Origin of the sequence: Halomonas sp. MCCC 1A13316 (assembly GCF_014931605.1) — a bacterium.
In the GTDB taxonomy this organism is placed as follows: domain Bacteria; phylum Pseudomonadota; class Gammaproteobacteria; order Pseudomonadales; family Halomonadaceae; genus Halomonas.
Genome location: NZ_CP053382.1, coordinates 1760329 through 2215281, shown reverse-complemented (window position 1 = coordinate 2215281; position 454953 = coordinate 1760329). Strand labels below are relative to the sequence as shown.

415 protein-coding genes, 7 tRNA genes and 5 pseudogenes (2 of these 427 cut by a window edge) are annotated in these 454953 nt (G+C 63.0%); 204 read left to right on the top strand and 223 right to left on the bottom strand.

The genetic code is table 11. The features are described from left to right. The 5 genes from HNO52_RS10260 to HNO52_RS10240 all read left to right on the top strand — a co-directional run. Positions 1-133, top strand: partial view of a histone deacetylase family protein gene (locus HNO52_RS10260; protein ID WP_197569017.1) — the end only. It extends 803 nt beyond the left edge of the window; only the last 133 of its 936 coding nucleotides appear in the window; its start codon lies off the left edge, out of view; it ends in the stop codon at positions 131-133. Positions 134-246: 113 nt separating this feature from the next. After that, positions 247-879: a helix-turn-helix domain-containing protein gene (locus HNO52_RS10255; RefSeq protein ID WP_197569016.1), complete on the top strand. Its 633-nt coding sequence runs from the start codon at positions 247-249 to the stop codon at positions 877-879. A 67-nt stretch (positions 880-946) separates the two neighbouring features. Next, positions 947-1267 carry a DUF1244 domain-containing protein gene (locus HNO52_RS10250; RefSeq protein WP_197569015.1) on the top strand — a complete coding sequence of 107 codons (321 nt, stop codon included), beginning with the start codon at positions 947-949 and terminating at the stop codon, positions 1265-1267. After that, positions 1264-1785, top strand: coding sequence for a molybdenum cofactor biosynthesis protein B (moaB, locus tag HNO52_RS10245; RefSeq protein WP_197569014.1), 522 nt, complete (start codon positions 1264-1266; stop codon positions 1783-1785). The genes HNO52_RS10250 and moaB overlap by 4 nt, the downstream gene beginning before the upstream one ends. Next, complete coding sequence (locus HNO52_RS10240; protein ID WP_197569013.1) at positions 1778-2986, top strand: molybdopterin molybdotransferase MoeA; 1209 nt, start codon at positions 1778-1780, stop codon at positions 2984-2986. Before moaB ends, HNO52_RS10240 begins: the two co-directional genes overlap by 8 nt. Before the next feature lie 9 nt (positions 2987-2995). Here HNO52_RS10240 and HNO52_RS10235 read toward each other — a convergent pair whose 3' ends face one another. The 7 genes from HNO52_RS10235 to HNO52_RS10205 form a co-directional block, all read right to left on the bottom strand. Next, positions 2996-3571 carry an acyl carrier protein phosphodiesterase gene (locus HNO52_RS10235; protein WP_197569012.1) on the bottom strand — a complete coding sequence of 192 codons (576 nt, stop codon included), beginning with the start codon at positions 3569-3571 and terminating at the stop codon, positions 2996-2998. Positions 3572-3581: 10 nt separating this feature from the next. Then, positions 3582-3935 (bottom strand): TusE/DsrC/DsvC family sulfur relay protein, encoded by a 354-nt coding sequence (locus tag HNO52_RS10230; RefSeq protein WP_197569011.1) that lies wholly within the window; start codon positions 3933-3935, stop codon positions 3582-3584. After that, a complete protein-coding gene (gene tusB / locus HNO52_RS10225; protein WP_197569010.1) occupies positions 3935-4225 on the bottom strand; it encodes a sulfurtransferase complex subunit TusB in 291 nt (96 codons plus the stop codon). The genes HNO52_RS10230 and tusB overlap by 1 nt, the downstream gene beginning before the upstream one ends. Positions 4226-4254: 29 nt before the next feature. Next, on the bottom strand, positions 4255-4632 hold the full coding sequence (gene tusC / locus HNO52_RS10220) for a sulfurtransferase complex subunit TusC (protein WP_197569009.1): 378 nt from the start codon (positions 4630-4632) through the stop codon (positions 4255-4257). Between the two features lie 12 nt (positions 4633-4644). Further along, complete coding sequence (gene tusD, locus HNO52_RS10215; protein ID WP_197569008.1) at positions 4645-5037, bottom strand: sulfurtransferase complex subunit TusD; 393 nt, start codon at positions 5035-5037, stop codon at positions 4645-4647. 70 nt (positions 5038-5107) lie between these two features. Next, positions 5108-5776, bottom strand: coding sequence for a Bax inhibitor-1/YccA family protein (locus HNO52_RS10210; protein ID WP_197569007.1), 669 nt, complete (start codon positions 5774-5776; stop codon positions 5108-5110). Between the two features lie 110 nt (positions 5777-5886). Then, positions 5887-6330, bottom strand: a complete 444-nt coding sequence (locus HNO52_RS10205; RefSeq protein WP_197569006.1) for an NUDIX hydrolase — start codon at positions 6328-6330, stop codon at positions 5887-5889. Between the two features lie 76 nt (positions 6331-6406). Here HNO52_RS10205 and HNO52_RS10200 point away from each other — a divergent pair. Continuing rightward, positions 6407-6496 (top strand) — tRNA-Ser (locus tag HNO52_RS10200). 172 nt (positions 6497-6668) lie between these two features. Continuing rightward, positions 6669-8153 carry a sodium:proton antiporter NhaD gene (gene nhaD, locus HNO52_RS10195; RefSeq protein WP_197569005.1) on the top strand — a complete coding sequence of 495 codons (1485 nt, stop codon included), beginning with the start codon at positions 6669-6671 and terminating at the stop codon, positions 8151-8153. Positions 8154-8349: 196 nt separating this feature from the next. Here the strand turns inward: nhaD (HNO52_RS10195) and HNO52_RS21455 are convergent, their stop codons facing one another. Continuing rightward, positions 8350-8436 (bottom strand): small membrane protein YohP, encoded by an 87-nt coding sequence (locus HNO52_RS21455; RefSeq protein ID WP_442345781.1) that lies wholly within the window; start codon positions 8434-8436, stop codon positions 8350-8352. Between the two features lie 121 nt (positions 8437-8557). Then, positions 8558-10264, bottom strand: coding sequence for a potassium/proton antiporter (locus HNO52_RS10190; RefSeq protein ID WP_197569004.1), 1707 nt, complete (start codon positions 10262-10264; stop codon positions 8558-8560). Positions 10265-10406: 142 nt separating this feature from the next. On the opposite strand from HNO52_RS10190, the gene HNO52_RS10185 reads away from it, so the two are divergent. Beyond that, positions 10407-11672 (top strand): ABC transporter substrate-binding protein, encoded by a 1266-nt coding sequence (locus HNO52_RS10185; RefSeq protein ID WP_197569003.1) that lies wholly within the window; start codon positions 10407-10409, stop codon positions 11670-11672. Positions 11673-11678: 6 nt separating this feature from the next. On the opposite strand, the gene HNO52_RS10180 is transcribed toward HNO52_RS10185, so the two are convergent. The 3 genes from HNO52_RS10180 to HNO52_RS10170 form a co-directional block, all read right to left on the bottom strand. Then, positions 11679-12461 carry an alpha/beta fold hydrolase gene (locus HNO52_RS10180; RefSeq protein ID WP_197569002.1) on the bottom strand — a complete coding sequence of 261 codons (783 nt, stop codon included), beginning with the start codon at positions 12459-12461 and terminating at the stop codon, positions 11679-11681. A 48-nt stretch (positions 12462-12509) separates the two neighbouring features. Then, positions 12510-13181 carry a 7-cyano-7-deazaguanine/7-aminomethyl-7-deazaguanine transporter gene (locus HNO52_RS10175; protein WP_197569001.1) on the bottom strand — a complete coding sequence of 224 codons (672 nt, stop codon included), beginning with the start codon at positions 13179-13181 and terminating at the stop codon, positions 12510-12512. A gap of 206 nt (positions 13182-13387) precedes the next feature. Continuing rightward, complete coding sequence (locus HNO52_RS10170) at positions 13388-15298, bottom strand: propionyl-CoA synthetase (protein WP_197569000.1); 1911 nt, start codon at positions 15296-15298, stop codon at positions 13388-13390. Between the two features lie 370 nt (positions 15299-15668). Between HNO52_RS10170 and HNO52_RS10165 the strand changes: the two genes are divergently transcribed. After that, a complete protein-coding gene (locus HNO52_RS10165) occupies positions 15669-15989 on the top strand; it encodes an ArsR/SmtB family transcription factor (protein ID WP_197568999.1) in 321 nt (106 codons plus the stop codon). A 19-nt stretch (positions 15990-16008) separates the two neighbouring features. On the opposite strand, the gene sohB is transcribed toward HNO52_RS10165, so the two are convergent. Further along, on the bottom strand, positions 16009-17049 hold the full coding sequence (gene sohB / locus HNO52_RS10160; RefSeq protein ID WP_197568998.1) for a protease SohB: 1041 nt from the start codon (positions 17047-17049) through the stop codon (positions 16009-16011). Positions 17050-17192: 143 nt separating this feature from the next. Between sohB and HNO52_RS10155 the strand changes: the two genes are divergently transcribed. Next, a complete protein-coding gene (locus tag HNO52_RS10155) occupies positions 17193-17504 on the top strand; it encodes an SCP2 sterol-binding domain-containing protein (RefSeq protein WP_197568997.1) in 312 nt (103 codons plus the stop codon). Between the two features lie 45 nt (positions 17505-17549). Here HNO52_RS10155 and nudC read toward each other — a convergent pair whose 3' ends face one another. Genes nudC through HNO52_RS10135 form a run of 4 tightly spaced genes read right to left on the bottom strand, consistent with a single transcriptional unit; the run spans position 17550 to position 20374 of the window. After that, a complete protein-coding gene (gene nudC, locus HNO52_RS10150) occupies positions 17550-18344 on the bottom strand; it encodes an NAD(+) diphosphatase (protein WP_197569179.1) in 795 nt (264 codons plus the stop codon). Continuing rightward, entirely contained in the window at positions 18331-19095 is a 765-nt protein-coding gene (gene dnaQ, locus HNO52_RS10145) for a DNA polymerase III subunit epsilon (protein WP_197568996.1), read from the bottom strand. The genes nudC and dnaQ overlap by 14 nt, the downstream gene beginning before the upstream one ends. A 3-nt stretch (positions 19096-19098) precedes the next feature. Next, the gene (rnhA, locus tag HNO52_RS10140) at positions 19099-19596 is read right to left on the bottom strand and encodes a ribonuclease HI (RefSeq protein ID WP_232090711.1); all 498 of its coding nucleotides are present in this window, start codon (positions 19594-19596) and stop codon (positions 19099-19101) included. Next, a complete protein-coding gene (locus tag HNO52_RS10135) occupies positions 19583-20374 on the bottom strand; it encodes a methyltransferase domain-containing protein (protein WP_197568994.1) in 792 nt (263 codons plus the stop codon). The genes rnhA and HNO52_RS10135 overlap by 14 nt, the downstream gene beginning before the upstream one ends. A gap of 178 nt (positions 20375-20552) precedes the next feature. Between HNO52_RS10135 and gloB the strand changes: the two genes are divergently transcribed. From gloB to HNO52_RS10100, 7 genes are all read left to right on the top strand, one after another. Further along, a complete protein-coding gene (gene gloB, locus HNO52_RS10130; protein WP_197568993.1) occupies positions 20553-21320 on the top strand; it encodes a hydroxyacylglutathione hydrolase in 768 nt (255 codons plus the stop codon). 54 nt (positions 21321-21374) lie between these two features. Continuing rightward, positions 21375-22532: a transglycosylase SLT domain-containing protein gene (locus HNO52_RS10125; protein ID WP_197568992.1), complete on the top strand. Its 1158-nt coding sequence runs from the start codon at positions 21375-21377 to the stop codon at positions 22530-22532. A gap of 112 nt (positions 22533-22644) precedes the next feature. Continuing rightward, positions 22645-24480, top strand: a complete 1836-nt coding sequence (locus HNO52_RS10120) for an extracellular solute-binding protein (protein ID WP_197568991.1) — start codon at positions 22645-22647, stop codon at positions 24478-24480. A gap of 27 nt (positions 24481-24507) precedes the next feature. Then, positions 24508-25581 carry a microcin C ABC transporter permease YejB gene (locus tag HNO52_RS10115; RefSeq protein ID WP_197568990.1) on the top strand — a complete coding sequence of 358 codons (1074 nt, stop codon included), beginning with the start codon at positions 24508-24510 and terminating at the stop codon, positions 25579-25581. 4 nt (positions 25582-25585) lie between these two features. Further along, positions 25586-26671, top strand: a complete 1086-nt coding sequence (locus HNO52_RS10110; RefSeq protein WP_197568989.1) for an ABC transporter permease — start codon at positions 25586-25588, stop codon at positions 26669-26671. Beyond that, entirely contained in the window at positions 26664-28262 is a 1599-nt protein-coding gene (locus HNO52_RS10105; RefSeq protein ID WP_197568988.1) for an ABC transporter ATP-binding protein, read from the top strand. The genes HNO52_RS10110 and HNO52_RS10105 overlap by 8 nt, the downstream gene beginning before the upstream one ends. A gap of 149 nt (positions 28263-28411) precedes the next feature. After that, entirely contained in the window at positions 28412-30157 is a 1746-nt protein-coding gene (locus HNO52_RS10100; RefSeq protein ID WP_197568987.1) for a GGDEF domain-containing protein, read from the top strand. A gap of 1 nt (position 30158) precedes the next feature. Here the strand turns inward: HNO52_RS10100 and HNO52_RS10095 are convergent, their stop codons facing one another. Next, complete coding sequence (locus tag HNO52_RS10095; protein ID WP_197568986.1) at positions 30159-30860, bottom strand: pseudouridine synthase; 702 nt, start codon at positions 30858-30860, stop codon at positions 30159-30161. Continuing rightward, positions 30860-31675: an amidohydrolase gene (locus tag HNO52_RS10090; protein ID WP_197568985.1), complete on the bottom strand. Its 816-nt coding sequence runs from the start codon at positions 31673-31675 to the stop codon at positions 30860-30862. The genes HNO52_RS10095 and HNO52_RS10090 overlap by 1 nt, the downstream gene beginning before the upstream one ends. A gap of 157 nt (positions 31676-31832) precedes the next feature. Here HNO52_RS10090 and rarD point away from each other — a divergent pair, with 157 nt between their 5' ends. Continuing rightward, positions 31833-32771, top strand: coding sequence for an EamA family transporter RarD (rarD, locus tag HNO52_RS10085; RefSeq protein ID WP_197568984.1), 939 nt, complete (start codon positions 31833-31835; stop codon positions 32769-32771). Positions 32772-32801: 30 nt separating this feature from the next. Here rarD and HNO52_RS10080 read toward each other — a convergent pair whose 3' ends face one another. Then, the gene (locus HNO52_RS10080) at positions 32802-34394 is read right to left on the bottom strand and encodes a methyl-accepting chemotaxis protein (protein WP_232090705.1); all 1593 of its coding nucleotides are present in this window, start codon (positions 34392-34394) and stop codon (positions 32802-32804) included. A gap of 201 nt (positions 34395-34595) precedes the next feature. After that, positions 34596-35871, bottom strand: a pseudogene (locus HNO52_RS10075) (O-acetylhomoserine aminocarboxypropyltransferase/cysteine synthase family protein). Between the two features lie 123 nt (positions 35872-35994). Between HNO52_RS10075 and HNO52_RS10070 the strand changes: the two are divergent. The 6 genes from HNO52_RS10070 (at position 35995) to HNO52_RS10045 (ending at position 44989) form a co-directional block, all read left to right on the top strand. Further along, entirely contained in the window at positions 35995-37707 is a 1713-nt protein-coding gene (locus tag HNO52_RS10070; protein ID WP_197568983.1) for a SulP family inorganic anion transporter, read from the top strand. A 280-nt stretch (positions 37708-37987) separates the two neighbouring features. Continuing rightward, on the top strand, positions 37988-39148 hold the full coding sequence (locus HNO52_RS10065) for a TAXI family TRAP transporter solute-binding subunit (RefSeq protein WP_197568982.1): 1161 nt from the start codon (positions 37988-37990) through the stop codon (positions 39146-39148). A 65-nt stretch (positions 39149-39213) separates the two neighbouring features. Further along, the gene (locus tag HNO52_RS10060; protein WP_197568981.1) at positions 39214-41238 is read left to right on the top strand and encodes a TRAP transporter permease; all 2025 of its coding nucleotides are present in this window, start codon (positions 39214-39216) and stop codon (positions 41236-41238) included. A gap of 8 nt (positions 41239-41246) precedes the next feature. Continuing rightward, complete coding sequence (locus HNO52_RS10055) at positions 41247-42668, top strand: enoyl-CoA hydratase/isomerase family protein (RefSeq protein ID WP_197568980.1); 1422 nt, start codon at positions 41247-41249, stop codon at positions 42666-42668. Beyond that, the gene (locus HNO52_RS10050; RefSeq protein ID WP_197568979.1) at positions 42665-43858 is read left to right on the top strand and encodes an acyl-CoA dehydrogenase family protein; all 1194 of its coding nucleotides are present in this window, start codon (positions 42665-42667) and stop codon (positions 43856-43858) included. The genes HNO52_RS10055 and HNO52_RS10050 overlap by 4 nt, the downstream gene beginning before the upstream one ends. Before the next feature lie 9 nt (positions 43859-43867). Beyond that, positions 43868-44989 (top strand): acyl-CoA dehydrogenase family protein, encoded by a 1122-nt coding sequence (locus HNO52_RS10045; RefSeq protein ID WP_197568978.1) that lies wholly within the window; start codon positions 43868-43870, stop codon positions 44987-44989. Positions 44990-45087: 98 nt separating this feature from the next. Here the strand turns inward: HNO52_RS10045 and HNO52_RS10040 are convergent, their stop codons facing one another. From HNO52_RS10040 to HNO52_RS10015, 6 genes are all read right to left on the bottom strand, one after another. Further along, the gene (locus HNO52_RS10040) at positions 45088-46014 is read right to left on the bottom strand and encodes an electron transfer flavoprotein subunit alpha/FixB family protein (protein WP_197568599.1); all 927 of its coding nucleotides are present in this window, start codon (positions 46012-46014) and stop codon (positions 45088-45090) included. A gap of 14 nt (positions 46015-46028) precedes the next feature. Beyond that, complete coding sequence (locus HNO52_RS10035) at positions 46029-46778, bottom strand: electron transfer flavoprotein subunit beta/FixA family protein (RefSeq protein ID WP_197568977.1); 750 nt, start codon at positions 46776-46778, stop codon at positions 46029-46031. 100 nt (positions 46779-46878) lie between these two features. After that, the gene (locus HNO52_RS10030) at positions 46879-48267 is read right to left on the bottom strand and encodes a hypothetical protein (RefSeq protein ID WP_197568976.1); all 1389 of its coding nucleotides are present in this window, start codon (positions 48265-48267) and stop codon (positions 46879-46881) included. Beyond that, positions 48264-48689, bottom strand: a complete 426-nt coding sequence (locus HNO52_RS10025; RefSeq protein ID WP_197568975.1) for a PaaI family thioesterase — start codon at positions 48687-48689, stop codon at positions 48264-48266. The genes HNO52_RS10030 and HNO52_RS10025 overlap by 4 nt, the downstream gene beginning before the upstream one ends. Further along, positions 48686-50287 carry a class I adenylate-forming enzyme family protein gene (locus tag HNO52_RS10020; protein ID WP_197568974.1) on the bottom strand — a complete coding sequence of 534 codons (1602 nt, stop codon included), beginning with the start codon at positions 50285-50287 and terminating at the stop codon, positions 48686-48688. The genes HNO52_RS10025 and HNO52_RS10020 overlap by 4 nt, the downstream gene beginning before the upstream one ends. Continuing rightward, the gene (locus HNO52_RS10015) at positions 50287-51438 is read right to left on the bottom strand and encodes an acyl-CoA dehydrogenase family protein (RefSeq protein WP_197568973.1); all 1152 of its coding nucleotides are present in this window, start codon (positions 51436-51438) and stop codon (positions 50287-50289) included. Before HNO52_RS10015 ends, HNO52_RS10020 begins: the two co-directional genes overlap by 1 nt. 201 nt (positions 51439-51639) lie before the next feature. Between HNO52_RS10015 and HNO52_RS10010 the strand changes: the two genes are divergently transcribed. The 9 genes from HNO52_RS10010 to HNO52_RS09970 all read left to right on the top strand — a co-directional run bounded on the left by HNO52_RS10010 (position 51640) and on the right by HNO52_RS09970 (position 60064). Continuing rightward, entirely contained in the window at positions 51640-53169 is a 1530-nt protein-coding gene (locus HNO52_RS10010) for a 3-hydroxyacyl-CoA dehydrogenase (protein WP_197568972.1), read from the top strand. Positions 53170-53194: 25 nt separating this feature from the next. After that, positions 53195-54403: a 3-oxoadipyl-CoA thiolase gene (locus HNO52_RS10005; protein ID WP_197568971.1), complete on the top strand. Its 1209-nt coding sequence runs from the start codon at positions 53195-53197 to the stop codon at positions 54401-54403. 91 nt (positions 54404-54494) lie between these two features. Next, a complete protein-coding gene (locus tag HNO52_RS10000; RefSeq protein WP_197568970.1) occupies positions 54495-55310 on the top strand; it encodes an IclR family transcriptional regulator in 816 nt (271 codons plus the stop codon). 102 nt (positions 55311-55412) lie between these two features. Further along, positions 55413-56534, top strand: coding sequence for an MlaE family ABC transporter permease (locus HNO52_RS09995; RefSeq protein ID WP_197568969.1), 1122 nt, complete (start codon positions 55413-55415; stop codon positions 56532-56534). Then, a complete protein-coding gene (locus tag HNO52_RS09990; protein ID WP_442907169.1) occupies positions 56531-57337 on the top strand; it encodes an ABC transporter ATP-binding protein in 807 nt (268 codons plus the stop codon). Before HNO52_RS09995 ends, HNO52_RS09990 begins: the two co-directional genes overlap by 4 nt. Continuing rightward, positions 57337-58278, top strand: coding sequence for an MlaD family protein (locus HNO52_RS09985; protein ID WP_197568968.1), 942 nt, complete (start codon positions 57337-57339; stop codon positions 58276-58278). The genes HNO52_RS09990 and HNO52_RS09985 overlap by 1 nt, the downstream gene beginning before the upstream one ends. Then, positions 58275-58889, top strand: a complete 615-nt coding sequence (locus HNO52_RS09980; protein WP_197568967.1) for an ABC-type transport auxiliary lipoprotein family protein — start codon at positions 58275-58277, stop codon at positions 58887-58889. Before HNO52_RS09985 ends, HNO52_RS09980 begins: the two co-directional genes overlap by 4 nt. A 114-nt stretch (positions 58890-59003) precedes the next feature. Then, on the top strand, positions 59004-59693 hold the full coding sequence (gene csiR / locus HNO52_RS09975) for a DNA-binding transcriptional regulator CsiR (protein WP_197568966.1): 690 nt from the start codon (positions 59004-59006) through the stop codon (positions 59691-59693). A 149-nt stretch (positions 59694-59842) separates the two neighbouring features. Then, positions 59843-60064 (top strand): YlcI/YnfO family protein, encoded by a 222-nt coding sequence (locus HNO52_RS09970; RefSeq protein WP_197568965.1) that lies wholly within the window; start codon positions 59843-59845, stop codon positions 60062-60064. On the opposite strand, the gene HNO52_RS09965 is transcribed toward HNO52_RS09970, so the two are convergent. Genes HNO52_RS09965 through HNO52_RS09955 form a run of 3 tightly spaced genes read right to left on the bottom strand, consistent with a single transcriptional unit; the run spans position 60065 to position 62468 of the window. Next, on the bottom strand, positions 60065-61012 hold the full coding sequence (locus tag HNO52_RS09965; protein ID WP_197568964.1) for a 5-oxoprolinase subunit C family protein: 948 nt from the start codon (positions 61010-61012) through the stop codon (positions 60065-60067). Further along, positions 61009-61713 (bottom strand): 5-oxoprolinase subunit B family protein, encoded by a 705-nt coding sequence (locus HNO52_RS09960; protein ID WP_197569176.1) that lies wholly within the window; start codon positions 61711-61713, stop codon positions 61009-61011. The genes HNO52_RS09965 and HNO52_RS09960 overlap by 4 nt, the downstream gene beginning before the upstream one ends. Positions 61714-61715: 2 nt before the next feature. Then, positions 61716-62468, bottom strand: coding sequence for a 5-oxoprolinase subunit PxpA (locus HNO52_RS09955; RefSeq protein WP_197568963.1), 753 nt, complete (start codon positions 62466-62468; stop codon positions 61716-61718). A gap of 219 nt (positions 62469-62687) precedes the next feature. Between HNO52_RS09955 and HNO52_RS09950 the strand changes: the two genes are divergently transcribed. The 5 genes from HNO52_RS09950 (at position 62688) to HNO52_RS09930 (ending at position 67099) form a co-directional block, all read left to right on the top strand. Then, positions 62688-63125, top strand: coding sequence for a VOC family protein (locus HNO52_RS09950; protein ID WP_197568962.1), 438 nt, complete (start codon positions 62688-62690; stop codon positions 63123-63125). Between the two features lie 11 nt (positions 63126-63136). Further along, positions 63137-64114, top strand: coding sequence for a LysR family transcriptional regulator (locus HNO52_RS09945; RefSeq protein WP_197568961.1), 978 nt, complete (start codon positions 63137-63139; stop codon positions 64112-64114). Positions 64115-64149: 35 nt separating this feature from the next. Then, positions 64150-65133, top strand: a complete 984-nt coding sequence (locus HNO52_RS09940; protein ID WP_197568960.1) for a TRAP transporter substrate-binding protein — start codon at positions 64150-64152, stop codon at positions 65131-65133. Positions 65134-65199: 66 nt separating this feature from the next. Continuing rightward, a complete protein-coding gene (locus tag HNO52_RS09935; protein WP_197568959.1) occupies positions 65200-65763 on the top strand; it encodes a TRAP transporter small permease in 564 nt (187 codons plus the stop codon). Between the two features lie 31 nt (positions 65764-65794). Beyond that, complete coding sequence (locus HNO52_RS09930; RefSeq protein WP_197568958.1) at positions 65795-67099, top strand: TRAP transporter large permease; 1305 nt, start codon at positions 65795-65797, stop codon at positions 67097-67099. An 18-nt stretch (positions 67100-67117) separates the two neighbouring features. Here the strand turns inward: HNO52_RS09930 and HNO52_RS09925 are convergent, their stop codons facing one another. Genes HNO52_RS09925 through HNO52_RS09910 form a run of 4 tightly spaced genes read right to left on the bottom strand, consistent with a single transcriptional unit; the run spans position 67118 to position 72837 of the window. After that, positions 67118-68959 (bottom strand): protein kinase domain-containing protein, encoded by a 1842-nt coding sequence (locus HNO52_RS09925; protein WP_197568957.1) that lies wholly within the window; start codon positions 68957-68959, stop codon positions 67118-67120. A gap of 9 nt (positions 68960-68968) precedes the next feature. Then, positions 68969-70603 (bottom strand): dihydrolipoyllysine-residue acetyltransferase, encoded by a 1635-nt coding sequence (locus HNO52_RS09920; protein ID WP_197568956.1) that lies wholly within the window; start codon positions 70601-70603, stop codon positions 68969-68971. A gap of 27 nt (positions 70604-70630) precedes the next feature. Further along, positions 70631-71608, bottom strand: coding sequence for an alpha-ketoacid dehydrogenase subunit beta (locus HNO52_RS09915; protein ID WP_197568955.1), 978 nt, complete (start codon positions 71606-71608; stop codon positions 70631-70633). A gap of 2 nt (positions 71609-71610) precedes the next feature. After that, the gene (locus HNO52_RS09910; RefSeq protein ID WP_197568954.1) at positions 71611-72837 is read right to left on the bottom strand and encodes a thiamine pyrophosphate-dependent dehydrogenase E1 component subunit alpha; all 1227 of its coding nucleotides are present in this window, start codon (positions 72835-72837) and stop codon (positions 71611-71613) included. A 452-nt stretch (positions 72838-73289) separates the two neighbouring features. Here HNO52_RS09910 and HNO52_RS09905 point away from each other — a divergent pair, with 452 nt between their 5' ends. Beyond that, entirely contained in the window at positions 73290-75140 is a 1851-nt protein-coding gene (locus tag HNO52_RS09905; RefSeq protein WP_197568953.1) for a hypothetical protein, read from the top strand. A gap of 7 nt (positions 75141-75147) precedes the next feature. Here HNO52_RS09905 and HNO52_RS09900 read toward each other — a convergent pair whose 3' ends face one another. Genes HNO52_RS09900 through osmF form a run of 4 tightly spaced genes read right to left on the bottom strand, consistent with a single transcriptional unit; the run spans position 75148 to position 78925 of the window. Beyond that, positions 75148-75909 (bottom strand): ABC transporter permease, encoded by a 762-nt coding sequence (locus HNO52_RS09900; RefSeq protein ID WP_197568952.1) that lies wholly within the window; start codon positions 75907-75909, stop codon positions 75148-75150. After that, positions 75906-76847, bottom strand: coding sequence for an ABC transporter ATP-binding protein (locus tag HNO52_RS09895; RefSeq protein WP_197568951.1), 942 nt, complete (start codon positions 76845-76847; stop codon positions 75906-75908). The genes HNO52_RS09900 and HNO52_RS09895 overlap by 4 nt, the downstream gene beginning before the upstream one ends. Next, a complete protein-coding gene (locus HNO52_RS09890) occupies positions 76844-78010 on the bottom strand; it encodes an ABC transporter permease (protein WP_232090702.1) in 1167 nt (388 codons plus the stop codon). The genes HNO52_RS09895 and HNO52_RS09890 overlap by 4 nt, the downstream gene beginning before the upstream one ends. Before the next feature lie 3 nt (positions 78011-78013). Further along, on the bottom strand, positions 78014-78925 hold the full coding sequence (gene osmF, locus HNO52_RS09885) for a glycine betaine ABC transporter substrate-binding protein OsmF (RefSeq protein WP_197568950.1): 912 nt from the start codon (positions 78923-78925) through the stop codon (positions 78014-78016). A gap of 93 nt (positions 78926-79018) precedes the next feature. Here osmF and HNO52_RS09880 point away from each other — a divergent pair, with 93 nt between their 5' ends. Beyond that, positions 79019-80008: a DUF1853 family protein gene (locus HNO52_RS09880; protein WP_197568949.1), complete on the top strand. Its 990-nt coding sequence runs from the start codon at positions 79019-79021 to the stop codon at positions 80006-80008. A 53-nt stretch (positions 80009-80061) separates the two neighbouring features. Here HNO52_RS09880 and cysS read toward each other — a convergent pair whose 3' ends face one another. Beyond that, positions 80062-81471, bottom strand: a complete 1410-nt coding sequence (gene cysS / locus HNO52_RS09875; protein ID WP_197568948.1) for a cysteine--tRNA ligase — start codon at positions 81469-81471, stop codon at positions 80062-80064. 1 nt (position 81472) lies between these two features. Next, the gene (locus tag HNO52_RS09870) at positions 81473-83152 is read right to left on the bottom strand and encodes a glutamine--tRNA ligase/YqeY domain fusion protein (protein WP_197568947.1); all 1680 of its coding nucleotides are present in this window, start codon (positions 83150-83152) and stop codon (positions 81473-81475) included. 153 nt (positions 83153-83305) lie between these two features. Here HNO52_RS09870 and HNO52_RS09865 point away from each other — a divergent pair, with 153 nt between their 5' ends. Further along, the gene (locus HNO52_RS09865; protein WP_197568946.1) at positions 83306-83815 is read left to right on the top strand and encodes a peptidylprolyl isomerase; all 510 of its coding nucleotides are present in this window, start codon (positions 83306-83308) and stop codon (positions 83813-83815) included. Positions 83816-83904: 89 nt separating this feature from the next. Further along, positions 83905-84666, top strand: coding sequence for a UDP-2,3-diacylglucosamine diphosphatase (locus tag HNO52_RS09860; RefSeq protein WP_197568945.1), 762 nt, complete (start codon positions 83905-83907; stop codon positions 84664-84666). A 10-nt stretch (positions 84667-84676) separates the two neighbouring features. Here HNO52_RS09860 and HNO52_RS09855 read toward each other — a convergent pair whose 3' ends face one another. From HNO52_RS09855 to HNO52_RS09805, 11 genes are all read right to left on the bottom strand, one after another. Next, positions 84677-85729, bottom strand: a complete 1053-nt coding sequence (locus HNO52_RS09855; protein WP_197568944.1) for a CobW family GTP-binding protein — start codon at positions 85727-85729, stop codon at positions 84677-84679. A gap of 155 nt (positions 85730-85884) precedes the next feature. Continuing rightward, complete coding sequence (locus HNO52_RS09850; protein ID WP_197568943.1) at positions 85885-87702, bottom strand: SurA N-terminal domain-containing protein; 1818 nt, start codon at positions 87700-87702, stop codon at positions 85885-85887. Between the two features lie 212 nt (positions 87703-87914). Further along, positions 87915-88187, bottom strand: coding sequence for a non-specific DNA-binding protein Hbs (gene hbs / locus HNO52_RS09845; RefSeq protein ID WP_167109863.1), 273 nt, complete (start codon positions 88185-88187; stop codon positions 87915-87917). A gap of 177 nt (positions 88188-88364) precedes the next feature. Then, positions 88365-90767 (bottom strand): endopeptidase La, encoded by a 2403-nt coding sequence (lon, locus tag HNO52_RS09840; protein ID WP_197568942.1) that lies wholly within the window; start codon positions 90765-90767, stop codon positions 88365-88367. Positions 90768-90918: 151 nt separating this feature from the next. After that, positions 90919-92196, bottom strand: a complete 1278-nt coding sequence (gene clpX, locus HNO52_RS09835; protein ID WP_197568941.1) for an ATP-dependent Clp protease ATP-binding subunit ClpX — start codon at positions 92194-92196, stop codon at positions 90919-90921. Between the two features lie 77 nt (positions 92197-92273). Beyond that, a complete protein-coding gene (gene clpP / locus HNO52_RS09830) occupies positions 92274-92894 on the bottom strand; it encodes an ATP-dependent Clp endopeptidase proteolytic subunit ClpP (RefSeq protein WP_197568940.1) in 621 nt (206 codons plus the stop codon). 95 nt (positions 92895-92989) lie between these two features. Further along, complete coding sequence (gene tig, locus HNO52_RS09825) at positions 92990-94336, bottom strand: trigger factor (RefSeq protein ID WP_197568939.1); 1347 nt, start codon at positions 94334-94336, stop codon at positions 92990-92992. A gap of 273 nt (positions 94337-94609) precedes the next feature. After that, positions 94610-94684 (bottom strand) — tRNA-His (locus tag HNO52_RS09820). A gap of 33 nt (positions 94685-94717) precedes the next feature. After that, positions 94718-94792: transfer RNA gene (locus HNO52_RS09815), tRNA-His, on the bottom strand. Positions 94793-94835: 43 nt separating this feature from the next. Further along, positions 94836-94912 (bottom strand) — tRNA-Arg (locus tag HNO52_RS09810). Between the two features lie 67 nt (positions 94913-94979). Further along, positions 94980-95056 (bottom strand) — tRNA-Pro (locus tag HNO52_RS09805). A gap of 211 nt (positions 95057-95267) precedes the next feature. Between HNO52_RS09805 and folD the strand changes: the two genes are divergently transcribed. The 3 genes from folD to mtnN all read left to right on the top strand — a co-directional run bounded on the left by folD (position 95268) and on the right by mtnN (position 97489). After that, positions 95268-96146 (top strand): bifunctional methylenetetrahydrofolate dehydrogenase/methenyltetrahydrofolate cyclohydrolase FolD, encoded by an 879-nt coding sequence (gene folD / locus HNO52_RS09800; RefSeq protein ID WP_197568938.1) that lies wholly within the window; start codon positions 95268-95270, stop codon positions 96144-96146. Positions 96147-96223: 77 nt separating this feature from the next. Continuing rightward, positions 96224-96697 carry an S-ribosylhomocysteine lyase gene (locus HNO52_RS09795; RefSeq protein WP_197568937.1) on the top strand — a complete coding sequence of 158 codons (474 nt, stop codon included), beginning with the start codon at positions 96224-96226 and terminating at the stop codon, positions 96695-96697. Positions 96698-96748: 51 nt separating this feature from the next. Further along, positions 96749-97489, top strand: a complete 741-nt coding sequence (mtnN, locus tag HNO52_RS09790) for a 5'-methylthioadenosine/S-adenosylhomocysteine nucleosidase (protein ID WP_197568936.1) — start codon at positions 96749-96751, stop codon at positions 97487-97489. 58 nt (positions 97490-97547) lie between these two features. Here mtnN and pyrC read toward each other — a convergent pair whose 3' ends face one another. After that, complete coding sequence (gene pyrC / locus HNO52_RS09785) at positions 97548-98588, bottom strand: dihydroorotase (protein ID WP_197568935.1); 1041 nt, start codon at positions 98586-98588, stop codon at positions 97548-97550. A gap of 175 nt (positions 98589-98763) precedes the next feature. Here pyrC and HNO52_RS09780 point away from each other — a divergent pair, with 175 nt between their 5' ends. Further along, positions 98764-99186: a hypothetical protein gene (locus HNO52_RS09780; RefSeq protein WP_197568934.1), complete on the top strand. Its 423-nt coding sequence runs from the start codon at positions 98764-98766 to the stop codon at positions 99184-99186. Positions 99187-99201: 15 nt separating this feature from the next. Here the strand turns inward: HNO52_RS09780 and HNO52_RS09775 are convergent, their stop codons facing one another. From HNO52_RS09775 to HNO52_RS09765, 3 genes are all read right to left on the bottom strand, one after another. Beyond that, complete coding sequence (locus tag HNO52_RS09775; RefSeq protein ID WP_197568933.1) at positions 99202-100446, bottom strand: NAD(P)/FAD-dependent oxidoreductase; 1245 nt, start codon at positions 100444-100446, stop codon at positions 99202-99204. 116 nt (positions 100447-100562) lie between these two features. Continuing rightward, complete coding sequence (locus tag HNO52_RS09770) at positions 100563-101018, bottom strand: tellurite resistance TerB family protein (protein ID WP_197568932.1); 456 nt, start codon at positions 101016-101018, stop codon at positions 100563-100565. A 108-nt stretch (positions 101019-101126) separates the two neighbouring features. Then, positions 101127-101807, bottom strand: coding sequence for a GntR family transcriptional regulator (locus tag HNO52_RS09765; RefSeq protein ID WP_197568931.1), 681 nt, complete (start codon positions 101805-101807; stop codon positions 101127-101129). A gap of 151 nt (positions 101808-101958) precedes the next feature. Here HNO52_RS09765 and HNO52_RS09760 point away from each other — a divergent pair, with 151 nt between their 5' ends. The 7 genes from HNO52_RS09760 (at position 101959) to HNO52_RS09730 (ending at position 110557) form a co-directional block, all read left to right on the top strand. Continuing rightward, positions 101959-103515 (top strand): ABC transporter substrate-binding protein, encoded by a 1557-nt coding sequence (locus HNO52_RS09760; RefSeq protein WP_197568930.1) that lies wholly within the window; start codon positions 101959-101961, stop codon positions 103513-103515. 66 nt (positions 103516-103581) lie between these two features. After that, positions 103582-104559 (top strand): ABC transporter permease, encoded by a 978-nt coding sequence (locus HNO52_RS09755; RefSeq protein WP_197568929.1) that lies wholly within the window; start codon positions 103582-103584, stop codon positions 104557-104559. Continuing rightward, positions 104556-105392 (top strand): ABC transporter permease, encoded by an 837-nt coding sequence (locus tag HNO52_RS09750; RefSeq protein ID WP_197568928.1) that lies wholly within the window; start codon positions 104556-104558, stop codon positions 105390-105392. Before HNO52_RS09755 ends, HNO52_RS09750 begins: the two co-directional genes overlap by 4 nt. An 11-nt stretch (positions 105393-105403) precedes the next feature. Continuing rightward, complete coding sequence (locus tag HNO52_RS09745; RefSeq protein WP_197568927.1) at positions 105404-107026, top strand: ABC transporter ATP-binding protein; 1623 nt, start codon at positions 105404-105406, stop codon at positions 107024-107026. Between the two features lie 28 nt (positions 107027-107054). Then, on the top strand, positions 107055-108446 hold the full coding sequence (locus HNO52_RS09740; protein WP_197568926.1) for an FAD-binding oxidoreductase: 1392 nt from the start codon (positions 107055-107057) through the stop codon (positions 108444-108446). A gap of 6 nt (positions 108447-108452) precedes the next feature. After that, positions 108453-109379: a DMT family transporter gene (locus HNO52_RS09735; protein ID WP_232090701.1), complete on the top strand. Its 927-nt coding sequence runs from the start codon at positions 108453-108455 to the stop codon at positions 109377-109379. A gap of 59 nt (positions 109380-109438) precedes the next feature. After that, entirely contained in the window at positions 109439-110557 is a 1119-nt protein-coding gene (locus HNO52_RS09730; RefSeq protein WP_197568925.1) for a pyridoxal phosphate-dependent aminotransferase, read from the top strand. On the opposite strand, the gene HNO52_RS09725 is transcribed toward HNO52_RS09730, so the two are convergent. Beyond that, positions 110548-111960 (bottom strand): sigma-54 interaction domain-containing protein, encoded by a 1413-nt coding sequence (locus HNO52_RS09725; protein ID WP_197568924.1) that lies wholly within the window; start codon positions 111958-111960, stop codon positions 110548-110550. The two genes, HNO52_RS09730 and HNO52_RS09725, sit on opposite strands and share 10 nt — an antisense overlap. Positions 111961-112153: 193 nt before the next feature. Here HNO52_RS09725 and speB point away from each other — a divergent pair, with 193 nt between their 5' ends. The 9 genes from speB to HNO52_RS09680 all read left to right on the top strand — a co-directional run bounded on the left by speB (position 112154) and on the right by HNO52_RS09680 (position 121401). Beyond that, positions 112154-113104, top strand: coding sequence for an agmatinase (gene speB, locus HNO52_RS09720; protein WP_197568923.1), 951 nt, complete (start codon positions 112154-112156; stop codon positions 113102-113104). 44 nt (positions 113105-113148) lie between these two features. Next, on the top strand, positions 113149-114531 hold the full coding sequence (locus tag HNO52_RS09715) for a YjiH family protein (protein WP_197568922.1): 1383 nt from the start codon (positions 113149-113151) through the stop codon (positions 114529-114531). Between the two features lie 24 nt (positions 114532-114555). Further along, positions 114556-116160: a 5-guanidino-2-oxopentanoate decarboxylase gene (locus tag HNO52_RS09710; RefSeq protein WP_197569174.1), complete on the top strand. Its 1605-nt coding sequence runs from the start codon at positions 114556-114558 to the stop codon at positions 116158-116160. Then, positions 116157-117617 carry an aldehyde dehydrogenase family protein gene (locus HNO52_RS09705; RefSeq protein ID WP_197568921.1) on the top strand — a complete coding sequence of 487 codons (1461 nt, stop codon included), beginning with the start codon at positions 116157-116159 and terminating at the stop codon, positions 117615-117617. Before HNO52_RS09710 ends, HNO52_RS09705 begins: the two co-directional genes overlap by 4 nt. Positions 117618-117690: 73 nt before the next feature. Continuing rightward, positions 117691-118179, top strand: a complete 489-nt coding sequence (locus tag HNO52_RS09700; RefSeq protein WP_197568920.1) for a GNAT family N-acetyltransferase — start codon at positions 117691-117693, stop codon at positions 118177-118179. Between the two features lie 152 nt (positions 118180-118331). Continuing rightward, positions 118332-119327 carry a TRAP transporter substrate-binding protein gene (locus HNO52_RS09695; protein WP_197568919.1) on the top strand — a complete coding sequence of 332 codons (996 nt, stop codon included), beginning with the start codon at positions 118332-118334 and terminating at the stop codon, positions 119325-119327. Next, entirely contained in the window at positions 119328-119864 is a 537-nt protein-coding gene (locus HNO52_RS09690; RefSeq protein WP_232090700.1) for a TRAP transporter small permease, read from the top strand. It begins immediately after the preceding gene. After that, positions 119861-121120 (top strand): TRAP transporter large permease, encoded by a 1260-nt coding sequence (locus HNO52_RS09685; RefSeq protein ID WP_197568918.1) that lies wholly within the window; start codon positions 119861-119863, stop codon positions 121118-121120. The genes HNO52_RS09690 and HNO52_RS09685 overlap by 4 nt, the downstream gene beginning before the upstream one ends. Before the next feature lie 83 nt (positions 121121-121203). Further along, a complete protein-coding gene (locus HNO52_RS09680; RefSeq protein ID WP_197569172.1) occupies positions 121204-121401 on the top strand; it encodes a hypothetical protein in 198 nt (65 codons plus the stop codon). Positions 121402-121416: 15 nt separating this feature from the next. Here the strand turns inward: HNO52_RS09680 and HNO52_RS09675 are convergent, their stop codons facing one another. Beyond that, the gene (locus tag HNO52_RS09675; protein WP_232090699.1) at positions 121417-122004 is read right to left on the bottom strand and encodes a DUF938 domain-containing protein; all 588 of its coding nucleotides are present in this window, start codon (positions 122002-122004) and stop codon (positions 121417-121419) included. Positions 122005-122106: 102 nt separating this feature from the next. Then, positions 122107-122259, bottom strand: coding sequence for a hypothetical protein (locus HNO52_RS09670; protein ID WP_197568916.1), 153 nt, complete (start codon positions 122257-122259; stop codon positions 122107-122109). 152 nt (positions 122260-122411) lie between these two features. Here HNO52_RS09670 and HNO52_RS09665 point away from each other — a divergent pair, with 152 nt between their 5' ends. Both HNO52_RS09665 and HNO52_RS09660 read left to right on the top strand, forming a co-directional pair. Further along, complete coding sequence (locus tag HNO52_RS09665; protein ID WP_197568915.1) at positions 122412-122663, top strand: hypothetical protein; 252 nt, start codon at positions 122412-122414, stop codon at positions 122661-122663. A gap of 229 nt (positions 122664-122892) precedes the next feature. Beyond that, complete coding sequence (locus tag HNO52_RS09660) at positions 122893-124434, top strand: GGDEF domain-containing protein (protein WP_232090698.1); 1542 nt, start codon at positions 122893-122895, stop codon at positions 124432-124434. 126 nt (positions 124435-124560) lie between these two features. Here HNO52_RS09660 and HNO52_RS09655 read toward each other — a convergent pair whose 3' ends face one another. Together HNO52_RS09655 and rluF are read right to left on the bottom strand one after the other, a co-directional pair. Further along, positions 124561-125025 (bottom strand): HTH domain-containing protein, encoded by a 465-nt coding sequence (locus tag HNO52_RS09655; protein ID WP_197568913.1) that lies wholly within the window; start codon positions 125023-125025, stop codon positions 124561-124563. Positions 125026-125070: 45 nt separating this feature from the next. After that, a complete protein-coding gene (gene rluF / locus HNO52_RS09650) occupies positions 125071-126117 on the bottom strand; it encodes a 23S rRNA pseudouridine(2604) synthase RluF (RefSeq protein ID WP_197569171.1) in 1047 nt (348 codons plus the stop codon). Between the two features lie 203 nt (positions 126118-126320). Here rluF and hutC point away from each other — a divergent pair, with 203 nt between their 5' ends. Then, positions 126321-127037 (top strand): histidine utilization transcriptional repressor HutC, encoded by a 717-nt coding sequence (gene hutC / locus HNO52_RS09645; protein WP_197568912.1) that lies wholly within the window; start codon positions 126321-126323, stop codon positions 127035-127037. Positions 127038-127100: 63 nt separating this feature from the next. Here hutC and HNO52_RS09640 read toward each other — a convergent pair whose 3' ends face one another. Then, entirely contained in the window at positions 127101-128432 is a 1332-nt protein-coding gene (locus HNO52_RS09640) for a YjiH family protein (RefSeq protein ID WP_197568911.1), read from the bottom strand. 327 nt (positions 128433-128759) lie between these two features. Here HNO52_RS09640 and hutI point away from each other — a divergent pair, with 327 nt between their 5' ends. The 5 genes from hutI (at position 128760) to HNO52_RS09615 (ending at position 135887) form a co-directional block, all read left to right on the top strand. After that, the gene (gene hutI / locus HNO52_RS09635) at positions 128760-129983 is read left to right on the top strand and encodes an imidazolonepropionase (protein ID WP_197568910.1); all 1224 of its coding nucleotides are present in this window, start codon (positions 128760-128762) and stop codon (positions 129981-129983) included. After that, a complete protein-coding gene (gene hutG, locus HNO52_RS09630) occupies positions 129976-130953 on the top strand; it encodes a formimidoylglutamase (protein WP_197568909.1) in 978 nt (325 codons plus the stop codon). Before hutI ends, hutG begins: the two co-directional genes overlap by 8 nt. 69 nt (positions 130954-131022) lie before the next feature. Continuing rightward, positions 131023-132714 carry a urocanate hydratase gene (gene hutU / locus HNO52_RS09625; protein ID WP_197568908.1) on the top strand — a complete coding sequence of 564 codons (1692 nt, stop codon included), beginning with the start codon at positions 131023-131025 and terminating at the stop codon, positions 132712-132714. A 172-nt stretch (positions 132715-132886) separates the two neighbouring features. Next, entirely contained in the window at positions 132887-134434 is a 1548-nt protein-coding gene (hutH, locus tag HNO52_RS09620; RefSeq protein ID WP_197568907.1) for a histidine ammonia-lyase, read from the top strand. A gap of 106 nt (positions 134435-134540) precedes the next feature. Beyond that, entirely contained in the window at positions 134541-135887 is a 1347-nt protein-coding gene (locus tag HNO52_RS09615; protein WP_197568906.1) for a Na+/H+ antiporter family protein, read from the top strand. Between the two features lie 20 nt (positions 135888-135907). On the opposite strand, the gene HNO52_RS09610 is transcribed toward HNO52_RS09615, so the two are convergent. Next, positions 135908-136387 carry a YchJ family protein gene (locus tag HNO52_RS09610; RefSeq protein WP_197568905.1) on the bottom strand — a complete coding sequence of 160 codons (480 nt, stop codon included), beginning with the start codon at positions 136385-136387 and terminating at the stop codon, positions 135908-135910. A 169-nt stretch (positions 136388-136556) separates the two neighbouring features. On the opposite strand from HNO52_RS09610, the gene HNO52_RS09605 reads away from it, so the two are divergent. Next, a complete protein-coding gene (locus HNO52_RS09605) occupies positions 136557-139334 on the top strand; it encodes a cation-translocating P-type ATPase (RefSeq protein WP_197568904.1) in 2778 nt (925 codons plus the stop codon). A gap of 13 nt (positions 139335-139347) precedes the next feature. Here HNO52_RS09605 and hrpB read toward each other — a convergent pair whose 3' ends face one another. Both hrpB and HNO52_RS09595 read right to left on the bottom strand, forming a co-directional pair. Further along, a complete protein-coding gene (gene hrpB / locus HNO52_RS09600) occupies positions 139348-141801 on the bottom strand; it encodes an ATP-dependent helicase HrpB (RefSeq protein WP_332107668.1) in 2454 nt (817 codons plus the stop codon). Between the two features lie 75 nt (positions 141802-141876). Then, the gene (locus HNO52_RS09595) at positions 141877-142551 is read right to left on the bottom strand and encodes a TetR/AcrR family transcriptional regulator (protein WP_197568903.1); all 675 of its coding nucleotides are present in this window, start codon (positions 142549-142551) and stop codon (positions 141877-141879) included. A gap of 281 nt (positions 142552-142832) precedes the next feature. Here HNO52_RS09595 and xdhA point away from each other — a divergent pair, with 281 nt between their 5' ends. From xdhA to HNO52_RS09570, 5 genes are all read left to right on the top strand, one after another. Beyond that, positions 142833-144296 carry a xanthine dehydrogenase small subunit gene (xdhA, locus tag HNO52_RS09590; RefSeq protein WP_197568902.1) on the top strand — a complete coding sequence of 488 codons (1464 nt, stop codon included), beginning with the start codon at positions 142833-142835 and terminating at the stop codon, positions 144294-144296. Next, complete coding sequence (gene xdhB / locus HNO52_RS09585) at positions 144280-146769, top strand: xanthine dehydrogenase molybdopterin binding subunit (protein ID WP_232090691.1); 2490 nt, start codon at positions 144280-144282, stop codon at positions 146767-146769. The genes xdhA and xdhB overlap by 17 nt, the downstream gene beginning before the upstream one ends. Further along, positions 146769-147617: a xanthine dehydrogenase accessory protein XdhC gene (xdhC, locus tag HNO52_RS09580; protein ID WP_197568901.1), complete on the top strand. Its 849-nt coding sequence runs from the start codon at positions 146769-146771 to the stop codon at positions 147615-147617. Before xdhB ends, xdhC begins: the two co-directional genes overlap by 1 nt. Before the next feature lie 53 nt (positions 147618-147670). Further along, on the top strand, positions 147671-148984 hold the full coding sequence (gene guaD, locus HNO52_RS09575; protein ID WP_197568900.1) for a guanine deaminase: 1314 nt from the start codon (positions 147671-147673) through the stop codon (positions 148982-148984). A gap of 264 nt (positions 148985-149248) precedes the next feature. Continuing rightward, on the top strand, positions 149249-150625 hold the full coding sequence (locus HNO52_RS09570) for an NCS2 family permease (protein WP_197568899.1): 1377 nt from the start codon (positions 149249-149251) through the stop codon (positions 150623-150625). Between the two features lie 90 nt (positions 150626-150715). Here the strand turns inward: HNO52_RS09570 and HNO52_RS09565 are convergent, their stop codons facing one another. The 6 genes from HNO52_RS09565 to HNO52_RS09540 all read right to left on the bottom strand — a co-directional run bounded on the left by HNO52_RS09565 (position 150716) and on the right by HNO52_RS09540 (position 158899). Then, a complete protein-coding gene (locus HNO52_RS09565) occupies positions 150716-151711 on the bottom strand; it encodes an adenosine deaminase (protein ID WP_197568898.1) in 996 nt (331 codons plus the stop codon). 25 nt (positions 151712-151736) lie between these two features. Then, entirely contained in the window at positions 151737-153494 is a 1758-nt protein-coding gene (gene cydC, locus HNO52_RS09560; RefSeq protein ID WP_232090690.1) for a thiol reductant ABC exporter subunit CydC, read from the bottom strand. After that, positions 153491-155155: a thiol reductant ABC exporter subunit CydD gene (gene cydD, locus HNO52_RS09555; RefSeq protein WP_197568897.1), complete on the bottom strand. Its 1665-nt coding sequence runs from the start codon at positions 155153-155155 to the stop codon at positions 153491-153493. The genes cydC and cydD overlap by 4 nt, the downstream gene beginning before the upstream one ends. A 4-nt stretch (positions 155156-155159) precedes the next feature. Then, complete coding sequence (gene cydB, locus HNO52_RS09550; protein WP_197568896.1) at positions 155160-156170, bottom strand: cytochrome d ubiquinol oxidase subunit II; 1011 nt, start codon at positions 156168-156170, stop codon at positions 155160-155162. A 2-nt stretch (positions 156171-156172) separates the two neighbouring features. Then, positions 156173-157585: a cytochrome ubiquinol oxidase subunit I gene (locus tag HNO52_RS09545; RefSeq protein ID WP_197568895.1), complete on the bottom strand. Its 1413-nt coding sequence runs from the start codon at positions 157583-157585 to the stop codon at positions 156173-156175. Positions 157586-157912: 327 nt separating this feature from the next. Continuing rightward, positions 157913-158899 (bottom strand): calcium/sodium antiporter, encoded by a 987-nt coding sequence (locus tag HNO52_RS09540; RefSeq protein WP_197568894.1) that lies wholly within the window; start codon positions 158897-158899, stop codon positions 157913-157915. 192 nt (positions 158900-159091) lie between these two features. Between HNO52_RS09540 and HNO52_RS09535 the strand changes: the two genes are divergently transcribed. The 12 genes from HNO52_RS09535 to HNO52_RS09480 all read left to right on the top strand — a co-directional run bounded on the left by HNO52_RS09535 (position 159092) and on the right by HNO52_RS09480 (position 173671). Then, complete coding sequence (locus tag HNO52_RS09535; RefSeq protein ID WP_197568893.1) at positions 159092-160393, top strand: paraquat-inducible protein A; 1302 nt, start codon at positions 159092-159094, stop codon at positions 160391-160393. Further along, a complete protein-coding gene (gene pqiB / locus HNO52_RS09530) occupies positions 160390-162066 on the top strand; it encodes an intermembrane transport protein PqiB (RefSeq protein ID WP_197568892.1) in 1677 nt (558 codons plus the stop codon). The genes HNO52_RS09535 and pqiB overlap by 4 nt, the downstream gene beginning before the upstream one ends. A gap of 58 nt (positions 162067-162124) precedes the next feature. Next, positions 162125-162709: a PqiC family protein gene (locus tag HNO52_RS09525; protein WP_197568891.1), complete on the top strand. Its 585-nt coding sequence runs from the start codon at positions 162125-162127 to the stop codon at positions 162707-162709. Between the two features lie 166 nt (positions 162710-162875). Beyond that, on the top strand, positions 162876-164183 hold the full coding sequence (locus HNO52_RS09520; RefSeq protein ID WP_197568890.1) for a DEAD/DEAH box helicase: 1308 nt from the start codon (positions 162876-162878) through the stop codon (positions 164181-164183). A gap of 142 nt (positions 164184-164325) precedes the next feature. Continuing rightward, positions 164326-164883, top strand: a complete 558-nt coding sequence (locus tag HNO52_RS09515) for a hypothetical protein (RefSeq protein ID WP_197568889.1) — start codon at positions 164326-164328, stop codon at positions 164881-164883. Next, the gene (locus HNO52_RS09510; RefSeq protein WP_197568888.1) at positions 164873-166087 is read left to right on the top strand and encodes an MFS transporter; all 1215 of its coding nucleotides are present in this window, start codon (positions 164873-164875) and stop codon (positions 166085-166087) included. Before HNO52_RS09515 ends, HNO52_RS09510 begins: the two co-directional genes overlap by 11 nt. A 98-nt stretch (positions 166088-166185) precedes the next feature. After that, entirely contained in the window at positions 166186-166941 is a 756-nt protein-coding gene (locus tag HNO52_RS09505; protein WP_197568887.1) for an ABC transporter ATP-binding protein, read from the top strand. 12 nt (positions 166942-166953) lie between these two features. Further along, positions 166954-169317: an ABC transporter permease gene (locus HNO52_RS09500; RefSeq protein WP_197568886.1), complete on the top strand. Its 2364-nt coding sequence runs from the start codon at positions 166954-166956 to the stop codon at positions 169315-169317. A 35-nt stretch (positions 169318-169352) separates the two neighbouring features. Then, positions 169353-170561: an efflux RND transporter periplasmic adaptor subunit gene (locus HNO52_RS09495; RefSeq protein WP_197568885.1), complete on the top strand. Its 1209-nt coding sequence runs from the start codon at positions 169353-169355 to the stop codon at positions 170559-170561. A 78-nt stretch (positions 170562-170639) separates the two neighbouring features. Then, positions 170640-171692 carry an asparaginase gene (locus HNO52_RS09490; RefSeq protein WP_197568884.1) on the top strand — a complete coding sequence of 351 codons (1053 nt, stop codon included), beginning with the start codon at positions 170640-170642 and terminating at the stop codon, positions 171690-171692. Positions 171693-171799: 107 nt separating this feature from the next. Then, positions 171800-172036 carry a DUF2789 domain-containing protein gene (locus tag HNO52_RS09485; RefSeq protein WP_197568883.1) on the top strand — a complete coding sequence of 79 codons (237 nt, stop codon included), beginning with the start codon at positions 171800-171802 and terminating at the stop codon, positions 172034-172036. 117 nt (positions 172037-172153) lie between these two features. Next, complete coding sequence (locus HNO52_RS09480) at positions 172154-173671, top strand: sensor domain-containing diguanylate cyclase (RefSeq protein ID WP_197568882.1); 1518 nt, start codon at positions 172154-172156, stop codon at positions 173669-173671. 108 nt (positions 173672-173779) lie between these two features. On the opposite strand, the gene trhP is transcribed toward HNO52_RS09480, so the two are convergent. Further along, the gene (trhP, locus tag HNO52_RS09475) at positions 173780-175195 is read right to left on the bottom strand and encodes a prephenate-dependent tRNA uridine(34) hydroxylase TrhP (RefSeq protein ID WP_197568881.1); all 1416 of its coding nucleotides are present in this window, start codon (positions 175193-175195) and stop codon (positions 173780-173782) included. A 216-nt stretch (positions 175196-175411) separates the two neighbouring features. Here trhP and queC point away from each other — a divergent pair, with 216 nt between their 5' ends. From queC to HNO52_RS09455, 4 genes are read left to right on the top strand one after another with little or no spacing between them, the layout of a single operon-like run. Beyond that, positions 175412-176224: a 7-cyano-7-deazaguanine synthase QueC gene (gene queC, locus HNO52_RS09470; RefSeq protein ID WP_197568880.1), complete on the top strand. Its 813-nt coding sequence runs from the start codon at positions 175412-175414 to the stop codon at positions 176222-176224. Further along, on the top strand, positions 176224-176868 hold the full coding sequence (gene queE / locus HNO52_RS09465) for a 7-carboxy-7-deazaguanine synthase (RefSeq protein ID WP_197568879.1): 645 nt from the start codon (positions 176224-176226) through the stop codon (positions 176866-176868). The genes queC and queE overlap by 1 nt, the downstream gene beginning before the upstream one ends. Continuing rightward, positions 176868-177713, top strand: coding sequence for a 6-carboxytetrahydropterin synthase (locus tag HNO52_RS09460; RefSeq protein ID WP_197568878.1), 846 nt, complete (start codon positions 176868-176870; stop codon positions 177711-177713). The genes queE and HNO52_RS09460 overlap by 1 nt, the downstream gene beginning before the upstream one ends. Before the next feature lie 14 nt (positions 177714-177727). Beyond that, on the top strand, positions 177728-178015 hold the full coding sequence (locus HNO52_RS09455) for a YkgJ family cysteine cluster protein (RefSeq protein WP_197569167.1): 288 nt from the start codon (positions 177728-177730) through the stop codon (positions 178013-178015). Here HNO52_RS09455 and HNO52_RS09450 read toward each other — a convergent pair. Genes HNO52_RS09450 through HNO52_RS09440 form a run of 3 tightly spaced genes read right to left on the bottom strand, consistent with a single transcriptional unit; the run spans position 178012 to position 183099 of the window. After that, on the bottom strand, positions 178012-181950 hold the full coding sequence (locus HNO52_RS09450) for an ATP-binding protein (RefSeq protein ID WP_197568877.1): 3939 nt from the start codon (positions 181948-181950) through the stop codon (positions 178012-178014). The genes HNO52_RS09455 and HNO52_RS09450 overlap by 4 nt on opposite strands. A gap of 30 nt (positions 181951-181980) precedes the next feature. After that, positions 181981-182616 carry a MiaE family protein gene (locus HNO52_RS09445; RefSeq protein WP_197568876.1) on the bottom strand — a complete coding sequence of 212 codons (636 nt, stop codon included), beginning with the start codon at positions 182614-182616 and terminating at the stop codon, positions 181981-181983. 30 nt (positions 182617-182646) lie between these two features. After that, a complete protein-coding gene (locus HNO52_RS09440; RefSeq protein ID WP_197568875.1) occupies positions 182647-183099 on the bottom strand; it encodes a DUF1289 domain-containing protein in 453 nt (150 codons plus the stop codon). Between the two features lie 250 nt (positions 183100-183349). Here HNO52_RS09440 and acnB point away from each other — a divergent pair, with 250 nt between their 5' ends. The 4 genes from acnB to HNO52_RS09420 all read left to right on the top strand — a co-directional run bounded on the left by acnB (position 183350) and on the right by HNO52_RS09420 (position 189490). Beyond that, entirely contained in the window at positions 183350-185953 is a 2604-nt protein-coding gene (gene acnB / locus HNO52_RS09435; RefSeq protein ID WP_197569166.1) for a bifunctional aconitate hydratase 2/2-methylisocitrate dehydratase, read from the top strand. A gap of 349 nt (positions 185954-186302) precedes the next feature. Then, entirely contained in the window at positions 186303-186908 is a 606-nt protein-coding gene (locus HNO52_RS09430) for a porin family protein (RefSeq protein ID WP_197568874.1), read from the top strand. 133 nt (positions 186909-187041) lie between these two features. Continuing rightward, positions 187042-187530 carry a ribonuclease E activity regulator RraA gene (gene rraA / locus HNO52_RS09425; protein WP_197568873.1) on the top strand — a complete coding sequence of 163 codons (489 nt, stop codon included), beginning with the start codon at positions 187042-187044 and terminating at the stop codon, positions 187528-187530. Between the two features lie 88 nt (positions 187531-187618). Further along, positions 187619-189490, top strand: a complete 1872-nt coding sequence (locus tag HNO52_RS09420; protein WP_197568872.1) for a glycerophosphodiester phosphodiesterase family protein — start codon at positions 187619-187621, stop codon at positions 189488-189490. A gap of 32 nt (positions 189491-189522) precedes the next feature. Here the strand turns inward: HNO52_RS09420 and ggt are convergent, their stop codons facing one another. Continuing rightward, a complete protein-coding gene (gene ggt, locus HNO52_RS09415) occupies positions 189523-191352 on the bottom strand; it encodes a gamma-glutamyltransferase (protein WP_197568871.1) in 1830 nt (609 codons plus the stop codon). Between the two features lie 105 nt (positions 191353-191457). Further along, a complete protein-coding gene (ppsA, locus tag HNO52_RS09410) occupies positions 191458-193830 on the bottom strand; it encodes a phosphoenolpyruvate synthase (RefSeq protein WP_197568870.1) in 2373 nt (790 codons plus the stop codon). Between the two features lie 251 nt (positions 193831-194081). Here ppsA and ppsR point away from each other — a divergent pair, with 251 nt between their 5' ends. Then, positions 194082-194915 (top strand): posphoenolpyruvate synthetase regulatory kinase/phosphorylase PpsR, encoded by an 834-nt coding sequence (ppsR, locus tag HNO52_RS09405; protein ID WP_197568869.1) that lies wholly within the window; start codon positions 194082-194084, stop codon positions 194913-194915. Here the strand turns inward: ppsR and HNO52_RS09400 are convergent. From HNO52_RS09400 to HNO52_RS09375, 6 genes are all read right to left on the bottom strand, one after another. Further along, positions 194912-196129, bottom strand: a complete 1218-nt coding sequence (locus HNO52_RS09400; protein WP_197568868.1) for a CaiB/BaiF CoA transferase family protein — start codon at positions 196127-196129, stop codon at positions 194912-194914. The genes ppsR and HNO52_RS09400 overlap by 4 nt on opposite strands. Positions 196130-196154: 25 nt before the next feature. Next, on the bottom strand, positions 196155-197336 hold the full coding sequence (locus HNO52_RS09395) for an acyl-CoA dehydrogenase (protein WP_197568867.1): 1182 nt from the start codon (positions 197334-197336) through the stop codon (positions 196155-196157). Between the two features lie 82 nt (positions 197337-197418). Beyond that, positions 197419-198834, bottom strand: coding sequence for an MATE family efflux transporter (locus HNO52_RS09390; RefSeq protein WP_232090689.1), 1416 nt, complete (start codon positions 198832-198834; stop codon positions 197419-197421). Between the two features lie 67 nt (positions 198835-198901). Further along, the gene (gene mmsB / locus HNO52_RS09385; RefSeq protein WP_197568866.1) at positions 198902-199804 is read right to left on the bottom strand and encodes a 3-hydroxyisobutyrate dehydrogenase; all 903 of its coding nucleotides are present in this window, start codon (positions 199802-199804) and stop codon (positions 198902-198904) included. Positions 199805-199865: 61 nt separating this feature from the next. Then, positions 199866-201020, bottom strand: a complete 1155-nt coding sequence (locus HNO52_RS09380; protein ID WP_197568865.1) for an enoyl-CoA hydratase/isomerase family protein — start codon at positions 201018-201020, stop codon at positions 199866-199868. Positions 201021-201039: 19 nt separating this feature from the next. Continuing rightward, positions 201040-202206 (bottom strand): acyl-CoA dehydrogenase family protein, encoded by a 1167-nt coding sequence (locus HNO52_RS09375; protein ID WP_197568864.1) that lies wholly within the window; start codon positions 202204-202206, stop codon positions 201040-201042. 236 nt (positions 202207-202442) lie between these two features. Here HNO52_RS09375 and HNO52_RS09370 point away from each other — a divergent pair, with 236 nt between their 5' ends. Together HNO52_RS09370 and HNO52_RS09365 are read left to right on the top strand one after the other, a co-directional pair. Then, positions 202443-202883: a MerR family transcriptional regulator gene (locus tag HNO52_RS09370; RefSeq protein ID WP_197568863.1), complete on the top strand. Its 441-nt coding sequence runs from the start codon at positions 202443-202445 to the stop codon at positions 202881-202883. Positions 202884-202980: 97 nt separating this feature from the next. After that, complete coding sequence (locus tag HNO52_RS09365) at positions 202981-204684, top strand: AMP-binding protein (RefSeq protein ID WP_197568862.1); 1704 nt, start codon at positions 202981-202983, stop codon at positions 204682-204684. A 76-nt stretch (positions 204685-204760) separates the two neighbouring features. Here the strand turns inward: HNO52_RS09365 and gcvA are convergent, their stop codons facing one another. Further along, positions 204761-205648, bottom strand: a complete 888-nt coding sequence (gcvA, locus tag HNO52_RS09360) for a transcriptional regulator GcvA (RefSeq protein WP_197568861.1) — start codon at positions 205646-205648, stop codon at positions 204761-204763. Positions 205649-205769: 121 nt separating this feature from the next. Between gcvA and amaB the strand changes: the two genes are divergently transcribed. Then, positions 205770-207263, top strand: a complete 1494-nt coding sequence (gene amaB / locus HNO52_RS09355) for an L-piperidine-6-carboxylate dehydrogenase (RefSeq protein ID WP_197568860.1) — start codon at positions 205770-205772, stop codon at positions 207261-207263. Between the two features lie 73 nt (positions 207264-207336). Beyond that, positions 207337-208617, top strand: coding sequence for an L-pipecolate oxidase (amaA, locus tag HNO52_RS09350; protein WP_197568859.1), 1281 nt, complete (start codon positions 207337-207339; stop codon positions 208615-208617). A gap of 80 nt (positions 208618-208697) precedes the next feature. On the opposite strand, the gene HNO52_RS09345 is transcribed toward amaA, so the two are convergent. Continuing rightward, entirely contained in the window at positions 208698-209180 is a 483-nt protein-coding gene (locus tag HNO52_RS09345; protein WP_197568858.1) for an Lrp/AsnC family transcriptional regulator, read from the bottom strand. A gap of 349 nt (positions 209181-209529) precedes the next feature. Between HNO52_RS09345 and nhaC the strand changes: the two genes are divergently transcribed. Beyond that, positions 209530-211065, top strand: a complete 1536-nt coding sequence (gene nhaC / locus HNO52_RS09340) for a Na+/H+ antiporter NhaC (RefSeq protein WP_197568857.1) — start codon at positions 209530-209532, stop codon at positions 211063-211065. 100 nt (positions 211066-211165) lie between these two features. On the opposite strand, the gene HNO52_RS09335 is transcribed toward nhaC, so the two are convergent. Then, positions 211166-212086 carry a LysR family transcriptional regulator gene (locus tag HNO52_RS09335; RefSeq protein ID WP_197568856.1) on the bottom strand — a complete coding sequence of 307 codons (921 nt, stop codon included), beginning with the start codon at positions 212084-212086 and terminating at the stop codon, positions 211166-211168. 167 nt (positions 212087-212253) lie between these two features. On the opposite strand from HNO52_RS09335, the gene aptA reads away from it, so the two are divergent. Further along, positions 212254-213597 (top strand): omega-aminotransferase AptA, encoded by a 1344-nt coding sequence (gene aptA, locus HNO52_RS09330; RefSeq protein ID WP_197568855.1) that lies wholly within the window; start codon positions 212254-212256, stop codon positions 213595-213597. 35 nt (positions 213598-213632) lie between these two features. Next, entirely contained in the window at positions 213633-215123 is a 1491-nt protein-coding gene (locus HNO52_RS09325) for a CoA-acylating methylmalonate-semialdehyde dehydrogenase (RefSeq protein ID WP_197568854.1), read from the top strand. Positions 215124-215203: 80 nt separating this feature from the next. Here the strand turns inward: HNO52_RS09325 and hglS are convergent, their stop codons facing one another. From hglS to HNO52_RS09295, 6 genes are all read right to left on the bottom strand, one after another. Continuing rightward, positions 215204-216568, bottom strand: coding sequence for a 2-oxoadipate dioxygenase/decarboxylase HglS (hglS, locus tag HNO52_RS09320; RefSeq protein WP_269476083.1), 1365 nt, complete (start codon positions 216566-216568; stop codon positions 215204-215206). 2 nt (positions 216569-216570) lie between these two features. Beyond that, positions 216571-217842 carry a 2-aminoadipate transaminase gene (locus HNO52_RS09315; RefSeq protein WP_197568852.1) on the bottom strand — a complete coding sequence of 424 codons (1272 nt, stop codon included), beginning with the start codon at positions 217840-217842 and terminating at the stop codon, positions 216571-216573. Between the two features lie 189 nt (positions 217843-218031). Beyond that, a complete protein-coding gene (locus HNO52_RS09310; RefSeq protein ID WP_197568851.1) occupies positions 218032-218610 on the bottom strand; it encodes a hypoxanthine-guanine phosphoribosyltransferase in 579 nt (192 codons plus the stop codon). Between the two features lie 49 nt (positions 218611-218659). Then, a complete protein-coding gene (gene nagZ / locus HNO52_RS09305; protein WP_197568850.1) occupies positions 218660-219673 on the bottom strand; it encodes a beta-N-acetylhexosaminidase in 1014 nt (337 codons plus the stop codon). A gap of 118 nt (positions 219674-219791) precedes the next feature. Then, positions 219792-220310, bottom strand: coding sequence for a L,D-transpeptidase (locus HNO52_RS09300; RefSeq protein ID WP_197568849.1), 519 nt, complete (start codon positions 220308-220310; stop codon positions 219792-219794). Position 220311: 1 nt separating this feature from the next. After that, entirely contained in the window at positions 220312-220980 is a 669-nt protein-coding gene (locus HNO52_RS09295) for a TetR/AcrR family transcriptional regulator (RefSeq protein ID WP_197568848.1), read from the bottom strand. Positions 220981-221179: 199 nt separating this feature from the next. Here HNO52_RS09295 and lexA point away from each other — a divergent pair, with 199 nt between their 5' ends. Then, a complete protein-coding gene (gene lexA, locus HNO52_RS09290) occupies positions 221180-221827 on the top strand; it encodes a transcriptional repressor LexA (RefSeq protein ID WP_197568847.1) in 648 nt (215 codons plus the stop codon). Positions 221828-221968: 141 nt separating this feature from the next. Then, positions 221969-223018: a DNA polymerase IV gene (gene dinB / locus HNO52_RS09285; protein WP_197568846.1), complete on the top strand. Its 1050-nt coding sequence runs from the start codon at positions 221969-221971 to the stop codon at positions 223016-223018. Positions 223019-223020: 2 nt separating this feature from the next. On the opposite strand, the gene HNO52_RS09280 is transcribed toward dinB, so the two are convergent. After that, positions 223021-223692: an energy-coupling factor ABC transporter permease gene (locus tag HNO52_RS09280; RefSeq protein ID WP_197568845.1), complete on the bottom strand. Its 672-nt coding sequence runs from the start codon at positions 223690-223692 to the stop codon at positions 223021-223023. 20 nt (positions 223693-223712) lie between these two features. Next, entirely contained in the window at positions 223713-224564 is an 852-nt protein-coding gene (gene purU / locus HNO52_RS09275; RefSeq protein WP_197568844.1) for a formyltetrahydrofolate deformylase, read from the bottom strand. Positions 224565-224817: 253 nt separating this feature from the next. On the opposite strand from purU, the gene HNO52_RS09270 reads away from it, so the two are divergent. Beyond that, positions 224818-226401, top strand: a complete 1584-nt coding sequence (locus HNO52_RS09270; protein ID WP_197569164.1) for a ribonuclease J — start codon at positions 224818-224820, stop codon at positions 226399-226401. A gap of 119 nt (positions 226402-226520) precedes the next feature. Here HNO52_RS09270 and HNO52_RS09265 read toward each other — a convergent pair whose 3' ends face one another. From HNO52_RS09265 to mobA, 6 genes are all read right to left on the bottom strand, one after another. Beyond that, a complete protein-coding gene (locus HNO52_RS09265; RefSeq protein ID WP_197568843.1) occupies positions 226521-226811 on the bottom strand; it encodes an H-NS family histone-like protein in 291 nt (96 codons plus the stop codon). A gap of 154 nt (positions 226812-226965) precedes the next feature. Next, on the bottom strand, positions 226966-227979 hold the full coding sequence (gene moaA / locus HNO52_RS09260; RefSeq protein ID WP_442907168.1) for a GTP 3',8-cyclase MoaA: 1014 nt from the start codon (positions 227977-227979) through the stop codon (positions 226966-226968). Next, positions 227963-228430, bottom strand: a complete 468-nt coding sequence (gene moaE / locus HNO52_RS09255; RefSeq protein ID WP_197568842.1) for a molybdopterin synthase catalytic subunit MoaE — start codon at positions 228428-228430, stop codon at positions 227963-227965. Before moaE ends, moaA begins: the two co-directional genes overlap by 17 nt. Before the next feature lie 5 nt (positions 228431-228435). Then, the gene (gene moaC / locus HNO52_RS09250; protein WP_197568841.1) at positions 228436-229245 is read right to left on the bottom strand and encodes a cyclic pyranopterin monophosphate synthase MoaC; all 810 of its coding nucleotides are present in this window, start codon (positions 229243-229245) and stop codon (positions 228436-228438) included. Positions 229246-229300: 55 nt separating this feature from the next. After that, positions 229301-229879 (bottom strand): molybdopterin-guanine dinucleotide biosynthesis protein B, encoded by a 579-nt coding sequence (gene mobB, locus HNO52_RS09245; protein ID WP_197568840.1) that lies wholly within the window; start codon positions 229877-229879, stop codon positions 229301-229303. Next, on the bottom strand, positions 229879-230505 hold the full coding sequence (gene mobA / locus HNO52_RS09240) for a molybdenum cofactor guanylyltransferase MobA (RefSeq protein ID WP_197568839.1): 627 nt from the start codon (positions 230503-230505) through the stop codon (positions 229879-229881). Before mobA ends, mobB begins: the two co-directional genes overlap by 1 nt. Positions 230506-230647: 142 nt before the next feature. On the opposite strand from mobA, the gene HNO52_RS09235 reads away from it, so the two are divergent. Then, the gene (locus tag HNO52_RS09235) at positions 230648-231229 is read left to right on the top strand and encodes a cupin domain-containing protein (protein WP_197568838.1); all 582 of its coding nucleotides are present in this window, start codon (positions 230648-230650) and stop codon (positions 231227-231229) included. A gap of 45 nt (positions 231230-231274) precedes the next feature. Here HNO52_RS09235 and HNO52_RS09230 read toward each other — a convergent pair whose 3' ends face one another. The 7 genes from HNO52_RS09230 to HNO52_RS09200 all read right to left on the bottom strand — a co-directional run bounded on the left by HNO52_RS09230 (position 231275) and on the right by HNO52_RS09200 (position 237274). Further along, positions 231275-232516, bottom strand: a complete 1242-nt coding sequence (locus tag HNO52_RS09230; protein ID WP_197568837.1) for a uracil-xanthine permease family protein — start codon at positions 232514-232516, stop codon at positions 231275-231277. Between the two features lie 142 nt (positions 232517-232658). Next, positions 232659-233288 (bottom strand): uracil phosphoribosyltransferase, encoded by a 630-nt coding sequence (gene upp, locus HNO52_RS09225; protein ID WP_197568836.1) that lies wholly within the window; start codon positions 233286-233288, stop codon positions 232659-232661. An 85-nt stretch (positions 233289-233373) separates the two neighbouring features. Further along, a complete protein-coding gene (gene ung / locus HNO52_RS09220; protein WP_197568835.1) occupies positions 233374-234069 on the bottom strand; it encodes a uracil-DNA glycosylase in 696 nt (231 codons plus the stop codon). 16 nt (positions 234070-234085) lie between these two features. After that, positions 234086-234565, bottom strand: a complete 480-nt coding sequence (gpt, locus tag HNO52_RS09215; protein WP_197568834.1) for a xanthine phosphoribosyltransferase — start codon at positions 234563-234565, stop codon at positions 234086-234088. Between the two features lie 7 nt (positions 234566-234572). Beyond that, positions 234573-235118 carry an adenine phosphoribosyltransferase gene (locus HNO52_RS09210; protein ID WP_197568833.1) on the bottom strand — a complete coding sequence of 182 codons (546 nt, stop codon included), beginning with the start codon at positions 235116-235118 and terminating at the stop codon, positions 234573-234575. A gap of 22 nt (positions 235119-235140) precedes the next feature. Then, positions 235141-236442, bottom strand: a complete 1302-nt coding sequence (locus tag HNO52_RS09205) for an NCS2 family permease (protein ID WP_197568832.1) — start codon at positions 236440-236442, stop codon at positions 235141-235143. A gap of 202 nt (positions 236443-236644) precedes the next feature. Beyond that, entirely contained in the window at positions 236645-237274 is a 630-nt protein-coding gene (locus HNO52_RS09200) for a riboflavin synthase subunit alpha (protein WP_197568831.1), read from the bottom strand. Between the two features lie 435 nt (positions 237275-237709). On the opposite strand from HNO52_RS09200, the gene HNO52_RS09195 reads away from it, so the two are divergent. From HNO52_RS09195 to msrC, 4 genes are all read left to right on the top strand, one after another. Continuing rightward, positions 237710-238801: a methionine ABC transporter ATP-binding protein gene (locus tag HNO52_RS09195; RefSeq protein WP_197568830.1), complete on the top strand. Its 1092-nt coding sequence runs from the start codon at positions 237710-237712 to the stop codon at positions 238799-238801. Next, on the top strand, positions 238782-239435 hold the full coding sequence (locus HNO52_RS09190) for a methionine ABC transporter permease (protein ID WP_197568829.1): 654 nt from the start codon (positions 238782-238784) through the stop codon (positions 239433-239435). The genes HNO52_RS09195 and HNO52_RS09190 overlap by 20 nt, the downstream gene beginning before the upstream one ends. 25 nt (positions 239436-239460) lie before the next feature. Continuing rightward, positions 239461-240282, top strand: a complete 822-nt coding sequence (locus HNO52_RS09185) for a MetQ/NlpA family ABC transporter substrate-binding protein (protein ID WP_197568828.1) — start codon at positions 239461-239463, stop codon at positions 240280-240282. A gap of 207 nt (positions 240283-240489) precedes the next feature. Next, positions 240490-240975 carry a free L-methionine (R)-S-oxide reductase MsrC gene (msrC, locus tag HNO52_RS09180; protein ID WP_197568827.1) on the top strand — a complete coding sequence of 162 codons (486 nt, stop codon included), beginning with the start codon at positions 240490-240492 and terminating at the stop codon, positions 240973-240975. A gap of 72 nt (positions 240976-241047) precedes the next feature. Here msrC and HNO52_RS09175 read toward each other — a convergent pair. The 3 genes from HNO52_RS09175 to glpK form a co-directional block, all read right to left on the bottom strand. After that, positions 241048-241124: transfer RNA gene (locus tag HNO52_RS09175), tRNA-Val, on the bottom strand. An 18-nt stretch (positions 241125-241142) separates the two neighbouring features. Further along, positions 241143-241219: transfer RNA gene (locus tag HNO52_RS09170), tRNA-Val, on the bottom strand. A gap of 127 nt (positions 241220-241346) precedes the next feature. Further along, the gene (gene glpK / locus HNO52_RS09165; RefSeq protein ID WP_197568826.1) at positions 241347-242834 is read right to left on the bottom strand and encodes a glycerol kinase GlpK; all 1488 of its coding nucleotides are present in this window, start codon (positions 242832-242834) and stop codon (positions 241347-241349) included. Between the two features lie 150 nt (positions 242835-242984). Here glpK and HNO52_RS09160 point away from each other — a divergent pair, with 150 nt between their 5' ends. The 3 genes from HNO52_RS09160 (at position 242985) to HNO52_RS09150 (ending at position 246550) form a co-directional block, all read left to right on the top strand. Beyond that, positions 242985-243743, top strand: coding sequence for a DeoR/GlpR family transcriptional regulator (locus HNO52_RS09160; RefSeq protein WP_197568825.1), 759 nt, complete (start codon positions 242985-242987; stop codon positions 243741-243743). Positions 243744-243906: 163 nt separating this feature from the next. Next, positions 243907-245409, top strand: coding sequence for a glycerol-3-phosphate dehydrogenase (glpD, locus tag HNO52_RS09155; protein ID WP_197568824.1), 1503 nt, complete (start codon positions 243907-243909; stop codon positions 245407-245409). Positions 245410-245479: 70 nt separating this feature from the next. Continuing rightward, positions 245480-246550: an endonuclease/exonuclease/phosphatase family protein gene (locus HNO52_RS09150; protein ID WP_197568823.1), complete on the top strand. Its 1071-nt coding sequence runs from the start codon at positions 245480-245482 to the stop codon at positions 246548-246550. Positions 246551-246561: 11 nt separating this feature from the next. Here the strand turns inward: HNO52_RS09150 and HNO52_RS09145 are convergent, their stop codons facing one another. Further along, a complete protein-coding gene (locus HNO52_RS09145; RefSeq protein WP_197568822.1) occupies positions 246562-247941 on the bottom strand; it encodes a class II fumarate hydratase in 1380 nt (459 codons plus the stop codon). Between the two features lie 267 nt (positions 247942-248208). Here HNO52_RS09145 and HNO52_RS09140 point away from each other — a divergent pair, with 267 nt between their 5' ends. After that, positions 248209-248700 carry a hypothetical protein gene (locus tag HNO52_RS09140; protein ID WP_197568821.1) on the top strand — a complete coding sequence of 164 codons (492 nt, stop codon included), beginning with the start codon at positions 248209-248211 and terminating at the stop codon, positions 248698-248700. 13 nt (positions 248701-248713) lie between these two features. On the opposite strand, the gene HNO52_RS09135 is transcribed toward HNO52_RS09140, so the two are convergent. Next, positions 248714-249463: a helix-turn-helix domain-containing protein gene (locus HNO52_RS09135; protein WP_197568820.1), complete on the bottom strand. Its 750-nt coding sequence runs from the start codon at positions 249461-249463 to the stop codon at positions 248714-248716. 232 nt (positions 249464-249695) lie between these two features. On the opposite strand from HNO52_RS09135, the gene HNO52_RS09130 reads away from it, so the two are divergent. The 3 genes from HNO52_RS09130 (at position 249696) to HNO52_RS09120 (ending at position 251875) form a co-directional block, all read left to right on the top strand. After that, positions 249696-250697, top strand: coding sequence for a sensor domain-containing diguanylate cyclase (locus HNO52_RS09130; RefSeq protein WP_197568819.1), 1002 nt, complete (start codon positions 249696-249698; stop codon positions 250695-250697). Between the two features lie 120 nt (positions 250698-250817). After that, entirely contained in the window at positions 250818-251189 is a 372-nt protein-coding gene (locus tag HNO52_RS09125; protein WP_332107667.1) for a phasin family protein, read from the top strand. A gap of 137 nt (positions 251190-251326) precedes the next feature. After that, a complete protein-coding gene (locus tag HNO52_RS09120; protein WP_197568818.1) occupies positions 251327-251875 on the top strand; it encodes a hypothetical protein in 549 nt (182 codons plus the stop codon). A 7-nt stretch (positions 251876-251882) separates the two neighbouring features. On the opposite strand, the gene hda is transcribed toward HNO52_RS09120, so the two are convergent. Together hda and HNO52_RS09110 are read right to left on the bottom strand one after the other, a co-directional pair. After that, the gene (hda, locus tag HNO52_RS09115) at positions 251883-252584 is read right to left on the bottom strand and encodes a DnaA regulatory inactivator Hda (protein ID WP_197568817.1); all 702 of its coding nucleotides are present in this window, start codon (positions 252582-252584) and stop codon (positions 251883-251885) included. After that, on the bottom strand, positions 252581-253657 hold the full coding sequence (locus tag HNO52_RS09110; RefSeq protein ID WP_197568816.1) for an AI-2E family transporter: 1077 nt from the start codon (positions 253655-253657) through the stop codon (positions 252581-252583). Before HNO52_RS09110 ends, hda begins: the two co-directional genes overlap by 4 nt. A 157-nt stretch (positions 253658-253814) precedes the next feature. Here HNO52_RS09110 and purM point away from each other — a divergent pair, with 157 nt between their 5' ends. Then, on the top strand, positions 253815-254891 hold the full coding sequence (gene purM, locus HNO52_RS09105) for a phosphoribosylformylglycinamidine cyclo-ligase (RefSeq protein ID WP_197568815.1): 1077 nt from the start codon (positions 253815-253817) through the stop codon (positions 254889-254891). Then, positions 254888-255616 carry a phosphoribosylglycinamide formyltransferase gene (purN, locus tag HNO52_RS09100; RefSeq protein ID WP_197568814.1) on the top strand — a complete coding sequence of 243 codons (729 nt, stop codon included), beginning with the start codon at positions 254888-254890 and terminating at the stop codon, positions 255614-255616. Before purM ends, purN begins: the two co-directional genes overlap by 4 nt. Positions 255617-255760: 144 nt before the next feature. Here purN and dcd read toward each other — a convergent pair whose 3' ends face one another. From dcd to HNO52_RS09075, 5 genes are all read right to left on the bottom strand, one after another. After that, complete coding sequence (gene dcd, locus HNO52_RS09095) at positions 255761-256327, bottom strand: dCTP deaminase (RefSeq protein ID WP_197568813.1); 567 nt, start codon at positions 256325-256327, stop codon at positions 255761-255763. A 90-nt stretch (positions 256328-256417) separates the two neighbouring features. Next, on the bottom strand, positions 256418-257224 hold the full coding sequence (apbC, locus tag HNO52_RS09090) for an iron-sulfur cluster carrier protein ApbC (RefSeq protein ID WP_269476082.1): 807 nt from the start codon (positions 257222-257224) through the stop codon (positions 256418-256420). Positions 257225-257359: 135 nt separating this feature from the next. Then, the gene (locus tag HNO52_RS09085) at positions 257360-258652 is read right to left on the bottom strand and encodes a coiled-coil domain-containing protein (RefSeq protein ID WP_197568812.1); all 1293 of its coding nucleotides are present in this window, start codon (positions 258650-258652) and stop codon (positions 257360-257362) included. A gap of 141 nt (positions 258653-258793) precedes the next feature. After that, on the bottom strand, positions 258794-259210 hold the full coding sequence (locus tag HNO52_RS09080; protein WP_197568811.1) for a hypothetical protein: 417 nt from the start codon (positions 259208-259210) through the stop codon (positions 258794-258796). Positions 259211-259464: 254 nt separating this feature from the next. Further along, positions 259465-259677: a hypothetical protein gene (locus HNO52_RS09075; protein WP_197568810.1), complete on the bottom strand. Its 213-nt coding sequence runs from the start codon at positions 259675-259677 to the stop codon at positions 259465-259467. Between the two features lie 37 nt (positions 259678-259714). Between HNO52_RS09075 and HNO52_RS09070 the strand changes: the two genes are divergently transcribed. After that, positions 259715-260638 (top strand): YihY/virulence factor BrkB family protein, encoded by a 924-nt coding sequence (locus HNO52_RS09070; protein WP_197568809.1) that lies wholly within the window; start codon positions 259715-259717, stop codon positions 260636-260638. Between the two features lie 7 nt (positions 260639-260645). Here HNO52_RS09070 and HNO52_RS09065 read toward each other — a convergent pair whose 3' ends face one another. From HNO52_RS09065 to HNO52_RS09045, 5 genes and pseudogenes are all read right to left on the bottom strand, one after another. Then, positions 260646-260864, bottom strand: a complete 219-nt coding sequence (locus HNO52_RS09065) for a lipopolysaccharide assembly protein LapA domain-containing protein (protein ID WP_197568808.1) — start codon at positions 260862-260864, stop codon at positions 260646-260648. A 220-nt stretch (positions 260865-261084) separates the two neighbouring features. Further along, positions 261085-261307, bottom strand: a pseudogene (locus tag HNO52_RS09060) (urea ABC transporter permease subunit UrtC); the annotation flags it as partial. 170 nt (positions 261308-261477) lie between these two features. Further along, complete coding sequence (locus HNO52_RS09055) at positions 261478-263010, bottom strand: tripartite tricarboxylate transporter permease (RefSeq protein WP_197568807.1); 1533 nt, start codon at positions 263008-263010, stop codon at positions 261478-261480. Beyond that, positions 263010-263462 carry a tripartite tricarboxylate transporter TctB family protein gene (locus tag HNO52_RS09050; protein WP_197568806.1) on the bottom strand — a complete coding sequence of 151 codons (453 nt, stop codon included), beginning with the start codon at positions 263460-263462 and terminating at the stop codon, positions 263010-263012. The genes HNO52_RS09055 and HNO52_RS09050 overlap by 1 nt, the downstream gene beginning before the upstream one ends. Further along, positions 263462-264448 (bottom strand): Bug family tripartite tricarboxylate transporter substrate binding protein, encoded by a 987-nt coding sequence (locus tag HNO52_RS09045; RefSeq protein ID WP_197568805.1) that lies wholly within the window; start codon positions 264446-264448, stop codon positions 263462-263464. The genes HNO52_RS09050 and HNO52_RS09045 overlap by 1 nt, the downstream gene beginning before the upstream one ends. Before the next feature lie 191 nt (positions 264449-264639). Between HNO52_RS09045 and HNO52_RS09040 the strand changes: the two genes are divergently transcribed. The 4 genes from HNO52_RS09040 to HNO52_RS09025 are packed head-to-tail and all read left to right on the top strand — an operon-like array spanning position 264640 to position 268341. Further along, positions 264640-265242, top strand: a complete 603-nt coding sequence (locus HNO52_RS09040; protein ID WP_197568804.1) for a helix-turn-helix domain-containing protein — start codon at positions 264640-264642, stop codon at positions 265240-265242. Continuing rightward, positions 265239-265901, top strand: coding sequence for a response regulator transcription factor (locus HNO52_RS09035; RefSeq protein WP_197568803.1), 663 nt, complete (start codon positions 265239-265241; stop codon positions 265899-265901). The genes HNO52_RS09040 and HNO52_RS09035 overlap by 4 nt, the downstream gene beginning before the upstream one ends. After that, the gene (locus tag HNO52_RS09030; protein ID WP_197568802.1) at positions 265898-267271 is read left to right on the top strand and encodes a sensor histidine kinase; all 1374 of its coding nucleotides are present in this window, start codon (positions 265898-265900) and stop codon (positions 267269-267271) included. Before HNO52_RS09035 ends, HNO52_RS09030 begins: the two co-directional genes overlap by 4 nt. Then, on the top strand, positions 267268-268341 hold the full coding sequence (locus HNO52_RS09025) for an ABC transporter substrate-binding protein (RefSeq protein WP_197568801.1): 1074 nt from the start codon (positions 267268-267270) through the stop codon (positions 268339-268341). The genes HNO52_RS09030 and HNO52_RS09025 overlap by 4 nt, the downstream gene beginning before the upstream one ends. A gap of 82 nt (positions 268342-268423) precedes the next feature. Here the strand turns inward: HNO52_RS09025 and HNO52_RS09020 are convergent, their stop codons facing one another. From HNO52_RS09020 to HNO52_RS09005, 4 genes are all read right to left on the bottom strand, one after another. Beyond that, positions 268424-268861: a septal ring lytic transglycosylase RlpA family protein gene (locus HNO52_RS09020; protein ID WP_197568800.1), complete on the bottom strand. Its 438-nt coding sequence runs from the start codon at positions 268859-268861 to the stop codon at positions 268424-268426. Positions 268862-268938: 77 nt separating this feature from the next. Continuing rightward, positions 268939-270399 carry a sodium-dependent transporter gene (locus HNO52_RS09015; protein ID WP_197568799.1) on the bottom strand — a complete coding sequence of 487 codons (1461 nt, stop codon included), beginning with the start codon at positions 270397-270399 and terminating at the stop codon, positions 268939-268941. Positions 270400-270560: 161 nt separating this feature from the next. Beyond that, complete coding sequence (hppD, locus tag HNO52_RS09010) at positions 270561-271661, bottom strand: 4-hydroxyphenylpyruvate dioxygenase (RefSeq protein ID WP_197568798.1); 1101 nt, start codon at positions 271659-271661, stop codon at positions 270561-270563. A gap of 493 nt (positions 271662-272154) precedes the next feature. Beyond that, positions 272155-272763 (bottom strand): LysE/ArgO family amino acid transporter, encoded by a 609-nt coding sequence (locus tag HNO52_RS09005; protein WP_197568797.1) that lies wholly within the window; start codon positions 272761-272763, stop codon positions 272155-272157. A gap of 94 nt (positions 272764-272857) precedes the next feature. On the opposite strand from HNO52_RS09005, the gene HNO52_RS09000 reads away from it, so the two are divergent. Next, positions 272858-273790 (top strand): LysR family transcriptional regulator ArgP, encoded by a 933-nt coding sequence (locus HNO52_RS09000; protein ID WP_197568796.1) that lies wholly within the window; start codon positions 272858-272860, stop codon positions 273788-273790. A 21-nt stretch (positions 273791-273811) separates the two neighbouring features. On the opposite strand, the gene HNO52_RS08995 is transcribed toward HNO52_RS09000, so the two are convergent. From HNO52_RS08995 to HNO52_RS08970, 6 genes are all read right to left on the bottom strand, one after another. Further along, positions 273812-274117: an MTH1187 family thiamine-binding protein gene (locus HNO52_RS08995; protein ID WP_197568795.1), complete on the bottom strand. Its 306-nt coding sequence runs from the start codon at positions 274115-274117 to the stop codon at positions 273812-273814. Between the two features lie 26 nt (positions 274118-274143). Continuing rightward, the gene (locus HNO52_RS08990) at positions 274144-279045 is read right to left on the bottom strand and encodes a coiled-coil domain-containing protein (RefSeq protein WP_197568794.1); all 4902 of its coding nucleotides are present in this window, start codon (positions 279043-279045) and stop codon (positions 274144-274146) included. Then, entirely contained in the window at positions 279042-279875 is an 834-nt protein-coding gene (locus tag HNO52_RS08985; RefSeq protein WP_197568793.1) for a hypothetical protein, read from the bottom strand. The genes HNO52_RS08990 and HNO52_RS08985 overlap by 4 nt, the downstream gene beginning before the upstream one ends. Beyond that, a complete protein-coding gene (locus tag HNO52_RS08980) occupies positions 279872-281305 on the bottom strand; it encodes a hypothetical protein (RefSeq protein WP_197568792.1) in 1434 nt (477 codons plus the stop codon). Before HNO52_RS08980 ends, HNO52_RS08985 begins: the two co-directional genes overlap by 4 nt. A gap of 150 nt (positions 281306-281455) precedes the next feature. Continuing rightward, complete coding sequence (locus HNO52_RS08975) at positions 281456-282109, bottom strand: dienelactone hydrolase family protein (RefSeq protein ID WP_232090688.1); 654 nt, start codon at positions 282107-282109, stop codon at positions 281456-281458. Positions 282110-282208: 99 nt separating this feature from the next. After that, positions 282209-282790 carry an endonuclease dU gene (locus tag HNO52_RS08970; RefSeq protein WP_197568791.1) on the bottom strand — a complete coding sequence of 194 codons (582 nt, stop codon included), beginning with the start codon at positions 282788-282790 and terminating at the stop codon, positions 282209-282211. Between the two features lie 60 nt (positions 282791-282850). Here HNO52_RS08970 and HNO52_RS08965 point away from each other — a divergent pair, with 60 nt between their 5' ends. Next, complete coding sequence (locus HNO52_RS08965) at positions 282851-284869, top strand: RecQ family ATP-dependent DNA helicase (RefSeq protein WP_197568790.1); 2019 nt, start codon at positions 282851-282853, stop codon at positions 284867-284869. Here the strand turns inward: HNO52_RS08965 and HNO52_RS08960 are convergent. Next, on the bottom strand, positions 284842-286404 hold the full coding sequence (locus HNO52_RS08960) for a sigma-54-dependent transcriptional regulator (RefSeq protein ID WP_197568789.1): 1563 nt from the start codon (positions 286402-286404) through the stop codon (positions 284842-284844). The two genes, HNO52_RS08965 and HNO52_RS08960, sit on opposite strands and share 28 nt — an antisense overlap. A 302-nt stretch (positions 286405-286706) precedes the next feature. On the opposite strand from HNO52_RS08960, the gene phhA reads away from it, so the two are divergent. The 3 genes from phhA (at position 286707) to HNO52_RS08945 (ending at position 288471) form a co-directional block, all read left to right on the top strand. Next, positions 286707-287543: a phenylalanine 4-monooxygenase gene (gene phhA / locus HNO52_RS08955; protein WP_197568788.1), complete on the top strand. Its 837-nt coding sequence runs from the start codon at positions 286707-286709 to the stop codon at positions 287541-287543. A gap of 69 nt (positions 287544-287612) precedes the next feature. Then, entirely contained in the window at positions 287613-287957 is a 345-nt protein-coding gene (locus HNO52_RS08950; protein ID WP_197568787.1) for a 4a-hydroxytetrahydrobiopterin dehydratase, read from the top strand. Between the two features lie 247 nt (positions 287958-288204). Next, positions 288205-288471 carry a ComEA family DNA-binding protein gene (locus HNO52_RS08945; protein WP_197568786.1) on the top strand — a complete coding sequence of 89 codons (267 nt, stop codon included), beginning with the start codon at positions 288205-288207 and terminating at the stop codon, positions 288469-288471. A 95-nt stretch (positions 288472-288566) separates the two neighbouring features. On the opposite strand, the gene HNO52_RS08940 is transcribed toward HNO52_RS08945, so the two are convergent. Then, positions 288567-289328, bottom strand: coding sequence for an SDR family oxidoreductase (locus tag HNO52_RS08940; protein WP_197568785.1), 762 nt, complete (start codon positions 289326-289328; stop codon positions 288567-288569). Between the two features lie 251 nt (positions 289329-289579). Here HNO52_RS08940 and HNO52_RS08935 point away from each other — a divergent pair, with 251 nt between their 5' ends. The 6 genes from HNO52_RS08935 (at position 289580) to HNO52_RS08910 (ending at position 296305) form a co-directional block, all read left to right on the top strand. Then, positions 289580-290098 (top strand): FxsA family protein, encoded by a 519-nt coding sequence (locus tag HNO52_RS08935; protein ID WP_197568784.1) that lies wholly within the window; start codon positions 289580-289582, stop codon positions 290096-290098. Positions 290099-290321: 223 nt separating this feature from the next. Beyond that, entirely contained in the window at positions 290322-290615 is a 294-nt protein-coding gene (locus HNO52_RS08930; protein ID WP_104204123.1) for a co-chaperone GroES, read from the top strand. 59 nt (positions 290616-290674) lie between these two features. Further along, positions 290675-292318 (top strand): chaperonin GroEL, encoded by a 1644-nt coding sequence (gene groL / locus HNO52_RS08925; protein WP_197568783.1) that lies wholly within the window; start codon positions 290675-290677, stop codon positions 292316-292318. A gap of 1011 nt (positions 292319-293329) precedes the next feature. Then, entirely contained in the window at positions 293330-295000 is a 1671-nt protein-coding gene (gene ltrA, locus HNO52_RS08920) for a group II intron reverse transcriptase/maturase (RefSeq protein WP_197568782.1), read from the top strand. Between the two features lie 107 nt (positions 295001-295107). After that, positions 295108-295332 carry a DUF2188 domain-containing protein gene (locus tag HNO52_RS08915; RefSeq protein WP_197568781.1) on the top strand — a complete coding sequence of 75 codons (225 nt, stop codon included), beginning with the start codon at positions 295108-295110 and terminating at the stop codon, positions 295330-295332. A 238-nt stretch (positions 295333-295570) separates the two neighbouring features. Beyond that, positions 295571-296305 (top strand): RNA methyltransferase, encoded by a 735-nt coding sequence (locus HNO52_RS08910; protein WP_197568780.1) that lies wholly within the window; start codon positions 295571-295573, stop codon positions 296303-296305. 218 nt (positions 296306-296523) lie between these two features. Here the strand turns inward: HNO52_RS08910 and HNO52_RS08905 are convergent, their stop codons facing one another. From HNO52_RS08905 to HNO52_RS08865, 9 genes are all read right to left on the bottom strand, one after another. Next, complete coding sequence (locus HNO52_RS08905; RefSeq protein ID WP_197568779.1) at positions 296524-297543, bottom strand: Lnb N-terminal periplasmic domain-containing protein; 1020 nt, start codon at positions 297541-297543, stop codon at positions 296524-296526. A 92-nt stretch (positions 297544-297635) separates the two neighbouring features. Further along, positions 297636-298604 carry a branched-chain amino acid transaminase gene (locus HNO52_RS08900; protein ID WP_197568778.1) on the bottom strand — a complete coding sequence of 323 codons (969 nt, stop codon included), beginning with the start codon at positions 298602-298604 and terminating at the stop codon, positions 297636-297638. 15 nt (positions 298605-298619) lie between these two features. Beyond that, positions 298620-299738, bottom strand: coding sequence for a histone deacetylase-like amidohydrolase (locus tag HNO52_RS08895; protein WP_197568777.1), 1119 nt, complete (start codon positions 299736-299738; stop codon positions 298620-298622). After that, positions 299728-300675, bottom strand: a complete 948-nt coding sequence (gene lhpI, locus HNO52_RS08890; RefSeq protein WP_197568776.1) for a bifunctional Delta(1)-pyrroline-2-carboxylate/Delta(1)-piperideine-2-carboxylate reductase — start codon at positions 300673-300675, stop codon at positions 299728-299730. Before lhpI ends, HNO52_RS08895 begins: the two co-directional genes overlap by 11 nt. Before the next feature lies 1 nt (position 300676). Continuing rightward, complete coding sequence (locus HNO52_RS08885; protein WP_197569159.1) at positions 300677-301033, bottom strand: RidA family protein; 357 nt, start codon at positions 301031-301033, stop codon at positions 300677-300679. 71 nt (positions 301034-301104) lie between these two features. Continuing rightward, positions 301105-302139 carry a histone deacetylase family protein gene (locus tag HNO52_RS08880; RefSeq protein WP_197568775.1) on the bottom strand — a complete coding sequence of 345 codons (1035 nt, stop codon included), beginning with the start codon at positions 302137-302139 and terminating at the stop codon, positions 301105-301107. A 115-nt stretch (positions 302140-302254) separates the two neighbouring features. Continuing rightward, positions 302255-303025, bottom strand: a complete 771-nt coding sequence (locus HNO52_RS08875; protein ID WP_197568774.1) for an AraC family transcriptional regulator — start codon at positions 303023-303025, stop codon at positions 302255-302257. An 82-nt stretch (positions 303026-303107) separates the two neighbouring features. Next, positions 303108-303389: a hypothetical protein gene (locus HNO52_RS08870; protein WP_197568773.1), complete on the bottom strand. Its 282-nt coding sequence runs from the start codon at positions 303387-303389 to the stop codon at positions 303108-303110. Positions 303390-303498: 109 nt separating this feature from the next. Beyond that, positions 303499-303678: a hypothetical protein gene (locus HNO52_RS08865; protein WP_197568772.1), complete on the bottom strand. Its 180-nt coding sequence runs from the start codon at positions 303676-303678 to the stop codon at positions 303499-303501. Positions 303679-303840: 162 nt separating this feature from the next. On the opposite strand from HNO52_RS08865, the gene HNO52_RS08860 reads away from it, so the two are divergent. The 4 genes from HNO52_RS08860 (at position 303841) to HNO52_RS08850 (ending at position 306595) form a co-directional block, all read left to right on the top strand. Continuing rightward, a complete protein-coding gene (locus HNO52_RS08860; protein WP_197568771.1) occupies positions 303841-305049 on the top strand; it encodes an MFS transporter in 1209 nt (402 codons plus the stop codon). Next, positions 305046-305171: a hypothetical protein gene (locus tag HNO52_RS21235; RefSeq protein WP_269476081.1), complete on the top strand. Its 126-nt coding sequence runs from the start codon at positions 305046-305048 to the stop codon at positions 305169-305171. Before HNO52_RS08860 ends, HNO52_RS21235 begins: the two co-directional genes overlap by 4 nt. A 77-nt stretch (positions 305172-305248) precedes the next feature. Next, on the top strand, positions 305249-305416 hold the full coding sequence (locus tag HNO52_RS08855) for a hypothetical protein (RefSeq protein WP_197568770.1): 168 nt from the start codon (positions 305249-305251) through the stop codon (positions 305414-305416). Positions 305417-305524: 108 nt separating this feature from the next. Next, on the top strand, positions 305525-306595 hold the full coding sequence (locus tag HNO52_RS08850) for a patatin-like phospholipase family protein (RefSeq protein WP_197568769.1): 1071 nt from the start codon (positions 305525-305527) through the stop codon (positions 306593-306595). A 27-nt stretch (positions 306596-306622) separates the two neighbouring features. Here HNO52_RS08850 and HNO52_RS08845 read toward each other — a convergent pair whose 3' ends face one another. From HNO52_RS08845 to HNO52_RS08820, 6 genes are all read right to left on the bottom strand, one after another. Continuing rightward, positions 306623-307084, bottom strand: a complete 462-nt coding sequence (locus HNO52_RS08845) for a DMT family transporter (RefSeq protein WP_332107666.1) — start codon at positions 307082-307084, stop codon at positions 306623-306625. 60 nt (positions 307085-307144) lie between these two features. After that, on the bottom strand, positions 307145-308230 hold the full coding sequence (gene corA / locus HNO52_RS08840; RefSeq protein ID WP_197568768.1) for a magnesium/cobalt transporter CorA: 1086 nt from the start codon (positions 308228-308230) through the stop codon (positions 307145-307147). Between the two features lie 483 nt (positions 308231-308713). Continuing rightward, entirely contained in the window at positions 308714-309439 is a 726-nt protein-coding gene (locus HNO52_RS08835; RefSeq protein ID WP_197568767.1) for a lipoate--protein ligase family protein, read from the bottom strand. 36 nt (positions 309440-309475) lie between these two features. Beyond that, a complete protein-coding gene (locus tag HNO52_RS08830) occupies positions 309476-310282 on the bottom strand; it encodes a 2-oxo acid dehydrogenase subunit E2 (protein WP_197568766.1) in 807 nt (268 codons plus the stop codon). An 11-nt stretch (positions 310283-310293) separates the two neighbouring features. Continuing rightward, on the bottom strand, positions 310294-310530 hold the full coding sequence (locus HNO52_RS08825; protein WP_197568765.1) for a biotin/lipoyl-containing protein: 237 nt from the start codon (positions 310528-310530) through the stop codon (positions 310294-310296). 10 nt (positions 310531-310540) lie between these two features. Beyond that, positions 310541-311266, bottom strand: a complete 726-nt coding sequence (locus HNO52_RS08820) for an alpha-ketoacid dehydrogenase subunit beta (RefSeq protein WP_232090686.1) — start codon at positions 311264-311266, stop codon at positions 310541-310543. A gap of 67 nt (positions 311267-311333) precedes the next feature. Between HNO52_RS08820 and HNO52_RS21230 the strand changes: the two genes are divergently transcribed. The 8 genes from HNO52_RS21230 (at position 311334) to HNO52_RS08785 (ending at position 317961) form a co-directional block, all read left to right on the top strand. After that, the gene (locus tag HNO52_RS21230; RefSeq protein ID WP_269476080.1) at positions 311334-311462 is read left to right on the top strand and encodes a hypothetical protein; all 129 of its coding nucleotides are present in this window, start codon (positions 311334-311336) and stop codon (positions 311460-311462) included. Between the two features lie 10 nt (positions 311463-311472). Beyond that, positions 311473-311778: a helix-turn-helix domain-containing protein gene (locus HNO52_RS21060; protein WP_232090684.1), complete on the top strand. Its 306-nt coding sequence runs from the start codon at positions 311473-311475 to the stop codon at positions 311776-311778. Positions 311779-312182: 404 nt separating this feature from the next. Continuing rightward, positions 312183-314975, top strand: coding sequence for a monovalent cation/H+ antiporter subunit A (locus tag HNO52_RS08810; protein ID WP_197568764.1), 2793 nt, complete (start codon positions 312183-312185; stop codon positions 314973-314975). Beyond that, on the top strand, positions 314975-315313 hold the full coding sequence (locus HNO52_RS08805; RefSeq protein WP_197568763.1) for a Na+/H+ antiporter subunit C: 339 nt from the start codon (positions 314975-314977) through the stop codon (positions 315311-315313). The genes HNO52_RS08810 and HNO52_RS08805 overlap by 1 nt, the downstream gene beginning before the upstream one ends. Further along, positions 315310-316839, top strand: a complete 1530-nt coding sequence (locus HNO52_RS08800) for a monovalent cation/H+ antiporter subunit D (protein WP_197568762.1) — start codon at positions 315310-315312, stop codon at positions 316837-316839. Before HNO52_RS08805 ends, HNO52_RS08800 begins: the two co-directional genes overlap by 4 nt. Beyond that, positions 316836-317345, top strand: a complete 510-nt coding sequence (locus HNO52_RS08795) for a Na+/H+ antiporter subunit E (RefSeq protein ID WP_197568761.1) — start codon at positions 316836-316838, stop codon at positions 317343-317345. Before HNO52_RS08800 ends, HNO52_RS08795 begins: the two co-directional genes overlap by 4 nt. Then, positions 317342-317611: a K+/H+ antiporter subunit F gene (locus HNO52_RS08790; protein WP_197568760.1), complete on the top strand. Its 270-nt coding sequence runs from the start codon at positions 317342-317344 to the stop codon at positions 317609-317611. Before HNO52_RS08795 ends, HNO52_RS08790 begins: the two co-directional genes overlap by 4 nt. Further along, the gene (locus HNO52_RS08785; protein ID WP_232090682.1) at positions 317608-317961 is read left to right on the top strand and encodes a Na+/H+ antiporter subunit G; all 354 of its coding nucleotides are present in this window, start codon (positions 317608-317610) and stop codon (positions 317959-317961) included. Before HNO52_RS08790 ends, HNO52_RS08785 begins: the two co-directional genes overlap by 4 nt. 34 nt (positions 317962-317995) lie before the next feature. Here the strand turns inward: HNO52_RS08785 and HNO52_RS08780 are convergent, their stop codons facing one another. Together HNO52_RS08780 and cysK are read right to left on the bottom strand one after the other, a co-directional pair. Beyond that, positions 317996-318592 carry a carboxymuconolactone decarboxylase family protein gene (locus tag HNO52_RS08780; protein ID WP_197568759.1) on the bottom strand — a complete coding sequence of 199 codons (597 nt, stop codon included), beginning with the start codon at positions 318590-318592 and terminating at the stop codon, positions 317996-317998. Between the two features lie 16 nt (positions 318593-318608). Beyond that, the gene (cysK, locus tag HNO52_RS08775; RefSeq protein ID WP_197568758.1) at positions 318609-320099 is read right to left on the bottom strand and encodes a cysteine synthase A; all 1491 of its coding nucleotides are present in this window, start codon (positions 320097-320099) and stop codon (positions 318609-318611) included. Between the two features lie 161 nt (positions 320100-320260). Here cysK and HNO52_RS08770 point away from each other — a divergent pair, with 161 nt between their 5' ends. The 5 genes from HNO52_RS08770 to HNO52_RS08750 all read left to right on the top strand — a co-directional run bounded on the left by HNO52_RS08770 (position 320261) and on the right by HNO52_RS08750 (position 325150). Further along, positions 320261-321196, top strand: coding sequence for an AfsR/SARP family transcriptional regulator (locus HNO52_RS08770; protein ID WP_197568757.1), 936 nt, complete (start codon positions 320261-320263; stop codon positions 321194-321196). Positions 321197-321286: 90 nt separating this feature from the next. Continuing rightward, positions 321287-322516, top strand: coding sequence for an ATP-binding protein (locus HNO52_RS08765; RefSeq protein ID WP_197568756.1), 1230 nt, complete (start codon positions 321287-321289; stop codon positions 322514-322516). Then, entirely contained in the window at positions 322513-323064 is a 552-nt protein-coding gene (locus HNO52_RS08760) for a DUF4242 domain-containing protein (RefSeq protein ID WP_197568755.1), read from the top strand. The genes HNO52_RS08765 and HNO52_RS08760 overlap by 4 nt, the downstream gene beginning before the upstream one ends. A 269-nt stretch (positions 323065-323333) precedes the next feature. Then, the gene (locus HNO52_RS08755) at positions 323334-323894 is read left to right on the top strand and encodes an OsmC family protein (RefSeq protein ID WP_197568754.1); all 561 of its coding nucleotides are present in this window, start codon (positions 323334-323336) and stop codon (positions 323892-323894) included. Further along, on the top strand, positions 323894-325150 hold the full coding sequence (locus tag HNO52_RS08750) for an NAD(P)-binding domain-containing protein (protein WP_197568753.1): 1257 nt from the start codon (positions 323894-323896) through the stop codon (positions 325148-325150). Before HNO52_RS08755 ends, HNO52_RS08750 begins: the two co-directional genes overlap by 1 nt. Before the next feature lie 100 nt (positions 325151-325250). Here HNO52_RS08750 and HNO52_RS08745 read toward each other — a convergent pair whose 3' ends face one another. Beyond that, entirely contained in the window at positions 325251-326216 is a 966-nt protein-coding gene (locus HNO52_RS08745; protein ID WP_197568752.1) for a LysR family transcriptional regulator, read from the bottom strand. A 132-nt stretch (positions 326217-326348) separates the two neighbouring features. Between HNO52_RS08745 and HNO52_RS08740 the strand changes: the two genes are divergently transcribed. The 6 genes from HNO52_RS08740 (at position 326349) to HNO52_RS08715 (ending at position 334316) form a co-directional block, all read left to right on the top strand. After that, entirely contained in the window at positions 326349-327287 is a 939-nt protein-coding gene (locus HNO52_RS08740; protein ID WP_197568751.1) for a sodium-dependent bicarbonate transport family permease, read from the top strand. A gap of 266 nt (positions 327288-327553) precedes the next feature. After that, entirely contained in the window at positions 327554-328723 is a 1170-nt protein-coding gene (locus HNO52_RS08735) for an isovaleryl-CoA dehydrogenase (RefSeq protein WP_197568750.1), read from the top strand. Between the two features lie 10 nt (positions 328724-328733). Beyond that, positions 328734-330341, top strand: a complete 1608-nt coding sequence (locus tag HNO52_RS08730) for a carboxyl transferase domain-containing protein (RefSeq protein WP_197568749.1) — start codon at positions 328734-328736, stop codon at positions 330339-330341. Positions 330342-330348: 7 nt separating this feature from the next. Beyond that, complete coding sequence (locus tag HNO52_RS08725; protein ID WP_197568748.1) at positions 330349-331176, top strand: enoyl-CoA hydratase/isomerase family protein; 828 nt, start codon at positions 330349-330351, stop codon at positions 331174-331176. After that, positions 331173-333215, top strand: coding sequence for an acetyl/propionyl/methylcrotonyl-CoA carboxylase subunit alpha (locus HNO52_RS08720; RefSeq protein ID WP_197568747.1), 2043 nt, complete (start codon positions 331173-331175; stop codon positions 333213-333215). The genes HNO52_RS08725 and HNO52_RS08720 overlap by 4 nt, the downstream gene beginning before the upstream one ends. A gap of 201 nt (positions 333216-333416) precedes the next feature. After that, positions 333417-334316, top strand: coding sequence for a hydroxymethylglutaryl-CoA lyase (locus HNO52_RS08715; protein WP_197568746.1), 900 nt, complete (start codon positions 333417-333419; stop codon positions 334314-334316). A gap of 126 nt (positions 334317-334442) precedes the next feature. Here HNO52_RS08715 and HNO52_RS08710 read toward each other — a convergent pair whose 3' ends face one another. The 6 genes and pseudogenes from HNO52_RS08710 to HNO52_RS08685 all read right to left on the bottom strand — a co-directional run. After that, positions 334443-334841, bottom strand: coding sequence for a hypothetical protein (locus tag HNO52_RS08710; RefSeq protein ID WP_197568745.1), 399 nt, complete (start codon positions 334839-334841; stop codon positions 334443-334445). An 8-nt stretch (positions 334842-334849) separates the two neighbouring features. Further along, on the bottom strand, positions 334850-335869 hold the full coding sequence (locus HNO52_RS08705) for an IS30 family transposase (RefSeq protein WP_197568744.1): 1020 nt from the start codon (positions 335867-335869) through the stop codon (positions 334850-334852). Further along, on the bottom strand, positions 335838-336602 hold the full coding sequence (locus tag HNO52_RS08700; protein ID WP_197568743.1) for a hypothetical protein: 765 nt from the start codon (positions 336600-336602) through the stop codon (positions 335838-335840). Before HNO52_RS08700 ends, HNO52_RS08705 begins: the two co-directional genes overlap by 32 nt. Beyond that, positions 336599-337360 carry a hypothetical protein gene (locus HNO52_RS08695; protein ID WP_197568742.1) on the bottom strand — a complete coding sequence of 254 codons (762 nt, stop codon included), beginning with the start codon at positions 337358-337360 and terminating at the stop codon, positions 336599-336601. The genes HNO52_RS08700 and HNO52_RS08695 overlap by 4 nt, the downstream gene beginning before the upstream one ends. Positions 337361-337374: 14 nt before the next feature. Then, a protein-coding gene (locus HNO52_RS08690) for an IS3 family transposase (RefSeq protein ID WP_197568741.1) occupies positions 337375-338537 on the bottom strand; the annotation gives its coding sequence in 2 pieces (ribosomal slippage) (positions 337375-338279 and positions 338279-338537; 1164 coding nt in all). Positions 338538-338596: 59 nt separating this feature from the next. After that, positions 338597-339564, bottom strand: a pseudogene (locus HNO52_RS08685) (IS3 family transposase); the annotation flags it as partial. A 48-nt stretch (positions 339565-339612) separates the two neighbouring features. Here HNO52_RS08685 and HNO52_RS08680 point away from each other — a divergent pair. Continuing rightward, positions 339613-339900: pseudogene (locus tag HNO52_RS08680) on the top strand (transposase domain-containing protein); the annotation flags it as partial. Between the two features lie 33 nt (positions 339901-339933). On the opposite strand, the gene HNO52_RS08675 reads toward HNO52_RS08680, so the two are convergent. After that, on the bottom strand, positions 339934-340038 hold the full coding sequence (locus HNO52_RS08675; RefSeq protein ID WP_197568740.1) for a type II toxin-antitoxin system CcdA family antitoxin: 105 nt from the start codon (positions 340036-340038) through the stop codon (positions 339934-339936). Positions 340039-340261: 223 nt separating this feature from the next. Here HNO52_RS08675 and HNO52_RS08670 point away from each other — a divergent pair, with 223 nt between their 5' ends. Next, complete coding sequence (locus tag HNO52_RS08670; protein ID WP_197568739.1) at positions 340262-341989, top strand: NAD(P)-binding protein; 1728 nt, start codon at positions 340262-340264, stop codon at positions 341987-341989. Here HNO52_RS08670 and HNO52_RS08665 read toward each other — a convergent pair. The 14 genes and pseudogenes from HNO52_RS08665 to HNO52_RS08605 form a co-directional block, all read right to left on the bottom strand. After that, positions 341912-345115, bottom strand: coding sequence for an ATP-binding protein (locus tag HNO52_RS08665; protein ID WP_197568738.1), 3204 nt, complete (start codon positions 345113-345115; stop codon positions 341912-341914). The two genes, HNO52_RS08670 and HNO52_RS08665, sit on opposite strands and share 78 nt — an antisense overlap. A 209-nt stretch (positions 345116-345324) precedes the next feature. After that, complete coding sequence (locus tag HNO52_RS21445; RefSeq protein ID WP_442907173.1) at positions 345325-345753, bottom strand: DUF6998 domain-containing protein; 429 nt, start codon at positions 345751-345753, stop codon at positions 345325-345327. A gap of 387 nt (positions 345754-346140) precedes the next feature. Then, positions 346141-346740: a hypothetical protein gene (locus tag HNO52_RS08660; RefSeq protein ID WP_197568737.1), complete on the bottom strand. Its 600-nt coding sequence runs from the start codon at positions 346738-346740 to the stop codon at positions 346141-346143. An 11-nt stretch (positions 346741-346751) separates the two neighbouring features. Beyond that, positions 346752-347465, bottom strand: coding sequence for a PD-(D/E)XK nuclease family protein (locus HNO52_RS08655; protein ID WP_197568736.1), 714 nt, complete (start codon positions 347463-347465; stop codon positions 346752-346754). Between the two features lie 181 nt (positions 347466-347646). Continuing rightward, positions 347647-348375: a hypothetical protein gene (locus HNO52_RS08650; protein ID WP_197568735.1), complete on the bottom strand. Its 729-nt coding sequence runs from the start codon at positions 348373-348375 to the stop codon at positions 347647-347649. 87 nt (positions 348376-348462) lie between these two features. Continuing rightward, positions 348463-349086 carry a DUF6680 family protein gene (locus HNO52_RS08645; protein ID WP_197568734.1) on the bottom strand — a complete coding sequence of 208 codons (624 nt, stop codon included), beginning with the start codon at positions 349084-349086 and terminating at the stop codon, positions 348463-348465. 73 nt (positions 349087-349159) lie between these two features. Further along, on the bottom strand, positions 349160-349594 hold the full coding sequence (locus HNO52_RS08640; protein ID WP_197568733.1) for a hypothetical protein: 435 nt from the start codon (positions 349592-349594) through the stop codon (positions 349160-349162). Between the two features lie 362 nt (positions 349595-349956). Continuing rightward, a pseudogene (locus HNO52_RS08635) lies at positions 349957-350217 on the bottom strand (IS91 family transposase); the annotation flags it as partial. A gap of 77 nt (positions 350218-350294) precedes the next feature. Then, positions 350295-350912 carry a DUF1294 domain-containing protein gene (locus HNO52_RS08630; RefSeq protein ID WP_197568731.1) on the bottom strand — a complete coding sequence of 206 codons (618 nt, stop codon included), beginning with the start codon at positions 350910-350912 and terminating at the stop codon, positions 350295-350297. 372 nt (positions 350913-351284) lie between these two features. Next, a complete protein-coding gene (katG, locus tag HNO52_RS08625) occupies positions 351285-353483 on the bottom strand; it encodes a catalase/peroxidase HPI (RefSeq protein ID WP_197568730.1) in 2199 nt (732 codons plus the stop codon). A 226-nt stretch (positions 353484-353709) separates the two neighbouring features. Next, a complete protein-coding gene (sigZ, locus tag HNO52_RS08620; protein WP_197568729.1) occupies positions 353710-354273 on the bottom strand; it encodes an RNA polymerase sigma factor SigZ in 564 nt (187 codons plus the stop codon). Continuing rightward, positions 354258-354890 (bottom strand): DUF2703 domain-containing protein, encoded by a 633-nt coding sequence (locus HNO52_RS08615; protein WP_197568728.1) that lies wholly within the window; start codon positions 354888-354890, stop codon positions 354258-354260. The genes sigZ and HNO52_RS08615 overlap by 16 nt, the downstream gene beginning before the upstream one ends. 126 nt (positions 354891-355016) lie before the next feature. Continuing rightward, on the bottom strand, positions 355017-355673 hold the full coding sequence (locus tag HNO52_RS08610) for a DUF6064 family protein (protein WP_197568727.1): 657 nt from the start codon (positions 355671-355673) through the stop codon (positions 355017-355019). A 374-nt stretch (positions 355674-356047) separates the two neighbouring features. After that, complete coding sequence (locus HNO52_RS08605) at positions 356048-356416, bottom strand: group I truncated hemoglobin (protein ID WP_197568726.1); 369 nt, start codon at positions 356414-356416, stop codon at positions 356048-356050. Between the two features lie 101 nt (positions 356417-356517). Between HNO52_RS08605 and HNO52_RS08600 the strand changes: the two genes are divergently transcribed. Beyond that, on the top strand, positions 356518-358578 hold the full coding sequence (locus tag HNO52_RS08600) for an ATP-binding protein (protein WP_197568725.1): 2061 nt from the start codon (positions 356518-356520) through the stop codon (positions 358576-358578). Positions 358579-358611: 33 nt separating this feature from the next. Here the strand turns inward: HNO52_RS08600 and HNO52_RS08595 are convergent, their stop codons facing one another. Beyond that, entirely contained in the window at positions 358612-359256 is a 645-nt protein-coding gene (locus tag HNO52_RS08595) for a TetR/AcrR family transcriptional regulator (protein WP_197568724.1), read from the bottom strand. A 91-nt stretch (positions 359257-359347) separates the two neighbouring features. On the opposite strand from HNO52_RS08595, the gene fabF reads away from it, so the two are divergent. Beyond that, positions 359348-360613, top strand: a complete 1266-nt coding sequence (fabF, locus tag HNO52_RS08590; protein WP_197568723.1) for a beta-ketoacyl-ACP synthase II — start codon at positions 359348-359350, stop codon at positions 360611-360613. A gap of 67 nt (positions 360614-360680) precedes the next feature. Here the strand turns inward: fabF and acuI are convergent, their stop codons facing one another. Continuing rightward, positions 360681-361664: an acrylyl-CoA reductase (NADPH) gene (gene acuI / locus HNO52_RS08585; RefSeq protein ID WP_197568722.1), complete on the bottom strand. Its 984-nt coding sequence runs from the start codon at positions 361662-361664 to the stop codon at positions 360681-360683. A gap of 309 nt (positions 361665-361973) precedes the next feature. Between acuI and HNO52_RS08580 the strand changes: the two genes are divergently transcribed. After that, positions 361974-364421: a GcvT family protein gene (locus HNO52_RS08580; protein ID WP_197568721.1), complete on the top strand. Its 2448-nt coding sequence runs from the start codon at positions 361974-361976 to the stop codon at positions 364419-364421. Positions 364422-364434: 13 nt separating this feature from the next. On the opposite strand, the gene HNO52_RS08575 is transcribed toward HNO52_RS08580, so the two are convergent. The 9 genes from HNO52_RS08575 to HNO52_RS08530 all read right to left on the bottom strand — a co-directional run bounded on the left by HNO52_RS08575 (position 364435) and on the right by HNO52_RS08530 (position 377952). Further along, entirely contained in the window at positions 364435-365343 is a 909-nt protein-coding gene (locus HNO52_RS08575) for a LysR family transcriptional regulator (protein WP_197568720.1), read from the bottom strand. A gap of 122 nt (positions 365344-365465) precedes the next feature. Continuing rightward, on the bottom strand, positions 365466-366257 hold the full coding sequence (locus tag HNO52_RS08570) for an OBAP family protein (protein WP_232090678.1): 792 nt from the start codon (positions 366255-366257) through the stop codon (positions 365466-365468). A gap of 217 nt (positions 366258-366474) precedes the next feature. Next, on the bottom strand, positions 366475-369060 hold the full coding sequence (locus HNO52_RS08565) for an EAL domain-containing protein (RefSeq protein ID WP_197568719.1): 2586 nt from the start codon (positions 369058-369060) through the stop codon (positions 366475-366477). Between the two features lie 66 nt (positions 369061-369126). Further along, positions 369127-371925, bottom strand: a complete 2799-nt coding sequence (locus HNO52_RS08560) for a M64 family metallopeptidase (protein WP_197568718.1) — start codon at positions 371923-371925, stop codon at positions 369127-369129. Between the two features lie 104 nt (positions 371926-372029). Next, entirely contained in the window at positions 372030-372275 is a 246-nt protein-coding gene (locus HNO52_RS08555) for an acyl carrier protein (RefSeq protein WP_197568717.1), read from the bottom strand. Next, positions 372272-373486, bottom strand: coding sequence for a dihydrolipoamide acetyltransferase family protein (locus HNO52_RS08550; RefSeq protein WP_197568716.1), 1215 nt, complete (start codon positions 373484-373486; stop codon positions 372272-372274). The genes HNO52_RS08555 and HNO52_RS08550 overlap by 4 nt, the downstream gene beginning before the upstream one ends. Then, complete coding sequence (pdhA, locus tag HNO52_RS21055; protein WP_232090676.1) at positions 373483-375492, bottom strand: pyruvate dehydrogenase (acetyl-transferring) E1 component subunit alpha; 2010 nt, start codon at positions 375490-375492, stop codon at positions 373483-373485. The genes HNO52_RS08550 and pdhA overlap by 4 nt, the downstream gene beginning before the upstream one ends. Then, positions 375489-377207, bottom strand: coding sequence for an acetate--CoA ligase (gene acsA / locus HNO52_RS08535; RefSeq protein ID WP_197568715.1), 1719 nt, complete (start codon positions 377205-377207; stop codon positions 375489-375491). The genes pdhA and acsA overlap by 4 nt, the downstream gene beginning before the upstream one ends. 184 nt (positions 377208-377391) lie before the next feature. Continuing rightward, positions 377392-377952, bottom strand: a complete 561-nt coding sequence (locus HNO52_RS08530) for a cytochrome c (protein WP_197568714.1) — start codon at positions 377950-377952, stop codon at positions 377392-377394. 326 nt (positions 377953-378278) lie between these two features. On the opposite strand from HNO52_RS08530, the gene HNO52_RS08525 reads away from it, so the two are divergent. Next, the gene (locus HNO52_RS08525) at positions 378279-379610 is read left to right on the top strand and encodes a sulfite oxidase (RefSeq protein WP_197568713.1); all 1332 of its coding nucleotides are present in this window, start codon (positions 378279-378281) and stop codon (positions 379608-379610) included. 10 nt (positions 379611-379620) lie between these two features. Further along, positions 379621-380001, top strand: coding sequence for a hypothetical protein (locus HNO52_RS08520; RefSeq protein ID WP_197568712.1), 381 nt, complete (start codon positions 379621-379623; stop codon positions 379999-380001). 71 nt (positions 380002-380072) lie between these two features. Here HNO52_RS08520 and HNO52_RS08515 read toward each other — a convergent pair whose 3' ends face one another. From HNO52_RS08515 to HNO52_RS08485, 7 genes are all read right to left on the bottom strand, one after another. Beyond that, positions 380073-381011 (bottom strand): GGDEF domain-containing protein, encoded by a 939-nt coding sequence (locus HNO52_RS08515; RefSeq protein WP_197568711.1) that lies wholly within the window; start codon positions 381009-381011, stop codon positions 380073-380075. Positions 381012-381188: 177 nt separating this feature from the next. Then, a complete protein-coding gene (locus HNO52_RS08510; RefSeq protein ID WP_197568710.1) occupies positions 381189-381332 on the bottom strand; it encodes a hypothetical protein in 144 nt (47 codons plus the stop codon). A 68-nt stretch (positions 381333-381400) separates the two neighbouring features. Further along, the gene (locus HNO52_RS08505) at positions 381401-381868 is read right to left on the bottom strand and encodes an ion channel (RefSeq protein WP_232090674.1); all 468 of its coding nucleotides are present in this window, start codon (positions 381866-381868) and stop codon (positions 381401-381403) included. 380 nt (positions 381869-382248) lie between these two features. Then, positions 382249-382695: a GNAT family N-acetyltransferase gene (locus HNO52_RS08500; RefSeq protein ID WP_197568709.1), complete on the bottom strand. Its 447-nt coding sequence runs from the start codon at positions 382693-382695 to the stop codon at positions 382249-382251. Between the two features lie 90 nt (positions 382696-382785). Beyond that, entirely contained in the window at positions 382786-383136 is a 351-nt protein-coding gene (locus HNO52_RS08495; RefSeq protein WP_197568708.1) for a DUF1622 domain-containing protein, read from the bottom strand. Positions 383137-383380: 244 nt separating this feature from the next. Next, the gene (locus HNO52_RS08490; RefSeq protein WP_197568707.1) at positions 383381-383857 is read right to left on the bottom strand and encodes a LabA-like NYN domain-containing protein; all 477 of its coding nucleotides are present in this window, start codon (positions 383855-383857) and stop codon (positions 383381-383383) included. A 109-nt stretch (positions 383858-383966) separates the two neighbouring features. Further along, the gene (locus HNO52_RS08485; protein ID WP_197568706.1) at positions 383967-386159 is read right to left on the bottom strand and encodes an OsmC domain/YcaO domain-containing protein; all 2193 of its coding nucleotides are present in this window, start codon (positions 386157-386159) and stop codon (positions 383967-383969) included. Between the two features lie 416 nt (positions 386160-386575). On the opposite strand from HNO52_RS08485, the gene HNO52_RS08480 reads away from it, so the two are divergent. The 3 genes from HNO52_RS08480 (at position 386576) to HNO52_RS08470 (ending at position 388511) form a co-directional block, all read left to right on the top strand. After that, positions 386576-387001: a DCC1-like thiol-disulfide oxidoreductase family protein gene (locus HNO52_RS08480; RefSeq protein ID WP_197568705.1), complete on the top strand. Its 426-nt coding sequence runs from the start codon at positions 386576-386578 to the stop codon at positions 386999-387001. A 73-nt stretch (positions 387002-387074) separates the two neighbouring features. After that, positions 387075-387761: a type 1 glutamine amidotransferase domain-containing protein gene (locus HNO52_RS08475; protein WP_197568704.1), complete on the top strand. Its 687-nt coding sequence runs from the start codon at positions 387075-387077 to the stop codon at positions 387759-387761. A gap of 156 nt (positions 387762-387917) precedes the next feature. Then, positions 387918-388511 (top strand): LysE family translocator, encoded by a 594-nt coding sequence (locus HNO52_RS08470; RefSeq protein WP_197568703.1) that lies wholly within the window; start codon positions 387918-387920, stop codon positions 388509-388511. Here HNO52_RS08470 and HNO52_RS08465 read toward each other — a convergent pair. After that, complete coding sequence (locus HNO52_RS08465; protein ID WP_197568702.1) at positions 388497-389330, bottom strand: AraC family transcriptional regulator; 834 nt, start codon at positions 389328-389330, stop codon at positions 388497-388499. The two genes, HNO52_RS08470 and HNO52_RS08465, sit on opposite strands and share 15 nt — an antisense overlap. Positions 389331-389571: 241 nt before the next feature. Between HNO52_RS08465 and HNO52_RS08460 the strand changes: the two genes are divergently transcribed. Next, the gene (locus tag HNO52_RS08460; protein ID WP_197568701.1) at positions 389572-391101 is read left to right on the top strand and encodes a sensor domain-containing diguanylate cyclase; all 1530 of its coding nucleotides are present in this window, start codon (positions 389572-389574) and stop codon (positions 391099-391101) included. A 99-nt stretch (positions 391102-391200) separates the two neighbouring features. Here HNO52_RS08460 and HNO52_RS08455 read toward each other — a convergent pair whose 3' ends face one another. Both HNO52_RS08455 and HNO52_RS08450 read right to left on the bottom strand, forming a co-directional pair. Beyond that, positions 391201-392550 (bottom strand): cytochrome P450, encoded by a 1350-nt coding sequence (locus HNO52_RS08455; protein ID WP_197568700.1) that lies wholly within the window; start codon positions 392548-392550, stop codon positions 391201-391203. 287 nt (positions 392551-392837) lie between these two features. After that, entirely contained in the window at positions 392838-394544 is a 1707-nt protein-coding gene (locus tag HNO52_RS08450) for a methyl-accepting chemotaxis protein (RefSeq protein ID WP_197568699.1), read from the bottom strand. A 270-nt stretch (positions 394545-394814) separates the two neighbouring features. Here HNO52_RS08450 and HNO52_RS08445 point away from each other — a divergent pair, with 270 nt between their 5' ends. Both HNO52_RS08445 and HNO52_RS08440 read left to right on the top strand, forming a co-directional pair. Further along, the gene (locus HNO52_RS08445) at positions 394815-395456 is read left to right on the top strand and encodes an exopolysaccharide biosynthesis protein (protein WP_197568698.1); all 642 of its coding nucleotides are present in this window, start codon (positions 394815-394817) and stop codon (positions 395454-395456) included. Positions 395457-395465: 9 nt separating this feature from the next. Further along, complete coding sequence (locus HNO52_RS08440; protein WP_197568697.1) at positions 395466-396413, top strand: threonine ammonia-lyase; 948 nt, start codon at positions 395466-395468, stop codon at positions 396411-396413. A 28-nt stretch (positions 396414-396441) separates the two neighbouring features. Here HNO52_RS08440 and HNO52_RS08435 read toward each other — a convergent pair whose 3' ends face one another. Continuing rightward, complete coding sequence (locus tag HNO52_RS08435) at positions 396442-397044, bottom strand: LysE family translocator (RefSeq protein WP_197568696.1); 603 nt, start codon at positions 397042-397044, stop codon at positions 396442-396444. A gap of 97 nt (positions 397045-397141) precedes the next feature. Here HNO52_RS08435 and HNO52_RS08430 point away from each other — a divergent pair, with 97 nt between their 5' ends. After that, the gene (locus HNO52_RS08430; protein WP_197568695.1) at positions 397142-398539 is read left to right on the top strand and encodes an aminotransferase-like domain-containing protein; all 1398 of its coding nucleotides are present in this window, start codon (positions 397142-397144) and stop codon (positions 398537-398539) included. Positions 398540-398557: 18 nt separating this feature from the next. Here HNO52_RS08430 and HNO52_RS08425 read toward each other — a convergent pair whose 3' ends face one another. Beyond that, entirely contained in the window at positions 398558-399778 is a 1221-nt protein-coding gene (locus HNO52_RS08425) for an acetate/propionate family kinase (protein ID WP_197568694.1), read from the bottom strand. Then, complete coding sequence (locus tag HNO52_RS08420; protein ID WP_197568693.1) at positions 399775-401196, bottom strand: bifunctional enoyl-CoA hydratase/phosphate acetyltransferase; 1422 nt, start codon at positions 401194-401196, stop codon at positions 399775-399777. The genes HNO52_RS08425 and HNO52_RS08420 overlap by 4 nt, the downstream gene beginning before the upstream one ends. Before the next feature lie 132 nt (positions 401197-401328). On the opposite strand from HNO52_RS08420, the gene HNO52_RS08415 reads away from it, so the two are divergent. Next, the gene (locus tag HNO52_RS08415) at positions 401329-401823 is read left to right on the top strand and encodes a RidA family protein (protein ID WP_332107665.1); all 495 of its coding nucleotides are present in this window, start codon (positions 401329-401331) and stop codon (positions 401821-401823) included. 61 nt (positions 401824-401884) lie between these two features. On the opposite strand, the gene gntR is transcribed toward HNO52_RS08415, so the two are convergent. The 8 genes from gntR to HNO52_RS08375 all read right to left on the bottom strand — a co-directional run bounded on the left by gntR (position 401885) and on the right by HNO52_RS08375 (position 409325). Further along, positions 401885-402880, bottom strand: a complete 996-nt coding sequence (gene gntR, locus HNO52_RS08410; RefSeq protein ID WP_197569152.1) for a gluconate operon transcriptional repressor GntR — start codon at positions 402878-402880, stop codon at positions 401885-401887. A 107-nt stretch (positions 402881-402987) separates the two neighbouring features. Next, positions 402988-403506 carry a gluconokinase gene (locus HNO52_RS08405; RefSeq protein ID WP_232090669.1) on the bottom strand — a complete coding sequence of 173 codons (519 nt, stop codon included), beginning with the start codon at positions 403504-403506 and terminating at the stop codon, positions 402988-402990. Between the two features lie 27 nt (positions 403507-403533). Then, on the bottom strand, positions 403534-404817 hold the full coding sequence (locus HNO52_RS08400; protein ID WP_197568692.1) for a TRAP transporter large permease: 1284 nt from the start codon (positions 404815-404817) through the stop codon (positions 403534-403536). Between the two features lie 3 nt (positions 404818-404820). Further along, positions 404821-405411: a TRAP transporter small permease gene (locus tag HNO52_RS08395; protein ID WP_197568691.1), complete on the bottom strand. Its 591-nt coding sequence runs from the start codon at positions 405409-405411 to the stop codon at positions 404821-404823. A 63-nt stretch (positions 405412-405474) separates the two neighbouring features. Continuing rightward, positions 405475-406551, bottom strand: a complete 1077-nt coding sequence (locus HNO52_RS08390) for a TRAP transporter substrate-binding protein (protein ID WP_197568690.1) — start codon at positions 406549-406551, stop codon at positions 405475-405477. 220 nt (positions 406552-406771) lie between these two features. Beyond that, on the bottom strand, positions 406772-407857 hold the full coding sequence (locus tag HNO52_RS08385; protein WP_197568689.1) for a serine hydrolase: 1086 nt from the start codon (positions 407855-407857) through the stop codon (positions 406772-406774). After that, entirely contained in the window at positions 407857-408963 is a 1107-nt protein-coding gene (locus HNO52_RS08380) for a heparan-alpha-glucosaminide N-acetyltransferase domain-containing protein (RefSeq protein WP_197568688.1), read from the bottom strand. The genes HNO52_RS08385 and HNO52_RS08380 overlap by 1 nt, the downstream gene beginning before the upstream one ends. Positions 408964-409001: 38 nt before the next feature. Beyond that, the gene (locus HNO52_RS08375; RefSeq protein WP_197568687.1) at positions 409002-409325 is read right to left on the bottom strand and encodes a hypothetical protein; all 324 of its coding nucleotides are present in this window, start codon (positions 409323-409325) and stop codon (positions 409002-409004) included. A 241-nt stretch (positions 409326-409566) separates the two neighbouring features. Here HNO52_RS08375 and HNO52_RS08370 point away from each other — a divergent pair, with 241 nt between their 5' ends. Continuing rightward, entirely contained in the window at positions 409567-410037 is a 471-nt protein-coding gene (locus HNO52_RS08370; protein WP_197568686.1) for an aminoacyl-tRNA deacylase, read from the top strand. An 85-nt stretch (positions 410038-410122) separates the two neighbouring features. On the opposite strand, the gene HNO52_RS08365 is transcribed toward HNO52_RS08370, so the two are convergent. Then, entirely contained in the window at positions 410123-411037 is a 915-nt protein-coding gene (locus tag HNO52_RS08365) for a M28 family peptidase (protein WP_232090667.1), read from the bottom strand. Between the two features lie 292 nt (positions 411038-411329). Here HNO52_RS08365 and HNO52_RS08360 point away from each other — a divergent pair, with 292 nt between their 5' ends. Beyond that, positions 411330-412451, top strand: coding sequence for a site-2 protease family protein (locus tag HNO52_RS08360; RefSeq protein WP_197568684.1), 1122 nt, complete (start codon positions 411330-411332; stop codon positions 412449-412451). A gap of 25 nt (positions 412452-412476) precedes the next feature. On the opposite strand, the gene HNO52_RS08355 is transcribed toward HNO52_RS08360, so the two are convergent. From HNO52_RS08355 to trxC, 5 genes are all read right to left on the bottom strand, one after another. Continuing rightward, positions 412477-414462, bottom strand: a complete 1986-nt coding sequence (locus HNO52_RS08355; RefSeq protein WP_197568683.1) for a sensor domain-containing diguanylate cyclase — start codon at positions 414460-414462, stop codon at positions 412477-412479. 150 nt (positions 414463-414612) lie between these two features. Continuing rightward, positions 414613-415728, bottom strand: a complete 1116-nt coding sequence (locus tag HNO52_RS08350; RefSeq protein ID WP_232090665.1) for a methyltransferase — start codon at positions 415726-415728, stop codon at positions 414613-414615. Positions 415729-415795: 67 nt separating this feature from the next. After that, entirely contained in the window at positions 415796-416332 is a 537-nt protein-coding gene (locus HNO52_RS08345; RefSeq protein WP_197568681.1) for a hypothetical protein, read from the bottom strand. A gap of 66 nt (positions 416333-416398) precedes the next feature. Next, positions 416399-416869 (bottom strand): GFA family protein, encoded by a 471-nt coding sequence (locus HNO52_RS08340; RefSeq protein ID WP_197568680.1) that lies wholly within the window; start codon positions 416867-416869, stop codon positions 416399-416401. A 123-nt stretch (positions 416870-416992) separates the two neighbouring features. After that, entirely contained in the window at positions 416993-417433 is a 441-nt protein-coding gene (gene trxC, locus HNO52_RS08335; protein WP_197568679.1) for a thioredoxin TrxC, read from the bottom strand. Between the two features lie 171 nt (positions 417434-417604). Between trxC and HNO52_RS08330 the strand changes: the two genes are divergently transcribed. The 10 genes from HNO52_RS08330 to yejK all read left to right on the top strand — a co-directional run bounded on the left by HNO52_RS08330 (position 417605) and on the right by yejK (position 426228). After that, positions 417605-418237: a glutathione S-transferase family protein gene (locus tag HNO52_RS08330; protein WP_197568678.1), complete on the top strand. Its 633-nt coding sequence runs from the start codon at positions 417605-417607 to the stop codon at positions 418235-418237. Next, on the top strand, positions 418234-419118 hold the full coding sequence (locus tag HNO52_RS08325; protein WP_232090664.1) for an SDR family oxidoreductase: 885 nt from the start codon (positions 418234-418236) through the stop codon (positions 419116-419118). Before HNO52_RS08330 ends, HNO52_RS08325 begins: the two co-directional genes overlap by 4 nt. A gap of 37 nt (positions 419119-419155) precedes the next feature. Further along, positions 419156-419479, top strand: a complete 324-nt coding sequence (locus HNO52_RS08320) for a hypothetical protein (protein WP_197568677.1) — start codon at positions 419156-419158, stop codon at positions 419477-419479. A gap of 13 nt (positions 419480-419492) precedes the next feature. Beyond that, a complete protein-coding gene (locus HNO52_RS08315; RefSeq protein ID WP_197568676.1) occupies positions 419493-419780 on the top strand; it encodes a DUF1330 domain-containing protein in 288 nt (95 codons plus the stop codon). 82 nt (positions 419781-419862) lie between these two features. Next, positions 419863-420141 (top strand): peptidylprolyl isomerase, encoded by a 279-nt coding sequence (locus HNO52_RS08310; protein WP_167116256.1) that lies wholly within the window; start codon positions 419863-419865, stop codon positions 420139-420141. Between the two features lie 174 nt (positions 420142-420315). Continuing rightward, positions 420316-421773: an Nramp family divalent metal transporter gene (locus tag HNO52_RS08305; RefSeq protein WP_232090788.1), complete on the top strand. Its 1458-nt coding sequence runs from the start codon at positions 420316-420318 to the stop codon at positions 421771-421773. A gap of 153 nt (positions 421774-421926) precedes the next feature. Beyond that, positions 421927-422901 (top strand): ABC transporter ATP-binding protein, encoded by a 975-nt coding sequence (locus HNO52_RS08300; protein ID WP_197569149.1) that lies wholly within the window; start codon positions 421927-421929, stop codon positions 422899-422901. Further along, on the top strand, positions 422898-423659 hold the full coding sequence (locus HNO52_RS08295) for an ABC transporter permease (RefSeq protein WP_197568674.1): 762 nt from the start codon (positions 422898-422900) through the stop codon (positions 423657-423659). Before HNO52_RS08300 ends, HNO52_RS08295 begins: the two co-directional genes overlap by 4 nt. A gap of 202 nt (positions 423660-423861) precedes the next feature. Next, positions 423862-425088: a GGDEF domain-containing protein gene (locus HNO52_RS08290; protein ID WP_197568673.1), complete on the top strand. Its 1227-nt coding sequence runs from the start codon at positions 423862-423864 to the stop codon at positions 425086-425088. 123 nt (positions 425089-425211) lie between these two features. Continuing rightward, positions 425212-426228: a nucleoid-associated protein YejK gene (gene yejK / locus HNO52_RS08285; RefSeq protein ID WP_197568672.1), complete on the top strand. Its 1017-nt coding sequence runs from the start codon at positions 425212-425214 to the stop codon at positions 426226-426228. A gap of 9 nt (positions 426229-426237) precedes the next feature. Here the strand turns inward: yejK and HNO52_RS08280 are convergent, their stop codons facing one another. Beyond that, positions 426238-426963 (bottom strand): glutamine amidotransferase, encoded by a 726-nt coding sequence (locus HNO52_RS08280; protein WP_197568671.1) that lies wholly within the window; start codon positions 426961-426963, stop codon positions 426238-426240. Between the two features lie 189 nt (positions 426964-427152). Here HNO52_RS08280 and HNO52_RS08275 point away from each other — a divergent pair, with 189 nt between their 5' ends. Continuing rightward, a complete protein-coding gene (locus tag HNO52_RS08275; RefSeq protein ID WP_197568670.1) occupies positions 427153-429627 on the top strand; it encodes an NAD-dependent epimerase/dehydratase family protein in 2475 nt (824 codons plus the stop codon). 129 nt (positions 429628-429756) lie between these two features. Next, positions 429757-431532, top strand: coding sequence for an ABC transporter transmembrane domain-containing protein (locus tag HNO52_RS08270; RefSeq protein WP_197568669.1), 1776 nt, complete (start codon positions 429757-429759; stop codon positions 431530-431532). Here HNO52_RS08270 and HNO52_RS08265 read toward each other — a convergent pair. Together HNO52_RS08265 and HNO52_RS08260 are read right to left on the bottom strand one after the other, a co-directional pair. Next, on the bottom strand, positions 431529-432497 hold the full coding sequence (locus HNO52_RS08265; RefSeq protein WP_197568668.1) for a YbgA family protein: 969 nt from the start codon (positions 432495-432497) through the stop codon (positions 431529-431531). The genes HNO52_RS08270 and HNO52_RS08265 overlap by 4 nt on opposite strands. Positions 432498-432578: 81 nt before the next feature. Then, the gene (locus HNO52_RS08260) at positions 432579-433580 is read right to left on the bottom strand and encodes a potassium channel family protein (protein ID WP_197568667.1); all 1002 of its coding nucleotides are present in this window, start codon (positions 433578-433580) and stop codon (positions 432579-432581) included. Positions 433581-433892: 312 nt separating this feature from the next. Here HNO52_RS08260 and HNO52_RS21440 point away from each other — a divergent pair, with 312 nt between their 5' ends. Continuing rightward, the gene (locus HNO52_RS21440) at positions 433893-434318 is read left to right on the top strand and encodes a con-10 family general stress protein (protein ID WP_197568666.1); all 426 of its coding nucleotides are present in this window, start codon (positions 433893-433895) and stop codon (positions 434316-434318) included. Positions 434319-434893: 575 nt separating this feature from the next. On the opposite strand, the gene HNO52_RS08250 is transcribed toward HNO52_RS21440, so the two are convergent. Beyond that, positions 434894-435175, bottom strand: a complete 282-nt coding sequence (locus tag HNO52_RS08250; RefSeq protein ID WP_197568665.1) for a DUF503 domain-containing protein — start codon at positions 435173-435175, stop codon at positions 434894-434896. A 265-nt stretch (positions 435176-435440) separates the two neighbouring features. Here HNO52_RS08250 and nhaD (HNO52_RS08245) point away from each other — a divergent pair, with 265 nt between their 5' ends. Beyond that, the gene (gene nhaD, locus HNO52_RS08245; RefSeq protein ID WP_232090662.1) at positions 435441-436865 is read left to right on the top strand and encodes a sodium:proton antiporter NhaD; all 1425 of its coding nucleotides are present in this window, start codon (positions 435441-435443) and stop codon (positions 436863-436865) included. Between the two features lie 81 nt (positions 436866-436946). Here the strand turns inward: nhaD (HNO52_RS08245) and HNO52_RS08240 are convergent, their stop codons facing one another. Then, on the bottom strand, positions 436947-437708 hold the full coding sequence (locus tag HNO52_RS08240; RefSeq protein ID WP_197568663.1) for a metallophosphoesterase family protein: 762 nt from the start codon (positions 437706-437708) through the stop codon (positions 436947-436949). A gap of 166 nt (positions 437709-437874) precedes the next feature. Here HNO52_RS08240 and HNO52_RS08235 point away from each other — a divergent pair, with 166 nt between their 5' ends. From HNO52_RS08235 to HNO52_RS08220, 4 genes are all read left to right on the top strand, one after another. Next, on the top strand, positions 437875-438450 hold the full coding sequence (locus tag HNO52_RS08235) for a hemerythrin domain-containing protein (protein ID WP_197568662.1): 576 nt from the start codon (positions 437875-437877) through the stop codon (positions 438448-438450). Between the two features lie 792 nt (positions 438451-439242). Then, positions 439243-439656 (top strand): nucleotidyltransferase family protein, encoded by a 414-nt coding sequence (locus HNO52_RS21435; RefSeq protein WP_197568661.1) that lies wholly within the window; start codon positions 439243-439245, stop codon positions 439654-439656. 119 nt (positions 439657-439775) lie between these two features. Continuing rightward, complete coding sequence (locus HNO52_RS08225) at positions 439776-440588, top strand: DUF1206 domain-containing protein (RefSeq protein ID WP_197568660.1); 813 nt, start codon at positions 439776-439778, stop codon at positions 440586-440588. 128 nt (positions 440589-440716) lie between these two features. Further along, a complete protein-coding gene (locus tag HNO52_RS08220) occupies positions 440717-441601 on the top strand; it encodes an NAD(P)-dependent oxidoreductase (protein WP_197568659.1) in 885 nt (294 codons plus the stop codon). Between the two features lie 2 nt (positions 441602-441603). On the opposite strand, the gene HNO52_RS08215 is transcribed toward HNO52_RS08220, so the two are convergent. Beyond that, entirely contained in the window at positions 441604-442443 is an 840-nt protein-coding gene (locus HNO52_RS08215; RefSeq protein WP_197568658.1) for a sterol desaturase family protein, read from the bottom strand. Positions 442444-442592: 149 nt separating this feature from the next. Between HNO52_RS08215 and HNO52_RS08210 the strand changes: the two genes are divergently transcribed. The 5 genes from HNO52_RS08210 to HNO52_RS08190 all read left to right on the top strand — a co-directional run bounded on the left by HNO52_RS08210 (position 442593) and on the right by HNO52_RS08190 (position 447211). Further along, complete coding sequence (locus HNO52_RS08210) at positions 442593-443447, top strand: AAA family ATPase (protein WP_197568657.1); 855 nt, start codon at positions 442593-442595, stop codon at positions 443445-443447. Between the two features lie 3 nt (positions 443448-443450). Next, on the top strand, positions 443451-444632 hold the full coding sequence (locus HNO52_RS08205) for a vWA domain-containing protein (RefSeq protein WP_197568656.1): 1182 nt from the start codon (positions 443451-443453) through the stop codon (positions 444630-444632). 202 nt (positions 444633-444834) lie between these two features. After that, complete coding sequence (locus HNO52_RS08200; RefSeq protein WP_232090649.1) at positions 444835-445491, top strand: hypothetical protein; 657 nt, start codon at positions 444835-444837, stop codon at positions 445489-445491. Beyond that, positions 445488-446249 (top strand): DUF3307 domain-containing protein, encoded by a 762-nt coding sequence (locus HNO52_RS08195; RefSeq protein ID WP_197568655.1) that lies wholly within the window; start codon positions 445488-445490, stop codon positions 446247-446249. The genes HNO52_RS08200 and HNO52_RS08195 overlap by 4 nt, the downstream gene beginning before the upstream one ends. A 2-nt stretch (positions 446250-446251) precedes the next feature. Then, the gene (locus tag HNO52_RS08190) at positions 446252-447211 is read left to right on the top strand and encodes a peptidoglycan recognition protein family protein (RefSeq protein WP_197568654.1); all 960 of its coding nucleotides are present in this window, start codon (positions 446252-446254) and stop codon (positions 447209-447211) included. Here the strand turns inward: HNO52_RS08190 and HNO52_RS08185 are convergent. Next, positions 447180-447617 carry a hypothetical protein gene (locus tag HNO52_RS08185; RefSeq protein ID WP_197568653.1) on the bottom strand — a complete coding sequence of 146 codons (438 nt, stop codon included), beginning with the start codon at positions 447615-447617 and terminating at the stop codon, positions 447180-447182. The two genes, HNO52_RS08190 and HNO52_RS08185, sit on opposite strands and share 32 nt — an antisense overlap. Positions 447618-447750: 133 nt before the next feature. Here HNO52_RS08185 and HNO52_RS08180 point away from each other — a divergent pair, with 133 nt between their 5' ends. From HNO52_RS08180 to HNO52_RS21430, 3 genes are all read left to right on the top strand, one after another. Next, on the top strand, positions 447751-448344 hold the full coding sequence (locus tag HNO52_RS08180) for a GNAT family N-acetyltransferase (RefSeq protein WP_197568652.1): 594 nt from the start codon (positions 447751-447753) through the stop codon (positions 448342-448344). Between the two features lie 339 nt (positions 448345-448683). After that, positions 448684-450405: a proline--tRNA ligase gene (locus HNO52_RS08175; RefSeq protein ID WP_197568651.1), complete on the top strand. Its 1722-nt coding sequence runs from the start codon at positions 448684-448686 to the stop codon at positions 450403-450405. Next, positions 450341-451072: a lytic transglycosylase domain-containing protein gene (locus HNO52_RS21430; protein WP_442907152.1), complete on the top strand. Its 732-nt coding sequence runs from the start codon at positions 450341-450343 to the stop codon at positions 451070-451072. The genes HNO52_RS08175 and HNO52_RS21430 overlap by 65 nt, the downstream gene beginning before the upstream one ends. A gap of 99 nt (positions 451073-451171) precedes the next feature. On the opposite strand, the gene ccoM is transcribed toward HNO52_RS21430, so the two are convergent. The 3 genes from ccoM to rfaH all read right to left on the bottom strand — a co-directional run bounded on the left by ccoM (position 451172) and on the right by rfaH (position 452538). Beyond that, positions 451172-451288: a cytochrome c oxidase subunit CcoM gene (gene ccoM, locus HNO52_RS21320; RefSeq protein WP_276571223.1), complete on the bottom strand. Its 117-nt coding sequence runs from the start codon at positions 451286-451288 to the stop codon at positions 451172-451174. Between the two features lie 156 nt (positions 451289-451444). Beyond that, on the bottom strand, positions 451445-451951 hold the full coding sequence (locus tag HNO52_RS08165; RefSeq protein WP_197568650.1) for an FKBP-type peptidyl-prolyl cis-trans isomerase: 507 nt from the start codon (positions 451949-451951) through the stop codon (positions 451445-451447). A gap of 44 nt (positions 451952-451995) precedes the next feature. Continuing rightward, positions 451996-452538, bottom strand: coding sequence for a transcription/translation regulatory transformer protein RfaH (gene rfaH, locus HNO52_RS08160; RefSeq protein WP_197568649.1), 543 nt, complete (start codon positions 452536-452538; stop codon positions 451996-451998). Between the two features lie 177 nt (positions 452539-452715). Between rfaH and HNO52_RS08155 the strand changes: the two genes are divergently transcribed. After that, entirely contained in the window at positions 452716-454083 is a 1368-nt protein-coding gene (locus tag HNO52_RS08155; protein ID WP_197568648.1) for an AmpG family muropeptide MFS transporter, read from the top strand. A 9-nt stretch (positions 454084-454092) separates the two neighbouring features. Here the strand turns inward: HNO52_RS08155 and HNO52_RS08150 are convergent, their stop codons facing one another. Continuing rightward, a protein-coding gene (locus HNO52_RS08150; RefSeq protein WP_197568647.1) for an SEC-C domain-containing protein crosses the window boundary here: on the bottom strand, positions 454093-454953 show its 3' end. Its footprint extends 957 nt past the window's final position; the window shows 861 of its 1818 coding nt (coding positions 958-1818); its start codon lies beyond the right edge, outside the window; it ends in the stop codon at positions 454093-454095.

Genomic DNA, 454953 nt, shown 5'->3' with positions numbered 1-454953 from the left:
CTTGGATATTGCCGCCCTGTATGCCGACAATCGCCTGGTCTCGGTGCTTGAGGGCGGCTACGATCTGGACTCCCTGGGGCGTAGCGCCGAGGCGCACGTCAAGGCACTGCTCGGCCTACCCTTCGAAGCTTGAATCGTCACTGAGCAGTGTCGGGAACACGCACAACGGTGGCGCCTCTCGGCCGGTGCACGCAATACTTCTGTGGTACGCTTCGGGAAACTCTGTTTCCTATAGTGAACTTCTCAATGCCCACCAACACCGACCAGCAGGCCGCGTTGCGTATCGCCTCGGGACGCAAACCGTTCGTCGAACCATTGCGTCTCGGTGAACGACTCAAGGAAATCCGCCTGGCCAACCAGTGGACACTGGAGGATGTCAGCCAGCGTACCGGACTGGCTCGATCCACGCTGTCCAAGATCGAGAACGACCAGATTTCGCCGACGTTCACCGCAGTGCAGAAACTGATCAATGGCCTGGACATCGACCTGCCCCAGTTGCTCACACCGCCCAAGGTGCAACCCCGCACCATGGGCCGCCGTGACCTGACCCGCCAGGGCGATGGGCAGCGCCACCCGACGCCGACCTACGAACACGAGCTGCTCAGCTGCGAATTGGCCCAAAAGCGCATGATCCCCTTCAAGACCATCGTACGGGCGCGCAGCTTCGATGAGTTCAGTGAATGGGTACGTCATGATGGCGAAGAGTTCCTGATGGTGCTGGAAGGCGAAATCCATCTCTATACCGAGTTCTACGAGCCGCTGCAGCTATCGCGTGGCGACAGCATCTATTTCGACAGCGACATGGGCCACGCCTTGGTGTCGGTGAGCGATGAAGACGCCGTGGTGCTCTCGGTCTGCACGCGTGGCGATACGGCCTGACCGGTGAGGGCGCCAGGCTCGGCGCCATTTTTGTTATCCTGAAGCAACTCAACCAGGAGCCAACGTCATGCAGCATCTCGACGACGCCACACGCACCCAGCTAGAGGCCGCCGCCTTCCGTCGCCTGCTTCAGCATCTGGATGCCAAGAAGGATGTTCAGAACATCGACCTGATGATTCTTGCCGACTTCTGCCGCAACTGTCTTTCCAAGTGGCTGGTGGCCGCTGCCGACGAGCGAGGGGCCGAACTCGATTACGAAGCCGCGCGCGAATACGTCTATGGCATGCCCTACCCGGAGTGGAAAGAGAAATACCAGCAGGAGGCCACGCCGGCACAGCAGGCCGCCTTCGAGGCGCGGCAGGCAAGCAGGCGGGAGTCGCAATCATGAGCGAAGCGATGATTCCGCTCACCATCGCAGTGCTGACTATTTCCGATACACGAGACTTCAACAGCGACCGTAGCGGTGCCCTGCTCGCCGAGCGTCTCAGCGAGGCGGGGCATCGCCTGGCAGAGCGACGCATCGTCATTGATGATGTCTACCGGATTCGCGCCACAGTTTCCGAATGGATCGCCGACCCTGAAATCCAGGTGATCCTGACTACCGGCGGCACCGGGTTCACCGGCCGGGATTCCACCCCGGAAGCGGTATCGGTGCTGCTGGACAAGCGCATAGAGGGCTTTGGCGAGCAGTTCCGCCAGCTCTCTTGGCAAGAGGTCGGCAGCTCGACCATCCAGAGCCGCTGTCTCGGTGGCCTGGCCAATGCTACCGTCGTGTTTTGCCTCCCCGGCTCGAGTGGCGCCTGCCGCACGGCCTGGGACGGCCTGCTCGCCGAGCAGCTCGACAGCCGGCACAAGCCGTGCAACTTTGCCAATCTGGTCATCCCCGAGCGAGGCCAGCATGTCTGAACTGCAGTCCGTCGAGGCGGCCCTGGCCGCCCTGCTGAAGGATGTCGCCCCGGTGCAAGCGGAAAACCTGTCCTGCGAGATGGCCGGGCAGCGAGTTCTGGCCGACGAGGTCGTCGCGCGGCTCGACGTGCCGCCGTTCGACAACAGCGCAATGGACGGTTATGCACTGCATCATGACGATGCCGGCAAGCGCCTGCCGATCGCTCAGCGTATCGCCGCGGGAACACAAGCGCAGCCCCTCGTCAGAGGTACCTGCGCACGAATCTTCACCGGCGCCCCGCTGCCTCCTGGTGCCGACTGCGTAGTGATGCAGGAGAAAGTCGAAGTCATCGATGCCGAGGCTTCGGTACCGGCGCAGATCCCGGCAAGCAACAACGTACGCCATCGCGGTAGCGACGTGACGGCCGGCGATGTGCTGCTCGAACGTGGGCAACGCCTGGATGCCGCAGCTCTGGGGCACTTGGCGAGTCAGGGTATTGTCGAGGTGTCGGTGTGCCGGCAGCCGCGAGTCGCCCTGCTCACCAGCGGTGATGAAATCGTCGAGCCGGGCCAGCCGCTGGCTGCGGGGCAGATCTACAACAGCAACCGGCCCATGCTGCGAGACCTGTTGGAAAAATTCGGCGCCGAAGTTTCCTTCATCGCCACGATGCCCGACGACGCCGATGGTACTCGGGCCATGCTGGCGCACGCTGCCGAGCAGGTCGACGTGGTGGTAACGACTGGCGGGGTCAGCGTGGGTGAAGAGGACCATGTCAAGGCGGCCATCGAGGCGATCGGTCGACTCGACCTGTGGCGCCTGGCGCTCAAGCCCGGCAAGCCCTTGGCCTTGGGGAGGCTCTCGGCCAGCGACGGGCATGAAGTTCGCTTCGTCGGCCTACCCGGCAATCCTGTTTCAAGCTTCGTTGCCGCCTGGCTCTTCTTGCGCCCGCTGATGGGCGCCCTGCTCGCCTGCCCGAGCCTGGCCAGCCTGCCGACGCTGCCTGCGAGGGCTGCTTTCTCGACACGCACCGGGCCTCGGCGGCACTACATGCGTGTCCGACTGCAAATTGATAGGCATGGCATCACGGCGCACGCCTTTCCGGACCAAGGCTCCGGCGTGCTCTCCTCTTGCGTGAATGCTGACGCCTTGGCGGCAATCCCGGCGGACTCTCGCATCGAAGAGGGAGATCCGATCGACTGTCTCTGGCTCATAAGCGACTGAACGACCGAGTCATGGACCGCCGGAGGGGACTTCGAGTTCGTCGGCAACCGCCGGCCACAAGTGCTGGAAGTCCCGTTCGAGGCCGTCATAGTCCTCTTTCAGCCAAGGTACCAGTGCTGCCAAGCGATTCGGCCTGGATAGGCGCTGCCCCATGCCACGTACTGCATCGCAGGTGAAGCCGAAGTCGGCGTAGCGATGCAGCCAGTCCTGGGCGACCAGCACCGGCACCATGCGCTCCAGGCGGGCCGGGGCGGGATGGCGACCAAGTACCCGGTAGCTGCGCAGTACCAGACGGGATTCGTTCCTGTCGAGTGCGAGCTCACGCGCCACGAAGTGATCCCATACCAGGTCGAGGGCGATGCCGGCGTAGCGACGATACGCTACGGGCGCACGCCTGCGTGCCGCCAGTACCGCAGGATGGGCATCGACATAGGCATCGACCCGGCGATGATGTCGAATGCCGCTGGCGACCTCCTCCGACCACGCCGACAGGTCACTACCCTTCACCCCGTCGGCGATCAGGTTGCCATAGAGGAAATCATCGCTACCGCCACGGGCAAGCCAGGCATGGGCCAGGAAATTCATGTCGCGGCCATCAGAGGCAATTGGCGGGTTTCGGCAACCCGGCAAGGCGAGCCGCCACCTTGGCGGGACTGTCGGGAAAGAGTTTCATCAGATGCAGCGAACGGCCTTTTTCCGGCCCCAGTGCCTGGCCCACTGCCTTGACCAGCGGGCGCATGGTCGGCGACGCTTCGTAGCGCGAGTAGAAGCCGCGGATTACCTCGATTACTTCCCAGTGCTCTGCAGACAGTTCGCGTCCCTCCTCGGCGGCGAGAGCTTCGGCCACGGCTGGCGTCCAGTCCGCGAGGTCGACGAGATAGCCTTCGGGGTCGAGCGCAACACGCTGACTGTCGACGTTCAGGTAACGATCGGTCTCGGTGGAAGCCATCAGAACCAGCTCACTGTTTTGTCGGCCTCTTCGGTCAGGGTGACGAAGCCATCCACATCGACGACCTGCACGCTGGCGTCGCACTGGCCCAGGAGCCCGCGCGCGCTCAGATCTTCGCGCAGGGCGAAAAGACGCCCATCTACCGCCTGGAAATGGCGAATCTGCGCCGTCATGGCACCCAGCACTCCATCCTCGATCAGCAGCAGTCGATCCTCATTTCCCATGGCAGCAAGTGCATCGCGGTAGACCAGGCTCGAACTGGGCGGTCGATTGAGAATATGCAGGATCATGGGTGTCCTCGCAAAGGCGTCGTAGCCATTCAGAATGTCAGGACCAGTCGATGCCCGGCGATCAGTCGTGGAATCGAACCGGCATCGACCCCAGCGGCAGGGAGCTGCAGGTCCTGCTGGGTGAGACCGAATCGCTCGAGCGCCTCCAGATCGAAGTGCAGCGAGTCGATGTCATACATCTCCAGCATGTCCAGGGTGGCCGCGGTGCCCTTCTGTCCCAAGGGACCACTCTGCTGCCCCCTGGCCAGGGCCAGGACACCGTCGCCTTGGAACAGCAGCGTCACCGACTGGCCGAAAGCCGCAGCCACCAACGCGGCATCGAGACCCTCGCGCAGCCAACTGCTGCCATGCGGTGCATGGCGAAGAATGACCAACAGGTCGCCGCTGACAGTTGGGTGTGATCGCATCGCTCGTTCTCCTCAGGGGGCGAAGGTCACCAGGCGGTCGACCGTTCGTCCCAGGTCGATCAACTGACCGAGTCCCGTTAGCTCGAAGGGAGATTCGACGCTATGACCTGCCTTGCCATGGCGGTCGGCTTCCCGTGCATCGAGCAGTCCACGGCGCAGAGCGGCAGCAATGCAGACCTGCAGTTGAGTGCCATGTTCAGCATTGAGCGAGCACCAGGCATCGTACAGGTGGGGTTCGTCCTGAGGCGGCGCGGCAAGGCGTGCCGCATTGTGAACCCCATCATGATAGAAGAAGACACTCTCCAGTCGGTGCCCTTTCGCGATCAGCGCAGCAGCAAAGCGCAAAGCGGAATGGGACGCCTGGCTGCTGTAGGGCGCTCCCTCGACGAGTAGACCATAGCGCATGACGGTTCCTGCCCTCTCAAACACGCAGGCCCCGCATCGGCGGGGCCTGGCGCTACCTGACCTGTTGGTTTCAGTCGCTGCTCATGATACCGAGCAGCGACAGCAGGCTGATGAAGAGGTTGTAGATCGACACATATAGGGTGATGGTGGCGAGGATGTAGTTGGTCTCACCGGCACGGTGTACGATTTCACTGGTCTGGAAGAGGATGGCGGCCGAAGCGAACAGCACGAAACCTGCCGATACCATCAACATCAGGGCGGGGATCTGGAACACCAGACCAGCCACCATGGCCAGGATCAGCACGATGCCACCTGCCATCAGGAAGTTGCCCAGGAAACTGAAATCCTTCTTTGTAATCAGTGCCACGGCGGAGAGACCGATGAAGGTCAGTCCGGTCATGGCGAGCGCATTCATGATCAGCGCAGCGCCGTTGGGTAGAGCAAGGTAGGCGCTGAGGATAGGGCCGAGCGTGAAGCCCATGAAGCCGGTGAAGGCGAAGGTGGCCAGCAGGCCAGCAGCCGAATTGGCGGTTTTGTGGACCAGGAACATCAGGCCGTATGCGCCGATGAAGAACACGAAGATGTTCATCCGCTCGACGCCCATGGCCATGGCGGCACCCGCCGTGACGGCGGAAAACAGCAGTGTCATCGCCAGAAGCGCGTAGGTGTTGCGCAATACCTTGTTGGCACTGACGGCCTGGGACGATTGCTGGGCCACATGTGTATCGTGATAGGCCATTGATCCAGAGCTCCCTGTGATTGATCTTGATTTGATCTCTGCTGTTGACCAAGGATGCCGTTGGTTGGTTCCCGGCGCAAGTCCTTAGTTCTACAAGACTCAACGAACCTTCATCGTCTCGAGGGGTCGGCAAGAAGGTTGGCGGCAATTCGCCTCGCGCTGGCGCAGAGGCTTGGTTCGCTGCTTATCTGAGCGGCATCGAGCCAGTGGACCTGACTGGCATCGTCACCGGCGACCGCGACTCCTTCGACCCAGCGGCAGACTACTACGACTATGACGAAGTGGCTGAGCAAGCGGCCTCGATCGTCATGCTGGAACTGATCGATGGCAGTCATTACTCGCTCTGCGTCGGCAATGATGCCGGTCTCCTCGTGCAGCTCGCGCTGGGCGGCTGACAGCAGCGGCTCGCCGGGTTCCACCCGCCCACCCGGAAGCGCCAGTAAGCCGGCATTGGGCGGGTTGCGCCGCTGTACCATTAGCACTCTCCCTTGGAACACCACGGCTGCGGCCACGGCTGGGGTCGGCTTTACTACAGGATTTGTATGGCACGACATACGAACTCCTTGGCGGTACCTGGCTGCGAGCCCTTGACCTCATGAACATAACTGGTAATATTCGCCCCCGTAAGCCGGAGGGATGGCAGAGCGGTTGAATGCACCGGTCTTGAAAACCGGCGTAGGTGAGAGCCTACCCAGGGTTCGAATCCCTGTCCCTCCGCCACTCTACTTTCTTGAAAACCCTTGCTGCGGCAAGGGTTTTTTATTGACCAAAGTCTAGCCACAGCCCGCCTCATACCCCTTCTGGATAACTGTTGCACCGCAACAGGGCATGGTAAAATTCAGGCGCTTTTTTCACCTCTCCCTGAAAACCTTAACAAACAGGATTACCATCCATGCCAACTGGCTGCTGTTCAAAACCCAGGCTACGGAAAATTCTCCGTTGGCCGAGTGTTCTATTGCTCGTTTTCGGCATCCTGCTCTTCAGCCCCGCCGCTTTGGCGGTGACAGGCAGTATGGATCTGACCAACTCCGCCGTGGGCTACATTGCCGTGGCTATCTTCGTTCTCGCCTATATGCTGGTCATGGGCGAGGAAAAATTGCACATGCGCAAGTCCAAGCCGGTATTGGTGGCCGCTGGTCTGATCTGGTTCATGATCGGCTGGGTCTACGTGCAGTCCGGCATGCCCAACGAAGCCGAACACGCCTTCCGCGAGACGCTGCTCGAATTCGCCGAGCTGATGCTGTTCCTGCTGGTGGCGATGACCTATATCAACGCCATGGACGAGCGACGCGTCTTCGATGCGCTGCGCTCCTGGATGATCCGCAAAGGATTCAGCTACAAGCAGCTGTTCTGGCTGACCGGTGGCCTTGCCTTCGTGATTTCGCCGATCGCCGACAACCTGACGACGGCCATGCTCATGTGCGCCGTGGTCACCAAGGTGGCGGAAGGCGACAAGCGTTTCATCAACCTGGCCTGTATCAATATCGTGGTGGCGGCCAATGCCGGCGGCGCATTCAGCCCCTTCGGCGACATCACCACGCTGATGGTCTGGCAGGCGGGCATCGTGCAGTTCTATGAGTTCTTTACTTTGCTGATACCGTCGCTGGTCAATTTCCTGATCCCGGCGATCCTGATGACTTTCTTCATCAACAACCGCAAGCCGGAGGGCGTCTATGAAGACGTCTGGCTCAAGCGTGGTGCGCGGCGCATCGTCCTGCTGTTCCTGCTCACCATTACTACCGCGGTGGCCTGTCATACCCTGCTGCACCTGCCGCCGGTACTCGGCATGATGACCGGTCTTGGCTATCTGCAGTTCTTCGGTTACTTCCTGCGTATGACATTGCCCCGCTCGCTGGAGAAGAAGCGAATCCGTTACACCCAGCGCGGCGACGAGCGCAAGCTGAGGCAGTTGGGTAGCGTGGTGCCCTTCGATGTCTTCAATCGCGTGGCCCGCTCCGAGTGGGATACCCTGTTGTTCTTCTACGGGGTCGTCGTTGCCGTTGGCGGTCTGGGCTTTTTGGGGTACCTCGGCATGTTGTCCGAGGCGCTCTATGTCGGTTGGGACGCTACCTGGGCCAATATCGCGCTGGGCGTGGTTTCCGCGGTGGTCGACAACATTCCCGTGATGTTCGCCGTACTGACAATGAATCCCGAGATGTCGCACGGACATTGGCTGCTGATCACCCTCACTGCTGGCGTAGGCGGCAGCCTACTGTCGATCGGCTCGGCCGCTGGCGTCGCGCTGATGGGCCAGGCGCGCGGCAATTATACTTTTCTCGGGCATCTGCGCTGGGCGCCAGTCATCGCATTAGGCTATGCCGCCAGCGTTGCCGCTCACCTATGGATTAACGCAGGAAGCTTTGCCGTCTCCGGCTGATGGCTTCGGTCTACATCCACTCTCTACGCCCGGCTTCGGCCGGGCGTATTTTTGCAGGATCAATTGCCCAGCATCACCACGCTGGCGCGAAGAAGATCACATGGCCGGCGGCCATTCCCACGGCCGCGCCCTAGCGAAGGGAAGCCTGGTCTTGCGAAGCAGGAAAAAGCCGTGTTGCCTCGGACCTGGCCATTTCTCAGAAGATGAGCATCAGCAGGCCGATGACAACTGCCAAGCCGATGAGAAAGATGATTCCGACGGTACTTGCCAGAAACTTGAGCATCTAGCCACTCCTCCTTGGTAATGAAGACGCCCCTCCGAACCTCCGTCAAGTCCTGTTGAGCGTGATGGTATCGACGAAGATAGATGGCCTTCATAGGGATGACAAGCGAGGCGACTAGCCACTAGTAAAGACGCAAGCCGACCCGGGTGACACGATTGCCGTCCATTTCACTGACGACCCAATGAATACCGTGCCAGTCAACATCGTCGCCGACTACCGGGTGGCCGCCAACTCGCAGCGAGACGAAATCGGCCAGCGACATTTCGCTCTCGCCAGGGCTGAGCGTGAGCCCATAGACATTGGCAATATCCTTCATCAAGGCATCGCCATCGAAAGTGAAAGTACCAAAGAAGGCGCGCTCGCGCTTGAGCTTGGCATCGCCACTGAATAGCCGATTGAGTGCCGGCACGTCTTCGCTGCGGCCGATGACGCAAAGAACGTCGCCCGGCTTGAGTCGGGTGCTGCCCTTGGGATGCAGCATGGCATGTTCGCGGAAGAGCGCCGAAATCACCGCGCCGGAGGGGAAGCGCAACAGGCGAATAGGGACGTCGTCGAGGTCCTGGTTATCCACGCTGTAGACGAACATCTCGTAGTCGTTCTCGGGCAGAATTCCCAGCGGCCCCCGGTGATTCGGGGTGACTCCCACGGGGATCTCGACCTTCGTCCAGCGTGCCATCAAAGGCAGCGTGCCGCCCTGGATGAGCAAGGACAGCAACACCACGGCAAAGGCGACGTTGAAATAGAGCGCGGCATTCTCCACTCCACCGATGACCGGAAAGATAGCGAGCACGATGGGGACCGCGCCACGCAAACCAACCCAGGAAAGAAAGCCGATCTCGCGCCAACGAAAGCGGAAAAAGGGCTTCACCGTGATCAGCACCGCCAGAGGACGTGCGACGAAGATCAGAACCAGCGCAACCAGTGAGGCTGGCAGTGCAAATTCGAGCAGCCCGGACGGGTTGACCAGCAGGCCCAGTATCAAGAACAGGCCGATCTGACTCAGCCAAGCCAGGCCATCGTGGACGGGAAGGATGAAATTGAGGTGCCTGCCCGGCTGGTTGCCGATCATCAGCCCGGTCAGATAGATCGCCAGGAATCCGCTCCCCCCAAGAAAACTGGTCGTACCGAAGACGCAGAATCCCAGCCCCAGAGCCAGTAGTGAATAGAGCCCGGGAGCCAGATCGAGCCAGCGCAGCAGCTTGGCGCTCAGCCAGCCTCCACCCAGGCCGATCAGAGTAGCGAGACCGAATTGCAGTGCCATGAACATCAGGGTCTCGAACGGGCCGCGGATATCCCCGACCAGCAGCTCGACCAGCAGCAGGGTCAGGAAGATCGCCATGGGGTCGTTGGTACCGGATTCGATCTCGAGCGTGGCGCTGACACGCTCGTTCAGATGTACGCCACGCCCGCTGAGCATCGAGAATACCGCTGCTGCGTCCGTCGAACCGACGATGGCGCCGACCAGCAGGCCCTGTACCAAGGTAAGATCGAAAACCCACATGGCGAACAGCCCCACGACGCCACTGGTGACGAACACCCCCAGGGTGGCCAATGACAGGGCGGGCTTGAAGCCGACGCGAAAGGTCTTGAGCCGAGTCCTCAGGCCGCCATCCAGCAGGATCATGGCCAGCGCAAGATGGCCGATCAAAAAAGCCAGCGAGTAGTCGTCGAACTGGATGCCGAGTATCCCCTCCTCGCCTGCCAGCATTCCCAGGCCCAGGAAGACCAGCAGCAGCGGCAGCCCCACCATCGAAGAGATACGGCTGGCCACGACGCTGAGGGCGATCAAAAAACCGGAAAGCAGGAAAAGGGTATTGATGGTGTCCATGCATGACCTCGAGCTGGAATGGCTCCATTATGCCACGGGAGCCCAGGGACGAGCAGGCAGCGCCGCGGGTAGCCATGGCTGGCACGACAACGATAAACTAACTGCTTACTGAACCTTGCGTTTTTCCCTGGAGATCCCATCCATGGCCAAGCCCTACCGAAGCTGCATGGCTCGCGCCCTGGCTGGAACGATTGCAATCCTGACTCTGCCGTTTTCCCTGCAACTCGGGGCTGAAACCGACAGGGAAAGCGCACCGCTCCCCGCGCCTCCGCTGCAGCTCGATCCTATCGTCAAGGTGCCCTCGTTGATGCTGCGGGACACCGAAACCTTGTCGCCAAGCGAAGCTACGCCGATCATCGAGGTGCCATCTGTGATCGAGGGCTCGGGAGGCGTCGATCATCGGCTGACGAACGAGCCTAACGTCGAGCCACGCCGAGCAGAGCCGGTCCTGGATGTACCCTCGGTGGTCAGTGAACCTGCCGAGCCCATCGTGCCGCCCCCCCTGACCCGCCTGACCGTTACCCTCGAATGGTATCTCAATCCTCAGCATGCCTCCCTGCTGGTGGCTCGCGAGAAAGGCATGTTCTCTCGCCGAGGTCTGGATGTGGCGCTGGCAGTACCTGCAGATCCCAGCGTGCCTGCCAAACTGCTGGCTGCAGGACGCACCGACCTGGCGCTCGGACGCCAGCCTCAGCTCCATTTGCTGGCCGATAAAGGGCTGCCACTGATACGCGTGGCCACTTTGGTTGCGGCTCCCGTTTCAGGCCTGGTGCTGAATGCCAGCCTTGACAATGAATCCCCCGAGCCCCCTATCGAGGGGTTGCGTATTGGTTTTACCGATGTCGACGGCCGCGATGTGCTGCTGGCTGGAATGCTCAAGAAGCAGCTGGGTGTGGCAAACGGTCTGGAACTGGTTGGGCTCGAGGAAGTTGGCTACTCGACTCTCGATGCCATGCGGGAGCAGCGTATCGATGGAATGGTGGTGAACCATCGATATCTGCTCCCCCGACAACTGGCCGATGAGGGAGTGATGACGAGAATGCTGCTGAGCGAGGCAAATGGGCTGCCCGCCCATGATGGATTGATCCTGATGGCCAATCGAGACCGGCTCAATGGCAAGCGTGATGCCGTACGCCGCTTGGTATCGGCCCTGGAAGAGGCCGCGCTGTGGATCGTCAACCATCCGCAGGAGGCCTGGAAGCTGCTGGAGAGGGTCGAGCCTGCACTCGCCGATCAAGCCAGCCAGGACGCCTGGGCTGACATTTTCCCTCGTCTGGCGCTGCAGCCTGCAGCCGTGGACCATGGCCGCTATCTGCGCTTCGAACAGTACCTTTTCGATGCGGGTGTCGTTGAAGCCGTGACGCCGCTTGAGCAACTTGCCATCGACCTCGGCACGGCTGCTCCCTGATGGTCTTCAGTCGGCCAGCGAATCCAGAAAATCGTTGACCGCCGACTGGAACGCTTCGGGCTGCTCGGCGTGCAGCCAATGGCCGGCCTCGTCGAGCGTCACTAGCTGCGAGTGAGGCAGCACCTCACGCAGACCCGACAAGGCAGCATCCGGTACGTAGTGCGATCTGCCTCCCCGCAGTACTAGCACTGGTCCCTCGAAGGCACCCTCCCCGGCCGGTTCCTGCATGATGTCCTGGTAGCCAGCCTCGATCTGGTCGAGGCCGACTCGCAGCACTAGCTCACCACTTTCGGCACGCTCCAGGTTGGTGGCCAGAAACAGCCGGGTGGCGCGCTCGTCGACATGCTCGGCCAACAGTTCATCGGCTTCGCGCCGATTCGTGGGGTTGCCACGCTGGAGATGCCTGAGCCCGGCGAATACGGCGTCATGACCATGCCCGTAGGCTTGTGGTGCGATATCCGCGACTATCAGCGATGCCACGCGATCGGGCGCCAGGCGTGCCAGGCTGATGACGACCTTGCCGCCCATAGAGTGGCCGAGCAGGTGCGCCTTCTCGATGTGCAAGCGATCCATGAGTGCCAGCAGATCTTCGGCCATCTCGTGATAGCTCATACCCTCAGCATGGGGGGAGCGGCCGTGGTTACGCAAGTCGACCGCCACCACGCGCCGCCGATCTTGCCACTGCTTGACGTGCGAACGCCAGTTATCGGCACTGCCCAGCAGGCCGTGGACCACGATTAGGGGCGTGCCCTCTCCGCCGGTGTCCTGATAGTTGAGTTCGACGCTCATCCTTATCTCCCCGTGGTTATTGGCTTGGCGGTGCCAGGATGCTTTTGCTCAGGAGCGCTGAGGCACCAGATCCTGCTGCCCGGTGAATTCCACCAGCCTGCGGCTCAGCCAGGCCAGCAGCACGCCATACAACGGCAGGAAGAACAACAGGCTGATGACGAGCTTGATCACGTAGTCCACCGTAGCGATTTCAACCCAGTTCGCCGCCATGAAGGGGTCGGGACTGCGGTAGAACGCCATGGCGAAGAATGCCGCCGTATCGGCAAGGTTACCCAGCACGGTGGAAACTGCCGGCGCTATCCACCACGACCGCAGGGCGCGCAGGCGATCGAAAACCTGAACGTCGAGCAATTGACCCAGTACATAGGCCGTGAAACTCGCCAGTGCGATACGGGCCACGAACAGGTTCCACTCTCCCAGCGTTTCGAACCCGACGAAACTACCGCGCGGGAAGACGACCGAGACGACATAGGAGATGATCAATGCCGGCAGCATGACCCGCATGATGATGGCTCGTGCCTGCTCCTTGCCGAACAGCCTCACCGTGAGGTCGGTGGCAAGGAAGATGAAGGGAAAGCTGAACGCCCCCCAGGTGGTGTGGAACCCGAACAGAGTAAAAGGCAACTGCACGAGATAGTTGCTGGCGGCGATCACCAGAATATGGAACGACACCAGCAACAGCATGCAGCGGCGCTGCTGCGCTTGCGACAATACGAACATGGGCGAATCCTTTTTGGCGGCCTTGGCGTGGCCATGTCGACTGGCAAGGGGTGAGGGAACCCTCGCCGGTGCCCGACATGATCGGGTACCGAAATGAGGCGGTGATTATACGTGCCACCCGTGGCGCTGGCCAATATGGAACCAGGGGCCTTCAGCAAACGCGCCGCCCGTTGGGCGGCGCGATACAGTTCCTGCTTCGTCTCTGCTCAGACTTGGCGAGCCTCGTGGGCGGAGCCGACGTCGCGCTCCCTCATGGCTTCATGCACGTCCTGGAGGCTGGCCGGATCGTCAATGGTCGAAGGCACACCGTACTCCTTGCCGTCGGCAATATTGCGCAACAGCTTGCGCAGAATCTTGCCGGAGCGAGTCTTGGGCAGCCGGTTGACTACCAGGACCTGCTTGAAGCAGGCAACTGGGCCGATCTTCTCACGCACCAGCGCGATCAGCTCGTTCTCGAGCGTGACCTCGTCGCCGTCGAAGCCGTCCTTGGGTATTACCAGGCCGACCGGTATCTGCCCCTTGAGTGCATCGTGGATGCCGATGACGGCACATTCAGCTACCGCTTTGTGCGCACCGACCACCTCTTCCATTTCTCCAGTCGATAGTCGGTGCCCGGCCACGTTGATGACGTCATCGGTACGCCCCATGATGAACAGATAGCCGTCTTCGTCGAAGTAGCCGCCGTCGCCAGTCAGGTAATAGCCTGGGTAAGCTGCCATGTAGGCGCTGTGAAAGCGTTTCGGGTCGCCCCATATTCCCACCAGGCAACCCGGCGGCAAGGGCTGCTTGATCACTACGCTGCCTTGTGCCATCGGCCCGGACTGTTCGCCCTCGCGATCCAGGATCTGCACGTTGAAGCCGGGTACCGGTACGGTGGCGCTGCCGGCCTTGGTGGGCATCGGCTCCAACCCTTGCAGGTTGGCGGCGATCGGCCAGCCGCTCTCGGTCTGCCACCAGTGGTCGATAACCGGCACCTCGAGCAGGTCGTCGAGCCAATGGAACGTCGGCGGGTCGAGGCGCTCACCGGCCAGATAGAGCGCCTTCAGGCAGGAGATGTCGTACTGCTGCAACAGCTTGCCGTCTGGATCCTCCTTCTTGATCGCACGAAAAGCCGTCGGAGCGGTGAAGAAGCTCTTGACACGATACTGGCTGACGAGCCGCCAGAAGGCACCGGCATCCGGCGTCTTGACCGGCTTGCCCTCGTACACAACGGTGGTACAGCCGCGCAGCAGTGGTGCATAGACGATATAGGAGTGGCCCACTACCCAGCCGACGTCCGAGGCAGAGAAGAACACATCGCCCGGTGCTACGTCGTAGATGGTTTCCATGGAGTAGTGCAGTGCCACCGCGTAGCCCGCCGTGTCGCGAACCACACCCTTGGGCTTGCCCGTGGTGCCGGAGGTATACAGCACATAAAGCGGATCGCTGCCCTTGACCGGTACGCATTCGGCAGGCGTTGCGCGCTGCACCAGCGTCGACCAGTCATGGTCGCGTACACCGAGCTCGGCCCGCTGCTGGTCGCGCTGCAGGAAAATACAGGCATCGGGCTTATGCTCGCTCTGCTCGATAGCCGCATCGATATTCGGCTTGTAGGGTATGACCCGATCGATTTCGATACCGCAGGAGGCTGCGACAACGACCTTCGGCTGTGCATCGTCGATGCGAACGGCAAGCTCGTGCGGGGCGAAGCCACCGAACACCACGGAGTGCACGGCTCCCAGCCGCGCGCAAGCGTACATTGCCACCAGGGCCTCCGGGACCATGGGCATGTAGATGACGACTCGATCGCCCTTTTCTACCCCGAGACCCTTCAAGGCACCGGCGAACAGAGCCACCTCGTCGCGCATTTCACGATAGGTCAGGGTGCGCTTGCCGCCGGTGACCGGCGAGTCCCAATAGACGGCCGGCTGGTCGCCACGTCCCTGCGCGACATGGTGATCCAGCGCGGCATGACAGATGTTCATCTCTCCGTCCGTATACCAGCGAGCGTGGCCTTGCTCGTCGAAGTCGAGGACGGTACTGGGTGGCGTGAACCATGGTATACGGTATGCCTGTTCGGCCCAGAAGGCTTCCGGCTGGTCGATCGAACGTTGGAATTCGGCGTTATAGGTTGTCATGTACGTCCCGTCCGGCATCGCAGAGAACTAAGATTGTTGACACTTTAGAGATTTTCTCCGGAATTTCCTTCATACCATTGGCTAATTTTGGCTGAAAGACTGAGGCAAGGCATATTTTTAGTGACTTATTGTTGACAATTGCGAGCCTAATGCCGATGCGAAGAGTTACTAAGTTGATTCTTCGTTTGACAGCCGCAGTGTCACTATCAATGATGACTAAATCAGCAAGGCATGACCAAACTTGGGCACTGCCCGGATCGCATCGTCTGCGACAGATAATTTGCGCTTTCTGTCGTGAGCCGAGGTAGTCGCCCGAAGCCGCCTGTCGGAGCCAGCTTTTTGCTCGGACAGCAAATACGGGGAGATCATCATGAGCACCTCGAACAGCGCTGCATCTCGCCTTCTCCAGGCCGGCAATCCGGCCATCGACCAGGCCACCGCACTGCTGAAGGCACTGGCAAACGATAACCGGTTGCGCATCCTGTGCTTGCTGGATGGATCCGAGCTGTCGGTCACCGAACTCAATCAACGGCTGGCCTTGAGCCAGTCGGCCTTGTCCCAGCATCTGGCGATCCTGAGGCGGGAGGGTCTGGTCTCGACACGTCGAGCATCACAGACCATTTACTACTCGCTTCAAGGACAGCAGGCGCGGCGGATGATCGAAGCGCTAGTAAAGCTGCAGGAAGCGTGACGAAGCCTGGGGTATCGGTTCAGCGCTTTTCCCAACGACTTGCGTCGAGGCGTTCCAGTAAGCGTTCGACACCCCCTTCCACGCCTTCCTTGACGGCCATGCCGAGCCGCTTTCCCATGGGATGCCGAGCTTCCAGGCGCACGCTGACCACCCGTGCCTCCTCCATCCGCGCTACCAGATAGGCCTCACTGGTACCCAGGGCGTCCACCAGCCCTTTTTCGAGTGCGTCGCGCCCGTACCACACCTCGCCCGTAGCTACCGCCTCGATGTCCAGCGTTGGGCGGCGCTCGGCCACGTGACGCTTGAACAGGTCGTGTATGTGCTCCAGGTCCGATTGGAACTTCTCCCGTCCCTCCTCGGTGTTCTCTCCGAATACGGTAAGGGTTCGCTTGTACTCGCCTGCGGTAAGTAGCTCGAAATCGACGTCATGACGCTTGAGCAGGCGATGGACGTTGGGCAGCTGGGCCACTACACCAATCGAGCCCAGAACGGCAAACGGCGCGGCACGCAGATGGTCCGCGGCGCATGCCATGAGATAGCCACCGCTGGCGGCCACCTTGTCTACGCATATCGTGGTGCTAAGTCCTGCTTCACGCAGTCGGTCTACCTGAGCGGCGGCCAGCCCGTAGCCGTGTACGAGACCTCCCGCCGACTCCAGGCGAATCACGACCTCGTCCCCATCGCTCGCTGCCGCCGCGACAGCAGAGATTTCTTCGGCGAAACGGCCTACTCCGGTGGCCTTGAGATCACCAACAAAGTCCAGTACCCATACCGTACCGCGTGATTCGCCAGCCTGTTTGCGGCCAGCTCGGGTGCGGCTCTTGTCATCGCGCCGGAAGGCCTTGAGCAGGCGTTTGCGTGCGTTCGGCTCGGTAGCGGCCAGGGTCAAGCGCCGGCGCCGGTACTCAAGACGTTCGTTCAACTCATCGACTCGTAGTCGAACGCGCTCACCCGCCTCGCTCTTGATGCGTGCAATCACGATAACCGCAATCACGACCAGCAGGGTCAAGATCGACGTCTGTACGACGAAGCGCCCCATATCCATCAACCATTCATTCACGTCGCCACTCCGTTTTTGCTTTGTGCGCCCAATCGTGACTCCGAGCGGCATCACTGACAATGGGCTTGATTGAAACAATCGTTTGAAATAACCTCTGACAGAGGAGCCCCCTAATCACCGATTACCCGTAAAGGAAACGCCCCATGTCCACTTCGACATTAGACAAGCTGCAAGAGCGCTTCGACCCCCAGGCTGCCGAGGGCATGGACGATGTCTTCCAGTTTCACTTCAGCGACAACGGCAGCCACTATCTGGTAGTGAAGGATGGCACCCTGGCGATCACGGAAGGCGAACATGACGACCCTTCCGTATCGCTCTCCATGAGCAGCGATACGTTGAAGGGCATCATGACCGGAGAAGTCAATGGCATGACGGCTTTCATGACCGGCAAGCTCAAGGCCACCGGTAACGTGATGCTGGCGACCAAGCTGACGAGTCTGTTCCCGAATCGCTGAAAACATGCTGCACAGTCGCTACGGGCCGCCTCAAGGCGGCCCGTTTCATTGCAGTCTGCCCAACTGGCCGATACCGTCGGCCACCTCGGCAAGGTGGGTCTCGATCAGCGCCCGCGAAATGGAATAGGGCGGCGGCAACTGCGGTAGTCGCTTTGGGTGGAACCAGGCAGCGTCGGCGATCTCGATTCCATCGATACGGATGCGCCGGCTGGCCGCTTCGGCAAAGAAGCCCAGCATCAGCGCATGTGGGAAAGGCCAGGCCTGGCTACGGTAATAGCGTGTACGCCCTACCGTGATGCCCACCTCTTCGTATATTTCTCGATGCACCGCTTCCTCGGCCGATTCCCCCGGCTCGATGAAACCCGCCAGGGTGGAGTAGCGCCCGGGTGGAAAGCGCGGGCTACGAGCCAGCAGCATGGCATCGCCATGGGTGACCAGGGTAATGATGCATGGCGAGATACGAGGGTAGTTGCGGTGACCGCACTGGTTGCAGTGCATGGCGAACTCGGCATCGAGCCGGGACGCAGGCGCACCGCAGCGACCACAGAAACGATGATCGCGGAGCCAGGCGGCAACCTGCAGCGCAGTGGAGATCAAGGGAAACCAAGATTCGGGAAGGCGGGTAAGCCAATGGCGAGCATCGGGCCAGTGCTCACCGGCATGCTCCTCCACCGAAAGGCCGATCGGTTCGTCGTGCCAGTACGCCAACGGTTGTATATTCTCGGGCCAAGGCTGCGCCGGTTGGAGAGGGGTATCATCGGGACCTGGGGCAATACGCCCCGAAGCGACCCGGATGAGTCTTCCGCTGCTGGCCGTCAGGGGCAGCTCACGGCGCAGCATCGTCGTTCCCATGAGGCTGGCTCGCCAACATATCCCACTGGCAGCTTCCCGCCGCCAGTCGAATCTTCTCGAGCTTGGCCTGATGCGCCGCGAGCTCAGCCTGGCCAGGCCGCAGCACACGCAGGGCGCCGGCGGCAAGCGACATGCGCCGGATCGATAGACCGCTGGCCATGGCCTGGCTGTCGCCCCGCTCTTCCGCATCCAATGACAGCGCCGTCTGCCCGCCGGTCATAGCCAGGTAGACGTCGGCCAGAATCTCGGCATCGAGCAGTGCCCCGTGCAGCACCCGACGACCGTTGTCGATCTCGTAGCGCTTGCAGAGTGCGTCGAGGCTGTTGCGCTGTCCGGGGTGGCGCGCACGGGCCAGTTGCAAGGTGTCGAGGATGCGACAGTGCTCCGCCACCGGCCCTAGGCGTGGCTCACCGCGTGCACCCAGCAAGAGTGTGAACTCATTATCGATGAAGCCGACGTCGAAAGCGGCGTTGTGGATCACCAGTTCCGCGCCGCGAATGAATTCCCAGAAGGCATCGGCGACCTCGGCGAATAGCGGTTTGTCGACGAGAAACTCATTGGTGATGCCGTGCACACCAATGGCCTCTGCCTCGACTTCACGCTGGGGGTTGATGTACTGATGGTAGGTATTGCCCGTTAGGCGCCGGTTGACGAGTTCCACAGCACCTATCTCGATCAGGCGGTGGCCCTCGCGTGGATCGATGCCGGTGGTTTCGGTATCCAGAACGATCTGACGCATGATCTAGGACTCAGGTTGGGTGGCTTGCGGCTTGCCGCGGGTCCAGTGGGCATCGATGGCGGCATTGGCCAGCGCGTCGGCACGCTCATTACCGGGGTGGCCGCTGTGCCCCTTGACCCAGTGCCACTCGATACGATGGCGATGAGTCTCCTCGAGTAACTCGCGCCACAGTTCGGCGTTCTTGACCGGCTGCTTGCTAGCGGTCTTCCAGTTGCGCTTCATCCAGCCGTGTATCCACTCGGTAATGCCGCGGCGCAAGTATTCGGAATCGGTCCACAGCTCCACTTCGCAGGCCTGCTTGAGCGTTCTCAGCGCCATGATCGCTGCCATCAGCTCCATCCGGTTGTTGGTAGTGGTCGCCTCGAAGCCGTTCAGGGTCTTCTCATGCCGGCCGCTGCAAAGCACGGCCCCCCACCCACCAGGCCCGGGATTGCCACGGCAGGCACCGTCGGTATGAATGATGACTTTGGGCAATGGCTTGTCGGGGTCACTGACACTCAACTTCGGTGGTCCTTCTGCTTGGTTCCGGTGTGGTACTGCCGACACGCGTGGCATGACCCAGCGCACCACCGCCCAAGGAGCCCTGCAGCCTCAAGCGGGGACGCTGGCTCTGAGCGAGTCGGTTTCGGCGGCGGGCGTGAATGATATAGCTGTCACCTAGCGGCACGTTGTGGCGGCGCCCCAGCGTTTCCAGAACGGTATTGCCAGGCGGACTGCCGGGCAGGTGAAATCCGCAGTAGTCTACCCGCTCGACGCGGAAATCGACAAATGCGAGCCACTCACTCAGCTTGGATGGCGTGCGCCAATGCCCACGCCAAGGCAGGCGGCTGCGGCGCCCCGGCGAGAGTCGCGAGAGACCGCCCATGCCCAACGGCATCCAGCCAAGCACGACCAGGCACCCATCGTCAGCGGTAACCCGGGCCGCCTCCTGCAGCAGCCGATGAGGCTCGTCGACAACTTCCAGCAGATGATGAACGACCACGAGGTGAAGGCATTCGTCGGGCAACGCGAGCGCGTCCAGAGGGCACACCAGAGTGGAAGCGGACTCCGACAGCTCGGTCGTTGGTGCCCAGCGTATGTTATGACGGATGGGCGACATGTCGGTAAGAGAAGGCCCGACGCCGAGCTCCAGGCTATGGCCGCCGTGCAGGCTCTCGCAGATCGGCCCCAGGCAGGCTCGCTCGGCACGCCAGTGGGCCTGGCCATCTTCACTGGACCAGTAGCGACGCCCTTCTCGACACAGCCGTGCCAGGGCAAGCGCTTCATGCGGGTTTGACATTACTGATCATTACCTCCATGATCATCGGTTTTGCAGGCCATTTCTGGCTTTTTGCCGTGCTCGGCCCTCATCTCGAGCGAGCATTCGCGGTGGCGCCCTGCTGTGCCGCCAAGGGCGAGGAACGGACCAACGACCGCCACTCACTTCGGTTGACGACGCGACGAAGGACAGACCGCCTATGCTGAGCGTGACACCGATTCCCGCTTTAAGCGACAACTATATCTGGCTCATGCGCCAGGACACGAGCCCCGACGTCTGTGTCGTGGATCCAGGCGACGCAGAGCCGGTCATCCGTGTCCTCGAGCAAGAAGGGCTCACCCTCGGCACTATTCTCGTCACCCATCATCACCCCGATCATACCGGTGGCTTGCCGGAACTCATCGATCGCTACTCGCCGCAGGTAATCGGACCTGACAACCCGGACATCGACGGCCTGACGAAACGTGTTGCGAAAGGCGATACCTGCCGGGTCATGGGACGGCGCTTCGATGTGCATGAAGTGCCGGGGCATACTCTCGATCATATCGCCTTCTTTACCGCCGGCATCCCGCCACTTCTGTTCTGTGGCGACACGCTGTTTTCCGCAGGCTGTGGTCGTCTGTTCGAAGGCACTCCCGAGCAGATGTACCGTTCGCTGCAGACCCTGACCGCATTGCCGGACGACACGCTGGTGTTCGCTGCTCATGAGTATACCTTGGCCAACCTCAAGTTTGCCCAGGCGGCCGACCCGCATAACCGCGACGTTGCCGATGCCATTGTCGAGGCCCAGCGCGCCCGCGATCTCGACCGCCCTACCCTGCCGAGCCATCTGGCCCGGGAGAAGCGCATCAACCCCTTCTTGCGCTGCGATAACCCGGATGTACGCGCCACGGCTGCGCAGCACGGCAATACCGATACCGACCAGGCCACGTTCACCACCCTGCGTGCCTGGAAAGACAGTTTCTAAGAATCGACGCATCCCATGGGCAGCGTGAACCCCACCTGCCCTGAAGGAGAACGCATGACCTACCGAACGACGCGGCAGTGGACCTTGGCCCTTGCCGGTGGTATCGCCTTGATCGGTGCGCTGTCGGCGACCAGCCCGACACTACTGGCGAGCCCGCATCCCGGCGCTGCGCCGACCCAATCGTCCCACCATTTCTGGGACGACCTGAAGCTCGAGTTTCTCCCCGGCGATGCCTGGGAGCGCTTGCGCGACAACCTGGAATGGCACGATCGCCGCCATGATGCCAGGGTGCAGGAGTGGATCGACTACTACCGGGCCAACCCCGGCAATGTCGTCGAGATCATCGAACGCGCCCGCCCGTGGATGGCATGGATCAACGAACAGGTCGAATTGCGGGGCCTGCCGGGCGAGATCGGATTGATCCCCTTCGTGGAGAGCTCCTACGACCCCTTGGCCCGCAGTCACCGCGGTGCCGCCGGGCTGTGGCAGTTCATGCCCGGTACCGCCGATGCTTTGGGCTTGCATCGCCACAATGGCTACGACGCCCGTCTCGACGTCGTCGCCTCGACCCAGGCGGCGCTGGATTATATCGAGCTGCAGGCCGAACAGTGGTACGAGGGGGATATCGAACTCTCGCTGGCGGCGTACAATGCCGGCGCCGGTACGGTGAACCGGGCTCGACACGCCGCCACGTCACGCGGTGCGCCCAGTGATTACTGGCATCTGCAACTGCCCAGCGAGACGATGAACTACCTGCCCAAACTCAATGCCATCGCTGCCATCATCGACAATCCCGAGGCCCATGGCGTTGCGCTACCCGAGATCGACGACGTACCCGCTTTTGCCAAAGTGCCGGTCACCACAACTATCAACCTGGCGCAACTGGCCACCGTGACTGGCGTGGAACATGCCGAACTCGCTGCGCTGAATCCCGGTCTGATCAATGGCACCGCCAGCCCCGCCACGGTCGACGAAGTACTGGTACCTATCGAACAGGAAGAAGCCATACTTGCAGAGCTGCAGGCTCCGACTCAGTCGACCCCCCACGAAGGTGCACAGTACCTCGTCCAGCGTGGTGATAGTCTCTCTGCCATTGCCGGCCGTCATGGCATCAGCGTGGCCGAACTGCGCCGGCACAACGGTCTCAGCGGCGATGTCATTCACGCCGGCCAACAGCTCGAGATCCCACGCCGCAGCCTGGCGGCACGTTGAATCAGGCAACGAGCATCCGTCGCACACCGAGGTTTACAAGCGACGGATGGCCTGACACCTTATGGCGGTAACGCCCGGGATGCCGGGCCAGCCTCCACGAAGGATCTCATTGATGCGGTTCGTCTTGCGTTCCACTCTCGTCTGTTGTCTGTTGCTTGGCTGGGGAGTCCCGTCTTTCGCCGACGAAGCGGACGAGGTGCCGACGGTGCATGGACTGGCCCTTTACGATGAGCCGGCCCTGCCCGCCGACTTCAGTCACTTTTCTTATGTCGACCCGGACGCCCCAAAGGGCGGCAGCATGACCCAAGCCGCGGTGGGCAGCAGCTTCGATTCGACCAATCCCTTCATCATCCGCGGCACGCCGGCGATCGGTATCGGCGAGATCTACGATACCTTGCTGGTACAGAACCTCGACGAGCCATTCAGCGTTTATGGCCTGCTGGCCAAGGGTATACGACTCGATCCGGACCGCTATTGGATCGAATTCGACCTGCGCCCCGAGGCACGCTTTCATGACGGCGAACCGGTCACTGCCGAGGACGTAGTCTATAGCTTCCACCTGCTGCGCGACGAGGGGAATCCCTTCTACCGCGGCTACTACGCCGACGTGGAAAGCGTCGAGGCGCTCGATCGTCACACCGTGCGCTTCGAGTTCGCGACCAACGACTCCCGTGAACTGCCGCTGATCGTTGGACAACTACCGATCCTGCCCAAGCACTATTGGGAGGAGCGCGACTTCTCCAGCCCCACACTGGACCGGCATCCCGGCTCAGGGCCCTATCGCATCGGCGAAGTGGAACCTGGCCGTCGCATCGTCTACGAGCGCGCGGAGGACTACTGGGGCCAAGAATTGCCGGTCAACGTGGGGCGGCACAATATCGATCGCTTGATCTACGACTACTACCGCGACCGAGACATTGCCTGGGAGGCGTTCAAGGCCGGCGTGTTGGACTATCGCATAGATGCTCGTGCCGCGACCTGGGCCATCGGCTACGACTTCCCGGCCTATCACGAGGGGCTGGTCAAGCGAATCACCGTGCCGGATGGCCAGCCGTCGCGGATGCAGGCCTTCGTGTTCAATCTGCGGCGCGACAAGTTTCAGGATCTGCGGGTGCGCGAAGCGCTCAACCTCACTTTCGATTTTCCCTGGCTCAATGCCAACCTCTTCTATGACACCTACCGGCGCACCGAGAGCTACTTCCAGAACTCGGACATGGCGGCCGAGGGGCTACCGAGCGACGCGGAACTCGAATTGCTCGAGCCCTTTCGCGACGAGCTACCGGAGCGGGTCTTCAACGAACCGCTGCCCGTCGATCATCCCGAGAATCTCCGCGAGCGCCTGCGGCTTGCCTACGACCTGCTGATCGAGGCGGGTTACGAGGTACGCGACGGCACCCTGGTCGATGCCGAGAGCGGCCGCCCGCTCACAGTCGAGGTCATGCTTTACGACAGCGGTATGGAGCGCGTAGTGCAGCCAATGCTGCGCAACATGTCGCGGCTGGGTATCGCCGGCAGCCTACGCATCGTGGATATCAACCAGTACCTCAACCGTGTGCGCAGTTTCGATTTCGATATCATCGTCGGTCAATTCCCGCAATCCAACAACCCTGGCAACGAGCAGCGAGAATACTGGACCGGCGAATTCGCCAACAGCCCACAGAGCCGCAACCTGATGGGACTGGAAAACCCTGCTGTCGATGCTCTGGTGGAGCGGCTGATTCGTGCCGGCAGCCGTGAAGAACTGAACACCGTGGCACGTGCGCTGGACCGAGTCCTGCGCTGGAGCTTCATCACCATTCCGCAATACCACTCCGGCGAGACACGGATCGCCGTCTGGGACAAATTCGGTTATCCGCAGCCCTTCCCGAAGTACGGGCTCGATCTCGCCGCTTGGTGGGTCGATGCCGAACGCGAAGCAGAGATCAACCAGCGCCTAGGCCGCCGCTAGGCCGCCGCTCCATGAGGATGACCTGACGTGAGCCGCTACATCCTGCGCCGACTGCTGCTGATGATTCCCACTCTGGTGGGGATCATGTTGCTCAACTTCATCATCGTGCAGGCCGCCCCAGGTGGGCCGATCGACCAGATGCTGGCCCGCTTCGAGGGAGTCGACAGCATGGTCAGCACACGCATGGACGCCGGCGGCGGTGACGTGGTGGTACGCGACGAGTCGCGTGGCGCACGCGGCATCGATCCACGCTTCATCGAGCAACTCGAACAGCAGTTCGGTTTTGACAAGCCGGCTCACGAGCGCTTCCTGGGCATGATGCGCGATTACGCCACCTTCGATTTCGGCAACAGCTTCTTTCGCGATCGCCCTGTCGTCGAGCTGATGATCGAACGGCTGCCGGTATCGATCTCGTTGGGGCTGTGGACCACCCTGCTGGTCTACCTGATCTCGATACCACTGGGCATACGCAAGGCACTGCACCACGGCTCGCGCTTCGACGTCTGGACGTCGGGACTGGTCATCGTCGGCTACGCCATCCCGGGATTCCTGTTCGCCATCCTGTTGATCGTGCTGTTTGCCGGCGGCAGCTACTGGGACCTCTTTCCCCTGCGAGGACTGACCTCGCCGGATTTCGGTGAGCTTTCCACTTGGGGCAAGATCAAGGACTACTTCTGGCATATCACCCTGCCGGTTATTGCCATGACCATTGGCAGCTTTGCCACCTTGACCATGCTGACCAAGAACAGCTTCCTCGACGAGATTCACAAGCAATACGTGCTGACAGCGAGAGCCAAGGGCGCCAGCGACGGCCGTACGCTCTATGGTCATGTGTTTCGCAACGCCATGCTGATCATCATCGCCGGACTCCCGGGTGCGCTGGTCACCATCTTCTTCACCGGTTCGCTGCTGATCGAGGTGATTTTCTCGCTGGAGGGACTCGGGCTGCTCGGCTTCGAGGCGGTGATGCAGCGTGATTACCCGGTAATCTTCGGTACGCTTTTTCTCTATACCCTGATCGGGTTGATCCTCAAGCTGGTTTCCGACCTCACCTACGTGTGGGTGGATCCGCGCATCGATTTCGAGACACGGGAGTCCTGAGCCAATGGCATTTGCGTTCACTTCCAAGCTCTCCCCCATCACGCGCCGTCGCATCGAAGTCTTTCGCAGCAACCGGCGCGCTAGTGTCTCGCTGTGGATCTTCCTTGCCCTGTTCGTGGTGAGTCTGGGGGCTGAGTTGATCGCCAACGACAAGCCCATCGTCATGCACTACGACGGTGAGTGGTACGTGCCGCTACTGGTGGACTATCCCGAGACGGAATTCGGCGGCTTTCTGCCCACGCGCACCGACTATCACGACCCCTTCATTCGAGAGCAGATCGGAAAGGACGCTATGGCCATCTGGCCGTTGATTCCCTTCTCCTACCAGACGCTGGACATGCAAATGATGCGTCCATCCCCCTCGCCTCCTGATTCGCGACACTGGCTGGGAACGGACGACCAGGGACGCGACGTTTTGGCGCGCGTGATATACGGTTTCCGCCTGTCGGTGTTCTTCGCCCTGGTGCTGACCGGGAGCTCACTGGTGATGGGCGTGATCATCGGCGGTATTCAGGGCTACTTCGGCGGCAAGACCGACCTGATAGGTCAGCGCCTGACCGAGATATGGTCCGGGCTGCCAGTGCTGTTCCTGCTGATCATCCTGGCCAGCTTCGTCCAGCCCGGCTTCTGGTGGCTACTGGGGATCATGCTGTTGTTCTCGTGGCTTGGCCTGGTTGACGTGGTACGCGCCGAGTTCCTGCGTGCGCGAAACCTCGAGTACGTGCGTGCCGCCAAGGCCATGGGGCTTTCGTCACGCCTGATCATGTGGCGTCACGTACTGCCCAACGCCATGGTGGCCACCCTCACCTTCATCCCGTTCCTGTTCACCGGAGCCATAACTACGCTGACGGCCCTCGACTTCCTCGGCTTCGGCCTTCCGCCAGGCTCGCCCTCGCTGGGTGAGCTGGTGGCCCAAGGCAAGAATAATCTGCATGCGCCCTGGCTTGGCATTACCGCCTTCGTCAGTCTGTCACTGATGCTCTCGCTGCTGGTCTTTATCGGTGAAGGGCTGCGTGACGCATTCGATCCACGACATATTCAGCACGCATCCAGCGCCACGCCGCTGACCAGGACCCAGCCCAATGCCTGACACACGTTCACAACCCTTGCTACGCCTCGACAAGCTCTCGATTGCCTTCGATGGCAAGCCGGTCGTGCGCGAGTTGACTTTGGAAGTACGGCGCGGCGAAACCTTGGCATTGGTCGGTGAATCCGGCTCCGGCAAGTCAGTCTCGGCTCTCGGCACCATGAACCTGCTACCGGATAATGCTCAAGTCACTGGCGGTCGCTGGCTGGGCGACACCGACCTCACCGCCCTGAAGAAGCGGGAATGGCAGGCACTACGAGGCGGTCGTGTCGGCTTCGTGTTCCAGGAGCCGATGACCTCACTAAACCCGCTGCATACCGTAGCCAAGCAGATCGGAGAGACGCTGCGCCTGCACCAGGGGTTGTCGGGTCGGGCGGCACGTGAACGCACCCGCACGCTGCTCCAACAGGTCCAGCTCCCGCGGCCCGACGAACTGCTCGACGCCTGGCCGCATCAGCTCTCGGGCGGTCAGCGTCAGCGGGTGATGATTGCCATGGCCATTGCCAACGAACCGGAGCTGTTGATTGCCGACGAGCCGACGACGGCACTCGATGTCACGGTACAGCAGGAGATATTGGCACTGCTTGCCGAGCTACGCGATCGCCATGGCATGGGTATGTTGTTCATCACCCACGACCTCAATCTGGTACGCCGCCATGCCGACCGCATCTGCGTACTCTATGACGGGAACGAGCAGGAGACGGGCCCCGTCGGTGAGGTCTTTGCCTCGCCACGCAGTACCTATACGCGGACGTTACTGGATGCCGAGCCGACCGGGCGGCCGACACCTGTCTCCTCAACCCAGGCTCTGCTCGAGGCGCGCGGTGTTGCAGTGAGCTTCCAGCGGCCCAAGCGGCTGTTCGCCAAGCGCCCTCCCGCTTTCGAGGCAGTGAAACCGATCGACTTGCACCTGGCACCGGGTGAAACGCTGGGTATCGTCGGCGAATCCGGCTCCGGCAAGACCACCCTGGCCATGGCACTGCTGAGGCTTGTGGAAAGTCGCGGCGAGATCGAGCTCGACGGAGAGCGGCTCGACCGCCTTACCGGCAATGCCCTGCGCAAGCGTAGGCGCCGCATTCAGGTGGTCTTCCAGGATCCCTACGGCTCGTTGTCACCACGCATGCCGGTTTCCGACATCATCAGCGAAGGCCTGCGCTTCCACTACCCTGAGCTTGCCGACGATGAAGTGGAGAAGCGCGTCCAAGCCGCTATTCAGGAGGTGGGCTTGCCCGCTGACTGTGCCGCACGCTATCCGCATGAGTTTTCCGGCGGCCAGCGACAGCGAATCGCCGTAGCCCGTGCCCTCATTCTGGAACCAGCCCTTGTGGTGCTCGACGAGCCCACGTCGGCGTTGGACCGCACCGTGCAGAAGCAGCTCGTGGAACTGCTGCGTGACCTGCAGGCTCGGCGAGGATTGAGTTTTCTCTTTATCAGTCACGACTTGGCCGTGGTGCGTGCCATGGCCCATCGCGTGTTGGTGTTGAAGGATGGGGAATTGGTGGAACAAGGGGACTGTCAGGCGCTGCTTTCCGCCCCCACCAGTGACTATACTCGTGCCCTAGTCAAAGCAGCAGGCCTCACCCCACTAACTTAATGATGGTCAGAGTTCCACTGCTGTTTTTGGGCAGCAAGAAGATAACGGTATAAAACTATCGCATGACTAAGAATGCCGAACGCGATCTATAGCAGCCTTTGCCTTATACTTGGCACCTCGTGCCCACCATGAAAGTGGTAACGCCTTACATGCGCTGTCTTGTCCTCTTGCTGCGGCTATCCGCGCTACTGGTATTGTTCTCGTTACCTGTCGTGGCGACGGCCTCGCCCGTGGATATCGATACGGGCTGGGAATATCGCTGGGGAGACTCGCCTCGACTCGACGACGGCACACCTGCGTGGCTCGTCGAATCAGGGACGGAGGCTAACTGGCACCCCATCGACTTCCCTTCCAACCCGCCCGACCGCCAAGGGAATCAACATGTGTGGTTTCGCATCACTCTGCCTGAGGGCGATTGGCGCGACCCGATTCTGTATATCTACAGCATCGACCTGATTGCCCAAGCCTATCTGGATACCGAACTGATCTACCAGCATGGCCTTTTCGACGCTCGTGGCGAAGGACCTTTCATCGGCTGGCCCTGGCATGCGATCAGCCTGCCCGAGAACTTCCCCGGTCGCCAACTCACCTTCCGAGTCTACTCCAACTACACCGATATCGGACTGTGGGGTGAAGTCCGCCTGATGGACCGCCCCGAGTTCTTTGCCATGATCATGAATCGCTCGGCAACCGACCTGATGGTCAGTGCCTTCTGCCTGTTGCTCGCACTCTTGGCCGGAGGCTTTGCGGTGGTTCACCAGCGCCGACAGACTTTTTTCGGCATTGGGCTCTTTTCGCTCGCCTCGGGTGTGATGATCCTGGCCGAGACCCAGGCCAGCCAGCTTTTGCTGGCGATACCGCTACTTTGGGACTATCTGGCGGCGGCTAGTTACTATGCACTTCCGGTGGGCATCGGTCTCTTGCTCGAATCCTGGTTCTCGAATCATCATTCGCGCTGGATTCGGCGCCTGTGGCAACTTCATCTTGGCTACCTGTCTCTGGCTCTGGGTCTGGCCCTGAGTGGTGTCATCAACCTTTCCAGCACCTTTCCGCCTTACGATGCTCTGCTGGCCATCAGCTTGCCCGTGCTGTTCGTCCTCATCGCCACACACCTCAAGCAGCTCAACGGAGAGCAGCGGCTGATCATCGCGGCCTATGGCCTGTTCGCCTTGCTGCTGCTGCTCGACATGGCAGTTGCTCACGGCCTGTTACCGTGGCAGCGAATTCCGGTCAGCCTGGGTGCACTGGGCTTCAGTCTTGCCATCGTGGCGATCTCGCTGCGTCATTACGCCCTTACACAACGAGAACTGGTCGAATTGAATCAGCACCTCGAGCAACAGGTTGCCGATCGCACACAAGATCTGCAGCACATGGTCGAGCAGCTACGGGCATTCTCCTATCAAGACTCGTTGACCGGCTTGAAGAATCGCCGACACTTCGATGAGTTTTTCGCTCATGAGGCGGCCATCGCCCGACGCGGTTCTACGCTGAGCCTGGTTATGCTCGATATCGATCATTTCAAGCACTTCAACGACCTGTACGGGCACGAGGCGGGTGACGCAGTACTGGTAGATGCGGCACGGCTGATCGGCGAGCACTTCCGCGAGGCCGACGTGGTCTGCCGCCTGGGTGGCGAGGAGTTCGTCGTGGTAATGCCTGGCGCCACGGCACAGCAGGCCAGCGAAGCGGTCGAGCGATTGCTGGACTCCATGCGCCAGCGACTCTTTCTCCATGGTGGCGAAGTGCTCGGCTGCGTCAGCCTCTCCTGCGGGATCGCCAGCTATCCGACACATGCCGACGACCCGATCGAACTGATTCGCTTGGCCGATCAGGCACTCTATCGGGCCAAGCATCGTGGCCGCGACCGTAGCGAAACCTATGCTCCGTCCACCTGACTCAGGTGAACAGGGCAACCTCATCGTCGCTCAGCTCACGCCACTCCCCCACAGCCAGATCCCCGAGCGACAGCGGTCCCACCGATTCGCGATGTAGCATTGTGACGCGATTGCCGATGGCGCCAAACATGCGCTTGACCTGATGATAACGTCCTTCGTACAGGGTCAGCTCGGCCTCGTGGCTGCTACGCATCACGAGTTCTGCCGGCAGCGTCGGCTTATCCTCCCCCTCGAGCAGCAACCCCTCCGCGAACAGCTGGGTGGCAGCGGCCAATGCCTCGTCTGCGAGCGGCTCGGCCAATGTGGCCTGATAAACCTTGGCGTAGCGCTTACGCGGTGAGCTCACACGGTGCGACCACTGACCATCGTCGGTTAGCAGCACCAACCCGGTGGTATCGACATCGAGCCGCCCTACCGTCTGCAGGCGCTCGGCCTTGGGCAGATCGATGAGTTCGACGGCGCGTGGATAGAGTCCGCGCCGGGCGCTGCATTCGACCTCGGAGGGTTTGTTGAGCATCACGTAGCGCAGGCCGACCAGAGCCAGCGGCTGCCCGTCCCACTCCACTCGGTCGGACACTTCCACTTGGCTGGCTGGCTGTTTGATTACCACGCCGTTGACGCTGACTTCACCGCGATGTAGTGCCTTCTTGGCCAGGCTGCGAGTCAGTTGCGTGGTTTCCGCCAGGAAGCGGTCAAGGCGCATCAGTACCCGACTCCGTCGGCCAGCGTGAAATGGTCGGCGTCGCGCCAGGCGGGAAACTTTTCGCGGAAAGCGTCGAGGTCGGCGCGAGAGAGCGTGCCGGTCTTGATGAAAGCGGTATCGCGCGGCTCGTCGATAATCGCTTCGCCCTTGTAATCCACCAGCATGGAATCGCCGGAGTAGCGCATGCCATTGGCATCCTCGCCGACGCGATTGACGCCGATGACGGGGCACAGGTTCTCGATTGCGCGTGCTTGCAACAGGATTCGCCATGGGTGTCGCCGCGGTGCCGGCCAGTTGGCGACGCACAGCAGCGCATCGTACTCGAAGTGTTCGTCGGGCCCTGGGCTCTGGCGCATCCATACCGGGAATCGCAGGTCGTAGCAGACGCTGAGCAGGATACGGAACCCCTTCAGCGTCACGATTACTCGGTCATGTCCCATGGAGTAGCGTTCATGCTCGCCGGCCATGCGGAACAGGTGCCGCTTGTCGTAGCAGACCCGACTGCCGTCCGGTCTCGCCCAGATCAGGCGGTTGTAGTAGCAGCCATCCTCGACGATCGCCACGCTACCGGTCACGACGCACTTGCGCTTGCATGCCTGTTCGGTCAGCCATGTAGCGGCGCGGCATTGCTCCATGGGCTCGGCCATCTCGCGGGAATTCATGGTAAACCCGGTGGAGAACATTTCGGGCAGCACGATGAGATCGGTCTCGTCACCACCGAGCTCGCCCAGCTGCTCTTCGAGCATGCGACAGTTGGCCTGAGGATCTTCCCAGCGCAGGTCGCACTGGACCAGGGTCGTACGCAAATCGCTCATGGAGTGGTTCCCTTGCGGTTACTCGTTTATCGCATCAGCCTAACTCAGGCTGGCAGAGACGTCAGCCCGCTTCCGCGCCTGGCGAAACGACGCGGGACCATGGAGCCGAGTTCAATAGGCTGCTAAATTGTAGCCTTAATTCTTCAGAGTGACTGGCATGTCCCTGCAGTTCATGAGTGATCGCGAAGCCGCGCGTGGCGTCGGCTTCGGTCTGGCCGCCTACGCCATGTGGGGCTGCTTTCCGCTGTTCTTTGCCTTGTTCGAAGGCATCCCCGCCTACGAAGTGCTGATTCATCGCATCGTCTGGTCGTGCCTGTTCCTGGTCGGATTGGTCACTCTGCTCAAGCGCTGGGCGCCCATCCGCAAGGCATTTACCCAGCCAAGGCGCTTGGGACGTGTGCTTGGCTGCGCCGTGCTGATCGCTATCAACTGGGGGCTCTATATCTACGCCGTCGAGACCCGTCAGGTGTTCCAGGCCAGTCTCGGCTACTTTCTCACCCCGCTGATCAACGTTGCATTGGGCATGCTGGTGCTGCGCGAGGCAATGGCCGGGCTGCAGCGCATTGCCGTCGTGCTGGCCGGCACGGCCATCGCCATCCAGTTGCTATTGCTGGGTGAGCTGCCTTGGATCAGTCTGACGCTGGCGCTGAGCTTCGGCACCTATGGCTTGCTGCGCAAGCAGGTGCCTCTCGACGGGCTGTCAGGTCTGTTCGTGGAAACCCTGCTATTGCTGCCGCTGGGACTACTGGCCCTCGCCTGGCTCAGCGCAAGCGAGCTTTCCCACTTCCTGGATGGGTTTCGCGTTTCGATGCTGCTGGTGGCAAGCGGTGTGATCACTGCCTTGCCGTTGCTGGCCTTCGCCGGAGCGGCACGACGGTTGCGCCTCGCTACGCTGGGGTTCTTGATGTACCTCAACCCCACTATCCAGTTTTTCATTGCACTGCTGGTGTTCCACGAACCGCTCTCGCCTGTGCAGCTAGCCACCTTTGTGCTGATCTGGGCCAGCCTGGCGCTCTACTCCTGGTCAGCCTGGAGCACTCGGACACGCTCGCCGCTGGCGCCGGCCGGCACCGCATCAGCGCCAGAGCAGCGCTGACACGGCGACACCGTGCCAGCGCTCGAAGGTTTACGCAGTCTCTGGCTTGTAGCCGACACGGAACCCGCCCCAGTGCTTGCCACTTACATAAATAGGGACGGACAGGTCGTGCATGATCTCGCCGGTATCTCGCTTGTAGGTCTGCAGTAACAATGTCTGCTCGTGGGTTCCGCAGCGTTGACCGGTGGTGTCTTCGTAGATGCGCCGGTTGCGACAGAACTTCAGGTCGTGCTCGTAGTCGCCGGTAGGCGGCTTGCTGCTTTGCACGTTGTGCGTAGGAATATAGCCGCGACGATCGATACCGATGGCATAAGCCACACCCAATCGCTCCAGAAGTGGCTCCTGAACGACCGGGAAGTGCTCGTCTGTGTAATGCACGAAGCCGGTCTCGTACTGCACCGGGTTGGTCCCGGAGATCGGCGTGTACTGGGCATGAAAGAGAGTTTGCTCGTCCAGCTCGCCCTGCTTGAGCGCGGAATCGAGCATTGCGCCGATCTTGACTGCCGCCTGACGTGCCGCCTCGAACACCTGCTGATGGCGACCTTCGAGGCGCTGCTGGGCGAGAGCTGCATCGACCGCTTCGGCGCCCTCCATCAGTGCACGAGCCTGGCTCGCCAGACCGTGCATGTCGCGATTGCCTTGCTCGGCATCCTCTTCCAGCGAGCCCAGGGTGCCGGCCACGCGCTGGGAGTGCCGATTGGTATCCTCCATCGACTCAGCAATGGAACGAATCTCGCCTTCTACCTGATCGAAATGGCCCGTCATTTCGGTAAGCTGCTCACCGACCTTGCTCATCTCCTTGGCTCGGTCGCCCACGCGCTGCATCAGATGGCCGATGGTATCGACCACGCGGTGGCTGCTGTCGCCGATATCCCCCACCAGCGCTTCGACGTTACGCGTGGCATCGGCGGTACGCCCAGCGAGCTGACGCACCTCTCCGGCCACTACCGCAAAGCCTCGTCCGTGCTCGCCGGCCCGGGCGGCTTCGATCGAAGCATTGAGTGATAGCAGGTTGGTCTGCTCGGCAATCTCTTCGATCAGCGAGGTCACATGGCGAACGCTGTCCGCCTTCTGGCTCAGTACGTTGAGCAGTTCCAGCGCCTCTTCGGAACGCTCGGCCAAGGCTTGCATTTCATCGATCACCTGCCCCAGCGACTCGCGACTGACATGGCTGGCATCACGCGAGCGGCTCGCCAGGGTGGCCACATTGGAAGCGCTGGCCGCTACCTGTTCGATCGCCGAGGTGATTGCCGCCATGCTCGAGGAAGCTTCCCGTACGGTCTGCTCCTGACGTTCCAGCCGCTGGTCCATTCGATCGGCATGATGAGAAACCTCGGCGGAAGCGATGGCCGTGGTACTGGCTTGTCGAATCAGGCCGTGAGCCATGCGCCGTAGCGAGAGGTAGTCGCGGGAAGCGGGTAGCCAGACATGGAAACGGTCGTTAGCCAATGAATCGGCGCTGGCGCGATAGATCGCGGCCAGGCCGCTCAACGCGAGCATGGCGCCCGCGAGCATTGCCAGCCCCACGGAGAGGAGCGCCTGCCACTCGGCGCCGCCGCGGTAGCCGATCAGAAAGCCGGCAGCAAGCGCAACCGCGGCCAGCAGGAGCATCAGTATCCGCATGCGTGTCGTCTCTTTGTTATAGGTGTCTGCGAAGATTAACTTTATGTAAGCGAAGTTCGCATCACCACTTTCGCCTGACAGACGAAAGCGCTACTCAAGTCCTGTCTCGAGTGGCCGATAGTGATTTTTTGGCCGGCGTGCTCTCCTCCGCGACATGATGCAAACGCCGGACGTCTCTCTCTGCGAGACGTCCGGCGGATCTCAGGCCTGGCTGGCAGCCAGGGCCTGCTCCAGATCGGCAATGATGTCGTCGACGTGCTCGATACCGATGGAGAGCCGCACCATATCGGGCGTCACACCGGCAGCGACGAGTTCGTCGTCACTCAGTTGGCGGTGGGTGGTAGAGGCCGGAATCGATGAGCAGGTCTTGGCATCGCCGATGTTCACCAGGCGCAGGATCATGCTCAGGGCATCGTAGAAGCGCGCCCCTGCCTCGCGACCGCCCTGAATGCCGAAGCTGAGGATGCCCGAGGCATGGCCGTTCATGTAGCGCTGGGCCAGGGCATGGTCCTTGTGGTTCGGAAGTCCGGCATACTGCACCCAGGTGACCGCCGGGTGCCCTTCCAGGTATTCGGCCACCCGCTGCGCGTTGTCGCAGATACGCTCGATACGCAGTGCCAGCGTTTCCAGCCCCTGCAGCAGATTCCACGCTGCCTGTGCGGAGAGCGCCGCCCCCATGTTGCGCAGCGGCACCACCCGTGCCCGGGCGATGAAGGCCGCCTCGCCCCACGTCGCGGGTATAGCTCACACCGTGATAGGAGACATCGGGTTCGTTGAGCAGAGGGAAGCGCTGGGGGTGAGCGGCCCAGGGAAACTTGCCGGAGTCGACGATGACGCCGCCGATCGTGGTGCCATGGCCGCCTATGTACTTGGTCGCGGAGTGGATGACGATATCGGCACCGTGCTCGATCGGCCGCCACAGGAACGGCGTGGGCACGGTATTGTCGACGATCACGGGCACACCGTGGCGGTGCGCGACCTCCGCCAGCCTTTCCATGTCGACCACGCTGCCCGAGGGGTTGCCGACGCTCTCGCAGAATACCGCCTTGGTGCGTGCGTCGATCAGCGACTCGATACCGTCGATGTCGTCCTTGTCGGCAAAACGCACCTCGATGCCCTGTCGCGGCAGGGTGTGGGCGAAGAGATTGTAGGTGCCGCCATAGAGTTCGCTGATCGAGACGATGTTATCACCGGCCTCGGCGATGGTCTGGATCGTATAGGTGATCGCGGCCATGCCCGAGGCCACCGCCAGTCCGGCGATCCCGCCCTCCAGCGCAGCGATACGCTGCTCCAGCACGGCACATGTCGGGTTCATGATGCGTGAATAGATGTTTCCCTCGACCTTGAGGTCGAACAGATCGGCGGCATGCTGGGCGCTGTCGAAGGAGAACGAGGTGGTCTGGTGGATCGGTACCGCCACGGCGTGTTGGTCGTTGGGGGTATAGCCGTGGTGGAGGGCAATGGTCTCGGGCTTCATGGCGTGTCCTGTCGAAAGTTGTCGTTGCACCGTGTTATTTCACCTGATGCTAACCAAGACTCAACTCGATCACCAATATCGTTTAGTCTGGTTGTCCCCCTACCCTGCCACACAAGAGACGGGATGCTCAGACGCTACCTACCGATCCTCACCTGGCTGCCTCACTACAACCGCCGCCTCGGCGCTGCCGACCTGTTGGCGGGCTTCATCGTTACCGTGATGGTGATACCACAGTCCCTGGCTTACGCCGTACTCGCCGGTCTGCCGGCCGTCGTCGGGCTTTATGCCAGCCTGCTTCCGGCGCTAGCCTACGCATTACTCGGCACCAGTCGCACCCTGGCCGTCGGGCCGGTCGCCATCATCGCGCTGATGACTGGTGCGGCACTCTCCGGCGTGGCCACTCCGGGCACGAATGATTACCTGCAAGCCGCACTGGTGCTCTCCCTGCTGTCGGGTGCAATCCTGATCATCATGGGGCTACTGCGAATGGGCTTCGTGGCCAATTTCCTCAGTCACCCGGTGATTGGCGGTTTCCTCTCGGCCTCGGGCATCCTCATCGCCGCCAGTCAGATCGGCCATCTGCTCGGCATCGAGCTGGCTGCCCGGGAACTGCTGCCGCGTTTAATGGAGCTGGTTCAGAATCTGCCCCAACTGCACTGGCCAACCCTCGCCATCGGCTTGGGGAGCCTTTGCTTCCTGTTGCTGACGCGCCAGTACGGTCGGACCAGCCTGCGTCGACTCGGTCTGCCCGGACAAATAGCCGACCTGCTGACTCGGGCCGGGCCAGTCTTCGCCGTGCTGATTACCACCCTGACAACCTGGCACTGGGGGCTCGAGCAGCGCGGCGTGACCGTGATCGGAGAAATCCCTCAAGGCCTGCCACCGCTGACCTTGCCCAGCTTCGACGCCGCACTGTGGCAAGCCCTGCTGGTGCCGGCGCTATTGATCAGCATCGTTGGCTTCGTCGAGTCCGTTTCGATGGGCCAGATGCTCGCCGCGCGCCGCCGCGAACGCATCTCGCCCAACCAGGAACTGCTGGCCCTTGGCGGCACCAACCTGGCGGCGGCATTCACGGCCGGCATGCCCGTCAGCGGCGGCCTGACGCGGACGGTAATCAACCATGATGCCGGTGCCCAGACGCCGCTGGCAGGCCTGTTCGCCATGCTCGGCATCGGAGCGATAACGCTGCTCCTCACTCCAGCGCTGCATTACCTGCCCATTGCCACCCTCGCGGCCACCATCACGGTATCGATCATCACCCTGATCGATGTCGCCATGATCCGCCAGACCTGGCGCTATTCGCGCAGCGATTTCTCGGCCATGGCCATAACTATCCTGCTGACCCTGGTCGAGGGCGTCGAAGCCGGCATTCTCGGCGGGGTCACGCTCTCCATCGGGCTATTCCTCTACCGCACCAGCCGCCCGCATAGTGCCCTGGTCGGTCGTATACCCGGTACCGAGCACTTCCGCAACGTGGAGCGCCACGAAACCGAGAGCGTCAGCCACGTAGCACTGCTGCGCATCGACGAGAGCCTCTACTTCGCCAATGCTCGATACTTGGAGGATACCGTCTACGACCTGGTGGCGACGCGGCCCGAACTCGAGCACGTCGTGCTGATCTGTTCGGCGGTAAACTTGATCGATGCCTCGGCGCTCGAGAGCCTGGATGCCATCAATGCCCGTCTCAATGACTCACGCGTCATGCTGCACCTGGCCGAGGTGAAGGGGCCGGTCATGGATCGGCTCAAGCGCAGCGATTTTCTCGACGACATGACCGGACGGGTTTTCCTCAGCAGCTACGCCGCCTGGCGGGAACTCTCTCGCTCTTCGGAATAGTGCGCCAGGCGTAGGAAGGCCGCTCACTCGAGCGGCTCAACCCTATACTTTGGTCGATCATCTCGCGTCAGCGTTCCCTGGGTGACTCGGGCAACCCCTTCTTTTCTCGACATTCTTGTCTCACCGAAAAGTCACGTTCCGCCTAGCGAAAACTCGATGAGGTCTCTTTACCTGGCATGCGTTGACACCGACGCAGCGCCTTCCTAGTATCGATCACAGATTTCGGAATCCAATACCGCACAGCAAAACAATAACCACTTCAACAGCACAGGAGCCTTCTATGCGCCAGCTGTCTCGCTCTAGCGTTCTCGCCGCACTTCCCCTCGCGCTGTTCTCAGTCAGCATGGTCCAAGCCAACGAGGTTGAACTGCCCGGCACCATGGCCTGGACGGCCTACGGCACCAATTCCAGCGGCTATGCCCAAGCCGTCGCCATCGGCAACATGCTGCAGAACCAGTACGGCACCTCGGTTCGCGTTCTTCCCGGCGACAACGACGTGTCGCGCATGACGCCCCTCAAGCAGGGCCGAGTCGACCTGTGTGCCTGCGGTATCGCCAGCTACTACGGTGCCGAGGGTGTACTGATGTTCGCCGATCGCGACTGGGGCCCGCAGCCGATCCGCGTCATCACTACTTCTACCGCCTCGTTCGGCCTGTCATTGGCCGTGGCCGGAGATATCGGCGTGGAAACCCCGGCGGACCTCGCCGGCAAGCGAATCGCGTATATACGCGGCGATGACGCTTTGAACAAGGGAACCGAGGCCTACCTGGCGTTCGGCGGCCTGACCTGGGACGACGTCGAGCGCGTCGACTACCCGGGTTATGCACGCTCTTTCGACGGCATCATCGCTGGCGATGTAGACGCCTCCTTCACCACTTCCGTGACACCGCCCGCCCAGCAACTCGCCAGCAGCCCGCGCGGCATCAGTTGGCCGGTACTGGATCCCGATGACGCCGCGGGGTGGGAGCGCATGCTGGCAGTGGCGCCGTACTTCCAGCCCCACGAAGTCACTGCCGGGGCCGGCGACGTCAGTGCCGACAATCCCGTACCCAGCGCCAGTTACCCCTATCCGATCGTGGTGGCCAACCAGGATCTCGACGACAAGGTCGCCTATGGCCTGATCAAGGCGCTGCAGGAGAACTATGACGACTATAAGGATGCCGCCCCCGGCGCCGTGGGCTATGCCTTCGAACACCAGGATCTCACCTGGGTCCTGCCCTTCCATGACGCCGTGGTCGAGTATTACAAGGAAATCGACGAATGGACTGAGGAGATGCAGGCTCACCAGGACAAGTTGATCGCGCGCCAGGACCTGTTGCTCGAGACATGGGACGATTTTCTCACCGACGCCCCTGACGACGAGGAGGAGTTCAGCAAGGCCTGGATGGATGCGCGCGGGAAAGCGCTCAGCGATGCCGGCTTCGATCCCGTATTTGAATGAACAGCCGATAAAAGCCTGATCCCGGGGCGGCTTCGCCGCCCCTCTCCCGATTCACGGACGCCGCCATGACCACCGCATCATCCCCCCCCGAGTCGCCCCGCCAGCTCAAGGAAAAGGTCACTCACGTTCGCCCGTTGCCTACCGCCCTGCGCTGGATCCCAGGCGCCGTGACGGTGGTGCTGATGCTGATGACCCTGGATTATCTGTTCAACCTGGGGTGGCTTCGCTTCGTTACCGGGCTGGAAACCCAGTTTTATTACGCCGTAGTGGCCCTGCTGCTGCCTCTGGTCTACCTGTTGTGGCCCATCAAGTCGTCGCTTCAGTATCGTCCGGTACCTTGGTACGACTATGCGTTGAGCCTCGTAACGCTGATCGTCGGTGGTTATTTCGTCTACAATGCCGAGTCGATCCTTGAGCGTGGCTGGGCTTTCGCCGCACCCGATACTGCGATCATCGCCAGCTATGCCTGGTGGTTGCTGATCATCGAAGCCGCTCGTCGCGCCGGAGGCTGGCCCATCGCCGTGATCGCCGCGACTTTCTCGCTCTACCCCCTGGTCGCGGATATCGTGCCGGGGCCAATACAGGCGTTCCCCTCCACCCTGGAGGAGACCGCCATGTATCACACCATGAGTACCGAAAGCATCATGGGGGTACCGCTGCAGGCCTTTGCCGGCCTGGTCATCGGTTTCCTTGTCTTTGGCGTGGTGCTGCAGAAAAGCGGGGGCGGAAAATTCTTCATCGACCTGGCCTTCGCCCTGCTGGGACACGTACGTGGCGGCCCCGCCAAGGTTTCCATCTTCTCAAGCGGCCTGATGGGCTCGATGAGCGGCAGTGTGATCAGCAACGTGCTGACCACCGGTGTGTTGTCGATTCCCGCCATGCGTCGCATCGGGATGGGGCGATCCTTTTCCGGCGGCGTGGAAGCCTGCGCTTCCACCGGTGGCGTATTGATGCCGCCGGTAATGGGAGCAACTGCTTTCGTCATGGCGATGTTCCTCGACGTACCCTACGCCGCTGTGGCATTGGCTGCCGTCATCCCCTCGATACTGTATTTCCTCGGCCTGTTCATCCAGATCGACGCCTATGCTGCACGCCATGACATCAAGGGTCTGCCCGCTGAGGAGCTGCCTTCGATTTGGCAGACCCTCAAGCAGGGCTGGTACTTTATCTTTGTCTTCGCGCTGCTGGTGTGGATGCTGCTGATCATGCAGCGCGAAGCCGTGGCGCCGTTCTACGCTACTGCACTGCTGCTGGTGCTCAATCAGTTCTCGCGGCGCAACCGCTGGGGGCTGCGCGAGCTGGGTGAGTCGCTCTCCTCGGCGGCCAAGCTGTTCGCCGAGCTGATCGCCATCCTCGCCGGCGTAGGCATGCTGGTCGGCGCGCTGTCGATGACCGGGCTATCCGGCACCATCGCCAACGACTTCATTCACATCGCCGGGGGCAGCGTGCCGCTGTTGCTGATCATGGGGGCGCTGACCAGCTTCGTGCTGGGTATCGGCATGACCGTCACCGCCGCCTACATTTTCCTTGCCGTGGCGCTGGCACCCGCCCTGATCCAAGGCGGCGGGCTCGATCCCATGGCGGTGCACATGTTCATCCTCTACTGGGGCATGCTCAGTTTCATCACGCCCCCCGTCGCTCTCGGCGCCTTCGCCGCCGCTACCGTGGCCGGGGCTCGCCCCATGGCCACCGGCCTGCAGGCCATGCGCCTGGGCAGCGTGATCTATTTCATACCGTTTTTGTTCGTGCTCAACCCGGCCTTGATCATGCAGGGCGATGCGCTGCAGATCGGTCTGGTCTTCGTCCAGGCGGTAGTGGGCATCGTGTTGTTCGCCTCCGCCATGCAGGGCTACCTGATCGGCGTGGGCCGCCTCGGCATCGGCATGGTCTCGGAGTGCGTGGCTCGGCCGTTGGTGTTGCTGGCCGGCCTCATGCTCGCACTGCCCGGCGGCGGCATGGTGCCGCTGAGCCAGCTCGAACTGTTCACCTTCGCGCTCGCCGCGCTGGTCCCGGCCGTCGTCATTTCACGCTGGAGCCAGCGACAGGCAGGGCAGCGAGAGACGCGCCTGACGCCCCCCATCGATTCATGAGGTATTGCATGACCAGCCCCGTGACCTATCAATGCCAGGATGGCATCGGTGTCATTTCCATCGACAACCCACCGGTCAATGCCCTCGGTCAGGCCGTTCGCCAAGGCCTGATGGATGCCGTCGTCCAGGGCAACGGTGACCCCGACGCCCTGGTGCTGGTGCTGGTTGCCCGCGGCCGCACCTTCATCGCCGGTGCCGATATCCGTGAGTTCGGCAAGCCACCCCAGGCGCCGATCCTGCCCGAGGTGATTGCTTGCCTCGAGTCCAGCGCTAAGCCCATTGTCGCCTCGCTGCACGGAACGGCACTCGGAGGTGGGCTCGAAGTGGCGCTGGGATGCCAGTTGCGCGTGGCATTGCCAGGCACAAAGGTCGGTCTGCCCGAGGTCAAGCTTGGCCTGTTGCCCGGTGCCGGGGGGACCCAGCGCTTGCCGCGCCTTGCTGGTATCGAGGCGGCGCTGGACCTGATCACCAGCGGTCGCTTCGCATCGGCCGAGGAAGCACTCGAGCTCGGCATCGTCGACGCCGTGCTGGAGTTCGGTAGCCCGCTCGAGGCCGGGCTAGCAGCGGCACGCGACGTGATCGACGGCAGGCGAACGCCGCGAGTCACCGGCGAACTTCCGCCACCCACGGCTAATCACGCGGCCGTCGAACGCTACCGTGCGAAGCTCACAGCCGAGGTGCCGGAGCTCTTCTCACCCTTCCGTTGTGTCGATGCCATCGCCGCCAGCAGCGAAGGCAGCCTGGCCGAGGGGCTGAGCCGCGAGCGCGCACTGTTTGTCGCGTGCATGGATTCTCCCCAGCGTGCCGGGCTGATCCACGCCTTCTTCGCCGCTCGCGCGCCTCACAAGGTCCCCGACGCCGGCGAGGCACCCGCGGTGACTCGCATGGCCCTGCTCGGCGAGCATCCACTCTTCAAGCGTTTAAAAGCCAAGGCCGAGCGCGCCGGCATCGAACTGAGTGACAGTCCCGATGCCGACACGCAAGCCTGCCTCCTCGCCCCCGGTGCCGATACGGCGTGCCCCGCACACTGCCTGCGCATTGCTCTGCTATCGCCCAGCGAAGCTGAGGATCTCGACACTATCGGCAGCGCCATGGCACTGATCGTGCCTAGCGAGGGAGGCATGGCGGAGTTGGTCGCTCTGAGCGCCGGTCCCGACCAGCAGCAGGCCGTCGCCAATGCGCTGAAGGCGCTGCGCCAAGGGGTCGTGGTGAGCCGTCGGGGTAGCCTGCTGGCGGCACTGGACAAGGCGATCCGCGACAATCGGCCCAACCCGCATGCGGCAATGGACGCCGCCAGCCTGATGCTGGCAAGCCGCGGCTGGGCCTACCGCGACAGCGATATCGACCTGCTTGCCATCGAGGCGTTCGACTACCCGCGCCACCTGGGTGGCCCTCACCGCCAGGCCACTCTTGGAGGACACGCCTCGTGAATCTTGATTTCTCCCCCGATGAGAAAAGGTTTCGCCAGCAAGTCCGGGATTTCCTGGCTTCCGATCTCCCCCTAGACATCCGGGAACGCGTGAGACTCGGCCGACGGCTCTCCGCCGACGATCACATCCGTTGGCAGGACCTCCTGAGTCAGCGTGGCTGGCTCGGTGCCAACTGGCCGGAGGAGCATGGCGGCCCGGGCTGGGGCCCGGTGGAACGACACATCTTCGATGAGGAGTGCGCCGCGGCTCACGCGCCGACAATCGTGCCCTTCGGTGTCAGCATGGTCGCGCCGGTGATAATGAAGTTTGGCAACCAGAACCAGCAGCGCCACTATCTGCCGCGCATCCTCGCCAACCACGACTGGTGGTGCCAGGGCTACTCCGAGCCCGGTGCCGGCTCCGACCTGGCCAGCCTGCGCACCCGGGCCGTGCGCGATGGGGATGACTACGTGGTCAGTGGACAAAAGACGTGGACCACCCTGGGCCAGCACGCCAACATGATGTTCTGCCTGGTGCGTACCGACCCCGAGGCAAAGAAGCAGGCCGGCATCAGCTTCCTGTTGATCGACATGCAAAGCCCGGGGCTCAGCGTTCGGCCCATCATCACGCTTGACGGGGCTCACGAGGTCAACGAGGTGTTTCTCGACGAGGTGCGCGTACCGGTCGCCAACCGCGTCGGCGAGGAGGGTCAGGGTTGGACCTGCGCCAAGTTCCTGCTTACCCACGAACGCACCGGCATCGCCGGACTGGGCCACGCAAAGCAGGCGCTGCGTCATCTCAAGTCGGTGGCTAGTCGTGCTCGACATCGCGGCCGGCCACTGCTCGAGCTGCCCAGCTTCCGTCACCGCGTGGTCAAGGCGGAGCTCGAGCTGATGGCGCTGGAAGTCACGCACTTACGGGTACTCGCTGCCGCACGCGACGGCGGCGCCCCCGGCGCCGAGAGCTCTCTGCTCAAGGTGCGAGGGTCCGAGCTGCGCCAGGAGCTCAGCGAGCTGACCCGCCGCGCGCTGGGCCCGGCGGCGCTGCCGTTCTTCCCGGAGTTTCTCTTCGGCGACGCGCAGCTCGACGCCGAGCAGGCCGAAAATGCCGCCGCCGGCGCCCAGTATCTCAATCGGCGCAAGCTTTCGATCTACGGCGGCAGCAACGAGATTCAGAAAAGCATCGTCGCCAAGACTCTACTCGGCATGTAAGGAGCCCACATGGATTTTTCCTACAGCGACGAGCAGCGTATGCTCGCCGACATCCTGGAGCGCCTGATTGCCGACCAGGAAGGATTGCCCCGCGTCGATCAGCACGCTAGGAATGCCGCTTCCAGTGCGCCATCTCCCCTGTGGCGCACTTTCGCTGAGCTGGGCCTGCTGCAGCTGCCGTTCCAGGAAGCGGTTGGCGGCTTGGGCGGCGGCGGCATCGATGCCATGATCGTAATGCAGTCGCTGGGCAAGGGCTTGATCAGCGAACCCTACCTGGACGCCTTGCTCCTGCCGGGCACGCTGCTGGCGAGTCTGGCCAACGACGAGCAACGGACACGCTGGCTAACCCCCTTGCTGTCCGGCGAGTGCCGCTTGGCGCTGGCCTGGCAGGAAACCGAGGCCCGCTATGACGCCCATGACATCGCCACCCGCGCCGAGCGTCGGGCCGAAGGCTGGGTACTCGAGGGCACCAAGCAGGTAGTGCTGGCGGCTGCCTCGGCCGAGGCGCTGCTGATCACCGCTCGCCTCGCCACAGGTAGGCTCGGTATCTTCCTGGTGCCCGTCGATAGCGACGCTCTCACGCGTCGCGATTATCAAACGCTCGACGGCCGTGCAGCGTGCGACATCGAATTCAGCGGCATCATGCTGCCACTGGACGCCTGCCTGTCCGAAGACGCCGGCGAAGCCCTCGACGCTGCTCTGGCTCTGGGCCGCTCAGCGCTCTGTGCCGAGGCGGTGGGGAGCATGCAAATCGCCTGCGAGCAGACCCTGGCGTTTCTCAAGGAGCGTCGCCAGTTCGGCCAGCCTCTGGCAAGTTTCCAGGTGCTGCAGCATCGCATGGTGGATATGCACTTGAACCTGGAGCAGGCCCGCTCCATGGCCATCCTCGCCGCCACCAGTCTCGAGCGCCCTGCCGGCGAACGCGACTACCGCATTGCCGCGGCCAAGGCCTACTGCGGCGAGGCCGCGCGCTTTATCGCCGAGCAGGCCATTCAGCTCCACGGCGCCATGGGTATGACCGATGAATGCAGTATTTCCCACTATGCCAAGCGACTGATGATGTTCGACCATTACCTGGGCGACGTGGACCATCACCTCGAATTCGTCAGCGAACGGCTTACCGCCGCCTGACACGTTCGTGGTCAGCTTGTCGACATGCAAAAGGCCCCTCGCGGGGCCTTTTGCTTGAAAGCCGGCCTCACGGCCGGCTTCATTAAACGAAATGAGGCTTACAACTTGCTTTCCAGCTCCGGCAGGATCTCGAACAGATCGCCGACCAGGCCGTAATCGGCCACCTGGAAGATCGGCGCCTCCTCGTCCTTGTTGATGGCGACGATCACCTTGGAGTCCTTCATGCCGGCCAGGTGCTGGATGGCGCCGGAAATGCCCACCGCAATATAGAGCTCCGGCGCGACGATCTTGCCGGTCTGCCCCACCTGCATGTCGTTGGGCACGAAGCCGGCGTCCACCGCGGCGCGCGAGGCGCCGATGGCGGCACCCAGCTTGTCGGCGATGCCGTCGAGCAGCTTGAAGTTCTCGCCGCTGCCCATGCCGCGCCCACCGGAGATGACCACCTTGGCCGCGGCCAGCTCGGGGCGATCGCTCTGGGCCAGTTCCTGCTTGATGAAGGTGGACTGGCTGTTGTCGACCACCGTGTCGACGCTCTCGATGGCGGCGTTACCGCTTTCACCTACCGCATCGAAGCCGGTGCTGCGCACGGTGATCACCTTGAGGCTGTCGGCGCTCTTGACCGTGGCGATGGCGTTGCCGGCGTAGATCGGGCGCTTGAAGGTGTCGGCGTCGACCACCTCGACGATCTCGGAGAGCTGGCTAACGTCCTTCAGCGCGGCGACCCGCGGCAGCACGTTCTTGCCGGTGGTGGAGGCGGCGGCGAGGATATGGGAATAGTCGCCGGCGAGCTCGACCAGCAGCGCAGACAGCGGTTCGGCCAGCTGATGGGCGTAGACGGCGTTGTCGGCCACGCGGACCTTGTTCACGCCGTCGAGCTTGGCCGCGGCATCGGCCACGGCGCCGACGTTCTCGCCCGCGACCAGCACGTCGATGTCACCACCGATGGCCTGGGCGGCGGCAACCACGTGGGCGGTAGCGCCAACCAGGACGCCGTCGTGATGTTCGGCTAAAACCAGGATGCTCATGAAATCGGCTCCCTTCAAAGCACTTTGGCTTCGTTCTTGAGTTTGTCCACGAGCTCGTCGACGGAGCCCACCTTGATGCCGCCCTTGCGCTCGGCCGGCGATTCGACCTTGAGCAGCGTGAGCTTGCTGGCCACCTCGATGCCGTAATCGGCCGGGGTCTTGACGTCGAGCGGCTTCTTCTTGGCCTTCATGATGTCGGGCAGCTTGGCGTAGCGCGGCTCGTTGAGGCGCAGGTCGGTGGTGACGATGGCCGGCAGGGTCAGCTCGACGGTCTGCAGGCCGCCGTCGATCTCGCGGGTGACCTGGACCTTGTCCCCGTCCACCTGCACTTCGGAAGCGAAGGTGCCCTGGGGCAGGCCGGCGAGCGCGGCGAGCATCTGGCCGGTCTGGTTGTTATCGGTGTCGATGGCCTGCTTGCCGAGGATGACCAGCCCGGGCTGCTCCTCTTCCACCACCTTGGCCAGCAGCTTGGCTGCCGCCAGCGACTCGACGCGCTCTTCGGTCTCGACATGCACGGCACGATCGGCACCCAGCGCCAGCGCGGTGCGCAGCTGCTCCTGGGCGGCCTTGGGGCCGATGGTCACCGCGACGATCTCGGTGGCCACGCCTTTCTCCTTCAGCCGCACGGCCTCTTCCACGGCGATCTCGCAGAAGGGGTTCATGGCCATCTTGACGTTGGTGAGGTCGACGTCGGAGTGATCCGCCTTGACGCGGATCTTGACGTTGTAGTCGATGACGCGTTTGACCGCGACGAGGATTTTCATAGGCTCTCTCCCGATTCATGTCCATCGGCCTGGCGGAGCAGGCCGAGATGAATTTCCGCAAAGCGGAGTACCACAATTGTGAGGCCAAGCCTCGGGCGCCCTACCAGGGCGCGAAAAGGAACCAACCGGACAGCAGCGGAATGCAGGCCAACAAGAAACGTGCATTCCAACGATAGCCGATGTGGGTCGAGGCGACACCGCTGAAGCGCGACAGTATCAGCATCGACGCCGTCATCGGCGAGGACATCAGCGCCAGCGCCCAGCCCACCATCAGCGACGCGCCCAGCAGCGCCGGCGACAGGCCTGTGATATCGAGTTCCGGCAACAGACCGACCAGCAGGGTGACAGTTATGATGGGGTTGACCCCGACCTGAGCCAGGCCCATCACCAACAGCATTGCCAGCACGGCACTGGCCGCCCCAAAGGGGGCCATGAAATTCATGAGCGGACCGAGGCTTGTTACCGGCACCAGCGTGACGCACAGATGCCCGAGATAGCCTGCGGCACCGAGCACGACAATCTCATTAGCACTCGGCGCCAGCAGCCAGGGCAACTGACGTCGCAGCGTGGCGAGCGCCGCCGGCACCCCCAGCAGGCCTAGACGGCGGCGCTGCCACGCAAGCCAGGCATAAGCTCCTAATGGCGCCCCCAGCAGGGCGGCAATCGGCAAGCGCACGTCCAGAACCCAAGCGAGCAGGAAGACCAGCGAGACAATGCCCAGCAGCAGCAGGCAGAACTGTCCCAGCGGGGCCAACGAAGGAGCCGGCAGTGCCGATGGCTGCGTAACGGGATGCGGGCCGGTGACATGGTCCATACCCCAGCCGACCAGGAAGATGACCAATGCGGCACCGATCACATAGGGGGCCAAGTCGAGCCAGCTCAGCTCGGGTAGATTGGAGAGCACGACTGCCACCCCGATCCCCATGGGCGAAATCAGCGGCGCCAGCGAGAAGCCGCGCAGCAAGGCCAGCAACATCCGCCGTTGGCGAGCCCGACGGACCCAGCCGCGGCCCTGGGCCGCGGCAAGGGTATTACTCTTTTCTATCATGCCGGCAAACAGGTTGAGTACGCCAATGTTCAGGATGATGCCGAACAGCGCCGAGCCGGTCGAGAGGAACGGATAGCGGCGGCCTGGAGGCTGCAATAGCATCGCCCCACCGCAGCGGCGAACCAGCCGCGAGCGATAGGCCGGCAGGCGCAGCAGGCTCAATGCCACCACGAAGGTGGCAAAGAAGGCAAAGCGCCCCGCCGCCTCGTACAGCAGCCGGCCCGGCGTCTCGGTGCGCCATAGCACGACCAGGGTCAACAAGCCGGCGACCAGCAGCAGCCCGTACGCCATGGAGGAGAAGTCTCCCCTCAGGGTTACCAGGTAGCCCACCAGGGCGAACACGCCAAGCGCTTGCAACGGCGGGCTGCCGATGACCAGATGACACAGTGTGGTCAGCGTGACCACCACCAGCAGGCCGGTACGCCACCGTACCAATATCACTCGGCCACTCCCTCCGGCGACTCGCTGCCACTGCGGCGACGAAAGGCGCCTTCGCCCATGGCAAGCAGAAGACCTTCGGCGTCGGTCACCTCACCGCAGGCCATGTAGACCTTGCGTCCGCCGCCGCGCACCCGACCGGTGGCCCGCAGCACGCCGGCTCCAGCCGGCCCGACAAAGGTGGTAGTCAGCGACAGCGTCATGCCGCGGCGCACGCGCCCCGGCAGCGGGCAGTGGAGCCCGGCGAGGCTCAGGGCACTATCCAGCATCGAGGTGAGCACGCCACCATGCACGATCCCGCTGCGGTTGAGGTGGCGTGGGTCCGCCACCAGCTCGACCACGGCAATCCCCTCAGACCACTCCACGACCTGCATGCCGAGTAACTCATGGTATCCCATCAGTGCCGCTTGGCGGGTTTCGCTCATGCGTTGCCCTCGCGGCTGGCCAGGCTGCGCAAACGGCCTTTGAGAATCTTGCCGCTGGCCGTGGCCGGCAGTACGTCCATCAGTACCAGCTGTGTCGGGCGCTTGTACGGGGCGAGCCGCTCAGCGATGAATTCGCGCAACGCCGCCTCGCTGACAGTCGAAGCGGGTTCGCACTGGATAAAGGCCACGACTTCCTCGTTTCCCTCCACCTGGCGTCCCACCACTGCCGACAGGGTGACGTCAGGGTGCTCATTGATCACCGCTTCGACGTCGGGCGGATAGATGTTGAAACCGGAGCGGATAATCAGCTCCTTGCTGCGCCCCACGATATAGAGCTGGTCGTTCGCGTCGAAGCGGGCGATGTCACCGGTATTCAACCAGCCGTCCTCGTTGAGACAGGCGCGGGTGGCAGCCGGCTGGCGGAAGTAGCCTTTCATTATGTTGGGGCCACGCACCCAGAGTTCGCCGGCACCTTCATGGCTCGGTTCATCCTCCCCGGCATCACCCAGCGCTTCGAGGCGATACTCCAGCAGCGGCAGTACGCGTCCCACGGTATTGTTGTCGAAGCAGTCGTCGATTCGGGTCTGGCTGATGGTCGGGCTCGCTTCGGTGAGACCATAACCATTGTGCAGGGTGAGCCCGAACAATGCCTGCACGCGACGCTTGAGGTCGCCATCTAGCGGTGAGCCGCCAGCGGAGATATAGCGCAATTCGGGCGCCACGAGCGGGCGCCGTTCACGTCGTAGGAATTCCAATGTGCGCGCGAACATGGCCGGCACGCCCTGCAGCACGGTGATGCGCTCCTGTTGCAGCGCCACGAGCATGGCAGAGGCATCGAAGCGTGGCACGGTATAGAGGCAGGCCCCGTTGTAGAGCGACCCCATGCACACCGACGACAGGCCGAACACATGGGACATCGGCAGCACGCCATAGACTCTTTCACCGGGCCCCAAGTGGCGCATGCCGCCCGAGAGCGAGGCAATATATAGAATGCCACGGTGGGTCAGCATTACGCCCTTGGGTGTTCCGGTGGTACCCGAGGTATAAATCATCGCCGCGACTTGATCGGCCCCACTGCAAGCCACCGGTTCAGGCGCCACCTCGGCAGGCTCCGACAGCCTCAGCCGACCCAGCGAGGGGTGGTCGTATACCTCGGCATCATGCCGCAGGCCGTGAGCATCGGCGTCCGGTGATGCCTCGCTGGTATAAAACACCCGACGCGGCTGGCAATTGTCGCGGATCGCATCGATCTCGAGGGCCGAAAGACGCGAATTGACGATGGCCACCCAGACATCGCTTTCGCTGGCCGCCAGCAGCAGCGCGACCAGCGCCCGGCCGTTTTCGCTCACGGTCATGATGCGATCCCCGGGACGTACGCCCAAGGCGTCGAGCCACTCGGCTGCGGCACGGATCTCGCGACCCAGTTCGGCATAGCTCCAACACACCTCACCATCGACCAGCGCTGGCAGGCCCGCCAAGCGGTCTGCGTTGTGCAGCACCCGGGAACTCAGCCGCTCGGGTAACTCGGCCACCAGTTCGCTTGCCAGACGGCCGAAGATCTCCTCATCCGGTGCCCGGCGCGTCAGCGAAAGTGCCATCAGCTCACCTCCCGCACCATGTTGCGGGCGATCACCAGTTGCTGGATCTGAGTGGTGCCCTCGTAAATGCGGAACAGCCGCACGTCGCGATAGAAGCGCTCCACCGCGTATTCCGCGATGTAGCCGGCGCCACCGTGCACCTGTACCGCACGGTCTGCGACGCGCCCTACCATTTCGGCGCAGAACAGCTTGCAGCAGGAAGCCAGCGTAGAGACGTTCTCGCCGGCATCCTTGCGCCGAGCGGCGTCGAGCACCATGCTGTGGCCGGCATAGGCCTCGGTCTTGCTGTCGGCGAGCATGGCCTGGATCAACTGATGATCGGCCAGCGGCATGCCGAACTGCTTACGCTCTATGGCGTAGTTCAGTGATTCCTCGACCAGGCGCTCGGCTACGCCCACGCAGACCGCCGAGATATGCAATCTGCCACGGTCGAGGACCTTCATCGCGGTCTTGAAGCCCTGCCCTTCACGGCCGCCGATAATGTTCTCGGCCGGGACCCGGCAGTCCTCGAAGATGATGTCGCAGGTGTGGGCCCCCTTCTGCCCCATTTTCTTGTCGGCAGGACCGCGCTTGAGTCCCGGGGTGTCGCCCTCGACGATGAACGCCGTGATTCCACCAGCACCCTTGTTGCTCGGGTCGGTTCTCGCCATAACGGTGAAGACATCGGCCTCGGGGCCATTGGTGATGAAACGCTTGGTGCCGTTGAGCACGTAGTGGTCGCCATCTCGTACCGCCGTGGTGCGCAAGCTGGCGGCATCGGAACCGGAGTCGGGCTCGGTGAGGCAGAAGGAACTGAGCAGCTCTCCAGTGGCAAGGCGTGGCACGTATCGCGCTTTCTGTTCAGGCGTGCCGTCGATCAAGATGCCCTGGGCGCCGATGCCGTTGTTGGTACCGAACACCGAACGGAAGGCCGGCGAGGTCTTGCCGATTTCCATCGCGACCAGCGCCTCCTCCTCCATGGTCAGCCCCAGGCCACCGAACTCCTCGGGTATCGACAGACCGAACAGGCCCATCTCCTTCATTTCCTCCAGCAGCTCGGGCGGCACGGCATCCTCTTCTGCAAGGCGTGCCTCGTTGGGTATCAAGCGCTCGCGCACGAAGCGGGAAATGGTGTCGATGAGCTGATCGAGCAGTTCAGGATCGCGAATCATGGTATGTCCTCACGAAATAACGGGGCTGATCTGGCCGAGAGGCCTTGAAATGTCAGGCTTCATCTGCCCATATTTCGCATAGCAGAATGAAAGACCGCTTTTCATTGCCATGCACTGTTGCATAGCCTAGGATGGCAGTCAATAAAACGGAACCATGTTTTACTATGCGGAATAGTAAACACCACCAGAGAGGACGTCACCATGTCGCACGGCACCTCGCCGCCCCGCACTAGCTTCAACACACTCGGCATAGTCGGCACCGGCGCCATGGGGCGCGGCATCGCTCAGATTGCCGCCCAGGCAGGCTTGACCGTCTACCTTCACGATCTGCGTGCAGGTGCCGTCGACGAGGCGCGCGATTTCATCGCCGGCATGTGGCATCGCGGCGTGCAGAAGCAACGACTCAGCGAAGCCGATGCCGAGCGCTATCGGGCCAGCCTGAAGGAGGCTGCCTCGCTCGCCGACCTGGCCGAGTGCGACATTGTCGTCGAAGCCATCGTCGAGAAGCTCGAGGCCAAGCAATCCCTATTCACCGAACTCGAAGAAATACTCGACGAGAGAGCAGTACTTGCCACCAATACCTCGTCACTCTCGGTGACCGCCATCGCATCGGCCTGTCGCCACCCCGAGCGTGTAATCGGTTTCCACTTCTTCAATCCCGTGCCGCTGATGAAGATAGTCGAGGTCATTCCCGGGCTGCGCACCTCCGGTCACGTTACCGATGATGTCGAGGCGCTCGGCCGTGCCATGGGCCATTTCACCGCGCGTACCACCGATACTCCGGGGTTCCTGGTCAATCACGCAGGGCGCGCCTACGGCACCGAGGCGCTACGCATCCTCGGCGAAAGTGTGGCCGACCCCGCAACCATCGACCGCGTCATGGTCGACCAGGGCGGGTTTCGGATGGGGCCGTTCGCGCTGCTCGATCTTACCGGGCTCGACGTATCCCACGCGGTGATGGAGTCGATTTATCACCAGTATTACGAGGAGCCGCGCTTTCGCCCGTCACCGATTACCCGCCAGCGACTGATTGCCGGCCTGCTGGGACGCAAGAGCGGCGAAGGTTTCTACCGTTACGTCGATGACAAGCCGCAGGTACCCGAACAGCCGTCCCTGCCCTCGGCGCCGCCGCGCCCGGTATGGATCGCGGCCCAAGACGCGGAAGCTCACCAGGCGCTCGCCTCGCTGGTGAACAGTGCCGGCTGGCCGTTGGAAAGTGGCGTATCGCCCTCTTCCGAGGCCCTCTGTCTGGTTGCACCACTTGGGGAGGATGCCACCGCCTGCGCACTGCGCCTCGGTGTGCCGGCCGAACGCTGCGTGGCCGTGGATCTCTTGGCAGGCCTCGACAAGCGTCGTTCACTGATGACCACACCCGCCACTCGTGGCGAATACCGTGATGCCGCCATGACCCTGCTCGGTCACGACGGCACGCCGGTCAATGCTTTGCATGACAGCAATGGCTTCGTGCTGCAGCGGGTAGTGGCCTGCATCGTCAACGTCGGCAGCGAGATCGCCCAGCAGGGTGTAGCCGCCCCCCAAACCATCGACCGTGCCGTGGAACTGGGGCTGGGCTATCCCCATGGGCCGCTGGCCATGGGTGACCATTACGGCAGCCGACGAATACTCACCATTCTCGACAATATGCTGGCGGCCACCGGCGATCCGCGCTATCGCGCCAGTCCCTGGCTGCGTCGACGCGCTACTCTCGGCCTGCCATTGACCAACGCCTGAGCCTACCGCTCAACAGGAGATCTTCATGCAAGACGCCTATATCTATGATGGGTTGCGCACGCCCTTCGGCCGCCATGGCGGAAGCCTGGCCGCGGTCCGCCCAGACGACCTGCTCGGTTACGTACTCAAGGCAATTGTGGAACGCAACGGCTTCGCGCACGAGGCTTACGAAGAAGTCCTAGCCGGGTGCACCAACCAGGCCGGCGAGGATTCACGCAATGTGGCCCGCCATGCCGGACTGCTGGCCGGCCTGCCGGTCGACGTGGCTGCACAGACAGTCAACCGGTTATGCGGCAGCGGACTGGCCACTGTGATGGACGCCGCCCGTGCCACGCGTCTGGGCGAAGGCGAACTTTTCCTGGCCGGCGGCGTGGAGTCGATGTCTCGGGCGCCGTATGTGCTGGGCAAGGCCGAGTCCCCTTTCGCACGCAATCAACCCATGTACGACACCGTTATCGGCTCGCGCTTCCCGCATCCCTGGATCGCCCGCGAATACGGTAGCCACAGCATGCCGGAGACCGCCGACAACGTGGCCCACGAGCTCGATATCGGCCGCGACGCCAGCGATGCCTTCGCTGCCCGCTCCCAGGCACGCTACGCAGTGGCCCAGGCGCGTGGATTCTATGATGATGAGCTGCTCGCCATCGAGGTGCCCCAAGGGCGCAAGCAGCCACCACTGAACGTGGCTCGCGACGAGCATCCCCGCCCGGGCAGCGATGTCGATAAGCTGGCCCGTCTCAACCCGCTGTTCGAAGGCGGGGTGGTGACCGCCGGCAATGCTTCCGGACTCAACGACGGCGCTGCGGCATTGATCGTCGGCAGCCTGGCGGCCGGTGAACGTGCCGGCATTGCCCCCAGGGGGCGCATCGTCGCCAGCGCCGTAGCCGGTGTTCCGCCCCGTGTAATGGGCCTGGGCCCGGTCCCGGCCAGCCGCAAGGCGCTGGAGCGAGCCGGACTCACCCTCGATCAGATGGACGTTATCGAGATCAACGAAGCCTTCGCTGTGCAAGTGTTGGGCTGTATCAAGCAGTTGGGCATTGCCGTCGAGGACGAGCGACTCAACGCCAACGGCGGCGCCATCGCCATCGGCCATCCATTGGGTGCCTCCGGCGCCCGCCTGGCCCTGACAGCGCTGCGTCAACTTGAGGCGAGCGGAGGACGCTATGCCCTGGTCACCATGTGCATCGGTGTCGGGCAGGGCATCGCTTGCATACTCGAGCGCCTGGACGGCTAGCCGGCCTCGTGCCTCGGGCCGTTGTCGCCAGCGGACCCGGCCCGGGGCGATATGCGATACTCCGCCCTACGATCTCGCGACAGGGAAACCCATGAACAAACCAGCCCCAGTGGAAGACGAGCAGACCGCGCCGACCAAGGACCGCAATTTCGTTACTGCCCTGGCCCGTGGCCTGGAGTTGCTTCGCGCCTTCGGCACCGGCGAGGAGTATCTTGGCAATGCGGAGCTGTCCGGCCGTACCGGCATTCCACGCCCGACGGTCTCGCGCCTGACCTACACCCTGACCCAGCTCGGTTACCTGCGCCATAACACCCGGCTGGAGAAGTACCGGCTGGGGCCGGGAATCCTGGCGCTGGGCTATCGCTTCCTGGCAAGCCAGGGGATCCGTGAGATCGCCCGGCCCTTCATGCAGCAGTTTGCCGAAGCCACCGACTGCAACGTCAGTCTGGGGGCGGCCGACAAGAATGACATGGTGTACGTCGAGAGCTGTCATGGCAGCGGCCCGCTGATCGTGCGGCTTGACGTGGGTTCTCGCTTGCCCATGGCAACCACGGCCATCGGTCGTGCCTGGCTATGCGGTCTACCCGAGGCGCGTCGTGAAGCGGTCATGGCCGAGCTGGCCAAGGCTCACGGAAGCGAATGGCAGGCCTTGGAGAAGGGCATCAGGCGCAGCCAGGAAGAGTTTGAGCGCTATGGCTTCTGTCTTTCGGAAGGCGACTGGCAATCCCAGATCAGCGCCGTAGCCGCCCCCCTTATCCTAGAAGACGGGGCGGAAGTCATGGCAATCAACTGCGGCGGCGCCGCGCATCGCCTCAGCCACTCGACCATGGTCGATAACCTGGGTCCGAGACTCAAGGAAGTAGCAAGGCGCATCCTCACCGAATTGCAGCACGGCACTGGTCAGTAGCATGAGCAGCGGCTAGCGCCCGCTGTTGCCTAACGGCGTATGTCGATATAGTGATGATGAGATGCCCTAGGGCACCATTTTCACGTAGACGGACGACTCGCCATGCCTGACACCGCGTCGCGTCCCGGCATGCTGGAGCAGGATGCCTATCGTCTGAGCGCCGTTGGCGACTGGACACTGCCTCACTATGCCAGGCTGCGGGATGCCGTGGCCAAGGTCCACGAAGTCGAATCGGTCGACCTGCAGCGACTCGGCGAGCTGGACACCTCCGGCGCCGCCCTGCTTGTCGACCTGCTGGGTCCCGCCAACGTGCACGAGATCGCCCAGTGGGCGCCGAACCTGCCCACCGAACGCCAGGCCTTGCTCAAGGCCGTCGCCGATGCCAATCGTCGCCCTCTGTTTGCACCGCCAACGCAACGCGGCAACCCTCTCACGGTACTGGCAGGGCTCGGGCAGGTCGTCGAACTGCTCGCAAGACAGCAGCTCCAGCTCGTTGCCTTCATCGGGCTGACGCTGAGCACGTTCATGATCACGTTATTCAAGCCCTGGCGCTGGCGAGTCACCTCGCTGTCGGCACACGTGCAGCAGACCGGACTCAATGCCATTCCCATCGTCGCTCTGCTCACCTTTCTGGTCGGTGCGGTGGTGGCTTTCCTCGGCGCCACCGTGCTGCGTAGTTTCGGCGCAACCATCTACACCGTCGATCTCGTGACCTACGCCTTTCTGCGCGAGTTCGGCGTCCTGCTGGCGGCAATACTGCTGGCCGGACGCACCGCCAGTGCTTTCACCGCGCAGATCGGCTCGATGAAAGCCAACGAAGAGCTCGACGCGCTGCGCGCTCAAGGGCTCGACCCCATGGAAATGCTGGTACTCCCCAGGGTATTGGCGATGATGGTCAGTTTGCCGATTCTGGCCCTGATCGGCATGCTTAGCGGCATGCTGGGAGGGGCGCTGGTATGTACCATGGCGCTAGACATCTCTCTCACGCAGTTCCTCATCATCCTTCAGCGTGACATTCCGCTGGGGCACTTCCTGGTTGGCATCGCCAAGGCACCGCTGTTTGCCTTCGTCATCGCCGTGATCGGCTGCCTGGAAGGCTTCAAGGCCGGTGCCAGCGCTCAATCGGTAGGAGCGCACACCACCTCCAGCGTGGTGCAGTCGATCTTCATGGTGATCCTGCTCGATGCCCTAGCGGCGCTGTTCTTCATGGAGATGGGCTGGTGAAGCAGACGGGAGAAGCCATCGTCGTGATCCGCGGCCTGGTCAACCGCTTCGGCTCTCATGTGGTTCACGAAGGGCTCGACCTGGACATTCGGCGCGGTGAGATTCTTGGCGTGGTGGGCGGCTCCGGCACCGGCAAGTCGGTACTGTTGCGCAGCATCGTCGGGCTCAAGCGGCCTGACGGTGGCAACATCCGCGTCTTCGGCGAAGACTTGCAGCGCTTGTCTCCCGCCCGGCGAGCCCGGATCGAGCGCCGTTTCGGCGTGCTGTTCCAGCGCGGCGCCCTATTCTCCTCGCTCAACTTGCAGGAGAACGTGGCCCTGCCGTTGATCGAGCATGCCGGCTTGTCGCGTACCGACGCCGAATGCCTGGCGCGGGTCAAGCTGGCGCTCGCAGGGCTGCCGCCCGATTTTGCCCGACTCAACCCCGCGGAGCTTTCCGGCGGCATGATCAAGCGTGCCGCGCTCGCTCGTGCCCTGGCCCTCGACCCCGAGGTACTCTTCCTCGACGAGCCCACCGCTGGCCTCGACCCCATCGGCGCCGCCGCCTTCGACCGGTTGCTGATGACGCTACGCGATGCGCTGGGCTTCAGCGTCTTTCTGGTCACGCACGATCTCGATACGCTGTACTCGAGCTGCGACCGGGTTGCCGTGATCGCCGACAAACGAGTCCTGGTGGCCGATTCGTTGCCCATGGTAGAAGCCACCGACGACCCTTGGATACGCGACTATTTTCACGGTCCCAGGGGGCGGGCCGCCAGCCAGGCGGCACAACGCGAATCGTCACCACAGGGAGAGAAACGCTGATGGAGACACGTGCACACCACGTCGTAATCGGCCTGTTCGTCGTGATGGCGGTCGTCGGTGGTACGCTGTTCGCCCTGTGGCTCAACCAGAGCACCCGCGACCAGGGCTACACCCAGTATGAGGTTCTCTTCAATCATGGTGTCAGCGGCCTGTCGGAGGGCAACGCCGTGGAGTACAGCGGCGTTCGGGTCGGCGAGGTCGCCGGCCTGCGCCTCGATCCCGACGATCCTCGCAACGTCCTGGCGTTGATTCGCGTCGAGAGCCAGGTGCCGATCCGTCAGGACACCCGCGCGCGCCTGGCCCTGACCAGCATCACCGGCAGCATGTCCATCCAGTTGCAGGGAGGCGCCCCGGACAGCCCTCTGCTGGTTACCCGAGGCGACGACCAGCCTCCACGCATCATCGCCGACCAGTCGCCGCTGAGTGCCATGCTCAGCAACAGCGAGGAGCTGCTGGGCAGCGTCAATCGCGTGCTCTCGCGGCTGGAGGCGGTGCTGTCGGAGGAAAACGTGCACAACATCGAACGAATACTGGCCAATCTGGAGCTCACCACGGCCCAGCTAGCCAGCCTCGGAGACGCACCTGGCCACCTGGCCGGACGCCTCAACGAACTGTCCCAGGAGGCTGCCCGAGCACTTGCCGAAATCCGTGCGCTGGCCAACCGAACCGGCGGCATGTTGCAGGGCCATGCGGAAGGCATGCTGGTGGACGTCCGCCAGGTCACTACCAGCCTGGCACGCACCGCCCAGAGTCTGGAGTCACTGCTGGAAGATAACCAGGGAGCACTGGAGAGCGGCCTGCGTGGCGTGCAGGGCCTGGGGCCGGCGACCCTGGAACTGCGCAACACGCTCTCATCGCTGAACCGTCTGATGCGGCGTCTGGAGGATAACCCGCGCGACTTCCTGCTGGGACGCGATCGTGTCGAGGAGTTCAGCCCATGAGGCATCGGCTGCCCCTGACTGCAGTCGTGGTAATCGTCCTGTCGCTGGTCGGCTGTAGTCTGGTGCCGGAACGCACCCCGGTCGTCCTGTATGAACTGCCCGCTCGCAGCCTCGATCCCGCACCTCGACCGGGCGAGCGAATCGAAGCGACACTGCGCCTGGCAACACCACGCGCCAGCGGCCTGCTCGATGGCTCGCGAATCCTCGTCGTGCCGTTGCCCAACCAGCCACGAGCCTACGAAGGCGTGCGTTGGGCTGACGGCATGCCGCAGCTCGTTCGCAACCGCCTGTTCGATGCCTTTCAGGACGATGGACGTATTGCGCACCTGGTGCATGACGACAGTGCCGTGTCAGCCGACATGGAGCTGCTCAGCGACCTGCGCAGCTTCCACAGCGAATACCAAGACGGCCTCCCCGTGGCAACGCTACGTCTCGACGTCAGGCTGATCGACACCCGCTCGCAGCGAGTCCTGGCCAACCAACGCTTCGTCCAACGACAGCGCGCGGAGAGCGAGGCCATCCCCGACGTGATCGACGCCTTCGGCACGGCGGCGGACAGGCTGGCACGTGAACTGGTCGACTGGACCACGGCGCAAATGAAGCAGCGCTGATTTCTCTCTGACAAATGGTCTGCACGAACATTGGTACTTGGCATGAAGTCGAGCAGTTACCCGCAGCGGTAGCGATTGGTTATCATGCTCGGCAAATTCAAGGGAACAACGACGATGACGATGGATACGCCACGCCAGAATCTTGGTATCAGCGCCTACAGCTGGCTCAAGCACGACATCATTCGCGGCGTGTTCCAGCCCGGCGAAAAGCTGTTGATGAGCCGGCTCAAGGAGCGCTATGGGCTAGGCATCGGCCCACTGCGCGAAGCCCTTTCCCAACTCGTTGCCGAGCGCCTGGTGGTGGCCATCAGCCAGCGTGGCTACCGGGTAGCCCCGATGTCGTTGGCCGAACTCAGCGATCTCTACGATGCACGCGCCCATCTCGAAGGGCTGTTGCTCAAGCTTGCCATCGAACGCGGCGACGACAGCTGGGAGGCCAGCATCCTGGCCAAGGCGCACACCCTGTCGAAGGTCATGGAAGTGAATTCTCCCGACGAACTGCTGGATGTCTGGGATGCACGGCACAAGGCCTTCCATACGGCGATCGTGAGCGGCTGCCGCTCACCTCATCTGCTACAGGTGCGCGACAGCCTGTTCGATCAGGTTGAGCGCTACCGACACCTGTGGCTGCACGAGACGGTATTCTCCGACGAGGCGCTGGAGCGCAAGCGTCAGGAGCATGCCGCCCTGGTCGAGGTGATACTCGAACGGCAGGCCGCACGCGCCGCCGACATGATGCGTGAGCACCTGATGACGCCGGTTCCGATCATCACCGAAGTGATGACCCGCCGCGGCCTGGCATGACACGCCCCCCCCTTTCAGCCGCTCCTCTGCGTCACCATCCTGTCATACGCTGTCGCCAGAATGGGAGGTGACAGGCCGAACGCAACGGCTTATGTTGAAAGCAAACCAGAAGAACCGGCCTGATTGACGCAGGGCCAAGGGAGGGAGACATGCCACACCTACTGCGTTTTTCCCGCGACATCGAATCCCGCCTCGAGAGGCTCGCCCAGCGCACCGGCAAGAGCAAGGGCGAATTGATCGAGAGCTGCCTCGCGATGGGCATGCGTGACCTGGAAGCTCAGTTTCTGCTGGAGGAAGCCGTCAACGCCCCGCTACCCAGCCATCGCCCTGCCCTCGACCAGCTGCTTCGCGAGAGCGGCTTGGGCGCCTGATCATCCGTCTCGGCGGAACTCATTCAGGCAGCTTCGATGCATCGCCAGCGCTTGCTCGTGGGACGTGGCTATCAGTCTCACTTCTTCTCCAGGCAGACACTGTGCCAGGCGCGCTGTGGATAATGGAGTCAGCGCCCCCAAGCGGGGGTAACCGCCTATGGTCTGGCGATCGTTGAGCAACACGATGGGCTGTCCGTCCGGTGGCACCTGCACTGCCCCGAGAGGAATCCCCTCGGAGATCAAGCTACCCAACCGGCAGTGAAGCTCGGGCCCACGCAGCCTGATCCCCATGCGGTCGGCACGGTCGTCAATGCGCCACGGTGCGTTGAAGGCACGATAGAGACTCACCCCGGTGAAATGACCGATCTGCGACCCGGGTACCAGCGCCAATTGCTGCCCCACCAGCGTAATACCCTTGGCCGGGTCGAACGGCAGACGACGCTCCGGCGCCTGCTGCCCGCTCCATTCGAGCCGGTTGCCGTTTTTCAATGCGCTGCCGTCACCCAGGTGTCCGCCCAGTTGTTCCCTCGGTGTGGCACTGCGGCTACCCAGCACCTCCGGTGCATCGAACCCGCCTGGCACGGCCAGATAGGCTCGCAGGCCTTGACGCGGCTGGCGAAAGGTCAGGCGCTGCCCCGCAGCGATACGAAAGGTCGAACCGGGTGTGAGTGGACGGTCGTCCAGGCGGGCCTCCAGATCCGCCCCCGCCAAGGCCAGGGTCGCATCCTGCTCCGCCTCCAGCGTCAAGCCACCGCCAATCACGATCTCCAGCGCTGCGGCGTTCGGAACATTGCCCAGTAACCAGTTGGCCCAGGAGAAGGAGACCCAGTCGGCGGCGCCGCCCTGGGTAACCCCCAGGTGACGCACACCGAAGCGCCCGCTATCCACGACAAGCGCCAGGGGGCCCTCCTGCACGACGCGCAGGGTATGCGACACGACACGATTCATGAAGCGCTCTCCAGCGGTGTGGTGTCGCCGCCCTGCCGCTCGAACTCGTCACGAGAAATCGCCATGAAGCACACCCGGTCACCCGGGAGTAGCAGTGGCTCGCCGCGGCGAGCATGCTCGAACAGCGGTACGGCGGTGCGCCCCAGGATGTTCCACCCACCCGGCGACTGCAGCGGATAGATGGCGGTCTGGCGTTCGGCGATGGCGACGCTGCCGGCGGGTACCCGCCGCCGCGGCGTATTCAGGCGCGGCGTAGCCAGTGCCTCTTCCACCAGTCCCATGAAGCCGTAACCGGGCGCGAAGCCGAGCGCAAAGACGTAATAGTCGCGAGCACAATGACGCCGGATAACCTCGTCGACCGCCAGCCCCGCCCGTTCAGCCACGCGTGCCAGTTCCGGGCCGACGCTGGGGTCATACCAGACCGGGATTTCGTGGTACGTCCCATGCTCGGCAGCGGCCGGCTCAAGCCGATCAAGCACACGCCCGATGTGCTGCAGTGCCTCCGCGTGCGTCAGGCTCAGGCAATCGTAGTGCAGCAGCAGCGTGGTGTAGGAAGGCACGAGGTCGATCAACCATTGCCCGAAGGCCTCGCGAAGCGCCCGATCGGCAGCGAGAATCCAGGGCATGTTCTTTTCGTCGATAGTGTCGAACAGGCGCACCATGAGAGAGTCCATGGCGGCCGTTTCGATGCGCGGTCGAATCGTCACGTCGTCTTCAGCGCCTCGAAGGCCTCGCGGATGGCCCGTACCGCCGCCACCGACTCGGGATTGTCGCCGTGTACGCAAAGAGTGTCGCAGGGCAGCTCGAGCTCGGTGCCATCCGCTGAACGAAGCGGCTCGCCCTTTGCCAGGCGCACCGCCTGTTCGACGATGATCGCCTGGTCGTGATGCACCGCTCCCGGCAAGCGACGTGAGACGAGATGACCATTGGCATCGTAGGCCCGGTCGGCAAAGGTTTCGAACCAGATGGTAACATCCATTGCTCGAGCCAACTGGCGGCTCGGCACGGGATCGGCCGTGGCCATCAGCATCAGCGGCAGGCCTGGATCGAAGCTGCGTACCGCCCGCATGACGGCACGCAGCAGCTCGGGGTCGCGGGCCATGTCGTTATACAGCGCGCCATGCGGCTTGACGTAGCGAATGGCGGTCCCTTCCGCCTGGCAAATACCGGCCAGCGCACCTATCTGGTAGAGCATCATGTCCTCGACTTCCGCGGGAGAACAGGCCATGGAGCGGCGTCCGAACCCCACCAGGTCGGGATAAGCAGGATGCGCCCCCACCCTCACCCCATGCTTCACCGCAAGCCGTACCGTGCGGCGCATCACGTGCGGGTCCGAGGCGTGATAGCCGCAGGCAATGTTGGCGCAATCGACATGAGGCATGACCTCACTGTCGAGCCCCAGCGAATAGTTGCCGAAGCTTTCGCCCATGTCGCAGTTGAGCAGGGGAACGGCCATGACGACTCCTGTGTCAAGCGGTGTCAAACGTCTATTCTTGTAGCGTATCTCACTATATGAAGCGGCTTTTTTCTTGGCCAATCGTTTTTCACGATACTTCGTATCGTCGTCGCCTATCATCTTGTTATTTAGTGGAAAAATGGTTGACCTCGCTCCTTTCGGGGATTATCAATGAAAGGAATCGAGGCCCTATAACGTCAACAAAAGGAGTTCACCCTCATGGCGGTCAAAGATCCTTTCCACCTGGCCATTCAGGTTCACGACATCGAAGAGGCACGCCGCTTCTACGGCGACTTCCTCGGCTGCCCCGAAGGGCGCTCATCGGACAGCTGGGTGGACTTCAATCTGTTCGGACATCAATTCGTCTGCCATCTCAACCCAGCCCTGAAGGACAACCCGGTTGCCAGCCACAAGAATCCCGTCGATGGCCATGGGGTGCCGGTGCCGCATTTCGGTGTAGTGCTGGAAATGCAGGCGTGGGAAAGCCTGGCCCAAAAGCTGAGGGATCACGGCGTGAAGTTCGTGATCGAGCCCTATATCCGCTTCAAGGGCGAAGCCGGTGAGCAGGCCACCATGTTCTTCTACGATCCTTCCGGTAACGCTCTGGAGTTCAAGGCCTTCAAGAACCGTGAAGAACAGCTGTTCAAGAAGGCCTGACCGGCTCCGTCATGCTTGATTTCAAAGAGCTGGAGGCTTTCGTCTGGGCGGTCAGGCTGGGTTCCTTCCGCAAGGCGGCGGAACGCCTGCACCTGACGCAGCCCTCTATCTCGGAGCGCATCTCGCGCCTGGAGGGCAGCGTCGGAGAGGTGCTGCTGGAGCGCTCCGCCAGGCCCATCCAGCCGACCATGCGCGGTCGCGAGTTCTTTGTGCATGCGGAGCGGCTGCTGCAGCAGCGCGACGAAGCACTGAGACTCTTCGATGACGAAGAGAACTACTCCGCTCCTCTGCGCCTGGGCGCCATCGAAACCATCGCCCATAGCTGGCTGCCCGATTTCATGCGCGCCCTGACGCAGCGTTATCCGCGGCTCACCATCGAGCTGAGCGTCGACTATTCTCCGGCGCTCAACCAGCGGCTGGCCGGCAACGACCTCGATATCCTGCTTGCCATGAACGGTTATCTCGATCCTGAGCGCATCGACCAGGTATCGCTCAGCCCTTACGAGATGGGCATGTTCGTCTCACCGGATCATGTCGAGATGTTGACTGCCCGTCCCGATAGCTGGCTGGTCGGGTTGCCGTTCATCTCCTTCGGCAAGAAGGCGCGACCTTATGAGGAACTGATCGATTACCTGGCACGGCAGGGGCTGGAGCACCCACGCATTCACAGCGTGAGTACCCTGATGACCATCGTGCGAATGACCATGGAGGGCCTTGGCATCGGTGCCTTGCCCGTCGCCACCGTGCTTGACGAGTGGCGCAGCGGCAAGCTGTACCGCCTGGAACTGCCATGTGCCCTACCCGACATGCACTACGACGTGATATGGCGTCCGGCCAGCCATCCGCGTTTCTGTCGTAGCGTTGGGCTGCTGGCCCAGGAATGTGCCGAACGCTACGCAAGATCGCGCCGCGACGACATGGCTCACAGCGATTTTCCCGGCCGTTGGGTGCGGCCAGAACGTCCCACGACACACCCACTGGCAACATGACCACAATCCTTGGAAATCCAACAAGAGAGAAGACAATGAACAATATCCTGTCCCGTTCTCTGCTGCTGGCGACCGCCTGCGGCCTTTCCGCTGCGGCCACCGCCGCCGAATGGACCATGGCGACCCCCTATGGCGATGCCAGTTTCCATACCCAGAATGTGAAGCAGTTTGCCGAGGATGTGGCCGAGGCCACCGACGGAGAGCTGACCATCAACGTCCACAGCGGCGGTTCGCTAGTAGCCCATGGAGAAATCAAGTCATCGGTGCGGCGTGGCACCATCGAGGCCGGTGAGGTCTTCCTCTCGACTCTGTCCAACGAGGATCCGATCTTCGAGGTCGACACCCTGCCAGGGGTTGCCGGCAGCTACGACGAAGCCTACCAACTGTGGGAAACCACAAAGCCTGTGATCGAGGAGCTGTTCGCCAACCAGGGTTTGAAACCGCTGTATGCCGTGGCCTGGCCGGCCCAAGGTATTTATACCGACTTCGAACTGACCGATCCGGGACAGTTCGAGGGACTTCGCGTCCGCGCACCGAATATCAATACCCAGCGCTTCGTCGACTACCTGGGCGGTAGCCCCACCGAGACCGAGGAAGCCGACATTCCTACTGCCTTCAGCACCGGCCGGGTGGATGCCATGATCACCTCGAGCTCCACCGGAAATTCGATGACGGCATGGGATTATGTCTCCCACTACACCGACGCCAACCTGTGGCTGCCCAAGAACATCGTCTTCATCAACCAGCGTGCCTTCGATCGCCTCGATGAGCCGACCCAGGAGGCACTGCTGGAAGCGGCTGCACGAGCCGAGGAGCGCGGCTGGCAGATGAGCCGTGACGACAACCAGGCCAGCCTCGAGGCGTTGCAAGAGAATGGCATTACCGTCTCCGAGCCCAACGAGGAAGTGGCCGCCGCCCTGCAGGAGGCAGGCGATCAGCTGTTCTCCTCATGGCAGGAGCGTGCCAGCGAGCAATCCATGCAGGTGCTCGAGGAGTACCAGCAGCAGCGCGACAACTGATCCCGCAAGAGACAAGGCGTGGTGGGCTGCCGCCACGCCTCTCCCAGTTCGCCTCGAGGCACAGCCATGACTTTCAAGTTCAACGCACTTTATCGCCTGGGTGCCTGGGGCGCGGCCGCCTGCATGGTGGCGATCTGTACCCTGGTTGCCCTGCAGGTCACCTTCCGCCTGGTCGATGCCCTGCTTGTGCTGGTTGGCCTGAGCCGCCTTGGCTTCGGCATCACCGGCCTCTCCGAGATCGCTGCCTACCTGCTGGTCGGCGCCACCTTCCTGGGTCTCGCCTACACCTTCGTTCACCACGCGCATATCCGCGTGACCCTATTGATCGGTCGCTTGCCCTCGGCGCTGCGCGCCTGGTTCGAGGTTTTCTGTCTTTCGGTTGCCCTCGTCCTCAGTGTGCTACTGAGCTACGGACTCGTCGAGATCATTCGCGAGAGCCTGGAATTCAACGACGTCTCCTCCGGCTTCCTGTCGATCCCGCTCTGGATTCCCCAGACTGCCCTGCTCGTTGGCGTCGTCCTGCTCTGCCTGGCACTGACGGAGGCGCTGGTGCAGACGCTACGGATCGCTATTCGCGAACCGGGTAGCTTTCGTGAAGCGACTGCTTCTGACGACAGCGAAACTCACTGAGTCGCGGCTCAACAAAACGGAGTAACGTCTCGTGCTGACACTCAGCCTGGCCACTATTCTCACGCTGGCTCTCCTGCTGGGCAGCGGGGTGTGGATCGCCTTCGCCCTGATCGGTACCGCCTGGATCGCGCTGGCCTTCTTCAGCTCCTTTGAGCCGGGCCCAATACTCGCCTCCGACTTCTGGGGCGCCAGTTACGGCTGGGACCTGACCGCCTTGCCGATGTTCATCTGGATGGGCGAGATACTGTTCCGCTCGGGACTCGCCGACAATATGTTCCGCGGCCTGTCGCCATGGCTCAACCGCGTGCCGGGACGCCTGCTGCACACCAACATCATCGGCAGCGGCATGTTCGCTGCCGTGTGCGGTTCGTCGGCGGCCACCTGCGCCACCGTGGGCAAGATGACCCTGCCGGAGCTGGAGCGCCGTGGCTACGACAGCAACATGGCCATCGGCACCCTGGCCAGCGCCTCCACGCTGGGCCTATTGATTCCCCCCTCGATCGTGCTGATCGTCTATGGCGTGGTCACCGAGCAGTCGATCTCGCGGCTGTTCATGGCCGGCATCGGCCCGGGGCTGATGATACTGGCGCTATTCATGAGCTATCTGGTGGTCTGGTCGTTGTTCCGCGGCAACCGCCTTGGCCTCACGGGCCAGGACGAGTCCGGACTGCCGCTGGCCAAGAAGCTGCATCAGACCCTGGAACTGGTGCCGATTCTGCTGCTGATCGGCGGCATCATCGTCTCGATCTACGGCGGGCTAGCCTCGCCCACCGAGGCGGCTGCGGTCGGCGTCGTGCTATCGATGCTGATCGCACGCTGGAACGGCAGCTTCGATGCAGCCATCTTCAGGGATTCGCTGTTCGCCGCCGTCCGTACCGCCTGCATGATTGCCTTCATCATCGCCGCGGCCTCGTTCCTGACTTCGGCCATGGGCTTTACCCAGGTACCGATGCAACTGGCACGCGCCATCGGCGAGATGGGCCTATCGCCGACCATGCTGCTGATCGCGCTGACCCTGCTGCTGCTGGTGATGGGTTGCTTCCTCGACGGCATCTCGCTGATCCTGCTGGTCACTGCCATTATCATGCCGCTGGTCAACGCCGCCGGCTTCGACCTGATCTGGTTCGGCATCTATCTCGTCATCGTGGTCGAGATGTCGCAGATCACGCCGCCGGTGGGCTTCAATCTGTTCGTGATCCAGGGTCTGACGGGCAAGGACATACTGACCATCACCAGGGCCACGCTGCCCTTCTTCCTGCTGATGCTGGTCGCGATCGCGCTGATGCACCTGTTCCCTGGGATTGCCCTCTACCTACCCCAGACCATGACCCGCTGAACGCCACGGCGCCCGAGCCTAGCCTCGGGCGCCGTCATGACGGATCTCTTCGCGTGGATTACGCGGGTAGTAGCGCTCGGGCAGGCGTTCGACATGAGCGAAGAAGCGCGTGTCCTTGTAGGGCATCTTCATGAAGCCCGAGACGCCGAGCCCTTCGATCAAGCCCACCGCCGCCAGGATGGCCTCGAGACGATCGCGAAACTCCGCCTCGCGGGAGGGGTCGAGCAGGCGGTAGTAACTGTGAATCTTGAGATGTTGGGGCAACGCCTCGAAGATGATCATACCGGTGTGATGGATCTCGTTGAGTGCTTCCAGCGAGGTGATGATCGTCTCCGGCAGGACCAGGAATTCCTCGGGATCGGGCCCGTCCTCGAAATAGCTGTGCAGGCGGCTGCGATCCTCCAGTTCGGGTACCGCGCTGACCTCATAGCGCAGTTGCATGCCGGGCTCGACGACGAAGGGGTGCGCCGGGCTTTCCCGATCCAGGTGCAGGGTATCGCGGGCGTTGAAAAGGCAGCTCTTGAAGATGCCCTGGCGATAGATGGCGCGGGCCAGATTGACCATGTTATTGACGGCGGCGACGAAGGCTGTCTTGAGACTGGTATCGTGCAGATTCAACGAGGTGTCGATATAGACCCCATCGGCTTCCCAACGCACGGCGAGTCCGCCTACCACCGGATACTTGCCCAGGCGGCTCACCGCTGCGAGAAAAGCCTTCTCGGTCTCGCCCATGCCCTGCATGAAGTTCTTGTAGTAGCGGTCGAGCTGTACGTCATTGACGTCGTTGAGCGTCTCGCGTCCACCCTCCTCGCGCAGGAATGCCCTGCGCGAGCTGTACACCACGGTGTCGATCTCACGCGTCGAGGGCCGTACCCAAGTCGGCACCAGTGGCGCCTCCGCGGTTTCCGGCAGGTCGATCATCACCACCCGTGCCAGCCGCGGCATCTCACGGATGAAGTGGTCCCCGGCGCGTATGCGCACGCGCGGATCGGGATCGAGCATGCCGTCGAGCATGCGGGCGAACTCCAGGGGCAGACCCAGGGAGGTGGCGGGAATGGCGCGATGACCGAAGCGGCACGACTGTGCCGAGGCCAGCGCATAGAGCGTGCCGGCAGTGCCCTGTTCGTCGAAGCGCGGCGACGACAGTGCACCGTTCAGTTGCTCCTCACCGATGAAGTAGACGTCGCCAAGACGCGCATTGGTCTGCTGCAGGTTATCTGACATCAGCTCCATCACGTTGGCCGACACGAACTGCTGGTTGGCATCGAGCTGGGCGAACACCGACGAGCCCCAGTCGATCAGCGCCACCGCCTCGCGACCGGCGTCGTAAACCAGGTTCGACGGCTTGATGTCGCCATGCACGATAGGCCGGCCCGCCGGCCCCACTTCGCGTCGCAGGCTGCGAAGGATATCGGCGAGTTGATCGGCGATGCGCACCACGAGCCGCGGCGAGAGACGTCCTTCCCGCAGCGAGACCTCTTCCAGGTTGATGCCCGGGGCACGCTGCATCACCAGGATCGACTGGTTACGCACGCGCTGGAAGGCGATCAAGCGCGGCACCCGGGGGTGTTCCACCTGCTCCAGCATGAACGCCTCCTCCTCGAGGCGGTCCTGCAACTGCTGGGGCAGGTTGACCCGGGTGAACTTGAACACATACTTCTCGTCGTAGGCGGTGATCCCGGCGAAGACGAAGCCATAAGCGCCCTTGCCGATCAGTTCGATATCCCGATAGCCCAACTGTTCGAGCTGAGCCTGACACAGCGCCACCCACTCCTTGAGCTTACGCGCATCGTCGTGGCTGAGCAGGTAGATCGACTGCTCTTCCGGGATGTAGAACTGCTGCAGCGGCGCCTGGGACATGAACCGGCCTCAGCCTAGGTGAAGTAGCATGGTCTCCGGCGCTTCGAGGTAGCCCTTCCAAGCGTTGCAGAAGCGGGCGATGGTGCCGCCGTCGATCACCCGATGGTCGCCTGCCCAGGTCACCGTCATGATCGCCCGCCTCGTCACCTCGCCGCGCTCGTCGAAGCGCGGCAACCACTGGCTCTTGCCGATGGCGACGATAGCCAGCTCCGGGGCATTGATGATCGGTGCCGCATAGGTACCGCCAAGCGCCCCGATGTTGGAGACGCTGATGGTACCGCCCTTGAGGTCTTCCTGTGCCACCCTGCCGTCGCGGGCATCCGCCGTGAGACGCTGGATCTCTCGGGACACGTCGAGCACGCTACGCTGCTCGACATGTTTGACGTTGGGCACGATCAGCCCTGTTCGGCTGTCCACCGCCATGCCCACGTTGACCGAAGGCAGGTAGTGGATCTCGGTCACCTCGGCGTTTAGCCGTGCATTGAGGATCGGCTCCTCACGAACCGCCAAGGCCAGTGCTTTCATGAAGAACGGCATCAGCGTCAGACGAACCTGCTGAGCCTCGGCCACCGGTTTCAGTCGCTCACGCAGTGTCAGAAGCTCGGTGACATCGATCTCCTCGCCATACTGGAAATGGGGGATGGTACTGGCCGATTCCACCATACGCCGCGCCATGACGGCACGCACACCGCGAATCGGCTCGACTCGTACTTCGCCGTCCTCACGGCCCGGCAGCTTGGCCGCATCGCTGGGTCGTGACCGGCTCGCAGGCCGATCCTGCTCGTGCTTGTCGTCTTCGCGTGGGCCGCTTTCCAGAAAACGCAGCACGTCTTCCTTGAGGACACGGCCGTCCTTGCCCGAGCCGGCAATCGCATCGAGCGACAGGCCGTGCTCGCGCACCAGGCGGCGCACCGCGGGGCTCGCCGGGATACGCCCGTAAGGCCCGCGGCCACCGCTGGCCACCGAGGAGACGGAAGGTGCTTCCGCCCGGCTTTCCTGGCGAGATGCCTCGCTGCCGGCCGCCGGGCTTGCACTCGGCTCTGCATGGCTGGGCGTATAGGCGAACAGCGGCGCATGTACCTTGGCAATCTCGCCCTTGGGTACGTAAAGCTTGCTGACGATGCCCGCCTCGGGAGCGGTGATCTCGACCATAGCCTTGTCGGTCATCACATCGACCAATGGCTGGTCCTCTTCGATGTGCTCACCCTCGGCCACGCGCCACTCAACCACCTCGCACTCGACGATGCCTTCGCCGATATCGGGCAGAATGAAATCCTTCGTCCTGCCTGCAGCTGCCGGGGTAGACTCAGCACTCGGAGCGCCGGGGGGAGGCGCTTCGGCCGCGGGGCTCGCCACTTCGTCCTCTTCCCGTGCAGCAGGACGAGGTGGTGTCTCGAAGCCTTCCTCGCCCGTCGCCTCGTAGGCAAACAGAGGTGCATGCACCTTGGCGACCTCGCCCTTCTCCACATACAACCTGGTGACGCGCCCAGCCTCCGGGGCGGTGATCTCGACCAGCGCCTTGTCGGTCATTACCTCGACCACAGGCTGGTCTTCGGCGATCTCGTCACCTTCGTTGATGCGCCACTCGACCACTTCGCACTCCACGATACCTTCACCGATATCGGGCAGCATGAAATCGCTCATTGTCTTCTCCTGTCCTGATATCGGGCGTCAAAACGCCACGGATGCCTTGATCGCTTCGAAGATTTTCAAGTGATCGGGCAGATACTCCTTCTCCAGGGTTAGCGGGAAAGGCGTATCCAGCCCGGTCACCCGCTCGATGGGCGATTCCAGGTACAGGAAGCAGCGCTCCTGGATGGTAGCGGCAATCTCGCCAGCGAAACCGCCGGTACGCGGCGCTTCGTGAGTGATCAACAGCCGTCCCGTCTTGAGCACCGATTCGACCACGGTGTCCTCGTCCCAAGGCAGGATGCTGCGAAGATCGATCACCTCGCAGGAGATGCCGGCCTTCTCGGCCAATTCCACAGCCTTGTCGATCACTTCCATCTGTGCGCCCCAACCGAGCACGGTGATATCGCTACCCTCCTTGGTAACTTCAGCCTCGCCGATGGGCAGTTGGTAGTCCTCTTCCGGCACTTCGCCGACTGAGGCGCGATAGAGACGCTTGGGTTCGAAGAACACCACCGGATCGGGATCGCGGATCGCCGACAGCAGCAGCCCCTTTGCCTGGTAGGGGTTGCGCGGCACCACGACCTTAAGGCCCGGCGTGTGCGCGAAGTAAGCCTCGGGCGACTGGGAGTGATAGAGCCCGCCGGAAATGCCGCCGCCGTACGGCGTGCGTATGGTCAGCCCACCGACATTGAACAGATCGCCCGAGCGGAAGCGGAACTTGGCGGTCTCGTTGACGATCTGGTCGAAGGCCGGAAAGATGTAGTCGGCGAACTGGATCTCGGCCACCGGTACCGAACCCTGGGCCGCCAGGCCGTTGGCGAAACCGATGATGCCCTGCTCCACCAGCGGCGTGTTGAAGCAGCGGTCGCGACCGTACTTCTCCTGTAGATGACTGGTGGCGCGAAACACGCCGCCGAACACACCGACGTCCTCGCCGAAGCAGAGTACTTTCTCGTCCTCGGCCATGGCGATGTCCAGCGCATTGTTGATCGCCTGAAGCATGTTCATCTTGGGCATGTTCAGGCTCCTCCCTGTTCATCGCTGGACTTGTGGTCGCTGCCCGGCGCCTGGACGTCGGGATCGAGGGAGCTCGCCCCCTTCGGGTAGGCATCGGGGTGCTTGCGAATATGCGTCTTGAGGTCGTCGAGTTGCCGCTGCAGCGCCGGTGTCACGTCGGCATAGACGTCCGTGACCAGGCTCTCGAGGGGCGGCGGCGGACGCTTCTCGGCACGCTTCATGGTTTCGAGCACCTCGCGGCGCAGGCTTTCCTGCAGCTCCTTCTCCTGCTCTTCGCTCCACCAGCCAAGATCGATCAGCCAGCGCTGCATGCGCAGAATCGGATCCTTTTCGCGCCAGGCTTCCTCCTCCTTGCGCGAGCGATAGCCGGAAGGGTCGTCGGAAGAGGAGTGAGCCGCCAGCCGATAAGTCATGGCCTCGATCAGCACCGGTTGGTTCATCTCCACGGCGATCTTGCGTGCATCCTGTGTGGCGCGGTACACCGCCAGCACGTCGTTGCCGTCGACACGGATCACGTGCATGCGATAGCCGAAGGCGCGCGGAGCAATACCGTCGGCGGCGAACTGCTCACTGGCCGGCGTCGAGATCGCATAGCCGTTGTTACGGCAGAAGAAAATCACCGGCACCTTGTGTACCGAGGCCATGTTGAGCGCGGCGTGAAAATCCCCCTCGGAAGCCGCACCCTCGCCGAAGAAGGTAATGGTGCAATGCCCCTCGCCGGCCAGCTTCTGACCATAGGCGTAGCCGGTGGCCTGGGGAATCTGGGTCGCCAGCGGCGAGGAGATGGTCATGTAGTGCAGCTTGCGCGAACCATAGTGGATCGGCATCTGCCTGCCCTTGCCGTAGTCGAGTTCGTTGCCGAACAACTGATTCATGAACTCGTCGTAGCTGAAGCCGCGATAGACCAGCGCTCCCTGCTCGCGATACTGCGCCATGATCATGTCGGCATCGTCCAGCGCCGCGGTGGCACCGATGACAGCCGCCTCCTCGCCAGTGCATTGCATGTAGAACGACAGCCGGCCCTGGCGCTGCGCCGCCATCATGCGCTCGTCGAGCACGCGGGTGACGAGCATGGCGCGATAGATCTTCAACGCCTTGTCTTCATCCAGCTCGGGCGCCTCGGCGCCCTCGAACAGGGAGCCGTTCTGCTGCAGCAGGCGGAAGGTGGGAATGTGGAATTCATCGCCGGTCATGAAGCTCGGCGTGTGGACGTCGTGTGTTGTTATCATCTTCCTGGTCCTTGGGTAATGGCAGGAGGAGAACCGCCCCTCGTGAGGGCAGTGTTGACTCTAATGTAGCCGTCTGCCAGAGGGTCCCTCCAGCAAATCGCCAACGCTGGATAGGCTGACGTTAACGTAAGATGAATCTTTTTACATCATATTTACTGCCAAACAGGACAAACGTATAAATTATCGACTGGCTAATCACTTGTCAGCGATATTATTTCGCCAAGCCGGACCTCAACGCCATGGAGCGGTCGACGCCGATGCAACATGGTGGCGTTCGCCCCCTGAGTAGAAACCCTATGCCTTTCCCTTGCTGCGCCCCGTTTTCCCTACTAGAAAGGGAGGGGCGTAACGTAGCAGGCAACTCCATCCTCACGCGCTCCTGCGCCTGACAATGCACTGGCTCACCGCGAGTAGCGGATTCTGCTCGTGGACAGTCGACAGGGAGTAATCGCATGACTCGCCACTTCATCATAGCCTCGTCAAACGCCCTCGAGGCCCATCACACTGTCGCAGAGCAGGCTGCCCAGGCCGCTCCGCTTCGTCCCGCCCCTTCGCTCATCCCCGCTCTTCGCACGGAACATGATGATCTCCTGACACGGCAAAAGGAGGACTATGCCAGCCTGAACCGCATGCCGCAGGCGCCCGCCCTGCTCGATGAACTGCGTGATCTGCCACTAGGACAGCAGCTCGAAACCGCCCTCGCTGCGCTTCGAGAAAGCCCAGCGGATCAGCTGATGCGGCGCTTCGACGAGGCAATACCCCCCACTGACCCGCCACCCGCAGGCGAGGAAGACGGCGACGACGAGCACTACGTGGAATCCGTCACACTGGGCGATAGCGATGAGGACGTCACGCTCGTCGGCATGGGCGACGCCGCACTGGAACTGGAGCTGAGTGCCGATGAAAGAGGGGAGGAGTACCACGGCGTCTTCCGCTTCGACGGCAGCGGCCCTGCAGTGATCGACACCTTCTTGTCGGACGATCCTAACCCCGACTACGAATCGCCCAGCGGCACCTACCACCTTACCAATAGCGACTCGGTGAGCCTGCAGGTGGCCGAGGGCACAGGGTTCCGCGGTACTATCCATGCCGATGCGGCGCATTCGCTGGAAGTGGACGCCTCCGGCTGGCTCAACAATGTCACTCTGCATGGCGCAGACCTGAGCGAAGCCACGTTCAACCTGAGCAAGATGAGCCGGTTCGAGGATGACGAAAGCCATGGAGGCACCTACCACTCGATGGATATCGATGCCGCCAACCTGGAACGGCTGTCGGTTAGCGGCGATGCTCGCTTCCACCTCACCTCCATCGCCGAGACTGAGGCCCTGCGGCACGTGAGTGCTGACACCGATGGCGAATTCCTGCTTTCGGGCTTCGAACTCGCGCATCTCGAAGAGGCCAACCTCAGCGGTGGCGGACGGGTCGTCTTATATGCAGACGACGCTGGCACGCAGGCCGAATCGATCCGCATCGACGCGGCAGAACTAAGCGGCGATGTCTTTCCCCTTCCTCCCGGTGAAGATACCTTGAACGCCAGCATCGGCGCCTTTGACGGCCCGGGGCGCGGCACTGCCGATATCATCGGCTCGGGGAAGGGACAGAACAATATATCGGTCAGCGGGCGTGACCTGGCCTACACCGGGGGCGAAGGAAGCGATTCCCTGAGCTACAGGAGCGCAGGGGAGCTGGACGATATGGCCAGCTTCCATATCGAGGCCCCTAGCATTTCCGCTTCCCTGACCGATGTAGTGGGCCGTGGCGAATTAGCGCTGGAGGATGGGTCGTTCACCATTGCGGGCGATAGCCTGGTGCAGACCGAGGATTTCTACGTCGTGAGCGGCAGAATGCTGCATCCGGAAAGTACCAACGGGGCTGTCCGAATCCAGTCGGACGGCGAGGTGAGACTCTATACTGGCGCTCACTCCTTCACGGACTCGGCGGAGTACAATGACGCCTACTTCGAGCGGGATACCGGCGATAGTCACTGGTCGGTCGACGAGGAGGGTCGCTTCGACGGCGCCTTCGACTTCGAAGGGAACGTGTCCAACGACGATGACGACACCCTGGATGGCCTGTTGTTCGAGGACGATAGCGGCGATCTGTTCTACGTACTGGATACCGATACCGACCCCGGCATCGAAGCGGGAGCGGATGCCTTTCGCATCGGCGCGGTGGATGCCGGCTGGGCCGATGGCGGCAGCGTACAGAGCGCTGCCGAGGTGGACGCCTTCATCGACGACAATGCACTTCAGCTGTTGGGCGTGGGGGAAACGACACTGACGGAGCACGGCGAACTGGCGTAACGCTACCTTAGCTTCTTCGCTGGAGACGCTCGAAAACACTATCCACGGTGATCGCCAGTAGCCCGATCAGTAGCGCCCCTTGAAGAATGTAGGCTGTATTGCCGTTGACGATGCCGGAGATGATCGGATCGCCAAGGTTGCTCGCCCCCACGGTCGCTCCCAATGCCGCAGTGGCAATGTTGATGGTTACCGAGGTGCGTATGCCGGCAAGGATGACGGGGGCCGCCAGCGGCAGCTCGACCTGGCGTAAAACCTGCCCAGTGGTCATGCCCATGCCCCGGGCCGCCTCGTGCACGTTGGGATCGATGCTGCCAATGCCGGCCAGGGTATTGCGCACGATCGGCAGTAACCCATACAGCACCAACGCCACGATGATAGGTAGCGTGCCAAAACCCAGCGCCGGGACGGCCAGTGCCAGCACGGCAACGGGAGGGAAAGTCTGACCGATAGAGGCGAGCTGCGACACCAGGGGCAGGAAGTCTCGACCGCCGGGCCGGGTGACGGCTATCGCCGCTCCCACACCCAGCACGACCGCCAGCAGCGAGGCAACCCCTACCACCAGGATGTGCTGGCCCAACAGGGAAAAGAACCCGGCTCGCTGGTAGATCACTTGGCGTACATCCGGCTCAACCAGGCGAAACAGCCATTCGAGCTGCCCCATGCCGGCTACCAGCAACAACAATAGGGCCAGCCAGACCGATGGTGCCAGCCACTGGCGCCAGCGAGCCAGGGCGGTGGGGAGTTTGCCGGTGAGCGATTCTGGCCTCATGACGCCTTGGCCCCAAGCAGGCGACGCAGTGACAGCTCGCCAATGGGAATGTCCTCCTCGTCGACTACCGTCAGTCGGTCGACCTGATGCCACAGCATGACCGACAGGGCCTGGCTCAGCGATGCGCCGTAGGCAATCCGCTCGCTGGCCAGCAGGCGCGGCCCCAGCGGCAGCATGCGTTCACTGACTCGGATCAGCGCCGCCTCCTTGAGGCCGCGGTCCATGCCGCCCAGCAGAGATTCGACGAAAGGGTTGACCGGGTCGTGCAGCAGCTCGATCGGCCTGCCCTGCTGCACGACCCGGCCCTGGTGCATCACGACCAGCCGGTCGGCCAATGCCAGCGCCTCGTCCATGTCATGAGTGACAAAGACGATGGTCTTGTGCAGCCGCGCCTGCAGCTCACGCATTTCATGCTGCAAGGTCTCACGGGTAATGGGATCCAGCGCGCCGAACGGCTCATCCATCAGCAGGATATCGGGGTCTGCGGCCAGCGCCCGAGCCACACCCACACGTTGCGCCTGGCCGCCGGAGAGTTGGCGCGGATACTTGTCGGCGAATTCCGCCACCGGCAAGCCCAATAGTTGCATCAGCTCCTCGACCCGCTCACGCACTCTCCCCTTGGGCCACTTGAGCAGGCGCGGCACCAGACCGATGTTGCGAGCCACCGTCCAGTGCGGAAACAGCCCGGTACTCTGGATGACGTAGCCGATGCGTCGGCGAAGCGTCACCTCGTCAAAGTTGCGAACCGGCTGGCCGTCCAGGTGGATTTCACCGCCATCGTGCTCGATCAGCCGATTGATCATGCGCAGGGTGGTCGACTTGCCACAGCCCGAGGTGCCGACCAGTGCGCACAGCTCGCCCTTCTCGATGCGCAGCGAGATGCCGTCGACGGCGGTCTCATTGCCGAAGCGCTTGGTCACGTCGAACAATTCGATCATGCGGCCCCTCCGGGACGAAGACGTTCACTCAGGGAGCCGATCAGCGCGTCGGCCACCAGTGCCAGGCCTATGATCGGCAAGGCGCCGAGCAAGACCATGTCCATGGCCGCCTGACCCAGCCCCTGAAAGATGAAGGTACCAAGCCCGCCCGCACCGATCAGTGCCGCCACCGCCGTGAGACCGATAGCCTGGACAGTAGTGATGCGTATGCCTTCGAGCACCACCGGCAAGGCCAGCGGGAGTCGCACCTGCAGAAACACCTGGCGTCGGTTCATGCCCATGCCGCGGGCCGACTCGATCACGGCGGGGTCCACTTCTTCAAGCGCTACGTGAATGTTGCGCACCATCGGCAGCAAGCTGTAGCCGAGTAGCGCCAGAAAAGCCGGCGCCCAGCCGATGCCGCTCACACCGATGGCCGATAGCCAGTCGATGCGCGAGCCTAGCCAGGCGAGCGGTGCCAGCAGCAGACCGAACAATGCCAGGCTGGGGATGGTCTGAAGGAAGTTGAGCACGCCGAAGCCGATTCGCCTGACCCCGGCATGCCGACGCATGGCCAAGGCCAGCAACGAGGCCAGCACCAGGCTGGCGGCCACCGCGGCGCCCACCAGCACCAGATGCATGGCCAGGGCACTGATGAACTGGTCACTGCGGGCCTGGTACTCGCGTAGCAGTGCCAGCGGCTCCAGCCATAGTGCGAGTGCCAGCCACCAACCCGCCCCCATCGGCACCAACAGCAGCCACCCCTTGGGCCGCGACAGCCGCAGCCGTGCGCGCAGCTCGAGCAGCATCAGCAGCAGCAGGAACAGCAACAGCCACAGAGCAGAGCCGATGCCGACACGCGCGCGGGGCATATCGGACTCCACCAGGACCGCCGTCGCCGCCGAAAGCCACAGCGGCAGCAGTGTCAACAGCGCCACCACGGCGCCCAGCGACAACTGCAGCCTCTTGGGGTCCGACCGCCAGGCCAGCACCACCACGGCGACCATCGGCAGGACCAACAGCAAGGCCGGCCAGCCGTTCATGACTTCCAGTGCCGAATAGCCGGAGCCGGACACGATCCGATTGGGCGCCACGCTCACCGCGTCGAGCGTGAGCCACGCAGCCACGGCGGAGAGCATCAGACTCAGCAGAACCCAGTTGGGAGGTTGTCTACCCTCACCCACGCGTCAGTCCTGCAGGCCGGCCAGATACTCTTCGGCGACCCGACTCGGATCGAGGCCCTCCACCGCCACCAGACCATTGAGCTCCTGCAGCGTCTCGAGGTCGAGCGACTGGAACAACGGCTCGAGCAGCTCGGCGATCTCCGGGTGTGCGTCGAGCACCTCCTGTCGCACCACAGGGGCCGGCTGGTAGACCGGCTGCACGCCGAGCGTGTCCTCCAGCACCACCAGGTCGAGCGCCTTGAGGCCGCCATCGGTGCCGTAGGTCATGGCGCCATTCACGCCGCTGGTCTGCTGGGCGGCTGCACGCATGGTGGCGGCGGTATTGCCACCGGACAACACCAGCAACTGATCCTGCGAGAGCTCGAAGCCATAGGCCTGCTGGAAGGCCGGCAGCGCCTGCTCCGATTCGACGAACTCGGCACTGGCGGCGAACTTGAATTCACCGCCGTCATCGAGATACTCGGCCAGGTCTTCGAGGGTTTCGAGGCCATGCTCGCGGGCAAGATCACCGCGCACACTCATGGCCCAGGTGTTATTGGCCTGTGCCGGCGTCAGCCATACCAGATCGTTCTCGGCATCGCGCTCGCGTACCGTATCAAAGGCACGCTCGGCATCGTGCCAGACGTCGCTGTCGGCCATGTCGAAGAAGAAGGCACCATTTCCGGTGTATTCGGGATAGAGGTCGATCTCACCGTTCACCAATGCCTGGCGAACGATGTTCGTGGCACCGAGCTGCAGCCTGTCTTCTGTTTCGATACCGCCCTGCTGCAGTCGTTGAATGATCAATTGACCCAATACCGAGCCCTCGGTATCGATCTTGGAGGCGACCGTAACCGGATCGTTGGCCTGCACACCGCTAGCGAGCAGCAGGGAACCGGCAGCCAGCGCCGCCAGGCCGGACAAGGAGCGTTTCATATCACCACCATCCGTTGTGAATGTCAGTAGAGTATAAGGCGTGTACAGTTTGACTGTCAGACCCGGATCTCAACGCGGAGTCACATCCCCACCATGTCCGAGGCCGATGCCGCCCTGCTCGCCCGTTGCCATCATCCGCTGGTGCGCGATCTGGCCTGGATCGTACTGGCCCCCGACCTGATCGCCACGCCCTGGCCAGGGCGCCCAACATGCGCGACCCTGGGCCTGACGGAGCATCGGCTGCATGCCTATTTCGACGAACTCGAAGCCACTCCTCAGGCGCTGGAGCGCCGCGTGGGCGATACCGTCGATGGCCGCATGGGGCATTACCATGAGCGCCTGTGGCAGTATCTGCTCGATACTGCCCCAGATACCCGCCTGCTGGCCAATAACCTGCGTATACATCAAGGCAAGCGCACGCTAGGCGAACTCGACCTACTCTATCGGCGACTCGACGACCCGACGCCCGTGCACCTCGAAGTGGCCATCAAATTCTACCTGGGGCTGACAGAAGGCCCCGGTGCCGTCAGTGACCAAGCACGCTGGATCGGCCCCGGCGGCGCCGATAGCCTGGCCACCAAGCGCGAGCACCTGGATCGTCATCAACTGCGCTTGACCGAGCGTGCCGAGACCCGAATGACTATACGGCAGCATACCCAACCTCGCGACATCGGCCCGGCTCCCGAGGCCACCATCCGGCCCCAGCTGGCGATTCCGGGCGTGCTCTTCTATCCTTGGCGGTCGCCTCTTCCTTCGCCACACGAGGCGGCGCCCGAGCATCTGCGTGGCCATTGGCTGTATTGGCGCGACTGGCGGCGGCTGCGCGATGGCCTGGTACGCCAAACTCGCGCCGCCTGGCTGGTAAAACCCCATTGGCTGGCACTGCCGCGGGACGAGGCATTCCTGCCACTGCGCGACATCGAAGCCCGCCTGGCGCAGCATTTTTCGCGCCCCGCCTCTCCGGTTCAGATCGCGCTGCTCGCCCCTGGCGGCCCAACCAACCCGCATCGTCGTCTGTTCGTCGTGGATGACAGCTGGCCGCTACAGATACCGCTGCCTCCCCGTCCACGCCCCGTCACCTGAGCAAGAACGAAAAACGCCCGGCCGAGGTCGGGCGAATGACGATACGAGCGAACTCACTGTCTGGGTGATTCGAAGATCCAGCTCGTGCCCTCGGGAGTATCCTTGAGCACGATGCCGAGTGCGGCGAGTTCGTCGCGAATGGCATCGGCCTTGGCAAAGTCCCTGGCCTGCTTGGCTGCGGTCCGCTGGGCGATGCGCGCTTCGATCTCGGCTTCGGCCAGCGGCAGCGCCGCCTGGTCGCCCTTGAGAAAGGCCAGCGGGTCCTGGCCGAACAGCCCCAGCACGCCACCCAGACGGCGCAGTTCAAGTGCCAGACCTGACGCGAGGCCGGGTGTTTCCTTCTTGGCCCGGTTCAGTTCACGTGCCAGCTCGAACAGCACCGAGAGCGCCTCGGCCGTATTGAAATCATCATCCATGGCAGCAGTGAAGCGCTCTGCGAAGCGGCCGTCGACCTCACCTTGGCCAGGCTGCTCTCCACTCTCCTGGTCCAGCCCTGCGAGAGCGGTATAGAACCGCTCCAGCGACTTGCGCGCCTCGGCCAGCGAATCAGGGGCGTAGTTGATCGGGCTGCGATAGTGACTTGCCACCAGCAGGTAGCGCACCACTTCGGGGTCGTGAACCTCGAGCACCTCGCGGATGGTGAAGAAATTGCCCAAGGACTTGGACATCTTCTCCTGGTCAACGCGCACCGCACCGGCATGCATCCAGGTATTCACGTAGGGCTTGCCGGTGGCTGCCTCGGACTGGGCGATTTCGTTCTCGTGGTGCGGGAAGGTCAGGTCCGGCCCACCGCCATGAATGTCGAAGGTATCGCCCAGGCAACAGGTCGACATCGCCGAACACTCGATGTGCCAACCGGGGCGTCCCTCGCCCCATGGCGAGGGCCAGCTCGCCTCCCCCGGCTTGGCCGCCTTCCACAGCACGAAGTCGAGCGGGTCCTCCTTGTGCTCGTCGACCCCCACCCGCGCGCCCGCGCGCATTTCGTCAAGGTTGCGATTGTTGAGCTTGCCGTAGCCCTCGAACTTGCGTACCCGATAGTAGACGTCGCCGTTGACGGCCGGGTAGGCGTACCCCTTGTTGATCAAGGACTTGACCATGGCGATGATCTCGGGCACGTGCCCGGTGGCGCGCGGTTCCTGATCCGGGCGCAGCACCGACAGACGCGCCTCGTCCTCGTGCATGGCATCGATCATGCGCTCGGTCAACGCAGCGATGCTCTCGCCGTTCTCATCGGCGCGCTTGAGGATCTTGTCGTCGATGTCGGTGATGTTGCGCACGTAGGTGACGTCATAATCACGCCAGCGCAGGTAGCGGGTCACCACGTCGAACGCCACCATCACCCGGGCATGGCCCAGATGGCAGTAGTCGTAGACGGTCATGCCGCAAACGTACATTCGCACCTTTCCCGGCTCGATCGGTGTGAATGTCTCCTTGCGCCGCGTCAGCGTATTGTAGATCTGCATGTCAGCCCTTCTTCTGTATCTTTGCCCAACTGTCCTTGAGTCCAACGGTGCGGTTGAATACCCGCTTGCCGTCGCGACAAGCGTGGCGGTCGGCACAGAAGTAGCCTACACGCTCGAACTGGAAGCGCGATTCAGGAGCCGCATCGGCCAGGCTCGGCTCGCCCATGGCCTGGCAGACCTGCAGCGATTCGGGGTTGAGATGCTCGAGGAAGTCGGCATCCTTATCCTTGTCCGGTTGCTCGACCAGGAACAGGTTGTCGTAGAGGCGCACCTCCATGGGTACCGCATGGGCTGCGCTGACCCAGTGGATCACGCCCTTGACCTTGCGCCCTTCGGGGTTCTTGCCGAGGGTATCGAAATCTACCGAGCAGCGCAGCTCGGCGATCTCGCCGGCGCTGTTCTTGACCACCTCGTCGCAGCGAATCACGTAGGAGTTGCGCAGGCGCACCTCCTGCCCCGGGGCCAGGCGGAAGAACTTCTTCGGCGGCTCCTCCATGAAGTCGTCCTGGTCGATGTAGAGTTCGCGCGTGAACGGCACCCGGCGTACCGGCATGTCGTCGCGCGCCGGATGCCCCGGCACCTCGTAGACCTCCTCGAAGTCCTCGGCGACATTGGTCAGCACCACCTTGAGAGGCTTCAGCACGCACATGGCCCGCGGCGCGTTGTCCTCGAGGTCGGAACGGATGGCGTGATACAGCATGGCGATGTCGACCAGGCCGCCGTCGGCACGGGTCACGCCGATCATCTCGCAGAACTTGCGAATGGAAGCCGGCGTGTAGCCGCGCCGGCGCATGCCGGAGATGGTCGGCATGCGCGGGTCGTCCCAGCCATCGACGATGCCCTCGTCCACCAGCAGCTTGAGCTTCCGCTTGGAGGTGAGGGTGTAGTTCATGTTGAGCCGCGCGAACTCGATCTGACGTGGCTTGGCCGGCACCGGCAGGTTGTCGAGAAACCACTCGTAGAGCGGACGATGATCCTCGAACTCCAGCGTGCAGATCGAGTGGGTCACGCCCTCGATGGCATCCGACTGACCGTGAGTGAAGTCGTAGGAGGGGTAGATCTTCCACTTGTCGCCGGTCTGGTGATGATGGGCGTGGCGAATACGGTAGAGGATCGGGTCGCGCAGGTTGATGTTGGGCGACGCCATGTCGATTCTGGCCCGCAGAACGCGCTCACCTTCGTTGAACTCACCGGCGCGCATGCGTTCGAGCAGGTCGAGACTCTCCTCGGCGCTGCGATCGCGATACGGACTCGGCCTGCCGGGCTCGGTCAGGGTGCCGCGGTATTCGCGGATCTCATCGGGAGAGAGGTCGTCGACGTAGGCCTTGCCCTCGCGAATCAGGTGCTGCGCCCAGGCGTAGAGCTGATCGAAGTAATCGGAGGCATAGCGCACCGAACCGGCCCACTCGAAGCCGAGCCAACTGACGTCCGCCTTGATGGCATCGATATAGGCCTGCTCTTCCTTGGCCGGATTGGTATCGTCGAAGCGCAGGTGACAATCCCCACCAAACTGCTCGGCCAGTCCGAAGTTCAGACAGATCGACTTGGCGTGCCCCACATGCAGGAAACCGTTGGGCTCCGGCGGGAAGCGAGTGACGACCTTGCCGGCACGACCGGCCTCGATCTCGTCATGGATCTGGTTACGAATGAAATTCGGCGCACTGGCGTTTTCGGTGCTCATGTCGTTGCGGCAAACCTCTGGTTGGATCGCGATTCTGGAAAGGGCCTCGGATATCGATAGCCCGACGCTTCGCGCATCGATGCAAAACCGCTATTATAACGCCACGCCCATGCACGGCGCCAAGGCGCGCTCCTTTTGGACAGGAAAACTTCGATGATTATTCTCGAGACCAGCTTCGGCGATATCGCCATTGCCCTCAACCACGACCAGGCGCCCAAGACCGCAGCCAACTTCGAGCAGTATGTGCGCGACGGACATTTCGACGGCACGCTCTTTCATCGCGTCATCCCGGGCTTCATGATCCAGGGAGGCGGCTTCGACCAGGACTTCAACCAGAAGCCCACACGCGACCCGATCGAAAACGAAGCCGACAATGGACTCAAGAACCTGACCGGCACCCTGGCCATGGCCCGCACCCAGGATCCCCACTCCGCGACCGCGCAGTTCTTCATCAACGTGGCCGATAACGACTTCCTCAACCACAGCGGCAAGTCGATCCAGGGCTGGGGCTACTGTGTGTTCGGCGAAGTAGTCGAGGGCATGGACGTGGTCGAGCGAATCACGGCAGTGGAAACCACGCGCCGCGGCATGCACGCCGACGTGCCCGCAGAGGATGTGATCATCAAGAGTGCGTATATCAAGGACGAGTCCAGCGACAGCTGACCCCCTGCCCTTAGCACGCCCGTGCACGGGCGTGCAGCCGCGAGGCTCCGCAAGCCCTTTCGTTCGACCCGAGCCAGTGAGACACGGCCATGACCACCACCCTGCTGATCTCCGACCTGCATCTGCACCCCAGCGCTCACGACGTCACCGAGGGTTTCCTCCACTGGCTCGACAGTCGCGCCCATGGCGCCGATGCGCTCTACATCCTGGGAGACTTCTTCGAAGCCTGGATCGGTGACGACCTGCTCGATCATGTCGACCATGACCCCAGCGGCTACGCTGCGCTGGCCATACGCGTGGCAGCTGCACTGCGCAAGCGGGCTGATGCCGGCACGGCCATCTACCTGATGCACGGCAACCGTGACTTCCTGCTCGGGCATCGCTTCGCCGCAGCGGCTGGAGCCAAGCTCGTCACCGATCCGGCGATACTGCGTTTCGCCGATGAGCCGGTCCTGGTCATGCACGGCGACAGTCTGTGCACCCGCGACGAAGCCTACATGGCCTTTCGCAGCCAGGCACGCAACCCGGCCTGGCAGGAGCAGATACTCGCCATGCCGCTGAACGACCGTATCAAGCTGGCCGCCAACTTACGCCAGCAGTCGGGGGAAGCGACGTCCAACAAGGCCGAGGACATCATGGACGTAACGCCCGAAGAGGTCTTGCGTACCATGCGCGATCATGGCGTCACGACGTTGATTCACGGCCACACTCACCGCCCCGCCGTACACGAGATCGAGCTCGATGAGCAGCCCGCACGCCGCATCGTGCTGGGCGACTGGCAGCCAGGCAAGGGCTGGGAAGTCGAGATCGGCCCCGACGGCGACCCGGTACTGCGCCAGTTCGCGCTGTAGTCTCGTCGATTTACTGCTGCACCTTGCCTTTCCGCCTCTGCAGATGGCACGCCTGAAGTGCTTCAAGAGTCTCTTCGGTTGGCGGCATATGTTCCGCTTCTGCGATCAGCTCCAGGCGTGAGTCCTTGCGCCAGGCACTGGTGGTCAGGCTCGCCGCCCCATCGCCGCGGTTGTACAGCTTCCAGCCCGTATCGGTATGCAGCACTCCCTTCACCCGCAGCCGGGATGGCAGGCGATCCAGCACCCGAGTCAAGCCGTCGAGATCGAATACGTCCTCGGCGCTCCAACGCCAGCTCAGGGTACGATAGCCAAGCGCCATGCCGCTCTGCTGGAGCGGTTTTCCAGGTTGCGGCATGGCTTCGTCGATGCCATCAAGTAGCACCACCTGCCGAGCCGCATCGCGAAGAGCGTCGTGTCCACTCACGTTGCGTGGCCCCTCCGCCCGGTGACGACCACTCTTCAACAGCAGGGAAATCGGCAGCGCGCCGTTGGAAACCTCGGCCACCCATTTCTTGACTGGCCACAATGCTTCGACGTGATGTCGAGCTGCCTTCAACTGTGCAGGTGTTGCCCGATCGCTCATGGTCAACGCTACGGCATCGGCCATGGCTAGCTGGTCGTTGAACGTCACGTGTTCGCGGACGCGAGGTTCGTCGAGCCGGGCGGGATCGAGCAGCACGACGACATCGCGTAGCTCGAGGACATTGGTAAAGGCCTCTCCACGCAGCATATCGAGCAGACCGGCAGGATGACCGAGCCCGGACGGCTCGATGATGAGCCGGTCGGGCCGGTGGCGGTGCAGCAAATTGACTAGCGTCGCCTGCATCACGAAAGCCAGTTGGCAGCACAGACACCCCCCGGGCAACCCCTTCACGATGACATCATCGCGCGCCTCGAACATGGTTTGGTCAATGCCGATCTGGCCAAACTCATTGACCAAGACCGCCCAGCGCTCCTCCTTCGGCTTTTGCTCGATCAAGTGGCGAATCAGAGTGGTCTTGCCGCTGCCAAGAAAGCCGGTAATGAGGTAGACAGGAATCTCTGCGAGAGGTGCTGTGCTCATGATGGCTCCTGCGTTGGAAATTGTTATAGCATAACATGCATAACAGTTGTCTCCAGCCTGAGCAATCGCTGTCATGCTTAACATGATAACGGTATAAACTTTCACCCAAGGAAAAGGGGCCAATGCCCCTTTTCCTCTCGGTTACCAGAGCGGGATCAATACCGCTCGATCTCGGCCGTCTCTCGCAGGTGGTTTCTCAAGCCCTGAATGGCAGCCTGAGCGCGCAACTGCTCCGCCATGCGCGCCACGAAAGCTTCCGTCTGTTCGTCCGCTTCACCAGGCTCTACGCTATCCAGTGCGATTACGGTGACTCGCTCCTGGTTGGCGGTTTTGCCGAAGATAGTCTCATTCCCTTCTGGCTGGGGAAGCCTGAAGGCCGCCTGCACAATAGCCTGCGGCACGTCACCCTGCTGCCGGGTCGCCCGCTCGACCTGCTGCCAGTCAAGTTCGAGCTCCTCGCCAGCGCGCAGACGCTCGACCTGCTGTCGAGCCAGGTCAACCAAAGCGTCGCGCTGCTTGCGCTGCTCTACGGAAGCCTCCACTTGATCCCGAACCTCATCGAGCGGAAGCACCGTGGCCTCTCGATGCTCGGCCACGCGCAGCACCATGCGGCGATCCTCGTCGAGCTCGATGACCTCACTGTTGAAACCTTCGATCAACACGTCCTCACTGAAGGCCTCGCTCATGACGCCGGGTTCGGAAAGCACACCGTCGCCGCCTTCTCGTGACACCCACTCACTCTCCTGCAGCTCGAGCTCCTGGCTCTCGGCTACACTGGCCAGGTCGTCAGCCGCGAAACTCTCGTCGATGAGCGCCTGGACCCGGCGGTTGAATTCATCGGTCACCTGGTCGAGGGCCAGCTCACGTGCAATATCGTCGCGCACCTCCTCCAACGGTGCCTGATCCAGCTCAGTCACCTTGATCAGGTGCAGACCATTATCGGTCTCGATGATACTCGACACTTGGCCGGGCGCGAGCGCGAAGGCAGCTTCGTCGAAGGCATCACCGAAGAAACCGCGGCTGATCACTCCCAGATCCCCACCCTGCTCGGCCGTGGAGGGGTCATCAGAATATTCGAGAGCCAGTTCCTCGAACGATTCACCTTCAGCCAAGCGGTCACGCACCTCTTCGAGGCGTGCCATCGCTTCATCGCGGCTGCGCTCACCATCGAAAGTGACCATGATATGTGACACACGGCGGTCGGCATCCTCACCGCGCTCTTCCCATGCCTGGCGTATTGCCTCTTCCTCAACCTCGACCTGCTCGGCCATCTCCTGCCGGTCGGCAATGACGTACTCGAGTCGAACCTGCTCGGGGCGCTGATAACGCTCGCGGTTTTCCTCGTAATAACCCTCGATATCGACTTCGCTGACCTGAACGGGCTCAGCGAGATCCTCCGCAGAAAGGGTGTGATAGCGGAAACTGCGTACCTGACGCTGCAGCGATGCCAAAGCCTCGCGCTCGCTTTCGAGAACGAAGTCGCTGACAGCGAGCCCTTGCTGAAGCTGCTGGCGCTTCAGGTCGACACGTAGCGCAGCCCGGAACGAAGTCGGCGTGAAGCCGGCACTGGCCAGGCGGTTACGAAACAGGTCGGTATCGAAACGGCCGCTCTGATCCTGGAACTCGGGTAACGTCACGATCACCTGATCGAGCTGATCGTCAGAGAGATATAGCCCCCCGTCCTCGGCGAAGTCGAGCAGCAGGCGTTCACCGATCATCTCGTCGAGTACCTGGCCACGCAGCGCCCGCTCCTGCTCAGGGGGTACCTGACCGGAACGGATCGCACGCTGCACTTCCATTTCCAGCTCCTGGCGGGTGATGGACTGCCCGTTGACCTTGGCGACCTCGTCCCCACTATTGCCGAACAGACCCACCAGGGACTCGACACCGAACAGCGCCATGGTTATCACCACGGCCGCCACGATGATCTTGGCGCCCCAGCTTCTGGAGCGGTCACGAATACTTTGCAGCATGCAGGCCTCGATTGCTGATTATTGGCTGGCTGTGGCGCCGTATTATACGGCGACGAGCCGCCGCGGGCCATCACGACAGCCTTGCTCGTCCAGGTATAGACGGCGTTGCCGAGACGAAAAAAGAAGGCGCACCGCCGAAGCGATGCGCCTGATCGTTTGCTGCCGAGTGGCTTCGCCCGCTATGGGGCCCTCGGCGCAAATAATCCGTTGACTCAGTTAACGGAGTCCTTGAGCGCCTTGCCGGCCTTGAAAGTCGGCACCTTGGCTGCGCTGATCTGAATCGGCTGGCCTGTCTGCGGATTGCGGCCTGTGCGAGCGGCACGCTCCTTCACCGAGAAAGTACCAAATCCGACGAGAGACACACTGTCACCTTTCTTGAGACTTTCTGAGACCGTGTCGACCATGGCATCCAGTGCGCGAGACGCAGCGGCCTTGGGAATATCGGCAGACGCGGCGATGGCTTCGATCAGCTCGGATTTGTTCACACTTCACCCCTTGACTGTTTCAGAAAATGGCTCTAATCGGCGTACCTTTCGCCCGGCAACTCGATCACAGCATGGCTGGCAGTTTATAGCAATGCTGCAAAAGATGTGTCAAGCAACTGCGGCTCCAAACCGCGTCATACTCGGGTTCTGCTCCCGAGTATGACGCAGCAATTATCGTTAATGTGTACTGATCATGCTGGAAGAAGAAGCCGAATCTTCCGTTCGTGATTCTTCACCACCATTACCGTTCCTTTCGGCAAGGGCCGACTCCAGCACTTCGTCGATCCAGCGGACAGGCCGTACATCCAGCGCATCCTTGATATTATCCGGTACCTCCTTGAGGTCCCGGCGGTTCTCTTCCGGAATGAGCACGATCTTTATACCACCGCGCCGTGCCGCCAGCAATTTCTCCTTTAGACCACCGATCGGCATCACTTCGCCACGCAGGTTCACTTCTCCGGTCATGGCAAGATCGCAGCGTATTGGCCGTCCGGTATAGGCTGACACCATGGCAGTGACCATGGCGATGCCTGCACTGGGGCCGTCCTTGGGCGTCGCGCCTTCAGGCACGTGGATGTGCAGGTCTTCTTTCTCGAAGCGCTCCGGGTCGATACCCAACGCCGCAGCGCGGGCACGCACGACGGTGTGAGCCGCACTGACGGACTCCTTCATCACGTCACCCAGCGAGCCGGTCTTGTTGATGCGCCCCTTGCCAGGAGTGACGACCGACTCGATATTGAGCAGCTCCCCGCCCACCGATGTCCAGGCCAGGCCGGTCACCCGCCCTACCTGATCCTCTTTGTCGGCCAGGCCATAGCTATAGCGGCGCACACCGGCATAGGCCTCGATGTCTGCCGCAGAGAGCAGCGCCGGCGCCTGAGCTCCTTTGCCCGAGTACTCGAGACGCTCACGCAGCACCTTGCGGCAAACCTTGGCGATCTGTCTCTCAAGCTCACGCACCCCCGCCTCGCGGGTAAAGTAGCGGATCAGCTCGAGCAGAGATTCGTCGGAGAACGCGAGCTCATCTTCCTTGAAACCGTTGGAATTGAGCTGCTTGGGCACCAGATAGCGCCGAGCAATGGCAAGCTTCTCGTCTTCGGTATAACCGGGCAGCCGAATGACTTCCATGCGATCGAGCAAGGGCCCCGGAATGTTCATTGAATTTGCGGTACAAATGAACATCACTTCTGAGAGGTCGTAATCAAGTTCGAGATAGTGATCGTTGAACTTGTCGTTCTGCTCTGGATCGAGCACCTCCAGCAGCGCCGAGGCCGGGTCGCCACGATGATCCATGCCGATCTTGTCGACCTCGTCGAGCAGAAACAGCGGGTTCTTGACCTCGGCCTTGCTCATACGCTGGATCAATTTGCCCGGCAGCGAACCGATATAGGTCCGGCGATGGCCACGAATCTCCGATTCGTCGCGCACCCCACCCAGCGCCAGGCGCACGTACTTGCGATTGGTGGCCCGGGCAATCGACTGCCCAAGGGAGGTCTTGCCCACCCCCGGCGGGCCAACCAGGCAAAGCACGGGCCCCTTGAGCTTCTTCACACGCTTCTGCACGGCGAGGTATTCGAGGATGCGCTCCTTGACCTCGTCGAGGCCGTAGTGGTCTTCGTCCAGCACCTTGTGGGCGTGCACCAAGTCATGCTTGACCCGGGTGCGCTTCTTCCACGGCACCGAGACCAACCAATCCAGATAGGAACGCACGACCGTGGCCTCGGCAGAACTTGGCGACATCATCTTGAGCTTGCCCAGCTCTTGAACCGCCTTGTCGCGCGCCTCCTTGGGCATGCCCGACTCCTCGATCGCCTTTTCGTACTTCTCGGCTTCGTTGGGCACGTTCTCGAGCTCGCCCATCTCCTTCTGGATGGCCTTCATCTGCTCATTGAGATAATACTCGCGCTGCGACTTTTCCATCTGGTCCTTGACCCGGGAGCGAATGCGCTTTTCCACCTGCAACAGGTCAATCTCAGACTCGATCAGCGCCATCAGGTGTTCGATGCGCTCGCGCACACGATCCATTTCCAGCAATTGCTGCTTGTCCTGGATCTTGAGCGAGAGGTGGGCGCAGATAGTGTCGACCAGACGGCTCGGGTCCTCGATGCCGGAGAGTGAATTGAGGACCTCGTTGGGTACTTTCTTGGACAGCTTGACGTACTGCTCGAACTGGTTGAGCAGTACCCGAACCAGTGCCTCCTGCTCGCGTTCGCTCAACGGCTCACTGTCCCGTAGCACGGCCTCGGCCATGCTGTGGCCGTCGGTATGATGAACTTCACGCAGATCGGCGCGTGAAACCCCCTCGATCAGCACCTTGACAGTGCCATCGGGCAGCTTGAGAAGCTGCATGATCTCGGCAACGGTGCCAATGGTGAAGAGGTCGTCGGTACCTGGGTCATCCTGCCCGGCTTCGCGTTGCGCGACGAGCAATACACGCTTGTCGGATGCCATCGCGGCGTCGAGCGCCTGGATCGACTTCTCGCGACCGACGAACAGCGGGATAACCATCTGCGGATATACGACCACGTCGCGCAGAGGTAGTAGGGGCAGACTCAAGGTCTGAACGGCGTTCTGCTGCATCGCAGACGTTCCTCAAAACAGAAATCGATAGATACAAGGGGGGATGGGGGCACGCCGCCCCCATTGCAAGGGGAATGCGCTGGAGAACGTGAAAAGGGGCCGCCCGAGCGACCCCTTTTCGTCTTGGCATGGCAGCCAAGGCCGCCTGACCTCAACCGTCAGTGCCGTCGACCCGCTGCTCTTGCTGCGAATAGATCAGCAACGGCTCGCTGTCGCCGGCGATGACCGACGCATCGATGACCACCTTGGACACCCCTTCCATGGATGGAATCTCGTACATGGTATCGAGCAGTACCGACTCGAGGATTGAGCGCAAGCCACGAGCACCGGTCTTGCGCGCCATTGCCTTCTTCGCTACGGCACGCAGCGCATCCTCGCGAAACTCGAGCTCGACCCCCTCCATGTCGAACAGACGGGCATACTGCTTGACTAGAGAGTTCTTGGGCTCGGTGAGAATCTGGATCAGCGCATCCTCGCTGAGCTCGGTCAGAGTGGCAATGACCGGCAGGCGCCCGACGAATTCGGGAATCAGGCCGAACTTGACCAGATCCTCCGGCTCGACGTCGGCAAGCAGGTCGCCCACGCCCTTGGTCTCGTCCTTGCTCTTCACCTCTGCGCTGAAGCCGATGCCACCCTTCTCGGCACGATCACGAATGACCTTGTCGAGGCCGGCGAAGGCACCGCCGACGATGAACAGGATGTTGCCGGTATCGACCTGCAGGAATTCCTGCTGCGGATGCTTGCGCCCACCCTGCGGCGGAACGGAAGCCGTCGTGCCCTCGATGAGCTTCAACAGCGCCTGTTGCACGCCCTCGCCCGAGACGTCACGGGTGATCGAGGGGTTGTCCGACTTGCGCGAGATCTTGTCGATCTCGTCGATGTAGACGATGCCGCGCTGGGCCTTCTCCACATCGTAGTCGCACTTCTGCAACAGCTTCTGGATGATGTTCTCGACGTCCTCGCCGACATAGCCCGCTTCGGTGAGCGTGGTGGCATCGGCGATGGTGAAGGGCACATTGAGCAGCCGCGCCATTGTCTCCGCCAGCAGCGTCTTGCCGCTGCCGGTAGGCCCGATCAGCAGAATGTTGGACTTGCCGAGCTCCACGTCATCGCCCTTGATGCCGGCACGAAGACGCTTGTAGTGGTTGTAGACGGCCACGGACAGCACCGTCTTGGCGCGGTCCTGACCGATGACATATTCGTCCAGGGTGCGACGAATCTCGCGGGGAACGGGCAGACGCTCCTCATCGCTCTCGGCATCGGCATCGAGAACTTCCTCGCGAATGATGTCGTTGCACAGGTCGACACACTCGTCGCAGATATAGACGGACGGGCCTGCAATCAGCTTGCGCACCTCGTTCTGGTTCTTGCCACAGAACGAGCAGTAGAGCAGCTTGCCGCCTTCGTCCTTGCCTTTGCCGTCGGCCATTCGCGTACCTCTGTCACTTCGGCGGCCGGGCCGGCCGCCGCTAATCACGTAGTTGAAGCGTGCTTGATTTCACGCTATCAGGATGTGGGCCGCTTATCCAGTACGGCGTCGATCAGACCGTATTCCACTGCCTGAGTGCCGCTCATGAAGTTGTCGCGGTCCGTATCCCGGGCGATCGTCTCGATATCCTGCCCGGTATGATGGGCGAGGATACGATTGAGCTTGTCCCGGATACCCAGAATCTCGCGGGTATGAATCTCGATATCTGCCGCCTGGCCCTGGTAGCCGCCCAGCGGCTGGTGAATCATCATTCGCGAGTGGGGCAGCGAGTAGCGCTTGCCCGCAGCGCCGCCAGCCAGCAGCAACGCCCCCATGCTGGCCGCCTGGCCGATGCACACTGTGGAGACATCGGGCTTGATGAACTGCATGGTGTCATAAATCGACATCCCGGCGGTAACGGCACCGCCCGGCGAATTGATATAGAGGTGGATGTCCTTGTCCGGATTCTCGGACTCAAGGAACAGCAGTTGCGCCACGATCAGGTTGGCCATGTGATCCTCCACCGGCCCCACCAGAAAGATCACACGCTCCTTCAGCAGCCTGGAGTAGATATCGTAGGCCCGCTCGCCGCGTGCGCTCTGCTCTACCACCATCGGCACCAGGCCGCCGGCGTTTCGGGTCTCGAACTCGTTGCTCATCAGTGTGATGTCCTTGCATCCGATGAATGGAAGCGCCTCTCGACCGACCTGCCGTTCGCCGTCAAGCGAACGGCAGGTCGGGTCTTGCCATCAAATCAGCTGTTGGCTTCTTCCTCGCCCTCTTCGGCCTGCTCGCCCTGCTGCTGGGCAGCGGCAAGCGCCTGCTGGTAGCTCATCTCAACGTCCTTGACGGTAGCCTGCTGCAGCAGCTTGTCGACGGCCTTCTCTTCGAGAATAGCCGACTTGACCTGAGTCTTGAGCTGCTCGTTGCCCATATAGTAGTCAACGACCTGCTGCGGCTCCTGGTACTGCTCGGCAAGCTCCTCGACCTTGGCGCGAATCTCGTCGTCGCTGGCATCCAGCTCGCCCTGCTTGATCACCTCGGCCAACAGCAGGCCGACCTGCACACGCCCCTTGGCCTGCTCGGAGAACAGCTCGTTGGGCAACTGGGAGACGTCGAAGTCCTCTCCAAGGCCGAACTGCTGGGCCGCCTGACGTTTGAGTGTATCGGTCTCCTGCTGCACCAAAGCCTGGGGCACAGGCACATCGTTGGCCTTTTTCAGTGCTTCAAGAACCTGCTGCTTGATCCGGTTGTCGACGGCCTGCTTGGCTTCACGCGCCATGTTCTTCTTCACTTCGGCGCGGAATTTCTCGATGTCGCCGTCTTCCACGCCAAAGCGCTTGATGAACTCATCGTCGATTTCGGGAAGGGCCTGGCCCTTCACGGCATGCACCTTGACCTTGAAGGTAGCTTCCTGACCGGCCAGGTGCTCGGCCTGGTAATCCTCGGGAAAGGTGACCTTGATCTCCTTCTCCTCGCCCGCCTGAGCACCGACGAGCTGCTCCTCGAAGCCGGGGATGAAATTGCCGGAGCCCAGCACCAGCTCATGGCCTTCGGCACTGCCACCCTCGAAGGGCTCGTCACCGAGGAAGCCCTGGAAGTCGAGCTTGACCTGGTCGCCCTCTTCGGCGGCACGCTCGACCTCCTCCCAGGAGGCATTCTGCTTGCGCAGGGTCTCGACCATCTCTTCGAGATCGGTGTCGCTGACCTCAACGACAGGACGCTCGACCTCGGTGCCCTCGATCGAGGAAAGTTCGATCTCCGGGTAGATCTCGAGGGAAGCCACGAACTCGAGGTCCTTGCCCTCTTCATCGACCTTGGGCTCGATGCTCGGGAAACCGGCCGGATTGAGGTTCTGCTCGGTGATCGCACGCACATAGCGCTCACGCATCAGCTCGCCCACGACCTCGTCGCGCACGCCGCGGCCATAACGCTGGCGCACCACGGACATGGGTACCCGGCCCTTACGGAAACCGTTGAGACGAATATTCTTCGCCGTGTCCTTGAGGCGGGCTTCGACGGCCTCGTCGACCTCGGCGGCGGGCACTTGGAACGTGACACGGCGCTCGATCTGGGAGGTCGTTTCGACGGAAACTTGCATGAATGGTCCTCTACCGACTGGGGCGTTCTTGGGAAGCGTGAATGTAAAAGAGAGATTCTAAGAATCCCGCCCGACGCTGGCAAGCGTTACGCCTACAGGATTGGGGCGCTCGGGCATTTTACAAGGGCAGCGGGCGAAGTTGATGATGCTATCCTGCCCTCTCGACATGAATGGTACCGACAGCACATCGAACATCACCCGAGCGGAATGAGCCGATCGGGGCATAAAAAGCGGAGGACGGGAAAACGTTCAGAGCAAAAGAAAACGGTGCAATGGGGTGGATGATGGGGATCGAACCCACGACCACCGGAGCCACAATCCGGGGCTCTACCACTGAGCTACATCCACCATTGCAAACCGGGGACTACGAAGGAAGTCGAATGGGGTGGATGATGGGGATCGAACCCACGACCACCGGAGCCACAATCCGGGGCTCTACCACTGAGCTACATCCACCATATCGACATTGCTCGAACCGAAGGTCATTGCCATACCAGACTGGCACGCCCAGCAGGACTCGAACCTGCAACCTACGGCTTAGAAGGCCGTTGCTCTATCCGGTTGAGCTATGGGCGCATTCTACGTTCCATGGCGTCAGACCGCAACCCTGATCTGCTTTTTTATCAGCATAAACAAAAGGTTGTGGTCGGGGTGGAGGGATTCGAACCCCCGACATCCTGCTCCCAAAGCAGGCGCGCTACCAGACTGCGCTACACCCCGCCGGCCTTCGCACGGCCCTCGACACCCGATATCGGGCCTCACCGAGCGCTGCGTATTCTACGCGAGAATCGACCGTGGTCAATAGCTTCCTGACGCAGCGAGGCTTTTGCGCTTTGCCTCGGCGGCATGGCGTGCGAAAATCGGCACCCTCCGAAGTTCCGCAGCCGGCCCCGCCAGCACCGCTCACACCATCCACCACAGGGGAGATACGATGACCGCCCAACTCATCGATGGCAAGGCCATAGCCGCCCAGGTCCGCGAACAGGTTGCTCGTCAGGTTGAAGCGCGGCGCACCGAGGGCAAGCGCATTCCCGGCCTCGCCGTCGTATTGGTGGGCGAGGACCCCGCTTCCCATGTCTACGTCAGCAACAAGCATCGCGCCTGCGAGCAGGCCGGCATTCACTCCTTCCAGCATGCGCTGCCCAACGACACCAGCCAACTGGCGCTCGAACAGCTGATCGACGAACTCAATGACGATCCGAGCATCGACGGGATCCTGCTGCAGTTGCCGTTGCCGGCCCACCTGGACTCGCGCCCGCTCCTCGAGCGCATCCTGCCACACAAAGACGTGGATGGTTTTCACCCCTACAACCTGGGGCGATTGGCACAGCGCCTGCCAGTGCTGCGCCCATGCACGCCCAAGGGCATCATGACCCTGCTGCAGGCCAGCGGACTGAAGGTACGCGGTCTCGACGCCACCGTGGTCGGCGCCTCCAATATCGTCGGTCGCCCGATGGCGCTGGAGCTGATGCTTGCCGGCTGCACGACCACGGTGTGCCACCGCTTCACGCGCAATCTCGAGGAACACGTGCGCCGCGCCGAACTGCTAGTGGTCGCGGTCGGCAAGCCGGGCCTGGTCAAGGGCGAGTGGGTGCGCGACGGCGCCATCGTGATCGACGTGGGCATCAACCGTGAAGAGGACGGCCGACTGGTCGGCGACGTGGAGTTCGCCCCGGCAGCCGAGCGCGCCGCATGGATCACGCCGGTGCCGGGCGGCGTGGGGCCGATGACCGTCGCTTCGCTGTTGGAGAACACGCTGTTCGCGGCCGAGCGCCATGACGCGATGGAGCACGATATCGCCCCGCTCTGAGCCACAGCCTGACAGGGATGCGCGGCTCCGTTAGAATGCGCGCTTCCCTATCTCACCTTCCTGCCTCGAGGCCGCTCATGAGCGACAAGATGAACGTCGAAAGCTTCAACCTTGATCACACCAAGGTGAAGGCCCCTTACGTGCGCCTGGCCGACATCAAGACCGGGCTCAATGGCGATCGCATCCACAAGTATGACATGCGCATCTGCCAGCCCAACCAGGAGCATATGGAGATGCCGGCGCTGCACTCTCTCGAGCACCTGATGGCCGAGCTGTCGCGCAATCACTCGGATCGCATCGTGGACATCAGCCCCATGGGCTGTCAGACGGGCTTCTACCTCGCACTGATCAACCACGACGATTACGAAGACGTACTGAACCTGCTGCAGAAAACGCTGGAAGACGTACTGGTGGCGAATGAAGTGCCTGCCTGCAACGAAGAGCAGTGCGGCTGGGCGGCGAGCCACAGCCTGGAAGGCGCCAAGCAGATTGCCCGTGGCTTTTTGGCCAAGCGCAGCGAATGGACCCGGGTATTCGTCGACGAGGCCTGACCCGCAGCTCGACGGCGCCCTGCGCCGCCTGACCGGAGACAGCAAGACAAGATGAAACGTATCGGCATCATCGGCGCCATGGCGCAAGAGGTGGAACACCTCGCTTCACTGCTGGAAGATCACCGCACTCGCGCGCATGTCGGCTGCACTTTTCATCTCGGCAAGCTGCATGGTGTCGACGTGGTGATCCTGCAATCCGGGATCGGCAAGGTCAACGCCGCCATTGGCACTACCCTGCTGCTCGACGTCTATCATCCCGAAGCCATCATCAATACCGGCTCGGCCGGCGGATTCGGCGAAGGACTCGAGATCGGAGACGTGGTGGTTTCCCGCGAAGTGCGTCATCACGACGTCGATGCCGTGGTGTTCGGCTACGAGCACGGTCAGGTGCCGCAGATGCCCGCTGCCTACCTGCCTGACGAGCGCCTCGTCACTCTCGCCCGCGAATGCGTCGAGGCGCTCGGCGAGGTCAGGGTAGTCGAGGGCTTGATTGCTACCGGGGACGTCTTCATGGCCTGCCCCGAGTTGGTCACCAGGACTCGCTCGCGCTTCCCGACCATGCTGGCGGCAGAGATGGAAGCCGCTGCCATCGCTCAGACCTGTCATCTCTACGGCTGTCCGTTCGTGGTCGTCCGCTCGTTGTCCGATATCGCTGGCGGCGGCGACAATCATTTATCGTTCGAACAGTTTCTGGAGAAGGCGGCCGTTCATTCGGCGCGCATGGTCGAGGCCATGGTGGCGCGTCTCGCTAAGGCCACGCCTCAAGCTGAGGCAGAAGCCGCAATCGACTGACGACTCACCACGTAGCGACAACGGCCGCCATCCAGGCGGCCGTTGTGCTTCAGATGTCTCACTCGGTATGCAGCTTCCACTCCAACGTTTCCCCGGCCTTCAAGGGCACGATACGCTGGCCATCTGCGTAAGGCAGCGATGCCGGCAAGGTCCACTCCTCACGCACCAGAGTAATGGTGTCTGAATTGCGCGGCAGGCCGTAGAAGTCTGGCCCGAAGTGGCTGGCGAAGCCTTCCAGGCGATCCAGCGCACCAGCTTGCTCGAATGCGGTGGCATAGAACTCGATCGCCGCTGGTGCCGTGTAGGCACCGGCGCAACCACAGGCCGACTCCTTGTCGCTCTGGGCGTGAGGAGCGCTATCGGTTCCCAGGAAGAATTTGCCGCTGCCCGAGGTGGCGGCCGCCAGCAGTGCCTCGCGGTGGCGCTCTCGCTTGAGGATCGGCAGGCAGTAATAGTGTGGACGAATGCCGCCGACCAGCATGTGGTTACGGTTGAACAGCAGATGGTGCGCGGTAATGGTGGCCGCCACGTTGGCCGGCGCCCCCGTCACGAACTCTGCCGCATCGGCGGTAGTGATGTGTTCGAATACGACCTTGAGATCTGGATGACGCTCGAGCAGCGGCTTCATTATTCGCTCGATGAATACCGCCTCGCGATCGAAGATGTCGATCTCGGCATCGGTGACCTCACCGTGGACCAGCAGCGGCAGGCCCAGCCGTGCCATGGCGGCAATCGCGGCATCGCAGCGGTCAAGGTCGGTGACTCCCGAAGCGGAATTGGTGGTCGCACCGGCCGGATAGAGCTTCACCGCATGGATCAGACCGCTGGCAACGGCACGCTCTATCTCGTCGGCCGGCGTGTCGTCGGTGAGATAGAGCGTCATCAGGGGTTCGAAGGCCGACCCCTCGGGGCGTGCCGCCAGAATCCGCTCGCGGTAGCTCGTGGCCTGCTCGGTGGTGGTGACCGGCGGCTTGAGATTGGGCATGATGATCGCCCGCCCCATCTGCAAGGCGGTCGCAGGCACTACGGCTTTGAGCGCTTCACCGTCGCGCAGGTGAAGGTGCCAGTCGTCGGGGCGGGTCAGCGTAATAGCAGTCACGGCGTGTCCTGTCGTTCAACATGGGTGTCGACGCCAGAGTATACCGGAAGGCCTTGCCGATTTGCCCGCTCTGCCCGGAGCTCGTGACGCGCTTCGAGAAAGTTGCCCCTACGGCAGCAACGCACGCCGATTTGCCGTATCATCGACGCCGATTTTGCCGTGAGAGACGCCATCAATGCCTCGGGTACGCCACTACGCCGATATCGTCGCCATCCTGGCCGGTCTGATGTGGATCGTCTTTTTTTGGTCGATCAGCGTCTCGGCCAGGTTGGATAGCGTCGAACCCACCCTGGCCGCCATGCTCGCCCTCGGCGCCATGATCCTGGTCAGCTTCCTGCACCGACCGTTTCGCGTCCATCTCAGCCGTTACCATGTACGCAAGCGACGTACCGAAATGTGGATGCACATCCTGGCCCTGCCCATGGCCCTGGTCCTGCTGCTCGGCGTGCTTGTCGAGACGCTGCTCGCCCCCATGAGCGGCCAGCAGAAAATGCTACTGTTCAACGTGCTCGCCACTGCCGGCTGGGTGGTCTACGTGATGACTCTGGTGTTCAAGTTCTTTCACCATCAGTGGCGCCAGCGCCGCAACCGCCCCTGACTAGGGGCTCGGGAATCAGAAGCGATCCGCTCGAAACGGCGTCATTTCCACCGCCGTCGGTTCCCCCTCCATCATCTCGGCTATCAACCGCCCCGTCACCGGCCCCATGGTGAACCCTTGGTGGCCATGGCCGAAGGCAAGCCACAACCCCTTGTGCTGCGGCGCCGGTCCGATCACCGGCTTCATGTCCGGCAGGCAGGGTCGTGCGCCCTTCCACGGTTCATCCTCGAGCCGCTGCCCCAAGGCTGGATAGATTTCGCGGGCCTTTCGTTCGGCAGCATCGAGTTGCCCATAAGAGGGAGGTGCATCGAGACGAGCCAGCTCGGCGCCGGTGGTGAGGCGAATACCGGCACGCATCGGCGCCAGGATATAGCCGACATCGGCATCCGCGATCCAGTGCCCCAGCCGCTTCTCATCCGCGGCGCCATAATGCATGTGATAACCACGCTTGACGAAGGCCGGTAGCCGGTAGCCCAGATCCCTGAGCCAGCTCCCTGCCCAAGGCCCCAGCGCCACCACGACCTCCTCGGCATCGAGGCTGCCCGCATCGGTATCGATACGCCAGCCACCACCACTCTGGCTCACACGCCGTATATCGGACTGCAGGATTTCTCCACCCTGCTGCTCGAAGCTTCTGGCATAGGCGGCTACCAGGCCGCCCGGATCGGAAACGCTCCACGAGTTGGTCCAGTGAATTGCCCCGGCCAGGACGCCGCCCAGCTGCGGCTCCAACTGCGCCAAGCCAGCGCCATCGAGCAGGTTGTGAGTCACACCGAAGCGCTGCGCGGCATCTTCGGCCTCGTATCCGCGGCGTTCGAGCTCGCCTGGATCTCGATGCACTTCCAGCCAGCCCTCCTTGCCGATCAGCTCGCCTGCGCCAGCGGCCTCAATCAGGGGCTCGTGCTCCTGGGTGGAAAGAGTGATCAGCGAGGCATATTCGTTCGCGATGCGTTCATAGTGACGCGGCGACGAACTGCGCCAGTAGCCCAGTAGCGGGCCGGCATACGTCAGCATGCCGCTCATCTGATAGCGGATATCTACGCGTCGATTGGGCAGCGCGCTAAGCAGCTTGCCGAAATCGCGAGGGAAGGTGTAGGGCCGTACTGCCTCGCGCTGAATCAATCCGCCATTGCCGTAAGAAGTCTCGCGCCCCGGCGGACGACGGTCCACCAGCAGCACCGAACGGCCGCGACGGGCCAGGTGCCAGGCGATGGAGACGCCGACCATGCCGGCTCCCAGAACGACGGTTCCACGAGACATGCCACTCCTCCCTAGGCGCACATCCGGCACCCCTGCCGGAACGAGCGCCTAGTCTAGCAGCGCGGTACGGCCCGCACTGCCTTGATTAATTCTTTCCTGCGCCGGATCAAGGCGATTCAGTCGAACTTGTCCTGGACCTGGAGCTTGGTACGGATGAAGTCGGAGTGGCTGACATGCAGCAGCTCGGCCAAGCGCCGGATACGATGCTCTTCGAGGTGGTGCGATTCGCCATCGGCGTGCGCCAGCGACCACATCATGCGCACCAGCTCACAGCGCTGCGAATAATCGTAGTGCTGCTTGATCAGGCTGACGAACTGGTAATGATCGACGGAGGTCTCGATCTCCTCGCGGGCCAACTCCATCAACTCCTCGACCTGATCAGCAGCAAGGCTGAAATGCCTCTGGAGCAGCTGACGCAGTGCTTCCAGCTCCGCTTCGTCAGTGTGGTAATCGGCGCGCATGACTTCGCATAGCAGGGCAGCCGTGGCACGCTCGAGCGTCGGCATGCAACAGTCCGCCCCCTCGGGTTCGGACAGAGCCTGCTGAAAGAAACGTTGGATGGTTGCAAGCATGATCATCCCCTGGCCGTCTAACGCATCTGACCCGTGTCGTCCTCGGGCGTTCCGCGCCGCGTCACGTTTCAGTGTCAAGCAAGAATGCCTCGTCATGCCACAGCAGCATCAGGCCTCGCCGATCCCCTTCACCACAAAGTGCTGTGCCACGCCGATATGGTAATCGATGGCTTTATGGCAGTGCCCGGGATCGCCACTGGCCAAAGCGTCCAGCAAGGCCCAGTGGGAGGTCGCTATGCTGTCGGGTTCGGCGTGAGTCTTGCCGATCAGTGCGATGCACAGCCTCAACTCGTGAGTAATGTCGTCGAACGCCCTGAGCAGGCGTCGGTTGCCGGCAAAGGCAATCAGCATGCGGTGAAAGAGCAGGTCCTCCTCGATCTTGCGACTATCACTGTCCTTCAGAGCCACCTCGCACATGAGTTCAACCTGCCGGCGCAGGGCGAGCTCCTTCTCGGTATCGTAATTCTCGACCAGGTGCGCCAGTGCATGGCGCTCCAGGCACAGGCGCAAGTCAAAAATATCGTTGAGTTCGGTAGCGACGAGGGCACGCACGAAAAAGCCGCGCCGCGGTTGCGACACCAGCAGCCCACGGCTCTCGAGCAAACGCGCCGCTTCACGCACGGGCGCCCGGCTGATACCCAGGTCGCGCGCCAGCTGGACTTCAGACAGTCGTTCTCCGGGCACGTAGTGCTGGCTGATGATGGCCTGGGTCAGGAAATCGGCCACCTGCTCCACCAGGTTGCGCTGCTGGATGACCTTGCCGCTACCAGAGACGTGGGAAGCTGTCATTCATCGAGGCTCTCTGAGGTTGACTTCGTTACAGTATGACCTAAAGACACTTCTTGTCGACTGTCGACAGTTAAACGAGGCACTGCTATGGTCAATAAAGTTCATCACCGGCAACGCAAACAAAAGCCGAGACAACAAGAAGGAACCGACAATGAACAAGACGCCCTTGGCCGCGGCTCTCGCTGCTCTGGCCCTGACCACTAATTTCGCCACCGCCGACGAGCCCACACGTGGCGGCGTCATCGATACCATCATCCAGCCCGAGCCCCCCGGCCTGGTGCTGGGCATGGTGCAGAACGACCCCACTCGCAAGGTGGCCGGCAGCATCTATGAGGGGCTGCTGCGCTACTCCACCGACCTCGAGCCGGTGCCGCAATTGGCCGAATCCTGGGAGGTCAGCGACGACGGCCTGACCTATACCTTCCACCTGCGCGATGGCGTGCTATGGCATGACGGCGAGCCCTTCACTGCCGAGGACGTGGTGTTCTCGGCCGACGTCTTCCATCGCGAACTAAATCCCAGCGCCCGTGCCGTCTTGCAACATGTGGAGAGCATCGAGGCAACTGACGACCATACCGTCGTCTTCACACTGGCCGAGCCCTTCGGCCCGTTCCTGCTCTCGTTCGAGGCGGGCACCTTCACCATGGTGCCCAAGCATATCTATGAGGGCACCGATTTCCGCGACAACGAGGCCAACAACCATCCGATCGGGACCGGTCCGTTCAAGTTCGACAGCTGGGATCGCGGCACCGTGATCAAGCTGGTACGTAACGACGATTATTACGAGGAGGGCCTGCCCTACCTCGACGGCGTGAATTGGCACATCATTCCCGACGGCGCCTCCCGGGCGGTGGCTTTCGAAAATGGCACGGTCGACGTGCTGCCCAACGGCACGGTGGAGAACTTCGATATTCCACGCCTCTCGGCCATGGATAACGCCTGCATCACCGACAAGGGCAACGAGTACTTCAGCCCCTTCGCCATGCTGTGGATGAACAATCGCGAGGGCCCCACCGCCGACAAGCGCTTCCGCCAGGCGGTGATGTACGCCATGGACCGGGAGTTTGCCCGCGACGTGCTTTGGAACGGCATGGGCAAGGTACCGCTCTCCGCGTTCGGCTCGAACGCCAAGTTCCAGCACGAAGGCCTCGAGCCCTACGATCACGATCCCGATCGCGCCCGCGAACTGCTCGACGAAATGGGCTACGAGGGTGAAGAGATCCGCCTATTGCCGCTGCCCTACGGCGAGACCTGGACTCGCTGGGCCGAGGCCGTGCAGCAGAACCTGCGAGAAGTAGGCATCGAAGTGCGCACGGTAGCCACTGACGTGGGCGGCTGGAACCAGCGCCTCGGCGATTGGGACTACGACCTGGCCTTCACCTACCTCTACCAGTATGGCGACCCGGCTCTGGGCATCACCCGTTCCTACCGCTCGGACAATATCGAGAAGGGCTCGCCCTGGAACAACGTGGAAGGCTACGAGAACGAGCGCATCGACGAGCTGTTCGACCAGGCAGCCACCGCCTATCCCGATGAGGAGCGCGAGGCGCTCTACCATGAAGCCCAGGAGATCCTGCACGAAGACGTGCCGGTAGGCTGGTTGCTGGAGCTCGGCTTCCCGACCATCTACCGCTGTGACGTGCAGAACCTGATCACATCCGGTGTCGGCATCAACGACGCCTTCCGCGACGCCTGGCTCGATCGCTGATCGCCTACGCGTGACAGGGGCGGCCACGCCGGCCGCCCCACCCCTTCGACCTCAGAGGCTTGCTGCATGCTCTACGCCCGCTTGATCGTGATGCGGCTGCTCAAGGCCGTCGTCGTGCTGTTTCTGATCATTATCTTCAACTTCATCCTGATCCAATGGGCCCCGGGCGACCCCGCCGCCATCCTGGCCGGCGAGGCAGGCGCTACCGACGAAGAGTTCCTGCGCCAACTGCGCGAGCGCTTCGGCCTCGACCAACCCCTCTACGTCCAGCTGTGGCATTACGTCTCGGGCATCGCCAGGCTCGATTTCGGCTGGTCGTATCGCCAGGGCATGCCGGTCCTCGACCTCATCATGGCGCGGCTGCCCGCCACCCTGCTGCTAACCGGCACCGCTTTCGTGCTCTCGCTGGGGCTGGGCATACTGGCCGGCTCCATGGCCGCGGCCCGGGTCAAGAAGCCCTCGGGCTCGCTGATCATGGCACTGGCGCTGATCTTCTATGCCACGCCGCTGTTCTGGGTCGCCCTGATGGCGGTGGTGCTGTTTTCGGTCTATCTCGACTGGCTGCCTGCCTACGGCATGTATACGGTCGGCGCGGGCCACACCGGCTTGGCTTACGTGCTCGATGTGGCCAAGCACCTCGTCCTTCCGGCCACCACGCTGGCGCTGTTCTTCATGGCCATCTATACCCGCATGACCCGTGCCTCGATGCTGGAGGCGAGCCAGCAGGACTACGTCAAGACGGCCCGCGCCAAGGGGCTAGCACCACGGGTGATCCAGCGTCGCCATATCCTGCGCAACGCCCTGTTGCCGATCATCACGCTGGCCGGCCTGCAGGCCGGCCAGATGGTCGGCGGCGCGATCCTCACCGAGACGGTGTTCGCCTGGCCCGGCATCGGCCGGCTGATGTTCGAGGCGCTGCAGCAGCGCGACTACAACCTGCTGCTCGGTATCTTCTTCTTCTCCGCCGCCCTGGTCATCGCCTTCAACATCGTTACCGACCTGGTCTACCGACTGGCGGACCCGCGCATCAAGGAGGGCTCATGAGCTTCTTTGCCCGTTTCGCTCAGAACCGAGGAGCCCTGCTCGGCCTGCTTATCCTGATCGTTATTATCGGCATGGCCATCCTGGCCCCGTTGCTTTATCCCGAATCACCCTGGCGCATGGTGCAGCGCCCCTTCCTCGCCCCGCTGGAAGCGGAAGGCTTCTGGCTCGGCACCGACACCATGGGTCGTGATGTGGCCGCCGGCCTGATGCATGGTGCCTGGGTGTCGCTGCTGATCGGCCTGGTCTCGACCACGGTGGCATTACTTATCGGCGTGCCGCTGGGTGCCGTCGCCGGCTACTATGGCGGGCTGATCGACGATGGCTTGATGCGCTTCACCGAGTTTTTCCAGACCATCCCCAACTTTGCCCTGGCCATCGTCCTGGTGGCAATCATGCAGCCCAGCGTGACTTCCATCGTGCTGGCCATCGCCATCGTCAGTTGGCCGCCGGTGGCACGCCTGGTGCGCGCCGAGTTCATGTCGTTGCGCCATCGGGAATATGTCGAAGCGGCACGCCTCGTCGGCCAGACCCACCGCACCATCATACTCAAGCAGATCCTGCCCAATACCCTGTCACCGATCATCGTGCTGGCGTCACTGATGGTGGCCACCGCGATCCTGCTCGAGTCGGCGCTCTCCTTCCTCGGCCTGGGTGACCCCAACGTGATGTCGTGGGGTTACATGATCGGCGCCGCCCGCACGGTGATCCGCCAGGCCTGGTGGCTGAGCTTCTTTCCCGGCGTGGCGATCCTGCTCACCGTGCTGGCGTTGAATCTGGTCGGCGAAGGGCTCGACGACGCCCTCAACCCCAAGCTCGCTCGCGAACGCTCATAGGGAGACGCACGATGAACGACGATACGCCGGTATTGAGCATCCGCGGCCTGACCCTGGCCCTGCCCAAGGGGGCGGATCGCGACTACGCGGTCGAGGACGTCAGCTACGATGTGGCACGCGGCGAGATCATGTGCGTGGTCGGCGAGTCGGGGTCCGGCAAGTCGATGGCAGCCAATGCCGTGATGGGCCTGTTGCCCAAGGGCGTTCGTGCCACAGCCGGCGAGGCGCTGTTCGATGGCCAGGATCTGCTAGGGCTCAGCGAAAAACAGCACCGCCAGCTGCGCGGCCTGCGCATCGGCATGATCTTTCAGGAACCGATGACGGCGCTCAATCCGCTGATGCGCGTCGGTGCCCAGATCGCCGAAGTGTTCGAGGCGCATGGCAAGTACAACGGCCGCCAACGACAGGACAAGGCCTTGGCGCTGCTCGAGGAGGTGGGCATCCCTCAACCCGATCGAGCCATCCGCGCCTACCCTTTTCAGCTGTCCGGCGGCCAGCGCCAGCGCGTGATGATCGCCATGGCGCTGGCTCTCGAGCCTGAACTATTGATCGCCGACGAGCCGACCACCGCGCTCGACGTCACCACCCAGGCGCAGATCCTCGAACTGATTCGCGACCTGCAGCAGCGACGCGGTATGGCGGTGATGTTCATCACCCATGACTTCGGCGTCGTGGCCGAGGTCGCCACCCGCGTCTGCGTGATGCGCGAAGGCCGGATCGTCGAGCTCGGCACGGCACAGGAGGTGCTCGACACCCCCCGGCACGACTATACCCGGGCCCTGCTCGAGGCCATTCCTAGCAACGTAATCCCCGATATCCGTGAAGGCGAAAGACCGGCTCCGCTGCTGGAGGTTCGCAACCTCAACAAGGTGTTCCGCTCCCGCGGCGGCCTGTTCAAGCCAGCCCGCGAGGTCCGCGCCCTCGATGACGTCAGCTTTACCCTGGCCCCGGGCGAGACGGTAGGCATCGTCGGCGAATCCGGCTCGGGCAAGTCGACCCTGGGGCGCTGCGTGGTGCGCCTGGAGCGCCCGGACAGTGGCTCGCTGAGCCTGGCAGGCACCGATCTCTCTGCCCTGCGGGGAGACGCGCTGCGGCGTGAGCGTCACCGCGTGCAGATGATTTTCCAGGACCCCTACGCCTCGCTCAATCCTCGCCACCGGGTGGGCTATGCCATCGCCCAAGGCCCCATGGCCAACGGCGTGCCTCGCGCCCAGGCCATGCGTCAGGCCGAGGAGTTACTGGAACTGGTAGGGCTCGGCGCCGTAGCCGTGGATCGCTTCCCCCACGAGTTCTCTGGCGGCCAGCGCCAGCGTATCGGCATTGCCCGGGCCCTGGCTCTGAACCCTGAGCTGATCGTGGCCGACGAGGCGGTCTCGGCACTCGACGTGTCGATCCAGGCCCAAGTGCTCGAACTGCTCGAGGAGCTCAAGCAGAAGCTCTCACTGTCACTGCTGTTCATTACCCACGACCTGCGGGTCGCGGCGCAGATCTGCGATTACATCATCGTCATGCAGCACGGGCGTATCGTCGAGCAGGGCACCGCCAAGGAAGTCTTCCTCAGCCCTGGCGAGGCGTACACCAGACAGTTGCTCGATGCCATTCCCGGCCGGGCGCATGAGGCGGCCATGGCCTGATACACGGCGAAGAAGAAAAGGAACAGCGATGGAAGCGTTATTGAAGGAACTGGCCGCCGTCGTCGGTACCGGCAACGTGCTGACGGGAGAGGACGTGAGACAACGCCGGGTCGACTGGATGAGCGGGACGAACTGTCGCGCCGGTGCCATTGTGCGCCCCGGCAGCACCGACGAGCTGGCTGCGGTGATGCGCCTGTGCCATGCCGCAGGCCAGCCCGTGGTCACACACGGCGGTCTCACCGGGCTGGTACACGGCGGCGAAGCGGATCCCGATGAGCTGGTCGTGTCGCTGGAACGCATGAGCGCCATCGAATCGATCGACACCGTCGGAGGCACCATGACCGTTCAGGCCGGCGCGGCGCTGCAGCGGGTACAGGAGGCAGCTGCCGAACATGATCTGGTGTTTCCGCTCGATCTGGGGGCTCGCGGTTCTTGCACCATCGGTGGCAATATTGCCACCAACGCTGGCGGCGTGCGGGTGATCCGCTACGGCATGATGCGCCAGCAGGTACTGGGGCTGGAGGCGGTGCTGGCCGACGGCACTGTGGTCGGTTCGATGAACCGCATGCTCAAGAACAATGCCGGCTACGACCTCAAGCAGCTGTTCATCGGAAGCGAAGGGACGCTGGGCATCGTTACCCGGGCAGTGCTCAGGCTGCAACCCCGGATGGCCAGCGAGTGCACCGCCCTGGTCGCCTGCCCCGACTTCGACGGGGTCACCGGCCTGCTTCGGCATATGGGTCGCGAACTTGGCGGAAGCCTGGGCACCTTCGAGGTGATGTGGCGCAACCATTACGCACTGCTCACCGAGGAGAGCGGCCGCAACACGGCTCCCCTGCCGATCCGCTGGCCCTACTATGTGATCGTCGAGTCGCTGGGCAGCGACGACGCGGCCAATGCCGCTCAGTTCGGCGCCGCCCTGGAGTCGGCGCTCGAGGCCGGCCTGATCGAGGACGCGGTACTCGCCCAGTCCGATACCCAGCGCCAGGGGATCTGGAACATCCGTGAGGACATCGAGGGGTTGATCGCGTATCTCTCGCCACTCTTCACCTTCGACGTCAGCCTGCCGATTCCCGATATGCCGGGCTACGCCGAGAAGCTCGAGTGCGCCATACGCGAGCGCTGGCCCGATGGCCGCATCGTGGTATTCGGCCACTTGGGCGACGGCAACCTTCACGTCTCGGTCGGCGTAGGCGACAGCGGAGCCGACACCCGGCGCGCCGTGGAGCGGATCGTCTACGGTCCGCTGGCCGAGCTGGGCGGCTCGGTATCGGCCGAGCACGGCATCGGTCTCGAGAAGCGCGACTATCTAGCGCTGTCGCGCAGCGCGGAGGAAATTGCTCTGATGCGTACGCTCAAGCGAGCCCTGGACCCGCAGAGCCTGCTCAACCGAAACAAGATCCTGGTCGCGGAAGGCTGAGCCGGCGTGGCGAGCCAGGCTCCCTCCTCCGCCTCGACGCTGCGACGCCATGACGTCGTCACCCTGCTGCTGATCGGCGCGATCGGATTGTTCTGGGGCGGCAACTGGCCGGCGGTACGTTTCAGCCTGATGGACATTCCTCCCTTCAGCCTGCGTGCCATCGGTTTCAGCGTCGGCGCTCTCGTGCTGCTGAGCTGGGCCTGGCTGCGCCAGTGGCCGCTGACCATCCCACGCGGTGAACGCGGCTGGCTGGCCGCGAGCGGTGTCTTCACCATACTCGGCTTCAACCTGGGGACCGCCTTCGGCCAGCTGCACATGCCGACGTCACAGGCCGCCATTGTCGCCTTCACCATGCCCTGCTGGGCCCTACTGCTGGCCATCGGGCTGCTCGGCGAACGGGTCACTTCACGACAGTGGCTCGGCCTTGGCCTCGGCCAGGCCGGCCTGCTGGTGCTACTCGGTCCTTCCGCCTGGCAAGCCGGCTTCGCCGGCCTCACTGGCCCGCTGTTCGTGCTCGGTGCCGCGCTCTCCTGGGCACTGGGTACCGTGCTGATCAAGCGCCGCGGCAGCTGGCAGGCTCACCCCGTGGTCATCACCGGTTGGCAGTTCGGCCTCTGCGCGCTGCCGATGGCGCTGCTCGCCGTCCTGTTCGAATCGCCGAGCGCTCCCGGCGCCTGGCGCTCCTCGACCTGGTTCGGCTTGGGCTACCATCTCGTCTTCGCCATCTGCCTGGCGCAGATGCTGTGGTTTCGCAACGTCAATCGCCTCACCATCGGCCAGTCCACCATCAGTACGCTGATCATTCCGGTGGTCGGTGTGGCAAGCGCCGTAGTGGTGCTTGACGAGCCGATCACGTGGCGGCTGCTGGTAGCCCTGGTCCTGATAGTCTCGTCGGTGGCCATTGTCATGACCCAGCGCAAACCGTCGGCTTGAGCCAGCCACTGCCTCCTGCGACGATCGCTCATTATCGATTACCAGTACTGGAGTCTTAAATGCCTCGCTTCCCGAACCACCTGACCGGCTCCGGCCCCAGCAATCCTTTTCCCGGCATCAAGGTGCTGGAGCGGCGCATCGGCCGTGAGATTCCTCATCGCCTGGGCTCCAACGAAGGCCTCGACATGCCCCATCGAGCGCTGCGCGAACGCTTCGGCGACGCCATGGTCGAGCACGTTTACTGCTATGGCGACTCGGAGGCACTGGGCGTGCGCCAACGCCTCGCCTCGCTCTACGGCCTGCCGTTGGACGTTACCCTAGTGGATGCCGGGGCCGATAGCCTGATCGCGCTGGCATTGCGCACGGTGGCTACGCCGGGCTGCACGGTGGTGAGCGCCAGCGGCACCTACCCCACCTTCGGTTACTTCGCCCGGGGCCAGGGCTGCCAACTCGTCGAACGGCGCTACCGTGAGGCCCCCGGCTTGCTCGCACCGGACCTGGAGGCACTGAAAGAGAGTGCCCATGAGCATGGAGCCCGGCTCGTCTACGTCGCCAACCCCGACAACCCCAGCGGTCACCTGCACAGCGACGACGAGATCCACCGACTACGTGCCGAACTTCCCGAAGACTGCTGGTTGCTGATCGACGAGGCCTACCACGACTTTCGCGACGATGCCGACTCTGCCTACAGCCGTGAGGTAATGCCCGGAGTGATCCGCCTGCGCACCCTTTCCAAGGCCCATGGCCTGGCCGGGCTGCGCATCGGCTATGCCATTGCCGAGCCCGAGACGCTGGCCATGATGATGAAGGTGCGCATTCACTATGCCGTCACGACCCTGACCCAGGCTGCCGCTGAGACCGTCCTCGACCATCACAGCGAAGTCGAGGCGCACGTCCATGCGGTCAAGCAGCGCCGCGAGCGGCTGGCCTCGCACTTCCACGACCTGGGCGCCGAGGTGCTGCCCAGCGCGACCAACTTCATCGCCCTGCGCTTGCCCAGTGCGGAGCTGGCGGGACGTCTGAACCAGGAGCTGCTGGAAGCCGGTCGGCTCATCGCCCGCCCCGCCCACCCCGACTTGGGCCACGTGTTGCGCATCACCGCGGTAGAGGACGCCCTAGTGCCCGGCCGCTTCGAGATCCTCGAGCGGGTCATCATGGAAAACTCGGCTCAGCGCTGAATCTTGAGCCCGTGCCGCTTCAGCTTGCGCACCACGCTTGGCTGGCTGATACCCAGCCGTTCGGCGATGGCGTAAGTCGTGGTAAGCGAACGGCACAGCGCCCGCAGCACATCGCATTCGATTCGGGCCAGATAGGCGGCAAGCCCTTCGTCCTCGGCCAATTCCGCCCGCGCCGACGCCGCGTGCGGAGTTGCCATCGTTGCCACGCCCGCGGTGTCGCCCGGCGTGGGCGAGTGAATCAGGTCCCCCGCCGACGAGAGCCAGGCGCGCTCCAGCCAGTTCTCCAGCTCGCGCACGTTGCCCGGCCAGTCGCCTCCCATCAGCTCCGACCACACGCTACCGTGCAGCAGCTTCTGCCGGCCGTAGCGCTGATTGAGTCGTTCCAGGCAGGCCTCGACCAGTGCCGGAATGTCCTCGCGGCGCTCGCGCAGCGGCGGCAGCGTGACCGGAATGACGTTAAGGCGATAATACAGGTCGAGGCGGAACGCGCCCGTCTCGACGCGCTTGGCCAGGTCCTGGTTGGTGGCGACCACCAGGCGGAAGTCGACCTGCCGCTGGCGGGTGTCGCCGAGCCGGGTGACACTGCCGTCCTGGATCACCTTGAGCAGCTTGGTCTGCATCAGTAGTGGCAGCTCGCCGATCTCATCGAGGAACAGCGTGCCGCCCTGGGCCTGCTCCAGCAGCCCCGCCTTGCCCTGGCGTGCCGCACCGCTGAAGGCGCCTGGCTGATAGCCGAACATCTCCGATTCGAACAGGTTTTCGGGAATCGCCCCGCAGTTCACCTCGAGAAAGGGTCCTTCGCGGCGTCGACTCCAGCGGTGCAGCTGGCGGGCGAAGGCGGTCTTGCCGACGCCGGACTCTCCTAGCATGAGCACGGTGGCGTCCGAGGGCGCCACGCGCTTGAGCAGCAGGGCGAGCTCGCGCATCACCTGGCTGCGGATCTCCAGGCTCTCCAGCACATCCTCTAGCTGACCGTCCTCGCCGGCGGCCCCGCTCTGGCTGCGTTTGAGGTGCTCGCTGAAGCGCTTTTGCAAGAGCGCGTACTCGTCCTGCAGCAGTTGCAGGTCGGTGAGATCGCGCGAGCGACTGACGATCCGCTCGAGCCGACCGTTGACATAGACCGGATGCGCCTCGGCAATCACTCGCCTGCCCGTGCCGGTGACCTGCATCAACTGTACCGGCTTGCCACTGCGAATCACCTCCAGGCTGATGGAAGGCTTGAGGACGCCCTCCGCTTCGAGGCGCTGCACCGAACTGCCGATCAAGCGCTCCCGCGCCATGCCATATACCGCCGCCGCCCCCGGGCTCACATCGAGCACGCGGCCCGACCCATCGACGATGAAGAAGTGGTCGTTGGCCGTCTCGACGATGGTACGCACCACCTCTTGGTCGATTTCGCTCATTTCACTCTCGCTGCCCAAGACGCTTGGATTCATTTTTGTATCGTGATGCATAGGTGTATCGACCTTTATCCTGGTCGATCCAAATCTGCATCCGCACATCTCAAGAAGCCCATGATAAGGGCTTTCTGGCATTGGCACGGAAACTGCTACTAGTCACATAGTAAAGCAGATCATGACAAAGCAGAGGCTACCCATGACCGACTACAACCAGCCGCTAGGCGGCAACGACATGCCGCGCTTCGGTGGCCCCGCCACCATGATGCGCCTGCCCACACAGCCCACGGCCGAAGGGTTGGACGTGGCCTTCATCGGCGTACCGCTGGACATCGGCACCTCCAACCGCCCCGGCACCCGCCTGGGGCCGCGCCAGATACGCGACGAGTCGCGCATGCTGCGCCCCTATAACATGGCGACCCGCGCCGCCCCCTTCGACAGCCTGCAGGTGGCCGATATCGGCGACGTGCCGATCAATACCTTCCATCTACCCAAGACCGTGGACATCATCAGCCGCTTCTACGACGAGGTGCTTGGCCACGGCAGCATCCCGCTCACGCTGGGCGGCGACCACCTGATCACGCTACCGATTCTGCGCGCTATCGCCAACAGACATGGCCCGGTGGGGCTGATCCACATCGATGCCCATGCCGACGTCAACGAGCACATGTTCGGCGAGCCTCTGGCCCATGGCACGCCGTTTCGTCGCGCCCAGGAAGAAGGGCTCCTGGCCAAGGGCAAAGTGGCGCAGATCGGGCTGCGCGGCACCGGCTATGCCGCCGAGGACTTCGACTGGTGCCGTCAACAGGGTTTCCGCGTGGTCACCGCCGAGGAGTGCTGGTACCGCTCGCTCGAGCCGCTGATGAAAGAGGTGCGCGAGCAGATGGGCGATACCCCGGTCTATATCACCTTCGACATCGACGGGCTGGACCCCTCCGTCGCCCCCGGCACCGGCACCGTCGAGATGGGCGGCCTGACCTCGGCCCAGGGGCTCGAGATCGTACGTGGCGCCGCCGGGCTGAACATCGTCGGCGGCGACCTGGTCGAGGTCTCGCCGCCCTACGACACCAGCGGCAACACGGCGCTGATGGGCGCCACCCTGCTCTACGAGATGCTCTGCGTCCTGCCGGGCGTCAAGCGCCGCGATTGACATGACACCGCATGAACCTACAACGACAACCCAAGGGTAAACCCATGTCCACCACTGACAACTTTCAGCGAAATGCTGCCGTTCCGGCGCCTTTCGAGCGCAGCAACCTGCTGAAATTCATCGTTCCCTCTGCTATCGGCGTCGGCTTGTTCCTGGTGCCGTTCCAGGTCGGCGACACCATCAACATCGGAATGGGGCTGATGGCCGACGGGCTCAAGGCGCTGCTCGGCGGCGCCCTGCCGGCCATCGCCGTATTCGTACTGGTGCTCTCGGTGCTGGCCACCTCCTGGGTCAAGCTCGCACGGCCTCGCTGGGCCGACAAAGGGGTGCTGCACGACATGTTCCACGTCGGTCCGGTGTGGTTCGGCATGCGCCTCCTCGGGGCGGCCTTCGCCCTGATGACGTACTTCCAGTTCGGGCCCGAGTTCGTCACCGCCTCGTTCACCGGTGGCGTGATGCTCAACGACCTGGCGCCTGTGCTGCTGACCTTTTTCTTCTTCGCCGCCCTGCTGCTGCCGTTCCTGGTCGAGTTCGGCTTCATGGAGTTCATCGGCAGCCTGGTACGCAAGCCGTTCCGGATGATCTTCAACCTGCCCGGGCGCAGTGCCATCGATGCCACCGCCTCGTGGATGGGCTCGGGCACCGTGGGCGTCCTGATCACTACCCAACAGTACGAGCAGGGTTACTACAGCCGTCGCGAAGCCTCGGTCATCGCCACAAACTTCTCTATCGTGTCGATCGCCTTCAGCCTGCTGATCACCAGCTTCGTCGATCTCAACCACATGTTCGTGCAGTTCTACTTCACCGTGGTGGTGGCCGGACTGATCGCCGCAGTCATCGTGCCTCGCCTGCCGCCACTTTCGCGCAAGCCCGATAGCTACTACGAGCCGGTCGGCTGCCAGCTGTCGGAGAAGCGCACCGAGGAAATGGGTCTGCTGCGCTATAGCCTGACCCAGGCAGTACGCCGCGCCGAGCATGCTCCCGGCCCCAGGGAGCTCGCCCGCAACGCGCTGTTCAACGTGGCCGACATCTTCCTCGGCCTGCTGCCGCTGGTATTCGCCATTGGCACCGTGGCGCTGATCCTTGCCGAGTTCACGCCGCTGTTCACCTGGCTCTCCTACCCCATGGTGCCGGTGCTGGAACTGCTGCGCATTCCCGAGGCCGAGGCGGCCGCCCCCGCCACCCTGGTGGGCTTCGCCGACATGTTCCTGCCGGCGGTACTTGCCACCAATATCGAGAGCGAGCTGACCCGCTTCGTCATCGCCTGCCTGTCGCTGACCCAGTTGATATACATGTCGGAGATCGGCGCGCTGCTGCTCAAGTCGAAGATTCCCCTCAAGCTGTGGGAGCTGGTGGCGATCTTCCTGCTACGCACGGCCATCACGCTGCCGATCATCGCTTTCATGGCCCACACCTTCTTCTTCTGAGGTTCGACGATGGAACACGCTCCCATGACCTGCGCCCGGTTGCTGCTGAGGTTCCTGCACGAGCGGTATGCCGTCGACACGGTGTTCGGCATCCCCGGCGTGCATACGGTGGCGCTCTACCGCGGGCTGGAGGACGGCGGCGTGCGCCACGTCACGCCGCGCCACGAGCAGGGCGCCGGCTTCATGGCCGACGGCTACGCCCGCGCCACCGGCAAGCCCGGGGTCTGCCTGATCATCACCGGGCCCGGCATGACCAATATCGCCACCGCCATGGGTCAGGCGCTGGCCGACTCGATCCCCATGCTGGTGATATCCAGCGTCAACCGCCGCGACACCCTGGGCCGCGGCCAGGGCCGACTGCACGAGCTCGCCAGCCAGCAGCAACTGATGGCGGGAGTCTCCCGCTTCAGCCATACCCTGCTCGACCCCGCTGCCTTGCCGGAGGTGTTGGCGCGCGCCTTTGCCGTGTTCCAGGGGCAGCGCCCCGGCCCGGTGCATATCGAGATTCCCATCGACCTGTTCGATGCGCCGGTGGAGATGAACGAACTGTCGCCGCCGGCAAGGCTTTACCGCCCGACGCCCGATCCCGAAGGGTTGGCACTGGCCGCTCAGTGGTTGAAGGAAGCACAGCGCCCGCTGGTGCTGCTGGGCGGTGGCTGCGTGGATGCACCCGAGGCGGCTAGAGCGCTGGTGGAGCGGCTCGATGCGCCCACGGTGACGACGATTAACGCCAAGGGGCTGCTGGGCCGCGATCATCATCTCGATCTGGGTGCCAATGCGGCGCTGCCGGCGGTACGCGAGCTAGCCCGAGACGCCGACGTCATTCTGGCCGTAGGCACCGAGCTCGGTGAGACCGACTATGACGTCGTGTTCGACGATGGTTTCGAGCTGCGCGGCAGGTTGATCCGCATCGACCTCGACGCCCAGCAACTGGTGCGCAATCAGCAGGTCGCGCTGGGCCTGGTAAGCGATGCCGGACGCAGCCTGGCACTGCTGGCCGAACATTTCCCTGAGACGCTCTCACGCGACGGCGCTGCGCGCACAGCCGCCACGCTCGAGGCACTCGGTCTCCAGGCCGACCCGGCCTTCGCTCCCTTCGTGCCGCTCTATGCCGCCCTACGCGAAGCCCTGCCCGAGGCGATCCTGGTCGGCGACTCCACCGCCCCGGTCTATGCCGGCAATCATCTCGTCTCGCAACCCGTGCCACGGCGCTACTTCAATGCCTCCACCGGCTACGGCACCCTCGGCTACGGCCTGCCGGCAGCCCTCGGCGCCCAGCTCGGCCAACCGACGCTTCCCGTAGTGGCGCTGGTCGGCGACGGTGGCGTGATGTTCACCCTCAGTGAACTCGCCACCGCCGTGGAGCAGAACCTGCCGGTAGTGATCGTGCTATGGCACAACCAGGGCTATGAGGAAATTCGCCGCTACATGGATGCCCACGGCGTCACGCGCTGCGGCGTCGACATCCAGGCGCCGGACTTTCAGACCGTCGCCGCCGGTTTCGGCTGCCTGGCCACCCGAATCGGCAATCCCACCGAGCTGGCCCGAGCCCTTGCCGTTCGCCCCAGTGACGGCCCCCTGCTGATTGAAGTGGACGCCAACGCCTGGCTCGAGGCCATCGGATCATGAAGAGACTCCCCTTGCAGCAGCTCGATCATCAATTCATCAACAACGACTGGGTACCCTCGCGGGGAGAACGCCGCCTGGCAGTGACCAATCCCTACCGCGAAGAGACGATCGCCGAGGTCTCCGCCGGCCACCCGGACGACGTGGAAGATGCCGTAGCCGCAGCACGCCGCGCGCTGCCCGCCTGGCGCGCGCTCTCCGGTACCGAGCGCGCCGTCTATCTCGAAGGGTTCGCCGATGGCCTGGCACGACGTCGCGACGAATTGATCCGGCTCTCATCGACCAATAACGGCAAGGTGCTGGCCGAAGCCGGCATCGACCTCGACGATGCCATCGCTTGTTACCGCTACTATGCCGGCCAGGCACGCGCACTGGATCGGCGCCAGGGCCGCCTCGTCGAGCTTGAGATGGAAGGCGTCGAGGCACGCTGCTATCACGACCCGGTTGGCGTGGTAGGCCTGATCACGCCGTGGAACTTCCCGCTGGTAACCAGCGCCTGGAAGCTCGCCCCGGCGCTGGCCGCCGGCTGCACGGCGGTACTCAAGCCCTCCGAGGTGACACCGCTGCCCGAGCGAGCGCTGGCCGAGATCGCCCTGGAGACCAGGCTGCCCGCCGGCGTGCTCAATCTGCTGTTCGGCGACGGCGAAGGCATCGGCGCCCCTCTCGCCGCGCATCCGGCCATCGACAAGGTCTCCTTCACCGGCAGCAATCGGGTCGGCGAGTCGGTGATGCGCACCGCCGCCGAGCGCACCGCCGATGTTTCGCTGGAGCTCGGCGGCAAATCGCCGATCCTGGTGATGGAGGATGCCGACCCCGTGCAGGCGGCCGACTGGGTCATGGCCGGCCTCTATTTCAATGCCGGCCAAATCTGCTCGGCTACCTCGCGGCTGATCGTCCATGAAACCATCGCCGAGCCGCTCTACGACGCCTTGACGGCACGCATCGATGCACTTGTGCTGGGTGACCCGCTCGAGGAAGCCACCGACATGGGCCCGCTGACCAGTGCCCGTCAGCGCGAGAGCGTGCATGCCTATCTCGCCATCGCGGAGCAGCAGGGGCTCAGGGCCGTGCGCGATGCCAGCCATCGAAAGCTGCCCGAGCGGGGCTACTTCGTCGCCCCGACCCTCTATCGCGACGTGCCGACACACAGTCGGCTATGGCGCGAGGAGATCTTCGGCCCGGTACTCTGCGCGCGCAGCGTGGCGAGCGAACAGGAGGCGATCGAGCTGGCCAACGACAGCGATTTCGGCCTGGCGGCGACCGTCGTGAGCGGCGATGGCGAGCGAGCCCAACGTATCGGACGACAGCTACAGGCCGGCAGCATCTGGTACAACAGCGAGCAGCTGGTGCTGCCCGAAACCGGCTGGGGTGGCTTCAAGCGCAGCGGCATCGGCCGCGAACTCGGCCCTTGGGGGCTCTCCGCTTATCTGGCCGTCAAGCACCTGGTGGGTCCGTCATGACTGTGAGACTGCCTTTTTCACGCTGACTTGGAATAGAATCGGGGGCCGATGCCAGGTATCAAGGAGGAGACCAATGATCCGTATCCGCCCCTACCAGTCGGGCGACTGGTCCGCGATGTGGGGCTTCATCGCTCCTGTGCTGCATGCCGGCGACAGCTACGCCGTGCCACGCCAGATCAGCGAGCCCGACGCCTTCCGCATGTGGGTGGAGCTGCCGCGTGCCGTACGCGTGGCCGAGGACTCCGCTGGCAACTTGCTCGGCGTCTATTACCTCAAGCCCAACCAGCCCGGCCCCGGCGATCATGTCTGCAACTGCGGCTATCTCGTGGCCGAGAAGGCCCGAGGCCAGGGTATCGCCAACAAGCTGTGCGAGGATTCCCTGCGTGTCGCTCGCGAGCTCGGCTTCACCGCCATGCAGTTCAACATGGTCGTCTCGACCAACGAAGTCGCCATACGTCAATGGCAGAAGCATGGCTTCGAGATCGTCGGCACCCTGCCCTGCGCCTTCCGACACCCGCAGCAAGGCTTGGTCGACGCCCACGTCATGTACCGCCTTTTGTAGAAAATGACTACGCGCGTGAGGCACTGCGTTGCGCATCACCGCGTATGTCCGTCAATCAGGCGGTATGTTACCCAATGTCAGCACGATCATTGACCCTGTTGGGGCCGCTGGGGCATCCTCTCAGCGGTTTGACCCGACAAAGGAAAATTAAAATGAAAACGTTTGCACGCCACACGCTGGCACTTGGTATCTCCCTCGCCGTGGTTTCCACCGTTCAGGCTTCCGATTTCGAAGACATGGATCCGGTGACCCTGCGCCTGGCCCACGTGGTTAACGAGCAGGACGGTTTCCATATCGCCGCGGTGAAGTTTCAGGAACTGGTTGCCGAGCGCACAGAGGGTGCCGTTTCCATCGACATCTACCCCAACGCCTCGCTGGGCGACGAGCGTACCCTCCTCGAGGGCATGCAAATCGGCACCGTTGACATGGGCGTGATCACCAACGGTCCGGTGGCCAACTTCGTCGAGGAGATGGCGGTCTTCGAACTGCCCTTCCTGTTCCCCTCACCGGAGGCTGCCTACGAAGTGCTCGATGGCGAGATCGGCCAGGAGCTTCTTGACAAGCTCGCCGACGTCAATCTCAAGGGCCTGGCCTATGCCGAGCGCGGCTTCCGCAACCTGACCAATAGCGAACGCCCGGTGCACAGCCCAGACGACATCGACGGCCTGCGCATCCGTGTGATGGAGAACCCGGTCTACACCGATACCTTCCGCGAACTCGGCGCCAACGCCATTCCCATGGCCTGGACCGAAGCTCTCACCGCCATGCAGCAGGGCACCATCGATGGCCAGGAGAACCCGGTCAACGTCATCCACTCGTTCAAGCTCTACGAGACCCAGGACCACATGACGCTGTCGCGCCACACCTACGCTCCTGCCATCTTCGTCATGGGGATGCCGGCCTGGAAACAGCTGCCCGAAGCCGCCCAGGAGGTGCTGGAGGAAGCCGCCCAGGAAGCCGCCGAGCACGAGCGCCGCATGAACGCAGAGATGGAGGCCGACCAGCTCGACGAGCTGCGCGCCGCCGGCATGGAGATCGTCGAAGAGCCCGACCTCGAAGCCTTCCAGACTGCCGTGGAGCCGGTCTACGAGAAGTACGGCGATCAGTTCGGCGATTACCTCACACGTATCCGCGAGGCATTGCAGTAAGTGAACGCCCCGCTGCACGCCCTGACGGGCCTGCTGCAGCGTAGCGAGCGCACTCTCGACGCCGTCATTCAGCCTATCGTGTTTCTGGGTATGGCGGCGTTGATCGGTGTGATCACGCTGCAGATCGTCTCTCGTGTCTTCTTCACCGCGGTGGGCTGGACAGAGGAGGTGGCCCGCTTCCTGCTGATCTGGATCACCTTTCTCGGCGCCACCTTGGCCTACCAGCGCGCGCGCCATATCGCCGTGACCTTCGTCGTCGAGGCGCTGCCCTTGCGAGTGGCACAGCTGGCACGAGTCGCCGCGGTGCTAATAGCGTTGGGCTTCCTGGTTGCACTGATCGTGATCGGCTACCGCTATATGCAGATGCAGAGCTTCCAGCACTCGGCTTCGCTGCGGCTCTCGATGACCTATGTCTACGCCGTGATGCCAATCTCCGCCGCGATCATGGCCTGGTATGCGCTGGTCGATGTCTTCGAGCTCATCGCCAAGGGTCCGCGGGCGTCTGACACCGGCAACGCCGAGGAGCCACCGGTATGACGGGCCTGCTCTTTATCCTGTTCTTCGCCTTCATGCTGCTCGGCGTGCCGATTGCGCTTGCCATCGGCGCCAGCACCCTGTTCGCCCTGAACGCCCAAGGCGTGCCGCTGATGGTGGTCACCCAACAGATGTTCCAGGGCATCAACTCCTTCGCCCTGGTGGCGGTGCCCATGTTCATCCTGGCCGGCGACCTGATGGCCCAGGGCAAGGTCAGCGCCAAGCTGGTCGACTTCGCCGATTCGCTGTTTGGCTTTCTCAAGGGTGGCCTCTCCATTGTCTCGGTCGGTGCCGGCATGTTTTTCGCTGCCATCTCCGGCTCAGGCGCTGCTACCACGGCTGCCGTCGGCTCCAGCCTGGTGCCGGAACTCAGGCGCAAGGGCTATGACCCCGCCTCGGCGGCGAGCCTGATCGCCGCCAGCGGCACCATCGGCGTGGTCATTCCGCCCTCGGTCCCCATGATCATCTATGCCGTGATTGCCCAGCAGTCGGTGTCGAAACTGTTCCTCAACGGCATCATCCCGGGCATTCTGATGGGCATCGGGCTGGCGGCCATCGCCATTACCCAGGCCTACCGGCGCAACTACCCGCGCGGTACCGCGCTATCGACGGCCACGATATGGCGTACCTTCAAGAGTGCCAGTTGGGGCCTGATGACACCCGTTATCATCCTCGGCGGTATCTTCTCGGGGATCTTCACGCCGAGCGAAGCGGCTGTGGTGGCGGTCAACTACGCCCTGCTGGTATCGCTGTTCGTCTACCGCGACCTGAGCCTGGCCGACGTCTACCGCATCCTGATTCGCTCGGCGATCACGACTTCTGTGATCATGCTTGTCATCGCGACTTCGGCGGTGCTGAGCTGGACGCTGTCGAGCTGGCAGGTACCCGGCGCCATCGCCCAGGCAGTGCTGTCGCTCTCCACCGATCCCTATGTGATCATGCTGCTGGTAGTGGCAGTGATCCTGCTCACCGGTGTATTTATCGAGACCGCCAGCGCGCTGATCATTCTCACGCCGGTGCTGCTGCCGCTGGTACTCCAGCTCGGCATCGACCCGATCCACTTCGGCATCATCATCGTGATGGGGCTGGCGATCGGCATGATCACACCACCCGTGGCGATCAACCTCTATGTCGCTTCTTCCGTGACCCAGCTACCGCTCGAGCGTATCACCCGGGCCATACTGCCTTACCTGCTGGGGCTCATCGCGGTACTGCTGCTGGTGGTCTACGGGCCGATTCTGCTAGGGCTTTCGGGCTGAGCAGGTTCCGCTTGACGGCCGTGCGGCCTGGCTTCAGGCTGGCCGCATGTCCGTTTCTGCCGAAGGGATTCCCCGTGATACTCATGCTGCGCATCGCCATTCCCCTGAGCCTTGTCCTGCTCGCCGGTTGCACGACCTACACCTATGAGGACGGCAACCGCAAGACGCTATGGGGCGTTCCTGCCGAAGAGGAAACTCGGCGCTACGAGGATGACCGCCAGGCCGAGGGCGTGCGCTACCGGGTCCCGGGGCAAATCGAGGAACCAAGAAGCGAAGAGTGAACGGATCGACAGCGCTCAGCGATGCAGGCGCAACACCACGCTCAGGTTGTTGGCCGGCATCTCGATGGTCTGTTCCAGCATGAAACCATGCGGCTGTGCTTCGGCCACGACGATTTCGAGTTCGCGTACGCCCCAGCGCGGGTCGCGCGCCTTGAGGTCGGCATCGAACGCGGCGTTGCTCTCTGCGGTGTGCTGGCCGTCGCGACGGTAGGGGCCGTAGAGATAGAGCACGCCGCCATCGCGCAGCCTCTCTGCTGAGCGCGCCATCAGCGCCTCGGTGGCCTCCCAAGGCGAAATGTGCACCAGATTGATGGCCACCACGGCATCGAAAGGGCCGGCAGGCCATATGCCAGCCACATCCAGCGGCAGCGGCTCGAGCAGATTGTCGAGCTCCGCATACTCATGCCATGCGCTGATGGACTTACGCGCTTCAGGATTGGGATCGCTGGGCTGCCAGGTCCAGTTCGGCCGGGCTTCGGCCATGTAAATGCCGTGTTCCCCACTACCGCTGGCGACCTCCAGGATTCGGGCGCGCTCGGGCAATACCACGCTCAGGACATCGAGTATGGGCTGGCGATTGCGAGCCGCAGCAGGGCTCTTCATGCGGCGATTCATGCGTGGTAACGGCCTTGTATGGCTTGATGGGGATGGCTTAGCCAGTTCGAGGAGCGATCTAGTAGCCCCGGCGCGTGGCCGGGGCATGAGTCAATGATGGCGACGATGCTGCTGTTCGGTCGTCGAGCGAGAGCTGCGCCCACGGAACCCATCGAGCATCTGCTTGCCCTTGCGCTTCAGTCTCGCGCGATTCTCTGGCTTGCGTAGCCACCAGGCCGCTGCGGTTCCTAAAAGCTTCTTCATCCTGACCTCCTGTGTCTGGCGATGACTCTTCCTGTATGGACGTTGCCATGCGCCAGGTCAAGCGTAGCGGGGTCATGAAACGGTATTGCAGTTAGCCAATCCAGGCATCCTCTGCCATGGTTAGTGTGGGTTCAGCCAACATGGAGGATGCCATGACGCGCACAGCACGTGTCGAACCAATCACGGAAGAAAGCCGCGATGCGGTGATGGTCAGCGGTTGGCGGGTCGTCGACGTAACCGACCCCAACCTGCCACAGGAAATATCGCGCCACGACAATGAGCCAGAGGCCATCAGGGCCGCTCGCGCCTACGAACATGAAACCTCGCTCGAACCTGGCTCCCCGCCTGACGACACCCAAGACTATGACGCCTCCGACACTCAGGGCGGAAAGAATCTCCTTTGAGAGCCGGCCCGGCCCGCCGCCGGGCTATGTCATGCTTCAGGTCCCGACTCGCTCGCCCACTCCACGCCCTTCCTCTGTGTAACCTCCCTTCTATTTCACCCCTCTGCCTGGCGTATAACGCAGGTGATTGACTCGCCAGGAGTGACAGCGTTTAATCAGTCGTTTCAATTCTTAATAATAATTAACCGAGCTGGGCTATCCTTAGAAAGCTACGTCAAGCACCGCACCAATGTCTCAACCCAACCTGAATCTCAAGGGATATCAGAACGTAAGGAGAATCGCTGTGCTCCCTGATTCGCTAAGGCATTCTCTCGAGGGCTGCGACCAGCTGCCTTCCCTGCCACAAGTCGTGCTACGTGTCATCGAGCTAGCACGGGACCCCCAAGTGGATCTCAGGGACATGGTCGCAGCCATCGGCAGTGATCCTGCACTCTCGGCGCAGCTCCTTTCCCTGGCCAACACCGTTTTCTACGCCAATCAAAATCCCGTCGAGGATCTCCAGCAGGCCGTCAACCGCCTAGGTATCGAACGTACGCTGTCACTCGCCCTAGGGTGCAGTCTCGTGCATACAGCACGCCACCGCAGCTCAGCCCAACTGAATATCGAACGCTATTGGCAGCGCTCTCTGGTCTGTGCCATGAGCGCGAGGCTGCTTGCCGAACGCGCCGGCCTTTCAGCGGAGAGCAGCGCCATCTTCACGGCTGCCCTGTTGCAAGACATCGGCATGCTCGGCTTACAGTCCGTCGACGGCGAAGGTTACCTATCTCTGATGGCACAGGCACCTGACCATCGGACACTGGCGCAGCTTGAGCGCGAGATCTATGGCATCGACCATGCATGCGTCGGTGAATGGCTAGCACATCGCTGGAAACTTTCCTTGCGCACCGCCGACTGGATACGCAGCAGCCACCAGCCAATGTTCAGTGCCGATACGCCCGACCAGAAGGCCAAGAATTGTATCGTCGCCTCGGGCCTGATCGCCGATGCCTGGCTCCAGGGAGAAGCGGCGTTGAGTGAACTAACCACTCAGCTCTCCAAATATTTTGGGCTCGAGACCGACGAGTTGCTGAGTCAGCTCATCACCCTGCAGGAGCAGCTACCCGCCGTGGCCACGCTCTTTAACGTGCGCCCACCCGAGTGGCTGGACCCCAAGCGGATCATGCACGAAGCCAGGATGATCCTGCTAGAGCGCACTGCCAGGCTGCAGCAGGACCTAAAGCAGAAGGAGCAAGAACTAGAACGCTTGCGCCACGAGCAACGCGAGCTCGAACTCAAGACGAAACTGGACCCGCTGACGCAACTGTACAATCGCGATCACCTGGAAAAGACGCTGCGCCAAGCTCTGGAAGAAAGTCGTATCAGCGCCAAACCGCTTTCAGTGATCTTCATCGACCTGGATCACTTCAAAGAGGTCAACGACCGTTTCGGTCACGATGTCGGCGACCGGGTCCTGGTCGAGCTGGCCGGCATCCTACGCCAGGTCATTGCAGAACAGCGAGTCCATGCCGGCCGCTACGGTGGCGACGAGTTCGTGCTGATCCTGCCGGGGTACGATACACAGGATGCCCGCACGTTTGCCGAGGCCTTAAGGGCGCGCATTGCCTCGCAGGGACTCGGCAGCGATGAACGAACTCAGGTCACGGCATCATTCGGCCTCGCCTCGGTCGATCCCGGCACGACAGATCAAGACGTCGAATCACTGATGCGGACCGCAGACCACAACATGTACCGTTCCAAGCACTCCGGCCGCGACCGTATCTCCGCTGCCTAGACTACAACGGCATCATGATGCGTTTGGCTGCCTATCGCCTCTTGCTTCCAGTGCAGCCATAGCCTTGCCCATGAACGCCTCGCTGCGGAGATTGGCAGGCCGATCCTTCAAACCCGCCCAGTAGGCTTAGAATTCGGGCCGCCTCTCCAGCGTGCCGAACTGCATTCCCCAACCGCTATGCGAACTGACGTACACATCCGCGGCGGTAAAGGTATCGCCGGCAATGTACCTGCGGCCCGCCACTGCGTTGGCCAGGGTCTCGACTACCGTCTCGTATTTGCCACAGCCGAACTGCACCTCGTGTTCGGGGTGAGCGAGAAACCTGCATGCTTGAGCGACAAGGCCCAGGGCCACCGCCTCGAGCTCCTCCTCGGAAAACATCAACGGCGGTAGCAGCAATCCCGGTTTCAACACATAACCCAGCCCCGCCTCTCCCTCGATTTCAGCACCGATGGCCTTGAGCGCCGCAATGTCCCGATACAGGGTCCGCAGCGAGACCCCTAGCTCATCCGCCAGCACCGTACCGCTGACCGGTCGGCGATGGCGTCGCAGGGTCTGCATGAGATCGAATAGTCGTGTCGTCCGAGACATGAGGCGTTGCCTGTCTGGCATTTGTGGCGATGAAGGCAGTCGGTATTACCGGCCCGGCTTCGTCCGACGGGGCTTGCCACCCCTTCCGCTCTGGCTTCCGCCCGGCTTGGGCTTCCCATGCAGTGGCTTCTTGCCTCTGTCCTTGGCAACTTGCTTCGGTCCGCCATTCTTGCCGGCGGTAGCGCTCTTTGAGGTCTTGGCCTTGGGCGCCTTGGCCTTGGACGTCTTGCCCTTGGAAATCCCGCCCGAAGACGCCTTGCCCTTGTTGGCCTGTCTGCCCGTGGCTATTGCCCCTTTCACGGACTTGGTGGTCTTGCGCTTGCTTGCCGTTCTGGGTGTCGATGCCTTTTTGCCTTCAGCCGGTGCATCTGACCTGGACCTCTCGGTCAACGCGATAATGGTGTCGATTTCCTTCGCAGTCAGGTCGCGCCAGTCCCCGAGTGCCAGCCCCTTGAGCGAAACATTCATGATCCGGATTCGCTCTAGCCTGGTGACGTCGTAGCCGAATTTTTCACACATGCGCCGGATCTGACGATTCAATCCTTGCACCAGTGTGATGTTGAAGACGAAGGTCGACTCCTTGATGACTTTACACGGCTTCGTCACCTCGCCAAGAATGCGTACCCCGGAACTCATTCCCACCACGAACTCATCGGTAATCGGCTTGTTGACGGTGACCCGGTACTCCTTTTCATGATTGTTGCTGGCCCGCAGGATCTTGTTGACCAGATCGCCATTGTTGGTCAGAAAGATCAGGCCTTGGGAATCCTTGTCCAGCCGCCCGATGGGGAAGATGCGAGCGCCATGCTTGACGAAATCGACGATGTTACTCTTCTCGCTCGGCTCGGTGGTGCTGACGATGCCTACCGGCTTGTTCAGCGCGATGAAGATCAGGTCTTCGGCTTCCTGGGGTTCGATGCGCTGTCCGTTGACCTTGACCTCATCCCCCGGAAACACCTGGTCGCCCGTCTTGGCACGCTTGCCGTTGAGTTGCACGTTGCCCTGCTCGACATAGCGATCGGCTTCTCGCCGAGAACACATGCCGCTTTCACTGATGTACTTGTTGATACGAGTAGAAGAACCGAAGGCCATAGCGCTCTTACCGGAAGAAGACGGAGAATCTGACAGGCATTCAAGCATGCTACGCCTGATCAGCGAAAGGCCAAGGCAGCGCTGAAAGCAGCGTATCGCCCCGACGCTTTTCTGCAGGTAGAGGTGGCAGGTGCCTTGCATCAGCCATCCGGCTAGACTGCGTGTATAGACAATTCATCTCTGCCAGAAGGACTCAGCCCAGCATGGGGAGCACGATTCCACTCTACCTGCAGATCCAGCAGCACCTGCTGAAGAAGATCAATGACGGCGACTGGCCGGCACACCATCAGATACCACCGGAAGAGCAACTGGCACGGGACTTCGGTGTCAGCCGCATGACCGCCAACAAGGCGATCCGCGACCTGGTACACCAAGGCTACCTCACACGACAGCCGGGCCTGGGCACCTTCGTTACCGACCGCAAGGCGGAATCGTCGCTGGTCGACGTGCATAACATCGCCGAAGAGGTGCGCGAGCGCGGCCATCTCTACAACAATGACGTCTTGCTCGCCGAAGCCATTGCCGCCGACGACGAGGTCGCGCTGCGCCTCGGCGTGCGGCTGGGCACCTCCATCTACCATACGCGCATTGTTCATCGAGAGAACGGCGTACCGATCCAGCTCGAGGACCGGTACGTCAATCCTCGCTGGGTGCCCGACTACCTAGAAACCGATTTCAGCCGGCATACGCCAAACGAAGTATTGGTGGCGGCATGCCCCATCACCGACATCGAGCACGTGGTCGAAGCGGTGCTGGTCGATGCCGCCACCGCCGAGCGACTCGAGACCGAGGAGACCCGCCCTTGCCTAAGCATGAGCCGCCGTACCTGGTCCGGTGAGCACCTGATCAGCTATGCCCGGCTGATACACCCTGGAGATCGCTACAAGCTGCGCTCTTCGGTGCATCACCACGGTGCCTGAGCCACAGGCGGCGGCACTGTGAGGCCGGGCATGAGCCCGACCTCGCGGATCACGCCAGTCCGATTAGACGCCAGCGACCGCCAGCGCCAGGAAACCTGCCGGCACCGCCAGCAACAGGCTGAGCGCCACGCGCAGGAACCACACGGCGACGATACGCCCCATCGACAGCGGAATGCTAGTGGCAAGAATGCAGGGGATCGAGGCGGAGAAGAACAGCACCGAAGAGACCGACACCACGCCGGCGGCAAAGCGGGCAACGAACTCGGCCTCTCCCATCAGCAGCGCCGGCAGGAACATTTCCGCCAGCCCTGCAGCAGATGCCTGGGCCAGCGCCATGCCATCCTCGAGCCCCCATATCGCCACGAAGGGATAAAACAGCAAGCCCAGCCACTCGAACAGCGGCGTGTACTTGGCGGCGAGCAACCCCAGCAGCCCCACCGACATGATCGACGGCAGGATGCTGATCGCCATCAGCAGCCCCTCGCGCACGTTGAGTGCCACGCTGCGATGCAGGGCCGGCGCCCGAGCGGCAACTTCCAGCCCGGTGTGCCAGGCGGTCGCCATGCGCCGGCCCGAAGGGGCTTCGGGCTCGCCGTCGCTCTTGGCATCGTCCAGCCGCGAAAGCGGTGGCAGGCGCACGGTGATCGCGGTCACCAGGAAAGTAATCGCCAGCGTCAACCAGAAGTACAGGTTCCATACGCTCATCAGCTCAAGCGTGCGCGCCACGATGATCATGAAAGTCGCCGACACCGTGGAGAAGCCGGTGGCGATGATTGCCGCCTCGCGCGCCGAGTACTGCCCCGCCTGGTAGACCCGATTGGTGATCAGCAGGCCGATCGAGTAGCTGCCGACGAACGATGCCACCGCATCGATGGCCGAGCGGCCCGGCGTTCGCCAGATCGGGCGCATCACGGGCTGCAGCAGCACCCCGATAAGCTCGAGCAAGCCGTAGCCGATCAGCAGCGCCAGGAAGACCGCACCGATCGGCACGATCAGGCCAACGGGAATGACCAACTTGTCGAACAGGAACGGAAGCATGTCCGGTTCGTGCAGCATTGCCGGCCCCCACCCCGTCAAGGCCATAATCGCCACGGCCACGCCGGCAAGTTTCAGCACGGTGAAGATGCGCTCCGTCAGGCTGCGCTTCCAGCTGCCCTTGACCAGCGGATAAGTGGCTCCCGCCACGATCAGTGCCAGCGCGTAGAGGCCTGCAGCCTCGCCCAGCAAGCCACGGGCGGCGCTCACCATGTGGTCGAGCAGAATGGTTTGCCTCCCGCCGAGAGTAACGGGAACGAAGAAGATCAGGATCCCCAGCGCACTGGGAACGAACAGCTTGGCCGCGGTGAGCCAGCTGCCATTGCGAATATTGCGTGTGGCCGGTTCCGGTATCGCCATGGTGCTTACCTCGCGTTGTGATTGTCGGCGACTTCGATGAGCTGCATCGAAGCCATGTTGGGCGCTGATTTGTATATACATTACGGTGGTTCCAGGCGCCACCCTCCGACCTTCAGTAGAGCTTATACCTTGGTCTACCCTCTCTTTTCCGACACGCCGCCGTTATTCCTTATATTTAAGAAAAATATTTTATTAACAATTATTTAAAAAAGCCTCTCGCAAGCCACCACGACTTCGAAACTCGAACCTCCTCGAGACTCGCTTGACGCTGGCACCGGGACCGTTTATTTGTATATACATTACGGCAGCACAAGAAGGGAGACCGAAATGCCAGCACAGCCCTACCAGCCGCGCCGACTGTGGCGAGACGTCACCCTCTTCGATGGCTATGTCACCCTGCCCGAGCCGATGGCAGTGATGGTGGCAGGCGAGTCGATCGAGCGCGTCATGCCGATGCGCGAACTCGACCGCACCGAAGCGGAAGCCTGCGAGACAATGGGCCAAGGCGGCGTGATGACACCGGGCCTGGTCGATTGCCATACCCACCTGGTGTACGGAGGCAATCGTGCCGAGGAGTTCGAGAAGCGGCTGGAAGGCGTGAGTTACGAGGAGATCGCTCGCCAGGGCGGCGGCATTCTCAGCACCGTTAACGCCACCCGGGCCGCCAGCGAGTCGGAGCTGTTCGAATTGGCAAGGCCACGGCTCGAAGCATTGATCCGCGAAGGTATCACCACGGTGGAGATCAAGTCCGGCTACGGCCTGACGGTCGACGACGAGCTCAAGATGCTGCGCGTGGCACGCCGCCTGGGCGAAGCACTACCGGTACGGGTGGTCACCACCCTGCTGGGCGCCCATGCACTGCCACCGGAGTATGCCGGCGACAGCGACGGCTACATCGACCTGGTATGCCGCGAGATGATTCCCACCGCCGCCGAGCAGGGCCTGGCCGATGCGGTTGACGTCTTCTGCGAGAAGATCGCCTTCTCGGTGGCGCAGTGCGAGCGCGTGTTCGAAGCCGCCGAGGCCCATGGCCTGCCGATCAAAGCCCATGCCGAGCAGCTCTCCAACCTCGGCGGCAGCGCCATGGCGGCGCGTCATGGCGCACTCTCTGCCGATCATATCGAGTATCTCGACGAGGCCGGCGTGGCTGCCTTGCGCAAGGCCGGCAGTACTGCCGTGCTGTTGCCCGGTGCCTTCCATACCCTGCGCGAGACCCAGCGTCCGCCGATCGCGGCGCTGCGCGAGGCCGGAGTCCCCATGGCGCTGGCCACCGATGCCAACCCCGGCAGCTCGCCGCTGTTCATGCCGACCCTGATGCTCAACTTCGCCTGCACCCTGTTCCGCCTGACGCCGCAAGAGGCGCTGGTCGGGATGACAGCTCACGGTGCCCGCGCGCTGGGGCTGCACGATCGTTCGCTCGGCCGCATCGTCGAGGGCGCCCCGGCGGACCTCTGCCTATGGGACGTCGACACACCGGCCGAGCTGGCGTACGCCGTACAGCCTGGCCGCCTGCGCCAACGCATCTTCAAGGGAGGAGTGACCCATGGCTGAGACCGATCACGACCTGCACCTGGCCGACCCTTCCATCGACATGTCGCTCTGGGCCGGTCGCGAGGACGTGGAGCCCGACAGCCTGCGCTGGCATCAGGTGGTCACGCCGTACAAGCGCGCCAGCGAGCCTGGCGTCGTCCTGGTCGGCTTCGGCTGCGACGCCGGGGTGGCGCGCAACCAGGGTCGCGTCGGTGCCGCTGAGGGTCCCCGCTCACTGCGCAGGGCGCTGGCACCGCTTGCCTGGCACAGGCGGGCCCCGGTCTTCGATGCGGGCGACGTGAACTGCCACGGCAACGACGACATGGAATCCGCCCAGGCGCGCCTGGCCGAGCGGCTCGCTACCTTGCTGGCCAACTCTCAACTGCCCGTGGCACTGGGTGGCGGGCATGAAATGGCCTACGCCAGCTGGTCCGGCCTGACCCGGCACCTGGAAGCACGCGGGGAACGCTGTCCCAAGATCGGCATCGTCAATCTCGACGCCCACTTCGACCTGCGCGACCCCAGCCAGGTACGTTCCTCCGGGACGCCCTTCGCCCAGATTGCCGCCGAGTGCGAGGCACGCGGCTGGCCGTTCCGCTATGCCTGCCTGGGCGTTAGCCGGGCGAACAACACCCGGGCCCTGTTTGACCGCGCCCGCAAGCTAGGCGTGCTGATCAAGGAGGATCGTGAATTCCTCCCGCACCGCTTCGAGGCCATCCAGCGAGAGCTGGAGCGCTTCATGGCACACTGCGACCACCTCTACCTGACCGTCGACCTCGACGTGCTTCCATCCTCCGAGGCACCCGGCGTCAGCGCGCCGGCCGCGCGCGGCGTTGCGCTGGCCATGATCGAGACGCTGATCGAGACCGTGCGCGACAGCGGCAAGCTGCGCCTGGCCGACTTCGCCGAACTCAACCCCAGTTTCGATAACGACGGCCGCACCGCCCGAGCGGCAGCGCGCCTGATCCACCAGCTCACGCTGGATACCTGATCGAACACCGAACGACATACCGCTACGACGAAATCGTCGACAAAGCTGCAACGAAGAGAGAACACACCGATGAACAGCCACACTCCCCTCGCCGATACCCGCCACGACCCCGGCCGTCGCATCGCCGCCCCCACCGGCAGCGAACTCAGCTGCAAGAGCTGGCTGACCGAAGCGCCGCTGCGCATGTTGATGAACAACCTCCATCCGGACGTCGCCGAGCGCCCCGAGGACCTGGTGGTCTACGGCGGCATCGGCCGCGCTGCTCGCGACTGGCAGTGCTACGACACCATCGTCGAAACCCTGCAGCGCCTGGAGGACACCCAGACCCTGCTGGTGCAATCCGGCAAGCCGGTCGGCGTCTTCGAGACCCACAAGGACGCCCCGCGGGTGCTGATCGCCAACTCCAACCTGGTGCCGGCCTGGGCCAACTGGGAGCACTTCAACGATCTAGATAAGAAGGGCCTGATGATGTACGGCCAGATGACCGCCGGCTCGTGGATCTACATCGGCTCCCAGGGCATCGTCCAAGGCACCTACGAGACCTTCGTCGAGGCCGGGCGCCAGCACTACGACGGCAACCTGAATGGCCGCTGGATCCTCACCGCCGGCCTGGGTGGCATGGGCGGCGCCCAGCCGCTGGCGGCAAGCCTGGCCGGCGCCTGCTCGCTCAATATCGAGTGCCAGCAGTCGCGCCTCGATTTTCGCCTGCGCACCCGTTACCTGGACGAGCAGGCCGACGACCTCGACGACGCCCTGGCCCGCATCGAGCGCTACATCGCCGAGGGCAAGGCGGTCTCCATCGGCCTGTGCGGCAATGCCGCCGACGTGCTGCCGGAACTGGTGAAGCGCGGCGTAAAACCGGACATAGTCACCGACCAGACCAGCGCCCACGACCCGCTGCACGGCTACCTGCCCTCCGGCTGGCGCTGGGAGGACTACGTCGAGCGCGGCAAGCGCGAACCCGAGGCAGTGGTCAAGGCCGCCAAGCAGTCCATGGCCGTGCACGTCAAGGCCATGCTCGACTTCCAGCGGATGGGCGTGCCGACCTTCGACTACGGCAACAATATCCGCCAGATGGCCAAGGAAGAGGGGATCGCCAACGCCTTCGACTTCCCCGGCTTCGTGCCGGCGTATATCCGCCCGCTGTTCTGCCAGGGCATCGGCCCGTTCCGCTGGGCCGCGATCTCCGGCGACCCGGAGGACATATACAAGACCGACCAGAAGGTCAAGGAGCTGATCCCCGACGACCCGCACCTGCATAACTGGCTCGACATGGCCCAGGAGCGCATCGCCTTCCAGGGCTTGCCGGCGCGCATCTGCTGGGTGGGGCTCAAGGATCGCGCCCGCCTCGGCCAGGCCTTCAACGAGATGGTCGCCAGCGGCGAGCTCAAGGCGCCCGTCGTCATCGGCCGCGACCATCTCGACTCCGGCTCGGTGGCGAGCCCCAACCGCGAAACCGAGGCGATGCAGGACGGCTCCGATGCCGTCTCCGACTGGCCGCTGCTCAACGCCCTGCTCAACACTGCCGGTGGCGCCACCTGGGTCTCGCTGCACCACGGCGGCGGTGTGGGCATGGGTTATTCCCAGCACGCCGGGGTGGTGATCGTCGCCGACGGCACGGACGATGCCCACGCCCGTCTTGGCCGGGTGCTGCGCAACGACCCGGCCACCGGGGTAATGCGCCACGCCGATGCCGGGTACGATATCGCTAAGCAGTGCGCCCGGGAGAATGGGTTGGATCTGCCGATGCTCGATAAATAAGAGCGCCTCACGTTCGGCGCGATGAGCGCCGGGGACAAGGCGAAGCGAGGGTCTTTTTCCAGGGAAGGAAAAAGTAGCGCCCAGGGATGGGTTCACAGCGCCCTTGCAAAGACTTGTTGCCGGCATGGCTCATCGCTTCCGCTGCCAATGCCATTTTCAGGGAAGCCATTCCATGCCCAATCTTGAGATCCAACCCGGCAAGATGACCCTGGCCCAGGCGCGCCATGTCTTCGAGGCACCACTACGCGTGACGCTGCCGCAAAGTGCCGACGCTGCCATCCAACGTGCAGTGGATTGCGTCAACCGCGTGGTGGTAGAGGACCGCACGGTCTACGGCATCAATACCGGCTTCGGCTTGCTGGCCCAGACCCGCATCGACCACGACCACCTGGAAGACCTGCAGCGTTCGCTGGTGCTGTCTCACGCCACCGGCGTCGGCCAGCCCATGGAAGACGCCCTGGTGCGCCTGGTCATGGTGCTCAAGGTGAACAGTCTGGCGCGCGGTTTCTCCGGCATTCGCCGCGAGGTGCTGGACGCCCTGCTCGCCCTGGTCAACGCCGAGGTCTATCCGCATATCCCGCTCAAGGGTTCGGTAGGCGCCTCCGGCGACCTGGCGCCGCTGGCCCAGATGAGCGCGGTGTTGCTCGGCGAGGGCAAGGCGCGCCATCGCGGTGAATGGATCGATGCCCGCGAGGCGCTGGCCATCGCCGGGCTGGAACCGCTCATGCTCGCGCCCAAGGAGGGCCTGGCGCTGCTCAACGGCACCCAGGTCTCCACCGCCTACGCCCTCAAGGGGCTGTTCGAGGCCGAGGATCTTTATGCCGCCGCCACGGTGTGCGGTGCACTGACGGTGGAGGCCACGCTGAGCTCGCGCTCCCCCTTCGATGCTCGCATTCATGCGGCCCGCGGCCAGCGCGGCCAGATCGACGCCGCGGCGGCCTATCGTCATCTGCTCGACGAACGCAGCGAGATCAGCGACTCCCACGCCGATTGCGACAAGGTGCAGGATCCCTACTCGCTGCGCTGCCAGCCCCAGGTAATGGGCGCCGTGCTGACCCAGATTCGCCAGGCCGCCGAAGTGCTGGCCGTGGAGGTCAATGCGGTATCGGACAACCCGCTGGTTTTCAGCGACGAGGGCGACATCCTTTCGGGCGGCAACTTCCACGCCGAGCCTGTGGCCATGGCCGCCGACAACCTGGCCCTGGCGCTGGCCGAGATCGGCTCGCTCACCGAACGCCGGGTCTCATTGATGATGGACACTCATATGTCGCAGTTGCCGCCCTTCCTGGTGGAGAACGGCGGCGTCAACTCCGGCTTCATGATCGCCCAGGTCACCGCCGCGGCGCTTGCCAGCGAGAACAAGGCCCTGGCCCACCCCCACAGCGTCGACAGCCTGCCCACCTCGGCCAACCAGGAGGATCACGTTTCCATGGCACCGGCCGCCGGCAAGCGGCTATGGGAAATGGCCGACAACGTGCGTGGCATCGTTGCCATCGAGTGGCTGGCGGCCTGCCAGGGGCTCGACTTCCGTCTCGACGCGCAACAGCGCCGCCTGACGAGCACGCCGCGCTTGGAGCAGGCACGCCAGGCCCTGCGCGGCAGGGTCGCCTACTATGATCGCGACCGTTTTTTCGGCCCCGACATCGAGAGCGCTACCCAACTGCTCGCCTCACGGGCACTCAATGGCCTGATGCCGTTGGAGATGTTGCCGAGCCACTGACCCGCCCCCTCGCTTGAGGTAAGATATGCTGCCCCGACGCTCCGGCTCGGGGCTTTATTCTGTCCGAAACGCTACTGACTACCTTTCCTGCCTTCTGTGAGCCAACATGAATGCCATCGTTCTGGCCATCCTGGTCATGGTCTCTCTCAGCCTTGCCCGCGTCTCCGTCGTCTTCGCCCTGATCGCCGCCAGCCTGATCGGAGGCCTCGTCGCCGGGCTGCCGCTGGCCGAGATTCTCGAAGCCTTCAACGAAGGCCTGGGTGGCGGTGCCACCATTGCCCTCTCTTATGCCGTGCTGGGCGCCTTTGCCGTGGCCCTGTCGCGCTCCGGCATCACCGAGCTGCTGGCCGAGCGTGCCATTCGCGGCATGCATATCGATGATCAGCCGTCGAGCCGGCGCTGGGTCGCCTTCACCCTGCTCGGTGCCCTGCTCGCCGCCGCGGTCAGCTCGCAGAACCTGATCCCGGTACACATCGCCTTCATCCCGGTGCTGGTACCGCCGCTGCTCAAGCTGATGAATCACCTGCGCCTGGACCGTCGGGTCGCCGCCTGTGTGATCACCTTCGGCATCACTGCGCCCTACATGCTGCTGCCGGTGGGATTCGGTTCGATCTTCCTCAACGACATTCTGCTCGCCAATCTCAATGAAAGCGGCGCGGAACTCGGCCTTGAGGTCACTCGGGGCATGGTGCCCATGGCCATGCTCATCCCCATCGGCGGCATGGCGCTGGGGCTCGCCGTGGCGTGGCTGTGGAGCTATCGTCGCCCGCGTCAATATGAGGACCGGGACCTGGCCCATGGCGACGAGACCCCGGCCCAGGCCGCCCGGCACCTGGCGCCCTGGCAGATGGCGGTGCTTGCCGCAGCCCTGCTGGGCACGGTAGCGACCCAATTGATCTCGGGTTCCATGGTGCTCGGCGGATTGTTCGGCTTCGCCCTGCTCTCGGTCAGCGGCGTGTTCCGCTGGCACGAGCAGGACGGCATCTTTACCGAAGGCATGCGCATGATGGCGCAGGTGGGCTTCATCATGATCAGCGCCGCCGGCTTCGCCGGGGTGATGCAGGCGACCGGCGAAGTTTCGGCGCTGGTGGAAGGCTCGGCCGAGCTGATCGGTGACAACAAGGGGCTGGCGGCCCTGGTCATGCTGCTGGTGGGGTTGTTCATCACCATGGGCATCGGCTCGTCATTCTCCACGGTGCCGATCATCGCCTCGCTCTACGTGCCGTTGGCGTTGAGCTTCGGCTTCTCGCCCATGGCCACCATCGCCCTGGTAGGTACCGCCGCGGCACTCGGCGATGCCGGCTCGCCGGCCTCCGATTCGACCCTCGGCCCCACCGCCGGGCTCAATGCCGACGGCCAGCACGACCATATCTGGGACACCGTGGTGCCCACCTTCCTGCACTACAACGTGCCGCTGATCGGTTTCGGCTGGCTGGCCGCGATGATGCTCTGACAGGGTCCATTTGACTGGGATCATCCTAGGCCGCAGCAACTCTTGAACTTGCGCCCGCTGCCGCAGGGACAAACGTCGTTGCGCCCAGGCTTGAGGCGGGTAACGCTGGGCGTACCGTCCAGATAGAGCCAGCCTCCCGCCTCCTGCACGAAGCGGGAGTTCTCTTCCAGTACCGCCCAGCGACGTTCTGCACGGAAGGTGGCGCGAAAGTGCACGCGGCCCTTGTCGCCGTCCTGGATCTGGTCAAGCACCTCCAGTCGCACCCAGCGAGTCGATTCGTCCAGGTCCAGCACCCTCGGGCGGGTACTGGCGTGCCAGGTCGACAGCAAGTAGTCGTGCAGGCCCAGGGCAAAAGCGCTGTAGCGGGAGCGCATCAGTGCTTCTGGGGTGGGTGCCGGCACACCGCCATGGTAGCGGCCGCAGCACGCCGCATAACGCTGGCCACTGCCGCATGGGCAACGGTTCCCGGCGCATGATAAGGAAGCATCGGCGGATGGCATGAAAATCTCCCGGACAGTCGTTGTGCCGGCAGCATACCCGGCTCGCCAACGCCGAGCATCCCTCAATTCCCTCGTCATATCAGCTTGCGGCTCGATCCTTGTCCTGCATCACTGCACCGCAGCACTAGCCATGCTACAAAAAGAATTATCGCTTTGCGGAGACATGGACATGCCTGGTCGTCCCCTTCCCCCACATCCCCCTTGGCACGCCGTTTCTGCCGACGAGACGCTGAAGACACTCAACAGCCGTCCCGCAGGTCTCGACACCAAGACTGCGGCCGCACGCCTTTCCGAGCATGGCCCCAATCAGCTGCTAGAACAGGCTGCACGCCCCTGGTGGAAGCGTCTGCTTGAGCAGTTCAACAACCTGCTCATGATGATCCTGATCGTAGCCGCGATCGCCAGCCTGGCGCTGGGGCACCGCCTCGATGCCCTGGCCATCGTGGGCGTGGTGACGATCATCGCGCTGATCGGCTTCGTTCAGGAGGGCAAGGCCGAGCATGCCCTGGAGAGCATTCGCGGCATGCTCTCGCCTCAGGCCAAGGTATTGCGCGATGGACGACGCCGGACCATTCCTGCCGAGGAACTCGTGCCCGGCGACATCGTGCTGCTCGAGAGCGGTGACCGGGTGCCCGCCGACCTGCGCCTGCTCCAGGCCAACCGGCTGCGCACAGAGGAAGCCGCCTTGACGGGCGAGTCGATCGCCGTCGAAAAGCACACTGCGCCGGTCGCCGAGGCGACCGACCTGGCCGAACGCAGCAGCATGGCCTACGCCAGCACCATCGTTGCCCAGGGCACCGCCCAAGGCATCGTCGTGGCAACCGGCATCGAGACCGAGATCGGGCGCATCTCGGAGATGCTGCGCGGCGTGGAGAAGCTCAAGACGCCGCTGCTGCGTCAGCTCGACCGCGCCGGGCGCGTGTTGGCCATCTTCATTCTCGGCGCCGCCGTTATCACCGCGGCAATCGGCGCGCTCGTTCACGGCCAGCCCGCCAGCGAGATGTTCATGGCAGCCGTAGGGCTCGCCGTGGCGGCCATTCCCGAAGGTATGCCGGCCATCGTCACCATCGGCCTGGCCCTGGGTGTTCAGGCCATGGCCCGGCGCAACGCCATCATCCGCCGCTTGCCCGCCGTCGAGACGCTGGGCTCCATTTCCACCATTTTCACCGACAAGACCGGTACCCTGACGCGCAACGAGATGACCGCCCAGGCCATCTGGCTGCCGGAGGGGGAGATTGCCGTGACCGGCGTCGGCTTCGCTCCCAACGGGAATTTCCTTCGTATCATCGACGATGCTCCCGTTTCCGAGCCAATTGACCTGGACGAAAATCATGCCCTGCGCCACTTTCTCAAGGTGGGGGCGCTATGCAACGACGCCGAACTGGCCAAGGACGAGGCGGGAGTCTGGCGTATCCACGGCGACCCCACGGAAGGTGCCCTGGTCGTGGCTGCGGCCAAGGCGGGGCTGGATGCCGGCACCTTGCGAGGTCGCCACGACCGGCACGATGCCATCCCCTTCGAGTCCGAGCGCAAGTACATGGCCACCCTGCACGAGATCGATGGCCAGCCGACCCTGATGGTCAAGGGAGCCCCGGACCGGCTGCTCGAGATGTGCCACCGGGTGCGCACCGATGCTGGCGACACCGTACTCGAGCCGGGAGAGTGGGAGCAGAGAATCCATGCCCTCTCCGCCCGCGGCCTACGCGTGCTGGCTCTGGCGGAAAAGCCCATCCATGCCGTCTCGGAGCTTGACGAGGCACACGCCGAGGAAGGCCTGGTGCTGCTGGGGCTGGTCGGCCTGCTCGACCCGCCCCGGGAAGAGGTGATCCGGGCAGTCGAACGCTGCCTCTCGGCTGGCATTCGTCCGATAATGGTCACCGGGGACCACGCCGTCACGGCACTGGCCATCGCCCGGCAGCTCGGCTTCGCCAATACCGAGCGAGCCCTGACCGGCCGCGAGGTGGAGGCCATGAACGACACCGAGCTGGAGATCTGCATCGCCGAGGTGGACGTGTTCGCCCGCGCCGCCCCTGAGCACAAGCTGCGCCTGGTCAAGGCGATGCAGGCACGCGGCGGCATCTGCGCGATGACCGGCGACGGCGTCAACGACGGCCCGGCACTCAAGCGCGCCGATGTCGGCGTGGCAATGGGCATTCAGGGCACCGAGGCGGCCAAGGAAGCCGCCGAGATGGTATTGGCCGACGACAATTTCGCCACCATCGTCGGCGCCATCGAGGAGGGACGCAAGGTCTACGACAACATCCGCAAGACGGTCACCTTCCTGCTGCCCACTAATGGCGCCCAAGGCCTGGCGATCATGCTCGCCGTGCTGGCCGGGACTCAACTGCCCATCACTCCGCTGCAAGCTCTATGGGTCAACATGGTGGTCGCCGTGACCCTAGGCCTGGCACTGGCCTTCGAGGAGGGAGAGGAAAACCTGATGCGACGGCGACCGCGCGATCCTGCCGCGGCCCTGCTCGACCTGTTCCTGCTGTGGCGAGTAACCTTCGTCTCCCTGCTGCTTCTCGCCGGCGTGTTCGGCATGTTCAGCTGGCTGCTCCACGTCGAAGGCGACGAGGCCGTCGCGCGTACCGGTGCCGTCAATACGCTGGTCATGGGCAGTGCAGCCTACCTGATCAACAGCCGATATCTGCTGCGCAGCAATCTCTCCCTTCAGGGTCTGTTCGGCAGTCGTCCGGTGTGGATCGCCATCGGGCTCGTTCTGGTATTGCAGCTCGCCTGGACCTACCTGCCCTTCATGCAAGCGGTGTTCGATAGTGCTGCTCTCGATCTGCACCACTGGCTGCTGGTGAGCGGGTGCGGCGTCGCCCTGTTTCTCGTCGTCGAGCTTGAAAAGCGCCTGTTGCGCAGGAAAACGAAATCCGGGCCGAAGGGCCGCGACCACGACAGCCCCCGGCCGCGAGATACCACGCCCAGAACACAGTGAAATTACGCTACCATCACGAGCGGCGCTTGGTCCGTGCCGTGGCCTCGGCGGCCAAGGGATCTTCCGGCCAGGGATGCTTGGGATAACGGCCGCGAATTTCGCGGCGTACCTCGGGGTAGCCGTTGGCCCAGAAGCTCGCCAGGTCCCCGGTGACCTGCAACGGTCGCCGGGCCGGCGACAGCAGATGCAGCAGTATCCCGACCCGGCCGTCGGCGATGCGGGGCGAGGATTGCCAGCCGAATACCTCCTGCAGCTTCACCGCCAGAACTGGCGGCCTGCCTTCGAGACACGGCGCATAGTCGACGCGCAACCGCGAACCGCTGGGCACCTCGAGACGCTCCGGGGCAAGATCCTCGAGCCGGGTGCGCAGCGGCCACTCGAGGCAGTCGAGCAGCAGGCGGCCCAGCGGCAGCCGTGCCACCGCGTCGAGGCCTCTTATACCGTCGAGATGCGGCCCCAGCCATGTCTCGAGCGTATCCAGCAGCGCCGGCATCGACCAGTCGGGCCAGGCGTCGCCGAACGTTTGACTCAGCAGCTCGACCCTACCGCGCAACTGCACGGCATTCTCGTCGAAGGGCAACTCTCCACGGCGGCGCAGGGCCTCGAGCAGTGCCTCGCGCACCGCCTCCGGCGGCAGTGACTGCATCACCTTGCGTTCGAGCACTACCGCGCCCACGCCGCGCACCTGATCCCCCACCAGGCGGCCCTGCTCTTCCGACCACTCGAGGCTCGCCCGCCACTCTCTCGCCTCGGCAAACAGCGCCTCGAGGCGCTCGCGAGAAATCGCCGCACCGCGGTATATCTTTGCGCCGCGGGCCTGCCCATCGAGCTCGGCAGCCACCAGCAATTCGGCGTGGGCCAGCGGATGCGTTTCGGGCAGCGTGGCCAAGCCGCCGGAAGCCAGGCGGAAACGCCCCGGTTCGAGGCGCTGCGCAATTCGCTCGGGATAGGCCAATGCCAACAATTCGCCTAGCGGGGCCAGGCTGCCCACGTCCAAGCGCACGCCGGCAAGGCGGGCCAGCCGCTGGGCCTCGCGCTGCCACTGGCGATGGCTGGCGGGATCCGCCAAGCAGACACGAAGCACGCGCTCCAGGTCCTGCTCGGCATCGAGTTCGCGACCTTCCAGCAGTGCTACCAAGGTACAGGCCAGCGGCCGAGCAGCGAGCTCGCCGGCCCGCTCCAACATCACCGCCAGCCGTGGGTGGGTGGGCCAACGGACGCAAGCACGCCCCATCTCGGTGAGCAGATAGACTTCATCCAGCACGCCGAGCCGCTGAAGCAATCCACGCCCCGCTGCCAGGGCGCCGGCAGGCGGCGGCGTTACCCAGGCCAGCGCGTCTGGCTCGACGATGCCCCAGCGGGCCAGTTCGAAGGCCAGCGGAGCGAGGTCGGCTTGTAGTATTTCGGGCTCGCCGTGAGGCACGAGCGGCTGCTCCTCGGCCCATAGACGCAGGCACAGCCCCGGCCCCTGACGACCGGCACGCCCCCGGCGCTGGTCGGCGCTGGCACGGTTGACACGACGGGTTTCAAGACGAGTGAGGCCGCTGCGAGGTTGAAACACCGGCACCCGCTCCTGGCCGGCATCGACGACGATACGCACGCCATCGACGGTGACGCTCGATTCGGCAATGGCGGTGGCCAGCACCACGCGCCGGCTTCCATCGGCTTCGGGTCGCAGCGCATTTCGCTGCACTTCCAGCGGCAGCCGGCCATGCAGCTCGCGCACCGCAAGCGCGGGCTGACGGTTCGTCAGCTCGCGCGCCAGGCGAAGAATTTCCGCAACACCGGGCAGGAACACCAGCGCATCGCCGTCGGCCTGGCCAAGCGCATCCAGCACCGCCGTGGCCTGCTGCCGCGCCGTTTCATCGCGTGAAGAGTGAGAGGAACTGAGCGCACGATAGCGGGTGGCCGCGGGGAAGCTGCGCCCATGGCTTTCGATCAGCGGCGTGCCGCTGCCCAGCACACCAAGCAGCGCCTCGACGTCGAGAGTCGCCGACATCACCAGCAGGCGCAGGTCATCGCGTACCGACTGGACATCCAGCGTCAGCGCCAGGCCCAGGTCGGCCTCCAGGCTGCGCTCGTGGAATTCGTCGAAGACGATGCCGGCCACGCCGTCGAGCAACGGGTCCTCCTGCAGCATCCGCGTGAGCACGCCCTGGGTCACCACCTCGAGCCGCGTGTCCGGCCCCACCCGGCTCTCGCCGCGCATGCGGTAGCCCACCGTCTGCCCCACTCGCTCGCCCAAGCTCTCCGCCATGTAGCCCGCCGCCAGCCGTGCAGCCACGCGCCGAGGCTCCAGCAGCAGCAGTCGCCCCTCGCGACACCACGCCTCGTCGAGCAACACCAGCGGTACACGCGTGGTCTTGCCCGCCCCCGGCGCGGCCACCAGCAGAGCACGAGTGTGTCGCGACATGGCGCCACGAAGCTCGTCCAGGCGGGATTCGATGGGCAGTGTCGCCATGTTCATGGCAAGGTCATATAGTAACGTAACATGCAGGGCCAAGGAGGCCCTGAAGCCTTCTTGGTGAAAACAGAACGATGGCTAGTTTTTCCGTGATTGCACACCGCATCCCTTGAGAATCACCTGGGTCAGGAATTGGGTGATCCGCTCCACGTCATCGTCCGAAATCTCATCCTTGCCGGTGATGCCCAGCACCTGGGCCTCGAAGTCGGCGTAGTGCTGCGTGGCCGACCAGATCAGGAAAATCAGCCATACCGGGTCGACCGGGTCCATCAAGCCCCGCTCTTCCCACTGTTCGAAGACCCTGGCCCGGGTCTGCACCCATTCGCGCAACTCGCCGCGCAGATACTCCTGCAGGAAGGGAGCGCCACCCAGGATCTCGGCCGCGAACAGCCGTGAGCCCTCGGGGTGGCGACGGGAAAGCTGCATCTTGCTGCGGATGAACGCCTCGAGCACGTCGGCCGGATCGTCCTCCACGCTGATGTCATCGAGCAGGGCGTTCCAGCGCGCCATCATGCGCTCGAGCAGGCGCACGTAGAGGCCACGCTTGTTGCCCATGTAATAGAGCACGTTGGACTTGGGCAGCCCCGCCTGCTCGGCGATGGCCTGAACGCTGGCGCCGCGATAGCCGTACTGGGCGAAGACCCGCTCGGCGGCTTCGAGAATCTCACGCTCGTTGCGCTCGCGAGTGGCGCCATTGCTCTCGCCACTCTGCCGTGCAGGCTGCAAGGTCTCGGTTTCGGTCATGTCGGTCATCGACAGGCCCCTGCCCTGTGAATGATGGTGGAAAGCAAGAAGAGTGCCCCACCGCAGCGGTTCCTGCAAATGAGACCATCGGCGGCGCATCGAGTGGCATGAGGACGACACGGCCACTGCCATGTGCCCTTATCGCCATATGGCGCTTGCAAAGTGCGACATTCTGGCCCATGCTGAGATCATCCTGACCATTTGGTCAACTCGTAGCGATAAGGTCGAGCAGCGACCTCTCGTTGCATGGCGACCGGTCAGCTATCACAACGTCAACAAGAGACAAGGCGATGATCGACTTCATGCTCAACGGGCAACCATGCCGGAGCGAGGCCTCTCCCGAGACCAGCGTGCTCGAGCTGCTGCGCGAAACGCTGGCTGTCACGGGTACCAAGGAGGGCTGCGCCTCGGGTGACTGCGGTGCGTGCACGGTAGCCATTGGCGAGCCCGGTCCCGACGGCGAGCTGCGCTATCACAGCGCCAATGCTTGCATCACACCGGCCCATCAGCTCAATGGTCGCTACCTGGTCACGGTGGATGGCCTGGCACAGGGCGATTCGCTGCACCCGGCCCAGGCGGCCATGGTCGAGAGCCACGGCAGCCAGTGCGGCTTCTGTACGCCGGGCATCGTCATGTCGCTGTTCACTCTGCACGAGCAGCAGCGTCAGGCACCTGCACCGCTGACGCCTCAGCGTCTGGAAGCGGCGTTGGGTGGCAACCTGTGCCGCTGCACCGGCTACCGCCCGATTCGCGACGCCGCCCTGAGCATGGGCACTCATCCCGAGAACCGTCCGCTGTGGCTCGATGCTGCGGCGCCCCGCGGAAACGAGACAGGCACCGATCGCCTCGACCCCGACGCTGCTTTCCTCCAGCCGACCAGCCTTGCTGAGCTACGCGACTGCCTCACGCAGCATCCCCAGGCGCGCCTGGTGGCTGGCGCCACCGACCTGTGGCTCGAAGCCACCCAGCGCCTGGCGCGCTTCGAGCGGGTCATCGATGTGACCCGCGTCGCCGAACTTAATGTCGTCGAGGAAGCCACGCTGGACGACGGTAGCAGCGGCTGGTGGATCGGTGCCGCCGTCAGCTATTCGCGCCTGGAACCGCTGCTCGAGGAGCACTACGACGCCTTCGCCCACCTGCTGCATCGACTGGGCTCCTCCCAGATTCGTAACCGTGGCACCCTCGGTGGCAATGTGGCCAACGCTTCGCCCATCGGCGATACCCCGCCGGTGCTGCTGACGCTGGGTTCACGTCTTCGGCTGATCGGGCCCGAGGGCGAGCGCGAGCTGGCGCTCGACGACTTCTTCCTCGACTACAAGCGCACCGCCCTGCGCGAGGGCGAGGCCATTCGCGCCATCTTCCTGCCCCGCCCCGCCGAGGGGCAAACTCTCAAGGTATGGAAACTGTCGAAACGTCGTGAGGACGACATTTCCGCGGTGCTGGGCGCCTTCGCCTGGCGCTTGGAGAACGGCGTGATGCGCGACGTACGACTCGCCTTCGGCGGCATGGCGGCGATTCCCAAGCGCGCCGCTAATGCCGAGGCGGCGCTGGAGGGCCAGGCCCCCGATGCGGCAGCCTTCCTTGCCGCTCGCGAAGCCTTGGCCGAGGACTTCCAGCCCATGTCCGACGTGCGCGGTAGCGCCGAATATCGCCGGCTCTCCGCCGCCAACCTGCTCGAGCGCCTGCGCCTTGTGATCGCTCAGGCCGAGTCCGACAGCCCCCGGGAGGTGATGCTCCATGCGTACGCTCACTAAGCTTTCACGTTCTAAGGCGCCCGAAGCCGCGCCAGTGAACTCCACTCCCGACGTGAGCGCGGAGTCGGAAACTGCCCGCCACGAGCTCGACGGACGTATCAAGGGCTCGAGCCCCTTGGCGCGGGATACCGTCCAGGCGCCTCCCCATCCGCATGCCCAGGCCCACGAGAGCGCGATCAAGCACGTGACCGGCCGTGCTGCCTACATCGACGACCTCAAGGCGCCAGCCGATACCCTGCACGTGGCGCTGGGCCTCTCGCCCGTTGCCCACGGCCGCCTGACGCGGCTCGACCTGGACAAAGTATGCACGATGCCGGGCGTGGTCGACGTCATCGGCTTCCATGACGTACCGGGCCATACCGACATCGGCCCCGTCTTTCCCGGCGACCCCATCTTCGTCGAGGAGGAGATCAGCTACGTCGGCCAGGTGATATTCGCCGTGGCCGCCGAGAGCCACCGTGCCGCGCGCGAAGCGGTGCAGGCTGCCGTAGTGGAAATCGACGAGCAGACGTCCTGCCTCGACCCGGTCGCCGCCGCCGAGCGCGGCGAGTTCGTGCGCCCCACCCACGTGCAGCAGAGCGGCGATTGGGAGCAGGCGCTGGCCAATGCCCCCCACGTAGTAGAAGCCGAGCAGTTCGTCGGCGGCCAGGAGCACTTTTACCTGGAAGGCCAGGCCTGCCTGGTGCAACCCACCGAGGACGAGGGTGTGATCGTCCACACCTCGAACCAGCACCCCAGCGAGACCCAGAAGCTGGTCGCCGAGGTGCTGGGCATTCCGTTCCATGCCGTGACCGTGGAGGTACGCCGCATGGGCGGCGGCTTCGGCGGCAAGGAGACCCAGGCCTCGCCCTGGGCCTGCATCGCCGCGCTGATCGCACGGCGTACCGGCCGCACCACCCGCGTCCGCCTGCCCCGGGCCGACGACATGCGCGTGACCGGCAAGCGTCACCCATTCCACAACCGCTACCGGCTGGGCGTGGACGACCAGGGCGTGATCCAGGGCGGCGAGATCACCGTGATCGGCGACTGCGGCTACTCACCCGACCTCTCCGACGCCATCGTCGACCGCGCCATGTTCCATAGCGACAACGCCTATTCGCTGGGCGAGGCACGCGTGACGGGCCATCGCGCACGCACCCACACCGCGTCGAATACCGCCTTCCGCGGCTTCGGCGGCCCCCAGGGCATGATGGTGATCGAGGCGGCGATGGACGATATCGCCCGGCGCATCGGCGAGGACCCTCTGACGGTGCGCAAGCGCAACTTCTACCGCCCCGGCCGCCAGATGACCCACTACGGCCAACAGGTGGACCAGATCGCCCTGCTCAAGGAGCTGGTCGAGCAGCTCGAGACCAGCAGCGACTACTGGGAACGGCGCCGCGCCATCACCGAGTTCAACGCCGAGAGCCCGATCGTCAAGCGCGGCCTGGCACTGACGCCGGTGAAGTTCGGCATCTCTTTTACCGCCAAACACCTCAACCAGGCCGGTGCGCTGCTGCACGTCTACACCGACGGCAGCGTAATGATCAACCACGGCGGCACCGAGATGGGCCAGGGCCTGCACACCAAGATCTGCCAGGTGGTGGCCCGCGAGCTGGGGCTCGATACCGACGAGGTGCGCATCACCGCCACGCGTACCGACAAGGTGCCCAACACCTCGCCCACCGCCGCCTCCAGCGGCGCCGACCTCAACGGCCAGGCCGCGCGTGACGCCTGCATGAAGCTCAAGGAGCGCCTGTTCGACTTCGCCCATGAGCATCTCTACCAGGACCAGGGGCTCGACCGCGAGGACATGCGCCTGGAAGCCGGCCATCTCGTCGCCGGTTACGGCGAAAGCGAGCGTCGCATCCCCTGGGGCGAGCTGGTGCAATCCGCTTACCTGAACCGCATCTCGCTCTCCGAGAAGGGCTTCTACGCCACGCCGCTGATTCATTACGACCGCAACGTCGGCCAGGGCCGCCCTTTCTACTACTACGCCTACGGCGCCGCCGTGGCGGAAGTCAGCGTCGATACCCTGACCGGCGAGTACCAGGTCGACCGGGTCGATATCCTGCACGACGTGGGCGACTCGCTGAACCCGGCCATCGACCTCGGTCAGGTGGAAGGCGGCTTCATTCAGGGCATGGGCTGGATGACCAGCGAAGAGCTCAAGTGGAACGATGCCGGCCGCTTGATCTCTGACGGCCCGGCCACCTACAAGATCCCCACCTACGGCGACCTGCCGCCGGTGTTCAATGTCAGGCTGATGGAGGGCCACCCCAACTCCATGGCCAGCATCTACCGCTCCAAGGCCGTGGGCGAGCCGCCCTTCATGCTCGGCATGGCGGTGTGGTCGGCGCTGCGCGACGCCCTGGCGAGCCTGACCGACTACGCCGAAGCGCCGAGGCTCGACACCCCGGCCACGCCGGAACGGGTGCTGATGGCCGCCGAGGCCCTGCGCAGCCGCTATGACACCGCGCAGGGAGCGGTGTGATGAACGCGCCGCGCCCGCAGGCCTGGCACGAGGCGCTGCATCGGCTGCAGAGCGAGGGGCTGCCCCATGCCCTCGCTACCGTGGTAACGAGCGCCGGCTCCACGCCCCGTGAGCCCGGCGCGCGCATGGTGATCACCGAAGATACCGTGTGCGACACCCTCGGCGGCGGCACCTTCGAGTTCCAGGTGATCGATGCGGCGCGGGAAAAGCTGGCCCACGGCGAGAGCGGCATGAGCCTCGAGGCCTTTGCCCTGGGTGGGCGCAGCGGCCAATGCTGCGGCGGCTTCGTCAACGTGCTGCTGGAAATATTCCACGGCAGCGCGGCGACGCTGGCCCTCTTCGGTGCCGGCCATGTCGGCACCGAGCTGGTACGCCTGGCCGCCCCGTTACCCTGGCGGGTGCTGTGGCACGACAGCCGCGAAGGCGCCTTCCCGGCCTGGGCCGCGGATCAGCCACGGCTGGACTGCCGCCACGCCGCCGACCCGCAAGCCGCGGTTGCGGCACTGCCGGCCGGCAGCCATGCGCTGGTGCTGACCCACGACCATGCCGAGGATCGCGTACTCGTCGACGCCCTGCTCCAGCGCGGCGACATGGCCTCCATCGGCCTGATCGGCTCGAAGAGCAAGTGGGCCAGCTTCCGCTCGCGGCTCACCGACGCCGGACACGACGAGGCGGCACTTGCCACGGTGCGCTGCCCCATCGGCACGGCTTGCGGCGGCACCGGCGGCGACAAGACGCCCTATGCCATCGCCATTGCCGCCATGGCCGAGCTGTTGCCGCTGGCGGGCACTGCCGAGCGGCCCGATCAGCGCGGCCTGGAGCCGGCAGAGCTGCGCGCCCTGTTCTAGACCTTCAGCCCCGACAAATAACCTGTACCACGACACTGGCTAGAGCCCCCAACATGACGAACAACGACTCCCGCGTAATACGCGCCGAACTGCTGAGCTTCGATGCCGACCCCGGCGAGGGCGACAAGCCCGCCGAAGGCAGCATGCGTCACTACGCCGACGGCGCGCTGTGGCTGGAGAACGGCCGCATCAAGGCCATCGACGACTACGCGACGATGGCACCGCGACTGCCCGAGGGCATCGAGACGGTGGATCATCGCGGCAAGCTGGTGATGCCCGGCTTCATCGACAGCCACGTGCACTACGTGCAACTGGAGATCATGGCCTCCTACGGGCGTCAGCTGCTCGACTGGCTGAACGAGTACACCTTCCCCGAGGAGTGCAGTTTCGCCCAGCGCGAACGCGCTGATGTCATCTCCAACGCCTTCCTCGACGAGATGCTGCGGGTCGGCACCACCACCGCCCAGGTGTTCTGCTCCAGCCACCCCACCTCGGTGGAAGCGTTCTTTTCGGCCTGCTGCGAGCGCGACTTGCGCATGCTGGCCGGCAAGGTGCTGATGGACCGCAATGCCCCCGAGGCGCTGTGCGACGACACCTACGGCGGTATTCGCGACACCGAACTGCTCATCAGTGATTGGCACGGTACTGCCCGCCTCGGCTACAGCCTGACCCCGCGCTTCGCGCCGACCTCCACCCGCGAGCAGCTCGACGCTACCGGCGGCCTGCTGCGCAACGACGAGAGCCTGTGGCTGCAGACCCACCTTTCCGAGAACCCCGGCGAGCTCGACTGGGTCGCCGAGCTGTTCCCCGAGAGTCGCGACTATCTCGAAGTCTACGAGCAGTCCGGCCTGGTCGGGCCGCGCAGCACCTTTGCCCACGGCATCCACCTCGACCAGGACATGCGCACACGGCTCGCCGATCGCGGCGCCAACCTGGCCTTCTGCCCCAGCTCCAACATGTTCCTCGGCAGCGGCCTGTTCGACCGCCTGGCGGCGCGAGACGTCGGCCTCAACATCACCTACGCCAGCGATGTGGGCGGCGGCACCGACCTCTCCGGCCTCGCCACACTCAAGGCCGCCTATCAGGTGGGCCAGTTGCGCGGCCAGCCGCTGACCGCCTGGCAAGGCCTCTACGGCCTCACCTTGGGCAACGCCAAGGCACTATCGCTGAATGGAAAAATCGGCCGCTTCGCCCCCGGCATGGAGGCAGACTTCGTCGTGATCGATCCCGACGGCTCGCCGCTGCTGGCACGCCGCCATGCCCGTTGCACAACCCTCGGCGAGCGGCTGTTCGCCCTGATGATGCTGGGCGACGACCGCAGCATACTGGAAACCTGGACCAGCGGATGCTGCCAGCACCGGCGCTGACAGCCCGCCCCCGCACCTTTTCGAACCCAAGCCGTCTCGTTTCGAGGCGGCCATGGTGCTTATGCATTGCATCCATGGTGGGACAGGAAGAACTTGGAAGAAAAATTGAACGGCCGGCGTAAGACCTTGGTCGCAACACACCTGTCCAATCGGTCAAATAACGTCTAGGCTGTATCCGAACGCACCTGACCAAACGGTCAGATACGTCATGATTCACCTGCGACGCTTCTTCGACGACATCTCCAACAACAATGGACATAAGCTATGGAACCGACCTCCTCCCTGGCCGATAGAGCAGAAGACCAGTCCACCGCGAGGGCCTCGGGACAAGGCAACTGGCTGGACACCTACTTCGGCGCGAGCCGGCGCGGCTCAAGCGTCAAGACAGAGATACTGGCAGGTATCGCCACCTTCCTGGCCTCGATGTACATCATTGTGGTCAATCCGGCGATTCTCTCCGATGCCGGCATCCCCTTCTCCGCCGCTCTCTCGGCGACGGTACTGATCAGCTTCATGAGCAGCCTGGCGATGGGCCTGTACGCCCGCAACCCGATCCTGGTGGCGCCGGGTATGGGCATGAACGCGCTGTTCACCTATACCTTAGTGCTGGGCGCCGGGCTGTCGTGGGAGGTGGCGCTAGGCTGCGTGTTCTGGTCGGGGGTGATGTTCGCCACCCTGGCCATGTTCAACGTGCGCGAGGCGATCATCGAGGCCATTCCGCCTTCGCTGCGCTATGCCATCACCTGCGGCATCGGCCTGTTCATCACCTTCATCGGCTTCAAGAACGCCGGTTTCATCGTCGGCAGCGACGCCACCCTGGTCACGCTCGGCAACATGGACGCTTCGCTGATCACCTTCTTCATCGGCATGATGGCCACCGCCATTATGGTGATCATGCGCTTCAACGGTGCGCTGATCCTGGGCATCGCCCTGACCACGCTGCTGGCGACGCCCATGGGACGGCTGTGGGGCGGCGATGTCGTGGTGGAATGGAGCGGCCTGGCCGCCTGGCCGGACTTCAGCGCCGTGATGAAGGTCGATATCTGGGGCGCGCTGAAGGTCGCCTACCTGCCGTTCATCTTCGTGATGCTGTTCACCAACTTCTTCGATGCCCTGTCGTGCTTCATGGCGCTCTCGGAGTCGGCGGACCTCAAGGACAAGAACGGCAACCCGCGCAACCTCAAGCGCTCCATGACCGTGGACGCCTTTGCCTCGATGATTGCCGCCCCGCTCGGCACCAGTGCCGCGCAGACCTTCATCGAATCCGGTGCCGGCGTGGCCCAGGGCGGCCGCACCGGCCTGGTGGCGGTGACCATCGCCTTCCTGTTCCTGCCGTTCCTGTTCCTCTCACCGCTGCTGTCGCTGGTGCCGGGTATCGCCACGGCACCGGCCCTCGTGCTGGTGGGGCTGTTCATGCTGGCACCGATCAGCAAGATCGACTGGACGCGTTTCGAGCAGGCCTTCCCGGCGTTCCTGGCGATCATTCTGATGCCGCTGACCTACTCGATCACCCTGGGCATCGCCTTCGGCTTCCTCAGCTTCGTGCTGATCAAGCTCGCCACCGGCAAGATTTCCGACATCAAGCCGGCCATGTGGGTATCGGCCGCCCTCAGCGTGGTAATGCTGGTTACCACCCACTGAAGCCAGCGGGGCCGGCATATCAGCCGGCCCCGCTTATTGTCGATATACTTTTCCTTCCTCCGGCCCAGCCCGGAGGTTTTCGTATCTGCCTCAGGCGCTGGCAGCCAGCTGCCGATGCAGTTCGAGTCGACGCACGTCGCTCATGAAGGCGGACTCGATGGCGGTACCGGCGAGTTGGATGAAGGTCTCGCGCGACCAGCCGAAAGCCTCATGGCAGGCCACGAAGTTGTCCAGCATGCCGCCACCGAAGTAGGCCGGGTCGTCCGAATTGAGCGTCAGCCGGAGCCCCGCATCGAGCAGTTGGGGCAAGGGGTGCTCCTGCATATTTTCCACCACCTTCAGGCGCACGTTGGATAGCGGGCAGACGGTAAGCACCACGCCTTCGTCGCGCAGCCGGGCGACCAGTTCTTGATCCTCAAGGCAGCGCACGCCATGGTCGACTCGGCATACATCGAGTAGGTCCAGGGCTTCGCGGATATATTCGGGCGGCCCCTCCTCCCCTGCATGAGCGACCCGGGGAATGCCCAGCATTTTCGCGCGCTGGAAGACGTCCGTGAACTTGGAGGGCGGATGGCCTCGCTCGGCGCTGTCGAGCCCCACGGCGTCGAGCATCTCCCAGTAGGGGGCGGCGCTCTCCAACACCTTCATCGCCTCGTCGGCGGGTCGGTCGCGCAGGAAGGCCATGATCAATGCCGTGGACATGCCCAGCTCGCGCTCGGCCTCGCGCCGGGCCAGGCTCAATCCTTCCATGACGACGTCGAGCTCGATGCCACGGGCCAGGTGCGCCTGGGGGTCGAAGTGCATCTCAACGTGCACCACCCCTTCGGCATGTGCACGCCGGAAGTAATCCATGGCCAGGTCGTGGAAATCCTCGGTGCGCTTGAGAACGCTCATGCCCTGATAATAGAGGTCGAGGAAAGAAGGGAGGTCCTGGAAATCATAGGCTGCACGCACCGCCTCGATAGAATCGAAGGGCAGTTCGACCCCGTTGCGTCTGGCCAGAGCAAACATCAGCTCTGGTTCCAGCGAGCCCTCGATATGCAAGTGGAGTTCGGCCTTTGGCAGTCGCTTCAGGAAGTCGCGCATGTTACACCTCATCACCTTTATGCCCTTATCCTGATGGATAGAAGGATTTTGCGCAAACGGTCAATTCTCCCTGCTCGAGACGCCATTCCCGGGTGATGCCTGGCGGTTCGAATGCCCCACCATCGAGTTGATGCACCAGGTAGAGAACGCTGCGCCCCCTGAGCCAACCATCCAGCCGCGGCAAGAGCCGGGATACGGTTGCCGCGTCCAGGCCGGCAAAGGGTTCATCGAGAATAACCAACCCCGGGTCTCGCAGCCACAGCCGCGCCAGGGCCAGGCGTCGTGCCTGCCCACCGGAGAGCGCTCGTCCTCCCTCACCCACCATCGTGGCAAGCCCGTGCGGCAGGCTGCCGGCCCACTCCGCCAAGTCGACCCACTCCAGGGCCTGCCACAACCGGGATTCGCTGGCACCCGGCGCTGCCAGTCGCAGGTTGGCCGCCAGGCTGTCCTGGAACAGGTCGATGCGCTGCCCCAATATCGCCACGCGTTCGCGCAACGACTGCTCGTTGACTCTTTTCAGCGGCACGCCGCCAAGGGTTATCTCCCCTCGGCTGGGTGGTAGGCGGCGGGTCAGCAGCGCCGCCACGCTGCTCTTGCCGGCACCGGAAGCACCGGTCAGCGCCAGCCTCTCGCCAGGCACTAGCTCCAACTCGATATCTCGCAGCGCGGGCGTGAGCGCATCGGGATAATGCAGGTCGACGGCTTTCAGCCCGACGGACAAGGCGCCGCAGGGAAGAGCCACGCTGCCCGAATCGGACACCCTCTCACTTGCCCGCTCTACCGCGTTGAGCCGCTCGGCCGCGCCTCGGGTCGCCCCCAGTTGAGCGAAGGCCGTAGGCAACAAGCCCAGCGCTTCGCCAATGGCGAGTACTGCCAGCGGCATAATGACCATGACGGCACCGCTGATCGCGTCCTGCTGCCAGGCCATCGCGGCCAGCCACAGCGCCATCACCATGCCCAGCCCCACCACCAGATTCACCAGGGCGGAGCCGAAGCCTGCCAACCTGCCGGTGCGGCGCTGGTCACGCCGCAGCGCCTCCTCCAGCTTGCCGAATCCGCGTCGATGCCAGGCCCGGCTGCCGTAGGCCTCGAGTTCGGCAAGCCCTCCCAGATGCTCGATCGCCTGGCTGCGCAAGCGCTGGAGATGCCCCACCTGGCGTCGGCTCGCGGCCATTCCCAGCCACGCCTGCCCAGCGGTCAGCCATACCCAGGCAGGCAGCAGCAGCGCGGCCAGTGCTAGCCCCACCGCCGGGACCCACAGCGCCAGAAAGGCCGAGACCAGCAGTACCGCCGCCAGCGCCACCGCCGGCGGTGCCAGCAGACGCAGGTAGAGGCTATCGAGGGTATCGATGTCGGCGGTCATGCGATTGAGCCAGTCGCTTGCGCGTTGCCGCGCCAGACTGCAGTCATCGAGCCCGGCCATGGCGGAGAACATGCGACCACGCAGGTCGGCGAGCAGGCGCAGCACGGTGTCGTGGTTGTAGAGCCGCTCCAGGTAACGCGCCACGGTGCGGCTGAGGGCAAAGAACCGGATCCCCCCGCCGGGCACGTATACGTCGAGGCTGGCAGCGAGGCCCGCAGCCAGGGCCAGCCCGGCCAGAGCACTAGCGGTAATGAACCAGCCCGACAGCGCCAGCAGGCCAACGGCCGAAAACACCGTCAGCATCAGCAGCAGCACACCGATGGCGAGCCGCCGCGGGCGGCGCCCAAGCAGCCGCAGCCAGGGAGCCAGCGTTACCCGCAGCGATTCGTCACGCATGGGCTCGTACTGGCGGTTGCTCATGGCTGGAAGCGACCTTCGGCGAGCGCCAACCGCCGGCTGGCCATTGCCATCAGCGCCGGGTGATGGGTGGCGATGATCAAAGTCCTGCCTTCCTCGATCAAGCTTTGCAGCGATTCGATGACCCGTGCTTCGCTCGTTTCGTCGAGGCTCGCGGTGGGCTCGTCGAGCAGCACCAGATCGGCATCAGAGAGAAAGACGCGAGCCAGTGCAAGGCGCTGTGCCTGACCTCCCGACAGTCCCGCACCCCGCTCTCCCAGTCGGGTATCGATCCCTAGCGGAAGCGTGGCGACCAGTTCGGCCAGCCCGGCACGCTCGAGTGCCCTCTGCATATCGGCTTCGCTCGCCTCGGGGGCGGCCAGGCGAAGGTTGTCGGCCAGACTGCCGTGGATCAGCACCGGGCGCTGATCCATCCAGGCGATCTTCAGTCCCGGCTGAATGCGCCGCTCACCCTCGTCGGGCGTTACGAAGCCCGCCAGGAGTTGCAGCAGCGCCGACTTGCCGGCCCCGGAGGGTCCGCTGACGACCAGCGTCTCGCCGGCGGTCACCTCGAGAGTGAGTGGCCCCAGCACCCGACCGCGCCCGGGATGGGCCAGCGTTGCGTCATCCATTACGACCAGCCGATCCGCAGAGGACGGCGGCACCGTAGCGTCGGCCGGCGCTCGTACCGGCTCGCCAAGCAGCGCCAGCATGCCATCGGCGGCACCCAGGGCAGCCGCACGGTCATGGTAGTGCTGCGCCAGGGTTCGCAGCGGCTGGAAGAATTCCGGCGCCAGCAGCAGCACCAGCAGGCCGCTGAACAGCGACAGCTCCTCCGCGGGGCCGAAGTCGATGTATCCCAGCAGGCCGAAGCCCACATAGATCGCGACCACGGCGATCGCCACCGAAGCGAAGAACTCGAGTACCGCCGAGGAGAGAAAGGCCAACCGCAGCGTGCGCATGCTCAGGCGCCGATAGCGGTCCGCCGCCTCATGAACCTCCACGCCGGCTTCGCGGGTGCGATGGAAGAGCTGCAGCGTGGCGATACCGCGTATACGGTCGAGGAAATGCCCTGAAAGACGGCTGACGGCGGCAAACTGTTCGCGATTGAGCCGCTCGGCGCCCATGCCCACCAGCGCCATGAACAGCGGGATCAAGGGCGCGGCCAGCAGCAGAAACAGCGCGGCCAGCCAATCGAGCCACATCACGACGACGAGAATCAGCAAAGGGATGGCCAGGCTCAGGCGCAGCTGCGGCAGGAAGCGGGCGAAGTAGCCGTCGAGCGCCTCGACTTGCTCGACCAGCTGATTGGCCAGCGCGCCCGAATGACGAGCCCCCGCTCTCACCGGCCCCATCGCGGCAAGATGGCCCAGCAACTCGCCACGCACCGAGTGACGAATGCGCAGGCTCGCCTCCTGGCCGGCTACCTCTTGCCCCCACTGACACAGCGCCCTCGCGATCAGTACGGCTACCAGAGAGAGAAAGGCCCAGCTCAGCGCAGCCAGCGAGGTGCCATCGATCAGCAGGCGGCTGACGATCAAAGCCAGCAGCACCATCTGCACGACCGTCAGCAGGCCGACGAGGAAACCGGCGGTGGCCGCCAGGCCCAGCCAGCGACGCTGTCCGGCGGCATGAGCCGCCAGCCAGCTTTTCGGTGAAGCTTCCCTGCCGGCGTCGCGCGTCATGGGCTCAATGGTAGCCTTCGCCGACACGCACCTTGCCGCGGAATATCCAATAGGACCAGAAGGTATAGAACAGCACGAAAGGCAGCACGAAGAGCACGCCGATCAGCAGGAAGAGCTGCGATTCGGGCGCCGAAGCGGCATCCCAGATGGTGTAGTTGGGCGGCACGATCCAGGGCCATTTGCTGACCACCAGGCCCAGGTAGGTGAACAGGAAGATGCCCAGCGTGGCGATGAACGGCAGCACCTCGTGACCGCGACGTGACGCCCAATACACCGTGAACATGCACAGCAGGGTCAGTGCCGGCAGTAGCCAGATCACGTGGAGGTGACCGAACCAGCGCTCCCAGACCATCTCATTCACCAGCGGCGTCCAGAAACTGATGATGCCGAAGATCACCAGCACGGCCAGCAGCAGCGGCGTGGTCAGGCGGAAGGCCCACTGCTGGATATACCCCTCCGACTTGAGGATCAGCCAGGTGGTACCGAGCAGCGCATAGCCGATCATGATGCCGATACCGGTCAGCACGGTGAACGGCGTCAGCCAGTCGAACGGACCGCCCACGTAGACCCTGTTCTCGGTAGCGAAGCCCTGTATGTAGGTGCCCACCACGGCCCCTTGGGCGAAAGCCGCCACGGCCGAGCCGCCGCTGAAAGCGAGATTCCACAGCCACCGACCGCGCAGGCCGCGGCGCGACTTGAAGCGCAGCTCGAAGGCCACGCCGCGAAACACCAACCCCGCCAGCATCAGGAACACGCCGATATAGAGCGCCGGCAGGAACACCGAATAAACCAGCGGGAAGGCCGCCAGCAGCCCGGCCCCACCGAGTACCAGCCAGGTTTCGTTGCCATCCCACACCGGCGCGACGGAGTTCATCATCACGTCTCGCGCGTCTTCATCCGGTGCAAATGGAAAGAGGATACCGAGCCCTAGATCGAAGCCATCCATCAGCACGTACATCATGATGGCGAAGCCGATGATGAGCGCCCAGATCAGCGACAGGTCGAACATTTCCATGATCAAGCTCCCTCCTTGGACGGCTCGTCGTCGAACGGGGTGTGGGTCGCCGACCAAGGTCGTTTCGGGGTCTCGAAGTCGTCGATCATCTCCTCCTCGCCCTTCTCCAGCATGCCGTAGCGGATGACCCGCGTCAGGTAGTAGGTACCGGCATAGAAGACCACCCCGTAGACCGCCATGTAGCCGAGCAGGGTGAAAAGCGCCATGCCACCGGTCAGCGAAGGCGTGACGCCCTCGGCATGCGTCATCATGCCATAGACCAGCCACGGCGCCCGCCCCGACTCGGTGGTGATCCAGCCGGCAAGTACGGCAGCGAAAGGCGTGACGGACATCAGTCGCAGCGTCTGCAGATAGGGGCGCGAACGGTAGACCCGACCGCCGCGACGCAGGTACAGTCCCAGCAGCGAAACCGCGATCATCAGCAGGCCGAGGCCGACCATCACGCGAAACGACCAGAACACGATCGCGACCGGCGGCTGTTCCTCCCGGGGAGCCTCGTTCACCCCCGGCACCACGCCGTTCGGGTCATGCGTCAGGATCAGGCTCGCCGCATAGGGAATGCTGATTTCGAAGCGGTTCTCCTGCGCCTCCTGGTCCGGCACGGCGAAGAGCAGGAACGGCGCGGCGCGCCGAGTTTCCCAGTGTCCCTCCATGGCGGAGAGCTTGACCGGCTGATGCTCGAAGGTATTGAGGCCATGGAAGTCGCCCACCAGCGCCTGAGTCGGTGTCAGCACCAGCAGCATCCACAGGCACATCGAAAGCGCCTTGCGGTTAGCCTCCACGTCGCGGCCGATCAGCAGGTACCAGGCACTCACCCCGGCGACCACGAAACCGCCCGTGATGAACGACGCCACCGCCATGTGCGCCAGTCGGAAAGGAAACGAGGGATTGAAGATCGCCTCGGTCCACGACGTGACCCGGAAGGTGCCCTCAACCAGCTCGACTCCGGCCGGGGTGTGCATCCAGCTATTGGCGGCCAGGATCCAGAAGGTGGAGATGAAGGTACCCAGTGCGACCATGATGGCGGCGAACAGATGCACGCCCTGAGCCACACGGCCGCGGCCGAACAGCAGTACGCCGAGGAAGGCGGCCTCGAGGAAGAAGGCGGTGACTACCTCGTAGCTCAGCAGCGGCCCGATGAAGTTGGCACTCGCCTGGGAGAAGTTGCTCCAGTTGGTGCCGAACTGGAAGGACATCACGATGCCTGATACCACCCCCATGCCGAAAGCGACGGCAAAGACCTTGGTCCACAGCAGCGCCAGGCGATCCCATGCCGGGTTCTGGGTCTTGTAGAAAAGCCCATGCAACACGGCGATATAGGAGGCCAGTCCGATAGTGAAGACCGGGAAGATGGCATGGAAGGACACGACGAAAGCGAATTGCAATCGCGACAGCAATACGGGATCAAGCTCCATGACGTACCTCTTGGCTGCGAAAGAGTCAACGTCTCAAGGGATGCGAAAGCACACGGGGTGCTGTTCTTGTGCTTCCGACCACGTCCTTCCTGGACATGTCCGTGACGCATTTCACCTCGACACTCGGCTGGTTTTTTTCAAGAGCCTAGAACAGGCAGCCATGCAGGGTGCCGATACTTACAAAACCCTACATGGCATGACACTGACGTGAATCAAAACTCGTCACTGCATACTGTGCTTACTCACCAAGCCTACTAGAGCGCTGACATCGGGTCCCTGTTTCCTGCTGTGTCGGGATGTCGCAGCAAGGTAGTCGCTATCCACTCTTCAGAGCGCGCCGGCACTGCGCAAAACCAAATGCACCATGAACACGGTATAGCCGATGAACAGTGTCAGCAGCATTCCCCCCTCGAGGCGATTGATGCGCCCCGGACGCCCCTTCCAGCCAATGGCGAAGACCGTCATCAGCAGCGTCATCACTGTCATCAGCGTCCAGTCCCGCATCAGGACTTCGGACCCGGCCTCGATGGGATGAATGACCGCAGCCAACCCCACTACCCCCAAGGTGTTGAACAGGTTGGAACCGACCACGTTGCCCACCACCAGATCGTGCTCGCCCTTGCGCAGGGCGCTGAAGGACGACGCCAGCTCCGGCAGCGAGGTGCCGATGGCGACGATGGTCAACCCGATGATCAGATCACTGACCCCGAAACCCACGGCGATCTCCACCGCCCCCCACACCAGCACGCGCGAACTCAGCACCAGCAGCAGCAGCCCGACGATAGTCCAGATCACGCCGCTTTTCAGCGTCATGGGATGCGCCTGCAGGCTCTCCTCGGTCTCGTCGGCAAGCGGGTCGGGGCCGCTGTGGCGGGCATGCCAGATACTGAAGCCGATCATGGCCGCCAACAGCACGAGCAGCAGAGTGCCTTCGAGACGAGTGATCAACCCGCCCCACATCAGCAGCGCCGACAGGAACGTCACCGCCACCAGAATCGGCAGTTCACGCCGAATCACGCTGGAGTGCACCGCCAGCGGCGAGATGACCGCCATGAGCCCCAGGATCAAGCCGATGTTGGCAATGTTGGAGCCGTAGCCATTGCCCAGCGCCAGCCCCGGATTGCCCTGCCCCGCCGCCAACGAGGAAACCATCAGCTCGGGCGCGGAGGTGCCGAAGCCAATCACCAGCATGCCGACCAGAAGCGGTGACACGCCCAGGCGTCGGGATGTCGACGCCGCTCCGTCGACGAAACGTTCAGCACTCCAGACCAGCAGCACAAGACCGGCCACCACGGCCAATAGGGGAAGTAACAATGTCGTCTCCTCAAGGAACATTCAGGGCCGAATGTTTGTATATGGTACGCGCGGCGTCAACATGCCACACTTTGGATATAGCCGACACGGCTTTCCGATTTCAGAGCGGGGCAGCCTCGCTCCATTAGCCATCGAGTCGACTCGTCAGTGCCCTACAGGTTTCAGCGCCCATCGTTCGTCCCGACCGCTCCCATGGTCGATCAGGTCCCGCCCGAGGCACGCACCTCACGCCGACGTCTGCGTGCCTGCCATGAGTGCGACTGGCTCGTGGCATTGCCGCCGCTGCGGCCGGGCCAGAGTGCGGACTGCCCCCGCTGTGGGCATGTCCTGGCAACACGCCACTATCACCCTGCGCAGCGCAGCATGGCGCTGGCCATGGCGTCCATGGTCGCGCTGCTGCTGGCGATCTCCTTTCCTTTCGTCAGCTTCAGCACCAGCGGTGTCGGCAACCGCATAGAGCTGACGCAAACGGCAACCACACTGATCGGCTTCGACCAGCCGCTGGTGGCGATTGCCGTGATCATGACCATTGCCGTGCTGCCCGGTATCTATCTGCTCGGCGTGATGTGGCTGCAACTGGGCCTGCTGCAGAATGAGCCACTGCCGGGCAGCCGCGGTATTGCCCGCACATTGACCCATCTCCACCCATGGATGATGGCCGACGTCTTCATCATTGGCGCGCTGGTCAGCCTGATCAAGGTAGCGGACCTGGCGCAAATAGAGCTTGGCCTCTCGTTCTGGGCCTTCTGCGCCTTTGCGCTGCTGCTGCTGTCCACTACCCAGTCCATCGACTCGGACTGGATGTGGTTTTCGCTGGCTGGCGAACCGCTCGCGCCCGAGGGCGCCCGTACCGGAACGACAGCCGCTGGCCAGGGCCTGACCGGCTGCCCCACCTGCGGGCTGGTCAATCGCCTGGAGGCAAGCGGGCGAGGGTATTGCCAGCGCTGTGGCGAACGGCTGCACGCACGCTTGCCGCATAGCCTGCAGCGCACCTGGGCGCTGCTTGCCGCTTCGACACTCATGTATATCCCGGCCAACGTCTACCCCATCATGACCACCACCAGCCTCGGTCATAGCGATCCTTCCACCATCATTGGCGGCGTAGTGGAGCTGATCCAGATGGGCTCCTGGCCGGTTGCCGCGGTGATCTTCATGGCCAGCGTCCTCGTCCCGGTGGGCAAGCTGGGTGCGCTAGCCTGGCTCTGCCTGGTGGTCAAGCGCAGCAATGAACTCAACGCCACCAACCGCACGCGGCTTTACCGCCTGACCGAATTCATCGGCCGCTGGTCGATGGTCGACGTCTTCGTGGTCGCCATCCTGGTGGCGCTGATTCGCGCCGGCTCGCTGATGTCGATTACCCCCGGCCCCGCTGCCCTGGCATTCGCTACCGTGGTGGTACTGACCATGCTGGCCGCCATGACCTTCGATCCTCGATTGATCTGGGACACGCCCCTGCCACGTGAACGCCATGAAACGCAAGGAACCATTGGATGAGCGACACTCCTCGCGACAACGAGGCCGCCCGCGACATGCATCGGGCCAAAGCCACGCCGCAACGGCGCCTGTCGCCGATCTGGATCGTGCCGATCGTGGCCATGCTGATCGGGCTGTGGCTGGTCTACGACAACTACAGTAGCCGTGGCCCGCAGATCACCCTGACAATGAGCAATGCGGAAGGCATCGAGGCCGGCAGCACCCTGATCAAGACCCGCAACGTCGAGGTAGGCCGGGTCGAGCGCGTGCAGCTCTCCGACGATCTGTCGCATACCGTGATCACCGCGCGAATGTCCCCCGATACCGAAGCCATGCTGACCCAAGGCAGCCGCTTCTGGGTGGTCAAGCCGCGCATCGGCCGCGAGGGCATCAGCGGACTCGGCACCGTGCTCTCGGGCGCCTACATACAGCTCCAGCCGGGCAGCGGCGAGCCAGGCGTGCGCGAGTTCGAAGTCAGCGACATCCCTCCCGTGGCGCCAGCCGACGCCGCCGGGCTACGTATCAACCTGGTCAGCCAGCTCGGCAATTCGCTGCGCGCCGGCGACCCCGTGACCTACCAGGGCTATACCGTGGGTCGCGTGGAGGAAGCCAAGTTCGACGCCGACTCCCGGCGCATGAGCCAGCGCATCTTCATCGAGAGCCCCTATGATCGCCTGGTCACCGACAGCACGCGCTTCTGGTCGGCCAGCGGCATCGACCTGCGCCTCGACGCGGATGGCATTCGCGTCAACGTGGAGTCCCTCGAAGCCCTGCTCGGCGGAGGTGTCACCTTCGGCGTTCCCGAAGATCTGCCGAAAGGTGGTCCGGTGGAGAACGAAACCACCTTCACGCTGTACCCCGACGAGGAGAGCGCCCGCCAGGGCACCTTCAATCGCTATCTGGAATACGTGCTGCTGGTGGAAGACAGTGTTCGTGGCCTGTCGCGTGGGGCTCCGGTGGAATTCCGTGGCGTACGCATCGGCACCGTGGCTGCGGTACCCTGGCAGTTCACCGCCGAGCAACCGGAGACGCGCAACGGCTTCGCCATCCCGGTACTGATCAGAATCGAGCCGCAACGTCTCGGCATCGAGAACCAGCTGGTCGACCTCGAAGAGTGGGACGAACGCTTCAAGCGGCTGTTCGGCGTGGGCCTGCGCGCCTCGCTCAAGTCAGGCAACCTGCTCACCGGCTCGATGTTCGTCGACATCAACTTCTATCGTGAAGAAGCCGAGGATTACCGGGAGGAAACCTTCAGCGAGCACACCGTATTCCCCACCACATCGACCGGCTTCGCCCAGATCGAGGCCCAGGTCACCGCCCTGCTGGAAAAGCTCAACGCGCTTGAGGTCGAACCGCTGCTCGCCAGCCTGGACCGCAATCTGTCCACCTCCGAAGCCATGCTGAGCGAAGTGCGCGAACTCACTGCCTCGCTGCAAGGCATGCTCGACGACCCTGGCACACGCAACCTGCCGGCCAATCTCAACGCCTCGCTCGAGGCGCTGCAGGAGACTCTGGAGGGCCTGTCGCCGGACTCCAGCGCCTATCGCGAGCTGACCTCCACCGCCGAGCGACTGGAGCGCCTGATGCGCGACCTGCAGCCGGTCACACGCACGCTCAACGAGAACCCCAGGGCGCTGCTGTTCGATAGCCTAGACGCCGAGGATCCAGTCCCCCGGGCACCGCAGGGCAATTGATGGGGTCGTTACCGATGAAACGCTATGCTGAAGGCATCTCGCTGAAAGGGAGTGCTGCATGAAAGGAATGACCTGGCTTGTTCTGGTGGCGAACATGCTGCTTGCCGGCTGCGCATCGTCAACCACACCGGCCAACCGCTACATACTGCCGGACAGCGTGACGTCGCTATCGGACCGCAGCCACTCTGGGGAGCACCTGCTGATAGTCCAGCCTCTACGCCTGTCGCATTACCTGGACGAAGACGGCATCGTGCTGCAGCTCGACGACATCACGCTCAACGCTGCACGCAACCACCTCTGGGCAGAGCCATTGGCGCGACAGTTGGAACGTGGTCTGCGAGAACGCCTCGCAGAACGGCTGCCCGATACGCGTATCATGCGCGACGAATCCAGTCTCGGGCGCAGCGAGGCACAGCGTTTGCGGCTAGAAGTCGACCGCTTCCATGGCCGCCACGACGGCTTGGCCATCGCCAGCGGCCGATGGCAGCTATTGGCACCGGACGGCCGCCTTTTGGCCATGCAGCGCTTCCACACCGAGACGCAGCTCGACGACGACGGCTACCCTGCCTTGGTAAGAGCGCTGGGCAGCAGCTGGGACCGAGTCGCCGAGGAGATCGCCGAGGGCATCATGCGGGCGCGCTGAGCCATGCCACTGCTGCATATTCGACGTTAGTGTGGCATAATGACGGCTCGCGGCGATTCGTGGTCCCTCCTGCCGCGCCCCTGAACCGAATTTCTCACGTCTTGGCCCGGGACTGGTCATGTGCATGCCGCACACGACAAGGCCAGGACGTATCTGCGGAGACCGCATGACCCTCTTTTCCGATCTCGGCCTGCGGGCCGAACTGCTGCGTGCCGTCGAGGCGCAGGGCTACACCACGCCGACCCCGATCCAGCTCCAGGCCATTCCTGCCGTGCTCAAGGGCGGCGACCTGCTCGCCAGCGCCCAGACCGGCACCGGCAAGACAGCCGGCTTCACCCTGCCGATGCTGCAGCGCCTGGCCGATGGCCCACGCCCCGGCAAACGTCAGGTACGCGCCCTGGTGCTGACTCCCACCCGCGAGCTTGCGGCCCAGGTAGGCGAGAGCGTTGCCGACTACGGCCGTCACTTGACCCTGAAGAGCCACGTGATCTTCGGTGGCGTCGGCCAGCAACCCCAGGTGGATGCCATTCGTCCCGGCCTCGACGTGCTGGTGGCAACTCCCGGCCGCCTGCTCGACCTGCAGCAGCAAAAACACGTCGACCTCTCCAAGGTGGAGATCCTGGTGCTCGATGAAGCCGACCGCATGCTAGACATGGGCTTCATCCACGACATCAAGAAAGTGCTGCGTGTGCTGCCCGCAAAGCGCCAGAATCTGCTGTTCTCGGCCACCTTCTCCGACGAGATCCAGACGCTGGCCGCCAAGCTGCTCGATAATCCCGAGAAGATATCGGTGGCCCGACGCAACACGACAGCGGAAACGGTCGATCAGGCGATCTATCGCGTCGATCGGGAGAAGAAGCGCGAACTGCTGGCCCATCTGATCACCCGGCATGCCTGGCATCAGGTGCTGGTCTTCACCCGCACCAAGCACGGTGCCAACCGCTTGGCCGAGCAGCTCTCCAAGCAGGACATCCCGGCCATGGCGATCCATGGCAACAAGAGCCAGTCGGCACGCACCAAGGCGCTGTCAGCATTCAAGAGCGGCGATCTGCAGGTGCTGGTGGCGACCGACATCGCCGCCCGAGGCCTGGACATCAATGAACTGCCTCACGTGGTCAACTTCGAGTTGCCCAACGTCGCCGAGGATTACGTTCACCGCATTGGCCGCACCGGCCGTGCCGGCAGCGAAGGCCAGGCCGTCTCACTCGTCTGCGTCGACGAGCACGGCCTGCTGAAGGGTATCGAGCGGCTGATCAAGCGCGACCTTGATAAGCACATCGAACCCGGCTTCGAGCCCGATCCGAACGCCAAGCCCGAGCCGATCGAGAACGGTCGTAACCGCCGCAGCGGCCAGGCTCGCCAGGGTGGCGCCGGCCGCGGCCAGTCGGGGCAGCGCAGCGGTAACTCGGCCGGCGGCGATGCCCAGGCACCGCGTCGGCGGCGCAGCCGCGGGCAGGGCACTCGCCGCGCCTGAGCGATCAGGCCGCGCGCGGCTTGAAGGTTGGCGAGTAGTAAGGAATGTTATACGGTTTGTCGTGCTGTCTTGCACATGGGCAGCCCGGCTAAGCGACTGATGACTCACTGAATCTCGCCAGACCACGCAAGGAGGCTCGAGCATGCTCAAATGGCTGACCGGAAAGCAACCTATTCCGGTCTGGGTCATCAAGCAGATCGATGACCGCCTGCTGCATCTCTGCGGCCAGGGAAGCATCGAGCCTCGAGCAAAGCGTAGCGACGTCATCGAGGACCTCTACGCCGGGCGCTACGAAGGCGCCGTCAACATGACCAGCAGCGGCATGGTGCTCAACGCACAGCTGTTTGCCGCCCTGGTTCCCCTCGAGGCCCTGCAGTTGGATGAGCAGGGTCATGCCCTTTGGCAAGGCCGTGGCTGGTACGTCGCCCAAGTGCCGCAGCGCTGCTGGACGTTCGGGGGACGGCTGGTCACCCAGCGGCAAATACTGGGCAATCAGGAGCAGTTGGTCAGCGTCGAGGACGTTTCGGACATACGCCGGCAGGTTCGGGAGTCCACCGATCCGGGGCGGGTCAACTTCGATCCGCGTGGCGTAAACGAACATTCCCTGCTCGCCCGCCGCGGCGAACGCAGTGGCGACGACGCTTACGCGAAACACGACGCGATCCGCCGGACCGACAAATGGCGAGGCCATGACGACTGACGCCCACCCCGATCCTCGACGTGTTGTCCTCTTCCTTTTTCTGATGGTGCTGGTGGGTCTCAACCTAAGACCCGCTCTCTCCTCACTCGCCCCACTGTTGGTACGTATCGGGGCCGACACCGGCCTGACACCGCTGGCAATAGGCGCCCTGACGACGCTACCGGTTCTCTGCCTGGGCATCTTCGCGCCCCTGGCACCCTGGCTCGCCAAGCGCGTAGGCCCCGAGAACGCACTGGCGCTGGCCCTGGGCATACTGATCCTCGGCCTGGTGCTGCGCGGCGCTCCCGGCGTGTCGCTGCTTTTCACCGGCACCTTGCTGGTAGGCGCCGCCATCGGCATCGCCGGCACGCTGCTCCCGGCGCTGGTAAAACGCGAGCTTCCCGGCGGCGCGGACCTCATGACCGGGGTCTATACCATGGCCCTGTGCCTGGGTGGCGCCCTTGGCGCAGGACTCAGCATTCCCCTGGCCAACCTATGGGGAAGTTGGCGTTTCAGCCTGATCAGTTGGGGGCTGCTCGCCGGCCTGGCCTTGCTGGCGTGGTTAATGCTCATGCCGCGCACGCCACGTGCCATTGCCACACCCCCGGCCGGTGGCAGCATGCGCGAACTGCTCCGGCAGCCGCTGGCATGGCAGGTAATGGTGTTGATGGGCTCTCAGTCCTCTCTGGCCTATATCGTCTTCGGCTGGCTGCCGACCTTGCTGCAGGCTCGCGGCTACAGCGAAGCCGAGGCCGGCTGGATGATGGGCGCTTCGGTGATGGTGCAGCTTGTCTCGGCACTCGGCGCCCCCTGGCTCGCACGCTTCGCCCGCGACCAGCGGCCGGCCCTGCTGCTGGTGCTTGGCTGCGTGGCAGCAGGACTGTGGCTGCTGTTGCAGAGCGGCGAGAACTGGCGCTGGCCCGGGGTGGTGCTGCTGGGACTGGGACAGGGCGGCAGCTTCAGCCTCGCCCTTACGCTCATCGTGCTGCGTACGGCCAACTCACGCCTGGCCGGCAAACTGTCCGGCCTGGCCCAGGGCGGTGGTTATACCCTGGCGGCCATGGGTCCTCTGGTGGTGGGCGTGTTGTTGCAGCTCGAGGTGAGCATGAATGCGCTCACTCTCGTACTGCTGCTGATCGTGGCACTGGCGGCCGCCTTCGCCCTGCTGGCCGGACGCAACCTGCGCCTGGATGTCGGCAAGGACGGCAGGCTCTTCACACGCTAGCCATTTACACTCCCGTTGACCTCGATCAAGCATGCCATGGCAATACGGCATGCTAGCCTAGCGTATGAATTTTTCCTCTCCGCCAGGCGCCACCTGCCATGCCAGAAACCGTGTTCCAGGCCCATGGCCTGAAGCGCTTCTACCAGATGGGCGAGGTCACCATCCAGGCACTCCGTGGCGTCGACCTGGAGCTGTTCGAGGGTGAACTGGTGGTGATGCTTGGTGCATCGGGCTCGGGCAAGTCGACGCTGCTCAACATACTGGGAGGCCTGGACAGCCCCAGCGAAGGTTCCCTCGTCTACTTTCCCCGCTCCCGACACGCTGCCGCTTCGTACCCTACCAACGAGCGGCATGGTCTCGCCCTGGAAGCGGCCAGCCAACGGGAACTGACTCGTTTTCGCCGCCAGTACGTGGGCTTCGTGTTCCAGTTCTACAACCTGATCTCGAGCCTCACTGCGCGGGAGAATGTCGCTATCGTCACCGACATCAGCCCCAACCCGATGCCCCCTGAAGAAGCCCTGGCACTGGTAGGCCTGGAGCATCGCCTCGATCACTTTCCTTCCCAGCTCTCGGGCGGCGAGCAGCAGAGAGTCGCCATCGCCCGGGCCGTCGCCAAGCAGCCCGACGTGCTGCTATGCGATGAGCCCACCGGAGCCCTGGACTTCCACACCGGCATTCGCGTACTGGAAGTACTCGAGCGTATCAATCGCGACACCGGCACCAGTGTCGCAATCATCACCCATAACGAGGTGATCGGTGACATGGCCGATCGTATCATTCGCCTGCGAGACGGCCGGGTCGATCGATTGCATGTCAACGCCAGCCGCCGCAAGCCGCAAGAGCTGCGCTGGTAATTCGGCGTCACGATGCAGACTCTCGACCGCAAGCTCTATCGCGACATCTGGCGCCTCAAGGGGCAGGCACTCGCCATTGTCATGGTCATCGCAAGCGGTGTCATGACCTTGGTGCTTGCCGTGACTACCCTGGAATCGCTCTCCGGGGCCCGTGACCGATTCTACTCAAGCCATCACTTCGCCGAGTTGTTCGTCGATATCAAGCGAGCCCCGCTGGGCATGCTGGAGCAGTTGCAACGACTCGATGGCGTCAATCTGATCGAACCCCGGGTGCGCGCCACAGTGCGTCTGGCGGTGCCCGGTTATGGCGACCCCGTACGCGGCCAACTGTTGTCGTTGCCCGATGGACATCAGCCGCTTCTCAACCACTTGCACCTGCTGGCGGGCAGCCTGCCCGAAGCCGGACGTGACGATCAGGTGGTGGTGTCGGACGCCTTCGCGGCTGCTCATGGTCTGACGCCAGGGGACGAGATGGAAGCAATCGTCAATGGCCGCCGCACGCAATTGACGCTCATAGGCATTGCGCTGAGCCCGGAATTCCTCTATCAGGCCGCGCCTACCGACCTGATGCCGGACTACCGCCGCTACGCCGTGCTATGGATGAACCAGCGAGCGCTCTCCCGGGCTTACGGCATGGAAGGAGCCTTCAATAGCATGACCCTGACGCTGCAGGCGGGAGCCGATGAGGCTGACGTGATCGATGCCCTGGACCTTGCACTGGCACGCTATGGCGCCCTCGGCACACAGAGCCGTCACGATCAGCAATCGCATCGCTTCATCCAGGAAGAACTGAACCAGCAGCGCATCACGGCTACCGTACTGCCAGCGATCTTCCTGTCGGTGTCGGCATTCCTGCTCAACGTGGTAATGGGGCGCATCATCCAGACCCAGCGCGAGCAGTTGGCGGTACTCAAGGCCTTCGGATATCGCGACAGCGAGTTGGCCCGCCATTACGGCCTGCTGGCGGGAATCATCGTGCTGGCAGGCTGGGTAGTCGGCGTGGCACTGGGCGCCTGGGCCGCCAGTGGCTTGTCCGAGGTCTACCGAGAGTACTTCCGCTTCCCCGAGATGCGCTTCGGCGTGCCGGCCTGGGTGCTGGCCCTGTCGCTACTTGTGACGCTTGGCGCCGCATTGGCAGGCACTTGGCATGCGGTGTGGCGGGCGGTTCGTCGTCCACCAGCCGAAGCCATGCGCCCACCCGCACCGCACCGATTCCGGCACAGCTGGCTGGAACGCCTGTTGCCGCCCGCCCTGCTCGGCAACGAAGGACGTATCGTGGTGCGCAACCTGGCTCGTTACCCGCTCAAGGCTGTTTTTTCCATTGTGGGAATTGCTCTCTCTGGAGGGCTGCTGATGATCGGCGCCTACCAGCTCGCAGCGGTTAACGAGATGATCGATCAGCAGTATCGCCAAGTGCTGCAGATGGATATCGAGCTCACCTTCAACGAACCCACTCCGGCTCGGGCAGGCGGTGAGCTTCGCCATCAGCCTGGTGTGCTGGCGGTGGAGACTTGGCGCCGAGTGCCCGTAACCCTGATCCACGGCCATCGCCAGTACCGCACCAGCCTGCTGGGCATGGAGCCCACCCCGAGCCTGCGCCGGGTGCTCGACGTAAGCGGCCATCCTCAGCGACTACCCGAGTCGGGTATCATGCTGACGCGACACTTGGCCGAGTTACTGGACGCCGAGATCGGGGACGAGCTGGAGTTGGCCATCATGGAGGGGCGACGTGAGCGTCTCCTTCTGCCTTTAACGGCCCTGGTGGATGAACCCCTGGGCGTAGGCGCCTACCTGCGTCGCGACATCCTCAACGCATTAATGCACGAAGGACCATCGATCAGCGGCGCCTGGCTGCTGGTGGACCCGACGTATACGAGCGAACTCAATGCAGCGCTCTGGGAGATGCCAACCGTGGCATCGATCGGCCTGCTTTCCGAAGCGGAACATGGCATTCGTGAATACATGGGCGAGACGCTGCTTACAATCGCATTCATCTTCGTCGGTATCGCCTCCTCGATTGCCTTCGGCGTGGTCTACAACAATGCCCGCATCGCCTTTGCCGAACGTGCCAGGGAGCTGGCAACACTGCAGGTGCTCGGCTACACCCGCTTGGAAGTGGCGCGCATACTGCTCGGCGAAATAGCCTTGCTAACCTTGGCGGCAATACCGCTGGGCTGGGCCTTTGGTGTCATCTTCATTCGCCTGCTTCAACGGGCATTCAGCAATGATCTGTACCGCATACCGCTGGTCTTCACCCCGTCGATCTTCGGCTTCGCCGCCGCTGGCGTCCTGCTCGCTTCGCTGGTGGTCGGCGTGCTGGTGTTTCGACGTCTGGGCCGCCTCGACAACTTGCGCGTCCTCAAGGCCGTCGAGTGAGGGCCACATGCTCATGCACACGAGAGGTTGGGAAAATGAGTAAACAGCGCACATGGCCTCGTCACGTAGCATGGAGTGTGTTGGGGCTGGGCCTGCTCGGATTGCTGGCCTGGGCACTGCTCCCTTCACCCGTGCCGGTCAACGCGGCCCGGGTCACGGTGGGCCCCTTCACCGATTCGGTCATCGAGGAGGGCCGTACTCGCCTGCGCGACACCTGGAACGTCTCGGCACCCATTGCGGGTTATCTCCAGCGCGTCACCCTCGAAGTGGGGGACAGCGTCGAGGAGGGCCAGACGCTGTTCCGCCTCGAACCGAGCCCAGCCCCAGCTCTGGATGTGCGCACTCGGCAACAGGCCGAGGACAACCTGCAGGCCGCCCAGGCTCGGCTACAAGCCGCCCAAGCCAACCTCGACACCGCACGCGCCGACCAACGCTTCGCGGAGGCGGAATATGAGCGCTACCGTCAATTGCACCTACGTAACCTTATCTCCACCGCCGAGCTGGAGCAGCGCCAGAATCAGCGTGACCGCCTGAGGGCCCTGGCCAGTTCCGCCGCTTCCGGTGTCGAGGTCGCGCGCTTCGAGGTGGAGAGCGCGCGTGCTCTACTCGCCGTGGCCAGCGGTCAGCGTAGCGAAGCCGACCAGCCCTTGCTCCAGGTTCGCGCTCCGGTATCCGGGCTGGTGCTGTCCCGCCACCGCTGCTGCGAGGGTAGCGTATCCGCCGGCGACCCGATCCTCGAACTCGGCAGTCTCGATGATCTCGAGATCCAGGTCGATCTGCTGTCCATGGATGCCGTGAGATTGCGCCCGGGAATGTCCGTGAACATTACCGGCTGGGGTGGCGAGCCGCTGAAAGGAAAAGTCAGACGCATCGCACCCTCTGGCTTCACTCGTACCTCCGCTTTGGGGGTAGATGAACAGCGTGTCCCGGTAAGCGTGGATTTCTCCCGTCAGCTCGATCTCGCCACGCTGGGCCTCGGCAGCGGGTTCCGTGTCGATGCCGAATTTCTGATCTGGACAGCGGATGAAGTTCTGCAAATCCCTACCAGTGCACTGTTTCGTCATCAGGGAGGGTGGACCGTATTCGTGATCGAAGAAAGCCGGGCTTCACGCCGCACGGTGGAGCTGGGCCGTCGCCAAGGACTCGTTTCCCAGGTACTCGCCGGCCTCGATCAGGGCGAGTTGGTGATCATCCATCCCGGCGATCGAGTCGCCGAAGGCGTCAAGGTCGTGGTCGACGAGTGAGTTCCTGTACGACTCCCGGTATCCTTGTCGCTGCGCACCGCTCCGTGCTCCATGAACATCTCGACACCAGGAAATGCCATGAACGAGCCCTCCTCTGCCGACCGCCCCGTGCTGGTACTCTACACCGGCGGCACCCTGGGCATGCTGCCCAGCGCAGAAGGGCTGGTCCCAGGGGGCGATATCGAGTCGCGGCTTCGACAGGCGCTGGCAGGCCTGCCCCCTAGCCGCCAGGCACGCCTGCCTCGATTCACGGTCCAGTCGGTTAACGACCCCATCGACTCGAGCGCTGCAAGCCCTCGCGACTGGCAGCGGCTGGGGGCGATCATCGCGGACCAGGTAAGCGAGCATGCCGGCGTGGTCGTACTGCACGGGACCGACACACTTGCATGGACCGCTTCGAGCCTGGCTTACCAGCTCCAAGGGCTGGATCGCCCCGTGGTCGTTACAGGCGCCATGCAGCCCCTCGAAGCCGAAGGCAGCGATGCGCTCGGCAATATCGAGCTGGCCCTGCGCTACGCCGCCAAGCCGGAACTGCAGGAGGTTGCCGTGGCCTTCGCCGGCCGCCTGCTGCGTGGCGTTCGCACGCGCAAGACCCATAGCGAAGCCGCCGATGCCTTTGCCAGTCTCAACTACCCTGTGCTGGGCGAGCGCATCGACGACGACGCGATCCTCTACCCCGGCCGAGGACTCGAAGCCCAGCAGCGCGGCGCGCCTCGCTTCGAACTGCCGGATTATTCGATGCTGGCCGACGGCAACGTGGTCAGGCTCGTACTCTGGCCTGGGATCCAGGCTTGGCAGCTTGACGCCTGGCTCGGCGACCCACGCGTTCGTGGCGCGCTGCTCGAGGTGTGGGGTGGCGGCAACGTTCCGCCGGACCCCGAGCTGATCGGCGTCCTGGCCAAGGCAAGCGGAGAAGGCAAGCTGGTCGCGGCGATCAGCCAGTGCCCCATCGGCGGAGTAGCCCCGGGCCATTACGCGGCCGGCCAGGGGCTGCTGCAGGCCGGCGTCCTGTCGGGTGACGCGATGACGTCGGAAGCCGCCATGACCAAGCTCGTCCACCTGTTGGCACAGCCACTCGACGAGCAGGAGCGCCGCCGGCGCTTCCTCACCCCGCTGGTGGGCGAACGCTGAAAAACCGCTGGCCCGGCTGCGATACGAATGGAACCGGCTGGCTTCCCACGGCAACCAAGCTAAGTTAATGTAACCAAGCGAAACTGCAGGCGTTAAGGAGTTACGACATGGAGCATCCCGTGCACCCTTTCAGCGAACTCTTCGAGCAGCTTGGCCTCGATTCCGATGATGCCTCGATCAAGGCTTTCCTGGAGCGGCACGCGCCATTGCCCCCGGCCACGGCGCTCCATGAAGCGCCCTTCTGGAACCCGGCACAGGCCGAGTTTCTCGAAGCGGCACTGGAGGAAGATGCCGATTGGGCCGAGGTCGTCGACCACCTCGATGCATCGTTGAGGAAGCGCTGAGTTCTCAAACGCTTGGCTCATGGCCGTTCTGATAGGCTTGGCCGGGGATAACAAGAACCATTATGGGCGGGGAAAAATATGCCGATCGATAGGATATCGATAACGGAGTCTTCTGGCGTGGCTGGTCTCGCCAATCTACCACCCCTGCCCGACACCCTGCGCACTCGTCTGGCCGATTGCCGCACACTGCCCAGCCTGCCGGCGGCAGCGGCACGCGTCATCGCCATTGCGCGCTCCACCGACCCGTGCCTGACCGACTACGCTCGCACTATCGGACAAGACCCAGCGCTCACCCTGCGACTCCTTTCCATGGCCAATAGCGCCTCATATTCGCGCGGTGGGAATCCAGTCACCACCTGCCTGGATGGCGTTTCGCGCATCGGCCTGGATGCGACCCTGGCGATAGCACTTAGCTTCGGCCTTCCCCGCCCCGGCAAAAATGCCGTGCTCGATCACGAGTACTTGTGCCAGCGGGCAATCATTGCAGCCATTGCCACCCAGGAACTGGCCCAGCATCTCTGCCCACACGAAGCCCCGCAGTTATTCACCACCGCTCTGCTGCAAGATATTGGCATATTGGCTTTCGAATCTCTGGATGGCGATGCCTATGCCGCGCACATTCCCGACCTTCGCCAGCACCAGAAGCTGAGTGAGGCTGAAAACGAACGGTACGGCTGCGATCACTCCCTGGTTGGCGCCTGGCTCGCAATCAGTTGGGGGGTGCCCGGCCCCATTGCGGCCGGCATCATCGACAGCCATGGCCACCTGGCCGACGGAGATGCACGCAAGCTCTGCCTGCGCCTCTCCTGCCGTATCGCCGACTGCTGGCTGGCGGCCGATTCGGCCTCTGCCTTCAGCGCCCTGCTGCGCCAGTTGGCTTCGGTCGCCTCGCTGGATATCGTCATGCTGATGACGGTAATGCAGGAGCTGCAGCATCGCCTGCCCTCGCTGGCCCGTCTGTTCGAAATCACCTGCCCCCCGGCCATCGACAGCACACACTTGCTGGCCGAGGCCAAGGAGCTGTTGTTCGAACAGAACCTGCGCATGACTATCCGCCTGTCCGAGCAGCAGCGCGAGCTCGAGGCGCTGCATGCCAGCCACGTCGTGCTCGACGAACAGCACCGCACTGATCATCTGACCCAGTTGGCCAACCGCCCCTGGCTGGAAAAGCGCCTCGAACAACACTTCGACTGCGCCAAGCAAGCCCGCCAGCCACTTGCGGTGATGTTCATCGATCTCGATCACTTCAAGCTCATCAATGACCGTTTCGGCCATCGCTTCGGCGATGAAGTACTCATACACTTCGCCGCGGCACTCAACAACATGGTGCGCGAGAGCGACATTGCGGGCCGCTATGGTGGTGAGGAGTTCCTCGTCATCATGCCCAACACGAGCCGGCAGCAGGCGGGCATCCTGGCCGACCGAATCCGCCAGTACCTGATCAGCCAGCCGCTGGCTCAGGCCGACGGTGAGCCGCTTCACGTGACCGCTTCCATCGGCATCGCGGATCTGGAGGACGGCGAATTCGAGGCTGCCGCCGCCCTGGTCGACGCAGCCGACCAGGCCATGTACGGCGTCAAGCATGGCGGGCGAGATGGCGTGGCCCACTACGAGGAACCGGATCCTTCCGCATAACGGGGTGCGCCGGTCGAATACGCGCCTTCATGATGCGAGGGGGCGGCCGACTGGCCACCCCCTCGCGTCATTCGTACTCTAGACAGCTCGAAGCAGGCTCGACCAGAGCTAGCCCGGCAGGTCACGCATCAACAGTGCGAACTCGATCCTCTCGGGAGCAATGGCCTCGCCCGGCACCGGAATCCGCACCACGTGGCCAGAGCCCGGCGCGGCCTGCACCGACTCGCCGCGCTTGTTCTCGATGTGCTCGAGAGTGAAACGCCGGTTGCCGCCAGGCAGCATCAGCTCCATGCCGTCACCCACCTCGAAGCGATTCTTGACGTCCACCTCAAGTACGCCGCGATCGGGGTCGTAGCCGATCACCTCACCGACGAACTGCTGATGTACGCCCACGGAGTTGCCGCGTTCGTAATTCTGGTATTCGTCGTGCACGTGTCGACGGTAGAAGCCTTCCGTGTAGCCACGGTTGGCCAGGTTGTCGAGTTCGTCCATCAGGCGCATGTCGAAGGGGCGCCCGGCCACGGCATCGTCGATGGCGCGACGATAGACCTGGGCGGTGCGTGCCACATAGTAGTGCGACTTGGTGCGGCCTTCGATCTTGAGTGACGTCACTCCCATCTCGGTGAGCCTGGGCACGTGTTGCACGGCGCGCAGGTCCTTGGAGTTCATGATGTAGGTGCCGTGCTCGTCCTCGAAGATCGGCATCAGCTCACCCGGCCGGGTGGCATCCTCGATCAGTGCCGAGAGCTCGTCCTGCCCCTCCACGCCACCGGCCGTCGCCGTGCTGTAAGTGGTGCTGCCACCGCCCGAGGCGATCAGCCCGCTCTGGCCAGGGGTCCAGACGCCACTTGCCGCATGCGCCGCCGCCGAGTTGGCCGGCACCAGTTCACCGGTCTCGTCCTGGGCCGCGGCCACTGTGTTGTACTGCCAGCGGCAGGCGTTGGTGCAGGTGCCCTGGTTGGGGTCGCGATGATTGAAGTAGCCGGAGAGCAGACAGCGGCCGGAATAGGCAATGCACAGCGCACCGTGTACGAAGGTCTCGATTTCGAGGTCGGGGCACTCGGCGCGAATCTCGGCGATCTCCTCCAGCGACAGCTCCCGCGACAAGATGATGCGGCTGATACCCTGCTGCTGCCAGAACCTCGCTGCCGCCCAGTTGACCACGTTGGACTGTACCGAGAGATGGATGATCTGCTCGGGCCAGCGCTCGCGGATCATCATGATCAACCCGGGGTCGGACATGATCAGTGCATCGGGACCCGCCTCGATCACCGGCTCCATGTCGCGCAGATAGGTCTTGAGCTTGCTGTTATGCGGCGCGATGTTGGAGGCCACATAGAACTGCTTTCCCCGCTCATGGGCATAGGCGATGCCCTTGTGCAGATTCTCCAACTTGAAGTCGTTGTTGCGCACACGCAGCGAATAGCGCGGCTGGCCGGCATAGATGGCATCGGCACCATAGGCGAACGCATAGCGCATGTTCTTGAACGTCCCCGCTGGGGAGAGCAGTTCGGGAGCTTTCATGTGGGTCACCGTTTACAGGACGATGCAGCACTGCGCGAAGCCGCCAGTACCTGGCGAGGCCTTAAGCAGAACCGAGGAAGAGGGGCGAGAAGTCTAGCAACTGGCGCCAAGCCTGGCCAGCATTTGCCGGAGCCGGTAGACTGACGCGCGCCGGACCGGATCCCGGCACCCCGTCACCGACGGGGAGCGACAAATTCTCCGACATAGAGCCTCACCATGACCCAAGCTAACCCACGCGCCACCGTGGTGATCTACTCCGGCGGCATGGATTCCTTCACGGTGCTCCACCGCGCCCTGCGACAAGGGCTCGAGGTCAGCGCCCTCTCCTTCGACTATGGCCAGCGTCACGCTCGAGAACTCGAGGTGGCGGCTCGCGTCTGCCGGCAGCTCGACGTGCCCCATCAGGTGGTCGACATACGCGCCATCCATGGCCTGATCGACAACTCGGCGCTGACCGATGCCAGCCGAAGCATGCCCGAAGGCGACTACGGCGAGGAGAACCTGACGGCGACGGTGGTACCCAACCGCAACATGATCCTGCTGTCACTGGCCATCGCCAAGGCAGTCAATATCGGGGCGGCACGCGTCGACTACGGCGCCCACGGTGGCGACCACATGCTCTACCCCGACTGTCGTCCCGAATTCGTCGAGGCCATGAATGCGGTCGCGGGCATTGCCAACTTCGAGGCGGTCGAGGTTCACGCACCCTACCTGCGCTCGAGCAAGGCGGAGATCCTTGCCGACGGCCTGGCCATGGGCCTCGACTACGGCGATACCTGGACCTGCTATCGCGGCGAGGCACTGGCCTGCGGGCGCTGCGGCAGCTGCCGTGAGCGGCTGCACGCCTTTGCCGCCAATGGCGTGAGCGACCCGCTCGGCTATTTACAGCGGCCCGATGCTGCCGCAGTAAAGCGACCCGATACCGCCGCCGCACAACGACTCGATACCGCCGCCGCACAACGACTCGATACCGCCGCCGCACAGCGGCCCGAGACCGGCAGCGGCGGCTCACCGGGAGGTGACGGCTGATGTATCACGTGAAAGAAGCCTTCTACTCGCTGCAGGGCGAAGGCGCCCGAGCCGGGCGCGCCAGCGTTTTCTGTCGCTTCAGCGGCTGCAACCTGTGGTCGGGACGCGAGCAGGATCGGGCCAGCGCCGCCTGTCGCTTCTGCGACACCGATTTCATCGGTACCGATGGCCAGCAGGGTGGCCGCTTTGCCGATGCCGATGCACTCTCCACCCACTTGTCGGCGCTTTGGCCGAATCAGGATGGCCTGGCCAAGCCCTACGTCGTATTCACCGGCGGTGAGCCATTGCTGCAGCTCGACGAGGCATTGATCGGCGCCATGCATTCCCGCGGTTTCGAGGTGGCGGTAGAAACCAACGGCACCCTGCCCGCTCCGGCCGGCATCGACTGGCTATGTGTCAGCCCTAAGTCCTCCACGCCCCTGGCGCTGACTTCAGGCGATGAACTCAAGCTGGTCTACCCCCAGGCAGAAGCACTCCCAGAACGCTTCATCGACCTCGACTTCCGGTATCACTTCCTGCAACCCATGGATACCACGCCGCTCATTGACGCAGCCGACCATCGGGATGCGACCGTGGCTTACTGCCTGGCTCATCCCCAGTGGCGGCTGTCACTACAGACCCACAAGATCACGGGAATCGACTGATGACCCTATTCGTCAACCGCCTGACCCAGCTCGACGCTTCACTCTGGAGCCCTCGGCGCGGCCTGATCGGCCTCAGCTGGTACGTCGATGCCGAACTCGACGGCGAACTCGGCGAAGATGGCATGCTGTTCGACTTCGGTCAGGTCAAGCCGTGGATAAAGTCGCGCCTGGATGCGAGCGCCGACCATACGCTGCTGATACCGACCCGCGCACCCGGCATCAGCATCAGCGAATGCAGCGAGGGTATCAGCGTGCGCACCTCGCTACCCTATTCACTGGAAGTGCGCGCACCGCGCCAGGCCTTCACTCTGCTGCCCTGGCAAGAGATCACTCCCGAGCGGCTTGCCGACTCTCTCGCCCGGGAACTGATGAAACGTCCACCGCCGCGGGTCAGCGACATACGTTTGCGGTTGCGTGAAGAGTCCATCGACGGGGCCGTCTACACCTATAGCCACGGGCTCAAGCATCATGACGGCAACTGCCAGCGTATCGCTCATGGCCATCGCTCGCGTCTGCACATCTGGCAGCACGGTGAACGCAGCCCGGCGCTCGAGGCCCAATGGGCCGGCTATCTGGACGATCGCTACCTGGTCGACCAGAGCGACATCATCGACCAGGCCGAACCGGAGATCTATCCCAGCCTGACCAGCCGTTACCGCGCCGAACAGGGCCGCTTTCAACTGCGGCTGCCGCTGGAACGCTGCATCGTGCTCGACTCACCGACCACGGTCGAACACATCGCCGCCTGGTTGGCGCGACAGATCGCGAAGGAGACGGGAAAGCCCACCCGGGTGCAGGCGTTCGAAGGGATCGACAAGGGCGCGATCGCCGAGGCACGACCGTGAACACCGATACCGCAGTGACAAATAGCCAGCTCGCGCCAGCGGGATGTCGTCCGGGCTGTGGCGCTTGCTGCATTGCTCCATCGATCAGTTCGCCGATACCCGGCATGCCCCATGGCAAGTCGGCCGGTGAACGCTGTGTACAGCTCGATGATAACAATCTCTGCCGCCTGTTCGGCGATGCCCGCCGCCCCTCGGTATGCGAGCGTTTCGCTTTCGACCCCGAGCTATGCGGCGAGAACCGCTCCGAGGCATTGCAGCGAATCGCTCTCCTCGAGTGCGGCACCCTCGCCGAGGGAAGCTAGCCGTTGCCGACGGCCATGCGCCCTTCTGCACTGCTCGCCTTAGGCAGTTGCCGCTCGAGCAGCATACGCCAGCGAATCAAGACCGGAGCATCGCTGTGGCTCACGCTGTCGAGCAGGGCTCGGAACTGATCGCGCACGGCCTCATCCTGACCATCGACCAGCGTTAACCAAGCCTCGAGTGCACACAGCTCCTGATGACGGTTCTCATGCAGTCGGGCACATTCCAGCGCTTGTTCCACCAGCAGCCTTACCTCGTTCGCCGAACGCCCCAGGCGCTGGCGAACACGCGCGAGCTGAACAGCCAGCTCGGAGACGAACAGCGTACTTCGCTCGCGCGCGATCATCAGGCACTGATCCAGGTAATCCTCGGCCCGGGAGAGTTCGTCCAGCGCCAGGCAGGCATCGCTGTACCACAGCGTCGGGCGATGGTAGCGGTCACGACCGGTGACTTCGCCCAATTCCTCCTGAGCCAGCTCCATTTTCGTCAAGCCATCGCGATCGCCTGACAGCGCCCGACGCCAACCGAGTATCGCCTGGGCAGACACCTGCCACAGGTGCAGATCGGGAGTCTCGGTCAGGGCCACGGCCTGTTCGGCACGACGTGCCGCCAGATGCACATGCCCAAGTTGCCGATAGAGCGCAGCGGCAAACAGCAGCGCCATGGCCAGCGATCCGGGATGTCCGATTTGCTCGGCCAGGCGGATCGCCGCTTCGACCTGCTGCTCGGCACGCCGGTAGTCGCCACGCAGGCAGATTGCCCAGCCCTGGAAACAGGCCGCGGCCACCTGGGGGTGCTCGGAGAACGGCAGCCACTCGATGATCATCGCTCGTTCCAGTGGCGCGATCTCGTCGAGGTGTTCGTAGGCCTGCCTGATTCGCCCGGCCCAGTATTCGCAGTTGGCCCTGGCATAGTCGGCCAGACGCTGGTAGCGCGGATCTTCGAGGCGGCCGGCAATGGAAGCCAGGCTGGCAGCCAGCGAGAAGGCATCGGCGTGGGCGTGGCGTTGGCTGCAGCCCACCCACAGCCCCCACTTGACCAGGAAGGCCTGCTCGAGATCTTCGGCATCCTCGGCATGGCAGCCTCCGTGCTCCACCAGCAACTCACGGGCGCGGACGAAGCTTTCGTGGGCGGTCGGCGAACCGTGCCCCTCGAGGGCGAAGGCGGCTTGCCCACGCACGGTCAACAGGCTGATTTCGCGCTCTTCCTGGCCTTCCACATGGCGTAGGCTGGCCAGGCCGAAATCGGCCATCTTCAGCGCGGTGCGATTGGCGCTGACCTTGAGCGCCTCACGCGCCGCCAGTTCGAAGTAACGTGCCCCACGAGCGTAGTGGCCGCTGCGCCGCAGATGGGTGGCAAAATCGCCCGGGTGCCTGCCGATCCACATCGGAAAACGCTCCTCGATCAGGCTGACGACCTGACGATGGATACGTACCCGTACGTCGCGAGGGCAGGAGAGGTAAGCGGCTTCTTGCAACAACTGGTGGCTGAATTGGTATTCGCGGCAAACACCCTCGCCGCCGGCTGACTCGATGATCTCGAGGCGGCGCATCTGCTCGAGGGCACGATTGAGCTGAGCCATTTCCCAGCCACTGCACTCGGCCAGGAAGTCGAGTCGAAAACGGCGTCCCAGTACCGCGGCAACGTGCGCGACCTCACGGTCCCCGTCGAGCTGATCGATACGTCCGGCGAGCAGGCCGAGCAGGCCCCTGGGCAATTCATCGAGCTGCACGCTGCGACCTTCGCGGCGATCCATCTCCAGGCGCCGGCAGATCTCCTGCATGTAGAGCGGCACACCATCGCAACGCTCGATGATCTGCCCTCGCAGGCGCGGGCTGAGATGCAGCCGGTAACGCCTGGCCAATTGCGACAGCAGGCGTGACGACTGCATGGCATCGAGATGACTCAGGGTGACCTGCTGGTCCCAATGCAGTCGCGTGGGAAGACTCTCGCGACCATGGTGGCTGGCGACCAACAGGAAGGCACAGTTGATCGGCAGCCGTGCCTGTAGGCCCGCAAGCACCCGGAACGAGGGTTCATCGAGCCACTGGACGTCATCGATCATCAACACCTGGGTACGCTCGGCGGCATGGCGTTCGATGGCCTTGCACAACAGCGCCACGACCAGGTCCGCCGCCTCGCCGCTCTTGGCCAGTTGCGCCACTTCAGGGGATTCCTTGACGCCCAGCGCCTCCTCCAACAACCCCAGTTGCTCCGGACTCAGCGTGAGTTCGCATTGGCCGATCAGCTCCTTGAGTCCCGCCTCGTCGAGCTTGCCGTCGAGCCGCCAGCGCAGCAGCGTGCGGGCGACACCGTAAGGCTCCAATACCGACAGGCGAGTGGTCGGTTGCCAGCAGATGGCCGCGTCACGACTCAGCTCAAGCTGGCGGAACCCTACCATGAGGGCCGACTTGCCCATGCCGGAAGCGCCTCTGACCAGTACGCTCTGGCGCAAGCCGATGCCGGCACGCGCCAGGGCATCGCGCAGCACACGTAGCGGTGCCTCGCGGCCGACCAGACTCGGCGGCGTGGCATCACGACCGCCTTCGTTATGACCCAGCACCAATGCACGCAGCCGCACGCGGCCGTCGCTCGCCACCAGCCGCGAGGAGAGACGCGGCTGCAGGTCCAGCGCCGGCGGCATGTGCTGGCTGGCCTCCTGTGAGATGACCAGCTCGCTGCCTTCGGCGGCACACATCAAATCCAGCGAACCCTGGGTCACCTGGCCCAGCGGGTCGACTAGTTGGCGCTCGGGCAGGTAGACGACTCGACCACTGTTGAGACCGGCTGCCAACTCGATATGCGGGGCTTCCTCTTCGCCGCTCCAATGCCGCGCCACTTCGTCCGGCAGTACGCGCCGGCAGTGCTCGTAGAGTGCTACCAGCTCGGCCAGTTGATGGGCCGGACCGTGAGTACCGAAACAGGCAAGCCCCAGGCCGCCGGTTGCCCCAGGCAACCAGAAACCGCCCAAATGGTGGCATTGCTGCTCCAGCCAGCGCATCAGTTCGATCTGCAACGCCAGGCAGGCGCGGATCTCGTCGCGGGCCGAGAACTCTCCCTTGACGCGCAGACGGATCGCCATCACCGAAAGCTGGCGCTGCTCGATCTCGTCCTCGCGCAGCGGCGAACTGCCGGCCGCCAGCGTGCGCGAGAAGGCACCCTGTGGCGACAAGCTCTGAAGATCGGGATTGCCATCCGACCAGTAGCGCGCCAGCTGCAGGAAATTGGGCTCGGGCTGCTGGCCGGAAAGCGCCAGCAACTGCAGGTAGGCATTGTACTGCTCGTGGGCCGCGGCCAACTGCCCCTGCTCGGCGAGTTGCCGCACCAGACGCTCATGGAACGGACCATAGCCGGAGAAGCGACTGACCAGTGTCTGCAGCAGGGCGTCGGGCACCTCGTCGTTGCGCTCGAGGGCCCCTTCGGCGAAGCGGATCACGCGCTGGCGCCATTCGTTTCGCAGCTGCACCAGCCAGCGCTGGAATTCGGTGCAGGCCGGCAACTGCAGCTCCTCCACCAGGTCGCCGCGATAGCGCCACAACAGCTGCTCGAGCGTCGCGACGTCCTGCGTGCCCTCCAGCAACTGCTGGAGCTCGTACAGATCGAAGCGCCAGCTTTCGGGCCGCCGGAAGGCGATGGTCTGGCGTGAAACGACCAGCACGCGCTCGGCCTCCTCGCCCAACGATTGTCGCAGGCAGTGAAGGGCATGGCGCAGATTGGTGCGTCCCGATGAGAGCCCCTGGTCCGGCCAAAGCAGCTCGGCCAGGCTGGCCCGATTGACCGGCTGGTGGTGCAACAGTAGATAGACCAGCAGCGCCTTGACCTTGTCGTAGCTGAACTGGGTCAGTACATCATCACCCAGTGCCAGCGAAAACTGGCCGAACAACGCCAGGTGATCCCCATCATCACTGTTATGCTCGGTTACTGAAGCGTCCTGCATGACGGAACCCTGCATGGCAAAGTGGCGATATCAAGCCGGTACGCCACTATGGAAACGAAACGCCGTGTCCGGCGTGACTATTAGTTGTGCTTCGCATTCGGCAAAGAAACCCACCCGCTTGTCAATGGCATCCGACGAAAGATACCGCGCCAGCATGAGATAATCTTCGTAGTGGCGGCCTTCCGACTTGACCAGCGAACGGTAGAACCGAGCCAGTTCGGGGTCGAGGTGAGGAATCAGCCTGGCGAAACGTTCGCAGCTTCTCGCCTCGATAAATGCCCCTATAATAAGAATATCGACCAAACGCTCCGGTTCTTGAGGGCGCACGTGCCGACGCAGCCCTTCGGCATAGCGCGAAGCACTGAGATGGCGGTACTCGATGCCCCTCGCCTCCATCAACTTGACCACCTGCTCGAAATGCAGCAACTCTTCGCGCGCAAGCTGCGACATCTTGGTCAGCAGCAGCGGGTGGTCGACATAGCGGTAGAGCAGGCTCATCGCGGTCGAGGCGGCTTTCTTTTCGCACTGGGCGTGATCGATCAGCAGCAGCTCGGGATTGTCCAGCGCCCACTCGACCCAAGCTTCTGGCGTGGCACAAGCGAGAAAGGCGAGCAGGCCTGACGGTAGCTCGACATCGTTGAGGGTCGCTTCGAAAGTTTCTGACATGGTTCTGGCTCGGCAATCTGGATCGTGCGGTTAGCGGTGGGGAATCGAAACCCGGTCCGCGCATCGTCGCTCGTTCGCCTCTACCACCAACTGCTCGCTGAGTCGCACATGGAGGTCGGCGGGACTCAGTCCCGCAGCGCTCCCCAGTGGCGCCAGGCCGTAGCGATGCAGCTCGCGAATACGATCGCGCCCGACCCGTAGCAACTCAACGGCACGCGACAACGGCGGCTGCTCCGGACGAAAGCGGATACGATGCTGGCGCAGTTGCGCTTCGAGACGGGCTTCGTCAGTCACTTGCAGAAAGCGGGCGGCGACACGTTCGCGCAAGGCATCCAACTGCGCGATGCGAAGGTCACGTTGCTCGGCGGACAAGGCCATCCATACCACGATCTCGTCATCCGTTCGCTGGCAACCCCGGCATACCGGATCGCCCAGCGTCGTCGAACAGAGCCCCACGCACGGCGAGGCGATACGTGCGCACATTCACTTCCCCTTGTTTATTCGACAATGGTAACGCGCCCCGCCCTGACTGGCACGCTGTAGTTCAGCAAACATCGCGACGACCAAAGTCTAGGCCTCGGCGGAAAGGGCCAACTTAACATTGTCGACAGTTTCCCGTAGAATCGCGCCACCCAGTGACTACGGTTGTTACACCCGCCAAGGCAGGCAGTTAGACGATGTTCGTCGCCGTATCGACCCGCCTTGGGCAACACACCAGATGAGGGCCCCCAACGTGCTTGAAGCCTATCGCCAACATGTCGAAGAACGCGCCGCCGAGGGCGTCCCGCCGAAGCCCCTGAATGCCGAGCAAGTCGCCGCGCTGATCGAACTGCTGAAGAACCCGCCGGCCGGCGAAGAGGAGTTCATTCTCGACCTGCTGACCAATCGCGTTCCGCCGGGCGTCGACGAGGCAGCCTACGTCAAGGCCGGTTTCCTCACCGCCGTCGCCAAGGGCGAGGCAGAGTCTCCGTTGGTCGATAAGGTCCATGCCGTCAAGCTGCTGGGCACCATGCAGGGCGGCTACAACATCGTCTCCTTGGTCGAGCTGCTCGACGACGCCGAGCTGGCCAAGGAAACCGGCGAGCAGCTCAAGCACACCCTGCTGATGTTCGACGCCTTCCATGACGTGGAAGAGCGCGCCCGCGCCGGCAACGCCGTGGCCAAGGACGTCATGCAGTCCTGGGCCGACGCCGAGTGGTTCCTGTCCAAGCCTGCGCTGGCCGAAAAGATCACCCTCACCGTGTTCAAGGTGCCGGGCGAGACCAATACTGATGACCTCTCCCCTGCGCCGGACGCCTGGTCGCGCCCCGATATCCCGCTGCATGCCAACGCCATGCTCAAGAACGAGCGCGAAGGCATCGTGCCCGAAGTTCCGGGTACCACCGGCCCGCTCAAGCAGATCGAGGAAGTGAAGGCCAAGGGCTTCCCGGTCGCCTACGTCGGCGATGTCGTCGGCACCGGCTCCTCGCGCAAGTCCGCCACCAACTCGGTGCTGTGGTTCTTCGGCGACGACATTCCCAACGTGCCCAACAAGCGCGCCGGTGGATTCTGCTTCGGCGGAAAGATCGCCCCGATCTTCTTCAACACCATGGAAGATTCCGGCGCCCTGCCCGTGGAGATGGACGTTTCGAAGATGGAGATGGGCGACGTCATCGACGTATATCCCTATGAAGGCAAGGTGTGCAAGCACGGCACCGACGAAGTAGTCTCCACCTTTGAGCTCAAGACTCAGTTGATTCTCGACGAGGTGCGCGCCGGTGGCCGCATCCCGCTGATCATCGGCCGCGGCCTGACCGGCAAGGCGCGCGAGTCGCTGGGCTTGCCCCAGTCAGACGTTTTCCGCCTGCCAGAGCAGCCCACCGACACCGGCAAGGGTTACACCCTGGCCCAGAAGATGGTCGGCAAGGCCTGCGGTATGGAGGGCGTACGCCCGGGCATGTACTGCGAGCCGAAGATGACCACCGTGGGCTCACAGGACACCACCGGTCCGATGACCCGCGACGAACTCAAGGACCTCGCCTGCCTCGGCTTCCAGGCCGACCTGGTGATGCAGTCGTTCTGCCACACCGCCGCCTACCCGAAGCCGGTCGACGTGGAGACCCACCACACCCTGCCCGACTTCATCATGAACCGCGGCGGCGTCTCGCTGCGTCCGGGCGACGGCATCATTCACAGCTGGCTGAACCGCATGCTGCTGCCTGACACCGTAGGCACCGGCGGCGATTCCCACACCCGTTTCCCGCTCGGCATCTCCTTCCCGGCCGGTTCCGGCCTGGTGGCTTTTGCCGCGGCTACCGGCGTGATGCCGCTGGACATGCCGGAGTCGGTGCTGGTGCGCTTCAAAGGTAAGCGTCAGCCCGGCGTGACCCTGCGTGACCTGGTCCACGCGATCCCCTACTACGCCATCAAGCAGGGTCTGCTTACCGTCGAGAAGTCGGGCAAGAAGAACGCCTTCTCCGGTCGCGTGCTGGAGATCGAGGGTCTGGAGGATCTTACCGTCGAGCAGGCCTTCGAACTCTCCGATGCCTCCGCCGAGCGCAGTGCCGCCGGCTGCACCATTACCTTGGGTGAAGAGAGCGTGGCCGAGTACCTGAAATCCAACATCACCCTGCTCAAATGGATGATCGCCAACGGCTACGGCGACAAGCGCACCATCGAGCGCCGCATCCTGGCAATGGAAGAGTGGTTGGCCAACCCGAGCCTGATGCGCGCCGACAAGGACGCCGAGTACACGGAGGTCATCGAGATCGACCTCGCCGAGCTCAAGGAGCCGGTGCTCTGCGCCCCGAACGACCCGGACGACGCCCGCCTGCTCTCCGAGGTGGCCGGCGAGAAAATCGACGAGGTCTTTATCGGCTCGTGCATGACCAACATCGGCCACTTCCGCGCTGCCGGCAAACTGCTCGAAAAGCAGCCTGCAGGTAGCCTGAAGACCCGATTGTGGCTGGCGCCGCCGACCAAGATGGACCAGCACCAGCTCACCGAAGAGGGTTACTACGGCATTTACGGTCGCGCCGGAGCGCGCATGGAAATGCCGGGCTGCTCACTGTGCATGGGCAACCAGGCCCGTGTCGCGGCCAAGAGCACCGTGGTTTCCACCTCCACGCGTAACTTCCCCAACCGTTTGGGCGATGGCGCCAATGTCTATCTGGCGTCGGCCGAGCTGGCCGCGGTGGCAGCGGTGGAAGGTCGCTTGCCGAGCGTCGAGGAGTACCAGCGTTACATGGGAGAATTCGACGCCATGGCCGGCGAGATCTATCGTTACATGAACTTCCATGAAATCGAGGAGTACCAGAACGCCGCTTCCAATGTGATTCCGGTTGCTCAGGAAGCCTGATACTCTGGATTCAATCGAATCAGTTCGACTCCGATGCTCGCAACATCGATGGTACCTGGTACCTGAGCCGATGAACGAAGCGCCCCTTACGGGGCGCTTTTTTTGTATCAATTTTCCTATTGCCGTCTCCGCTCGGCGACGCCTCGGTACGTTATTTTACTCGCCGCTCCTTGAGCGGAGATAGACGCGAGTCTACGTTTAGAAAGCCTACATGCGTCGAGCACGGTCGGCTTGGTCGACTGCGCATGAGAAAAAGAGGGATTTCAAGGCTGGGCTTCGTACACACTTGCCAAGCGCAGGTAAGCGTGACTCCCAACGCAGCCCGAGGGACTTTTCAAGGAGTCAGAACATGCCAACCAGAATGCTCCTCACCGCAACAATCGTATCCGCTTCGCTACTCGTGGCCACCGGTGCCCAGGCACAAGCCGAACCCCACGAGCGATATGCCTATCTGGGCCTGGGCACCGGCTTCAGCTCGCTGGAAAACGATCGTGAAGAGGTGGACAACTTCATCGACAGCGGTGCCAGCGACTTCGACCTCGACGACGACGACAACGTCTGGAAAGGCTTTGCCGGCTATCAGTTCAACCGCTACCTGGCCGCCGAGGCTTTCTATGCCGACCTTGGGCGTGTACGCCTGCGGGGCAACGACGGTGCCAATACCGACCTGGAGTCGACCGCCTACGGCGCCAATCTGGTTGGCCAGTTCCCGATCACAACCTGGTTCACCCCGTACGCCAAGGTCGGGGCCGCCAGTTGGGAGACCGACGTCGACGGCAACCTCGGCGACGCCAGCATAGACCTTCAGAACAACGATGGCTTCGATCCGGTTTACGGCCTCGGCGCCCAGTTCAACTTCAACCCGGTGCTGATCCGCGCCGAGTACGAACGCTACGATTTCGACAGCGACTATACCATCGATACCTTTACCGCCTCGGTAGGGCTTCGTTTCTAGCTCTTGCCTCCGACCAAGACCTACGACACCGGATCATGTCCGGTGTCGAGTTCGCCTGCGACGAATCGACGAGAGTCCGTTCGAACGAACCATGGCATCATCCGACCATCCTCACCCAGGCAAGGAATCCGCGATGAGCGCAATCATCACGCCCGATATCTGCGATGCCCATCCGCACGTGCAGGTGCTCGACCCGATCTTCGTCGGTTTCGGAGGCCGCGAGGCCTTCTGCGGGCCGGTGCGCACCATCAAGTGCTTCGAGGACAACTCATTGGTCAAGCAGGCCGTCGGCGAACCCGGTGAGGGCGCCGTACTGGTAGTGGATGCCGGCGGCTCCCATCGCTGCGCTATGCTCGGCGACATGCTGGCGGAGCAGGCCGTGGACAATGGCTGGTCGGGTGTCGTCATGTATGGCTGCGTACGCGACGTAGACGTCTTGGCCGAGACCGATCTTGGCGTGCAGGCCCTCGGCGCGCATCCTCGCAAGAGCGAAAAACGCGGCGAGGGTAGCCGCGATATTCCGGTCACCTTTGCCGGCGTTACCCTGCGCCCCGGGCAGTGGCTGTATGCAGACAACAATGGCATCGTGGTAGCCGACGAGCGACTGCCTCTCGACACTTGAGCCTGCCGGCATCGCGGCGGCACTTGCCCAGCAAGCGACCGCGATGCCACGCTAATGGCATGAATCCGCAGCGAGAGTCTCCATACCGATGACGTCACTAGGCGTGGATGTGCTGCGCAGCCTGCGAGAGCACCTGCGTCCGCTGGTGGCGTACCACCTCTTCTTCACTTTGCTCGCCTCGAGCTTACTGCTGCCTGGCGTCGCTTGGACCCTGACCGGCCTGCTACGACACTTCGACCGCCCTGTCGTCACCAATGCCGCACTGCTCGACTTGCTACTTAGCCCAGCAGGCATACTGTGGCTGCTGGCGGCCATCGGCCTCACCTTCCTGATTCTCTATCTGCAGCAAGCCGGCATGATCCTGGTGGCGGTCAAGCGTCGAGACAATCATTACCAGTTGGCCTTCACCGCCCTCTGGCAGACTCTGCGCCGGCTACCCGTCCTGGCCGGCCTGGTGGTGCTCCAGGTGGGCACGCATCTGTTGCTATTGCTGCCCGTCGCGCTGCTGCTGGGCTGGCTATACGGGCTTATCATCGGCGGACTGGATCCCTATTACGTGCTGCGCCTGCGTCCGCCAGCACTGTGGTACTTCCTGGCTACCGCTGTACCGCTAATGCTCGGCTGGGTCCTCACTGCAGCATGGCTCTACGTGCGCTGGATCCTGGCGTTGCCGGTGGCCACGCTGGAAAACCTTTCGGCAGTTGCCTCACTCAAACGCAGCCGTGAACTGACCCGGGGCCATCGCGGCAAGGTAGCCTTGGTCGTGATCTTCGTCCTGCTGATCATCGTTGCCCTGCCCTTTCTTGCCAGTTCGCTCTTCGATCACGTTTTCACCCCCCTGCTGTGGTGGCTACCGGAGCGCAATGCGGTACTGATCCCCGCCATGCTTTCCTATATGACCGGCTACGTCCTGGCAACGCTGGCCATTACCTTCATCGGCATTGCGGCGAATGCGCTGCTCTCCGCCTGCCTCTACCTGCGCCTGGCTCATCGTGAGCCTCGCCCTGCTGCACCGCCACCCGATGCCCATCCGGGCCGTCTCGCCTGGGGCGTTGAAATGGTCGTACTGCTGTTTGCACTGCTCCAGGCCTGGTGGATCGTCAATAGCTTCGAGCTTCGCGATACCGTCGCCATCATTGCGCACCGCGGCAGTTCCATGGCTGCGCCAGAGAACACTCTGTCGGCGATCAAGCGCGCGAATGAGGATCGCGCCCACTACGTAGAGGTCGACGTACAGCTGACGGCCGATGGCGAGGTCGTGCTATACCACGATCGAAGCCTTCAGCGCCTGACCGGTGACCCACGCAGTTTGCAGGAGATGAACGTCGAGGAGTTGCGCGAATACGACGTTGGCAGTTGGTTTGGCGATGCTTTCATCGGGGAGCGCATCCCTACTCTGGCCGAGGCCTTCGCGGCGGTGCGCGGCAAGAGCGCCTTGATGATCGACATGAAGCCGGACCCGGGAACGGAAGACGCCTTGGTGGAGGCCGTGCTCGATACCATGCGGCGCGAGACCGAGGCGCGGCGCGAGTGCCTCGCTCGGGTGACGCCGGCACAGGCCGCCCGCTGTGGCAGCCCCGACGTGAGCGGGGAGACACGACTGGCGGTAATGTCGACACGCGTACTGGACAAGATCAAGAAACGCGAGCCGGACCTGCGCGTGACCCTGCTGGCCCAACTGGTCATGCCCGGCACCCTCGATCGACGCAGTTTCGACGCCCTGGGGCTGCGCCACAACCGCATCACCGACAACGAGATACGGCTGGCGCGTAAACTTGGCTACGAGGTGCACGCCTGGACGGTGAACGACCGGGCGCGCATGTCGCAGTTGATCGACCTCGGCGTGGACGCCATCATCACTGACTATCCGGACCGTCTCGCCGAACTTATCCACGACCGCCGCGAATTGAGTGACGGTGAGGTCCTGCTGGTGAAGCTGCGCAATTGGCTAAGGCGTTGATGTGACGCCCAGACGGGTGTCACCGAAGCGGGTCAATTCCCCATCACCACACCCTCACGGCGCGGGTCGGCGCCACCGAAGAATCCTTCCTCGGTGCGCTGGATCGCCTGCAGGCCACTGACCAGCTCACGCTCACTGGCTTCGTGGCCGAGTTGGTTGAGTTCCTCGATCACTTGAGCCGAGAAGCGCCCCTCCTCGAGGTAGGCCGGACCACCCAGCGTAATGGCATGAGGCAGGTCGAGCGCCTCCTGCGCATCCAGCCCCCAGTCGAGCATGGCCACCAGAGCCTTGGCGGTGTAATGGATGATCGCAGCACCGCCCGGCGAGCCGAGGCTGGCGATCAGCTCGCCGCTCTCACGGTCGAATACCAGCGTCGGGCTCATGCTGGAGCGTGGCCGCTTGCCGGCCTCGACACGGTTGGCGATCGGCGATCCGTCGACGTCCAGCGGTCGGAACGAAAAGTCGGTGAGCTCATTGTTGAGTAGGTAACCACCCGGTAGCCCGGTGCCGCCGTCGGTCAGGATACGCGAGCCGAAAGCAGACTCGATGGTAGTGGTCATGGCCACGGAATTGCCCTCTTCATCGATGATGCTGATGTGGCTGGTACCGTACTCGGGTTGCAAGGGCTGCACGGCCCAAGCCGTTTCCACGTCCCCGGGATTGCCTGGTTCGGCCCCGTCGGGCCCCATGCTGCTCTCTTCGACCAGTTCGGCACGCTCGTCCAGGTACTCTTCAGCAAGCATGCTGTTCCAGTCGCCGCCGGGAGGATTGACGAAGTCCGGATCGGCGATGTACTTGTTGCGGTCGGCGAAGGCCAGCCGTGACGCCTCGAGGAAACGGTGCAGCCACTCGGTGCTGGGGCGGTCCTCCTCCAGCGGCTCATCGAGGGCCGGCAGGTTCTCCAGAATGCCCAGTATCTGCATGATAGTGAGATGCCCCGAAGACGGCGGCGGGAAACCGCAGACTCGGTAATCCTGCCAGTCGGTACACAGCGGGTCTCTCTCCTTCGCTACATAAGTGGCCATATCCTCCAGGCTGATCGCCCCCGGCCGTTCGGGATGACTCTGCACCCGTTGGACGAGATTCTCGGCAATTGGTCCGGTGTGCAGCGCCTTGCTTCCGTTCTCGGCAATATCCTGCAGGATCTCGGCGAGTGCCGGGTTCTTCAGCTGATGCCCTTGAGGCAGTGGCTCACCCTCCTCGGTGTAATAGAACTCGCCGGCAAGCGGGTCATCGCGAAGCCTCTCCTCGGCAGCAAGGCTGCTATGCAGCCGGGGACTGACCTCGAAGCCTTCCTCGGCCAAGGTGATGGCTGGCGCGAACAGCTCCGCCCAGGGCAGGTTGCCATGTTTTTCATGAGCCATTTCGAGCATGCGCACGGTTCCAGGTACGCCGACAGAGAGACCGCTGGCCGCCGCGTCCATGAATTCGAGAGGCTCGCCCTCGCCATTGAGGAACAACGACTCGCTGGCTGCGCTAGGAGCCGTCTCGCGTCCATCGTAGGTCTTCACCTCATTGCCATCGTAATGCATCAGAAAAGCGCCGCCGCCGATGCCGCTCGATTGGGGCTCCACCAGGGTCAGCACCATCTGCACGGCGATGGCAGCATCCACTGCCGAGCCTCCGGCCTTCAGCACCTGGTAGCCGGCATCGGTGGCCAGGGGATTGGCTGCCGCCACGGCAAAGCTCTCGGTGGCCCAGCCGGGTTTCTCGTTATAGCCTGACGCGGCCTCCGGCTCGATGGCCGGGGCTTCGTACTGAAAGGCCACCTCGGAAGTTGCCAACAGCGGCGTGCCCAGCATGCAAGCTGAAGTAACGGTAACTAACCAGTATCGACGAAAGGAAACTGATCGGATGTCCATGAGTGGGCCTCTCGGTAACTCCATGTAAGAGGTGTACAGCATAGGCGAAAAAAAGCCCGATTGAGAGCCATCAATCGGGCAAGTTTGTAACTAAAGCAAACTTTACTATGAGAGTGTCTCACCCGCTAGCATGAACCAGGTTTCCAACACTGCATCAGGGTTGAGCGAAACGGAGTCGATGCCTTGCTCCATGAGCCATTTGGCAAGATCGGGGTGATCGGAGGGGCCCTGGCCACAGATGCCGACGTACTTGCCCTTGGCCTTGCAGGCCTGGATGGCCATGGCCAGCAGGCGTTTCACCGCAGGATTACGCTCGTCGAACAGGTGCGCCACGATACCCGAGTCGCGGTCCAGGCCCAGCGTCAGCTGGGTCAGGTCGTTGGATCCGATGGAGAAGCCATCGAAGTGTTCGAGGAATTCCTCGGCCAGCAGCGCATTGGCCGGCAACTCACACATCATGATGATCTTGAGGCCGTTGTCACCTCGCTTGAGGCCATTGGCCGCCATCAGCTCGACGACCTCACGCGCCTCTTCGGTAGTGCGCACGAACGGCACCATGATCTCGATGTTGTCGAATCCCATCACATCGCGCACGCGCTTGAGCGCCCGACACTCGAGTTCGAAGCAGGGACGGAAGGCATCGGAGATATACCGCGAGGCACCACGGAAGCCGAGCATGGGATTCTCTTCGCCCGGCTCGTAGAGCTTACCGCCGATCAGGTTCTCGTATTCGTTCGATTTGAAATCGGAGAGCCGCACGATCACCCGCTGCGGGTGGAACGCCGCCGCCAGGGTAGAAATACCCTCGACCAGCTTGTCGACGTAGAAGTCCACGGGGCTGGCATAGCCGGCAGTACGCAGGTTGATGGTCTGCTGCAGGTCGAGTGGCAAGGTGTCGTACTCGAGCAGCGCCTTGGGGTGCACGCCGATCATGCGGTTGATGATGAACTCCAGGCGCGCCAGGCCGATGCCGGCATGAGGCAAGCTGGCGAAGCTGAAGGCGCGGTCGGGGTTGCCGACGTTCATCATGATCTTGAACGGGATCTCGGGCATCGAGTCGACGCTGGTAACACGCCGATCGTAATCCAGCAGGCCCTCGTAGACATGGCCGGTGTCGCCTTCGGCGCAGGAAACCGTAACGTCGCGGCCGTCCTCCAGAATCTCGGTGGCGTCGCCGCAGCCCACCACGGCGGGTATACCCAGCTCGCGTGCGATAATCGCCGCGTGGCAGGTACGACCGCCGCGATTGGTTACGATCGCCGAGGCGCGCTTCATGATCGGCTCCCAGTCGGGGTCGGTCATGTCGGTGACCAGCACATCGCCGGCGTTGACCTTGTCCATCTCTTCCGGGGTGAACACGATCTTCACTGCTCCGCGGCCAATTCGCTGGCCGATAGCCCGGCCGGTGACCAACGTGCGTCCCTTCTCCTTGAGGTGGAAACGCTCGAGCTTGCCGCCCTCCTGCTGGGATACCACGGTCTCCGGACGCGCCTGGACGATGTAGAGTTCGCCGTCGTCGCCGTCCAGCGCCCACTCGATGTCCATCGGTCTACCGTAGTGCTGCTCGATAGTGACCGCCTGGCGAGCCAGCGCCATCACCTGATCGTCACTGATGCAGAAGCGGGCACGATCACTGAGCGGTACGTCCACGGTGGAGACCGACTTGCCGGCACTGGCATCGTCGCTGTAGATCATCTTGATCAGCTTGGAGCCTAGGTTGCGCCGCAGCACCGCAGGCCGACCGGCGGCCAGGGTCGACTTGTGCACGTAGAATTCATCGGGGTTGACCGAGCCCTGCACTACCGTCTCGCCCAGGCCCCAGGAAGCGGTGACGAACACTGCTTCGCGGTAGCCCGATTCCGTATCCAGCGTGAACATCACGCCAGAGGCACCGGTCTCCGAGCGCACCATCTTCTGAATGCCCGCCGACAACGCCACGTTCTCGTGGGCGTAGCCGCGGTGCACGCGATAGGAAATGGCACGGTCGTTGAACAGCGAGGCGAACACCTCGTGTACGGCACGCTTGATGTTGTCGAAGCCCTCGATGTTGAGGAAGGTTTCCTGCTGCCCCGCGAAGGAAGCATCGGGCAAGTCCTCGGCGGTAGCCGAGCTGCGTACAGCCGCCTTGAGGTTAGGGTGCTGGCTGACCAATTGGTCATAGGCGCTGCGCAGATGCTCCTCGAAGGAAGGCGGCAACGGCGTGTCGATCACCCACTGGCGAATCTCGGCACCCACGCGGGAGAGTTCGGCGACGTCGTCGACGTCGAGCCGAGCCAGAGCCTGGTTGATACGCTCGTTGAGGCCCTCATGGGCGAGGAATTCACGGTAGGCATGGGCCGTGGTGGCAAAGCCGCCGGGCACGGTCACGCCGGCACCCGAAAGATTTGAGATCATCTCGCCAAGCGAGGCGTTCTTGCCACCCACCCGCTCCACATCGTCCATGCCGAGCTGATCGAACCACAGGATGTAGTCTTCCACGTTATCCCTCCAATGATGTCCGTTGCCTAGACTTCAGGCGAAAAGCGCAATGCTGCCCACCTTAAACGCAAGCGGCCATATTCGCCATTGGTCTAACATCGAAGTCACTGGAGGTTTTTTACAACAACTGCCGGATTCTTGCGTTTCCTGTAGTCGAAAGGTTATCCAATGTCACTAGCATCACGCCTTGCCGACGGCGCCACGAGCCGTGACAATGAGATATTCGAATCATCACGGATACCCTCGACGCCATGTCCCGAACCGCCTTTTTCATCTCCGACGGCACCGGCATTACCGCCGAGAGCCTGGGTCGCAGCCTGCTTGCGCAGTTCGAGAACGTCGAGCTGCGCATGCTCACCAAGCCCTATATCGACACCATCGACAAGGCGCGAACCCTGGTCGATATCATTACCGGCGCCGCGGCGCGTGATGGCGAGGAGCCGATCATCATCGACACCATCGTCGACGAATCGATCCGCGAGGTTATCCGCAGCGCGCCCGGTTTCAAGATCGACATCTTCTCGACCTTCCTCAAGCCGCTGGAAAAGGAGCTCGGCACTCACTCGAGCTATACCGTGGGCCGCACTCACTCCATCGGGCAGGACGAGGTCTACATGGATCGCATCCACTCGGTCCACTTCGCCCTCGATAACGACGACGGTGCTCGCACCCACCAATACGACCAGGCCGACGTCATCCTGGTCGGGGTGTCACGCTGCGGCAAGACGCCGACCTCGCTCTATCTCGCCCTGCAGTTCGGTATACGCGCCGCCAACTATCCGCTCACCGAGGACGATCTCGACGAGGACGGCAGTCTCAAGCTGCCACGGGCCCTCGCCCAGTACCGCCACAAACTGTTCGGACTGACCATCGATCCTCGCCGGCTGACCGCCATTCGCCATGAACGGCGCCCCAACAGCCGCTACAGCTCGCTGGATCAGTGCGTCCAGGAAGTGGAGCAGGCCGAAGGGCTCTATCGCCAGATGCATATCCCCTATATCGACACCACACGCTTCTCCATCGAGGAGATCTCGACCCGCATGATCGCCGAGACGGGGCTGACTCGGCGCTTCTCGCCGCGCTAACGAACGATACCCTCGCGCCGCAGCCGCTCGATATCGTCGGCGTTCAGGCCCATCTCGGCGAGTATCGTATCGCTGTCCTGGCCCAGCCGGGGCGGTGCTACCTCGCTGACGGCGGGCTGGCTATTGAAGCGCAATGGACAGGCCACCTGCGGCACCTCGAGCTCACCGCGCTTGAGCGTGCGCTGCATGTGCCGGTGCTTGACCTGGGGATCGTCGAAGACTTCCGCGATGGTATTGATCGGCCCGGCAGGAATGCCGCGAGCCTCGAGCTCGGCCAGCCATTCGTCGCGCTTGCGCGTCAGGAAGATCGCCTGGATCAGCGGCACCAATACGCCACGATTGCCCACGCGGGCGGCATTGGTGGCATATGCCGGATCATCAGCCCATTCGGGATGGCCCAGCAGTTCGGCCAACCGCGTGAACTGGCTGTCGTTGCCCACCGTCAGGACTAGATGACCGTCGGCACAGGCAAAGGCCTGATAGGGCACGATGTTGGGATGGGCGTTGCCATGGCGTTCGGGCGAGACGCCGCTGACCAGGGCGTTGAGTGCCTGATTGGCCAGCGCCGCTACCTGTACGTCGAGCAGCGCCACGTCCACGTGTCGCCCTTCGCCGGTGCGGTCTCGCTCGTGCAGGGCCGCAAGCACGCCGATGGTGGCGTAGAGCCCCGTCATCACGTCGGTGATCGCCACACCGGTCTTCATCGGCATGCCGTCCGGCTCGCCGCCGATACTCATTAATCCGCCCATGGCCTGGATCATGAAGTCGTAGCCGGCCCGGTGTGCGTAGGGCCCGTCCTGACCGAAGCCGGTGATCGAACAGCCGATCAAACGCGGATTGAGCGCCTTCAGGCTGGCGTAGTCGAGACCGTACTTGGCCAGACCGCCGACCTTGAAATTCTCGAGCATGATATCGGCGCCCTCGGCGAGCTGGCGAATCAGCGCCTGGCCCCGCTCGCTCGCGATATCTACCGCCAGCGACTGCTTGCCACGGTTGGCGCACAGAAAATAGGCCGCCACCCTCTCGACGTCACTTCCCGCCTCCAGATCTTCATCAAGCCACGGCGGCCCCCAGCCACGGGTGTCGTCACCACGCTGGGGATGCTCGATCTTGATCACGCGCGCCCCGAGGTCGGCAAGCAGCTGACCGGCCCAGGGGCCGGCCAACACACGCGACATATCGAGCACCGTGATGCCTTCCAGCGGTCGGCTCATGCTCACTCCTCGCGTCGCCGCGTATTCAATTTGCGAAAGCTTGCAGGCCCGTCTGCGCCCGACCAAGAATCAGTGCATGCACGTCGTGGGTGCCTTCGTAGGTATTGACCGCCTCGAGATTCATCATGTGGCGAATGACGTGGTACTCGTCGGCGATGCCGTTGCCGCCGTGCATGTCGCGGGCGACACGGGCGATGTCGAGTGCCTTGCCGCAGTTGTTGCGCTTGATCAGCGAGATCGCCTCCGGGACCAGTTGGCCCGCATCGATCATGCGGCCCACGCGCAGCGCCGCCTGCAGGCCCAGCGCTATCTCGGTCTGCATGTCGGCGAGCTTCTTCTGGATCAGCTGATTGGCGGCCAGCGGACGGCCGAATTGCTTGCGGTCGAGTGTGTACTGGCGGGCAGCGTGCCAGCAGGCCTCGGCGGCCCCCATGCTGCCCCAGGCGATGCCGTAACGGGCGCGGTTGAGGCACGAGAACGGCCCCTTGAGCCCGGTGACGCCCGGCAGGCGCTGTTCGTCGGTCACTTCCACATCCTGCATGGCGATCTGCCCGGTAACGGAGGCACGCAGGCTGAACTTGCCTTCGATCTTGGGGGCGGAAAGCCCCGTCATGCCCTTCTCGAGAATGAAGCCGTTGACCACGCCCTCCTCGTCCCGCGCCCACACCACGAAAACGTCGGCGATCGGAGAGTTGGTGATCCAGGTCTTGGTGCCGTTGAGCCGCCAACCATTCTCGGTACGCACGGCGCGCGTGGACATGTTGCCCGGGTCGGAGCCGTGGTCCGGCTCGGTGAGGCCGAAAGCCCCCACCCACTCGCCGGTGGCCAGCTTGGGCAGGTATTTCTCGCGCTGCGCTTCACTGCCGAAGGCGTGGATGGGATACATCACCAGGCTCGACTGCACGCTCATGGCACTGCGGTAACCGGAATCGACGCGCTCAACCTCGCGGGCGATCAGACCGTAGCTGACGTAGTTCATGCCGGCACAGCCATAGCCGTCGATGGTTGCGCCGAGCAGGCCCAGCTCGCCCATTTCGTTCATGATTTCACGGTCGAAGCGCTCGTAACGGTTGGCCTCGAGCACCCGCGGCATCAGCTTGTCCTGACAGTAGTCGTGGGCGGTCTGAAGGACCATACGCTCGTCTTCGTCGAGCTGGTCGATCAGGCGGAACGGGTCTTCCCAAGTCACGGGGGTGATCTGGCTCATGGCGGCTCTCCTGAAATAATTTCTACATTTTTAACAAATGTAGACCAAACTAGATCCTCTGCCAAGCCTTCGCCACTTTTTTCTAAAGAGAATTGACTGAACCGCCCCTGAGTTCTACCTCTTCGGCACGCATGGCATCGAGCCGCCGATGCAGGGTTCGCCACGCCACCAGTCCCACCAGCACGTTGGCCAGGAACAGGCCGATGAAGATGCCCTGGGTATCTCCTATCGCACCACCCAGCCAGGCCAGCGGAACCGTGAGCAGAAACAAACGAATCACCGAGAGACGCATGGCTCGGGAGGGTTCGTGCAAAGCATTGAACGAGGATACCGCCAGGATCACCACGCCCTGGGCGCCGAGACCCAGCGGCACCCACCACAGAAAGTCGCGTAGCACCGCTGCCGTCGCTTCCCCAGCGGTATAGCCAGCCACCAGCCAGGGGGCCAATAGTTGCAGCAACAGCCATACGCCGAGCTGCCATGCCAGCACGAAAACGAAGCAACCGAAGATGGCACGCCGTACGCGCTCGTGCTGCCCTGCCCCCACGTTCTGGCTGACCAGCGGTGGTAGTGTCATAGAGAGTGCCAGCACGGCGATTTGGGCGATGGCCTCGATGCGCGTGCCGACACCATAGCCGGCCACGGCATGGTGGCCATGACCGGCGACGATGCGAGTTATCAGCGCCAGGGCCAAGGGTGTGAATACGCTGGTGATGGCGGCGGGCAAGGCGATTCGCGACAGCTCGCGCCAAGAACCCACGAGCCCACCAAGGGTGAGTCGGCGCAGATCGAGACAGTCGCGCAGCTCACGTTGCCCGAACAGTGCCGCAGTCATCGCGCTCCAGCTCAGCAGCGTGGCCAAGGCCGCGCCCTGTACACCCAGCGCCGGGAACGGCCCCACGCCGAAGATCAGCAGCCAGTCGAGCAGACCGTTGAGCAATGCGGCCAGCGCCATCATCAGCCCAGGGATGAGCGTATTGCCCTGGGCGCGCAGCACGCTGTTGAGCACGCGCGGCACGATCACCGCCGCCGCGCCCAGGTACCAGATACCCATGTAGTTCCGGATATGCGGCATCAGCGCTGCATCGGCCCCCAAGAGCCGGAATAGCGGCTCGAGCGTGGCCAGGCCGAGCAGGCTCAACAGCACACCAACTACCAGCGCCAGCAGCGCGGCGTCGGTGGCGCGTCGCCGCACGGTCTCGATATCGCCCTGGCCCAGGCGTCGCGCCACCACCGCCGAGGTGCCGATACCCAGACCGATGGCCAGGCTGATCACCGCGAATACCACCGGGAAGGTGAACGACACCGCCGCCAGCGGGACTGCCCCCAACCTGGCGATGAACCAGGTATCGACCAGGTTGAAGCTCATCATGGCAATCATGCCGCCCACCACGGGCAGGCACTTGCGCAGCAGGGTCAGCGCAATGGGGCCTTCGAGCAGTTCGCGGCGCATGGGGCGTCGCGAAACGCCTTCAGCCGAGGAAGGGGAAGTAGACATGGGACCTCAAAACGAGAAACGAGCAAAGGATTGTGCCCGTTTCTCGCCAAGCTGCCAAAAGCGGGGTTCAGCTATCCTCGCCTGCCCGATAGAGCTTCTGAATACTGGAGAAGTCGAGCCCACCGTTGCCCTGTGCCGAGTGCAAGGCAAACAGGTTGCGCGCTTGGGACCCCATCGGCACCGTGGCCTTGCAACCCAGCGCCAGCTCCCAGGCCAACCCCAGGTCCTTGGCCATCAGGTCGGTAAGGAAGCCGCCCCGGTAGTCGCGCGAGGCGGCAGAGCCCTCCATCACGCCAGGCCAGGGGTTGTAGACGTTCAGCGCCCAGTTGCCGCCGCTGCTCTGCTTCATGATCTCGGACAGCACGACCGGGTCGAGGCCGTTCTTGACGCCCAGGGCCAAGGCCTCGGCGGTACCGCTCATGAGGATGCCGAGCAGCATATTGTTGCAGATCTTGGCCACCTGGCCAGCACCGATCTCGCCGGCATGGAAGATGTTCTTGCCCATGCCCTCGAGCACCGGCTTGGCCTGCTCGAAGCCGGCCTGGCTACCACCGACGATGAAAGTCAGAGTACCGGCCTGGGCGCCTCCCACGCCGCCGGAGACCGGCGCATCGAGGTAGGTCAGGCCGCGCTCGGTGGCCGCGGTGCCTACGAAACGGGCATCCTCCGGCGAGATGGTGGAGGCATCGATGATCAGCGGCTTGCCTTCCAGGGCATCGAACAGCCCCGGCGAATCCTCGCGACCGAGATAGAGACGGCGCACATGCTGGCCGGCCGGCAACATGGAGACGACCACCTCGGCATCACTGGCCGCGCTCTGGGCGCTGGCGCAAGCACGGGCACCCGCTTCCTCAAGGTGTTTCATGGCGGCATCGACCAGGTCGAAGACGCTGACTTCATGGCCGGCCTTGACCAGATTGTGGGCCATCGGGGCACCCATGTTGCCGAGGCCGATGAAGGCGATTTTCATGTGAGCTGCTCCTGATTGTCGTTACAGAAAAGCATGTCTGGAATCAATAGGCGTATCGCGTTCAGGTCCATCGTTTGCCACTGCCAAGGTCGCTCAAAGGATGCTCCTCCTCGTTCCACAGCGGAGCCAACAGCGCCTGTAGATCCGCTTCAGGTACCTTGTCGGCACTCTCGTGTAGCCACTTGGGGTTCTTGTCCTTGTCGATCAGCAAAGCACGCACCCCTTCGGCGATATCGCCTTGGCGGCAGCACTGCACCGAAAGGTTGAGCTCATCGCGGAAGGCATCGGCCAGGCTGGTATGACGATGGCGCTCGAGCATGCGCCAGACCAGATGGGCACTCAGCGGACTGCCGGCCTCGAGCCGCTTACGATTGGCGGCAAGCCACGCATGGTCGCGATCGTCTTGCAGGATACGCTTCACCGCCATCGGCGCATCGACCTGACCGCAGAGGGCCTGGAGATGATCGACCAGCGGCCAGACCTGAGCATCCGGTGCCTGAGTGCGGTCCTCGAGCTCGTCGAGTACCCGCTGCACTCCGGCCTCGAGGTCGCGAGGGCTATGCGAGCCATAATCGGCTTCGCCGAGGGCCTCGAGCAACGCATCGCGTCGCTCGCGCGGCACGAAGTGGTCGGCCAGCCCCAGGTCCAGTGCATCGCGAGCGTTGAGCTGGGCCCCGGTGAGCCCGAGATAGGCCCCTACTCCCCGCGGCATGCGATTGAGGAACCAACTGGCGCCGATGTCGGGGTAGAGACCGATGGTGATCTCAGGCATGGCGATCAGCGTGGTCTGCGTTGCCAAACGCCGCGAGGCACCCGCCATCAGGCCCAGGCCACCGCCCATGACGATTCCGTCACCCCACACCAGAACCGGCTTGGGGTAAGTATGGATGCGGTAGTCGAGGCGATATTCCGTGGTGAAGTAGGTTTCGGCGAAGAGGCTGTCGCGGCCGGCACCGCAGTTGTCGCCCTCCTCGGTCATCGAGTGGTACAACGCCACCACGTCACCACCGGCACAAAAGGCCTTTTCCCCCGCCCCCTCCAACCACACCGCGACGATGCTGCGATCCACTGCCCAGGCCTCGAGCTTGGCATCCAACTGTCGCGCCATGTCCAACGTCAATGCATTGAGCGACTTCTGCGAGTTGAGGGTGGCGACACCGATCCTCCCCCCGCCGCGGGTTGGCAACTCATCGAAGATGACCGCAAGATCCGTCATGCCACTATTCTCCTTCTGATTATTGCAGCGCCTCGATCACACCATCCGCCAGCAGGCGGCGGGCCACGATCACACGCATGATCTCATTGGTGCCCTCGAGAATCTGGTGCACTCGGGTATCGCGCACCATGCGTTCCAGGGGGAACTCTCTCAAGTAACCATATCCGCCATGCAGCTGCAGTGCCTCGTTGCAGACACTGAAGCCCATGTCGGTGGCGAAGCGCTTGGCCATGGCACAGTAGGCGGTGGCCTCCGGGTCGCCCTGGTCGAGCCGCCAGGCGGCATTGCGCACCATCAACCGCGCCGCAGTGAGCTCGGTGGCCATGTCGGCCAGCTTGAACTGCAGCGCCTGGAAATGTGCCAACTCGCGGCCGAACTGCTTGCGCTCCTGCAGATAGTTGCGCGACAGGCTCAGGGCGTGCTGGGCCGCCCCCAGCGAACAGCTGGCGATGTTCAGACGCCCACCGTCAAGCCCCTTCATGGCCAGTTTGAAACCTTCGCCCTCCTCGCCCAGGCGATTGCCTACCGGCACGCGCACTCCATCGAAGCTGACCAGGCGCGTGGGCTGACTCTTCCAGCCCATCTTCTCTTCGTTCTTGCCATACTCGATGCCTGCAGCATCCGCCGGCACCAGAATCGCAGAAACCCCGCCGGCACCGCTGTCGGCTGCGCCGGTGCGGGCCATGACCACCAGCACGTCATTGGCGCCGGCGCCGGAAATGAACATCTTGGAGCCGCTGATGACATACTCGTCACCGTCGCGCACGGCCTTGGTCCGCAGGCTGGCCGCATCCGAGCCGGAACCGGGCTCGGTCAGGCAATAGCAGCCCAGGCACTCGCCGCTGATCAGCCGTTCGACCCACGTCTCGCGTAGCGCCTCGTTGCCCCAGCTCGCCACCATCCAGGCGACCATGTTGTGAATGGTAAGATAGGCGGTCGTGGAGATGCAGCCTTGGGAGAGCTGTTCGAAGATCAGCGAGGCATCCAGCCGCGACAGCCCCAGGCCACCGCGATCTTCGGGAATGTAGATGCCCAGGAACCCCGCTTCGCCGGCGCGACGAATGACCTCGACCGGAAAGTGCGAGGTGGCGTCCCATTCGGCGGCATGGTCGGCCAGCTCGGCCTGAGAGAAATCGGCGGCAGCCTGGACGAGCGCCTGCTGGTCATCGGAAAGTGAGAAATCCATCGGGGTAACCTCGTGTGTTTTGTACGTCAGGCCGCATGTCTAAGCGCGACTCAGTCCCCGCCGCTTGAGCGGGGTAACGCAAGGCGCTTGATGCCGACCAACCTAGCACTTGCTAGGTTTTACCGCACACATCCCTTGGTCGACAACCACTTTACGTTAACGTCAACGTCGTCTAGTGTTGCGAATACGTGGCGAGGCACCGCGCGACGGCCCGCCCTACTCATAGGAAGGTAGCAATGAGCACACCCAAACCGGAAGCCACACTCGCGGTCAACGGCAGCCTGCCCCGGCACCGCCGCACCTACTCAATCGGCGAACTGGCCCGGATGTTCGAGGTGACGCCACGCACCATCCGCTTCTACGAACAGGAAGGGTTGTTGGCACCGGAGCGCCGCGGCCAGACCCGCATCTATCATGAGAAGGATCGCGTTCGCCTCAAGCTGACCCTGCGCGGCAAGCGCCTGGGCTTCTCGCTCGCCGAGATTCGCGAGGTCATCGAGATGTACGACGCCATGCCCGATGGCAACGCGCGCCAGCTCAAGCGCCTGCTGGAAATCCTCACCGACAAGCGCAGCAACATGGAGCGTCAGCTGGAGGACATACGGTTGATGCAGCGCGAACTCGATGACGTGGAGATGCGCGCACGGGAAGTCCTGGAGCGCCTCGACCAGAATTGACCGAAACGCCGCGGCGTCCTTGCAGTGACAGCCCCAGTGGTCGGCATTCCAGCGACAATCGATTAATGCAAACTGCCACAACAAGACGGGTAACACGATGACACGCCAAGCACTTCAAGAACGCGTCCCCAACAGTTACGTCAGCGGCATCAGCGACACGCCGCTGAAGGGTGAAACCATTGGCGACTGTTTCGACGCTACGGTCGCGCGCTTTCCCGACGGCGACGCCCTGCTCAGCCTGCACCAAGGGCTGCGCTACACCTGGAAGGAACTGCAGCAGGCGGTCAACCAGGCAGCCCGCGCCATGCTCGCCCTGGGCGTGAAGAAAGGCGACCGAGTGGGCATCTGGTCGCCCAACTGCGCCGAGTGGACCATTACCCAGTTCGCCACTGCGAAGATCGGCGCCATCCTGGTCAACATCAACCCCAGCTACCGCACTCACGAGCTGGAATACGCGCTCAAGCAATCCGGCGCCTCGACGCTGATCCTGCAGGGCCTGTTCAAGACCTCAGACTATGTCGCCACCCTCGCCGAGCTGGCACCGGAGCTGCGCGAGGGTGCGCCCTCCACCTTCTCGGCCGCCAAGCTGCCCGAGCTCAAGCGCGTGGTGTGCCTCGACGCCGAGCGTGCACTGACCGGCATGTTCAGCTGGCAGAGCATGCTGGCGCACGCCGATGAAGTCTCAGCCGAACATCTGGCCGACATTCAGGCCACGCTGCAATTCGACGAGCCGATCAACATTCAGTACACCTCCGGTACCACCGGAGCACCCAAGGGGGCCACGCTCTCCCATCACAACATTCTCAATAACGGCTTCTTCGTCGCCCGCACCATGGGCTTCACCGAAAAGGACCGCCTGGTGATCCCGGTGCCGCTCTATCATTGCTTCGGCATGGTGATGGGTAACCTGGGCTGCGTGACTCACGGCGCCACCATGATCTACCCGGGCGATGGCTTCGAGCCTGAAGCCACCCTCAAGGCGGTCGCCGACGAGAAAGCCACGGCGCTGTATGGCGTACCAACCATGTTCATCGCCGAACTCGAGCACTCCAACTTTGCCCAGTACGACCTCTCCACCCTGCGAACCGGCATCATGGCGGGCTCGATCTGCCCCATCGAGGTGATGCGCAAGGTCATCGACAAGATGCACATGGAAGACGTCACCATCTGCTACGGCATGACCGAAACCAGCCCGGTCAGTACCCAGACCCAGACCGACGCCCCGCTGGAGAAGCGCGTGACCACGGTGGGCACCATTCACCCCCATCTGGAGGTCAAGCTGGTCAGTCCCGAGACCGGCGCGGTAGTACCGCGCGGCGAGTCCGGTGAGCTGTGCACCCGTGGCTACAGCGTGATGCTCGGCTACTGGAACAACGAGGAGGCCACCGCCAAGTCGATCGACGGCGCCGGTTGGATGCACACCGGCGACCTGGCGACCATGGACGAGGACGGCTACGTCGCCATCGTCGGCCGCATCAAGGACATGATCATCCGCGGCGGCGAGAACATCTACCCGCGCGAGATCGAGGATTTCCTGTATACCCACCCGGCCATCTCCGACGTGCAGGTCATCGGCGTACCCGACGAGAAGTACGGCGAAGAGGTCATGGCCTGGGTCAAGCTGGCGGACGGGCAGCGATTGTCGACCGACGAGCTCAAGGAGTTCTGCAAGGGCAAGATCGCGCATTACAAGATCCCGCGCTACGTGAAGTTCGTCGACGAATTCCCGATGACCGTCACCGGCAAGATCCAGAAGTTCAAGATGCGCGAGGAAGCCACCCACGAGCTGGGCCTGGCCTGAACGCATAGCAGCGCTCCACACCAGCCCGCCCCTCACCGCGCCCCTGCTTCGTCAGGGGCGCTTTCCGTTTACCGCCTCACGCCGTGCGCTCGCCAATCCAGTCGATGAAGGCTCGCACCTTGTAGAGGTCGGCCATGTGTTCGGGGTAGGCCATATAGTAAGCGTCCTGGCTCTTCAGGCTGAAGGGCCAGGGAACCACCAGCTTGCCCTCGTCGATCTCCTCCTGGGCGAGAAAGCGCGGCACCAATGCCACACCGCATCCGGCCTGCGCCGCCCGCAGCGCCATATAGAAGGTATCGAAGCGCGGCCCATGGTAGCTGTGCTCGGTGTACTGCCCCTGGGCATCGAACCAGTCGTGCCAGGCTTCCGGCCGGGTAGTGCTCTGCAACAACACCAGCCTGGTCAGGGCCAAGGGTTCGTCCACGCTCATCCCCTCCAGCGCCTGCGGGGAGCAGACCGGCACGATCTCCTCGTCGAGCAGCTTGATGCACTCGGCCTTGGGCCAGGCACCATGGCCGAAGAAGAACGCCACCTCCACCCGCTCCTGCTGCATGTCGAATGGCTCGACGCGATTGCTGATATTGAGATTGATGTTCGGGTAACGAAACCGGAAGCCGTTGAGCCTCGGTATCAGCCAGCGCGCCCCGAAGGTGGGCAGGGTGGCGACATTGAGCACATCGGCGTCTCCGCCATAGGACTGCATGTAGCGCGTCGACATCTCTACCTGGGCGAGAATCTTGCGTGCCTCGCTCAGGTAGATTGCTCCCTCGGGCGTGAGGTGCAGGCGGCGCCGGATCCGCCGGAACAGGGGATGCTCCAGGATCGATTCCAGCTGTGCGACCTGCTTGCTCACGGCACTCTGGGTCAGACTCAGCTCATCCGCCGCACGGGTGAAGCTCAAGTGTCGGGCCGCCGCTTCGAAGCATTGAAGCCCGGCAAGGGAAGGGAGATGTCGTCGACTCATGTAGGCCACATAGCATGAAATTAAGGAATGATATGCATCGTAATCGTCGCTTGTTGCTGCTCGCTGACACTAGCAATACTGGGTGCCACGACATTCATTGACAAGAACGATAGGAGAAAGAATGATCGAATCCCTTTTGCAGCGTCTCGGCGTGGCGCCCGAACAGTACCAGCACGGTGAGATCGCGGTCTCCACTCCCATCGATGGCAGCGAGATCGGGCGCGTGCACATCGCCACCCCCGACGAAGTCGACACGGCCATCGCCAACGCCCAGCAGGCCTTCGCGGCTTGGCGCCAGGTGCCCGCCCCGCGCCGCGGCGAACTGGTCCGCCTGTTCGGCGAACAACTGCGTCGCCACAAGGAGGACCTTGGTGCCCTGGTGACCTGGGAGTGCGGCAAGATCCTCCAGGAGGGGCTCGGCGAAGTGCAGGAGATGATCGACATCTGCGACCTGGCCGTGGGTCAGTCCCGCCAGCTCTACGGCCTCACCATCGCCTCCGAGCGCCCCGGGCATCACATGCGCGAGAGCTGGCACCCGCTCGGCCCGGTGGGCCTGGTCACTGCCTTCAACTTTCCCGTCGCTCCCTGGGCATGGAATGCGGCGCTGGCACTGGTATGCGGCGACAGCTTGTTGTGGAAGCCCTCCGAGAAGACGCCGCTCACGGCCCTTGCCTGCCAGGCGCTGCTGCAGCGCGCCATGGCCGAGTTCGGCGACGACGCCCCTCGGCACCTCAGCCAGGTAATCACTGGCGAGCGCGCCGCCGGCGAGCAACTGGCAGACGACCCTCGGGTTCCCCTGATCAGCGCCACCGGCAGTACCCGCATGGGCCGCGAGGTAGGCCCCCGTGTTGCCTCCCGCTTCGGCCGCAGCATTCTCGAGCTCGGCGGCAACAACGCCATGATCCTGACGCCCAGCGCCGATCTCGACATGGCCGTGCGCGCCATCCTTTTCTCAGCGGTGGGCACCACCGGGCAGCGCTGTACCACGTTGCGTCGCCTGGTCGTGCACCGCTCCATCAAGGAGGACGTCGTGACCCGCCTCAAGCAGGCTTATGCCGGTGTCAGCATCGGCAACCCGCTCGAAGGCAACCTCATCGGCCCGCTGATCGATCGCCAGGCCTTCGATAGCATGCAGCAAGTGCTGACCCAGGCCCGCGAGCAGGGTGCCAGCGTGTTCGGCGGCCAGCGCCAGTTGGCCGAGCAGTATTCCAAGGGCTACTACGTGGCGCCGGCCATCGTCGAGGTCGACGGTCAGGACGACCTGGTGAGACACGAAACCTTCGCACCGATTCTCTACGTGATCGACTACGAGCAGCTCGGTGAGGCCATTGCACTGAACAACGACGTGCCTCAGGGGCTCTCTTCCTGCATCTTCACCACCGACGTACGCGAAGCCGAAACCTTCGTCTCAGCGGTAGGCAGCGATTGCGGAATCGCCAACGTCAACATCGGCCCCAGTGGGGCGGAAATCGGCGGTGCCTTCGGTGGCGAGAAGGAAACCGGCGGCGGCCGCGAATCGGGCTCCGACGTGTGGAAGAGCTACATGCGCCGCCAGACCAATACCGTGAACTACTCCCGGGAGCTCCCCCTCGCCCAGGGCATCAAGTTCGATTGAACCCGTCGCACCATCGGCCCCGGCACGGCGGCTCGCCGGGGCCTTCCCAAGCGCTCCGACTACGGGAGGCACCATGAAGGAACGCTGTCTCTGGCACGACACCTCACTGGAACCGCCTCTTGACCTGAGTACGCTGCAAGGTAACCACACCACCGATGTATTGGTGATTGGCGGAGGCATCACCGGACTCAGCACCGCCCTGCATCTGGCCGAGGCCGGCGTCAGCGTAACCTTGATCGAGTCGGGCGACGTGCCCAGCGGTGCCTCGGGGCGCAATGTCGGACTGGTCAACGCGGGCTTGTGGATACCGCCGGATGATATCAGCGAGGTTTTTGGCGAGGAGATCGGCGAACGCGCCAACTCCATTCTTGGCGGCGCGCCAGCGGTCGTTTTCTCGCTGATCGAGCGGCATAGCATCGAATGCCAGGCGACCCGTACCGGGACGCTGCATCTGGCCCACAACGGCAAGGGCGACCAGGAGTTGGCACGTCGCGCGGAGCAGCTTCAGCGGCGCGGTGCCCCGGTAGAGCTGCTCGAGGCCGGTGCCTGCCAGCGGCTCGTAGGCACCCAGCGCATCCGCCGCGCCCTCCTCGATCATCGCGCCGGCACAATGAACCCTACCGCCTATACCCGCGGCCTGGCACGTGCCGCCCAAGCAGCCGGAGCACGACTCTTTACGCACAGCGCTGCCACCGGGGTCTGCCGAGCGGGTGAAGATTGGTCGATCACCACCCCCCGTGGCAGCGTCAAGGCCCGCCGCCTGGTACTCGCGACCAATGCCTACACCGAGGATCGCTGGAACGAAATCCGCCATCACTTCTTTTCCGGCCATTTTTTCCAAGTCGCCTCTCGACCGCTACCCGAGGAACTGGCCGGCGATATCCTGCCCGAGCGTCAGGGCGCCTGGGATACCCGCATGGTGCTGAGCAGCATGCGCCGCGACGCCGAGGGCCGCCTGGTCCTCGGCAGCCTGGGCAAGGGTGACGGCAAGCCCGCCGCCTTCCTGCGCTGCTGGGCCAACCGCATCCAGCGTCATTACTTCCCCCAGTTGGGCAGTGTCGAATGGGAATGCAGTTGGAGCGGGCGAATCGGCTTCACACCCGATCATACGCTACGCCTGTTCGAACTCGCGCCTGGAGTACTCGGAGTGTCGGGCTACAACGGCCGCGGTATCACCACCGGCACCGTGGTGGGCAAGGGCTTTGCCCAGTACCTGATCAACGGCGACGACGGCGCCCTGCCCCTGCCGATTCGCTCCCCCAGACCGATACGTGCCAGGTCGTTGCGAAGTTCAAGCTATGAAGGAGGATTCACGCTCTACCATACCGGACAGTGTCTGAAAGTACTGATCTGAGCACTCCAGGACCTATGGCGAGACACCGAGAAGAGGGCCAAAAAGAGACCGAGTCAGCCGGTTCCCCCCCCAATATCCGTTCAAGGAAAGGCGTCGATGGGCACCGGTACCGTGACTTCATCCTTGACCAGTTCCATCACTACGAAGGAGTGCGTCTGATGAACATTCGGCAGCCGGCCAATCTGCTGCACGAGCACGCCGCGGTAATGGGTGATGTCATGGGTTCTCACCTTGAGCAAGTAGTCGAAATTTCCCGCCACCATGTAACAACCCTGCACTTCGGGAATGAGGCGCACGGCCTCGTTGAAGCGTTCCAGGGCATCCTCACTGGTCTTCTCCATGGTCACCAGTACCACCAGAACGTGCCCGGCACCGAGTTGCGCCGGATCCAGGTCGGCGCGATAGCCGCGGATGATTCCGGCCTGCTCGAGTCTACGCACGCGCTGGGCACAGGGTGTCTTGGTGAGATTGACCCGGCTGGCCAGTTCAACGATGGAAAGGCGTCCATGCTCTTGCAGTTGGTAGAGGATCCGGCGATCGATACGATCCAACTTGGTAGCCATATTGCCTACTTATAGGGTTTTAGAAGGACAATAGGAAATGAATCTAGCGTTATTTGGAGCCTATTCCTAGTTGTTTTGGCCAATACTAAGCCTGTAAGGCCTGCAGGAACGATAACAATGACTAGCCATCCCGCGGCCATGCCGCCGAGACATTGATCGCTTCAGTCACTGCGAAACGCAAAGTATCGCTGTAACAGGTAAATATTGGAGGAAATGACTGCACGACCAGATGGTATCCGGCGATTCCAGCCACCGAATCTTATCGGCCCCTGAGACATTGGATCGTCAGGCTGGACATCGATCAAACAACGAGATGAGAAGCAACGCGTATCAACCCCAGGGTAATGACATGACAAGTCCAAAAGAACCAATAGCTTACAAGCAGCCAAGCCTGATGCTGGCGCTGATCCCCGTCGTCCTGACACTGCTGGTACTGGCGGTGCAACTGTTCTATTTCGGCGATTTCACTCCCCATATCCCGCTGGCCATCGGTTTGGCGATCACGTCGCTGGTGGGGGTCAAGCTAGGCTTCCGATGGAGACAGATCGAAGAAGGCGTTTTCCACGTCATCCACGTGTCCCTGCCCTCCGTATCGGTACTGATCTGCGTCGGTATGATCATTGGCGTGTGGATCGCCAGCGGCACGGTGCCCACCCTGATCTACTACGGGCTGACGCTGCTCTCGCCGACCATCTTCCTGGCGGCGGCCATGCTGCTCTGCTCGGTCGTCTCGGTGTCGCTGGGCACTTCCTGGGGCACGGTCGGTACGGTCGGCCTGGCGCTGATGGGCATCGGCGCAGGCTTCGACATCCCGGTGTACTGGACCGCCGGCGCAGTCGTCTCCGGCGCCTTCTTCGGCGACAAGATCTCGCCGCTGTCGGATACCACCAACCTGGCCCCGGCGGTCACCGGAACGGACGTGTTCTCGCACATCAAGAACATGATGCCGACGACAATCCCGGCAATGCTGATCGCTTTCGCCATTTACCTGGCGGCGGGTTTCACCCTGATCGACGACAACAACGCTTCCTTCGAACGGATCGATGCCATCACGGCGGCGCTGCAGGCCAATTTCTCCATCTCGGCCTGGCTGCTGCTGCCTGCGGTGCTGGTCATCGTGCTCGCGATCAAGCGCATGCCGCCCATCCCGTCGCTGTTCGCCGGCGCCCTGGCCGGGGCTGTCACCGCCATGGTCGCGCAGGGAGTCGGTGTGCATGAGGTATTGACCTATGCCAACAGCGGCTATTCGATCGAGACCGGTGTCGCTGCTATGGACAGCCTGCTCAATCGGGGTGGCATCCAGTCGATGATGTGGACCATTTCACTGATCCTCATCGCGCTGGGCTTCGGCGGTGCGCTGGAGAAGACAGGTTGTCTGGAAACGATCATCCGCGCCATCATGACCAAAGTGCGCAGCTTCAAGGGCGTGCAGACAGCCGCAATGCTGACTTCGGTGTCCACCAACCTGGTCGCCGGCGACCCCTACCTCTCCATCGCCCTGCCTGGCCGCATGTATGCTCCCACCTACCGGGGCCTGGGCTACTCGACCCTGAACCTGTCCCGCGCCATCGAAGAAGGCGGCACGCTGATCTCGCCGCTGATTCCGTGGAATGCCGGCGGCGCCTTCGTCATCAGCGCCCTCGGACTCGGTATCGTCGAGGGAAATATCGAGAACCTGCTGTACATTCCGCTGGCCTTCGCCTGCTGGCTGTCGCCGGTGATCGGCCTGATCTATGCGCAGACCGGCCTGTTCTCACCGCGAGCCAGCGAGGAAGAACGCAAGCTCTGGCAGGAACAGGGCGAGGCTGTCGCGACCGACCTGGGCGCCGCGGCTGGCGAAGCTGAAACGGGTGCAGGCACAGCCCCAGCGCCACGGGTGAGTTGAATCGTCAACCCGCCACCGCGCGGGGGAACACGCCCCAACCCAGCAGGCCATGCCTGCTGGGTTTTTTGTTAGTTAATATCGCTTTCGACCTTAACCCGCCTCACTCACCGACCATGCGGCGGAGCTCATCGAGATAGGTCTCCAGCACCAGATTGGGTGGGGCTCCCTTGCGGGTAATGGCGCTGTAATGGGTGAGATAGTGCCATCGCTCGGGATTCAGGGCGTACATCCGGCCGCAACCTACCCAGCGTTCGGCATAGTGGGTCGGCAGGTAGCCGATATAGCGATTGGAAAGGATGAGGAAGGCGATGCCTTCGCGATCCGTGGCCGAGGCGGCCGCCCTGAGCGGCTCATGCAACGCCTTGACCTCAGGCGTCTGGGCATAGGCGGGTACCACGGCATCGCAGTTCGCCAGCTCTCGCTCGGTCACTGCTTCGCTATCGAACAGGGGGTGCCCGGAAGCGCAGTAGAGCTGGGAGGTCTCCGCATAGAGCGAGAGATAATCGAGCCCCGGCAAGGTCTTGAGCGCCGGGATCACCCCGGTATGCAGGCGACCGTCCAGTACCGCCAGCTCGATGTCGCTGGGCGGAATCATGCGAATGTTGATGCGCACGTCCGGGCCGCGCTCCTTGAGCGCGCTGAGGGCGTTTGTGATATGCATCTGCGGCATGGTCACCAGATTGTCGGTAATACCGATATTGAGCTCGCCCTTGAGCCAGGCATGCAGGCCATTGACCCGTGTACGAAACCCTTCCACCGCAGCTAGCAGCTGCATGGTGGCTTCGTAGACTTCCGCTCCCTCGTCGGTCAGCGAGAAGCCACTGCGCCCGCGCTGGCATAGCCGCAGGCCGAGCCGGGTCTCGAGATCGTTCATCGCCATGCTGATGGCGGCGCGGCTGATGTTCAGCTCTACTTCGGCGGCAGAAAAGCCACCGCACTCGACCACTTTGCGGTAGATCTTCAGCAGGCGCAGGTCGGCATCGCTGGGCTGGGCCGAGAGGGTCTTCTTGCGGCGTGACATTGGCGTTTCCGTTACGGCGTGACGTTCGGTTTCGAGGGTATCGCTGCCAGGCAAGAAAGTTAAGTAAACGCTTTCGTTAGATTAAAAAAATCTAGATTTAACTTATCACTGACCCGGACTAGCCTGTCTCCCATATCACCAACAACACGCTATCAGAGGGTGGTGCCATGTCAGTCCAGGAATCCCCACGGGCCGCAGGTTTGAGCCAGGCGCAGCTCGACGCCTACTGGATGCCCTATACCGGCAATCGGCAGTTCAAGCGCGACCCGCGAATCATCGTGGGTGCCGAGGGCAGCTACTTTACCGACGCCGACGGACGCCGCATTTACGATGCTCTTTCCGGCCTGTGGACCTGTGGCACCGGACATGGTCGTCCCGAGATCACCGAGGCCGTGGCCCGGCAGCTGCAGCAGCTGGATTACGCCCCGGCCTTCCAGTACGGCCACCCCAAGGCCTTCGAGCTGGCCCACCGCATTCGTGAACTGACCCCACAGGGGCTCGACTACGTCTTCTTCACCGGCTCCGGCTCCGAGAGTGCCGACACCTCGCTGAAGATCGCCCGCGCCTACTGGCGCAAGAAGGGCAAGCCGACCAAGACCAAGCTGATCGGAAGGGCAAAGGGTTATCACGGCGTCAACTTCGGCGGAATCAGCCTGGGCGGCATCGGCGCCAACCGTGTCCTGTTCGGCCAGGGCATCGATGCCGACCACCTGCCCCACACCCTGCTCGCCGAGAACGCCTTCACCAAGGGCATGCCCGAGCGCGGCGCCGAGCGTGCCGAGGAACTGCTCGAGCTGATCGCCCTCCATGACGCTTCCAACATTGCCGCGGTGATCGTCGAACCCTTGGCCGGGTCGGCCGGCGTGATCCCGCCGCCCAAGGGCTACCTGCAGCGGTTGCGTGAGATCTGCGATGCGCACGACATCCTGCTGATCTTCGACGAGGTCATCACCGGCTTCGGTCGCATGGGTTCCATGACCGGCGCCGAAGAGTTCGGCGTGGTGCCGGACATCATGAACGTGGCCAAGCAGTTGACCAACGGGGCAGTACCGATGGGTGCGGTAATCGTACAGGACGAGATCTACCAGACCTTCATGGAACAGGGTGGCCCCGAGTACATGCTCGAGCTGCCCCACGGCTACACCTACTCCGGCCACCCGGTGGCCTGTGCCGCAGCGCTTGCCGCCCTGGACGTGCTCGAGAACGACCGCCTGATCGAACGCGTGCGTGAGATGAGCCCGGTATTCGAAGCCTCGCTGCACAGCCTCAAGGGCACTCGCTATGTCAGCGACATTCGCAACTACGGGCTCGCCGGCGCCCTGCAGATAGAGAGCTATCCCGGCGAGCCGGCCCGGCGCCCCTTCGAAATCGCCATGAAGTGCTGGGAGAAAGGCTTCTATGTGCGCTACGGCGGCGATACCATCCAGCTCGGTCTGCCCTTCATTGTCGAGCGCGACGAGATCGATCGGCTCGTGAACGTGCTGGGTGAAACCATCGGCGAACTCGACTGATTACAACTGACACTCGTTTAACTAGAGGTACTGAAATGACCACGCTCGGCCATCTGATCAACGGCGCGCGCATCAACAGCGAAGGGCGCACCCAGGATATCTTCAATCCCTCCACCGGCGAGGTCGGTGGCCAGGTCAGCCTGGCCAGCAAGGCCACCGTCGAGGAAGCCGTCGCCGCTGCCCAGGCCGCCTACCCGGCCTGGCGCAACACCCCGCCGGCCAAGCGTGCCCGCGTCATGTTCCGCTTCAAGCAGTTGCTGGAAGAGCATACCGACGAGATCTGCCGACTGATTGGCCAGGAGCACGGCAAGATCGTGCACGATGCCCAGGGCGAACTGCAGCGCGGCATCGAGAACGTGGAGTATGCCTGCGGCGTGCCGGAACTGCTCAAGGGTGAGCACAGCAAGAACGTCGGCCCGGGCATCGATTCGTGGAGCGAGTTCCAGCCGCTGGGCGTAGTCGCCGGCATTACGCCTTTCAACTTCCCGGCCATGGTCCCGCTGTGGATGTACCCGATGGCTATTGCCTGCGGCAATACCTTCGTGCTCAAGCCCTCCGAGCGCGACCCGAGCTCGACGCTGTTCATCGCCGAGCTGGCGCTGGAAGCGGGCCTGCCCGCCGGCGTGCTGAACGTCGTCAACGGCGACAAGGAAGCCGTCGACGCCCTGCTCGACGATCCGCGCGTGCAGGCCGTCAGCTTCGTCGGCTCAACTCCAATCGCCGAGTACATCTACGGCCGCGCCAGCGCCAACGGCAAGCGTTGCCAGGCCCTCGGCGGCGCCAAGAATCACGCCATCGTGATGCCCGATGCCGACATGGACAACGTCGTCAACTCGCTGACCGGGGCCGCATTCGGCTCGTCGGGCGAACGCTGCATGGCGCTGTCCGTAGCCGTCGCCGTAGGCGATGAGGCCGCCGATGCCCTGATCGCCAAGATGCAGGAGCAGATGCAGAGCCTCAAGGTCGGCTCTTTCGCCGATGCCGGCAACGATTTTGGCCCGGTGATCACCAAGGCTCACCAGGAGAAGGTCTGCGGCTACATCGACAGCGCCGAGGCCCAGGGTGCAGAGATCGTGGTCGACGGTCGCGGGGTGCAGGTGCCGGGCTTTGAAAATGGCTTCTATGTAGGTGGCACCCTGATCGACCGCGTGTCCCCCGAGATGACCTGCTATCAGGAGGAAATCTTCGGACCGGTGCTGCTGGTGGTACGCGCGGGCTCCATGCAGGAAGCCATGAAACTGATCGACGATCACGAGTACGGCAACGGCACTTGCATCTATACCCGCGACGGTGAGGCCGCCCGCTACTTCAGCGACAACATCCAGGTCGGCATGGTCGGCATCAACGTACCGCTCCCGGTACCGGTCTCCTACCATAGCTTTGGTGGCTGGAAGCGCTCGCTGTTCGGCGACCTGAGCGCCTACGGCCCGGATGCCGTGCGCTTCTACACCAAGCGCAAGACTATCACCCAGCGTTGGCCGTCGGCCGGGGTCCGCGAAGGCGCGCAGTTCTCCTTCCCCTCCTGAAGCCAGGCGTTAGGCTTGATAAAGCCGAACCAGCCCCTGGTTCGGCTTTATCATTTCTGCTCCTTCCCTCGGGTCGACGGCTATTCTGCTGACAGTGCCTTCAATACCCTTTCGCGAGAAACCCGCTCACGCTCGGCATACAACGCCAGTTCGTCGGCGACAGGTGCCCCCAGAGCCTGCTCGAAGGCTTCGCGATTGGCACTGCCGGTATAGTTGCCGCCGTTTTCACCACCCAGGTTCGATTGGAAGATTCCGGCCGCACTCACCGGCAGGAAGTCCTCATAGGTAAGCGGCCGGGCCGAGACCAGGCCACGCTCGAGCAACTCCTCCAGGCTAGCGCTCTCCACGCATCCGCCGGTTCCGCCGGCTTCGCTGAGACGGTAGTTGAAGAATGCCAGCCCCTCTCGCCGCAGGGTCTTCTCGTCATTGGGAAAGTCGGCGAAGGTCTCTCCGAGCACGCGCTGATGCGCCTCGTTGTCGAGGCCGGCAGTACGGCGTCGGGCATCGCCAAGCAACCTGTCGTAAAGCTCACGTCCCCTGGCGGTCAGCGCCATGCCGCGCTGCTCGATCTCGCCGAAGCGAGCTGTATGAGTGCCCTGCCGCTCGCCGGCGAAGCGAATCCCCTCCTCCAGGGCCTTGAAGCTGGTCTGGCGCAGCAGGATCGGACAGGCGCGACGGGGCGGCCCCTCGATTACCGCCTTGGGATTCATGCCGGCATCGGGCATGCGTCGCTGCGCCTCGTCGATATTCAGCGTGCGCGGCGTCAGGTGGTTGATATGCGGTCCGCGAAAGCAGACTACGTCGGCGATCAGGCGATGCTCGGCATTCAACGCCTCGTAGGTTTCCAGGTCCACCGTGGCCTCGCGATGCCAGCGGAAGGTCTCTAGAGCCTCGGCGATGAAGCGTTCGCTCTGCTCCTCATCAAGCCCGCCCTGTGCTTCATGCAGTGCGATCGACTCACGGCAGCCCTCGGTGAAGATGTCGCGCCGAGCCAGAATCGCAGTGGCACGCTCCCGCAATGCCTGGCTCTCGATCAGCTCGAGGCGCAGCAGCGAGGTGAAGACCCGGAAAGGGTTACGGGCCAGCGCCGTCTCGTCGATGGGTCGGAAGGCAGTGGCGTGTACCGGTACCCCGGCTGCGGAAAGGTCGTAGTAGCCCACCGGAACCATGCCCATGACCGCGAACAGCCGGCGCAGCATAGCCAACTCCTCGGCCGTTCCCACGCGGATAGCGCCATGGCGCTCGGCATCGAGGCGTTCCAGCTCGCCATGAGCTGCCAGGCGCTCAGCCAGCGCGGGGTCGGCCTCCAGGGTTTCCCGGTTAACGCGTTCGACCAGTTCGAGCAGGGTCCCGTACTGGGGCACCTCGGCCTGGTACATGGCCGACATGGCCTGGGCAAAACGCTCACGAATGTCGTCGGAAGATAGAAAACGGGATACGGGCACCTTCATGCCTCCTTGGTATCAAGTTGAATGAGTGATTCCAGGCCACGCTCAATGCGAGCGAGTCCTTCCATCATGACTTCAGGCTCGGCGGTCAGGGGTGCCAGCAGGCGCAGCACGTTACGCCGACGGCCGCTCGGCATCAGCAGTACACCGGCCTCACGCGCCGCCGACAGCAGCCTGGCCAGATGCTCGCCGCCGCAGGCTCGGGCGGTATCCTTGAAGACGATTCCGCGCATTGCGCCCACCCCGGTGAGCGCCCCCACCATCGGAAAGCGCCCGCTTGCCTGCCAGCGCCGATGGGCCTCGACGATCAGCCTCTCCTGAGTTTTGCCCCAGGCGGCCAGGGCCTCCTCGCTCATCAGCGCCATCACCGCCCGTGCTGCGGCACAGGCCACGGCATTACCCGAATAGGTGCCGCCCAAACCGCCCTTGGGAACGGCATCCATGAGCTCCGCCCTGCCCACCACCGCCGCCAGCGGCAGCCCTGCGGCCATGCTCTTGCCCATCAGCAGCAGGTCGGGCTCGATTCCCAGGGGGGAGAAAGCGAAGCGCGACCCGGTTCGCCCGAACCCCGACTGGATCTCGTCGAGGATGAGCACGATGCCGTGACGATCACACACGCCGCGCAGCCGCGTGGCGAAGTCACGACACAGCGGCCGGAAGCCCCCTTCACCCTGGACCGGCTCGACGACGACGCACGCCACCTCATCGGCTGGTGTTTCGACCTCGAAAAGACGCTCCAATGCGGCCATCGCCTGGACGGCGTCGATATCACTGTCGCCACTGGGAAAGGGGATATGGTGAACCGGGCCAGGCAAGGCACCCAGCCGGCTCTTGTGGGGTTTGACCTTGCCGTTGAGATTCAAGGCTGCCAGCGTGCGGCCGTGGAACCCATCGTCGAAGGCGATGACCGTCTGCCGTCCGGTCGCCGCGCGCGCCACCTTCATCGCATTCTCGGTGGCCTCAGCCCCGCTGTTGGTCAACATGCAGGAGAGCGGATAAGAAACGGGCACGAAGGCGGCCAAGGCTTCGGCCACTTCCAGATAGCCGCGGTGCGGCACGGCATTGAACGCCGAATGCATCAGCGTATCGACCTGTGCCTTTACCGCCTCGATGATGGCGGGGTGCGAATGCCCCAGGTTGAGTACACCGATGCCGCCTACGAAGTCGATGTATCGGTTGCCGCGCTCATCCCACACTTCGGCATTGCGCCCCCGCTCGATGCAGATGGGATGTATGACGCCCAAAGCTTGGCTGATGTGAGGAAAATCCATATCGAATGACTGCACTCGTCAAAGGTTCAAGTGGCTTCAATGAGAGCAGACGGCCAACCTGTTTCACAAACGAAAAAAAGACGCCTATGCATTCGCAAAAGTTATGAAAGAAGGCGCCTTTAAAGGGTTAATGCGTATTTTCAGCCCGATGGAAGCAGGATGTGCCTTAACCATTCCGAAATGGATGAATCAAAGCCCCTTGGGAGCGAAGATTCCCGGCGCGTTCCGCCAGTAGCCCTTGTAATCCATGCCGAAGCCGAACACGTAGCGATCGACCACTTCCAGGCTGCAGTAGTCGGCCTTGAGACCGGGTACCGACTTGCGGTCGTGGCGCTTGTCGACCAGAACGGCGGTAGAGATGCTGGCCGCCCCCGCCTCTCGGCAATAGGCGAGTATCGCCGCCAGGGTGGCGCCTTCGTCGAGGATGTCGTCGACGATCACCACGTGGCGATCGGCCATCGGTATCTCCGGCGAGACCCGCCAGAACAGTTCGCCCCCGCGCAGGCCGCCGCGATAGCGTGTCGCATGGAGGTAATCGACCTCCAGCGGGAAGCCCAGGCGGGTCAGCAGGTGACCTGTGGTAATCAACCCGCCGTTCATCACGCAATAGAACACCGGCAGCTTGTCGCCCAGATCGGCGGTGATCTGCTCGGCCATGCGGTCGAGCGCACGCTCTACCTCATCATGGCTGATCAGGCAGTCGGCGTTCTCCATGACATCGCGCATGGTGGCCAGGGATTCGAGATAATCGGCTTCGAGTTTGGGCATGAAGGACTCGTATCAATGCAGGTAAACGAATGAGAAACGAACAGGCAAGTCAGAGCGACGCCATGGCTTCGAGCCGTGCGTGCACACGACGCCAGCGCCCCAGGGCCTCGAGCGCCTCGATGTCGGGACGCGCCCGGCCGTAGCGGAAGCGCGCCGTCAGCCGTGTCGTCCGCCCCTGACAGGCTTCCAATACTTCGAGCGCAGCAGCACGATCGTTGCACACCAGCACCATGTCGCAACCGGCATCCAGCGCGGCCAGGGCTCGCTCACCCGGTGTACCGGCGAAGCTGGCGCCCGCCATGCCGAGATCGTCTGAGAAGATGGTGCCCTTGAAACCAAGCGACTCGCGCAGCAGGCCCAGCCAGCTACCGGAGAAGCCCGCTGGACGCGAGTCGAAGGCGGAATAGATGACGTGGGCCGGCATGATGCCATCGAGCCGGGAGGCGAGCTCGGCGAAGGGTATCAGGTCGTGCTGGCGAAGCGCCTCGAGCGGGCGAGCGTCCACCGGCAGTTCAAGGTGGGAATCTGCCGCCACGCCGCCATGCCCGGGAAAGTGCTTGCCCACCGCCGCCATGCCGGCTTCGTGCAGGCCGGCGATGAACGCACCGCCCATGGCCGCCACGGCCTGAGGGCTGGAAGATAAACTGCGATCGCCAATGACGCTGGAGATGCCGGTATCGACATCAAGCACCGGAGCAAAGCTGAGGTCGAGCCCACAGGCGGCCATCTCCATGCCCAATAACCATCCGGTATCCAGGCACAGCCTCAGGGTCACTTCCGGCGTCGCCTCATAGTCACGGCCGATACGGCCCATGGCGGGCAGGCGAGTCACGCCTTCGCGGAGCCGCTGGACACGACCGCCTTCCTGGTCTATGGCCAGCAGCAACTCAGGGCGAACGCGCCGAATGCCGTCGCAAAGCTCCCGCACCTGCCGCGCATGCTCGACATTGCGGCCGAACAGGATGACACCTCCCACCTCGGGACGCTTGAGCAGTGCGCGCTCTTCTTTACGTAATGCGGTGCCTTCCAGATCGAGCATCACCGGGCCGTGGGTCTGGGTCATGATCGGAGTCCTTGGGGCAGAAAGGGAGCTGATTCTAGACTAAAGCCGCCTACGGCAACAGCCATCCATGGCACACCTGATTCGAACTCTGTTGGAACCGGCAAGCGGCCCTATTGGGTCATTCGTGCAGCCAGACGGGAGTGCCCGGCAATGCCAGGGCGAAGACTTCCAGCAACGCCTCGTCACGCATGCGAATACAACCATGCGAACGGGGTGCCCCCATCGGCTGGTCCGGCGGTGTGCCGTGTAGATAGATATAGCGCCTCTGGGAGTCGACGTCGCCACCTCGATTGACATCACGCTCGAGTCCGCACAGCCACAGAATGCGGGTCAATATCCAGTCACGTTCGGGGTGGGCGTCAGCCAGTGCCGCGCTATAGACCTCGCCGGTAGGGCGCCGGCCGCGAAACACCGTACCCGCCGGCTGACCGGCACCGATCGCCGCCCGCACGTAATGCCAGCCCAACGGTGTGCAACCGCTGCTCTCGCGCTGCCCCGTGCCCGCCAGCGCCGTCGACACCAGCCACTCCCTCTGGGGCTGCTCGCCCAGCCACTGGATGAGGCATTGGCGACCGATATCGACCTCCAACCAGCACCCATCCCGGGGCGGCAATGCATCCAGCCGAGGGGTGTGCATGTCAGCTCGCCTTGGCCGGCTGCGCGGCGGGTGGCGGCGGTAGAGGCGCGTTCATGGCAGCAACTACCACAGGGCGCAAGCGTCGGATCAAATCGCGCACCGAGACGTGCTCCTGGTAGTCCTTCTCGGCGATATCGCGCAGCGCGTCGAGGCCGGACAGCGTGAAGATCACCGTACCGAGAACGAAATGCAGGCGCCAGAATCGCTCGGCATCGGGCAGCTCCGGGGTGGCGCGCCTTACCAACTCGGTAAAGCGGGTAAAGACGCTGCCGTACTCTTCTTGGATGTGGCGCCGCAAGTGCCCTTGAGCCTGACTGTAGGCAAGCCCCAGCAGCTTCATGAACACCTTCAGGCTGTGCTTCTCTGCGGGTACTTCGAGCACGGTTCGCGCCATGGTTTCCAGTAGCTCTTCAAGCGGAATGACGCCGCCGGCGTGACGCGCCTCCAACTCATCCAGGGCGTGATGGAAACGCATGGTAAAGGGATCGAGATAACGAGAGAAGACCGCCTGGATCAGTGCTTTCTTCGAGCCGAAGTGGTAATTGACCGCGGCGAGATTGACGCGTGCCTTGCTGGTGATGGTACGCAGCGAGGTCTCGGCGAAGCCGCGCTCGGCGAACAGCACCTCGGCAGTGTCGAGAATACGGGTGACGGTATCGGTCTGGGCCATGATCAGTTCCCGCTGGAAACGTCTGTTTTAAACATTACAAAAGTCTACGTCATTACGACTCGTCACTCAATGAATAGACAACCAGTAGCGTTTTAAACGTCTTCAGACGCTTGGCGGCGATGAACGATCCCCTTTTTACTGTATGGGCTTCCATGCTGTATACTTGACCAATACGGCAGTCACGCCACTGGAGTTTGCCATGACACGCCCTCTCACCTCGCGCCAACAGAACGTTTATGACTTCATCGTCAAGACCATGAACGAGTTCGGCTACCCTCCGACCCGTGCTGAAATTGCCCGGGCGCTGGGTTTTCGCTCTCCCAATGCCGCCGAGGAACATCTGCGAGCACTCGAGCGCAAGGGGGTCATCAGAGTGATCCGCGGCACCTCTCGTGGCATTCGCTTGCCGGCCCAGGAGGCCGACGCCGCTGTCAACGAGCCGAATGCCGAGGGGCTACCGATCATTGGCGAGGTCGCGGCCGGCAGCCCCGTTCTCGCCGCCGAGCACATCGACCGCTACTGTCCCCTGCCCCCGGAATTCTTCACACCCCGGGCCGATTACCTGCTCAAGGTCCGCGGGCTTTCGATGAAGGATGCGGGCATCCTGGAAGGCGACCTGCTGGCCGTGCACCGCACCGACCGCGTGCGCGACGGCCAGATCGTGGTGGCACGGCTGGAGGACGAGGTCACGGTCAAGCGCTTCCACCGTCAGGGGCACCGCGTGGTGCTGGAAGCCGAAAACGCTGACTTCGCTCCCATCGAGGTGGACTTGCGCCATCAGCCGCTCGAAATCGAGGGTATCGGGGTGGGAGTCATACGCGGCGGCAGCGGCCAAGCTTTGGGTTGATCGCTTCCTGAACTCGACCATACGGCGTTGGAGCTCTCCTCGGAATGCTCATTGACTACAGTCAACTCCGCTTCCTCGTCGAGTTCCGCTTTGTCTGGTCGTCGCCCAGAAAGCGCTCCAGTTGAGCGGAACAACGTATCGATGAGCCGCAAGATCCTGCACGCCGATTGCGATTGCTTCTACGCCGCAGTGGAGATGCGCGACAACCCGGCGTTGCGCGATATTCCCTTGGCGATCGGCGGCAGCGCCGAAGGGCGCGGCGTCATCTCGACCTGCAATTACCCGGCCCGGGCCTACGGCATCCATTCCGCCATGCCGACGGCGCGGGCGTTGCGCTTGTGCCCTCACCTCACTCTGTTGCCCGGCGACTTCGATCGCTACCGTGAGGCTTCGCGGCAGCTACTGGCGATCTTTCATGAGCTGACACCGCTGGTGGAGCCGCTCTCCCTGGACGAGGCCTTTCTCGACGTCACCGACGTGACCCGCTTCTCGGGCAGCGCCACCTGGATGGCACGCTGGCTGAAGGAGGAATGCACCAAGCGCGTGGGTATTACCGTCTCGGTGGGTGCCGCCCCAGCAAAATTCCTGGCCAAGATTGCCAGCGACTGGGAGAAGCCGGACGGCCTCACCGTAATCACGCCGCCCCAAGTGGACGACTTCGTGAGCGCGCTCCCGGTAACCAAGCTGCACGGCGTCGGGCCGGCCACGGCCAAGCGCCTTCAAACCCTGGAGATCGCTACCTGTGCCGACCTTCAGCGCGTTCCGCTGGAACGTCTGCTGCAGGAATTCGGCAAGTTCGGGCGGCGCCTGTTCGAGCTGGCACGTGGCATCGACGACCGGCCGGTACGCATCGAGCGCGAGCGCAAATCGGTGAGCGTGGAGACTACCTTCGCCACCGATCTGCCCGACCTGGCGAACTGCCACACTCAGCTGCCACCGCTATACGAACGCCTCGAGGCACGCCTTGCCCGCCATGGCCACCCGCCTATTGCTGGTGTTTTCGTCAAGGTGCGCTTCGACGACTTCTCTCTCACCACTCTCGATTCCCGTGGCGGCCTGCCCACGCTCGACACCTTCACCACGCTGATGGAACAGGCATGGGCCAGGCGTCAGCGTCCGGTGCGCCTGCTGGGCGTCGGGGTACGGCTGGTGGCTGACGACGCTCGGCGCCAGCTCAGCCTGCCACTGTAGGCTCACTTGGTATCGATATAGCGGTGATCGTTGAATGTCGCGACCCACTCGGGGTGGTAGACCATCAGCACACTGAGCAGCATGCCGGTGATGAAGGCTTCCGAGGGCATAAGCAACGGCAGGAACAGCGCGTACTCCTTGGCCAAATAGACCGCCTCAGGATCGGTAGCACCCAGCATTACCAACCCCAAGCCCGCGAGCCCGGTACCCAGGGTAGCCAGCGCCGCGCCGAAGAAACCGCATACAAAGAGGAAGATCATCAGGTTATCAGGCAGGTAGCGATCCACGATACGCCATATCGCCACCATGATTGCGATCGGCACCACTCCGGTGATCAGCACGTTAACGCCCAGCAGAGGCCAGCCTGCCTTGCCCAGCACGACCAGCGCGAGGTTGGCCAACAGGTTGGTCAGCAAGGCCAGCGGCGCCTTGAAGATCAGCGTCATCAATACCGTCAGCATCAGGTGCAAGGTCAGCCAGTCGACCGACTGAGCCCTGAGCTGCCATAACAGCATGACCGCCACGCTCGCAGCCAGCCAGCGATGCTGCAAGCCACGATCGGCCAACAGGCTCTGCCAGGGGCGCTGCATCAGCCCCAGGAACAGCCCCACAAGTGAGATCGGCCCGCAGGCAATCAACAACCATGAGGCTAGAATCGGCTCGGAAAAACTCATTGCCGCATTACCTACCGGCGTCAGGCAAAGACAACGGTCTTGTTGCCGTGAATCAGCACCCGATCCTCCAGATGCCAGCGCAAACCGCGTGCCAGTACCGCCTTCTCCACATCGCGGCCGAAACGGACCAGGTCCTGTGGCGTATGGCAGTGACTCACGCGGTGTATGTCCTGTTCGATGATCGGCCCGGCATCGAGTTCCTCGGTCACGTAGTGACAGGTGGCACCGATCAGCTTGACCCCTCGCGAGTGCGCCTGGTGGTAAGGCCTTGCACCGGCAAACGACGGCAGGAAGCTGTGGTGGATATTGATCACCCTGCCGGCATAGCGCTGGCAGATTCGCGGCGGCAGGATCTGCATGTAGCGGGCCAGCACTACGCTATCGGCTTCCAGCGCTTCGACATGCCGCTCCACTTCGTCGAAAGCCGCACTCTTGTCATCGCCAACCGGCACGTGGTGATACGGCAGGCCATGCCACTCGACCATGCTGCGCATGTCGTCGTGATTCGAGATGACGCCGACGATATCGCCCTCCAGCTCCCCTGCCGTCCAACGATAAAGCAGGTCGACCAAGCAGTGTGACTCGCGCGAAGCCAGGATCACTACCCGCGGCCGTCGACGCGTATCGCGTAGCGCCCAATCCATGTCGAATTCACGGGCTACCGGCTCGAAAGCCTCCTTCAGCTCGCCGGCAGTCATGCCGATGGAATCGGTGAGTATTTCGTAACGCATGAAGAAGCGCCCGGCTTCCAGGTCGGAGTGCTGGCTCGCCTCCGTGATGGAACCACCGTGGCCGGCGATGAAACCGGAAACGCGAGCCACGATGCCGCGGCGATCGGGGCAGGAAACGACGAGACGATAATAGTGAGACATGGGCCCAACCTGGTGCGGACGTTATTCAAGGAAGCAGGCATTGTAGCGAACTCATCAGACCCGGGACACGTCCAACGTCCAACTCCGCCACTCACTACCGGCATCGCATTGTGGTGAGTCGCGACGTTGCCGTATAGTGAAGTTTCCATTGTCTGGTCATGATTTGCCGATGCATTCGACTCAAGCCACCATACGTCCCCGCCGCCGTTCCCCGCTTCATTTTCTGCCATTGGGGGGCTGCGGCGAGATCGGCATGAACCTGGGACTCTACGGGCACGAGAACGAATGGATTGCCGTCGATTGCGGCATGATGATTCGCCAGGATCTACCGGAAACGCCGCTGCAAGTACCGAGCCTGGAGACCCCCGAAGCACTCGGCATACAACCGATGGCCCTTGCCATTACCCATGGTCACGAGGACCATATCGGTGCTGTCGCCTGGTTGTGGCCCAGATGGCAATGCCCCGTCTATGCCACACCGCTGGCTGCCGGCCTGCTGCGGGCCAAGTTCCATGAGCGCGGCCTGAGCACCGATGCCATCCAGGTGATCGAGCCTGGCGAGGCCTTGGAGAGCGGCCCTTTTACACTGCGCTACCTGCCATTGACCCACTCGATACCGGAAAGCTGCGCCCTGCTGATCGCCGCCGGCGACTACCGAGTGCTGCATACCGGTGACTGGAAGCTCGACCCGGAGCCCTTGATCGGGGCGCCAATAAAGGGTTCGCTGTTTCGTGCCCTCGCTCCGGTCGATCTCGTGGTCGGGGATTCCACCAACGCTCCCATGCCGGGCCATTCGCGCAGCGAAGGTGAAGTGGCCAGGGCCCTCGAGAGTCGCTTGGCCCAATGTGCGGGACGCGTCGTGGTGACGTGCTTCGCCAGCAACTTGGCCCGAGTATTGGCCGTGGCCCGTGCCGCCGAACGCTGCGGACGCCGGGTCAGCCTGATGGGCCGGGCCATGGAGCGCATGGTGGCGGTGGCTCGTGGCCTAGGCTACCTGGACGACATGCCAGCACTGGTACCGGTAAGCGACCTTGGTTATCTCCCGCCGGAAGAAGTTCTGGTCATAGCTACCGGCAGCCAGGGCGAGCCACGTGCCGCCCTCAGCCGCCTGGCCAACGGCCGGCACCACAGCTTCGAGCTGATGGCGGGCGATACCGTCATTTTCTCGGCCAAGGCAATCCCCGGTAACGAGCGCCAGATCGAGCGCCTCAAGCATGCCCTGAGCCATCTCGACATTGCGATATGGGATGAATTCAATCATCCCGAGCTGCACGCCTCTGGCCACCCCGCCCAAGATGAGCTATGCACCTTCTACGGCTGGATAAAGCCGCGTCACCTACTGCCTGTTCATGGCGAACGCCGTCACCAGCAGGTACATCAGGAGCTGGCGGAATCGATGGGCATACAGGCACCGCTGGCACCGGTGAATGGCGATCTGATTCGGCTCGACGGGGATGGACTAAGCCTGGAATCGCGTCATCCGCAGCGCCCCTGCATCGTCAGCCAGAACGCAGTCACTCCACTGCCAGGGCTAACGGCGGAGCGAGGATCGTCACGCCATGGCATCCTACATCTCGCCCTTTCGGTCGCCGCGACAAGGACCGGCTGGACGCGTATCGGAAGACTCATGATGGATGCTCACCGAGTCAGCGCCATGGATGAAGATAGCTTTACCGATTGGCTCGACGAGCGCCTGGAGGAAGTCGAGGCGGAAACACTGGCTGAACTTCGTACCGCCCTGCAGCCCCTCATTACTTCCTGGCTGGGGCAGCACCTGCGTCAATTACCGGATGTTCACCTCCAGTTGATTGCCGTGGAGGTGCCTGCCTACCGCTGAACCTTTGGATCAAGCGCGGTAGAAAACAAAAGCAAGGTGAAGTCAGCAGATCGGGGGTGATGCCCCATGCATTACCCCCGACCCGATTTGCACGAGCAGACGATTCGTGCCCTGACGGCTCACGAACCGCTGGCATTCTTGGGCGGACGACCACGTCGACGGCGCGGCTGTTCTCCCACGAGATCTTCCACGGAGAGACCGGCATCAGTCATGGCCTCGCGGATCTCAGCCAGTTTCTTTTCCTTGTCCGCTTCTTCCTTTTTGCGGAGCTTCTCCTCTTCGTTTTTCTGCTCGATGACCTCGCCGATCACATCGGACAGCTTATGCAGCTGTTCCATGCTCAGCTGGCGAGCCGCGGCACGAGCCACGTTCTTGTTACGGGCGATGCGCTCCAGGGTTTCGCTGGACATTGGCCTCCTCCATGCAAGAAAACAACGAGTCAGCCATAAGGCTCACTCGTCAAAAGTATATGCCGAATTGCCGAATTGGCAAGAAAAGCCCTTTCCAACGCAAGGCCGATTAAAATGTAAGAAGGCGAGGAGAAAGTGGTCTTCTTATTGGTGCTCAGCCACCGGTCATGTTCATGAAGCGAACGATCTGTACATCGCCATCGGTAGTAAAATGATGACGCTCGGGCTTGAGCGGCAGAGCTGCGACGATAGCGCGCTTCAAGGCATCGATGTCGCCGGGATACTGGCGCAGCACGGCACGCAAATCGACGGAGTGCTCATTGCCCAGACATAGCAACAAACGACCTTCTGCAGTGACACGCACACGGTTGCAGCTAGCGCAGAAGTTATGGCTATGGGGAGAAATGAAACCGATGCGGCTGTCACTATCGACCATACGGTAATAGCGCGAAGGACCAAGCGTTGATTCGGCGGTGGGAATCAGCTCGTGGCGTTCTTCGATCAAGGCCTTCACGTCATCGCTCGAGCAGAAAGTCTCGGCGCGGGAGTGATCGGACACATCGCCCAGCGGCATCTCTTCGATAAAACTCAGGTCGACGCCTTCGGACCTGGCGAATTCCACTAGGTCGAGCACTTCGTCATCATTGCGCCCCTTGAGTATTACGGCATTGAGCTTGATGTGCTCGAAGCCGGCTTCACGCGCCGCACGCAGCCCACCCAGCACCTGTTCGAGGTCGCCGGTACGTGTCAACTGGCGAAAGCGCTGCGGGTCGAGGGTATCGAGGCTGATATTGAGCCGGCCCAGGCCAGCATCACGGAGGCGCCTGGCGTGCTTGACCAACCCAGCCCCGTTGGTGGTCATGGCAAGGTCGCGCAGCCCTTGCAGCTCGCTGGTCTGCTCGATCAGCTGGTCGATACCACGCCGCACGAGGGGTTCGCCGCCGGTCAAGCGGATTTTCTCCACCCCCATTTCTACGAACGCCCGTGCTACCATGCCTAGTTCTTCGATCGTCAGGATTTGCGCTCGAGGAAGGAAGGTCATTTCTTCGCTCATGCAGTAGACGCAACGAAAATCGCAGCGATCGGTGACGGAGATCCGCACATAGCGAACTCTTCTGCCGAAGCCATCGACCAATTCGGACGGCAAGGTCTCAGGGAATTTTGTCATCATCGCTCTCCCAGCGGCTGGCATCCCGGTGGTCCGAATCGCGCTCGGCAACCCAGTAGTCCCCGGTGATGCTATGCTCCTTTTTCCAAAAAGGGGCACGGGTCTTCAGGTAATCCATGATGAAGTCGCAGGCTTCGAAGGCCGCGCGGCGGTGAGCACTGGCGACCACTACCAACACGATAGGCTCTCCCGGGGAAAGGCGTCCAACCCGGTGGATGACGCGTATCCCCTGAAGCGGCCAGCGCGACTCGGCTTCCGCCACGATCTCCCCCAGGGCCGATTCCGTCATGCCAGGGTAGTGTTCAAGCGTCAGCGCGCTTACGTCGGGGCGCTCGTTGAAGTCGCGCACCAGCCCGGTGAAGCTGACGACTGCCCCGATGTCCGAACGTCCTTCCAGCAGCTGGCGTTGTTCACTACCGGCATCGAAGGGCGCCTCCTGTACCCGGATCATGCCGCTCAGCCTCCCGTTACCGGTGGGAAGAATGCCACTTCATCGTCGTTGGTAATCGGCGTCGGATCCAGCGCCATGACTTGATTCACCGCGCACAGCACCCGTTCCTCGCTCAGTCGTGCAAAGCGCGCATCGCGCTTCAACAGCGCGCTCTTCAACCCACCGACGTCGGTGCTCGGCAGCGTGTCGAGCGGCAGGGTCAGCTCGCTGACGCCGAGCCGTTCACGTAACTCGGCGAGAAATTTTACCCGGACGCAAGGCGAGTCGATATCGCAGCGAGTGCCCACCGACACCTGGCCCGCGGTGCCTTCTCCGGTGACGATCGGAGCTGCTGTTACGCTTGACTGGCGCTGATAGTCGCCCGATTTTCCGCCACGCTTGACATCGAGGTGAATGGCACCGATCTCCATCTCCTTGTCCACGGCCTTGCACATGTCATAGAGCGTCAGGCAAGCCACCGAGACCGCTGTCAGCGCCTCCATTTCCACCCCGGTACGGCCGTTGAGGCGGCAGGTGGCAATCACTTCGACCCGGTGATTCTCCTCGTCCAGGCAAAAGTCGATCGCCACCTTCGACAGTGGCAACGCATGGCACAGCGGAATCAGCTCATGGGTTCGCTTGGCGGCCTGGATGCCGGCGATACGCGCAGTCGCCAGTACGTCGCCCTTGGGCAGCCCGCCTTCGCTGAGCAGTGTCAGCGTTTCAGGCTTCATCTGGATATGACCGGAAGCAATCGCCTCGCGGCGACTTTCGGCCTTGTCGGCGACGTCGACCATGTGGGCCTCGCCGCGCTGGTTGAGATGGGTCAGACTCATGTGAGGCAGCCTCGGATTCAGTTGTTCGGATACAGGTTCGAAGCAGGACAGTAGATCAATTCAAGCATCGCGGCACCCGCTCTTCCGGCCAGCGCGACGGCCAGGCGGCAACCCACTCGGCGATGCCCTCCAGATCGTCCAGATCGAGCCAATCGACACCGGCCGGCACATTGAGTGGCGGCTGACTGGCCACTGCCTTGACCCAAGGATCTTCAGCCACGCGCAGCGTCTTGCCGACCTCTTCGCGATAGAGCTCGAGCTTGGGCATGGGCCATGCCTTGAAGCCCTCCACCAGTACCAGGTCCGGGCGCTGGGGGCGTAGCGTCTCGATCAGCTGCGCAAGGTCAGCCTCTTCTTGCTCGGGCGTTTCCATCATCATGGCCCACCTGGCCCGGGAGGCAACCAACATCGGCGCGGCCCCCGCCTGGCGCAGGCGATGGCTGTCCTTGCCCGGCTGATCGACGTCGAAACCGTGGTGGGCATGCTTGATCACCGCCGTATGCAACCCACGTGCCGTAAGGCGCGGCAACAGCTTCTCGAGCAGCGTGGTCTTGCCGGTCCCGCTCCAGGCGGCAATGCCGAGCAGCGGCAAGGCAACGTCGAGGCTCAGTGGGGCATGCTGAGGTTGTGACATCAGGGGCGTCTCTCCTCGTCAAGGCGCGTCTCAAGGCGCCGCTTGTCCTCTTCGCTATTGAGATTGCCGAAAGCTTCGGGGCAATCGCTGAAATCCACGCGGGTCCAGGCGTGACGCTCGTACCAGCGGCCGACCTTGCGCTCTCCCGCCGCAAGGGCGGCATGCAGGTCATCCGCCAGCGCTCGCTCCAGCAGTACCACGACCGGATGCAAGCGCTCACCGTCATGAGCCACGGCGATACGATGGTGACCGACTCCAGCCACCATCCTGTCCACTAGTTCTGACGGCAGTTCCGGCGTATCGCAGGGTACGACCAGCACCCAGGGCGTGGTGGCCGCACGCAGGCCACTGTAGATCCCCATCAGTGGCCCCTGGAAGCCGCCTTCGGCGTCAATCACGACTCGATCGGCAAGGCACCGGTAGCGCTCGAGATGGCGATTGGCACTGATCAGCACCTCGGCGACCCTGCCCGCCAGGCGCTCACGAACATGAGCAGCCAGCGAAACACCTCCCAACGACTCCAGCCCTTTGTCGCGGCCGCCCATGCGACGACCCTGACCACCGGCCAGAATCAGGCCGGTAACATCGGTCAGTGGGTTCGGTACGCTGGCGGGTCGATCGGACATATCCTCCATGATGCCTTAGCCGGCACGCCGGTGCCATGGCCATTAAGCCAATCGCCCGCCTGCCATGATCCGGATCATCTTATACATGGAGGCGACAGCAGGTATCATGTGTCAAACAAATCGAACGACCCTGGACCTGACGATGGATGGATTTGATGTGGGGACCCGCCTGCGCGAATTACGCAAGGCGCGCAAATTGTCCCAACGAGAGCTGGCCAAACGAGCCGGCGTCACCAACAGCACCATCTCGCTGATCGAGCAGAACAGCGTCAGCCCTTCGGTAAGCTCACTGAAGAAGATCCTCGATGCCTTGCCGGTATCGATCAGCGCCTTCTTCGCCGGCGACGAGCCCTCCGCACCGCGTGCCTTCTACCCTGCCGCCGAGCTCACCGAAATAGGCGACGGCCACCTGTCATGGCGTCTGGTGGCGGCACGCCGCCCCGATCGCAGCATGTCGATCATCCACGAGCGTTACCCGCCCGGAGCCGACACCGGCGATGAAATGCTCGAGCACGACGGTGAGGAAGGTGGCGTAGTGGTGGAAGGCGAGATCGAACTCACCGTAGCCGGCGAAGCACGCCTGCTACGCGCCGGCGACGCCTACTACTTCGACTCACGCCTGCCCCACCGCTTCCGCAACGTCAGCGATGAGGAGTGCGTCATCGTCAGTGCCAACTCCCCGCCGACCTTCTCTGAAGGTGGCAGGGAGCAGCATCATAGCTAGCTTCGAAAACTGGCTGCGCTCGCCGACTTTTCAAACGAAGCTATGTCACTCCTCCTCGGCGCGGGGCAGCACCCAGTTGAGTACGATGCCCACCAGCGCCGCCAGGCTCACACCCTGCAGCGTGAACTGTCCGCCACCGAACTGCATGCCGCCGATGCCGAACACCAGGATCAACGACACCACGACCAAGTTGCGCGGCGCGGTCAGCGAATGCCCGGCGCGAACCAGGGTATTCATACCCACCACCGCGATGGAGCCGAACAGCAGGGTCATGATACCCCCCATCACCGGACCGGGAATGGTCTGCAGCAACGCGCCGAGCTTGGCGACGAAGGCCAGTCCGACGGCGCAGCAGGCGGCTACCACCATGATCCTGGGATCGAATGCCCGCGTCAGCGTTACTGCCCCGGTCACCTCCGAGTAGGTAGTGTTGGGCGGACCGCCGAACAGCGCCGCGGCGGAAGTCGCCAACCCGTCGCCCAGCAGGGTGCGGTGCAGCCCCGGTTTCTCCAGGTAGTTCTGGCGGGTGACCGAGCCGATGGCGATCATGTCACCGATGTGTTCGACGGCAGGCGCAATGGCCACCGGAATCATGAACAGGATCGCCGCCCAGTGGAAACTCGGCGCGGTAAACGCGGGCACGGCCAGCCATGCCGCCTCATGCACCGGCGTGAAGTCCACCAGGCCCATCATCAGCGCCATGCCATAGCCCACCAGAATACCGCCCATGATCGGCACCAGCCGCAGCAGGCCACGCCCGAAAACGGCCAGTACCAGCGTGACCAGCAGGCTGGCCATCGACAGCAGTATGGCAGGCCCATAGTCGATATGGTCGCTGGTCTCACCGGTAGCCATGCTCACCGCTACCGGGGCCAACGCGAGGCCGATCACCATGATCACCGGTCCCACCACTACCGGCGGCAGCAGGCGGTGCAACCAGGCCGTGCCCTTCATGCGCACCGCCTGGGAGATTGCCACGTAGACCAGCCCCGCCGCCATCAGCCCTCCCATGGTGGCGGGCACGCCGAAGTTGGCCACCGAGCCCTGGATCGGCGCGATGAAGGCAAACGACGAGGCCAGGAAGACCGGCACGGTGACCCGGGTCACGCCGTGGAACAGCAGGGTCCCGATCCCGGCAGTGAACAGCGCCACACTGGGGTCGAGCCCGGTCAGCAGCGGCACCAGCACCAAGGCGCCAAAGGCGACGAAGAGCATCTGCGCCCCGGTCAGGAGAATCCTGGGCAGGGATTCAGTCGGCGCCTGCGCAGCCGCCACGTGTTCGCTCATGGGAAGCTATCCTTCTTTTGTGTCGTTGATCGAATGAAGGCATCCTGCCCAGAAAAACGCCCCTGGATTACGATCTCAGGGGCAGCATCTTGCCGTTTTTGCCAATTAACCTCGCCGAGCGCAGGCAGGTTGATGGCAAAAATCACCTCGTGCCGAATATCTTGTCGCCCGCGTCGCCCAGTCCCGGCACGATATAGCCGTGCTCATCGAGGTGGTCGTCGACGGCGGCGGTATAGATCTCGATGTCGGGATAGGCATCCTGCACCCGCTTGATGCCTTCGGGAGCCGCCACCAGAACGATCACTTTCATCTGCTGGCAGCCGCGTTCGCGCAGCATATCGAGCGTCGCCACCATGGTGCCGCCGGTCGCCAGCATGGGGTCGATGACGATGGCCATGCGCTCGTCCAGATCGCCGGCGAACTTGGCGAAATAGGGCACCGGCTGCAGCGTCTCCTCGTCACGATAGAGCCCCACCACGCTGATCCGTGCACTCGGGATCAGGTCGGTCACGCCGTCGAGCATGCCGAGCCCGGCACGCAGGATCGGCACGATGGTCACTTTCTTGCCCTTGAGCAGCTTTACCGGAATCGGCTCACCGCTCCAGCCGTCGATAGCCTGCTCTTCCAGCTCCAGATCCTGGGTCGCCTCGTAGGTGAGCAGCTTGGCCAGCTCACCGGCCAGCTCACGAAAGCTCTTGGTGCTGATGCCGGCTTCACGCATCAGACCCAGCTTGTGCTGGACCAGCGGATGTTGAATGGCGTGGACGCTCATGAAGGACCTCTTGGCGTGGGGGTGGAATGACTCTTTCATTGCCGGGACGAATCGCGCGTCATTTTACCCTCATCCCGTAGAGAGGTTAAGGCGCAGCTTCAGGTATCGCGGGAAGCTGCCAATCGATTGGCTCGCGTCCGTTTGCCACGAGGAACGCATTGGCCCGGGAAAAATGGCGATTGCCGAAGAAGCCTCTGTGCGCCGAGAGCGGCGAAGGATGAGGCGATTCCAGCACCAGGTGTCGCGACGTATCAATCAGCGCCTTCTTCTGCCTGGCATGGCTACCCCACAGCAGAAACACGCAGGGCTCGGCATGGGCATTGACGACCTCGATGGCACGGTCGGTGAAGGGTTCCCAGCCCTTGCCGCGATGCGAACCGGCATTGCCCTGCTCTACCGTTAACGAGGTGTTGAGCAACAGCACGCCCTGACGCGCCCAGTACTCGAGATTGCCATGATCGACCGGTTGGAAGCCGACGTCGGCGACCAATTCCTTGTAGATATTGACCAGCGACGGCGGCGTTGCCACCCCGGGCATCACCGAGAAGCACAACCCATGGGCCTGGTTGGGGCCGTGGTAGGGGTCCTGGCCCAGGATGACCACCTTGACCCGCTCCAGTGGCGTCAGTTCGAACGCCCGAAACCAGTTCGTGGAGTGAGGATAGATGACCTTCCTGGCCGACTTCTCAGCAGCCAGGAAATCACGCAGCGCTTGCATGTATGAGGCCTCGAACTCGCCCCCCAGCCAGCGCTGCCAGCTCTCCGGTAATGGACAGTTCATGGTGCGCTCGACTCGCTTATCGCTTGACCTGATCGACCAGGGGCTCGACGTAGGCGACCCCCATGTCCCATGGAAACTGGATCCAGCAGTCCTGAGCCACCTCGGTCAGGTACTGATCGACCAGCGGCCGCCCCTCCGGCTTGGCGTAGACGGTGACGAAGTGCGCCTTGGGCAGCATCTCGCGCACCTTGCGCGCCGTCTTGCCGGTATCGACCAGATCATCGACCAGCAGCCAGCCGTCACCGTCATGATCCACGCCCTTCATGACTTCCAGCCCACCCTGGTCCATGTGGTCGTAGCTGCTGATGCAGACGGTATCGATCAGTCGGACATTGAGCTCGCGAGCGAACAGGGCCGCCGGAATCAGACCGCCCCGGGTAATTGCCACGATGCCCTTGAAGTCGCGCTCGACCAGGCGGTGACAGAGTTCGCGCACGTCTCGATGCAACTGATCCCAGGAAACGGTGAAGTGCTGATGATAACGGGCGTTGCTCATGGTGGTGTCACTCGTCCTCATTGAAGGAACAGACCGCAAAGACGCCGAAACCGGCCTCGCGAATCCTGGACGACCCGCCGATCTCGGGCAGGTCGATGATGGTAGCGGTCTCGACCACTTGGCCACCCGAGCGAGTAATGAGCTTGGCGGCGGCCAGCATGGTACCGCCGGTGGCGATCAGATCATCCATGATCAGGATCCTGTCACCCTGGCGAAATGCATCGGAATGCAGCTCCACCTCGGACTGCCCGTACTCGAGCGTGTAGGTCTCGCTGATAGTGCGAAATGGCAGCTTGCCCTTCTTGCGTACCGGCACGAAGCTGCAGCCCAGCTCGTAGGCAACCGGCGCCCCGATGATGAAGCCCCGCGCGTCGATGGCAGCGATCGCATCCAGCTCCATGTCCTGGTAGCGATGCACGAAGCTGTCAATCAGCTTGCGGAAGGCCGAGCTGTTCTGCAGCAGCGGGGTGATGTCGCGGAAATTTACCCCCTGCTGCGGCCAGTCGGGGACGGTTCGGATCACGGACTTGATGTAGTCGCCGTAAATGCTCATCGCAGCTCTCGGTGAGGAAGTGTCAGTCTAGGAACAGGAACTTCAATACGAACAGAATCGCCAGTATGACCACGGCCGGGTTCAGGTCACGGAAGCGGCCGGAGAGGGTCTTGATAGCAGCGTAGCTGATGAAGCCCAGCGCAATGCCTTCGGCGATGGAGAAGGTCAGCGGCATGGCCAGCGCGGCAATCAATACCGGGGCGGCATCGGTCGGGTCGTCCCAGTTGGCGTGGGCCAGGCTACCGGCCATCAGCACCGCGACGTAGAGCAGTGCACCAGCCGTGGCATAGGCCGGGATCGAGCCCGCCAACGGTGCGAAAAACAGGCTGATCAGGAACAGCGCGGCCACTACCACGGCAGTCAGCCCGGTACGACCGCCCGAGACGATACCGGCGGTGGACTCGATGTAGCTGGTAGTGGTCGAGGTACCCAGCACGGCACCTGCCATGGAGGCACTACTGTCGGCCATCATCGCGCGACCCAGGCGCGGCAGCTTGCCATCCTTGTCGAGCAAACCACCCTTGTGGGCCACGCCCACCAGCGTACCGGAGGTATCGAACAGATCGACGAACAGGAAGGCGAAGATCACGCTGAGCATGGCCACATCGAGTGCACCCGCGAGATCCATCGCCATGAAGGTCGGCGCAATGGAAGGCGGCATCGACATCAGCCCGCCGTACTCATTATGCCCGAGCAGAATCGCCACCACGGTCACGCCGATGATACCGATCATCACCGCTCCGGTGACGTTGAGGTATGCCATGGCGGTGATGGCGAAGAAGCCCAGCAGTGCATAAATGGCAGCGGGCTCGGAGAGGTCGCCGAGCGCCACGTAGGTGGCCGGGTTCGCTACCACGATGCCGGCGTTCTTCAGTGCGATCATGGCCAGGAACAGACCGATACCTGCAGCGATCCCCAACCGCAATGAGAGTGGAATGGAGTTGATGATCCACTCCCTGATCTTGAAGATACTGAGCAGGAAGAAGCAGAAACCTGAAAGGAACACGGCACCCAGCGCCGCCTCCCAGGTGTAGCCCATGCCGAGCACGACGCCATAGGTGAAGAAGGCATTGAGCCCCATGCCGGGCGCCTGGGCGATCGGGTAGTTCGCCCATAGCCCCATGATCAGACAACCGACGGCTGCAGCCAGGCATGTCGCGACGAACACCGCGCCGTAATCCATCCCCGCCTCGGAGAGAATGCTGGGGTTGACGAAAATGATGTAGGCCATGGTCAGGAACGTGGTGATCCCGGCAATGACCTCGGTCTTCACGCTGGTATTGTGCTCTGTCAGCTTGAAGTGTCTATCGAGGAGATTCTTCATTTTTGGCATTCCTGCGCACTGGGGCTGGTTATCGGCCTGGGAGCGAGAAAAGCCGCACATGGTACCCAAAGGCTGACGACGATGCGAGGTCGCCCCTGAACGCCATGCCGCGGCACGGTTCGCTCTGTATAAGCAAACTCTGCGCCAGGCGCCAGCGCGGCTACCAACGCAGACTTGACGAAACGGTCATTTGAACCAGAAATCAACCACCGCGCGATGCGAGCACACGCTCGACCGTCTCGACGATGGCCTGGGTCTGCGGGTCGATCTCGATGTTGACTCGGTCACCCGGTACGCGGTCGACCAATATGGTGCGCTCCAGCGTCTCGGGAATCAGGTCGACGCAGAAGCGTGGACCGTGCTCGACCGTGGCACGCCGAACCTCGCCTATCGTCAGGCTGATGCCGTCGACACCGATGTAGCCCTTGTCGAACAGGAAGCGCCCCAGCGCATGGGGCACCTCGAACCAGAGCCGGCGGTTGTTGGGCGCCTGATCCAGCTCCACCAACTCCGCCATGGCCATGACGTGCCCGGACATCGCATGGCCGCCGATCTCGTCACCGAAGCGCGCCGCCCGTTCGATATTGACGCGATCCCCTTCTTGCAACGCACCGAGATTGGTCACGCGCAGCGTTTCGCGCATCAGGTCGAAGCTTACCCGTTCGCCTTCGACGGCGGTGACAGTCAGGCAGACCCCGTTGTGAGACACCGAGGCACCGAGTTCGAGGCCTTCGCGCAACTGCTCAGGCAGGCTTACCACATGGGTACGGAATGCCTCCGCCTCGTTGATGGCGACGATTTCGGCCGTCCCCTGCACGATGCCTGTGAACATGACGCCTCCTGGGCAGCCCCTGCCGGGGCGAGAGTAGATGAGTTCCGCAGTGTAAGAATTCGGCAACGAAACGTCCATTGGCACGGGGTACAATCGGTCACGCGCGCGACAGAACGAAGACATGCGAAAAGCGCATGTTATAGCATTTCTTCCTGAATAATGGACCAACGAGTGCAAACATACACCAATGCATTGACAGCATGCCTCTATGGTCCTAGTATTCGCCATCACATTTCAGGCGCCGATTTGTACCCGGATTGCGGGCGCCCACGCCGACGGGAAAGGGGATTACTCCATTCCCGACGACGTGAAGTGCAGCTAAAAGGGTGTGTCCAGCGTTGATGGCCACCCGACAGGGTGGCCTTTTTTCTTTTCGGCTATCCATCTGGCTATCGCTGCGCCCGCCTCACCGGGAACGGCCTCTCAGGAAGCCAGATGATCACGCTACGCAACGTTTCCAAGACCTATCATCTCGCCGGCCCCAGAAGCCGGCAGCCGTTCACTGCGCACCGAAAAGACACCTCGTCCCGGACGATCGAGGCGCTCAGAAACGTCGACCTACATGTCCCCCAGGGCAGCATTCACGGCGTCATCGGCCTGTCCGGCGCCGGCAAGTCGACCTTGATCCGCTGTGTCAACCTGCTCGAGCGCCCGACGAGCGGCAGCGTTGTCGTTGACGGTCAGGAGATGACCGACCTCTCCTCCACCGCGCTCAACCAGGCGCGGCACCGCATCGGCATGATCTTCCAGCATTTCAATCTGCTGACGACACGCAACGTCTTCGACAATGTCGCCCTGCCCCTTGAGCTGATGGGCGTGAAGCGCGCCGCCATTCGCGAACGCGTACTGCCGCTGCTCGAGCTCACCGGCCTCTCCGACAAGGCGCGCCAGTACCCGGCCCAGCTCTCCGGCGGGCAGAAGCAGCGCGTGGCCATCGCCCGAGCACTGGCCAGCGAGCCCCGCGTGCTGCTGTGCGACGAGGCGACCTCGGCGCTGGACCCGCAGACAACCGGCTCGATCCTGACCCTGCTGCGCGAGATCAACCAGAAGCTCGGCCTGACCATCCTGCTGATCACCCACGAGATGGAAGTGGTCAAGTCGATCTGCCACCGGGTCAGCCTGATATCGGACGGCGAGCTGGTCGAGGAGGCCGACGTGGGCGATTTCTTCACCGCCCCGCGCACCCGGCTCGGCCGTGAGTTCCTCAACGACTTTCTTCAGCTCGAGCCGCCCAAGGCCCTGGTGGAAAGACTCGAGGTCGAACCGGGCGAGCATACCCATCCCGTGGTGCGCCTGGCCTTCTCCGGGGACGCCGTCTCCACACCGCTGATCTCGCGCCTGGCGCGGGAATGCGGCGTGGACGTGAGCATCCTTCAGGCCAAGGTGGAATCGATCCAGGAACGCACCTTGGGACTGATGATCGCCGAACTGCTGGGCACGCCGCAGCAAACTCGGCGCGCCATCGACTATCTCGAAACCCATGATCTTCACGTGGAGGTGCTCGGCCATGTCCAGCGCGATGATTGATCTGATCCTGCAAGCGACCCTGGACACGCTCTACATGGTCGCCGTCTCGGGTGTGATCTCGGCCCTGCTCGGCATGCCGCTGGGCGTAATGCTCTACGTCACTCGCCCGCGCCAGATCCTTGCACGTCCGGCACTCAACCAGGTGCTGGGCATGGTCACCAACATTGGCCGCTCGATACCTTTCATCATTCTGATGGTGGCCATTATCCCCTTTACGCGCATCATCGTCGGTACCTCCATCGGCACCAATGCGGCTATCGTGCCGCTGACCCTCGCCGCCATTCCCTTCGTCGCACGTCTGGTCGAGGGTGCGCTCAATGAGATACCGCCGGGCCTGGTCGAGGCTGCCCAGTCGATGGGTGCCACGCCCCACCAGGTGATTACCAAGGTACTGCTGCCGGAGGCACGTGGCGGCATCATCACAGGGCTGACGATTACCGTGGTCACCCTGGTGAGCTATTCGGCCATGGCCGGAGCCGTGGGTGGTGGCGGCCTGGGCGATCTGGGCATCCGCTACGGCTACAACCGCTTCAACCCCACCATCATGCTGATCACCGTGGCCATCCTGGTGGTCATGGTGCAGGGCTTCCAGAGCCTGGGGGATTATCTGGTACGCAAATCGGATCGCAAGTGACGCAACATCCAAGGAGAACGACCCAATGCAAGCAACCCTGACCCGCATGCTCGGCGCCGCCACCCTGCTCGGCACTCTCGCCACTGCCAGCCTGATTGCCGGCTGCGGCAACGACGAGGCCGAATCGCGCTCGATCAAGGTCGGCACCATGTCCGGCCCGGAGTCGGAAGTCATGGAAGTGGCGGTCCAGATCGCCAAGGATCGTTACGATCTCGAGGTCGAGATCATCGAGTTCACCGACTACGTCTCGCCCAATGCGGCGCTGGCCGATGGCAGCCTCGACGCCAATGCCTTCCAGCACGAACCCTACCTGCAGAGCATGATCGACGATCGCGACTATGATCTGGCCGTGGCCGGACGCACCTTCGTCTATCCGATCGGCGCCTACTCCGAGAAGCACGACAGCATCGAGGAGCTGCCGGAAGGCGCCATCATCGCCCTGCCCAACGACCCTACCAACGGCGGCCGCGCGATGATCCTGATGCACAACGCCGGCCTGATCGAGCTTGACGATCACGAGAACCTCGAAGCCACGCCGGTCAACGTGGTCGAGAATCCGCATGATTTCCAGTTCCGCGAGATCGAGGCAGCCCAGCTGCCACGCGTGCTGCAGGACGTCGACCTGGCCTTCATCAACAATACCTTCGCCCAGCCGGCCGGCCTGAAGCTGGACGACGCTCTGATCAAGGAGGGCCCCGAGTCGCCCTACGTCAACCTGATCGCTGTGCGCGCGGGCGACGAGGAGCGTGAGGAGATCCAGCAACTGGTTTCGGCCTACCAGAGCGAGGAGGTGGCAGCCAAGGCCAAGGAGCTGTTCGACGGTGGCGCCGTGCCCGGCTGGGAGTGACACCGAGGAGTTTCGCCATCTGAACGACAACGGGCCGACGCATGACGTCGGCCCGCTTGCTTAGCAAAGCCGGTCACGGTTCAATCGATCTTCTGCTCGACCTTGTCGATGCGACCTTCCAGGCTCTGGCCCAACGGGTATCCTTAGCCGAAAGCTAGTGTCGCCACGGACATTGTTCAAACCCCGAATCCGAGCACAGGAGACCCCATGGCATCGACCGCGCCCGACTACGCCTTGCTTGCCCGACAGCTCGAAGCATTGCTGGATAGCGACGACTGGCTGGTCAACACTGCTCAGGCATGCGCCTTCATCATGCAACAGGTGCCGGAGCTCAACTGGGCGGGTTTCTACTTGCAGCGCCAGCCCGAGCTGCTCACCCTCGGTCCCTTCCAGGGCAAGCCCGCCTGCAACCCGATCCCGTTCAGCAAGGGCGTGTGTGGCGCGGCCGCCCGCGGTCGACAGGCCCAGCGCGTCGACGACGTTCACACTGTTGCCGACCACATCGCCTGCGATGCCGCCTCAAACTCCGAGCTGGTGGTACCGGTCATGCGAGAGGGAACGCTGTGGGGCGTGCTTGATCTGGACAGCCCACGCCATGCCCGCTTCAGCGATGAGGATCAGGCCGGCATCGAAGGGCTGGTCGCGATCTTCGTCGAACGCACGAACCTGCCTGATCATCTCACTTCGCAGTAATCCTCACACGCCTGGCCAGGCCGAAAAAGCAGAACGCCCCGAGGCGCTGAGCCTCGGGGCGTTCCGGGGTGCTGGTAGGACCAAGCGGATTTGAACCGCTGACCTCCACGATGTCAACGTGGCGCTCTAACCAACTGAGCTATGGTCCTGAAAATCGCTGGGAAAGCTGGTAGGACCAGGCGGATTTGAACCGCCGACCTCCACGATGTCAACGTGGCGCTCTAACCAACTGAGCTATGGTCCTGCTTCCGATTTCCCGCGGCTGACGCGCACTCCTACTCAATTCAAAACGCATCGGCAACCTGTTGCAAGCAGACCTTCGCTGCTGCAACGGATGCATATCATACCGATATCGCTGCTTTTTGCAAGCTTCAGACAGTGCTTTTTACACGCTCCACCGCTTCGAGCCAGCCCCCATAAAGTCGCTCGCGCTCGGTTTCCGGCATGCTGGGTGAGAACGTTCTCTCACAGCGCCAGAGTTCGGCAATCTCCTCCAGATCCCGGTACCAGCCGAAACGAAGCCCCGCCATGTAGGCGGCACCCAGCGCCGTCGTCTCGAGCACCGTAGGACGGTCGACCTGCACCCCCAGCATATCGGCCAGGAACTGCACCAGCCACGAGTTGGCCGCCATGCCGCCATCGACGCGCAGCGTGCCCGGAGGCACTCCCATGTCGTCGCTCATGCAGGCCTGCAGGTCGCGAGTCTGATAGCACACCGCCTGCAACCCGGCGGCGACGATCTCGGCGATACCGGTGTCCCGGGTCAAGCCGAAGATAGCCCCGCGGGCCTTGGGATCCCAGTGCGGCGCCCCCAGCCCGGTGAAGGCGGGTACCAGGTAGACGCTGTGGCCGTCACGAGTCTGTTTGGCCAAGGCTTCGGTCTCGGCCGCATCCTTGAACAGCTTGAGGCCATCACGCAGCCACTGCACGGCCGCACCGGCCACGAAAATGCTCCCCTCCATGGCATAAGTGGTCTTGCCACCCAGCCGATACGCCACGGTAGTCAGTAGTCGGTTGTGCGATGTCGCCGGCTTGTCGCCGGTATTGACGATCATGAAGCAACCGGTGCCGTAGGTGCTCTTGCCCATGCCCGGCTCGAAGCAGGCCTGCCCTACCAGCGCGGCCTGCTGATCGCCAACTATGCTACCAATGGGCAGTTCGGCCCCCAGCCACCGGGCTTGCGCGGTACCGAAGTCATCGCTGCTGTCGCGCACTTCAGGCAGCAAGCCGCGAGGGATGCCGAAGAGAGCGAGCAGTTCCTCGTCCCACTGCTGGCTATGGATGTTGAACAGCATAGTGCGCGAGGCATTGGTGGCGTCGGTGGCATGAACGCGGCCACCCGTCAATTGCCATAGCAGATAGCTGTCCACCGTGCCGAAGGCGAGTTCGCCACGCTCGGCACGCTCCCTGGCCCCTTCCACGTTGTCCAGCAGCCAGGCCAGCTTGGTCGCGGAGAAGTAGGGATCGATCAGCAGTCCGGTGCGCGTCTGTACGAGTTCACCGTGCCCCGCATCGCGCATTTGCTGGCACAGATCGGCGGTTCGCCGGTCCTGCCAGACGATGGCATTGTAGAGTGGGCGCCCCGTCGCTCGATCCCATAGTAGAGCGGTCTCGCGCTGGTTGGTGATGCCGATACCGGCAAGGGCATCGAGCGCAATGCCCGACGCCTCCACCACTTCGCGACATGTGGTCAACACCGTGTCCCAGATATCCTGCGGATCATGCTCGACCCAGCCATCACGCGGGAAGTGCTGGGGAAACTCCCTCTGCGCAACGTGAAGCACATGGCCGCCACGGTCGAAAAGAATGGCGCGTGAACTGGTGGTGCCCTGATCGATCGCGAGTAGATAGTCGGCCATGTTGCGTCCCGTCGTTGTATGTTCGTTTATGATCACCAAGAGTACTCGAGTATGTTCGCAATGCTTTACGACTTTCGTAGAACAAGACTCTGATCATCTGCCGACAGCGCGCCGAATCGCTTACACTCGCGTGATCGAAAGGGAGCCGACATGAACCAGCAACAACGACAAGATGCCATCGTTGATCTGGTACGCCGCCAGGGCTACGCCAGCATCGAGCAGTTGACCGAGCACTTCTCGGTCACCCCTCAGACCATACGTCGCGACCTCAACGCGCTGTCGGAAGATGGCATGATTCGCCGCGTGCATGGCGGGGCGGGGCTCGAATCCAGCACCGTCAATACCGCCTACAGCACGCGCAAGAACCTCAATCTCGACGCCAAACGGCGCATCGCCACCCTGGTCGCCAGGCACATCCCCGATCACGCCTCGCTGTTCATCAACATCGGCACCAGTAACGAAGTGGTGGCGGAAGCCCTGCTCGACCATCAGGGTCTCGAGGTCATCACCAACAACCTCAATGTGGCAGCGATTCTCCAGCACAAGGAGGACTTCAACGTCATCATTGCCGGCGGCCAGGTTCGCTCGCGGGATGGCGGTATCATCGGAGAGGCGACGATCGACTTCATCAATCAGTTCAAGGTGGACTTCGGCATCATCGGCATCAGCGGCATCGACGAGGATGGCTCGCTGCTGGAGTTCGACTATCAGGAAGCGCGCGTCGCCCAAGCCATCATCCACAACTCTCGCCAGGTCTACCTGACCGCCGACCACTCGAAGTTCCATCGCAACCCCGTCGTACGCCAGGGCAACATCGCTCAATTGGACGCCCTGTTCACCGACCGCCAGCCTCCCGAGCGCATCGTCCATCTCATGCAGGTCAACGAGGTCGCCCTGCATATCGCCTGAACGATAAACGATAGGCCGAACCGCCCTGCCGACACCCAGCTGTCGGCTTTGTTTTCTGCAGGCTCTTGATGTTCGCTTTCGATTGATCTATGTTCGTTTTCAAACATCAGCGGTTGCATCGGTTCCATTCCCGCGGGACCGTAAGTTCGGAGCCTTACCTTCCATGGCGCAGACGTCTCGCAAGATCCTCGACATGTTCATTATCGGCGGCGGCATCAACGGTACCGGCATCGCCAACGATGCCGCCGGCCGCGGACTGACGGTCGGCCTGTGCGAACAAGGCGACCTGGCCGGCGCCACATCGTCGGCGAGCAGCAAGCTGATCCACGGCGGTCTGCGCTATCTCGAACACCACGAGTTCCGCCTCGTTGGAGAAGCCCTGCGCGAGCGTGAGGTTCTGCTGCACAAGGCCCCGCACATCATCTGGCCGCTTCGCTTCATCCTGCCGCACCGTTCACACTTGCGCCCGGCCTGGATGATCCGTGCCGGGCTGTTCCTCTACGACCACCTGGGCAAGCGCAAGAAGCTGCCCGGCTCACGCGGCGTTCGCTTCGCCGACGACTCGCCGCTGAAGCCCGAGATGATGCGCGGTTTCGAATATTCGGATTGCTGGGTCGACGACGCCCGGCTGGTAGTCCTCAACGCCCTGCAAGCACGTGAAAACGGTGCGGAAATCCTTGTGCGCACGCGCTGCACCGGTGCTCGGGAAGAGAAAGGGACCTGGCGCATCGAACTCGAGGACGTGCGAACCGGCGAGCGCTTCGAGCGCCATGCGCGAAACTTGGTCAATGCCGCGGGGCCCTGGGTCGAGCAAGTGGTACGCGAGCAGGCGGCACGCACTTCGCTCTACTCCATCCGCATGATCCAGGGCAGCCATATCGTCGTACCGCGTCTCAACGCCGATGATCGCGCCTATATCCTGCAGAACAGCGACCGCCGCATCGTCTTCGTCCTGCCCTACGAGGACGACTTCAGTCTGGTCGGCACGACGGATCGACGCTATCGGGGCGATCCGACCCAGGTCATCATCAATGAGGAGGAAATCGACTACCTGCTCGGCGTGGTCAACGAACACTTTCGTCGCCAACTCGACCGCCGCGACGTCATCACGAGCTTCTCTGGCGTACGCCCACTATGCGACGACGAATCGGCCGACCCTTCTGCCATGACCCGCGATTACACCCTGGCCCTGGACGACAGCGGAGCCCCGCTACTTTCTGTATTCGGCGGAAAGATAACCACCTACCGCAAGCTGGCGGAAGCCGCGCTGAAGCTGCTGACCCCGTCACTGCCCGGCATGGGGCCGAGCTGGACCGCCGACGCCACCTTGCCGGGAGGCGATATCGTCAGCCAGGCGCACTTCATGGCATCCCTGCTTCACGATTATCCCTGGCTCGGCGAGGAGCGTGCGCGCCGCTTCGCCCGTAGCTACGGCAGTCTGTGCCTGCGCTTTCTCGAGAATGCCAAGAGTCCTGACGACCTGGGGCAAGATTTTGGCGCCGGTTTCACCGCCGCCGAGGCCGACTATCTCATCGACCATGAATGGGCGCTCAGCGCCGAGGACATCCTGTGGCGGCGCACCAAACTTGGCCTGCGCCTGACACCGCGACAGGTTGAAGCGCTGAAACAACACACCGAAAAGCACCGACACGGACTAGCTGCATGAGGCTTCGATCACTTAAGCTCTGAGAGGAGGATACAGCCAATACCGGCCAGCTCAAACCGGGGACACCTGCATGGCCCTCTATTCGCTCGTACTCGGAGCCATGGTGGCACTGCTTCTCGCTGCCACGCTGCTAGCCAAGCTGCCGCTTCGCTGGTGGTGGATACGGGCCTGTGAATTCCCCCGGTTGCAGCTGGCCTACGCAGCCGTACTCACGGCTCTGCTGTCACTTCCGCTCGAACCACCCTGGCGCTGGGCACTACTCGGCACGAGCCTTCTCGTGGTGGCCCTGCAGGCTCGCTTCATCTTGCCCTGGACCCGCTTGTGGCCAGTCCAGGTACAGAGCGCCGACCCCGGTCAGCAGGAACGCTGCATCACGTTGCTGATCGCCAACGTGCTGACCCCCAACCGCCAGGCCAGCCGACTCATCGAGATCATCCGACGGCACGACCCGGACGTCGTGTTGACCCTGGAGTCGGACGACTGGTGGCAGGAGCGCCTCGATCAGGCGCTCGAGGAAAACTGGCCCAACAGCGTCAAGATCCCATTGGACAACCTCTACGGCATGCACCTCTACTCACGGCTGCCGTTGGACAATACCCGTGTCGAATGGCTGATACAGGAAGACATTCCCTCGATCCATACCGATGTGAAGCTGGAGACCGGCGACAGGCTGACGCTGCACGCTCTGCATCCCCGGCCTCCTGCGCCCAACGAGAGCGAAGAGTCGTTATGGCGCGATGCCGAGCTGCTGCTGGTCGGCAAGGAAATCCATCGCAACCCAAAGCCCACCGTGGTCGCCGGTGACCTCAACGACGTGGCCTGGTCGCGCACCACCCGCCTGTTCTGTCGTATCAGCGGCATGCTCGACCCCCGTCGGGGGCGAGGAAGGTACAGTACTTTCCACGCCCGCTACCCGCTGCTGCGCTGGCCCCTGGATCATATCTTCACCAGCGAACACTTCACCTTGAAGAAGCTGGAACGACTGCCCGGCTTCGGCTCGGATCACTTTCCGATCCTGGCCACGCTCTGCTTTCGGCCTTCACGAAGCGACGAACACGAAAATCCCGAGGCAGATGGTGACGAACGGGCGTGGGCGCGGCAGACGATCCGCGAAGCTCGACGTCGCGAGCAGGAGCCATGAGAAAGTGCCTTTCACTCCGGAATGCCGCCATAGGTCAGTTGCAGCGGGTCGAGCAGACGTTCGAGCTCCTCACGACTCAGATCGGTCTGCTCCTCGGCCACTTCGATGATCGGTCGTCCGGCCTGATAGGCCTGTTTGGCAATGGCCGCGGCCGCGTTGTAGCCGATCACGCCGTTCAATGCCGTCACCAGGATGGGGTTGCGCGCCAGCGGTTCGGCAAGGCTGTCCTCGCGCACGCGGAAGCTCGCAATGGCACGCTCCCCGAGTAACCGCGCCGTATTTGCCATCAGTCCGATCGACGTCAGCAGATTGTTGGCAATCAAGGGCAGCATCACATTGAGCTGGAAGTTCCCGCTCTGCCCCGCCACCGTGATTGCCGCGTCCAGACCGATCACCTGGGCGGCGGCCTGGGCGGCAGACTCGGGTATCACCGGGTTGACCTTTCCCGGCATGATCGAGCTTCCGGGCTGAAGCGCCTCCAGCTCGATCTCGCCCAGCCCGGCCAAGGGCCCGGAATTCATCCAGCGCAAATCGTTGGCTATCTTCATGATTACGCATGCCAAGCCCTTGAGCTGCCCGGACAGCTCCACGGCGGCATCCTGGGACCCCAGGCTGGCAAAGAAACTGTCGTTGGGGCTGAGTGAGAGGCCGGTCTGTTCACTGAGTTCGCGCGCCATGCATTCGGCGAATTCAGGATGAGCATTGATACCGGTACCCACCGCCGTGCCACCCTGTGCCAGCCTTGCGATGCGCAGCATGGCGCTGTCGATGCGTTCGATCGCCTGGCCGACCTGGCTCGACCAGCCACCCAGCTCCTGGCCCAGTCGTAGCGGCATCGCGTCCATCAGATGAGTGCGCCCGGTCTTGACCACTCTGTCCAGCTCCAGAGCACGCTCGTCGATAGTCGTGCGCAGCTGTACCATTGCGGGACGCAGCCGGGAGGTCACCTCCAGCGCGGCGGAAAGGTGGATGGCGGTGGGGATGACGTCGTTGCTCGACTGCCCCATGTTGACATGGTCATTGGGGCCGACCTGCCGCTCATCCTGGCTGGCGAGATGAGCAATGACTTCGTTGACGTTCATGTTGCTCGAGGTACCCGAGCCGGTCTGGAATACGTCCACCGGGAACTGATCGTCATGTTTGCCCTCGATGATCGCCTGGGCGGCCGCGATGATGGCCTCGGCCCGCTCCCCATCGAGCAAACCGAGATCCCGGTTTACCTTGGCTGCGGCCAGCTTGATGCGGGCGATGGCATGGATGAACGCTGCCGGCAACGGTTGGCCCGAGACCGGAAAGTTCTCCACGGCGCGCTGGGTCTGGGCACCATAGAGCGCCGAAGCCGGCACCCGAAGCTCGCCCATGCTGTCGCGCTCGATACGATGTTCGCTCATGTCATTCCCTCGCTTGTCGATCCTTACCTCACCATGGCGCCAAGCCCTGCCTCATGCAAGGCATGGGCATGCCGCAACGCTTCGGCAAGTGCCTGGGCAGACGTTGATAGTTATCAAACTTCGCCAACATGTCGGCATTATCGTAGTGGAACATGATAACTGTCGTTGCAGCGCAGAAGCCCCCTTCCCTAAGATCGCTTTGCCTACCCACCCAGGCAACACCGATATCGAACCAACCCGAATAGAACAAAGCGGACGTTACCATTCATGGACAAGACTCAATCCCTGCTTCTGCTGCCATACGAGCAACTCACCCTCGCCAACGCGCACGAAGCGGCAGAACTTCAGCGCTATCGCCGCTTGACGCTCAGCTTTCTGCCGCAAGCTCCCCAGACCAGTCGCCTGATGGCCACCTTGGGCCTGCAGTGCGAGAAACGCCTTGAGCTGCTGCGCCAGGCAGCCAGGTGCCTGGAACTCGAAGCATGTATCAAGGAAACGCCGGTATGTGCACCGAGCTTTGCCTGGGCCCAGCGGCATTTCTTCGTCGTCGATGACTTCATGGGCGACCAGGTCATCGAGCAGGCAGTACGCGCTGCAGTGGAGTCGAAGAATTTCTTCGAATGGCTGTTGAATACCAACGCCACCCCCGAATTGCATCAGCCGCTAGTGAACTTCGTCGAGGAGAAGGAAGGTGAGTGCAGGGTCTTGCTCGAATTCTGGGAGCAGCGCCGAGTCAGCGTGATGAATCAGCGAGCCTGAATCAGACTGCTTGTTAAAGCTTCTTCTGCCTGCCGGTAGAAGAAGCCAACCGTTCGAGTCGAGCGATGTCGAGAAGTTGATACTCACGCCCATGCACGCGGAGCAGTCGTCGGTTCTGGTAGGCCGCAAGCGTTCTGCCGACGGTTTCCTGGGTGAGCCCTAGGTAACTGCCGATATCGTTGCGCGACATGGGCAAGCGAAAGTGCGAAGACGAATAACCGCGGCGATGAAAGCAAGCCGATACGGCCAGCAGAAAATATGCCAGGCGCGCCTCGGCCGTGCGACACAGCAACTGATGCAGGCTCAACCGTTCTTCATGCATGGCTCGGCTGATACTGCGCTGAAGATGTCGGCGTAGCCTGGGCATCCTCTGTGTCAGTGCCTCGAACTGATCGAAAGGCAGCTTGCACAGCGTTGCGGTTTCGAGCGCGCTGACGGTTCCCGGGTAACGCCCCAGGCCGATGGCGTCGCAGCCGATGATATCCCCGGGCAGCCAGAGTGCGGTCAGCAGATTCTCGGCTCCCTCGACAGCCGTCTCCTGCTTGAGGCAGCCGGTGCGTACGGCATAGAGGCTGTCGAACGGCGCCTCCTGGACGCAGAGCACTTCCCGCTTTTCCAAGCGGATGGGTGGAAAGACGAGGTCATCCAGAAGCGCTGTCTCGTCGGGCGACAATCCTTGTGGAACGCACAGGGCCTTGAGATAGCACGACAGGCATTCGGCGGCCTTCGTCGCGCCATGTACGTCTCTGCCATGGCTCGGCATAGTGCGTCACTCCTGTCCATGGATCGTACAGACAGTATAGAAGTGCGTCACTCCACTGCAGTTTGAGTTCCATCATGCTTCGAACAGGGTGAGCTAGAACCCCACCCACCAATGTCATGATGAAAACCATGCTGCACGAAGAATGGCTGCGTCCTAGTGTTAATGCTGCAGTGCCGCAGGCTCAGCGTTACCTCTGGGACAAAGAGGAACGCCACTAAAGGGAACTCTAGCCATGCATCAGACCCCCTGGATGACGTCTGACATTCTCAGCCGGCTCAATGCCAACGCTGGCATGCTGTTGGTGCGCAGCCTCTGGGAATATTGCCCCGAACACATGTTCATTGTCCGCGTCGAGGGGCCCACTGACTTCGTGATCGAAGCCATGAATCCGACGCGCCAAGCCATGCTCGGAAATGACACCGTTGCCATCGGCAAGCGCATCGAACAGTTGCTTCCGCCCCCCATGTGCCATGCTGTGATCGCCAACCTGAACCGCTGTGTCGCGTGTAACAGCCCCATTCGCTACGAAGAGGAAGGAGGGTACATCGACCACAACGGGATCTGCCAGCAGGGGCACTGGCAGACACTGCTAGTGCCGATCACCAACCAGGAGGGTTACGTTACTCATATATTCGGCGTATCCCGCGACATTTCGCAATTGCCTGAGCGCCCTGTTGGAGCTCACCCCGACAGCAAGGAATTCGAGCGGCGAGTGCATGAGCGCACGGCAGCACTCGTCGCCGCCAACGAGCATCTGACTCACCTGGCGACACATGACTCTCTGACCGATCTCTACAATCGCCGCTATTTGCTGGAATTGGCCGAGCTGGAACTTCGCCGCGCCTCTCGCTACGAACAGTCCCTTTGCCTGATGATGCTCGATATCGATCATTTCAAGGAAATCAATGACTCCGAGGGCCACCTCTCGGGCGACGAAGCCCTGCGTCGGGTCGCCCATACTATCCTGGCCACGGTCCGGGAATGCGACCTGGTAGGCCGCTATGGCGGCGACGAGTTCATCATCCTGATGCCGGAAACCACGGCTGACGGGGCACGGGAGATCGCTGAACGCCTGCGGCGAACATTGACCCAGGCGTCCTCCTTTACGATCAGTATCGGAATCACCAGCCTGGAACCTACCGACCACTTCGTCGTCGATCTGATTCATCGTGCCGATAGCCTCTTGCTGCAAGCCAAGCGTAATGGTCGCAATCGCATCGAATATGCTGCCTGACAGAAAGCGACAGAGGCTTACGGAACTAATATTGCAGCGCAACAACAACTCTGCTATGTTGCAATGCAGCAGGACGGATTGCCGTTCGTTATCTATCGCGAACCCGGAGGTTCACAGGAAATGATGAAGACATTCAGCTTCGACACCAAACCGTTCGAAGCCATGCTTGTCGGCCCGGCTCGCGCCTATGCCGCTCTGAGCATCGAATATACCGAGAAGCTGCTCGCCACGCAGTTTGACACCGCCAAGGCATATGCGGACACCGGTCTAGCCCAGGCCCGCGAGCTACTCGAAATTCGCGATGCCGATGGCCTGCGCAGCTACGTCGAAGGGCAGCAGAAATTCGCCAAGGACATGAACGAGCGCTTCAAGGGCGATGCCGAGAAGGTCGTCTCCCTGAACCAGGACTTCTTCCAGCAGAGCCAGAAGCTCGCGGAGAGCAGCCTGAATCAGGCGCAGCAGGCCACTGCCAGCCAAACTGCCAAAGCCTGACGCAGCTAGCACGTCCCGCCTCCAGAAAAGGCCCACCGAGCATGATTCGGTGGGCCTTTTCTTCGTTGGCCTGTCATCCTGCTGTCCCCATCGTTTATGCTCGATGCGTACGGGCATGGCAATGAGGACGCAACCGAATGAAAGCATGGATACCCATAGCCCTGTTGGGCCTGTTTCTTGCCGGCTGCCAGATGATGGAGCCCGGCCCGCCTCCCGAGCGCATCGAAGTCATCGAGATCGGCGAGCCGCAACGTCCCGATAGCGAACGTCCCGACGCTCAGCCCCCTGCACCGGAGCGTATTGCTCGACAAGTGGCTTTCCCGGTCGAAGAATATGCCACACTACCGAAAACCGGCAGCGCAGCCATTACCGGCCGGCTCAGCCTGAACGGCAGACCGGGCGCCGGTGAAACCGTTTCCGTCGCCCCCGTCACCACCTACTCGGCCGAAGCCGCCGAGCATGCGCTGGCTGGGCGTGCAGTCGAGCCTGCCGACCCTCGGGCACGCGAGTACACCCACACCACACGTACCGACGGCAACGGCAACTTTACCCTGCAAGGCCTTCCAGGCGGGGAGTTCTACGTCTCGGGCATCGCGGTCAACCCCGCCAATGGCCAGCGCCAGGTGGTACTGCGCCAAGTTTCGCTGCGTAACGGTCAGCGCCTCGAGGTCAACCTGAGCCGTTGACTTCGGGTTACCAGCCCAGCGCTTGCTTGACGAAGGGAATGGTCAGTTTGCGCTGGGCGGTAAGCGAAGCGCGATCGAGAACGGACAGCGCCTCGAACAGCTCGTCGAGACGCCGCGGGCCGCGATGCAGAATGTAGCGCGCCACTTCATCGGGAAGCTGGATCCCACGCACCCGGGCACGAAGCTGCAGGGCCTGGAGCCGCTCGCCATCGTTGAGCTGCTGCAGATGGAAGGTCACGCCCCAGGTCAGGCGTGAGGCCAGATCGGGAAGCTTTACCGGTAACTGGCGGGGCGCCACTGCGCCGGACACCACCAGCCGCTTGCCGGCATCGCGCAGGCGATTGAAGGCATGGAAGAGCCCCTCCTCCCAACGCCGCCGCCCGACGACGCTGTCTACGTCGTCGATGGCCACCAGGTCGAGACGCTCGGCATCCTCGAGCATCAAGGGAGGAAAATGGCCGAGATCCTCCAGCGGCAGGTAGAGCGCCCGCAAGTCGCGATCCGAGGCCGCATGGCAAGCCGCCTGCAGCAGGTGGCTACGACCACTCCCGGACGCTCCCCACACGTACAGGAACGGTTCACCGTCAGCATCGAGCTGGCGTGAGAGGTGTTCCACCAGGCTGGCGTTGGCTGCCGGCAGGAAGCTGTCGAAAGTCGCATCGTCGCGTAGCCCCACCCCCAGCGGAAGTTGCGCAGGCGCTCGGCTCATGGGGAATCCTCGTTGCGACGCTCATGCGTTGCGTCGTCGTACAGGCTGCTGCGCCTGTAGCGTTCGTGGAGTTCACGCAAGAGTACCATGATCACCGCGGCTACCGGCAGCGCCAGCAGGACCCCGGTGAAGCCGAACAGGTTGCCGCCAGCGAGCACGGCGAAGATGACCGACACCGGATGAAGCCCGATACGGTCCCCCAGCAACTTGGGCTGCAGCACTGTGCTCTCTAGCACTTGGCCAATGGCAAACACAGTGACCACGCCAAGCAGTGCGAGCCAGGTGCCGAACTGGAAGAATGCCACCAGCAGCGCCACGCTGATGCCGACGATGAAGCCCAGGAACGGCACGATGCTGGCCAGCCCGGCAACCATACCGATCAACAGACCAAAGCGAACCCCGACGAGTGTCAATCCAAGGGAGTAGATGATGCCCAGCGACAGCATCACGAGCAGCTGTCCACGCAGGAAAGCCGAAAGCACTTCATCACAGCGTCGGCTAAGGCGTACCACATCCGGCTCCCAGCGACGCGGCAGCATTGCTCGCAGATTGGCCAGCATGTGATCCCAGTCGAGCAACATGTAGAAGCCCACCACGGGAATCAACGCCACGTAAGTCACCCAGGCCAGGAACGCTGCACTGGAACGGCCGATCTGTCCCAGAAACGGGGCCAGGTATCCGCCAGCATCCTGCCAGTGCTCGGCCAGCGCCTGTTGCATAGCTTCGATGTCCGAGGCCATGTCGAGTCCCGTCCACTCGCGTATTTGTGGCGCGAGCGTCATCTCGACCCAGATGAAAATGCCGGGAATCATCTGGTCGAACTGACGGATCTGCTGCAGCAGCAAGGGAATCAGTACCAGCAATGCCAGTACCAGCAGCAGAGTCAATATCAAGAACACCCCACAAACCGAGAGCAGGCGGGACAGGCCCAGACGTTCCAGGCGATCGGCCAAGGGATCGGTGAGATATGCCAGGATCATACCCGCGATGAACGGCATCAATATCGCTTCCAGGCTGAAGAGCAGCCAAACCACCGCCACCGCTCCCGCCAGCAACCACCACTCTTTGCGCATCACACCTCCCTGCGTTAGTAGTCCACGGCGATGCGAGCCGTGTTTCGTGATGCTACAATTCCGGCCCAATCTTGCCCACTGCTGCGCCCATCAGGCGACGCGTTGCCTGGCGACAGCCAACAAACCACTCACTGCGTTTCTTCCTACAGGACAGGCCATGACCGATTCCACCTCTCCCGACAATGCCAAGGCTTCGCTGAGCTACAAGGATGCCGGTGTTGACATCGATGCCGGCAATGCCCTGGTCGATCGCATCAAGGGCGTCGCGAAGCGTACCATGCGCCCCGAGGTGATGGGTGGACTGGGTGGCTTCGGCGCCCTGTGCCAGCTGCCATCAGGCTACCGCGAACCGGTACTGGTCTCCGGCACCGACGGCGTGGGCACCAAGCTGCGCCTGGCCATGGATCTGGGTCGTCATGACACCATCGGCATCGACCTGGTCGCCATGTGCGTCAACGACCTGGTCGTCGCCGGCGCCGAACCGTTGTTCTTTCTCGACTACTATGCCACGGGCAAGCTCGATGTGGACATTGCCGCCGACGTGGTGGCCGGAATCGGTGAAGGCTGCGAGCGGGCCGGCTGCGCGCTGGTCGGCGGTGAAACCGCCGAAATGCCCGGCATGTACGAGGGCAGCGACTATGACCTGGCCGGCTTCTGCGTAGGCGTGGTGGAGAAGTCAGAAATCCTCGACGGCAGCAAGGTCGGTGAAGGCGACGTGCTGCTGGGCATCGCCTCCACCGGGGCACACTCCAACGGTTACTCGCTGATCCGCAAGATCCTCGAGGTCAGCGGCGCTTCGCTGGATACCGCCATCGACGGCCAGCCCCTCGGCGATGCCCTGCTCGCACCCACGCGCATCTACGTCAAGCCGCTGCTGTCCTTGATCAAGGAGAGCGGTGTCGCGGTGCATGCCCTGTCACATATTACCGGTGGCGGGCTGCTGGAAAACGTGCCTCGGGTGTTGCCGAAAACGCTCGCTGCCCGCATCGATGCAAAGAGCTGGTCCCGTCCGGCGCTGTTCGACTGGCTGCAGGAGCAGGGCAACGTGGCCGAGCACGAAATGTATCGCGTGCTGAACTGCGGCATCGGCATGGTCGTCGCCGTGCCTGCCGACCAGGCCGACCAGGCCCGCGCTCACCTGCAGGCACAGGGCGAAACGGTCTATCGCATCGGCGATATCGTTGCACGCGGCGAAGACGAGGAAGCGGTGCAACTGGAGAACCTCGAGGCATGAGCGAGTCATCCGTCAGCGACACCCTCAACGGCTTCACCCCCGAGCCAAACGTCGCGCGCCGGGTGGTGGTACTGATCTCCGGCAACGGCAGCAACCTGCAGGCGCTGATCGACGAGCAGACCCACGAACGGCTAGGCGGCGAGATCGTTGCGGTGATCTCCAACGTGGCGGATGCTTACGGCTTGCAGCGCGCGCGAGATGCCGGCATTGATGCGGTAGTGCTGCCCCACGGCGAGTACGACAGCCGTGAGGCCTACGACGGCGCACTGATCAAGGTGATCGAACGCCACGAGCCCGACCTCGTGGTGCTCGCCGGTTTCATGCGCATCCTCAGCTCACGCTTCGTGCAACGCTTCCACGGCCGCATGCTCAACATACACCCCTCCCTGCTACCCGCCTATCGTGGCCTCAATACCCACGCCAAGGCGTTGGCAGATGGCGTGGCCGAGCATGGCTGCAGCGTACACTTCGTCACCGAGGAACTCGACGGCGGTCCAGTGGCGATCCAGGCCGTAGTGGAGGTGAGCGATGGCGAAACCGAAGCCAGCCTCAAGGAGAAAGTGCACGCCCGCGAGCACCTGATCTACCCCATCGCCGTCAAGTGGTTCCTGGAGGGGCGTCTGCGTCTCGAGGGAGAAATTGCCACATTCGACGGCATGCCGCTTCCCCCACAAGGCATGCGAATGTCACACGCCGACGCCGCCGAAGAGCTCGACGAGGAATAGTTGAAAGCTGGCGATTAATGTCGCGAGCGATGACAGGCTGATTGCCGCCGGAGCGCAAAAACCGGAGTGTAGCCTGCTACATGAGGATTTTGAGCACCGCCGGCGGTCAGGATGTCGAGCGCAGCAATAAATCGGCGCTTTCTCTCAGGTACGGGGCAAGGTGACCCCCCTCTGCCCCATATACTTGCCGCCGCGATCCTTGTAGGAAGTGTCGCAGACCTCATCCGACTCCAGGAAAAGCATCTGCGCCACGCCTTCGTTGGCGTAGATCTTGGCCGGCAGGTTGGTAGTGTTGGAGAACTCCAGGGTCACGTGCCCCTCCCACTCCGGCTCCAACGGCGTGACGTTGACGATGATACCGCAGCGAGCGTAGGTCGACTTGCCAAGGCAGATGGTCAGCACGCTGCGCGGAATGCGGAAGTATTCCACGGTGCGCGCCAAGGCAAAGGAGTTCGGTGGAATGACGCAGATGTCACCCTTGATATCAACGAAGCTCTTCTCGTCGAACGCCTTGGGGTCGACCACCGCGGAGTGAATGTTGGTGAACACCTTGAACTCATCGGCGCAGCGGACATCGTAGCCGTAGCTGGAGGTCCCGTAGGAGATCACCCGCTGATCGTTCACGTAACGCACTTGGTCGGCTTCGAAGGGTTCGATCATACCTTCCCGCTCGGCCATGCGGCGGATCCAACTGTCGGGCTTGATGCTCATGGGACGTCCTGAAATGATGTGCCGAAAAAACAAGTAGGGCCGCTATCATAGCGGCCCTCGTGGCGGGCGTCACTGGCCCCGCGCAATGGTTCAATCGCTGAAGCTGATGCTCGGTCCTTCGCCTGACTCCTGGCCCTCGAGTTCTTCGGCAATCTGCCGCGCCATGGCGCGGAAAGTACCGGTCACCTCTCCCTCCGGCTCGGCGACCACCGTTGGCCGCCCTCCGTCCACCTGCTCGCGGATTGACAGTGCCAACGGCAGCCGGCCCAGCACGCGCGTATCGTACTCCTCGGCAATCCGTTCGCCGCCACCTTCGCCGAAGATCGGCTCGGCCTGGCCGCAATTGGAGCATACGTGCAAGCTCATGTTTTCCACCACGCCCAGCACCGGCACGTTCACCTTGCGAAACATCTCGATACCCTTGCGGGCATCGAGCAGCGCGATGTCCTGCGGCGTGGTGACTATCACCGCACCGTCCACCGGCACCTTCTGCGCCAGGGTCAGCTGAATGTCACCGGTGCCTGGAGGCATGTCGATGAAAAGCACGTCGAGATCCTGCCATGCCGTCTGGGTTAGCAGCTGCTGGAAGGCACCCGCGACCATCGGCCCGCGCCACACCATGGGCTCGCGCGTGTCGACCATGAAGGCCATCGACATGGCCTGCAAGCCATGCATTTCCAGCGGCCGAAACTTGTTCTCACCGGCCTGCTGGGGTCTTACGCCTTCCGGCACACCCAACATCTGAGCCTGGCTGGGGCCATGAATGTCGGCATCGAGTATGCCCACACGATAGCCCTCGGCCGCCATGGCCAACGCCAGGTTGACGGTCACCGTGGACTTGCCGACCCCGCCCTTGCCGGAGGCCACCGCCACGATATGCTTGACCCCTTCGATCACATTCCGCTCCTTGTGCTGAGAATTGTCGCGTTACTCTAGGGTAGCTTGAACGAGCGCAGTATAGCGCGCCGTTTCCTGATGGCCGGAATGGTCTGCGACGGGCCGAAGCCCGCCGCCGACATGAACCTTGCCAATTCAGCTCTCCTCGGCCGCTGCGCGCCCCTCGGCCTCCTCGTTTTCCGCATCGCTCTCCTGGGCCTGCCCCCCATTCTGCGGCTGGGAACGCTGCTGCTCCTGGGCCTGGCCCTGCTGCTCCTGGGCCTGGCCCTGCTGCTCCTGGGCCTGGCCTTGCTGCTCCCGGGCCTGGCCTTGCTGCTCCCGGGCCTGGCCCTGCTGCTCCTGGGCCTGGCCTTGCTGCTCCCGGGCCTGGCCTTGCTGCTCCCGGGCCTGGCCTTGCTGCTCCTGGGTCTGGCCCTGACTTGTGTTGCCCCCTTCCGCGCTATCCAGCTCCAGCTCGGACAGGGTGTCCCGCCATTCGGCGAGCTGTGCTTCGAGACGCTGCAGCTGCTGCCGACGACGCTCGACTTGCTCTTCGACCTGGCGCAGTTCGTCGCGCCCCGCGTCGATGGCATTGGTTACCTCGTCACGCTCCTGACGGATCGACTCCAGCTCGGTCATGGCACTGTCACGCTGATCGCGAAGGGTACCCATTTCGCTCTCGATCTCGCTGCGCAAGGTTTCCATCGCCTCGATGTCGTTCTCGAGTGCTTCAAGGGTCTGTTCGCGTTCGTCGATTGCTGCGTTCAAGGAATTCAGGCGCTCCTCGGCGGCGTCCGCCTTCTCGCGCAGGTCGCTCAGTTCCGACTGAACCCGCTCGCGTTCCGCTTCGGCTTGCTGGCGCGCCTCTTCGGCCTGCTGACGTTCCTCCTCGAGGGTCTGACGCGCGGATTCGGCTTCCTGGCGTGCCTGCTCCGCCGACTGTCGCGCCTCCTCCGCTTCGACACGGGCTTGGTCCACTTGCTGGTACTCTTCGCGCAGCGCCGTTACGGTCTCCTCGATCTCGGTCTGCTCATTGCGGCGCGCCTCGAGATCGCTCTCCAGCGAGGACTGCTGCTCCTGCAGCTGGCTGAGACGCTCCTCGGCCTGCTGTGCCTCACCCTCGAGACGCTCTATCTCGCTACGAGCCGCTTGCTGTTCGTCATGCAGGGCCGCTTCGATCGATTGCCGCTCCTCTTCGAGTTCGGCCAGGCGTGCCTCCATCGACTCGATATCTTCACCGGCCTGGTTGCGTTCATTGAGTTCCGCGAGCAGATCCTGGTGCTCACCTTCGATCGCAGCCAGTTGTTCTTCGAGCGCCTCGCTGCGGTCGCGGTGGTCACCGGCGCTGTTATGAGCAAAGATTGCCCAGATGATAGCGAGCACAGCCACGGCCACCAGGGCCAGGACGCGTTTATCCTTGTAGAGTGGGCTTTCGGGTGTCTCCGACATGGGCTAGACCCTCCAGATGGTCCTTTTCAGTTTTCTTTTACCGCTCGTTCTTCAGCATACATAGCCATACCTGCGGGCGAAAGAAAGCGCCAGCCCTTTGGCTCAGCCGCGCACAATGCAGCGAAATGGGAGCTATCTCGCTCAACCCGTGGCAACTCGCCAATGAGAAAACCAGGGTGAGCCATGTATTTCGACACCCAATGAGCGCAACCAGCGTGCCACGACCAGATTCGACTGGTGAATGATGGAATACGCTCGTGGATAAGGGATGAACTCGAGCCCGAACTCGTCGCTCGGAACCGGCTCGACATCGGCTCGTTCGAAGTACCTATCGAGACGTCGCCGCAGGGCCAGGACGCGCCCCGCCTCGACCTGGAACGGGTAGACATCGGTCAGCCCCTCCGGTGCCAGCCGATGAAACTGCTCGAGTGAGTCGATGCCGGGATACACGCCTCGCCCCAGTCCTGACTTGGTGGGCCATAGCATGGCCATGGCTCCTGCCGGTAGATGGCGGCGTCCCTCTACGTACCAGCGCCATTCGCCGTAGCTGTAGCGCACCACGCCTCCTTCCTCGCGTGGCAACACCAAGCTGGAGTGACGACCATGATCAAGCAGATAGACAGCGACAGGCCTAGTGAGCGAATCAGGTTCGGGAGGCACGACATGGCTAACACAGCCAGCCAGCAGAAGCACACTCGACCCGGCTCCCAGCCAGCGTAACCGGCAGCATCGATTGTCCATGTCCTGCCTCCCCAAGTCCCGCTGGCGGGACACACGTCCAGCGAACGCTGGTTCGGAAAGCACTACGTGGGTTAACGCAACCCCAGCATTGACAGGATAAACAGCACCACCACGATCAAGCCAATGATATAGATGATATTGCGCATACAGCTCTCCTTGCTGTTCAGTTCGGAAGTTCGACCCGGCACACCAGGCACCGTCAGCCCCAGTGTAGCGGACCTGCACGAAGCATCCAGCGTCGTGACAGGCTTGTAGCCGCCGGCCGGCACGAATACCTTGATCAACAGGAACCTCAAAACGGCACAAGGAGTGACCCTTACCATGTCTCGAGACCACAGGTCGCAGCGGGCGATGTTCGTGCTGATCCCGCGAGTTGGCGCTTTCCTGTGGCGAGTCCTGTCTGCCTTCCTGCGCAATCGCGGCATTCTGCTCGCCGGTGGCGTCGGCTACAACATTCTGCTCTCCATCGTGCCGCTGTTCGCCCTGCTGGGCGTGTTGCTGACTCAGGTCGTCGACGAGGCAGTGCTGCTGGAGGTACTCTCCATTCAGGTCACACACCTCGCTCCCGCCCATGCCGAGGGCTTGATGGAAGCCGTGCGCACACTGCTCTCCTCACGCGATGTGATCGGGTTGTTCGGCATACTCACGTTGCTGATCTTCAGTTCCTTCGTCTTTCGCATGCTGGAAGATGCCTTGGCGATCATCTTCCACACTCCCGAGGCCCATCCCAAGCGCAGGATCTGGGTCTCCGTGTTGCTCCCCTATCTATTCATGCTGGTGCTGGGCGCAGGATTGCTGGCACTCACCCTCATGGTGGCCCTGGCCGAGGCGATCGGTGCCCTGTGGCAAGTCGTAGCCGGACGCGACATGCCCCTGGCAGGCCTCTCCGAACCACTCCTCAACCTGTTCAGCTTCATCGGTGTCTTCCTGCTCTTCAGTGCAATCTATAAGGTACTGCCAGTCGTCAAGATCGCGTTGAAGAGAGCACTCATAGGCGGTTTCGTCGCGGCGTTGCTGTGGGAAGGCGTGCGTTTCCTGCTGATGTTCTACTTTCTCAATGTGTCGCTGGTAAACGTGGTCTACGGTTCGCTGGCCACGCTGATCGTGGTCCTGCTGACGCTGGAAGTCGGTGCCATGATCGTGCTGCTCGGTGCCCAGGTGATCGCCGAACTCGAATACAACGCCCGCCGCGGCCTGCCCTGGTACGTCGACCCGCGGCACGAAGCGGTAACCCATGTGGAGTGATCCGGCCTCAGTGACGGGAGCGACGGTTGCGCAGGCGGTTCAGGAGATGAAACAGAGCCTTGCCACTGATCATGCCCAGCACATAGATCACCAGCAACAGCAGCGCCAACGGCAGTTCCGTACTCCAAACCAGGAAGCGCACCTCGACCAATGCGATGTTCTGCACGAAAAGAATCGCGACCAGCAGTGTGACGAGGATTTTTACCGCCAGCAGTAGCGTGTCCATGCGCTCTCCCATTCTTGTTGGCTCCTTTCAAGCTGGGTGGCGACGTGTTGTCTGTCAACCTCAGCTAATGCGTCAATAATGCCACACGCCCAGCCAGGCCGGGCGTGTCATCGGTCGCGCTGCCTCAGCCAAAGGCGAATAGAGCCCCCGCTGTCGCGATCGCTACGCCCAGGGCGCGCACGATACGGTTATCGCGCTGGATGAGAAACCCGCCAGCCGAACTGCTGAAATTGAAAAAGGCCATGAACTCCGGCAGTTCCCGATTGCCATATCCGGCGAATCGCCGGATATATCACATCAAATACATGCCCTATGACGTAGCCACACAGGGCGAAGAAGGCGCCATGACCCAGTCAGAGAATATCGAGGTACCCCCACACCAGATCTACCGCCACCGCCAACAGCGCATAGCTCAGGTAGTTGCCGAATAAGTTAACGGTATAACGAAGCAGTTTCACGCTTACGACGCACCGCCGGGGTGCAGTAGCCGGTGCAGCCGCACCACGCAGCAACGGCACGACTCCCTGACTGCACGGCCTTGGCGTTCTCCTTATAACGCATCGGGGGCGCCGATCGCTCGGCGCCCCCGATGGAGGGACTGGCAACTCCCGGATCAGTCGCCTTCTGGATTGCCAGCGGTCGCCGCCGCGTCCACTTTCATGCGACGCCGCAGAATCGGTCCGACGATGTAGGGCAGTATCAGCCCCACGCCGGCGAACGCCCACAGTCCGATGGCCAGGCCGCTGCCCCACAGTACGGTCCAGTCGCCGTCGGAGATGTCCATCGCGTGGCTCAGGTTCTTCTCCATCTCAGGCCCCAGCAGCAAGCCGAGAATGACCGGTACCAGCGGGATATCGAGCTTGCGCAGCACGTAGCCGGCAATACCGAAGGCCACCATGAAGTAGAGATCGAAGGTGGTGTTGCTGATCGAGTAGATGCCGACGAAGGCGATCATCGTCACGCACGGCAGCAGGTACATCGGCGGCACCGATAGCAGCTTGACGAAGATGCCCACCAAGGGAATGTTGAGTATCAGCAGCAGGAAGTTGCCGATCAGCAGCGCCGCGATCACGCCCCAGACGATATCGGCATTCTGGGTGAACATCAGCGGACCGGGAGTGATGTTGAGCGAGATCAACAGCGCCAGTAGCACCGCGGTGGTGCCGCTACCCGGCACACCCAGCGTCAGCATGGGCACCAGGGCGCCGCTCGAGGCACCGTTGTTGCCCGCCTCGGGACCGGCCACGCCACGGGGGTCGCCCTGGCCGAAGAAGCCCTTCTTGCCCACCACCTTTTTCTCGAGGGTGTAACCGATGAAGCTCCCCAGCGATGCCCCGGCACCGGGCAGCACGCCGGCGATGAAACCGAGGATACCGCCGCGTATGCTCGACGGCATAATGTTGCGAATGTCGGCCCAACTCAGCTTGAGCTTGTTGACGACCATCTTCTTCTTTCCTCCGCCGGCACGCTCCTCGATGAAGAAGAGCAGCTCCGAGATAGCGAACAGACCGACGATGGCGATAATGAAGTCGATACCCTCGTAGAGTTCCAGGGTACCAAAGGTATACCGCTGCACGCCGGTGGAGTCGATGCCCACGGTAGCTACCATCAGGCCCAGGCAGGCCGCCACCACCGTCTTGACGGGGTTCTTGCCGGTAATGCCGCCCAGGGTGGCGAACGCCAGCAAAAACAGTGCGAAATACTCGGCCGGTCCGAAGGTCAGGGCGAAGCGCGCCAGCACCGGAGCCAGCAAGATCAGGCCCACGGTGGCAACCAGGCTGCCGATGAAGGAAGCGATGGCGGAGATCGCCAGCGCTTCGGCGGCTTTGCCCTGCTGAGCCATGGGATAGCCGTCGAGGCAGGTCATCATGGCCGGCTCGTCACCAGGGATATTCAACAGGATCGAGGAGATCCGCCCGCCATACATGGCCCCGGCATAGACCGCCGTGAGCATGATCAAGGCGGTTTCCGGGGCAAGCCCCAACGAGAACGCCAGCGGGATCAGGATCGCCACCCCGTTGGCCGGCCCCAAGCCCGGCAGCGCGCCGATCAGGGTGCCGAGGAAGGCCCCCAACAGGGCGAACATCAGGTTATGCGGGGCGAGAGCCACCCCGAAGCCATCGATCAGAAAGCCGAGGGTTTCCATCAGCTCACCTCCAGAAACGAGAGCAGGCCCAGCGGCAGCGCAAGGTCGAGGGCGAAGTTGAACAGCAGGAACACAACCACACCCGCTACCGCCCCGACCAGGTAAGCGCGCAGCGGCTCGGCCCCCATGCGCCAGCATAGGGTGCCGACGGCCAGCGTGGTGCTGATGATGAAGCCGAGCGGCTCGAGCAGCATGGCGTAGAACACCAGCACGACCACGGCGATGATCAGTTCAACCCCGGTGCGGCTCCAGGGCCAGGCATGATCCGGGTCGGGCCGCACGATCAGGTAGAGGCTCGACAGCCCCAGCACCACGGCCAGCAGCGTAGGAAAGGTATCGGGTCCGATCGCCTCGGACCCACCGAACGGTTCGGGAAACTGGCTGGCGCCCCAGCCGTACGCGACGGCCAGGGCAATCAGCAGAACCCCGAAAATGCGGTCGTTGCATGTCATTACTGAATCAGCCCGATATCCTTGGAAAGCGTCTCGATGTCCTCGATCTGCTCGGTAACGAAGGTTTCGAACTCACCGGCGCTCATGTGGAATGGCATCAGCCCGTTATTCGTCATGATCTCCTGCCACTCCTGACTCTCGTAGATGGTATCCATGGCGTCGACCCAGTACTGCTTGGCCTCGTCGGAGATATCCGCCGGCATATAGAAGCCGCGCCAGTTGGGGCCGACCACATCGATGCCCTGCTCCTTGGCGGTGGGAATGTCCGAGAAGTCACCCGGCAGGCGCTCATCGGACAGTACTGCCAGCACGCGCAGATCGCCCGATTCCAGGAAACCCTGTGCCTCGCTGATGTCGCCAGTGAAGGCATCCACATGCCCGCCAACGACCTGAGTCATGGCCTCACCGCCGTTGTTGTACGAGAGATAGGCAATACGCGGCAGCTCCTCGACGCCCGCAGCATCCGCCGCGATCAATACCTTGAGGTGATCCCAGCCACCCTTGGCGCTGCCACCGGCGAACTTGACGCTACGCGTATCTTCCTTGAGCGCCTCCATCAGCTCGGGCAGGTCGTCGTACTCGGAATCGGCAGCCACGGCGATGACGCCATAGTCGGCACCCAGCGCCCCGATCCAGTTGACCATGTCAGCGGTCATGCCCGGAAACTGGCCTTGCGCCAGGCGGGTAGTGGTGGCGGTGGATGCGGCGACCAGCAGCTGTTCGTCACCGGCGCGCTTGGACACGGTATGGGCGAAGGCAACGCCACCGCCGGCACCTGCCATATTGACGGTCTGTACGCTGCGCGGAACGATTTCCAGCTCCTCCATGACGTTACCCACGCTGCGGCAGGTGAAATCCCAACCGCCGCCAGGGTCGGCCGGGGCGAGACACTCCACTTTCCCCTGTGGCTCGAAGGCCATGGCGCTGCCTGCGCTCAATGTGAAAGCGGCAATGGCGATGAGTTTGAACGACGTTTTCGTGGACATTGTTGTTGTCCCTCCGGTCTTGGCGTGTTGTGGAAATGTGGCTTGCGGTATTTCATCGGCTACCTTACAATTCTGTAAGGCAGAACAACGTTCTTCAGAGTAGAAATTAGGCGCACCGCCAGGCAGCGTCAATGCATGGGGTTGCAATTGCGACCAAAGTTCTATGCCTCAAGACTCAGGAGACCCATGGCATGGCCCAGGATCGCGTCGAGGCCGTCGAGCGCGCACTGACCGTATTGGAAGCGTTCGATGTCGATCAGGAAGCCTTCACCCTGGCCGAGCTCGCCCAGGCGACCGGTTTTTACAAAAGCACCCTGCTGCGCCTGCTGGGCTCCTTGGCCCGTTTCGATTACGTGCAGCGCAGCCGCGATGGTCGCTGGAGCCTGGGTAGCGCGCCGCTTCGACTGGCACGACGTCATCCCCCTAGCCGTCATCTGACCACCCGCATCCAGCCGCTGCTCGACCGACTGGCCGCCCACACCGGCGAGACCGCCGCCCTGATCGAAAGCCATGGGCGCCAGGCCGAATGCCGGCTGGTGGCCCTGCCCGACGCCGCGCTACGTCACGAACTGCGCCCGGGCAGCCAATGGCCACTAGCGGCCGGTGACGACCCGCGCCCCGAACTTCCTGGCGGTGAGATGCTGCTGCAAGCCCTGCCCAGCGTTCCCGGAGAACCCAGGCGCTGGCTGACCCTCTCGGGCCCGGCGAGCCGTCTCGATGCACGTAGCGAGGCCGCGCTGAGAGCGGCGCGGGATGAATTGTCGGCCGTGAGCGAAGTGGAGGCGATGACATGAACGTGCTGCTCATCGAAGACGACCACCTGCTGGCCGAAACCCTTCAGGATGCGCTTGCCCTGGAGGGCTACGTGGTGACGCATCTGGCCGACGGGGACGACGCAAGACAACACCTGGAGGAGCCCCAGCATGGCCACGCGCTGGTCCTGCTCGATCTCAACCTCCCCGGCGCCAGCGGGCTCGAGGTGCTCGAGACACTGCGCCGCCACGACCGCGATACGCCGGTGCTGATCCTCACCGCGCGAGGCGCGGTGGAGGATCGCGTGCGTGGGCTCGACCTGGGGGCCGACGACTACCTGGCCAAACCCTTTTCGCTGGAGGAGCTCGAGGCCCGTGTACGCGCGCTGCTTAGACGGCGAGTACGAGGACAGGAATTGCGCGTCGGATCGCTGCACTTCGATGGCCTGGCACAACGCTTCACCCTTGCCGGCGAGACCTTGGCTCTGCCGCCCAGGGAGCAGCGCCTGCTCGGCTGCCTGATGCGTCACGCTGGCGAGCCCGTCGACAAGGCACGCCTCGCCGACGAAGCCTTCCAGGGCGAACCCATGGGCGACAATGCCATCGAGGTCTACGTGCACCGGCTGCGCAAGCGGCTGGACGGCAGCGACGTCGCCCTGCGCACGGTACGTGGCCTCGGCTACCTGCTGGAGGCGACGTGAAACGCGGCGACAGCCTATACCGCAGGCTGCTGGCCTGGTTGCTGCTGCCACTGCTGGCGCTTGGTGGCTTGATGGTGTTCCAGGCCTGGGTGGACGCACGCCACACCGCCGACCGCGCCTTTGATCGTCTGCTCGAGGCGGCCAGCCTGGCGATTGCCGAACAGGTCCAGTGGCAGGACGATCGGCTGTGGCTCGACCTGCCCCCGGCGGCTCTGGACATGCTCGCCACCGACGCCGAGGAACGTGTCTTCTACAGCCTGGTGGATCGGGACGGGCGCTTCATCACCGGCAACGCCGAACTGCCCGGCGACGAACGCGGCGACAGCCAGGATGGCGACACGCTGCTCTACCGCAACGTCGAGTGGCAGGGCTTGACACTCCGCCAGGGCGTGCGCCGCTCTCGCCTGGAGGACTGGCGCCTCAGGGAGCGCTTCGAGATTCGCGTGGCCCACAGCCGCGAGGGTCGCAATGCGCTGACCCACGAACTGCTGCGCGCCAACCTCGCCTACATTCTCGCCATGGCCCTGATTGCCATCGTGGTTCTGCTGGTGGCCATTCGCTCGGCACTGAGACCGTTGACGCGACTGAGGCACGCCATTCGTGCCCGCGACCCGCGCACCCTGGAGCCCCTCGACCTGGCACTGCCTCGCGAACTGGCCGAACTGCGCGAGACTCTGAACGAACTGCTGGCACGCATGCGTCGGGTACGCGCCAATCAGGAACGCTTCATTGGCGACGCCTCGCATCAGCTTCGCACCCCACTGGCGGGTCTCTCGGCGCGAGCCGAACTGGCTCTGCGCCACAACGACCCCACCCGCTGGCGCGACGCCCTTAGCGCCATGCAGGCGACCAGCGCGCGTACCGCGCGGCTGGCTATGCAGCTGCTGTCGCTGACGCGGCTCGACAATCCCGAGTACCGCCCCGAACTAACCCCCCTGGATCTCAACGAACTCGCCCGCCAGGCGGTTCGCGACCACTGGGCCGGCTGCCATCGCCAAGGTATAGACCTTGGCGTGGAGTGCGCCCCACGACCCGTTCGGGTCCATGGCATCGACTGGCAATTGCAGGAAGCATTGAACAACCTGATCGATAACGCCTGTCGCTACGGCGCCCGACGCATCACATTGCACACCCATGCACAGCCGCCCATGCTGGAAGTGGAGGACGACGGACCGGGCATCCCCGAATCTCGCCGCCTGCTTGTGCTGCGTCCTTTTCACCGCGGTGAGGAGGGAGGGGAAGGCTCGGGACTCGGCCTGGCCATCGTCGACAGCATTGCCCGCGCCCACGGCGCCCGGGTCGAGCTGGCCCAGGGTCATGATGGACGCGGACTCATCGTGCGCCTGCGCTTCAGCGAGGAGAGCCCATGATCCGCATCCTGTTCTGGTGGCTTCTCGCCCTGTGGAGCCTGACCGCCACCGCCGAGGAAACCCTGCACTACCCCGCCGACATCGACGCGGGGGGACCTCAGGCGCTAGTCATCCACGCCGCCTTGGACCTGCCACAGGTACGCCCCTTGCTCGAGGCGTTTCATCGCCGTCATCCGCGCATCGAGCTGACCTACCGCAACCTGACGACCCTTGAGCTTCACCAGCGCTTTATCGATGCACCGGACGCCGCCGACGTGGTGCTCTCCTCCGCCATGCCCTGGCAATACCATCTCGCCAACGACGGCCACGCCCAGGCGCTCGAAAGCGACGTGGCTCGGCAATGGCCAGCGTGGGCCCAGTGGCGCGGCGAACTATTCGCCTTCACCTTCGAACCGATCGTGATGGTGGTGCATCGCGACCTGATTGAACGTTTCGGCGAGGTGCGTAGCCACGGTGACCTGCTCGAGCTGTTGAGCGACCACGCCGACGCCTTGGCGGGCCGCATCGTCAGCTACGATCCGGTGCGCAGCGGGGCAGGATATACCTACGCCATCGAGGAGTCGCGACTCTCGCCGCGCTATTGGGATTTGGTCTCGGCCCTGGGGGGCGCGCGCACGGTGCTCACCGGCACCACCAGCGAGATGCTCGACGGACTCGAGGAGGGTCGCTACCTGCTGGGCTACAACCTGCTCGGCAGTTACGTACGCGATGCGGTGGCGGATCATCCGCAGCTGGTCATGGTGGTACCTGAGGACTATGCCCTGGTCACCCAGCGCCTCGCCTTCATGCCGCGCTTGGCGCCGCATCCCGAAGCGGCTGCCCTGTTCATGGAGTTCCTGCTCAGCGAAGACGGCCAGCGCGTGATCGCCGAACAGACCAACCTCGGGGCCATGCACCCCGCCCTCTCCGGGCCGGGCACCGCCGATGCCCTGCGCGCCGAAGTCGGTGACGCGCTGCGTCCGATCGCGATCGGTCCCGGGCTGCTGGCCACGCTGGATAGACTCAAGCGCGAGGCCCTGCTGGCCCGCTGGCGTCGTGAATTCCAGCGTCAAGTGCCGACACTACGCTGAGCGCGATAGCGAGCCTCGCCACCGCTCTGCCATCGGAACCAGAAACACGGCGTTGAGCGAATACGCACCGGATGAGGACGCTTCACTCAGGCGACAGCTGCACCTCCGCCACGCCCTGCCCGAGCATGTCGAGCTCTTCGGCCGCACGTCGCGAGAGATCGATGACACGACCGCGCACGAAGGGTCCGCGGTCGTTGATGCGCACCACCGTCTCGCGACCGTTGTCCAGCCGCGTCACCCGGACCCGGGTGCCGAATGGCAAGCTGCGGTGCGCCGCCGTCAGCGCGTTGCGATCATGGGCTTCGCCACTGGCGGTGCGACGGCCATGGTAACGGTCGGCATAGAACGAGGCCTGCCCCTGCTCGCCATGCCAGCCCGAAGGTGCCGATACCCGCTCGCCACCACGGCCACCATCACGTCCGGCACAGCCGGCAATCAAGAGCAGTACCAGAAGCGCCAATGCGCCTCGCAGCAAGCGAGACGCAACCAGGCCGGTAGCGTAAGTAGTGAGTGAGATCATCCTGTCATCTCGATGTAACGTCTTAGCGGACCCGGCCCGACATTAACGGCTTGCCCCGATCGGAGCAAGCCCATCGCTCAGCCAGCCAGCGTGCGCCGCAGCCTGGGGCTCACCAATTCCCCCATCAGCGTGACCAACGCCAGCACGCCAAGCAGCCATGGCCAATGCAAGCCGAACTGCAGCCGCGCAATGCCTAGCGCATCGACGAAGATCATGAGGATGCCCAGTGGGCTGACGTAGCGCACCATGAACAGCCACAGTGCATGCCAGTGCGGTGCCAGCCCCAGCTCCTCGCGGAAGGTCTCGCTCTTCAGCACGAAGCCGGCCAGCAGTACCATGCCCAGCCCGCCCAGCGGCATCATCCAGCGCGAGGTGAGATAATCGAGCCAGTCGAAGAAATGGCGGCCGGCCAGGGTCCAGTCGGCACCGACGTTGAACGACAGCATCGCCAGGCTGCTGACCAGCCACAGCACGATACCGGTGCCCCAGGCCGCGGTGCGACGAGAGATGCCCTTGTTGTCGACCAGCCAGGAGACGGTGGCCTCGACCATGGAGATCGACGAGGTCAGCGCCGCCATTGAAAGCATGATGAAGAACAGCACGCCGAACAGCGTACCCAGCGGCATGGCCTGGAAGGCCAGCGGCAGGCTCATGAACAGCAGCCCGGGACCGCCTTCGGGACTCATGCCGTTGGCGAAGATCACCGGGAAGATCGCCAGGCCGGCCATCAGCGCCACCAGCGTATCGGCCACCGCCACGCCGAGGGTGGTACGAGCGATCGAGGCGCCGGCGGGCAGGTAGCTGCCGTAGGTGAGAATCGCACCGGACGCCAGGGACAGGGTGAAGAACGCATGCCCCAGCGCGGCCAGCATTCCTTCACTGGACAGGCTGCCGGTATTGAACGAGAACAGGAAGCTCCACGCCTCGCCGAAGCCGCCCGAGAACGCGCCGTAGCCGATCAGGATCAGCAGCATGATCACCATGCCCGGCATCATCCAGCTCACGCTCTTCTCGATACCCCCTTGCACCCCCTTGCCCACGATCAGCATGGTCGCCAGTGTCACCAGGGTGCTCCAGAAGCCGAGGTTCAAGGGATTCTCGTTGTTGGCGACGAAGATTGCCGCCATGTCCTCGACGCCACTGCCCGCCAAGCCGCCGGTCAGCATCTTCCACAGGTAGGAGAATGACCAACCGGCCACCACCACGTAGAACGAGAGGATCATGAAGCCACACAGCATCGCCATCCAGCCCAGCAGCGACCAGGCCGAGGAGCGTCCGGATTCGGTCACCACACGCCGCACGGCATCGATAGGGCTGCCACGGCCGCGCCGACCGAAGGCGATCTCGGTCATCATGACCGGCACACCCACCGCCAGGATGCACACCAGATAGACCAGCACGAAGGCGCCCCCGCCATGCTCGCCGGTCATGTAGGGGAACTTCCAGATGTTGCCCAGGCCGACGGCGGAACCCGTCGCCGCCAGTACGAAGCCCCAGCGGCTGAGCCACTGGACACGGGGTTGTTGTTGAGTCGTCATCAGATCACCAGGGGGAAATCGTTGTTATCGCTCGACGCAGCAATATGCACGCTGCAATCCATGCGATGCAACATTATTTTTGTAGAAATGGCTTGCTTTCAGTCGTTTCATAGCGGATACGAAACGCCCCCACCCAAGTGAATGGGTAGGGGCCATCGGGATCAATCCGCCTTGAGCACACCGCGGCGAATCTGATCCTCCTCGATCGATTCGAAGAGCGCCTTGAAGTTGCCCTCGCCGAAGCCATCGTTGCCCTTGCGCTGGATGATCTCGAAGAAGATCGGGCCGATCACGGTCTCGGTAAAGATCTGCAACAGCACGCCCTCGCCTTCGCCACCATCGATCAGCAAGCTGAGCTCACGAAGGTCCTCGACCTTCTCCTGATGGTTGGATACGCGCGCATCGACCTTCTCGTAGTAGGTGTCGGGCGTCGAGAGGAAGGTGACGCCGTTGTTGCGCAGCGCACGCACCGTGGCATAGATGTCGTCGGTAGCCATGGCCAAGTGCTGAATGCCTTCGCCGTTGTACTCGCGCAGGAACTCGGCGATCTGCGAGGTATCGTCGGCCGACTCGTTGATCGGAATGTGCATCTTGCCGCACGGCCCGGTCATGGCTCGAGAATGCAGGCCGGTCTTCTTGCCCTTGATATCGAAGTAGCGGTTCTCGCGGAAGTTGGCGATTTCGGTGTAGAAATCGGCCCAAACATCCATCTGGCCACGGTCGACGTTGTGGGTCAGGTGGTCGAGCACCCGGAGGCCCACGCTGTTGTCGTTGCGCGAGCGGCCGGGAATCGCCTCGAAGTCGATGTCGTAGATGGTGCGCCCTGCATCGTCGACCTTGTTGTCGACGAAGTAGAGCAGCGAGCCGCCGATGCCGCGAACGGCGGGAATGCCCACCTCGCCGGGGCCGACCGGATTCTCCATCGGCTCGGCGCCGTGAGCCACGGCATAGTCGAACGCCTGCTTGGCGTCGGCCACCTTCCAGGCCATGGCACAGGCGCTTGGGCCGTGTACGTGAGCGAACTCGGCAGCATGGCTGTTCGGCTCGGCGTTGAGTACGAAGTAGACGTTCTCCTGCTGGAACAGGAAGACCTGCTTGGAACGGTGCTTGCGGGTCTCGGTGAAACCCATGCGGTTGAACAGCGTACGCAGCGCCTCGATGCCTTCGGCGGTCGGCGCGCTGTATTCGACAAACTCGAAGCCGTTGGTACCGATGGGGTTCTCTTGGCTGATCGGTGACACGGTCTTGGCGGGTGCGTTCATGGTTACCTCCAGGGGATTACCGTTGTAATGTCGTGCAGTCATGGGTGCCGAACTGGTGCCCCCAGCCTAGTGCGCACGCTCTCCCCTCGAAACGCTCCTTTACGTCCTGGAGCGTGGGCGGCAGCTGCCCGCCCTCACCTATATCGTAAGAAAAACCTTACAGCGCTCTGAACACCTTAAATCCAGCCTTCGGGGTGGTTCGTCAGCCTGACACAGCGTAAAGCTATCTTTACAACCATCGTTCGAGTGTCAGCAGGGAAGCGCTGCACAAATTGGCGAGCGGACTCGGCGTCCCCAGATGAACCGCAAGGCGCACGGAGCACAGAACCGAGCGAAGCGACAAACAGCCGTAGGCTGGCCCCGAAGGGGCGAGAAGCCGAAGGCTGCGAGTCAGCCGGAGCATATGGGGGTATATGTGAGGATCCGCCGATCCGACGCTTCGGCACCGCGCAACGAAGCGATTCGCTCGCGCAGCCATTTAGGCAGTGTTTCCTCAAGGCATCATGGCGCCACTCGCCAACCTCCACGCCACCCAAGCCAGGATAAGGCCGATCGCCAGGTCGATGGCGCGCCAAACCCTTGGGCTCGCCAACCGCGGTGCCAGCCAGCCGGCAGCCGCCGCCAGGCCGAAGAACCAGCCGAACGAGGCCATCGCAGCCCCGATGAAGAACCCCAGCGGGCTCGGCTGAACCGCGCCGATGGCTCCCAGCAGCACCACGGTTTCGAGGTAAACCTGGGGATTGAGCAGGGTTACGGCAAGCGTAGCGGCCAGTGCCGCCTGCCACGATTGCGCACTGCCGCCGCCGGCCGTCAGGGATTGGCCGACCAGGACACGACGCAGGGACAGCCAGGCCTGCCAGGCAAGGAAGGCAGCACCGGCCCAGCGCGCCACTTCCATCAGCGCCTCCTGCTGGGCGATCAAAACACCGAGCCCCAGCACGCCCAGCCCCACCAGCAACCAGTCGCAAAGCGCGCAAACCCCGGCCACCAACCAGGCATTCTGACGGCGCAGGCTCTGCTGCAGCACGAAGGCATTCTGCGCCCCGATGGCGACGATCAATCCCGCACAGATCAGCAGACCATTGAGCCATGACAACCACATGATGTTTTCTCCCTGGCAAGTCGTAGTCACCAAGGCTAAGCTTCCAGCGCCAATTAAAGAAATGAATAAAGGCACTAGGGGATAAACAAAATCGATGCTCGATTACAAACTGCTGGAAGCACTGGTGGTAGTGCTCGACCAGGGCGGCTTCGAACGCGGCGCCCGTCATCTGGGCCTGACCCAATCCGCGGTGTCTCAGCGCATCAAGCTGCTCGAATCACGCCTGGGCCAGCCGGTGCTGGTGCGCAGCCCGCGCCTCGCCCCCACGCCGCTGGGCCGACGCCTGCTCAACCACGCCCAGCAGGTACGTCTGCTCGAGAGTGACCTATTGGGAGAAGTGCCCGCGCTAGGCAGCGGCGAGCAGCGCCTGCGCCTGGCTATCAATGCCGACAGCCTGGCGACCTGGTGGCCGGAGGCCATCGGGCGCTTCTGCGAACACTACCGGGTACTGTTCGAGCTGGTGGTGGAGGATCAGGAAGTGGCGCTCAAGCGCATGCGCGACGGCGACGTGGCCGGCTGCATCTGCGATTCACCCACGCCGGTACAGGGGGCGCGCAGCCACGCATTGGGCAGCATGCGCTATCGCGCCCTGGCCAGCCCCGCCTTCATGGCGCGCTATTTTGCCGATGGCGTGACGCCGGAGGCGCTGCACCATGCACCAGCCATCGTCTTCGGCCCCGACGACCGGCTGCAGCATCGATTCCTGGCCATGTACGGCGTGGAGCCTCCCTTCCCCCACCACCTGTGTCCTTCGTCGGAAGGTTTCGTCGGCCTGGCGCTGGCAGGACTCGGTTACGGCATGGTGCCGGAGCGTCAGGCCGAGCGCGAACTCAGCGAGGGCAGGCTGCAGGAAATCGACCCCGGTCCGCACCTGGCCGACGGCCGCCTGGTCGACCTCTCGCCGGGCTACGTGATCGACGTACCGCTCTACTGGCACCACTGGCGCCAGGGCGGCAGAATCCTCGACGCCCTGACCGACCACCTGCTGCGCCTGGGTGACGCCTGGCTGGCGCCGTTGCCGACCTGAACAACGCTGCGTGATGACGGCTCAGGGGCTACGCAGTTTGTTCTCGACGCTAGACACCTTGTCGGCCATGGACTGCTCGCGGTCGGTACGGGTGCCGAGCTTGATGGTGGTGGTGATGCGCGGCGCACCCATCTCGTGCACTACCTCATGGCAGCGCTTGACCACTGCCATCACCTCGTCCCACGGCCCCTCGATATTGGTGCCGTAGGCGTGCATGTTGTGCTCGAGACCCGAGGCCTCGATCACCCGCTGGCAGGCGGTGATCTGCGGCGAGACCGATACCCCCACCCCGAGCGGGACGACGCAGAGATCGATGATGACGTGCATACGTTTTCTCCTATCCATTCATCGGTTCAGGTCGGCTCCGCCTCGCTGACATGAATGCCGAACAGGCTGGCCTCGCCGACGCTGCGCCCCACCCACTCCGGCGGCGTGATGCGGCCGTCGCGCACCATCACGTGGCCGCCCTGCCCTTGGGCGCCGCCGATTACGCTACCCACCAGGTAGGTGGGGAAGATGTCGGGGTCGTTCTCGTAGTTGGGGTTGTGGATCAGACCGATCATCTGGAAGCGTCCGCGGGTGTTGCGCAGCGACTCCAGCGAGTCCTGGATCAGGCGGCGATGCGAGAGCTTGGAGAACAACCCGTCGAGCAGGATGACGCTCTCGCGGCTGGTGCGTGCGCGGCGGCGGTGGTGCCCCGGCAGTTCGCGCAGCTCGCGCTCGATGGCGAATTCCGAGAGCTTGACCAGCCACATCAGCGAGACCGCCTCACGCTGGCCTTCCGACATCTCCTCGTTGAGCGAGAACAGGCGCCCGTGCGGACGAATGGCGTCGTGCTTGAGACGGATCGCCACGTCGTGGAACAGCCCGCGATAGATGCGCCGGCGGATCTGGCGCAGCAGGTCGTCGTCGCGCCGGCGCGCCTCGCCGTCGATCATGCCGCCGTCACGCTCGGCGCGGCGGCGCATGGCCGCCTGGTGCTCGTCGATGTCCGCCAGCAGCGTGGCGATCAGATCGCGCAGCTGGTCGGGGCCGATCAGCGAGGCCTTGACCTCGAAGAAGGCGCCACCCTCGCCGCTGCTCTTGGCCACGCGCTTGAGGATGTCGAGATTGCCGGCAGCGTCCGAGATGATCGAGCTGAGCCGCTCCACCAGGGTGCCTTCGATCTGCTCACGCGAGGCATGCAGCCGCTCGACCCGCACGCGATGCTCGTCGAGCTGGCCGGCGAGTTGATCGTGCAGCCGCGAGAGGTCGTCCAGCGCCTCGGCGCTGGCATGCGTCAATCCGGCCAAACGGGCCCGCTCGGTATCGCTGAACAGCCGGCTATGCGCCGCCTCGGCGAGTGCCTCGGCCAGCTTGCGCTCGCCGCCCTCGACCTGGCGGGCCTGGCGCTCGCGGTTGCGCGCCCGCTCGCCCAGGTTGAGCCCGCCCAGGGCGTCGGCCAGGGTCTGCTGGCACGCCTCCAGCGCTTCGACGTCGAATTCGTCCTGCTCGCTCTTATCACCGGCCATGACGCGCCAAGCGTCGAGGGCGGCGTTACGCGCCTCGAGCTCGTCCGTGTCGCTGGGCCAGCGGCTGGCCTCTTCGAGATCGACCAGCGCCGCCAGGCGCCGCGGCCAGCCCTCGGGCAGCTCGCGCAGTACCCGCAGCCACTCCACCGCCAGCTGGTCGACGCAGGCCAGTGCGCGGCGCTGCTCGCCAAGACGCACCTCCAGCACGTCCCGCTCTGCCGAAAGCGTCTTGCGCTTGTCGCGCAGCTCGCCGAGCTCACGCTTGACCCGGGCGATCTCGCGCTCGAGCTTCTGGCTGCCGCCACCGGCGTCGCGCACCTCCAGATAGGCACGAATACGCGTGAAATCGAAGTCGGCGCGCCGGGTCGTCCGCGACTGCGACGCTTCCAGTTCGGCCTGCACCTCGGCGGCGCTGGCCATGAAGTCAACTCCGCCATCGGCCTCGAAGCGTGCCAGGGCGCGCAGCCGATCACGCTCGCCGTCGCTGAAGAGGCCGCGCAGTTGGGCCTCGGTCTCTTCGACCTGGCTCTTGAGCGTCTCACGCTGCTCCTCGGCGGCGGCCAGACGCACGCTCGCCTCATTCAGGTGCCGTTCGAGCTCGGCGAGACGCGTCTCCAACGCCTGCAGCCGCTCGACGCCACCGGCGTCACTGAACTGCTCGGCGGCAAGCCAGGTCGGCCCGTGCACCTCCAGCTCGCGGGCCGCACGCTCGCGTTGGGGCGTAAGCTCGGCCAGTGCCGTCTCGGCCTCGAGCCGCTCCTCGGCGGCTTCCTGCTGGGCGATCTCGCCGCCCTCTTGCAGGTAGCGCTGATAGTCGTCGATACAGGCCAGCGCGGTATCGCTCAGCCGTGGGGCCAGCGCGGCCTCACGTTCGACCAGCACCGCCTGCTGCTCGGCCAGCGCCTCCAGACTTACTTCGACATCCGCCTCGTCGGCCTCACGGGCGCGCAGCGCCAAGGCGAATGTCTCGCCATGGGGATCGAGCCGCTCGCACTCGATAGCCAGCGCCTTTTGCCGCTCACGGTCGGCAGCAAGCCGCTTCTCGGTGGCCTCGCGCAGCGCCTCGAGATAGCTCGGGTCCAGCGCGGCTTTCACCGCCAGGGTTTCCACCCCGGCCACTGCGCCCAACGGCGCCTCGCCTCGGGCCAGCAAGTCGGCCAGCGCTTCAGCCTCGAACACCGGCACCGCCAGCCCCGCCTCGATCAGCGCGGCGGCGGCGGATTCGGCCGCCTCGCGCCCCGCCACCACCGGGGCGAACAGCACCCCGGCGGCCTGCGCCAGCCATTCGCGACGCTGCTCGGTGGTATGCGTCTCGATGTTGAGCACTGCATGCAGCGGCTGCCAGGCGATGCCGCTATCGTCTAGGTGACGATGAGCCTCGGCCTCCACCACGCGCCGCTCCAGCGGATCGCCGGTGAGGCTCTCCAGATAACGCTCCCGGGCGGCGATGTCGGCTTCCAGCGTCTCCGCTTCGCGCAACAGTCGCGGGTAGCGGCGCCGGGCATCGACCAGCCACTTCTCCGGGGTCAGCTCGCTGCGCTCGGCGAAGTCGAGCCGCGCCCGGTGCAGCGTGCGTAGGTGGATCTCTTCCTCCGTCAGCCGCTGATGTTCGTCGGCCAGTTCGCGCTCGAGCTCACGCAGTCGCGCACGCAGATGCACCGGCTCGTCGTCACCGTGCAGCTCGCCATAGCGTCGCGCCGCTTCGGCCAGCGGCGCCAGCCGTGCCAGGGTGCGCTCGGCGTCCTGGCGGCGCTGTTCGGCCTCGCGGGAATTCGTCTCCAACTCGGCCAGTGCCGTCTTGCGCCGCGACCAGAACTCGCTCACCTCCTCTCCCGGCCAACCCTCGACAAAGGCGCGCCAGGGCGCCTGCCCGCGGGCCAGCAGGCCCTGTTCGCCGGTCAAGCGTTCGCGTTCGCCGTTGAGTCGCTCGCGCTCTGCACGAGCGGTCTCGAAGGCGGTGGCCACCTCGTCGCGACGAAGCGTCAGCTCATCGAGTGCCTCGGCCAGCTCGGCCTCGCGATCGAGCTTCTCTTCCAGCCGCTCGGCCGGCGCGGTGCCGGGGCACTCGCGGCGAAAAGCATCATGCCAGGCGGCGACCTGCTTGAGTTCGCCGACCCGGCCCAGGTGGGCATTGAGGGCGTGGCGAGCGTCGGCGGCATCGGTCTTGGCCGCTTCGCCGCTGGCCTCCGGGGTCTCCAGCTCGGCTTCGCTGAACAGTCCTTCCGAGAGCGCCTGAGTATAGAAACTCTGGTTATCGACGAAGTCGCGCTGCTGGGATTCGAGCCGTTCGCGCTCCTGCTCCATGTCGTCGCGGCGCTCATCGAGGGCCGTCAAGTCGCGCGTCAGTTCCTCGAGATAGACGCCGTCGCCGATCACCTCCTCACGGAAGCGGTTGCCGTCGGCCGCCTCGAAGGCGTCGGCCCCCTCATCCAGCGCGGAAAGCGCTCGGTCGCGGGCGGTATCGTCGGCCAGGGCGTGGCTTTCGCTCAGCCACTCGCGGGCGGCCTTGAAGCTGACGTGCCCCACGTCGCGATTGAGCGGCCACGCCGCCTCTGGGAGGTGGATCAGCCGGCGGTGCACGTCGACCCGGGCGCCGCGCTCGGAGAGCGCCTGCCGCACGGCCCGCTCGGAGAGGCCGGAGAGGCTCGCCAGCAATGAGGTCGAGACTCGGGGTCGCGACGTATCCCCGGCAATCCAGGCAAAGCCCTCCAGCGCAGGGGCCCCACACTCTTCGGGAGCCTCCACTGCGCTGGCGCGCGGTAGCCCTGGCAGGCCCAGCAACGCCTGGCCGCCCAGCAGCGCTTCGCTGGCCGCCAGCCCCTGGTCAAGCTCATCGAGTCGAACGCGGGCATCGCGCAAGGTCTCGCCCTGCTCGCGCAGCTCGGCCAGCCGCACCACCTTGTCGCTGGCGCGGCGCTGGTCGCTCTCGGCTTCTTCCAGGCGATGGCGCAGCTCGGTGATGTTGGTACCGGAGTTGAGGATGACCTCCTCGATCAGCTCCTCGCTCTCGTCGGTCTCGCCGCGGGTGGCGCCGGAGAGGATTTCGGGGGCCAGCACTTCGAAGAAGAACGCCTGGTCGGCCTTCTCGCCGGCGCGGGGCTTGATGGCGTTGAAGATCTGGCTCTTGTCGGCGCCGCCCTCCTTCTGGAAGGCCGCGAGCTGGGCCAGCTCGCGGCGTGACACGTGGGCGCCCACCGCCTCCAGCCACTCCTCGCGGTTGTGAGTCAGGCGCACACCGCGCTCGGCCATGACGGTCTTGACGTCGCGGTTGGCGTAGAGCGCCAGCTTGCCGTCAAGGGTGAGATGATGCACCGGCACGTCCTCGAGACGCCCGGCATAGTGGTAGAAGGAGAGCCCGCTGCCGTCGCTGTAGCCGTATAAGCCGAACACGAAGGTCTCGCCGGCCACTTCCTCTCCGGCCACCGCTAGCATGTCGTCCTGGCGCTCGAGCCCACTGCGTGAACGGAACTCTACCCGCAGGTGACTCCAGCTTCTCCCTTCACCGCCCACCGAAGAAGGCGAGCACTTCCGCCGCGTGCGGGAGAGCAGCGTGCGGTCGCGCGACAGCAGGCCGATCAGCGCCTCGGCCAGGGTGGTCTTGCCGAAGCCGTTCTCCATGCTGATGGCGCTGGATTGGCCGCGAAGGTCGAGCAGCACATGACGCATCTTGGCGTCCCAGGGCGAGGCCACGTCACCATGCTTGTTGAGCAGGTTGGCGACCTCGATGCGGTTGATCACGCTCATGCCTGGGTCTCCTCGCGCTCGTCGATGGGCACTTCTTCTTCGTCCACATGCCGGCTCGCCACGCGGCCCTGGGCCAGCGCATGCAGATGGGCGAGCTGGTGAATGCCGATTTGTTCGCTCTCCAGCGCCCCGAGCAGGGTCTGCTGCCAGACCTCGCCGCCGCCCTCTTCGCTGGCCGTTGCCGGATCGGCCTCGCGCAGGCCTTCGAGCAGGCCGGCACGTACCTGCAGGTCGACGAAGGCGCGCACCCGGCGACTGATGTCTTCGCCGCGCTCTTCGAGCAGTGCCCGGCTGGTTTCCGGCGCCTCCTCGCCCAAGGCACGCAGAGACTCGAGCTGGTCACGCATCAGTTCGACCAGTTCGGCACCGGCGAAGGTGGCCTCCTGGTAGCGGCTGACGTCGGAGAGCGCGCGGTTGTAGCGGGTATAGAGCAGCGTGTGCATCAACAGCCACAGCTGCAGGTACCACTGGGCCAGCTCGGCGCGGCTCTCCTGACGTAGCTTGAGCGCCTCGAACACCGGCTCGCGGGTATACAGCGGCGGCTGCTCCAGCTCCGGGTCGGGCAGCAGCGCGTAGTAGCGCGAACCGGGAGCGATCCCTGGATAGTCACCCGACTCAAAGGCCTTGAGCCTCAGCCCTTGGCCGCCCAGGAAGTCGCGCAGCGCCTCGCGCTCGCCCTCGCTGGCGTCGTCGATCAGCGCGCAGACGTCACGCTCGGAGAGCTGGCCTTCGCGGGCGGCACGGCGCTTGCGCCCGCCGCCCGGGGTGCGTTCGGCGCTGCGATAGCGCAGCAGGTAGGCGACCACCTCGCCCATCTCGGTCATGTTCATACAAGTTCTTCCTTAAAAAAGCCGAGGGACGGGGTCACGGCCCCTTCGATGCGGCGGCCGTCATCGAGCCGGAGCTCGAACGGCGTGGCGTCGATGCCCACCGTCAGCCCCGAGTCGAGCAGCTCGGTGTCGACGAAGGTGTTGAGCAACTGCGCCAGGCAATCGCCCTCCTCGAAGCGGTGCCAGCCTTCGGCCAGCGCCTCGGGCAGCGACAGCGGTGCCTGCTGGATGCGCTGACGCAGCGCCGGGCCGCGCGCCTCGAGGAAACGCGCCAGTAACGGGTCCTCAGGGGCCGCATCGCCGGCCTCGTCGAACACCAGCGCCGAGGCGCTGGCTTCGGCACGGCGGCTTTCGAGCAGCGGTACCAGTGGCGCCAGGCGCGGGAACGTCGCCTGCACGTGCAGCGGCATCATGCGCGCCACCACTGCGTCGCGAAGCACGGCCGCAGGCGGCGCTTCGAGCAGTTGGCGCGCCATGTCCTGGAAATCGATCACGCCCATGGCCTGGATGCGCCCCTCGGCGATGTCGGCGAGAAGTTCGGAGAGACGGCGCGAGAGGTTCTCGATGGCGTTGAGTACCCGGCCGAGGGCGCTGGAGAGCACGCGCAGATCCCACTCCTCCTCCTGCGCTTCGCGCCAGCTTTCGAAGCGCTCCATCAGCCGCGGCGTGGCAAGCTGGGCGCGAGCATCGAGCAGCGTCTGCTGAATGTTGGTCAAGGCGTTGTGGTAATGGCGCTCGTTGTCGAGCAGCGCGGCCAGCTTGCCTTCCCGGGTGGGGTTCTCGCGCACCCGGCGCAGCTCCTGGGTCAACGCGCGGATGGCCAGCAGGATCTGGTTGGTGATGTCGGGAATGCGGGCGAAATCGCCTCGCGCCAGCGCGGCCAGCACCTTGGCGGCGTCGTATTCGGAGTAGAGCAGGTCCTCGACCTGGCTGGCCAGGGTCACCGCCTGGCGGCCGCTCGGCGTGAGCCGCACCTGGCCGGTCTGCCCCTGCTTCTCGACCAGAGCCGTGCGCTTGGTGCTGCGCCGGGCGCGGCCCTCGCCCGGCTCGCTCGCGGCGGGGGGTGCCTGACGAGCGGCCAGGAGTGCCTGACGAGCGGCCGGGGTCGCGGGCGACTGTCGAAAGTGAATCTCGCTGGGCGTGGCCAGCAGATTGATGACGAAGCTCAAGTCATCGTGCGGCAGCTGCGGATACATCTCGCGCAGATGGTTGAGGCAGCGGGTCTGGGAGACGAAGGAGCTATTGGTGGCGAAATCCTCGTCGAGCAGGTAGTCGAGCAGCAGGCAGCCGAGGTCGAGCCAATAGCCGTCTCGCAGGCCGCGACGCTGCTCCTGGCTGACCTGCACGAAGGGCGAGCCGGGTTCATGGGCGCTGTCATGCAGGTCGATCAGCCGCGTTGTGGCGACCAGCAGCTTGCTCCAGGCGGTCATGAAAACTTCCCTGCAGGCAAAGAAAAGAGGGGCATTATGCCAAGCTCGGCTGCTCGGGTCATGACGTGGTTGCGCCTGTCTTTCTACGCTCCGGGCCTTGAAGACCGGCGATGCCCGCAGGGCACCGCCGCAATACCTTCAGGAACGCTGCTAGAGATGCTCCAGGAAGAAACGGGTCGCCAACCGCTCCACTTCCTCGAGCTTGCCCGGCTCCTCGAACAGGTGCGTCGCGCCGGGCACGATGATCAGCTCGCATTCTCTGGCCTCGGTCATCCGCTCACGAGCCTGCTCGTTGAGTTCGATCACCGGCTCGTCATCGCCACCGACCAGCAACAGGGTCGGTACCTTCACCGCCGCCAGATGCCGACCGGCCAGGTCCGAGCGCCCGCCGCGGGATACCACCGCACGGACCTGCTCGGGCCGCTCGGCAGCGGCTATCAGCGCAGCGGCTGCCCCGGTGCTGGCGCCGAACAAGCCGATCGAGAGATGCCGGGTGAGATCGGCAGTGGCCACCCAGCCCACCGCCGCGGTCATGCGCGAACCGATCAGTGGAATGTCGAAGCGCAGCTCCCGGGTGCGCTCGTCGATCACGTTCTCGTCGGCGGTCAGCAGGTCGAACAGCAGCGTGGCCAGGCCTTGGTCGGCCAGGTGTTGTGCTACCCGGCGGTTGCGCGAACTGAAGCGGCTGCTGCCGCTGCCATGGGCGAAGACCACGATGCCGGTCGCGCCCTCGGGCAAGATCAGGTCCCCTTCCAGCGCGACACCGTCGGCATCGATCACGACACTCCTGGATATGGACGTCATAAGGCTACCTCCCGCTTTCCCCGTGATAGCTTTTCTCCGTGATAGCTTTTCTGCCCTGACGGCTCGATCCATCCAAGTGTAGGCGCGCAATCGTGTCCCCTACACACGTCCACTGCTTTCGCCCGTGGTCACGCCGCCGGCGATCAGGTGCGCCAACCGCAGCGGCTCGGGCACGCTGCCGTGGGGCGTGGTGGCGCGCAGGGTCGCGGCCGCCTCCTCTGCACTGAGCCCAACGCGTTGCACGTAGACGCCTTCGAGTGGTTCCATCTCGCCCAGGCGCTCGACCAGCGCCCACTTGCGCGCACCGCCGGGAATGCGCTCGAACAGCGCCCGGCGCATCGCGTCTCGGCGTGGTGCACGGCGTGCCACCACCAGCACCGGCAGCCCTAGCTCTTCGTGCACGCGCACTGCGTCGACGACGTTGAAACCGGCAAGAGCCACCCCCTGCAGCATGACGAGCTGCAAGTGCGCGGCAAAGCGCGAGCTGCCGACCAGGCGGATCAACTCTCGGGTACTGTTGACGCCGTCGCGGCGCACCTTGCCGGAGAGCACGCCCTCCAGGCGGAGCCCGGAGAAAACCGTGCCGACAATGGCCACGTCGCCGCGGTGCCCGCGCGGGAACGGACAATCGTCGAAGCCGACGATATGCGAGAATGTGCGCTGCCGCCCGGTGGTCGCCATGGCCTCCGCCTCAAGTCGATAGAATTCTGTGTTTACAACAACAGCGCAGGGAGTGCCTACATGATCGATCAGACGTTACAGCGAGTCTTCGGCTATGACGACTTCCGCCTCGGGCAGCGCCCTGTCATCGAAGCGATCACGGCGGGCCGCTCGGCGGCGGCGATCTTTCCCACCGGATCGGGCAAGTCGCTGTGCTACCAGCTGCCCGCCCTGCATCTGCCGCATCTCACCCTGCTCATCTCCCCGCTGCTGGCACTGATGCAGGATCAGCTCGCCTTTCTCGCGCGCCACGGCATCGCCGCCGCCAGCATCGACTCGAGCCAGAGCCGCGAGGAAGCGGCCGCGGTCATGGAGGGGGTCAAGCGCGGCGAGATCCGTATCCTGATGATCTCGGTGGAGCGGCTCAAGAACGAGCGCTTCCGCGCCTTCATCCGCCGCGTGCCGATCTCGCTGCTGGTGGTCGACGAAGCCCACTGTATCTCCGAGTGGGGCCACAACTTTCGCCCGGATTACCTCAAGTTGCCCCAGTACCGCCGTGAGTTTGGCATTCCCCAGGTGCTGCTGCTGACCGCCACGGCCACGCCGCGGGTGATCGCCGACATGCGCGAGCGCTTCGACATCGCCGAGGGCGACGTGACTGCCACCGGCTTCTATCGCCCCAACCTCAACCTGGAAGTGGCGCCGGTACCGGCCGAGATGCGCCCACGCCGGCTGGTCGACTGGCTGCGGCCCAAGCTTGGCGGGGAGCCGCCCGAGCCCACCATCGTCTACGTCACCCTGCAGCAGACCGCCGAACGCCTGGCCGCCTACCTGAGCAAGGCGGGCATGAGTGCCATCGCCTACCACGCCGGACTCGATGGCGAGACGCGCGAGCGTATCCAGCGCGACTTCATGGCCGGCCATACGCCCTGCATCGTCGCCACCATCGCCTTCGGCATGGGCATCGACAAGGCCGACATCCGCAACGTGGTGCACTTCGACCTGCCCAAGTCGGTCGAGAACTACAGCCAGGAGATCGGCCGTGCCGGCCGCGACGGCCGGCCCTCCGACTGCCTGATGCTTGCCGGGCGCGACCACGTCAACGTGCTGGAAAACTTCGTCTACGGCGACACCCCGGAGCCCGATGGCATTCGCCGCGTTATCGACGAGCTGATCGGCGCCTCCCAGGCTGGTGCCCATACCGCCCCAGGGCGCCAATGGGAGCTGGTGCTCAACTCGCTATCGCAGCACAGCAACATCCGCCCCCTGCCGCTCAAGACGCTGCTGGTGCAGCTCGAACTGCGCGGCATCATCGCACCGCGCTACAGCTACTTCGCCGAGTACCGTTTCCGCCTGCACGACGAGCCCGAAGCATTGGTGGGCCGCTTCGAGGGCGAGCGTGGCGCCTTCGTCCAGGCGATCCTCGATGCCTCGCAGCGTGCGCGAACCTGGTTCAACCTCGACTTCGCAGCACTCGAGCGCCTGGGGGGCGAACGCGGCCTCAACGTCGAGCGAGCCCGGGTGATCACCGCGCTGGACTACTTCGTTACCCAGGGCTGGATGGTGCTAGAGAGCAAGCAGATGACCGAGGTCTTCGACGTGCTGCGCAGCGATCTCGACCCCGCTGCCCTGACCGAAGAGCTGCACCGCTATTTTCGCGACAAGGAGCACGCCGAGGTCGAGCGGTTGCACGCCATGCTCGCCCTGTTCGAAAGCGAGGCTTGCCTCAGCCGCCGGCTCGCCGAATGGTTCGGTGACGAGCACGCGCCCCAGCAGTGCGGCCACTGCTCCGCCTGCCGCGGCCAGGTCGCGCGCCTGCCCGACCCCGCGCCACTCGAACCGCTGACGGCAGAAACCATCGAGCGGCTGGCCGGCGAACTGGCCCAGCAACTGGCCAGCAGCGGCGAGGCCCACTCCATCACGCCCGACCTGCTCGCGCACTTTCTGTGCGGCCTGACCGGGCCCCTGCTCACTCGTTTCAAGGCGCGACGCCTGGCGGGCTTCGGCGCATTGGAGGCCTATCGCTACGCGGAGGTGCGCGACCTGGCCGCCCGTACGATCCTGATCAACGGTCAGGCGTCGGCGGAACCGATGCCGTAGTGGCGCAGCTTGTTGGCCACGGTGGTATGCGACACACCAAGACGCTTGGCCAGTTGACGACTGGAGGGGTACTGCGGATAGAGCACGGCCAGTACCCGCCGCTCCACGTCGCCCATGATACCGGCCAGGCTACCGTCCAGATCGATGCCGGAAAGGCCCGGCGCCGCGCCCACGTCCGGCAGGCGCAGGTGGGCGGGCTCGATGGCGTCGCCCTCGCACAGCGACACCGCCTGGAACAGCACGTTCTCCAACTGACGAACGTTGCCGGGCCAATGGTAGGTCGATAGCCGCGCCAGCGCCGCCGGCGACAGCCCGGGCATGCGGCAACCGATCTGGCGCGCCGCACGGTCGATGAAGTGCAGCGCCATGGCCTCGATGCCGTCGAGGCAATCGCGCAGCGGCGGCACCGCCAGCGACAGCACGTTGAGCCGGTGATAGAGATCCTGGCGAAACAGCCCCTCGGCGCAAAGCTTGGGTAGGTCCTGCTGGGTGGCGCAGATCACCCGCACGTCGAGGTAGGTCTCCTCATCGCTGCCCACCCGTCGAAAGCCGCCGTCCTGCAGGAAGCGCAGTAGCTTGACCTGCAGGCGGGGGCTCATCTCCCCCACCTCATCGAGGAAAATAGTACCGCCCGCGGTCAGCTCCAGCAGGCCGAGCTTGCCCTCGGGGCGCGCACCCTCGAAGGCCCCCGGCGCATAGCCGAACAACTCCGTCTCGGCCATCGACTCCGGCAGCCCGGCACAATTGAGCGCCATGAACGGCGCCTGCCCGCGGGAGCTGGCCAGGTGACAGGCCCGTGCCAGCAGCTCCTTGCCGGTGCCGGTCTCGCCGTGAATCAACAGCGGCGCATCCAGCGGCGCCATCCGCCGCGCCTCGCGAATCAACGCCGCCAGCCGGGGGCTCGCCTGGAACAGCGCATCGAAGCCGCGCAGTTCCTGGCGCTGCACCTGATAGATTCGCTCACCGATGCGATCGGCGCTGTGCAGGGTCACCACGGCGCCGGCCAGGGAGGCCACGTCGTCGTGGTGCTCACGGTGCAGCGGGGCGATGTCGGCCAGAAAGGTGGCATCGCGCAGTTTGATGCGCAGGCCGTTGACCCGCGCATTGTTGCGCCGAATCAGCGCCGGGAGATCCACATCGGGCAGGTAGCGGTTGAGCGAAAGCCCCGGCACCTCGTCGATACGCACCCCGAGCAGTTGGCCGGCGGCGCGGTTGGCGGCGACGATGTGCCCTTCCATGTCGATCGACATCACTGGATCGGAGAGCGACGACAGCAGCGCATCGAGCTCCAGGTGCCGTCGCTCGCTCGGCATCAGGCTGACCCGGCGCACGCCGAACACGCCCGGCACCGCCTCGAGCACCGGTTTGAGCGTAGCCAGTTGGGCATTGAGCAGATTGGGGATGTGAAGGTAGATGGCGTTGCCATGCTCGCCACCGACCTCACCACGCGCGACGTTGAGGCCATAGTCGACGAAGTGCGAGACGATATCGCGCAGGATGCCGATACGGTTCTGGCAGTGAAACCTCAATCTCATTGGGCTTGGCCTCTGGGGCGTGATAGGAACGCAGCGGGGCGAGAGTGTCGTCAAAATTACGTCAAGAGGACGTGACTCGGCTGTAAAGATAACGTGACACCTCGGCCGACTCAAATACACCCGGGTCTTGGTTTGCCGAAAGCCGGCATGGGCTTGCCGCAAGTCGTCAGGATTTCTTTACAGCAGGACTGGGTGCCCGCCGTAAAGGTGGCGCCAAGAAGGAAAAATCTGGGCGCTGCGGCCCTAGACTCGGGTCAAAAGGTTCGCAAGACAAACACAAGACAGCCGACCGGAGTGACCCTATGACGTCATCCAATCCTCATCTCAGTGATGTCGCCAGCAAGACCGGCTACCGTGCGCGTCTGCCCGACGAAAACGGTTTCATCGACTGGTCAGAACAGGATAACGCCACCTGGCAGACCCTGATGCAGCGCCAGCTCGGCATGCTCGAGGGTCGCGTATGCCAGGAGTATCTCGACGGCCTGGAGCGACTGGCCCTACCCGAGGATCGGGTTCCCCAGCTCGCCGACATTGATCGCGTGCTCCAGGCCAGCACCGGCTGGCAGACCGCCCAGGTACCGGCATTGATACCGTTCAATACCTTCTTCGAGCTGCTGGCGAACCGGCGCTTCCCGGTGGCCACCTTCATCCGCACGCCGGAAGAGCTCGACTATCTCAAGGAACCGGACATATTCCATGAGATCTTCGGCCACTGCCCCATGCTCACCAACCCCGCCTTTGCCGAGTTCACCGCCACCTATGGCCGCCTTGGCCTCGCCGCCGAACCCAAGGAGCGAGTCTATCTGGCCCGGCTGTACTGGATGACGGTGGAGTTCGGCTTGGTGGACACAACGGACGGTCGGCGTATCTACGGCGGCGGTATCATCTCCTCGCCCAAGGAGACCCTGCATGCGCTATCGGATACTCCGGCGCACCAGCCGTTCGACCCCATCGAGGCCCTGCGCACGCCCTATCGCATCGATATCCTGCAACCGCTTTACTACGTGCTAGAGGACCTTTCGACCCTGCACGAGCTATCCCAGCAGGACATCATGGGCATGGTACGCCAGGCCATGGAACTGGGCCTGCATGAGCCGCTTTTCGAACCGGCCCCCAAGGCGGCAAAGGCCAAGGCCTGAACGCCCTTGCTCGATAGCCTTGGCAGACTACCCTGACCCAAACCAACAACACTTCGACGAGGAGCCAACATGAGCCAACTTTCCGAACAGCAGTGCGAAGCCTGCAGCTGGGATGCCTCTCACCTCAGCGACGCCGAGATCGAAACCCTCAAGGCCGACATTCCCGAATGGAGCGTGATGGAGCGCGAAGGTGTCAAGCAGCTCGAACGCATGTTCAAGTTTCGCAATTTCAAGCAGGCCCTGGCCTTCACCAACCGCGTCGGTGACATCGCCGAGGAAGTGGGCCACCACCCCGCCCTGCTGACGGAGTGGGGCAAGGTCACCGTGACCTGGTGGTCCCACGAGATGAAGGGGCTGCACAAGAACGACTTCATCCTCGCCGCCCGCACCGACAAGGTTGCCGAAACCGGCTGATCAGTTCGCTCACCCCGCCCGAGCTTCGACATCGGGCGGGGCCGCCTCCAGCACCCATTCCTCCGCCATCTTGTCTGAATTCGCACAAGGGTATGGGTCAATTTCGCCTAAACACTATCGGTTTTTTCTTACATAGCAAAGGGCGATATGCCTATCCTTTACCCCGCCTGGCTCGTTTAGCTTGAAGGGCGAGACCTAACCGGGTCTCGAACGCTCCAAGTTGAAACTTCAGAAAGGGGAATAAAAGATGAAGGGAGTCATTCAAGCTACCTTGCTGGCACTGACGCTGAGCTTCGCCTCGCTGGCCATGGCTCAGGATGTGGCGCCGATCAACGTGAATACCGCCGATGCAGAGCTGCTCGCCGAGCTTCCAGGCGTCGGACCGAGTCGTGCGCAGGCGATCATCGAGGATCGCGAAGCCAACGGAAACTTCGAGAGCGCCGATGACCTGACCCGGGTCAGCGGTATCGGAACGGCCACCGTGGATGGTTTCCGCGACCAAGTGGAATTCTAAGACCAGGATCCCGCATTGGCCGAAACGCGGCGAGGCCGGCTATCACCGGCCTCGCTGACGTTCCGAGCAGAGTTTTTCTTATTTGTTATTAGGGCTTATAGACGCAAACCACCGTCGCATTCGATCACCCGACCGGTGAAGTAGTCATTCTCGATGATGAACGCCACGCTCTGGGCGATATGATCGGGATCGCCGAGCCGCCTGAGCGGCACACCGGCGGTCAACTTCTCGAGCATGTCTTCACGCATCGAGGCGGTCATGTCGGTCTCGATGAAGCCCGGTGCCACCGCACCCACGCGAATCCCGTAGCGTGCCAGCTCCTTGGCCCAGGTAGTGGTCAGCGCCACCACGGCAGCCTTGGCCGCCGCATAGTTGCTCTGCCCCATGTTACCGGCCCGCGAGATGCTGGAAATATTGACGATCACCCCGTCATGCCCCGCCTCCACCATCTGGCTGGCGGCCTCACGGCCACATAGGAACACGCCGGTGAGGTTGACGTCGATGACGGACTGCCACTGCTCCAGCGACATCGTCTTCTCGACCTTGCCGTCCTTCGCCTTGACCAGCAGCGCATCACGCAGAATACCGGCATTGTTGACCAGGCCGCTGACAGGACCCAGGGTAGCCGCCACGTCGCCGAAGGCCTGCTTCACCGATGTCTCGTCCGCCACGTTGACGCGGAATGCGGCCGCCTCGATGCCTTCCGCATGCAACGTGGATACAGCCTTGTCCAGAGCGTCGCTGTCCATGTCCAACAGCGCCAGCGTGGCGCCCTGACGACCCAGGCGACGCGCCATGGCGAAACCAAGGCCCCTGGCGCCGCCGGTAATGCCTATCACGGTCTTGTCCAGTTTCATTCGCTGTCCCCTGTAAGTAGTGAGCCGGTTCGAAGCCCGTTCGATTCAAGAGCAAAGACGTTCGTCCCGCTGCGCTCATATTCTTTTCGCCATGCTGTCTTTTCGGCAGAAAGCTCAGTCGACTTGAGGGCGAAGCCGTTTTTTTGTGCATTGCAGCACAAGATTATCACGAACTCACGCCAATCGACCAATACGCTTGCATTTGTTCCAATCGCCCCCATGATCAGCAGAACGCCACCTCCGGAGACGACATGCCGTTACTGATCTTCTTTACGCTTTTCACCCTGCTCGACTTCATCGTGCTCTTTTCCGTTGGCAGCCACATCGGCCTCCTGTCCACTCTGGCGCTGGTTCTCGCCACCGGCTTCATCGGGCTTTATCTGATTCGAAAGCAGGGCACCGCCACTCTCGCCCGCGCTCGCCAACGCATGGCACAAGGCGAGCTGCCCTCGAGCGAACTGTTGACGGGAGCGGCGCTGATCTTCGGCGGCGCCCTGTTGCTCGCACCCGGTTTCCTTTCCGATGCACTCGGCCTGCTCTGCGTCTTGCCCGGCGCACGCCGTCTGCTTGCACGCCTGATGGCACTGCTCAACTTGCGTGTGCTTGGAGTGGCCCAGCGTGGACCGCAAGGCAACCCGGGGCGCAGCGACGACTGGCACCGCCCCGAGAGCGATGGGTATGAGCGCAGTGCGAATGACGAACAGCCGAATGGCAGTGACGGACAACCGCTGGAAGGCGATTTCATCAGTCGCAACGAGCCACGCCGCTAGCCCGTACCAGGGAATCGCCCAGGCAAAAAATTTTTACCGCTGGCCCTTGAAAGGGATTTGCCCGGCCCCATTTCTCGGTCAGCACAAGGCTACGGTGCCGAGTGGAACTCGGCATCTTCAACAAGGAAGGCGTCCTCGCCCTCCCCCTTCCGGTTCGACCGGGAGGAATTGATGAACCGCCATGCATGCCATGGCACAACTGACCATCAGGAGAACGTGAGCAATGAACATCCGTCCCTTGCACGATCGCGTCGTCGTCCGTCGCGTTGAAGAAGAGCAAAAAACCGCTGGCGGCATCGTGCTTCCGGGCAATGCCCAGGAAAAGCCGACTCGTGGCGAAGTGCTCGCCGTCGGTAACGGCCGGATTCTCGACAACGGTGACGTTCGCCCGCTGGACGTCAAGGTCGGCGACACCGTGATTTTCAAGGAAGGCTTTGGCGTCGAGAAGCAGAAGATCGATGGCGAGGAAGTCCTGATCATGAGCGAGTCCGATATCCTCGCCGTGGTCGAAGGCTGAGCCAACGCACCTACTCCGTTCCCATAAGACGTTCACGAACTGACAGGAAGTAACGAAAAATGGCAGCGAAACAAGTCAAATTCTCCGACGACGCCCGCAAGCGCATGGCCCGTGGCGTTGACGTCCTGGCCAATGCCGTCAAGGCCACCCTGGGTCCGAAAGGCCGCAACGTGGTTCTGGAGAAGTCCTTCGGCGCCCCGACCGTGACCAAGGACGGCGTCTCCGTCGCCAAGGAAATCGAACTGAAAGACAAGTTCGAGAACATGGGCGCACAGATGGTCAAGGAAGTCGCCTCCAAGACTTCCGACGTCGCAGGTGACGGCACCACCACCGCCACCGTGCTGGCCCAGTCCATCGTCACCGAGGGCATGAAGGGCGTCACCGCCGGCATGAACCCGATGGACCTCAAGCGCGGCATCGATCAAGCCGTGATTGCCGCAGTCAAGGAAATCCAAGCCCTGGCCGTGCCCTGCACCGACTCCAAGGCCATCGCCCAGGTCGGCACCATCTCCGCCAACGGTGACAAGCGCATCGGTGAAATCATCGCCGAAGCGATGGAGAAGGTCGGCAAGGAAGGCGTCATCACCGTCGACGAAGGTCGTGGCTTCGAGGACGAACTGGAAGTCGTCGAGGGCATGCAGTTCGACCGCGGCTACCTGTCGCCCTACTTCGTGACCAATCAGGACACCATGGCGGTCGAGCTCGAAGACCCCTACCTGCTGCTGGTCGACAAGAAGATCTCCAACATCCGCGAACTGCTGCCGGTGCTGGAAGCCGTCGCCAAGTCCGGCAAGCCGCTGGCGATCATCGCCGAGGACATCGAAGGCGAAGCGCTGGCCACCCTGGTGGTCAACAACATGCGCGGCATCGTCAAGGTCGCAGCTGCCAAGGCGCCCGGCTTCGGTGACCGCCGCAAGGCCATGCTGCAGGATATCGCCATCCTGACCAACGGCACCGTGATCTCCGAGGAAGTGGGTCTGACCCTGGAGCAGGCCAACCTGGATCACCTGGGCAGCGCCAAGCGCATCACCATGTCCAAGGAGAACACCACCATCATCGACGGCGCCGGTAACGAGGGCGACATCGAAGCCCGCGTCAACCAGATTCGCGCGCAGATCGAAGACACTTCTTCCGATTACGATCGCGAGAAGCTGCAGGAGCGCGTCGCCAAGCTGGCTGGCGGCGTGGCCGTGATCCGCGTCGGTGCCGCCACCGAAGTGGAGATGAAGGAGAAGAAGGCTCGCGTCGAGGACGCCCTGCACTCCACTCGCGCCGCGGTCGAGGAAGGCGTTGTACCTGGCGGTGGTACCGCTCTGGTCCGCGTACTGACCAAGATCAAGGACCTCAAGGGCGAGAACGAGGACCAGACCCACGGTATCGCCATCGCCCTGCGTGCCATGGAGTCTCCGCTGCGTCAGATCGTGACCAACGCCGGTCAGGAAGCTTCCGTGATCCTCAACGAGGTCAAGGCAGGCCAAGGCAACTTCGGCTACAACGCCCAGACCGGCGAGTTCGGCGACCTGTTCGAGATGGGTGTGCTGGACCCGGCCAAGGTGACCCGCTCTGCGCTGCAGTCCGCCGGTTCGGTGGCTGGCCTGATGATCACCACCGAGTGCATGATCGCCGACGACCCGGAAGAGAAGGAAGCCGGTCCGGACATGGGCGGCATGGGTGGAATGGGTGGCATGGGCGGCATGATGTAGTGCGACGAGAGTCGCTTAGGTAGCTAGCCTAGCGGGCTACATCATTGTGGCCACCGACCCTGGAGTCGGTGGCCACACACCCGCAGAAAAAGCAATTTGCTAAACCCGGTATCCGGGGCTTTCTCAAGACCCGGATACCGGTCACCTGTAACTAGGGTGTACCGTCCTCGGTGTCTGGGGGAAACCCCGAGTCCTCGCCTCACGGCGACGGATCTATCAATGCTGAAGTTCGGCCAAATGGCCGGATGACGTAGCAGAGATTGCCGTGTCTACAAAGCTTGCTGGCACCTAGTGGCGCAAGCCTTTCCTGCTATTGTCTCACCTTGGGGTATTTCGGGGTAACGAGACCTGTTGTTCAGCCAACAGTAGCCTAGGGGTAGTGCATTACTGGCAACGGTGGTGTGCGAAGCTCCCTGACAATGTAGTCCCACCTCGGTGGACTGTCCGTGCCGCGAGGCACGCCAGTGACTCTGCCAGCAACAGGCGGATGAGACGCTAGGCTGGGTGGTACGACCAACGCAAGTGAACTGCTGATAAACACCGTCAACCGCAAGAAGCCAAAGTTGCTGACAGGCTTCAACCAAAAGGTGTGTAGCCGGTTATGCCCCTTACATCTGGGCATACGCTGACGCACGGCTACCGGTGGATAGGCAGGGTCTAACCCACTCATGTAGAAGGAAAGGAACTCGGTAAGCCCGTATCTCTGCCCTCGGGCAGGCGAGCCGCAAGGCAAGCTGTTGGAGGTGCGGGTAGAGGAGGATAGAAAAAGCGAATGCCTGTCTGTAATGGATGGGATAGGGGTTCGAACTTTGCCCCGACGCGAAAGCGTGCCGACTTCTGTCTGGTCTCTGATCGCGTGAAGGCGCGTAAAGCCGCCTGAAAGCACCATCCGTGGTTTGGATGGACAGTACGAATGCCCTTGCGGGGTGAGGCTCACCTTCCCCGCAAGGGGTTAGTGCCGTCTTCACCCCTCGGGGCATTTTTCGTCAATGCTCAGAGGAGGATAGCAAGATGAGTACTCTTGAAAGCGTACCTGCATTCTCCCACTCGGCATCAAGCTGGCACACCATCGATTGGAAGGTCTGCCATCGCCGTGTGAGGAGGCTACAGGTACGGATCGCGAAGGCTGCCCATGATCAGAAGTGGCGCAGGGTCAAATCCCTGCAACGCATGCTGGTCCGCTCGTTCTCAGCCAGGGCACTGGCTGTGAAACGCGTCACCGAGAACCAGGGCAAGAAAACGCCTGGTGTTGATGGGGCATGCTGGGACACTCCGGATGACAAGTGGGAAGCGATCTTCCGTTTGCAGCGGAAGGGCTACAAGCCCAGACCGCTTCGTCGGGTCTATATACCAAAGGCCAACGGTCAACGTCGGCCGCTGGGAATCCCGACGATGCTGGATCGCGCCATGCAGGCAATGTACCTGCTTGGGCTCGAACCGGTAGCAGAAACGACGGCGGATCGGAACTCCTACGGCTTTCGGCCCATGCGAGCCACCGCGGATGCGATTGAGCAATGCTTCGTCAATCTCAGCCGCAAGCACTCGGCTCAGTGGGTACTCGAAGGCGACATCAAGGGGTGCTTCGACAACATCGACCACGAGTGGCTGGTCCGGAATATCCCCATGGATAGGACGGTCCTCCGCAAGTGGCTTAAAGCGGGATACATGGAGTCCTCACGGCTCCTTCCGACGACGGCGGGAACACCGCAAGGTGGCATCATCTCGCCGGTATTGGCCAATATGGCGCTTGATGGTTTGGAAGCGGTGCTCGAATCCCAATTCGGGAAGAAGAACACCAAGGCCAGCTACAAGACCAAGGTCAATTATGTGCGGTACGCGGACGACTTCATCATCACCGGCATCTCCAAGGAGCTGCTGGAGGAGGACGTGAAACCCATCGTCGAGGCCTTCATGGCCGAGCGTGGGCTCACGCTCTCGGTGGAGAAGTCCGTGGTCACGCACATAGCGGATGGATTCGACTTCCTGGGCCAGAATATTCGCAAGTACAGTGACAAGTGCCTCATCAAGCCGAGTCACAAGAACGTGAAGACTTTCTTGGCCAACGTAAGGAAGCTGTTGAACGCCAACAAGACCATGCCTGCCTGGTGGATCGTGGATCAGCTCAACCCGATGATTCGGGGCTGGACCAACTACCATCGGGGAGTCGCGGCCAAAGAGACGTTCAACTACGTGGACTACCGCATCTGGAAGATGCTATGGCAATGGTGCAAGAGACGGCACCTGAGCCGGCGCAAGCGCTGGATCAAGGGGAAGTATTTCCCTCCAGCAGGCAAGCGTCAGTGGGTCTTCCAGGGTGAGTATCCCGGCGGCAAGCGAGTGTATCTGCTCTATGCCAGCGATGTGCCGATCAAGCGGCATACCAAGATCAAGGCGGAAGCGAACCCTTACGACCCGGCGTTCGAGACCTATTTCGAGGAACGGCTGGAACGTTCCTGGAAGGAATCGACAAAGGGAAGGAAGAAGCTGCAGACGCTCTGGTCCCGGCAAGGCAAGCGCTGCCCGATGTGCCAACAGTTCATCACCTGGGAAACCGGGTGGAACATCCACCACGTGGTGGAGAGGCACAAGGGTGGCGGCGACGAGCTGGAGAACTTGGTACTGCTGCATCCCAACTGCCATCGGCAACTGCACTCGTCTGCGCTGGTCAGGCAGTCGAGTTAAGCACAACATGTTGTGCTGTGACAGCTGGTGATAGGCATATGTTGCAATGACTGGTACTGCATGCTATATACCCATACAGGCTCGCAAAGACCCGTAGGGGGTGACTCATGGCAGGCAAGAACCAGCATGTGGTGCAACGGCCCGATGGCTGGGCGGTACGTGGTGAAGGTAACTCTCGAGATACCTCGCATCACTCCACCCAGAGCGAGGCCGCAGACGCCGCTCGTGACATCGCCAGGAACCAGCAAAGCGAGGTGCTCATCCATGGCCGGGATGGCAAGATCCGGGAGAAGGACTCCTACGGAAACGATCCATTCCCGCCCAAGGGTTAGTACTTGTAAGTGCAACCGGCTCAACTTTTCGTTGGGCTTACAGAGGCTTGAGCCGTATGCGGGGAAACTCGCACGTACGGTTCTTAGGGGGCGGCGGGGCAGAAATGCCCTGCTGCTACCCGACAGCAGCCTCCACTCTTAGGCCTTACGGCCTGAAGGAATGAGCAAGCCCCGCCATCGTGCGGGGCTTGTGCTTTTTGGGCTACCATCACACTTTTCCCCACAAGCAAGCCGACCCATGCTCGCCAATATTCGTATCGTTCTCGTCCAGACCTACCACCCCGGCAACATCGGTGCCTCGGCACGGGCCATGAAGACCATGGGCCTGACCGACCTGGTGTTGGTCAACCCCCGCTGTTTCCCCGATGGCGAGGCATCGCGCCTGGCCGCCGGTGCCGAAGACGTGATCGACAGTGCCCGTATCGTCACAACGCTCGAGGAGGCGGTATCCGACTGCGTGCAAGTCGTGGGCGCCAGCGCCCGCCTGCGCAGCCTGCCCCTGCCCCACTTCGACGAGCCGGAAACGATGGCACAAGAACTGGTCGTCCATGCCGCAGTCGATCCGGTGGCACTGGTCTTCGGCCGCGAGCGCTTCGGGCTGACCAACGACGAGATTCGCTGCTGTAGCCATCAGGTCAGCATCCCGGCCAACCCGGACTATGGCATTCTCAATCTTTCCCAGGCCGTTCAGGTACTCGCCTACGAAACGTTCAAGGCGTGGCGTCGACGCCCCGAGAGCCAGTATCGCCAACCGCGCCCCACCGAGGAGCGTCAGCCAACCCGCGAGCAGCTCACCCATTTTCACGAGCATCTGAGCCGCGTCATGCAGGCCAGCGGCTTTCTGACCCAGCCTCACGCTCGCACCGAGGCCCAACTGCAGGCGCTATTCGCGCGGGCAAGGCCCAGCCGCAAGGAGCTGTCGCTGCTGCGCGGCTTGCTGCGCTCACTGGAAGAATCACCCAACGAAGGCTAATCTTGGAATTGCCTTTATCCGACCTTTTTTCACCCCGCCGTCACGGCAATGTCACCTGCTGATGGGATAAAGGTCCGTGCCCGCCAGGGCAGAAGACAAGGGATACTGTCGAGCTGCGACACGGATGCGACCGGGCAGGAGGCCGGTGCAGGAATGTCGGCATGAAGGACCATGCCCAGGGAGACATGCGCCACGTGGCCACAGGCCCGTGGCGCTCTTTATTTTCCGTTACCGGTTCCTTCCAGCGACTCTTCCCAGCCCGGCACCTCCTGGCGGATGCGCTGCGAGAAGTCGGCAACGCGATGCGCCTGGCGAGCCTGCTCGTCGATTCTGCCTCTATCTTCCAGCTCAGGTAAGGTATATCCAGGCCATAGCCCACCGACCTTGAAGGCATAGCCCGGCAACCTGTCGGTCACCAGCAGGCGATAGTCGAAAGGCAGACGCGCCCCGATGCCGCGCGCCATGGCAAAAATCAGCGTGGTGCAGTTGGCTGTAATGGTGTTGTAGTAGCGTGGCGACTCGGCCAGTGCATTGGCCTCCTCGACATAGGCCAGCAGCAACGAACGCATGGCGCTCTGCGGCATCCGCAGCCGAAACAGTGAAACCCGCTCACCGCGCACCCCGGCTCGCAGGCCCACGGCATCGCGCTCGTCGGCGGCCACGATGGCAAGCTCGTACTGACGGAAGAAGCCGCCGATTTCTGAAAATCGCTCACCCTTGAGGCGCCGCACCTCCACCGAGAAGAGCACGAACTGCTCGCCCTCGAAGCCGAACGAGATCATCACGTGGGCGACTCCCGGCCGCCCCCAGCTCGAAACGATCATGTCGACCGAGTCGAGCCGGTCGAGATCGTAGCTTCGCTTTTGCCAGTACACCGCGGCGTCGTCGCGGGTCCGCCAGTCGAAGTCACGCACATGATGCAGTGTCAGCCTGTTGCCCTGCACCTCGCCGGTGGCCAGGTAGGTCACGTCGTCGGACCAGGGACGGTCATGGGTCGGCTGCAGCCGAAACCACCAGACGAACAGTGCCGTCAGCAGCAATAGCTGGGTCACATTCGCCAGCCACTCTCCACGCATGCCCAGCAGTAACAGTAGCAGGGCCACCATTCCCCAGCCGGCCACGGCCAAGCGTCGCTGTGTACGTGACCCTGGCAGGCGAAACCACAGTGCGGCAGCTCCCCACGCCATGAGCACGGCCAACGGAACACTCACCAAGAAACCCACGATCGCCTGAGTCATCACGCCCCACTATTCTTCGAGATGCGGCCATATTAGCAGTCTGAATATGGCGTTGCGCGACTCGAAGTACGGGGCGCACTCAGACGAACGGCTTAGATTGGGGTCAGCCAGTCGCGGAAAGCAGCCAAATCCTCGCTCGGCTCTCCACGCGTAAGCCGATGATAGAGGCGTTGCAACTGAGCCGTCACGGAGCCCCCGGCGATCGGCTGTCCCGGGGGCGGCGCACCGGCGCGTGCACCGATGTGGCGCCCATCGAGCTCACGCAGCGGCAGGAGCTCGGCAGCGGTACCGGTAACGAACGCCTCGTCGGCGACATACAACTCGTCGCGGGTGATGCGCCGCTCGCGCACCTCGATACCGAGCACCTCACGAGCCAGGTGGATCACGCTATCGCGGGTGATGCCCTGCAGACAGGAGGTGACCTCGGGCGTGTGCAGCACGCCATCGCGCAGCAGGAAGACGTTGGCGGCGGAAGCCTCGGCCACATAGCCCTCGGGGTCGAGCATGATGGTCTCGTCGAACCCCGCCTTCACGGCAGTATTGAGCGCCAGCATGGAGTTGACGTAGTGGCCGTTGGTCTTGGCTCGGCACAGGCTGATGTTGACGTGGTGGCGTGCCCAGGACGAAGTCAGCGCCCGCAGGCCCAGTGAGGCGGCCTCGGCCGAAATGTAATCGCCCAGGTCCCAGGCGGCGACCATCACGTGGACGGTGAGTCCCTTGGCGCGCAGCCCCAGTCCTTCCGCACCGAAGAAGATCGTCGGCTTGAGATAGGCGTTGCGCAGTTCGTTGCGCACCAGGCACTGCCGCTGGGCCTCGATCAATTCCGCTGCATCGAAGGCGACCGGCATGTCCAGGGCGTGGGCACTGTCGAGCAGGCGCCGTGTATGCTCGCCGACACGGAACAGATGCGTTTCCTGCGGCCCGGCATAGGCCCGCACGCCCTCGAAGCAGCCCATGCCGTAGTGCAGGGTGTGGGTCAGCAAATGGGCCTGAGCGTCGCGCCAAGGCAGCCATTCGCCATCCAGCCATATCCAACCATCCCTATCGTAGAGCGGTGTCATGTCGTCCTCGTCGGTTCACTTGAGTGCAATGCGCCGCCACTCGTCGCACCAGCCATCGATCAAGGCGCGCTGATGGGGCTGCAGCGACTGGTAGGCCCAGGCGGCAATCTCGTCGTTCTGGGGATCAGGCACCTCGGTGCGGCTGCCCGACAGCGTCTGGACCACTGCATGGCCGCACAGCGGTACATAGCCTTCGGAGTAGCCGCCTTCGTGAATCATCACCAGCTTGCCGCCGCTGATGCGCTCGGCCAGGGCCTTGAGCTGCTGGGTCATGGCGGCGAAGGCGGCACTATTGAGCATCATCTTGCCCAGCGGGTCCTTGGCGCAAGCGTCATAGCCGCTGGCCACGACGATCAGGTCCGGGGCGAACCCGCCGATGGCAGGCAGTACCAACTCCTGCATGGCATAGCGGTAGGCGCCGATGCCGCTGCCAGGTGGCAGCGGAAGGTTAAGATTGGTGCCGTAGCCTGCTCCTTCGCCCAATTCGTCGAAATCGCCACTGTCCAGCGGATAGTTGCCGGCCTGATGTATCGACACGGTCAGCACGTCAGGGTCGTCGTAGAATGCAGCCTGCTGGCCGTTTCCGTGGTGCACGTCCCAGTCGAGTATCGCCACTCGCTGGGCCAGTCCCTTCGCCCGGGCACGCATCACCGCCACCGGGACGTTGCCCAGCAGGCAGAAGCCACGGCCACGGTCGGCCTCGGCATGATGCCCCGGCGGCCGGCACAGGGCGTAGGCGTTGGCCAGCTCGCCGCTGGCTACCGCCTCTACCGCGGCAATCGCCAACCCAGCCGACTGGCGGGCCGCGGCCAGGCTGCCCGGTGTATAGGGAGCGCATTCGCCAGCATCGCCGCCTCGGGTCGTGTCGCCCTCCTCGAGCTCGTCGAGGTAACGTCCCGTATGAAAGCGCGCCAGGTCCTCGCGGCTGGCCGATGGCGCCTTGCGTACCTCGAGTTCCTCGATCAACCCCGAGACCTCGAGCAGGTTCTTCAGCCGGCGCTTGCTCTCGGGGCTCTCCGAAGCGGGCTGCGGCTGCAGGAACTCTCCCGGTCCCGAGAACACACCGATTGACCCAGGGTCGTGCCAGAAGCAGCGCTCGTGCCAGAAGAAGCCGGTCCTGCCACTATTCTTCATGCACCCTCTCCAGTTGCTCCCAGACTTCGATGGCGGCCGCCAGATCTTCCAACGACGCACCCACCGACTTGAACACGGTGATGGCCTCAGCCGAGCTGCGACCGGGCTTGTCGCCGCGCACCAGCTCTGACAGTTCGGCGGCGATGTCGTCGAAGGCGAACGACCCTTCGTCGATGGCCTGGAGAATGTCGCCCGCCTCACCCCGGGCGCCGGCGTAGGTGTCGACGAAAACCTCGCCGCGGCGCAGGCACTCGGCGTCGGTCTCGCGCATGGTCGGGCGAAACGCACCGATCAGGTCGAGATGGGTACCCGGCGCCAGCCATTCGCCACGAATCAGCGGCTCGGTCGATAGCGTCACGCAGCTGATCAGGTCGGCCTCAGGCACGGCCGCTTCGAGATCCTCCACCGCTTCGCAATCGAAGCGGTCGGCGTACTCGGCAGCCAGACGCCGCGCCTTATCCGGGTTACGGCCCCAGATCCGCACTCGCTTGATCGGACACACCGCAGCGTGAGCCTCAATCACCATGGGAGCCAGCTTGCCGGTCCCGACCACCAACAGGCTTTCGGCGTTCTCACGGGCCAACTCACGGGCCGCCAGAGCCGAGGCCGCCGCGGTGCGGCGCCGGGTCAGCTCGCTGCCGTCGAGGCAGGCCAAGGGGCGCCCGTGGGTGCCCTCGCTGAGCAGATAGACACCGGAAATAGCCGGCACCCCGTGGTCGGCGTTCTGGGGAAAGACATTGACCATCTTCACGCCGATGTAACCGGCCCGCTCCCAGGCCGGCATCAACAGCATGGTGGCTTCGCCATCGGGACGATGCATGGCGTGGTGATGACGCGGCGGAGACTCCACGCCCTCACGGAACGTCAGCGCCAGGCGCTCGACCAACGCCGACCAGGGCAGCGCACCGGCCACTTCCTCGGCTGTGACGATTCGCATCTCAGGCCTCCGGCAGGGCCGCGACAACCATGATCTCGACCTTCCATTCGGGTTTGGCCAGCTTGGCCTCGAGCGCGGCACGCACCGGTGGGCGACCCGGTACCACCCAGGCCTCCCAGGCTTCATTCATCTGGCCGAACTCGGCCATGTCGGTGACCCAGACTTGGGCTGACAGCAGGTTCTCCTTGGAGGTACCGGCCTGGGCCAGCAGTTCGTCGATACGCGCCAGGACCTGCTCGGTCTGCCCGCGCATGTCGGCAGTGGCGTCGCTCGGCACCTGGCCCGCCAGGTATACGGTGCCGTTGTGCACGGCGATCTGGCTCATGCGGGCGTTGCTCTCATGGTATTGGATGCTCATGTCGATCATGTCGCTCTCTCGAAAAAAATACGTGGTCAAAGAAACGATACTTGCACGGTGAAGCCGTGCCGTCAGTCGCCGGTGAAGCCATTCATGAAGGCGGCCAGGTTATCGCCCAAGTGCTCGGTGGGATAGCCACCCTCCTGCACCAGTACGGCCGGTTGCGTCAGCCGGGCCAGCCGCTTGCCCACCGCAGCGAAGTCCTCAGTCTCGAGTGCCATGCCGGCCAGCGGGTCGGCGCGGTGGGCATCCAGCCCCAGGGCGATCACTACTGCCTCGGGACGGAACGCTTCCATACGTGCGATCAGAATCTCAAGTGCTTCAAGGAAGGCTGTGCCATCGCTGCCCAGCGGCAGTGGCAGGTTTACGTTGGCGCCCAACCCCTCGCCCATGCCCTCCTCGTTGGCACCACCCCAGAAGAAGGGATAGAAATCGCTCGGGTCGGCATGCACCGAACCGGTCCAGACGTCGTCACGGTTAAAGAAAATATCCTGGGTACCGTTGCCATGGTGCAGGTCGATATCGAGTATGGCAACGCGCGAGAACTGCTCGCGCAATACCGTGGCCGCCAGCGCCGAATTGTTGAGAAAGCAGAAGCCTCCCGCCCGGTCTGGCCCGGCGTGATGGCCCGGCGGGCGGCACAACGCATAGGTGTTACCGTGGCCGCCAAGCAGCGCCTCGGCCGCCGCCTGGGCGGTAGCCGCACTGGCCAGGATGCCGCGGAAGCTGTCGGCGCCGATGGGGCACGCCATGTCGTGCATATGCCAGCCGGCCTGGCCCACTGGATGGCGCGGATAATGGTGGCCGCCACCGCAGGGATGAATGTTAGGCGTCACCAGCTCGGAGGCGGCCGGCATTTCACGCCACCGGGCATGAATGGTCTCGAGAAAGTCGAGGTAGCGCGGCGTGTGGATCCGTGCCAACCGACTACGCAGCCGCGGGCTGTCGAGGTCATCGGGCTCGCGCAGGGTCAGGCCCGCGGCGGCCAGGCCCTTGGCCAGCAGCTCGGCGCGCACCGGCCCTTCGGGGGAAGAGGTGAGCTGACCACGTATCAGAAAGGAGCCGGGTGCGTGGCACTCTTGGTCCGGGTGGTAGAAGAGCTTCATCGTGTCTGTCCTTGCATTCACGTTCCTCGGTCGAGAGCGAGAAATACTCGATTCTTAAGCATAAGGGAAACTTGCCGCCCCGTTTTTCCCTGACTCTTGTCTTCTTGCCCCAGGCTCAGCGATCACCACGCTCGGTGGAGGGGGAAGTCTCGAAATGACGCCGGTAGGCGCGGCTGAAGCTGCCCTGGTCTCGAAAACCGACCAGGCTGGCGATATGCCCCAGACTCAGGCGGCTGTGCCTAACCAGCGCCCGGGCATGCTCGAGCCGGCGCTGCTGCACGTAGGCCAAGGGCGTGACGTCGGTGAGATCACGGAACAGCGCATGGAAATGCCCAGGACTCAGGGCACAGAGCGCCGCCAGTTGGTCGACGCGGATCTCGTCGGCTAGATGCCGGTCGATCCAGACATCGAGGCTGCCGAGGTCGATACGCTCACTGGAGTGGCGGCCGAACAGAGCCGCGCCAGGCACCTCCTCCTTGAGCTGCAGATAGAGCGCACGCAGCAGCAGCGCAGCGATCTCGCTGTGCAGAGCCGGGAACTGTTCGAGCTGAGCCATCAGCGTGACGGCAAGATGGTTGAGGCGGGTCGATACGGGAAAGAAACGCGGTCGCTCGAACAGACGCTGCAGGTCCTCACCGTCGCGCATGTCGTCCAGCGCGGCCAGTGGTACGTCGAGCACCAGCGTACGATTGCGTCCGTCGCCTTCGTACTCGTGATGGCTGGCACAGGGAATCAGGCAGCCACGCCCACCGGTCACACGACCGCCAACGCCCTCGATATCGAGTTCGGTGACACCGCAAGTCGCCAGAATCAACTGGTGGTGCGTATGGGCATGAGCCACGTGTTCCTGGCCCAGGTTGGAGGCGCGCAGGTCGAGTAGAGACATGACGGTTCCTTGACGCCCGCTCGATCAGGGAAACTTCTACATTACCTTGCCGAGCGACATCATGAAACCGGCCCATTACCTGTCAGCAGCGGCCCTGCATACCCAGCCCGGGTGGACAGAAACCGCCGCGATGGTGACGACGGTCCCGATAACGGCGGTCGTCGTAATAACGGTGGCCGTCACGATAGTAGTGGCGCTCTACGTAGCGCTCACGGTGACGTTGCCTGTCGCCGTGATAATGGCGATGGGAACCATCGACCACGACCAGCGGCTCGGGCATGATGCGCGCCGGCGAATAGCTGCAGCCGGCCAGGGCCAACATGAAGGGCAAGATGGCCAGGATGAGCAAGCGGGACGTTCTCATGGTATGTACCTCGCAAGTGCAAGAACTCCAGACGCCCCTTCCGGTTCCCGTTCGAAGTCGTTATGGCTACGACTCTAGTCAGTCTAGCGCGCCTTTGGAGAGCGCTGACTCAGCAGCGTCCTTTCTTCGCCTGTCCCGGAGGACAGAAGCCACCCCCATGATGCCCACCGCGGCCATCATCAATGACGATCAGCGGCTCGGACTTGATACGTGCCGGCTGATAGCTGCAGCCCGCCACCAGCATGGCGGCAAGCATCAGAACGAAAGGAAACAACAGGCGCCGTGACATGACGTATCTCCAAGTTGACGAACAGTGTTCATGATAGCCGAGTACATCGCCTTTACACATGTGGCACACCGGCTACACAAGTGTCGCCAACCGGTGACATTGCCAGCCATTGGAGAAAGCGCGATAGTGCATGCTCGTTAGCCTGCAAACTGGACGACTCCCATGGACGCCCTTCGCCGCCACACGCTACTGCTGATCCTGCTCGGCAGTCTGGTCATCTCGCTGGCCATGGGTCTGCGCCATGGCTTCGGCCTGTTCCTCGAGCCGATGAGCAGTGAGCTGGGCTGGGGTCGTGAGGTATTCGCCTTTGCCCTGGCATTGCAGAACCTCATATGGGGATTTGCCCAGCCGTTCACCGGGGCGCTGGCGGACCGTTTCGGCGCGGCCCGTGTGGTGGCTGTCGGCGGTGTGCTCTACGCCTTGGGCTTGCTGTTCATGGGCCTTTCAGAATCGGCGCTGGGCATGTCGCTCTCGGCCGGGGTGCTGATCGGCCTGGGGCTCTCGGGCACGACGTTCTCGGTGATCCTCGGCGCCGTAGGCCGTGCCGTGGCACCGGAAAAGCGCAGCATGGCCATGGGCATCGTGAGTGCGGCGGGGTCGTTCGGTCAGTTCGCCATGCTGCCGGGTACCCTGGGCCTGCTCGGGTGGCTCGGCTGGTCGACCGCGCTGCTGGCAATGGGCGCCCTGGCCGCCATGATGGTGCCGCTCGGTGCCTTGCTGAAGGACCGCCCTTCCGCGCGTCAGGCCACGGATCTCTCGCTGCGCGCGGCACTGGACGAAGCCGCCGGGCACCGTGGCTTCTGGCTGCTGTGCCTGGGCTTCTTCGTATGCGGCTTCCAGGTGGTGTTCATCGGCGTGCACCTGCCCGGCTACCTGTTCGACAACGGCCTGGCCGTGAAGGTGGGCAGTACCACGCTGGCCTTGGTCGGGCTGTTCAATATCTTCGGCACCTATACTGCCGGCTGGCTGGGTGGTATCTACTCCAAGCCGCATCTGCTGAGCTGGCTCTACCTGACCCGTGGCGCGGTGATCGCCGCCTTCGTGTTCCTGCCGTTGAGCCCCGCCAGTGCCTACCTGTTCGGCATCGCCATCGGCCTGCTGTGGCTCTCCACGGTGCCGCTAACCAACGGCATCGTGGCCTCGGTATTCGGCGTACGTCATCTCTCCATGCTCGGCGGCATCGTCTTCCTGTTCCACCAAGTCGGTTCGTTCACTGGCGTGTGGCTGGGTGGCAAGCTCTACGACCTGCATGGTGACTATGACGTGGTATGGAAGCTCGCCATCCTGCTCTCAGTGGCGGCAGCGCTACTGCATTGGTTCATCAGCGAGGCGCCCATCAAGCGCCCCGCCCCCAGGGAGGTGCAGGCATGAGCCGAACCCAATCGGTGAAATTCGCCGCCCTGCTCGCCCTCGGCGCCGCCCTCGCCTTGGCATGGTGGGGCTGGCAAACGGCCGACGCCTCGCTGCTCCTGCTCGGCACGCGACTGTGCTGAGCATGGCATTAGCGCTTGCCCGGCTTGGCACGTAGCGCCGCCTGGCACTGATCCGCCAGTTGCTCGGCAACCTCGGAGTGACCGTACTACCCAACCCGCTGGCCGTCCCCCGCGCCGCCCAGGCCTTCGGCGAAAACGGCGAACGGGTGGACGAAAGCCAGCAGCAGCGGCTCGATGCACTTTGCCAGCGGCTGGTGACCACCTTGATCAAGCTGCAAGCTACCGATTCCCCGAGCGGCGCCTGAACGACAAGTGGCCAGGCATTCTGTAACGCAGATAAAGAAGGCACCGGTATCGGGCTCGCCCACAAGAGGTCTACACTGCGTTGCAGCATGAATGACACAGGAGATGGCATGCCCAAGGGAGAACGCAAGCACATCGATCTCGCCCTGCAGGGAGGCGGTTCACACGGCGCGCTGACCTGGGGCGTATTGGACAGGCTGCTTGAGGAGGAGCGCCTGAAAATCGACGGCGTAAGCGGTACCAGCGCCGGTGCGATGAATGCCGTGGTCCTGGCCGACGGCCTGCACCGAGGCGGCCGCGAAGGAGCGCGTGAGGCGCTCCACCATTTCTGGCGCGGCGTCAGCGATGCGGCTCGCTTTTCGCCGATCCAGCCGGCCCCGTGGGACTGGCTGGCCGGCGGCGGCAGCCTCGATCATTCGCCCGGCTACCTGATGTTCGAGAGTCTCACCCAGCTCGTCGCCCCGGCCAAGCTCAACCCGCTGAAGATCAACCCGCTACGCGACCTGATATGCGAACTGGTCGACTTCGAACGGGTCAACGCCTGCCGCCGGGCCAAGATATACGTCACTGCCACCAATGTCAGGACCGGGCGCGCCAAGGTTTTCCGCCAACCGGAAATCTCGGTGGATACGGTAATGGCGTCGGCCTGCCTGCCGTTCATGTTCCCCGCAGTGGAGATCGATGGCGAAGCATACTGGGACGGCGGCTACAGCGGCAACCCGGCACTCTTCCCGCTGGTCGACGACATGGATTGCCAGGACCTGGTGGTAGTTCAGGTCAACCCGCTGGTACGCCAACGGCTGCCCGACAGCGCCCGTGACATCATCAACCGCATCAATGAAATCACTTTCAATACCAGCCTGATCAAGGAGCTGCGCAGCATCCAGCTATTGCAGCAACTGATCGATGCAGAAGGCCTCGAGGTGGAGCGCTACCGCTCCATGCGCCTGCACCTGATCCACGCCGAACAGGAAGTGCAGGAGCTCTCAGCCTCGAGCAAGTTCAACGCCCAGTGGGACTTCGTCTCGCGGCTGTACCGCCAGGGCCGTGGCTGGGCCGATCTGTGGCTCGAGGAAAACTTCGATGCCCTGGGCCACTACTCCACTTTCGACCTGGATGCCGTGTTCAGCGACACGTTCCGCCCCATTTCCCACCCTGCCGATCGACCGGACGACGCATGACCGGCACCGGCCAGGGCCGCCCCGACCTCAGGCGGTATCGGGGCGCGCCGGCGTCTCACGCTTCCTGCGTCGGACCTGTGCGCCGCTGCCGACCAGCATGCCCAAGGTGATCACACCGGCCGCCAGTGCCAATAGCGGCGTGGCCTCGGCATAGCCGGCCACGATCAGTACCAACGTGGAGAGCAGCGGCGTAGCGTAGGCCAGCAGCCCCAGCAGGTGCAGGTCGCCGTGCTTGACGCCGATGTCCCAGGTAAAGAAGGCGCTGCCCACCGGCCCCAAACCCAGACCGATCACCCCCAGCCATTGCATGCCCTGGGGCCAGCGCGTTACCTCGAACAGCCCATGGCAAGCGAAAGCCAGTAGCGCAGTCACCAGACAGAAACCTCCCACCGCCGCCGTGGGCACCGCCCTCTTGGCCCGCGACAGCACGGAGTAGCCGCTCCACACCAGGGCACAGGCGTGAGCCAGCCGCTGACGGACCAGCCACACATTTGCATCCCGAGCTAGTCGCTATACGAAGGTCTGCGAGCACAGGCCAGACAAGGCAGCCTAGAACCAGTGTTTGCGCTTGAACCACACCACCATGCCGAAGGCGACGGCGACCATCAGACCCCATACCATAGGATAGCCCCAGTACCAGCCCAGTTCGGGCATGGCGAAGGGGCTGGTGGGGTGAGCGAAGTTCATGCCGTAAACACCGACGATGAAGGTCAACGGCATGAATACGGTAGCGACGATGGTGAGCTTACGCATACTCTCGTTGAGCCGGTGGCTCATGCTGGAGAGATAGACGTCGAGCAGGCTTGCGGTCATGTCGCGATAGCTCTCCACCAGGTCCATCACCTGCACGGTGTGGTCGTAGACGTCTCGCATCCACAAGCGCGTGTCGGGCGTAAACAGGTCGTCATGGTCGCGCAGCAATTGGTTGATCACCTCGCGAGTGGGCCACAGGTAGCGGCGCAGCATGATGAGTTCGCGCTTCAGCCCGTGCAGGCGCTCCAGCGTCGAGCTGTCGGGTTGATTGAGGATCTCCATCTCGAGCTCCTCGATGCGCTCGCCCACTCCATCCAATACCGGAAAGGCATGGTCCACAGCGGCATCGAGCAGGCCATAGAGCAGGTCGTCCGGCTCCCCCAGGGCACGCCCGCCGCGCTCCTTGAGCCGACGCCGCACCTCGACGAATGGATCCAGCGTCTCGGCAATGACGCTGGCGACGATGTTGCCGGCCATGAACAGGGTCAGTTGGTAGAGGTGCAGGTTTCCTTCGTCGTCCACCTCGGGGATGCCGAGGGTAACCACCAGCGATTCCTCGAAGCGCTCGACCTTGGGCCGCTGGCCGCCGTTGAGGATGTCTTCCTGAGCCAACGGATGCAGCCCCACCCGCTCGCCGAGCAGTTCGAGCTCCTCGGTCGTCGGCATGCCCTGCACGTCCAGCCAGCACAGCGGGCCTTCCGCCGCCACTTCGGGGATCGCTTCGGACACGATCTCGTGCATCTCGCCCCAGCGGCCGCCCTCGCGCCTTGCCAGCAGGAACGTCGCCGGCCCCTGCAGGGCGACTTGTTCGAGGGACAGGTCACGCAGCGTGCCGGGCGCCGTGCCGGCCGGGTGATAGTGCTTCTGGAACAGTCGGGTCATGAATGCCTTCCTTGCAAGAACGGCCAGGTCCAATACTGGCATGTTCGGGCCATGCCGCGCATCCGCCTCTCGCGCCCCAGGGCATCATTGCTTCGCCCCCGTTCGGGCCAGAGGCAGCGCACCCTGGCGCGGTGGCCGGGCTAGCCTTCGGGCCGCTCTATTTCGGACGCGGCAAGCGGCGACGTCTGCATGAGCGTAACGTGACAGCTGTCACATGGTTGTATCGTGGAGTACACCCGGGGTCTCGTGTTTCCGCCTCACTGACATGAAAAAAACAGGAGCTTATTCTCTGCACTGCCTTGGCATGCTTCTTGCCATCATAACTTCGGAGGCAAACAAGCCGCCGAAAAACGGAAACAACAAGGAGTCATGCCATGAACAAGACTAAATGGGTGGGGCCCACTGAGTAAAAACAGCGGCGCCATGTCGGCGCCGCTGTCGATTCCCAGTCGATACGATCAGTCCCAGCGGTTCGAGGTCATGTCACGGCGGCTCAGGGGCATTGGCCAGACGCCATAGCAGGTCCGGCAGCGCCGTCTCGACGTCCATCCCGGGCAGCGCCTGCGTGAGCGCGACGTGACTCTCGGCCAGGAAGCGCTGGGGATCGTCGATGGCTTCCTGAAAGGCATTGACGACGCCGACCAGCTCGGCCGGATCGCCGCTCACCTGCATGGCACCGTGGACCAGCATCGCCATGTCGCGGCAGCCGCGAACCCGACGCCAGCGCTGGGCCGTGCCCACCAGCTTGCGCCCGCCGATACGCACGTTGAAGCGACCGTCGCAGTAGGCACCCGGCGCTTCACCCAGATCGGCCGCCTCGACCCCGAGCGAGGCCAGCCACTCGCACCAGGGCTCGCCCAGGCGATGGTAGCCCCACTCGAGATGCGCCGCGGAGCTGCCCACCCGACAGCGCAGCGCCAACGCCACGTTGACCACCGAGGCGCACTGCGGCACCGGGGTGCCGCCCGTGGCACGGAACAGAATCGGCCAGCCCCGCTCGCGCAGGACCTGGCGCGCCTCAGGGAAGCCTTCGGTCCTCTCGTGACGGCGCGGCATCACCAGGGCGCGATCCAATGGCTGCCAGGCCAACAGCTCCGCATGGCTCTCGCCCTGGCAGATTGCCTCCAGCCTTGCCTCCTCCGCGGCCAGGCCGGCTTCCACACTGAGCCGCTGCAGGCCGTTTGCGTCGATGGGCGGCACGGCAGTCATGGCAGGTTTCCTCTCTCCAAGGGCTCCCGAAGTTCGCTAGTAGCTCGATGTCTCGCCGAGTTCATGATCGAAGGCATCCGGGGACAGCGTCTCGATGCGCTCGCACAGCGCATCGAGAAATGCCGCCGCCGGTGCACCGTTGACGGCACGATGGTCGAACGTCAGCGAGAGGCCGATGAAATTAGCCGCCCGCCAGCCCTCGGATAGTGGCACAGGGCGCGTTTCGATCCCACCGATACCCAGGATGGCCACCTGCGGCACGTTGAGTATCGGCGTGAAGTGGTGAACCCGCGAGCGTCCCAGGTTGGATACCGTAAAGGTGGCTCCGGTCAGCTCCCGCACCCCGAGCCGGCCCGCCTGGGCCTTGGTCGTCAGCATGCGCCGCGCTGCGGACAGCTCACCCAGGCCCAGCGATTCGGCAGCGAACAGGGCCGGTGCCACCAGCAGGTCGTCAGGCAGCGGAATGGCCAGGCCCAGATGCACCGAGCCATGCTCGACGATGCGGTTTTCTTCCAGAATGGCGTTGAGGGACGGGTAATCGGCGAGCGTCTGGACCACCAAGCGCAGCATGAGATCTTGTAGTGAGGGCACGGCGAGCCCCCGCTGCCGGCAGTGCGCCCTCAGCGCCTGCGGCGCTTCCAGGCACGCGCTGGCATGATGGGTCAGCTGTGCCGAAGTCTGCAGGCTCTGCAGCATCTTCGACGCGATCATGCCACGCATGCCCTTCAGTGGTATCTCTCTCGCCGTGGCCTCGCTCAGTGGTTCATCGCCCGCCCGGGCCGACAACGGACCCGCCCCCTCAGGGCGGGGCGTGTCGAGTCGTGTCGTGGTGTCGAGTTTCATGGCCGCTCTCCTCAGCTCTCCAGCGTGGCGATCACGCTGCCCTTCTCCACCACCTCGTCCTCCTCCTTGGCAATGGTGAGCTTGCCCGAGACCGGCGCCTCGATCTCGTATTGCGCCTTCTCCACCATGACCTCGGCGACGAGGTTCCCTTGGGCGACTTCGGCGCCGTCGCTGACCAACCAGGCGGTGATGACGCCCTCGGTGTCGCCTTCCCAAAGGTCATCGGGCACACGGATATCGTTCGTCATGCGGGGCTCCTCACTGGTCTCGCATCATCTGGTGAAAGGCGGCGACGATCTTGTCGGCATTGGGCAGCGCCCACTGCTCCATCGTCGGCGCGAAGGGAATCGGGATGTCGGGGTAGGCCACGCGCTTCGGAGAGGCCTTGAGTCGGCAGGCGACATGCTCGGCCACCGTGGCGACGATCTCGCCGCTGACGCCGTAGCTGTGGTAGTCCTCATCGACCACGATCAGGCGCCCGGTCTTGGCCACCGAGGCGCGCACGGTCTCGCGGTCCAGCGGCACCAGGCTGCGCAGGTCGACCACTTCGGCGGAAAAGCCCTCCTCTTCCAGCGCCTTGGCGGCTCGCAGGCAGTGGTGCACGCCGGCAGCTAGGCTGACCAGCGTCACATCGTGGCCCTCACGCACCACCGCGGCCTTGCCGATGGGCACCGTGTAGGGTTCTTCGGGAACCGGCACGGTGGCGCCCTTCTCGGTACCCAGCCAACCCATGCCCTGCAGCGACTTGTGGTACATGAACACCACAGGGTTATCGTCGCGGATCGCCGCGGTCATCAGTCCTTTGGCGTCGTAAGCGTTGCTCGGCGCCACCACCTTCATGCCCGGCAGGTGAGCGAAGGTGGCGTAGAGACACTGGGAGTGCTGGCCGAACAGGAGGTGCTGCCCATCGGCGCCAGCCGACCGATCAAGGTCGACCTGCGGGTGGTGGCGGCGACCCACCGCGACCTGCGCGAACTGATCCACACGGGGCGCTTTCGCGAGGACCTTTTCTATCGCCTCAACGGTGCCAGCGTGCGCCTGCCGCCGCTGCGTGAACGCGCCGACAAGGGGCTACCTGATTCGCCGGCTCTTCGACGAGATAAACGGCGAGCGCGACTCACACGTACGCCTGCGCGGCGACGCCATGAGCGCCCTGCTCGCCTACCCCTGGGCCAGGTAATATTCGTGAGTTGCACAATGCCCTGCGCTTCGCGCTGGCGACCTGCGATGGCGACGAAGTCGTGGTCGACGATCTTCCCGATGAGTGCACCCACGGTCAGTTGGCCCATCCCGGCGCCAGCCGCGGAGTCAGTGAATCCTCGACGCTCCCGACCGCGGCCCGCACGCCGCAGCAGGACCTGCTCTACGTCGCCCTGGTTCGTCATCAATGGAACATCAGTGCGGCAGCTCGCGATTTGGGACTCTCCCGCCCGACCATCTACAGGCGCATGAAACGGCTGGGGATCGTGCCGCCCAACCAGCAGCCCGCTGTCTGAAACGCCCGGAGCCAGGGCCGTGCAGATATCGATCGTGCGCCGACATGCCAAGGTGTCGCTGGCCAAGCGCTCGCCTACGAGGATCGGAAACCTTGCCCAGCGTTGACATGATCCAAGGTAGGCGCAGGCAAAGCCCACTATATTGGAGCCGTTCACCGTCTCTTTCGTCAGGCACGCGATGCGCCACGACAAAGGGCAGCTCAGCTTCTCTGGGTGACACAGGCCTGGCACTGGCGGCGCTACGGCGGTGAGATGAAGGTTCTCCACGTGCTTCAGGGAGTTTGCATGAGAAGAACAATCAACGATTGTCCGGGCCCACTCGTCAGTAACCGAGCTGCAAAAGGCCAGAGGTTGGAACGACCCAGCCACTGGCGACCTTACTGACGCTAGCCGCAAGCGACCTCATGGCACTTGCCCTCGTCATTCTGCTACCGCTGCTGGGCGCGACGCTGCCCGCTTTTCGCCGCGGCGGCACGTCTCGGCAGCTTGCCTGTCTCGCTGCCCTGCCTGCCGTCTCGAGCTTCGCCCTGTTGTTGAGCTGGCTGCCGCGAATCTCGAGCGGCGAGACCGTGATTCGCGAGCTGAGTTGGCTTCCCTCGCTGGGATTGAACGTGGCGCTGCGCCTGGACGGCCTCGGCTTGCTGTTCGCCCTGCTCATCACTGGCGTTGGCTGCCTGATCCTGCTCTATGCCCGCTACTACTTCGAAGGCAGCGCTTCGGCCGCGCGTTTCTACACCCTGATGCTGCTGTTCATGGCGGCCATGCTGGGCATCGTGCTATGCGAAAACCTGCTGTTCATGCTGGTGTTCTGGGAGCTGACCAGCCTGGTGTCGTTCCTGCTCATCGGCTTTCACAGCGACCGCCATGCCGCCAGGCTGGGCGCACGGATGTCGCTGGTGATCACCGGCGGCGGCGGGCTGCTACTGTTGGGCGGCATCGTACTGCTGGGTCAGGCCGCTGGCGGCTATGAACTCTCGGTGGTGCTCGAGGCCGGCGAGCGAATCCGCGCTCATGAGCACTACGCCCTGATGCTCAACCTGATCCTGCTCGGAGCCTTCACCAAGTCGGCCCAGTTTCCCTTCCATCTCTGGTTGCCCCACGCCATGACCGCGCCGACACCGGTCTCGGCCTACCTGCACAGCGCCACCATGGTCAAGGCGGGGCTGTTCCTGCTCGCCCGGCTGCATCCCGCCCTGGCGGAGACCGACCTATGGTTTCACCTGGTGACCCTGACCGGCATGCTGACATTGATGGTGGGCGCCTTCGTGGCCATGTTCATGCACGACATGAAGGGGCTGCTGGCCTACTCCACGGTGTCGCACCTGGGGCTGATCATGCTGCTGTTGGGCCTGGGCACGCCTATGGCAGTGGCCGCGGCGCTCTTCCACCTGGTGTGCCACGCACTGTTCAAGGCACCGCTGTTCATGATGGCAGGCTACGTGGACCGCGCTACCGGCACCCGCGACATGCGCCATATCAACGGCATGTGGCGCTTCATGCCGGTGCTGATGGTGCTGTCGGCGATCCCCGCCGCCGCCATGGCCGGCTTGCCGCTGATGAGCGGCTACTTGAGCAAGAAAATGCTGTTCGGCGAAAGCCTGCTGGTAACGACGCCCAGTTGGGCGACCCTGGTGATCCCCGCCTGGGTGACCCTGGCCGGGCTGTTCTCGGTGGCCTACTCGATTCGCATCTTCCATAACGTCTACTTCAACGGCAGGCCCATCGACCTGCCCGTCTGGCCACCCAAGCAGCCTCGCCTGACGGCCTTGACGCCCATCGCACTGCTGGCCCTGGCCACGCTCTACGTGGGCCTGGCACCGACGGGACTCTACACGACGCTGGTCCAACCGGCATTCCTGGCCTCGCACCAGGCCGACCTGCCCGCCTACGATTTTGCGGCGCTGGGCGGCACCCTGCCGATGCTCATGAGCCTCTTCGCGCTGGCGGGCGGCGCGCTCTTCTACATGATTCGCGATCCGCTGTTCCGTCTCCATGCCCGGCTGCCAGAGGTGAATGCCACGGAAATCTTCGACTGGATCATGTTGCGCCTCATCACGCTTTCCCAACAGCGCGTCTTCCAGCTCGAAAACGGCTCACAACAGCGCTACTTGGTCTTCATCATGGTCACCGTCGTGGTACTGGTCGGCGTGGAACTGCTCGCCGTGGCGCGCTGGAACGGCGGCGTGCCGCTGGCAGCTCTCGACCCGCTGACCGTGTTGGCGGCGATCCTGCTCTGCCTGGCCTCCATCGGCGTGGTCGTCTTCCACCACTATCGGTTGCCGGCCCTGTTGCTGCTCGGGGTGACCGGGCTCTTCGTCACCGTCGCCTTCGCCCGTTTCTCGGCGCCGGATCTCGCCCTGACCCAGCTGATGGTGGAGGTAATGGCGGTAGTGATCATGATGCTGGCGCTCTCCTTCCTGCCCCAGCAGTCGCCCAGGGAATCTTCACGCAGGAGGACGGCACGCGACCTCGCCATCGCCGGCCTGATGGGCGTCGGCGTGGCTGCCTTCAGCTTCGCCATCCTGACCCGGCCGCAGCGGAGCATCTCCGACTTTTTCCTCGCCAACAGCCTACCCGGTGGCGGCGGTACCAACGTGGTCAACGTCATCCTGGTGGACTTTCGCGGCTTCGATACCCTGGGCGAGATCACCGTGCTGGGCATCGCGGCGGTGGCGGTCTTCGCCTTCACCCGTGACCTGCACCTCAAGGAGCGGGTAGTCGATACCAACCCCGCGCACTGGGTCGCCGAACCGCATCCGATCATGCTCGGCACCGTGGCGCGGCTGGTGCTGCCGATCGCCCTGCTGGTCTCGGCCTATATCTTCCTGCGCGGCCACAACCTGCCGGGCGGCGGCTTCATCGCCGGGCTGATCACCGCCGTGGCCCTGACGCTGCAATACATGGCGGGCGGACTGGTCTGGGCCCAGGCGCGCATGCTGACCGCTTTCCGGCCGCTGATCGGTGCCGGCATCCTGATCGCCGTGCTCACTGGCCTCGGCAGCTGGCTGTTCGGCTATCCCTTCCTCACCTCGGCCCATGGCCATATGCACCTGCCGCTGATCGGCGATTTCGAGCTGGCCACTGCGATGCTCTTCGACCTCGGGGTCTACGCCACCGTGGTCGGGGCGACGCTGCTGATACTGGCCAACCTCGGCAAGCTGATGACCGTGGCCGGCCCCGGCAAGGAGATCGGTTGATGGAACTGCTCTATGCGATAACCCTGGGCGTGCTGACCACCTGCGGGATCTACCTGCTGCTGCGCGCGCGCACCTTCACCGTGATCCTGGGGCTCACCCTGCTCTCCCACGCCGTCAACCTCTACCTGTTCGCCTCGGGCCGCCTGGTGGCCGGCGCGCCGGCCATCGTCGGCTTCAGCGAACGCTCGGCGGACCCGCTGCCCCAGGCCCTGGTACTGACCGCCATCGTCATCGGCTTCGCCATGACCGCCTTCGTGGTGGTGCTCGCGCTCAAGGCGGCTGTGGAGCTGCGCAACGACCACGTAGACGGCGAAAACCCCGACGAGGACATTGCATGAACCACGCCCTGATCCTGCCGATACTGCTGCCGCTGGTCACCGGGGCGAGCCTGCTGCTGCTCTACCGGCTGCCCTTCGGCGTGCAGCGCCTGGTGGGTGTCGCCAGTACCCTGGGCCTGGTGCTGCTGGGAGTGTGGGGGCTGGCCATGGCCGGCTCGGGGGAGTACCAGCTCTATCACGCCGGAGACTGGCCCGCACCCTTCGGCATCGTGCTGGTGCTCGACCGGCTCTCCGCCATCATGCTGGCGCTGACCGCCGTGCTGAGCTTCTGTTGCCTGCTCTACGCCAGCAGCGGTAGCGGCACCGACAAGCGCGGCGCGCACTTCCACGCCCTGTTCCAGTTCCAGTTGGCCGGCCTCAACGGCGCCTTCCTGACCGGCGATCTTTTCAACCTCTTCGTATTCTTCGAGATCCTGCTGATCGCCTCCTACGCCCTGCTGCTACACGGAGGGGGGCGTGCCCGCAGTCGCGCCGGGCTGCACTACGTGGTCATCAACCTGGCGGGCTCCGCACTGTTCTTGATCGCCCTGGGCACCCTTTACGGCCTCACCGGCACCCTCAACATGGCCGACCTGGCCCTGCGGGTGGCGGAGGCACCGCCGGAAGATGCGCCGCTGCTCGCCGCCGCCAGCCTGATCCTGCTGGTGGTGTTCGGCATCAAGGCCGCCATCCTGCCGCTTCTGTTCTGGCTGCCCCGCGCCTACTCGGCCTCCAGTGCACCGGTGGCCGCGCTCTTCGCCATCATGACCAAGGTCGGCATCTACGCCATCCTGCGGGTCTTCCTGCTGGTCTTCGCATTGGGCGAGGCGCCGGTCAACGCGACCGCCTGGGCCTGGCTGTGGCCGCTGGCGCTGCTGACCCTGGCGCTGGGCGGCGTCGGGGTGCTGGGTTCGAACAGCCTGCGCACCTTGACCGCCTACCTGGTGATCCTCTCGGTAGGCACCCTGCTGGCCACCATCAGCTTCGTCACCCCCAGCTCCCTCGGCGCCGCCCTTTTCTACCTGATCCACAGCACCGGCATGACCGCCGTCTTCTTCCTGCTGGCCGACCTGCTGGGCCGGCAGCGCGAGGAGGGCTATGACCGCTTCTCGGCGATCGGCCCCATCGGCCATCGATGGCTGCTGGGCACACTGTTCTTCATTGCGGGCATCGCCATGGTGGGCCTGCCACCGTTCAGCGGCTTCGTCAGCAAGGCATGGATCCTCCAGGCCAGCGCGCAGGAGCCCCGAGGGCTGTGGCTGTGGGGGGTGCTGCTGTCCGCCGCGCTGCTGACCCTGGTCGCCGTCAGCCGTACCGGCAGCAACTGGTTCTGGCGACCCGCCGACATGGCCAAGCCGTACCCGCTGGAGCGCGGGCCGCTGGTGCTGGTCTCCACCATGATCGGTCTCAATGGGCTGCTGGCGGTGTACGGCGAGCCGGTAATGGATTACCTCGAACTGACCGCGGAACAGCTGCTCGACCCGCAGGCCTATATTGCCGCCGTGCTGCCGCAGGCCATCGCCTCGGCACAGGAGATCCCACCATGATTCCGTCGCCGTTCCGCTCCCGGCAGTTCTGGCTGCCGCATCCCCTGTTCTCGCTGTTTCTGGCGCTGCTGTGGATGTTGATGGTCAATGACTTCAGCGTGGCTCATGCCCTGCTGGGGCTGGCTCTTGGTGTGGCCATTCCTTTCTTGACCCACGCCTTCTGGGCCGAGGAGGCGAAGATCAAGCGACCCCTGCCGCTGCTGCGTTACCTGCTGGTGCTGCTGGTGGACATTCTACGCTCCAACCTGGTGGTGGCCATTCGCATCCTGCGCCCCGCCCGGCACCTGCAGCCCGGCTTCTTCGTCTACCCGCTGACCCTGGACGACGACTTCGCCATCACCATCCTGGCCAGCACCATCTCGCTGACGCCCGGCACCGTCTCGATCCACCACGATGCGAAAGCCAATACCCTGCTGGTCCATGCCCTGCACCTGGAGGACGAGGCCGAAGCCATCGCCACCATTCGCGAACGCTACGAACAGCCGCTCGAGGAGATCTTCCGATGATCGCTACCGTCATCACGGTCGCCATGACCCTCTTCGCCATTGCTGCCCTGCTCAATCTCTATCGACTGGCCGTCGGCCCGGACATCGTCGACCGGATCCTGGCGCTGGACACCCTGATGATCAACAGCATCGCGCTGATCGTGCTGGCGGACATCCGGATGGGGCTGGGCGTGCTGTTCGAGCTGGCCCTGCTGATCGCGCTGATGGGCTTCGTCAGTACCGTCGCCATGAGCAAGTACCTGCTAAGGGGGGACGTCATCGAATGACCAGCATCGACATGCCGTGGTACCTGGAGTTCGTCGTCGCCACCTTCCTGCTGTTCGGTGCCCTGGTGGCGCTGATCGGCTCCTGGGGGCTGGCCAAGCTGCCCGATTTCTACACACGCCTGCACGGCCCCACCAAGGCCAGCACCCTGGGCGTCGGCTGCACCCTGATCGGCTCGCTGCTCTACTTCAGCCACCAGCAGGGCGGCGTCTCGTTCCAGGAAGCCCTGGTAACGATCTTCCTGTTCGCCACCGCCCCGGTCAGCGCCCACATGATGGGCAAGGCCGCCCTGCGCCGGCGGCTCCCGGGCGTGGCGCGCACCCGCAACATGCCCGACATGTCCGAACGCTAGCCGCCGATCCGTTTCGGCGCAGTTCGCCGTCGGTTCAGGTCTGTGCGACAGCGTGTGCTATCGGCCTGCCCACGCTGAGCGGCCCCACCAGCCCGGGCGGGAGCTGGCGAAAGACGGCGTCGGCCTCGACCCCGAGGCCGTCGAGAATTCGCGTAAAGAAGGCGCGCCCCGCCACGACGGCAACGATGTCGAAGATCTCATCGTCGGCGAAGCCGTGAGCCCGTAGCGCTTCGATATCCTCGGAGCCGACCTCCTGGGCACGACAGGCCACCTTGGCGGCAAAGTCCATCATCACGCGTTCCGCCTCGCTGAGCGGCCCCGCCTCGTCCGTCAGCATGGCCTGGGCGGCCTCCATGCCCATGAGCTGCAACAGGGCCTTGGCATGGGCCAGCGAGCAGTAGGTGTTGCCCAGGGCACGGGCGGCAGCCAGCGTCACCAGCTCGTACCGACGCGGCGCCATGGGCCGACGAATGGTCGCGATCAGCGCCGCCCAGCACTTCATCACCTCGGGGCGATGGCAGAATACGTGGGCATAGTTGGGCAAGAAGCCGAAGTGGCTCTCCTGGCGCTGGTACATCTCCCTGACCTCGCCCTCGGCCAGTTCCGGAGCAATCGTTTCGATATAGCTCATGTCGGCTTCCTCCGAATCAGGCCGTAGTGGAGCGTGGATGCAGCCAGGCCGGCAGCAGGAGCTCGGGTTCGATCCTCGCCTCGCTGTCGTAAGCGACCCCGCACGCTGCAAGGCGCTCGCCCAGGCTGCCGTCGGCCCAGGCCTCGAACAGCTCTCCGCAGCCACCGAGCGGCTCGCCGCCGATGAAGATCTGCGGAATGGTCGGCCCCCCGGTACGCCGCGCCAGCACCGGGCGCAGGCGAACGCCCATGTCGTCGGCCTGGCAGGCCGGTGCATCCAGCTCAACGCTCACGAAGTCGACACCCAGGCGGTCGAACAGCTTGCGTGCCGCCCAGCAGAACTCGCACCAAGCCAGGGCGAACATGACCACTGGTGCTTGCGCCAGGCAGTCGTCGAGCCGGCGCTCGGCTTCCGTATCGCTCGTCAATTCCTGCACTGCAGATACTTGTGCCGCGGGCATGGCAGCGGGCTGGGGTGCGGGCGTATCGAAGCGACAACCGGGCGTGGAACGCGACAGCGCCAGCTCCTCCTCGTTCATCTCATCCACGATGCCTTCGAACAGCGGCGTGGACAGGTAGCGCTCGCCGGTGTCGGGCAGCATGCAGATCACATGGCTGCCGGCCGGCGCCCGCCGAGCCACCTGCAAGGCAGCTACCAGGGTCGCGCCGGCGGAGACGCCGACGAAGATGCCTTCCTTTCGAGCCAACTGCCGGGCCAGGCGCAGCGCCTCTTCTCCCGCCACCGGCACGACTTCATCCACCATGCCGGCAGCCACCGCCTGCTGGGCCAGAGGCGAGATGAAGTCGGGGCTCCATCCCTGCATCAGGTGGGGGCGAAAACGCGGGTGGCTCATGCCTGCCGGCTGCGCCTCCCCACTGCCCAGCAGCGGGGCATTGTCGGGCTCGGCGACCACCACGCGGGTTGCCGGATCGGCGGCTTTCAGCACCCGTGAGACGCCCTTGAGCGTGCCGCCGGTACCGAAGCCGGTCACCCAGGCATGGATCGGCTCTCCTTGCATGTCGTCGAGGATCTCCCGTGCCGTGGTACGGCTGTGCACCTCGGCATTGGCTTCGTTCTCGAACTGGCGGCACAGGAAATAGCCATGGGTTTCGGCCAGCTCGTTCGCCTTGGCCAGCATGCCGCTGCCCTTCTCGGAAGCGGGCGTGAGCACCACCCTGGCACCCAGGAAGCGCAGCAGCCGACGCCGCTCCAGGCTGAAGCTCTCGGCCATGGTCACGACCAACGGATACCCCTTGCGGGCGCACACCATGGCCAGGCCGATACCGGTATTGCCGCTGGTGGCCTCGATCACCGTCTGGCCCGGGCGCAGGGCGCCGCTGCGCTCGGCCGCTTCGATCACTGCCAGCGCCATGCGGTCCTTCACCGAGCCCATGGGGTTGAAGGCTTCCACCTTCACGTACACGTTGACATCCGGTGGGGCGAGACGGGCAAGCCGTACCAGCGGTGTGCAGCCGATGGTTTCCAATATGCTGGCGTAGCGGGTCATGGTGAGTCTCCTCGGGTGAGTAGACTTAGAGCGTTGTCCCATGCCGAGGGAGCCGGCGTGTAAGCCAGCGTGGTTTTTCCTGCCAAAGGAGGAAAAAAATGGTCGGACGGCCCGGTGGCATCGCGAACTATACTGCTAGCGTTCCCCCACCGGGTCCTGACATGAATGCGCTGACCCTCAACCTGCTCGGCGATCTCGAAGTGATACGGGACGGGCAGGTATTGGCGCTGCCTCCCTCAAGCAAAACTCGTGGGCTGCTCGCCTATCTTGCCCGCCACTCCCGCCCCCTGAGCCGTGAACACCTGTGCGACCTGCTATGGGAACTGCCCGACGACCCGCGCGGCTCGCTGCGCTGGAGCCTCTCCAAGCTGCGCCGACTGGTGGACGATGCAGACAGGAATCGGCTCAAGGCGGACCGGCTGGGCGTGAGCCTGGATACCACGGACATCGACATCGACGTGATCGGCCTGCATGCGCTATGCCAAAACGGCTTGGCGACGGCCGACATCGAAGTGCTGGAGCAAGCCGCAAGCCGCTACCGGGGCCCCTTCCTGGAGGGCCTTGAGCTGGACCGGTTTGCCGACTTCCACGCCTGGTGCCTGGCCGAGCGAGAAGCCGCCATGCGTGCCCAGACGACCCTGCTGACGACGCTGGTCGGGCGTCTCGCCGATACCCCTGAACTCGCCTTGCCCCACGCCCATGCCTGGGTGCGCCTCGCCCCTTTCGACGAGGCGGCACGCGCCTGGCTGGTGCGCCTGCTACTGGCCCAGCACCAGCCGCGCGAAGCCGAACGGCAGCTGCAGCTGGGTACGCGACTCATCCGCGAGGCGGGCCTGCCGCTCAACGGCCAGTTGCTGCGTGCCTGGCACGAAACCAAGCTGGCTCGAGGCCCGCTGGCGACGAATGCGAACACGGCAATACCGCCACGCCCAACCGACGATGAACGCCCCTCGGTGTTGGAGGGAGACACCCTCGAAGTGATGCGCTGGGCTGCGCTGCTGGCTCCAGACCCCGACCTTGGCATCCTGGGCCAGGTCTCGGGGCTCGGCACCAACCGTATCGGCCTGGCACTGGAGGTGGCCGAACGGCACCAGTGACTCTCCACCGGCCCCCAGGGCCTTCGCTTTACACGCAGCGAAGTGGCTGCCGAGCTGTACGAGGCGATTTCTCCGTCCCGGCGCCTGGCCATGCATCGACGCGTTGCCGAATGGCTGGCCGAAGGATCCCTCAACGACATGCGCCAGGCCAGCAGCCTGGCCCACCACGCTCATGCCAGCGGCGACATCGAGCTGGCCACTCGGGCAATGATCGAAGCCGGCCGCTTCTGCCTGCGTATCTTCGCCAACCAGGAAGCCCAGCAGTACGCACAGCGAGGCTTGGCACTAGTCGATGACCTGACCGGTTGCCGGCGCGTGTGCCTGGCCCTCGAGCTCCATGATCTTCTTTACATTGCCGCGCCCCTGGCCGATTGGGAGGCCGGCGCCGGCGAAGTGGTCGCGCTTGCCGAGCAAGCCCTGGAGCACGGCGCCCTGGCCCATGCACGGCTCGGCTACCAGTTGGCCAGCCATATCCGCTGGGCCCACGGCCAGTGGAGCGACGCCCATGAGCAGTCACTGCAGGCGGAACGCGCGACCCGCTGCGGCGAAGGCCGTGAACAGGTCATCGCCATGGCCGAAACCGCCCGTTGCCTGGCCATGCTCGAGCGCGACCTCCACCAGGCGGCCGAGTTACTGTCCCAGGCACGTGAACTGGCCATCCAGTACAATATCGGCCATCCCGCCATTCCCCTGGCCCAGGGCCTGCTCAGCCTGCACGAGGATCGCTTCGATCAAGCGGAATCCTACTTCAAGGAAGCCCGCACCCTGTGCAAGGCCATGGGCGACAAGCTGGGAGAATTCCAGGCCGAGGAGACCCTGCTGCTGATGGACTTCGAGCGGGACGCATACGCCGCCGCCCGTGATCGCTGCGCCCAGCTGCGCGAGCTCGGCAAACGCCTGCGCGACGGCAGCGAGGCCCCTTATGCCGCCGCTGCCGAAGCCTTGTGCCACTATGCCCTGGAAGAGGACCCCGACCCCTTCGGCGTCGCTCTCGTCACCCTGCGACACGCCGACGCTCGCCATCGCCTGGCCGTTCTGCTGCTGCAGGCGGCCCGGCTCGACCTTGCCCGCATGCGAGCCGGGAGCGCCAGGCAGCGCGCCGCCGAAGCCCTGGAACACGCCCGGGTGCTGGAGCGTCGCAGCGAGCAGTTATTGGCCCACGCGCTGCTGGCCGAGTGCGCCCGTCGCCTTGGCGATACGGCCGACTGGCATCACCATGCCCAGGCCGCAGAAGCGCTGGCACGGGAGCCCGTCGCCGGCTGGGCGCGACGACGCTGGCAAACGCTGCTGGCCCAGCCCGCAGCCGAGGATGAGGCATGATCGACGTCATTCTGGAGCGCAGCTTCGACCGTCCCCTCGAACCGCGACTGGTACGCTCGCTGAGCGAGGCGGCCCTACCATGCTTCGACCTGCATCGTATCCAATGGCAGGAGAGCCTGTTGGCGCGGGACGGACGCCGCCTGGTGTGCCATTTCCAGGCTCCCGACGTGGAATCGGCACGCATCGGCCTACGCCAGGCCGGCGCCGACATCAGCTCGTTGTGGGGCGGCAGCGTGCACGATGCTCCCAGGCTGAGTGTCACGGCGCTGGCTGCTGCCAACGTCATGGTGGAGCGCCGTTTCGCCGCGGCGGTAACCTTCGAGGCGATCCAGGCCCTGGAGGACGCCGGGTCGGCGTGTCTGAACAATCATCAGGTACGCTTCGTGCGCACGCTTTTTTCGCTCGACCGGCAGCGTATGCTCTGCCTCTACCAGGCTCCGGATGCCGAATCGGTACGCCTGGCCCAGCACCAGGCCGGCATGCCGGTCACCCGCGTCTGGGCCTTTCGGCGCATCGCCCTCGTGGTGGATTCCACGCCACCCATCTGAAAAACCACGCCCTCTCCCACGCTGGCTCACACCTCGCCCGCCGAATCTCGCTATTGACCGCTGACGGTCTATCCATGACGAGACAAAAGGAAACGCTGAACAAATTACCGAGCGAGATGAAGCACAAGGCGCACGGAGCACAGGAACCGGAGCATATGGGTTATATGTGAGGATTCCGACCGGGCTGGCGCTCCAGCACCGCGCAACGCAGCGATTCGCTCGCGCAGGTATTTGTGCTGTGTTTCCAAAACAATACGAGGAGAGTCTAGATGTATACCGCCACCCAACAGATCGACAATGGCGTCAACGTCACCGCCTTGCTGGGCGCTCGCGAAGCGCTTTCCCAGACCCCCCAGGCCGCCCGCTTCACCTGGCGCGCTCACTGCGACTGGGTCCGTGGGACCCATAGCCAGATTGCCGTCGAGGATTTCCATGGCCTCGGCGAAGCGCAGCAACACCGCTCACGCTTCACCTTCGAGGCGGATCACCCCGAAGTATTCGCTTCCGAGGATCACGGCCCCACCCCGGTGGAGTACGTACTGGTCGGCTTGGCCGCTTGCCTCACCGCCGGCGTCGCCGCCGTGGCCCAGCATCGCGGCATTCAACTGCGCTCGGTCAAGGCCACGGTGGAAGGCGACATGGATATCCAGGGCATCCTCGGCATGGACCCAGAAGTCCGCAACGGCTTCGACGATATCCGCGTGATGTTCGAAATCGACGCCGACGCCAGCCGTGCCGACATCGAGGCACTCGTGGCCCAGTCGCAGAAGCGCTCGGCGGTCTACGACCTGCTCACCAACCCCACTCACGTGAAGGTCGAGGTGAAGTAATGAAAGCCGTGACCGCTGTGGTCATCGGCGCGGGACACGCCGGGCTCGCCATGAGCCATCACCTGGCGCGGCACGGCATCGACCACGTGCTCCTGGAGCGTGGCGAGGTGGCCAACGCCTGGCGCAACGAGCGCTGGGACTCGCTGCACCTGCTTACGCCCAACTGGCAGACGCGACTGCCCGACCAGGCCTACGGCGGACCGGATCCGGAAGGCTTCATGAGCGTGCCGGAACTGGTCGACTTGCTCGTCCGCTATGCACGGGGCCTCTCGGCCCCGCTGCATACCGACACCAAGGTGAAAGCGGTATGGCCCTCTGACGGCGGCTACCGGGTTGTGACCAACCGAGGGGACTGGCGCTGCCGGGCGGTGGTGATCGCCACCGGCGCCTGTCAGCTTCCCGTCGTGCCCGCCATGGCCGCGGCCCTGCCGCCCTGGATCAAAAGCCTCACGCCCCATGAGTACCGCTACCCGGAGCAGTTACCGCCGGGCGGCGTACTGGTGGTGGGCGCCTCGGCCACCGGCGTGCAACTGGCCGACGAGATCCAGTGCAGCGGCCGCCCCGTGACGCTTGCCGTGGGGCAGCACCTGCGCCTGCCGCGGCGTTACCGAGGCCGCGACATCCAGTGGTGGCTGGAGCAAGCGGGAATGCTCGACCAGCGCTTCGATGAGGTGGAGGACCTGGCCCGCGCCCGGCGCCAACCCTCGCCCCAGTTGCTGGGCAGCGCCGAGCCGCAGGATCTGGACCTCAACACCCTGAGGGAGCGCGGCGTACGCCTGGTCGGCCGCCTGGCGGGCCTGGCCGGTACCCGATTGCAATTTTCGGGTTCGCTTGCCATGCACGCCACGGCGGCGGACCTCAAGTTGGTGCGGCTGCTCGACAACCTGGATGCCTGGGCCATCGCCCATGACTGGCAGGACGCCCTGCTCGCCCCGGAACACGCGGCAGCCACGCGAGTACCGCAGCGACCCTGCCTCGGGCTCGACATGGCCAGCGGCGAGATCCGCACGGTGCTCTGGGCCACCGGCTTCCGGCCCGATTTCAGCTGGCTGGACGCGCCGGTGTTCGATGCCCGCGGGCGCTTGCGGCACGAGGGCGGCATAGTGGCACCAGGCCTCTACGCCATGGGCCTGCCCTACATGCGCCGGCGCAAGTCGGGCACCATCCACGGCGCCGACGACGATGCCCGCGATCTCAGCCATCACCTTTCGGGCTGGCTGGCCACGGCAGGACGGCGTCACGACTCCTTCGCATGATGAATGTTCATAAATAAACAGATGTGCTGAAGCAAAAAAGACCCAGCCGCTCGCACTGAGCGGCCGGGTCTTCTTTACCATGATCGTGCCATTTGTAACGCTATAGCTCCGTTGCCGCCTCCAGCCGCCCTAGCATCGCCTCCAGCTCATTGGCCACGAAGCGCGGTTCCACGCACTCGTCGAGATGCCCCGCGGCGAAGCGCAGGAAGCCCAGCGCGGCGTGAGGCAGGCGACGGTCGCGGCGCACGATGAACTGCCAGTGGCTTTCGATGGGGAAGTCGATGACCGGCAGGATCGCGATATCGGGATGCTCCGGCGGCAGCACGTGTTCGGAGAGCACGGCCAGGCCCAGCCCGGCCGCCACGCCGACGCGAATCGCCTCGTTGCTGGCCATCTGCAGGGTCGGGCCCAGCGACAGGCCGTGTTCCTGCAGCCAGCCCTCGAACATCATGCGCGTCGCCGAGCCCGGCTCCCGCAGCAGCAAGCGTTCCCCCAGCAGCTCCCTCATGGCGATACGTTCGCAATCCGCCAACGGGTGCCCCTGTGGCGCGACCACCACCAGCGGGTTGCGCAGGAAGCGCCCGGCCAGGGCATGGGCCAGCGAGGGCGGGTGGCTAAATACGTAGAGATCGTCGTCCTGGCGCTCGAAGCGCGTGAGCATCTGGCGGCGGTTGCCGATGTGCAGGGTCACGTCGACATCGGGAAAGGCTTGACTATAGGGGCCGAGAAGGCGCGGCAGCACGTACTGGGCAGTATTGACCAGGGCGATGCTGAAGCGTCCCCGCTCGCCGCCGCGCAGCGCCTCGAGGTAATCCTGGAAATCGTCGAAGCGACCGAGCACCTCGCGGCTGGCGCGGTAGAGCTCCCGGCCCGCCTCGGTCGCCACCAGCCGCCCCTGCCTCGCGATCAACAGCGGCTCGCCCACCGCCTCGCTCAATCGCTTGAGCTGCTGGGATACGGTCGGTTGGGTCAGGTGAAGTTGGCGCGCGGCCTCGCTGACCGAGCCCGTTCGCACCAAGGCGACATAAACCTGCAGCAGACGAAACGTCAGGTGGCGTACGTTCACGGCGCGGCTCCGAAACGGCTCCTATAGATAACTACCTATGCTAAGTCGGTAAACATTCAATTGGAATCAATACCACGCAATCCGCACAATCCGCGACATCCTGCCATCTGCGTTTCCACAAGAAGAGAGCCCATGCCCGACATCGTCGTGATGTTCTTCCTGCTCGGCCTGCTAGCCGGCGTCGTGAAGTCCGATCTCACCATTCCCAAGGCCGCCTACGACACCCTGAGCCTGCTGCTGATGCTGACCATCGGTCTCAAGGGCGGCATGTCCCTGTATGGCAACATGAACTGGTCGCTGATACCGGAGCTGCTCGCGGTGGCCGCCCTGGGCGGGCTGATCCCGCTGGCGCTGATGCCGGTATTGCGCCGCCTGGTACGCCTCTCTCCCGCCGATAGCGCCAGTATCGCTGCCCACTACGGCTCGGTCAGCGCCGGCACCTTCGCCGTGGCGCTGGCCTTCGCCGAGAGCCGCGCCCTGCCCATCGGCGCCGAGGTCACCCTCTACCTGGTGATGATGGAGCTGCCGGCGATCATGGTCGCTATCGCGCTGTTCCGCCGCCATGCCGGCAAGGACTCCAGCGAAGCGCTGCAGGGCATCTGGCACGAGACGCTGACCAACCGCGGCGTGATCCTGCTGGCCGGTGGCGCGGTGATCGGCGCCATGTACGGCCCAGCCGAAGGCGCCAACGTCACAGACCTGCTGACCGGTGCCTTCCACGCCGTACTGGCCTTGTTCCTGCTGCAGATGGGCCTGACAGCGGCGGAAACCCTGCGCCCCATCCCCTGGTTCCACTGGCGCCTGCTCACCTTCGCCTTGATAGCACCGTTCTGTCTGGCGATGGTCGGTCTTGCGGTCGGCCTGATGCTGGGCCTGCCCACCGGCTCGCTGATGATTCTCACGGCACTCGCCGCCAGCGCCTCGTATATCGCCGCCCCGGCCGCCATGCGTACCGCCATTCCCCAGGCCAACATCGGCCTGGCGATGCTCGCCTCGCTCGGCTTCACCTTTCCGCTGAACGTGATCGTGGGTATCCCCATCTACCACCAGCTCGCCATGTGGCTGGGCTGAGTCGAGCTGAGTCTGCTCCCGCGCCACCGGCCATATCGACCGGTGGCATGGATCTCAACCTTCTGTCACGCTTCCCTTTACCCCCTTCTTTACGTTCCTTTCCTTGTGACCATCTTCGACATTCGTCGCACCTTAGGAAGCTGCACTTTACGTTAACGTAAACCTCACCTAGTCTAGTACCATTCGTAAATAGCACTGCGGGTTGCGCCTGTGCGGCCCGCACCCAGACAGCTGGTCTACCACTGACACTAGGGAGTTCCGCCGCCATGTTCACGTCCTACAAGCCCCTCGACTTCGGCCTCGATGACGAACTCAACATGCTGCGCGACCATGTAAACGCCTTCGCCCGCGACGAGATCGCCCCGCGCGCCGCCGAGATCGACGAGAAGAACGAGTTCCCCAACGACCTGTGGCAGAAGTTCGGCGACATGGGCCTGCTCGGCATCACCGTACCGGAAGAGGACGGCGGTAGCGGCATGGGCTACCTGGCGCACTGCATCGCCATGGAGGAGATCTCCCGCGCCAGCGCCTCGGTGGGTCTCTCCTACGGCGCGCACTCCAACCTGTGCGTGAACCAGCTCAAGATCAACGCCAGTGCCGAGCAAAAGGCCAAGTACCTGCCCAAGCTGATCAGCGGCGAGCACGTCGGCGCACTGGCCATGTCCGAGCCGGGCGCCGGTTCCGACGTGGTCTCGATGAAGCTGCGCGCGCGTCGCGAAGGCGACCACTACGTGCTCAACGGCAACAAGATGTGGATCACCAACGGCCCCGACGCCGACGTACTGGTGGTCTACGCCAAGACCGACCCGGAAGCCGGCTCCAAGGGCATCACCGCCTTCATCATCGAGAAGGATTTCAAGGGCTTTTCTACCGCCCAGAAGCTCGACAAGCTCGGCATGCGCGGCTCCAACACCTGCGAGCTGGTGTTCCAGGATTGCGAAGTGCCGATCGAGAACGTGCTGGGCGATGAAGGCAAAGGCGTGCGCGTGCTGATGAGCGGCCTGGACTACGAGCGCACCGTGCTCGCCGCCGGCCCCATCGGCATCATGCAGGCCGCCATGGACGTCGTGGTGCCCTACATTCACGAGCGAAAGCAGTTCGACCAGTCCATCGGCGAGTTCCAACTGGTGCAGGGCAAGATTGCCGACATGTACACCACGCTGAACGCCTGCCGCGCCTATCTCTACGCCGTGGCGGCCGGTTGCGACCGCGGCCAGACCTCCAGGAAGGACGCCGCCGGCGTGATCCTCTACTGCGCCGAGAAGGCCACCCAGGTGGCGCTGGACGCCATCCAGCTGCTCGGCGGCAATGGCTACATCAACGAATACCCCACCGGCCGCCTGCTGCGCGACGCCAAGCTCTACGAGATCGGTGCGGGCACCAGTGAGATTCGCCGGATGTTGATCGGCCGCGAACTCTTCAACGAGTCCAAGTAAGGGGAGCCCGATGGCGATTCTGAATACCCAGGTCAATCCGCGCAGCGACGGCTTCCAGGCCAACGAAAAGGCCATGCGCCACGAGGTCATGAAGCTGCGCGAGCTGACCGCGGCGATCAGCCAGGGCGGCGGCGAGAAGGCCCGCACCCGGCACGAATCCCGCGGCAAGCTGTTCGTGCGCGACCGCATCGACCACCTGATCGACGAGGGCTCGCCGTTCCTCGAGTTCTCGGCGCTGGCCGCACATGAAGTCTACGAGAGCGACGTGCCCGCCGCCGGCGTGGTCACCGGCATCGGCCGTGTGAGTGGCGTGGAGTGCGTGATCGTCGCCAACGACGCCACCGTCAAGGGCGGCACCTACTACCCGCTTACGGTGAAGAAGCACATCCGCGCCCAGGAGATCGCCCGCAAGCATCGCCTGCCGTGCATCTACCTGGTCGACTCCGGCGGTGCCTTTCTGCCCCGCCAGGACGAAGTGTTCCCCGACCGCGATCACTTCGGCCGCATCTTCTACAACCAGGCCACGCTCTCCGCCGAAGGCATCCCGCAGATCGCCGTGGTGATGGGCTCCTGCACCGCCGGCGGCGCCTACGTGCCGGCCATGGCCGACGAGTCGATCATCGTCAAGGAGCAGGGCACCATCTTCCTCGGCGGCCCGCCGCTGGTGAAGGCCGCCACCGGCGAGAGCATCAGCGCCGAGGACCTGGGCGGCGCCGACGTCCACGCCAAGAAGAGCGGCGTGGCCGATCATTACGCCGAGAACGACGCCCACGCCCTGCAGCTCGCCCGCGCCTGTGTGTCGCGGCTGAACTGGCAGAAACGCGGCCAGCTCAAGATGCAGGAGCCGAGGCCACCCAAGCTCGACCCCAGCGAGATCTACGGCATCGTCGGCACCGACCTCAAGAAGCCGTTCGACGTGCGCGAGGTGATCAGCCGCATCGTCGACGACTCCGACTTCGACGAGTTCAAGCGCTACTACGGCGACACCTTGGTGACGGGCTTCGCCCACATCCACGGCTACCCGGTGGGCATCGTCGCCAACAACGGCGTGCTGTTCTCCGAATCCGCGGTGAAAGGCGCCCACTTCATCGAACTGTGCGCCCAGCGCAAGATCCCGCTGGTGTTCCTGCAGAACATCACCGGCTTCATGGTCGGCTCCAAGTACGAGCACGAAGGCATCGCCAAGCACGGCGCCAAGCTCGTCACCGCCGTGGCCTGCGCCAAGGTGCCCAAGTTCACCGTACTGATCGGCGGCAGCTTCGGCGCCGGCAACTACGGCATGTGCGGTCGCGCCTACGAGCCCAACCTGCTGTTCATGTGGCCCAACGCACGCATCTCGGTAATGGGCGGCGAACAGGCCGCCGGCGTGCTGGCCCAGGTCAAGCGCGAGCAGTACGAGCGCGAAGGTCGCGAGTGGAGCAAGGAGGAGGAAGAAGCCTTCAAGCAGCCCACCCGCGAGCAGTACGAGCACCAGGGTCACCCCTTCTACGCCAGCGCCCGGCTGTGGGACGACGGCGTGATCGACCCGGCCCAGACCCGCGACGTGCTGGGGTTGTCGCTTGCCGCCGCCATGAATGCCGAGGTGGAAGATACCCGCTTCGGCGTGTTCCGGATGTGAGGTCGCCATGACACAGACATATTCGAACCTGAACATCGACGATCGCGGCGTCGCCCGACTGACGCTGAATCGCCCCGAGGTGCACAACGCCTTCGACGACAGCCTGATCGCCGAGCTCAACGAGCACCTCGCCAAGCTCCACGACGCCGCCCGCCACGGCGAGGTGCGCGTGGTGGTGCTGGGCTCCGAGGGCAAGAGCTTCTCCGCCGGCGCCGACCTGAACTGGATGAAGCGCATGGTGGAGTACGACTTCGAGGGCAACTTGGCCGACTCGCGCAAGCTCTCGCAGCTGATGCACGGCCTGGACTCCCTGCCCTGCCCCACCGTGTGCCGCGTGCAGGGGGCCGCCTTCGGCGGGGCCGTGGGCCTGGCTGCCTGCTGCGATGTGGTGATCGCTTCCGAGAAGGCCAAGTTCTGCCTCTCCGAGGTCAAGATCGGTCTCTCGCCCGCGGTGATCAGCCCCTACGTGCAGCGCGCCCTGGGCTCGCGCCAGATGCGCCGCTACGCGCTCACCGCCGAGGTGATCGACGCCGACAAGGCGCTGGAACTGGGCCTGGCCCACCAGATCGTCGGCCACGATCATATCGACGAGGCCGTGAGCGAGATGATCGAGACCCTGCTGGCCGGCTCGCCTCAGGCCCAGCGCGCCACCAAGTCGCTGCTCGCCGAAGTGGCCCGCGACGCCGACAGCAAGGCCACCCGCGAGCACACCTGCCGCGTGATCAGCGAGCTGCGCGTGAGCGCCGAAGGTCAGGAAGGCCTGACCAGCTTCTTCGAGAAGCGCCGCCCCGCCTGGGCCGACGACAACACGAATTCCTCGGAGCGCCGCTCATGAGTCAGACCCACGATTCCCGCACCACGCCCTTCGACACCCTGCTGGTGGCCAACCGCGGCGAGATCGCCTGTCGCGTGATGCGCACCGCCCGTGCCATGGGCCTGCGCACCGTGGCCGTGTACTCGGACGCCGACGCCAACGCCCGCCACGTGCGCGAAGCCGACGAGGCCGTGCGCCTGGGACCGGCCGCCGCCCGCGAGAGCTACCTGAAAGTGGAAGCCGTGGTGGAAGCCGCCAAGCGCACCGGCGCCGGCGCCATTCACCCCGGTTACGGCTTCCTCTCCGAGAACGGCGCTTTCGTCGAGGCGCTGGATGCCGCCGGCATTACCTTCGTCGGTCCGCCCGCCTCGGCGATTGCCGCCATGGGCGACAAGTCCGCCGCCAAGGCGCGCATGGCCAACGCCGGCGTACCGCTGGTGCCGGGCTACCACGGTGACGACCAGGACGACGCCCTGCTGCGCCGCGAGGCCGACAAGATCGGCTATCCGGTGCTGCTCAAGGCCAGCGCCGGGGGCGGCGGCAAGGGCATGCGTGTGGTGGAAAGCGGCGAGAACTTTCAGGCCGCGCTGGACGGCTGCCGCCGCGAATCCCAGGCCTCCTTCGGCGACACCCGCATGCTGATCGAGAAGTACCTGACCCAGCCGCGTCACGTCGAGGTGCAGGTGTTCTGCGACAGCCATGGCAACGGCGTCTACCTGTTCGAGCGCGACTGCTCCGTGCAGCGCCGCCACCAGAAGGTACTCGAGGAAGCCCCCGCCCCCGGCATGACCGTCGAGCTGCGCCGCGAAATGGGCGAAGCCGCCGTGCGCGCCGCCAAGGAGATCGGCTACGTGGGCGCCGGCACCGTCGAGTTCTTGTTAGATAAGGACGGCTCGTTCTACTTCATGGAGATGAACACTCGCCTCCAGGTGGAGCACCCCGTCACCGAGATGATCACTGGCCAGGACCTGGTCGAGTGGCAGCTGCGCGTGGCCATGGGCGAAGCACTGCCGCTCAAGCAGGACGAGCTGACCATCACCGGCCACAGCTTTGAGGCGCGCCTCTACGCCGAAGACCCGGAGCAGGACTTCCTGCCCGCCACCGGCAAGCTCGAGCGCTTCGCCATGGACCTCAAGGGCGCCGGACTCGATCCGCGCCAGGTGCGCCTGGACAGCGGCGTGGAAACCGGCGACGTGGTTTCGATGCACTACGACCCCATGCTGGCCAAGCTGATCGTTCACGGCGGCGACCGCGACCAGGCGCTCTCCACCCTTAACCGGGCGCTGGCCGCCCTCGATGTGCAGGGCGTGGTGACCAACCGCGCCTTCCTGCAGCGGCTGGCCACGCACCCCGCGTTCAAGGCGTGCGATCTGGATACTCGCTTCATCGAGAAGAACGAAGCCACCCTCTTCGCCCCCAAGCAGTACAGCATTGAGGAGTACGCCGGTGCTGCGCTGATCGGCCTCAACCAGCTCGCCCGCGAGTGCGAGAGCGACTCGCCATGGGACCGCCACGACGGCTTCCGCCTCAATGCCCCGCACACCATCCGCATCTCGCTGTGCGACCCTGCCCACGTGCAGGATGAAGCGAGCGTGGTAGTCGTGGAAGGCACCCGGGCCAGCGGCGCCGACCCGTGGGACCTGACCATCGGCGGCGAGACCCTCACCGCCCGCCTGCAGCACCTGGAAGGCGACGCCGTGGCGGTTACCCTCAACGGCCACCGCCGCCGCCTGCAGGCACGTCGCGATGGCAATGTCGTGGTGATGGTCGACCCACGTGGCGAAACCCGCCTGTTCTGGCGCCGCATCGACGCCATCGACCACGGCCACCACGAAGCCGAATCGACCCTCACCGCGCCGATGCACGGCACCGTGGTCGCGCTGCTGGTGGAAGCCGGTCAGAAGGTGGAAAAAGGCATGCCGCTGATGGTCATGGAAGCCATGAAGATGGAACACACCATGACCGCCCCCGCCGACGGCCACGTGGAAAGCTTCCACTTCAATGCCGGCGATACGGTGGGGCAAGGCGATGTGCTGCTGGAATTCGCCCCGGCAGAATAGGTTCGGTGAAAACTGGCTGCGCTCGGCCATACTGCGTTGAGAAGCAGCGAGAATTGCTCATTTACGACTTGTAAACTCCGCTTTCTCGCTACTTCTCGCCTTGTCTGGCCATCGCTCGCTGCGTTTTCCCTCGAACCTATAGCGAGTAAACGATAGGAATGAATGCGTCTCCGTGGATACGGAAACGTCAGGAGGGATGAAATGGCATTTCCGAAACAAGTCCGCCTGGTCGAGGTCGGCCCGCGCGACGGGCTGCAGAACGAAGCCAACCCGATCGACACGGCCACCAAGCTGGAACTGATCGACCGCCTGGGCGCCGCCGGGCTCACGTACATCGAAGCGGCCAGCTTCGTCTCGCCCAAGTGGGTGCCGCAGATGGCCGACCACCGCGAAGTCATGACCGGCCTCACGCGCCGCCAAGGCGTCACCTACGCCGCCCTCACCCCCAACCTCAAGGGACTGGAAGCGGCACTGGAGTGCGGCGTGGAGGAAGTGGCGGTATTCGGCGCAGCGAGTGAGGCCTTCTCGCAGAAGAACATCAACTGCTCCGTCGCCGAATCCCTGGAGCGCTTCGCCCCCGTGCTGGAGCGGGCGAAAGCGGCCAACGTGCGCGTGCGCGGCTACGTCTCCTGCGTGCTCGGCTGCCCCTACGAAGGCGAGATCGCCCCGGCCAAAGTCGCCGAGGTTTCAAAAGCGCTGTATGACATGGGCTGCTACGAAGTCTCGCTGGGCGACACCATCGGCACCGGCACTCCGCTCGCCGCCAAGCGTATGATCGAAGCCGTGAGCCGCGACATCCCCATGGAAATGCTCGCCGCTCACTTCCATGACACCTACGGCCAGGCCCTCGCTAACCTCTACGCCGTGCTGGAAGAAGGCATCAGCGTGGTCGACAGCTCCGTCGCCGGCCTCGGCGGCTGCCCCTACGCCAAGGGTGCCTCCGGCAACGTGGCCAGTGAAGATGTCGTCTACCTGCTCAACGGCCTCGGCATCGAGACCGGCATCGACCTCGACAAGCTCGCCGCAACCGGCACCTGGATCACCCAGACCATCGGCCGGCCGAACCGCTCCAAGGTGGGCGTGGCACTGGCGGCGAAGTAAATAAGTACGTAGTAGAAACGCAAAGCCCCTGAGTCAGGCGACTGTCTCAGGGGCTTAGTGTGAGGTGAATACCCGTCACACTTCAGGCTAGGGCACCGGGACCATAGTGGGAAGAGCTTGCTCCGATCATGCCACTGCGGCCTTCAGCTGTTCCTTGTAGGCAGCCATCTCCACCTTGCCAAGTTGCGGGGTGAGCTGGCAGCGCTGGCGGGACCAGGGATAGTCGATCTGAGCCTTGAGGTGAGCGGCTCCCCCGCCTTTCTTCCATGCTTCCAGATCCAGGTCGCGCCAGTAGCGCGGGTTACGCCCGGTTTGCCGATCATGCTCGGCGGTGGTGGGGTCGAGATGGCGGAAAGGCTCCAGGCGTGGCGCGTCCGGCATCGGCTGGCTCACGTCCATATAGCGCTGCAGCATGTCCCACGTGGCGTGCACCTCGTGCTTGTGATTGACGATGGCGCTGAGAGAGGTTTGGTTGAACTGCTTGCCGGTATAGCGGTGCACGAACATGGCGGTCTCAAGTTCCAAGCGCAACACTATTGAAGGGTGTCCGGTCCAGCGACCGATTTCTTGAGCACCTCGGAATAGACTTCCAGAGGCGTTCGCCAGTCCAATGTCTTGCGGGGGCGTGTGTTCATTGAATCTGCAATGGCATCGAGCTCTTCCTGGCTATAGACCGACAGGTCCGTGCCCTTCGGCAGGTACTGCCGCAACAGACCATTGGTATTCTCGTTGGAGCCCCGCTGCCATGGGCTATGTGGGTCAGCGAAGTAGATGGCCGTCCCGGTGCGCTGTGTGATCTCGGCGTGTTGCATCATCTCCCTGCCCTGGTCGTAGGTCATGGAGAGCCGCAGGGCGCGTGGGACCTCGTTCAGCTTGTCGCTGAACCCGATGGCAGCGGCGGTGGCCGTCGTGCCATCCAGTTTGGCCAGTATCACCAGGCGCGTGGTGCGCTCCACCAACGTGCCGACGGCGGATCGGTTGTTGGCTCCCATGATCAGGTCACCTTCCCAGTGGCCGGGCATCAGGCGGTCTTCGATCTCGGGCGGCCGCATATGAATGCTGACCAGATCCGGGATCTGGCCACGCCGGTCTTTACCCCGGCTGCGCGGCCGACGCTTGCCGTTACCCTGTCGCAAGCAGGCGATGAGCTCTTTCTTGAGAGAGCCCCGGGGCATCACATAGAGCGCGTTGTAGATGGTCTCGTGTGAGACCTGGCGGCGATTATCATCAGGAAACATGAGTGACAGTGTGCTGGCGATCTGCTGCGGTGACCAGTACCGGCGCAGCAGATAGGCGACTAAATCGAACAGCTCGCTGGCGGGATGCAGCTTTAGTTGCTGACGTGGCCGGTGACGAGCCAACCGCGCTCTATAGCCTGCTAGGCTGGCATCGTAGCCGCTGCTAGCATCGACGGTATGGCGAGCAAGCTCCCGTGACACGGTACTTGGCGCGCGCCTCAAGTGAGCGGCGATGGCCCGGATCGAGTGGGTGGTTCGCATCATCATGATGGCGGCTCGGTCTTCAGCAGTGAGGTGGCGATAGCAATGGGGCATGGCAACACGATACCTGATGGGTCAGGTGTTGCACTTGGTCATTGAGACCGCCCATCAAGCGGTAAAAAATACCGCCACGCTGCACCACTCGTTCTACATATCCATCGAACTCGACGAAAGGCGCCTTCAGCGGCGGCTTCTTCTTGCCTTGGGCGAAGCTCACCATTCCGGTCTGACGGTTAAATTCGCTACAGCGATTTTCCATGTACTCCCGGGCCTGACCAGTAATATATTTGTGTATTGGCGTTGCGAGCCAAATGACACCGCTCATAGTAAATCGACTAACAAACGGCACCGCAACAAAAATAAAAATCATTCCCAAGGCAAAAAAAATCAACCCCGCCAATATCGAAAACCCACCGATCGCAGGATCTAAAAAGAAAGTTAATTCAATACCCAAATAAACAACAAGAGCTAAAAGTGCGACAGCACAAATATAAGGAACCATCAACAGGAGCACTGCAATTCCCACTTTACTCTCTAGAAAACGAATCCGCTGATGGTCCCACCACCAATCATCCGTTTCGTAGAACGCTTTATCCTGACGATCTTGATGCTGAACGAACTCGGCATCCTCGCAGAGCTGCTGATAGGGGTCGATACTGGCATAGTCCCCAAAAGGCAGCAGCACCTCACCTATACGCTCGCGCTTCTTCGGCGATGCCGGCATCGCAGGAATGGCCCCGGCACGGTAAGCGCCGGCGTCATAATGGGAGGAGCTTGCCTCTTTCATACCTGGAATTCCTTTATGTACCAGTAACGGGGGTCCTGTGAATGCCCTGTAAAGGATCTGATGAAGTCGGCGATCGGGTTGTTCACCGTGCGATACGACCGAGCCGGAAGCGCATCATGCTGCCCTTCCACAAAGGGCTCGTACTCACTCAACATTGGGGTGGGCAGCACCATCTCGCCCAGCTCCCATTCTATTCGCGCCTGCAGGGCGACACGCAGGCGAGCCGTAGAGCTCACGCTGGTGCCACCCATCTGGAAGCTCTCCTCCGCCACCTTGCGCTTGACCAGAAAGCGTACCGCACTTAGCTGTGGCAACAATTGACGTTTGCCGATTTCAAAAGGTTCTGGCGACCTTGTGATATGAGAGAGCTGCTCGTATGTGCCAAGCGGGGTGATGGTGCCGGTATCGGTCTGCTCCAGCTCCTGCACGGCCAGGTTCAACGTCTCGCCAATCTTGTAGCGGCTGATCAACGGCGTGCTGATTGTTACCACATAGTCGCGGCTGCTAGGGGTATCCCTCGTGGATTCCCATACGCTTTCTAGCAGTGCCTGCCGCTCTTCGGTATCAAGGCTGCCGTAGCGCGTCACTTCGATTTGGGCCGGGCTCAGCTGGGTCAACAGCTGCGGGTAGTAAACGGTATCGTCGGCCGATGTCACCGTACTCGCAGGATGGGTACCCAGGGGGCCTTGCCTAAGCAGTTGCTCGAAGGGGGTGTCCTGATTCATGGCGGCATAGCTGCTACTGATCTTACCCAGCATTGGTGGACACCGATCTAAGCGATCATTCGGGCCTCGAAGGCCTCCGGGCTGATCATCCCGATAGCACTGTGCCGACGCTGCCGGTTGTAGTCCAACTCGATGTACTCGAACACCTGTCGCCGCATGGCTTCCCGGGTCGAGAACCGCTCGCCGTGAATGGACTCGACCTTGAGGCTGTGAAAGAAGCTTTCGGCGCAGGCGTTGTCGTAGCAGTTACCCTTGGCGCTCATGCTGCACCGGAGGTCGTGGCGCGTCAGCAGCGCCTGGTACAGTGTTGAACAGTACTGGCTCCCGCGATCTGAATGGACGATCACACCTTTGGGCATCTTGCGGCCCCATAGGGCCATCTGCAGGGCATCGCCAACTAGGTCTGCGGTCATGCGCTCGCTCATCGCCCAGCCGATCACCTTGCGTGAATACAGGTCAATCAGCACCGCCAGGTAGAGCCAGCCCTCACCGGTCGCCAGGTACGTGATGTCTCCGACCCATTTCTGGTTCGGCGCGTCGGCGGTAAAGTCCTGCTTCAGCAGGTTGGGGGCCACCGGCAGCTCATGCCGTGAGTTTGTGGTGGCCTTGTACTTGCGAGCCGCTTTCGCCCGCAGACTCTGCCGCCGGAGGCTGGAAGCGACAGTGTTCCGGCAGACCGATATGCCAGCGTCGTTCAGGTCGTGGGTCAGTCTAGGGGCGCCTGAGCGCCCCTTTCCCTGCTGAAAGACCTGAGCCACACGCTGGTCGGTGATGGCTTGCTGCCGGCGCCGCCACGACGGTTCACCACCACGCTGTCGCCAGGCATAGTAGCCGCTGCGTGCCACACCGAGCACAGCGCACATACGCTGGATACTGAATGCCTGACGATGCTGCTGGATGAAGGCATACTTCACTTCAGGCTCTTCGCAAAGTATACCGCGGCCTTTTTTGTGATGGCCAATTCCTCTGATATTTCAGCGAGTTGCCGCTTAAGCCTGGCGTTTTCATCAGCCAGCGACTGCTCGCGCTCGGACGTGTTCTTCTTCTGCTGGGCCTTGGCACGCCATTGGTACAGCTGGCTTGGCTGCAAACCCAGCTCACGGGCGGCGGCGGCAGCCCCCACTCGGTCAGCGAGGGCAAGAGCCTCCTCGCGGTAGGCATCGGAGTAACGGGCGCGCGTCTTCTTCATCGGGGTAGCTTGCTTTGCCATGGGTCACCTCGTTGAGTGTAATACCTTAACGGGGTGTCCACTGTTGCTGGGCAAGATCAGTTGCCTTTGGCGCTCATGCTGCACCGGAGGCCGTGCCGGGTCAGCAACGACTGGTACAGGGACGAACAATACTGGCTACCACGGTCGCTATGCACGATGACTCCCTTGGGCATCTTGCGGCTCCACAGCGCCATCTGGAGGGCGTTGCCGACCAGGTCAGCCGTCATGCGCTCGCTCATCGCCCAGCCGATTACCTTGCGTGAATACAGGTCAATCAGCACCGCCAGGTAGAGCCAGCCCTCACCGGTCGCCAGGTAAGTGATGTCGCCGACCCATTTCCGGTTCGGTGCCGTAGCACTGAAGTCCTGCTCCAGCAGGTTCGGTGCGATTGGCAGGCCATGCTGTGAATTTGTCGTGGCCTTGAACTTGCGAGCGGCTTTCGCCCGCAAACTCTGCCGACGGAGGCTGGCAGCCACGGTATTGCGGCAGATAGCGATGCCAGCATCGTTCAGGTCATGGGTCAGCCTGGGAGCACCTGAGCGCCCCTTACCCTGTTCGAAGGCCTGAGCCACACGCTGATCGGTGATCGCTTGTCGGCGGCGGCGGGGAGACGGTTCACCACCACGCTGTCGCCAGGCATAGTAGCCGCTGCGGGCGACGCCGAGAAACGCGCACATCCGTTGAACGCTGAAGGCCTGACGATGCTGCTCAATGAAGGCGTACCTCACTTCAGGCTCTTCGCGAAGTACACCGCGGCTTTTTTTGCGATTTCAAGCTCTTCCGCCTTCTCAGCCAGCTGCCGCTTGAGCCTCGCGTTCTCTTCAGCCAAGGTCTGCTCGCGAGCCGAGACACTCTGCTGCTGCTGAGCCTTGGCTCGCCATTGATAGAGCTGGCTAGGTTGAAGACCCAGCTCACGAGCTGCGGCACTGGCTCCAACACGGTCAGCGAGTGCCAGGGCCTCGGCTTTGTAGGCCTGGGAGTAACGGGTACGGGTCTTCTTTGTCATCGACGTTGCTTGCCTTGCCATGGGGTCACCTCGTTCAGTGTACTGCCTTAACGGGGTGTCCACTGTTGGTGGGCAAGATCATTCCTCGATGACGGCCTTATTCCGCTGGACAACAACCCGGCCGAGAACGCCATTTGCCCTTTCGCGCTGGGCCGCAAGAACTGGCTGTTCAGCCCTACACCGAGCGGTGCCCAGGCCAGCGCGGCCATCTACAGCCTGATCGAGACCGCAAAAGCAAATGGCCTCTCGCCACACGAATATCTGCAATTCGTGTTCGAGACGCTGCCAACACGCGGCGACGATGATGATCTCAGCACCTTGCTGCCGTGGCGGTGGAAGGACACTCTACCGGCCTGAGTCAGGCCGGTATAGATGGGGTTCGTGGATCTCTTACGAAATATTGATCCTGAGGGCTTTTGCTTCTTTGAGAAGAGCACTATCCAGCGATAAGTTCGTTGGCTGTCGGGTGGATTTGGTAGCTTTGGCTGCTCGCATGGTAGAGCACTCCTCGGGCGGAACGATGCACCCATTATATGCGCGCATTCCCGCATCAAACTTACGCGATTGAGAGCTGACCGCATCAGCTCGGTATCACCACGAACGCTGGAAACGACCCCACGCAACGCAACGGATCACTTCGGTATCACCTTATCTTACCCCCTTGGTCGCGCCGTCCTGTTGGTAGATCCTTGCGAAAACAACGACTGGGGGCATCACCATGGACCATGCACCGCTACGGGTTGCCATCATCGGCGGCGGAGTTTCCGGCCTGTCGCTGGCCTATTACTTTCAGAAGCTCGGCAGCGAGGCGGCTCGGCAGCTCGAGGTCACGATCTTCGAGCGCAAGGCCACCCTGGGCGGTAACGCCGAGACGGTGTGGGTCGACCTGGGCTGCCGGCGTCATCCGGGAAAGCCCGACTCACCCTACCGCCGCTGGGCCGACCTGGGCGTCAATGACGTCAACCTGGCCACTTACCACCGCCTGCGCACGATACTCGGCGAGATCGGCGAGCTGGAGCGCATGAAGCCGCTGGAGAATACCGAGAGCTATTTCAGCCGTGACGGTAGCATCGCCCTGACCGACGACAAGGAGCTGTTCCGTGGTGTCAGCGACCCGGCCCACGAGCTGAGCAAGGTCGATGGCGGCAGGCTGTCGCTGCTGATCCCCGTGGTTCACCAAAGCGCCATTGCCCTGGTGGAGAACCACCGCGTTACGCCGCGCTATACGGTGGATGACTTCTTCGACGCCTGCATTGCCGCCCCCGCCGACATGCTGGCCGCGGCAGCGGAGCGTTTGAGCGTCACCATCGACTGGCAGGACCCCGAGCTGCCGGCGCGGCTGGAGCGTATCCGCCAGACCATCTACTACCCGCGCATCTCGGCCATGTACTTCGCCGACGATCGCGGCCCGGGCGGTATGCCGCTCCAGGCCCCCTTCGAGTATTACCGTATTCAGGAAGGCGGCTCGCCCCCGGACCGCCGCTACTTCGAGCACGGCGCCCAGCACTGGCTGGAAGCCCTGGCCGCGCATATCACCGACCCGAATACGCCGGGCCCCCGGGTTCAGATCCTGCGCGGCATCGAAGTGGAGGCCAGCCTCTCGACCCAAGGCGTAACGCTGACGGAGCGTGACCCCGGCGAACGCCGCTGGGAGGCCGACCTGCTGTTCATGGCCACCCATGCCGAAGATGCCCTGCCGCTACTGACGTTCGGCGACGGCCTGAGCGACACCCAGCGGGAGCTGCAGCATATCCTCGGCAGGGTGCGCTACACCCGCAGCTTCAGCGTTTGCCACACCGCCGCCGCCCGCCTGCCGCCCAATCGCAACCTGTGGCGCACCTACAACATCGAGGTGCGTAACCCCGAGGACACCTTCTTCCCCTACCGGATCGACTACGTGGCGAACCGCCACCAGAACGATGCCGAGAACCCGGCCTACAATCAGGCGGGCCTGCCGCAGTACTTCGTCTCCCTGGTGGAAGACCTCAACCGGATTCCCCGCAGCGAGATGCTCGAGCGGCAGTCCTCCCCCCTGGACGCACCCGCAACGCTGGCGAACACCGCACCCGGCGAGGCTGGCTACCGCGACCGCATACCGACGCTGGACCCCGCCCTGGAAGCCAAGGCCTGGACCCTGTTCAAGCACAACGTGCTGGATGCCAACTGCCTGGAGGCGCAAGCGGAGATCGAGCGCTACAACCAGACCACCGCCCGGCGTAGCGCCGAGGGCCAAGAGGGTTGCCCGCTACTGTTCGCCGGCGGCTGGACTCGCGGCGCCGGCCTGCAGGAACAGTGCCTGGAGCAATCTGAGCACCTCGTCGCCCTGCTGCTGACGGCACCGGAGCGTCGGATCGACGGCCCCCTGCGGCTAGCGTCGACTGGCAGCAAGGCGAGGCAGCGTCATCACCAGGCCAGCGGCTTCGCCACGGTGCCAGCACGCTCGTAAGGCTTTCAGGGTGCTCTCTTCGTCGCTCTTTTGGCCGCCCTCTTTTTCACTCCCCTCGCCGCTCTCCAGCCAGTCGGCGTGAGCTTCGATCAGAGCGCGGTGGTGCTCGCCCCAGGCACAGGGCTCCGCCCCCATCAGTTGGGTCAGGCGCTGGGCATAGTGGCGCGCCGCGTCGGGGCGCTGGTCCAGCAGGCTGACCTCCGCCGCCGCGATCAGGAAGCGATAGCCGTTGTGCCCCACGCAGCCGGCGTCCAACAGCGCTTCGCCCTGCTGCAACGTCGCCAAGCGTGCCTCGGGCGCCTCTTCCAGCAGCGCCCGGGTACCCAGCACCCAAGGCCCGATGAAGGCCTTCAGCCCATGCTGTTCCACCAACTGCCAGGCGCGCTCGATGCTGGCTCGCGCTTCGGCCTGCTGCCCGGTGATCAGCTCGACCCGGGCGCGGCTCTCCAGCAGGAACGCCTCGAAGCGCCCAGATCCCAGGCTGCGAGCCACCGCTAGCGCCTGTTCGATCTGCTCGTCAGCCGATTGGGGGTCGCCCTGGGAGATCAGAATCCACCCCGCCGTGAGCCGTGCCACCACCTCGGCACGCCGGTTGCCGACCCGCTTGCCCAGCTCGGCGGCATCGAAACAGTCAGCGAGCGCCGCCTCGGTCTGGTTGGCATAGATGCGCGCCGTACCCAGCATGAACAGGTTGGAGGCCTCCAGGTCGGCGTAGCCATGAGTCCGGCAGAGCGTTACGCAGTGGTCGAACATCTCGAGGGTGCTGCGCATCTGCCCCTCGGCATAGTGCGCATCCCCAAGCCCGCTCAGGGCCTGGATTTCGGTGCGCACATCGCCGCCACGGCGGGCCTGCTCCAGGGCGCGAGTGTGATAGGCGCGGCTGGTGGCAAAGTCGCCCCGGGGGAAGTAGAGATTACCCTTGAGATAGAACGCCTCGGCCAGGGGCAAGGGATCCTCCAGCGCTTCGGCCAGGGGCAGCAGGCCGTCGAGAATCGCCTCCTCCGCCGCCAGCGCATCGAGCATGTTCAGCACCCGGGCCAGCCACAGATCGGCCGTGATGCGCTGACACTCCTCCCGGGCGAAGCTGCGCGCCGCCTCGAAGTGCTCCCGCGCCGCCTGGATCTGCCCGGTGGCCATCGCCACCTGGCCCTGCAGCAGCATCAGGCGGTACTCATCCTTCGGCGCGTAGTCGATGGCGCGGCAATCCCTCAGCAACGCCATGGCCTCCTCATGCCGATAGCGGGCCATTTCCGCCGCCACCGCCTGCAGGAAGGCATTCGGCGCCTCCAGCGAGCGCGCCCGATGCAGGTGGCGCGCCCGCAAGCCAGGTTCCGCCTCGCCGTAGAGCGCGGCCAGGCGCAGGTGCAAGCGGTCGCGCTGGATCTTGGGAATGCCCTCGTAGATGCCTTGCAGGATCAGGTCGTGCACGAAGCGGTAGCTGCCCTCTTCCAGCGGGCGCACCAGACTGTAGCGCTGGGGAAGCTCGGGCTGATAATCGGCCTGCCCCAGCACCTCCTGCAGCGAGGCCAGGGAGAAGCGCTGGCCCATCACCGCGGCGATGCACATGGCCCGGCGATCCAGGTCGGTGAGCTGGTCCAGCTTGCTCTGTACCAGGTTGGCGAGGCTGGCCGGCAGGCTGCGGTGGGGGTGAAACAGCAGCAGCTGGGTCAGGAACAGCGGGTTGCCCTGGGCCTGGGTGACGCAGCGGGCGGCATGCTCGGCGGGCACCGTGCCGAAGCTGGCCACCAGGGCCTCGGCCTCCTGGGCGCGCAGCGGCGGCAGCTCGATCAGCGTGAGTGGCAACTCGGGCAGCTGCGGCCGCAGGCGGCTCTCCAGCGGGTCCTGCTCCAGGCGCGAGGTAAACAGCCAGATCACCGGCGCATCCTGGGTCTCCTGCAGCAGCCCGGTGAGGGTGGCCAGCAGCGCCTCGTCGGCCCAGTGCAGGTCTTCCACCACCAGCAGTTGGGGGCGATGGATGGAGCGCGCCAGGAGCACGTCGCGCAGCGCCTGTACCAAGCGCTGGCTGCGGGTCGCCGGGGTCATGGCCGCATAGAGCGACTGCGCCTCCTCCGGCTGGGCCAAGCCCAGCAGCGGACGCAGCAGCATGGCGTGATCCATGGGCAGGCGCAGCGCCGAGAGGCGGGCGAGCAGTTGGGCCTCGTCTGATAACTCCTCCTGCCCCTCTCCCTTCACCTCACCTTTCGCCTCAACCTGCGCCTCACCGGGCGCTTGCAGCAGCGAGCGCGTGAGCTGCATCAGCGGGCCTTCATCGGCGCGGGTACCGAAGTCCAGCACCTCGGCCTGGTGATGATCGGCATGAGCCGCGGCCATCTCGGCAAACTCGGCGCTGAGGCGGGTCTTGCCGATGCCGGCCACGCCGCGGATATAGACCAGATGGCCGGCCTGATAGGCCCGGGTACTCTCCAGGATCGCTTGCAGCTGCCCCAACTCCACCCGGCGCCCGACCAGATCGAAGCGGGCCTCATGCTCTTCGTCCCGGGGACGGCGATAGCGCAGCCACTCCCCGCCTTCATCATCGAAAACGAAGCGCTCCGCCAACTGCACCGCCACGCCACGCTCGACCCAGACGCCGCTCGCATCCTTCGCAATCACAGGCGGCTCAGCCGCCGGCCAGTGGCCGGCCTGAAGATAAACGCTACTGGCCACGCCCTGTTCCACCAGGGTAGCGGCACACAACAGGCCACGCTGCGCATCGCTACGGTAAGCCCGAGGCAGCCCGAACAGCGCCGTGCCCCCTTCCGCCAGGCTACCGCCGAAATGCTGCACCCAGCTCGCCAGCGCCGACTGATCGGCCGCCACGGCATACAACTGGATCAGCACGCGAGCGCTCTCCATCTCCTCGACATCGGAAGCGACAACGGCGGCCTCCTCGGCCTCCGCCGACAGCTCCTCGACCTCGACCTCATAGATCTCGGCCAGATGGCGCGCGGTACGATACAGCACCGCCTTGCCACTCTCGGCCCGCTTGATGGAAGCGATGGAGACACACAAACGCCGATCAAAACAGTACTCGGCCAGCGCCTCCTGACTCAGGCCCAGCCGCTTACGATGTTGCTTCAAGCGCTCACGATCCAGCCGCAAGCGCCCGTCTTGGGGGATGATCACTGTTAGATGCTTTTCCTACGTTTATGAAACATAAGAGTTTATGAAACATAAGAGGGGGAATGGGCTAACGCGCAAGCTCAGATACGCGGGTCCGTTAGCTGAAGCACTTGGTTAGGCAGTTGTCATTTGCCTCTACGGCTATGGCTGCCCATGTCCTTCTCTTGAATATCCCGCTAGCCCCAAGGAGCTCTATATTCCACCTTATTGATTTAACTGACTTTTTTGAGATCTGCTGTGAGATCATCTACCCCAGGAGCGGCCAGCAAATCGACTGTCGCTCGGAAGCGCCACTTTGGCAAGCTATTGTTGTGCTGTACCAGCGAGGCGACCTTCTTAAAAACATGTATGGGGATCCCATACGCCCGCTCGATCCTGTAGTCTCGCCGAAACACAACATAGACTAGATAGTCGAATTGGTGCCCATCCACCGTGGTGCTACGAATATATGTGCGAGGTACATAGCCATCGCGCCTGGCAACCCGGCCCTTGACCTCAATCTTGAGACCATTGTTCGTTATAAGGTCGCAGCCGGCTGTGCAGTTAGCTGATCGGCGGGCTCCGAAGTGGGTTTGAACTAACAGCTCTGCGTACTGCCCGACTAGATCTGTGGCTCCAGACGAGAAACCAAGGTCCGCCATTCGCTGCTTAGCAGCTTCGGCTACCTGGAGTAGCTTTCGGGGAGAACGCAGCCTATTAATAGAGTCGATCAGTTCACTCATAAGTTATTTCAAATCTCCTAACGCTTGGGCTCTTCTGCCTCCGCCGACAGCTCCTCGGCCTCGACCTCGTAGATCTCAGCCAGATAGCGAGCAATACGATAAAGCCCGCTTGATGGACGCGATGGAGACGCACAAACGCCGATCAAAACAGTACTCGGCCAGGGCCTCCTGACTCAGGCCCAGCCGCTTGCGGTGCTGCTTCAAGCGCTCACGATCCAGCCGCAAGCGCCCGTCTTGGGGGATAATCAATTTGTGGTCCTTGGTGGTATCAGCCTACACATGCAACGTGACTCCCATACTCTTGGCTTAAGTGCGCAGAATTCTAAGCACTTCCCTCGCCGCGGTTATAAGAGCCGACACATCCACGATCCCATCGCTATGCACTTTGGCCGCGCCGCGCTTGGTCCGCCAGTAGTCAGACTCGTCCGGAATCCAGCCCTCAAGCCTGACATTATCTTCGGCAAGCAGATTCTTTTCGCTCTCGTCCTCCGCAGCGATATAGGCCGCCAAGCCGTCGCTTGGGGTTAACGCCACAGCCGTATACAGCCATGCGTCCTTACGCCCGGGTAGAGAATAGTAACGATAAAGTGCATCGTCCCAGACCACTTTGGGTGCGGGAAGTGTTTCTTGGTAATAGTCGGCGAACGGAACCTCACGCCCATACCCCTCGCTTACGAGCGCTTCCTGCCAAATCATCCCCCAAGCGGAATGTAGCGTCGCGACGTAGTCGCGCCGCACTTTCGCGGCCATCAGCAAGCCGTCGTGGTAGTCGAGCATGCTTTCCCATTGAAAATCGATGGGAAAGTGATCCTGCTTCTGCTCAAGCAGATGGTCCACCGCGGTCCGCACGCCTGGCTTGAGCATGTAATCACGGACACTCGCTGGCAGTGTAAGCGTTTGGCTCATGTTCCCCCTTACTAAAATGGTCGACTTCTTGCCATATTCCATATCGTGCGCCGGAGGCAGGCAAACTCTTCTACCCCCTCATCAGGCTCCTGAATCAACTCTTGCTCCAAATATCGGAGCACTGCTAACCAAGTCACCGGCTGCCAGTCCTTGTTGCGCGCAATAGACCTCGTGGTGCGTGATGTGAGTCGGTCTAACAGAAGAAAGAGAGCGTACCCCCCCTCAGTGGTCTGCCGCTGGGCGTACTGGCGATAGGCAGGGAGTTGCTGGCTTGTTATGTGGTGATCGAACTTGCACTCGATCAGTAATAAACGCCGGCTTGTTTTGTCAGTAGTCGGCCCTTCGAACCATTCGATAGCAATGTCGATTCGGCGGTCCCCGGTGCGCCGCTCGGCTGCGACTTCCAGAGTACCCGGCGTCGCGAGCAAGGGATCAAGTCTCAGCCGCTCATCCATGCGACAAGCAGCACGATAAAGCGCACGCACCAGAGCTGCGCACCTCCGCGGTCCAGCATCGGTGAACACTGTTGGTGACAGAAAGTTAACTAACGCAGAAGTGACTTGCGGTTCCGTAAGGCGAATACCCCAGTTCAGCCCTTCCACGGCGAAAGCATGTCGTCCGGAACTGACATCGCCGTATAGAGAAGCTGGAACTGTTGAGAGATACGCTGGGCCCCAGTCCGAGTCCAAGGCAGCCTGATTCAGCACCGGTAGGTGCTCAACCATGGCCCCCTCCATAACTCTATAGAGTTTTACTATCTGCTCGGCATCCCAGCTAACCGACCAATCAGGCTCCGAAATCTCCGCTAGTTGCAAACATGTAAAAATGGTCGTCTCCGTCTTCTTAACGCTTGGCTTTGCGGCGCACCGGAGCGCCAGCGCAGGCGCGTCCGACAAAAGCCACTTGTTATAAGGAATTTTTAAGGCTTGCTTCCAGCGCCTTTAATAGACCGGGCGCTGACTTCCTTACGAAATAGACTTGATCAGGTGTGACGTCCTCGCCATGTACTGCATAGTTACAAATTGATATAACTTCTTGAACACCCACAACAATGTCTTTCGGAATACCTTCAACCTGTCTTAATGTGTATAGCATTTTCCCTACAGAGACCCGCCTGGCATCCATGCCTAGTGCAACGGAGTACCTACGTAACAATTTTTCGAACGCCAGTCTGAATTCAAACATTTCCGTCTCGATAGAGCCGGAATACTTTTCTCTCAGATTTTCAGTATCTTCTGACTTTATACCCATTTTTTCCATTGCCGCTTGTATCTGCGCGGTCAGGCCTGGTATCTCCGAATCTTTGGGGGGCTCTGAGTTTGTATTGACATAGATTTGATTGCTATTTGCTGAAGAAACCTCAATTGAGGAAGTTATTTCTGTTTTTAGGATTGCAAGCTGATGATTCATATCCTTTTTCAGATCTTGTATATCTTGCTTCAACTTAACACCGAACAAATCCATTTCCTGAAATATTGGCGCAAGACAGATTCCAATCCAGATTACAAACACAATCGAATCGAAATATGTTGGTTCACCATTGATCAGATCTTCTTGCCGACCAAAAAGGAAACCCCCTATAGCCAAAACAAGAACAAACCACCAAAAAATCTTAAAATTTTCAGTATTTTTCATAAAATCTCGACTGCTGAACTCACCTTATAACGCCGGCCATCAGTTGCGCGACGCAGGATCGTCAACTGGATGGCATGGTTATACACTTCAGTCCTTAGGTTCGGCATGCTCAGAACGGACGCTTATTGCCTCTTTCCCTGACAAAACGTCCAACAAAGCCTTGCGTATTAATTTCTGCTCTGAAGCCTCATCTTCACTTACTGGGAGACTCTCGACGTCCATCTTCACGGCAGAATCCCCGTATAGCAGCCGAATCAATCCACGGCGAATCAATAGATTTTCGTTCTCTATCTGCCCATGGGCTTCCGGCGCGTAGACACCTTTCTTTACATGAACCTCATCAAATTCGTAACCGAGCGACTTACCCATTTCCATGAGAAGACTCACAAGCCGGTCGACACGCTTTTCTCCCCACTGCTGCTGCAAGGTCTCCCCGCCATCCTTTGGATAGCTTGCAAGATGATCTAGGTATGCCTTCCAAGTATCTGTGATTGGCTTGTAGCGTTTTCCCTGAAACTCTAGGTCGATCATATTTAGTGCTTGGACATGCTCAGGAGAAACATTGGCGGCCCTGGTCGCCATCAATGTCTTAAACACATTCAGCCTTCTTCCTCGCTGTTCCCTGAATACTTCAAGCCATTTCTGGACCTGAACCGCTGCTATGGGTGCAAGCAATATGGCTACTATTGTCAGTATGTCATTCAAACTCACTTTGATCCCCTATACTCTCTTGCACCCTAGTCTCAGGTATGGCCTGTATAACGACGAAGCTGAGCTGCAGGCGTTAGCCCGTCGGCTCCAGCGCCTGGTTAGGCTCCAGTTCAATACCAACAGCGGCCAGCCGTGCAAAGGGATTTCCCTCGCCGAACACCCACCCGCCCGGCATCGTGACCTTGTGCGAAAGGTTGAGGCGCGCGGCTTCCTCCTCGGTGATGTGCACGATCCATAGGTACTGAAGCAGGCACTCCTTAACATCCACTACCGTCGCCCCAGCATCAAACATTTTCAGGCACTCGTCACGGAGAAGAGCCCGAGGGACAACATGCTCACGGTACTTTACGCCGGCGATCGATCGCCCCTTAAGGACCAGGGAGTCATGCAACAGCGGCACTTCGAAGAGCCGGGTGTCCATTCCGGAGCCTTCTTCCCAGTGATCGTGGATTAACTGGGCTAGCCGAAGCATCCGACGCTCGCGAATCTGGTTCTTCGTGTACTGCAAACTATCGCCTCGCTGTAAGTTCTTCCGATGCCCAACCGTTCAGCATTTATTCGCCGTGCGCAGCATGGCGAATAAATGCCTGTTGGACTAAGCCGCCCGTCAAGCTGCTGCGCCGCTTCTATAGGGTATTGTATTGACCGCTGCGTTGTCTGGGCAGAGAGATCGCTCGGGCGCAGTGCCCTGGTGACGTGTGTGAACCGTGTTCGTGATCATTTTGCCCGTCTTTCCTGACCCAGCTCATCCCAACGTAACGCGCCGACTGGCCAAAAGCCATTACCAGGACGCGTGCCGCCACGACCCGCCAGCGGGCCGGATCGTCGAGTCCGTTGTCTGGCCAACTCCGTTATGTGTCTGGCGTTACCTCATGCTCGATAGCGTTGTCCCCTGTGGTTGGGTGACCGGCCGAGGATGGGTCGCTGGGGCGTAAGCGCCCCGATGACTCGCAGCGTCGGTCGCCGACAATGCGGGCAGGTGTAGGTCGGCTCCTTGTCGTTAGCGGCCATATTGGTATCCGGTGCCGTCTCAGTCACCGCCAGCGCTTGGCGGATCTGTGCCAGGCGTCGTCGCCGGCAGTGATTGGCCAGAAAGCCGTAGTGACGCACCCGCATCAGCCCCTTGGGCATGGAACCAATATACTGTATGCGTATCGACTAATAGATAGGAAGGCAGCTGAATGCATGACGCGCCACAGCCCTAATCACTATTCACCGAACCCCAAACCAGCCCAAACGCTCGCAACCTCACCTGAGTAGTTCAACCACCCAACCACCCCACAATTCACCACCACCCCGCACCAAAAAACCGCCTGAAACGTCTGCTTCCTGGTTTTGTGCCGAAACATTCGCTGCGCTATCAGTGCACCGGGCCAGCCACCGATCAAGCCGACGAAGAGCAGCGTGGTTTCTGGTGTGCGCCTTCTGCCCTTCCCTGCTGCGGCTTTGTCGATGCCGTACATGGCGAATGTGATCATGCTCAGCAGCGCGTATGCCGCTGCCAGCGGCATTGGTACGTGCCCTAGAGCGCTCAGGGCTGCCAGGAGTGCGAAGAACGCAGCGACTATGGCGCATGCCAACATCAGCCCTCTGGAGCGTGGGGATGCGTGACGCGCCGCTTTCAGGTAGCCCACCTTCTGGGCTTTCGGTCTGTTCTGGCTGTCTTGCGTCAGGTGATAGGTAATCGGCTCATTGACCGTTGGGCGGCGCCCACTGCGGGGAAAGGCGCTGATATGGACGAACACGCGAGGGCCGCCTGTAGCTGGCGTGATGAAGCCGAAGCCCTTTTCGTCGTTCCACTCGGTGAGATTGCCTTCATGGCGCATGGGTTATCTCTTCTGAATCAAACAATTGTCAGAGAATACCATGCGCAATCGAATCGGTTTTGAATCCAATAGGTTGCTGAAGAATGTAAATAGGACTGATTTCTTCTTGCGGGGAAGTTGGGGAATCGGGGCACGCTACCGCCCCTGCTGGCAGAATGGATGATAATGAGCATCATCCTTAGTTCGGCAGTCCCTGCGTATTCCTGATTATCTAGCCGTCTACTGCGGCTTTTTACGTACCGTAACCAACAGAAACGTTGAGGGCAACGCCAACGAAAGCATTAGGTGGAATTAAGAACCCCGAAGGCGGGATTACCACCTTCGGGGTCGGTTTTTTGAGCCAGGTCCGCGTTACTGCTGCGGACCTGTCGTTCAGCGGTGCAGGTCGAAGCGGTCGTTCTCCATGACCTTGACCCAGCCTTTGACGAAGCGGTCGACCATGCGCTCTTCACCGCCGTTGGCGGCGTACTCCTCGGCGATGGCGCGTAGCTGGGAGTTGGAGCCGTACACGAGGTCGACGCGGGTGGCGGTCCACTTCTTCTCGCCCGTCTTGCGGTTGCGACCTTCGAAGCGCTCTTCGCTGTCGTCGAGGGGCTCCCACACGGTGCCCATGTCGACGAGGTTGACGAAGAAGTCGTTGGTCAGATGGCCGGGGCGGTCGGTGAGGATGCCGTCGTTGCTGTCACCCACGTTGACGCCGATGGCGCGCATGCCGCCTAGCAGCGCGGTCATCTGCGGTACGCTGAGGTTGAGCATGAAGGCGCGGTCGACCATGAGGTGCTCGGCCGGGATGGAGGTCACCTGGGGCTGCATGTAGTTGCGGAAGGCGTCGTGCCTCGGCTCCAGGTAGGCGGTCGTATCCACCTCGGTCATCTCCTGGGTGGCGTCGGTACGGCCCGGGGTGAACGGCACGGTGACGTTGTGCCCGGCCGCCTTGGCCGCCATCTCGACCCCGACGCTACCGCCCAGCACGATCATGTCCGCCAGCGAGATGTTGGCGTCCGAGTCATTCTTGATCTGCTCGAGCCGGTCGATCACGTCGAATACGCCGGAGCGCAGGTTGATGTCCCAGCCGGTTTGCGGCTCGAGACGGATGCGCGCGCCGTTGGCGCCGCCGCGGTGGTCGGTCTGGCGGTAGGTACTGGCCGAGGCCCAGGCGGTGCCCACCAGCTGCATGGCGGTGAGGCCGGAGTCGGCGATCTGCTGCTTTAGCGTGGCAATCTGCTGGTCGTTGACCAGCGGCCCTTGGTGCTCGGGTACCGGGTCCTGCCACACGAGTACTTCGCTTGGCACCTGCGGGCCGAGGTAGCGGTCGCGCGGGCCCATGTCACGATGCAGCAGCTTGTACCAGGCACGGGCGAACTCGTCGGCGAGCACGTCCGGGTTCTGGTGAAACTCGTTGGCGATCTCGAGGTAGAGGGGGTCGGTGATCATCGCCATGTCGGCGGTGTTCATCACCGGCGGGTTCTTCTTGCCTTCGACGTGGGCGTCGGGCACCCAGTAGCCCTCCTTGACCTCGACCGGCTGCCACTGGTTGGCGCCGGCGGGCGACTTCTTCACCTCCCACTGGTGGGCGAAGATGGTGTTGAGGTAGGAGTTGTCCCACTTGGTCGGCGTCGGAGTCCAGGCGCCTTCGAGGCCCGAGGTCACGGTGTACTCGCCGAGGCCGGTCTCGTGCTTGTTGGCCCAGCCGATGCCCTGCTGGTGGATCTTCGCGGCTTCGGGCGCGTCGCCCACGGCGTCGGCCGGCCCGTTGCCGTGCATCTTGCCGAAGGTGTGACCTCCCACGGTCAGCGCGACGGTCTCGCGGTCGTTCATGCCCATGCGGGCGAATGTCTCGCGTACGTCCTGAGCGGACTTCATCGCGTCGGGTATGCCGTTGGGGCCTTCCGGATTGACGTAGATCAGCCCCATCTGCACCGCGGCGAGCGGGTTGTCGAGCACGCGGCTGCCGTCTTCCCAGGTGCCGGTATAGCGTTCGTCGCCCGTGGCGAGCCACTCGGTCTCGGGGCCCCAGTAAATGTCATCCTCGGGTGCCCAGATATCGGCGCGGCCGAAGCCGAAGCCGAAGGTGCGAAAGCCCATGGTCTCCAGCGCACGGTTGCCAGCGAGGACCAGCAGATCGGCCCAGGAGATCTTCTCGCCGTACTTCTGCTTGATCGGCCACAGCAGCCGGCGGGCCTTGTCCAGGTTGCCGTTGTCGGGCCAGCTGTTGAGCGGCGCGAAGCGCTGGGCGCCGGTGCCGCCGCCACCGCGGCCGTCGAGCGCGCGGTAGGTGCCCGCCGCGTGCCACGACATGCGAATGAAGAACGGGCCGTAGTGGCCCCAGTCGGCGGGCCACCACTCCTGCGAGTCGGTCATCAGCGCATCGAGATCGGCGCAGAGCTCATCGACGTTTAGCTGCGAGAACGCCTCGGCATAGCTGAAGTCGGCACCGAACGGGCTGGCGTCGGGGTGCTTCTGGTGCAATACGTTGAGGTTGAGCTGGTCGGGCCACCAGTGTTCGTTGCCCTGCAAACTGGGCGTGGTGCGTGCCCCCCACTCCCGGCGTGTAGACTTTTGTTCAGACACGGTCTTCTCCTCGACTGGATGGTGGCCTACAGGGCATTTGAGACGGTAACGCCGCATCGCCTCATTTTTTGTCGTACCTATAAGCCGTCAGATATCAGTGAAGGATTCAGGACCGAAGCCGTCAAGGAGTTGGCTGGCTTTCGCCTCGATAGGGGTTGGCTATGAGAGATTGGTCCGTGGTTTTTTCAGGGGGAATAGAACTTTCCGGAGAATAACGTGCCTTGTGCTAGTGACATTGGCACTTATCATTAAGGTCGTAGTTCAACACCTCTCCTCGCTGGTTCATTTCGACCCGGCAACAGTGCAACAGCGCTTCGCGCAGCAAGCTGCGGCCGCGCTGTACACGGGACTTGGCCGCTGAGATCGACAGCCCCTTTTGCGATGCATACTGCTTCTGAGTCAGGCCGGTCTCCGTGGTGGTGAGCAGCGCTTCCCGGTACTTTTCCGGCAGCTTGCCCATTAGCGGGCGCAGGCACAGGGCCAGCTCCGCTTCCGCTCGCTCATCTGCCTCCGCCTGCTCCTCCAGCTCCGCCGGCAGCGGTTCGAGCGGCCTGTGCGCCCGATAGTGATCCGCCAGTGCATTGCGGGTGATCTGGTAGAGCCATGCGCGCAGCCGGGAGCCGTCCCTCAGCTCATCGCGGTGGGAGAACGCCTTGATGAGGACGTCGTGCACGATATCCTCCGCCACGCTTTCGTCCGCCACTCGCTTGCTCACGAAGCGCAGGAGTTCGGTACGAAACGCCTGCCACAGCAGGCGCTGGTCTTGTTCGTCGTTTACCGACACCCGCATGAATTCTCTTCCACGGATGGGCCACAGCATTCGGCCTTGGCCTGTGGCTGGCAGCAAGTGGACTGCTCGCTTTCGTCGCAGCGCGGCTGCGATGCACTGCCCTGCCCGGCCGCCTTACCGGCGAAGAAGCGCCGTAGGTTGTCCGGCACCCCCTCATACGCAACCGGTGCCGTCTCTGTGGAACGCTGACCCGCCAAGACACGGAGCAGCGATTCGACCACCAACCCAACGGGGGCTTCGGTGTATTCCTCGCCACGGTAGTGCCATATTCGGCAACTCGTGCCCTCATCCGACCCGCTGAGTGTCGTACAGGAGTCGCAGCGGCTCTCCCGAGTTTCGAATGCCAGGTCGATGCCGTTTACCCGAACGGTAGGCGAGGAAATAAACCGGTGCCGAGCAGCCTGTGCTTCTGAATCGATGATTATCCTGGTGACGTTCAGCCTGGTTCCGACCGCCTCGGCCGCGGGGCGCACGATCTCGATAGCTTTTTCAATATTCTCAAGGGTACCGGCGCATCGCGTACAGCTCGTAAGGTCGAGGGCCAACAGTTCGATGTCGATATCGGAGGGCGTGGGGCTCATTTCCGACGACACGGCTGTTCTTATCTTCTGCTGCATGGCGTGTTCCTCATGAAAAGGGTTCCTCGCTCCTTGCGAGGCTTTCACAACAGGAGACGGGCCAGGCGGCAGAAGGACGCAAAAATTCTGCACGATAACCACCTTGTTCCGTCAGGGAACGGCATGTCAGTCACCATGAGGCTTCGCCGTCTCGTGGTGCGGCATGCCACTACGCATCATCAGGTACACGCCCATCAGCCCTGCTCCAATGAGGGAGAGATCCTGCCCCACTCCTAGAAAGAAGGCGGCCTGGGCTCCGATGGCGCTCCAAATGACCGGTACCAGGAGGGGCCAGCGCGGATAGGGTGGAACCAGGAACGCCAATACCCCCAAAGTGTACAGTGTAGTTGGGCAAGGCAGCCCGAACGTCGGCATGTGAGGGTAAGTATGGCCAGCCAGCCACGACCAGGCCGGATAAACCACCAGCGCGAAGCCGGCTAGCGCTGCGCCGACCCAGGCACGTGCATTGCCACGCCACTCGAAGCGGAGCCGATGTCGTACCAGCCCTTCCCAGACAAAGACTGCCGCACCGGCGAGCGATAAGGCGGCAAAGGCATACGCTAACGGATTGATGTGTGTGAAGAAAACAAGGTGATAGGCAATGGCCAGCCATGCCCATAATGCGGCCAATATACCGGCGACCACCCCGTGACTCCAACGGCGCGGCCTGATAATCAGCACTATGCCGACCAGGGCCAGGCCGATCAGTACGAGCGGCGCCGGCCAGACCGCATCGTGGTAGGCCCCGAACACCCCGAAGAACTGCTCCACGGTAAACGGCATGGCATGCCTCTCGGCGACGTGTGCCGTACGATTTATAGCTTAGTCGGGCGGCTGGGTTTGAGTTCGCTTTGATAGCCAGGCATGGATCAAGCCGGCCTGGAAGAACGGCACCGGAAGCTCAAAGCCACCAGCCTCGATGATCGACGCAACCTGGGCTGTGGGGGTACGTTCGCTATCGCAAGTGAGGAAAACATAGTTTAGCGGAACTTCCCCCTCCGGTAGCGGTGTGGTGGTGGGGTAAACCGGTATCGACCGGCGTAAGCTGGCCGATACCGGTTGAGTGAGGAAAGCGGTTGCTTGAGGAAAGCCACACCTAGCCCGCCGGTGGCCTGCATTGACCACGGGTGGGCAACGGCCAAATGGCATGGCTTCGCTCATTGGTGGATGATTTCCCCCTTGAGTGAATAGGCAATGCCCAGCACTTCGTCGCAGACCGGGCGCGGATACTCCATTTCGTTCATGGCCTGCATGATGTCGTCCACCACGGCCACATACTCCGCCGCGCTTACGTTCATGCCCGTGTGGGTCTCGATCATCGAGCGTCCGGTGTACTCCACGGGCCCGCCGGTGCCGGCCGCGATGAACTCCTTCACCTTGAGGCTGGCCCGGTCCAGCGCCTCTTGGTCGAGTGCTTGGTAGCGTGGGCCGGCGACGTCGTTCTGCAGGTGAAGTTCGACGATGCGATCGCAGAGCTTGTCAATACCGCCTCGACCGCCGAGTCTGTCATAAAGGGTTTCGTTCATGTCGAAATGCTCCTTTCAGGGATGCGGTTTCGGGTAGGTGCCATGGCACCTACCTACAAGGCGTAACAATCCTTGTTACAACCACAACAGAGGCAACTGCGATGACGAAATCAGAACTGTCGTCGATTCGCACCGCCCTCGACGCTGGCGACTTCGCCCGGGCACACAAACTGCTCGCCGGGCTTTCGATGCCGCCTTCAGCCGAGCTGTTGGCGCTACGGGCCCAGGCCGCTTACGGCACGGGCGACCTGGAAGGCACGCTGGCCGCGTATGGTGAGCTCTATCACCTGCACCTTGAAGCGAGCCGCCTCCACGAGGCTGCTTTCGCCGCTGTCATGGTCGGCATGTACTTGATGATGGATACGGGGCTGATGGCCACGGTACGCGCGTGGCTGTCGCGGGCGGAACGCCTGGTAGCAGATGCACCGGACAACCCGGTATGGACGTGGCTTGCCGCCGTGCGTACCTACGAGCGCCTGATGTGCGGTGATATGCCGGGTACGGCGCAATGGGCGCAACGGGCCATGGACGGAGGGCAGAGACACGGCCTTGCCTCACCATCGATCATCGGGCAGGTGGCCATGGCGAGGGTCCGCATTCATGACGGTGATCTGGATGAAGGGCTGAGTGCGCTGGACGACGTTGCCGTGGAGCTGAGCTCCGGTCATCTCGACCCTCTCACCACCGGGCAGATGTGGTGCGAGGTGATCTGCGCGATGCAGTGGATCGGCCAACACGATCGCGCCGAGGAGTGGACCGAGGCGATGGAACGCTGGCGCCATGGGGCGGCGTTCGGCGGCCTTAACGGCCGCTGCCGGGTGCACCGCGCGGAGATCATGCGCCTGCGCGGCCCTTGCGACGCCGCCGAGCAGGAGGCGTTGCTGGCCTGCGAAGAGCTGCGCCCGTGGATGCGGCGGGAATACGGTTGGCCGCTGACCGAGCTCGGTAACGCGCGGCTGCGCAAGGGCGATTTCCCGGGTGCCGAAGAGGCGTTTCTCGCGGCGCACCAGAACGCCTGGCTTCCTCAACCGGGACTGGCGATGCTGCGATTGGCCCAGGGCCGAGTCGAAGAAGCCTTCTCGATGATCAACAGCGCACTCGACCATCCGTTCGATATCCCGTCGAAGGAGCGCCCACCTTCTGGAGGCTTGCAGCGGGCTCCCCTGCGTGATGCCCAGGTGGTCATCGCGCTGGCAGCCGGAGACGCCGACACGGCGCGCACCGCCGCTGCCGATCTCGCTGAGATTGCCCAGATGTACCGGAGCCGCACGTTGCAGAACTCGGCGCTCGCCGCGCAGGGGCGTCTGGCGCTGTTCGACGGACAGGAAAGCGATGCGATCCGTCTTCTGAGCGAGGCCGTCATGGAATGGGTCTCGCTGCGTATGCCGTTCGAGGCGGCGCAGCTGCGCGTCGAGCTGGCCGTGGCACACCGCGCGGCGGGCGACGCCAAAACGGCCGAACTGGAGATCGAGGCGGCATGCCGAGCGTTCGAGAGCCTCAACGCCAAACCCTGGGCGGAACTGGCTCGCGAGCACTTACCCGTCAAACCCTCGCGGCAAGCTGCCGATTCTGAACGCTGCGTCTTTTGTTGCGAGGGGGAAATGCGCACGGTGACCTTCGGCGGTGCTACCGTTCGCCTGAAGGATCTCAAGGGTATGCGCTACCTGGAGCGCCTACTGGCAGAGCCCGGTCGGGAATTTCACGTTCTCGACTTGGTGGCAGTGGAGCGTGGGGCGCTCCCTGTCGGCGTCACTTCGGATGGCATCGGGATGGCTGCTCATACCGGATTGGACCAGTCGGGGCTGGAAGTCTTCGACTCGAAGGCCCGTGAAGCCTACCGACAGCGGCTCGCCGAGACCGAAGAGGACATTGCCGAGGCCGAGGCAAACAATGACTTTCACCGCGCTGAGCTTGCGCGTGCCGATCGTCAGTTTCTGATTGACGAGCTTCGGCGCGGCGTCGGCTTGAACGGCCGGGCCCGAACCGTCGGTGACGGTCTGGAGCGCGCTCGCACCAGCGCCACACGGTCACTGCGCTACGCCCTCAAGCGAATCAGTCATCATCATTCGAGCCTCGGCGAGCACCTGGCGCGCACGATCCGCACCGGTAGCTATTTCGCCTACGAGCCCGACCCTCGCGCGCCGGTCCACTGGACGACCTGACAGCTCCCCAACGGAAATGTCTCAGCTCCCAACCTATCCGACTTCGCCCAGCATGTATTCCAGCTCGCTTTCTTCAACGCCGAGCATCTGCAGGATGTTGCGCTGAGCGGCGTTGAGAATGTGCTGGCGCTCCTGTTCGCCGGGCAGGCTCTTGGCGATGGCGACGGCGCCGACCAGCGAGGCGAGAATGGCGCGGGACTTGTCGGCGATGACCTCGCGGTCGGGTTCGAAGGGCAGTTTCTTCAGGCGGCTGAGGGCGATGAGGCGGGTTTCCAGCATCTTCTTCATGCGCAGGTAGGAGGCTTCGAACAGGGTGCGGATCTCGGCGTTCTCGTTGCCGATCTCGTTGAACAGCACCGTCTCGGGCCCCGGCTTGTGCTTGCGCTCCAGCTCCTGAAGGTTCCAGCAGTTGGCGACCAGCTCCGTCAGGTGCTTCACTGAAAGGGGCCCCTTGACCAGCCGTGCCGCGCGGCTGCTCTCCAGGGTTTCTCGCACCGAGGCGTGATAGAGCGCTTCCTTCGAGGAGAAGTGTGCATAGAAGGCGCCGTGGGTCATCTTGGCCAGCTTCATGATCTGGCCGATGGAGACCTTTTCGAAGCCCTTGCGGCTGAACAGCTCGATAGCCGACTTGAGGATACGCTCTCGAGATTTGGCCTTGTGGTTCGTCGAGTAGGGCATGGCGACTTCACACTCCCACGCTGAATATTACCTTGATCATATCAAGCTTGGTGTTAGCGTGGCATAACACCAAGCTGTTCAGGAAATTACCATGCAATCACCGCTCGTCATCACCGGCATGGGCATGATCAGCCCGCTCGGCTGCGGCGTCAAGGCAAGCTGGGATCGCCTTCTCGCCGGCCGCTCCGGCATCTCTGCGATCGCCCGCTTCGATACCGGCGATCTACCGATCAAGGTCGCGGGTTCGGTTCCTGGCATCGAGGACGACCCGGAAGCCGGCCTCGACCCGGACCGGGTGCTGGATGCCAAGGAACGGCGCAAGATGGAGCTGTTCAGCCTGTACGCCATGGCCGCCGCCGAAGAGGCGCTGGCCCAGGCCAACTGGTTCCCCGAAAGCGATGCGGATCGGCTGGCCACGGCCACCATCGTGGGGTCCGGCATCGGCGGCTTCCCCACCATCACCCAGGCCCAGAACACCCTCTCGACGCGCGGTCACCGCCGGCTCTCCCCTTTCACCGTGCCGGCCTTCCTGGCCAACCTGGCCGCGGGCAACGTATCGATTCGCTACGGCTTCCGCGGGCCGATCGGCTGCCCGGTCACGGCCTGTGCGGCCGGCGTGCAGGCCATCGGAGACGGCATGCGCATGATCCGTAGCGGCGAAGCTGAGGTGGCGCTGGTGGGCGGTGCCGAGGCCTGTATCGATCCGCTCTCGCTGGCCAGTTTCCACGCCATGAAGGCGCTCTCTACCGAACAGGACGACCCTGCCAAGGCGTCGCGGCCTTTCGACCAGGCGCGCAACGGCTTCGTCATGGGTGAGGGTGCGGGGCTGCTGGTGATCGAAACCCTGGCCCACGCCGAGGCACGCGGGGCAACGCCGCTGGCCATTCTCAGCGGCTACGGCACCAGCGCCGATGCCCACCACATCACTGCCGGCCCGGAAGACGGTGCCGGGGCCGCGGCGGCCATTCGGGCGGCGCTGCGGATGGCGGGACTCTCTCCCGAGGCGATCGATCATATCAATGCCCATGCTACCTCGACGCCGGTCGGCGACCGCGCCGAGGTCGCTTCCCTGCGCAACGCCTTCGGCGACGCTCTCGGCGGCATCCCGATCTCTGCGACCAAGTCGGCTACCGGCCACCTGCTGGGTGCCGCCGGCGGCGTGGAGAGCATCTTCTCCGCCCTGGCAGTGATGCACGACCGCCTGCCCCCGACGTTGAACCTGGAGAACCACGACGAGGACCTGCACGACCTGGATATCGTCTCGGGCTCGGCACGCGAGCACGCGACCCAGCACGTGCTGTGCAACGGCTTCGGTTTTGGTGGGGTAAATGCGGCGCTGATCGTGAGCAAGGTGTAGGGATTCGTTCTGCGCTGACTTTTCAGCGGAGTTCAAGCGCCGGGTGAGCCCGGCGCATCCCTGCATGTCACTTCGCCAGGTCCACTACGAGTCGTCCACGGACACGACCCGCCAACAGGTCGTCGGCCTTTTCGATAACCTCATCCAAGGTAATTGTCTGGGTAATGGCATCCAGGTGCTCGGGGGTAAGCAGTTCACCGAGCCGGCGCCAGGCCTCGACGCGATCGGCTCGTGGCCGCATCACGCTCTCGATGCCGGCCAAGGTCACGCCTCGTAGTATGAAGGGGGCGACGCTGGAAGGCAGGTCCATGCCTTGCGCCAGCCCGCAGGCGGCAACGGTCCCGCCATAGCGTGTCGTCGCCAGCACGTTGGCGAGTGTATGGCTACCCACCGAGTCGATAGCTCCCGCCCAGCGCTCCTTCCCCAGCGGACGCCCTGGCGCAGAGAGTTCTTCGCGGTCGATGATTGTCTGGGCACCAAGCGCCTGAAGATAGCCCGCCTCCTCCCGGCGTCCCGTGGAAGCCGCCACCTCATACCCCAGCCGGGCGAGCAGCGCCACGGCATAACTCCCCACGCCACCGCTGGCACCGGTGACCAGCACTTCGCCCTGTTCCGGCGTGACCCCATGACGCTCCAGCATCATCACCGATAGCATGGCGGTGTAGCCGGCAGTGCCAATGGCCATGGATTGCTGGAAGTTGAAATCCGAGGGATGAGGTATCAGCCAGCGCCCCTCCAAACGGGCCAGCTCGGCCAAGCCTCCCCAGTGCGTTTCCCCGACACCCCAGCCGTTGAGCAACACGGCATCACCCGGACGAAACTCATCGGAGTCAGAATGCTCGACCGTTCCTGCAAGGTCGATCCCTGGAACCATGGGAAAACGACGCACTACCGGCCCCTTGCCGGTGATTGCCAGCGCGTCCTTGTAATTGAGGGTACTGCAGGCGACCCGTACCGTGACGTCGCCTTCCGGCAACCGGTCCTCATCCAGGGTCTCCACGCCCACACGCTGCCCATCATCCTGCTTGTCGATCAGAATTGCCTTGAACATAATGCACCTCATAAAAGTTCAATCATCTATAGTGTTGTCCGAAAATGCCCGGCTAGCGAAGCCACCCTTTAATATATGTGTTAATGAACGCATCCATAGCTGCCGAGATGCGCATCGCCACGCTTACAGTGCCTGCTCGACGGCAAGATCGGCAAGATCGGCAAGATCGGCAAGATCGGCAAGATCGGCAAGATCGGCAAGTCTGACGAATAAGCTCAGCTTATCAATCGACCAAAGATAAATCGTTGGCTTCCGCCTGGCTCGCTACCTAGCATCAGAACAAAGGACAATAGCCGGGGTATACTGACCATGAGCCAGACAGTGCCGAGCTCGGCCCGCGTCGTGATCGTTGGCGGTGGAGTGATAGGCTGCAGCGTGGCCTACCACCTGACCAAGCTGGGAATCCGTGACGTCGTATTACTGGAGCGCAACACTCTGACCTGCGGTACCACCTGGCATGCCGCCGGGCTGGTGCCAACTCTCAGAGCTACTTACCGGATGAGCATGCTGGCGCGCTATAGCGCCGACCTGTATGAGCGTTTGCGCGATGAAACCCAGCAAGACACGGGCTTTGTGCGCAACGGCTCCCTGAGTGTTGCCACTCATCAGGAGCGCTTCACCGAACTCAAGCGCGGTGCCTCGATGGCCAAGCTATGCGGTTTCCCTTGCGAGGTCGTAGACCCGCAAAGGGCGGGTGAACTGTGGCCGCTAATGGATACCGACGATATCGTCGGTGGTATTTACCTGCCGCTCGACGGCATCGTGAATCCGGTCGATGTCACCCAGGCCTTGGCAAAAGGAGCTCGCAAGGGTGGCGCCAGAATCATCGAGAACACCAAGGTTCTCGAGATCAAGGTCAAACAGGGAAAGGCCGCCGGCGTGATCACGCATGCCGGTGATATTGAAGCGGAATACGTCGTCAACTGCGCCGGCATGTGGGCTCGCCACCTCGGCAGAACCTCGGGAGTCAACATCCCCCTTCATGCTGCCGAGCATTACTACGTCGTCACCGAGAAAATGCCTGACCTAGCGGCTCAGCTGCCCACCCTGAGGGATCTCGATAACTGCAACTACTTCAAGACCGAAGCCGGCAAGTTGCTGATTGGCACCTTCGAGCCGAATGCCAAGCCATGGGGGCACGACGGAATACCCGCGCATTTCAGTTTCGATGAGCTGCCGCCAGACCTCGACCACCTGGAGCCCTACCTAGAGGCTGCCATGCGCCGCGTTCCTGCCCTCGCTAAGACCGGCCTTCAGGTGATCTTCAACGGCCCGGAGAGCTTCACGCCGGATGACCGATACCACCTTGGCGAAACCCCGGAACTGCGCAATTACTTCGTCGCCGCCGGGTTCAATTCGGTCGGCATTCAGTCTGCGGGAGGGGCCGGCAAGGTGCTCGCCGAATGGATCAGCAAGGGCCATGCCCCGATGGACCTGTGGGACGTAGATATTCGTCGCAACTTGCCGTTCCAGGGAAATGCCACCTACCTCTACGACAGGACCACCGAAGGGCTGGGCCTGCTGTACGCCATGCATTGGCCGTTCCGCCAATTCGAAACGGCACGCAATGTTCGAAAAAGCATCCTGCATGACCGCCTGGCGGCTGCCAACGCCTGCTTCGGTGAAGTGGCGGGCTGGGAGCGGGCCAATTTTTTCGCTCCCGAGGGTGAAAAAGCGGAGTATCGGTACAGCTGGGGCAAGCAGAACTGGTTCGAGTGGTCGGCGGCAGAGCATACAGCCGTGCGCGAGAAAGTCGGACTGTTCGATCAGAGCTCCTTTACCAAGCTCCTGATGCAGGGCCGCGACGCGGTAACGGTACTCAACCGTATCTGCAGCAACAACATAGACGTTAGCCCAGGGCGCATCGTCTATACACAATGGCTGAACGAGCGAGGCGGCATCGAAGCCGACCTGACGGTCACTCGGCTCACCCAGGAGGCTTTTCTGGTCGTCTCCGGTGCGCCGACCCAGACGCGTGATCTCGACTGGCTGCAGCGCAACACCCCCGAGGACGCGAGGGTCGTGGTGACCGACATGACCTCATCGATGGCCGTGCTCGGTGTGATGGGCCCTGCTTCACGCGAGCTGCTGCAACGATTGACCGGTGAAGACCTCTCCAACCAGGGCTTCCCTTTTGGCACGTCGCGGGAGATCGAGCTCGGCTATGCCCGGGTGCGTGCTTCGCGTATCACCTATGTCGGCGAATTGGGCTGGGAATTGTACATTCCGACCGAATTCGCCCCGGATGTTTTCGATCGCATCATGGCCGCCGGCAGCCCCTTCAATCTCAAGCTATGCGGCTACCATGCGCTCAACTCGCTGCGTATCGAGAAGGGTTATCGACACTTCGGGCATGATGTCACCGAGGAGGACACGCCGCTTGAAGCGGGACTCTCCTTCGCTTCGGACTTCGACAAGCCGGGCGGCTTCATCGGCCGTGAAGCGTTGCTCCGACAGAAAGAAAAAGGTGTCACGAAGCGAATGGTGCTGTTCCGGTTCCTCGATCCGGAAGCCACCAGTTTCCATGAGGAGCCCATCTACCGCAACGGCTCGATCGTGGGACGTACCACGTCGGGTATGTATGGTCATTACATAGGTGCCAATATTGCCATGGGCTATGTCGAAAACCCCGCGGGTATCACGAAACAATGGATCGATAGCGGAGAATACGAGATAGAAATCGCCATGCATCGGTACAAGGTCGAGGCAAGCCTGCGTGCGTTCCACGATCCCGGCATGCAGAGGGTAAAGTGTTGATCCGAGCCGTGTGCTAATCAAGCTCCTCCAGCAACCAATCGTGGAATGCTTGGGCGACGCCGGAGAGTGGCCTATCATGCAGCTTGATGAGGAAATAGCTTGCCTGGCATTCAATGCTTTCTCGGAAGGGCGATATAAGAAACTTATGCAAGTACGAGCCTTGAACCAGCTCATCATTGAGCAAGCAGACGCCCACGTTTTCTATCGCCATGCTGGCGGCAATGGTATAGCTGTCAACGTAGAATTGGTGGCTACCATCGGCGACCCCTGGCGAGTATTGCGAGAGCCAATCGCTCCAGCCATTGGGAGTACCGAGGACATCGATAAGCGGCAGGTCGAGCACATTTTCGGTATCGCGCAAGTGATTGGCCAGCGTGGCCGAGCAATAAGGACGAATCTCCTTCGACAGCAGGCACTTGGCTTGGAAAGAGGGCCAGTTTCCTGAGCCATAGCGGATTTCGAGTTCGGCGCTGCTTGGTGGCGCTTCCGCTTCCCAGTTCATCCCGAAGATGCGCACCGAGATGCGAGGGTAGAGCTTGGTAAACCGCTCCAGTCGAGGCGCAAGCCAGAACTGGGCGAAGGTATTGTTGACACTGAGTTCCAGCGTCCCCTGGGCTTCGGAGTTGAAGATACTGTTCAGCCCTTGGTCCATGTGTCGAAGCCCTTCGCGCACCACTCCAAGATAGGCACGTCCCGCCACGGTCAGTTGGATCGAGCGTGTCTGCCTTTCGAAAAGCTGCCTACCCAACTTGTTCTCGAGCAGTTTGATCTGTTGACTGACGGCTGACTGGCTCATGTTCAGCTCATGAGCGGCTTGTGAGAAGCTCAGGTGTCGCCCCACCGCCTCGAAGGTTTTCAGCCAATTGAGCTGGAGATTTTGCAAGGGCATAGCTGCGCAAATATCTGCTTGTCGATGCAGCACCTATACCCTTTCCGTGAGGAAGTCGCAAATTCGCAAGCTGCCGATCCCTGATAGCAAGTAGTCGCGCCCATTGGTCCTGGCCCGGACAAAGGTATCCCTGGGTAGGCACAAGCCGGGGTGTCTTAATTTGTAGGCTTTGCCTCGACACCAGGGATGGGCTGTGTTGGTCTCGGAAACTCGTCTTTCAGGGAATCGACGCCAACCTGTGGCTTAGCCAGAGGCACGAGATCTTGCCGCGCTCTGCGCCGCTCCTCGGTATCAATGCCCATACGTTCGTCTCGTGCCTCGATCAGGCCTGGATTCGCCTCACCATCACGGTTAAACGACCAAGCCAAGGATGGCTCTCCAAGAGGCAATGACTCTTCTGTCGTACCGCCGCCCTTCGCCGTATCCCAAGTATGCCAAGTATGCCAAGTTTTACCATAGCTATTTATCTTGCTTTCCATAAGCTCATGCTCGGCGATTTCAGGCAGATTAGGAGCCACCAACTGACCGGAAATAATTTCTCCATTATGCGGGTGCCAATACTGCTTCTCCTCTTCTGGCAGACGCTCGAAAAGTTCTTCTGAAATAATGTACTCAATGCCGTTCAATTTCGCATCTTCAGAGTTACCGTCGTAAAGAGCGCATTGCAAGAAGTCTTCGTTGACCTGATCACAAAAATGATGGGCTTCAAACTGATGCAAAGGCTCCTTTTTTAGTGGATGAAAACCTACCAGGTAAACCTCAAGCCGGGATGGCGGCGCATCTGTTTGCATTACTTTTGCCCCGGCCTCTAGTAGGCTGGCCTTAGTACTCTCTGGATCACCAGGAACCTCGGTCGTTGAATGCGCTTCACCCATGCCTGTGCAACCCGTCAGCGCAAGCATAGACACGGCCAAAGCTCCGTAATGGTAATGACGAAGTGCCGACATGCCCTCTCCTGTTATTTGGATATAACTTAATGCCACATGAGAAGAATAGCCCAACAACTCTTTTACAAGGTTAAATAGTTAAAAATAATGATACAGAAAATATCTTACGCCCCAACAATGTAACAGTCGTTTCCAAAAACTGGGCTTCTAATGGGGTGGAGTCACAAGGCGCTTATCGTGTGCAAGGGGTAGGGCTGAGCTTGGAAGGGAGACGATGCTATGCCCCTTGCAGGCGCCCCGCTAGACGCTCCAGCGCCTCGACCTCGGTGGGTCGCCCGAAGAGATAGCCCTGGTAGAGCCTGCAGCCAATGCCAGAGAGGAACTCCAGCTGCGCTGTCGTCTCCACCCCTTCGGCGATGACCTCCACTTCCAGCGATTTGCCAAGGCCTACGACGGAGCGCGCTATTGCCGCTGCCGCCGGGTCTTCGAGCACATCGCGTACAAAGGATTGATCAATCTTCAGCTGTGACAGCGGCAAGAGCTTGAGGTACGCCAGCGATGAGTAACCCGTACCGAAGTCATCCAGGGAAACGCAGATCCCGAGCCGGGAGAGCGTGGTGATCGTTTCCGCGGCTTCCTCGAGATCCTCGATCAGGACCGTCTCGGTCAGCTCCAGCTTGAGGCGGCTGCGCGGCGCGCCTGTTTCCTGGATGATCGTCAGCAGGTCGTCGACGAAGCCCACCGAGCGGAACTGCCGAGTACTGACATTGACCGCCAGCGTCAGGTGCGCCATGGAAGCGTCCTTTTCCCATTTGGCGAGTTGGTAGCACGCCGTGCTCAGCACCAAGCGCCCCAGGCCGAGAATCAATCCGCTGCTTTCGGCAACCGGAATGAACTCACCCGGGCTGATCTCGCCCTGTAGAGGATGATCCCAGCGTACCAACGCCTCGGCACCGATGACTCGCTGCTCTGCGTCGACTTGCGGTTGATAGACCAGGCGAAACTGCTCCTCGCTCAGGGCGGTGCGTAGATCCGCCTCCATCACGATGCGTGCGGCAACGGCAGCACGAACCTCGGCGTCGAAGAATCGAATCGTATTTCTTCCGGCCCTCTTGGCCTGGTACATCGCCAGTTCGGCTCGCTTGAGCAGCTCCTCCGCATCATCCTCGCCGCGTTCCTCTACCATGGCTACGCCGATGCTGCAGGTGCCGTGGTGGCGGAAGTCGCCCAGACGATAGGCCTCCTTCAGGATCGCCAGTATCCGCTGAGCAAGCCGTTCGGCCTCGATGCGGGCTTGATCGGGTTTCGAGGACAAGCCCTTCAGCAATATCGCGAATTCATCGCCTCCCAGGCGCGCCAGCTGCTCCTCACTCTGCATGAGAGTGCGGAGACGTTGCGCCACATCACGCAGCAAGTCGTCGCCCACCGCGTGCCCGTGAAGGTCGTTGAGGTCTTTGAAATCATCCAGGTCGATGTAGATCAACCCCTGGATCGACGTTTCGCTCGCGGTCGACAATGACTCGCTCATCTGTTTCATCAGTAGGCTACGATTGGGCAGCCCGGTGAGAGTATCGAAGTAGGCCAGCCGGTAGATGGCCTCCTCGTTGCGTTTGCGTTCGGAGATGTCGGTTGCGATGCCGCACAGGCCGTAGATGCGTCCACGGGTATCGCGAAGGGGTATTTTGACTGCCAGGTAAGTACGCTTCTCGGCGTTGTCGGCAGTAGTGTTGGTGTCTTCCGACGTGACCCGCTCGCCCGCCTCGATTACCCGACGGTCGCTGGCCTGCAGTTGCTCAGCCGTGGTCGCGTCGAAGAACGCCTCGTCCCCCTTACCGATGATGGCCTCGACCGGCCGTGCAAACAGCTCCTGTGTCTGCCGATTGGCGTAGACGTAACGCAGTGCCCTGTCCTTGATGAATATACAGGCGCCCACCGTGTCGAGAATGGTGGCCAGCTTGCGCTCGCTTTCCTGCAGGTGGCGGGTCTTGGTCGCCACCTCGCGCCGCAGCCAGGCAGCCGCGGCCAGGGCAAGCAGCATCAGCGCAATGACGCCGCCCAGCCCCCACCAGAACCCTACGGGCACCAGCGGCTGGCGCAGCGGCTTTTCCCAGCGACGCACGATGTCGTAATAAGGCGAAGTGTCGTCCTGGCGCCAATCGACCAGCCAGCGGTCGATGGCGGCGAGAAGGTCAGCGTGGCGACCCTTTGCCGTGGCGAAATACAGCTGCGCTGGGTCGAAGACGATCGGGGTCGCTTCGAGCCCGTATCTCGGCCCGTGCAGCAGGCCATAGCGATGATTGGCTATTGCGGCGTCCGCTTCATTTCGCGCCGTGAGCTCAAACACATGCGCGAGGTCGGCAACCGGAACAAGATGTACATCGACCCCGAAAGCATCTGCCATCTTGGCGAACGTCTCGTGCTGAACGGAATTACGCAGCACCGCAACCCGCTTTTCCTGTAGCTGAAACAGCGAGAGCAGCCCCGTGTCTTCCCGTACATAGACTTGTGACCAGCTGAGCAGTGCCGGCTGGCGGTGGAAATCGAGCGTACGCGCCCGTCTATCCGAATAGGCCACATCAGGGAGAAGGTCGAGCTCGCCGCGCTGAAGTGCCCGTAAACAGGCGTCCCACTCGCAGCGGACGAACTCGAGGGTCCAGCCTTCCCGCTCCGCCATCTCCCTCGTCAGGTCGACGAAGATGCCGGCGGCTTCACCCGATGCATCGGTAAAAACTTTGGGTTCGTTCTCGTAGATACCGATTCGCAACGGCTGCGCGGCGGCAGGCAGCCAGGCGCCTACGCACAGCAGAAAAAGCAGACAAGGCTCTGCGAGACGTCTACTTGCCGAGCGGAAAGCAACTTTCACCGAGCAGTTCCTTGTTGCAGGGCTTTTTCTTACCGTAATCGACAGTAACGTTGACGGCAATGTAAGTCATGGTCTGTGCGTCGCGGTGAGTATGCCCATGGGTAATATTTGAGGTGAGACAGCTTCTGACCATTGCGATGCGTTATCGTGTTCATCAACGGCACGAACGCGCCACTTGACAGCTTGTCCAGCCGGAATCGACACGACCCCTTGCACTCGAAGCGTTGACATCCCGTCGGGCTTGATCAGCACCGTATTGATGAGGTTTTGACCAGTAAATGCCTCACTCGATGAGACCACCTCGAATTCGAACCGCACTGCATCGCCGTTTACGTCATATGAAGAGGCTGCCAAGTCGACCAGTTTTTCCACATGCCCGGGAAACGGTTGTGGAATCCCTTCACTTGGAATTCCACGTGGCAGCGTGTGCGGCGGCCTCGGCAGTTCCGGCGCACCGCCAGGCGACACTGGGGGTTGCCCCGGGTACCCGCCGGGAGGAAATGACAATCCATGTGCACCAGCGGCTCCGCCGAGTGGTAAATGTATACCTCTGGTGCGCGACAAAGACGAAGCGTGGCCAGAAGATGCAGCATGCGCGACGTCACGAGCTCGAAGCCACGGCGTGACGCCACCTGAGAGTCCGACTACTTCGAATCGAGGGCTTATCGCGAGGTCGAAAGGCTCGACTGGCGGAGACTCAGGCTGTTTTGGATAAGGAAGAATAGTGAAATGTCCTTTCTGCCCGCCTAACGACATCTCCTCGAACTTTGTCGCATTGCTTGAAGGAGGTAAAATGGTTCGGACGCTCCATTTGTATTCACCATGAGGCAGTCCACCCGGCACATAAGTGTGCTCGGTCCCATAAGCCGCATGATCCGTCTTGATCAGTGTGGTCGTTCCCCCCGGCCCCGCCAGTACGAACTCGGTCTTGGTGGGCAGAGTCCACCCTTTAACGCCGCCTGCCCTAGCGTTTAGCATGAGCCCAAGGGAGAGATCCCCGGTCGCCGGATCCAGCTTCGGCTCGACGATGGCGCCTACGGCGACACTCTGACCCAGATCGAAAGGTGGTTCTAACTTCAACTTCTTGACATTATCGAACGAGAAGGTGACGACTTGCTTGATTTTTTTGAGGTCTTTAGACAATGCGGAAGTTGGCCCACTGCTGATTTCTAAAGTTGCGAGTGTTCCCGGACGCCCGTACACGACATTCGGTGGTGAGGTGGTGTCGTAGGAGCCATCCGCGTGTCGGCCAAATAGCTGAGTCTTGTACTCCGGCAAGGCAGCGCGTTTGACCTTGATCTCCACGATGGTGGGCACAGGGTCTGACGCGTCAGTCAATTCCAAAACATCAAGTGGGAGCTTGACCGGAACCTCTCCAATGCCTAGGCGAGCAGGTAAAATTATCTCCTCGGTCAGCTTTTCCCAAGGCGACAGATAGGTCATTTCAACCACTACCGGCGCCGTGACCTGGAGATTTTTATAGCCCAGGTAGCGGAGAATACCTTCCGTAAGGGTCTCTGTGCAGACCGGGCAGAATGCAATATCCTTCTTACTCTCCTTCATCTTGCAGTTGGCACTAGGCCGAAGAACTCCGGTGTCAAACTCATATCCGCCAACGTTACCCGTCGACACTGGCGGGGACAGTGTGTAGCTGGGCGCCGACAGCCATTTTGACCATTTGATGCCTGCTGTCGATGCATTCTTGGAAACGTTGGGCGCCACTGGTTCCGGGCCTTGGTAAGTCTGTGCTATGCCACTGTATTCATCGGCCAGCCTGCCTAACGAGGTGTGCCCCAGTTCGTGGATCAGAGTGCGAGCCATCTCGTCATAGGCCCCCGTACTGGACGGTGAAGACAACTCTTTGATGGGCAATAGAATAAGACCACCCCATGCACTTGCGCGAGCCAGCTTAACCTCGGAATCTCGCTGCAGTATCACAATGAGAGGGGGCTTAGCCAATCCTTTCTGTTTCGGATATTCACTGCCCAGTTTGTCTTCTATAAGCAGCCCTACCTCCGCAAGCCGTGCAAGATTCACCAAAGCAGTGACCGTGCCTCCACCAGGCCTGTTTGCAGATCCCATCAGTCGCCCTGTTTTAGCTGTTCCCGATTGAGTGAGTGGCAGCTTCCAGGTCCGCAAGACCGATTCATGGGCCACGAAAAGAGCGCTGCTCGGGTCGCCAGATACTTTCGTCAGCTTTTTCGTCGCAACATCTACTGCAGCGTGAAATTCGTTGATATTCGAAGCATTATAATTGTCTGCAATAAACAATATATCGATCCAGTCAACACTGTCAGCACCGGAAATATTGCCTCCAAACGACCCATGGACTAGATCCAGTGTTACACCGGTGGGTTCGAGTTCCACCGAACGGTCGTAAAGTACGTTCTTTAGTTGCGACAGTTGCTTGATTATTTGGTTTTCCTGGTCGCTTCCCAGAACTTCATCGATGATCTCAAAGGGTACGGTGGCAAGCGGCCCCAGCAGAACCCACGCCCACCACGGGGTGTCGACATCTACATCCACATCCGAATGCCAAATGGCACCGTTTGCATCCACCTCAGCCCATAGTCTTGCGAGTGCCGAGGCTGTAATACTGTTGTTGAGGTCGAGGTGGAACTCGAAGTACTGGTTATCGAAAGCAGCGGGCGCTGGCAGTTTGATCTCGAGCCGACCCCCTGACAGGTGATCCACCTTCGGCTTGATGTATACCACCAGCCGCGTAACATTATCCAAGCTGGCTATCGAAGGCAGTTGGCGTGCGATTTCATGGACGGCCCGATCACCTATCAAAGGATGAGCGCTTGCCCAAATGTTTGAAAATAATCGATCCAAATATTCGGCGTGCTTCTGTATATTTTGCATTGATGTCCACCTCAGGGTTCAGGAAAAAGTGCAATACTTGCTTCCTTATTTCGATCTTCCTTCCCCCTTCTGGCATGCGATGCCAGTCAGCTGTTGACAAGCATTTACTCGATTCGCGGCTCCAGGTAGTCCAGCAGTTCTTGCAGAGTGTGCATTCCGGCGTAGTCGCTCTCGGGGATGTTTACCCCCAAGCGCTGATGTACGGCACTCAGCAGATTGAGCGCGTCCATGGAATCGAGATCGTATTCGTCACGCAGCCGGGCGCGGTCATCGAATTGGTCGATATCGATATCCGGCGCAATGGCGGAAAGCTCGTCGAGCACGATGGCACGCAATTCTTCTCTGTTCACAGCGCCTCCGGGTGTTGCAGTTGAGCATCGATTTCGTTGAGGAAGAGTGCGCCGAGGTGGCCATCGCAGACACGATGATCGGCGGCCAGGCTGACATCCACCGCCGGGCGAATCGCCAGCATGTTGCCCACCGCCAGCGGACGCCTGCGTACGGAACCGAAGCCGATCATCGCTACCTGAGGCGGATGGATGACACCGTACACGGTATCCACACCTCGCTCCCCCAACGCCGTGACGGTGGCCGTGGCACTACTGAGCTCAGAGGCGCGTAGTCCCCCGCTGCGGGCGCGCTGCACCAGGTCCTGCAAGCGGCTCATCAGTGCCGGTAGCTCATGCGCTTCGGTATCACGCAACGCCGGTGCGATAAGCCCCCCGCCCCGCAGGTGGATGGCCATGCCGAGGTGGACACGCTCGGCTGGGTGGAAGCCTTGTTCGTCGTAATGACCGTTGAGATCCGAGTAGCGCGACAACGCCCGGGCGGTCGCTTTCATGAACAGCGCAGCCATCAGCAGACGGGCCTCGGGCGGCTGTTCGCGGTTGTACTCCGCAAGCCAGTGGTCGGCAGCATGCAAGTCGAGCGTAGTGGCGAGGTAGTAATGGGGTATCTCGCGTTTGGAGCGACTCATGGACGCGGCAATGGCCTGGCGCATCTCGTCGCGGTCGAAGCCACCGCCGCGACGATGCTCGGGCCAGGGCTTGTCACCGGGGGCCTGGGCAAGATCACGCAACACGATGGCTCCGCCGGGACCGCTGCCGTTGATTCTGCCAAGCTCCACGCCAAGTTCGCGCGCCCGTCGCCTCGCGGCAGGTGAGGCCGCTACCCTGCCGCTTTCCGGCTCAGGAACTAATGACGAAGGCAATTCCGGAAATGAAGAGGACTGCGCGGCTGGCCTCGTGGATGTCGCTTCCGCCATGACGTGTCCAGGCTCGGCGGCTGTCTCCGGTACGGAGCCGGGGCGCTTGGCAGCCACTCGTTCGCCGTTACCGATGCGAGCCAGGGGAGTACCCACCGGCACCATGGTATCCGGCTTTACATAGCACTCCTCGACCACGCCGCTCTCGAACACCTCCACATCGATAGCTCCCTTGGCAGTCTCCACCACGGCGATGACCTGCCCCTTCTCCACCCGCTCGCCCGGCGACACCAACCATTCGGCCAGAGTGCCCGCCTCCATGTCGGCCCCCATCGACGGCATCAGGAAATCGCTCACGGTGTCGCCCCAATGGCCTTGCGTGCTGCGGCCAGGATGTTCGCCACCTGCGGCAGCGCGGCGTTTTCCAGATGCCTCGGATAGGGGATGGGGATTTCGTCGGTGCAGACCCGCTCGATGGGCGCATCCAACGCCCAGAAGGCTTGTTCGGCGAGGATCGCAGAGATTTCGCCGGCCAGGCTGCCGGTTTTCCAGCCCTCATCGACGATCACGGCGCGATGGGTGCGGCTGACGGACTCGATCAACGTCGCCGTGTCCAGCGGGCGCAGCACGCGCAGGTCCACCACCTCGGCCTCGATGCCCTCCTCGGCCAAGGCCTCGGCTGCCTCCAGGGTCTTGGGCAGGCTGCCTCCGTAGGTGATCAGGCTGAGATCACGACCCGCTCGGCGGATGGCGGCACGCTCGATGTCCACGCCCTGTGGGCAGGGCTCCAGCCGCCCTTCACGGTTATAGAGCATTACGTGCTCGAAGATCAGCACCGGGTTGGGATCCTGCAGTGCCGCCCATAGCATGTAGCGAGCATCCTCCAGACAGCCGGGGGCCAGCACCTTGAGACCCGGTACATGGGCGTACCAATTTTCCAGGCTGTGGGAGTGCTGGGCGGCCACCTGGCGGCCGGCTCCCGTGGCCATGCGGATCACCAGCGGTACATTGAACTCGCCGCCGGACATGTGCAGCAGGGTGGCCGCGGCGTTGACGATCTGATCCATGGCCAGCAGGCTGAAGTTGACCGTCATGATCTCGACGATAGGCCGCGCCCCGCCGAGCGCCGCGCCGATGCCGGCACCGGTGAAGCCATTTTCCGACAGTGGCGTGTCGCGGATGCGCTCGGGCCCGAAGCGCTCGAGCAGGCCGCGGCTGACTGCATAGCAGCCGCCGTAATGCCCGATGTCCTCGCCCATAAGGAAAGCACGTTCGTCGTGCTCCAGTGCCTCGATCAGGCCAAGCCGGAAAGCCTCGCGATAGCTCAGTTCCACAGGCTCAGGCTCGACAGCAGGCGGCGCTATCGGTGCGGCGCTCGCTTGCCGATAGACATGTTCGAATCGGCTGGCCTCAGGCTCCCACTCCGCTGCTTCGGCGTAGGCCACGGCCTGTTCCACTTCCGCAGCGATCTCGCCCTCAAGCGCCTCGAGTTCACCCTCGTGCAATATTCCCGATTGCTGCATCCACTGGGACAGGCGCAGTATGGGATCGCGTTTCCTCCACTCCTCCACCTCGGCCTTGTCGCGATAAAGTTCAGGATCGAACATCGAGTGGGCGCGAAAACGGTAGGTGCGACACTCGAGGAAGCGCGGCCCTTCGCCGGCACGGATTGATTCCAGCAGCCGGGCACTGGCGGCCTCCACCCGGGCGATATCCATCCCATCGACGCATTCTGCAGGCACGCCCAGCGCCTCGGCCTTGCGGTGAATCTCCGTCTGGGCATGGGAGTAACGCAGCGCCGTACCCATGGCGTACAGGTTGTTCTCGCAGACGAATAGCACCGGCAGCTGCCACAGCGCTGCCAGGTTGAGCCCCTCATGGAAGGTGCCTTCCGCAGCAGCGCCGTCGCCGAAGAAGCAGACGGTGACCCGGCTGCGCCCGGCGAGCTTGTCCGCCAGGGCCAGGCCCACGGCCAACGGCAGGCCACCGCCGACGATGGCGTTGCCACCGAAGAAGCGAGCAGCGGCGTCGAACAGGTGCATCGAGCCTCCTCGCCCCCTGCTGCAGCCGGCCTGCTTGCCGTACATTTCGGCCATCACCCGATCCATGGGGATGCGGTTGAGTAGCGCGTGGCCATGTTCACGATAGGTGCATACCACCGCATCGTCGGGTCGGAGCCCGTACATCACCCCGGTGCCCACGGCCTCCTCGCCGATATAGACATGCAGGAAGCCGCGGATCTTTTCCTGCGTGTAGAGCTCCACGCAACGCTCCTCGAAACGGCGGATGCGCAGCATCTGGCGCAGCAGGTCGAGCAGATGCGACCGGGACAGCCGCGGTTTATCGATCGAAGGCGTACTCATTCTCGGACTCCTTCCAGAGTTGAAGTATCGCCTTCCGGCAGACCCAACTCCCGGGCCCGTAGCAGGCGTCGCATGATCTTGCCGCTGCGCGTGCTGGGCAGGATATCGCGGAACTCGACTTGGCGGGGGGCCACGGCCGGCCCGAGACGCTTGCGCGCCAGGCCCAGGATTTCCTTACGCAGCGCCTCGCCGGGTTCATGGCCGGGCTTGAGCGACACGAAAGCTTTGACCGTCTCGCCTGCAACCTCGTCAGGGATGCCGATCACCCCTGCCTCGGCCACAGCCGGGTGTTCCATCAATACGCTCTCCACCTCGAAGGGGCCGATCAGGTGCCCCGAGGATTTGATCACGTCGTCGGCACGACCGATGAACCAGAAGTAGCCATCCGCATCGCGGCGGGCCAGGTCGCCGGTGAGGTACCAGGCGCCGGTAAAGCACTGGCGGTAACGTGCCTCTTCGTGAAGATAGCCGCGAAACATCGAGGGCCAAGGAGTCTTGAGGACCAGCTCGCCGGTCTCGTCCGGGTCGTCGATCAATTCGATGCCGGCGCTGGTATGACGTGCCACACCGGCCTCGATACCGGGTACGGGGCGCCCCATGGAGCCAGGCTTGATCGGCATGCTGGCGAAGTTGGCGATCATGATCCCGCCGGTCTCCGTCTGCCACCAGTTGTCGTGGAAGGGCAGCCCCAGCGTTGCCCTACCCCAATACACCGCTTCCGGGTTCAGCGGCTCGCCCACGCTGGCGAGGAAGCGCAAATGCGATAGATCGTAGCGACGTGCCAGCTCCGACCCGAGCTTCATCAACATGCGGATGGCCGTGGGCGCGGTGTACCAGACCGCTACCTTCTGGTCCTGGAGGATGCGGTACCAGCGCTCGGCATCGAATTCCTCTTCGTCCACCACCAGAGTCACGCCATTTGTGAGCGGGGCAATGATGCCGTAGGAGGTGCCGGTGACCCAGCCAGGGTCGGCGGTGCACCAGTAGATGTCGCCCGGATGCAGGTCCAGGGCGTAATGGCCTGTGATGTGATGGGCCACAACTGCCTCGTGGACGTGGATCGCGCCCTTGGGTTTCCCTGTCGTACCGCTGGTGAAGTGCAGCAGCGCCGGGGCTTCCGGGTCCATGGGTCGGGTCGTGTATTCCGGCGACTGGTCTCGAAGGGCACGGTCGACATCCAGGGTTCCTTGCGGTGCCGCCCCCACCCCGCCGATCAGTAGAACATGTTTCACTGAGGGCATCTTGTGGATCCAGTCGACGAGCTTGCGATGATAGAGACGCTCGGTGGTGACGATGGCCACCGGCGCGCCGATCTCCACCCGTGAACGAATCGGCTCCGGCCCAAAGGCGGAAAACAATGGCGTGAAGACGCTACCGTGTTTCAGCGTGCCCAGGGCAGCTGCGTAGAGGTCGGGGGTGCGATGGGCCAGGCAATAGACGCCGTCGCCAGGCTGTAGCCCCAGCATGGCCAGCATATTGGCGAAGCGGTTGGCCCGTGCCGCGAGTTCGCGATAGCTGATATCGACGGGGTCGCCCTCGCGGGGCAAAAAGCGGATCGCCGTCTGGTTTGCTGTGGGAGTATCGAGGTGACGGTCGAGAGCCGCATGGGCAACGTTGATCCCACCGGGCATTCCGTTGAGTTGTGCCCGGGCATCGCTCCAGTTAAACGACGCCCGTGCAGCAGCATAATCAGGCAGGGTCGGGGACAGGCTCATCGGCCACCTCCTCGGAACGCCGCGTCTCAAGGCGCGGGCGATATCGCTAAAGCGTAGTGCGAATTTCCGAAGAGCCCCCTTGATGAGCGTCAAGAATTCGCAGCTTCGTGGCAGACGGTATTATGCGCACCGACCGTACTGGACCTGGCGGCTTCGATGTGCAGGGCTGCCATGCATCCGTCGGTCAATCTTGCGTTTCTTGTTCTTCAGCTACCGGCTTCCCCCAATCGGTAGGGATATCGACGCCTTCCAGCCCTTCAAAGCGATCGGTCACATAGGCGCTATGGCACGCCACGCAGGACTCGGTCATGCGTGCGTAGGTCTCCAACTGCCGAGTACTGTCTTCAGCGCGACCGGCCTCGGCTAGCATTGCCGCAAGTTCATGCAGGTAGGCATCCATGCTGAGAAATTGCTGCGGTACGGCCGACCTCAAGGCGTGACGGTCTTCATCGGTCAATGATTGGTCCAGAATGAAGCTGTCATGGATCGACTGGCCTTTCTCCGCGACCTCGGCGTGTCGGCCCTTCAGCATGGCGCTGTAGATTTCCTGCATCGCTTGCTCGATCTGGAGCATCTCTTCTTTGAGAAGCCCCTGCAGCCTGGGCGTCAGGTCAGGCCTGATGGGCTCCGCTGCCTGGATGGCGGTGCTGAGCCCAAGCCCCACGATCATGCCAATGACAATGGTGACGGAGCATCCGTATCGGCAGCAAAGACGCTGCAAACGTGCTGATATGAGCGAAGCCATGATTCGCCTCCTGTCGTTAATATGCGAAGTATCAAAGAATGGATTAGTCTCTTGGCATCAGTCCCGTATCAAGATAGCCATGGAGCTTGGCAGCGCACACTTCGATCAGACGATGTTTGATTGGGATCATTAAAATCCCACTCATCTGATTTCCTCGTACTACCGTAGAAGGCCACGGATTTAAGCGTTGGGCACCCGCTTATGGCTGCGATTCCCTGCTAATCTGGAATAACGAAAGACGGGGAGTGAAGGAGCACCCCCCTACAATGACAAAACCGGCTCGGCGCCCAAGGAGACCTGCGCCACGGCCTGCTTGGAGCTGCGCCATGACGAAAGTTCCCCCCAATAACCGAACCCGCGGTATCCACGAACTCTACGCGGAGGATCCCGAAACGGCTGATCGCCTGCTGTGGGGCCGCGAAGTCGATCCACTGACCCGCCGCGGATTCCTGAAGCGCTCCAGCCTGCTGGCCATGGCAGCCGCCTTGGGCGGTTCCATCCCCTTCGCCGACCGCATGCCCGGCGGGCTCATCCCTGCCGCTCTGGCGCAAAGCGACGAGCCCTTCACCCTCGAAGGCAAGGAGGGCCTGACCGTCCTCAATGATCGACCCATCAACGCCGAAACTCCTGCCCACCTGCTCGACGACGACATCACCCCGGCGAAGCACATGTTCGTGCGCAACAATGGCATACCACCGGAGTTGGAGAGTATCGATGCCGACACTTGGGAGCTGGAGATTGCCGGCGAGTCCTGCGAGAACCCGCAGACTTTCTCCATCGCCGATCTCAAGGAGCGCTTCGAGCATCACACCCTGCAGTTGCAGGTTGAATGCGGCGGCAACGGGCGCAGCGAGTACGTACCTTCGGCTAGCGGCAACCAGTGGACCACCGGCGCAGTGGCCTGCCCGACCTTTACCGGCGTACGCCTGCGCGACGTACTGGAAACCTGCGGAATCAAGGAAGACGCCGTCTACATCGGCTACTACGGCGCCGACCGCCATGCCAGTGGCGATCCCAACAAGGAGGCAATTTCGCGCGGTGTGCCCATGGAGAAAGCATTAGAGGACGAGTCGCTGATCGCCTGGGCCATGAATGACGAGGACATTCCCTATCTGAATGGCCACCCCCTGCGGGTCGTCTGCGCCGGCTGGCCAGGGTCCGTTTCCGGCAAGTGGCTAAAGCGAATCGTGATCCGCAACCAAAAGCACGACGGTGCCAAGATGGCGGCCCCCTCCTACAGCGTGCCCGAGTACCCTGTGGCACCGGGCAGTGTCGTGCCCGACGAGGATTTCGTCACCATTGAGTCGATGCCGGTGAAGTCGTTGGTAACCTATCCGCGCTCGGGTATTGACCATTCCTTGGGGGAATCGCTGACGGTCCGCGGCCATGCCTGGGCCGGCGACCTGGCGGTGGAGACAGTACACGTCTCTATCGATTTTGGGGCTACTTGGCAAGAAGCCGACCTGCAACCGCCACCCAATCGCCTGGCCTGGCAGCGCTGGACAACCGCGGTGGGATTCCCGGAGCCTGGGTACTACGAGGTCTGGGCCAAGGCCACTGATACGGAGGGAAAATCCCAGCCCATGGTAGTGCCGGGCTGGAATCCCAAGGGCTACCTCAACAATGCCTGTCACCGCATTGCGGTACAGGTGACCTAAGGAGGTAGCCATGAAGCGTTCACACGCATTCGCCATGTCAACGCTGGGCATGGCCCTGATGTGCCTTCCTCTTGGGGCAGCAGCGCAGGAAACGGACCCGGATACCGGCCTGGTCAAGGCAAGTGGCTGGGAGACGGTTCGCAACAACTGCACCGCCTGCCATTCGGCCAACCTGGTGACCCAGAACAGCGGCACTCGAAACCACTGGGAGAACTTGATTCGCTGGATGCAGGAAACCCAAGGGCTCTGGGAGTTCGAAGCCGAGACGGAGGAGACTATCCTCGGTTATCTGGCCGAACACTACGGACCCAAGGAGGACACTCGACGCCCGGCGTTACCCCGCATGCTAATGCCGGATAATCCGTATCCTACGGTCGCAGATACCGACTGACCCCAGCAAGGCCCCTCGCGAGGGGCCTATATTTAGACACTTCTGCCGGGCAGCAGCTGCCCCTATAGTTTTCACTCCGCGACGATACGGTTCCGCCCTTCCTGCTTGGCACGATAGAGATGCCGGTCCGCCTTTTCGATCAGCGAGGCCTGGCCGCCACCGTCCGCCGGATTTGCAGTTGCGACTCCCATGCTGACGGTGACAAGGTGAGAGACGTCGGAAGCGCGATGCGGGATGGCCGCGTCACTGATGGCTGCACGACAGCGCTCCGCTACATGCTGCGCGGCTTCGAGGTCCGTCTCCGGCAAGACGAGCACGAATTCTTCTCCCCCGAAGCGCGCCAGCAAGTCGCGCGGCCTCAAGATCGACGCAGCGAGAAACTGCGCGATACGGCGCAGGCAGTCGTCGCCGGCAAGGTGGCCGTAGTGGTCGTTGTACTGCTTGAAGCAGTCGATATCCAAAATGATGAACCACAGTGGCTTGTCGCTGCGCCAGGCACTCGCCCACTCTGTCTCCAGCACGGAGTCGAGCAGGCGGCGGTTGGCGATGCCGGTGAGGCCATCCTGGTACGAGAGCTCCTCTAGCTCCCGTTGCAGCCGCAGCAGCTTCTCTTCGTTCTCCTTGCGCTCGCTGATATCGAACATGAAGCCGATCAGCGCTTCCACTTCACCCGCGCCGTTGCGCACCACATGTACGACATCGCGAATCCACACGTAGGTGCCGTCGGCCTTCAGCGCGCGGTAGTCCGCTTCGTGATCGACCCCCGCCTTGGACTGCTCCACGCAGAAATTGACGACCCGATCACGGTCGTCCGGATGCATGCGCTCTATCCAGTCGTCGATGCCGACCCAGCTGTGCGGCGACCAACCCAGCAGGCTCTCGATCTGAGGCCCGATATAGGCGAAGCGCAGCGTTTCCCAGTCGATCTTCCAGGGAATGGCCTTGGTAGACTCCAGCAGCGTTTTATAAACGGCGGTGTCTACGTTCAGCTCTACGACAAATTCATTCATGGATTCATGGCCTCCGCAAACGTGTTATGCGCGTCCATGCATGAACTAACTTTCACGACTCTGACACAGCGCAGCCAGGAAACAGAACGAAAAAAAGACTATTGGGCTCATACGCGAGTATGGGCCTGCCTGATGCGTGCCTTGATCCGACTGAGCGCTGCCCCGCTTTCCACGAAACTAGACGAAGGGATGCGCAACGCCGGCCCGAAAAACGGTATCGCCGGGCAGTAACGTCTTGCGCCGCAGCGAAGGTTCGACGAGATGCCACTCGGGAAGTGAGCAGCCGGCCAACTGCTCGAGAATGTGCTTCGCTGTGATCAAGAGATCCCCATGCGCATTAACCTGGGCGCTTCATCTTCACGCCGCCCAAGCGATACGTCGGCTTTTCGCTACCCTTGCTCGTCCCTTCCCAAGGTTCGCGCCATGATCAAATAGCCGAAAGAGGCCGACCACGTGATCATCATGAAGCCCACCAAGGCCTCCGTGCCGGCGAGAAAGCGGATATGCCCTGTGGCGGCCAAGTCTCCCCAGCCCACCGTGGTATAGGTGGCGGCGGAAAAGTAAACGCTATCCAGCAGGCTCACCGAAGGGTAACCGGTGATCTCCCCAAAGCCATCGTGGTTCAAGAGCCACCAGAAGGCTGCCCCGAACGCCCATATCTCGACCACATGAGCAAATATCAGTACGAACATGACGCTCAGTATGATCGGTCTGTTGCGACCTTCATCGGGAAACTTTCGCTGTCGCCTGTCACTCCAGCGGCTCAACAGCTGTATGACCTCGTAATGGAAGACCACCACGATACCGACCACCGCCGTCGTCACCAATACCATCACCCACTCAGGAACGATAAACAACAACGGTAGCCACCTTGAATCAAGTCGTTAAATGCATTTGCGCCTAGGTGCCAATGCCACAGCGATCGTCGGCTTGAAGGATCCGTTCGCTGGCGTTTGGCCTACGGTTAGCCTGCCGCGTTCGCGGGCCGTTGGGAAGGGTTGATGTTTCGAGTCGCGGGCGTTGTCATGAGCTGGGCACTGATTCTTTTAACAACAGCATCCAATCTCCCGCGTGCCGGGCATTCATGACAACACCAGTATGGCTCAGTCAGCCGCCGCGAAATGCGCCCATTGGTCGGCGTGCGCCTTCACGAAGGCCGGTCGGGCCGTGGCACATGGGCCTCTCTCTGGCCTCCCTCTCCTTACGTCCGATCGCGGTGTGTAATCTCTAGTGAAACTTAGCTGCTGATGGTCTCGGAGGGTTGTTCATGAGTCGCTTCGCTAGGACCTTCCCGCGTAAGAACCATCGTTTTCCCTCTGAAGAGCTTGAAACCGCTTCGGGAATAGAACGGTACCAGGTCATCCCCTGCGTTAAGAAATATCACCTCTACGTTGATAAGCTGCTTCAGCAGCGAGTCGACAAGCATCTGACCCAGCCCTGCGCCACGTGAATATGCATCGATCACGATGTCATCGAGGTGGGCTCGGTACACCCCGTCGGTGAGGGCCCTTCCAAACTCCATCAGCTTGCCTTTCTGGCGAATGCAGACAAAGACATTAAGGCACTCAATCATTCTGGCGATGTCTTCGAGGGTGCGGTCCGCCGCCCAGTTCGTCTGCCGAAACAGAGCGTGCAGTTCGGCTGCAGCGGGCTTGTTTGTCGTTGTAATTTGAAATTCGCTCATGCAAAGTCTCTTATTGCTTTGTTCGGGTTAGGTTACCTTGGTGGCTCGGCTGGGCCTCTTAGTAGACGGATCCAAAGAGCGTCGAACCAGCTACTCCTTTTTCTGCCAAGGCCAGCGACCGGACAGCTCAACTTCCAGCGTGAAGCTGAGGAAGGTACGGATCAGGACAATGATAGCCAGGATTCCCACCGTTTCGAAGGTCAGCTCCACCGCCACAGTATGAATGATGTCTGCCGCCACGAGGAATTCCAAGCCAAGCAGAATGCCCCGCCCGAGACGCTGGCGAACTTGGGTATATATCTCTTCAGTTTTATGGTTTTTCAACAGAAAGAGCGGTACAAATACCAACGCATGGAGTGCTACCCCAACGATAATCAGGATGCCGGTGATCTCCGTGATGGTCACACCCCACTCTGCAACCGTTTTTACAATTTCTGGCATGTTGCCTCCTGCATGTAATACCTTTCCTTTAGTGGATAGGCTTGCTCTGTTATCGACTCAACGCTGTGTTGCGCTAAAGCCCCAACATGCATGAACGCCTGTCGATGTAACAATGCCATTGACTAACGTAGCAGATCGAGCGGAGACAGGGAGCGCAGCGGGCCAAAGGCAGGCCACTCAACGTTACGGTTCAGGCACAGAAAGGAAACGATGCATGAGCGACAACTCAATAGGGAAAGCTATTTCATATCAAGAGAAGCTCTTTCCCGACTGGCTTGAACTCACTAGCCGCTCTCATTAGCGAAGCAGCGGTGAACTGAGGTACGCCATAGACCTCGACCTTTTTCCCATGTACTTTACGAATCTTATTTACCAGCAGGTCAAAATCGCCATCTCCCGTTACCAGTACGATGACGTCTGCTTTCTCGGCGTATTCGATGGCATCGAGAGTGATACCTACATCCCAATCGCCTTTCGCGGAGCCGTCCGATCTTTGGATATAGGGTTTCAGCTTCACCTCGAACCCGATGGCCCTGAGAATATTCTGGAACTCTCGCTGCTTCTGGTCACCCCTGTCTATGGCGTAGGCAAAGGCCTTGACGACCTCTCTTCCCGTTGTGGCTTTCGCCCAGAATTTGTTGTAGTCGAAATTGCGCCCGTACGCTTCCCTGACGGTGTAGTAGACATTCTGGACATCAACGAATATCGCAACTTTTTCCATCTCATGTACTCTTGTTGTAGGAATGAGGTATTACCAACCACAACGCCCCGAGCCAGTTACTTCATGGCCCGGGGCGCTTCCGTGTTGCCGAAGGTGGCGGCAATGCGGCTTACAACGCCACTCCTGCCCTCGCGGCACGGTGGGCGTGCAGCTTCTTGTAGCTCTCTATCAATCGCTGGTGCTTCTCCAGACCTTCGAGCTGCATGTTGGTCGGAGTCAGGCCGTGGAAGCGCATCTCGCCGCTCACCGAGCCGACAACGGCCGCCATGGTCTGCTCGCCGAACATGCGCGTGAGATTGACGATAAAGTCGTCGAGCTCCAACTCGTCGTCGAGCACGATCTCAAGCACCGCGGCCACGGCCTGGTAGAACAAGCCACGCTCCACGGTGTTGTCGTTGTACTGCTGGAACATCTCGACCCGCTCCAGTGCCTCCTCATGCTGCTGCAGGGCTAGGTTGATCAGCAGCTTCAGCTCGAGGATGGTGAGCTGCCCCCATACGGTGTTCTCGTCGAACTCGATACCGATCAGGGTGATGATGTCCATGTGATCGTCGAGCTGGCTCTCCTCCAGGCGCTCCAGCAGGTCGGCCAGTTGACCGTCGTTCAGGGCGTGGAGGTTGAGGATGTCCTCGCGGTAATCCAGGGCCATGTTGGTGTTGTCCCAGACCAGGTCGTCCACCGGGTAGACCTCGGAGTAGCCCGGCACCAGGATGCGGCACACCGGCGCACCCAGGTCCTCGTGCACGGCCACGTAAACTTCCTTGCCCATCTCCTCGAGGATGCCGAACAGCGTCGCCGCTTCTTCTTCATTGCTGCCGGAGAAATCCCAGTCACTGAACTCGTCGTCGCTCTTCGCGCTGAAGAAGCGCCACGAAACAAGCCCCGAGGAGTCGATGAAGTGCTCGACGAAGTTGTTCGGCTCGGCAACAGCCTGGGAATTGAAGGTCGGCGGCAGGAAGTCGTTCAAGCCCTCGAAGCTGCGACCCTGCAGCAGCTCGGTGAGGCTGCGTTCCAGCGCCACCTCGAAGCTGGGGTGGGCGCCGAAGGAGGCGAACACGCCACCGGTGCGCGGGTTCATCAGGGTCACGCACATCACCGGGAACTGGCCGCCCAGGGAGGCATCCTTGACCAGCACTGGGTAGCCCTGGGCCTCCAGCGCCTGGACGCCTTCGAGAATGGCCGGGTAGCGCCCGAGGACATGCATTGGGACGTCCGGCAGCGCCAGCTCCTGCTCGAGGATTTCTCGCTTCACGGCCCGCTCGAAAATCTCCGAGAGGCACTGCACCTGCGCTTCCTGCAGCGTGTTGCCGGCACTCATGCCGTTGCTGAGGTAGAGGTTCTCGATCAGGTTGGAGGGGAAGTAGACCGTCTCGCCGTCCGACTGACGTACGAAGGGCAAGGCAACGATGCCGCGCTCCGTCTTGCCGGAATTGGTGTCGATCAAGTTCGAGCCGGCAAGCTCGCCCTCCGGGTCGTAGATCTCGCGGGTGTACGCGTCGAGGATACCTTCGGGCAGTTCGTCGTTGGGCCCGGGCTTGAACCACTCCTCGTTGGGGTAATGAACGAAGGCGCTGTTGGCGATCTCTTCACCGAAGAACTGGTCGTTATAGAAGAAGTTGCAGCTCAGGCGCTCGATGAATTCGCCCAGCGCCGAGCACAGCGCGCTCTCCTTGGTGGCACCCTTGCCGTTGGTGAAGCACATCGGCGAGGCGGCGTCGCGAATGTGCAGCGACCACACGTGGGGAACGATGTTGCGCCAGGAGGCGATCTCGATCTTCATGCCCAGCTCCGCGAGGATGCCCGACATGTTGGCGATGGTCTGCTCCAGCGGCAGGTCCTTGCCCTCGATCCAGGTGTAGGCCTCCTCGTCGGGCTTGGCCATCAATAGCGCCTGGGCGTCCTCGTCGAGATTCTCTACCGTCTCGATCTGGAAGTCCGGCCCGGTCTGCACCACCTTCTTGACCGTGCAGCGGTCGATGGAGCGCAGGATGCCTTCGCGGTCCTTCTCGGAAATGTCTTCCGGCAGCTCGACCTGGATCTTGAAGATCTGGTTGTAGCGGTTCTCGGGGTCGACAATGTTGTTCTGCGAGAGCCGGATGTTCTCGGTAGGGATGTCGCGCGCCTTGCAGTACACCCGCACGAAGTAGGCCGCACACAGCGCGGAGGATGCCAGGAAGTAGTCGAAGGGGCTTGGCGCCGAGCCGTCGCCCTTGTAGCGAATGGGCTGATCGGTGATGACGGTGAAATCGTCAAACTTGGCTTCAAGCCTGAGGTTTTCGAGAAAATTGACTTTGATTTCCATGACGGGCTACCGATGGGGAAGTGTTGCTGGCGCAGGCCGAGGCGCGCAGTCTATCACACGGACCAGGCCCTTTCGGCAACCGGTAGCACAACAAGGAAGCCTGGAGGAATATGAGACGAATCGGAAGGGTAGCGATGAGAGAGGATCGGCTGAGGCCAAACAAGAATCTACCCGGTAAAGTTGTTACCGGGTAGTTCCCTGCGTACTTGTGTCTTTTTCATCAGAACCGTCTCAGCGGCTTTCTTTACGCAATTTAACGTTGAGTAACGTTGAAAGCAACATAGACAAAGGGCTAAGGACTATGGCCGCCCTGGTACTGCCTGATAGAACGTTACGAACCACCAAGTCCGGAGCACTTCCACCACCTGCTAGAATCGAGTATCGAGAAGCATTTATCTCCAGACTCAGGATAGCTAATGTCGGCACCGAGAAATTCCCGCCTGCACGAGCCATCGAGTCGTCGGCTTCGCCTGGTTTACGACGGCGAGTGCCCTATGTGCCGTCGTTACGTACGTTGGCAGCGCATCCGCGAGGAGGTCGGCGAACTCGAGCTGATCGACGCCAGGCAGGAGAGCGAAGCGCGTCGAGAGCTCACCGCCATGGACGTCGACCTGGACCAGGGCTTCGCCCTGCAGGTCGGCGAGCGCTGGTACCACGGCAGCGAAGCCCTGCATCGGCTCAGCCTGCTGGGCACCCGCAGCGGCGTGTTCAATCGACTGATGTATCGGCTGTTTGCGAGCCCCGGTCGCACCGCGCGGCTCTATCCTCTGCTCAAGAAGTGCCGGAGCGCGCTGTTGAAAACGCTGGGTAAGGGCCCCATCGACAATCTAGATCGCAAGTGAGCCGGATTTTCGATTACGGCTGCTCCGCTATCTTGTAGGTTGGACACAGCCAACCACCACGACAGGAGTCCCCATGAGTTCACGCATTCTGATGGTACTTACCTCGCACGATCGTCTCGGCGATACCGGCGAGCCCACCGGCTTCTGGCTGGAGGAGCTGGCAGCGCCCTACTACGCCTGCCTGGATGCCGGCGCCGAGGTAGTACTGGCCTCGCCAAAGGGCGGCAAGCCGCCACTGGACCCGAAGAGCGATGCAGAGGAGAGCCAGACCGAGGCGACCCGCCGCTTCCAGCAGGACGACGAGGCCGAGCGAGCCCTGGCCAATACCCGGCGTTTGAGCGAAGTCAGTGCCGACGACTTCGATGCCGTCTTCTACCCTGGCGGCCACGGTCCGCTCTGGGATCTGGTGGAGGACAAGGATTCTATCCGCCTCATCGAAACCTTCTGGGCGCAGCAAAAACCGGTGGCCGCCGTTTGCCACGCTCCTATCGCCTTGATCCATGCCCGAGATGCCAGTGGCGAGCCCATCATTCGCGGTCGCCAGGTAACAGGTTTCACCAACGAAGAGGAAGAGGCCGTGGGCCTCACCGAGGTCGTGCCGCACCTGGTGGAAGACGCACTGAAAGAAGGCGGTGCCCACTACTCCAAGGCCGACGTCTTCACGCCCTACACCCGTCAGGATGGCCTGCTGATCACCGGCCAGAACCCACCCTCCTCCGAGCCGACGGCTCGGCTGCTGCTGAAGGCGCTGGGTAAGTAGACGATCCCCCGCGAGGCAACTGCTACCGGCCCGCTTCGGCCGGTAGCCTTCCTTTCACAATACCTGTCCGCCCCCTAATTCACCTCAATTTCCTTCAATACCGCCTCCCTGTCGCTGCGGCACGCTTGGTTCATTGCTACCCAGGAGAATGACGCGATGAGCCTTACACTGATTCTGCCAATGTCGGCATTTGCCCTTGCCGCTTCGATCTCGCCGGGGCCGGTGAACCTGGTGTGCCTGAGCAGCGGCACGCGCTATCCCCTCTCCCAGGGGCTGGTGTTCGTGACCGGGGCCACGCTGGGTTTCGTGGTGCTATTTTTTGCCGTAGGGCTGGGGCTCTACTCGCTGCTGACGGTCATACCGGGACTGGATCAGGCGCTGCGCTGGGCGGGGGTGGCTTTCTTGCTCTATATGAGCGTGCGTCTGTTTCGCGACAACGGCCGCCTGCCGGAAGGCGAAGCCCAGCGTGCGCCGGGATTCATGGCCGGTGCGCTGATGCAGTGGCTAAACCCCAAGGCGTGGCTGGCGTCGGCCTCGGGCATCGGCGCCTACACCAGCGGCAGTGACCTGCAGCAGGTGTTGCTGTTCGCCGCGCTCTATCTGCCTATCTGCTGGCTGTCGCTGGGCAGTTGGGTCTATGCCGGTGCCTTTCTGCGTCGCTACCTTCATCGGCCTGCCGTGCTGGTGGTGGTCAACCGCACGCTGGCGGTGCTGCTTGCCGGTAGCTGTGTCTATCTACTGCTCGAGTGACGGTTGGCGATACTGGTTCGGCGTGGCGGCTACCAGGCGCTTGAAGGTGCGCTGAAAGTGGGGTTGGTCGGCGAAACCGGCGTTCAATGCCGCTTCGGCGATTGGCGTGCCGCCTTTCAGTTCGCGCTGGCCCTGTTGGATGCGACGATTGATCAGGTAGGCATGAGGAGTGAAGCCGAAATGACGCTTGAAGGCACGAATCAGATGGCCGGGGCTGTAGCCGGAGCGCTCGCACAGGTCGTCCAGCGAGATTTCCTCCGTTGCGTGCGCGTCCAGGTAGGCAGCAAGCTGCCGCAGGTTCGCCGGGGCCAGTGGCAATGGCTGCACTGGCTGGCCGGCCATTTCGTGTATCAAAGCGGAGAGGTATTCGACCACGACCGTTTGCCTGTCGAGCAGGTCGCGGGCCGGATCGAGCAGACAGGCCGCCATATCGCAGTAGCCTTCATACCATTTGGGCGCGCGAATCACGGCGGTGGTGAAATCCTGCCAACGTGGCGACGCCAACAATCCGGCCTGATAGCGTAGCTCGCTCAGCCAATCGGTATCGACGTAGAGCATCAGGTAGGCCCAGGGCCGGTCGTCGATGGCGCTGCAGGCATGCATCCAGTCGGGATTCATCATCACCAGGGTGCCGGCATGCACGTGGTAACGTTCCTCCCGATAGCGAAATGTACTCTCCCCCGCGGTAATAGCGCCCAGTGACCAATGCGTATGGCTGTGCGGTGCGTAGCAGACCCTTCGGCCGTCATCGACCTTGCGCAACTCCACGTGAGGCATGCGCGGGTCGCGCCAGAACAGGGGCTTGGTGACATCCGACATGGTGGGGTTCCGAGGGAAATCGAACTCCCAAGATAGCGCTCGCCGGGCGGCGCTGCCACCTGCTTGTCGCGGCAGTATGGCGACCAGGCACAGGTTGCCGACCTGTGCGGCAATGAGTCATGTTGATGCCAGCCATTCCCGCCAGTGTTAGGCTACTGGCAAGAGCGTTTTAAACGGCTCATAACTCTAACGAATCGATGTCGTCCTGCCTGCAGCGAGCGGGCAGACGGCCTAGGCGGGCATGCTAGATATCAAATCGCTTTCAACTCGGGCACGGTCCCTTCTCAAGCCCCCCCATCGTCTCGCTCTGGCGACACTGGCCCCACGCGCCTTCGCCTTTTGCCATACCTTCGGAACCACGCTATGGATTGCCTGGGAGGAAGGCAGCGGCTGGTCGCTGATCCTGCCGGCGCTACTCCTGCTGCTATGGCCAGCCGTCGCGTACGGCCACGCTGCCGTGGCTCACGACTCAAAGCGCGCCGAATTCAGGAATCTCTATTTCGACAGCCTTTTGTTCGGTGCCTGGTGCAGTGTGCTCGATTTCTATGTGCTGGCCACCGTCACGATCAGCCTTGCCTGCTTCATGAACAACATGGTCATCGGCGGCCCACGTCGAATGGCGGCCTCCATGGCGCTGTTTGCCGGCGGCGCACTGGGCTGGAGCGCCTTGACCGGGTTCGGTTTCAGGCCGTACGTCAGCACCGGGCTGGATATCTACCAAGGTGCCGGTGCAGTGATATATTTCCTGGCGATCGCCCACGTGATGTACGGGCAGAACCGCAAGATCGGCCGCAATATCGTCGAGATCAAGTTCCAGAATCGGGTCTTTCATGCACTGCTCCAGCTTGGCGTCGTGGCCAATCGTGCCTCGAACATCCATACCCTACTGGACGATTCGCTGAAGCATCTGCATGCAGATTTCCCCGAGTACGGGTTTGCCGTGTTCCTGCAGGAGCGGCAACGCCCTGAAGTGACGCGCTATGCGGCTGTCGCCGGACTTCGACTCGGCGCGGAGGATGAGCGCCGCCTCGGCAGCCTGTTGGCGACGCTTCATGAACGACAGGAGAATACGGTCAAGCTGCGCGACACCACTGTCGGCGAGCAACTGTACGCCACGCCCATGGCAGGACGACTCAGCATTTACGATGGGTGGCTGATCGTGCGAGCGCCCAAGCTGGACGGTGCGCTGGAACGCATGCTGACTCTGTTCGCCGATCAATTGGCGGCAGCCACCGAAAACAAGCTGCTCCACTTGGAGCTGAAGAAGACGGCGGAACGCGATGGCCTGACCGAGCTCTACAATCGTGGCTTCTTCGAATCGGCGCTGCAATGGAGCATTCAGGCCAAGGCACAGCCACCGGGTCTGGATTTCGCCGTCTTGATGATGGATGTCGACGGACTCAAGAAGATCAACGACCAATATGGCCACGTAGCGGGCGACCAGTTGATCACCGCCGTTGCCGAGCGCTTGAAGATGAAGTGCCGCGAAGATGACGTCCTCGCACGTTATGGCGGTGACGAATTCGTCATCTTGTTCCCTTCCGCGGACCTGGCGGCACCCAATCGCCTTGTTGCACTGATCAGGGCCCACCTGGAGGGCCAGCGGTGCATCGTCACCTCCACGCACGGCGAGAACGTAGAGGTGCAGCTTCGCTTGAGCATGGGCACAGCCAGTTCCACCGAAGTGCCCGCCCAGGATGTGCTGACTCTGGCTGACAATCGCATGTACGACGACAAGACCCAGCGCCGCAGTGCAAGAGCCCTCGGCTGACAATGTCGCTGTAGACATGATGTTGCGCGGGGTATGCCCTTGCTGGCATGACAGCTCTCTCACCTAGACTTCCTGCGTTCACATAGGATGCCGCGCGGATTAACGGCTGGCGACCCTGAACGCCAAGTCGTAATTGTTGAGCAGCGGCGGCATCGGCCTGCTGCTGAGCAGGCGCGCTGGCGGATCCAAGCGGTACTCCCGCCCCTGAAGTAGCCTGGAGAGCATGAGGCTGGTCACCAGCAGTACCACATGCCGACCGGGGCAGATACCGCTGCCACCGCTGAACGGAACCATCGGCCAATCCCCTGCCCCGCCCGGCTGCAGCCAGAGGTCGGGCTCGAACCGATTGGCATCGTCCAGGTAGCGGTCGTCGCGGTGGAAGTAGGGAGCCAGCAACAGTACCGAAGTTTCTGCCGGCATCGTGCCGTTCTCCCATTCGGTCTCTTCGGTGGTCTGGCGCAGCAGCAGAGGCGTGGTGGGCCACAACCGCAGCGACTCGAGCACACAAGCGCGCAGGAAGTCGAGCTTGGGCGCTCGCCCAAGCTCGTGCTCGGCGATCTCGGCCTGGGCTCGCTCGGCCTGATTGGGATGCGCAGCCAGCAGCGCCAAGGCACGGAAAGTGGTCATGCCGGCAGGGTCGAAGGCGAACAGGTATTGCGGTACCTGATGCTCCGGCTGCGTGACGGCGTTGGTCGAAGCCTGTGCAACCTCGGCGGCCAGGCTGCCCGCCTCTCCCCGCTTCAGGTAGGTACGGAGACGCTCGTGAAAGGTATCGCGTAGGCGATCATGCCCCGGATGCAGGAAGGCCCAGTTGCCGGCGGAGCGAAGCTTCTCCAGCATCTCGGTCAAGGCTCGGTCGTCACGCGCGGTATCGCCCAGCACCACGCGGCGCACCACGCGGTTCCAGGTTGCCTCGAACATGCCCCAGTCGAGCTTGCCACGGTGTCGTTCGACGCCGGTGAGCAGTTCGCTGGCTTCCTGCTCGACAACCTGGGCAAAGCGCGACCCCAGGCCGTGCACGGGGCAACCGCTCTGCAATACCTCTTCATTGAAGCGGCGGCGCTCGGTGCGTTCGGGGCCGTGGGAAATCAGCGCCATGTCGGGTTCGAAGTGCTCGAGGGCTTTCTGCTTGGCCCATTCGGCGGTGGCGAAGGGCTCGGGCGTCTCGTTGAGCACGCGGTTGGCGTGGTCGGGGTCGAGCACCAGCGCCATAGGCTTGCCCTTGGGAGTGTTCAGCATCAACGGGCCAGGACCGTACTTCTCGTTGAGCTTCTGCAGGCGGCGGATGCTGCGCTTGTCCAGGCCAAGCTTCTCCACCATGCCTACCGCCATGGGGCGACGAATGATTACGCCCTTGGCGATGCTGGGAGCGAAGACATTTCCCATCACCGCCAAGGTCTCGCCCACGGTTGCCGTAGGCAAGCTGCCATGTACCGAATCCCTAGTCATGCTGCGCTCCTTATGCGATCCTTCATGGCTCGCAGTCTAGTCACGCAACATGCTCCAAGCTTTTGAATATACAAAAATTCACAGGCTGCCTGGCGTCAAGGCGCTTGTGGCAATACTAGCCCGTCGCTGTGCTCGGGATCGTCACCTATGGGGCGCTGGCGGGCGCGCTCGATCGGTTGGTGACCATGATGGCTGCCGAGGTTACAGCCTCTCTTCACAGTTCGTTAGCCCTCAAATAAGAAGAGCCGCATTGTGCGGCTCAAGGTAAAGCATCTGCTGGCCTGGCGTCAGAACTCGCTCCAATCCTCTTCGGCCGTTGAACTCTGGCGAGAACGCGACGGCTTGGGATCGGTCAGTCGAACGAGCTGATGCGGTGCTTTCTCTTCCGCCTTGCCGCCTCGTGGCTCAGCACCGGATTGGCGATCATTCCGTGCCGTCGTCGAGGTGGCCTGCTCGTCGACGCGGAAAGTGGCGATCAGCGCGGCGAGGCGGCTGGCCTGCTCTTCCAGCGAGGCAGCAGCGGCACTGGTTTGCTGCACCAGCGAGGCATTCTGCTGGGTAACCGAGTCCATCTCGGTCAACGCCGTGTTGATCTGTTCGATACCGCTGTTCTGCTCCCGCGTGGCGGTGGAGATTTCGCCCATCAGGGCGCTGACCTGACGAATCGATTCGACGGTTTCGTTGATCGTCTCGCCGCTGCGCTCGGCCTGCTCGGCACCGCTGGCCACCCGGGTCGTGGTGTCCTCGATCAGCTTGCGGATCTCCTTGGCGGATTCTGCGCTGCGGCTGGCCAGGGAGCGCACTTCGCTCGCCACCACGGCGAAGCCACGGCCCTGTTCCCCTGCCCTGGCTGCCTCGACCGAGGCATTCAGTGCGAGAATATTGGTCTGGAAGGCAATCGAGTCGATCACGCCGATGATGTCGTTGATGCGCCGGGCGCTCTCGGCGATTTCGCGCATCAACAGCACGGTGCGCTCGACTTCCTGACCGCCGGCCTCGGCTGTCTTGGACGCCGCGGCGGAAAGGCGGTCCGCCTCTATCGAGGTATCGGTGTTCTTGCTGACGGTAGAGGCCATCTCCTCCATGCTGGAAGCGGTTTCCTGCAGTGCCGATGCCTGCTGCTCGGTCCGCGATGAGAGGTCCTGGCTGCCCGAAGCGATCTCGCCGGCGCCGGTGAAGACGTTCTCACTGCTTTCGCGCAGCGAGACCACCAGTGTCTTGAGCTTCTCCTGCATACGGCCCAGAGCGCTGTACAGCTGGCCGATCTCGTTGCGACCACGATCTTCGATACGTGCGGTCAGGTCGCCATCGGCGATACGCTCGAAGTGGTCGATGGCCTCGCGCAGCGGGGTCACCACCACACGCATCAGAGCAACGCGAATGAGGAAGGCGGCCACCAGCGCCGCCACCAGCAATGCTGTGGCCGTGATCGCCACGCGCCGATCCAGGGTCTCAATTGCCTCGATATCGTTGTGGGCGCGCTCTTCGATGTAGTGGATGAAGGCATCCATGGCCTGGTCGAGCTGCGCACCTAACCCGGCCAACTGATCCTGGCTGCGTTGGACCTGAAACGGTGCGGCGTCCAGCAGCGGCACCAGGCCCTCGTTGACGAGCGCCTCGTAAGCTTCGGTAATCGCCACTACGTATGGCGTGCGGGTATCCGCGGGATCGAGAGGCAATTCGCCAAACTCGGCGAAGCGCAGCTGTGCCGTTTCAATCGCGGCCGCTGCAAGTTGCTGATTCTCACCCGCCTTGTCCGGGTTGCCTTGGGTGCTCAGGCTGGCGTAGCGGTCCAAGAAGGTCTGCGCCCGCAATACGTTCACCTGGGCACGGTTGGCCGTGTCGGCCAGCTTCATGTTGGTTTCTGCCAGTTCGTGCAGAGCCGCTTCGCCCTTGGCATTGGAGTAGAACCCCAACCCGCTGATCAAGCCGATCATCAGCACCAGGACCACAAGTGCTGCTGTCAGGCTCCATTTGATGGATACATTCTTCATCGTTAGCCCCTTGCATGGTGCGTTTTGGCTTTTTTGATTTTTTTGATTTTTCTCTATTTCAATCGGCAAAAGAGTCGGAAAGTTGAGGCATGAGAGGAGCGCAAAGCCGACTTTTGGCTAATTGCATTGTTGTATGGATAGAGAAAATAGGAATAAGCACATTTACTTTGGCTCGCCATTAGCAGCGACAAGCATGACCAGGCGCATAAACGCTATGCTGTGAACCGACAGGAGTCTGTACAAGACAGGGATGAGCCAATGAGAGAAAGGATGCAGGCCCCACGAGATATAGAACCGGTTGAGCCCACAGCGGATCCGGATGAGCCCGCAACGGAACCGCACAATCTCGTCGAGCTGATGCGCGCCATAGAATCCATTGATACGCCGTCGGGACGAATCCGCTTCGACGAGGTGCTCGATGCCATCGGCCGGCGTGCATTCGGCCCGTTGCTGCTGCTGGCTGGGCTGGTCACGCTGATGCCCATCGTCAGCGGAATCCCGGGCGTGCCTACGCTGATGGCCTTGTTCACACTGCTGGTCTGCGGGCAACTGCTCGCCGGCCGACGCACCTTCTGGCTGCCGGGCTGGCTGCGCAATCGCACGCTACCCAGCGACAAGGTACACAAGGGGCTCAAATGGATGTATAGGCCGGCCCGGTGGGTCGATCGCATGCTGAACGCCCGGATTACTTTCATGACCGGCAAACAGGGCATACGCCTGACCGCCTTGGCGTGCTTCGTGCTGGCCCTGGCCATGCCCCCCATGGAGCTGATACCGCTGACGGTAAACATCGCCGGCGTGGCCCTGACGCTGTTCGGCCTGGCGATCATGGCTCGAGACGGGCTGCTCTCGATCCTCGCCTTCATCATCACCGGCACCAGCCTGTTCGTCATTATTTACAATTTGCTGTAGGAGTGGCCCATGCTTGCGCTCGAACGCCTGCAGTCCGCCCAGCGCCTCATTGCCGACACCCTGCCACCCACGCCGCTGGTCCTCGATCATGTCCTGTCGGACCAGCTCGGTCGACGAGTGTGGCTAAAGGGTGAGCTGTTCCAGCGTACCGGTTCGTTCAAGGCCCGCGGCGGCCTGCACTGGGTGCGCACCGCCAGCCGAGGGGAGCTGGCCGGCGGCCTGGGCGCGGTGTCGGCGGGTAATCACGCCCTCGGGCTAGCTTGGGCGGCGAGCCAAGTCGGTGTGCCGGTTACGATCGTGATGCCCGAGAACGCCAGCCGGTTCAAGGTGGATGGCAGTCGCAAGCTGGGCGCCGAGGTAATCCTGCACGGCGATATCAATGCCGCCTGGGAGCGGATGCATGAGCTGGTGGCAGAACGTGGCCTGACCTTGGTGCACCCCTATGACGACGAACGCATCATTGCCGGCCAAGGTACCGTCGGGCTCGAGATCCTCGAGCAGGCACCCGAGGCCACGGCCATTCTCTGCCCGGTGGGCGGCGGCGGCCTGATAGCCGGCATCGGCTCGGCCGCCGCTGCGCTGCGCCCCGAGCTGGCCGTGATCGGCGTGGAGCCCAGTGGCGCCGCCAGCATGGCGCAGGCCTGGGCCCAGGGCGCACCCTCACGGCTGGAAAAGGTAGATACCTGCGCCAAGAGCCTGGCAGCCGCCATCGTCGGCAAGCACACCTACCCATTGTGCCGCGAGACCACCCGGGCCCTGGTGCAGGTCGACGATGCCGCCATCGGCCGCGCCATGCATCACCTGCTCTACCAAGCCAAGCTGATGGCCGAGCCCGGCGCCGCCGTGGGTGTGGCCGCCCTCTTGGAAGAGTCGATCGCGCTGCCGCCCGAAGGGGATGTCGTCGTGGTAATTACAGGCGGCAACATGAGCCGCGACGAGCTGGAACCGTTTCTTTGATTGCAGCTCGTCGCGGCTGGTCGTCGCATCACGCCAGAATGAAGTAGACGCAGGCTGCGGTGAGCCCGCCCATGGTCCAGTTGAAGATGCGCCAGGCGCGTGGGGTGTCGAGCCACTGGCCGATGGCCATGCCGAAGCCCGCCCACAGCGCAATGCAGGGCAGCGCCACCAGTTCGGCAAAACCGGCCAGCATCAGCGCATTGACGAAGGTGTCGCCCCCCTCGGGCAGGAAACCTGCCATCAGCGCCAGGCCCATCACCCACGCCTTGGGGTTGGCGAACTGGAACACGGCCGCCTGCCAGAAGCTCAGAGGCTTGCCCTCACCCCGTACGCGCAGATCAGGCGGCGGTGCCGTGGCAATCTTCCAGGCCAGATAAAGCAAGTAGGTGCTGCCTAGCACCCGCAGGGCCAGTTGCACCGAGGGGTAGCGCTCGAAGATCAACCCCAGCCCTAGGGCTATGCCGGAAAAGAGCACGAAACAGCCCCCCAGAATACCGAAGATGTGCGGCAGAGTACGGGTAAAGCCATAGTTGGCGCCCGAGGCCGTGAGCATCACGTTATTGGGGCCGGGAGTGATGGTCATCGAAATCATGTAGAGGGCCGCAGGCCCGAGTAACGCCACAGCTTCCATGTCATTGAACCCATACAATTAAGAAGCTTGATTGGATAGTGCGCACAATTGTCAGCATAATGAGTCCAGATATTCCGTCAAAGGTTTTATTGTCACCATGACAATGTGGATTCCACAGCTTGCCGAAGATGGCGTTCGCTACCGCGCCATTGCCGACTCCATCGCCATGGCCATTCAGGCCGGCGAACTCTCTGCGGGGCAGAAACTCCCCCCGCAACGTCGGCTGGCCGACCGCCTTGGCGTTACCGTCGGTACGGTGACCCGGGCCTACGCTGAAGCCGAACGCCATGGCTGGGTGACCGCACGGGTGGGCAGCGGCACTTTCGTGCGTGGCACCGCGACCGCTTCAGGCCAGGATTTCCTCGCCAGCCGCCCCGTTGAAAAAGGGATCATCGACCTCAGCCTGAGCCTGCCGCCACCGCATCCGATGCGCGCCGCCAGCCTGGGACGCGTACTGCACGAAATCGCTGAGGACGACCAGCTGCTGCAGCGTGCGGTGGAATATCAGCCGGATCGTGGCGTGCCCGAACACCGCGAGCGGCTGGCTGCCTGGATGTGCGAACTGGGCATGCCTGCCGATCCCGAGTCTCTGGTCGTCACCCAGGGCGGACAGCACGGTATCAGCCTGGCGCTGCAAGCCCTGGCACGGCCTGGCGAGCGCATCGCCGCCGACGTGCTCACCTACCCCGGGCTGATCAGCGCTGCGCGTCAGGCACACCTGAAAATATCGGGTGTACCGATGGAAGATCAGGGCATGGACATGGACGCCCTCGCCCGGCTCTGCGCACAACAGCAGCCACCAAGGCTGGTCTATGTCACACCGGACCAGAACAATCCTACCGGGACGCCGCTGAGCGAAGCCCGCCGTGAACGCCTGGTGACGCTGGCACGCCGCCACGATTTCTGGATCGTCGAGGATGGTGTGCAATACCTGCCCGAGTCGGAGCGTGGCACGCCGCTCTATCGCCTGGCACCGGAGCGAACCCTTTTCATCTTCAGCACATCGAAGGTTCTGGCCGGCGGGTTGCGTATCGGCACCCTGATGGCACCACCCATGCTGCGCGAGCGATTGGGGACGACGCTGCGCGCCCAGAACTGGATGGTACCGCCCCTGATGGTCGAGGCGGTGTGCCGCTGGGTGGCCAGCGACGATAGCCGCGCCCTGCTCGATTGGTTGATTCAGGAACTGGGCGAACGCCAGCAGTTGGCACGACTGCGTCTGGCCGGCTACACCACTAGCGGCAGACTCCACGGCAACAATCTGTGGCTGCCGCTTCCCGAAGGGCTGCGCAGTGCGGTCCTCGTCGAAGCGCTGGCGCAGCGCAATGTGCTGGTGAGCAGCGCCGAGCCCTTCTGCGTGGGTAGCGAACCCGCACCCCAGGCACTGCGGCTTTGTCTCAGCGCCGCCGCCTCACGCGAGGCACTGACCCAAGCGCTCGACACGCTGGCCGAACTGCTCGCCGAGCCCCCCGCCGCGCCGTGGCAAACACTATAGGTCGTGGGGGCCTAATGATTAACGGGCCAGCTCGGCGGCGGTGTACCAGGCGAGCATGCGCTCCTCGTCGGTGGGAATGACCCACAGCCCGAGCCGGCTGTCGGCGGTGGCGATATCGCTGGCGTGGGTGGCGTTGGCGTCGGCATCGAGCCGAGCGCCGAGCCACTCGCAGCCCTGCGCCACGGCGGCGCGTACCGGGGCGGCGCGCTCGCCGATGCCGGCGGTGAAGACGAGATGGTCGAGCCCACCCAGCGCCGCCGCTAGACTGCCGATCTCGCGCACGATGCGGTAGACGAACAGCTCAACGGCTTCCGCCGCCTCGGGGGCCTGGCTGGCCAGCAGCTCGCGCATGTCGCCGCTGATGCCGGACACGCCGAGCAGGCCTGACTCCTTGTAGAGCATGCGCTGCACGGCTTCGGCGGACATCCCCTCCTGCAGGATCAAGTGCAGCACCAGGCCGGGATCGAGGCTGCCGCTGCGGGTGCCCATCATCAGCCCCTCCACGGCGGTGAAGCCGGTGGTGGCGGCCACGCTCCTGCCATCGCGTAATGCGCAGAGGCTCGCCCCGTTGCCCAGATGGGCGATGATCGTGCGTCCGCCAGGCACAGCCTGGCGATGCTGCGGCAGCACCTGCTCGGCCAAGGCGCGGCTGACGTAGTCGAAGGAGAGCCCATGGAAGCCGTAGCGGATTATGCCTTTTTCACCATAGCGACGCGGCAAGGGGAAGCGCTGGGCTACGCACGGCTGGTGGGCATGAAAGGCGGTATCGAAGCAGGCGACCTGAGGCAGCGTCGGGCGCAGCCGGGCTAGCGCCCGCACGGGCGCCAGGCCATAAGGCTGGTGCAACGGCGCCAGAGAAACCAGCCCTTCCAGCTCGCCAAGGTTCTCTTCATCGAGGCGCACAGGCTCGCGGTACTGCGCCCCGCCATGAACGATACGATGACCTGCGCCACGGATATCACCCAGCGCCGGGTTTGCGTCGACCCACTCCAGCAGGCGCGCCAAAGCCTCGTTGTGATCCAGGGTAGGCGGCACGTCGCGCAGCATGGCGCCGTGTGCAGGGTCCATGCTCTGCTCGAAGCCCTCCACCAGCTCCACTTGCGCCCGGTTGCCGAGCCCCGAAAATTGGCCGCGGCAACGTAGCTGCATGGCCATGGGGCTGACGGCGTAGGCGGCATCGAACAGGGCGAACTTGAGACTCGAGGAGCCGCTGTTGACGATCAGGAGTTCCCCGCTCATGACCACCCGGCCTTCTTCTGCTGCTCCGCCACCAGCAGCGCCAAGGCGCAGGAGGCCATGCGCGTAATGGCATCGTCGGCACGGCTGGTCAACACGATGGGCACCCGTGCCCCCAGCACCAGCCCGGCCCCGGTGGCGTCGGCCAGGTAGGTGAGCTGCTTCATCAGCATGTTGGCCGATTCCAGGTCCGGCGCCACCAGGATATCGGCCCGACCCGCCACCGGCGATACGATGCCCTTGGCTGCGGCAGCTGCTTCGGAAACGGCATTGTCGAAGGCCAGCGGGCCGTCGAGCACGCCGCCGTGAATCTGCCCGCGCTCGGCCATCTTGCACAACGCGGCGGCCTCCACGGTCGAGGCGATCTTGGGATTGACGGTTTCCACCGCCGAGAGGATCGCCACCTTGGGCAACTCGTTGCCTACCGCATGAGCCAGCTCGATGGCGTTCTGTATGATGTCCTTCTTGTCGCCAAGGGTCGGGTAGATATTGATTGCCGCGTCGGTAATGAACAGCGGCCGAGGATAGGTTGGCACGTCGAAGGCCATCACGTGGCTCAGACAGCGCTCGGTGCGCAAGCCGGTGTCGCGCTTGACCACTTCGTGCAGCAGCTCTTCGGTATGCAGCGCTCCCTTCATCAGCGCCTCTACCCGCCCGGCACGAGTCAGTGCCACGGCCTCGGCGGCCGCAGCATGGCTGTGCGGCACGTCGATGAGTTCGAACTCGGCAATATCGATTCCGGCGGCTTCGGCGGCAGCTTGCACCCTGGCTTTCGGGCCCACCAGCACCGGGCGGATCAGCCCTTGGCGCGCCGATTCATAGGCCCCCATGATCGAGGCCTCGTCTACCGGGTGTACCACCGCCATGCTCACCGGTGCGGGATGCTCGGCGGCGCTGAGCATCTCGTGCAGGCGTGCCCGCTCGGCAAGCCGTATCCGCGGCAGCACGGCGCGCGGCCGGCTCACCTTCTCGGTGGGCGCCTGCACTTCTGCCTCGCCCTCGATGACGGTTTCACCGTTCTGGTTAGTGCACAGGCATTCGAAGGTGATGCGCTTGTGCTGATCATCCTTGCGCTGGGCGCGTACGCTGACTCGCAGCACGTCGCCGAGACGCACCGGTTTGCGAAAGCGCAGGGTCTGGCCCAGGTAGATGGTGCCCGGCCCGGGCAACTCGGTACCCAGCACGGTGGATATCAGCGCCCCGCCCCACATGCCGTGGGCCACGACCTCCTGGAAGCGGGTGCTCTTGGCGAAGTCGTCGTCCAGGTGAGCCGGATTGATATCGCCCGACATGATCGCGAAGAGCTTGATGTCGTCGAGGGTCAGCCGCTTCTCGAGCGATGCCGAATCACCAACCCGTATCTCGTCGAAGGTCCTGTTTTCTATATGGCCGTTATCCGTCCCCTGCCCTTGACTGTCCATGCGCTAAGCCTTGATCGATAGTGAGATGGATCGAGCGGCGTCGAATACTGCAACGCAACAAACCTCAGCCGATAGCATCGGATACGCTCCCGACGAAGGCAAGCGCTTGCACCCCTTGAGCGAGACGCCACAATGAATGAGACGACAACCCAACGAGGCCCAGCCGCTATGCATCGCTTCCTCAACGATCCGACGCTTGCCGTTCCGGTCTTCCCGGGCAGTCACATCGCGATGGATGGCCATTACCTCTTTCTTTCCGGCTTGACGGTGACCGACATCCAAGGCGGTGAGGCCGTACTCGGCGACATCGCCGAGGAGACACGCTGGGTGATGCGCCGACTTTCGCGCATGCTGGAATACGCCGGTGCCTCGATGGCGGAAGTGGTACGCGTGGACATTCATCTGACCAATCTAGACACCATCCACACCATGGACGCCGCCTACGCCGAGTTCTTCGAGAACCACAGCTACCCAGCACGCACCTGCACCGAGTCACCGCGCCTGAGCGGCGGTGCCAATGTCGAGATCACGTTGATGGCGCGCCAGCCGGCCGAGCAAGCCTCTCGATACGAAACGCAGCGCGAAGAAACCATAGCAAACGGCAGCGACGAATCTAACGCCACTTGAGCTTGCCTGCCTACGTGCCACTGGCTAGCGCTATAATCGTCTACAGCCCGCTGCAGGCACATCAAAGCGTCATGCCAGGCTCGATGGTATAGCCCAGATCTATGACCGGCTCTTCCAATGCTCCGCCCTGGATACGCCGAAGCAGCTCGCTCGCGGCACGTCTGCCGATTGCCTGGCGTGGGGTAACCACGCTGGCCAGCCTCGGCGTCATCACCTGCCCTACGTCATGGCCGTGAAAGCCGGCGATGGCCATCTGCTCAGGCACTTTGACACCACGCCGCAGGCATTCGAAGTAGGCCCCCACCGCGACGTCGTCATTGGTACAAAAGATGCCGTCGGTATCGGGGTGCTGCGCGAGAATCTCGCCTAACAGCGCAGCCCCAACAGAGTAGGAGGAGCGCTGGCTGCGCTGCAAACTCAGCGGCACCAGTCCTTGCTCCTCCATGGCCTGGCGGTAACCCTGCTCGCGCTGCCGGGTTCGCGAGTCGAGACGCACGGCGAGGTAGGCGATCCGACGCCGGCCACGGCGGATCATTTCGCTGACCATATCGTGGGCGGCACGTACATTGTCGAAGCCGATAGACTGCTGCAGTGGCGGGGTCAGCGAATCCATGATCTCTACGATAGGAATGCCAGCCGTTTCGAGCATTCGGCAGGTACGCGCCGTGTGGTAACTGTCGGAAAGGATAACGCCATCGACGTTATAGGAAAGCAGCGAGGCCAGGCTGCGCTCTTCCAGATCCTGGCTGTAGCCGTAGTGCGAAAGCATCAGGTGATAGCCCAGCGGCTCGGTAACCTCCTCGATGCCCACCAGCACGTCAGCGAATACCTGATTGGTCAGTGAGGGCACCAGCAGGCCGATTGAGTGACTCGTGGCGCGCGAAAGGAGATCGGGGGCTCGGTTGGGAATGTAACCGACCTGCTCCGCCACGCTGAAGATACGCTCGCGCAGGCCTTCCGATACGGTCGTGGGGTCGCGCAGGCAGCGACTCACGGTCATCTTGGTCGCCCCGACCCGGTCGGCGATGTCCTGCAGTGTCGGTCGTTTCTTCTTCACGGTGCCCCACTGGCGGCTGATAATACTGGCGCGTGCCAATGGCACCCGCCAACATGATACCGGAGTCGCCGCGCCCGTGCCGTTGACGCTATCTCAAGGCTCAGGGATCACCGGCGAATATCCGGCAAGGCTTCCAGGAAATTTTCGACAATCGCCTCGGGCGTATCGGAGATGCTGCACACCACGGCCTCGGCCTCACCTGGAGGCTCGAGGTCGCGGAGCTGACTATCGAGCATCGCCTCGCCGCGAAAGAAGTGCTCCTCCCGCGCGGCCAGGCGTTGGCGCAACTCATCGCGCCGCCCTTCGAGAAACAGGAAGGCGAGCTCGGAGTCGCCGCGCCGCAGAAGTTCGCGGTAGCGCTGCTTGAGCGCAGAGCAGGCCAGCACCAGTGAGGCATCGCGCCGTCGGTGATCGCCGATCAATCCCGCCAGGGTTTCCAGCCACTCGCGGCGATCGTCGTCGTCGAGCGGGATACCGTTGGCCATCTTGTCGACGTTGGCCGGCGAATGGTAGTCGTCGCCATCGATGAAGGCGACGCCCAGTCGGCTGGCGAGCAAGGCGCCAATGTGCGACTTGCCCGAGCCCGACACTCCCATCACCACGATGCGGTGTGTGCCATCCTTCACGTGACCTCCGGTTGTCAGTTGCCGCACTCAGTTTCCACGGACTGCGGCCATATCGGGCAGCCAGGTCACGATCCCGGGGAAGGCGATCAACACCACCAGTACCACCAGCAATGCGGCATAGTACGGCAGCATTGCCCTGACCAATTGCTCCATGCTGACCCGACCGACACCACAGCCCACATAGAGGCAGGTCCCCACTGGCGGCGTCAGCAGGCCGATACCGAGGATGAAGGCCATCAGCACGCCGAAGTAGACCGGGTCGACCCCCACCGAGGTGACGATCGGCGTCAGCATCGGCGCCATGATCACCATCGCCGGGGTCAGGTCCATCACGAAGCCCACCAGCAATAGCAGGCCGGCCACGATCATCAACAGCCAGAATGGCTCCTGGGTGATCGCCTGCACTTGGCGTACCAGGGTCTGCGGCACCATGTTGATGGTTAGGAACCAGGCTATGACGGTAGCGAACGCCAGCAGCAGCAGCACCATGCCGGTCAACCGTGCGGTGCGAATCAACATGCCCCACAGCTCGCGGGGGTGGAATTCGCGGTACACCGCCAGCGAAATGAACAGTGAATAGAGCAGTGCCGCCACGGCTGCCTCGGTGGCGGTGAACACCCCGCCGAGAATGCCGCCGATCACGATCACCGGCAGCACCAGTGCCAGCCAGGCGGCCTTGAACGCCTGCCACAGGCGACCCAGTTCGAATTTGCGAGTCTGCCCGGCGTGCTCGATGCTGGCCATGATGAAGGTGGTCACCATGAGCGCAAAGCCGATCAGCAGGCCCGGAACGATGCCGGCGATGAACAGGCGGCTGATCGAAGTTTCCGTGACGATGCCGAACAGGATCAGCGGGATTGAAGGTGGAATGATGATACCGATCACCGAGGAAACGGTATTGATCGCGGTGGCATGCGGGGCGGAATACCCCTGCTGCTTCATCGACGGGATCATCATCGCCCCGGTGGCGGCGGTATCGGCTACCGCCGAGCCGCTGATGCCACCGAAGAACATCGAGCCGGTAATCGCCACCTGACCGAGCCCGCCACGCATGAAGCCGACCAGCGCGCCGGCGAGTTCCATCAGTCGGCGGGCGATACCGCCGTTGCTCATCACCTCGCCCACCAGGATGAAGAAGGGGATGGCCAGCAGCGGGAAATTGTTCACGCCACGAATCGACTGCTCGATCAGGATCGACAGCGGAATGTCGGAGAGCACCGCCATCACTACCGCAGCGATGCCAAGGCCGAAGGCGATAGGCAGCCCGATGATGATGGACGCGAACAGGATGGCAAGGAAAATCCACAGCATGGGTCAGTCTCCCGCTTGCCGAACGGCGGCTTGAGGGTCGCGGATGAAACGCAGGCATAGCCAGGCGCGCCACAGGGCCACCGCAACGATGAACAGCGAACACAGCACCAGGGAGACATTGATCAGATTCCACGGTACACCGAGGATGGCGGTACGGCCGGTGGAGCGTGACATCACCAAGTAGCCACCCCAGATGATGATGCTCATCAGGGAAGCGATGATCAGGTGCTGGAGCAGAAAAAGGGCATAGGCGGCACGCGGCTTGAGCCGTCGCACCAGGAAATCCACTGCGATGTGCTCATAGCGGGCAAAGGCCGCCGCGGCACCGATGAAGATCAGCCAGATGAACAGCATGCGTGCCAGTTCGTCGGCCCATGGCAACGAGCGGTTGAACATCGAACGGCCGATGACATTGGCCGATACCGAGACAATCAGGGCCACCAGAATCACAGCGATCAGGTGCTCCATGGCCATGGTCAGCCAGCGAAAGGCCGCCGGACCACGGCGGCCCTCGACGTCGAGTTCCAGTGGTTCACGATTGGGGTCGTCGAGATAAGCGCCGGGATCGGCCGGAGGTTGATTGGGCGTGGTCATGCAGCGCTCCGCGCAGGGCAAGGGGAAGCCCCCCTGCCCTGCCATATCGGTCTGAGGGAAGGATTACTGGCTGGAGGAGGAGTCGACGATTCCCTGGATCTCGGCGATCAGGTCTTCACCGATCTTGGGAGACCATTCGTCGTAAACCGGCTGCACGGCTTCCTGGAAAGCGGCGATCTGCTCGTCGTCGAGACGGGTGATCTGCATGCCCTTCTCTTCGAGTTGCTCGCGCGACCAGTCGTCATACTCGGTAGCCAGCTGGATCTCGTACTCGGCCGACTTACGCGCCGCTTCCTGCACCAGTTCTTGATACTCGGGCGCCATGCGCTCCCAGGTACGCTCGGAGATCATCATGATGAACGGGGTGTAGACGTGGCGTGTTTCGGAACCGTAGTCCTGCACTTCGTGGAAGTTGGAGGTAAGAATGGTGCTCCAGGGGTTCTCCTGACCATCCACGACCCCCTGCTCCATGGCCGAGAACAGCTCACCGAACGCCATCGGCGTGGGGTTCGCGCCCAAAGTTTTCCAGATCGACAGGTGAACCGGGTTCTCCATGGTACGAATGGTCAGCCCACTCACGTCGAGGCCGGCCACATCTTCGGGCGATTCTACCGGGCGTGCGCTGTTGGAGAGCTGGCGGTAGCCGTTCTCGGAAAAGGCCAGAGCCTTGATACCGGAACCTTCGAAACCGTCGAGCATCTGCTGGGCGGTATCGCTCTGCATGACGGCAACGGCCGCCTCCCGATTCGGCAACAGGAAGGGCAAGTCGAACACCGCCAGTTCCTCGACATAGGTAGTTGCCGGCGATGATGAGGGATAGGTCATGTCCAGCGAACCGGTCTGGAGCATTTCCATCATTTGCACATCATCACCCAACTGGCTGTTGGGGAAGATATCGACAGTAATGCGCCCATCGGTGCGCTGCTCGAGAATATCGGCAAAGTACTGGCTGGAGAGGTACTGCGGCGAACTCTCGGCCAAGCCGATACCCATGCGCAGGGTATGGCTGCCGTGGTCGCCCACTACCTCGCCATCGATGGCAGGCGGATCGGAAAGGTCGGGGCTCTGAGCATAGGCAATGCCCAGGGAAAGGGTAGCAGCACCGGCTAGCGTGAGGGTGTTGCGCCAGATGGCGGTCATGGCGGACTCCAGTCGATTTATCGTTGTGAGTTGGCACATCGTCGCGTCTCCCCGACGGCATGGAAGCCTTTCGGGGGTCGAATGCCGGCAGATTGTTACCGGTAACATCCGATGTTTGAAGGCTAGACATGCGCCGCTGGGCTGTCAATCTCGAACACGGCAACGGCAGTTATACGTTGGTCGTATAATCAGCTTGCCATCCCGCTTGAACCAGTTCCGTTCAATTCCCGAACGCTCCTGCCTCCCTTACGGCGCGGCCCACCGCAGCCAGCATCTGCTCGTTGCGGACCAAGTCGAGCTCGCCGCGCACACAGGCCACGATCACCACGCGGCGGGCGTTATCGCCCTGCCCCTGCGTGGCGATGCCTGCATCGCAAGCGAGCCGATGCTGGGTGCCGGTCTTGTGGGCCAGGCGGATGTCGCGCCCCAGGCCGGCCCCGAGCCGCCGCTCTCCACTGGTGGTACGTGACATTACCGCGAGCAGCTCGGCGGTGACACCCGGTCCGAGCGCCCTGCCCAAAGCCAGTGCTGCGAGCACATCGGCGAAGGCGTCGAGCCGACCGCTGTTGAGTTCGGTGGCGTAATAGCGCCGGAAAGCCTCGTCGATACTCGGCGTCAGCAGCTCTTGCGGGATCAGGTCGAGACGTCGAAGGAACCATGCCAGCCGTTCACTCGCGCCACTGCGCTTGCGCAGCTCGATGAAATCCATGCCGCTCAGGCCGAAGGCTTCCGGATGAAGGTTGGAGTAGGCATGACGACGCACGTCGACCAGGGTAGTGATCGGTCCCATTTCGCCAGCTGGCGTGAGGCTGCGCGCCCGTTCATTGATCCTTTCCAGCCCCAGATGTCGCATCAGCATGTCGCTTGCGGTGTTGTCGCTGAAGACCAGCATCGATTCCAGCAACTGACGCAGCGTGAGTGTGCTACCCGGCGTTGCCCAGTTGGTGGATCCGGCACCGTCGACATAGTCGCTACGTGCGAGCGTCAGGCGCTCCTCCAACGCCGTATCCCCGACTTCGACCCGGTCCATCAGCTCGATTGCCACCAGCACCTTGACCAGCGAGGCCAGGTACCAGAATTCTTCGTCGCGCCAGCCGTAGCGCGCCCCCGTTTGGAGATCACGCACGTGCACCCCGAGTTCGCCGTCGAAACCGGCTTCGAGCAGCGCCAGCCTGGCTTCCAGGCGTTCCCCCCAGGGCGGATCCACCCAGGCCTCGACATTCTCCGCCCAGCCGGGCTGGGCAGCGGCCAACGACGGTACCGCCATGGCCGCCAGCATCAGCGCGCGTGCCAATCTCCTACCCATTATCGACTCAGCTCTCTGAAACGGCGTATCAAGGCGATCCAGCCCGCAGTGAGAAGTATCAAGCCAAGGCCGATGCCCAGCACCTGCGGATAGCTGTAGACCTGCCAGGCACCCAACAGCAAGCGCAGCACCAGGAAGATCGCCACGATATGGAAAATGAAGGCACGCAGGGCATCACTGCCGATCACGGTAAGGGGCTTGAGCCAGAGGGATGCAGACCGGCCACCCAGCAGGCAGAGTGCCATGATGACCAGCGCTCCGCCGGTGCTGAACAGCATGAAGGGCACCGCCGGCGGGTGTTTGCCGTCATTCCAGGCCACGGCCATCAGCATTTCGTAGGATTCAGGGAATGAAAGCGTAGCGAAACCAGCCAGGGACAGCACCCCTACTCCAGCCAGGCACGCCACCAGGCGCCGACGGCTAGCCGGCTCGCCATACCAACGCAGGATGGCCTCCCCGATCAGCAGGCCCATCATCACCAATGGCAGCCGCGAGAGCTGACCCCAAGTGTAATGATCGGCATCCTCGACCAGGAGCGCCTTGAAGATTTCGCTGCCCCAGAAGTGGAAATGACGTTCGAGCATTACCGAAATAATGCCCACCGCTATCGGCGCAAGCAGCCGCGACCACAGCGACATGCGACACCATAACGGTAGTACCCACGGCAGCCATAGCAGCGCCAGGGCGTAGAAGCCGAGGATCTCGACCCAGATGGCGAAGCGCTGATAGAGCAGCGCATCGAGAATGTCTTCGGGTGGGAAGAGCGGCAGCATTTCGACGATGGTCAGCGCCTTGTACCAGAACAGCACCTCAAGGCCGCGCAGCATCAGCTTGCGCCGCCGCTGCGGCCAGTCAGGCGTGCCGACCTTGGACAGGAAGGCCACCGCCAGGGCGATACCGAACACCATGATGAACAGCGAGGAAGAGAACTTGGTGATGAGATGGACGGGTACCATACCCCAGTCCGGCACTTGGCGAAGACCCAGCAGACCGCTGACTGAGTGACTGAGGATCATCAGGGCGATGGCGATACCGCGAGCCAGGTCGATGGCCTCAACTCTGGCGGGCAATGACGGCAACAAAGGCCGTTGGCTAAGCCCGATCATGGCGGCTCCCTCGCTGCGACTCGTTTCCTTGCTCTAACCTAGCGGCCTCCGGCCGGCTCGATGCTCTCCAGGGTCAAACGCCGCCCTTTGCTGGGAGAGTACTCGAAATCGCCGACGACGCGCACCGTCTCGCCCAAGTGGGGGGCGATCGACTCGTGAGGAAATATCTCCATCCGGTTCAGGTCCTCGTCCTCGATCCAGTAATGCAGGGGATCCTCGAAATGTCGTACCGTTCCTTGGGTGGCCACCCGCGAACCGTCGAGCTGCTCGGCCTGGTTGACGAGCACCGCCAGGCTCGCTTCACGCGACTCGCTCGTGGTATCCCCACAGGCCGCAAGAGCCAGCAGGGCCATCCCGGCCATGACACCCAATCGTTTTGCCTTCACTGCGACATCGCCTGACCAACCAATCCAGGATACTCAGACACAGTATGGCTAGACGAGCGCCTGCATGCCCGATTGCTTATCAACGCAACGATCCTGCCAGTGCCGTACAAAACTCTCACCCTGCCCATTGCGCGCTATGCTGATTAAGCTAGGACACACCGCCGCAAGGAGGCACTTACCCGCGTACGTCGGCCGCCGTGCCGAGGGAGACAGAGCCATGGCCATTCCGGCAACACTTCGGGAATACTTGAGAGCCTGTGACATCGATTACGAGGAGGTCCAGCACCCCCATGAAGTCAACGCCAGCCGCGTTGCCCAACAGTCCCATATTACTGGCGAGCAGCTTGCCAAGGCGGTCATGCTGCACGGCCGTTCGGGCTATCGGCTCGCCGTTCTGCCCAGCAGCTGTGATGCCGACCTGGACAGCCTATCCCAACTCTTCGACGAACCGATGGAACTAGCCACGGAAGACGAGATCATCAGCCGCTTTCGCGACTGCGACCCCGGCGCCACGATACCCGTCGGGCAAGCGTACGGGCTGCAGGTCTATGTCGATGACATGCTGCGCCACCAGCCCGACATCTATTTCGATGCCGGCGATCACGAAACGCTGCTTCACATGAGCGGCAATGAGTTCGAAAAGCTAATGGGCAACAGCCCACACTGTCAGTTCAGCCGTCACCACTAGCGCGCCGGGAGATGCCTGACGCACTCTCCGCTCGCCACTCCGGGTCTCGCCAGCGGCGAGGCCCGTTTCCTTGCAGCGAGCTGGCTCATCGCCCGGCCATCGCTTCGAGCGTGCCCGCCAGCGCCTCGGCAAGCCTGGCCATGGTGGTGTAATCGAGGCGATCATGGGTGTCGCTAGGGCCGTGATAATAAGGGTTACGGAAATTAGCGGTGTCCGTCAGCATCATGGCGGGAATATCGCTCTTCCAGAAGGCCCAATGGTCCGATCGGCGTATGTCGGCCAACAGCGGGGGCGCCGTCAGCCCTTCGGAGGGAACCTCGGCGTGGCGACGAAACGCACCAATGGCACGGTGAAGCAGGCGGCGCGACTCCAGATTGCTGACGAAGGCGAGGAAGTTGCCCCTGTCGGGATAGAAATGGTCCAGCGGGAAGGGATACGCCTGGCTATTGGGCTCATCCCTGAAGTAGCCGAGCATCTCCAGCGAGATCATGCCCACGATATCCATCCCCTCGGCACTGGCCTGCCGGACGTAGTGCAGGCTGCCCATGGCCTTGCTGCCGAATAAGGGAAGCTCCTCGTTGACGAACGCCACCAGGCGCAGGGAGCGGTCGAGTTCGGCATCCTGCAGGAGACGCGCCAGTTCGATCAACACGGCCACCCCGGAGGCATTGTCGTCGGCGCCCGGGCTTCCGCGCACCGTATCGTAGTGCGCGCCGACTACCAGCACCTCGTCTGCCATTTGCTCGCCAGGCAGGATCACCTCGATGTTATGAAACATCCGGCTGCCGGCCGGCACGGCTTGACGCCGTGGCAGATGCCCAGCCGCCTGGAAGGATTGCTCGATATAATCGCCTGCGGCCTGCAAGGCTTCCGGCCGCCAATAATGGCGTTCACCGATCCTCTCCGACAAAGTCTGCACATGGGAGTGGAGACGTTCGCGCAGAGCCTCGCTCTGCTCCCCCAGCGCTGCTGGTTCACCGCGGAAAGAGGTTCCCGGCATGTACAGCATCAGCCCGTACCCTCCCGCAAGTGCCATCAGCGCAAGCAGTGTAATTGCACCCAGCAGTATCGTCAGGAGCGAGCGTCTGTGTCTCACCGTTCGGTCTGTATTAAGCTCCCGTATCCCATGCATTCGATCCGACTGCATCTCCCCTCCTTCCCTGGAGACCTACCTTCCTAGGAAGATAGGCGCGTGGGGGAGCCCTGAACAGCGATTTCCCGCTCAGCCACCTGTTCTGCTTGGCTTGGACCAGCCAGAGCAGTCAAACTGAGCCAAAAAGGGAGGGTTGTCGATGTTCAAGTCCGTACTGGTCATCGGTCATTTCCGCGGCATTCGCCTGGAAGTCCACATCAGTTGGCTGATCATCTTTGCCCTTTTGCTGACCACAATGAGCGCAGGATTTCAGAACCAATACCCTGAGTGGACTATCACCACCGCCGTGACCACTGCCTTGGTGACCGCCCTTTTGTTCTTTTCTTCTATCGTTGCCCATGAACTGGGTCATAGCCTCGTGGCGATTCGCCGGGGCGTTCTCGTCACCGCCATTACCCTGTTCATCTTCGGTGGTGTCGCCCAGATGACACGCGACCCGGACAAGGCGGATGACGAGTTCTGGATCGCCATCGCCGGACCCATTGTCAGTTTCCTCCTGGCGGGAGCGTTCGGTCTGCTCGCGGCACTGACCAGCCACTGGTATCAGCCCGTTCCCGTTGCTCTGGGCTGGCTATCGACGATCAATCTGCTGGTTGCCATTTTCAACTTGATTCCCGGTTTTCCCCTCGACGGCGGGAGAGTCTTACGGGCCGTCGTCTGGAAGCTGACCGGTAACGCCAGAAAAGCAAATGAAACAGCCTTCGCCAGCGGCAAGCTGGTCGCCTACGGCTTGTTCGGGCTGGCCGTCTGGAACATGGTAGGTGGCAATCTCGTCGGCGGCCTGTGGATCATGCTCATCGCCTGGTTCCTGCTCAACATGACTCAGGCCCAGGGCCGTATGTACATGTTAAGAGAGCGTCTGGCCGGCGTGCGGGCACGTGATCTTGCCGAAGCCGACGTCCCCTTGGTGGATGCGCAACGCCCTGTCGAGGTGTGGCTGTCCCAGGATGTGCTACCTTCCGGCCGCCGGGCTTTCCTGGTCGGTAGCGATACCTCCCATGTGGTTGGACTGGTATCGCTCAGCGATGCGCGCCGGGTCGAACAGGCGCAGTGGCCAGGTACCCGTGTCGCTGACATCATGACACCGGTCGACAAGCTGTATCACGTCGCTCCCGGCGCCAAGGCCGACGAGATCCTGCAACTGCTCAACGAGCACGGTCTGAACCAGATCCCGGTCATGGAGAACGGCCATGTCAGCGGTTGGATCGACCGTCAGCGCCTGTTGCGTACCATCGAGATCCATCTTGAAGTGAAACGCTGAGAGCCATTGCGGCTGCGCGAGTCGGCTACTGCACCTGGCGCCTCTCGACGCTGTCATTGAGTGGCTCTGCGAGACATACCTGGTTGCGTCCGTTGGCCTTGGCACGGTAAAGCGCTTCGTCGAGTCGCTTGTAGCATTGGGTATCCGTCTCGTCGGGATCCAGCTCGGCAACTCCGAAGCTGCTGGTAATACAGGGAGCAGGAGCGAAGTCCTCCTCTTCGACCGCCCGACGCAGGCGCTCGGCCAGCGTTGCAGCGCCAGCCAACGGTGTGCCTGGCAACAGCAGCATGAATTCCTCGCCGCCCCAGCGGGCCAGGACGTCCACTTCACGCAGCAGCGCATGGCAGGTGCGCACCAACTTTGCCAGCACCATATCGCCTACGCTGTGGCCGAAGGTATCGTTGACGCGCTTGAAGTGGTCGATGTCGAACATGACCAGGCTCAAGGGGCGGCCATCACGACGAACCTCCTGCCGCTCGCGCCCCAGCAGGTCGATGAAGCGATTACGGTTGAATGCACCGGTCAGCGGGTCGTGGCCGGCATGGTATTCGAGCTCTGCCTGATAGCGCTTGGCCTGGCTGATGTCACGCATGATGGTGGCGATGCTTTCGACCTTACCGCTCTCGTCACGGCGGGTGATGATCAGCTGCGAGACGGGAACTTCACCATCGCAACCCAGCACGGCCGTCTCCGCATACCAATGGCCGTGTTCGATGGCATAAGGGATGCCCTTCTCCTGGATCAGCCGACGCGCCCATAGCGGGTGCGCGGCTATCAGCGCTTCCGATAGCGCTTCGGGTAAAACGCCCAGTTGCTCACGACCCGCCTTGTTGAGATAGACGACTCGCTGGTCGGCATCGACGATCGAGACGATATCCGGCGATGCGTCCAACAGATGGGTCAACCTGTCCTGATTGGCCTGAGCGGCATGCCGCGCCGTCACGTCCTCGACGATACCGCTGTAATCGATACTGCCGTCCACAGCGGTCTTGCGATAGGCGGTAACCTCGGCATGGATGGAGCGCCCCTTGAGGGTGCGCAAGCGTAGCGGTCGTCGGATCACGGCACCATCCTGCGCGAGATCATCCATGAACTCGTGGATTTGCCTGGGGCATTCGTAGAGCGAGGTGATCGGGGCGGCAAAAAGTGCCTGGCGTGAGTCCGCTTCGAAGATTCGCAACATGGCGGGATTGGCGGCAGTAAATCGTCCTTTCGGCCCTGCCGTATGGCGATAGATGCCTACCGGCAGGTCGTGGAACAGATCGTTGTAGCCCTCCAATTGGGCGCAATAGCGCTTCTCGTCAGTAACGTCGACGACAATCGAGTGCAGGTATTCCCGGCTTTGAAAATGTACTGGTCCCGAATAGACACGAACATCGCGTACCTCGCCATTGGCCAGGCGATGGCGGAACTCAAAGAAGAGCTGTTGGCAGGTCTTCGCCCTCGCCATGCTGGCACGCACCTCGGCACTGCTCTGGCAATTGATGTCGGTGATTTTCAGTTGCTTGAGGGCATTTAGCGAATAGCCATAGAAAGACACGGCAGCAGCATTGGCGTCGACGATGCGTCCATCGACAGGGTCGATCAACATCTTGATCGCCGGGTTGGTATTGAACATCTGCTTATAGAAGGGCTCGCTGGCCGAGCGTGAGCTCTCCGTCAGCGGAACCAGTGTCAGTTGGCATGCCTCCTGCTGTTGCCAAGTGGCACGGCCCGGCAACGCCTCGAAAGGAGGCTTACCTGCGACGCCCTGGCATGCGACGCGGATTTCAGTGAGCTCCGACTCTGCCAGCGCGGCCTCGAGTGCGTGCCGATCGACATCACCAAGAAGCGGCAGTAGTGGCTGGTCCACGATACCATCGGAAAGCCCGAAATAACGGCGGGCAGCAGCGTTGGCATAGAGCAACCGCCACTCCTGCTGATCGCGAGCGACCAACACAGGTAGGGGAAGCACATCGAGTAGACGGCTCAGGTCGTCATCGCCCGAGGCCGTCGAATTACCTTCGTCCACAGCCGGTACCCTTGCGTATCGACGCCTTCGCCAGAATCGCCAAGGACCGTGAGTGTCCAGGAATCTGAAACAAGCGTCTTATAATAGTCGTTCTATTTAGCGGCAGGTATGGCCTGAGCCTAAAACAGGATATGACCTACTACTTACAGATTAGGCCTTTCTGGCACGAATTAACAGATTCCGCGGGGTCAATTTCGAAGCGCAGAACGTCCCGACTTCCGCCGTATACCCGGCCTCTAACAACAGGAAAAATCGATCCATGACCAACCATGTCTCCAACGGTCGCCGAAACAGGTGGCGTACCAGTTCCAGACGCTTTACCTGGGCCTGTCGCTGCCAGCCTGACCGTTCATAGAGCGTCAGATCGAGCGAGTCAGGTATATCGATCCCCTTAAGATTCGCTGCCCATCGGCAGAAGGCCTCGAACCGCTCGGGCAAGCGGCCATAAGCCAGGCTGGGTACCGGCAGGTAGACATCCTCGCCGCGTAACTCCCGCTGCAACTCATCGAAACCCAGCCGCCAGGCGTTGGCCTGCTCACGGCGTAGGCGCACTCCTCGTGGTGCGGTGACGGTTTCCTGCACCGCCAGGGCCAGGTCGCTACGCTCGAGATGCAGCGAATGCCTGTCACACAGCTCGCGCCCTCGCCGCGAAACGGGACGATAGTCGGCTTCACGAGTACGGTGATAGCAGCACGGTGCAAGGGTAATTGCGCTACCCGATGCCGCAGCCAGATCGAGCAGCCGCAAGTGCAGGTCACCGCAGGCATGCAGGGCGACGACATGGGTCTGCGCAGTGAGATAGCGGCCGGTTTCCATTGCCATGACGTCCTGCTGTTTCATGCGCACCGGGGCCAGCTGTGCCGCCGCCAGGCGCCGCCCCTCCTCGCACAGCGACGCCTGCCACTCCAGGGCAATGACCTCGGCGGCATGGCAGTGGGCGAGTGCCCGGGACAGGTGTCCCTTGCCAGCACACCAATCCAGCAGGCCATCTTGCGGGGCCACGTGGAGGTGCCGAGTGAAGGCCTCGATCTGTTTCCATTTACGGCCGCCCACATGCTGCGCCCAGGCTTGCTCCATTGGCATGGCCTTGACAGTGAGCGGCGCCAGGCGCACCAGTTCGGCCAATTCGGCAACCGGAAGCCAGTTTCTCAGCGGCGAGTTCTGCCAAGGGTTGGCCTGCAGACGCTCCACCTGGAGATCGTCCAGCCCCAGCAGAACATCGACCAGTTCCGGATAGGCCTCCTGCCAGGGAGGTCGACGATACATGAATGGCGCCGGACGCCAGAGCGACTGACACTCGGCCAGCAATGACGAAAGGCGGAAAAAACGTTGCTCAATACTCGATACGGGATGCTTCGGCATCGAACTCCACCGATATGCCGATACCTTCGTCTACAATGGCGGCTTCACCCAGCTCTTTCTGCAGGGCCAGGATTCCTTCCACTCTGCCCATTACGTGAGCCTGGCTTCCCTGCACCTCGAAGGTATGCAGCTTCAGGTGCACGCTGGCGTTGTCTGACGTGAACACCGGAGGCATGGTAGTTGCGCCGATGGGATGCAGTACGTCGAACTTCGTCACTTCTCCCTCGACCAGCGTGATGCTGAGCGAAAGCGAATCTCGTACCCGCCAATCATCCTCATCGACGAAGCCGACCAGGTCGATCTGAATCTGGTCGCCAAGTTCGGCGAAAGTGGCATTGGAGTCGGCGTCCTGGCTCACGATGAGCCATTCGCGCTCCTCTCCGTCCAGCAGGCCAACCATATTGCCGATGATCTCGGGCTCTTCCGGTGCAGCGGCAGCGGCTGGGACGGCCATTGCCAACAGTACTATTGGCCCTAGCCACCCCCAAAGTGTGCGTTTCCGCGTCATGCTCCCCCCTCGCCATCGGCCCGGCTCGCCTGAAGCCGTTCGGCGGCCATTCTCAAGGGCGCCCGGCTACCTGACAAGCCCCAGGCGCTCATGCCATTCCGCCAGGCTCTCGCTCGGGTAGTGTTCGAAGCGCTTGTCGTTCGACCCGATGTCCGGCTCGACCCAGTTGGCCTTGCTGTCCAGCAGCAGGTGAACCCGCTCGGGTGGTACCGGCAAAGGCGTATCGATGGCCGAGGCGAATGGGTGCACCAGTTCCGGCCAGCTCGGATCGTAAACCCACAGGGCACTGCCGCAGCGCGCACAGAAATGCCGCTCGCCCGTACTCGGTTCTCCATCGATCACGGCGTGATAGACCGAGACGTTCGATTCGCCCTCGACCTGCAGCGTGGCGTAAACACCGCCCAGATTGATGGCATAACCCCCACCTCCAGCGGTCTTGCGGCAGATCGAGCAATAACAGCGTTGATAGGGATACGGATGCGGCGATTCGAGTTCGAAACTCACCGCACCGCAGTGACAGGAGCCTTGAAGAAGCATGGCTGCCTCCTGTTGCGGGTGCTTACCTTCTCAGCGTAGCTGGCGGGAAGCGATACGCTCGGCCCGTGTTGGCAACGCCACCGGGCCGGCCTCACTGGGCCAGGTGAGGCCACCGGGCCGGCCTCACTGGGCCAGGTGAGGCTGTAGCCACTGGCGCAACTGTGCCCCTTGCAGCACCCCAGGCTGACGGGCGGCTTCATTGCCTTGTCGAAACACGATCAGCGTAGGAATGCTACGTATGTTGAAACGCCCTGCCAGTTCCGGCTCGGCCTCGGTATTCAGCTTGGCGAAGCGCATGCGCGGCTCCAGCTGCCCTGCCGCTTCGGCAAAGATTGGCGCCATTATTTTGCAGGGCCCGCACCAACTGGCCCAGAAGTCGACCACGACCGGCAGTTCGCTGCGCTCGACCAAGGCATGGTAGTTGGCCGATGTAAGCTCGACGGGTTCACCGGTGAACAACGGCTGCTTGCACTTGCCGCATTTGGGCGCTTCACCAAGACGAGTCCCCTGGACACGATTCATGGCACTACAGTGCGGGCAACCCAGGATGAAAGAATCTGCCATCGGATCCGCTCCAATCAGGAAGATCAGTGTCCAATCATGGCGCTGCAACAGGCCGCAATCAAGCTGAACGCAGGAACGGCCCGTTACGCCATCGCCCGGCGGATGCTATGGTCTCTGACAGCCTTCAACTCAGGCAGCGAAGAATGCTGCCCCAGGCGCAAGGAAACAGCCATGATCGACCTCTGGACCTGGACCACACCCAACGGCCGCAAAGTCTCCATCATGCTCGAGGAGCTCGGCCTGCCCTATCGTACCCATGCCGTGGACATCACCCAGGGCGAGCAACACGAGCCGGCCTTCCTTGCGGTCAGCCCCAACAACAAGATCCCCGCCATCCGTGATGACGACACCGGCACGGTATTGATGGAGTCGGGTGCAATCCTGATCTACCTGGCTGAGAAGTCCGGTCGCTTTTTGCCCGAAGAACCGGAGCAGCGCTACCGCACCCTGGAGTGGCTGATGTGGCAAATGGGCGGCCTGGGGCCCTTCCTCGGCCAGGCTCACCATTTTCTGCAGTTCAATCCCGGCAAGGCGCCCTACGCCGAAGAACGTTTCCATGACGAGGCCAAGCGCCTCTACCGCGTACTGGATGCCCGCCTGGCCGACAATGCCTACCTGGCCGGCGACGAGTATACCATTGCCGATATCGCCTGCTGGCCGTGGGTATCGCGCTACGAGTGGCAACGCATCGACCTGAAGGATTATCCCAACGTGAAGCGCTGGTATGTCGAGATCGCCAGCCGCCCGGCGGTGCAGCGCGGCTACCACGTGCCCAAGCAGGTCAACGAGATTCCCCTGCCATGAGCGATGGCCTCATGCCCGGAACCGGCTCGGTGCCGCGAAGCATACTGGTTACCGGCTGCTCAAGCGGCATCGGCCATGCCGCGGCACACGCCCTAGTAAAGCGCGGCTGGCGGGTCTTTGCCACTGCCCGCCGCCAGGAGGATCTCGACAGGCTACACGGTGAGGGGCTCGTGGCCCTTCCCCTGGAGCTGGCCTCGAGCGAATCCATCTCCGCCTGCGTTGAACGGGTGCTGGAACGCACCGACGGACGACTCGATGCTCTGTTCAACAACGCCGCCTACGGCCAACCGGGTGCCGTGGAGGACCTCACCCGTGACGTGCTTCGCGCCCAACTGGAAGCCAACCTGCTCGGCACCCACGAACTCACCACGCGGATCATCCCGGTCATGCGCGAACAAGGATACGGACGTATCGTGCAAAACAGCTCGGTGCTGGGGTTCGCCGCCCTGCCCTACCGCGGGGCCTACGTATGCTCCAAGTTCGCTCTGGAGGGCCTGACCGACACCTTGCGCCAGGAGCTGTACGGTAGCGGCATCCATGTCAGCCTGATCGAGCCCGGCCCCATCGCCAGCCGCTTCCGTGAGAACTCTCATCGCGCCTTCAAGGCCAACATCGACACCACCGGAAGCTACCACCGCGACACCTACCGCACCGTGGAAGCCCGGCTGACCGGCAGCAAGGGGTCTTCAGGCGGTGCCTTCACCCTGGGCCCCGATGCCGTGGTCGACAAGCTGGTCCATGCCCTGGAGAGCCGGCGGCCCAGGCCGCGTTATCATGTCACCCTGCCTACCCACCTGTTCTGCGTGCTGAAGCGGTTGCTCACCACGCGGGGAATGGACCGGGTGCTGCTGGCGTCGACACGCGACGAGCGCAAAGCCTAACCCGACATACCGATATCGTTATGGTAAGGAGAAACACTTGGGTCGACTCATCTCGCTGCTTTTCATTGCCGCCCTGGCCTATGGTGGGCTCTACCTCTACTACGGCCACGTCGTCAGGCAGGCCATCGACGAACAGCTCGACGCAAGAGGACTCACTGCCCTGGAGGTACAGCGCATCGACTACGACCCGATGGCCCCGGTCAGCAACGAAGCCACGGTAAGCGCGGAAGTCGGCTACCGCGGCGCCGATGCCACGGTCACCATTCGTCTTCAGGGCCACCCGATCTTCTCGGACGAGATGCGCATGGAGCTCGACGGCCTGCAGAATCTGCGTCTAAGGTTCGGTGCTGACGGTAATTGATAAGGAGCGTCGTATGAGCCATGTCTATGTCGTCGGTCAGGTGACCGTTAACGATCCCGAACGCTGGCTGGACTACGTCGAGCGAATCCCCGAGACGCTCGCCAGTTGGGGCGGCGAAGTGATCATGCGTGGGCAGCGCGCCTCCACGCTGGCGGGGCAGCCGGGCCACCCCAATATCGTGATGCTGCGGTTCCCTGACATGCATGCCGTGGAGCAGTGGTACGACTCGCCCGAGTATCAGGCGTTGATACCGTTGCGTGACGCGGCAGCACAGGTCGACCTGGCCGCCTACGAGGGGTAGCTTTCGGCTTGGCGAACGCCTCGTGCTATCCTTCGCGTCACTTTACGTGGCGCTGGCGCGCCCTCATTGTCAGGAGAACGACATGGCCAAGGCAACTGCACGACACATTTTGGTAAACGACGAAGCGAAATGTGAGGCCCTCAAGGCCGAGATCGAAGGCGGGCGCGACTTCGCCGAAGTCGCCCGCGAGCACTCGAGCTGCCCCTCCGGCCGCCAGGGCGGCGACCTGGGCAGCTTCGGCCCGGGCCAGATGGTGCGTGAATTCGACGAAGTGGTTTTCTCGGGCGAGTTGAACAAGGTGCACGGTCCGGTCAAGACCCAGTTCGGTTACCACCTGCTGGAAATCACCAGCCGCAGCTGAGGCCAGCCTGGCCGGATGGCGTCACGCCCCGGCCGCATTTACCGAAGCCGCCGTGCCCCGTCACGGCGGCTTTGTCGTTCATGCCCTTGCGCCGAGATATCCCTTGAGCTGATGAAAGCCAGGCCTGCTAACTTATGCATCCATGCAAGCGACAAGGAGCAGGATGTGACAAGGATGCAACAGGAGCAGAACGCTCATTTCCGAGATCGAGTACCCGACCCGCCCAAGGGAAAAGGCCGCATCAAATGGTATGGCCCCGGCTTGCTGTGGATGCTCTCCGCCGTCGGCACCGGTTCGATCCTCTTCACCCCTCGGGTGGCATCAGCCTACGAGTATCAATTGCTGTGGATACTGCTGCTCGTGGTGCTGTTCATGTGGGTCATGATTCGTGAGATGGCTCGCTATTCCATCGTCACCGGCCGGACCATGCTCGAGGGTATGCACACCCTTAAGGGGCCAAAAAACTGGGCCGTATGGGTAATCTTCGTGCCGCAGCTGCTGGCGGCGGCGATCGGCATTGCCGGACTCGCCGCCGTCGTCGGCAGTGCGCTTGGCGAGTTCCTGCCCGGCGCCAACACGTTGTATGCCATGGCCATGGTAGTGGCCTCCACGCTGTTCACCGCCACCGGACGCTACTCGCTGATCGAAACCTTCAGCCGCGTGATGGCCCTGGCGCTGATGGTCATGGCTATCGTCACGGCGGTGATCGTCTTTCCCGGCCTGGCGCCGATCGCCCAAGGTCTAGCCCCCACTTGGCCGGACGACCCCGACCTCTACGTGATTCTGCCTTGGGTGGGTACCATTCTCGCCGGCTCCATGGGCATCGTCTGGTTCGGCTACTGGACCGCCACCCGCGGTTTCGGCGGAGGCCTGCAGAGCCGTGAGCCCAACGACGAAATGCCCGAGGATTCGCGCAAGGAGATGAGCAGGACCGCCCCCAAGCCCCAGGAAACCCGCATTGACCATCTACAGCAGTGGATCCGCACCATGACCATGACGGCGGTACTCGGCGTAGTTGGTGGCCTGGTGGTGATCTTCTCCTTCCTCGTGCTCGGCGCCGAACTGCTGGCACCGGAGGGCATCATGCCCGAGGGGCCGAAGGTCGCAGTGGATCTGACCAACATTTTCTCGGACGTGTGGGGCGAGGTCGGCCGCTATGTGCTGTTGGCCGCGATCGTCATTGCCTTGGGCGGCAGCATTCTGGCCAACCAGGACGGCTGGGGGCGTAGCTTTGCCGACATGACCCTGATCGTGACCCGCCGTCACCGCGAGTCCGGCAGTTCGAGCCTGCTGCTCAAGAGTCTGAACGCCCTGGATCGCCGGCTGCCCTGGCCCATGTTCGAGCGTCGCTGGCTCAAGCGGCTCTATATCGTCAGCGTAACCGGCTTCGTGCCGCTACTCATCCTGCTGGTCTTCAGCGATCCGGTGCAGGTGATGTCCGTTTCAGGCATTATTGCGGCAGCCCATACGCCTTTCATCGCCTTAGCAGCGCTCTACGTCAACCGCACACGCCTGCCATCGCAGCTTCGGCCGGGGGGGTTGGCCACCCTAACGATGACCGCTGCCGGCTTGTTCTACTTCGGCTTTGCGGTGCTCTATCTATTGAATATGGTTGGCATCATAGGCAACTAAGGCAAGCGGCAAGGCCAATGGCGCCCGACGCAAACTTCACCACACGAACTCTGCGCCGGGCACCTCCACACGCTAGGATAGGGCAATGTCGATTCGCTCTTTCGAAAACAGGGACGCCGCATGACCCTCTCAGCCAATCCCGCGTCGATCACCATGCCGGAACAGGGCAGCAACGCTGGCGGTAACGCCGAAGCCGGCACGCCGATGATTCAGGTCGAAAAGCTCTCCAAGACTTATGGCGACGGGTACCAGGCGCTCAAAGAGGTCGACCTGACGATCCGCCGCGGCGAAATATTTGCCCTGCTCGGCCCCAACGGGGCCGGCAAGACCACGCTGATCAGCGTGATCTGCGGGCTGGTCAATGCCAGCGGCGGCAGCGTCAAGGTGGGTGGCTTCGACAATGTGGCCCAGTATCGCGAGGCTCGGGAGCGTATCGGCCTGGTGCCCCAGGAGTTGACCAACGAGGCGTTCACCACGGTGTGGGATACGGTCAGTTTCAGCCGCGGTTTGTTCGGCAAGCCCAAGGATCCGGCACACATCGAGAACGTATTGCGCGCCCTGACCCTGTGGGACAAGCGTGACAACCGACTGCTGGAGCTCTCGGGCGGCATGAAGCGGCGTGTGCTGATTGCCAAGGCGCTGTCGCACAAGCCGCAGATTCTGTTTCTCGACGAGCCCACCGCCGGCGTCGACGTGGAACTCAGACGCGAGATGTGGGAGGTGGTACGCGGCCTGCGCGATCAGGGCGTGACCATCATTCTCACCACTCACTACATCGAGGAAGCCGAGGAAATGGCCGACCGCATCGGCGTGATTCGCCGTGGTGAACTGGTACTGGTGGAAGAGAAGACCGCACTGATGCAGCAGCTGGGGGGCAAGGAACTGACGCTGCATCTCGCCTCCCCGCTGGAAGCCGTACCCGCCGCCCTGGCCGGCCACGACCTGGTGCTGGCCGAAGAGGGCCATGCGCTGGTCTATACCTATGATGTCACCCGCCTGGACGAGGGCACCGGCATCGCCGGGCTGCTGGCCGACCTCGAGGCCACCGGCATACGCGTCAAGGACTTGCACACTCGGCAGAGCTCGCTGGAGGAAATCTTCGTCAACCTGGTCAGGGAGAGCGCATGAACCTGCAGTCGGTCAAGACCATCTATCAGGCCGAGATGGCCCGCAGCCTGCGTACCGTGTTGCAGAGCATCGTCTCACCGGTGGTGTCGACCTCGCTCTACTTCGTGGTGTTCGGCGCCGCCATCGGCTCGCGCATCAGCGAAGTCGACGGGGTGAGCTACGGCGCCTTCATCGTGCCCGGGCTGATCATGCTGATGCTGCTGACCCAGAGTGTCTCGACCTCCTCGTTCGGTATTTTCTTTCCGCGCTTCTCGGGCACTATCTACGAGATCCTCTCGGCGCCGATCTCCTATTTTGAGGTCGTGCTCGGCTTCGTTGGTGCGGCGGCCACCAAGTCAATGATCCTGGGCCTGATCGTGCTCGGTACGGCACGTCTGTTCGTGCCCTTCTCAATACAGCACCCGCTGGTAATGTTGCTGTTCCTGATACTGACCGCGCTGACCTTCAGCCTGCTCGGCTTCATCATCGGCATCTGGGCCGACGGCTTCGAGAAACTCCAACTGGTGCCGCTGCTGATCGTCACGCCACTGACCTTTCTCGGTGGTACCTTCTATTCCATCGAAATGCTGCCGCCCTTCTGGCAGACCGTGACCCTACTCAACCCGGTGGTCTACCTGATCAGTGGCTTCCGCTGGAGCTTCTACGGCACCGGCGACGTCAGCATCTGGGCCAGCCTCGCCATCATCACGCTGTTCCTCGGTATAGCACTGGCGGTTATCAGTTGGATCTTCCGCACCGGCTATCGTCTCAAGCCCTGAGCCTGCCAGGGCGTTTGGCGTTTGGGCATAGTTACGCCCTGGCGCTCATGGCGGTTCTTGACCATCATGAAAAGGCATTACCCTCTCGTTACAGTGGCGTGAGGGATGAGCAAGTGCATAACCAGTCAGTTCAGGAAAAACCAAAAACAGAGACGTAGGATGGCGCCAGAGGACATGGCGTCATATCTCAAGGGACTCACTGATGACTGCTGGCAAGAACGAGGCTGGGGTGGGGGCTTCGCTCAATTGGCGTGACGAGTTTCACGACTCGGCGCTGGAAAGCCTTTTTCGCCGAACCATGCAGATCCAGGACTCGGAGCAGCTGCGCCGAGCGCTGTGGATCGTCGCCGGCATCTTCCTGCTCTTCATTGTGGCGGATCACCTGCTGCTCGGCGCTGGCGTCGAGTTTCTGGCCCTGGCTGCCATACGTATCGGCGTTGCGCTCTGCTGCCTGGCATTGGCGCGATACATTGGCCATCATCCAGCCCATGCGCATTGGCCATTCCCGCTCAACTTGGTTTACCTTGGCGCCAGTACCGGACTGCTCCTGACGATTCTGCTCCACCCGGGCAGTATCGGCCTGCACGTCTCGAGCATTGTGGTAGCCAGCCTGGCCATCTATCTTCTGGTTCCCAATCGCTTGCCATGGATATTGACCTGGAGCGGTTACCTGGCGTTCGGATTCGTTCTGGTTGCCGCTCTATGGAAGCCCCTCTCCCCCGGGATGCTGGCAAGTTGCATTCTGATACTCGGTTTCGCCAACCTGATGGGCTGGTTGACCTACAGCCGCCTGAACCGGCTGCAACGCAAGCAGTTCGCGCTGCTGGTGGATGAGCGTGAAGCCAACCGCAAGCTGCAACAGGAGATCGAGGAGCGTCAACTGCTGGAGGCCCAACTGCGTCACATGGCCAGCACCGATCCATTGACCGGTATTGCCAACCGGCGCCACTTCTTCGAGCAAGCGGAGCGCGAATTCCACCGCGCCCAGCGGGAAGGCACCCCTCTGGCCATCTGCATGGTCGACATCGATCTGTTCAAGACCGTCAACGATCACCACGGGCACGCCGTGGGTGACCTGGTGCTGACCACCGTCGCCTCCTGCTGTGCCTCGGTACTGCGTGAAACGGACCTCATCGGCCGCTATGGGGGCGAGGAGTTCGTCATCGCCCTGCCCCAGGCCGACCTCGAGACCGCAACATTCATCGCCGAGCGCCTGCGTCACAAGGTAACTTCGCTGCGCCTGCCAATGCTCGACGAGAGCCAGCGACTCTCGGTCACGGTAGGCATCAGCCAGGTCGAGCCCGACGAGGCGAAACTTGAATTGGCGCTGCAACGCGCCGACGACGCGCTCTATGCCGGCAAGTCCCAAGGCCGCAATTGCGTGATCGTAGCCGACGAGGCCGACCCTTCCATCGCTGCCCGAGCCTGAGGCTACCGGCCGATGGCTTGAACTCGCCCTTGGGCCCGGTATCATTCGCCTTTCGCTTGCCTGGCACACTCCATCCGTGCCGCAGACAGCCCCTGATCCATCCTCGTCACAGGATAACCGGCCATGCCGATACAGCACTGCATCGTTCACGATATCGACAAGGCCGGAAGCGAGCAGTCGGCCAGCCTGCGGCCGGCTGCCACGGAGCTGGCGGCTTCATCGCTCAACGAGGATCTACTCTCGCGCTTTCACGATGCCTACCATGCCAAGACCAAGGCGTGGGGACACTTTCTCGACGAGAACGAGCTCGAAGCCGGCTCGACGCCCGCCTTTACCCAGGCTCTGGGGGCCTACCTGGATGGCGGCAGCGATTTCGTCGCCTTTACCCGCGGCGTCGCCGAACGGCTCCTGCCCCTGGTCGATGCGCATCTATCGGTGTCGGGACACTTGCTGTGCGTGGACTATCAGCATGGCGAAACCCACTACTTGAGCCTGGCGCTATTGCATCAGCGAGAGGGTTTCGGCGTGACCCAGTCGCTGCAAATCGTGCCCGCTGCCCAGCTTAATCTGGCTCGCATGAGCCTGGGCCTGCGCATCAACCTTACCCAGTGGCGCGACGGCGCCGCCTCACGGCATTACCTGTCGTGGATCCACGACCGTGGCGGCAAGAAGCTCTCCGAAGACTTGGCGACCCTGCTGGGCGCCACCGAAGGCATCGATGCCACCGGCGAGACGCGTACCCTGCTCAAGGCCTTCAGCGATTACGTCGAAAAGGAGGACATGGCCGAGGCACAGAGCCGGGAAAAAACCGAAGCGCTGATCGACTATGCCAACGAGCAGGCCAGCCGTGGCGAGCCGATCACGCTTGAGGAACTCTCTGAACTGCTCGACGAACAGCAGCCCAAGGCCTTCTACGACCACATTCGCAACGCCGACTACGGTCTCTCACCGGAAATTCCCCCCGACAAGCGCACCTTGAGGCAGTTTCGTCGATTCACCGGCCGCGCCGGCGGCATGTCGATCAGCTTCGACTCCCACCTGCTCGGCTCCAGCATCGAATACGACGAGAGCCAGGACCGGCTGATCATCAAGCAGGTGCCCAAGCAGTTGAAGGAGCAGTTGAAGCAGCGCAAGGAGTAGCGCTCCGCGTCATTCGATGCCGTACGCAGCTTCCGCATTGGTCAGCCATTCGCGCAGCACCTGCTGGCCTCGCTGCTTAAGGCCTTCGCCATGGCGCTGGGCCCTATCACGCAGCTCGACCGGATCGATTTCCGCCACAGCCAGCTCGGCAGCGTGGCCGATCAGCCAGGGCTCGATGCTGCCCGGGTCCACCTCGAGATGAAACTGCAGGCCAAGTACCTGCTCGCCTACGGCAAAGGCCTGATGGGAGCAGGGGTGGCTATAAGCCAGGCGAGTGGCGCCGGGAGGCGTCTCGAACATGTCGCCATGCCAGTGCAGCACCACGTCGGGGTTGCCGATATGCCGCAGCGGCCCCTCCTGCCCTTCACGAGTCAGGTAGACGTCGGAAAAGCCGATCTCCTTCTCGGGCATTGGAAACACCCTACCGCCCATCGCCCGGGCGATAAGCTGAGCGCCGAGGCAGATACCGAGCAGCGGACGCCCCGAATCGAGTCGATGGCGAATGACATCCAGCTCGGCGCCGAGGAAGGGATACAGCGCATCGTCGTTGGCGCCGATGGGAGCCCCCAGAACCACCATCAGCTCGGGGCTGGCGACATCCAACGCCTCGAGGGCATCGGAGCCCAACTGGCCCGGGTCGAGATAGCGGATCCGATAGCCGAACTCCTCGAGAATCGGCTCGAAGATACCCAGATCCTCGAAGGTAACGTGACGAATGGCAACGACACTCTTCATGCGCAAGAAGCTCCTTTCCCTTGCTGACGGTACGGCACACAACCTGATCAAGCCAGTGCATGCCTCCCTTCTTGTACTGAGAATGGCACAAGGCGACAAGTCGCGTTTGCTGTGACCGCGCAAACCCGGCTAGCTTGAGTGTGCAACAGCACGATGCGCTTCAAGCCGCCAAAGGAGGGAACCCTGGCCATGCAGGACAAGGAAGTGGCAACCCAAGGGAAACCGCTGGTCATCATCACGGGGGCTTCGGGGGGCGTAGGAACGGCCCTGACCCATAGCCTCAAGCAGAACTATCGCATCATCGCCCTGGACAGGAGTAAGGCCGAAGAGGCCGACGACAGCTTCGAGTTCGACCTGACCGATGTCGATTCCATCAAGGAGGCAATGGGCAAGATCGTCGAGCGTCATGGCACGGACGTCGCCGCGGTCGTGCACCTCGCCGCCTACTTCGACTTTACCGGCGAGGAGTCTCCACTCTACGAGAAAGTCAACGAACAGGGCACTCGGAACCTGCTCGAGGCACTCGAGGGTATGAACGTCGAGCGTTTCGTTTATTCCAGTACCATGCTGGTCCACGAGCCCCAAGTGCCGGGGCACAGGGTCACGGAAGACACGCCTATCGGCCCCACCTGGCCCTACCCGCAATCGAAGGCCAGGACCGAGGCGGTGATTCGCGAACATGCCAGCATGCCCTACACGCTGCTGAGGCTGGCCGGCATGTACGACGAGAAGACCAGCGTACCTACTCTGTCGCACCAGATCGCACGTATCTACGAGCACTCCTTCAAGAGCCATTTCTATTCCGGCAACACCAATGCCGGCCAGGCCTGCGTGCACAAGGAAGACATGATCGACGCCTTCCGCCGCACCATCGACCGCCGCCGCGAGCTGCCCGAGCACAACGAAATTCTCATCGGTGAGGAGCACGCCGTCAGCTACGAGGCGCTGCAGAACCGACTGGGCGAGCTGATACACGGCAAGAAGAAGTGGAAAACCGTGGTCATGCCCAAGCCGCTGGCCAAAACCGGCGCTCTACTCGAGGAAAAGAGCGAGCCGTTGGTGCCGGACGATTTCGACAAGGGCGAGAAACCCTTCATTCGGCCCTTCATGATCGACATGGCCGACGACCATTACGAACTCGACATCCGCCGCGCCCGCAAGCAGCTCGGCTGGGAGCCGCGCCATGAGGTCTTCGATGCCCTCGAAGCCATGGTCGACAATCTGCTCGCCGATCCTCACGGCTGGTACGAAGCGAATGGCATCACCCCGCCCGACTGGGTCGAGGAGGCCGAGGAGAAGGGCCAGAATCCAGAACAGGTGTTCGAGAATTACCAGGCCCATGCCCAGCGCGAACACTTTCGCTTCTTGTGGGCGCACTTCTTCAATGTCGGCCTGGGGGCCTGGCTGGTCGCCTCCCCCGCCACGCTAGGCTATGGCGGCGGCATGGCCTACAGCGACATGGTTTCGGGCTTGCTGCTGGCGCTGTTCGGCGCCCTCTCGCTGTCATTGAAACTCAGCTGGGCACGCTGGGCCTGCGCGGCTATCGGCCTGTGGGTGCTGTTCGCTCCGCTGGTGTTCTGGAGCGAAAGTGCCGCGGCCTACCTCAACGGCACCCTCGTCGGCGCCCTGGCCATCGGCTTCTCGGCCCTTGTGCGACCCGCGCCGGGGATCTCCCCCGCGGCGGCGATGACCGGCCCCACCATGCCGCCCGGCTGGAACAACAACCCCTCGAGCTGGTTTCAGCGCATGCCGATCATTGCCCTGGCCTTCATCGGTTTCTTCGTCGCGCGCTACCTTGCGGCCTACCAGCTCGGCCATATCGACGCGGTGTGGGATCCGTTCTTCGACGGCACCCGTGGCGGACTCAACGGCACCGAGGACATCATCACCTCGGCGGCCTCGGAGGCCTGGCCGGTGCCGGACGCCGGCTTGGGCAGCATCGTCTACATGCTGGAGATTCTGCTCGGCTTCATCGGCGCGGCCAACCGCTGGCGCACCATGCCTTGGATCGTGGCCTCCTTCGGCGTATTGATCGTGCCGCTCGGCGTGGTCTCGGTGACCTTCATCATCATCCAGCCGATCCTGATCGGCACCTGGTGCACGCTGTGCCTGCTGCAGGCCGGCGCGATGCTGCTGCAGATCGCCTATGCCTTCAACGAATTCGTTGCCACCGGCGAATTCCTCAAGCGGCGTCGTCAGGCCGGTGCCCCGGTGCTCAAGATCTTCTTCACCGGCGACACCGACGCAGGACCCAACGAAACGACGGATGAAGACTTCCAGCGCAAGCCGGGTGTCATCCTCGGCGATGCGCTCGGCACCGGCGTGAACCTGCCCTGGAACCTGGCACTGTGCATCCTGATCGGTGCCTGGCTGATGTTCACACGCATTACCTTCGGCGCCCAAGGCGCTCTGGCCAACTGGGATCACCTGATCGGCGCGCTGATCATCACCTTGGGCGTGGTCGCTATGGCCGAGTCGGCGCGCCCGGTGCGCTGGCTGCTGACTCCATTGGCCGCCATGCTGTTCTTTACCCCTTTCCTGCATGGCGCGGACATGCTGGCCACCGTCAACAGCCTGATATGTGGGGCAGCGGTGATTGCGCTGAGCCTGCGTCGCGGGCCGATCCGCGGCGAATACGGCAATTGGAGCCGGCTGCTGGGCTGATCGAACCGGGACAAGGCGCCCGCCAGGCGCCTTGTCTCCATGCACTAATCTTCATGCACTCATCTTCATGCACTCATGCGGCGGCGCTGGTATCGTGTCGGCATGCCTGCCACGAGCGACAGCCCCACCATGCCTTCACGCCCCGACCCCAGGGTCCTGCTACGCCTTCTGGCGCTGTTGGCGCCCTATCGTACACGGCTGGCCATGGCCGCCATGGCGCTGCTGGCGGCCTCCGCCAGCGTGCTGCTGCTAGGCCAAGGGCTGCGCCTGGTGATCGACCAGGGCTTCCTGGCCGAGGATGCCAGCCGGCTCAATCAGACCCTTGTCGCCATGTTCGCCGTGGTCAGCCTGCTGGCCGGGGCATCGGCGCTGCGTTACTACCTGGTGAGCTGGATCGGCGAGCGGCTGGCTGCCGACCTGCGCCGGCAGGTCTTCGATCACCTGCTCGAGCTCGAACCGGCCTTCTTCGAGAGTGCCGCCCATCGCGACCACGGCGCCGCCGAGATAACCTCTCGCCTGACCGCCGACACCAGCGTCCTGCAAACCCTGTTCGGCTCGTCGATCTCGCTGGCGCTGCGCAACCTGGTGATGCTGCTGGGGGCAGTGATACTGATGTTGGTCACCCAACCTTGGCTCTCGGCGCTGGTGTTGATCGGCATTCCCGCCACGGTACTGCCGATCCTGTGGTTCGGCCGCCGCGTGCGCCGGCTCTCCCGCTACAGCCAGGATCGCGTGGCCGAGCTGGGCCGCTACGCCAACGAAACGCTGGACGGCATCCGTACGGTACAGGCTTTCACCCACGAAACGATCGACCGGCGCGATTATGGCGAGCGCGTCGAGCAGGCCTTCGATACCGCCGTGGTGCGCACCCGGCAGCGCGCCTGGCTCACCGGTGCGGCCATGCTGGCGGTATTCGCCGCAGTAGGGTTGATGCTGTGGCAAGGTGGCCAGGCGGTACTGGCCGGCGAGATGAGCGCGGGGGAGCTGTCCGCCTTCGTCTTCTATGCCGTGCTCGCCGCAGGGGCGGTGGCCACCCTGGCCGAAGTCGCCGGCGATGTACAGCGGGCCGCCGGTGCCGCCGAGCGTCTGCTCGAGCTGCTCGACGCCGAGCCCGGCATCCGCCCGCCGGCGAAGCCGACGCCACTGCCCCAGCCGCTACGCGGCGAGATTCGCCTCGTGGGAGTGAGTTTTGCCTATCCCGGACGCGAGACGCCGGCGCTCGATTCCCTCGACCTGTGGATACGTCCCGGCGAGCGCGTCGCCCTGGTGGGCCCCTCCGGCGCCGGCAAGAGCACTCTGCTGGGGCTGCTACTGCGCTTTCACGACCCCGACCGGGGGCGCTTGACGCTGGACGGCATCGACTTGCGCGAGTTCGATCCGAAGGCGCTCCGCGCCAGCATGGGCCTGGTGGCCCAGGAGCCGGTGCTGTTTACCGGCACGGTGGCCGACAACCTGCGCTACGGCAAACACGACGCCACACTGGATGAGCTACGTGGCGCCACCCGCGATGCCAACGCCCTCGGCTTCGTCGAGGCCCTGCCGCGCGGCTTCGATACCCAGCTCGGCCCCGGCGGCGTGCAGCTCTCAGGTGGCCAGCGTCAGCGCCTGGCGATTGCCCGCGCCTTGTTGAAGAATCCGCGCGTGCTGCTGCTCGACGAAGCCACCAGCGCGCTCGATGCCGAGAGCGAACGCCTGGTGCAGCAGGCGCTGGATCGGCTGATGGCCGGGCGCACCAGCCTGGTGATCGCCCACCGCCTGGCGACGGTGACCGCCGCCGACCGGCTGTTGGTGTTCGACGAGGGACAGCTGGTGGCCGCCGGCCGCCATGCCGAGCTGCTCGAACAGAGCCCGCTCTACCGCCACCTGGCGGAGCTGCAGTTCGGCCGGCACCACCCCACCCGCTAGATGGTGTTGCGCAGACCCAGCTCGTACGGGTGGGGGTCCAGATACGTCTGCTGGCGTACGTAGTCCGAGCCGTGGCGTTTCACGTAGTGATTGAGCAGGCGCACCGGCACTGCCAAATGCACGTGCCCCAGGCGGTACTCCTCCACCGCCTGCAGCAGGTCCTGCTTGACCTCGCCGTCCACCGCCTGTTTCAAGTAACCCAGCACGTGCATCAAGGCGTTGGTGTGGGTCTTGCGCGTTGCGGGGCGCGACAGTGCCGCCATGAAGCGCTGCAAGTAGCGAAGTTTCACCTTTTCCAGAGGCTGGGTATGGGCCTCACTGCCCAGGTAGCGCCCCAGCTCGCGATAGGCTTCCACGTGGTGCGCCATCAGCAGGTACTTCTGGCGGCTGTGAAACTGGATCAGGGCATGAAACGCTTTCGCCTCCTCGACGTGACGCTTCCAGTCGTCGAAGGCAAATACACGGGTGATGAAGTTCTCGCGCAGCACGGCATCGTTCATCCGCGCTTCTTCTTCCAGCGGCAGCTCAGGAAAGTGCTCGCGTAGCACCCTCACGAAGAGACCCGAATCGGCGTGGCTCGGCATGCCGTTGTCGTGATAGACCTTCACCCGCTCGAGCCCGCAGCTCGGCGAACCCTTCATCAGGATGAAACCGCGCAGATGACGATGACTTTCGACAAACGCTTCGCCGACTTCGCGAAGACGCTCGGTGACATCGAGGCTGGAGTCGACCGTGCCCTTGACCCGCGGCGGCTCGCCGATTGAGCCGACCAGGCGAATCGGCTCCCGCGGTACGCCCAGGCCGGCCTCGAGCTCGGGGCAGAAGGGCTCGAACGCGAAGCACTCCTGTAGCACTTCCAGGCAGTAGCGGGAGCGCTTGTGCCCGCCATTGTAGCGCACCTGCTCACCCATCAGGCAGGCGCTGATGCCTACCTGTATCGCCCGCGACGCGGTCGTATCAGCCACAGCCAACCCTCCATTACCTTACCACCGCATCATCGTCGTCTGCCCGACCCTCATTGGCAAGCGCTTGCCGTTCGCAAGGTTTCATCTCTCACGCCACGACATTTGCCATTCCCAGCCATCGTTTTCGAGATAGGCCTGCCAGACGCGCTGGCTTTCCAGCCCCTCTAGATAGTCGCGAATTTCCTCGCGGGGCTTGTCGAGTCTCGCCGTGGAAGGCAACCATGCTGCTTCGATCTTGGGCACATCACGTGCTGGCCGCACGAAGTCGTGGCTCAGCACCGAACGAAAACTTTCCAGCGAGTAAAGGGTGGCTTGTAGTTTGAAGCGCACCGAAGGGGACAGCGAGGTACTGCCATGGCAGACGATGGCAAGCGCCTGGTAAAGCCTGAACAGGGCCACCGGCAGGGCTCGGCTGGGTTCCCCCTGATGGTAATAGTGCAGGATGGGGTAGGCGAGGTGCTGCTGGCCCACGCTGATAATGGTTGCCTTGAGATCGTCAACCTGCTCGGCCAACTCCACGAAACCTCCCTCTGCTTCCAAGCGCCGCACGATCGCTGACGGCGTATCGCCGAGCGCGTGAATCGAGATGGCCAGCTGGCGCTTCTGGACCACGGCGGACATGACGGCGAGAATATAGGTCACCGACAGGGTCAACACAAAGAAACCGTTAGCCGCTGCCAGCACCGCCAGAACCTGCCACTTCCCGGCACCGGCCACGAAGTCGCCGTAGCCCAGCGTGGTGATGGTATAACCGACAAAATAAAGACGCTCCAAGGGATTGGCAAAGGTGCCGGAGCTGGGATGAAACACTGCCCCCTCATGGCTACTGAACACTAGCCACCATCCCAGCCAGACCAAACTCACCCATACCGTCAACAGAGCGACAGTGACCCAGGGTCCAACGGCTTGAAGCAATCCGTGCCGCGAGAAACGCCGATACAGCCACAGTGCGGTAAACCAGGCGAACCGCCCCAAAAACCGGGTCATGGGCCCAGACCTAGATGCCGAGAGCGTCGTCTGCACGGCGTCGTAGATCACCACCCCCACCAGAAGAAAACCGCTTAGCGCAATAAATGTCGACATAGGCGCTTCCTTTGCCCAATGAATGGATTCCCGCCGATACCCTAGCTCAAGTCCGGACCATTCAGCTCGGTTTTACGCTGCAAGCGTTCGAAAAATCACGGCTCGTAAAGAGACTTGCCGCTGTGGGCAATCTTTCGTTAGGAAGGCCTACTTTTCTTTTCATTAGGAAACCCGACATAGGTTGATATACCGATTATCCGTTCCTACGTTTAACCGTGATGGCAGACGGATGCCAGCAGTGCCGGAAAACCGGTAAATGGAAGTACGACTTCGCTTGTGTTTAAACAGGCAAAACTAGGAAGGAGATCTGACATGGCACAGCGCAACCAGAATCCGGGCAACTTTGCCAACGATCCGCAGAAGGCTTCGCAAGCCGGCCAGAAAGGTGGCCAGCATAGCGGAGGCAACTTCGCCAATGACCCGCAAAAAGCCTCCGAGGCCGGCCAGAAAGGCGGTCATGAGAGCGGCGGCAACTTCGCTAATGACCCGGAGCGCGCTTCCGAGGCCGGTCAGAAAGGCGGACATGAAAGCGGTGGTAACTTCGCCAACGACCCGCAGCGCGCCTCCGAGGCCGGCCAGAAAGGTGGCCAGCACAGCGGCGGCAACTTTGCCAACGACCCGCAGAAGGCTTCCGAAGCCGGCCAGAAAGGCGGTCAGCACAGCGGAGGCAACTTTGCCAACGACCCACAGAAGGCCTCCGAAGCAGGCCGCAAGGGTGGCAAGAACCAAGGCCGCTGATACGGTTCATTCCGTTTCAGTGCACAGGGACTGTTAAACGAGACACGGAAGTTTCGGAGCGGAAGCGTACCACCGACTCGAAAGGCTGTCAGGGTGAACCCTGGCAGCCTTTTTACTGTTTCGTCGCGTCAGTTCCAAAATGCAAGAATGCACGACCAAGGTCGAGTTGCGGCAAGCATAGCGAACACGCACCCTACCCAGAAATAAAAAAGACCCCCCGAAGGGGGTCAGGTGGAGCACGCCAGCTCACATCGGTATATCGCCTGCTGTTCATTCAGCCGTTGGCGACGTTGCCCCAGGAAGATGAAGAGCAGTTGACCTTCCTGCAGCGTTGATCGGTATCAATGATCGGTTACTCAATACAATGCGATAGTCGCGCCAACAAACACAAAAAATTCTAAAAAACAAAGGCCTGCAAGAAAAACAGTCAAGCAGGCTTTGTGCTATATTCCATCCGTTCGCCTCATCTGCACCACCGAAGCCCACTTGTGTTCTTTATTGACGCTTTTTGATGCACAGAAAATCAGCGAAGCGAAATAAACCAGTTGACCGTTTCGACGTATCCGGTCACGTAGCTACAGCAACTCGCGAGTGCTATCCATAACACGGCCATCCACCGTGCGCTGCACCCTATCCTCGACCTCGCTGCACAGCGACTCGACCTTCTGCCGCTCGTTGCCCACGATCACGAAGGTCCATTCGCTCGCTTCCAGCCGATCGTGCTCACCGCTCTCGCATACAGCTACCGCCGGGTTGCGGCCGTAGCGCTCGTGCAATCCCCCCATGCGCTGACGCTTCTCCTTCAGTGATGCGCAGCCGGGCAGCGAAACATGCAGTGTCAGAATGGCTATGTGCATGCGTCTTCTCCTTAGAGTTAACCAGTCCCGCACGGAGCATGGCGTCACGCTAACACATGCTTCTCTCCAATGATCGGCAGCGCTTCGGGCGCACTTCGTTGCCATGCAAAACTGGCATGGCGCAAGGCTCACTGATCGATACCGCAGCGCAACACGGCATGCTATATAGGCGGTGCTCTCTCCTCTGTTTCCTTCCTCGGGAATCACTACCATGTCCACTGGCTGTCATGCTCCTGCCAGGCCCCGGAATCTCCGTGGCCTGGTAATGCTATTCCTTGTCATCTCTCTTGCTCTCACCAGCCCGCTGGCGCAGGCCGCCACCGGACCGCTCGAGCTGACGAATTCACTGGTCGGTTTCACCGCCATTGCACTGTTCGTACTGGCCTATGCCCTGGTAATGGCCGAAGAAAAAATTCACATGCGCAAGTCCAAGCCGGTGCTGGTCGCAGCCGGCCTCATCTGGTTCTTGATCGGCTGGGTTTACGTCCAATCCGGCATGCCCAACGAGGCGGAACATGCCTTTCGCGAGATGTTGCTCGAGTTCGCCGAGCTGATGCTGTTCCTGCTGGTGGCGATGACCTACATCAACGCCATGGAGGAGCGACGAGTCTTTGACGCGCTGCGCTCCTGGATGGTGCGCAAGGGTTTCAGCTACCGCCAATTGTTCTGGCTCACCGGCGGACTCGCCTTCGTGATCTCGCCGGTGGCAGACAACCTCACCACCGCCATGCTGATGTGTGCGGTGGTGGTCAAGGTGGCCGAAGGCGACAAGCGCTTCATCAACCTGGCCTGTATCAATATCGTGGTAGCGGCTAACGCTGGCGGTGCCTTCAGCCCGTTCGGCGATATCACTACGCTGATGGTGTGGCAAGCCGGCATGCTGCAGTTCTATGAGTTCTTCGCCCTGTTGCTGCCCTCGCTGGTCAATTTCCTGGTGCCGGCAGTCGCCATGAGCCTGTTCATCGGCAATCGCACCCCCAAGGGGGACGAAGAGGAAGTCGACCTCAAACGCGGAGCCAGACGGATCATTGCCTTGTTTCTGCTGACCATCGCCACCGCTGTGGCCTGCCATACCTTGCTGCACCTGCCTCCGGTGCTGGGCATGATGACCGGCCTTGGCTACCTGCAGTTCTTCGGCTATTACTTGCGCCGTACCCTGCCCCGCTCGTTGGAAAGAAAACGCGAGCACTACACGATGACGGGTGACGAGCGCAGGTTGGCTCAGCTCGGCAGCGTGGTGCCATTCGACGTGTTCAATCGCGTGGCACGGGCCGAGTGGGATACCCTGCTGTTCTTCTACGGCGTGGTGATGTGTGTCGGCGGTCTGGGGTTCTTGGGTTACCTGAGCCTGGTATCGGAACTGCTCTACGGCTGGGATGCCACCTGGGCCAACATTGCGCTGGGTTTGGTCTCTGCCGTGATCGACAACATTCCGGTGATGTTCGCGGTGCTGACCATGCAGCCGGAGATGTCCCATGGTGACTGGCTGTTGATCACGCTTACCGCCGGGGTCGGTGGCAGCCTGCTCTCCATCGGCTCAGCCGCCGGCGTCGCTTTGATGGGCCAGGCCCGTGGCTATTACACTTTTGCCGGGCACCTGCGCTGGGCGCCGGTGATCGCCCTGGGCTACGTGGCCAGTATACTGGTCCATCTATGGCTGAATGCCGATAGCTTTCACGTCTTCAGTTGACCGCGTCACGTTTCGGTACGTCGCCAGGGATGGCGCCGTTCCTAGCGCTCCAGCGGCCTTTCTTGGTACGACGATATTTCCTCAGATATCAATGACCAGGTCCGGCACAAACAGTGGTGGCTCGAACTCACCAGGGTAGCCGCCGGGGTTGGCCACAACCCGTGTGCCGGCCACCTCCCGATCTACCGGCTCGTGTACGTGGCCGTGAATCCATAGGTCCATGCGCCCCATCATCGCCGGCAGATGAGAAGCGAAGGCCGGCGACAGCGCATCGCCCCGGTAGCGAGGCGGAATGCACTCCGCCAAGGGCGCATGGTGGCTGATCACCACCCGAGGCCCGTCGAAGGGCTTGTCCACCTCGACGGTGAGCCAAGCCAAGCCTTCGGCGTGCAACCGCCGGCTCTCCACCGGGCTGAAGGTCTCCCCCTCAGGCTGCTCTATGATGCTGAAATCGGGCATCAGCCAGCGCGCCTTCTCCTCGGTCAGCGCTGGGTCATGGTTCGGGTCATCGGCATAGAGCGCAAAGTCTGTCCATAGCGTCGTGCCGTGAAAGCGCACGCCTCCCAGCGTGAGCGAACGGTTGTCGAGCAGATGTATGCCCCATCGCTCGGCCTCGGCCGCCAGTGCCTGGCGCAGAAGCGGCATGGAAGCACCGTAGTATTCATGATTGCCCGGCACGTAGAGGATCGGCATCCCGGCGAAGCGCTCAGCCGCCCAGGCCAGCCCCTCCGCATGGCGGTGAATGTCTCCCGCGAGAACCACTGCTTCTGCCGCCACTTCCGGTAGCTCGCGTCCTTCGTCGAAATGTTCCAGATGCAGGTCCGACAGCACCCTGAGCCGCATGACTACCCCCTTATTCGACGCATAGGACCTTTTCTAGGCCCCTGGGAAAGAGGTTCAGCATAAGCGGGAGACGGAAGGCTCCGCCAGGCTTGGCTCATACGCCAGCTCGCGTCTATGTTGAAATGGCATGACGCTAAAAGGCGCAACGACTCAATGGAGGAGTCTCATGAACGTGCAGAACACCACCGCGTCCGCTCAGGACGTCGTTGACATACTCACCACCGACCATCGCGAAATGGAGGATCTGCTGGATCAGATCCAGCGCTCTCCCAATGCCGAGCAGCGCCGCGAGCTGACCGATACGCTTATCGCCGAGGTAATGCGTCACGCAGTCGCCGAAGAGATGTACGTCTATCCGACAATGGAGAAGCGCATCCCGGATGGCGAGGAGGAAGCCGAGCATGATAGGGAAGAGCACGACGAGATCGTGCAGGTGATGAAGCAGTTGGAAGACGCCGATGCCGACGAGCCGGCCTTCATGGATCGCGTGCACAAGCTGGACGAGCTGCTACGTCACCATGCCAAGGACGAAGAAGCCGACCAATTTCCCAAGCTGCGTCAGCGCATCTCCGGCGAGGATCTCGTCGAACTGGGTAAGAAAGTGGAGAAAGCCAAGCAGATGGCTCCGACCCGCCCCCACCCCAGCGCGCCCCACTCCGAGCTGTTCCACAAGACGGTGGGCCCCGGCGTCGGCATGGTCGACCGACTGCGCGATCAGCTCAGCGGCAGAATGACCGGCTAAAAAGTACCTTCGCTTCCCCGGCGCCAGTTTTCGCTACGGCGTCGGGGCGTTAACACAACGGCACTCAGCTTTCATTCGCCAATCACTGCCTCGCGCTGGCGGCGGTAAGTGTCATAATCCGGCGGAAGTCGTTCGAAACATACCTCCCTTTGGCCGTAAGGCACCTGATGGCACTCAAGGGCATTGCTGTGTTTCAGCCCCTCGTAAATAGCTCGCTGGGAGCAACCCAGCAAAAAACAAGGCAAGCAAAAGCAGAAAACGATACGCCAAAAGCCGCGACTATCCATGATCACCTCCCAACAAGTCCTTCCCGATTCACGCTGGAAGCGGTTCATGCTGCCTAGACGTCACCTTGTAGCCTAGGCCGGAGCTCATCTCACCTCCATTCCGCGGCATAACTCAAGGCCAGTTTTCGGTAACGCTCCGGAATGTAAGGCCAGCCGTACTCGGAGGCCATGGCGTCTCGATACTCCTCGGCACCATCGCCGTGGTTTCGAAAATTGCAGTGCTCAATTATCAGGCGGGTAGCACTTGGCCCTTCCTCATGAAATAAAATTCCACTGTGCTGGCGTTCGTGGGATCGGGCTGCGGTTCTCGGCTGGGGCCGATTTGCCAGGTAATGACCAGGCACTCGGGCGGCTCCCACGCCAGCACCCGCCCTCAATCCACCTGGAAGCCGTACGGCCCTACCTCGGTACAGTGACCACCCTGCTGCGGCTCGACGCCAATGGTGACCAAAGCCGATTGTGACCAGGTGTACTCCGCCTACGCGAAGAGGACGACCCGAAAGCCTTGGGGTTGCACACGAACACGCCCATCATACGTGCCACACGAGCCGAGCATGGCTTGGGGGCGAGCCTCGGTGAGGCCATCGCCGCTCTCGGTCGCGACACCTCCCTGGCTGGCATCGAGGCTGCGGCCATTCTGCTCGGCGACATGCCCCATATCGGCCTCGAGACTCTCCTCGCCTTGCAGCGCCAGGCTAGGCGTTCCCGCATCGTTCGCCCCTGCCACATGGGTCAGGCCGGCCACCCAGTTCTCTTCGGTCGTGAGTTCTGGCCCACTCTCGAAACCCTGGACGGTGACGACGGGGCCAAGAGAGTGCTCCATCGCCATCGTACCCGACTTATCAGCTGCAATTTCGATGATCCCGGCGTCTGCCTGGATATCGACAGGCATGAAGACCTCTTCGGAAACAAGAGATGACACTACCTCGCCTGACCCAACTGGACGCATTTCTCGCCTCCCTGCTACCGTGCCAAGCCGAACTGCTAGAGTGAACGAAAGGATTCGCCACCGATACTCGGCTCAGTCAGGAGGACGACATGGTTAACAGCATTCCGGCCCCGGATCATGGGGATGCCTTCGATTTCATGGCGCGATGGGGGTATGCCGCACGTGGCATCGTGTACCTGCTGGTTGGCGGCCTGGCCATGCTGGCGGCGATTGGGCAAGGAGGCGAGGCAACGGACAGCCGTGGTGCGCTGGAGAGCCTGATGGGCGCCGCATGGGGTGACGTGCTGCTCATTGCCATCAGCTTGGGCCTTTTGGGGTATGCCTTGTGGCGCTGCATACAAGCCATCAAGGACACTGATCACCACGGCACCGACGCCAAGGGTCTGGCGATTCGGACGGGGCTGCTGGTGAGTGCCGTTACGCATACGTTGCTGGCGTTCTTCGCTGCCAGCCTTATCTTCACCTTGGGCGCCAATTCGAGCGGTTCTGATGGTGGTTCGGAAGGTCTGGCCAGTTGGCTGATGCAGCAGCCCTACGGGCGCTGGCTGGTGGGCGTCGTGGGCATCGCCATCATCGGCGCGGGATGTGCGCACGGCATCAAAGGATGGAAAGCCAAGTTCGATCGTCACTTCAATATGCCACCCAGCACTCAACGCTGGGCCTACCCCATCTGCCGCTTCGGCCTGGTGACTCGCGGCCTGGTGTTCCTGCTCATCGGAGCATTCTTCATCATTGCTGCCTACCAGTTCGACCCCGACCAGGCGGGTGGTCTTGCCGAGGTCTTCAGTACCTTGCGCAGCCAGGTCTTTGGCCGATGGTTATTGGCCTTCGTTGCCCTGGGCCTGTTCGCCTTTGGTCTCTATAGCCTGCTCGAAGCCATATACCGGCGAGTGAACCCATAGAGCTGATGTCATGCCGAGACGGTTGTGGTTGAGCCTACTGCGTATCCTGTCCGCCCGTGCAGTTGATGGAAAACCCTTCCATTGTGCATGCTAGGCGTTCCGCTGCCTGGCCAACCTGGAGAAACGACATGCCTCAACCCCGCATCGGCTTCATCGGCATCGGCCTGATGGGCGACCCCATGACGCGCCGCCTGCTGGGTGCCGGCTTCGACGTGACGGTATGGAACCGCACCGCGGAAAAGTGCGTGCCGTTGCTGGAAGCCGGCGCTACGGTAGCCGGCTCCATCGCCGAGTTGATGCAACGTGTCGACGTGGTGATGCTGTGCCTGGCCAACACCGCCGTAGTGGAGGATGTCGTGTTCGGCAAGGGCGGCGTGGCGGCCCATGGCCAGACGGGGCAACGCCTGATCGATCTCTCCAGCAGCGACCCGGCGGCAACACGCGCCTTTGCCGAGAAGCTGGAAGAAGAGTGCAGCATGCGCTGGGTCGATGCGCCGGTCTCCGGCGGCGTGGCGGGGGCCGAGGCCGGCAGTCTGGCCATCATGTGCGGCGGCGCTGAAAAAGACGTCAATGCCGTGCGCCCGCTGCTCGCGCCACTCGCGGCGCGAGTGACGCACATGGGCTCGGTGGGAACGGGCCAAGTCACCAAGGTGTGTAATCAGATGATCGTCGGCTGCCAGGCGGCGGTGATCGCCGAGATGGTAGCCTTGGCAGAGGCCAGCGGCGTGGACGCCAGCCGCCTGACCGAGGCACTGGCGGGCGGATTCGCCGACTCCAAGCCGTTCCAAATCCTCACCCCGCGCATGGCAGCCAGCGAGTATGCCAACCCGGCCTGGCACCTGCGCACCCTGCTCAAGGATCTCGACATGGCCACGGCACAGAGCCAGCGCGCCGGCAGCGCCACGCCCATGAGCGGCCTTGCCGCCCAATTGATGCGCGCCCACGTCAGCCATGGCCACGCCGAGCACGACCCGGCGACGCTGGTGGGAGCTTATCGCCAAAAAGAGGACTAACGTTACGGCTCCTCGCTGCGGTTCTGCGCGGCGGGAGGCCTGGGATTCAGCAGAGGCTGGACCAGCATGCGATCCAGCCTCAGTTCACGGGGGGCGCGGAATACCTCGATGCCAATCGTCATGCCGAGATGCCCGGCGCCGGGCTGGTCGCGATAGGTACCGAATAGCCTGTCCCACCAGGGCAGATTGAAACCGAAGTTGCTGTCGGTCTCGCGGCGCACAATGGAATGATGCACGCGGTGCATGTCCGGCGTCACCAGCAGCAAGCGCAGCCAGCGGTCGAGCCGCTCGGGCAGGCGTACGTTGCCGTGATTGAACATGGAGGTGGCATTGAGCAGGACTTCGAAGATCAGTACCGCCGCGGCCGGCGCCCCCAGCAGCGTGACCGCGGCGACCTTGAAGCCCATCGAGATCAGGATCTCCAGCGGGTGGAAGCGCAGCCCGGTGGTTACGTCGAACTCCAGATCTGCATGGTGCATGCGATGCAGGCGCCACAGCCAGGGCACGGCATGAAACAGCCGATGCTGGAAGTAGATTGCCGCGTCCAGCAACAGCACGGAGAACGGCAATGCCAACCACAGCGGCGCCGAGACCAGATGAAACAGCCCCCAACCGCGCTCGGCGGCCACCAGGGCGGCCCCCACCGCCGCCAAGGGAAAGACCAGGCGAACCGCCATTGTGTTCAGCGCCACGATCAGCAGGTTGCCGGGCCAGCGCTGCCAGCGCCCGATCCTCTGCTCGCGGCGCGCGGCAAGGATTTCCCATAATACCATCGACGCCAGTACCAGCAGGAAGATGCCGAGGCGGATCAGCGGTTCGTTATGGAGGAAAGTCTCGCTCATATTCATGGCTCCCCTGCAGGCATGCCGCGGCAGACCGGCCGTATACGTCTCCCAGATGGTATCGCTTTACAGCAGTATTTGTCCCTCGCCCCACCCTTCCGTACACTTGTTTGCCTCTCCCAGACACGATGCTACGCCGAGGCATGACCATGGCTTTCGATTCGACTTCTACTTATGTGGCTACCGATGCCTTGAAGCAGGCGGTCAATGCCGCCGTGACCCTGGAGCGCCCGCTGTTGATCAAGGGCGAGCCGGGTACCGGCAAGACCCTGCTGGCCGAAGAACTGGCGAGCTCGCTTGATACGCGGCTGATCACATGGCACATCAAGTCCACCACCAAGGCCGCCCAAGGGCTCTACGAGTACGACGCGGTAAGCCGCCTGCGCGACTCTCAGCTCGGCGTCGAGGGCGTGGAGAACGTCGAGAACTATATCCGCCCCGGCAAACTGTGGAAGGCCTTCACTGCCAACGAGCGCGTAGTGCTGCTGATCGACGAGATCGACAAGGCCGACATTGAATTCCCCAACGATCTGCTCCAGGAGCTGGATCGCATGGAATTCCACGTCTACGAGACCGGCGAGACTATCTCCGCCAGGCATCGGCCGATCATCGTGATCACCTCGAACAACGAGAAGGAGCTGCCCGACGCCTTCCTGCGCCGCTGCTTCTTCCACTACATCGAGTTCCCCGACCGCGACACCATGCAGGCCATCGTCGACGTGCATTTTCCCGACATCGCGCCGAAGCTGGTCGGTGAGGCGCTGGAGGTGTTCTTCGACCTGCGCCAGGCGCCAGGGCTGAAGAAGAAGCCCTCCACCTCGGAGCTGGTTGACTGGCTGAAGCTGCTGATGGCCGACGAGCTGGCCCGCGAGGCGCTCTACCACCGCGACCCGGTGAAGGCGATCCCGCCGCTGGCAGGCGCGCTGGTGAAGAACGAGCAGGATACCCAACTGCTCGAGCGGCTGGCTTTCATGATGCGTCGCCAAGGCAACCAGAGGCGCTGAGCCATGTTCATCGGCCTGTTCGAGACCTTGAAGCGCGCCGGGGTGCCGGTATCGCTGCGTGAACTGCTCGACTTGCACGCCGTAGCCGAGCGCGGCGTGGTGTTCGCCGACATGGAGGCGTTCTACCGCGTGGCGCGCACCGTGCTGGTCAAGGATGAGCGCCACTTCGACCGCTTCGATCGCGCCTTCGCCGCCTGGTTCGACGGCTTGGAGAACCTCGATGCCGCCATTGAGGCGCTGATTCCCGACGACTGGCTGCGCCTTGAGTTCGAGAAGCAGCTCAGCGAAGAGGAAAAGGCCCAGATCGAATCTCTTGGTGGGCTCGAGCAGCTCATCGAGACCTTCAAGAAGCGCCTCGAGGAGCAGAAGGAGCGTCACGCCGGTGGCAACAAATGGATCGGTACCGGCGGCACCAGTCCCTTCGGCGCCTACGGCTACAACCCCGAGGGCATTCGCATCGGCCAGGAGGGCTCGCGCCATCGCCGGGCGATCAAGGTGTGGGACGAGCGCCGCTTCCGCGACTACGACGATTCGCTCGAATTGGGCACGCGCAACATCAAGATGGCGCTACGCCGGCTGCGCAAGTTTGCCCGCCAGGGGGCTGCAGAGGAGTTCGACGTCGACGCCACTATCCGCGATACCGCCCGCGATGCCGGCCTGCTCAACGTGCGCATGCGCCCGGAGCGCCACAATACGGTAAAGGTACTGCTGTTCCTCGACGTAGGCGGCTCCATGGACGACCACATCCGTGTCTGCGAGGAACTGTTCTCAGCCGCCCGTTCGGAGTTCAAGCACCTGGAATACTATTACTTCCACAATTGCTTGTACGAGGGTGTTTGGCGCAACAACTATCGCCGCACCAGTGAGCGTATTCCCACCATGGACGTGCTGAACACCTACGGGCGCGACTATCAGGTAGTGATCGTCGGCGACGCCGCCATGTCACCCTATGAAGTAACCCACCCTGGCGGCAGTGTGGAGCACTTCAACGACGAGGCCGGCGCGGTGTGGCTCAAGCGCCTGGTCGACAAGTTTCCTCGCCTGGCATGGCTCAACCCCATGCCGACACGCACCTGGGAGTACACGCACTCCACCCAGCTGATTTGCCAGTTGATCGACGACCGTATGTATCCCATGACCCTCGAGGGGCTGGAGAGCGCCATGCGCGAGCTGGCGCGCGGGTAGCAGCGCCGGGCGGGTTCGATAATCCTGCGACGGCTTGCTCATCCAATGACCACTCTCTATACTGTATCTTCATACAGGTTTTTATGACAAGCCAGTCACCGCCTGGTCTTGGGCAGTATCGATAGTGGCCAAGCCGCTATAACCCTTTATGGTTATTACCTTGAAAAATAACCCTTAGGGGCTATTATCCCTCCATACCCTCATGCAGAACGAGCCTATGGTGCAGCGCATTGCCGTCCTCACGGGCGACCTTGTCGATTCCCGCAAGGCCAGCGACCCGAAGCGACTCTTCGAGGTGCTTGATGACGCTCTCGAGGCGATCACCGACCGCTATGGCGGCCAGGGTGAGCGGTACCGTGGAGACGGTTTCCAGATCGCCCTGCCCGACCCCACGACAGCCATGCATGCCGCGGTGCTGTTGCGTGCGGCACTGATTCGTCATTCAGAGGAAGACCAGCGCTGGGATGCACGCATCGCTGTCGCCGTCGGCAAGGATCGCTGGCAGCCCGAACAGCGGGTGACCGAAGCCAGCGGTGAGGTATTCGTACGCTCCGGCCAGACCCTGGATGCCATGAGCGAAGGCGCTTCCCACCTGTGCCTCACGCTGGCCGAAGAGTCCGAGAGCGGGTGCCTGGCCCTGCTGACCCGTTTCGTCGACGAATTGATCGATGGCTGGTCGCGCTACGCTGCTGAGGCCGTCTACCTGAGCCTTTGGCACGATGAATCGCAGCAGGCACTCGCCAAGCGGCTCGGTATCAGTCAGCCCGGCGTGCACAAGCGGCTGCGGGCCGCCCGCTGGACGTTGCTCGACGATTATCTCCGCTACCTCAGTCAACGTTTCAAGGACGACTCCCGATGAACGCCGATCTATCGCTGCTGCTGGGGCTGGTGCTGGTCCATCTGCTTGGCGACTTTGCCCTGCAGCCGAGGCGTTGGGTCGAGGCTCGCTACGTGCGTAAGGTGCGCTCCCCGCAACTCTACATGCACGCAGCGCTGCATGGCGGTTTGGCCTTCGCGGTGCTGGGCGCGGCCACCCTCAGCCATTCGAACGCCAACGGCTCCTTGACCATGGTGCTGGGAGGCGCGCTTACCGTCGCCGTGAGCCATATGGCAATCGACCTCGGCAAATCCTATCTGTCACCGTCAAGGCTGCGCTGGTTCATGCTCGACCAGGCGTTGCACCTGCTGGTGCTGCTGGGTGTCTGGCTGACCTGGTTGGGCAGTTGGCAGCCGTTGGTCACCTTCTGGCAATGGTTGTTCACCCCGCCGGTACTCGGCATTGTCGTTGCGTACGTGCTCGTCACCCGTCCGCTGTCGATCGTCATTGCCCTGGTCATACAACGCTGGAGTGCCGAAATCGACAACCCGGGCACGCTCATTGCCGCCGGGGCACGCATCGGCATGGCCGAGCGCGTCCTGGTGCTGACCCTGGTGCTACTCGACCAATTGACCGCCATCGGCTTCCTGCTCGCCGCCAAGTCGGTGCTGCGCTTCGGTGAATTGCGCGGCGCACAGGATCGCAAGCTGACCGAGTACGTACTCATGGGAACCCTGCTCAGTGTTTCGACCGCCATGGTACTCGGCTTGCTGATACGGATAATGACGGAGGGGAGCTGATCATGCCGAAGCGCTGGACCACCCTTCTGGGCATTGCCATGGGGGGCGCGTGGCTGTCCGGCTGTACCTCACCGGAGCATCTGGAGAAACGCGACGACTACGTAGTAGATCACACCCATGTATCGTCCTCGCATGGCAGCCGTGTGCACCATCTCGTGCTGCACTACACCGACGTCGACGAGGCCGAATCGCTGGCCGTGCTCACCGGACCTCACGTCAGCGCCCACTACGTGTTGCCGCTACCGGCACGGGAGCGCCGTGGCCAGCCGCTGGTCTATCAGCTCGTCGACGAGTCTCGCCGTGCCTGGCACGCTGGCGCCAGCGACTGGAAAGGCCGCCCCAATATCAACGACACCTCGATCGGCATCGAGATCGTCAATACCGGGCCCGACCGCCCCTACGCTGAAGTGGAGCGGTTGCTTGAGGCGCATCCCGAACCTGTTACGGAGGTGAATTGGGCGCCCTACCCTGACGAGCAGATCGAGGCGATGATCGCGCTGTCGCGTGACATCATCGAACGCCACGGCATCCACCCCACCAATGTGGTGGCGCATTCCGACATCGCACCGACGCGCAAGATCGACCCCGGCCCCGAATTTCCCTGGCGCGAGCTCTTTGATGCCGGCATTGGCATCTGGCCTGAGGCTGAGGTCGTATCGCGCTGGCAGGCCCGTTTCGAAACTCAGGAGCCGCCTCTTGCCATCCTGCAGGAGGCGCTTGGCCGCTGGGGCTATCCGCTGGAGGTGACGGCTGAGCTGGATCACCAGACCCGTGCGGTACTGCGTGCCTTCCAGATGCGCTTCCGGCCCGCCGACTACCGCGGCCTGCCGGATGCCGAGACGGCAGCCATCCTCTGGGCACTGCTGGAAACGTATCGCCCCCTCGAACTGGAACGACTCGAGGGGGCGAAGGAAGAACCTGATACCCAGCCTACATGGTGGCCAGGCGCTCGCGGTCGTTGATACCGGCCATGCGCACCAGCGCCAAGGCCTCATCGAGGCTTTCCACCTCTTCGACCCGCACCAGTTCGCTGTCCAGCCTGACCGCCTTGCCGGTCTTTTCGGAGAGCAGCCTCTCCAGGGTGGGTACGTCCATGCCCTCTTCCATCTGCAGGACATCGACGCTGGCGCTATCCTGGGTGCCGGGCAGGTAGATAGTACCGTTGGAGAAATCCACGGCGTAGGCGATCACGCCCGGGACGATGAAGAACAGCAGGCCCACGCCGTTGCCGATGGCCACCACCGGGTCGATTCGGCCACTCATCTGGCCCTTACGCTCGGGATGGAGGACGGTACCGCAGCCCACCAGGGCGATAATGGAAGTGCCAAGCACCAAGCCGGTCAGGGCACGACGGATTCGGGTCCTCATGGAACGGGTGCTCCGCAAAAAGTCAGCTTATCGACGCCGGGTGATTGCCGCCCCAGGTGCCGCCATGGAGAATGGCCGGAGATTACCACAACGCCAACTAATACGAACGTTTAGAACTTTCACGGAGGGCTCCATGAGCGAAACGGTACTGCACGTCTGCCAGGGCAGCGCCATCGAGCCGCGACTGGACGCGCTGGCCCACCTGCGCATCACCGTGTTCCACGACTACCCCTATCTCTATGACGGCAGTTTCGATTACGAAGCCAACTACCTGCGCCGCTACGCCGAATGCCCCGAGAGCCTGTTCGTGCTGGCCGAGGATGGCGACGCCCTGGTGGGTGCCGCCACTGGCATGCCGCTGGCCGAGGACATGGAGGAGTTCCGCGCCCCCTTCGAGCTGGCCGGCTTCGATGTCGACAGCGTGTTCTACTACGGCGAGTCGGTACTACTGCCGAGCTACCGTGGCCGAGGCATCGGCAAGGCATTTCTCGCCGAACGCGAGCGCCATGCGGTCAGACGCGGCTTCTCGGCCGTGGCCTTCTGCGCGGTGGAGCGCCCCGACGCTCATCCGCTTAAGCCGGAGGACTACGTGCCGCTGCACGGCTTCTGGCGTTCGCAGGGCTACGAGCGGCATCCGGAGCTTGCCACCACCTTCCGCTGGAAGGATATCGGCGAGCCGGAGGAGACCGACAAGCCGATGGTGTTCTGGCTAAAGTCGTTGGCATGATGTTCGCTCGGAGCTGATCCGGGGACAGGCCCCGGAGCGCCGGACCGTCGATGAGGCGCTGTAAACCCTTCCCTGGGCGCTACATTTGCCCTGCTTCGCTCCCGCATCCTGCTCCGCTTGCAGGACCGGGACTTGCCATCCATGGCCAGTCCGTTCGGAGCGGTGCTCCTCACCCACGGCAAATGACCTCCTCTTCGACCTGTCCCCGGCGCTCCTCGCTGCGTCTTAATCAACTCGCTCTTTTGCCGCCATTCGCCGTTGGCCGTACAATGCCCCGAACGCCGCCCGCCGCGGCACCTCGACTAATGTCAGCCCATGCTGGAAGGAAACGCCGGACCCATGCGCGCCACCCAACTGTTGATCGCCACCCTCAAGGAAACGCCTGCCGACGCCGAGGTCATCAGCCATCAGCTGATGCTACGCGCCGGCATGATCCGCCGCCTCACCTCGGGCCTGTACAACTGGCTGCCGGTCGGTCTGCGCACCCTGCGCAAGGTGGAGCGCATCGTGCGCGAGGAGATGGATCGCGCCGGGGCTCAGGAGGTGCTGATGCCGGCGGTACAACCCGCCGAGCTGTGGCAGGAGTCCGGCCGCTGGGAGCAGTACGGCCCCGAGCTGCTACGCCTCAAGGATCGCCATGAGCGCGACTACTGCGTCGGACCGACCCATGAAGAAGTGATCACCGACCTGATGCGCCGTGAGCTCTCCAGCTACAAGCAGCTGCCGGCCAACTTCTACCAGATCCAGACCAAGTTCCGCGACGAGATCCGTCCGCGCTTCGGCGTGATGCGCTCGCGCGAGTTCATCATGAAAGATGCCTACTCCTTCCACATCGACCAGGACTCCCTCAAGGAGACCTACCAGGCGATGTACGACGCCTACGTACGGATCTTCACCCGCCTGGGGCTGGATTTCCGCCCGGTGCTGGCCGACACCGGCGCCATCGGCGGCACCGATTCCCACGAGTTCCACGTGCTGGCCGACTCCGGTGAGGACGACATCGTCTTCTCCACCGAGTCCGACTACGCCGCCAACATCGAGAAGGCCGAGGCAAGGCCCGCGCCGCTGGGCACGAATCCCGAGCGCGCCGCACCCAGCGAGGAGCTTCGCCTGGTCGACACGCCCAATGCCAAAACCATCGCCGCCCTGGTAGAACAGCACGGTCTGCCCATCGGGAAAACCATCAAGACGCTGATGGTGCGCGCCGCCGAGGGCGGTCTGATTGCCCTGCTGGTGCGCGGCGATCACGAGCTCAACGAGGTCAAGGCCGAGAACCTGCCCGAGGTGGCTGCACCGCTGACCATGGCCACGGAAGAGGAAATTCGCGCTGTAGTGGGAGCGGGCCCCGGCTCGCTGGGCCCGGTGAACCTCGACATGCCGATCATCGTCGACCGCAGCGTAGCGCTGATGAGCGACTTCGGTGCTGGCGCCAACGTCGACGGCAAGCACTACTTCGGCATCAACTGGGAGCGCGACGCGGCACTGCCCAAGGTCGCCGACATCCGCAACGTGGTCGAAGGCGACCCCTCGCCGGACGGCAAGGGCACGCTCTCGATCAAGCGCGGCATCGAGGTCGGCCACGTGTTCCAGTTGGGCAAGAAGTACTCAGAAGCGATGAACGCCACGGTACTCGACGACAACGGCAAGTCGGCTCACCCCTGGATGGGCTGCTACGGCATCGGCGTCACCCGCGTGGTCGCCGCCGCCATTGAGCAGAACCACGATGAGAACGGCATCATCTGGCCCAATGCCATCGCCCCCTTCCAGATCGCCCTGGTGCCAATGAACGCGCACAAGTCGCAGCGCGTGCGCGAGGAGTCAGAGCGGCTCTATCAGGCGCTGACGGCGGCAGGCATCGACGTGCTTCTGGACGACCGAGACCTGCGCCCCGGGGTGAAGTTCGCCGACCAGGAACTGATCGGTATTCCCCATCGCCTGGTGGTCGGCGACCGCGGGCTGGACAATGGCGAACTGGAATACAAGGGGCGGCGTGACAGTGAAGCGACCATGGTGCCTGCCGAAAGCATCGTCGAATTCCTGCGCGAGCGAACCGGGGCGTAATCGCCGGCTGGCCGCGGTGTTGCTGATCGCGGCCAGCCTGTTTGGCGCCCAACCCTCTTCCGCACAGGAACAAGGCGAGAATACCGACGATAGAGAAACAGGCTTTCTCGACGCCTTTCCCGTTGCCTTGCAATATTCTGCCGCCCAGCGAGTACGGGTGGAACCCGAAACGCCCGCCTCGCTGCGCCAGACCCTCGATACGTTGGTGACTACACCGCCCTCGCCGGAACAGGTATGGGCGGCACGCCAATGGATGACCCAGATGGAGCCCAGGCTCGCACGCTTCGTGCGCGACGAGGCGCTGCGCGGCGAGATGCTGACCCGCGTCTATCATGAGGCTCGGCTAGCCGGTCTGTCTCCCGAGATCGTCCTTGCGCTTATTCAGGTTGAGAGCGCCTTTCAGCCCGAGGCCGTGTCGTCAGCCGGCGCCGTGGGGCTGATGCAGATCATGCCGTTCTGGATTCGCGAGCTGGGCCGTAGTGCCGACGACTTGATGGACCCCTGGCTCAACCTGCGCTATGGCTGCACGATCCTCGCCCATTACCTGGCCGTCGAACGCGGGGACCTCACCCGTGCACTGGCTCGCTATAACGGTAGCCTGGGCCAGACCTGGTATCCCGAACGGGTGATGCGGGCCTGGACCGATAACTGGTGGGTCGGACGCTGATGCGGTGTAGCGAACCATCGGACAAAAAAATGCCGGCCCAATTGGGCCGGCTACTGGGGGGAAAATCCCCCCTCCCCTGACGACTTGCTACAGACTGGTTCAGTGCTTGCGCTTGCGACGATGATCGCGAATCACGAAGCCGATCCAACCTGCCATGAAAGCGACCATCATTGCGACGGTTACCAGCCCGAAAACTACTGCATCATCCCAGTACATGGTGGTTTCTCCCCGTCACCTGATGTGATGGGTTCACTCTAGCCGGTTGAAGCGCATAGAAAACTGACCTGCATCAAATTTCGCCTCGGCCGCGACGAGTGCCGCGCAGCGGATTGATGCAGGTCAGTTTTTCGAGGCAATTCGAGTGTTGAGAGGTCAGGGAGCCTTGCGATCCTCGACCTGGGACGGCTCGACACCCGCAGGAAGCGGATGCCCCTTGGCCAGTTCGGCGCGACTCGCCTCGCGCACGTCGAGCACTTCCAGCGCATAGCTCAGGGTATGCCCGGCCAGAGGGTGGTTGGTGTCTATCACTACCGAGTCATCACGCACTTCTAGCACCGTGACGATCTGAGGGCCGTCGTCGCCGGGGGTCTGGAAGCGCATACCGGGCGCCAGGTCGTCATGAGGGAAGGCGCCGCGGCCAACCTCCTGGATCAGGTTGTCGTTGCGCTCGCCATAGGCCTCTGTGGGCGGCAGCGTAACGCTCAATCGCGCGCCGGGCTGTTGGCCCGTCAGGCATTGCTCAAGGCCGGCCATGATATTGTCATGGCCATGCAGGTACTCGAGTGGTTTGGCGCGTGCCCGCGAGTCGTCCAGCACTTGGCCCTGTTCGTCGCTGAGTACATAGTGCAGGGTCACGACCCGCTGCGGAGCGATATTCATGGCGGTCTCCTTTGGTCGGTTGGCGAGGCGGGCGCCAGGAGGAATCACGTCCGCGGGCGCAGATTCGCTACGGGCATCTCCAGTTGCTGCTGGCGATTGAGCAGGTTGAGCAGCACGATTGCACGCTCGTCGCCCTTGTGACTGGCAAAGACCGCCTGCAGATCCTTGAACGGCCCTTCGGTGATCTCTACCTTCTCGCCGGCGCGGAAATAAACGTTGGCGACGTTCTCTTGTCCTTGCGCGCCCTGCTCTCGAAGCATCGCAACCAGCTCGTCGTCGACCGGCAGCGGGCGGTCGCCGAAAGTGACGATCCGGAGTACGCCACGAGTCGAGCGGATCGGCCGCCAGTTGCTGGCAATACGGTCGAGACGGATGAACAGGTAATGGGGGAAAAGCGGCTCGTCCAGCCATACCAGCTTGCCACCGCGTTTCTTCTGCACTTGCAGAACGGGATGGAACAGCTCGTAACCCTGGTTGGCCAGATGCTCCGAGGCACGGAAGGACTCCCCGCCCTTGCACTGAACGACGTACCAGCGCGGCAGGCTATCGTTCTTGTCTTCGATCGGCTGACGTTCGCTGTGGCTCATGAAGGGCTCCTACCGGGATATCCTGCTGGCAACGGTGCCGGGGCTCTGCAACAATCGAGCGGCCGGAACATAGGGCCTCCTGGGCCGCCCACCTCCGCCGTGCGGTGGGCCATTCTAACACTGTTGCCGGCGGCGGGCCGCCCCCCGGCCACTGTAAATCAAGGAGTTTCGTCACGCATGACCATCCCTACCGCTCAGCGCAGTTGGGGAGCCGCTTTGGCCATCTATCTTCGGGCTCCCGTGATCACCATGCTGTTCCTGGGGTTTTCGGCCGGCTTGCCGTTCCTACTGGTATTCTCGACCCTCTCTGCCTGGCTGCGCAGCGATGGTGTCCAGGTCGCGGCCATCGGCTTCTTCGCCTGGATCGGCATGCTCTATTCGATCAAGTTCTTCTGGGCGCCGGTGGTGGATCGCCTGGCCCTGCCGCTGCTGACGCGCGTCCTGGGCCAGCGACGTAGCTGGATGCTGGTGGCCCAGGCCATGATCATCGGCGGCCTGGTGGGCCTGGCAAATCTCGAACCACAGCAGAACCTGACGCTAGTGGCCGCTTTCGCTCTGCTGGTGGCCTTCGGCTCGGCTACCCAGGACATCGCCATCGACGCCTTCCGCATCGAGTCGGCGCCGGATGACATGCAGGCGGCCATGGCCTCGACCTATATCATCGGCTATCGCGGCGGGCTGCTGGCTGCCGGAGCCGGCGCCCTTTACGTCGCCTCCTGGCTCTCCTGGCAGGCCGCCTACCTGAGCATGGCGCTATTGGTCGGTGTTGGCGTAATCACGGTCCTGTTGCGCCCGGAACCCAAGCGCCTGTCGCTGACCACGCAGTTGATCCATGAGCCCCGTGTGCGAGCCTTCATCCGTGCCAGCCGTGGCAAGCCGCGCCTGTTGCGTCGCATGGGCGCCTGGCTGATCGGCGCGGTGGTCTGCCCCTTCACCGATTTCATTACTCGACACCGGCTCAAGGCGCTGTGGCTGCTGGTGTTCGTGGCCGTGTTTCGCATCAGCGACCTGGCCATGGCCTCGATGGCCAACCCCCTCTACATCGACATGGGCTTTTCGCTGGAAACCATTGCCAACGTCACCAACGTGTTCGGCATCGCCATGAGCATCGGTGGCGGCATTCTGGGCGGGCTGCTGGTGGCCCGCTACGGTATCGGCCCGATCCTTATACTGGGTGCGACAGCGGCTACCCTGACCAACCTGCTGTTCGCCGCCCTGGCGCTGGCTGGCCAGAGCCTGCCGATGCTGGTGATGGCCATCGTTGGAGACAACCTGGCCAACGGCCTGGCCAGTGCGGTATTCATTGCCTTCCTGTCGAGCTTGACCTCGCGCGCCTACACCGCGACCCAGTACGCCCTGTTCTCGTCGCTAATGACGCTGCCGGGCAAGTTCCTGAGCGGCTTCGGCGGGCTGGTGGTGGAGGCTCAGGGTTACGCCACTTTCTTCCTTATCTCTACGGCCCTGGGACTGCCTGCCATCGCGCTGGCTATCTGGATCAGCCGCGACAAGGAGCTGGTACCCACACCCACTCCTCGCGCGGCCTGACCAGGACGCTCAGTCGTCAAGCGTCTCCTGCAGCCAAGCCAGGGCGCCCGGCGTAGCACGCCACTGGTCGCGCATCAGGGTGCGATATTGCCACGCCTCGGCGCGAGTGCCAGGCTCGGCGACGCTATCCGGGCCCAACTGCACCGGGCGGGTCTGCTCAGCGCAGAGCATGGGCAACGCATGTGGATTGTGGTGGCGCACTTCGCGCAGCGCCTCGTTGGCCTCGTCGATGCGCTCGAGCCGAAACAGCGCTAGCGCCCGGCCCATGAGAAGCCCCAGCACAGGGGTATCGTCGCGCCGGGTCTCGGTCACGGCCAAAGCGTCGCGGTTGCGCCCTTCTCGCAGCAGTTGGTCGAGCACCAGCTCCTGCAGGCCCAGGCTGTCCTGGTCATCGAGCGACAGCAAGCGCTCGGCCAGGCGCCGGGAGCGCTCACGGGCGCCCCGCTCCATGCCGACCACGAGCGCCAGACCGGTACGCAGCAGCACGGCATTGTCGGCGCTATCCCACAGGAAGGAGCCCACGCCCTCTTCGCGGACCCGCTCGAGCCAGCGCTCCAGCCGATCGGCCAAGGGCTCGAACAGGCTCGGCGACATCCACGGCAGGCTGCCGAAGCGGCTGGTCAGGGCCAGGGTCAGCGACTCCACTACCCGCGGCGAATCGAGCCATTCGGGGTGGGCGCAGATCTCGCGCAGCCAGTCGCCGGCCTGAACCCAGGGATCGCCCTTGAGACCCAGCGCGCTTTCGTCATCCACTTCCACCTGGAAGACCTTCTGCCAGGCGGCGAACAAGGTGTCCTCCCGGGCACTGCTGTGATATTCAAGCTCCCCTGCGGTGGTCCGGCGCACGTCCAGACCGCGCGCAGTGGGCAG

What these genes read in the sequence shown, in the direction of transcription:
- HNO52_RS10255 (WP_197569016.1), top strand. Translation starts at nt 247, where the DNA reads ATGCCCACCAACACCGACCAGCAGGCCGCGTTGCGTATCGCCTCGGGA.
- HNO52_RS10250 (WP_197569015.1), top strand. Translation starts at nt 947, where the DNA reads ATGCAGCATCTCGACGACGCCACACGCACCCAGCTAGAGGCCGCCGCC.
- moaB (WP_197569014.1), top strand. Translation starts at nt 1,264, where the DNA reads ATGAGCGAAGCGATGATTCCGCTCACCATCGCAGTGCTGACTATTTCC.
- HNO52_RS10240 (WP_197569013.1), top strand. Translation starts at nt 1,778, where the DNA reads ATGTCTGAACTGCAGTCCGTCGAGGCGGCCCTGGCCGCCCTGCTGAAG.
- HNO52_RS10235 (WP_197569012.1), bottom strand. Translation starts at nt 3,571, where the DNA reads ATGAATTTCCTGGCCCATGCCTGGCTTGCCCGTGGCGGTAGCGATGAT.
- HNO52_RS10230 (WP_197569011.1), bottom strand. Translation starts at nt 3,935, where the DNA reads ATGGCTTCCACCGAGACCGATCGTTACCTGAACGTCGACAGTCAGCGT.
- tusB (WP_197569010.1), bottom strand. Translation starts at nt 4,225, where the DNA reads ATGATCCTGCATATTCTCAATCGACCGCCCAGTTCGAGCCTGGTCTAC.
- tusC (WP_197569009.1), bottom strand. Translation starts at nt 4,632, where the DNA reads ATGCGATCACACCCAACTGTCAGCGGCGACCTGTTGGTCATTCTTCGC.
- tusD (WP_197569008.1), bottom strand. Translation starts at nt 5,037, where the DNA reads ATGCGCTATGGTCTACTCGTCGAGGGAGCGCCCTACAGCAGCCAGGCG.
- HNO52_RS10210 (WP_197569007.1), bottom strand. Translation starts at nt 5,776, where the DNA reads ATGGCCTATCACGATACACATGTGGCCCAGCAATCGTCCCAGGCCGTC.
- HNO52_RS10205 (WP_197569006.1), bottom strand. Translation starts at nt 6,330, where the DNA reads ATGTCGTGCCATACAAATCCTGTAGTAAAGCCGACCCCAGCCGTGGCC.
- nhaD (WP_197569005.1), top strand. Translation starts at nt 6,669, where the DNA reads ATGCCAACTGGCTGCTGTTCAAAACCCAGGCTACGGAAAATTCTCCGT.
- HNO52_RS21455 (WP_442345781.1), bottom strand. Translation starts at nt 8,436, where the DNA reads ATGCTCAAGTTTCTGGCAAGTACCGTCGGAATCATCTTTCTCATCGGC.
- HNO52_RS10190 (WP_197569004.1), bottom strand. Translation starts at nt 10,264, where the DNA reads ATGGACACCATCAATACCCTTTTCCTGCTTTCCGGTTTTTTGATCGCC.
- HNO52_RS10185 (WP_197569003.1), top strand. Translation starts at nt 10,407, where the DNA reads ATGGCCAAGCCCTACCGAAGCTGCATGGCTCGCGCCCTGGCTGGAACG.
- HNO52_RS10180 (WP_197569002.1), bottom strand. Translation starts at nt 12,461, where the DNA reads ATGAGCGTCGAACTCAACTATCAGGACACCGGCGGAGAGGGCACGCCC.
- HNO52_RS10175 (WP_197569001.1), bottom strand. Translation starts at nt 13,181, where the DNA reads ATGTTCGTATTGTCGCAAGCGCAGCAGCGCCGCTGCATGCTGTTGCTG.
- HNO52_RS10170 (WP_197569000.1), bottom strand. Translation starts at nt 15,298, where the DNA reads ATGACAACCTATAACGCCGAATTCCAACGTTCGATCGACCAGCCGGAA.
- HNO52_RS10165 (WP_197568999.1), top strand. Translation starts at nt 15,669, where the DNA reads ATGAGCACCTCGAACAGCGCTGCATCTCGCCTTCTCCAGGCCGGCAAT.
- HNO52_RS10155 (WP_197568997.1), top strand. Translation starts at nt 17,193, where the DNA reads ATGTCCACTTCGACATTAGACAAGCTGCAAGAGCGCTTCGACCCCCAG.
- nudC (WP_197569179.1), bottom strand. Translation starts at nt 18,344, where the DNA reads ATGCTGCGCCGTGAGCTGCCCCTGACGGCCAGCAGCGGAAGACTCATC.
- dnaQ (WP_197568996.1), bottom strand. Translation starts at nt 19,095, where the DNA reads ATGCGTCAGATCGTTCTGGATACCGAAACCACCGGCATCGATCCACGC.
- HNO52_RS10135 (WP_197568994.1), bottom strand. Translation starts at nt 20,374, where the DNA reads ATGTCAAACCCGCATGAAGCGCTTGCCCTGGCACGGCTGTGTCGAGAA.
- gloB (WP_197568993.1), top strand. Translation starts at nt 20,553, where the DNA reads ATGCTGAGCGTGACACCGATTCCCGCTTTAAGCGACAACTATATCTGG.
- HNO52_RS10125 (WP_197568992.1), top strand. Translation starts at nt 21,375, where the DNA reads ATGACCTACCGAACGACGCGGCAGTGGACCTTGGCCCTTGCCGGTGGT.
- HNO52_RS10120 (WP_197568991.1), top strand. Translation starts at nt 22,645, where the DNA reads ATGCGGTTCGTCTTGCGTTCCACTCTCGTCTGTTGTCTGTTGCTTGGC.
- HNO52_RS10110 (WP_197568989.1), top strand. Translation starts at nt 25,586, where the DNA reads ATGGCATTTGCGTTCACTTCCAAGCTCTCCCCCATCACGCGCCGTCGC.
- HNO52_RS10105 (WP_197568988.1), top strand. Translation starts at nt 26,664, where the DNA reads ATGCCTGACACACGTTCACAACCCTTGCTACGCCTCGACAAGCTCTCG.
- HNO52_RS10100 (WP_197568987.1), top strand. Translation starts at nt 28,412, where the DNA reads ATGCGCTGTCTTGTCCTCTTGCTGCGGCTATCCGCGCTACTGGTATTG.
- HNO52_RS10095 (WP_197568986.1), bottom strand. Translation starts at nt 30,860, where the DNA reads ATGCGCCTTGACCGCTTCCTGGCGGAAACCACGCAACTGACTCGCAGC.
- HNO52_RS10090 (WP_197568985.1), bottom strand. Translation starts at nt 31,675, where the DNA reads ATGAGCGATTTGCGTACGACCCTGGTCCAGTGCGACCTGCGCTGGGAA.
- rarD (WP_197568984.1), top strand. Translation starts at nt 31,833, where the DNA reads ATGTCCCTGCAGTTCATGAGTGATCGCGAAGCCGCGCGTGGCGTCGGC.
- HNO52_RS10080 (WP_232090705.1), bottom strand. Translation starts at nt 34,394, where the DNA reads ATGCGGATACTGATGCTCCTGCTGGCCGCGGTTGCGCTTGCTGCCGGC.
- HNO52_RS10070 (WP_197568983.1), top strand. Translation starts at nt 35,995, where the DNA reads ATGCTCAGACGCTACCTACCGATCCTCACCTGGCTGCCTCACTACAAC.
- HNO52_RS10065 (WP_197568982.1), top strand. Translation starts at nt 37,988, where the DNA reads ATGCGCCAGCTGTCTCGCTCTAGCGTTCTCGCCGCACTTCCCCTCGCG.
- HNO52_RS10060 (WP_197568981.1), top strand. Translation starts at nt 39,214, where the DNA reads ATGACCACCGCATCATCCCCCCCCGAGTCGCCCCGCCAGCTCAAGGAA.
- HNO52_RS10055 (WP_197568980.1), top strand. Translation starts at nt 41,247, where the DNA reads ATGACCAGCCCCGTGACCTATCAATGCCAGGATGGCATCGGTGTCATT.
- HNO52_RS10045 (WP_197568978.1), top strand. Translation starts at nt 43,868, where the DNA reads ATGGATTTTTCCTACAGCGACGAGCAGCGTATGCTCGCCGACATCCTG.
- HNO52_RS10040 (WP_197568599.1), bottom strand. Translation starts at nt 46,014, where the DNA reads ATGAGCATCCTGGTTTTAGCCGAACATCACGACGGCGTCCTGGTTGGC.
- HNO52_RS10035 (WP_197568977.1), bottom strand. Translation starts at nt 46,778, where the DNA reads ATGAAAATCCTCGTCGCGGTCAAACGCGTCATCGACTACAACGTCAAG.
- HNO52_RS10025 (WP_197568975.1), bottom strand. Translation starts at nt 48,689, where the DNA reads ATGAGCGAAACCCGCCAAGCGGCACTGATGGGATACCATGAGTTACTC.
- HNO52_RS10020 (WP_197568974.1), bottom strand. Translation starts at nt 50,287, where the DNA reads ATGGCACTTTCGCTGACGCGCCGGGCACCGGATGAGGAGATCTTCGGC.
- HNO52_RS10015 (WP_197568973.1), bottom strand. Translation starts at nt 51,438, where the DNA reads ATGATTCGCGATCCTGAACTGCTCGATCAGCTCATCGACACCATTTCC.
- HNO52_RS10010 (WP_197568972.1), top strand. Translation starts at nt 51,640, where the DNA reads ATGTCGCACGGCACCTCGCCGCCCCGCACTAGCTTCAACACACTCGGC.
- HNO52_RS10005 (WP_197568971.1), top strand. Translation starts at nt 53,195, where the DNA reads ATGCAAGACGCCTATATCTATGATGGGTTGCGCACGCCCTTCGGCCGC.
- HNO52_RS10000 (WP_197568970.1), top strand. Translation starts at nt 54,495, where the DNA reads ATGAACAAACCAGCCCCAGTGGAAGACGAGCAGACCGCGCCGACCAAG.
- HNO52_RS09995 (WP_197568969.1), top strand. Translation starts at nt 55,413, where the DNA reads ATGCCTGACACCGCGTCGCGTCCCGGCATGCTGGAGCAGGATGCCTAT.
- HNO52_RS09985 (WP_197568968.1), top strand. Translation starts at nt 57,337, where the DNA reads ATGGAGACACGTGCACACCACGTCGTAATCGGCCTGTTCGTCGTGATG.
- HNO52_RS09980 (WP_197568967.1), top strand. Translation starts at nt 58,275, where the DNA reads ATGAGGCATCGGCTGCCCCTGACTGCAGTCGTGGTAATCGTCCTGTCG.
- csiR (WP_197568966.1), top strand. Translation starts at nt 59,004, where the DNA reads ATGACGATGGATACGCCACGCCAGAATCTTGGTATCAGCGCCTACAGC.
- HNO52_RS09970 (WP_197568965.1), top strand. Translation starts at nt 59,843, where the DNA reads ATGCCACACCTACTGCGTTTTTCCCGCGACATCGAATCCCGCCTCGAG.
- HNO52_RS09965 (WP_197568964.1), bottom strand. Translation starts at nt 61,012, where the DNA reads ATGAATCGTGTCGTGTCGCATACCCTGCGCGTCGTGCAGGAGGGCCCC.
- HNO52_RS09955 (WP_197568963.1), bottom strand. Translation starts at nt 62,468, where the DNA reads ATGGCCGTTCCCCTGCTCAACTGCGACATGGGCGAAAGCTTCGGCAAC.
- HNO52_RS09950 (WP_197568962.1), top strand. Translation starts at nt 62,688, where the DNA reads ATGGCGGTCAAAGATCCTTTCCACCTGGCCATTCAGGTTCACGACATC.
- HNO52_RS09945 (WP_197568961.1), top strand. Translation starts at nt 63,137, where the DNA reads ATGCTTGATTTCAAAGAGCTGGAGGCTTTCGTCTGGGCGGTCAGGCTG.
- HNO52_RS09940 (WP_197568960.1), top strand. Translation starts at nt 64,150, where the DNA reads ATGAACAATATCCTGTCCCGTTCTCTGCTGCTGGCGACCGCCTGCGGC.
- HNO52_RS09935 (WP_197568959.1), top strand. Translation starts at nt 65,200, where the DNA reads ATGACTTTCAAGTTCAACGCACTTTATCGCCTGGGTGCCTGGGGCGCG.
- HNO52_RS09925 (WP_197568957.1), bottom strand. Translation starts at nt 68,959, where the DNA reads ATGTCCCAGGCGCCGCTGCAGCAGTTCTACATCCCGGAAGAGCAGTCG.
- HNO52_RS09920 (WP_197568956.1), bottom strand. Translation starts at nt 70,603, where the DNA reads ATGAGCGATTTCATGCTGCCCGATATCGGTGAAGGTATCGTGGAGTGC.
- HNO52_RS09915 (WP_197568955.1), bottom strand. Translation starts at nt 71,608, where the DNA reads ATGCCCAAGATGAACATGCTTCAGGCGATCAACAATGCGCTGGACATC.
- HNO52_RS09910 (WP_197568954.1), bottom strand. Translation starts at nt 72,837, where the DNA reads ATGATAACAACACACGACGTCCACACGCCGAGCTTCATGACCGGCGAT.
- HNO52_RS09905 (WP_197568953.1), top strand. Translation starts at nt 73,290, where the DNA reads ATGACTCGCCACTTCATCATAGCCTCGTCAAACGCCCTCGAGGCCCAT.
- HNO52_RS09900 (WP_197568952.1), bottom strand. Translation starts at nt 75,909, where the DNA reads ATGAGGCCAGAATCGCTCACCGGCAAACTCCCCACCGCCCTGGCTCGC.
- HNO52_RS09895 (WP_197568951.1), bottom strand. Translation starts at nt 76,847, where the DNA reads ATGATCGAATTGTTCGACGTGACCAAGCGCTTCGGCAATGAGACCGCC.
- osmF (WP_197568950.1), bottom strand. Translation starts at nt 78,925, where the DNA reads ATGAAACGCTCCTTGTCCGGCCTGGCGGCGCTGGCTGCCGGTTCCCTG.
- HNO52_RS09880 (WP_197568949.1), top strand. Translation starts at nt 79,019, where the DNA reads ATGTCCGAGGCCGATGCCGCCCTGCTCGCCCGTTGCCATCATCCGCTG.
- cysS (WP_197568948.1), bottom strand. Translation starts at nt 81,471, where the DNA reads ATGCAGATCTACAATACGCTGACGCGGCGCAAGGAGACATTCACACCG.
- HNO52_RS09870 (WP_197568947.1), bottom strand. Translation starts at nt 83,152, where the DNA reads ATGAGCACCGAAAACGCCAGTGCGCCGAATTTCATTCGTAACCAGATC.
- HNO52_RS09865 (WP_197568946.1), top strand. Translation starts at nt 83,306, where the DNA reads ATGATTATTCTCGAGACCAGCTTCGGCGATATCGCCATTGCCCTCAAC.
- HNO52_RS09860 (WP_197568945.1), top strand. Translation starts at nt 83,905, where the DNA reads ATGACCACCACCCTGCTGATCTCCGACCTGCATCTGCACCCCAGCGCT.
- HNO52_RS09855 (WP_197568944.1), bottom strand. Translation starts at nt 85,729, where the DNA reads ATGAGCACAGCACCTCTCGCAGAGATTCCTGTCTACCTCATTACCGGC.
- HNO52_RS09850 (WP_197568943.1), bottom strand. Translation starts at nt 87,702, where the DNA reads ATGCTGCAAAGTATTCGTGACCGCTCCAGAAGCTGGGGCGCCAAGATC.
- lon (WP_197568942.1), bottom strand. Translation starts at nt 90,767, where the DNA reads ATGCAGCAGAACGCCGTTCAGACCTTGAGTCTGCCCCTACTACCTCTG.
- clpX (WP_197568941.1), bottom strand. Translation starts at nt 92,196, where the DNA reads ATGGCCGACGGCAAAGGCAAGGACGAAGGCGGCAAGCTGCTCTACTGC.
- clpP (WP_197568940.1), bottom strand. Translation starts at nt 92,894, where the DNA reads ATGAGCAACGAGTTCGAGACCCGAAACGCCGGCGGCCTGGTGCCGATG.
- tig (WP_197568939.1), bottom strand. Translation starts at nt 94,336, where the DNA reads ATGCAAGTTTCCGTCGAAACGACCTCCCAGATCGAGCGCCGTGTCACG.
- folD (WP_197568938.1), top strand. Translation starts at nt 95,268, where the DNA reads ATGACCGCCCAACTCATCGATGGCAAGGCCATAGCCGCCCAGGTCCGC.
- HNO52_RS09795 (WP_197568937.1), top strand. Translation starts at nt 96,224, where the DNA reads ATGAGCGACAAGATGAACGTCGAAAGCTTCAACCTTGATCACACCAAG.
- mtnN (WP_197568936.1), top strand. Translation starts at nt 96,749, where the DNA reads ATGAAACGTATCGGCATCATCGGCGCCATGGCGCAAGAGGTGGAACAC.
- HNO52_RS09780 (WP_197568934.1), top strand. Translation starts at nt 98,764, where the DNA reads ATGCCTCGGGTACGCCACTACGCCGATATCGTCGCCATCCTGGCCGGT.
- HNO52_RS09775 (WP_197568933.1), bottom strand. Translation starts at nt 100,446, where the DNA reads ATGTCTCGTGGAACCGTCGTTCTGGGAGCCGGCATGGTCGGCGTCTCC.
- HNO52_RS09770 (WP_197568932.1), bottom strand. Translation starts at nt 101,018, where the DNA reads ATGCTTGCAACCATCCAACGTTTCTTTCAGCAGGCTCTGTCCGAACCC.
- HNO52_RS09765 (WP_197568931.1), bottom strand. Translation starts at nt 101,807, where the DNA reads ATGACAGCTTCCCACGTCTCTGGTAGCGGCAAGGTCATCCAGCAGCGC.
- HNO52_RS09760 (WP_197568930.1), top strand. Translation starts at nt 101,959, where the DNA reads ATGAACAAGACGCCCTTGGCCGCGGCTCTCGCTGCTCTGGCCCTGACC.
- HNO52_RS09755 (WP_197568929.1), top strand. Translation starts at nt 103,582, where the DNA reads ATGCTCTACGCCCGCTTGATCGTGATGCGGCTGCTCAAGGCCGTCGTC.
- HNO52_RS09750 (WP_197568928.1), top strand. Translation starts at nt 104,556, where the DNA reads ATGAGCTTCTTTGCCCGTTTCGCTCAGAACCGAGGAGCCCTGCTCGGC.
- HNO52_RS09745 (WP_197568927.1), top strand. Translation starts at nt 105,404, where the DNA reads ATGAACGACGATACGCCGGTATTGAGCATCCGCGGCCTGACCCTGGCC.
- HNO52_RS09740 (WP_197568926.1), top strand. Translation starts at nt 107,055, where the DNA reads ATGGAAGCGTTATTGAAGGAACTGGCCGCCGTCGTCGGTACCGGCAAC.
- HNO52_RS09730 (WP_197568925.1), top strand. Translation starts at nt 109,439, where the DNA reads ATGCCTCGCTTCCCGAACCACCTGACCGGCTCCGGCCCCAGCAATCCT.
- HNO52_RS09725 (WP_197568924.1), bottom strand. Translation starts at nt 111,960, where the DNA reads ATGAGCGAAATCGACCAAGAGGTGGTGCGTACCATCGTCGAGACGGCC.
- speB (WP_197568923.1), top strand. Translation starts at nt 112,154, where the DNA reads ATGACCGACTACAACCAGCCGCTAGGCGGCAACGACATGCCGCGCTTC.
- HNO52_RS09715 (WP_197568922.1), top strand. Translation starts at nt 113,149, where the DNA reads ATGTCCACCACTGACAACTTTCAGCGAAATGCTGCCGTTCCGGCGCCT.
- HNO52_RS09710 (WP_197569174.1), top strand. Translation starts at nt 114,556, where the DNA reads ATGACCTGCGCCCGGTTGCTGCTGAGGTTCCTGCACGAGCGGTATGCC.
- HNO52_RS09705 (WP_197568921.1), top strand. Translation starts at nt 116,157, where the DNA reads ATGAAGAGACTCCCCTTGCAGCAGCTCGATCATCAATTCATCAACAAC.
- HNO52_RS09700 (WP_197568920.1), top strand. Translation starts at nt 117,691, where the DNA reads ATGATCCGTATCCGCCCCTACCAGTCGGGCGACTGGTCCGCGATGTGG.
- HNO52_RS09695 (WP_197568919.1), top strand. Translation starts at nt 118,332, where the DNA reads ATGAAAACGTTTGCACGCCACACGCTGGCACTTGGTATCTCCCTCGCC.
- HNO52_RS09685 (WP_197568918.1), top strand. Translation starts at nt 119,861, where the DNA reads ATGACGGGCCTGCTCTTTATCCTGTTCTTCGCCTTCATGCTGCTCGGC.
- HNO52_RS09680 (WP_197569172.1), top strand. Translation starts at nt 121,204, where the DNA reads ATGCTGCGCATCGCCATTCCCCTGAGCCTTGTCCTGCTCGCCGGTTGC.
- HNO52_RS09675 (WP_232090699.1), bottom strand. Translation starts at nt 122,004, where the DNA reads ATGAAGAGCCCTGCTGCGGCTCGCAATCGCCAGCCCATACTCGATGTC.
- HNO52_RS09670 (WP_197568916.1), bottom strand. Translation starts at nt 122,259, where the DNA reads ATGAAGAAGCTTTTAGGAACCGCAGCGGCCTGGTGGCTACGCAAGCCA.
- HNO52_RS09665 (WP_197568915.1), top strand. Translation starts at nt 122,412, where the DNA reads ATGACGCGCACAGCACGTGTCGAACCAATCACGGAAGAAAGCCGCGAT.
- HNO52_RS09660 (WP_232090698.1), top strand. Translation starts at nt 122,893, where the DNA reads ATGTCTCAACCCAACCTGAATCTCAAGGGATATCAGAACGTAAGGAGA.
- HNO52_RS09655 (WP_197568913.1), bottom strand. Translation starts at nt 125,025, where the DNA reads ATGTCTCGGACGACACGACTATTCGATCTCATGCAGACCCTGCGACGC.
- rluF (WP_197569171.1), bottom strand. Translation starts at nt 126,117, where the DNA reads ATGGCCTTCGGTTCTTCTACTCGTATCAACAAGTACATCAGTGAAAGC.
- hutC (WP_197568912.1), top strand. Translation starts at nt 126,321, where the DNA reads ATGGGGAGCACGATTCCACTCTACCTGCAGATCCAGCAGCACCTGCTG.
- HNO52_RS09640 (WP_197568911.1), bottom strand. Translation starts at nt 128,432, where the DNA reads ATGGCGATACCGGAACCGGCCACACGCAATATTCGCAATGGCAGCTGG.
- hutI (WP_197568910.1), top strand. Translation starts at nt 128,760, where the DNA reads ATGCCAGCACAGCCCTACCAGCCGCGCCGACTGTGGCGAGACGTCACC.
- hutG (WP_197568909.1), top strand. Translation starts at nt 129,976, where the DNA reads ATGGCTGAGACCGATCACGACCTGCACCTGGCCGACCCTTCCATCGAC.
- hutU (WP_197568908.1), top strand. Translation starts at nt 131,023, where the DNA reads ATGAACAGCCACACTCCCCTCGCCGATACCCGCCACGACCCCGGCCGT.
- hutH (WP_197568907.1), top strand. Translation starts at nt 132,887, where the DNA reads ATGCCCAATCTTGAGATCCAACCCGGCAAGATGACCCTGGCCCAGGCG.
- HNO52_RS09615 (WP_197568906.1), top strand. Translation starts at nt 134,541, where the DNA reads ATGAATGCCATCGTTCTGGCCATCCTGGTCATGGTCTCTCTCAGCCTT.
- HNO52_RS09610 (WP_197568905.1), bottom strand. Translation starts at nt 136,387, where the DNA reads ATGCCATCCGCCGATGCTTCCTTATCATGCGCCGGGAACCGTTGCCCA.
- HNO52_RS09605 (WP_197568904.1), top strand. Translation starts at nt 136,557, where the DNA reads ATGCCTGGTCGTCCCCTTCCCCCACATCCCCCTTGGCACGCCGTTTCT.
- hrpB (WP_332107668.1), bottom strand. Translation starts at nt 141,801, where the DNA reads ATGAACATGGCGACACTGCCCATCGAATCCCGCCTGGACGAGCTTCGT.
- HNO52_RS09595 (WP_197568903.1), bottom strand. Translation starts at nt 142,551, where the DNA reads ATGACCGACATGACCGAAACCGAGACCTTGCAGCCTGCACGGCAGAGT.
- xdhA (WP_197568902.1), top strand. Translation starts at nt 142,833, where the DNA reads ATGATCGACTTCATGCTCAACGGGCAACCATGCCGGAGCGAGGCCTCT.
- xdhB (WP_232090691.1), top strand. Translation starts at nt 144,280, where the DNA reads ATGCGTACGCTCACTAAGCTTTCACGTTCTAAGGCGCCCGAAGCCGCG.
- xdhC (WP_197568901.1), top strand. Translation starts at nt 146,769, where the DNA reads ATGAACGCGCCGCGCCCGCAGGCCTGGCACGAGGCGCTGCATCGGCTG.
- guaD (WP_197568900.1), top strand. Translation starts at nt 147,671, where the DNA reads ATGACGAACAACGACTCCCGCGTAATACGCGCCGAACTGCTGAGCTTC.
- HNO52_RS09570 (WP_197568899.1), top strand. Translation starts at nt 149,249, where the DNA reads ATGGAACCGACCTCCTCCCTGGCCGATAGAGCAGAAGACCAGTCCACC.
- HNO52_RS09565 (WP_197568898.1), bottom strand. Translation starts at nt 151,711, where the DNA reads ATGCGCGACTTCCTGAAGCGACTGCCAAAGGCCGAACTCCACTTGCAT.
- cydC (WP_232090690.1), bottom strand. Translation starts at nt 153,494, where the DNA reads ATGAGCAACCGCCAGTACGAGCCCATGCGTGACGAATCGCTGCGGGTA.
- cydD (WP_197568897.1), bottom strand. Translation starts at nt 155,155, where the DNA reads ATGACGCGCGACGCCGGCAGGGAAGCTTCACCGAAAAGCTGGCTGGCG.
- cydB (WP_197568896.1), bottom strand. Translation starts at nt 156,170, where the DNA reads ATGGAAATGTTCGACCTGTCGCTGATCTGGGCGCTCATCATCGGCTTC.
- HNO52_RS09545 (WP_197568895.1), bottom strand. Translation starts at nt 157,585, where the DNA reads ATGGAGCTTGATCCCGTATTGCTGTCGCGATTGCAATTCGCTTTCGTC.
- HNO52_RS09535 (WP_197568893.1), top strand. Translation starts at nt 159,092, where the DNA reads ATGGTCGATCAGGTCCCGCCCGAGGCACGCACCTCACGCCGACGTCTG.
- pqiB (WP_197568892.1), top strand. Translation starts at nt 160,390, where the DNA reads ATGAGCGACACTCCTCGCGACAACGAGGCCGCCCGCGACATGCATCGG.
- HNO52_RS09525 (WP_197568891.1), top strand. Translation starts at nt 162,125, where the DNA reads ATGAAAGGAATGACCTGGCTTGTTCTGGTGGCGAACATGCTGCTTGCC.
- HNO52_RS09520 (WP_197568890.1), top strand. Translation starts at nt 162,876, where the DNA reads ATGACCCTCTTTTCCGATCTCGGCCTGCGGGCCGAACTGCTGCGTGCC.
- HNO52_RS09515 (WP_197568889.1), top strand. Translation starts at nt 164,326, where the DNA reads ATGCTCAAATGGCTGACCGGAAAGCAACCTATTCCGGTCTGGGTCATC.
- HNO52_RS09510 (WP_197568888.1), top strand. Translation starts at nt 164,873, where the DNA reads ATGACGACTGACGCCCACCCCGATCCTCGACGTGTTGTCCTCTTCCTT.
- HNO52_RS09505 (WP_197568887.1), top strand. Translation starts at nt 166,186, where the DNA reads ATGCCAGAAACCGTGTTCCAGGCCCATGGCCTGAAGCGCTTCTACCAG.
- HNO52_RS09500 (WP_197568886.1), top strand. Translation starts at nt 166,954, where the DNA reads ATGCAGACTCTCGACCGCAAGCTCTATCGCGACATCTGGCGCCTCAAG.
- HNO52_RS09495 (WP_197568885.1), top strand. Translation starts at nt 169,353, where the DNA reads ATGAGTAAACAGCGCACATGGCCTCGTCACGTAGCATGGAGTGTGTTG.
- HNO52_RS09490 (WP_197568884.1), top strand. Translation starts at nt 170,640, where the DNA reads ATGAACGAGCCCTCCTCTGCCGACCGCCCCGTGCTGGTACTCTACACC.
- HNO52_RS09485 (WP_197568883.1), top strand. Translation starts at nt 171,800, where the DNA reads ATGGAGCATCCCGTGCACCCTTTCAGCGAACTCTTCGAGCAGCTTGGC.
- trhP (WP_197568881.1), bottom strand. Translation starts at nt 175,195, where the DNA reads ATGAAAGCTCCCGAACTGCTCTCCCCAGCGGGGACGTTCAAGAACATG.
- queC (WP_197568880.1), top strand. Translation starts at nt 175,412, where the DNA reads ATGACCCAAGCTAACCCACGCGCCACCGTGGTGATCTACTCCGGCGGC.
- queE (WP_197568879.1), top strand. Translation starts at nt 176,224, where the DNA reads ATGTATCACGTGAAAGAAGCCTTCTACTCGCTGCAGGGCGAAGGCGCC.
- HNO52_RS09460 (WP_197568878.1), top strand. Translation starts at nt 176,868, where the DNA reads ATGACCCTATTCGTCAACCGCCTGACCCAGCTCGACGCTTCACTCTGG.
- HNO52_RS09450 (WP_197568877.1), bottom strand. Translation starts at nt 181,950, where the DNA reads ATGCAGGACGCTTCAGTAACCGAGCATAACAGTGATGATGGGGATCAC.
- HNO52_RS09445 (WP_197568876.1), bottom strand. Translation starts at nt 182,616, where the DNA reads ATGTCAGAAACTTTCGAAGCGACCCTCAACGATGTCGAGCTACCGTCA.
- HNO52_RS09440 (WP_197568875.1), bottom strand. Translation starts at nt 183,099, where the DNA reads ATGTGCGCACGTATCGCCTCGCCGTGCGTGGGGCTCTGTTCGACGACG.
- HNO52_RS09430 (WP_197568874.1), top strand. Translation starts at nt 186,303, where the DNA reads ATGCCAACCAGAATGCTCCTCACCGCAACAATCGTATCCGCTTCGCTA.
- rraA (WP_197568873.1), top strand. Translation starts at nt 187,042, where the DNA reads ATGAGCGCAATCATCACGCCCGATATCTGCGATGCCCATCCGCACGTG.
- HNO52_RS09420 (WP_197568872.1), top strand. Translation starts at nt 187,619, where the DNA reads ATGACGTCACTAGGCGTGGATGTGCTGCGCAGCCTGCGAGAGCACCTG.
- ggt (WP_197568871.1), bottom strand. Translation starts at nt 191,352, where the DNA reads ATGGACATCCGATCAGTTTCCTTTCGTCGATACTGGTTAGTTACCGTT.
- ppsR (WP_197568869.1), top strand. Translation starts at nt 194,082, where the DNA reads ATGTCCCGAACCGCCTTTTTCATCTCCGACGGCACCGGCATTACCGCC.
- HNO52_RS09400 (WP_197568868.1), bottom strand. Translation starts at nt 196,129, where the DNA reads ATGAGCCGACCGCTGGAAGGCATCACGGTGCTCGATATGTCGCGTGTG.
- HNO52_RS09395 (WP_197568867.1), bottom strand. Translation starts at nt 197,336, where the DNA reads ATGAGCCAGATCACCCCCGTGACTTGGGAAGACCCGTTCCGCCTGATC.
- HNO52_RS09390 (WP_232090689.1), bottom strand. Translation starts at nt 198,834, where the DNA reads ATGTCTACTTCCCCTTCCTCGGCTGAAGGCGTTTCGCGACGCCCCATG.
- mmsB (WP_197568866.1), bottom strand. Translation starts at nt 199,804, where the DNA reads ATGAAAATCGCCTTCATCGGCCTCGGCAACATGGGTGCCCCGATGGCC.
- HNO52_RS09380 (WP_197568865.1), bottom strand. Translation starts at nt 201,020, where the DNA reads ATGACGGATCTTGCGGTCATCTTCGATGAGTTGCCAACCCGCGGCGGG.
- HNO52_RS09375 (WP_197568864.1), bottom strand. Translation starts at nt 202,206, where the DNA reads ATGGATTTCTCACTTTCCGATGACCAGCAGGCGCTCGTCCAGGCTGCC.
- HNO52_RS09370 (WP_197568863.1), top strand. Translation starts at nt 202,443, where the DNA reads ATGAGCACACCCAAACCGGAAGCCACACTCGCGGTCAACGGCAGCCTG.
- HNO52_RS09365 (WP_197568862.1), top strand. Translation starts at nt 202,981, where the DNA reads ATGACACGCCAAGCACTTCAAGAACGCGTCCCCAACAGTTACGTCAGC.
- gcvA (WP_197568861.1), bottom strand. Translation starts at nt 205,648, where the DNA reads ATGAGTCGACGACATCTCCCTTCCCTTGCCGGGCTTCAATGCTTCGAA.
- amaB (WP_197568860.1), top strand. Translation starts at nt 205,770, where the DNA reads ATGATCGAATCCCTTTTGCAGCGTCTCGGCGTGGCGCCCGAACAGTAC.
- amaA (WP_197568859.1), top strand. Translation starts at nt 207,337, where the DNA reads ATGAAGGAACGCTGTCTCTGGCACGACACCTCACTGGAACCGCCTCTT.
- HNO52_RS09345 (WP_197568858.1), bottom strand. Translation starts at nt 209,180, where the DNA reads ATGGCTACCAAGTTGGATCGTATCGATCGCCGGATCCTCTACCAACTG.
- nhaC (WP_197568857.1), top strand. Translation starts at nt 209,530, where the DNA reads ATGACAAGTCCAAAAGAACCAATAGCTTACAAGCAGCCAAGCCTGATG.
- HNO52_RS09335 (WP_197568856.1), bottom strand. Translation starts at nt 212,086, where the DNA reads ATGTCACGCCGCAAGAAGACCCTCTCGGCCCAGCCCAGCGATGCCGAC.
- aptA (WP_197568855.1), top strand. Translation starts at nt 212,254, where the DNA reads ATGTCAGTCCAGGAATCCCCACGGGCCGCAGGTTTGAGCCAGGCGCAG.
- HNO52_RS09325 (WP_197568854.1), top strand. Translation starts at nt 213,633, where the DNA reads ATGACCACGCTCGGCCATCTGATCAACGGCGCGCGCATCAACAGCGAA.
- HNO52_RS09315 (WP_197568852.1), bottom strand. Translation starts at nt 217,842, where the DNA reads ATGGATTTTCCTCACATCAGCCAAGCTTTGGGCGTCATACATCCCATC.
- HNO52_RS09310 (WP_197568851.1), bottom strand. Translation starts at nt 218,610, where the DNA reads ATGCCCAAACTCGAAGCCGATTATCTCGAATCCCTGGCCACCATGCGC.
- nagZ (WP_197568850.1), bottom strand. Translation starts at nt 219,673, where the DNA reads ATGACCCAGACCCACGGCCCGGTGATGCTCGATCTGGAAGGCACCGCA.
- HNO52_RS09300 (WP_197568849.1), bottom strand. Translation starts at nt 220,310, where the DNA reads ATGCACACCCCTCGGCTGGATGCATTGCCGCCCCGGGATGGGTGCTGG.
- HNO52_RS09295 (WP_197568848.1), bottom strand. Translation starts at nt 220,980, where the DNA reads ATGGCCCAGACCGATACCGTCACCCGTATTCTCGACACTGCCGAGGTG.
- lexA (WP_197568847.1), top strand. Translation starts at nt 221,180, where the DNA reads ATGACACGCCCTCTCACCTCGCGCCAACAGAACGTTTATGACTTCATC.
- dinB (WP_197568846.1), top strand. Translation starts at nt 221,969, where the DNA reads ATGAGCCGCAAGATCCTGCACGCCGATTGCGATTGCTTCTACGCCGCA.
- HNO52_RS09280 (WP_197568845.1), bottom strand. Translation starts at nt 223,692, where the DNA reads ATGAGTTTTTCCGAGCCGATTCTAGCCTCATGGTTGTTGATTGCCTGC.
- purU (WP_197568844.1), bottom strand. Translation starts at nt 224,564, where the DNA reads ATGTCTCACTATTATCGTCTCGTCGTTTCCTGCCCCGATCGCCGCGGC.
- HNO52_RS09270 (WP_197569164.1), top strand. Translation starts at nt 224,818, where the DNA reads ATGAACCTGGGACTCTACGGGCACGAGAACGAATGGATTGCCGTCGAT.
- HNO52_RS09265 (WP_197568843.1), bottom strand. Translation starts at nt 226,811, where the DNA reads ATGTCCAGCGAAACCCTGGAGCGCATCGCCCGTAACAAGAACGTGGCT.
- moaA (WP_442907168.1), bottom strand. Translation starts at nt 227,979, where the DNA reads ATGACAAAATTCCCTGAGACCTTGCCGTCCGAATTGGTCGATGGCTTC.
- moaE (WP_197568842.1), bottom strand. Translation starts at nt 228,430, where the DNA reads ATGATCCGGGTACAGGAGGCGCCCTTCGATGCCGGTAGTGAACAACGC.
- moaC (WP_197568841.1), bottom strand. Translation starts at nt 229,245, where the DNA reads ATGAGTCTGACCCATCTCAACCAGCGCGGCGAGGCCCACATGGTCGAC.
- mobB (WP_197568840.1), bottom strand. Translation starts at nt 229,879, where the DNA reads ATGTCACAACCTCAGCATGCCCCACTGAGCCTCGACGTTGCCTTGCCG.
- mobA (WP_197568839.1), bottom strand. Translation starts at nt 230,505, where the DNA reads ATGTCCGATCGACCCGCCAGCGTACCGAACCCACTGACCGATGTTACC.
- HNO52_RS09235 (WP_197568838.1), top strand. Translation starts at nt 230,648, where the DNA reads ATGGATGGATTTGATGTGGGGACCCGCCTGCGCGAATTACGCAAGGCG.
- HNO52_RS09230 (WP_197568837.1), bottom strand. Translation starts at nt 232,516, where the DNA reads ATGAGCGAACACGTGGCGGCTGCGCAGGCGCCGACTGAATCCCTGCCC.
- upp (WP_197568836.1), bottom strand. Translation starts at nt 233,288, where the DNA reads ATGAGCGTCCACGCCATTCAACATCCGCTGGTCCAGCACAAGCTGGGT.
- ung (WP_197568835.1), bottom strand. Translation starts at nt 234,069, where the DNA reads ATGAACTGTCCATTACCGGAGAGCTGGCAGCGCTGGCTGGGGGGCGAG.
- gpt (WP_197568834.1), bottom strand. Translation starts at nt 234,565, where the DNA reads ATGAGCAACGCCCGTTATCATCAGCACTTCACCGTTTCCTGGGATCAG.
- HNO52_RS09210 (WP_197568833.1), bottom strand. Translation starts at nt 235,118, where the DNA reads ATGAGCATTTACGGCGACTACATCAAGTCCGTGATCCGAACCGTCCCC.
- HNO52_RS09205 (WP_197568832.1), bottom strand. Translation starts at nt 236,442, where the DNA reads ATGAAGAATCTCCTCGATAGACACTTCAAGCTGACAGAGCACAATACC.
- HNO52_RS09200 (WP_197568831.1), bottom strand. Translation starts at nt 237,274, where the DNA reads ATGTTCACAGGCATCGTGCAGGGGACGGCCGAAATCGTCGCCATCAAC.
- HNO52_RS09195 (WP_197568830.1), top strand. Translation starts at nt 237,710, where the DNA reads ATGATCACGCTACGCAACGTTTCCAAGACCTATCATCTCGCCGGCCCC.
- HNO52_RS09190 (WP_197568829.1), top strand. Translation starts at nt 238,782, where the DNA reads ATGTCCAGCGCGATGATTGATCTGATCCTGCAAGCGACCCTGGACACG.
- HNO52_RS09185 (WP_197568828.1), top strand. Translation starts at nt 239,461, where the DNA reads ATGCAAGCAACCCTGACCCGCATGCTCGGCGCCGCCACCCTGCTCGGC.
- msrC (WP_197568827.1), top strand. Translation starts at nt 240,490, where the DNA reads ATGGCATCGACCGCGCCCGACTACGCCTTGCTTGCCCGACAGCTCGAA.
- glpK (WP_197568826.1), bottom strand. Translation starts at nt 242,834, where the DNA reads ATGGCCGACTATCTACTCGCGATCGATCAGGGCACCACCAGTTCACGC.
- HNO52_RS09160 (WP_197568825.1), top strand. Translation starts at nt 242,985, where the DNA reads ATGAACCAGCAACAACGACAAGATGCCATCGTTGATCTGGTACGCCGC.
- glpD (WP_197568824.1), top strand. Translation starts at nt 243,907, where the DNA reads ATGGCGCAGACGTCTCGCAAGATCCTCGACATGTTCATTATCGGCGGC.
- HNO52_RS09150 (WP_197568823.1), top strand. Translation starts at nt 245,480, where the DNA reads ATGGCCCTCTATTCGCTCGTACTCGGAGCCATGGTGGCACTGCTTCTC.
- HNO52_RS09145 (WP_197568822.1), bottom strand. Translation starts at nt 247,941, where the DNA reads ATGAGCGAACATCGTATCGAGCGCGACAGCATGGGCGAGCTTCGGGTG.
- HNO52_RS09140 (WP_197568821.1), top strand. Translation starts at nt 248,209, where the DNA reads ATGGACAAGACTCAATCCCTGCTTCTGCTGCCATACGAGCAACTCACC.
- HNO52_RS09135 (WP_197568820.1), bottom strand. Translation starts at nt 249,463, where the DNA reads ATGCCGAGCCATGGCAGAGACGTACATGGCGCGACGAAGGCCGCCGAA.
- HNO52_RS09130 (WP_197568819.1), top strand. Translation starts at nt 249,696, where the DNA reads ATGCATCAGACCCCCTGGATGACGTCTGACATTCTCAGCCGGCTCAAT.
- HNO52_RS09125 (WP_332107667.1), top strand. Translation starts at nt 250,818, where the DNA reads ATGATGAAGACATTCAGCTTCGACACCAAACCGTTCGAAGCCATGCTT.
- HNO52_RS09120 (WP_197568818.1), top strand. Translation starts at nt 251,327, where the DNA reads ATGAAAGCATGGATACCCATAGCCCTGTTGGGCCTGTTTCTTGCCGGC.
- hda (WP_197568817.1), bottom strand. Translation starts at nt 252,584, where the DNA reads ATGAGCCGAGCGCCTGCGCAACTTCCGCTGGGGGTGGGGCTACGCGAC.
- HNO52_RS09110 (WP_197568816.1), bottom strand. Translation starts at nt 253,657, where the DNA reads ATGCGCAAAGAGTGGTGGTTGCTGGCGGGAGCGGTGGCGGTGGTTTGG.
- purM (WP_197568815.1), top strand. Translation starts at nt 253,815, where the DNA reads ATGACCGATTCCACCTCTCCCGACAATGCCAAGGCTTCGCTGAGCTAC.
- purN (WP_197568814.1), top strand. Translation starts at nt 254,888, where the DNA reads ATGAGCGAGTCATCCGTCAGCGACACCCTCAACGGCTTCACCCCCGAG.
- dcd (WP_197568813.1), bottom strand. Translation starts at nt 256,327, where the DNA reads ATGAGCATCAAGCCCGACAGTTGGATCCGCCGCATGGCCGAGCGGGAA.
- HNO52_RS09085 (WP_197568812.1), bottom strand. Translation starts at nt 258,652, where the DNA reads ATGTCGGAGACACCCGAAAGCCCACTCTACAAGGATAAACGCGTCCTG.
- HNO52_RS09070 (WP_197568809.1), top strand. Translation starts at nt 259,715, where the DNA reads ATGTCTCGAGACCACAGGTCGCAGCGGGCGATGTTCGTGCTGATCCCG.
- HNO52_RS09065 (WP_197568808.1), bottom strand. Translation starts at nt 260,864, where the DNA reads ATGGACACGCTACTGCTGGCGGTAAAAATCCTCGTCACACTGCTGGTC.
- HNO52_RS09055 (WP_197568807.1), bottom strand. Translation starts at nt 263,010, where the DNA reads ATGGAAACCCTCGGCTTTCTGATCGATGGCTTCGGGGTGGCTCTCGCC.
- HNO52_RS09050 (WP_197568806.1), bottom strand. Translation starts at nt 263,462, where the DNA reads ATGACATGCAACGACCGCATTTTCGGGGTTCTGCTGATTGCCCTGGCC.
- HNO52_RS09045 (WP_197568805.1), bottom strand. Translation starts at nt 264,448, where the DNA reads ATGTCCACGAAAACGTCGTTCAAACTCATCGCCATTGCCGCTTTCACA.
- HNO52_RS09040 (WP_197568804.1), top strand. Translation starts at nt 264,640, where the DNA reads ATGGCCCAGGATCGCGTCGAGGCCGTCGAGCGCGCACTGACCGTATTG.
- HNO52_RS09035 (WP_197568803.1), top strand. Translation starts at nt 265,239, where the DNA reads ATGAACGTGCTGCTCATCGAAGACGACCACCTGCTGGCCGAAACCCTT.
- HNO52_RS09025 (WP_197568801.1), top strand. Translation starts at nt 267,268, where the DNA reads ATGATCCGCATCCTGTTCTGGTGGCTTCTCGCCCTGTGGAGCCTGACC.
- HNO52_RS09020 (WP_197568800.1), bottom strand. Translation starts at nt 268,861, where the DNA reads ATGATCTCACTCACTACTTACGCTACCGGCCTGGTTGCGTCTCGCTTG.
- HNO52_RS09015 (WP_197568799.1), bottom strand. Translation starts at nt 270,399, where the DNA reads ATGACGACTCAACAACAACCCCGTGTCCAGTGGCTCAGCCGCTGGGGC.
- hppD (WP_197568798.1), bottom strand. Translation starts at nt 271,661, where the DNA reads ATGAACGCACCCGCCAAGACCGTGTCACCGATCAGCCAAGAGAACCCC.
- HNO52_RS09005 (WP_197568797.1), bottom strand. Translation starts at nt 272,763, where the DNA reads ATGTGGTTGTCATGGCTCAATGGTCTGCTGATCTGTGCGGGATTGATC.
- HNO52_RS09000 (WP_197568796.1), top strand. Translation starts at nt 272,858, where the DNA reads ATGCTCGATTACAAACTGCTGGAAGCACTGGTGGTAGTGCTCGACCAG.
- HNO52_RS08995 (WP_197568795.1), bottom strand. Translation starts at nt 274,117, where the DNA reads ATGCACGTCATCATCGATCTCTGCGTCGTCCCGCTCGGGGTGGGGGTA.
- HNO52_RS08990 (WP_197568794.1), bottom strand. Translation starts at nt 279,045, where the DNA reads ATGAGCGTGATCAACCGCATCGAGGTCGCCAACCTGCTCAACAAGCAT.
- HNO52_RS08985 (WP_197568793.1), bottom strand. Translation starts at nt 279,875, where the DNA reads ATGAACATGACCGAGATGGGCGAGGTGGTCGCCTACCTGCTGCGCTAT.
- HNO52_RS08980 (WP_197568792.1), bottom strand. Translation starts at nt 281,305, where the DNA reads ATGACCGCCTGGAGCAAGCTGCTGGTCGCCACAACGCGGCTGATCGAC.
- HNO52_RS08975 (WP_232090688.1), bottom strand. Translation starts at nt 282,109, where the DNA reads ATGACGTCCATATCCAGGAGTGTCGTGATCGATGCCGACGGTGTCGCG.
- HNO52_RS08970 (WP_197568791.1), bottom strand. Translation starts at nt 282,790, where the DNA reads ATGGCGACCACCGGGCGGCAGCGCACATTCTCGCATATCGTCGGCTTC.
- HNO52_RS08965 (WP_197568790.1), top strand. Translation starts at nt 282,851, where the DNA reads ATGATCGATCAGACGTTACAGCGAGTCTTCGGCTATGACGACTTCCGC.
- HNO52_RS08960 (WP_197568789.1), bottom strand. Translation starts at nt 286,404, where the DNA reads ATGAGATTGAGGTTTCACTGCCAGAACCGTATCGGCATCCTGCGCGAT.
- phhA (WP_197568788.1), top strand. Translation starts at nt 286,707, where the DNA reads ATGACGTCATCCAATCCTCATCTCAGTGATGTCGCCAGCAAGACCGGC.
- HNO52_RS08950 (WP_197568787.1), top strand. Translation starts at nt 287,613, where the DNA reads ATGAGCCAACTTTCCGAACAGCAGTGCGAAGCCTGCAGCTGGGATGCC.
- HNO52_RS08945 (WP_197568786.1), top strand. Translation starts at nt 288,205, where the DNA reads ATGAAGGGAGTCATTCAAGCTACCTTGCTGGCACTGACGCTGAGCTTC.
- HNO52_RS08940 (WP_197568785.1), bottom strand. Translation starts at nt 289,328, where the DNA reads ATGAAACTGGACAAGACCGTGATAGGCATTACCGGCGGCGCCAGGGGC.
- HNO52_RS08935 (WP_197568784.1), top strand. Translation starts at nt 289,580, where the DNA reads ATGCCGTTACTGATCTTCTTTACGCTTTTCACCCTGCTCGACTTCATC.
- HNO52_RS08930 (WP_104204123.1), top strand. Translation starts at nt 290,322, where the DNA reads ATGAACATCCGTCCCTTGCACGATCGCGTCGTCGTCCGTCGCGTTGAA.
- groL (WP_197568783.1), top strand. Translation starts at nt 290,675, where the DNA reads ATGGCAGCGAAACAAGTCAAATTCTCCGACGACGCCCGCAAGCGCATG.
- ltrA (WP_197568782.1), top strand. Translation starts at nt 293,330, where the DNA reads ATGAGTACTCTTGAAAGCGTACCTGCATTCTCCCACTCGGCATCAAGC.
- HNO52_RS08915 (WP_197568781.1), top strand. Translation starts at nt 295,108, where the DNA reads ATGGCAGGCAAGAACCAGCATGTGGTGCAACGGCCCGATGGCTGGGCG.
- HNO52_RS08910 (WP_197568780.1), top strand. Translation starts at nt 295,571, where the DNA reads ATGCTCGCCAATATTCGTATCGTTCTCGTCCAGACCTACCACCCCGGC.
- HNO52_RS08905 (WP_197568779.1), bottom strand. Translation starts at nt 297,543, where the DNA reads ATGACTCAGGCGATCGTGGGTTTCTTGGTGAGTGTTCCGTTGGCCGTG.
- HNO52_RS08900 (WP_197568778.1), bottom strand. Translation starts at nt 298,604, where the DNA reads ATGACACCGCTCTACGATAGGGATGGTTGGATATGGCTGGATGGCGAA.
- HNO52_RS08895 (WP_197568777.1), bottom strand. Translation starts at nt 299,738, where the DNA reads ATGAAGAATAGTGGCAGGACCGGCTTCTTCTGGCACGAGCGCTGCTTC.
- lhpI (WP_197568776.1), bottom strand. Translation starts at nt 300,675, where the DNA reads ATGCGAATCGTCACAGCCGAGGAAGTGGCCGGTGCGCTGCCCTGGTCG.
- HNO52_RS08885 (WP_197569159.1), bottom strand. Translation starts at nt 301,033, where the DNA reads ATGAGCATCCAATACCATGAGAGCAACGCCCGCATGAGCCAGATCGCC.
- HNO52_RS08880 (WP_197568775.1), bottom strand. Translation starts at nt 302,139, where the DNA reads ATGAAGCTCTTCTACCACCCGGACCAAGAGTGCCACGCACCCGGCTCC.
- HNO52_RS08875 (WP_197568774.1), bottom strand. Translation starts at nt 303,025, where the DNA reads ATGTCTCTACTCGACCTGCGCGCCTCCAACCTGGGCCAGGAACACGTG.
- HNO52_RS08870 (WP_197568773.1), bottom strand. Translation starts at nt 303,389, where the DNA reads ATGAGAACGTCCCGCTTGCTCATCCTGGCCATCTTGCCCTTCATGTTG.
- HNO52_RS08865 (WP_197568772.1), bottom strand. Translation starts at nt 303,678, where the DNA reads ATGTCACGGCGCCTGTTGTTTCCTTTCGTTCTGATGCTTGCCGCCATG.
- HNO52_RS08860 (WP_197568771.1), top strand. Translation starts at nt 303,841, where the DNA reads ATGGACGCCCTTCGCCGCCACACGCTACTGCTGATCCTGCTCGGCAGT.
- HNO52_RS21235 (WP_269476081.1), top strand. Translation starts at nt 305,046, where the DNA reads ATGAGCCGAACCCAATCGGTGAAATTCGCCGCCCTGCTCGCCCTCGGC.
- HNO52_RS08850 (WP_197568769.1), top strand. Translation starts at nt 305,525, where the DNA reads ATGCCCAAGGGAGAACGCAAGCACATCGATCTCGCCCTGCAGGGAGGC.
- corA (WP_197568768.1), bottom strand. Translation starts at nt 308,230, where the DNA reads ATGACCCGACTGTTCCAGAAGCACTATCACCCGGCCGGCACGGCGCCC.
- HNO52_RS08835 (WP_197568767.1), bottom strand. Translation starts at nt 309,439, where the DNA reads ATGACTGCCGTGCCGCCCATCGACGCAAACGGCCTGCAGCGGCTCAGT.
- HNO52_RS08830 (WP_197568766.1), bottom strand. Translation starts at nt 310,282, where the DNA reads ATGAAACTCGACACCACGACACGACTCGACACGCCCCGCCCTGAGGGG.
- HNO52_RS08825 (WP_197568765.1), bottom strand. Translation starts at nt 310,530, where the DNA reads ATGACGAACGATATCCGTGTGCCCGATGACCTTTGGGAAGGCGACACC.
- HNO52_RS08810 (WP_197568764.1), top strand. Translation starts at nt 312,183, where the DNA reads ATGGCACTTGCCCTCGTCATTCTGCTACCGCTGCTGGGCGCGACGCTG.
- HNO52_RS08805 (WP_197568763.1), top strand. Translation starts at nt 314,975, where the DNA reads ATGGAACTGCTCTATGCGATAACCCTGGGCGTGCTGACCACCTGCGGG.
- HNO52_RS08800 (WP_197568762.1), top strand. Translation starts at nt 315,310, where the DNA reads ATGAACCACGCCCTGATCCTGCCGATACTGCTGCCGCTGGTCACCGGG.
- HNO52_RS08795 (WP_197568761.1), top strand. Translation starts at nt 316,836, where the DNA reads ATGATTCCGTCGCCGTTCCGCTCCCGGCAGTTCTGGCTGCCGCATCCC.
- HNO52_RS08790 (WP_197568760.1), top strand. Translation starts at nt 317,342, where the DNA reads ATGATCGCTACCGTCATCACGGTCGCCATGACCCTCTTCGCCATTGCT.
- HNO52_RS08785 (WP_232090682.1), top strand. Translation starts at nt 317,608, where the DNA reads ATGACCAGCATCGACATGCCGTGGTACCTGGAGTTCGTCGTCGCCACC.
- HNO52_RS08780 (WP_197568759.1), bottom strand. Translation starts at nt 318,592, where the DNA reads ATGAGCTATATCGAAACGATTGCTCCGGAACTGGCCGAGGGCGAGGTC.
- cysK (WP_197568758.1), bottom strand. Translation starts at nt 320,099, where the DNA reads ATGACCCGCTACGCCAGCATATTGGAAACCATCGGCTGCACACCGCTG.
- HNO52_RS08770 (WP_197568757.1), top strand. Translation starts at nt 320,261, where the DNA reads ATGAATGCGCTGACCCTCAACCTGCTCGGCGATCTCGAAGTGATACGG.
- HNO52_RS08765 (WP_197568756.1), top strand. Translation starts at nt 321,287, where the DNA reads ATGCATCGACGCGTTGCCGAATGGCTGGCCGAAGGATCCCTCAACGAC.
- HNO52_RS08760 (WP_197568755.1), top strand. Translation starts at nt 322,513, where the DNA reads ATGATCGACGTCATTCTGGAGCGCAGCTTCGACCGTCCCCTCGAACCG.
- HNO52_RS08755 (WP_197568754.1), top strand. Translation starts at nt 323,334, where the DNA reads ATGTATACCGCCACCCAACAGATCGACAATGGCGTCAACGTCACCGCC.
- HNO52_RS08750 (WP_197568753.1), top strand. Translation starts at nt 323,894, where the DNA reads ATGAAAGCCGTGACCGCTGTGGTCATCGGCGCGGGACACGCCGGGCTC.
- HNO52_RS08740 (WP_197568751.1), top strand. Translation starts at nt 326,349, where the DNA reads ATGCCCGACATCGTCGTGATGTTCTTCCTGCTCGGCCTGCTAGCCGGC.
- HNO52_RS08735 (WP_197568750.1), top strand. Translation starts at nt 327,554, where the DNA reads ATGTTCACGTCCTACAAGCCCCTCGACTTCGGCCTCGATGACGAACTC.
- HNO52_RS08730 (WP_197568749.1), top strand. Translation starts at nt 328,734, where the DNA reads ATGGCGATTCTGAATACCCAGGTCAATCCGCGCAGCGACGGCTTCCAG.
- HNO52_RS08725 (WP_197568748.1), top strand. Translation starts at nt 330,349, where the DNA reads ATGACACAGACATATTCGAACCTGAACATCGACGATCGCGGCGTCGCC.
- HNO52_RS08720 (WP_197568747.1), top strand. Translation starts at nt 331,173, where the DNA reads ATGAGTCAGACCCACGATTCCCGCACCACGCCCTTCGACACCCTGCTG.
- HNO52_RS08715 (WP_197568746.1), top strand. Translation starts at nt 333,417, where the DNA reads ATGGCATTTCCGAAACAAGTCCGCCTGGTCGAGGTCGGCCCGCGCGAC.
- HNO52_RS08705 (WP_197568744.1), bottom strand. Translation starts at nt 335,869, where the DNA reads ATGCCCCATTGCTATCGCCACCTCACTGCTGAAGACCGAGCCGCCATC.
- HNO52_RS08700 (WP_197568743.1), bottom strand. Translation starts at nt 336,602, where the DNA reads ATGAAAGAGGCAAGCTCCTCCCATTATGACGCCGGCGCTTACCGTGCC.
- HNO52_RS08695 (WP_197568742.1), bottom strand. Translation starts at nt 337,360, where the DNA reads ATGCTGGGTAAGATCAGTAGCAGCTATGCCGCCATGAATCAGGACACC.
- HNO52_RS08675 (WP_197568740.1), bottom strand. Translation starts at nt 340,038, where the DNA reads ATGCGAGCAGCCAAAGCTACCAAATCCACCCGACAGCCAACGAACTTA.
- HNO52_RS08670 (WP_197568739.1), top strand. Translation starts at nt 340,262, where the DNA reads ATGGACCATGCACCGCTACGGGTTGCCATCATCGGCGGCGGAGTTTCC.
- HNO52_RS21445 (WP_442907173.1), bottom strand. Translation starts at nt 345,753, where the DNA reads ATGGCGGACCTTGGTTTCTCGTCTGGAGCCACAGATCTAGTCGGGCAG.
- HNO52_RS08660 (WP_197568737.1), bottom strand. Translation starts at nt 346,740, where the DNA reads ATGAGCCAAACGCTTACACTGCCAGCGAGTGTCCGTGATTACATGCTC.
- HNO52_RS08655 (WP_197568736.1), bottom strand. Translation starts at nt 347,465, where the DNA reads ATGGTTGAGCACCTACCGGTGCTGAATCAGGCTGCCTTGGACTCGGAC.
- HNO52_RS08650 (WP_197568735.1), bottom strand. Translation starts at nt 348,375, where the DNA reads ATGAAAAATACTGAAAATTTTAAGATTTTTTGGTGGTTTGTTCTTGTT.
- HNO52_RS08630 (WP_197568731.1), bottom strand. Translation starts at nt 350,912, where the DNA reads ATGCGCCATGAAGGCAATCTCACCGAGTGGAACGACGAAAAGGGCTTC.
- sigZ (WP_197568729.1), bottom strand. Translation starts at nt 354,273, where the DNA reads ATGCGGGTGTCGGTAAACGACGAACAAGACCAGCGCCTGCTGTGGCAG.
- HNO52_RS08615 (WP_197568728.1), bottom strand. Translation starts at nt 354,890, where the DNA reads ATGCAGCAGAAGATAAGAACAGCCGTGTCGTCGGAAATGAGCCCCACG.
- HNO52_RS08610 (WP_197568727.1), bottom strand. Translation starts at nt 355,673, where the DNA reads ATGCCGTTTACCGTGGAGCAGTTCTTCGGGGTGTTCGGGGCCTACCAC.
- HNO52_RS08605 (WP_197568726.1), bottom strand. Translation starts at nt 356,416, where the DNA reads ATGAACGAAACCCTTTATGACAGACTCGGCGGTCGAGGCGGTATTGAC.
- HNO52_RS08600 (WP_197568725.1), top strand. Translation starts at nt 356,518, where the DNA reads ATGACGAAATCAGAACTGTCGTCGATTCGCACCGCCCTCGACGCTGGC.
- HNO52_RS08595 (WP_197568724.1), bottom strand. Translation starts at nt 359,256, where the DNA reads ATGCCCTACTCGACGAACCACAAGGCCAAATCTCGAGAGCGTATCCTC.
- fabF (WP_197568723.1), top strand. Translation starts at nt 359,348, where the DNA reads ATGCAATCACCGCTCGTCATCACCGGCATGGGCATGATCAGCCCGCTC.
- acuI (WP_197568722.1), bottom strand. Translation starts at nt 361,664, where the DNA reads ATGTTCAAGGCAATTCTGATCGACAAGCAGGATGATGGGCAGCGTGTG.
- HNO52_RS08580 (WP_197568721.1), top strand. Translation starts at nt 361,974, where the DNA reads ATGAGCCAGACAGTGCCGAGCTCGGCCCGCGTCGTGATCGTTGGCGGT.
- HNO52_RS08570 (WP_232090678.1), bottom strand. Translation starts at nt 366,257, where the DNA reads ATGTCGGCACTTCGTCATTACCATTACGGAGCTTTGGCCGTGTCTATG.
- HNO52_RS08560 (WP_197568718.1), bottom strand. Translation starts at nt 371,925, where the DNA reads ATGCAAAATATACAGAAGCACGCCGAATATTTGGATCGATTATTTTCA.
- pdhA (WP_232090676.1), bottom strand. Translation starts at nt 375,492, where the DNA reads ATGAGTACGCCTTCGATCGATAAACCGCGGCTGTCCCGGTCGCATCTG.
- acsA (WP_197568715.1), bottom strand. Translation starts at nt 377,207, where the DNA reads ATGAGCCTGTCCCCGACCCTGCCTGATTATGCTGCTGCACGGGCGTCG.
- HNO52_RS08530 (WP_197568714.1), bottom strand. Translation starts at nt 377,952, where the DNA reads ATGGCTTCGCTCATATCAGCACGTTTGCAGCGTCTTTGCTGCCGATAC.
- HNO52_RS08525 (WP_197568713.1), top strand. Translation starts at nt 378,279, where the DNA reads ATGACGAAAGTTCCCCCCAATAACCGAACCCGCGGTATCCACGAACTC.
- HNO52_RS08520 (WP_197568712.1), top strand. Translation starts at nt 379,621, where the DNA reads ATGAAGCGTTCACACGCATTCGCCATGTCAACGCTGGGCATGGCCCTG.
- HNO52_RS08515 (WP_197568711.1), bottom strand. Translation starts at nt 381,011, where the DNA reads ATGAATGAATTTGTCGTAGAGCTGAACGTAGACACCGCCGTTTATAAA.
- HNO52_RS08500 (WP_197568709.1), bottom strand. Translation starts at nt 382,695, where the DNA reads ATGAGCGAATTTCAAATTACAACGACAAACAAGCCCGCTGCAGCCGAA.
- HNO52_RS08495 (WP_197568708.1), bottom strand. Translation starts at nt 383,136, where the DNA reads ATGCCAGAAATTGTAAAAACGGTTGCAGAGTGGGGTGTGACCATCACG.
- HNO52_RS08490 (WP_197568707.1), bottom strand. Translation starts at nt 383,857, where the DNA reads ATGGAAAAAGTTGCGATATTCGTTGATGTCCAGAATGTCTACTACACC.
- HNO52_RS08485 (WP_197568706.1), bottom strand. Translation starts at nt 386,159, where the DNA reads ATGGAAATCAAAGTCAATTTTCTCGAAAACCTCAGGCTTGAAGCCAAG.
- HNO52_RS08480 (WP_197568705.1), top strand. Translation starts at nt 386,576, where the DNA reads ATGTCGGCACCGAGAAATTCCCGCCTGCACGAGCCATCGAGTCGTCGG.
- HNO52_RS08475 (WP_197568704.1), top strand. Translation starts at nt 387,075, where the DNA reads ATGAGTTCACGCATTCTGATGGTACTTACCTCGCACGATCGTCTCGGC.
- HNO52_RS08470 (WP_197568703.1), top strand. Translation starts at nt 387,918, where the DNA reads ATGAGCCTTACACTGATTCTGCCAATGTCGGCATTTGCCCTTGCCGCT.
- HNO52_RS08465 (WP_197568702.1), bottom strand. Translation starts at nt 389,330, where the DNA reads ATGTCGGATGTCACCAAGCCCCTGTTCTGGCGCGACCCGCGCATGCCT.
- HNO52_RS08460 (WP_197568701.1), top strand. Translation starts at nt 389,572, where the DNA reads ATGCTAGATATCAAATCGCTTTCAACTCGGGCACGGTCCCTTCTCAAG.
- HNO52_RS08455 (WP_197568700.1), bottom strand. Translation starts at nt 392,550, where the DNA reads ATGACTAGGGATTCGGTACATGGCAGCTTGCCTACGGCAACCGTGGGC.
- HNO52_RS08450 (WP_197568699.1), bottom strand. Translation starts at nt 394,544, where the DNA reads ATGAAGAATGTATCCATCAAATGGAGCCTGACAGCAGCACTTGTGGTC.
- HNO52_RS08445 (WP_197568698.1), top strand. Translation starts at nt 394,815, where the DNA reads ATGCAGGCCCCACGAGATATAGAACCGGTTGAGCCCACAGCGGATCCG.
- HNO52_RS08440 (WP_197568697.1), top strand. Translation starts at nt 395,466, where the DNA reads ATGCTTGCGCTCGAACGCCTGCAGTCCGCCCAGCGCCTCATTGCCGAC.
- HNO52_RS08435 (WP_197568696.1), bottom strand. Translation starts at nt 397,044, where the DNA reads ATGGAAGCTGTGGCGTTACTCGGGCCTGCGGCCCTCTACATGATTTCG.
- HNO52_RS08430 (WP_197568695.1), top strand. Translation starts at nt 397,142, where the DNA reads ATGACAATGTGGATTCCACAGCTTGCCGAAGATGGCGTTCGCTACCGC.
- HNO52_RS08425 (WP_197568694.1), bottom strand. Translation starts at nt 399,778, where the DNA reads ATGAGCGGGGAACTCCTGATCGTCAACAGCGGCTCCTCGAGTCTCAAG.
- HNO52_RS08420 (WP_197568693.1), bottom strand. Translation starts at nt 401,196, where the DNA reads ATGGACAGTCAAGGGCAGGGGACGGATAACGGCCATATAGAAAACAGG.
- HNO52_RS08415 (WP_332107665.1), top strand. Translation starts at nt 401,329, where the DNA reads ATGAATGAGACGACAACCCAACGAGGCCCAGCCGCTATGCATCGCTTC.
- HNO52_RS08400 (WP_197568692.1), bottom strand. Translation starts at nt 404,817, where the DNA reads ATGCTGTGGATTTTCCTTGCCATCCTGTTCGCGTCCATCATCATCGGG.
- HNO52_RS08395 (WP_197568691.1), bottom strand. Translation starts at nt 405,411, where the DNA reads ATGACCACGCCCAATCAACCTCCGGCCGATCCCGGCGCTTATCTCGAC.
- HNO52_RS08390 (WP_197568690.1), bottom strand. Translation starts at nt 406,551, where the DNA reads ATGACCGCCATCTGGCGCAACACCCTCACGCTAGCCGGTGCTGCTACC.
- HNO52_RS08385 (WP_197568689.1), bottom strand. Translation starts at nt 407,857, where the DNA reads ATGGGTAGGAGATTGGCACGCGCGCTGATGCTGGCGGCCATGGCGGTA.
- HNO52_RS08380 (WP_197568688.1), bottom strand. Translation starts at nt 408,963, where the DNA reads ATGATCGGGCTTAGCCAACGGCCTTTGTTGCCGTCATTGCCCGCCAGA.
- HNO52_RS08375 (WP_197568687.1), bottom strand. Translation starts at nt 409,325, where the DNA reads ATGGCCGGGATGGCCCTGCTGGCTCTTGCGGCCTGTGGGGATACCACG.
- HNO52_RS08370 (WP_197568686.1), top strand. Translation starts at nt 409,567, where the DNA reads ATGGCCATTCCGGCAACACTTCGGGAATACTTGAGAGCCTGTGACATC.
- HNO52_RS08365 (WP_232090667.1), bottom strand. Translation starts at nt 411,037, where the DNA reads ATGCCGGGAACCTCTTTCCGCGGTGAACCAGCAGCGCTGGGGGAGCAG.
- HNO52_RS08360 (WP_197568684.1), top strand. Translation starts at nt 411,330, where the DNA reads ATGTTCAAGTCCGTACTGGTCATCGGTCATTTCCGCGGCATTCGCCTG.
- HNO52_RS08350 (WP_232090665.1), bottom strand. Translation starts at nt 415,728, where the DNA reads ATGTATCGTCGACCTCCCTGGCAGGAGGCCTATCCGGAACTGGTCGAT.
- HNO52_RS08345 (WP_197568681.1), bottom strand. Translation starts at nt 416,332, where the DNA reads ATGACGCGGAAACGCACACTTTGGGGGTGGCTAGGGCCAATAGTACTG.
- HNO52_RS08340 (WP_197568680.1), bottom strand. Translation starts at nt 416,869, where the DNA reads ATGCTTCTTCAAGGCTCCTGTCACTGCGGTGCGGTGAGTTTCGAACTC.
- trxC (WP_197568679.1), bottom strand. Translation starts at nt 417,433, where the DNA reads ATGGCAGATTCTTTCATCCTGGGTTGCCCGCACTGTAGTGCCATGAAT.
- HNO52_RS08330 (WP_197568678.1), top strand. Translation starts at nt 417,605, where the DNA reads ATGATCGACCTCTGGACCTGGACCACACCCAACGGCCGCAAAGTCTCC.
- HNO52_RS08325 (WP_232090664.1), top strand. Translation starts at nt 418,234, where the DNA reads ATGAGCGATGGCCTCATGCCCGGAACCGGCTCGGTGCCGCGAAGCATA.
- HNO52_RS08315 (WP_197568676.1), top strand. Translation starts at nt 419,493, where the DNA reads ATGAGCCATGTCTATGTCGTCGGTCAGGTGACCGTTAACGATCCCGAA.
- HNO52_RS08310 (WP_167116256.1), top strand. Translation starts at nt 419,863, where the DNA reads ATGGCCAAGGCAACTGCACGACACATTTTGGTAAACGACGAAGCGAAA.
- HNO52_RS08305 (WP_232090788.1), top strand. Translation starts at nt 420,316, where the DNA reads ATGCAACAGGAGCAGAACGCTCATTTCCGAGATCGAGTACCCGACCCG.
- HNO52_RS08300 (WP_197569149.1), top strand. Translation starts at nt 421,927, where the DNA reads ATGCCGGAACAGGGCAGCAACGCTGGCGGTAACGCCGAAGCCGGCACG.
- HNO52_RS08295 (WP_197568674.1), top strand. Translation starts at nt 422,898, where the DNA reads ATGAACCTGCAGTCGGTCAAGACCATCTATCAGGCCGAGATGGCCCGC.
- HNO52_RS08290 (WP_197568673.1), top strand. Translation starts at nt 423,862, where the DNA reads ATGACTGCTGGCAAGAACGAGGCTGGGGTGGGGGCTTCGCTCAATTGG.
- yejK (WP_197568672.1), top strand. Translation starts at nt 425,212, where the DNA reads ATGCCGATACAGCACTGCATCGTTCACGATATCGACAAGGCCGGAAGC.
- HNO52_RS08280 (WP_197568671.1), bottom strand. Translation starts at nt 426,963, where the DNA reads ATGAAGAGTGTCGTTGCCATTCGTCACGTTACCTTCGAGGATCTGGGT.
- HNO52_RS08275 (WP_197568670.1), top strand. Translation starts at nt 427,153, where the DNA reads ATGCAGGACAAGGAAGTGGCAACCCAAGGGAAACCGCTGGTCATCATC.
- HNO52_RS08270 (WP_197568669.1), top strand. Translation starts at nt 429,757, where the DNA reads ATGCCTTCACGCCCCGACCCCAGGGTCCTGCTACGCCTTCTGGCGCTG.
- HNO52_RS08260 (WP_197568667.1), bottom strand. Translation starts at nt 433,580, where the DNA reads ATGTCGACATTTATTGCGCTAAGCGGTTTTCTTCTGGTGGGGGTGGTG.
- HNO52_RS21440 (WP_197568666.1), top strand. Translation starts at nt 433,893, where the DNA reads ATGGCACAGCGCAACCAGAATCCGGGCAACTTTGCCAACGATCCGCAG.
- HNO52_RS08250 (WP_197568665.1), bottom strand. Translation starts at nt 435,175, where the DNA reads ATGCACATAGCCATTCTGACACTGCATGTTTCGCTGCCCGGCTGCGCA.
- nhaD (WP_232090662.1), top strand. Translation starts at nt 435,441, where the DNA reads ATGCTATTCCTTGTCATCTCTCTTGCTCTCACCAGCCCGCTGGCGCAG.
- HNO52_RS08240 (WP_197568663.1), bottom strand. Translation starts at nt 437,708, where the DNA reads ATGCGGCTCAGGGTGCTGTCGGACCTGCATCTGGAACATTTCGACGAA.
- HNO52_RS08235 (WP_197568662.1), top strand. Translation starts at nt 437,875, where the DNA reads ATGAACGTGCAGAACACCACCGCGTCCGCTCAGGACGTCGTTGACATA.
- HNO52_RS08225 (WP_197568660.1), top strand. Translation starts at nt 439,776, where the DNA reads ATGGTTAACAGCATTCCGGCCCCGGATCATGGGGATGCCTTCGATTTC.
- HNO52_RS08220 (WP_197568659.1), top strand. Translation starts at nt 440,717, where the DNA reads ATGCCTCAACCCCGCATCGGCTTCATCGGCATCGGCCTGATGGGCGAC.
- HNO52_RS08215 (WP_197568658.1), bottom strand. Translation starts at nt 442,443, where the DNA reads ATGAGCGAGACTTTCCTCCATAACGAACCGCTGATCCGCCTCGGCATC.
- HNO52_RS08210 (WP_197568657.1), top strand. Translation starts at nt 442,593, where the DNA reads ATGGCTTTCGATTCGACTTCTACTTATGTGGCTACCGATGCCTTGAAG.
- HNO52_RS08205 (WP_197568656.1), top strand. Translation starts at nt 443,451, where the DNA reads ATGTTCATCGGCCTGTTCGAGACCTTGAAGCGCGCCGGGGTGCCGGTA.
- HNO52_RS08200 (WP_232090649.1), top strand. Translation starts at nt 444,835, where the DNA reads ATGCAGAACGAGCCTATGGTGCAGCGCATTGCCGTCCTCACGGGCGAC.
- HNO52_RS08195 (WP_197568655.1), top strand. Translation starts at nt 445,488, where the DNA reads ATGAACGCCGATCTATCGCTGCTGCTGGGGCTGGTGCTGGTCCATCTG.
- HNO52_RS08190 (WP_197568654.1), top strand. Translation starts at nt 446,252, where the DNA reads ATGCCGAAGCGCTGGACCACCCTTCTGGGCATTGCCATGGGGGGCGCG.
- HNO52_RS08185 (WP_197568653.1), bottom strand. Translation starts at nt 447,617, where the DNA reads ATGAGGACCCGAATCCGTCGTGCCCTGACCGGCTTGGTGCTTGGCACT.
- HNO52_RS08180 (WP_197568652.1), top strand. Translation starts at nt 447,751, where the DNA reads ATGAGCGAAACGGTACTGCACGTCTGCCAGGGCAGCGCCATCGAGCCG.
- HNO52_RS08175 (WP_197568651.1), top strand. Translation starts at nt 448,684, where the DNA reads ATGCGCGCCACCCAACTGTTGATCGCCACCCTCAAGGAAACGCCTGCC.
- ccoM (WP_276571223.1), bottom strand. Translation starts at nt 451,288, where the DNA reads ATGTACTGGGATGATGCAGTAGTTTTCGGGCTGGTAACCGTCGCAATG.
- HNO52_RS08165 (WP_197568650.1), bottom strand. Translation starts at nt 451,951, where the DNA reads ATGAATATCGCTCCGCAGCGGGTCGTGACCCTGCACTATGTACTCAGC.
- rfaH (WP_197568649.1), bottom strand. Translation starts at nt 452,538, where the DNA reads ATGAGCCACAGCGAACGTCAGCCGATCGAAGACAAGAACGATAGCCTG.
- HNO52_RS08155 (WP_197568648.1), top strand. Translation starts at nt 452,716, where the DNA reads ATGACCATCCCTACCGCTCAGCGCAGTTGGGGAGCCGCTTTGGCCATC.